The organism is Nocardioides nitrophenolicus, from assembly GCF_016907515.1.
Lineage (GTDB): Bacteria > Actinomycetota > Actinomycetes > Propionibacteriales > Nocardioidaceae > Nocardioides > Nocardioides nitrophenolicus.
In genome coordinates this window covers 1,958,843-2,415,392 of record NZ_JAFBBY010000001.1, presented here as the reverse complement: position 1 = coordinate 2,415,392, position 456,550 = coordinate 1,958,843, and the positions used below count along the sequence as shown (strand labels likewise).

General features: G+C 73.0%; 404 protein-coding genes, 25 tRNA genes, 2 pseudogenes and 1 riboswitch (2 of these 432 cut by a window edge). Of the genes and pseudogenes, 280 read left to right on the top strand and 151 right to left on the bottom strand.

Annotation, left to right across the window (positions count from 1 at the left end; genetic code table 11):
* The 10 genes from JOD66_RS11785 to JOD66_RS11740 all read left to right on the top strand — a co-directional run.
* Nucleotides 1–53, top strand: the 3' end of a protein-coding gene (locus JOD66_RS11785; RefSeq protein WP_204837065.1) for an IclR family transcriptional regulator. The gene continues 679 nt to the left of window position 1, outside the view; only the last 53 of its 732 coding nucleotides appear in the window; the start codon falls outside the window, past its left edge; its stop codon occupies nt 51–53.
* 43 nt (nt 54–96) lie between these two features.
* Nucleotides 97–624 (top strand): hypothetical protein, encoded by a 528-nt coding sequence (locus JOD66_RS11780; protein WP_204837064.1) that lies wholly within the window; start codon nt 97–99, stop codon nt 622–624.
* Nucleotides 621–929: a hypothetical protein gene (locus JOD66_RS11775; protein ID WP_204837063.1), complete on the top strand. Its 309-nt coding sequence runs from the start codon at nt 621–623 to the stop codon at nt 927–929. The genes JOD66_RS11780 and JOD66_RS11775 overlap by 4 nt, the downstream gene beginning before the upstream one ends.
* A complete protein-coding gene (locus tag JOD66_RS11770) occupies nt 926–2,701 on the top strand; it encodes an alpha/beta hydrolase (protein ID WP_204837062.1) in 1,776 nt (591 codons plus the stop codon). Before JOD66_RS11775 ends, JOD66_RS11770 begins: the two co-directional genes overlap by 4 nt.
* Nucleotides 2,688–3,218, top strand: a complete 531-nt coding sequence (locus tag JOD66_RS11765) for a hypothetical protein (RefSeq protein WP_204837061.1) — start codon at nt 2,688–2,690, stop codon at nt 3,216–3,218. Before JOD66_RS11770 ends, JOD66_RS11765 begins: the two co-directional genes overlap by 14 nt.
* A gap of 116 nt (nt 3,219–3,334) precedes the next feature.
* Nucleotides 3,335–4,225, top strand: coding sequence for an ABC transporter substrate-binding protein (locus JOD66_RS11760; RefSeq protein ID WP_204837060.1), 891 nt, complete (start codon nt 3,335–3,337; stop codon nt 4,223–4,225).
* 11 nt (nt 4,226–4,236) lie between these two features.
* Nucleotides 4,237–5,157, top strand: coding sequence for an amino acid ABC transporter permease (locus tag JOD66_RS11755; protein ID WP_204837059.1), 921 nt, complete (start codon nt 4,237–4,239; stop codon nt 5,155–5,157).
* Nucleotides 5,154–5,939: an amino acid ABC transporter ATP-binding protein gene (locus tag JOD66_RS11750; RefSeq protein ID WP_275579816.1), complete on the top strand. Its 786-nt coding sequence runs from the start codon at nt 5,154–5,156 to the stop codon at nt 5,937–5,939. The genes JOD66_RS11755 and JOD66_RS11750 overlap by 4 nt, the downstream gene beginning before the upstream one ends.
* A complete protein-coding gene (locus tag JOD66_RS11745) occupies nt 5,936–7,000 on the top strand; it encodes a histidinol-phosphate transaminase (protein WP_204837058.1) in 1,065 nt (354 codons plus the stop codon). Before JOD66_RS11750 ends, JOD66_RS11745 begins: the two co-directional genes overlap by 4 nt.
* A gap of 131 nt (nt 7,001–7,131) precedes the next feature.
* Nucleotides 7,132–8,121, top strand: coding sequence for a type IV toxin-antitoxin system AbiEi family antitoxin domain-containing protein (locus JOD66_RS11740; protein WP_204837057.1), 990 nt, complete (start codon nt 7,132–7,134; stop codon nt 8,119–8,121).
* Nucleotides 8,122–8,152: 31 nt separating this feature from the next.
* On the opposite strand, the gene JOD66_RS11735 is transcribed toward JOD66_RS11740, so the two are convergent.
* Nucleotides 8,153–9,529, bottom strand: a complete 1,377-nt coding sequence (locus JOD66_RS11735) for an FAD-binding oxidoreductase (RefSeq protein ID WP_307823458.1) — start codon at nt 9,527–9,529, stop codon at nt 8,153–8,155.
* On the bottom strand, nt 9,526–10,704 hold the full coding sequence (locus JOD66_RS11730; protein WP_204837056.1) for a cytochrome P450: 1,179 nt from the start codon (nt 10,702–10,704) through the stop codon (nt 9,526–9,528). The genes JOD66_RS11735 and JOD66_RS11730 overlap by 4 nt, the downstream gene beginning before the upstream one ends.
* A gap of 102 nt (nt 10,705–10,806) precedes the next feature.
* On the opposite strand from JOD66_RS11730, the gene JOD66_RS11725 reads away from it, so the two are divergent.
* From JOD66_RS11725 to JOD66_RS11710, 4 genes are read left to right on the top strand one after another with little or no spacing between them, the layout of a single operon-like run.
* Nucleotides 10,807–12,468, top strand: a complete 1,662-nt coding sequence (locus JOD66_RS11725) for an HAL/PAL/TAL family ammonia-lyase (RefSeq protein ID WP_204837055.1) — start codon at nt 10,807–10,809, stop codon at nt 12,466–12,468.
* On the top strand, nt 12,465–13,409 hold the full coding sequence (locus JOD66_RS29475) for a PDR/VanB family oxidoreductase (protein ID WP_204837054.1): 945 nt from the start codon (nt 12,465–12,467) through the stop codon (nt 13,407–13,409). Before JOD66_RS11725 ends, JOD66_RS29475 begins: the two co-directional genes overlap by 4 nt.
* A 13-nt stretch (nt 13,410–13,422) precedes the next feature.
* Nucleotides 13,423–14,526 carry an S-(hydroxymethyl)mycothiol dehydrogenase gene (locus tag JOD66_RS11715; RefSeq protein ID WP_204837053.1) on the top strand — a complete coding sequence of 368 codons (1,104 nt, stop codon included), beginning with the start codon at nt 13,423–13,425 and terminating at the stop codon, nt 14,524–14,526.
* Nucleotides 14,526–15,164, top strand: a complete 639-nt coding sequence (locus JOD66_RS11710) for an MBL fold metallo-hydrolase (protein WP_204837052.1) — start codon at nt 14,526–14,528, stop codon at nt 15,162–15,164. Before JOD66_RS11715 ends, JOD66_RS11710 begins: the two co-directional genes overlap by 1 nt.
* 358 nt (nt 15,165–15,522) lie before the next feature.
* Here the strand turns inward: JOD66_RS11710 and JOD66_RS11705 are convergent, their stop codons facing one another.
* Nucleotides 15,523–16,284: a tyrosine-protein phosphatase gene (locus JOD66_RS11705; RefSeq protein WP_204837051.1), complete on the bottom strand. Its 762-nt coding sequence runs from the start codon at nt 16,282–16,284 to the stop codon at nt 15,523–15,525.
* Nucleotides 16,281–17,834 carry a chitinase gene (locus JOD66_RS11700; RefSeq protein ID WP_204837050.1) on the bottom strand — a complete coding sequence of 518 codons (1,554 nt, stop codon included), beginning with the start codon at nt 17,832–17,834 and terminating at the stop codon, nt 16,281–16,283. The genes JOD66_RS11705 and JOD66_RS11700 overlap by 4 nt, the downstream gene beginning before the upstream one ends.
* Nucleotides 17,835–18,031: 197 nt before the next feature.
* Between JOD66_RS11700 and JOD66_RS11695 the strand changes: the two genes are divergently transcribed.
* Entirely contained in the window at nt 18,032–20,269 is a 2,238-nt protein-coding gene (locus JOD66_RS11695; RefSeq protein WP_204837049.1) for a glycosyltransferase family 2 protein, read from the top strand.
* Nucleotides 20,270–20,275: 6 nt separating this feature from the next.
* Here the strand turns inward: JOD66_RS11695 and JOD66_RS11690 are convergent, their stop codons facing one another.
* The 10 genes from JOD66_RS11690 to JOD66_RS11645 form a co-directional block, all read right to left on the bottom strand.
* Entirely contained in the window at nt 20,276–21,082 is an 807-nt protein-coding gene (locus JOD66_RS11690) for a DUF1295 domain-containing protein (RefSeq protein WP_204837048.1), read from the bottom strand.
* Nucleotides 21,079–22,311, bottom strand: coding sequence for an SAM-dependent methyltransferase (locus tag JOD66_RS11685; RefSeq protein WP_204837047.1), 1,233 nt, complete (start codon nt 22,309–22,311; stop codon nt 21,079–21,081). Before JOD66_RS11685 ends, JOD66_RS11690 begins: the two co-directional genes overlap by 4 nt.
* Nucleotides 22,308–23,588, bottom strand: coding sequence for a class I SAM-dependent methyltransferase (locus tag JOD66_RS11680; protein ID WP_204837046.1), 1,281 nt, complete (start codon nt 23,586–23,588; stop codon nt 22,308–22,310). The genes JOD66_RS11685 and JOD66_RS11680 overlap by 4 nt, the downstream gene beginning before the upstream one ends.
* Complete coding sequence (locus tag JOD66_RS11675) at nt 23,585–25,612, bottom strand: FAD-dependent oxidoreductase (protein WP_204837045.1); 2,028 nt, start codon at nt 25,610–25,612, stop codon at nt 23,585–23,587. Before JOD66_RS11675 ends, JOD66_RS11680 begins: the two co-directional genes overlap by 4 nt.
* Nucleotides 25,612–26,346 (bottom strand): anti-sigma factor, encoded by a 735-nt coding sequence (locus tag JOD66_RS11670; protein WP_204837044.1) that lies wholly within the window; start codon nt 26,344–26,346, stop codon nt 25,612–25,614. The genes JOD66_RS11675 and JOD66_RS11670 overlap by 1 nt, the downstream gene beginning before the upstream one ends.
* Nucleotides 26,343–26,951, bottom strand: a complete 609-nt coding sequence (sigK, locus tag JOD66_RS11665) for an ECF RNA polymerase sigma factor SigK (RefSeq protein WP_204837043.1) — start codon at nt 26,949–26,951, stop codon at nt 26,343–26,345. The genes JOD66_RS11670 and sigK overlap by 4 nt, the downstream gene beginning before the upstream one ends.
* 49 nt (nt 26,952–27,000) lie before the next feature.
* Entirely contained in the window at nt 27,001–27,687 is a 687-nt protein-coding gene (locus JOD66_RS11660) for a fasciclin domain-containing protein (protein WP_204837042.1), read from the bottom strand.
* A gap of 81 nt (nt 27,688–27,768) precedes the next feature.
* Nucleotides 27,769–29,274, bottom strand: coding sequence for a molybdopterin-dependent oxidoreductase (locus JOD66_RS11655; protein ID WP_204837041.1), 1,506 nt, complete (start codon nt 29,272–29,274; stop codon nt 27,769–27,771).
* Nucleotides 29,275–29,310: 36 nt separating this feature from the next.
* Nucleotides 29,311–30,270, bottom strand: a complete 960-nt coding sequence (locus tag JOD66_RS11650) for a succinylglutamate desuccinylase/aspartoacylase family protein (RefSeq protein WP_204837040.1) — start codon at nt 30,268–30,270, stop codon at nt 29,311–29,313.
* Complete coding sequence (locus tag JOD66_RS11645; protein ID WP_204837039.1) at nt 30,257–30,724, bottom strand: ATP-dependent zinc protease family protein; 468 nt, start codon at nt 30,722–30,724, stop codon at nt 30,257–30,259. The genes JOD66_RS11650 and JOD66_RS11645 overlap by 14 nt, the downstream gene beginning before the upstream one ends.
* Before the next feature lie 53 nt (nt 30,725–30,777).
* Between JOD66_RS11645 and JOD66_RS11640 the strand changes: the two genes are divergently transcribed.
* From JOD66_RS11640 to JOD66_RS11630, 3 genes are all read left to right on the top strand, one after another.
* Entirely contained in the window at nt 30,778–31,968 is a 1,191-nt protein-coding gene (locus tag JOD66_RS11640) for a RimK family alpha-L-glutamate ligase (protein ID WP_204837038.1), read from the top strand.
* A 128-nt stretch (nt 31,969–32,096) separates the two neighbouring features.
* Entirely contained in the window at nt 32,097–32,858 is a 762-nt protein-coding gene (locus JOD66_RS11635) for an enoyl-CoA hydratase-related protein (RefSeq protein ID WP_239545203.1), read from the top strand.
* A gap of 62 nt (nt 32,859–32,920) precedes the next feature.
* On the top strand, nt 32,921–33,526 hold the full coding sequence (locus tag JOD66_RS11630; RefSeq protein WP_204837036.1) for a hypothetical protein: 606 nt from the start codon (nt 32,921–32,923) through the stop codon (nt 33,524–33,526).
* Here the strand turns inward: JOD66_RS11630 and JOD66_RS11625 are convergent.
* The 3 genes from JOD66_RS11625 to JOD66_RS11615 all read right to left on the bottom strand — a co-directional run bounded on the left by JOD66_RS11625 (nt 33,513) and on the right by JOD66_RS11615 (nt 36,701).
* Nucleotides 33,513–34,172, bottom strand: coding sequence for a hypothetical protein (locus JOD66_RS11625; RefSeq protein ID WP_204837035.1), 660 nt, complete (start codon nt 34,170–34,172; stop codon nt 33,513–33,515). The two genes, JOD66_RS11630 and JOD66_RS11625, sit on opposite strands and share 14 nt — an antisense overlap.
* Nucleotides 34,165–34,671 carry a SigE family RNA polymerase sigma factor gene (locus JOD66_RS11620; RefSeq protein ID WP_204837034.1) on the bottom strand — a complete coding sequence of 169 codons (507 nt, stop codon included), beginning with the start codon at nt 34,669–34,671 and terminating at the stop codon, nt 34,165–34,167. Before JOD66_RS11620 ends, JOD66_RS11625 begins: the two co-directional genes overlap by 8 nt.
* Nucleotides 34,672–34,763: 92 nt before the next feature.
* The gene (locus JOD66_RS11615) at nt 34,764–36,701 is read right to left on the bottom strand and encodes an oxidoreductase (RefSeq protein ID WP_204837033.1); all 1,938 of its coding nucleotides are present in this window, start codon (nt 36,699–36,701) and stop codon (nt 34,764–34,766) included.
* 35 nt (nt 36,702–36,736) lie between these two features.
* Here JOD66_RS11615 and JOD66_RS11610 point away from each other — a divergent pair, with 35 nt between their 5' ends.
* Nucleotides 36,737–37,624: a TIGR03619 family F420-dependent LLM class oxidoreductase gene (locus tag JOD66_RS11610; protein WP_204837032.1), complete on the top strand. Its 888-nt coding sequence runs from the start codon at nt 36,737–36,739 to the stop codon at nt 37,622–37,624.
* A 168-nt stretch (nt 37,625–37,792) separates the two neighbouring features.
* On the opposite strand, the gene JOD66_RS11605 is transcribed toward JOD66_RS11610, so the two are convergent.
* Nucleotides 37,793–38,416 (bottom strand): TetR/AcrR family transcriptional regulator, encoded by a 624-nt coding sequence (locus tag JOD66_RS11605; RefSeq protein WP_204837031.1) that lies wholly within the window; start codon nt 38,414–38,416, stop codon nt 37,793–37,795.
* Between the two features lie 172 nt (nt 38,417–38,588).
* Here JOD66_RS11605 and JOD66_RS11600 point away from each other — a divergent pair, with 172 nt between their 5' ends.
* From JOD66_RS11600 to JOD66_RS29095, 3 genes are all read left to right on the top strand, one after another.
* Nucleotides 38,589–40,823 carry a HelD family protein gene (locus JOD66_RS11600; protein ID WP_204837030.1) on the top strand — a complete coding sequence of 745 codons (2,235 nt, stop codon included), beginning with the start codon at nt 38,589–38,591 and terminating at the stop codon, nt 40,821–40,823.
* Between the two features lie 116 nt (nt 40,824–40,939).
* Nucleotides 40,940–41,800 carry an oxygenase MpaB family protein gene (locus JOD66_RS11595; protein ID WP_204837029.1) on the top strand — a complete coding sequence of 287 codons (861 nt, stop codon included), beginning with the start codon at nt 40,940–40,942 and terminating at the stop codon, nt 41,798–41,800.
* Nucleotides 41,801–41,906: 106 nt separating this feature from the next.
* Nucleotides 41,907–43,370: a fatty acid desaturase gene (locus tag JOD66_RS29095; RefSeq protein WP_204837028.1), complete on the top strand. Its 1,464-nt coding sequence runs from the start codon at nt 41,907–41,909 to the stop codon at nt 43,368–43,370.
* Between the two features lie 27 nt (nt 43,371–43,397).
* Here JOD66_RS29095 and JOD66_RS11585 read toward each other — a convergent pair whose 3' ends face one another.
* Together JOD66_RS11585 and JOD66_RS11580 are read right to left on the bottom strand one after the other, a co-directional pair.
* On the bottom strand, nt 43,398–44,624 hold the full coding sequence (locus tag JOD66_RS11585) for a PucR family transcriptional regulator (protein WP_204837027.1): 1,227 nt from the start codon (nt 44,622–44,624) through the stop codon (nt 43,398–43,400).
* Nucleotides 44,625–44,633: 9 nt separating this feature from the next.
* Nucleotides 44,634–45,242 carry a GNAT family N-acetyltransferase gene (locus tag JOD66_RS11580; protein ID WP_204837026.1) on the bottom strand — a complete coding sequence of 203 codons (609 nt, stop codon included), beginning with the start codon at nt 45,240–45,242 and terminating at the stop codon, nt 44,634–44,636.
* Nucleotides 45,243–45,345: 103 nt separating this feature from the next.
* Here JOD66_RS11580 and JOD66_RS11575 point away from each other — a divergent pair, with 103 nt between their 5' ends.
* Together JOD66_RS11575 and JOD66_RS11570 are read left to right on the top strand one after the other, a co-directional pair.
* A complete protein-coding gene (locus JOD66_RS11575) occupies nt 45,346–45,927 on the top strand; it encodes an ArsR/SmtB family transcription factor (protein ID WP_204837025.1) in 582 nt (193 codons plus the stop codon).
* Nucleotide 45,928: 1 nt separating this feature from the next.
* Nucleotides 45,929–47,200 carry an MFS transporter gene (locus JOD66_RS11570; protein ID WP_204837024.1) on the top strand — a complete coding sequence of 424 codons (1,272 nt, stop codon included), beginning with the start codon at nt 45,929–45,931 and terminating at the stop codon, nt 47,198–47,200.
* Here JOD66_RS11570 and JOD66_RS11565 read toward each other — a convergent pair.
* Genes JOD66_RS11565 through JOD66_RS11555 form a run of 3 tightly spaced genes read right to left on the bottom strand, consistent with a single transcriptional unit; the run spans nt 47,158 to nt 49,373 of the window.
* Nucleotides 47,158–48,081 (bottom strand): carbohydrate kinase family protein, encoded by a 924-nt coding sequence (locus tag JOD66_RS11565; RefSeq protein ID WP_239545199.1) that lies wholly within the window; start codon nt 48,079–48,081, stop codon nt 47,158–47,160. The genes JOD66_RS11570 and JOD66_RS11565 overlap by 43 nt on opposite strands.
* Nucleotides 48,082–48,723, bottom strand: a complete 642-nt coding sequence (locus JOD66_RS11560; RefSeq protein WP_204837023.1) for a class II aldolase/adducin family protein — start codon at nt 48,721–48,723, stop codon at nt 48,082–48,084.
* Nucleotides 48,720–49,373, bottom strand: coding sequence for a TetR/AcrR family transcriptional regulator (locus JOD66_RS11555; protein ID WP_204837022.1), 654 nt, complete (start codon nt 49,371–49,373; stop codon nt 48,720–48,722). Before JOD66_RS11555 ends, JOD66_RS11560 begins: the two co-directional genes overlap by 4 nt.
* A gap of 56 nt (nt 49,374–49,429) precedes the next feature.
* On the opposite strand from JOD66_RS11555, the gene JOD66_RS11550 reads away from it, so the two are divergent.
* Nucleotides 49,430–50,923, top strand: coding sequence for an FAD-dependent oxidoreductase (locus JOD66_RS11550; protein WP_307823453.1), 1,494 nt, complete (start codon nt 49,430–49,432; stop codon nt 50,921–50,923).
* 74 nt (nt 50,924–50,997) lie between these two features.
* Here the strand turns inward: JOD66_RS11550 and JOD66_RS11545 are convergent, their stop codons facing one another.
* The gene (locus JOD66_RS11545; RefSeq protein ID WP_204837021.1) at nt 50,998–52,236 is read right to left on the bottom strand and encodes an MFS transporter; all 1,239 of its coding nucleotides are present in this window, start codon (nt 52,234–52,236) and stop codon (nt 50,998–51,000) included.
* 83 nt (nt 52,237–52,319) lie between these two features.
* On the opposite strand from JOD66_RS11545, the gene JOD66_RS11540 reads away from it, so the two are divergent.
* Together JOD66_RS11540 and JOD66_RS11535 are read left to right on the top strand one after the other, a co-directional pair.
* Nucleotides 52,320–52,817 (top strand): hypothetical protein, encoded by a 498-nt coding sequence (locus JOD66_RS11540; RefSeq protein ID WP_204837020.1) that lies wholly within the window; start codon nt 52,320–52,322, stop codon nt 52,815–52,817.
* Between the two features lie 9 nt (nt 52,818–52,826).
* Nucleotides 52,827–53,339 (top strand): MarR family winged helix-turn-helix transcriptional regulator, encoded by a 513-nt coding sequence (locus tag JOD66_RS11535; protein ID WP_204837019.1) that lies wholly within the window; start codon nt 52,827–52,829, stop codon nt 53,337–53,339.
* Here the strand turns inward: JOD66_RS11535 and JOD66_RS11530 are convergent.
* Complete coding sequence (locus JOD66_RS11530; RefSeq protein ID WP_204837018.1) at nt 53,336–53,947, bottom strand: LuxR C-terminal-related transcriptional regulator; 612 nt, start codon at nt 53,945–53,947, stop codon at nt 53,336–53,338. The genes JOD66_RS11535 and JOD66_RS11530 overlap by 4 nt on opposite strands.
* Before the next feature lie 132 nt (nt 53,948–54,079).
* Here JOD66_RS11530 and JOD66_RS11525 point away from each other — a divergent pair, with 132 nt between their 5' ends.
* Both JOD66_RS11525 and JOD66_RS11520 read left to right on the top strand, forming a co-directional pair.
* On the top strand, nt 54,080–54,643 hold the full coding sequence (locus tag JOD66_RS11525) for an RNA polymerase sigma factor (RefSeq protein ID WP_204837017.1): 564 nt from the start codon (nt 54,080–54,082) through the stop codon (nt 54,641–54,643).
* Nucleotides 54,644–55,099 carry a hypothetical protein gene (locus JOD66_RS11520; protein WP_204837016.1) on the top strand — a complete coding sequence of 152 codons (456 nt, stop codon included), beginning with the start codon at nt 54,644–54,646 and terminating at the stop codon, nt 55,097–55,099.
* Between the two features lie 9 nt (nt 55,100–55,108).
* Here JOD66_RS11520 and JOD66_RS11515 read toward each other — a convergent pair whose 3' ends face one another.
* The gene (locus tag JOD66_RS11515; RefSeq protein ID WP_204837015.1) at nt 55,109–56,500 is read right to left on the bottom strand and encodes a S8 family peptidase; all 1,392 of its coding nucleotides are present in this window, start codon (nt 56,498–56,500) and stop codon (nt 55,109–55,111) included.
* A 97-nt stretch (nt 56,501–56,597) separates the two neighbouring features.
* Between JOD66_RS11515 and JOD66_RS11510 the strand changes: the two genes are divergently transcribed.
* From JOD66_RS11510 to JOD66_RS11475, 8 genes are all read left to right on the top strand, one after another.
* Entirely contained in the window at nt 56,598–59,132 is a 2,535-nt protein-coding gene (locus JOD66_RS11510) for a CHAT domain-containing protein (RefSeq protein ID WP_204837014.1), read from the top strand.
* A 213-nt stretch (nt 59,133–59,345) separates the two neighbouring features.
* Nucleotides 59,346–67,814, top strand: coding sequence for an SdrD B-like domain-containing protein (locus JOD66_RS11505; protein ID WP_204837013.1), 8,469 nt, complete (start codon nt 59,346–59,348; stop codon nt 67,812–67,814).
* A 169-nt stretch (nt 67,815–67,983) separates the two neighbouring features.
* Nucleotides 67,984–68,775, top strand: a complete 792-nt coding sequence (locus JOD66_RS11500; protein WP_204837012.1) for a substrate-binding periplasmic protein — start codon at nt 67,984–67,986, stop codon at nt 68,773–68,775.
* 83 nt (nt 68,776–68,858) lie between these two features.
* Nucleotides 68,859–70,775: an anthranilate synthase family protein gene (locus tag JOD66_RS11495; RefSeq protein ID WP_204837011.1), complete on the top strand. Its 1,917-nt coding sequence runs from the start codon at nt 68,859–68,861 to the stop codon at nt 70,773–70,775.
* Between the two features lie 9 nt (nt 70,776–70,784).
* Nucleotides 70,785–71,342, top strand: a complete 558-nt coding sequence (locus tag JOD66_RS11490; RefSeq protein WP_307823452.1) for a transglutaminase-like domain-containing protein — start codon at nt 70,785–70,787, stop codon at nt 71,340–71,342.
* A 279-nt stretch (nt 71,343–71,621) separates the two neighbouring features.
* Nucleotides 71,622–72,167 (top strand): anthranilate synthase component II, encoded by a 546-nt coding sequence (locus JOD66_RS11485; protein ID WP_204837010.1) that lies wholly within the window; start codon nt 71,622–71,624, stop codon nt 72,165–72,167.
* Nucleotides 72,168–72,171: 4 nt separating this feature from the next.
* Nucleotides 72,172–73,452 carry an aminodeoxychorismate synthase component I gene (pabB, locus tag JOD66_RS11480; protein ID WP_204837009.1) on the top strand — a complete coding sequence of 427 codons (1,281 nt, stop codon included), beginning with the start codon at nt 72,172–72,174 and terminating at the stop codon, nt 73,450–73,452.
* A 51-nt stretch (nt 73,453–73,503) separates the two neighbouring features.
* The gene (locus JOD66_RS11475) at nt 73,504–73,986 is read left to right on the top strand and encodes an SRPBCC family protein (protein ID WP_204837008.1); all 483 of its coding nucleotides are present in this window, start codon (nt 73,504–73,506) and stop codon (nt 73,984–73,986) included.
* Nucleotides 73,987–73,993: 7 nt separating this feature from the next.
* Here the strand turns inward: JOD66_RS11475 and JOD66_RS11470 are convergent, their stop codons facing one another.
* Genes JOD66_RS11470 through JOD66_RS11460 form a run of 3 tightly spaced genes read right to left on the bottom strand, consistent with a single transcriptional unit; the run spans nt 73,994 to nt 76,713 of the window.
* On the bottom strand, nt 73,994–74,572 hold the full coding sequence (locus JOD66_RS11470; RefSeq protein WP_204837007.1) for a hypothetical protein: 579 nt from the start codon (nt 74,570–74,572) through the stop codon (nt 73,994–73,996).
* Nucleotides 74,565–75,989, bottom strand: coding sequence for a sensor histidine kinase (locus JOD66_RS11465; protein WP_239545195.1), 1,425 nt, complete (start codon nt 75,987–75,989; stop codon nt 74,565–74,567). The genes JOD66_RS11470 and JOD66_RS11465 overlap by 8 nt, the downstream gene beginning before the upstream one ends.
* 10 nt (nt 75,990–75,999) lie before the next feature.
* Nucleotides 76,000–76,713, bottom strand: coding sequence for a response regulator transcription factor (locus JOD66_RS11460; RefSeq protein ID WP_204837006.1), 714 nt, complete (start codon nt 76,711–76,713; stop codon nt 76,000–76,002).
* Nucleotides 76,714–76,830: 117 nt separating this feature from the next.
* On the opposite strand from JOD66_RS11460, the gene JOD66_RS11455 reads away from it, so the two are divergent.
* The gene (locus JOD66_RS11455; RefSeq protein WP_204837005.1) at nt 76,831–77,823 is read left to right on the top strand and encodes a calcium-binding protein; all 993 of its coding nucleotides are present in this window, start codon (nt 76,831–76,833) and stop codon (nt 77,821–77,823) included.
* 10 nt (nt 77,824–77,833) lie between these two features.
* On the opposite strand, the gene JOD66_RS11450 is transcribed toward JOD66_RS11455, so the two are convergent.
* Nucleotides 77,834–78,700 (bottom strand): fructosamine kinase family protein, encoded by an 867-nt coding sequence (locus JOD66_RS11450; RefSeq protein WP_204837004.1) that lies wholly within the window; start codon nt 78,698–78,700, stop codon nt 77,834–77,836.
* Between the two features lie 34 nt (nt 78,701–78,734).
* Nucleotides 78,735–79,136: a phage holin family protein gene (locus JOD66_RS11445; protein ID WP_204837003.1), complete on the bottom strand. Its 402-nt coding sequence runs from the start codon at nt 79,134–79,136 to the stop codon at nt 78,735–78,737.
* A 101-nt stretch (nt 79,137–79,237) separates the two neighbouring features.
* Between JOD66_RS11445 and nhaA the strand changes: the two genes are divergently transcribed.
* Nucleotides 79,238–80,653, top strand: coding sequence for a Na+/H+ antiporter NhaA (gene nhaA / locus JOD66_RS11440; protein ID WP_204837002.1), 1,416 nt, complete (start codon nt 79,238–79,240; stop codon nt 80,651–80,653).
* On the opposite strand, the gene JOD66_RS11435 is transcribed toward nhaA, so the two are convergent.
* Together JOD66_RS11435 and JOD66_RS11430 are read right to left on the bottom strand one after the other, a co-directional pair.
* Nucleotides 80,584–81,351, bottom strand: a complete 768-nt coding sequence (locus JOD66_RS11435) for a maleylpyruvate isomerase family mycothiol-dependent enzyme (RefSeq protein ID WP_204837001.1) — start codon at nt 81,349–81,351, stop codon at nt 80,584–80,586. The genes nhaA and JOD66_RS11435 overlap by 70 nt on opposite strands.
* An 8-nt stretch (nt 81,352–81,359) precedes the next feature.
* Nucleotides 81,360–82,001 carry a TetR/AcrR family transcriptional regulator gene (locus JOD66_RS11430; protein WP_204837000.1) on the bottom strand — a complete coding sequence of 214 codons (642 nt, stop codon included), beginning with the start codon at nt 81,999–82,001 and terminating at the stop codon, nt 81,360–81,362.
* 64 nt (nt 82,002–82,065) lie between these two features.
* Here JOD66_RS11430 and JOD66_RS11425 point away from each other — a divergent pair, with 64 nt between their 5' ends.
* Complete coding sequence (locus JOD66_RS11425) at nt 82,066–82,518, top strand: hypothetical protein (RefSeq protein ID WP_204836999.1); 453 nt, start codon at nt 82,066–82,068, stop codon at nt 82,516–82,518.
* A complete protein-coding gene (locus tag JOD66_RS11420) occupies nt 82,464–82,808 on the top strand; it encodes an iron chaperone (RefSeq protein ID WP_204836998.1) in 345 nt (114 codons plus the stop codon). The genes JOD66_RS11425 and JOD66_RS11420 overlap by 55 nt, the downstream gene beginning before the upstream one ends.
* 16 nt (nt 82,809–82,824) lie before the next feature.
* Here JOD66_RS11420 and JOD66_RS11415 read toward each other — a convergent pair whose 3' ends face one another.
* A complete protein-coding gene (locus JOD66_RS11415) occupies nt 82,825–83,244 on the bottom strand; it encodes a pyridoxamine 5'-phosphate oxidase family protein (protein ID WP_307823449.1) in 420 nt (139 codons plus the stop codon).
* Between the two features lie 83 nt (nt 83,245–83,327).
* On the opposite strand from JOD66_RS11415, the gene JOD66_RS11410 reads away from it, so the two are divergent.
* Both JOD66_RS11410 and JOD66_RS11405 read left to right on the top strand, forming a co-directional pair.
* Nucleotides 83,328–83,501, top strand: coding sequence for a hypothetical protein (locus JOD66_RS11410; protein WP_204836996.1), 174 nt, complete (start codon nt 83,328–83,330; stop codon nt 83,499–83,501).
* Nucleotides 83,494–83,877 carry a hypothetical protein gene (locus tag JOD66_RS11405; protein ID WP_204836995.1) on the top strand — a complete coding sequence of 128 codons (384 nt, stop codon included), beginning with the start codon at nt 83,494–83,496 and terminating at the stop codon, nt 83,875–83,877. The genes JOD66_RS11410 and JOD66_RS11405 overlap by 8 nt, the downstream gene beginning before the upstream one ends.
* Before the next feature lie 32 nt (nt 83,878–83,909).
* On the opposite strand, the gene JOD66_RS11400 is transcribed toward JOD66_RS11405, so the two are convergent.
* The 4 genes from JOD66_RS11400 to JOD66_RS11385 all read right to left on the bottom strand — a co-directional run bounded on the left by JOD66_RS11400 (nt 83,910) and on the right by JOD66_RS11385 (nt 89,389).
* On the bottom strand, nt 83,910–85,178 hold the full coding sequence (locus JOD66_RS11400) for an NHL repeat-containing protein (protein ID WP_204836994.1): 1,269 nt from the start codon (nt 85,176–85,178) through the stop codon (nt 83,910–83,912).
* 138 nt (nt 85,179–85,316) lie between these two features.
* Entirely contained in the window at nt 85,317–87,290 is a 1,974-nt protein-coding gene (acs, locus tag JOD66_RS11395; RefSeq protein ID WP_204836993.1) for an acetate--CoA ligase, read from the bottom strand.
* 135 nt (nt 87,291–87,425) lie between these two features.
* Complete coding sequence (locus JOD66_RS11390; RefSeq protein ID WP_204836992.1) at nt 87,426–89,030, bottom strand: monocarboxylic acid transporter; 1,605 nt, start codon at nt 89,028–89,030, stop codon at nt 87,426–87,428.
* Nucleotides 89,030–89,389 carry a DUF485 domain-containing protein gene (locus tag JOD66_RS11385; protein WP_307823446.1) on the bottom strand — a complete coding sequence of 120 codons (360 nt, stop codon included), beginning with the start codon at nt 89,387–89,389 and terminating at the stop codon, nt 89,030–89,032. Before JOD66_RS11385 ends, JOD66_RS11390 begins: the two co-directional genes overlap by 1 nt.
* 251 nt (nt 89,390–89,640) lie before the next feature.
* Between JOD66_RS11385 and JOD66_RS11380 the strand changes: the two genes are divergently transcribed.
* From JOD66_RS11380 to JOD66_RS28370, 7 genes and pseudogenes are all read left to right on the top strand, one after another.
* A complete protein-coding gene (locus JOD66_RS11380; RefSeq protein ID WP_204836991.1) occupies nt 89,641–91,101 on the top strand; it encodes an alkaline phosphatase PhoX in 1,461 nt (486 codons plus the stop codon).
* A gap of 106 nt (nt 91,102–91,207) precedes the next feature.
* Nucleotides 91,208–91,735: a VOC family protein gene (locus JOD66_RS11375; protein ID WP_204836990.1), complete on the top strand. Its 528-nt coding sequence runs from the start codon at nt 91,208–91,210 to the stop codon at nt 91,733–91,735.
* Between the two features lie 219 nt (nt 91,736–91,954).
* Entirely contained in the window at nt 91,955–93,412 is a 1,458-nt protein-coding gene (locus JOD66_RS11370) for a pyridoxal phosphate-dependent decarboxylase family protein (RefSeq protein ID WP_307823445.1), read from the top strand.
* Nucleotides 93,409–94,713 (top strand): lysine N(6)-hydroxylase/L-ornithine N(5)-oxygenase family protein, encoded by a 1,305-nt coding sequence (locus JOD66_RS11365; RefSeq protein ID WP_204836989.1) that lies wholly within the window; start codon nt 93,409–93,411, stop codon nt 94,711–94,713. The genes JOD66_RS11370 and JOD66_RS11365 overlap by 4 nt, the downstream gene beginning before the upstream one ends.
* Nucleotides 94,710–97,043, top strand: coding sequence for a GNAT family N-acetyltransferase (locus tag JOD66_RS11360; RefSeq protein WP_204836988.1), 2,334 nt, complete (start codon nt 94,710–94,712; stop codon nt 97,041–97,043). Before JOD66_RS11365 ends, JOD66_RS11360 begins: the two co-directional genes overlap by 4 nt.
* On the top strand, nt 97,040–99,010 hold the full coding sequence (locus JOD66_RS11355; RefSeq protein WP_204836987.1) for a penicillin acylase family protein: 1,971 nt from the start codon (nt 97,040–97,042) through the stop codon (nt 99,008–99,010). The genes JOD66_RS11360 and JOD66_RS11355 overlap by 4 nt, the downstream gene beginning before the upstream one ends.
* Nucleotides 99,007–99,447, top strand: a pseudogene (locus tag JOD66_RS28370) (GNAT family N-acetyltransferase); the annotation flags it as partial. The gene JOD66_RS11355 and the pseudogene JOD66_RS28370, both read left to right, overlap by 4 nt.
* A gap of 47 nt (nt 99,448–99,494) precedes the next feature.
* Here JOD66_RS28370 and JOD66_RS11350 read toward each other — a convergent pair.
* From JOD66_RS11350 to JOD66_RS11335, 4 genes are read right to left on the bottom strand one after another with little or no spacing between them, the layout of a single operon-like run.
* A complete protein-coding gene (locus JOD66_RS11350; RefSeq protein WP_204836986.1) occupies nt 99,495–100,238 on the bottom strand; it encodes a nitroreductase family protein in 744 nt (247 codons plus the stop codon).
* Nucleotides 100,235–101,020, bottom strand: coding sequence for an ABC transporter ATP-binding protein (locus JOD66_RS11345; RefSeq protein ID WP_204836985.1), 786 nt, complete (start codon nt 101,018–101,020; stop codon nt 100,235–100,237). Before JOD66_RS11345 ends, JOD66_RS11350 begins: the two co-directional genes overlap by 4 nt.
* Complete coding sequence (locus JOD66_RS11340; protein ID WP_204836984.1) at nt 101,017–102,018, bottom strand: FecCD family ABC transporter permease; 1,002 nt, start codon at nt 102,016–102,018, stop codon at nt 101,017–101,019. Before JOD66_RS11340 ends, JOD66_RS11345 begins: the two co-directional genes overlap by 4 nt.
* Nucleotides 102,015–103,034 (bottom strand): FecCD family ABC transporter permease, encoded by a 1,020-nt coding sequence (locus JOD66_RS11335; RefSeq protein WP_204836983.1) that lies wholly within the window; start codon nt 103,032–103,034, stop codon nt 102,015–102,017. The genes JOD66_RS11340 and JOD66_RS11335 overlap by 4 nt, the downstream gene beginning before the upstream one ends.
* A gap of 31 nt (nt 103,035–103,065) precedes the next feature.
* On the opposite strand from JOD66_RS11335, the gene JOD66_RS11330 reads away from it, so the two are divergent.
* The 8 genes from JOD66_RS11330 to JOD66_RS11300 all read left to right on the top strand — a co-directional run bounded on the left by JOD66_RS11330 (nt 103,066) and on the right by JOD66_RS11300 (nt 110,806).
* Complete coding sequence (locus JOD66_RS11330; protein ID WP_204836982.1) at nt 103,066–104,010, top strand: ABC transporter substrate-binding protein; 945 nt, start codon at nt 103,066–103,068, stop codon at nt 104,008–104,010.
* Between the two features lie 79 nt (nt 104,011–104,089).
* Complete coding sequence (gene amiA, locus JOD66_RS29085; RefSeq protein WP_275579814.1) at nt 104,090–104,209, top strand: streptamidine family RiPP; 120 nt, start codon at nt 104,090–104,092, stop codon at nt 104,207–104,209.
* Between the two features lie 66 nt (nt 104,210–104,275).
* Nucleotides 104,276–104,989: a hypothetical protein gene (locus JOD66_RS11325; protein WP_204836981.1), complete on the top strand. Its 714-nt coding sequence runs from the start codon at nt 104,276–104,278 to the stop codon at nt 104,987–104,989.
* Complete coding sequence (locus JOD66_RS11320) at nt 104,986–106,008, top strand: CocE/NonD family hydrolase (RefSeq protein WP_204836980.1); 1,023 nt, start codon at nt 104,986–104,988, stop codon at nt 106,006–106,008. Before JOD66_RS11325 ends, JOD66_RS11320 begins: the two co-directional genes overlap by 4 nt.
* The gene (locus JOD66_RS11315) at nt 106,005–107,336 is read left to right on the top strand and encodes a YcaO-like family protein (RefSeq protein WP_204836979.1); all 1,332 of its coding nucleotides are present in this window, start codon (nt 106,005–106,007) and stop codon (nt 107,334–107,336) included. Before JOD66_RS11320 ends, JOD66_RS11315 begins: the two co-directional genes overlap by 4 nt.
* A complete protein-coding gene (locus JOD66_RS11310; protein WP_204836974.1) occupies nt 107,333–108,577 on the top strand; it encodes an MFS transporter in 1,245 nt (414 codons plus the stop codon). Before JOD66_RS11315 ends, JOD66_RS11310 begins: the two co-directional genes overlap by 4 nt.
* Nucleotides 108,578–108,716: 139 nt before the next feature.
* Nucleotides 108,717–110,210, top strand: a complete 1,494-nt coding sequence (locus JOD66_RS11305; RefSeq protein ID WP_204836973.1) for an MFS transporter — start codon at nt 108,717–108,719, stop codon at nt 110,208–110,210.
* Between the two features lie 23 nt (nt 110,211–110,233).
* Complete coding sequence (locus JOD66_RS11300) at nt 110,234–110,806, top strand: HAD family acid phosphatase (RefSeq protein WP_204836972.1); 573 nt, start codon at nt 110,234–110,236, stop codon at nt 110,804–110,806.
* A gap of 112 nt (nt 110,807–110,918) precedes the next feature.
* On the opposite strand, the gene gdhA is transcribed toward JOD66_RS11300, so the two are convergent.
* The gene (gdhA, locus tag JOD66_RS11295) at nt 110,919–112,256 is read right to left on the bottom strand and encodes an NADP-specific glutamate dehydrogenase (protein WP_205126339.1); all 1,338 of its coding nucleotides are present in this window, start codon (nt 112,254–112,256) and stop codon (nt 110,919–110,921) included.
* 201 nt (nt 112,257–112,457) lie between these two features.
* Between gdhA and JOD66_RS11290 the strand changes: the two genes are divergently transcribed.
* Nucleotides 112,458–114,539 (top strand): molybdopterin oxidoreductase family protein, encoded by a 2,082-nt coding sequence (locus tag JOD66_RS11290; protein WP_204836970.1) that lies wholly within the window; start codon nt 112,458–112,460, stop codon nt 114,537–114,539.
* 10 nt (nt 114,540–114,549) lie between these two features.
* Here JOD66_RS11290 and JOD66_RS11285 read toward each other — a convergent pair whose 3' ends face one another.
* The 3 genes from JOD66_RS11285 to JOD66_RS11275 form a co-directional block, all read right to left on the bottom strand.
* Nucleotides 114,550–115,833: an MFS transporter gene (locus JOD66_RS11285; RefSeq protein WP_204836968.1), complete on the bottom strand. Its 1,284-nt coding sequence runs from the start codon at nt 115,831–115,833 to the stop codon at nt 114,550–114,552.
* A 117-nt stretch (nt 115,834–115,950) separates the two neighbouring features.
* Entirely contained in the window at nt 115,951–116,733 is a 783-nt protein-coding gene (locus tag JOD66_RS11280) for a polyprenol monophosphomannose synthase (protein ID WP_204836966.1), read from the bottom strand.
* Nucleotides 116,730–118,223: a hypothetical protein gene (locus JOD66_RS11275; RefSeq protein ID WP_307823441.1), complete on the bottom strand. Its 1,494-nt coding sequence runs from the start codon at nt 118,221–118,223 to the stop codon at nt 116,730–116,732. Before JOD66_RS11275 ends, JOD66_RS11280 begins: the two co-directional genes overlap by 4 nt.
* A gap of 140 nt (nt 118,224–118,363) precedes the next feature.
* Between JOD66_RS11275 and JOD66_RS11270 the strand changes: the two genes are divergently transcribed.
* Genes JOD66_RS11270 through JOD66_RS29080 form a run of 4 tightly spaced genes read left to right on the top strand, consistent with a single transcriptional unit; the run spans nt 118,364 to nt 124,463 of the window.
* A complete protein-coding gene (locus tag JOD66_RS11270; protein WP_204836964.1) occupies nt 118,364–119,818 on the top strand; it encodes an FAD-dependent oxidoreductase in 1,455 nt (484 codons plus the stop codon).
* A 3-nt stretch (nt 119,819–119,821) separates the two neighbouring features.
* A complete protein-coding gene (gene nirB / locus JOD66_RS11265; protein ID WP_307823439.1) occupies nt 119,822–122,674 on the top strand; it encodes a nitrite reductase large subunit NirB in 2,853 nt (950 codons plus the stop codon).
* Nucleotides 122,671–123,783: a uroporphyrinogen-III synthase gene (locus JOD66_RS11255; protein ID WP_204836962.1), complete on the top strand. Its 1,113-nt coding sequence runs from the start codon at nt 122,671–122,673 to the stop codon at nt 123,781–123,783. The genes nirB and JOD66_RS11255 overlap by 4 nt, the downstream gene beginning before the upstream one ends.
* Nucleotides 123,780–124,463 (top strand): sirohydrochlorin chelatase, encoded by a 684-nt coding sequence (locus JOD66_RS29080; protein WP_204836960.1) that lies wholly within the window; start codon nt 123,780–123,782, stop codon nt 124,461–124,463. The genes JOD66_RS11255 and JOD66_RS29080 overlap by 4 nt, the downstream gene beginning before the upstream one ends.
* Nucleotide 124,464: 1 nt before the next feature.
* On the opposite strand, the gene JOD66_RS11245 is transcribed toward JOD66_RS29080, so the two are convergent.
* Nucleotides 124,465–126,948, bottom strand: a complete 2,484-nt coding sequence (locus JOD66_RS11245; protein ID WP_204836958.1) for an Ig-like domain-containing protein — start codon at nt 126,946–126,948, stop codon at nt 124,465–124,467.
* Between the two features lie 139 nt (nt 126,949–127,087).
* Here JOD66_RS11245 and JOD66_RS11240 point away from each other — a divergent pair, with 139 nt between their 5' ends.
* On the top strand, nt 127,088–130,156 hold the full coding sequence (locus JOD66_RS11240; protein ID WP_204836951.1) for an ATP-binding protein: 3,069 nt from the start codon (nt 127,088–127,090) through the stop codon (nt 130,154–130,156).
* 101 nt (nt 130,157–130,257) lie between these two features.
* Here JOD66_RS11240 and JOD66_RS11235 read toward each other — a convergent pair whose 3' ends face one another.
* Together JOD66_RS11235 and JOD66_RS11230 are read right to left on the bottom strand one after the other, a co-directional pair.
* Nucleotides 130,258–131,610: a neutral zinc metallopeptidase gene (locus tag JOD66_RS11235; protein WP_204836949.1), complete on the bottom strand. Its 1,353-nt coding sequence runs from the start codon at nt 131,608–131,610 to the stop codon at nt 130,258–130,260.
* Nucleotides 131,607–132,311, bottom strand: coding sequence for an LpqN/LpqT family lipoprotein (locus JOD66_RS11230; protein WP_204836948.1), 705 nt, complete (start codon nt 132,309–132,311; stop codon nt 131,607–131,609). The genes JOD66_RS11235 and JOD66_RS11230 overlap by 4 nt, the downstream gene beginning before the upstream one ends.
* A 171-nt stretch (nt 132,312–132,482) precedes the next feature.
* On the opposite strand from JOD66_RS11230, the gene JOD66_RS11225 reads away from it, so the two are divergent.
* Nucleotides 132,483–133,937, top strand: a complete 1,455-nt coding sequence (locus JOD66_RS11225) for a calcium-binding protein (protein ID WP_204836947.1) — start codon at nt 132,483–132,485, stop codon at nt 133,935–133,937.
* Nucleotides 133,938–133,943: 6 nt separating this feature from the next.
* Here JOD66_RS11225 and JOD66_RS11220 read toward each other — a convergent pair whose 3' ends face one another.
* Nucleotides 133,944–134,393 carry a MarR family winged helix-turn-helix transcriptional regulator gene (locus JOD66_RS11220; protein ID WP_204836946.1) on the bottom strand — a complete coding sequence of 150 codons (450 nt, stop codon included), beginning with the start codon at nt 134,391–134,393 and terminating at the stop codon, nt 133,944–133,946.
* Nucleotides 134,394–134,524: 131 nt separating this feature from the next.
* Here JOD66_RS11220 and JOD66_RS11215 point away from each other — a divergent pair, with 131 nt between their 5' ends.
* Nucleotides 134,525–135,733, top strand: a complete 1,209-nt coding sequence (locus JOD66_RS11215; RefSeq protein ID WP_204836940.1) for an MFS transporter — start codon at nt 134,525–134,527, stop codon at nt 135,731–135,733.
* On the opposite strand, the gene JOD66_RS11210 is transcribed toward JOD66_RS11215, so the two are convergent.
* The 7 genes from JOD66_RS11210 to JOD66_RS11180 are packed head-to-tail and all read right to left on the bottom strand — an operon-like array spanning nt 135,723 to nt 141,168.
* Nucleotides 135,723–137,219, bottom strand: a complete 1,497-nt coding sequence (locus JOD66_RS11210) for a sodium/solute symporter (RefSeq protein WP_204836938.1) — start codon at nt 137,217–137,219, stop codon at nt 135,723–135,725. The two genes, JOD66_RS11215 and JOD66_RS11210, sit on opposite strands and share 11 nt — an antisense overlap.
* Nucleotides 137,219–137,599: a hypothetical protein gene (locus JOD66_RS11205; RefSeq protein WP_204836937.1), complete on the bottom strand. Its 381-nt coding sequence runs from the start codon at nt 137,597–137,599 to the stop codon at nt 137,219–137,221. Before JOD66_RS11205 ends, JOD66_RS11210 begins: the two co-directional genes overlap by 1 nt.
* A gap of 18 nt (nt 137,600–137,617) precedes the next feature.
* A complete protein-coding gene (locus tag JOD66_RS11200) occupies nt 137,618–138,370 on the bottom strand; it encodes a LytR/AlgR family response regulator transcription factor (protein ID WP_204836935.1) in 753 nt (250 codons plus the stop codon).
* Nucleotides 138,367–139,488, bottom strand: a complete 1,122-nt coding sequence (locus JOD66_RS11195) for a sensor histidine kinase (RefSeq protein ID WP_204836933.1) — start codon at nt 139,486–139,488, stop codon at nt 138,367–138,369. The genes JOD66_RS11200 and JOD66_RS11195 overlap by 4 nt, the downstream gene beginning before the upstream one ends.
* 46 nt (nt 139,489–139,534) lie before the next feature.
* Nucleotides 139,535–140,458 (bottom strand): class I SAM-dependent methyltransferase, encoded by a 924-nt coding sequence (locus JOD66_RS11190; RefSeq protein ID WP_204836932.1) that lies wholly within the window; start codon nt 140,456–140,458, stop codon nt 139,535–139,537.
* 51 nt (nt 140,459–140,509) lie between these two features.
* Nucleotides 140,510–140,896, bottom strand: coding sequence for a type II toxin-antitoxin system VapC family toxin (locus JOD66_RS11185; RefSeq protein WP_204836930.1), 387 nt, complete (start codon nt 140,894–140,896; stop codon nt 140,510–140,512).
* Complete coding sequence (locus JOD66_RS11180; RefSeq protein ID WP_204836928.1) at nt 140,896–141,168, bottom strand: type II toxin-antitoxin system VapB family antitoxin; 273 nt, start codon at nt 141,166–141,168, stop codon at nt 140,896–140,898. The genes JOD66_RS11185 and JOD66_RS11180 overlap by 1 nt, the downstream gene beginning before the upstream one ends.
* 74 nt (nt 141,169–141,242) lie before the next feature.
* Between JOD66_RS11180 and JOD66_RS11175 the strand changes: the two genes are divergently transcribed.
* Nucleotides 141,243–141,971 (top strand): oxidoreductase, encoded by a 729-nt coding sequence (locus tag JOD66_RS11175; RefSeq protein ID WP_204836927.1) that lies wholly within the window; start codon nt 141,243–141,245, stop codon nt 141,969–141,971.
* Nucleotides 141,972–142,282: 311 nt separating this feature from the next.
* On the opposite strand, the gene JOD66_RS11170 is transcribed toward JOD66_RS11175, so the two are convergent.
* Complete coding sequence (locus JOD66_RS11170; RefSeq protein ID WP_204836925.1) at nt 142,283–143,092, bottom strand: HAD family hydrolase; 810 nt, start codon at nt 143,090–143,092, stop codon at nt 142,283–142,285.
* 141 nt (nt 143,093–143,233) lie between these two features.
* Here JOD66_RS11170 and ssd point away from each other — a divergent pair, with 141 nt between their 5' ends.
* From ssd to JOD66_RS11135, 7 genes are all read left to right on the top strand, one after another.
* Entirely contained in the window at nt 143,234–144,325 is a 1,092-nt protein-coding gene (gene ssd / locus JOD66_RS11165) for a septum site-determining protein Ssd (protein ID WP_204836924.1), read from the top strand.
* The gene (locus tag JOD66_RS11160) at nt 144,322–145,491 is read left to right on the top strand and encodes a TadA family conjugal transfer-associated ATPase (RefSeq protein WP_307823437.1); all 1,170 of its coding nucleotides are present in this window, start codon (nt 144,322–144,324) and stop codon (nt 145,489–145,491) included. Before ssd ends, JOD66_RS11160 begins: the two co-directional genes overlap by 4 nt.
* On the top strand, nt 145,491–146,273 hold the full coding sequence (locus JOD66_RS11155; protein ID WP_204836922.1) for a type II secretion system F family protein: 783 nt from the start codon (nt 145,491–145,493) through the stop codon (nt 146,271–146,273). Before JOD66_RS11160 ends, JOD66_RS11155 begins: the two co-directional genes overlap by 1 nt.
* On the top strand, nt 146,266–147,009 hold the full coding sequence (locus JOD66_RS11150; protein ID WP_204836917.1) for a type II secretion system F family protein: 744 nt from the start codon (nt 146,266–146,268) through the stop codon (nt 147,007–147,009). The genes JOD66_RS11155 and JOD66_RS11150 overlap by 8 nt, the downstream gene beginning before the upstream one ends.
* 172 nt (nt 147,010–147,181) lie before the next feature.
* Entirely contained in the window at nt 147,182–147,361 is a 180-nt protein-coding gene (locus JOD66_RS11145; protein WP_204836916.1) for a DUF4244 domain-containing protein, read from the top strand.
* 100 nt (nt 147,362–147,461) lie between these two features.
* Nucleotides 147,462–147,818, top strand: coding sequence for a TadE family type IV pilus minor pilin (locus JOD66_RS11140; RefSeq protein WP_204836915.1), 357 nt, complete (start codon nt 147,462–147,464; stop codon nt 147,816–147,818).
* The gene (locus JOD66_RS11135) at nt 147,815–148,183 is read left to right on the top strand and encodes an Rv3654c family TadE-like protein (protein WP_204836914.1); all 369 of its coding nucleotides are present in this window, start codon (nt 147,815–147,817) and stop codon (nt 148,181–148,183) included. The genes JOD66_RS11140 and JOD66_RS11135 overlap by 4 nt, the downstream gene beginning before the upstream one ends.
* A 24-nt stretch (nt 148,184–148,207) precedes the next feature.
* On the opposite strand, the gene JOD66_RS11130 is transcribed toward JOD66_RS11135, so the two are convergent.
* Together JOD66_RS11130 and sftH are read right to left on the bottom strand one after the other, a co-directional pair.
* Nucleotides 148,208–148,519: a hypothetical protein gene (locus JOD66_RS11130; RefSeq protein ID WP_204836913.1), complete on the bottom strand. Its 312-nt coding sequence runs from the start codon at nt 148,517–148,519 to the stop codon at nt 148,208–148,210.
* Between the two features lie 77 nt (nt 148,520–148,596).
* Nucleotides 148,597–150,960: a DEAD/DEAH box helicase gene (gene sftH / locus JOD66_RS11125; protein ID WP_307823436.1), complete on the bottom strand. Its 2,364-nt coding sequence runs from the start codon at nt 150,958–150,960 to the stop codon at nt 148,597–148,599.
* Nucleotides 150,961–151,095: 135 nt separating this feature from the next.
* On the opposite strand from sftH, the gene JOD66_RS11120 reads away from it, so the two are divergent.
* The 6 genes from JOD66_RS11120 (at nt 151,096) to JOD66_RS29465 (ending at nt 159,378) form a co-directional block, all read left to right on the top strand.
* Nucleotides 151,096–151,425 carry an STAS domain-containing protein gene (locus JOD66_RS11120; protein ID WP_204836911.1) on the top strand — a complete coding sequence of 110 codons (330 nt, stop codon included), beginning with the start codon at nt 151,096–151,098 and terminating at the stop codon, nt 151,423–151,425.
* 326 nt (nt 151,426–151,751) lie between these two features.
* Nucleotides 151,752–154,064 (top strand): sodium-translocating pyrophosphatase, encoded by a 2,313-nt coding sequence (locus tag JOD66_RS11115; RefSeq protein WP_204836910.1) that lies wholly within the window; start codon nt 151,752–151,754, stop codon nt 154,062–154,064.
* 10 nt (nt 154,065–154,074) lie between these two features.
* Nucleotides 154,075–154,851: a M14 family zinc carboxypeptidase gene (locus tag JOD66_RS11110; protein ID WP_204836909.1), complete on the top strand. Its 777-nt coding sequence runs from the start codon at nt 154,075–154,077 to the stop codon at nt 154,849–154,851.
* A 61-nt stretch (nt 154,852–154,912) separates the two neighbouring features.
* On the top strand, nt 154,913–156,340 hold the full coding sequence (locus JOD66_RS11105; RefSeq protein WP_204836908.1) for a Vgb family protein: 1,428 nt from the start codon (nt 154,913–154,915) through the stop codon (nt 156,338–156,340).
* A gap of 148 nt (nt 156,341–156,488) precedes the next feature.
* Nucleotides 156,489–157,928: a Vgb family protein gene (locus tag JOD66_RS11100; protein ID WP_204836907.1), complete on the top strand. Its 1,440-nt coding sequence runs from the start codon at nt 156,489–156,491 to the stop codon at nt 157,926–157,928.
* Nucleotides 157,929–158,001: 73 nt separating this feature from the next.
* Nucleotides 158,002–159,378 carry an Ig-like domain-containing protein gene (locus tag JOD66_RS29465; protein ID WP_204836906.1) on the top strand — a complete coding sequence of 459 codons (1,377 nt, stop codon included), beginning with the start codon at nt 158,002–158,004 and terminating at the stop codon, nt 159,376–159,378.
* A gap of 17 nt (nt 159,379–159,395) precedes the next feature.
* Here the strand turns inward: JOD66_RS29465 and JOD66_RS11090 are convergent, their stop codons facing one another.
* Nucleotides 159,396–159,761 carry a YciI family protein gene (locus tag JOD66_RS11090; RefSeq protein WP_204836905.1) on the bottom strand — a complete coding sequence of 122 codons (366 nt, stop codon included), beginning with the start codon at nt 159,759–159,761 and terminating at the stop codon, nt 159,396–159,398.
* A 198-nt stretch (nt 159,762–159,959) separates the two neighbouring features.
* Between JOD66_RS11090 and JOD66_RS11085 the strand changes: the two genes are divergently transcribed.
* The 8 genes from JOD66_RS11085 to JOD66_RS11050 all read left to right on the top strand — a co-directional run bounded on the left by JOD66_RS11085 (nt 159,960) and on the right by JOD66_RS11050 (nt 170,854).
* Nucleotides 159,960–160,409: a DUF6069 family protein gene (locus tag JOD66_RS11085; RefSeq protein ID WP_204836904.1), complete on the top strand. Its 450-nt coding sequence runs from the start codon at nt 159,960–159,962 to the stop codon at nt 160,407–160,409.
* A 222-nt stretch (nt 160,410–160,631) separates the two neighbouring features.
* Nucleotides 160,632–161,672, top strand: coding sequence for an NHL repeat-containing protein (locus JOD66_RS11080; RefSeq protein WP_204836903.1), 1,041 nt, complete (start codon nt 160,632–160,634; stop codon nt 161,670–161,672).
* Nucleotides 161,673–161,695: 23 nt separating this feature from the next.
* Nucleotides 161,696–163,192, top strand: a complete 1,497-nt coding sequence (locus tag JOD66_RS11075) for a DUF7059 domain-containing protein (RefSeq protein ID WP_204836902.1) — start codon at nt 161,696–161,698, stop codon at nt 163,190–163,192.
* A 9-nt stretch (nt 163,193–163,201) separates the two neighbouring features.
* A complete protein-coding gene (locus JOD66_RS11070) occupies nt 163,202–164,281 on the top strand; it encodes a DUF2510 domain-containing protein (protein WP_204836901.1) in 1,080 nt (359 codons plus the stop codon).
* A gap of 259 nt (nt 164,282–164,540) precedes the next feature.
* A complete protein-coding gene (topA, locus tag JOD66_RS11065) occupies nt 164,541–167,249 on the top strand; it encodes a type I DNA topoisomerase (protein ID WP_204836900.1) in 2,709 nt (902 codons plus the stop codon).
* A 199-nt stretch (nt 167,250–167,448) separates the two neighbouring features.
* Nucleotides 167,449–168,123 (top strand): dTMP kinase, encoded by a 675-nt coding sequence (gene tmk / locus JOD66_RS11060; protein ID WP_307823434.1) that lies wholly within the window; start codon nt 167,449–167,451, stop codon nt 168,121–168,123.
* The gene (locus JOD66_RS11055; RefSeq protein WP_204836899.1) at nt 168,120–169,271 is read left to right on the top strand and encodes a DNA polymerase III subunit delta'; all 1,152 of its coding nucleotides are present in this window, start codon (nt 168,120–168,122) and stop codon (nt 169,269–169,271) included. Before tmk ends, JOD66_RS11055 begins: the two co-directional genes overlap by 4 nt.
* Nucleotides 169,272–169,297: 26 nt before the next feature.
* On the top strand, nt 169,298–170,854 hold the full coding sequence (locus tag JOD66_RS11050; RefSeq protein ID WP_204836898.1) for an alpha/beta hydrolase: 1,557 nt from the start codon (nt 169,298–169,300) through the stop codon (nt 170,852–170,854).
* Nucleotides 170,855–170,867: 13 nt separating this feature from the next.
* Here JOD66_RS11050 and JOD66_RS11045 read toward each other — a convergent pair whose 3' ends face one another.
* The gene (locus JOD66_RS11045; RefSeq protein ID WP_204836897.1) at nt 170,868–171,785 is read right to left on the bottom strand and encodes a LysR family transcriptional regulator; all 918 of its coding nucleotides are present in this window, start codon (nt 171,783–171,785) and stop codon (nt 170,868–170,870) included.
* Nucleotides 171,786–171,900: 115 nt separating this feature from the next.
* On the opposite strand from JOD66_RS11045, the gene JOD66_RS11040 reads away from it, so the two are divergent.
* The 28 genes and pseudogenes from JOD66_RS11040 (at nt 171,901) to JOD66_RS10905 (ending at nt 177,309) form a co-directional block, all read left to right on the top strand.
* The gene (locus JOD66_RS11040) at nt 171,901–172,062 is read left to right on the top strand and encodes a hypothetical protein (RefSeq protein WP_204836896.1); all 162 of its coding nucleotides are present in this window, start codon (nt 171,901–171,903) and stop codon (nt 172,060–172,062) included.
* 64 nt (nt 172,063–172,126) lie between these two features.
* Nucleotides 172,127–172,202 (top strand) — tRNA-Thr (locus JOD66_RS11035).
* 1,083 nt (nt 172,203–173,285) lie between these two features.
* Nucleotides 173,286–173,358 (top strand) — tRNA-Trp (locus JOD66_RS11030).
* Between the two features lie 254 nt (nt 173,359–173,612).
* Nucleotides 173,613–173,694: transfer RNA gene (locus tag JOD66_RS11025), tRNA-Tyr, on the top strand.
* Between the two features lie 5 nt (nt 173,695–173,699).
* Nucleotides 173,700–173,787: transfer RNA gene (locus JOD66_RS11020), tRNA-Ser, on the top strand.
* Nucleotides 173,788–173,883: 96 nt separating this feature from the next.
* Nucleotides 173,884–173,955, top strand: a tRNA-Asp gene (locus JOD66_RS11015).
* A gap of 5 nt (nt 173,956–173,960) precedes the next feature.
* Nucleotides 173,961–174,032 (top strand) — tRNA-OTHER (locus JOD66_RS11010).
* A 15-nt stretch (nt 174,033–174,047) separates the two neighbouring features.
* Nucleotides 174,048–174,125 (top strand): annotated as a pseudogene (locus tag JOD66_RS11005).
* Between the two features lie 219 nt (nt 174,126–174,344).
* A tRNA-Gly gene (locus tag JOD66_RS11000) sits at nt 174,345–174,416 on the top strand.
* 14 nt (nt 174,417–174,430) lie between these two features.
* Nucleotides 174,431–174,518 (top strand) — tRNA-Leu (locus JOD66_RS10995).
* Between the two features lies 1 nt (nt 174,519).
* Nucleotides 174,520–174,595, top strand: a tRNA-Pro gene (locus JOD66_RS10990).
* Between the two features lies 1 nt (nt 174,596).
* Nucleotides 174,597–174,671: transfer RNA gene (locus JOD66_RS10985), tRNA-Pro, on the top strand.
* A 1-nt stretch (nt 174,672) separates the two neighbouring features.
* Nucleotides 174,673–174,750 (top strand) — tRNA-Ile (locus JOD66_RS10980).
* Nucleotide 174,751: 1 nt separating this feature from the next.
* Nucleotides 174,752–174,824 (top strand) — tRNA-Pro (locus JOD66_RS10975).
* Between the two features lie 36 nt (nt 174,825–174,860).
* Nucleotides 174,861–174,936 (top strand) — tRNA-Val (locus JOD66_RS10970).
* Between the two features lie 13 nt (nt 174,937–174,949).
* Nucleotides 174,950–175,022: transfer RNA gene (locus JOD66_RS10965), tRNA-Phe, on the top strand.
* 28 nt (nt 175,023–175,050) lie between these two features.
* A tRNA-Gln gene (locus JOD66_RS10960) sits at nt 175,051–175,123 on the top strand.
* A 6-nt stretch (nt 175,124–175,129) separates the two neighbouring features.
* A tRNA-Lys gene (locus tag JOD66_RS10955) sits at nt 175,130–175,206 on the top strand.
* Between the two features lie 14 nt (nt 175,207–175,220).
* Nucleotides 175,221–175,295, top strand: a tRNA-Arg gene (locus JOD66_RS10950).
* A 26-nt stretch (nt 175,296–175,321) separates the two neighbouring features.
* Nucleotides 175,322–175,393 (top strand) — tRNA-Asn (locus tag JOD66_RS10945).
* Between the two features lie 8 nt (nt 175,394–175,401).
* Nucleotides 175,402–175,477, top strand: a tRNA-Gln gene (locus tag JOD66_RS10940).
* 203 nt (nt 175,478–175,680) lie between these two features.
* A tRNA-Arg gene (locus JOD66_RS10935) sits at nt 175,681–175,756 on the top strand.
* Nucleotides 175,757–175,836: 80 nt separating this feature from the next.
* Nucleotides 175,837–176,199, top strand: coding sequence for a WhiB family transcriptional regulator (locus JOD66_RS10930; RefSeq protein ID WP_204836895.1), 363 nt, complete (start codon nt 175,837–175,839; stop codon nt 176,197–176,199).
* Between the two features lie 72 nt (nt 176,200–176,271).
* Nucleotides 176,272–176,343: transfer RNA gene (locus tag JOD66_RS10925), tRNA-Arg, on the top strand.
* 86 nt (nt 176,344–176,429) lie between these two features.
* Nucleotides 176,430–176,507: transfer RNA gene (locus tag JOD66_RS10920), tRNA-Thr, on the top strand.
* Between the two features lie 12 nt (nt 176,508–176,519).
* Nucleotides 176,520–176,594, top strand: a tRNA-Gly gene (locus tag JOD66_RS10915).
* 132 nt (nt 176,595–176,726) lie between these two features.
* Nucleotides 176,727–177,176 carry an HNH endonuclease gene (locus JOD66_RS10910; RefSeq protein ID WP_307823433.1) on the top strand — a complete coding sequence of 150 codons (450 nt, stop codon included), beginning with the start codon at nt 176,727–176,729 and terminating at the stop codon, nt 177,174–177,176.
* A 59-nt stretch (nt 177,177–177,235) separates the two neighbouring features.
* A tRNA-Cys gene (locus JOD66_RS10905) sits at nt 177,236–177,309 on the top strand.
* Nucleotides 177,310–177,348: 39 nt separating this feature from the next.
* Here JOD66_RS10905 and JOD66_RS10900 read toward each other — a convergent pair.
* Nucleotides 177,349–177,675, bottom strand: a complete 327-nt coding sequence (locus JOD66_RS10900) for a hypothetical protein (RefSeq protein WP_204836894.1) — start codon at nt 177,673–177,675, stop codon at nt 177,349–177,351.
* Between the two features lie 267 nt (nt 177,676–177,942).
* Here JOD66_RS10900 and JOD66_RS10895 point away from each other — a divergent pair, with 267 nt between their 5' ends.
* Both JOD66_RS10895 and JOD66_RS10890 read left to right on the top strand, forming a co-directional pair.
* Nucleotides 177,943–178,110: a hypothetical protein gene (locus JOD66_RS10895; protein WP_204836893.1), complete on the top strand. Its 168-nt coding sequence runs from the start codon at nt 177,943–177,945 to the stop codon at nt 178,108–178,110.
* Nucleotides 178,111–178,235: 125 nt separating this feature from the next.
* A complete protein-coding gene (locus JOD66_RS10890) occupies nt 178,236–178,805 on the top strand; it encodes a hypothetical protein (protein ID WP_204836892.1) in 570 nt (189 codons plus the stop codon).
* Nucleotides 178,806–178,842: 37 nt separating this feature from the next.
* Here JOD66_RS10890 and JOD66_RS10885 read toward each other — a convergent pair whose 3' ends face one another.
* Genes JOD66_RS10885 through JOD66_RS10870 form a run of 4 tightly spaced genes read right to left on the bottom strand, consistent with a single transcriptional unit; the run spans nt 178,843 to nt 182,379 of the window.
* Complete coding sequence (locus tag JOD66_RS10885) at nt 178,843–180,000, bottom strand: ABC transporter permease (protein ID WP_307823432.1); 1,158 nt, start codon at nt 179,998–180,000, stop codon at nt 178,843–178,845.
* Nucleotides 179,997–180,656 carry an ABC transporter ATP-binding protein gene (locus JOD66_RS10880; RefSeq protein WP_204836891.1) on the bottom strand — a complete coding sequence of 220 codons (660 nt, stop codon included), beginning with the start codon at nt 180,654–180,656 and terminating at the stop codon, nt 179,997–179,999. Before JOD66_RS10880 ends, JOD66_RS10885 begins: the two co-directional genes overlap by 4 nt.
* Nucleotides 180,653–181,729, bottom strand: a complete 1,077-nt coding sequence (locus JOD66_RS10875; RefSeq protein WP_204836890.1) for a peptidoglycan-binding domain-containing protein — start codon at nt 181,727–181,729, stop codon at nt 180,653–180,655. The genes JOD66_RS10880 and JOD66_RS10875 overlap by 4 nt, the downstream gene beginning before the upstream one ends.
* Nucleotides 181,726–182,379 carry a hypothetical protein gene (locus JOD66_RS10870; protein ID WP_204836889.1) on the bottom strand — a complete coding sequence of 218 codons (654 nt, stop codon included), beginning with the start codon at nt 182,377–182,379 and terminating at the stop codon, nt 181,726–181,728. The genes JOD66_RS10875 and JOD66_RS10870 overlap by 4 nt, the downstream gene beginning before the upstream one ends.
* Nucleotides 182,380–182,458: 79 nt before the next feature.
* Between JOD66_RS10870 and JOD66_RS10865 the strand changes: the two genes are divergently transcribed.
* Nucleotides 182,459–183,136, top strand: coding sequence for a response regulator transcription factor (locus JOD66_RS10865; RefSeq protein WP_239545191.1), 678 nt, complete (start codon nt 182,459–182,461; stop codon nt 183,134–183,136).
* 7 nt (nt 183,137–183,143) lie between these two features.
* Nucleotides 183,144–184,829, top strand: a complete 1,686-nt coding sequence (locus JOD66_RS29460) for a sensor histidine kinase (protein WP_204836887.1) — start codon at nt 183,144–183,146, stop codon at nt 184,827–184,829.
* A 21-nt stretch (nt 184,830–184,850) separates the two neighbouring features.
* Here the strand turns inward: JOD66_RS29460 and JOD66_RS10855 are convergent, their stop codons facing one another.
* Nucleotides 184,851–185,705 carry a helix-turn-helix transcriptional regulator gene (locus tag JOD66_RS10855; protein ID WP_204836886.1) on the bottom strand — a complete coding sequence of 285 codons (855 nt, stop codon included), beginning with the start codon at nt 185,703–185,705 and terminating at the stop codon, nt 184,851–184,853.
* A 189-nt stretch (nt 185,706–185,894) separates the two neighbouring features.
* Here JOD66_RS10855 and JOD66_RS10850 point away from each other — a divergent pair, with 189 nt between their 5' ends.
* Nucleotides 185,895–186,821, top strand: a complete 927-nt coding sequence (locus JOD66_RS10850) for an SDR family oxidoreductase (protein WP_204836885.1) — start codon at nt 185,895–185,897, stop codon at nt 186,819–186,821.
* A 381-nt stretch (nt 186,822–187,202) separates the two neighbouring features.
* Entirely contained in the window at nt 187,203–187,985 is a 783-nt protein-coding gene (locus JOD66_RS10845; RefSeq protein ID WP_204836884.1) for a DUF6461 domain-containing protein, read from the top strand.
* 220 nt (nt 187,986–188,205) lie between these two features.
* On the opposite strand, the gene JOD66_RS10840 is transcribed toward JOD66_RS10845, so the two are convergent.
* A complete protein-coding gene (locus tag JOD66_RS10840; protein ID WP_204836883.1) occupies nt 188,206–188,880 on the bottom strand; it encodes a TetR family transcriptional regulator in 675 nt (224 codons plus the stop codon).
* A 91-nt stretch (nt 188,881–188,971) separates the two neighbouring features.
* Between JOD66_RS10840 and JOD66_RS10835 the strand changes: the two genes are divergently transcribed.
* The 5 genes from JOD66_RS10835 to JOD66_RS10815 all read left to right on the top strand — a co-directional run bounded on the left by JOD66_RS10835 (nt 188,972) and on the right by JOD66_RS10815 (nt 193,171).
* Nucleotides 188,972–189,235, top strand: a complete 264-nt coding sequence (locus JOD66_RS10835; RefSeq protein WP_204836882.1) for a hypothetical protein — start codon at nt 188,972–188,974, stop codon at nt 189,233–189,235.
* An 80-nt stretch (nt 189,236–189,315) separates the two neighbouring features.
* On the top strand, nt 189,316–190,047 hold the full coding sequence (locus JOD66_RS10830) for a tyrosine-protein phosphatase (RefSeq protein ID WP_204836881.1): 732 nt from the start codon (nt 189,316–189,318) through the stop codon (nt 190,045–190,047).
* Between the two features lie 90 nt (nt 190,048–190,137).
* Complete coding sequence (locus tag JOD66_RS10825; protein ID WP_204836880.1) at nt 190,138–191,478, top strand: PucR family transcriptional regulator; 1,341 nt, start codon at nt 190,138–190,140, stop codon at nt 191,476–191,478.
* The gene (locus JOD66_RS10820) at nt 191,475–192,173 is read left to right on the top strand and encodes an SDR family oxidoreductase (protein ID WP_204836879.1); all 699 of its coding nucleotides are present in this window, start codon (nt 191,475–191,477) and stop codon (nt 192,171–192,173) included. The genes JOD66_RS10825 and JOD66_RS10820 overlap by 4 nt, the downstream gene beginning before the upstream one ends.
* Nucleotides 192,173–193,171, top strand: a complete 999-nt coding sequence (locus tag JOD66_RS10815) for an NADPH:quinone oxidoreductase family protein (protein WP_204836878.1) — start codon at nt 192,173–192,175, stop codon at nt 193,169–193,171. Before JOD66_RS10820 ends, JOD66_RS10815 begins: the two co-directional genes overlap by 1 nt.
* Before the next feature lie 279 nt (nt 193,172–193,450).
* On the opposite strand, the gene JOD66_RS10810 is transcribed toward JOD66_RS10815, so the two are convergent.
* Nucleotides 193,451–194,248 (bottom strand): SDR family NAD(P)-dependent oxidoreductase, encoded by a 798-nt coding sequence (locus JOD66_RS10810; RefSeq protein WP_204836877.1) that lies wholly within the window; start codon nt 194,246–194,248, stop codon nt 193,451–193,453.
* A gap of 124 nt (nt 194,249–194,372) precedes the next feature.
* Between JOD66_RS10810 and JOD66_RS10805 the strand changes: the two genes are divergently transcribed.
* Nucleotides 194,373–195,506, top strand: a complete 1,134-nt coding sequence (locus JOD66_RS10805) for a phosphotransferase family protein (RefSeq protein ID WP_204836876.1) — start codon at nt 194,373–194,375, stop codon at nt 195,504–195,506.
* On the opposite strand, the gene JOD66_RS10800 is transcribed toward JOD66_RS10805, so the two are convergent.
* A complete protein-coding gene (locus JOD66_RS10800; RefSeq protein WP_204836875.1) occupies nt 195,410–196,405 on the bottom strand; it encodes an NADPH:quinone oxidoreductase family protein in 996 nt (331 codons plus the stop codon). The two genes, JOD66_RS10805 and JOD66_RS10800, sit on opposite strands and share 97 nt — an antisense overlap.
* A 31-nt stretch (nt 196,406–196,436) precedes the next feature.
* Complete coding sequence (locus JOD66_RS10795) at nt 196,437–196,889, bottom strand: MaoC family dehydratase (RefSeq protein ID WP_204836874.1); 453 nt, start codon at nt 196,887–196,889, stop codon at nt 196,437–196,439.
* 162 nt (nt 196,890–197,051) lie between these two features.
* Between JOD66_RS10795 and JOD66_RS10790 the strand changes: the two genes are divergently transcribed.
* Nucleotides 197,052–198,290 carry an acyl-CoA dehydrogenase family protein gene (locus JOD66_RS10790; protein ID WP_204836873.1) on the top strand — a complete coding sequence of 413 codons (1,239 nt, stop codon included), beginning with the start codon at nt 197,052–197,054 and terminating at the stop codon, nt 198,288–198,290.
* A gap of 147 nt (nt 198,291–198,437) precedes the next feature.
* Here the strand turns inward: JOD66_RS10790 and JOD66_RS10785 are convergent, their stop codons facing one another.
* Nucleotides 198,438–199,007 (bottom strand): TetR/AcrR family transcriptional regulator, encoded by a 570-nt coding sequence (locus tag JOD66_RS10785; RefSeq protein WP_204836872.1) that lies wholly within the window; start codon nt 199,005–199,007, stop codon nt 198,438–198,440.
* 80 nt (nt 199,008–199,087) lie between these two features.
* Here JOD66_RS10785 and JOD66_RS10780 point away from each other — a divergent pair, with 80 nt between their 5' ends.
* The 4 genes from JOD66_RS10780 (at nt 199,088) to JOD66_RS10765 (ending at nt 205,237) form a co-directional block, all read left to right on the top strand.
* The gene (locus tag JOD66_RS10780) at nt 199,088–200,299 is read left to right on the top strand and encodes a LuxR C-terminal-related transcriptional regulator (RefSeq protein WP_204836871.1); all 1,212 of its coding nucleotides are present in this window, start codon (nt 199,088–199,090) and stop codon (nt 200,297–200,299) included.
* Nucleotides 200,300–200,420: 121 nt separating this feature from the next.
* Complete coding sequence (locus JOD66_RS10775) at nt 200,421–202,085, top strand: AMP-binding protein (protein WP_204836870.1); 1,665 nt, start codon at nt 200,421–200,423, stop codon at nt 202,083–202,085.
* Nucleotides 202,085–203,281: an acyl-CoA dehydrogenase family protein gene (locus JOD66_RS10770; protein WP_204836869.1), complete on the top strand. Its 1,197-nt coding sequence runs from the start codon at nt 202,085–202,087 to the stop codon at nt 203,279–203,281. The genes JOD66_RS10775 and JOD66_RS10770 overlap by 1 nt, the downstream gene beginning before the upstream one ends.
* Nucleotides 203,282–203,299: 18 nt before the next feature.
* A complete protein-coding gene (locus JOD66_RS10765; RefSeq protein WP_204836868.1) occupies nt 203,300–205,237 on the top strand; it encodes an AMP-binding protein in 1,938 nt (645 codons plus the stop codon).
* A gap of 22 nt (nt 205,238–205,259) precedes the next feature.
* On the opposite strand, the gene JOD66_RS10760 is transcribed toward JOD66_RS10765, so the two are convergent.
* The gene (locus tag JOD66_RS10760) at nt 205,260–206,033 is read right to left on the bottom strand and encodes a FadR/GntR family transcriptional regulator (protein WP_204836867.1); all 774 of its coding nucleotides are present in this window, start codon (nt 206,031–206,033) and stop codon (nt 205,260–205,262) included.
* 125 nt (nt 206,034–206,158) lie between these two features.
* Between JOD66_RS10760 and JOD66_RS10755 the strand changes: the two genes are divergently transcribed.
* The 15 genes from JOD66_RS10755 to JOD66_RS10685 all read left to right on the top strand — a co-directional run bounded on the left by JOD66_RS10755 (nt 206,159) and on the right by JOD66_RS10685 (nt 220,787).
* On the top strand, nt 206,159–207,238 hold the full coding sequence (locus JOD66_RS10755) for an acyl-CoA dehydrogenase family protein (RefSeq protein WP_204836866.1): 1,080 nt from the start codon (nt 206,159–206,161) through the stop codon (nt 207,236–207,238).
* Nucleotides 207,239–207,300: 62 nt separating this feature from the next.
* Nucleotides 207,301–208,467, top strand: coding sequence for an acyl-CoA dehydrogenase family protein (locus JOD66_RS10750; RefSeq protein WP_204836865.1), 1,167 nt, complete (start codon nt 207,301–207,303; stop codon nt 208,465–208,467).
* Nucleotides 208,467–209,225, top strand: coding sequence for an SDR family oxidoreductase (locus tag JOD66_RS10745; protein WP_204836864.1), 759 nt, complete (start codon nt 208,467–208,469; stop codon nt 209,223–209,225). The genes JOD66_RS10750 and JOD66_RS10745 overlap by 1 nt, the downstream gene beginning before the upstream one ends.
* A 157-nt stretch (nt 209,226–209,382) precedes the next feature.
* Entirely contained in the window at nt 209,383–210,555 is a 1,173-nt protein-coding gene (locus JOD66_RS10740; RefSeq protein WP_204836863.1) for a thiolase family protein, read from the top strand.
* 7 nt (nt 210,556–210,562) lie between these two features.
* Nucleotides 210,563–211,810, top strand: a complete 1,248-nt coding sequence (locus tag JOD66_RS10735) for an acetyl-CoA hydrolase/transferase family protein (protein ID WP_204836862.1) — start codon at nt 210,563–210,565, stop codon at nt 211,808–211,810.
* Nucleotides 211,807–212,757: a hydroxymethylglutaryl-CoA lyase gene (locus tag JOD66_RS10730; protein ID WP_204836861.1), complete on the top strand. Its 951-nt coding sequence runs from the start codon at nt 211,807–211,809 to the stop codon at nt 212,755–212,757. The genes JOD66_RS10735 and JOD66_RS10730 overlap by 4 nt, the downstream gene beginning before the upstream one ends.
* A gap of 25 nt (nt 212,758–212,782) precedes the next feature.
* Nucleotides 212,783–213,544 (top strand): SDR family NAD(P)-dependent oxidoreductase, encoded by a 762-nt coding sequence (locus tag JOD66_RS10725; protein WP_204836860.1) that lies wholly within the window; start codon nt 212,783–212,785, stop codon nt 213,542–213,544.
* A gap of 3 nt (nt 213,545–213,547) precedes the next feature.
* Nucleotides 213,548–214,387, top strand: a complete 840-nt coding sequence (gene menB / locus JOD66_RS10720; protein ID WP_372442549.1) for a 1,4-dihydroxy-2-naphthoyl-CoA synthase — start codon at nt 213,548–213,550, stop codon at nt 214,385–214,387.
* 35 nt (nt 214,388–214,422) lie between these two features.
* Nucleotides 214,423–215,199 carry an enoyl-CoA hydratase/isomerase family protein gene (locus tag JOD66_RS10715; protein WP_204836859.1) on the top strand — a complete coding sequence of 259 codons (777 nt, stop codon included), beginning with the start codon at nt 214,423–214,425 and terminating at the stop codon, nt 215,197–215,199.
* A complete protein-coding gene (locus JOD66_RS10710; RefSeq protein WP_204836858.1) occupies nt 215,196–216,134 on the top strand; it encodes an EamA family transporter in 939 nt (312 codons plus the stop codon). The genes JOD66_RS10715 and JOD66_RS10710 overlap by 4 nt, the downstream gene beginning before the upstream one ends.
* 87 nt (nt 216,135–216,221) lie before the next feature.
* The gene (locus JOD66_RS10705; protein WP_204836857.1) at nt 216,222–217,436 is read left to right on the top strand and encodes an ABC transporter substrate-binding protein; all 1,215 of its coding nucleotides are present in this window, start codon (nt 216,222–216,224) and stop codon (nt 217,434–217,436) included.
* Nucleotides 217,437–217,502: 66 nt separating this feature from the next.
* Complete coding sequence (locus JOD66_RS10700) at nt 217,503–218,357, top strand: branched-chain amino acid ABC transporter permease (RefSeq protein WP_204836856.1); 855 nt, start codon at nt 217,503–217,505, stop codon at nt 218,355–218,357.
* Entirely contained in the window at nt 218,354–219,394 is a 1,041-nt protein-coding gene (locus JOD66_RS10695; protein ID WP_204836855.1) for a branched-chain amino acid ABC transporter permease, read from the top strand. The genes JOD66_RS10700 and JOD66_RS10695 overlap by 4 nt, the downstream gene beginning before the upstream one ends.
* The gene (locus JOD66_RS10690; RefSeq protein ID WP_204836854.1) at nt 219,391–220,092 is read left to right on the top strand and encodes an ABC transporter ATP-binding protein; all 702 of its coding nucleotides are present in this window, start codon (nt 219,391–219,393) and stop codon (nt 220,090–220,092) included. Before JOD66_RS10695 ends, JOD66_RS10690 begins: the two co-directional genes overlap by 4 nt.
* Complete coding sequence (locus JOD66_RS10685) at nt 220,089–220,787, top strand: ABC transporter ATP-binding protein (protein WP_204836853.1); 699 nt, start codon at nt 220,089–220,091, stop codon at nt 220,785–220,787. Before JOD66_RS10690 ends, JOD66_RS10685 begins: the two co-directional genes overlap by 4 nt.
* A gap of 10 nt (nt 220,788–220,797) precedes the next feature.
* On the opposite strand, the gene JOD66_RS10680 is transcribed toward JOD66_RS10685, so the two are convergent.
* Nucleotides 220,798–222,354: a FadD3 family acyl-CoA ligase gene (locus tag JOD66_RS10680; RefSeq protein ID WP_204836852.1), complete on the bottom strand. Its 1,557-nt coding sequence runs from the start codon at nt 222,352–222,354 to the stop codon at nt 220,798–220,800.
* Between the two features lie 119 nt (nt 222,355–222,473).
* Between JOD66_RS10680 and JOD66_RS10675 the strand changes: the two genes are divergently transcribed.
* Nucleotides 222,474–223,109 (top strand): TetR/AcrR family transcriptional regulator, encoded by a 636-nt coding sequence (locus tag JOD66_RS10675; RefSeq protein WP_204836851.1) that lies wholly within the window; start codon nt 222,474–222,476, stop codon nt 223,107–223,109.
* Between the two features lie 20 nt (nt 223,110–223,129).
* Here the strand turns inward: JOD66_RS10675 and JOD66_RS10670 are convergent, their stop codons facing one another.
* Both JOD66_RS10670 and JOD66_RS10665 read right to left on the bottom strand, forming a co-directional pair.
* Nucleotides 223,130–223,897, bottom strand: a complete 768-nt coding sequence (locus JOD66_RS10670; RefSeq protein WP_204836850.1) for a CoA-transferase subunit beta — start codon at nt 223,895–223,897, stop codon at nt 223,130–223,132.
* Nucleotides 223,894–224,712, bottom strand: coding sequence for a CoA transferase subunit A (locus JOD66_RS10665; RefSeq protein WP_204836849.1), 819 nt, complete (start codon nt 224,710–224,712; stop codon nt 223,894–223,896). The genes JOD66_RS10670 and JOD66_RS10665 overlap by 4 nt, the downstream gene beginning before the upstream one ends.
* A gap of 144 nt (nt 224,713–224,856) precedes the next feature.
* Between JOD66_RS10665 and JOD66_RS10660 the strand changes: the two genes are divergently transcribed.
* Nucleotides 224,857–225,579, top strand: a complete 723-nt coding sequence (locus tag JOD66_RS10660; protein WP_204836848.1) for an SDR family NAD(P)-dependent oxidoreductase — start codon at nt 224,857–224,859, stop codon at nt 225,577–225,579.
* On the top strand, nt 225,576–226,457 hold the full coding sequence (locus tag JOD66_RS10655) for an aldo/keto reductase (protein WP_307823431.1): 882 nt from the start codon (nt 225,576–225,578) through the stop codon (nt 226,455–226,457). Before JOD66_RS10660 ends, JOD66_RS10655 begins: the two co-directional genes overlap by 4 nt.
* A 2-nt stretch (nt 226,458–226,459) precedes the next feature.
* On the opposite strand, the gene JOD66_RS10650 is transcribed toward JOD66_RS10655, so the two are convergent.
* On the bottom strand, nt 226,460–226,900 hold the full coding sequence (locus JOD66_RS10650; RefSeq protein ID WP_204836847.1) for a VOC family protein: 441 nt from the start codon (nt 226,898–226,900) through the stop codon (nt 226,460–226,462).
* Nucleotides 226,901–226,951: 51 nt separating this feature from the next.
* Between JOD66_RS10650 and JOD66_RS10645 the strand changes: the two genes are divergently transcribed.
* The 3 genes from JOD66_RS10645 to JOD66_RS10635 are packed head-to-tail and all read left to right on the top strand — an operon-like array spanning nt 226,952 to nt 228,877.
* Nucleotides 226,952–227,704: an SDR family NAD(P)-dependent oxidoreductase gene (locus JOD66_RS10645; RefSeq protein WP_204836846.1), complete on the top strand. Its 753-nt coding sequence runs from the start codon at nt 226,952–226,954 to the stop codon at nt 227,702–227,704.
* A 1-nt stretch (nt 227,705) separates the two neighbouring features.
* Nucleotides 227,706–228,326, top strand: a complete 621-nt coding sequence (locus tag JOD66_RS10640; RefSeq protein ID WP_204836845.1) for a gamma carbonic anhydrase family protein — start codon at nt 227,706–227,708, stop codon at nt 228,324–228,326.
* Nucleotides 228,323–228,877: a PaaI family thioesterase gene (locus JOD66_RS10635; RefSeq protein ID WP_204836844.1), complete on the top strand. Its 555-nt coding sequence runs from the start codon at nt 228,323–228,325 to the stop codon at nt 228,875–228,877. The genes JOD66_RS10640 and JOD66_RS10635 overlap by 4 nt, the downstream gene beginning before the upstream one ends.
* A gap of 95 nt (nt 228,878–228,972) precedes the next feature.
* On the opposite strand, the gene JOD66_RS10630 is transcribed toward JOD66_RS10635, so the two are convergent.
* Complete coding sequence (locus JOD66_RS10630; RefSeq protein WP_204836843.1) at nt 228,973–229,848, bottom strand: enoyl-CoA hydratase; 876 nt, start codon at nt 229,846–229,848, stop codon at nt 228,973–228,975.
* 54 nt (nt 229,849–229,902) lie between these two features.
* Here JOD66_RS10630 and JOD66_RS10625 point away from each other — a divergent pair, with 54 nt between their 5' ends.
* Nucleotides 229,903–230,715, top strand: a complete 813-nt coding sequence (locus tag JOD66_RS10625) for a MaoC/PaaZ C-terminal domain-containing protein (RefSeq protein WP_204836842.1) — start codon at nt 229,903–229,905, stop codon at nt 230,713–230,715.
* 4 nt (nt 230,716–230,719) lie between these two features.
* On the opposite strand, the gene JOD66_RS10620 is transcribed toward JOD66_RS10625, so the two are convergent.
* A complete protein-coding gene (locus JOD66_RS10620; RefSeq protein WP_204836841.1) occupies nt 230,720–232,072 on the bottom strand; it encodes a pyridoxal phosphate-dependent decarboxylase family protein in 1,353 nt (450 codons plus the stop codon).
* A 119-nt stretch (nt 232,073–232,191) separates the two neighbouring features.
* Here JOD66_RS10620 and JOD66_RS10615 point away from each other — a divergent pair, with 119 nt between their 5' ends.
* Nucleotides 232,192–232,698, top strand: coding sequence for an Lrp/AsnC family transcriptional regulator (locus JOD66_RS10615; RefSeq protein WP_307823430.1), 507 nt, complete (start codon nt 232,192–232,194; stop codon nt 232,696–232,698).
* Between the two features lies 1 nt (nt 232,699).
* Here JOD66_RS10615 and JOD66_RS10610 read toward each other — a convergent pair whose 3' ends face one another.
* Nucleotides 232,700–232,912, bottom strand: coding sequence for a hypothetical protein (locus JOD66_RS10610; RefSeq protein WP_204836840.1), 213 nt, complete (start codon nt 232,910–232,912; stop codon nt 232,700–232,702).
* 171 nt (nt 232,913–233,083) lie between these two features.
* Nucleotides 233,084–233,929, bottom strand: coding sequence for a hypothetical protein (locus tag JOD66_RS10605; protein ID WP_204836839.1), 846 nt, complete (start codon nt 233,927–233,929; stop codon nt 233,084–233,086).
* 233 nt (nt 233,930–234,162) lie between these two features.
* On the opposite strand from JOD66_RS10605, the gene JOD66_RS10600 reads away from it, so the two are divergent.
* Complete coding sequence (locus tag JOD66_RS10600) at nt 234,163–235,983, top strand: phosphoenolpyruvate carboxykinase (GTP) (RefSeq protein ID WP_204836838.1); 1,821 nt, start codon at nt 234,163–234,165, stop codon at nt 235,981–235,983.
* 3 nt (nt 235,984–235,986) lie between these two features.
* Here the strand turns inward: JOD66_RS10600 and JOD66_RS10595 are convergent, their stop codons facing one another.
* Nucleotides 235,987–236,550: a TetR/AcrR family transcriptional regulator gene (locus tag JOD66_RS10595; RefSeq protein WP_204836837.1), complete on the bottom strand. Its 564-nt coding sequence runs from the start codon at nt 236,548–236,550 to the stop codon at nt 235,987–235,989.
* Between the two features lie 66 nt (nt 236,551–236,616).
* Between JOD66_RS10595 and JOD66_RS10590 the strand changes: the two genes are divergently transcribed.
* Together JOD66_RS10590 and JOD66_RS10585 are read left to right on the top strand one after the other, a co-directional pair.
* Complete coding sequence (locus tag JOD66_RS10590; RefSeq protein ID WP_204836836.1) at nt 236,617–237,270, top strand: lysophospholipid acyltransferase family protein; 654 nt, start codon at nt 236,617–236,619, stop codon at nt 237,268–237,270.
* A gap of 17 nt (nt 237,271–237,287) precedes the next feature.
* Complete coding sequence (locus tag JOD66_RS10585; protein ID WP_204836835.1) at nt 237,288–238,433, top strand: zinc-binding dehydrogenase; 1,146 nt, start codon at nt 237,288–237,290, stop codon at nt 238,431–238,433.
* A gap of 136 nt (nt 238,434–238,569) precedes the next feature.
* Here the strand turns inward: JOD66_RS10585 and JOD66_RS10580 are convergent, their stop codons facing one another.
* A complete protein-coding gene (locus tag JOD66_RS10580) occupies nt 238,570–240,276 on the bottom strand; it encodes an FAD-binding dehydrogenase (protein ID WP_307823429.1) in 1,707 nt (568 codons plus the stop codon).
* Nucleotides 240,277–240,363: 87 nt separating this feature from the next.
* Between JOD66_RS10580 and JOD66_RS10575 the strand changes: the two genes are divergently transcribed.
* Together JOD66_RS10575 and JOD66_RS10570 are read left to right on the top strand one after the other, a co-directional pair.
* Entirely contained in the window at nt 240,364–243,366 is a 3,003-nt protein-coding gene (locus JOD66_RS10575; RefSeq protein WP_204836833.1) for an MMPL family transporter, read from the top strand.
* Nucleotides 243,367–243,383: 17 nt separating this feature from the next.
* Complete coding sequence (locus JOD66_RS10570; RefSeq protein WP_204836832.1) at nt 243,384–243,971, top strand: TetR/AcrR family transcriptional regulator; 588 nt, start codon at nt 243,384–243,386, stop codon at nt 243,969–243,971.
* 373 nt (nt 243,972–244,344) lie between these two features.
* On the opposite strand, the gene JOD66_RS29075 is transcribed toward JOD66_RS10570, so the two are convergent.
* Complete coding sequence (locus tag JOD66_RS29075) at nt 244,345–245,937, bottom strand: adenylate/guanylate cyclase domain-containing protein (RefSeq protein ID WP_204836831.1); 1,593 nt, start codon at nt 245,935–245,937, stop codon at nt 244,345–244,347.
* 33 nt (nt 245,938–245,970) lie between these two features.
* Between JOD66_RS29075 and JOD66_RS10560 the strand changes: the two genes are divergently transcribed.
* The 3 genes from JOD66_RS10560 to JOD66_RS10550 are packed head-to-tail and all read left to right on the top strand — an operon-like array spanning nt 245,971 to nt 248,651.
* The gene (locus tag JOD66_RS10560; protein ID WP_204836830.1) at nt 245,971–247,608 is read left to right on the top strand and encodes a hypothetical protein; all 1,638 of its coding nucleotides are present in this window, start codon (nt 245,971–245,973) and stop codon (nt 247,606–247,608) included.
* 39 nt (nt 247,609–247,647) lie between these two features.
* On the top strand, nt 247,648–248,157 hold the full coding sequence (locus tag JOD66_RS10555) for a nuclear transport factor 2 family protein (RefSeq protein WP_204836829.1): 510 nt from the start codon (nt 247,648–247,650) through the stop codon (nt 248,155–248,157).
* Nucleotides 248,154–248,651 carry a PGPGW domain-containing protein gene (locus tag JOD66_RS10550; protein WP_204836828.1) on the top strand — a complete coding sequence of 166 codons (498 nt, stop codon included), beginning with the start codon at nt 248,154–248,156 and terminating at the stop codon, nt 248,649–248,651. The genes JOD66_RS10555 and JOD66_RS10550 overlap by 4 nt, the downstream gene beginning before the upstream one ends.
* Before the next feature lie 60 nt (nt 248,652–248,711).
* Here JOD66_RS10550 and JOD66_RS10545 read toward each other — a convergent pair whose 3' ends face one another.
* The 5 genes from JOD66_RS10545 to JOD66_RS10525 form a co-directional block, all read right to left on the bottom strand.
* Nucleotides 248,712–250,208: a hypothetical protein gene (locus JOD66_RS10545; protein ID WP_204836827.1), complete on the bottom strand. Its 1,497-nt coding sequence runs from the start codon at nt 250,206–250,208 to the stop codon at nt 248,712–248,714.
* Nucleotides 250,205–250,873 carry a hypothetical protein gene (locus JOD66_RS10540; protein ID WP_204836826.1) on the bottom strand — a complete coding sequence of 223 codons (669 nt, stop codon included), beginning with the start codon at nt 250,871–250,873 and terminating at the stop codon, nt 250,205–250,207. The genes JOD66_RS10545 and JOD66_RS10540 overlap by 4 nt, the downstream gene beginning before the upstream one ends.
* 147 nt (nt 250,874–251,020) lie before the next feature.
* Entirely contained in the window at nt 251,021–251,707 is a 687-nt protein-coding gene (locus JOD66_RS10535) for a response regulator transcription factor (RefSeq protein WP_204836825.1), read from the bottom strand.
* The gene (locus JOD66_RS10530; RefSeq protein ID WP_204836824.1) at nt 251,704–253,752 is read right to left on the bottom strand and encodes a sensor histidine kinase; all 2,049 of its coding nucleotides are present in this window, start codon (nt 253,750–253,752) and stop codon (nt 251,704–251,706) included. Before JOD66_RS10530 ends, JOD66_RS10535 begins: the two co-directional genes overlap by 4 nt.
* A gap of 73 nt (nt 253,753–253,825) precedes the next feature.
* Complete coding sequence (locus tag JOD66_RS10525; protein ID WP_204836823.1) at nt 253,826–254,344, bottom strand: hypothetical protein; 519 nt, start codon at nt 254,342–254,344, stop codon at nt 253,826–253,828.
* Nucleotides 254,345–254,470: 126 nt separating this feature from the next.
* Between JOD66_RS10525 and JOD66_RS10520 the strand changes: the two genes are divergently transcribed.
* The 7 genes from JOD66_RS10520 to JOD66_RS10490 all read left to right on the top strand — a co-directional run bounded on the left by JOD66_RS10520 (nt 254,471) and on the right by JOD66_RS10490 (nt 266,370).
* Nucleotides 254,471–255,055: a sugar O-acetyltransferase gene (locus JOD66_RS10520; protein WP_204836822.1), complete on the top strand. Its 585-nt coding sequence runs from the start codon at nt 254,471–254,473 to the stop codon at nt 255,053–255,055.
* Complete coding sequence (locus JOD66_RS10515; RefSeq protein ID WP_204836821.1) at nt 255,052–255,993, top strand: patatin-like phospholipase family protein; 942 nt, start codon at nt 255,052–255,054, stop codon at nt 255,991–255,993. The genes JOD66_RS10520 and JOD66_RS10515 overlap by 4 nt, the downstream gene beginning before the upstream one ends.
* Nucleotides 255,993–257,162 (top strand): TetR/AcrR family transcriptional regulator, encoded by a 1,170-nt coding sequence (locus JOD66_RS29070; protein WP_204836820.1) that lies wholly within the window; start codon nt 255,993–255,995, stop codon nt 257,160–257,162. Before JOD66_RS10515 ends, JOD66_RS29070 begins: the two co-directional genes overlap by 1 nt.
* A gap of 11 nt (nt 257,163–257,173) precedes the next feature.
* Entirely contained in the window at nt 257,174–260,575 is a 3,402-nt protein-coding gene (gene recC / locus JOD66_RS10505; protein WP_204836819.1) for an exodeoxyribonuclease V subunit gamma, read from the top strand.
* Nucleotides 260,572–263,925 (top strand): UvrD-helicase domain-containing protein, encoded by a 3,354-nt coding sequence (locus JOD66_RS10500; RefSeq protein WP_307823427.1) that lies wholly within the window; start codon nt 260,572–260,574, stop codon nt 263,923–263,925. The genes recC and JOD66_RS10500 overlap by 4 nt, the downstream gene beginning before the upstream one ends.
* The gene (recD, locus tag JOD66_RS10495) at nt 263,922–265,691 is read left to right on the top strand and encodes an exodeoxyribonuclease V subunit alpha (RefSeq protein WP_204836818.1); all 1,770 of its coding nucleotides are present in this window, start codon (nt 263,922–263,924) and stop codon (nt 265,689–265,691) included. Before JOD66_RS10500 ends, recD begins: the two co-directional genes overlap by 4 nt.
* Nucleotides 265,692–265,770: 79 nt before the next feature.
* Nucleotides 265,771–266,370, top strand: a complete 600-nt coding sequence (locus JOD66_RS10490) for an ACT domain-containing protein (RefSeq protein WP_443678820.1) — start codon at nt 265,771–265,773, stop codon at nt 266,368–266,370.
* Between the two features lie 18 nt (nt 266,371–266,388).
* Here the strand turns inward: JOD66_RS10490 and JOD66_RS10485 are convergent, their stop codons facing one another.
* Genes JOD66_RS10485 through JOD66_RS10475 form a run of 3 tightly spaced genes read right to left on the bottom strand, consistent with a single transcriptional unit; the run spans nt 266,389 to nt 267,593 of the window.
* Complete coding sequence (locus tag JOD66_RS10485) at nt 266,389–266,835, bottom strand: nitroreductase family deazaflavin-dependent oxidoreductase (RefSeq protein ID WP_204836816.1); 447 nt, start codon at nt 266,833–266,835, stop codon at nt 266,389–266,391.
* Between the two features lie 51 nt (nt 266,836–266,886).
* Entirely contained in the window at nt 266,887–267,213 is a 327-nt protein-coding gene (gene trxA, locus JOD66_RS10480) for a thioredoxin (RefSeq protein WP_275579813.1), read from the bottom strand.
* On the bottom strand, nt 267,210–267,593 hold the full coding sequence (locus tag JOD66_RS10475; RefSeq protein WP_204836815.1) for a MerR family transcriptional regulator: 384 nt from the start codon (nt 267,591–267,593) through the stop codon (nt 267,210–267,212). Before JOD66_RS10475 ends, trxA begins: the two co-directional genes overlap by 4 nt.
* A 235-nt stretch (nt 267,594–267,828) precedes the next feature.
* Here JOD66_RS10475 and JOD66_RS10470 point away from each other — a divergent pair, with 235 nt between their 5' ends.
* From JOD66_RS10470 to JOD66_RS10460, 3 genes are all read left to right on the top strand, one after another.
* A complete protein-coding gene (locus JOD66_RS10470) occupies nt 267,829–268,773 on the top strand; it encodes a 1,4-dihydroxy-2-naphthoyl-CoA synthase (protein ID WP_204836814.1) in 945 nt (314 codons plus the stop codon).
* A gap of 111 nt (nt 268,774–268,884) precedes the next feature.
* Nucleotides 268,885–269,316, top strand: a complete 432-nt coding sequence (locus tag JOD66_RS10465; protein WP_204836813.1) for a hypothetical protein — start codon at nt 268,885–268,887, stop codon at nt 269,314–269,316.
* A gap of 36 nt (nt 269,317–269,352) precedes the next feature.
* Nucleotides 269,353–269,754, top strand: a complete 402-nt coding sequence (locus tag JOD66_RS10460; protein ID WP_204836812.1) for a hypothetical protein — start codon at nt 269,353–269,355, stop codon at nt 269,752–269,754.
* Nucleotides 269,755–269,761: 7 nt separating this feature from the next.
* Here the strand turns inward: JOD66_RS10460 and JOD66_RS10455 are convergent, their stop codons facing one another.
* From JOD66_RS10455 to JOD66_RS10435, 6 genes are all read right to left on the bottom strand, one after another.
* Nucleotides 269,762–270,103 carry a hypothetical protein gene (locus tag JOD66_RS10455; protein ID WP_204836811.1) on the bottom strand — a complete coding sequence of 114 codons (342 nt, stop codon included), beginning with the start codon at nt 270,101–270,103 and terminating at the stop codon, nt 269,762–269,764.
* A 376-nt stretch (nt 270,104–270,479) separates the two neighbouring features.
* Nucleotides 270,480–270,602: a hypothetical protein gene (locus JOD66_RS29065; protein ID WP_275579812.1), complete on the bottom strand. Its 123-nt coding sequence runs from the start codon at nt 270,600–270,602 to the stop codon at nt 270,480–270,482.
* Entirely contained in the window at nt 270,595–271,047 is a 453-nt protein-coding gene (locus JOD66_RS10450) for a hypothetical protein (RefSeq protein ID WP_204836810.1), read from the bottom strand. Before JOD66_RS10450 ends, JOD66_RS29065 begins: the two co-directional genes overlap by 8 nt.
* On the bottom strand, nt 271,044–271,571 hold the full coding sequence (locus JOD66_RS10445; RefSeq protein WP_204836809.1) for a hypothetical protein: 528 nt from the start codon (nt 271,569–271,571) through the stop codon (nt 271,044–271,046). Before JOD66_RS10445 ends, JOD66_RS10450 begins: the two co-directional genes overlap by 4 nt.
* A gap of 122 nt (nt 271,572–271,693) precedes the next feature.
* Nucleotides 271,694–272,479, bottom strand: coding sequence for a hypothetical protein (locus tag JOD66_RS10440; protein WP_204836808.1), 786 nt, complete (start codon nt 272,477–272,479; stop codon nt 271,694–271,696).
* 280 nt (nt 272,480–272,759) lie between these two features.
* Nucleotides 272,760–273,461 (bottom strand): DUF3885 domain-containing protein, encoded by a 702-nt coding sequence (locus JOD66_RS10435; protein WP_204836807.1) that lies wholly within the window; start codon nt 273,459–273,461, stop codon nt 272,760–272,762.
* A gap of 197 nt (nt 273,462–273,658) precedes the next feature.
* Between JOD66_RS10435 and JOD66_RS10430 the strand changes: the two genes are divergently transcribed.
* Nucleotides 273,659–274,207, top strand: a complete 549-nt coding sequence (locus JOD66_RS10430; RefSeq protein ID WP_204836806.1) for a hemerythrin domain-containing protein — start codon at nt 273,659–273,661, stop codon at nt 274,205–274,207.
* Nucleotides 274,208–274,280: 73 nt separating this feature from the next.
* Here JOD66_RS10430 and JOD66_RS10425 read toward each other — a convergent pair whose 3' ends face one another.
* Nucleotides 274,281–274,808 carry an Lrp/AsnC family transcriptional regulator gene (locus JOD66_RS10425; protein WP_204836805.1) on the bottom strand — a complete coding sequence of 176 codons (528 nt, stop codon included), beginning with the start codon at nt 274,806–274,808 and terminating at the stop codon, nt 274,281–274,283.
* Between the two features lie 184 nt (nt 274,809–274,992).
* On the opposite strand from JOD66_RS10425, the gene JOD66_RS10420 reads away from it, so the two are divergent.
* The 19 genes from JOD66_RS10420 to JOD66_RS10330 all read left to right on the top strand — a co-directional run bounded on the left by JOD66_RS10420 (nt 274,993) and on the right by JOD66_RS10330 (nt 297,171).
* Entirely contained in the window at nt 274,993–276,102 is a 1,110-nt protein-coding gene (locus JOD66_RS10420; RefSeq protein WP_204836804.1) for a Glu/Leu/Phe/Val dehydrogenase dimerization domain-containing protein, read from the top strand.
* Nucleotides 276,099–277,220 (top strand): thiamine pyrophosphate-dependent enzyme, encoded by a 1,122-nt coding sequence (locus JOD66_RS10415; protein ID WP_204836803.1) that lies wholly within the window; start codon nt 276,099–276,101, stop codon nt 277,218–277,220. Before JOD66_RS10420 ends, JOD66_RS10415 begins: the two co-directional genes overlap by 4 nt.
* A gap of 1 nt (nt 277,221) precedes the next feature.
* A complete protein-coding gene (locus JOD66_RS10410) occupies nt 277,222–278,196 on the top strand; it encodes an alpha-ketoacid dehydrogenase subunit beta (protein ID WP_204836802.1) in 975 nt (324 codons plus the stop codon).
* A 12-nt stretch (nt 278,197–278,208) separates the two neighbouring features.
* On the top strand, nt 278,209–279,450 hold the full coding sequence (locus tag JOD66_RS10405) for a dihydrolipoamide acetyltransferase family protein (RefSeq protein ID WP_204836801.1): 1,242 nt from the start codon (nt 278,209–278,211) through the stop codon (nt 279,448–279,450).
* Nucleotides 279,447–279,761: a hypothetical protein gene (locus JOD66_RS10400; protein ID WP_204836800.1), complete on the top strand. Its 315-nt coding sequence runs from the start codon at nt 279,447–279,449 to the stop codon at nt 279,759–279,761. Before JOD66_RS10405 ends, JOD66_RS10400 begins: the two co-directional genes overlap by 4 nt.
* Before the next feature lie 10 nt (nt 279,762–279,771).
* Complete coding sequence (gene lpdA / locus JOD66_RS10395; protein ID WP_204836799.1) at nt 279,772–281,163, top strand: dihydrolipoyl dehydrogenase; 1,392 nt, start codon at nt 279,772–279,774, stop codon at nt 281,161–281,163.
* Nucleotides 281,164–281,220: 57 nt separating this feature from the next.
* Nucleotides 281,221–282,450, top strand: coding sequence for a PucR family transcriptional regulator (locus tag JOD66_RS10390; RefSeq protein ID WP_204836798.1), 1,230 nt, complete (start codon nt 281,221–281,223; stop codon nt 282,448–282,450).
* 176 nt (nt 282,451–282,626) lie between these two features.
* Complete coding sequence (locus JOD66_RS10385) at nt 282,627–284,207, top strand: ABC transporter substrate-binding protein (RefSeq protein ID WP_204836797.1); 1,581 nt, start codon at nt 282,627–282,629, stop codon at nt 284,205–284,207.
* A gap of 4 nt (nt 284,208–284,211) precedes the next feature.
* Nucleotides 284,212–285,204, top strand: coding sequence for an ABC transporter permease (locus JOD66_RS10380; RefSeq protein WP_307823423.1), 993 nt, complete (start codon nt 284,212–284,214; stop codon nt 285,202–285,204).
* The gene (locus JOD66_RS10375; RefSeq protein ID WP_204836795.1) at nt 285,204–287,105 is read left to right on the top strand and encodes a dipeptide/oligopeptide/nickel ABC transporter permease/ATP-binding protein; all 1,902 of its coding nucleotides are present in this window, start codon (nt 285,204–285,206) and stop codon (nt 287,103–287,105) included. Before JOD66_RS10380 ends, JOD66_RS10375 begins: the two co-directional genes overlap by 1 nt.
* The gene (locus JOD66_RS10370) at nt 287,102–287,845 is read left to right on the top strand and encodes an ABC transporter ATP-binding protein (RefSeq protein ID WP_204836794.1); all 744 of its coding nucleotides are present in this window, start codon (nt 287,102–287,104) and stop codon (nt 287,843–287,845) included. The genes JOD66_RS10375 and JOD66_RS10370 overlap by 4 nt, the downstream gene beginning before the upstream one ends.
* A gap of 180 nt (nt 287,846–288,025) precedes the next feature.
* Nucleotides 288,026–289,327 (top strand): MFS transporter, encoded by a 1,302-nt coding sequence (locus tag JOD66_RS10365; protein WP_204836793.1) that lies wholly within the window; start codon nt 288,026–288,028, stop codon nt 289,325–289,327.
* Complete coding sequence (locus tag JOD66_RS10360; RefSeq protein WP_204836792.1) at nt 289,324–290,565, top strand: metal-dependent hydrolase family protein; 1,242 nt, start codon at nt 289,324–289,326, stop codon at nt 290,563–290,565. The genes JOD66_RS10365 and JOD66_RS10360 overlap by 4 nt, the downstream gene beginning before the upstream one ends.
* A gap of 77 nt (nt 290,566–290,642) precedes the next feature.
* The gene (locus tag JOD66_RS10355; protein WP_239545183.1) at nt 290,643–291,560 is read left to right on the top strand and encodes an alpha/beta hydrolase; all 918 of its coding nucleotides are present in this window, start codon (nt 290,643–290,645) and stop codon (nt 291,558–291,560) included.
* Complete coding sequence (locus JOD66_RS10350; protein WP_204836791.1) at nt 291,560–292,939, top strand: FAD-binding oxidoreductase; 1,380 nt, start codon at nt 291,560–291,562, stop codon at nt 292,937–292,939. Before JOD66_RS10355 ends, JOD66_RS10350 begins: the two co-directional genes overlap by 1 nt.
* A 113-nt stretch (nt 292,940–293,052) precedes the next feature.
* A complete protein-coding gene (locus tag JOD66_RS10345; RefSeq protein WP_204836790.1) occupies nt 293,053–294,348 on the top strand; it encodes an NAD(P)/FAD-dependent oxidoreductase in 1,296 nt (431 codons plus the stop codon).
* A 60-nt stretch (nt 294,349–294,408) separates the two neighbouring features.
* Nucleotides 294,409–294,771 (top strand): cupin domain-containing protein, encoded by a 363-nt coding sequence (locus tag JOD66_RS10340; protein ID WP_204836789.1) that lies wholly within the window; start codon nt 294,409–294,411, stop codon nt 294,769–294,771.
* A 216-nt stretch (nt 294,772–294,987) separates the two neighbouring features.
* The gene (locus tag JOD66_RS10335) at nt 294,988–295,809 is read left to right on the top strand and encodes a hypothetical protein (protein ID WP_204836788.1); all 822 of its coding nucleotides are present in this window, start codon (nt 294,988–294,990) and stop codon (nt 295,807–295,809) included.
* 84 nt (nt 295,810–295,893) lie between these two features.
* Complete coding sequence (locus JOD66_RS10330) at nt 295,894–297,171, top strand: NHL repeat-containing protein (RefSeq protein WP_204836787.1); 1,278 nt, start codon at nt 295,894–295,896, stop codon at nt 297,169–297,171.
* 62 nt (nt 297,172–297,233) lie between these two features.
* Here JOD66_RS10330 and JOD66_RS10325 read toward each other — a convergent pair whose 3' ends face one another.
* Nucleotides 297,234–297,917, bottom strand: a complete 684-nt coding sequence (locus JOD66_RS10325) for a TetR/AcrR family transcriptional regulator (RefSeq protein WP_204836786.1) — start codon at nt 297,915–297,917, stop codon at nt 297,234–297,236.
* A 133-nt stretch (nt 297,918–298,050) separates the two neighbouring features.
* On the opposite strand from JOD66_RS10325, the gene JOD66_RS10320 reads away from it, so the two are divergent.
* The 4 genes from JOD66_RS10320 to JOD66_RS10305 are packed head-to-tail and all read left to right on the top strand — an operon-like array spanning nt 298,051 to nt 302,878.
* Nucleotides 298,051–299,184 carry a VOC family protein gene (locus tag JOD66_RS10320; protein ID WP_204836785.1) on the top strand — a complete coding sequence of 378 codons (1,134 nt, stop codon included), beginning with the start codon at nt 298,051–298,053 and terminating at the stop codon, nt 299,182–299,184.
* Entirely contained in the window at nt 299,181–300,131 is a 951-nt protein-coding gene (locus JOD66_RS10315) for a fumarylacetoacetate hydrolase family protein (RefSeq protein WP_204836784.1), read from the top strand. The genes JOD66_RS10320 and JOD66_RS10315 overlap by 4 nt, the downstream gene beginning before the upstream one ends.
* Nucleotides 300,131–301,687, top strand: coding sequence for a bifunctional 3-(3-hydroxy-phenyl)propionate/3-hydroxycinnamic acid hydroxylase MhpA (gene mhpA, locus JOD66_RS10310; RefSeq protein WP_204836783.1), 1,557 nt, complete (start codon nt 300,131–300,133; stop codon nt 301,685–301,687). The genes JOD66_RS10315 and mhpA overlap by 1 nt, the downstream gene beginning before the upstream one ends.
* Before the next feature lie 9 nt (nt 301,688–301,696).
* Nucleotides 301,697–302,878 carry a DUF5005 domain-containing protein gene (locus JOD66_RS10305; protein ID WP_204836782.1) on the top strand — a complete coding sequence of 394 codons (1,182 nt, stop codon included), beginning with the start codon at nt 301,697–301,699 and terminating at the stop codon, nt 302,876–302,878.
* Here the strand turns inward: JOD66_RS10305 and JOD66_RS10300 are convergent.
* The 3 genes from JOD66_RS10300 to JOD66_RS10290 form a co-directional block, all read right to left on the bottom strand.
* On the bottom strand, nt 302,808–304,244 hold the full coding sequence (locus JOD66_RS10300) for a flavin monoamine oxidase family protein (RefSeq protein WP_204836781.1): 1,437 nt from the start codon (nt 304,242–304,244) through the stop codon (nt 302,808–302,810). The genes JOD66_RS10305 and JOD66_RS10300 overlap by 71 nt on opposite strands.
* Before the next feature lie 594 nt (nt 304,245–304,838).
* Nucleotides 304,839–306,065 carry a M20 family metallopeptidase gene (locus JOD66_RS10295; protein ID WP_204836780.1) on the bottom strand — a complete coding sequence of 409 codons (1,227 nt, stop codon included), beginning with the start codon at nt 306,063–306,065 and terminating at the stop codon, nt 304,839–304,841.
* A gap of 80 nt (nt 306,066–306,145) precedes the next feature.
* On the bottom strand, nt 306,146–307,489 hold the full coding sequence (locus tag JOD66_RS10290) for a CapA family protein (RefSeq protein WP_204836779.1): 1,344 nt from the start codon (nt 307,487–307,489) through the stop codon (nt 306,146–306,148).
* 274 nt (nt 307,490–307,763) lie between these two features.
* Between JOD66_RS10290 and JOD66_RS10285 the strand changes: the two genes are divergently transcribed.
* From JOD66_RS10285 to JOD66_RS10250, 8 genes are all read left to right on the top strand, one after another.
* A complete protein-coding gene (locus JOD66_RS10285) occupies nt 307,764–309,215 on the top strand; it encodes an amidase (protein ID WP_204836778.1) in 1,452 nt (483 codons plus the stop codon).
* Nucleotides 309,215–310,678, top strand: coding sequence for an amidase (locus JOD66_RS10280; protein WP_204836777.1), 1,464 nt, complete (start codon nt 309,215–309,217; stop codon nt 310,676–310,678). Before JOD66_RS10285 ends, JOD66_RS10280 begins: the two co-directional genes overlap by 1 nt.
* Before the next feature lie 57 nt (nt 310,679–310,735).
* Nucleotides 310,736–311,755 (top strand): ABC transporter permease, encoded by a 1,020-nt coding sequence (locus JOD66_RS10275; RefSeq protein WP_204836776.1) that lies wholly within the window; start codon nt 310,736–310,738, stop codon nt 311,753–311,755.
* The gene (locus tag JOD66_RS10270; protein ID WP_204836775.1) at nt 311,755–312,618 is read left to right on the top strand and encodes an ABC transporter permease; all 864 of its coding nucleotides are present in this window, start codon (nt 311,755–311,757) and stop codon (nt 312,616–312,618) included. The genes JOD66_RS10275 and JOD66_RS10270 overlap by 1 nt, the downstream gene beginning before the upstream one ends.
* Nucleotides 312,619–312,724: 106 nt before the next feature.
* Complete coding sequence (locus JOD66_RS10265) at nt 312,725–314,263, top strand: ABC transporter substrate-binding protein (protein ID WP_204836774.1); 1,539 nt, start codon at nt 312,725–312,727, stop codon at nt 314,261–314,263.
* A 7-nt stretch (nt 314,264–314,270) separates the two neighbouring features.
* Nucleotides 314,271–316,172, top strand: coding sequence for a dipeptide ABC transporter ATP-binding protein (locus JOD66_RS10260; RefSeq protein ID WP_204836773.1), 1,902 nt, complete (start codon nt 314,271–314,273; stop codon nt 316,170–316,172).
* Nucleotides 316,169–317,593 carry an amidase gene (locus JOD66_RS10255; RefSeq protein ID WP_204836772.1) on the top strand — a complete coding sequence of 475 codons (1,425 nt, stop codon included), beginning with the start codon at nt 316,169–316,171 and terminating at the stop codon, nt 317,591–317,593. Before JOD66_RS10260 ends, JOD66_RS10255 begins: the two co-directional genes overlap by 4 nt.
* A 29-nt stretch (nt 317,594–317,622) precedes the next feature.
* Nucleotides 317,623–318,417, top strand: coding sequence for an alpha/beta fold hydrolase (locus JOD66_RS10250; protein ID WP_204836771.1), 795 nt, complete (start codon nt 317,623–317,625; stop codon nt 318,415–318,417).
* A 6-nt stretch (nt 318,418–318,423) separates the two neighbouring features.
* Here the strand turns inward: JOD66_RS10250 and JOD66_RS10245 are convergent, their stop codons facing one another.
* The 6 genes from JOD66_RS10245 to JOD66_RS10220 form a co-directional block, all read right to left on the bottom strand.
* Nucleotides 318,424–319,224, bottom strand: coding sequence for an alpha/beta fold hydrolase (locus tag JOD66_RS10245; RefSeq protein ID WP_204836770.1), 801 nt, complete (start codon nt 319,222–319,224; stop codon nt 318,424–318,426).
* Between the two features lie 41 nt (nt 319,225–319,265).
* The gene (locus JOD66_RS10240; protein ID WP_204836769.1) at nt 319,266–320,510 is read right to left on the bottom strand and encodes an MFS transporter; all 1,245 of its coding nucleotides are present in this window, start codon (nt 320,508–320,510) and stop codon (nt 319,266–319,268) included.
* Nucleotide 320,511: 1 nt separating this feature from the next.
* Nucleotides 320,512–321,546 carry an LLM class flavin-dependent oxidoreductase gene (locus tag JOD66_RS10235; RefSeq protein WP_204836768.1) on the bottom strand — a complete coding sequence of 345 codons (1,035 nt, stop codon included), beginning with the start codon at nt 321,544–321,546 and terminating at the stop codon, nt 320,512–320,514.
* A 141-nt stretch (nt 321,547–321,687) separates the two neighbouring features.
* Nucleotides 321,688–322,503, bottom strand: a complete 816-nt coding sequence (locus JOD66_RS10230; protein ID WP_204836767.1) for an alpha/beta fold hydrolase — start codon at nt 322,501–322,503, stop codon at nt 321,688–321,690.
* The gene (locus JOD66_RS10225; RefSeq protein WP_204836766.1) at nt 322,500–322,844 is read right to left on the bottom strand and encodes a ferredoxin family protein; all 345 of its coding nucleotides are present in this window, start codon (nt 322,842–322,844) and stop codon (nt 322,500–322,502) included. The genes JOD66_RS10230 and JOD66_RS10225 overlap by 4 nt, the downstream gene beginning before the upstream one ends.
* A gap of 28 nt (nt 322,845–322,872) precedes the next feature.
* Nucleotides 322,873–323,871, bottom strand: coding sequence for an NAD(P)/FAD-dependent oxidoreductase (locus JOD66_RS10220; protein ID WP_204836765.1), 999 nt, complete (start codon nt 323,869–323,871; stop codon nt 322,873–322,875).
* A 297-nt stretch (nt 323,872–324,168) separates the two neighbouring features.
* Here JOD66_RS10220 and JOD66_RS10215 point away from each other — a divergent pair, with 297 nt between their 5' ends.
* The 9 genes from JOD66_RS10215 to JOD66_RS10175 are packed head-to-tail and all read left to right on the top strand — an operon-like array spanning nt 324,169 to nt 332,345.
* Nucleotides 324,169–325,425, top strand: coding sequence for an aromatic ring-hydroxylating dioxygenase subunit alpha (locus JOD66_RS10215; protein WP_204836764.1), 1,257 nt, complete (start codon nt 324,169–324,171; stop codon nt 325,423–325,425).
* 13 nt (nt 325,426–325,438) lie between these two features.
* Nucleotides 325,439–326,401 carry a DODA-type extradiol aromatic ring-opening family dioxygenase gene (locus tag JOD66_RS10210; protein WP_204836763.1) on the top strand — a complete coding sequence of 321 codons (963 nt, stop codon included), beginning with the start codon at nt 325,439–325,441 and terminating at the stop codon, nt 326,399–326,401.
* Entirely contained in the window at nt 326,398–327,291 is an 894-nt protein-coding gene (locus JOD66_RS10205; protein ID WP_204836762.1) for an alpha/beta fold hydrolase, read from the top strand. The genes JOD66_RS10210 and JOD66_RS10205 overlap by 4 nt, the downstream gene beginning before the upstream one ends.
* Before the next feature lie 49 nt (nt 327,292–327,340).
* Nucleotides 327,341–327,487, top strand: coding sequence for a hypothetical protein (locus JOD66_RS10200; RefSeq protein ID WP_204836761.1), 147 nt, complete (start codon nt 327,341–327,343; stop codon nt 327,485–327,487).
* Nucleotides 327,488–327,531: 44 nt separating this feature from the next.
* Nucleotides 327,532–328,401: an alpha/beta fold hydrolase gene (locus JOD66_RS10195; RefSeq protein WP_204836760.1), complete on the top strand. Its 870-nt coding sequence runs from the start codon at nt 327,532–327,534 to the stop codon at nt 328,399–328,401.
* A 14-nt stretch (nt 328,402–328,415) separates the two neighbouring features.
* Nucleotides 328,416–329,402, top strand: a complete 987-nt coding sequence (locus JOD66_RS10190) for a zinc-binding dehydrogenase (RefSeq protein ID WP_204836759.1) — start codon at nt 328,416–328,418, stop codon at nt 329,400–329,402.
* Nucleotides 329,402–330,244: a 2-keto-4-pentenoate hydratase gene (locus JOD66_RS10185; protein ID WP_204836758.1), complete on the top strand. Its 843-nt coding sequence runs from the start codon at nt 329,402–329,404 to the stop codon at nt 330,242–330,244. Before JOD66_RS10190 ends, JOD66_RS10185 begins: the two co-directional genes overlap by 1 nt.
* Nucleotides 330,241–331,566, top strand: coding sequence for a M20 family metallopeptidase (locus JOD66_RS10180; protein WP_204836757.1), 1,326 nt, complete (start codon nt 330,241–330,243; stop codon nt 331,564–331,566). The genes JOD66_RS10185 and JOD66_RS10180 overlap by 4 nt, the downstream gene beginning before the upstream one ends.
* A 2-nt stretch (nt 331,567–331,568) precedes the next feature.
* Nucleotides 331,569–332,345, top strand: a complete 777-nt coding sequence (locus JOD66_RS10175; protein ID WP_204836756.1) for an IclR family transcriptional regulator — start codon at nt 331,569–331,571, stop codon at nt 332,343–332,345.
* Between the two features lie 12 nt (nt 332,346–332,357).
* Here JOD66_RS10175 and JOD66_RS10170 read toward each other — a convergent pair whose 3' ends face one another.
* From JOD66_RS10170 to JOD66_RS29060, 4 genes are all read right to left on the bottom strand, one after another.
* Complete coding sequence (locus JOD66_RS10170; protein ID WP_204836755.1) at nt 332,358–333,161, bottom strand: enoyl-CoA hydratase/isomerase family protein; 804 nt, start codon at nt 333,159–333,161, stop codon at nt 332,358–332,360.
* Nucleotides 333,158–335,467, bottom strand: a complete 2,310-nt coding sequence (locus tag JOD66_RS10165; protein ID WP_204836754.1) for a CaiB/BaiF CoA-transferase family protein — start codon at nt 335,465–335,467, stop codon at nt 333,158–333,160. The genes JOD66_RS10170 and JOD66_RS10165 overlap by 4 nt, the downstream gene beginning before the upstream one ends.
* Entirely contained in the window at nt 335,464–337,035 is a 1,572-nt protein-coding gene (locus tag JOD66_RS10160; protein ID WP_204836753.1) for an AMP-binding protein, read from the bottom strand. Before JOD66_RS10160 ends, JOD66_RS10165 begins: the two co-directional genes overlap by 4 nt.
* 87 nt (nt 337,036–337,122) lie before the next feature.
* Nucleotides 337,123–337,962: a LuxR C-terminal-related transcriptional regulator gene (locus JOD66_RS29060; protein WP_307823420.1), complete on the bottom strand. Its 840-nt coding sequence runs from the start codon at nt 337,960–337,962 to the stop codon at nt 337,123–337,125.
* 138 nt (nt 337,963–338,100) lie between these two features.
* Here JOD66_RS29060 and JOD66_RS10150 point away from each other — a divergent pair, with 138 nt between their 5' ends.
* The 5 genes from JOD66_RS10150 to JOD66_RS10130 all read left to right on the top strand — a co-directional run bounded on the left by JOD66_RS10150 (nt 338,101) and on the right by JOD66_RS10130 (nt 342,277).
* Nucleotides 338,101–339,204 carry an S-(hydroxymethyl)mycothiol dehydrogenase gene (locus JOD66_RS10150; RefSeq protein ID WP_205126325.1) on the top strand — a complete coding sequence of 368 codons (1,104 nt, stop codon included), beginning with the start codon at nt 338,101–338,103 and terminating at the stop codon, nt 339,202–339,204.
* Complete coding sequence (locus JOD66_RS10145; RefSeq protein WP_204836752.1) at nt 339,204–339,887, top strand: MBL fold metallo-hydrolase; 684 nt, start codon at nt 339,204–339,206, stop codon at nt 339,885–339,887. The genes JOD66_RS10150 and JOD66_RS10145 overlap by 1 nt, the downstream gene beginning before the upstream one ends.
* Before the next feature lie 61 nt (nt 339,888–339,948).
* Complete coding sequence (locus tag JOD66_RS10140) at nt 339,949–340,539, top strand: flavin reductase family protein (RefSeq protein WP_204836751.1); 591 nt, start codon at nt 339,949–339,951, stop codon at nt 340,537–340,539.
* 122 nt (nt 340,540–340,661) lie between these two features.
* The gene (locus JOD66_RS10135) at nt 340,662–341,021 is read left to right on the top strand and encodes a YciI family protein (RefSeq protein WP_204836750.1); all 360 of its coding nucleotides are present in this window, start codon (nt 340,662–340,664) and stop codon (nt 341,019–341,021) included.
* Complete coding sequence (locus JOD66_RS10130; protein ID WP_204836749.1) at nt 341,018–342,277, top strand: RNA polymerase sigma factor; 1,260 nt, start codon at nt 341,018–341,020, stop codon at nt 342,275–342,277. The genes JOD66_RS10135 and JOD66_RS10130 overlap by 4 nt, the downstream gene beginning before the upstream one ends.
* A gap of 104 nt (nt 342,278–342,381) precedes the next feature.
* On the opposite strand, the gene JOD66_RS10125 is transcribed toward JOD66_RS10130, so the two are convergent.
* The 5 genes from JOD66_RS10125 to JOD66_RS10105 form a co-directional block, all read right to left on the bottom strand.
* Nucleotides 342,382–345,768, bottom strand: a complete 3,387-nt coding sequence (locus tag JOD66_RS10125; RefSeq protein WP_204836748.1) for a pyruvate carboxylase — start codon at nt 345,766–345,768, stop codon at nt 342,382–342,384.
* A 17-nt stretch (nt 345,769–345,785) separates the two neighbouring features.
* Complete coding sequence (locus JOD66_RS10120; protein WP_204836747.1) at nt 345,786–347,015, bottom strand: 2-oxo acid dehydrogenase subunit E2; 1,230 nt, start codon at nt 347,013–347,015, stop codon at nt 345,786–345,788.
* A gap of 11 nt (nt 347,016–347,026) precedes the next feature.
* Entirely contained in the window at nt 347,027–349,672 is a 2,646-nt protein-coding gene (gene aceE, locus JOD66_RS10115) for a pyruvate dehydrogenase (acetyl-transferring), homodimeric type (RefSeq protein WP_204836746.1), read from the bottom strand.
* Nucleotides 349,673–349,756: 84 nt separating this feature from the next.
* Nucleotides 349,757–350,653, bottom strand: a complete 897-nt coding sequence (locus JOD66_RS10110; RefSeq protein ID WP_204836745.1) for a LysR family transcriptional regulator — start codon at nt 350,651–350,653, stop codon at nt 349,757–349,759.
* Between the two features lie 128 nt (nt 350,654–350,781).
* On the bottom strand, nt 350,782–351,447 hold the full coding sequence (locus tag JOD66_RS10105; RefSeq protein WP_204836744.1) for a lipoyl protein ligase domain-containing protein: 666 nt from the start codon (nt 351,445–351,447) through the stop codon (nt 350,782–350,784).
* Nucleotides 351,448–351,546: 99 nt separating this feature from the next.
* Between JOD66_RS10105 and JOD66_RS10100 the strand changes: the two genes are divergently transcribed.
* Both JOD66_RS10100 and JOD66_RS10095 read left to right on the top strand, forming a co-directional pair.
* On the top strand, nt 351,547–352,968 hold the full coding sequence (locus JOD66_RS10100) for an NAD(P)/FAD-dependent oxidoreductase (RefSeq protein WP_204836743.1): 1,422 nt from the start codon (nt 351,547–351,549) through the stop codon (nt 352,966–352,968).
* A complete protein-coding gene (locus JOD66_RS10095; RefSeq protein ID WP_204836742.1) occupies nt 352,965–353,318 on the top strand; it encodes a cupin domain-containing protein in 354 nt (117 codons plus the stop codon). The genes JOD66_RS10100 and JOD66_RS10095 overlap by 4 nt, the downstream gene beginning before the upstream one ends.
* Here the strand turns inward: JOD66_RS10095 and JOD66_RS10090 are convergent.
* Nucleotides 353,306–353,893: a tetratricopeptide repeat protein gene (locus JOD66_RS10090; protein ID WP_204836741.1), complete on the bottom strand. Its 588-nt coding sequence runs from the start codon at nt 353,891–353,893 to the stop codon at nt 353,306–353,308. The two genes, JOD66_RS10095 and JOD66_RS10090, sit on opposite strands and share 13 nt — an antisense overlap.
* A gap of 195 nt (nt 353,894–354,088) precedes the next feature.
* Between JOD66_RS10090 and JOD66_RS10085 the strand changes: the two genes are divergently transcribed.
* The 5 genes from JOD66_RS10085 to JOD66_RS10065 all read left to right on the top strand — a co-directional run bounded on the left by JOD66_RS10085 (nt 354,089) and on the right by JOD66_RS10065 (nt 359,482).
* Nucleotides 354,089–355,201 carry a BclA C-terminal domain-containing protein gene (locus tag JOD66_RS10085; RefSeq protein ID WP_204836740.1) on the top strand — a complete coding sequence of 371 codons (1,113 nt, stop codon included), beginning with the start codon at nt 354,089–354,091 and terminating at the stop codon, nt 355,199–355,201.
* A gap of 84 nt (nt 355,202–355,285) precedes the next feature.
* On the top strand, nt 355,286–356,371 hold the full coding sequence (locus tag JOD66_RS10080) for a tetratricopeptide repeat-containing glycosyltransferase (RefSeq protein ID WP_204836739.1): 1,086 nt from the start codon (nt 355,286–355,288) through the stop codon (nt 356,369–356,371).
* Between the two features lie 372 nt (nt 356,372–356,743).
* A complete protein-coding gene (gene tuf, locus JOD66_RS10075) occupies nt 356,744–357,931 on the top strand; it encodes an elongation factor Tu (protein ID WP_204836738.1) in 1,188 nt (395 codons plus the stop codon).
* Nucleotides 357,932–358,004: 73 nt separating this feature from the next.
* Nucleotides 358,005–358,697, top strand: coding sequence for an NAD-dependent deacylase (locus JOD66_RS10070; protein WP_204836737.1), 693 nt, complete (start codon nt 358,005–358,007; stop codon nt 358,695–358,697).
* A 53-nt stretch (nt 358,698–358,750) separates the two neighbouring features.
* Complete coding sequence (locus JOD66_RS10065) at nt 358,751–359,482, top strand: hemerythrin domain-containing protein (RefSeq protein ID WP_204836736.1); 732 nt, start codon at nt 358,751–358,753, stop codon at nt 359,480–359,482.
* Nucleotides 359,483–359,526: 44 nt separating this feature from the next.
* On the opposite strand, the gene JOD66_RS10060 is transcribed toward JOD66_RS10065, so the two are convergent.
* Complete coding sequence (locus tag JOD66_RS10060) at nt 359,527–361,539, bottom strand: sensor histidine kinase (RefSeq protein WP_204836735.1); 2,013 nt, start codon at nt 361,537–361,539, stop codon at nt 359,527–359,529.
* Nucleotides 361,536–362,936 carry a BTAD domain-containing putative transcriptional regulator gene (locus tag JOD66_RS10055; RefSeq protein ID WP_204836734.1) on the bottom strand — a complete coding sequence of 467 codons (1,401 nt, stop codon included), beginning with the start codon at nt 362,934–362,936 and terminating at the stop codon, nt 361,536–361,538. Before JOD66_RS10055 ends, JOD66_RS10060 begins: the two co-directional genes overlap by 4 nt.
* 137 nt (nt 362,937–363,073) lie before the next feature.
* Between JOD66_RS10055 and JOD66_RS10050 the strand changes: the two genes are divergently transcribed.
* Nucleotides 363,074–364,477 (top strand): Ig-like domain-containing protein, encoded by a 1,404-nt coding sequence (locus JOD66_RS10050; RefSeq protein WP_204836733.1) that lies wholly within the window; start codon nt 363,074–363,076, stop codon nt 364,475–364,477.
* A 143-nt stretch (nt 364,478–364,620) separates the two neighbouring features.
* On the top strand, nt 364,621–365,901 hold the full coding sequence (locus JOD66_RS10045) for an FAD-binding oxidoreductase (protein ID WP_204836732.1): 1,281 nt from the start codon (nt 364,621–364,623) through the stop codon (nt 365,899–365,901).
* 90 nt (nt 365,902–365,991) lie between these two features.
* Here the strand turns inward: JOD66_RS10045 and JOD66_RS10040 are convergent, their stop codons facing one another.
* Nucleotides 365,992–366,762, bottom strand: coding sequence for a TetR/AcrR family transcriptional regulator (locus JOD66_RS10040; protein WP_204836731.1), 771 nt, complete (start codon nt 366,760–366,762; stop codon nt 365,992–365,994).
* 124 nt (nt 366,763–366,886) lie between these two features.
* Between JOD66_RS10040 and JOD66_RS10035 the strand changes: the two genes are divergently transcribed.
* Together JOD66_RS10035 and JOD66_RS10030 are read left to right on the top strand one after the other, a co-directional pair.
* Complete coding sequence (locus tag JOD66_RS10035) at nt 366,887–369,079, top strand: MMPL family transporter (protein ID WP_204836730.1); 2,193 nt, start codon at nt 366,887–366,889, stop codon at nt 369,077–369,079.
* A 96-nt stretch (nt 369,080–369,175) separates the two neighbouring features.
* A complete protein-coding gene (locus tag JOD66_RS10030) occupies nt 369,176–369,805 on the top strand; it encodes a response regulator (protein WP_239546107.1) in 630 nt (209 codons plus the stop codon).
* Here JOD66_RS10030 and JOD66_RS10025 read toward each other — a convergent pair.
* A complete protein-coding gene (locus tag JOD66_RS10025) occupies nt 369,768–371,951 on the bottom strand; it encodes a sensor histidine kinase (RefSeq protein ID WP_204836728.1) in 2,184 nt (727 codons plus the stop codon). The two genes, JOD66_RS10030 and JOD66_RS10025, sit on opposite strands and share 38 nt — an antisense overlap.
* 268 nt (nt 371,952–372,219) lie before the next feature.
* On the opposite strand from JOD66_RS10025, the gene JOD66_RS10020 reads away from it, so the two are divergent.
* On the top strand, nt 372,220–374,094 hold the full coding sequence (locus JOD66_RS10020) for a serine/threonine-protein kinase (RefSeq protein ID WP_204836727.1): 1,875 nt from the start codon (nt 372,220–372,222) through the stop codon (nt 374,092–374,094).
* A gap of 155 nt (nt 374,095–374,249) precedes the next feature.
* Here the strand turns inward: JOD66_RS10020 and JOD66_RS10015 are convergent, their stop codons facing one another.
* The 8 genes from JOD66_RS10015 to JOD66_RS29055 all read right to left on the bottom strand — a co-directional run bounded on the left by JOD66_RS10015 (nt 374,250) and on the right by JOD66_RS29055 (nt 383,456).
* On the bottom strand, nt 374,250–375,002 hold the full coding sequence (locus JOD66_RS10015; RefSeq protein WP_204836726.1) for an ABC transporter permease: 753 nt from the start codon (nt 375,000–375,002) through the stop codon (nt 374,250–374,252).
* Nucleotides 374,999–376,012 carry an ATP-binding cassette domain-containing protein gene (locus JOD66_RS10010; RefSeq protein WP_204836725.1) on the bottom strand — a complete coding sequence of 338 codons (1,014 nt, stop codon included), beginning with the start codon at nt 376,010–376,012 and terminating at the stop codon, nt 374,999–375,001. Before JOD66_RS10010 ends, JOD66_RS10015 begins: the two co-directional genes overlap by 4 nt.
* 136 nt (nt 376,013–376,148) lie before the next feature.
* Entirely contained in the window at nt 376,149–376,910 is a 762-nt protein-coding gene (locus JOD66_RS10005) for an ABC transporter ATP-binding protein (protein ID WP_204836724.1), read from the bottom strand.
* Entirely contained in the window at nt 376,907–377,926 is a 1,020-nt protein-coding gene (locus JOD66_RS10000) for a FecCD family ABC transporter permease (protein WP_239545179.1), read from the bottom strand. The genes JOD66_RS10005 and JOD66_RS10000 overlap by 4 nt, the downstream gene beginning before the upstream one ends.
* Entirely contained in the window at nt 377,923–378,711 is a 789-nt protein-coding gene (locus JOD66_RS09995) for a class I SAM-dependent methyltransferase (protein ID WP_307823419.1), read from the bottom strand. The genes JOD66_RS10000 and JOD66_RS09995 overlap by 4 nt, the downstream gene beginning before the upstream one ends.
* Nucleotides 378,708–379,748 carry an ABC transporter substrate-binding protein gene (locus tag JOD66_RS09990; RefSeq protein WP_204836723.1) on the bottom strand — a complete coding sequence of 347 codons (1,041 nt, stop codon included), beginning with the start codon at nt 379,746–379,748 and terminating at the stop codon, nt 378,708–378,710. The genes JOD66_RS09995 and JOD66_RS09990 overlap by 4 nt, the downstream gene beginning before the upstream one ends.
* Nucleotides 379,749–379,815: 67 nt before the next feature.
* Nucleotides 379,816–380,000, bottom strand: a riboswitch (cobalamin riboswitch).
* Between the two features lie 35 nt (nt 380,001–380,035).
* The gene (locus JOD66_RS09985; protein ID WP_239545177.1) at nt 380,036–380,665 is read right to left on the bottom strand and encodes a PadR family transcriptional regulator; all 630 of its coding nucleotides are present in this window, start codon (nt 380,663–380,665) and stop codon (nt 380,036–380,038) included.
* A gap of 13 nt (nt 380,666–380,678) precedes the next feature.
* Nucleotides 380,679–383,456, bottom strand: coding sequence for an AAA family ATPase (locus tag JOD66_RS29055; protein ID WP_204836722.1), 2,778 nt, complete (start codon nt 383,454–383,456; stop codon nt 380,679–380,681).
* Nucleotides 383,457–383,538: 82 nt separating this feature from the next.
* Here JOD66_RS29055 and JOD66_RS09975 point away from each other — a divergent pair, with 82 nt between their 5' ends.
* The gene (locus JOD66_RS09975; protein WP_204836721.1) at nt 383,539–384,114 is read left to right on the top strand and encodes a hypothetical protein; all 576 of its coding nucleotides are present in this window, start codon (nt 383,539–383,541) and stop codon (nt 384,112–384,114) included.
* A gap of 86 nt (nt 384,115–384,200) precedes the next feature.
* On the top strand, nt 384,201–385,346 hold the full coding sequence (locus JOD66_RS09970) for an acyl-CoA dehydrogenase family protein (protein ID WP_204836720.1): 1,146 nt from the start codon (nt 384,201–384,203) through the stop codon (nt 385,344–385,346).
* Nucleotides 385,347–385,444: 98 nt separating this feature from the next.
* On the opposite strand, the gene JOD66_RS09965 is transcribed toward JOD66_RS09970, so the two are convergent.
* The 3 genes from JOD66_RS09965 to fdxA are packed head-to-tail and all read right to left on the bottom strand — an operon-like array spanning nt 385,445 to nt 387,542.
* The gene (locus tag JOD66_RS09965) at nt 385,445–386,209 is read right to left on the bottom strand and encodes an IclR family transcriptional regulator (protein ID WP_204836719.1); all 765 of its coding nucleotides are present in this window, start codon (nt 386,207–386,209) and stop codon (nt 385,445–385,447) included.
* Between the two features lie 56 nt (nt 386,210–386,265).
* Nucleotides 386,266–387,246 carry an NAD(P)/FAD-dependent oxidoreductase gene (locus JOD66_RS09960; protein ID WP_204836718.1) on the bottom strand — a complete coding sequence of 327 codons (981 nt, stop codon included), beginning with the start codon at nt 387,244–387,246 and terminating at the stop codon, nt 386,266–386,268.
* Nucleotides 387,243–387,542, bottom strand: coding sequence for a ferredoxin (fdxA, locus tag JOD66_RS09955; protein ID WP_204836717.1), 300 nt, complete (start codon nt 387,540–387,542; stop codon nt 387,243–387,245). The genes JOD66_RS09960 and fdxA overlap by 4 nt, the downstream gene beginning before the upstream one ends.
* 204 nt (nt 387,543–387,746) lie before the next feature.
* Between fdxA and JOD66_RS09950 the strand changes: the two genes are divergently transcribed.
* From JOD66_RS09950 to JOD66_RS09880, 15 genes are all read left to right on the top strand, one after another.
* Entirely contained in the window at nt 387,747–389,090 is a 1,344-nt protein-coding gene (locus JOD66_RS09950; protein ID WP_204836716.1) for an aromatic ring-hydroxylating oxygenase subunit alpha, read from the top strand.
* Nucleotides 389,087–389,611 (top strand): aromatic-ring-hydroxylating dioxygenase subunit beta, encoded by a 525-nt coding sequence (locus JOD66_RS09945; RefSeq protein WP_204836715.1) that lies wholly within the window; start codon nt 389,087–389,089, stop codon nt 389,609–389,611. Before JOD66_RS09950 ends, JOD66_RS09945 begins: the two co-directional genes overlap by 4 nt.
* 14 nt (nt 389,612–389,625) lie before the next feature.
* Complete coding sequence (locus JOD66_RS09940) at nt 389,626–390,834, top strand: Dabb family protein (RefSeq protein WP_204836714.1); 1,209 nt, start codon at nt 389,626–389,628, stop codon at nt 390,832–390,834.
* A 26-nt stretch (nt 390,835–390,860) separates the two neighbouring features.
* Nucleotides 390,861–391,961 (top strand): M20/M25/M40 family metallo-hydrolase, encoded by a 1,101-nt coding sequence (locus JOD66_RS09935; RefSeq protein ID WP_204836713.1) that lies wholly within the window; start codon nt 390,861–390,863, stop codon nt 391,959–391,961.
* Between the two features lie 236 nt (nt 391,962–392,197).
* Nucleotides 392,198–393,592 carry a dihydroorotase gene (locus JOD66_RS09930; RefSeq protein ID WP_204836712.1) on the top strand — a complete coding sequence of 465 codons (1,395 nt, stop codon included), beginning with the start codon at nt 392,198–392,200 and terminating at the stop codon, nt 393,590–393,592.
* Entirely contained in the window at nt 393,582–394,217 is a 636-nt protein-coding gene (locus JOD66_RS09925; RefSeq protein WP_204836711.1) for a cysteine hydrolase family protein, read from the top strand. Before JOD66_RS09930 ends, JOD66_RS09925 begins: the two co-directional genes overlap by 11 nt.
* Nucleotides 394,210–394,674 carry a (2Fe-2S)-binding protein gene (locus tag JOD66_RS09920; protein WP_204836710.1) on the top strand — a complete coding sequence of 155 codons (465 nt, stop codon included), beginning with the start codon at nt 394,210–394,212 and terminating at the stop codon, nt 394,672–394,674. Before JOD66_RS09925 ends, JOD66_RS09920 begins: the two co-directional genes overlap by 8 nt.
* Nucleotides 394,671–398,018, top strand: coding sequence for a molybdopterin cofactor-binding domain-containing protein (locus tag JOD66_RS09915; protein ID WP_204836709.1), 3,348 nt, complete (start codon nt 394,671–394,673; stop codon nt 398,016–398,018). The genes JOD66_RS09920 and JOD66_RS09915 overlap by 4 nt, the downstream gene beginning before the upstream one ends.
* Entirely contained in the window at nt 398,011–398,535 is a 525-nt protein-coding gene (locus JOD66_RS09910) for a thiamine pyrophosphate-binding protein (protein WP_204836708.1), read from the top strand. Before JOD66_RS09915 ends, JOD66_RS09910 begins: the two co-directional genes overlap by 8 nt.
* A complete protein-coding gene (locus tag JOD66_RS09905) occupies nt 398,532–399,131 on the top strand; it encodes a thiamine pyrophosphate-dependent enzyme (protein ID WP_204836707.1) in 600 nt (199 codons plus the stop codon). The genes JOD66_RS09910 and JOD66_RS09905 overlap by 4 nt, the downstream gene beginning before the upstream one ends.
* The gene (locus tag JOD66_RS09900; RefSeq protein ID WP_204836706.1) at nt 399,128–400,609 is read left to right on the top strand and encodes an amidohydrolase family protein; all 1,482 of its coding nucleotides are present in this window, start codon (nt 399,128–399,130) and stop codon (nt 400,607–400,609) included. The genes JOD66_RS09905 and JOD66_RS09900 overlap by 4 nt, the downstream gene beginning before the upstream one ends.
* A gap of 218 nt (nt 400,610–400,827) precedes the next feature.
* A complete protein-coding gene (locus JOD66_RS09895) occupies nt 400,828–401,595 on the top strand; it encodes an ABC transporter permease (protein ID WP_204836705.1) in 768 nt (255 codons plus the stop codon).
* Entirely contained in the window at nt 401,588–402,403 is an 816-nt protein-coding gene (locus JOD66_RS09890) for an ABC transporter permease (protein WP_204836704.1), read from the top strand. The genes JOD66_RS09895 and JOD66_RS09890 overlap by 8 nt, the downstream gene beginning before the upstream one ends.
* Before the next feature lie 21 nt (nt 402,404–402,424).
* Nucleotides 402,425–403,201, top strand: coding sequence for an ABC transporter ATP-binding protein (locus JOD66_RS09885; RefSeq protein WP_204836703.1), 777 nt, complete (start codon nt 402,425–402,427; stop codon nt 403,199–403,201).
* A 10-nt stretch (nt 403,202–403,211) separates the two neighbouring features.
* Nucleotides 403,212–404,216, top strand: coding sequence for an ABC transporter substrate-binding protein (locus JOD66_RS09880; protein ID WP_204836702.1), 1,005 nt, complete (start codon nt 403,212–403,214; stop codon nt 404,214–404,216).
* 82 nt (nt 404,217–404,298) lie between these two features.
* Here JOD66_RS09880 and JOD66_RS09875 read toward each other — a convergent pair whose 3' ends face one another.
* Nucleotides 404,299–405,774 (bottom strand): aldehyde dehydrogenase family protein, encoded by a 1,476-nt coding sequence (locus JOD66_RS09875; protein WP_204836701.1) that lies wholly within the window; start codon nt 405,772–405,774, stop codon nt 404,299–404,301.
* A 211-nt stretch (nt 405,775–405,985) separates the two neighbouring features.
* Here JOD66_RS09875 and JOD66_RS09870 point away from each other — a divergent pair, with 211 nt between their 5' ends.
* The 4 genes from JOD66_RS09870 to JOD66_RS09855 are packed head-to-tail and all read left to right on the top strand — an operon-like array spanning nt 405,986 to nt 410,774.
* Nucleotides 405,986–407,095, top strand: coding sequence for a BMP family ABC transporter substrate-binding protein (locus tag JOD66_RS09870; protein WP_204836700.1), 1,110 nt, complete (start codon nt 405,986–405,988; stop codon nt 407,093–407,095).
* A 40-nt stretch (nt 407,096–407,135) separates the two neighbouring features.
* Nucleotides 407,136–408,683 carry an ABC transporter ATP-binding protein gene (locus JOD66_RS09865; protein WP_204836699.1) on the top strand — a complete coding sequence of 516 codons (1,548 nt, stop codon included), beginning with the start codon at nt 407,136–407,138 and terminating at the stop codon, nt 408,681–408,683.
* Nucleotides 408,680–409,864 carry an ABC transporter permease subunit gene (locus JOD66_RS09860; RefSeq protein WP_204836698.1) on the top strand — a complete coding sequence of 395 codons (1,185 nt, stop codon included), beginning with the start codon at nt 408,680–408,682 and terminating at the stop codon, nt 409,862–409,864. Before JOD66_RS09865 ends, JOD66_RS09860 begins: the two co-directional genes overlap by 4 nt.
* 1 nt (nt 409,865) lies before the next feature.
* Nucleotides 409,866–410,774, top strand: coding sequence for an ABC transporter permease (locus tag JOD66_RS09855; RefSeq protein WP_204836697.1), 909 nt, complete (start codon nt 409,866–409,868; stop codon nt 410,772–410,774).
* Nucleotides 410,775–411,046: 272 nt separating this feature from the next.
* Here the strand turns inward: JOD66_RS09855 and JOD66_RS09850 are convergent, their stop codons facing one another.
* The gene (locus JOD66_RS09850) at nt 411,047–412,156 is read right to left on the bottom strand and encodes an NDMA-dependent alcohol dehydrogenase (protein WP_204836696.1); all 1,110 of its coding nucleotides are present in this window, start codon (nt 412,154–412,156) and stop codon (nt 411,047–411,049) included.
* A gap of 143 nt (nt 412,157–412,299) precedes the next feature.
* Here JOD66_RS09850 and JOD66_RS09845 point away from each other — a divergent pair, with 143 nt between their 5' ends.
* The 5 genes from JOD66_RS09845 to JOD66_RS28315 all read left to right on the top strand — a co-directional run bounded on the left by JOD66_RS09845 (nt 412,300) and on the right by JOD66_RS28315 (nt 417,849).
* The gene (locus JOD66_RS09845; RefSeq protein ID WP_204836695.1) at nt 412,300–414,516 is read left to right on the top strand and encodes a cytochrome P450/oxidoreductase; all 2,217 of its coding nucleotides are present in this window, start codon (nt 412,300–412,302) and stop codon (nt 414,514–414,516) included.
* Between the two features lie 185 nt (nt 414,517–414,701).
* Nucleotides 414,702–415,514 (top strand): fumarylacetoacetate hydrolase family protein, encoded by an 813-nt coding sequence (locus tag JOD66_RS09840; RefSeq protein ID WP_204836694.1) that lies wholly within the window; start codon nt 414,702–414,704, stop codon nt 415,512–415,514.
* A gap of 42 nt (nt 415,515–415,556) precedes the next feature.
* A complete protein-coding gene (locus tag JOD66_RS09835; RefSeq protein WP_204836693.1) occupies nt 415,557–416,717 on the top strand; it encodes an amidohydrolase family protein in 1,161 nt (386 codons plus the stop codon).
* Entirely contained in the window at nt 416,714–417,478 is a 765-nt protein-coding gene (locus tag JOD66_RS09830) for an HpcH/HpaI aldolase family protein (protein ID WP_204836692.1), read from the top strand. Before JOD66_RS09835 ends, JOD66_RS09830 begins: the two co-directional genes overlap by 4 nt.
* The gene (locus tag JOD66_RS28315) at nt 417,475–417,849 is read left to right on the top strand and encodes a cupin domain-containing protein (protein ID WP_204836691.1); all 375 of its coding nucleotides are present in this window, start codon (nt 417,475–417,477) and stop codon (nt 417,847–417,849) included. Before JOD66_RS09830 ends, JOD66_RS28315 begins: the two co-directional genes overlap by 4 nt.
* Nucleotides 417,850–417,967: 118 nt before the next feature.
* Here the strand turns inward: JOD66_RS28315 and mftF are convergent, their stop codons facing one another.
* The 7 genes from mftF to mftA are packed head-to-tail and all read right to left on the bottom strand — an operon-like array spanning nt 417,968 to nt 423,585.
* Nucleotides 417,968–419,332: a mycofactocin biosynthesis glycosyltransferase MftF gene (gene mftF, locus JOD66_RS09820; protein WP_204836690.1), complete on the bottom strand. Its 1,365-nt coding sequence runs from the start codon at nt 419,330–419,332 to the stop codon at nt 417,968–417,970.
* Complete coding sequence (locus JOD66_RS09815; protein WP_204836689.1) at nt 419,329–420,054, bottom strand: mycofactocin-coupled SDR family oxidoreductase; 726 nt, start codon at nt 420,052–420,054, stop codon at nt 419,329–419,331. Before JOD66_RS09815 ends, mftF begins: the two co-directional genes overlap by 4 nt.
* Nucleotides 420,051–420,713: a mycofactocin biosynthesis peptidyl-dipeptidase MftE gene (gene mftE, locus JOD66_RS09810; protein WP_204836688.1), complete on the bottom strand. Its 663-nt coding sequence runs from the start codon at nt 420,711–420,713 to the stop codon at nt 420,051–420,053. Before mftE ends, JOD66_RS09815 begins: the two co-directional genes overlap by 4 nt.
* A gap of 2 nt (nt 420,714–420,715) precedes the next feature.
* Nucleotides 420,716–421,957, bottom strand: a complete 1,242-nt coding sequence (mftD, locus tag JOD66_RS09805) for a pre-mycofactocin synthase MftD (protein ID WP_204836687.1) — start codon at nt 421,955–421,957, stop codon at nt 420,716–420,718.
* A gap of 13 nt (nt 421,958–421,970) precedes the next feature.
* Nucleotides 421,971–423,218, bottom strand: a complete 1,248-nt coding sequence (gene mftC / locus JOD66_RS09800) for a mycofactocin radical SAM maturase (RefSeq protein ID WP_204836686.1) — start codon at nt 423,216–423,218, stop codon at nt 421,971–421,973.
* Nucleotides 423,215–423,496 (bottom strand): mycofactocin biosynthesis chaperone MftB, encoded by a 282-nt coding sequence (mftB, locus tag JOD66_RS09795; RefSeq protein ID WP_239545171.1) that lies wholly within the window; start codon nt 423,494–423,496, stop codon nt 423,215–423,217. Before mftB ends, mftC begins: the two co-directional genes overlap by 4 nt.
* Nucleotides 423,496–423,585, bottom strand: a complete 90-nt coding sequence (gene mftA, locus JOD66_RS09790) for a mycofactocin precursor MftA (protein WP_204836685.1) — start codon at nt 423,583–423,585, stop codon at nt 423,496–423,498. Before mftA ends, mftB begins: the two co-directional genes overlap by 1 nt.
* A 94-nt stretch (nt 423,586–423,679) precedes the next feature.
* On the opposite strand from mftA, the gene mftR reads away from it, so the two are divergent.
* The 4 genes from mftR to JOD66_RS09770 all read left to right on the top strand — a co-directional run bounded on the left by mftR (nt 423,680) and on the right by JOD66_RS09770 (nt 428,055).
* Nucleotides 423,680–424,312 carry a mycofactocin system transcriptional regulator MftR gene (gene mftR, locus JOD66_RS09785; RefSeq protein ID WP_204836684.1) on the top strand — a complete coding sequence of 211 codons (633 nt, stop codon included), beginning with the start codon at nt 423,680–423,682 and terminating at the stop codon, nt 424,310–424,312.
* A 7-nt stretch (nt 424,313–424,319) separates the two neighbouring features.
* A complete protein-coding gene (locus JOD66_RS09780) occupies nt 424,320–425,054 on the top strand; it encodes a VIT1/CCC1 transporter family protein (RefSeq protein WP_307823416.1) in 735 nt (244 codons plus the stop codon).
* A gap of 4 nt (nt 425,055–425,058) precedes the next feature.
* The gene (thpR, locus tag JOD66_RS09775) at nt 425,059–425,613 is read left to right on the top strand and encodes an RNA 2',3'-cyclic phosphodiesterase (protein ID WP_204836683.1); all 555 of its coding nucleotides are present in this window, start codon (nt 425,059–425,061) and stop codon (nt 425,611–425,613) included.
* 345 nt (nt 425,614–425,958) lie between these two features.
* Nucleotides 425,959–428,055, top strand: coding sequence for a hypothetical protein (locus tag JOD66_RS09770; protein WP_204836682.1), 2,097 nt, complete (start codon nt 425,959–425,961; stop codon nt 428,053–428,055).
* A gap of 441 nt (nt 428,056–428,496) precedes the next feature.
* Here the strand turns inward: JOD66_RS09770 and pntB are convergent, their stop codons facing one another.
* The 3 genes from pntB to upp form a co-directional block, all read right to left on the bottom strand.
* Nucleotides 428,497–429,921: a Re/Si-specific NAD(P)(+) transhydrogenase subunit beta gene (gene pntB / locus JOD66_RS09765; RefSeq protein ID WP_204836681.1), complete on the bottom strand. Its 1,425-nt coding sequence runs from the start codon at nt 429,919–429,921 to the stop codon at nt 428,497–428,499.
* A gap of 2 nt (nt 429,922–429,923) precedes the next feature.
* Nucleotides 429,924–431,474, bottom strand: coding sequence for a Re/Si-specific NAD(P)(+) transhydrogenase subunit alpha (locus JOD66_RS09760; RefSeq protein ID WP_204836680.1), 1,551 nt, complete (start codon nt 431,472–431,474; stop codon nt 429,924–429,926).
* 134 nt (nt 431,475–431,608) lie between these two features.
* Complete coding sequence (upp, locus tag JOD66_RS09755) at nt 431,609–432,253, bottom strand: uracil phosphoribosyltransferase (RefSeq protein ID WP_204836679.1); 645 nt, start codon at nt 432,251–432,253, stop codon at nt 431,609–431,611.
* 243 nt (nt 432,254–432,496) lie between these two features.
* Here upp and JOD66_RS09750 point away from each other — a divergent pair, with 243 nt between their 5' ends.
* From JOD66_RS09750 to JOD66_RS09710, 9 genes are all read left to right on the top strand, one after another.
* Complete coding sequence (locus JOD66_RS09750) at nt 432,497–433,198, top strand: response regulator transcription factor (RefSeq protein ID WP_204836678.1); 702 nt, start codon at nt 432,497–432,499, stop codon at nt 433,196–433,198.
* Nucleotides 433,199–433,400: 202 nt separating this feature from the next.
* A complete protein-coding gene (locus JOD66_RS29455) occupies nt 433,401–436,604 on the top strand; it encodes an SdrD B-like domain-containing protein (protein WP_204836677.1) in 3,204 nt (1,067 codons plus the stop codon).
* 35 nt (nt 436,605–436,639) lie between these two features.
* Nucleotides 436,640–437,332, top strand: a complete 693-nt coding sequence (locus JOD66_RS09740; protein ID WP_204836676.1) for a hypothetical protein — start codon at nt 436,640–436,642, stop codon at nt 437,330–437,332.
* Nucleotides 437,332–438,663, top strand: a complete 1,332-nt coding sequence (locus tag JOD66_RS09735; protein ID WP_204836675.1) for a right-handed parallel beta-helix repeat-containing protein — start codon at nt 437,332–437,334, stop codon at nt 438,661–438,663. The genes JOD66_RS09740 and JOD66_RS09735 overlap by 1 nt, the downstream gene beginning before the upstream one ends.
* Nucleotides 438,660–439,256, top strand: a complete 597-nt coding sequence (locus JOD66_RS09730) for a class F sortase (protein ID WP_204836674.1) — start codon at nt 438,660–438,662, stop codon at nt 439,254–439,256. Before JOD66_RS09735 ends, JOD66_RS09730 begins: the two co-directional genes overlap by 4 nt.
* Nucleotides 439,253–440,377 carry a Dyp-type peroxidase gene (locus tag JOD66_RS09725; RefSeq protein ID WP_204836673.1) on the top strand — a complete coding sequence of 375 codons (1,125 nt, stop codon included), beginning with the start codon at nt 439,253–439,255 and terminating at the stop codon, nt 440,375–440,377. The genes JOD66_RS09730 and JOD66_RS09725 overlap by 4 nt, the downstream gene beginning before the upstream one ends.
* Before the next feature lie 55 nt (nt 440,378–440,432).
* Complete coding sequence (locus tag JOD66_RS09720) at nt 440,433–440,924, top strand: tRNA adenosine deaminase-associated protein (protein WP_204836672.1); 492 nt, start codon at nt 440,433–440,435, stop codon at nt 440,922–440,924.
* A gap of 29 nt (nt 440,925–440,953) precedes the next feature.
* Nucleotides 440,954–441,388, top strand: coding sequence for a nucleoside deaminase (locus tag JOD66_RS09715; protein ID WP_205126319.1), 435 nt, complete (start codon nt 440,954–440,956; stop codon nt 441,386–441,388).
* A 30-nt stretch (nt 441,389–441,418) separates the two neighbouring features.
* Nucleotides 441,419–441,994, top strand: coding sequence for a TIGR03086 family metal-binding protein (locus tag JOD66_RS09710; protein WP_204836671.1), 576 nt, complete (start codon nt 441,419–441,421; stop codon nt 441,992–441,994).
* 79 nt (nt 441,995–442,073) lie between these two features.
* Here the strand turns inward: JOD66_RS09710 and eda are convergent, their stop codons facing one another.
* Genes eda through zwf form a run of 3 tightly spaced genes read right to left on the bottom strand, consistent with a single transcriptional unit; the run spans nt 442,074 to nt 445,979 of the window.
* On the bottom strand, nt 442,074–442,685 hold the full coding sequence (gene eda, locus JOD66_RS09705; protein ID WP_239545167.1) for a bifunctional 4-hydroxy-2-oxoglutarate aldolase/2-dehydro-3-deoxy-phosphogluconate aldolase: 612 nt from the start codon (nt 442,683–442,685) through the stop codon (nt 442,074–442,076).
* Nucleotides 442,672–444,519: a phosphogluconate dehydratase gene (gene edd, locus JOD66_RS09700; RefSeq protein ID WP_239545165.1), complete on the bottom strand. Its 1,848-nt coding sequence runs from the start codon at nt 444,517–444,519 to the stop codon at nt 442,672–442,674. Before edd ends, eda begins: the two co-directional genes overlap by 14 nt.
* Complete coding sequence (gene zwf / locus JOD66_RS09695) at nt 444,516–445,979, bottom strand: glucose-6-phosphate dehydrogenase (RefSeq protein WP_204836670.1); 1,464 nt, start codon at nt 445,977–445,979, stop codon at nt 444,516–444,518. Before zwf ends, edd begins: the two co-directional genes overlap by 4 nt.
* A gap of 90 nt (nt 445,980–446,069) precedes the next feature.
* Between zwf and JOD66_RS09690 the strand changes: the two genes are divergently transcribed.
* Nucleotides 446,070–447,263 carry an ROK family protein gene (locus JOD66_RS09690; RefSeq protein ID WP_204836669.1) on the top strand — a complete coding sequence of 398 codons (1,194 nt, stop codon included), beginning with the start codon at nt 446,070–446,072 and terminating at the stop codon, nt 447,261–447,263.
* A 15-nt stretch (nt 447,264–447,278) separates the two neighbouring features.
* On the opposite strand, the gene JOD66_RS09685 is transcribed toward JOD66_RS09690, so the two are convergent.
* Nucleotides 447,279–448,493 (bottom strand): GAF domain-containing protein, encoded by a 1,215-nt coding sequence (locus JOD66_RS09685; RefSeq protein ID WP_307823414.1) that lies wholly within the window; start codon nt 448,491–448,493, stop codon nt 447,279–447,281.
* A gap of 152 nt (nt 448,494–448,645) precedes the next feature.
* On the opposite strand from JOD66_RS09685, the gene JOD66_RS09680 reads away from it, so the two are divergent.
* From JOD66_RS09680 to JOD66_RS09645, 8 genes are all read left to right on the top strand, one after another.
* Nucleotides 448,646–448,735: transfer RNA gene (locus JOD66_RS09680), tRNA-Ser, on the top strand.
* A gap of 179 nt (nt 448,736–448,914) precedes the next feature.
* Nucleotides 448,915–450,153: a Fic family protein gene (locus tag JOD66_RS09675; protein ID WP_204836668.1), complete on the top strand. Its 1,239-nt coding sequence runs from the start codon at nt 448,915–448,917 to the stop codon at nt 450,151–450,153.
* 326 nt (nt 450,154–450,479) lie between these two features.
* On the top strand, nt 450,480–451,700 hold the full coding sequence (locus JOD66_RS09670) for a hypothetical protein (RefSeq protein WP_204836667.1): 1,221 nt from the start codon (nt 450,480–450,482) through the stop codon (nt 451,698–451,700).
* A 528-nt stretch (nt 451,701–452,228) separates the two neighbouring features.
* Nucleotides 452,229–452,954: a GntR family transcriptional regulator gene (locus JOD66_RS09665; RefSeq protein WP_239545163.1), complete on the top strand. Its 726-nt coding sequence runs from the start codon at nt 452,229–452,231 to the stop codon at nt 452,952–452,954.
* Nucleotides 452,955–453,077: 123 nt separating this feature from the next.
* The gene (locus JOD66_RS09660; RefSeq protein WP_204836666.1) at nt 453,078–454,106 is read left to right on the top strand and encodes a 2,5-dihydroxypyridine 5,6-dioxygenase NicX family protein; all 1,029 of its coding nucleotides are present in this window, start codon (nt 453,078–453,080) and stop codon (nt 454,104–454,106) included.
* A gap of 31 nt (nt 454,107–454,137) precedes the next feature.
* Nucleotides 454,138–455,334, top strand: coding sequence for an FAD-dependent monooxygenase (locus JOD66_RS09655; protein ID WP_204836665.1), 1,197 nt, complete (start codon nt 454,138–454,140; stop codon nt 455,332–455,334).
* On the top strand, nt 455,331–456,374 hold the full coding sequence (locus JOD66_RS09650; RefSeq protein WP_204836664.1) for an NAD(P)H-dependent flavin oxidoreductase: 1,044 nt from the start codon (nt 455,331–455,333) through the stop codon (nt 456,372–456,374). Before JOD66_RS09655 ends, JOD66_RS09650 begins: the two co-directional genes overlap by 4 nt.
* A 21-nt stretch (nt 456,375–456,395) precedes the next feature.
* Nucleotides 456,396–456,550 carry the 5' portion of a CaiB/BaiF CoA transferase family protein gene (locus tag JOD66_RS09645; RefSeq protein WP_204836663.1) on the top strand. The gene runs 1,063 nt beyond the window's last position, so the window shows 155 of its 1,218 coding nt (coding positions 1–155); the start codon lies at nt 456,396–456,398; its stop codon lies off the right edge, out of view.

Sequence of the window (456,550 nt, the reverse complement as noted above, 5' to 3'; positions counted from 1 at the left end):
CCCGGCTGCTGCGGGCCGCGGCGGCCGAGATGTCGGCCGAGATCGACGCCTGATCCGCCCCGGTTTGGTCGCGGGACCCCTCGGGAAGGGAGGGGCATGGCCTTCCTGGGTGGACCCCGGGTGGCGGCGCAGGTCGCCGCCGACCCCTTCTGGTCGGTGGTACGCCGGCGGCATCCCGACGTCGACCTGGTCCTGCTGCCACCGGCGGCGGCGCCCGAGGAGTCCGAGCCCGAGCCGGCCCCGACGAGCGTGGCCGACGCGAGTGCCGAGTGCCTGGCCCGGGTGGCCGAGCTGTGGGACCTGCTGGTCGGCGGCACCGTCCCCGACGAGCAGCGCTCCGCGTGGACCACCGGGCCGGCCCCGGGCCTGATGCGTCACGAGGCGACCTGGACGCTGCTGGCCGTGGACCCGGTGCTCGCCACCGGCACCCTCGAGCGGGCCGCGGCGAGCCTGCGCGACGAGGGCTGGCGGGTGCTCGCCCCGCCCGACGGCATGCCGCGGGTGCTCGCGGGGCGCCGGGCGCGGTCCGGCCGCGAGGAGCTCGACCTGGTCCTGGTGCCCGCGACCGGTCGGTTCTTCCTGACCGTCCGCTCGGGCCGCTACCTGCTGGAGGACGACCGGTGAGCGTCTCCGGCTTCGAGCTGAGCCTGATGCGGCAGTCGATCAGCGACTGGCAGCGGCTCGACGAGCTGATGACCGGCGCGAAGACCTCGCTCAGCACGGCGAGCACCTCCGGCCTGCCGCCGAGCGTGCAGCCCGCCGGGGCGCTCTTCCTCCAGCGCTGGGCCGGGTTCGCGGGCGAGAGCGCGGTCATCGCCCGGGGCTTCGCGGACGCGCTCACCGCCGCCTCCGACGACTACCTCACCACCGACGACACCGTCGACCAGCGCTACGCCGAGCTCGACGGCAGGCTGGGGCCCGAGCGGTGACCGTCACCATCGAGGTCCCGGCCGCACGGCCCGCCGCCCTGCCGGAGCCACCCGGCGACGCGGCGCGGTGCGACACCCTCGCCGAGACGCTCTACACCGCCGCCGCCCGCTACGAGGAGTTCGGCGAGGAGGCCACCCAGCTGCGCAACCTCACCGGCTACTGGTGGGGCGTCGCCTACGACGCCTACGTGGTCGCCTCCGGCAAGGCCGCCACCGAGCACACCGCGATGGCCGCGACGGTGCGCCGGGTCGGCCGCGCCGTGACGTCGTACGCCGACACGCTGCGCGACCTGACCGGCACCCACGACACCCTGGTCGAGCGCAAGGGCGCCCTCGACGAGCGCCGGACCACCCTGGTCGCCGACATCGACGCCGCCACCGACGCCACGCCCGAGGTGGTCGCGGGGCTGCGGGAGCGGGCCACCGACCTGCGCGCCGACTACGCCGCCCTGGTCACCGACCACGACGCCCTGCAGCGCCGGGTCCGGGAGAACGAGGACCTGCTGCGCCAGGCGTTCCAGGCCGCGGACACCCTGGCCGAGGGGCTCTCGGCGGAGGGCGGGGCATCGGAGACGGCGCGCGGCGCGATGGGCCGGCCGGGCGCGCCCGGCACCGGCGCCACGCCCGCCCAGGTGCGCGAGTGGTGGGAGCACCTCACCGACGCCGAACGGGAGGCGGTGATCGCGGCGTACCCCGGCCTGATCGGCTCCGCCGACGGGCTGCCCGCCGACGCGCGGGACCAGGCCAACCGGGTGCTGCTCGACGACGACCTCGCCCGGCTCGGGGCCAAGAAGGCGGACGGGACCCTCTCCGACGACGAGCGCCAGGTGCTGGCCAACGCCGAGGCCACCCGGAAGGCCGTCGCGAAGGCCGACGGCTTCGTCGACCCCACCACCGGCGAGAAGCCGGGCGGCAGCCTGTGGCTCTACGACCCGGCCGCCTTCGACGGCGACGGCCGGGTCGCGGTGGGCGTCGGCGACCTCGACACCGCCGACGACGTGTCGGTGCAGGTCCCCGGGATCAAGTCCGAGATGGACGACGTCGGCGGCTACACCGACGAGGCGATCCGGCTCTACGAGTCGGCTCGCTACAACGGCGACGGGTCGTCGGTGGCGACCCTGTTCTGGCTCGGCTACAACACCCCCGAGGGAGCGGTCGACCTCGACACGATCACCACCGGCCGCGCCGAGGACGGCGGTCGTCGGCTCGCCGACGCGGTCGAGGGGCTGCGCGCGTCGCGGTCCGACGACCCCGCCCACCTCACCGTGATCGGACACAGCTACGGCTCCACGACGACGTCGTACGCCGCCGTCGACCACGACCTGGCCGCCGACGACGTGGTCCTCATCGGCAGCCCCGGCGCCGGCCCGGCCGACACCGCGGCCGACTTCAGCGTCGGCGCCGACCATGTCTACGACGGCCGCAACAGTCGCGACGCGGTCGCCTTCTTCGGCGACGAGGGCTGGTACCACAACCCCGGCGGGCTCGGCGTGGACCCGTCGTCGGAGGACTTCGGGGCGCACCGGTTCGAGGCCGAGTCGGTGGACCGCGGCTCGATCCGCAACTTCGACGACCACAGCCGCTACTACGACCACGAGTCGGAGTCGCTCTACAACCTCGGCAAGATCGTCGACGGGCACGGAGACCAGGTCAACGGCGCCGCGCAGAGCTACGACCCGTGGTGGCGGTGGGCCGTCGACCCCGAGAAGGACCGCGACCCGACGACCAACGTCCCGGGCCGCTCCGACACCCGGGCCGATGATGTTCCGTAGCCTGGCCGCGGGCACGGCCGCCGCGGCGGTGGTCGTCGTCCTGAGCCTGGGAGGGTGCGGCGTGGACGAGCAGCAGGGCGCGGACGAGCTGACCACGTTGCAGGACGGCGTCGTCGCGCGGACCCGGGAGGTGATCGACGCGCTCGCCGGCGCGGGCCTGGAGGTGACCCGCGCGGCCGGGGTCGCGGAGTACTGCCGCTCCGAGCCGGCGCCCGGCGTCACCTACCGCACCGGCGGTGCGGTCGCCGGCACCCCCGACCAGGTCGTCGGGCAGTTCGCGGCGGCGCGGGACGCCCTGGTGACCGCCGGCTGGACGGTCGACACCGAGGGGGTCGACGGCGCGCGCCCCTGGGCCAACCTGAGCCGCGACGGACTGCGACTCGGCCTCTCGCAGGCCAAGCACGGTGACCGGCTGCTCGGCTTCGCGGTCACCAGTGCCGAGTGCGTCGACGTCGCCGACGGCGGCTTCCTCGACGACGACGACCACCGCGTCGACCTGCTCGCCACCGAGAAATAACGTCAGCGAAACGCCCGGTTCCCACGCCGTGGGAACGGCGATTGTTGCGGGCTGCTCCGCGGCCGGATCCTCCTGTGATCCACGACACCCACCAGCCGCCAGGAGCGCACCGCATCATGACGCGACCCCGCCACCTCTCCCTCTCCGCCGCCGCTCTCGCCCTCGCCCTCCCCGTGCTGCTCTCCGCCTGCGGGGGCAGCAGCGAGGCCGACGAGAAGCCGTCGTTCGACGAGTCCGCCCCGCTCCACAGCGCCCTCCCGAAGGAGCTGCAGGGCGAGAAGTCGATCACCATCGCGAGCAACGTCGAGTACCCGCCGTTCGAGTTCCTGGACACCGACAACAAGACGGTGCTGGGCATCGACCGCGAGATCGCCGACGGACTGGAGAAGCAGCTCGGCATCGACATCGTGTTCGACAACATCGCCTTCGACGCGATCATCCCGGGCCTGGCCTCAGGCCGCTACCAGATGGCGATGTCGGCGATGACCGACAACCTGGAGCGGCAGAAGGAGGTCGACTTCGTCGACTACTTCGCCGCGGGCGCCGGGATCATGACCCACGAGGCGGACGCCGGGAAGTACACCACGCTGGCCGACATGTGCGGCACCTCGGTCGCGGTCGTCAAGGGCACCACCGAGGTCCCGCAGGCCGAGGAGGCCTCGAAGCAGTGCGAGGCCGACGGCAAGGAGCCGATCAAGGCGACCGTCTTCCCGGGCCAGAACCAGGTCATCCTCGCGCTGCAGAACGAGCGCGTCGACGCGATCCTGATGGACAGCGCGCCCGGTGCGTACGCCGCCTCGCAGACCGAGGGCCTGGTGATGAGCAAGCCCTACGAGTCGCAGCCGTTCGGCATCGTGTTCGCGAAGGGCACCGACGAGCTGCAGCAGGCCGTCCAGCAGGCGCTGCAGGCGCTCAAGGAGAACGGCGACTACGACAAGGCGCTGGCGAAGTTCGGTCTGGAGAGCGGAGCCATCGACGAGTTCACCATCAACGGCGGCACGCAGTGACCTCGGTGCCCGTGACCGACAGCTCCGCGAGCGCCGCCCCGTCCCGGCCCGGGCCCGCGCGCGACGGGCGGGACGCCCGGGTGGTCCTCCCCACCCGGCATCCGGCCCGCTGGGCGCTGGCCGGGGTGGTCCTCCTGGTCGTGGCGGGCGGGATCACCCAGGTCGTCGGCAACGAGCGCTTCCAGTGGGACGTCGTGGGCGACTACCTGTTCGCCCAGCCGATCCTGCAGGGCGTCGCGAAGACGCTGATGCTCACCGCGGCCGCGATGGCGATCGGCGTCGGGCTCGGCATCGTGATCGCCGTACTGCGGCTCTCGCCGAACCCGATCCTGTCGTCGGCGGCGTGGACCTACTCCTGGTTCTTCCGCGGTACGCCGCTGCTGGTGCAGCTGCTGTTCTGGTACTTCCTCGCCGCGCTCTACCCGACCATCGGCGTCGGCGGCATGTCGTGGAGCGCCAACGAGCTGATCTCGCCGCTCACGGCGGCTCTCCTCGGGCTCGGCCTGAACGAGGCGGCGTACATGAGCGAGATCGTGCGCTCCGGCATCCTCTCGGTGCCGCCCGGCCAGGCCGAGGCGGCCAGCGCGGTCGGCATGCGGCGCTCGCAGGTGATGCGCCGGGTGGTGCTGCCGCAGGCGATGCGGGTGATCATCCCGCCGACCGGCAACGAGACGATCGGCATGCTGAAGCACACCGCGCTGGTGCTGGTGATCGGCTACACCGAGCTGATGACCACGGCGTCCAACATCTACTCGCGGACCTACCAGACGATCCCGCTGCTCATCGTGGCCGCGCTCTGGTATCTCGCGATCTCGGCGGTGCTCTCCGTCGGTCAGTACTTCATCGAGCGGCACTTCGGCCGCGGCTTCTCGAACCACCGGGTGAGCCGCAGGGGAAGCCGCGTCGCGCGCAAGGAGGAGGCGGTCGCATGAGTGCGGTCGAGGTCGGCGAGGAGCCGATGTTCCAGGCCTGGGACGTGCACAAGTCGTTCGGCCACGTCGAGGTGCTCAAGGGCATCGACATGTCGGTCGCCCGGGGCGAGGTGGTCTGCCTGCTCGGGCCGTCCGGGTCCGGGAAGAGCACCTTCCTGCGCTGCATCAACCACCTGGAGAAGTTCGACCGGGGCGAGATGTGGGTCGGCGGCGACCGGGTCGGCTACCGCCCGCACGGCGACAAGCTCAAGGAGCTCAACGAGCGCGAGGTCGCCGTCCGCCGCTCCGGGATCGGCATGGTCTTCCAGGGCTTCAACCTCTTCGCGCACCGCACCGCGCTGGAGAACGTCATGGAGGGACCGATCGTCGTACGCCGGGAGAAGCGCTCGGTCGTGGAGCGGCGGGCGCGGGCCCTGCTCGAGCGGGTCGGTCTCGCCGACCGGGTCGACAACTACCCCTCGCAGCTCTCCGGCGGCCAGCAGCAGCGGGTGGCGATCGCCCGGGCGCTGGCGATGCAGCCCGACCTGATGCTGTTCGACGAGCCGACCTCGGCACTCGACCCCGAGCTGGTCGGCGACGTGCTGGCGGTGATGAGGCAGCTCGCCGACGACGGGATGACGATGATCGTGGTGACCCACGAGCTCGGCTTCGCCCGCGAGGTCGCGGACCGGGTGTACTTCATGGACGGCGGCGTGGTCGTCGAGTCGGGTCCGCCGGCCGAGGTGCTGGAGCGACCCCGCGAGGCGCGCACCCAGGCATTCCTCTCGAAGGTGCTGGCGTGAGCGCTGCCCCCGTGGCCCGGCCGGAGCTGGCCGGGCTGGCGGCCTACTCGTCGGTGGCGGCCGGCGACGTACCGGTGCGGGTCCGGGCCTCGTCCAACGAGGCGCCCGGTGGCCTGACCGGGCCGGTGCTCGACGCGGCGCTCGCCGCCGTCGCGGGCGCGACGCGGTACCCGCTGATCGGGGGCGCCGACCTGGCCGCCGCCCTGGCGGTGTCGCTGGGAGTCCCGGACTCCTCGGTGGCGGTGGCCGACGGGGCGCTGCCGCTCCTCGACCGGCTGCTGCTGGCCTACCTGCGGCCCGGTGACGAGGTCGTGACGGCGTGGCGCTCGTACGAGGCGTACCCGCTCAGCGTCCAGGTCGCCGGCGGCCGGTCCGTGGCGGTCCCGCTGCGGGCGGACGGGTCGCACGACCTGCCGGCGATGGCGGCCGCGATCGGCCCCGCGACCCGGCTCGTGATCGTCTGCAATCCCAACAACCCGACCGGCACGGTCGTGCCCTGGGCCGACCTCGCGGGCTTCCTCGACGCGGTTCCTCCGGACGTGCTGGTGGTGCTCGACGAGGCCTACACGGAGTACGACGCGCGCCCGCGGCCCGACACCATGTCGGTGCCCGCGCTGGCGGCGCGGGGCAACGTCGCCGTGTTGCGGACGTTCTCCAAGGCCCACGGGCTCGCCGGCCTGCGCGTGGGCTACCTCGTCGCGTCCGCGGGGGTCGCCGGTGCCGTCCGCTCGGTCCTCCCGCCCTTCCCCGTCTCGTCAATCGCCGTCGCCGCCGCCCTCGCCTCCCTCGCGCACCCGTCGGCGCTCGCCGACCGGGTCGCGTCCACCCGGAAGGAGCGGGCGCGGGTGGCCGCGCTGCTCGGGTCGCGCGGGATCGTCGTACCTGACTCGGAGGCGAACTTCGTCTGGCTCCCGCTGGGCCCCCGGTCGTCGGCTTTCGCCGAGCTGTGTCGCGAGCACGGCCTGCTGGTGCGCCCGTTCGACGGTGAGGGGGTCCGGATCACCGTCGGTGACCCGGACCTGCGGGCGGTGCTGGCGGAGGTGCTCGCCGGCTGGGAGTGAGCGGCGGCGATCGGATCGGGCAGGCTCATCCGATCCGCGCCGATGTCACACCGCACCGGTCGATCACGCTCCCATCCACAGGCGCGGAGGCGCCAGGTGTCGACGGCCGGCGCAGGGAGCACACCGTCCTCATGAACGAGGTCGACGAGCTGCTGGAGCGCCAGGACGGGGTGATCTCGCGCCGCCAGGCGCTGGACCGCGGCTGGAGCCGGGTCGACGTGGCGCGGATGCTCCGGCGCCGGGAATGGACTCAAGTCCATCCCGGCGTCTACGTGAACCACACCGGGCCGCCGACGTGGCGGCAGCGCGCGTGGGCGGCGGTGCTGGCGTGCTGGCCGGCGGCGCTCGGCGGGTGGGCGGCGGTCCGCGCCCACGAGGGCCCGGGACGGCGACGACATGACGACGCCGAGCCGATCGAGGTGATCGTGCGGCACGGACGCCATCCGGCCGCCCTCGCCGGCGTCCGGGTGCGCAGCACGCGACGGTTCGCCGAGGCGGTCCAGGTGGGTCTCAGCCCCCCTCGACAGCGGTACGACGACGCGATCGTCGAGCTCGCCGATCGGGCCCGCGACGAGCTGAGCCTGGTCGCGGTGCTCGCCGACGCCTGCGGCAGCCGGCGGACGACCGCCGACCGCCTGCTGGCGCGCGCGTCGACCATGACCCGGCTCTCCCAGCGGGACCTGGTCGTCGCCGTACTCGCCGATGTCGCGGCCGGGACCTGCTCGGTCCTGGAGCACGCCTACCTGGTCCGGGTCGAGCGCGCCCATGGACTGCCACCGGGCGAGCGCCAGGTGCCGGCGGTCGACGCCGACGGCCGGCCGATGCTCCGGGACGTCGTGCACGGGGGCGGGCGCCCGCGCTGGCAGCAGGTAGTCGAGCTGGACGGACGGCTGTTCCACGACTCCGCGACGGCCCGCGACCGCGACCTCGAACGCGATCTCGACACCGCCCTGGGAGGCGCCGACACCGTCCGACTCGGCTACGGGCAGGTACTCGGCCGGCCGTGCCGCACCGCGGCGAAGCTCGGCGCGCTCTTCCAGCTCCGCGGCTGGGCCGGTGCGCCGACCGCCTGCTCGCAATGTCGGCCCGCGGACGGGCGTGGATCGGCGCGGATCGGATGAACCAGTTTCGTCCGATCCGCGCCGATGCGGCTCAGACCAGCACCTTCCCCGGGTTCATGATCCCCAACGGGTCGAAGACCGCCTTCACCGCGCGCTGCAGCGCCATCGCCTCGGGTCCGACCTGCCGCTCCAGCCAGGCCGCCTTGAGTACGCCGACCCCGTGCTCCCCGGTGATGGTCCCGTCGAGCTCGAGCGCGGCCGCGAAGACCTCGTCGGCCGCCGCCGCGACGGCGGGCGGGATCCCGGCGACGCCGTGGTCCCAGACGAAGGTCGGGTGCAGGTTTCCGTCGCCCGCGTGGGCGACGGTCAGCACGGTCACGCCGTGCCGGGCGGCGGCGGCCTCGACCCGGCGGATCATCTCGGGCAGCCGGGACACGGGGACGCCGACGTCCTCGACCAGGCACTGGCCGAGGCGCTCGGCGGCGGGGTAGGCGAGGCGGCGGATGGCGAGCAGCTCCTCCGCCTCGGCGGGGTCGGTGGAGACGGCGGCCTCGTCGACGGCGCCGGCCTCGGCGCAGAGAGCGGCGACCTGGGCCGCGTCGTCGGGCAGCCGGCCGTCGACCTGGACGACGAGCATCGCGTCGATCCCGGCGAGCCCCATCCGCTTCCACTCGTCGATCGAGCGCAGCGTCGTACCGTCCAGCAGCTCGAGCAGCGAGACCTCCGGGCCGGAGGCCATGATCCGGGCCACCGCCTCGCCCGCCGCCTCCAGCGACGCGAAGGCCGCGACCACCGTCGTCGGCGGTACGACGGGGCGCCGGTGCAGGCGCACGGTGGCGGCCGTGATCACGCCCAGGGTCCCCTCGGAGCCGACGAGCAGCCCGGTGAGGTCGTAGCCGGCGACGTTCTTCGTGGTCGCCGTCCCGGTCCGCACCACCCGCCCGTCGGCGAGCACCACCTCCAGGCCGAGCACGGACTGGCGGGTGACGCCGTACTTCACGCAGCGCAGCCCGCCGGCGTTGGTGGCGACGTTGCCGCCGATCGTGGCGATCTCGTAGCTGGACGGGTCGGGCGCGTACATCAGCCCGTGCTCCGCGGCGGCGCGGTCGAGGTGGGCGTTGACGACGCCCGCCTCCACCACCGCGAGCCGGTCGAGGGGCCGCAGCGAGCGGATCGCGGTGAGCGCCTCGGTCGACAGCACCAGGCAGCCGTCGACCGCGCTCGCGCCACCGGCCAGGCTGGTCCCCGCCCCGCGCGGCACCACCGGCACCTCGAACCGGGTCGCCAGCGAGAGGGCGGCGGAGACGTCGGCGACGGTGCGCGGCAGCACCACCGCGGCGGGCAGCCCGCCGGGCACGACCGTGGCCATGTCCTGGCGGTACGACGCCAGCAGGTCGCCGTCCGTGATTACCCGGCAGCGAGGGCCGAGCTCGGCGACGAGGGCGGAGACGAAACCGGAAGTGCTCACGACGGGACGATACGCACCGGCAGCGAGCTGAGCCCGCGCAGCGTGTTGTGCAGGAACGGGACGGGCTCGCCGGCCGGCTCGATCGAGCGCACCCGGCGGGCGAGCTCGCCGAAGAGCACCTCCATCTCCAGGCGGGAGATCGGCTGGCCGACGCACTGGTGGATGCCCATGCCGAAGGTGAGATGGCCGCCGGCCTCGCGCTCGACGAGGTACCGGTCGGCGTCCGGGCCGAACCGCTCGACGTCCCGGTTGGCGGCGCCCGGGAAGACGATCAGCTTGCTGTCCTCGGGCAGCACCAGGTCGCCCCACGCGACCTCGCGCGCCGTCGTCCGGAAGAACGACTGGAAGGGCGACTCGAAGCGCAGCGCCTCGTCGATCGCGAACCTCGCGAGCCGCGGCGTCGCGTGCACGAGGTCCCACTGGTCGGGGTTGTCGACCAGGCAGCGCAGGGTGTTGCCGATCGCGATGACCGTGGTGTCCAGCCCGGCGGAGAGCAGTGCTCGCACCAGCACGGCGGCCTCCTCGGGTGCGACGACACCGGCGTCGGCGTGCGCCCAGATCTTCGCGCCCAGCCCGTCGGGGCTGAGGTTCTCGCGGGCGCAGTTGCTCATCGTCCACTCGATGGTGTGCTCGCCGGCCTTCATGTAGTGCTCGTAGCGAGCGTCCTCGGGACCGAACTGCGCGAAGTTCATCGCGCCGTGGGGGAGCAGGTTCTCGGCGCGGCCCTCGCGCGGGATGCCGACGGCGTCCCCGAAGACCCGGAGGGGGAAGAGCTCGGCGAGATCGGTGATGGCGTCGAACTCCCGTAGGTCCAGCAGCCTGTCGACCAGCGGCGTCGCGAACTCCTGGAAGCCGGCGCGCAGCGGGCGCATGTTGCGCGGGCTGATCACGTCGGCCATCACCGTGCGCAGCGGCGTGTGCATCGGCGGGTCGGAATCGAGGATGCCGGGCTTCCGCCAGGGCGGCTGCTGGTGGTAGTTCCGCGGCCCGACGCCGGCTCCCGAGATGAAGGTCTCGTGGTCGACCAGGATCTCGCGGACCTCCGCGAACCGGGTGAACGCCGCGACGCCGTACCTCTCCAGCCACACGGCCGGACCGGCGGCCCGCATCCGCTCGAAGAGCGGGTACGGGTCGGTCAGGTTCGCGTCGTCGTACGGGTCGTCGGCGATGTTCATGGCGGGACGGTAGGAGCGCCCGGAAATGCGCGACAACGAGGGTTCCCGCGCCATGAGAATCCGCGTTGTCGGTGGCTGGCCGCCCTCGGCGACGATGTGCCCATGACCGCTCACCTGACGCAGACCCCCGACCGCGTCGTCGTCCTCGGCGCCGCCCGGCTCACGCTCACCGATCTCGTCGCCGTCGCCCGCCACGGCGCCCGCGTCGAGCTCGACGCCGCGGTCGACGAGCGGCTGCGCGCGAGCCAGGAGTGGGTCGAGGCTGCCGGTCTGGAGCGGCCGATCTACTCGATCAACACCGGCTTCGGCTCGCTCGCCGGCCGCCAGGCCTTCGCCGACCCGGCCGACGCGGCCGAGCTGTCGCGCCGGCTGGTGCTGAGCAATGCCTCCGGCGTCGGCCGGTACGTCGACGCGGAGCTGGTCCGAGCGACCATGCTGATCCGCGCGGTCAGCCTGCTGGCCGGCCACTCCGGCGTACGACCCGAGGTCGCCCGGCTGGTCGTCGACATGCTCAACGCCGGCGTGCACCCGGCGATCCCCGAGTACGGCTCGCTCGGCGCCTCCGGCGACCTGATCCCGCTCGCCCACCTCGCGCTCGTGATGACCAAGGGGGTCGACGGCCGGGAGAGCGCCGACGAGGACCTGCGCAACTCCGGCGAGGTGCTGGGCGCCGACGGCGTCGTCGTACCGGGGGCCGAGGCGATGGCCGCCGCCGGCCTCGAGCGGGTCGCGCTGGCGGCCAAGGAGGGGCTCGCGCTGCTGAACGGCACGTCCTTCTCGTGCGCCCAGGCCGCCCTCGCTCTCCACGACGCGCAGAACCTGCTCGCCACCAACCTCATCACCGCCGCGATGTCGATCGAGGCGCTCCAGGGCTTCGGCGACGCGTTCATCGCCGAGCTGCACGAGGCGCGCGGCCAGGCCGGCCAGATCGAGGTCGCCGCGCGGATCCGCGAGCTGCTCACCGGCGCCACGCTGACCGACGGCGACCGCGACCACGACCCGGTCCGCCAGCCGCCGCAGGACGCGTACTCGCTGCGCTGCGTACCCCAGGTGCTCGGCCCGATCACCGACACGCTGCGCTTCGTCGCGGGCCTGGTGGAGAACGAGATGAACGCCGCCACCGACAACCCGCTGATCTTCCCGGCGCTGCCGCGCTCGCTCAAGGCGGTGTCGGGGGGCAACTTCCACGCGGAGTACATGGCGTTCGCCGCCGACTTCCTCAGCATCGCGGTCACCGAGATCGGCAACATCACCGAGCGCCGGCTGTTCCGGATGGACGACGGCACGCTGAACCGCGGACTGCCGGACATGCTCGTCGCCAGCGAGCAGGTCGGCATGGACTGCGGCTACATGCTGCCGCAGTACCTCGCCGCGGCGCTGGTGTCCGACTGCAAGACGCTCGCCCACCCCGACTCCGTCGACTCGATCCCCACCTGTGCCAACCAGGAGGACCACGTCTCGATGGCCAACAACGCCGGCCGGCACGCCCGCCAGGTGGTCGCCAACATCGAGGCCGTCGTCGCGGTCGAGCTGCTCATGGCCACCCAGGCGCTCGACCTGCGGATCCGGCAGGGCGAGGTCACCGAGGAGGGCCTGGCGCCGGCCGGCCGCGCGGTCCGCTCCTTGGTCCGGTCGGCCGAGGACACCCAGGGCCAGCCGGTCGCGCACCTCACCCAGGACCGGGTGCTCTACCCGTGGCTGCGCCGGGCCGTCGAGCTGGTCCACTCCGGCGCCGTCGTCGCGACGGTGGAGACGCGGTCGTGACCGGCGAGGTCCGGGTCCGGGTGGCCGCGGCCCGCCAGGTCGCCGAGCGGGTGCGCGAGCTCGTGCTCGCCCCCGTCAACGGCACCCCGTTGCCAGGCTGGACACCGGGCGCGCACGTCGACGTACGGCTCGGTCCCGACCTGACCCGCTCGTACTCCCTGTGCTCCGCGCCCGACGCCGCCACCTGGCGGATCGCCGTCCTCGAGGAGACCGACGGCCGCGGCGGCTCCCGGCACGTGCACCGGTCCGTCGCGGTCGGCGACGAGCTGGTCACCTCCGTGCCGCGCAACGACTTCGAGCTCGTCGTCGGGGAGCGGCCGATCGTGCTGGTGTCCGGCGGCATCGGGGTCACCCCGATCCTCCCGATGGCGGCCGCGGCCCAGGCCGCCGGCGCCGAGTGGCGGCTGCTCCACCTCGCCCGCAGCGAGGCGGCCGCGGCCTACGTCGACGAGCTGGCGGCGTACGGCGACCGGGTGGTCCGCCATGTCGACACCGACGGCGGCCCGGTCGACCTGGTCGCGACCCTCGACGCGCTGGGGGGCGCCGAGGCCGACGTCTACGCCTGCGGGCCGGCGCCGCTGTTGACCGCGCTCGAGGAGTACGCCGCCGCACGGCCGGGCGCCCGACTGGTCGTCGAGCGGTTCGCCGGCGACGGCGCCGCGGTGCGTCCGGGCGACCATGCCTTCGTGGTCGAGATCGCCGACGGGACCGAGATCCCGGTCGCCGCCGACCAGACCGTGCTGGACGCGCTCACCGGGGCCGGGATCCGCGTGCTCAGCTCCTGCCAGGAGGGGGTGTGTGGCACGTGTGAGACGGTCGTCCTGGAAGGCGAGCCGGACCATCGCGACCACGTCCTCAGCGACGAGGAGCGCGAGAGCGGCGAGATGATGATGCCCTGCGTGTCGCGGTGCCGCGGCGCGCGGATCGTCCTGGATCTGTGAGGAGAGGGAGTCCATGAGTCAGCAGGTGAAGGCCGTCGTGGCGTTGGCGAAGGGTGCGCCGGTGGAGGTCGTGACGATCAACGTTCCGGATCCGGGTCCGGGTGAGGCGGTGGTCAAGGTCCTCTCGTGCGGGGTGTGCCACACGGATCTGCACTACCGCGAGGGTGGGATCAACGACGAGTTCCCGTTCCTGCTGGGTCATGAGGCTTCGGGGGTCGTGGAGGCGGTCGGACCGGACGTCACCTCGGTGGCGCCGGGTGACTTCGTGGTGTTGAACTGGCGGGCGGTGTGCGGTGAGTGCCGGGCCTGCAAGCGGGGCGATCTGCAGTACTGCTTCGCCACGCACAACGCGAAGCAGAAGATGACGTTGGAGGACGGCACGGAGCTGTCCCCGGCCCTGGGGATCGGGGCGTTCGCGGAGAAGACGCTGGTCGCGGCGGGTCAGTGCACGAAGGTCGACGCGTCGGCGCGTCCGGCCGCGGTCGGTCTGCTCGGGTGTGGGGTGATGGCTGGTATCGGTGCGGCGATCAACACCGGTGCGGTGGGGCGGGGCAGGTCGATCGCGGTGATCGGCTGCGGCGGTGTGGGCGTGGCTGCGATCGCCGGCGCCGCACTGGCCGGTGCCAGCCCGATCATCGCGGTCGACATCGACGCCAAGAAGCTCGCGAAGGCCAAGGAGCTGGGCGCGACCCACACCGTCGACTCTTCGGCTGTGGATCCGGTCGAGGAGATCAAGCGGATCTGCGGGTCGGTCTACGACGGCGCGGAGGGTGCCGACGTGGTGGTCGAGGCGGTCGGTCGTCCGGAGACGTGGAGGCAGGCGTTCTACGCCCGTGACCTGGCCGGCACCGTGGTGCTGGTCGGCGTACCGACCCCGGAGATGAAGGTGCCGGAGATCCCGTTGATCGATGTGTTCGGTCGGGGTGGGGCGTTGAAGTCGTCGTGGTACGGCGACTGCCTGCCCTCGCGGGACTTCCCGATGCTGGTGGACCTCTATCAGCAGGGCCGGTTGGACCTGGATGCGTTCGTGAGCGAGGAGATCGGGATCGACGACATCGAGGCGGCGTTCGAGAAGATGCATCACGGCGAGGTGCTGCGCTCGGTGGTGGTCCTGTGATGACTGCTGGGGCTGCTGGGGCTGCTCGGGTGGACCATGCGGTCACCTCGGGGACGTTCTCGCTGGACGGGGAGACGTTCGAGGTCGACAACAACGTGTGGGTGGTCGGTGACGACGTCGAGTGCGTGGTGATCGACGCCCCGCACAGCGTCGAGGACATCCTGGCCGTGGTGGGGGAGCGGCGGGTGAAGGCGATCGTGTGCACCCACGCCCACGACGACCACGTCCGGGTGGCGCCGGCTCTTCGGGAGAAGGTGGTGGCGCCGATCTTGTTGCACCCCGACGACAAGCCGCTGTGGGAGCTGACCCACGGAGGTGATGCCGGGTACCTGTGGGATGTGGACCTGGCTGACGGCCAGAGCCTTGAGGTGGGCGGCACGACCCTGCAGGTGATCCACACGCCGGGTCATGCGCCGGGTGCGGTGTGCCTCTACGCGCCGGACCTGGGCTGTGTGTTCACCGGCGACACCTTGTTCCACGGTGGCCCGGGCGCGACGGGCCGCTCGTTCAGCGACCGGCCCACCCTGGAGGCCTCGATCCGGGCCAAGCTGTTCGCGCTGCCCGGCGACACCGTGGTCCACACCGGGCACGGCGAGGACACCACCATCGCCGCCGAGCGGGCGCTCCTCGGCGACTAGCCCCGCCCCCGCCCACCGCGGCGCGCGACCATCGGTGGCGCTGTAACACGTTGTTCGCTGCTCTTCCTGACCCCAGACGTCGCCAGCTGGGGTCCGTACGGGTCTGCTACATGCGGTCCGGGTCGGGCAGGCCAGCGGACACCGTGTTACAGCGCCACCGACACACACCACCACCGCCCCCACGGAGCGCAGCGATCCCACCGCTCGGCGGAGCGACCGTCGACGGCGCTGTAACACGTTGTTCGCTGCTCTTCCTGACCCCAGACGTCGCCAGCTGGGGTCCGTACGGGTCTGCTACATGCGGTCCGGGTCAGGGAGGCCAGCGGACACCGTGTTACAGCCCGGCCCAAGCACCCCGCTAAGCACCGACCCGCAGCAGCCCCCGCAGCTCACCGAGCACCTCGTCGTCGAGACCCAGCCCGTCCCTCAGGTACGCCGACCGGTCGCCGTACAGCTCCTCGACCGCCGCCCACGCGGCGCGGAGGTACTCCACGTCGACGACCAGGGTGGGCTCGTAGACGGCGACCAGGTCGGGGCCGGCGTGCTTCGCGATCTCGGCCTCGACGCGGGCCCGGGAGGCGGCGGTGCGGGCGTTGGTGAGCAGGTAGTCGCTCTCGATGGTCGGGTCGTCGACGCCGGCGATGTGGAGCAGCAGGGCGGCGACCCAGCCGGTGCGGTCCTTGCCCTGGGCGCAGTGGAAGAGCTGGGGTCCGCCGGCGGCGAGCTGGCGGAGCACGCCACCGAAGGCGGTGCGGCAGTGCTGCTCGACGACGAAGCCGCGGTAGACCTCGTCCATCAGCGCGACCGCCTCGGCGCGGCTGCCGAGGCCGGAGAGCCGTTCGATGGGGATGCCGATGGCGTCGAAGTGCAGGTTGCGTACGCCGGGGAGCTCCGGGTCGGGGTGGACGGCGATCTCGGTGGGGGAGCGCAGGTCGATGATCGTGGTCAGTCCGAGCGCGTGGAGCGCGTCGAGGTCGACGTCGCTGAGGCGCAGGTCGTTGGAGCGGTAGAACACGCCGGTGCGGACCCGGCCGCCGTCGCGGGTGGCGTAGCCGGTGCCGGCGACGTCGCGGAAGTTGTCGGCCGATGCGAGCCGGAGGTACTCGTCGTCGGACGTCATCGGGTCGCTCCCTTCGAGGGCCGGGCGTCGAGCTCGGACCGGGTCAGTGCGCGCCACGGGGAGGGAGCCGCGGCGGTCGAGGGGGCCTCGGGGCTGGTGCCCTGGGTCCACCACTGGGCGACGTACGCCGTACCGTTCAGCTGGACCCGGTCGCCCGCCTCGTAGACGTCGCCGGCGCTCCACTCGGGGTAGGTACCGGCGGGCACCGTGGGACTCGGCTCGGGCGTCTCCCCCGGGAGCACCGGCCCGATCAGCCGCCAGGCGGAGGCGCTGGCCTCGATGGTCGGGTCGTCGGGCACGTCGCCGCTGGTCCACCACTTGGCGACGTAGACGTTCTGCTTCCACACCACCCGCTGGTCCTCGAGGTAGATCACGTCGGGGTCCCACACCGGGTAGGGGCTGGTCTTCGGGTCGTCGGTCGCGGAGGCGGTCGGCGACGGCTGCGCGGTGGCGGTGGTGGGCGACGTGGCGACCGGGCCGCCGTCGAGCCGGTCGGCCAACACGCGGGCGAAGGCGCCGGTGGCCTGGTCGACGCCGCTGCAGGAGTCGGAGACCTTGGTGACGTCGGGCCAGTTGCTGCTGCACTCCCGGTCGCGGTTCAGCGACCACAGCGAGAGCCGCCCGAGCCGCTTGCCGTCGGCGAAGGACTTGAGTCGGCGCGCGTCGGCGAGGGTGAAGACCTCGCCCGCGATGTCGTTCTGGCCGGCCATCGGGGTCGCCCCGAGCGCTCGCCAGAGCTGGGCGTCGGTGCGATGGCTCCCGAGGTCGTCGTAGAGCTTCGCGAGCTGGCCGTGGGTGCTCTCCAGCGCCGTGACGGCGGTCTCGCCGAGTTCGGCGCCGGCCTCGCGGCTGCCGCCGTAGTTCATGGTCATCACGTTGACGCCGGCCAGGTCGACCCCGCCGTCGACCAACGAGCGCACCACGGCGATTCCCTCGTCGGTCAGCCCCTGCGGCGCGACCGGGAGGGTCACCCAGACGTCCACGTCGGCGCTCTCCTGCAGGCGCGCCAGGGCGGCGGCCCGCCGCTCGTTGGCCGCGGTGTCGGCGAGGGCGGCGCCCTCGATGTCGAGGTCGATGACGTCGAGGTCGTAGCGCCCGACGACCTCGCGGTAGGCGTCGTAGAGGTCGTCGGGATCGGTGCAGCCGACGGCGAGCTCGGTGTTGGCCTGTCCGCCGAAGGACACGATCGGCGTCCCGCCGAGCTGGTGCAGCCGGGCGATCCGGCGGTCGAGGTCGAGCTGCTCCCCGGCCTCGGGCAGCGTGTAGTGGGTGCCCCAGGTCGGGGTGCACGCGTCGTCGGTGGCGGCCACCACGAAGGACAGCACGGCGTTCGCGCCGGCGCCCTTCTCGGGCTCCTCGAAGGGCAGCGACGGGGTCGCCGTCACGTCGACGTAGCCGGCGAACCAGGAGTCCTGGGTCACCTTGACCCGGGCGTCCTGGAACCATCGCCAGCCCCGCAACGAGGCGAACACCAACGCCCCCGCGACCAGCAGCACGACCACCAGGCGCGTCCATGACAGGCGTCGTCCCTCGACCAAGCCCACGCTCACTCAACCCCTCGCTCTTCGCCGTTCGCCCTCCCGCAGCCCGGCCGCCGACTACCCTACGAGGCGAGCGCCGTGCGTGGGGACGAACGGCAGCAGCTGAACCGGGGAGGGTTCACATGCGAGGGAGCGCCGCTGTGCGCGGAGGAACGGTCGCGCCCGTACGGCGGCGACAGTGGGGCGCGGAGCGTCGCTCGGAGCCGATGCCGATCGTGCACCTGCGACCCAGTACGGCGACGCTGACCTGGGGCCGGATCGCGATCACCGCGACCGTGCTGTTCTGGTTCGCCTACCTGGTCTCGACGATCGTGAGGCACTTCCTCAACGACGTCGGCGGGTTCCGCTTCACGATGGAGGCGGTCTCCTACCTGGCCGTCGTGACGATGCTCAGCTTCTCCGCGCTGATGTACCTCGTCGCCCGCCAGGGGGCGTTGAAGAGGTTCCGGGCGCACCAGCGGGTGCCCCGCGGACTGCTCGACGCCCACTTCGACGACGACCACCACGCGATGACCGTGCTGGTGCCCTCGTACGCCGAGGAGCCCGACATCGTCCGGCTCACGCTGTGGAGCGCGGCGCTGCAGGAGTACCCCGACCTGCGGGTCGTGCTCCTCGTCGACGACCCGCCGTTCCCGACCGACCCGGAGGTGGTCGCGCGGCTCGAGGCCACCCGGGCCCTGTCCGGTGACATCGAGGCGGCGCTCGCGGTGCCGCGGGACCGGGCCGCCGCGGCGTACGCGACCGCGGACCGCGCGCTCGGCAGCGACCCCGACGCCGGCACCGAGCGGCTGGTCGCCCTCGCCGAGGAGTACGACGCCGCCGCCACCTGGCTCGAGGAGATGGCCGAGCACGAGGTGGTCGCCGACCACGTCGCCGAGTTCTTCGTCGACCAGGTGCTGATGGGCCTGGCCAGCGAGCTGCGGCTCTCGCTGCTCGCCATCGAGGCCGCTGTCGACCAGGGCGGCCGGATGCCCGCGGCCCGAGTCCGTGAGCTGCACCGGAGGCTGGTGTGGATCTTCGGGGCCCGGCTGGAGGGCTTCGAGCGCAAGCGCTACGCCTCGCTGTCCCAAGAGGCCAACAAGGCGATGAACATCAACGCCTACCTCGGCCTGATGGGCGGCACCTGGCGCCCGGCCGAGTCGGCCGAGGGCGCCCTGTTGTCCCGGGTCGCGCCCGAAGAGGCCGGCGCCGGCGACCTGGTGATCCCCGGCAGCGAGTACGTCCTCACCCTCGACGCCGACTCCCAGCTGCTGCGCGACTACTGCCTGCGGCTCGTCTACTTCCTCGAGCAGCCGGAGAACGACGACGTCGCGATCACCCAGACGCCGTACTCGTCGTACCGGGGCGCCCCGACGCGGATCGAGCGGATCGCCGGCGCCACCACCGACATCCAGCACATCCTGCACCAGGGGATGACCTACCACGACGCGACCTTCTGGGTCGGTGCGAACGCCGTGATCCGCCGCCGCGCGCTCGACGACATCGTCCAGGTCGAGACCGTCGGCGGCGTCGAGATCCGCACCTACATCCAGGACCGCACGGTCATCGAGGACACCGAGTCCAGCATCGACCTGGCCGCCGCGGGCTGGCGGCTGATCAACTACCCCGAGCGGCTGAGCTACAGCGCCACCCCGCCCGACTTCGGCTCGCTGGTCGTGCAGCGCCGGCGCTGGGCCAACGGCGGGCTGCTGATCTTCCCCAAGTTCTGGGCGCAGCGGAAGCCGCGCGCCGCGGCCGGCCTGCCGATCCGGTGGGGCGAGTTCGCGCTGCGGCTCAACTACATGGCCTCGATCGCCTGGGCGACCTTCGCGCTGCTGCTGCTCCTCTTCTACCCCTACGACGGCCGGCTGCTGTCGCCGCTGGTCATCGGCGCCGCGCTGCCGTACTTCCTGTGCATGGCCAGCGACCTGCGCCTGTGCGGCCACCGCCGGCTCGACGTGTTCCGGATCTACGGGTTCAACCTGGTGCTGCTGCCGGTCAACCTGGCAGGTGTCCTGAAGTCGATCCAGCAGGCCTTCACCGGCGAGAAGATCCCCTTCGCCCGGACCCCGAAGGTCCGCAACCGCACGGCGGCCCCGGGCTTCCACGTGCTGGTTCCCTACCTGGTGGTCGGCTACTCGCTGGTGACCGCGTGGCGCAGCTACCAGCACGAGAACTGGGGCAACCTGGCCTTCGCGCTGTTCAACGCCACGCTGTGCGCCGTCGCGATCCGCGCCTACATCGGGCTGCGCGCCTCGGTCGTCGACATGGCGATGGGCGTGGTCAACTGGCTGTACGTGCCGATCCGGCGCTCGGGACCGGTCGCCGTCGAGCCGTCCGGGGAGGAGGCCGTCGACTGGCAGGGCATCCTCTACCACGGCGACCGCCGGCTGGGCCGCGACCTGCGCAGCAAGGGCGACCGCCGGCGCCGGATCGCCCGGCCCCGGTCGGTGCGGCGCCGCTGACCCGGGTCAGGCCCGCCGCGGCGGCCGCGGCACGAAGCGCGCGGTCCGGGCGGCGTACTCCGGGTAGCCCGGGCGCTGCATCATGGTCCGCTCGATCAGCTTGGCGCCCGTCGCCTCGCTGAGGAACCAGGTCATCGCGAGCGGCGCGACGACCGTGGCCAGCCCGGCGACCCAGCCGGACGCGAGGCCGCCGGCGAGCCACAGGCCCCACCACACGCAGGCGTCGCCGAAGTAGTTGGGGTGCCGGGTCCAGGCCCACAGCCCGGTGTCGAGCACCGGCGGGCGCTGGTCGCGGGGCCGGGCACGGTAGGCCGCGAGCTGGGCGTCGCCGACGGCCTCGAAGAACAGCCCGACCGCCCAGACCACGACGCCGGCCACGACGACGGGGGTCCAGCGCACCGACAGCACCACGCCGACCGACACGGGCAGCGCGATGACGGGGACGAGGGCGCCCTGCAGGGCGAACACCTTGCGCACGGCACGGGCCATGCCGACCTCCGCGAGGGTGCCGCCGAGGAGCTTCTCGTAGCGCGGGTCCTCGCCGCGGTGGGCCGCCGTACGTCGTCCGATGTGCCAGGCCAACCGTCCGCCCCAGGCCACGACCAGCGCCACCAGGACAGCGGTCCGCCAGTCCGATCCCACGTCGGCCAGGACCGCACCGGCCCCACACACCAGCGCGGCCCCGGCGAACGCGGCCCCCCAGGCCACGTCGACGACGGCCACCCGGCCCTGGCGGCGGGCGACCAGCGCGGTCGCCGCCATCACCACGGCCGCCGCGGCCACGGAGAGCAGGATGCTGAGGACGACCGTCATCCGGCCGGCCTGCGCAGGAGCAGCTGGTCGACGCCCATCCGACCGTCGCGGAATGCCATCGAGCCGCCGACCAGGTAGAGCCGCCAGACCCGCACCAGCTCTTCGCCCACCAGGGCGGTGATCGCGTCCAGGTTCTCCTCGAACCGCTCCAACCAGCCCGCCACGGTCAGCACGTAGTGCTCGCGCAGCGCCTCGACCCCGCGCAGCTCCAGCCCGGCGGCCTCCAGCAGCTCGATGGTCGCGCCGACCGGACGCATGTGCATGTCGGGTGCGATGAAGGACTCGATGAACGGCCCACCGCCGGGGTGGTTCGCACCGCGCGACATCTGCTGGACCAGCACCCGGCCGCCGGGCCGGACCGAGTCGTGCAGCACCCGCGCGTACGCCGGGTAGTTCCGCTCCCCGACGTGCTCGCCCATCTCCAGCGACGCCACCGCGTCGAACTCCGCGCCGGGCAGCGGCACCGCGTCGCGGTAGTCGCAGAGCCGGAGCTCGACCAGGTCCGCCACGCCCCGACGCCGGGCCGCGGCCTCGGCGAAGCGGCGCTGCTCGGCCGAGATGGTCACGCCGACCACGCGGACGCCGAAGTGCTCGGCGGCGTGCAGCGACAGCGAGCCCCAGCCGCAGCCGACGTCGAGCAGCCGCATCCCCGGCTCCAGGCCGAGCTTGCGGCAGACCAGGTCCAGCTTGGCCTCCTGCGCGTCGGCCAGCGGCTGGTCCGGTGAGGCGTGGTAGCCGCAGGAGTACGCCATGGTCCGCTCGTCGAGGATCAGTGCGTAGAAGTCGGCGGTGGTGTCGTAGTGGTGGCTGATCGCCCGCCGGTCGCGGTCCTTGCTGTGCAGCCGGCCGCGGACCCGCGCCTGGGTCGCCGGCGCCGCGGGCGGGCGGCCGAGCAGGTCCAGCCCGACCGCGGTCCGCAGCGCGCCCGCCAGCGCCCGCAGCGACGGCCGTCCCGGCAGGCCGCGCTCGGCGGCGACCTCGAAGGCGTGGCTGAGCGCCGCGTCCAGGTCCCCCGGTACGTCGAGCTCCCCGGTGACGTAGGCCTGCGCGGCCCCCAGCTCGCCGGGATGCCAGAGCAGCCGGCGCAGCGCGTCGCGGGAGCGCAGCTCGACGACGGGCGCGTCGACCGGGCCGGCCGTCGTACCGTCCCAGGCGACCAGGCGCACCGGCAGGTCGCCGCCGACGAAGGGGCGCAGCGCCTGCTCGAGATCGGCCGCGACCGTCGTCATCGGACCTCCTCCGGCCGGGCGAGGCTCAGCTGGTGCACGTCGATGTAGTCCGCGGCGAAGCCCGCGCGGCAGTACTCCAGGTAGAAGTGCCACATCCGGACGAAGACCGGGTCGAAGCCGAGCTCCGTGACGCGCTCGTGCGAGGCGAGGAAGGCCCGGTCCCAACGCTGGAGCGTCGGCGCGTAGTGCCGGCCCATGGCGAGGTCGTCGGTGATCCGCAGGCCGGTGTGCCGGCTGGTCACCTGGTCGATCGCCCGGACCGAGGGCAGCGCGCCGCCCGGGAAGATGTACTTGGTGATGAAGGTGTGCGTCGACCCGGTGGCGAGCATCCGGTCGTGCGGCAGCGTGATCGCCTGGATCGCGACCCGGCCACCGGGCGCGAGCGCATGGTCGATGGTGCGGAAGTACGACGGCCAGAACTCACGACCGACGGCCTCGATCATCTCCACCGACACGACCGCGTCGTAGGCCGCGGCGGTCTCGTCGAGCAGGGCCCGGTAGTCGCACAGGTCGACGGTGACCCGGTCGGCGTACCCGGCCGCGGCGATCCGCTCCCGCGCCAGCGCCTGCTGCTCGACCGACAGCGTGATCGACCGTACGGTGGCGCCGCGGGCGGCGGCCCGGATCGCGAGCTCGCCCCAGCCGGTGCCGATCTCCAGCAGCCGGGTGCCGGGCCCGACGCCGGCCCGGTCGAGCAGGCGGTCGACCTTGCGCCGCTGGGCGCCGGCGAAGTCCTCGGAGAGCGCGCTCCCGAGGTCCTCGAACAGGGCGCTGGAGTAGGACAGGGTGGGGTCGAGGAAGGCTGCGAACAGGTCGTTGGACAGGTCGTAGTGGTGGGCCACGTTGGCCTGCGTGTTCTCGCGGGTCCCCCGGTGGCTGCGCGGCAGGCGCGGTGACACGACTCCGCGCAGCCGCTGCAGGCTGTGCGGCACCAGGTCCGCCATGTCCGCGGCGAGCACGGTGAGGAAGTCCCCGAGCACGCCGTCCCCGGGCACGCCGTCCTCAGCCCAGGCGCCCGTCAGGTAGGCCTCGCCGAAGCCGATCAGCTTGTCCCGGCCGATGCGGGCGAAGAGCTCGGCCGGACGGTGCACCACGACAGCGGGTCCGCCGAGCCCGAGCCGCTCGACGGTCCCGTCCGGGCGGCGCAGCCGGACCGTGATGCGCCGCCGCGCGACGGCGGCGCGGAACAGGCGTTCGGCGATCCGGGCGGACAGCGTGCCCTCGGGCACCGGTGCCAGGCCGGGCCAGGTCGTGGTGGGGGAGGCGGTGAGCGTCATCGGAGCCCTCCTTCGGGCGAGTCGTGGCGCGGACGGGGCTGGACGGGGAGGCGGCGCGCCCACAGCGCGACGCCGTGCGCGCGGATCAGGGCAGCGCCGCGCAGGCCCGCGAGGGGGAGGCGGGGCGGGGACGTCGGGCTGCCGGTCAGCACCGCGTCGAACCGGGCGCCGTCCCGGGTCACCAGCCGGACGCCGAGCCGGAGCAGGCCGGTCGCCGGGTCGGGAGGCGGGGCGAGCACCTCGTAGTGGCCGTCGGTGCCGTGGAAGGGAGAGACGTACATGGCCTTCTCGACGACGAACCGTCCCTCCGCGGTGGTCCGCCCCGGGTCCAGCAGGTAGGCGTGCCGGTCGCCGTAGGTGTTGTGCACCTCGACGACGGTGGCTGCGGGACGGCCCCCCTCCGCACCCGCGGCCCAGCACCAGTGGACCGTGATCGGGTTGAAGCAGTGCCCGAAGGCGCGGGGATGGGTGGCCGTCAGGGCCCGGCCGCCCCGCAGGTCGAGGTCGTGCGCGGCCAGGAACCGGTCCAGGCCCTCGCGCACCGAGGCGGTGTCGCCCCCGAAGTGGTCGCGCCCCAGGTATCGCCCGCGCACGCCGTCGACCGAGCCGTCGTCCGCGACCCAGTCGAGGTCGACGACGGTGAGGTGGGAGCGGTGGGTGAAGGTGTTGCGCAGCGGCTCGCGCCGGCGGTGGGTCAGCGTCGTGGCGTAGGTGGTGGCGGCCGGGCCCGTGCCGCTCGCCCCCGCCGCCAGGCCGAGCCGCTCGACGGCCCGCTGCCCGGACCGTGCGCCGTCCTCGTGGAAGCCCCAGCCGTGGTAGGCGCCGGCGAACACGATCCGGTCGGTGTCGATCTCCGCCAGCCGGGCCTGGGCGGCGACCGACGCCGGCGTGTAGAGCGGGTGGGCATAGGTACGCCGGACCAGCACGGTCGCGGGGTCGACGGCGTCCTCGCCGCCCAGGGTGACCAGGTAGTGGGTGTCGGTGGGCAGCCGCTGCAGGCGGGTGAGGTCGTAGGTGACCCGGACCCGCTCCTGGGCGACCCGGGGGCGGCGGAAGTTCCACGACGCCCACGCGTCGCGGGCGCGGGGGAGCAGCCGGGTGTCGGTGTGCAGCAGCGCGGTGTTGGTGGAGTACGGGATCGCGTCGAGCACCTCCTTCTGCTCCCGGGTCGGCGCCGCGAGCATCCCGAGCGCCTGGTCGGGGTGGGTGGCGACCACCACGGCGTCGTACGCCTCCCGGCCGGCGGGCGTGGTGACCTCGACGCCGGTGTCGGTCTCCTCGACCGCGAGCACCGGGGCGCCGGTCCGGATCCGGCCACCGGCTGCCTCGACCGCGGCGGCGATCGCGGCGACATAGCTCGCCGAGCCGCCGGTGACCGTGCGCCACGGCGGCGAGCCGAAGACGGCGAGCATGCCGTGGTGGTCGAGGAAGGCGAACAGGTACGCCGCCGGGTAGTCCAGCGCCAGGTCGGGATCGCACGACCACACCGCCGCGACGAGCGGCTCCATGAAGTGCCGCCGGAAGTACGGCGAGAAGCCGTGGTGGTCGAGGAAGGCGGCCAGTGTCGTCAGGTCGCCCTCCCGCGGTGCGGCGAGCAGCCGTCGCGCCGCGCGGTGGAAGCGCGGGATGTCCACCAGCATCCGCAGGTACGCCGGGTTGCGGTGGTTGCCCGCGCCCGCGGGGAACAGCCCACGGCGCCCGAGCGCGCCGGCCCACTCCAGGCCGGTCACCTCGTCGCTGGTGGACATCGACATCTCCGACTCCTGGGTCGGTACGCCGAGCTCGTCGAGGATGCCGGTCAGCACCGGGTAGGTGCGCCGGTTGTGGACGATGAACCCGCTGTCGATGCGCAGCTCGCGTCCGGTCGGGTCGGTGACGACGTGGGTGTCGGCATGCCCGCCGAGCCGGTCGTCGGCCTCGAGCAGGGTGACCTGGGCGCCGGCGCGCGCGGCGAGATGGGCCGCGGTGAGCCCGGCGACGCCGGAGCCCACCACGGCGATCCGTCGTGGGGTCGCGGTGGTCATCAGGAGTCCAGGGCGAACAGCGCGATCGGGTCGCCGGTCGGCTGCGGGGACCCGCCGTCGGGCTCGACGGTGATCCCGACCCCGGTGGCCCGGGACGCGTCGCCGTCGAGGACGTACGTCGTGTCCGCCTCGTCGGGCATCAGCCCGGCGGGCACCATCTCGCCGGCGGGCGTCTGCAGCCACAGCTCGTAGGCCCGGCCCTCGGGAGCCGGGGCCATGCCGGTGGTCCGGATCAGCGCCCGGCCCTCGCTGCGCGACACCACGACGGTGGCGGTCGAGCCGTCCGGGAAGGTCTTCTCGACCCGGCTCGCGTCGGGGGCGGCGAGGATCCGCTCGGCCGCGGTCAGCTGCTGGGGCTCGTCGCCCGCCCAGGGCTGCAGCGTGGCGACGCCGACGCCGAGGAGCAGCACGACGGCGGCGGCCACGGCGAGCAGCAGCGGCGTACGACGGCGCAGCACCGTGCGGGCACCGCCGGCGCGGCGCGGGGGCAGCGGACGGATCCGCTCGATGCCGGCGAGCACCTGGTCACGGACGGCGGCCGGCGGCGACACCAGGTCGGCGGTGCCGAGCAGCGCCGCGGTCTCGCGGAGGCCGTCGACCTCCTCGCGGCAGTCGGCGCACTGGGCCAGGTGGGCCTCGAACCGGGCGCGCTCCACGTCGTCGAGCGCGTCGACGGCGTAGGCGCCGGACAGGGCGTGCGCGTCCCACCCGGGGGACTGGTCGTGATCGGTCATCGGCCTACTCCGATCGTGTCGCGCAGCCGGATGAGGCCGTCGCGGATCCTGGTCTTCGCGGTCCCGACCGGCAGGTCGAGGAGGGCGGCCACCTCGGTGTGGGTGTAGCCGCCGAAGTACGCGAGCTCGATCGCCTCGCGCTGGACGTCGGTGAGCTGCTCGAGCGCGGCCCGGACCCGGCGGGCCTCGAGCGACGCGTGCGCCGCCTCGACGGTCGTGTCGTGCTCGACGGCCTGGTTGCTCTGCTCCCAGGTCACGTCGCGCCGGGTCGCGGCCTCCGCGCTGCGGACCCGGTCGACCGCCTTGCGGTGGGCGATGGTCATCAGCCACGCGAGGGCGCTGCCGCGCTCCGGGTCGTACCGGCTGGCCTGGCGCCAGACCTCGAGGAACACCTCCTGGGTGACCTCCTCGGCCTGGGCCGGGTCGCGCACCACCCGCAGCACCAGGCCGTGCGCCCGCGCCGCGGTGGCGTCGTAGAGCTCGGCGAAGGCGGCGCTGTCGCCGCGAGCGGACTGGCGAAGCAGCGCGCCGAGGTCGGGGCCGTGACCGCCGGCCGGCGCCCCCGCGTGGGGAGCGCCGGCCGGGTCGCCGGGGATCGGATCCATGGTGTGATCCTTCCGGGTCGAAGGGTGTGCGGGTAGTGCCCGGAACGGGTCACTTGACCCCGGTCAGCACCTTGTCGATGACGTAGACGGTCGCGTTGGCGGTCGGGATGTTGCCGCACAGCACCTTCGCGGTGACGGTGCCGTCGGAGACGGTCATGCCGCTCTCGGCGTCGCCCTCGATGGTCAGCTGGTCGCCGGCGAGGGTGTCCTTGTCGCCCGCGACCGCGTCGGGGGCGTCGTTCTCGCCGAGCACGTGGTGGGCGAGGATCTTGTAGAGCGGGCTGTCCTGGCCCTTCTCCTTGCCCTCCATCACCAGCGCGTTGAGGTCCTTCTCCGGGATCTCGGCGAACGCGTCGTTGTACGGCGCGAACACGGTCAGCGCGGGCGCGCCGTTGAGGGTGTCGGCCAGGCCGTCGATGCTGGTGACGGCGGTGACCAGGGTGCTCAGCAGCGGGTTGTTGCTCGCGGCGGTCGCCACCGGGTCCTTGACCATGCCGTCGAAGGAGCCGGCGCCCGAGGTCGGGATGGCCGAGCAGCCGGGGCCGAAGGTCTGCGCGCCGGCGCCCTCGGCGGCCGCGTCAGAGCTCGGCGCGTCGCTGGTCATGCCCGAGTCGGCGCTCGGCGTGCTGTCGCTCGCGCCGCTGTCGCCGTCGTCGCCGCAGGCGGCGAGGGAGACGGACAGGGCGAGGACGGCGGCGGTGGCGCCGGCCGTGCGGGTGAGGCGGTGCAGCTTCATGGTGGTGCCTTCCGTAGAGGGTCGGTGTGCAGGTGATTCGGAGTGGGGCGAGAACCGGATTGGTGCGGATCCCGAGCTGGTTCAGGAGACGCGGACGAGCAGCTCGTGCAGGCCGGAGGCGCCGTTCGGGAAGGGCTCGGCGCGCACCGCGGCCTGCGGCTCGCCGTTGCCGGCGACGGCCCGCACCGCGATCCGGTGCGAGCCGGGAGCGGCGGACCACCGGTGGAACCACTGGCGCCAGTAGTCGTCGCCGCCGTCCGGGCCCAGCTGCGCGTCGACCCACGGACCGCCGTCGACGCGCACCTGGACGCCGGCGATCCCGCCCCGCTCCTGCGCCCACGCGACGCCGCCGACCACCACCTCGCCGGCGGCCAGCTCGGCCAGCGCCTTCGGGGTGTCGATCCGGGCGCTGATCTTGATCGGGGCGTCCGTCGCCCAGCCGCGCTCGGTCCAGTAGGCCTGCTGGTCGTCGTACGTCGTCAGGGTGAGGCGGCGCAGCCACTTGGTGGCGCTGATGAAGCCGTACAGCCCCGGGATCACCAGCCGCACCGGGAAGCCGTGCTCGCGCGGGAGCGGCCTGCCGTTCATGCCGACCGCCACCAGGGCGTCGCGGCCGTCGGTGGCCAGCGCGAGCGGGGTGCTGATCGTCATCCCGGCGAAGTCCGTCGACAGGATCTGGTCGGCCTTCGTCGAGCCGATGCCGGCGAGGTCGAGCACGTCGGTCAGCCGGACGCCCAGCCAGCGCGCCGCGCCGACGTACGGTCCACCGACGCTGTTGGAGACGCAGGTCAGCGTGATGTCGCGCTCGACCAGCGGCATCGCGAGCAGGTCGTCGAAGCTCAGCGTCACCTTCCGGTCCACGTCGCCGTCGATGCTCAGCGTCCAGTCGTCGGCGCTGATCACGGGTACGTCGAGGCGGGTGTCGACCCGGTAGAAGTCGGCGGTCGGCGTACGGAACCGGGTGATGCCGGGCACCTGGTCGTCCAGGCCGCGCGGCAGCGGCGGCGCGGGATCGGCCGGTGCGGGGAGGGCGACGTCCTCGGGACGGGCGCGCAGCCGGGTCACCAGCCGCCCGCCCAGCCCGCCCACCGCGGCCATCGCGCCCACGGCGGTGACCGTCAGCAGCAGCGCGCGACGGCCGTCACCCCCCTCGCGGGCGGCGCTCGCGTGGTGGGTGCGGCCCAGCAGCCGCAGCGCTGCGGGCGCGGCGAGCGCGGCCACGAGGGAGGGGACCAGGTCGAGCGGCTCCGCCTCCGGCCGGGTCAGCACGGCCGCGGCGGCGATCGCGACCAGGGCGACCAGCAGCCCGGCCCCGACCGCGAACCGGCGCCGGGCGAGCACGCCGGCCACGGCCGCCAGCACCAGCACCCCGGCCAGCACCGAGCCCACCAGGACGGCCTTGTCGGCGCTCCCGAAGGTCCGGATCGCCCACTCCTTCATCGGCGTGGGGGTGCGGTCGATCACCGCCGAGCCGACCGCCAGCACGGGTGAGGCCGCGGGGTGGGTCAGGGCGGCGGCCAGGTGGGCGAGGCCGATGCCGAACAGGGTCGCCAGGACGCCGTACCCGGCCCAGATGAGCTTGCGCATGCAGGGGGTTCGTCGCCGACCCCCGGTCGGGATGGGTCAGACCGGCGTGGCGATGTGGACGAGCGCGTCGCCGGCGTTGACGATCGGCGCCCGGGTCAGCCCGATCACGATCCCGTCGCGGTCGGCGTGGACCAGCCGGACCCGGCGGCCGAAGGTGTCGGACAGCCCGCCGAGGCGCTGGCCGTTCTCGACCCGGTCGCCGAGCCGGACCTCGAGGTACAGGATGCCGGTGCCGCGGGCGCGCACCCACCCGCTGGAGCGGGACTCGGCGGGCGCCGGGTGGTCGGCCCACGCCGGGTCGGGGTCGATCATGCCGAGGGAGGCGAGCACCCGTCGTACGCCCGCGACGCCGACGGCGATCGGCTCGGCCTGGAAGCGCATCGCCTCCCCGGCCTCGTAGAGGAGCACCCGGGCGCCGCGCTCGCGGCCGGCCTGGCGCAGCGAGCCGTCGCGGAGCCGGGCGTGCAGCATGACCGGCGCACCGAAGGTCTCGGCGAGCTCGCGGGTGCGGGGGTCGTCGAGGTCGGCGCGGATCTGGGGCAGGTTGGAGCGCCGGTCGGCGGCGGTGTGCAGGTCGATGCCGACGTCGCACTTGCCGACCACCTCGGTCATGAACAGGTGCGCGATCCGGCTGGCGAGCGAGCCGCGGGCCGAGCCGGGGAAGGAGCGGTTGAGGTCACGGCGGTCGGGGAGATAGCGGTCGCCGGTCATGAAGCCGAACACGTTGACCACGGGTACGGCGAGCACCGTGCCGCGCAGCGTCTTGGGCGACAGGCTCGCCACGATCTGCTGCACCACCTCGACGCCCATCACCTCGTCGCCGTGGATCGCGGCGTTGACCCACACGGTCGGCCCCGGCTCGCGGCCGTGGAGGACCCGCACCGGCAGGCTGATGTCGCCGCCCGTCACCAGGCGGGTGATCGGGAGCTCCACCTCCTTGGCGGAGCCGGCCCGGACCCGCACGGTGCCGATCGCGAAGGACTCACGCAGGGCCATCGGCCCGCCCCCGGTTCTTGCGGCGCACCCGGCGTGGCGGCCGCCCGCCGAGATAGGAGCGACCGGAGTCGACCAGGAAGCCCTGGCGCAGCGCCTCGCGGCCGACGAGCATCCGGAAGCCCATCTCGTCGCGGCGGGTCAGCGTCACCTCGGTCGTGATCGTGTGGTCGAGCAGCTCGAGCTCGGTGAGGACGACGAACCGCTCCTGGGTGTGGCCGGTGGAGCTGCGGATCGTGCGGCGGTCGTGGACCGGGCACTCGACGTAGACCGCGTCCTCGGCGGAGCGCTGCCACGGATGGACCGAGAAGCGGACCCAGTCGGCGCCGTCGCGGTCGAAGGAGGTGAGGTCGAAGGCATGAAGGGCGGAGGTGCGGGCACCGGTGTCGAGCTTGGCCTTGACCGGTCCCACGCCCAGACCCGGCAGGCGCACCCACTCGCGCCAGCCGGCGACCACCGGCGGGCTGCTTGAATGGGCACTGACCACACCCCAATCCAATCAGGTCGGGTATGAAGCTCGCGATCCTCTCCCGCGCCCCGCGCTCCTACAGCACCCAGCGGCTGCGCACCGCAGCCCTCGACCGGGGGCACCAGGTGAAGGTGCTCAACACGCTCCGCTTCGCCATCGACCTGTCGGGCGACGAGCCCGACCTGCAGTTCCGCGGCAAGCAGCTCTCCGACTACGACGCCGTGCTGCCCCGGATCGGCAACTCGATCACCTACTTCGGCACCGCCGTCGTGCGCCAGTTCGAGCAGATGGACGTCTACACGCCCAACACCGCCAACGGCATCGCGAACTCCCGCGACAAGCTGCGCGCCACCCAGATCCTCTCGCGCCACAACATCGGGATGCCCGCCACGACCTTCGTCCGCGACCGTGCCGACGTGATCCCCGCGATCGAGCGGGTCGGCGGCGCGCCGGTCGTGATCAAGCTGCTCGAGGGCACCCAGGGCATCGGCGTCATCCTCGCCCCCAGCATCAAGGTCGCCGAGGCGATCATCGAGACCCTGCAGAGCACCAAGCAGCAGGTCCTCATCCAGCGCTTCGTCAAGGAGTCGCGCGGGCGCGACGTCCGCGCGCTCGTCGTCGGCGACCGGGTGGTCGCGGCGATGCGCCGGGTCGCCCAGGGCGACGAGTTCCGCTCCAACGTGCACCGCGGCGGCAGCGTCGAGCGGGTCGACCTGGACCCGGCGTACGAGCAGGTCGCCGTCCGCGCCGCCCAGATCATGGGCCTCAAGGTCGCCGGCGTCGACATGCTGGAGGCCAAGGCCGGGCCCTTGGTGATGGAGGTCAACTCCTCCCCGGGCCTGGAGGGCATCGAGACCGCCACGAAGCTCGACGTCGCCGGCGCGATCATCGACTACATCGACAACCAGGTCGCCTTCCCGCAGATCGACGTCCGCGAGCGGCTGTCGGTGTCGACCGGGTACGGCGTCGCCGAGCTCGTCGTCCACGGCGACGCCGACCTCGTCGGCAAGTCCATCGGCGACTCCGGCCTGCGCGACCGCGACATCACCGTGCTCACCCTCCACCGCGGCACCCTGGTCATCCCCAACCCCTTCCCCCACCACGTGCTGGAGGCCGAGGACCGGCTGCTGTGCTTCGGCAAGCTCGAGGAGATGCGCTCGATGATCCCGGCGCGCCCCAAGCGCCGGGCGCGGGTCAAGAAGCTGCCCAAGACGCCGATCCACGAGGCGTGAGGGGCTGGCGTCTCCCTCCGCGCATCTGACGAACGGGCTGTGAACCCGACGGTTCGGCGACCCGTTCGTCAGATACGACGGGCGGACCCGACCACCGACGGCCGGCCCGACGCGGCAGGATGGCCCGCATGACTGACGCACCCGCCGAGCTGGTCCACCTCGACGTCGCTGACGGCGTCGCGACGATCACCCTCGACTCGCCGCACAACCGCAACGCCCTCTCGCGCCAGCTGGTCACCGAGCTGGTCGCGCACCTGGCGACCGCGGACGAGGCCGACGACGTACGCGTGGTGGTGCTGCGGTCGTCGGGGCGGGTGTTCTGCTCGGGCGCGGACCTGTCGGAGGCCTCGACGGTCCCGATGCAGGAGGGGGCGCGGGCGATCGTGGCGCTGCAGCGCCAGATCGTGGCGTCGGCGAAGCCGGTGGTCACGGTCGTCGAGGGCGCGGCGCGGGCCGGTGGCATCGGCATCGTCGCCGCGTCCGACGTCGTCGTGGTCGCCGACGACGCCACCTTCGCGCTGACCGAGGTCAAGCTCGGGCTCACTCCCGCGGTCATCTCGCTCACCGTCTTCCCCCGGCTCACGCCGCGCGGACTGGCCTGGACCGCCCTCGGCGGCGAGGTGTTCACCGGCGCCGAGGCCGCCGACTACGGGCTCGCGACCTTCGCGGTGCCCGCCGCCGACCTCCAGGCGAAGGTCGACGACGTCGTGGGCCGGCTCGCCACCGGCGCGGCCCAGGGGCTGCGCGAGACCAAGCGGCTGCTCGCGGCCGACCTGCTCGAGCGGATCGACACCCACGGCGAGGAGCTGGTCGAGCTGAGCGCGCGGCTGTTCGGGTCCGACGAGGCGCGCGAGGCGATGACCGCCTTCCTGACCCGGAAGAAGGGCTGAGACCGGCCGAGGAGTTTGCGCCGGGGCGATCCGGAGCATGCAACAGGCGGGAGGTGGATCTGGTGCAGACGAGGACGAGCAGGTTCGCGGTGGCGGGAGCGGTGCTGGCGGTGGCGGCAACCCTCCTGCCCGGAGGTACGCCGGCCCGGGCCAGCGCGGCCGGGCCGAGCGACGAGGCCTGCCTGATGCAGGCGACGACCGGTGAGGTGCGGTGCTATCCGAGCGCGGACGCCCTGCTGGAGGCGGTCACCGGGGAGCCGGCGTCCGGGCTCAGCACGAGCGACCTCGCCGACCCCGACACGGTGGCGGCGATCGAGGCCGGCCTGTCCGGGGCGTCCGGGGAGCCGGCCTTCCGGGCCGCCGGGGCTCCCGCGGCGCCCCTGGCCTCGGTGGTGACCGCGATCTTCTACGACGGCCTCAACTCCACCGGGGCGGCGCTCGTCATGGAGGCGCCGAGCGGCTGCGACGACGACCCCGATGTCGACTGGGCCTGGCCGACGCTGACCACCGCGTGGCGCAACCGGATCCGCTCGGGCGTGGGCTACGCGCGCTGCGAGTTCAAGGTCTGGAACAACGCGTCCTACGGCGGGGCGTCCTACGGCTACGTCGCGAGCTCGGGCTACTTCGGCGCGCTCGACGCCGCGGCCAACTCGGTCAAGATGCGGTAGGCGGCTCGGACGCACCCGGCTGCGCGTCCATGGTCTGTGCGGCCACGAACTCCAGTGCCGTCGGCGTGGCCGGGTCGGCGCACGACGGCGTGTCGTCGTCGAGCACGGTCTCGACGGCCGAGCCGTCGACGAACCGGAGCCGGACGACGGGCGCCGGGCCGCCGCACCAGTTGCGCCACGACAGCATCAGCACGGCGCGCTGGCCCACGCCCAGGGGGACGGTCGCGGCGCCGGCGGGGATCGTCGTGCCGACGGAGGTGGGGCCGGTGCCGATCTCGATCCGCACGCCCGGCCCGAGCGGGCAGGCGCGGGCGGCGGGCCCGTCGAGGAGGATGGCGAGGGAGCGCGCCGGCGCGGGATCGGTGTCGGCGGTGCTCACGCTCGCCGACTCGACGGTGACGCTGCCGCAGGCGGGGGCGGAGGCGGGGTCCGGGTCGACGGCCTCGCGCGGGCCGAGCGCGAGGACGCCCGCCACGCCCACGCCGGCGGCCACGCAGGCGACCAGCGCGGCGCCGACCGCCCGGTGCCGGCGCTGCTGGTGGCGGCGCTGAGCGGCGGCGACCCGCTCGACCAGGTCGGGGACGTGGGGGACGGGCACCTCGCCGTCGCGGACGAAGTCGCGCAGCTGCTTGTCGAGGTCACTCATGCGCCGACCTCCGGACCGTGCCGTCGGCCAGGTCGACGCCCAGCAGCCGGCGCAGGTGGGCCATGCCGCGGCTGGCCTGGCTCTTGACCGTGCCGGGGCGGCAGGAGAGGACCTCGGCGATCTCCTTCTCGGAGCAGTCCTCGTAGTAGCGCAGCACGAGCACGGCGCGCTGGCGGGGCGGCAGCTGCTGGAGCGCGGCCCAGACCTCGGACTCCCAGTCGGGGCCGGTGTCGGCGACCGCCCGCTCCTCGGGCTCGGCGCGCAGCTGCTCGCGCCGGTCGCGCTTGCTGCGGCTCCACCACAGCCGGGTCATGGTGCGGCGGGCGTAGGCGTCCTGGTGCTCGACGTCGCGGACGTGCCGCCAGCGCCGCCCCAGCCGCAGGAAGGTCTCCTGGGTGAGGTCGGCGGCGGTGTGAGGGTCGCCTCCGGTCAGGAGCATGCCGTAGCGCAGGAGGCCGTGCTGCTTCGCCGCAACGAACGCGGCGAACTCGGCGTCCACGCGCCGCTCACCCCCTCCCGAGACTTCGTGTTCACGACTACCCCAAGGCCACTGTGTCCCCTGAAGGTTGCATCACTGCGCTGATTGTCCTGTCACAGGGTCGCGACCAGGCGTGCCGCGTCCGCGCTCGCGCCGCGGATCAGGCCGTTCCCGTTCGCCTCCCCGACCATCCGCACGTCGACCCCGGGCAGCGCCGCCACCAGCCGGTCCCGCACCGCCGGGTCGGCGACCATCTCTCCCGCGAGCACCACCGTGTCGGCCGGCAGCACCCGCGCGGTGCCGTGTGCGGGCGTCCACGCGACGCCTTCCGCGGTGACCGCGCGGACCTCGCAGCCGACGTGGACGGTGACGCCGAGCCGGTCGAGCCGGTCCATGTGCTCGGTGCGCCGCTTGGCCCCGAACTCCGGCGCGAGCTCCGGCCCCGGGTGCAGCAGCGTGACCAGCCGTCCGGCGCGCGCCAGCGTCTCGCACCACTCGACCGCGGCCAGCCGGCCGCCGACCACGGCCACCCGTCGTCCCTCGGGCGGCCGGCCGGGGGTGATCCCCGCGACCACCTGCGGCAGGTCCGCGCCCGCCAGGTCGGGGAGCACGAGCCGGCCACCGGTCGCGACCACGACCAGGTCCGGGTCGAGTGCCCGCACGACCGCGGCCTCGGCCGGCGTACCGGACCGCACGTCGACCGTGCTCGCGGCCACCCGCGCGAGCAGCCAGTCCAGGTAGGGCCGGTTCTCGGGGTGCACGGCGCAGGCGTCGACGAGCGCCCCGCCGAGGCGGTCGGTGGCCTCCAGGAGCACCACCTCGTGGCCGGCCGCCGCCGCCCGCCAGGCGGTCTCCAGGCCCGCCGGACCGCCGCCGGCGACCACCACCCGCCGGGCCGCGGCGGTCGGGCGGACCAGCTCCAGCTCGTGTCCGGTGAGCGGGTTGACCGCGCACTCCGCGGCCAGTCGCTCCTCGAGGGTGTCGATGCAGTTCTCGCACGAGATACACCGGCGCACCGACGCCGCGCCCCCGTCCCACCCGGCGAGCCGGCGCGGCAGGTCGGGGTCGGCGAGCAGCGGGCGGCCGAGCGCCACGAAGTCGGCCCGGCCCTCCGCCAGCACCCGCTCGGCCAGGGCGGGGTCGTGCAGCCGCCCCACCGCGATGACGGGTACGTCGACCGCCTGGCGCACCGCCGCCGCGCCGCCGACGTTGAGCCCGTCGCCGTCGTCGGCCGCGTTGACCATCCCGGTCACCAGCCGGTCGATCACGCCGCCGCTGACGTGGAAGGCGTCGACCCCGGCCGCGACGAGCAGCGGCGCCATCGCCGCCGTGTCACCGATCGGGCGCCCGGCCGCGACCCGCTCGTACCCGGAGACGCGCAGGGTCACCGGGAAGTCCGGGCCCACCTCGGAGCGGATGGCGGCGAGCGCCTCGAGCACCACCCGGATCCGGCCTTCGAGCGAGGTGCCGCGGTACCGGTCGCCGCGGCGGTTGCGCTGGGGCGCGAGGAAGGAGCCGAGGAACATGTAGCCGTGCGCGGCGTGCAGCTCGAGCCCGTCGTAGCCCGCCTCCCGGACCCGCCCCGCGGCGGCCCGGAACCGGTCGAGCACGGCCGCGATCTGCTCCTTGGTGGCCTCGGCGGACGGCCGCCCGGTGAGGTACGACCCGATCACCGACGGGCCGATCGAGGTCACTCCGAACAGCTCCGGGCCCAGCCCGTCGGGGCCGGCGTGCACCAGCTGCGGCTGGATCCGGGCACCGTGCTCGTGGACGGCGTCGACCAGGCGCCGGTGGGCGGCGACCGCCCGGTCCTCGCCGATCTGCAGCCCGCCCGGGGTCTCCGGGTGCTCGGGGTCGATCCCGGTCGCGCCGACCGTCACCAGGCCGACCCCGCCCGCCGCGCGGGTGGCGAAGTGGGCGATGGTCCGCTCCGAGGGATGGCCCTCGGGGGTGCCGTACATCGTCTCCATCGGCGACATCACGATGCGGTTGCGCAGCTCCATCGCGCCGATCCGGCCGGGGGCGAGGAGGTGCGGGTAGTCCGAAGGCATAGAACATGTTCTACTCCGTCGCCTAGGGTGCTCGCGTGGACTTCGCGATGGTGACCGCCTACCACCCGATCGACCAGCTGGTGCCGCTGGCCCGCGCCGCGGAGGAGGCGGGCTTCGCCGCGCTCAGCCTCGCCGACCACGTGGTCGACCTGGAGACGATCGCGACGCCGTACCCCTACACCCGCGACGGCGGCCGACGCTGGAAGCCCGAGGTCGACTGGCCGGACCCGTGGGTCACCATCGGCGCGCTCTCCCAGGTCACCACCGAGCTGCGCTTCTTCACCTCGATCTACGTCGCCGCGATGCGCAACCCGTTCGTGGTCGCCAAGGCGGTCGGCACGGCGGCCGCCCTGTCCGGCGGCCGGGTCGCCCTCGGCGTCGGGGTCGGCTGGTGCCGCGAGGAGTTCGAGCTGCTCGAGGAGGACTTCGCGACCCGCGGCCGGCGTACCGACGAGGGCCTGGACCTGATGCGCGAGCTGTGGCGGCCCGGCTGGACCGAGTTCGCCGGCGAGTTCTACAGCTGCGAGCGGCTGGTCATGCTGCCCGAGCCGCCCGGGCCGATCCCGGTCTGGGTGGGCGGGCTGTCCGACGTCGCCTTCCGCCGCGCGGCGCGCAACGACGGCTGGATCGGCGACATGGCGAGTGTCGACCAGGCGATCGAGATCGCCGAGCGGCTGCGGGACCTGCGGCGCGAGGCCGGCAGGGACCTCGCCGAGCCGTTCGCCGTCGTACCGGCGCTGACCGACGCCGTCGCGCCGGAGGACTTCGCCCGGGCCGCGCGCGGCGGGGTCACCATGTGCATGACCATGCCGTGGATGTACTACTACCCGCCCGACGCGACCCTGGAGCAGCGGCTCGAGGGCATCGCCCGGTTCGGCGCCGAGGTGATCGCGCCGACCCGGGCCCTGCTCGCGGTCACCTAGACACGCCTAGGGCGCGTCTCCCAAGTCCCCGCCTGCTGCGCGACGTCTCCGACTCGATCTGGCTGCGTTGGCGTCGCTCGAAGGGCGATCCGGCACGACATCGCTCCGCCGCCTTGCCCGATCGGCCGGAAACGCCGCTCGCGACGGCGCCGACTTGGGAGACACGCCCTAGCCCTCGAGATAGGCCGTCAGCATCGCCACGATCACGCGGTGGGCGCGGTCGAGGTCGATGTGGGTGCCGAGGAGCTGCTCGTTGCGCAGGCTGCGCAGCATCGCGGGCAGCAGCTCCGACATGGCGGCGCGTCGCTCGTCGTCGAGGCCCTCGACCCCGTCGAAGAAGCGGTTGAACGCCAGGATCGACAGCTCGTCGAGATGGCGGATCGAGGCGGCGGTGCGCGGATGGGTCTCGGCCAGCGTCTCGAGTGGGCGCGGCAGTGCCCAGCGCATGGTCTCGACCGTGACGGCGTACGGCGACGCGAGGACCGAGCAGTAGAGCTCGGCGACCTCGGCGACCCGGTCGGCGAGGGTCGTGGTGCGCGGCTGGCCCCAGAGGCTGGGGCCGACCTCGGCGACCTGGTCGGCGACCGCGGACCAGAACCCGTCGGAGTCGCCGAACAGGTTCTGCACCGAGCCCCAGCTGAGCCCGGCCTCCTTCGCGACCATGTTGATCGACACCGTCTCCGGACGACCGGTCCCGAGCATCTCGACCGCGGTGGACAGCAGTTTCTCGCGCGCGGCGACGCCGCGGCGGTTCGGTTTGCGGGACATGGTGGTCCCGGGCGTGACGCTCATCGTGTTCCCCCCTTGGACACGCGATGCTTCGGGCCGTTCACCTCCACAGTAGTGCCTTTGGTGGGAGTTCGCTGTCCCGTCCTCGAAGCCTTCTCGGCCGCCTGTAGAGTTGGTGGCTTGCCGCTTTCGGGCGGCTCTTCAGGAACGAGTGCGGACGGCAGGGGTCACGTCGGTGGCAGATGAGCTGGTGGAGCGCGAGGTCGCGGCAGAGCAGGCCTTCGTCGACCGGGTCTACCGGCAGCTGGAGCAGGCCGGGAAGGCCGCGCAGCAGCTGGCGAGGGAAGGGCACTCCCGGGGCCGGCTCGGCCACGAGGGCGGCCTGGTGGAGCGCGACGCGATGGTCTTCCAGGCGGCCAAGCGGATCGCGCAGCTCGACGCGGCCCACGAGGGCCTGGTGTTCGGTCGGCTCGACCTCGATGCCGCCGTCGACCCCGCGCCGCGGTACGTCGGCCGGATCGGCCTGCGCGACGACGACCACGAGTCGCTGCTGATCGACTGGCGCGCGCCGGCCGCCGCGGTCTTCTACCAGGCCACCGCCGCCGAGCCGCACCACGTGCTGCGCCGGCGGGTGCTCCGAAGCGCCGGCCGCTCGGTCGTCGGGGTCGAGGACGAGCTGCTCGACGCCGACGGGCTGGAGGCCGCCGAGGCCGCCGGCCGGGCGCTGCCCATCGTCGGCGAGGGCGCGCTGATGGCCCAGCTCTCCCGCGCCCGCGACCGCTCGATGCACTCCATCGTCGCGACCATCCAGGCCGAGCAGGACAAGGCGATCCGGGCGCCCTCGCGGGGCGTGGTGTCGATCTCCGGGGGCCCCGGCACCGGCAAGACCGTCGTCGCCCTGCACCGCGCGGCGTACCTTCTCTACACCGACCGCCAGCGCTACGAGCGCGGCGGCGTGCTCGTCGTCGGCCCGTCCGGCGTCTTCATGCGCTACATCGAACGGGTGCTCCCCTCGCTCGGCGAGACGGCGGTCGCGCTGCGCAGCCTCGGTGAGGTCGTCGACGAGGTCCGCGCCACCCGCCACGACGAGCCGGCCGTCGCCGACATCAAGGGCTCGGCGCGGATGGCCGAGCTGATGCGTCGCACGGCGCGCCAGCAGGCGCCCGGCAGCCCCCGGGAGTACCGCGTCTTCTGGCGCGACGACCGGCTGGTCCTCGACCGCGGGAAGCTCGGCCAGGTACGCCGCCAGCTGATGTCGCAGGGGCTGCGCAACAAGCAGCTCCCGCGGGTCTCGAACGCCCTCCTCGACGCGCTGTGGCGCCAGGTCCGCGGCGAGCGGGGTCGTGAGCAGGGCCGCGAGAAGTTCAACGACGAGATGCTCTCGCGCGACGACTTCCTCGACTTCGCCCTCGCCTGGTGGCCGCCGCTCGACGCGCCGACGGTGCTGTGCTGGCTGCGCGACCCGGAGTTCCTCGCGCGGGTCGCCGACGGCCTGCTGAGCGGCGAGGAGCAGCGGCTGCTGGCGAAGACCTGGGCCGGGCTGGACCCGACCCGGCCGATCAGCCCGCAGATCTCGATCGAGGACGTGCCGCTGCTCGACGAGCTGCGCTACGCCCTCGGCGACGTACCCCAGAAGGCCGACGACGAGCGCGACGACCCGATGGCGCTGATCGAGGGCGCGGTCGACATCCAGGAGCTGATGACCGCCTCCGACCGCGAGTTCGCCCCCTCCGGCCGCGCCTGGCGTCCGCCGATCTCGAGCATCGAGGACGACGGCTACGCCCACGTCCTCATCGACGAGGCACAGGACCTCACCCCGATGCAGTGGCGGATGGTCGGCCGCCGCGGCCGGACCGCCTCGTGGACCATCGTCGGCGACCCCGCCCAGTCGTCCTGGCCGGTGCCCGCCGAGTCCGCCGCGGCCCGCGCCGAGGCGCTGGAGCGCAAGCAGGTGCACTCCTTCCACCTGTCGACCAACTACCGCAACTCCGCCGAGATCTACGCGTACGCCGCCGCCTACGCCTCGCGCGTCGGCCTCGACGCCGACCTGCCCGACGCGGTCCGCCGCACCGGTGAGTCTCCGGTCGTCGTCGACCTGGCCGCGGGCGCGGGCGCCGCGGAGCTCGAGGCCGCCACCCGCGCCGCCGTCCTCGACCTCGCCGGCCGGGTGTCCGGGACGGTGGGGATCGTCGTACCCGTCGCCCGGCGGTCCGAGGTCAACGCCTGGCTCGCCTCCTGGCCCGAGCTCGCCGCCGACGCCCCCGGCGCCCGCGCGGCGATCGACTCCTCGGTCGCGCCGTCCGGCGAGGACCGGGTGGTCGTGCTGACCGGCCTCGACACCAAGGGGCTGGAGTTCGACGGCATCGTCGTGGTCCGGCCGCAGGAGATCGAGGACGAGTCGGCCACCGGCCGCGCGACGCTGTACGTCGTGCTCACCCGGGCGACCCAGCTGCTCACCACGGTGGGCTGAGGCTTTCCGGGTTGCACCGGACGATCTGGTCGTATTTCCCCCGATTCACGACCAGATCGTCCGGTGCGACGGAACCGCCGCCCCCACGGGATTGCCCGCACCGGCACACTGGACGGATGACGAGGGTGGAGGACGTGCGCGGCCGGCTGGGGGAGGCGCTCTTCCTGCGGGTCGCCGGGCCCGACGGTGCCCGCCACCGCGACCGGATCCACCACACCCCCGGGCCGCGCTGGTTCGCCGGCGACAGCCCGATCGCGCGGGTCCACGGCGACGCGGCGATGTTCGTCGGCGGGATCCGGGCGCTGCTGCTGCAGAGCCTCCATCCGGCGGCGATGCGCGCGGTCTCGGAGCACTCCGGCTACCGCGGCGACATGTGGGGGCGGCTGGCGCGCACCAGCCGGTTCCTCGCCGTCACCACCTTCGGGACCGCTGCCGACGCGCAGCGCGCCGTCGACGCGGTGCGGGCGATCCACGACCGGGTCAGCGGGACGATGCCCGACGGATCGGCGTACGCCGCGTCCGACCCGCACCTGCTGCGGTGGGTCCACGTCGCCGAGGTCGACAGCTTCCTGCGCGCCCACCGGGTCTACGGCGCCGAGCCGCTGGATGCGGCGGGGTACGACGGCTATGTCGCCCAGACCGCCGAGGTGGCGCGGCGGCTCGGCGTGCTCGACCCGCCCACCACGGTGGCCGAGCTCGACGAGGCCCTGGCGGCCTTCCGGCCGGAGCTGCGCGGGACGCCGGAGGCGCGCGAGGCGGTCGGCTACGTGCTGCTCCGGCCCCCGCTGCCCCTGCTGGCCCGGCCGGCGTACGGCGTGCTGGCCTCGGCGGCGGTGGGCCTGATGCCGGCCTGGTCGCGGCTCCCGCTCCGACTGCCCTGGCTGCCGCTGGCCGAGCGTACGGCGGGGCGGGCGCTGGGAGCCGCCGCCGTCGGCACCATCCGGTGGGCGATGGCGACCCCGGCGGCGTCGGCCTGACCCGTTGTGCAGGCCACCAACGGTCCCGGTCCGGGTTGTGCTCCTCGCCCGAGATCGGGGGCCGCCGCTGCTGCGACGGTTGCTGCCTACCCCCAAGGAGGCACCGATGGCCAGGTACGCAACGCAAGGAGCCGACGGTACGGCGGTCCCGTGGCGCGACAGGAAGCGCTACCTGTGGATCCTCGGGCTCGTCGTCCCCCTCACCCCGATCGTCGGGATCGCGCTGTTCGAGGCGAGCGACCGGGCGCTCTTCTTCTGGCTCACGCCGGTCGTGTTCTTCGGCCTGATCCCGCTGATCGACCTGTTCGCCGGGTACGACGACACCAACCCGCCCGACGACGTGATCGACGCCCTGGAGAACGACCGGTTCTACCGATGGGTGACCTACCTCTACCTCCCGGTCCAGTACGCCGGGTTCGTCGCAGCCATGTGGTACCTCGCCACCACCGACCTGTCGGTCGCGGCCAAGGTCGGCCTCGCCATCTCGGTCGGCGTGGTCGGCGGCGTTGCGATCAACACCGCCCACGAGCTCGGGCACAAGCGCGAGTCGGTCGAGCGCTGGGCGTCGAAGATCGCCCTGGCGCAGACGTTCTACGGTCACTTCTACATCGAGCACAACCGCGGCCATCACGTCCGCGTGGCGACGCCGGAGGACCCCGCCAGCGCGCGGATGGGCGAGAGCGTCTACCGGTTCTGGCCGCGCACCGTCACCGGCTCGCTGAAGAGCTCGTGGGAGCTGGAGGCCCGGCGCTTCCAGCGCAAGGGCACCCACCCCTTCCACCTCGGCAACGACGTGCTCAACGCCTGGCTGATGACCGTCGCGCTGTGGGGCGGGCTGATGCTCTGGCTCGGCCTGGCGTACGACGTCAACCCGCTCAGCCTGCTGCCCTACCTCCTGCTCCAGGCCGTCGTCGGCTTCTCCCTGCTCGAGGTCGTCAACTACATGGAGCACTACGGGATGGTGCGCCAGAAGGTCGGCACTCCGGGCCGGATGCGCTACGAGCGGGTCACCCCGGCGCACTCGTGGAACTCCAACAACATCGCCACCAACGTGCTGCTCTACCACCTGCAGCGCCACAGCGACCACCACGCCAACCCGACCCGGCGCTACCAGACCCTGCGCGACTTCAAGGACGCGCCGGTGCTGCCGACCGGCTACACCGGGATGATCGTGGTCGCCCTGTTCCCGCCGGCCTTCCGGGCGCTCATGGACAAGCGCGTGGTCGCCCACTACGACGGTGACCTGCGCCTGGCGAACCTGCACCCCGCCAAGCGCGAGAAGCTGCTGAGCAGGTACCCCGTCCCGGCCGCGAAGCTCGCGGCCGAGGCCGCCGCCCTGCGCGAGGACGAGAGCGCCCACGAGTTCGTGGGCGAGGTGCTCGCCGCGCAGTGCCCCGGGTGCCGGTACGTCTACGAGGTCGCGCAGGGCAACGAGCTCGAGGGCTTCGCCGCCGGTACGGCGTGGCGGGACATTCCCGACGACTGGTGCTGCCCCGACTGCGGCGTGCGCGAGAAGGTCGACTTCAGGCCCGTCGTACCGGACGAGATGGTCGTGAAGGGGGCGCTCTGACGACCAGATCGTCCGGTACGACGAGGGTCAGGAGCGGTGGAACAGCTGGTGGTGGCGCAGCGCGACCGCGAGCTGCGGACTGATCCTGGTGACCGGCTCGCCCAGCATCTCCTCGGCCTGGCCGAGCCGGTACCGGATCGTGTTGCGGTGCACCACGAGCGCCTGCGCGGCCTCCTCGGCGCTGCCCCCGCTGTCGAGGTAGGCCGCCAGCGTCTCGCGGATCCGCTGGACGGACTCGTCGTCGCCGGCGAGCGGTCCGAGCCGACGGGTCATGAACCGGTCGACCTCCGGTGAGCAGCCGAGCAGGACGGGGAGCTCGACGTCGGCGTACACAGCCAGCCAGTCGTCGGTGTCGGGGGCGGTGACCCGCAGCGTGCCCTGCGCCTCGCGGTGGGAGGCGGCGAAGCCGCTGAGGTGAGGGGTGGCGGAGCCGACGCCGACGACCACGCTCTCGACCCGCAGGTCCGCGGCGGCCGCGGCGAGACCGGTCAGGTCCGGCTGGTCGCGGGTGCCGAGCCACATCCACAGCTGCCGCCCGCCCGGCTTGACGACGAGCGGGTTGGCGGCGCCGATCCGGCGGGCCAGGTCGGCGGCGAGCGCCTCGAGGGCGCCGGCCCGCTCGGCGTTCCCGGCGGAGAGCACGAGCGCGGTGTGGTGGACCGAGATCGGGTAGCCGCCCAGCGCGGCGGAGGCCTCGCGCGGGTCGGCCAGCTCGCCGGCCAGGATCGAGCGCACCGACTCGAAGCGTTGCGCCGCCGCGCCGGCCAGCACCCTGGAGCGGGCCGCCTGGTAGGCCGTCACCGACTCGGTGATCGACTCGTCGAGCCAGATGCCGGCCCGGTTCCAGAAGTACATGAGCAGGTCGGCCCGGTCGAAGTCGGCCGGCGGCAGTGCCTTGATCAGCTCGCTGACGTAGGCCCACACCTCCTGCTGGGCGACCCGGTAGAAGCGGATCAGCGACTCCAGCGGCAGCTGCCGGTCGGCCACGTCCACCGACAGCCGGCGCGCCGCCTCGGGCAGGTGGAAGTGCTGCTCGGGCTGGGCGATGTCACCGAGGAAGGCCACCCAGTGCTCGCGGACGGTCACCCGCAGCAGCTCCGGCAGTCCCTCGACCGCGGCCACCTCGGGCATCTCGCGCACGATCGCGCTGGCCACCCGGTCCACCCACGCGTCGACCCGGTCCGGCTGAGCCTGCTCGGCGACGTAGGCCAGCAGCCAGGGTGCGAGCTCGGACGGCACGGACTCGCTGCTCATCGGGTCAGACTAGGGCGCGGCGGGCGTCTCGGCCGGGCGCCCGCGCTCGAGAGCCGCCTCCACCTGGGCGAGCAGCGGGTCCCGCAGCCCCGCCGAGTCGTGCTCCCACCACACCTCGCGGTAGACGACCCGGCCCCGCATCCAGCTCTCGTACGTCGCCAGCGGCACCGCCTGGAAGGCCGGACCGGGGACCCGGTGGGTGGGTGCCTCGATGTCGAGGTCGGCGGCCGGGACCCAGCCGCGGCGGCCGTAGTAGCCGGGGTCGCCCTCGAGGACGACGAGCGGGGCGCCGAGCCGGTCGGCCTCGGCGACCGCGGCGCGCAGCAGCGTGGTGCCGATGCCGCCGGCCTGGTGGGCGGGGGCGACGCTCAACGGGCTGAGGACGAGCAGGTCCAGCAGGCGGGGCCGGGTGTCCAGCCAGCCATGGCTGAGGCCGACGTGACCGACCACCGCACCGTCCGGGGCCACGGCGACCAGCTGGGCCCGGTCCAGGCCGCGGGAGACGACATCGCGCCACAGGCCCGCCACGGCGGCACCCTCCGCGCCGAAGGCGTCGGCGACGACCCGCAGCGCGGCCTCGCTCTCGTCGGGGCGCGGGGCGCGGATCTCGGGACTCACGGCGCCATCCTCGCGGACCCGTGGCGGGCCGAGCCACGGGTTTCCACGGCCCCATCGCAAAGAGTTGTTTGCAAATAAGTCTTTGCAGTTCTAGGGTCGTCCCATGACCGAGCAGCGACCCGGCGTGGTGACCCCCGACCTGGCGGGGCTGCGGGCCCTGTCCCACCCGACCCGGCTGCGGATCCTCAGCCACCTGCGGATCGAGGGGCCGGCGACGGCCACCACGCTGGCCACCCGGTTCGGGCTCAACAGCGGCGCGACGTCGTACCACCTGCGCCAGCTCGCCGAGCACGGCTTCGTGGTCGACGACGCGGAGCGGGGCAACGCGCGGGAGCGCTGGTGGCGGGCGGCGCACCAGGAGACCCACAGCCGGGCGGCCGACGCGCGCACCCCGGAGGAGCGCGACGTCGCCGACGCCTTCCTGCAGGCGGCGACCGTGATGTACGCGCAGAACCTGCAGGCGGCGATGGAGGAGCGGCCGCTGCTGCCGAAGGAGTGGCGGGCCGCGTCGACGGTGAGCGACTGGGTGCACACCATCCCCGCGTCGCGGGCGGCCGAGCTCACCGCGCGGATCAAGGAGCTGATCGCGTCCTGCGAGGACGAGCCCGGCGAGGACGCCGTGCCCTTCGCCTTCCAGATCCAGGCGTTCCCGGTGCCGGGACACGTCGCGCCCCGGGACGAGTGACGTGCGCGCGGCCTCCGGACGAGCCCTCGCCGGCTTCCTGGCCGCCGACGCGATCTCCCTGGCCGGTACCCGGCTCGCGCAGATCGCCGTCCCGTGGCTGGTGCTGACGACCACCGGGTCGGCGACGAGCACCGGCCTGGTGGCGTTCGCGGGCCTGCTCCCGCTCGTCCTGGCCCAGGCCCTGTGCGGACCGTGGATCGACCGTGCCGGCGCGCGCCGGGTGGCGATCGGCTTCGACCTCGCCTCCGCTCTCGCCGTCGCCGCCGTCCCGCTCGCGTACGCCGCCGGCCGGCTCAGCCTCCCGCTGCTCGTCGTGCTGGTGGCCCTCACCGGCCTGCTCCGCGGGCCCTCGGAGGCGGCCCGGCACGCCCTGGTCCCCGCGCTGGTGCGGTACGTCGAGCTGCCGACGGAGCGGGTCACCGGCCTGGTCGGCACCACCGACCGGCTCTCCGCGCTGGTCGGTGCCGCGGTCGGCGGCGGCCTGGTGGCTGCGCTCGGACCGGCGCCGGCGCTGCTCGTCGACGCGGGATCCTTCCTCGTCTGCGCGCTGGTCCTCGCGTGGTCGACCCGGCGCCTCGACGCCGGAGCCGGGCGCGGGCCGGGGCGGCCGAGCCGGCGGTCGTCGTACCTCGCCGAGCTGCGGGGCGGCTGGCTGATCCTGCGCCGCGACCCGGTGCTGCTCGGCATGATGGCGATGGTCGCCGTGACCAACCTGCTCGACCAGGGCTACTCGTCGGTGATGCTGCCGGTGTGGGCCGACGACGTGGGCGGCGGACCGGCCGCGATCGGCCTGCTCGGTGCGTGCATGGGAGGCGCGGCGCTCGCCGGGTCGGTGCTGGCGACCTGGCGTGCCGAGCGACTGCCGCGGTTCCGCACCTACGTGGTCGGTTACCTGCTCGCGGGCGCCCCGCGCTGGGTCGTCCTGGCGGTGGGTGCGCCGCTGTGGCTGGTGGCCCTGGTGCACGTCGTGACCGGCCTCGGCGCCGGCTTCATCAACCCGGTGCTGGGCGCGGTGCAGTTCGAGCGGATCCCGGAGGAGGCGATGGGCCGGGTGAGCGCGCTGTCGCTCGCGGCGTCGTGGTCGCTGATGCCGTTGGGTGGCCTGCTCGCCGGGCTCGCCGTGACCGGCACGGGCCTGTCGACGGGGTTGCTGCTCTTCGGCCTCGCCTACCTGGCCGCCACGATGGCGCCCCTGCTCTCGCCGACCTGGCGCACCATCGACGTACGGCCTCAGGCCCGGGCGAGGAGCGCCTCGACCGCCGCGAGGTCGTAGTCGCCGGCGTCGGTGCCGAGACCCTGCGCCACCTGGGCGGCGGTGGCGCAGCCGAGCGCGGCCGCCTCGACCGGCGTCCGGCCCAGCGCCAGCCCGCGCAGGTAGCCGGCGGAGAAGGCGTCCCCGCAGCCGGTGGTGTCGACCACCTCGACGGCGTACGCCGGCACCTCGGTCACCGTCTCGGCGGTGGCCACCAGTGCGCCCCGAGCGCCCTGGGTGACCGCCACGCAGCCCGCGCCGGCCGCGACCAGGGCCCGCGCGCCCTCGGCCAGGGTGGTGGCACCGGTGAAGCCGAGGACCTGCTCGTCGTTGGGCAGCAGGTGGTCGGTGTGGGGCAGCGCGGCCGCGATCCAGTCCAGCATGCCGGGGTCGCCGGGCGCGAGGATGTCGACGGACGTGGTGATCCCGGCGGCTTGGGCGCGGGCCAGCAGGTCGGCGGCCGCGTCGCCGCCGAGGAACTCCGGTCCGCCGAGGTGCAGGTGGGTCACGCCGTCGAGTACGTCGGCAGGCAGGTCGTCGAGCGTGAGCGCCCCGTTGGCGCCGATGCAGTGCCAGGCCGGGCGGGCGCCGTCGGGCCGGACCGGCAGCACCGACGCCGAGGTCTGCGCCGCGTCCTTGCGCACCAGGCCGGCGACGTCGACGCCCTCCCGGCGCAGCAGCGCGAGCAGGGTGTCGCCGACGGGATCGGTGCCGACGGCGCCGTACGAGCGGACGGTGGCGCCCAGCCGGCTGAGCACGACGGCGGTGCCGCCGGCGGTGCCGGCCGGCGACATCCGGATGGTCTCGACCAGCTGGCCCTCGGAGCCCGCCGGGATGGACTCGATCCCGAGGACGTGGGTGTCGAGGACGTGCACGCCGACGGCGGCGACCACCATGCTCATTCAGATCTCCTGGGTGCTGCCGTAGCCGCGCTCGAGCGCGGCCCGGATGACGTCGGCCTGCTGCTCCTCGGTGAGCACCCGCGGCGGGCCGAGGGCGCTGGCCCGGTGGTGCAGCTGGCACAGCCACTCCAGCAGCAGCGCGTTCTCGACCGCGGCGTCGAGCGAGCCGCCGACCGTGACCGAGCCGTGGTTGGCCAGCAGCGCGGCGCCGCGGCCGGCCAGCGCGGTCCGGACGTGGTCGGCGAGCTCGGCCGTGCCGAAGGTGGCGTACGGCGCCACGCGGATCTCGCCGCCCAGTGCGAGCTGCTGGTAGTGGAGCACCGGCAGCGCGTCGAGCACGCAGGCGAGGGCGGTCGCGAACGGAGCGTGGGTGTGGACGACCGCGGCGGCCGGCCCGTGGGCGTACACGCCGAGGTGGAGGGCGAGCTCGCTGGTGGGGGCGAGGGTGCCCTCGACGAGGGCACCGTCGAGGTCGACGACGGTGACGTCGTCGGGGGAGCAGGCGCCGAGCCGGACGCCGGTGGCGGTGATCGCGACCAGGTCGCCCGCGCGGGCGCTGACGTTGCCGGCGGTGCCGACCAGCAGGCCGGCGTCGGCGAGCTGCCGGGACGCGGCCGCGACCGCGCTCCTGAGCCGGCTCATCGCCCGGTGGCGATCCGGTCGAGGTAGCCGGTGACCAGCGCGATCGCCTGGTCGATGAGGAAGGCGTCGCCGCGCGGGTCGTTCTCGAAGGCCACCTGGAAGGCCCGGTCGCCGACCTCGACGGCCAGCTCGGCGACGGCGGCGAGCTGGTCGGCGTCGTACGGCCCGGCGGCGAGCAGCCCGGCGTCGAGGCCGAAGGCGAGCAGGTTCTCGGCGGTACGACGGTTGTGGAGGCGCCCGTAGTCGTAGATGGCCGGGTTCGTGCGCCCGCGCATCCAGATCTGCATGAAGGCCGGGCGGCGGTGATAGACCTTCACGAACGCGCGCATCACGGTGTCGACGAGCGAGGCGACGGTGAGCTCGGCGACGGCGGCGAGGTCGGTGGCGACCTGGTCGTCCATCTCGGCCATGTCGCGCTCGCACAGCGCGAGGAGCACGGCCTCCTTGTCGGTGAAGTACTGGTAGAGCGAGGCGACCGGCAGCCCTGCCGCCTCCGCGATCGAGCGTGTCGTGAGCCCCTCGACGCCGTTGGTCACGACGAGCCGCGCGGCCGAGTCGAGGATCCGCTCCACCCGCTCCCGGGACCGGGCCTGGGCGGGGACCCGGCGGCGGCTCGGGCCCGCGCTGGGCTCGACGGTGGCGGAAGGCATGGGTGCAGTGTAGCCTCCGAAACCGAACCTGACACAGATTCACTTTCGGAGGCGCCGTGCAGACGATCGAGATGGGCCGCCGCGGACTGATCGCCGGCGGCGCGGCCGCGTTCGGCGTCCTCGCCCTCGACGCGCTGGAGGCCGAGGTCGCGGCCGGCGTCCGGAAGGGGAGGCTGCCGCGCAAGGTCGACGTGGTCGTCGTCGGCGCGGGGCTGGCCGGGCTGGTCGCCGCCCGCCGCGTCCGAGCCGCAGGGCACTCCGTTCTCGTCGTCGAGGCCCGCGACCGTGTCGGCGGCCGGGTGCTCAACCACGAGCTGCCCACCGGCGGCACGATCGAGGCCGGTGGCGCCTTCGTCGGCCCGACCCAGGACCACATCAAGCAGCTCGCCCACAAGCTCGGCATCGCCACCTTCGACGAGTACGTCACCGGCAAGAACGTCTACCTGTCCTCGCTGCTGGGCCGGATGGAGTTCACCGGAACCGTCCCGCCCGACCCGACCATCCTGCTCGACGCCGCGCTCGCGCTGCAGCGCCTCAACGGCTTCGCCAGGGAGGTCCCGGTCGACGCGCCCTGGGCCCACCCGCGCGCCGCCGAGTGGGACGCGATCTCCCTCGGCGACTGGCTGCGCCGCAACACCCTCAACAGCAAGGGCATCGAGCGGCTGATCCAGTCCTGGACCCAGCCCGGCTTCGGCGCCGACCCCGACCAGGTCTCGCTGCTCTTCGTGCTGCACTACATCGCCTGCTCCGGCAACGAGACCACCCCCGGCACCTTCGAGCGCAACTCCGACACCGCGGGCGGCGCCCAGGAGAGCCGGTTCGTCGGCGGCTCCCAGCGGATCCCGCTCGAGCTCGCCCGCCGGCTCGGCAAGCGGATCGCGCTGAACGCCGCCGTCAGCAGGATCGTGCAGCCGGCCCACGGCCGGGTCCGGGTGCACACCCGCCGCGGCACGGTCCGCGCCCGCCGGGTGATCGTCGCCGCGCCGCCCAAGCAGGTCCTCGGGATCGGCTTCGCGCCGGCGCTGCCCGCCGGCCGGCAGGCCCTGCTGGAGCAGGTCCAGATGGGCCGGCTGATGAAGTGCGACGCCGTCTACGACAAGCCGTTCTGGCGCGACCGGGGGCTCACCGGCTTCGGGATCGCCGAGTCCGGCGCGGTCCGGGTCGCGTTCGACAACCACGTCGCCGACACCGGGCACGGCGTGCTGCTGGCGTTCGTCGGTGGCTCCGCGTGGCAGCAGTACGGCAACCGCTCGCTCGAGGAGCGTCGTACGGCGGTGCTGGAGGGCTTCGCCGCGATGTTCGGCGAGCAGGCGCTGCACCCCATCGACTACACCGAGCACGACTGGACCCGCGAGCAGTGGACCGGCGGCGGGCCCACCGCGATCTACCCGCCGGGCGTGCTGTCGGTCCACGGCCGGCACATCCGGACCCCGCACGGCAAGGTGCACTGGGCCGGGACCGAGACCTCGACGTACTGGACCGGCTACATGGACGGCGCGGTCCGCTCGGGCAAGCGCGCCGCTCGGGAGGTGCTGGACACCCTCCGCTGACCGGGCGTGGGTCGGGTTGGGAACCGCGTATCTGACGAGTGGGCTGTGAACTCGCCGAGATCACAGCCCATTCGTCAGATGCGCGCGGAATCCGGAACCACGGGCAGTGGCGCCGGACGCCGGGTCAGCTGCCGCACCGAGGGGGCGGCGAGCGCGGCGAGCGAGCTGAGCCCGATCACGGCGGCGACGACGACCAGCCACCGGTCGGTGCCGACGACGGCCGCGACCGGGCCGGTGAGCGCCAGCCCGAGCGGGCGGCACACGTACGAGCCGACCGAGTCGAAGGAGTAGACCCGGGCGAGCATGTCCTCCGCGACGTTCTCCTGGATCGCCAGGTCCCAGCTGACGCTGAACAGCTGGAGCCCGACGCCGTGCACGAACGCGCCCGCGAGCACGACGCCCAGGTCGCCGGCGGCGGCCAGCGCCAGCGGGAAGGCGGCGGTGAGCGAGAGCATCACCACGCCCCAGCGCAGCAGGTGGCGGGGCCGCCAGCGCAGCGCCACCAGGCCGCCGACGACGAAGCCGGCCATCAGCGCCGAGAGCGCCCAGCCCCACGCCTCCTTGCCCCACGTGTCGCCGACCACGATCGGCCCGAGCACGCCCTGCACGCCGCCGAAGCACAGGTGGTAGAGCAGCGCCTGGCCGATCAGCAGCCACAGCCAGGCGTGCCGGAACACCTCGCGGGCGCCGTCGGCCAGCTCGGCGAGCAGGCGCTCCCGCGCGGCCGGAGGCGTGCTCGGCACCCGGATCAGCGCGAACAGCACCGCCGCGACGGCGTACGTCGCCGCGTCGACCGCGATCGCCCACCCCGGGCTGGTGACCGCGACGATCACGCCGGCGAGGGCGAAGCCGACGGCGTACGCGGTCTGGGTGGCCAGGCTGCGCAGCACCACCGCCCGGCCCAGCTGCGCCTCGGTGACCGTCGAGCGGGTCATCGCGTTGGACGCCGGCTGGGCGATGGCGCCGAGGCAGCCGTTGACGACGCCGATCAGGGTGAGGAACAGCAACGAGCCCTCGCCGGTGATCAGGACGACGGCGCAGGCGCCCTGGCTGACCGCGGTCGCCGCGGACGAGCCCTGCATGAGGAGCTGGCGGGGGAGCCGGTCGCCCAGGACGCCGCCGTACAGGATGGTGAGGACCTCGGCCGCCGAGAACGCGGCCACGACCAGGCCGAGCTGGGTGGCGCTGCCGCCGAGGTCCAGGACGGCGAAGGCGAGCGCCACCGGGGTCATCGCCGACCCGAGCCCGCTCACCGCGACGCCGCCGACGAGCAGCCGGAAGTCGCGGGAACGCAGGGGCGAGGGAGTGGTCACCGAAGGAGAGTACTTCGCTGACGAAGTATTAGGAAGCGAAATACCCGTTTCGTCCGGTACGCCGCAGGGGCAGGATCGCGACCATGACCGAGACCGGTGCTCTCCCCACCCCGCCCCCTCCTCCGCACGGCCCGGCCCCCTTCCGGCCGGCCACGCCCGGCCGCCGCTCGTCGATGGTGCTGCGACATCTCGCCAGTGTGGTCGTCGCGCTGGTGCTGACGCCCGTCGGCGTCCTGGTGTTCGACCACGGCGCCGGGAGCTATCGCCAGGTGCTGGCCCGGACCTTCGACAACGGCGAGGCCGCCGGCGAGCTGCTCCAGATGTTCGCGGGTGGCCTGATCCTGCTCGCCGTCGTCGCGTGCGCCCGGGTCTCCGGCCTCGGGCCCCTGCTGGCCGGCGTGGTCTGGGGACTGCTGCCCTTCCTCTGGTACGTCGCCGACGTGCGCAGCTTCTTCGAGTTCGCGCGCGACCTGCCCTCGACGTACTTCTGGTTCTCGCTGCCGGAGTACCTGTTCCCGCTCGTCGCCGTGATGCTCCTCGGCGCGGGTCTCGTCGGTCGCTGGCGGGGACGTCCGCAGTAGCGTTCGGCCATGGCCGAGGACTGGACGGACCGCCACGTCGCGCGCTGGAAGGACCACTGGCTGGACGTGGCCTTCGACGAGGAGGTCGAGGGCGCGTTCTCCCGCGTGCACCGGATCGACCGCTACCTGCGCCGTGCCAAGCAGCGCGCCGTCGCCGAGGTCGGGCTGAGCGACTTCGAGTACGAGACCCTCCACGTGCTCATGATCCGCGACACGCCCGGATCCGCCTCGCCGACGGAGCTCGCCACCGAGCTCGGCGTCTCCGGTGCCGGGATGACCGGGCGGCTCGACGGGCTCGAGAAGGCCGGCTGGATCCGTCGGCTCCCCGGCGTCGACGACCGGCGCCGGGTGATCGTGGAGGTCACCAAGGCCGGGATCGCGATCTGGCGGCGGGCGATGGACATCCGCGGCCGGGCCGAGGACGACCTCGCCGAGGCGCTCACCCAGCGCGAGCTGACCACCTTGAACCGGCTGCTCAAGAAGGTCACCGTGCGCGCCGAGGAGCGCGAGGATCGAGGCTAGGACACGCCCTGGGCCTGCTGCAGGGTCAAGATCGCCAGCAGCCGGTGGTCCAGATGGCGTGACGGGGTGAGCCCGAGCGTGCGGAACGCCTCGGCACGCAGCTCCGCGACCGTCTCCGGGCGCAGCACGAGCACCGCCGCGATGGCCGCCTCCGACTGCCCGAGCGCGACCAGCTCGAGCACCCGGCGCTGCCGGCGGCTGAGCCGGTCCAGGCGGGCCGCGGCGAGGGTGGTGAGCTCGACGGTGCTCGTCCGGCGCGCGCGCATCGGCGCCCCGGGGCGCCGCCGCGGTGTGAGCCGCAGGAGCACCGGCTCGGTCGAGCCGGCGGCGTCGTACCGGTCCAGGATCGCGCGCACCCCCAGCGCGCTGCGCCGGATCCTGCGGTCGTCGCCGAGGTCGTCCAGGTCGTCGTCCTCCGGCTCGGGTGGCGCCGGCCTCCCGTGCGCGCCGTGCGCGCCGTGGGCGCGGAGCGCGGCGAGCAGCCCGACCGGGCCGCCGAAGTAGGTGCTCCACTCCTCGCGCCAGGGCAGCGCGCCACTCATGTCGACGGCGGCGACCGCCTCGACCACGCGGATGATGCGTAGACGCTCGTGGATGCTCCAGGTCATGGGAGGAGGAGTCGCCGGCCTGGGTCGGTGATACGCGCGAGCTCGACGTATCAGCGGCACTGGCTCGCGGGTCCGATGTGCGGGACGATGCATCCGCAAGCTCTCGCGTCGCGAAGGGGGTCGGGTGTGGTCGTGGACTCGCCGCTGTCGGCGCTCGTCCCCGCGGCGCGGGAAGGAGATCGAGATGCGTGGGACGCGATCGTGGACCGCTTCCTCCCGCTCGTCGACGCCATCATCCGCGGCCACCGGCTCGCCGAGGCCGACGGCGACGACGTCAGCCAGACCGTGTGGCTGCGGCTCGTCGAGCATCTCGGCGACCTGCGCGAGCCCGCCGCACTCCCCGGCTGGATCCGTACGACGACCCGCAACGAGTGCCTGCGCCTGCTGTCCGCCCGGGGCCGGGTCCGCCCGGTCGACCCGCAGGACGCGACCGGGCTCGACGCCGTCATCGACGACAGCGCCGGCATCGACCTGCTGGCCGCCGAGAGCCGCCAGCTGCTCCGCGAGGCGCTCGCCGCGCTTCCCGAGGCGCGCCGGGCGCTGCTGCTGCTCCTGCTCGCCGACCCACCGGTCGGCTACGAGGAGATCAGCCGCCGCCTCGGCATCCCGATCGGGAGCATCGGCCCGACCCGCGCCCGCGCGCTCGAGCAGCTGCGGCGCACCCCCACGCTGCGCCGACTGGTGGAGGTGGTCTGAGTGAACGACGACGAGCTCATGGCGCTGCTCGGACGGGCCGTCGCCGAGGAGGCCGCGGTCAGCGACCGGCGGCGAACGGCGGCCCGCGCCGCCTTCACCTGGCGCTCGGTCGACGCCGAGCTCGCCGAGCTGCTCCACGACTCCGCCCTCGACCCCGGCGCCGCCGTCCGCTCCGGTGCCGACGGCCCCCGCACCCTCTCCTTCGGGCACGGCGGGCTCACCCTCGAGGTGGAGGTCGACGGCGAGACCGTGCTCGGCCAGGTGATCGGAGCCGGCGCCGCCGCCACGGCGCCCGACCCCGCCGCCGTGCTGCTGGAGCGCCCCGACGCGGACGCGGTCAGCGCCGTCGCCGACGCCGCCGGGTTCTTCCGGCTCGAGGGCGTGCGGTCCGGCACCGTCCGCTTCGTCGTCGACCAGGGCGGGTGGTCCCTCACCACGCCCTGGGTCGCGCTCTGAGCGCCGCGCTCAGGTCAGCGGCCCGACCACCTGGATCGCCCCGCCCCGCGGATCGGTCCGGGGTGTCGCGGTCGCGGCGACGTCCTGCCAGGCCGCCCGCGCGGACTGCCCGGTCTCCCGCATCCGCGCGGCGATCAGCCCGGTGACGACGGGCGTCGCGAACGACGTCCCGCTCCACTGGGCGAGCCCGTCGAAGGTGCGCACCTCGCCCACGTGCGGCGGCTCGTGGCAGGTGTAGCTGCCCTTGGGGAAGGCGTTGACCAGGTCGCGGCCGCGCGCGTACACGTCGACCCACGGTCCGACGTTCGAGAAGTCGGAGACGCTCGCGTCCGGGTCCACCGAGCCGACCGACACCACCCACGGGAAGGCCGCGGGCCAGAACGGCCGGTCGCTGGAGTCGTTGCCCGCCGCCGCGACGATCAGTACGTCGTCCCGCTCGCGCAGCTCGTGGGACCGGCCGAGCAGCTCGAACCCGAGCAGCGCGAAGTCGCCGCGGGTGTGGGTGCCGGCCGAGATGCTGATCACCTGCGGACGGTCGTCGTCCTCGATCGCCTCGTGGAGCTGCTGCACGATCTCGGACTCGAACACCGCGCCCCCGTGGACGAGCACGCCCTCCACCTCGATCCGGGTGTCGGGGGCCAGGCAGCTGATCACGCCGGCGACGAAGGTGCCGTGGCCGGCGTACGGGTGGATCGCCGCGGGGTTCACCGTCTCGACGTCGCTCGGGTCGGCCACCACGTCGCCCACCGCCAGCCACGGCGTCCGGGCACTTCCCACGGCGTCGGTCCACAGCCCGGTGTCGACCACCGCCACCCGGACCCGGTCCCGGCCCGCCAGCCGGCCCGGCGACGTCTGGGCGGCGGGCCAGGGCTGGGTGTGGCGGTGCGGGGTCTCCGGCTCGGTGGCGGGGCACATGAAGCCCCGAGGGGTCACGTACACGACGTGGTCGGGGGTGACCGTGCCGCGCTCGACGACCCGGGAGCGTTCCAGCTCCTCCAGCGTCGCCAGGACGTCGTCCCGTCCGTCCACGCGCGAGGGCAGGGCGGCCAGCACCAGGTCGAGGACCCGGGTCTCGCGGGCGGCGAGCTCTCCGGTGAACCGCTTGCGGTTCTCGTCGGTCGCGAAGTACTCCTCCAGCCTGCCGAGATCCTCGCGCCGGACCAGGGCGTGCCGGGGCCGGTACAGGTAGTCGACGTCCGCGTCGTCGCGGGGCGGTTGGCTTCCCTTCGCCGGCGCGCCGAGGACCCCGGGGCCCCGCATCGCGTCCCGGATCACCCGGACCTGGGCACGCAGTCGCTCGGCCGGGACGTCGCGAGGTGGGCGAGGGCGGGAGAGGCGCAGTCTGCGCAGCAGCTCGCGCAGCAGGCCGGCCGGAAGGCTGGGTCGGTCGGGGTCGTTCATGGCCGCTCCTGAGGGCGAGGTGGCGGGCAGCCGTGGCCCGCCGGCGGCGCTAACGTAGTTCTGCCGCGCGGGTCTCGTAAAGGAGCACAGACCGCCGATGGAGGAACTGCTCGACCTCGCGCTCGAGGACCCCGAGGAGGGGCGGGCGCGCGCCGAGCTGCTGCTGGCCGGACCGGCGGATCCGCTCGCCAGCTCCTACGCCCATCAGTGTCTCGGCATCGTGCACCGGGAACGGGGCGACCACGAGCTGGCCCTCCGGGAGCTGCGCGCCGCGCTGCGCTCGGCGCGCCGTGCCGCGGCTCCCGACCGGGAGAGGGACGTGCGGGCCACGCTCGGCGCCACCTTGGTCTTCGCCGGCCGCAGCCGCGCCGGACTCGCCGAGCTGACCCGAGCGGCGGAGGGCGCCACCGGAGCCCTGGCCGCCCGGATCGGCATGCGCCGAGCTGGAGCCCTCGTCCTGCTCGGGCGCGACGAGGACGCCGTTCCCGTCCTCCGGTCCTCGCGGGACGCCCTGATCGAGGTGGGCGACGAGCTGTGGGAGGCCCGGACCCGGATCTGGCTCGGTGACCTGGAGCTGCGCCACGGCCGCCTCGGCGCGGCCGAGGAGGAGACCCGACGTGCCGAGCGACTCCTGGCCCGGACGGGTGCGCGGCTCGAGCGGCTGACCGCGCTCGAGAACCGCGCCGAGATCGCGACCGCCGCCGGCGATCTCGCGACCGGGCTGCGGATCCACGCCGAGGCCGCGGCCGAGTACCGCGCCCTGGGCCGACCGGTCCGGTACGCCGGCGCCGCCCCCCACGCCGGCGCGTACCTTGCCGCCGGGCTCGCACGGGAGGCGGTCGACCTGATCGCGCGCTTCCTGGAGCAGGGTGACCTCCCTGCCGTCGACCAGGCCGAGCTGCACCTGCTCCACGCGACCGCGCTGCTGGCGCTGGGTGACGGCGGCCGGGCCCTCGACGAGGCGCGGACCGCGCAGCGGATGTTCCAGCGCCAGCGTCGAGCGTGGCACCGCGACCGGGCCGAGCTGGTCGGGCTGCGAGCGCGGCTGCTGGTCGGTGAGGCGGTGAGCCGCGGTCGTGCGACCAGGCTGGCGGTCGCCCTCGACGAGGAGCACGCCCCCGAGGCACCGCTCGCCCTCACCCTCGCCGGCCGTCTCTCGGACGGCGAGGACCGGCTCGACCTCTGGACCCGGGCGGCGTCGTACCGCCACCATCCGAACGCCCTGGTCCGCGCCGGTGCCTGGTACGCCGGCGCCCTGGCGCGCGAGGAGCGCGCCGACCGGGGCGGGGTGCTGCGGGCGGCCGCGGCGGGGTTGGACGCGATCGACGAGCACCGGCGCCTGATCGGCTCCTCCGAGCTCCGCGCGCTGGCGACGACCCACGGACGCGAGCTGACCACGATCGCGCTGCGGCACGCGGCCGGCGATGCCCGGACCCTGCTGCGCTGGAGCGAGCGGACCCGGGCGACGGCGCTGGCGCAGCCGCCGGCGACCTCGGACGCGGCGACCATCCCGGCGTCCCTGGCGGCGCTCCGCGACAACGGGCGGCAGCTCGCCGAGGCCCGCCAGGAGGGCGCGGAGACCGAGGAGCTCGAGCGGGAGCGCCGGAGGCTGGAGCGGGCGGTGCGGGCGGAGAGCCACACCCTGTCGGCGACCACGGCCGCCCAGCAGCGGCCGGCGGGAGTCGAGGAGATCGTCGCGGCCACCCGCGATGCCTGCCTGGTCGAGCTGGTCGACGTCGACGGGAGCCTCCACGTCGTGGTCGTCCACGCCGGGCAGGTACGCCGTCGCGTGGCCGGGAGCACCGCCCAGATCGCCGACCTGTTGGGGCCGGCGGGGATGCTGCTGCGGAGGGCGGCCCGCGGCCGGCCGGCCGACACCGCCGCCGTCGGCAGGGCCCTCCAGGAGGCGATCCTCGGCGACGCCGTACGCCTCCTCCCCGACACCGCGATCGTGCTGGCGCCGACCGCCCGGCTGCACGGCCTGGCCTGGTCACTGCTGCCGGTACTCGGCGACCGGCCGTTCGCGGTGGTCCCGTCGGCGGGCCAGTGGCTGCGTGCCCGCGCCACGTCGCCACCCCGGGATGCCGGCACCGTCCTCGTCGCCGGACCGGCCCTGGCGAGCGGCGGCGCGGAGGTGCCGGTCCTGGCGCGGCGGCACCCGGACGCCGTGCTCCTCGACGGGCCGAACGCCACCCTCGACGCGGTGCTGGCCCACCTCGACGGCGCCGGCCTGGTCCACCTGGCCGCCCACGGGCGCTTCCGCGCCGACAGCCCCCTGTTCTCGGCGCTCGACCTGGCCGACGGGCCGCTGACCGTGCACGACCTGGAGCGGGTGCCGCGGGCGCCGTACCGCGTCGTGCTGTCGGCCTGCGAGTCCGGCGTGATGGCTCCGGTCGGTGCCGAGGAGCTGCTCGGGCTGGCGGCGGCGCTGTTCTCGCTCGGCACCGCGGGCCTGGTCTGCAGCGTCGGCGAGGTCAACGACGCCGCGACCTCGATGCTGATGGTCGACCTGCACGCGGCGCTCGCGCGGGGCAGCGACCCGGCGACCGCGCTGTGGGAGGTACGCCGGCAGGTCGCCGGCGACCCGGTCGCGGCCGGCACCGCGGCCGCCTTCCTCGCGCTGGGCGTGTGAGCGTCGGGCGCACGGCCACGAACGAGGCGCCGTGCGTCGACGTGCGGGACGCCGACTGAAAACACCCATTCTGCGAACTTTGCATGCTGGCGGCCATCCCCGTCCCGCTCCGACCCCTAGTGTCCACGACTGGCCTTGCTGGGGGGTGTGGTCACTTCAGGGCCGCTCCCCGGGACACCGCAGTTCGGCCTTTCGGACCAAGGGGGAAGTTCTATGCCGATGTCGGCATGGCGTCGCGTCTGTGCGCGCCTGGGTGGGTTTGTGCTGGTAGTCGCGGCGATGGTCGTGACGGGTGTGGGGTCGGCGCCCGACGCCAGCGCCGTCACCCAGAACGGCTACGTGTTCAACGAGCCGTGGGCGCTGAGCAACCCGACCAGCACGACCTACCACCCGGCGGGCGGTGGCTGGGGCAACACCCCGAGCCTCAGGGCGACCTCCAGCTTCCCGATGCCCGACGGCACGGTCAACGTCACGGCTCAGTTCACGGCCGCCGACGGCAACTATCCGGGGGCGAACGCGCTGGTGTCGGCGGGCAACCTCAGTCAGCACCGACCCTCGCCCGGCACCTTCATCGGTTCTCCGACGCCGGCGAACGTGCCGGTGCTGGGGATGAACACCAACGCCACGAACTGCCAGACCCCATGGCGGACCAACGCCCACCAGAGCTACCGCGGGGAGTGCGCCACCTCGGGCGGCACCCTGACGCTGACCTTCGACCGCCCGGTCACCGACCCGGTGCTGGACATCACCGGGCTCGGCGGCTACGCGAACTCGCGCACCGACAGCTACCAGTACGCCCGCGGCTCGAGCATCCAGACTGTCTGGCGCCTGCAGACGGCCGGCGTCCGCATGGAGAACCTGTCGGCGGGAGCCACCAACCTCACGACCGACGGCACCACGCTGCGCGTCGCCGAGCGCAACGCCAACACCATGTGCGACAACTCCGGCGCGACCGGAGAGGGCACCGAGGCCCGCGGTACGCGGATCTCCGCGCCGCAGACCGTCGCGGCGGGCTGTGGCTCGGTGGTCCTGCGCGGCACGTTCACCACCGCGACCTTCCGGGTGACGCCGCAGGTCACGCCGTGGAGCGACTTCGCCACGGCGCAGTACGGCACCGGCGCCGCCTACCGCACCACCAGCTCGACGAACAACCAGGACGGCGTCAACGGCGCCAACATCATCTACAGCGAGCGTGACCTGCTGACCAGCGGCAACATCGCCCTGTCCGACCTGCAGCGGTTCGCGCTGCGTCTGCCGATCCTCGGCTCCATCGGTGACAAGGTGTGGCAGGACGACGACGGCGACGGGCAGCAGGATCCCGGCGAGCCGGGCGTCGAGGGCGTCACCGTGGAGCTCCTCGACGGCTCCGGCGCTGTCGTCGCCACCACGTCCACGGGCGCCGACGGCGGCTACCTCTTCGAGGACCTCGCCCTCGGCACCTACTCCGTGCGCTTCGCGCCCGACTCGCTGCCCGCGGGCTCCGCCTTCACGCAGCCCGATGTCGGCCCGGACGCCACCGACTCCGACGCCGACCGCGTGACCGGCCGCACGCCCTCGGTCACCCTGACCGCCGACGCCCCGAACAACCTCACCCTCGACGCCGGGATCATGCCCCCGGTGCTCGGCACCATCGGTGACACGGTGTGGTCCGACGACGATCGCGACGGCGTCCAGGACGCCGATGAGCCAGGTGTCGCGGACGTGCGGGTCGAGCTCCTCGACGCCGACGGGAACGTCGTCGCCACCACCACGACGGACGCGAACGGCGGCTACCTGCTCGAGGGTCTTCCGCTCGGCACCTACGCGGTGCGGTTCGACACGAGCACGCTGCCCACGGGTACCCGGTGGACGGCCCAGGGCGTCGGCAACGACGACGCCTTGGACTCGGATGCCGACCCCGCCAGCGGACAGACGGGATCCGTCACCCTCACCCGCGCCGAGCCGGTGAACCGCACCCTCGACGCCGGCGTACTGCCCCCGCTGGGGTCGATCGGTGACCTGGTGTGGTCCGACACGGATGGTGACGGGGTCCAGGACGCCGACGAGTCCGGTGTGGCCGGGGTTCGGGTCGAGCTCCTCGATGCGGATGGCAGTGTCGTCGACACAGTGACCACGGGTGCGGATGGGTCGTACCTGTTCGACGAGCTCCCGCTGGGTGACTATCAGGTGCGGTTCACCGCGCCGGCTGGGACGACGCTGTCTCCGCAGAACGCTGGTGGTGACGATGCTGTCGATTCGGATGCGGACCCGGCGACGGGTGTCACGGGCACGGTCACGTTGACTGCCGACGTACCGGACAACCTGACCGTCGATGCGGGTGTGGTTCCGTCGCCGGTTCGGGGTTCGATCGGTGACCTGGTGTGGTCCGACACCGATGGTGACGGGATCCAGGACACCGATGAGCCCGGTGTCGCTGGGGTTCGGGTCGAGCTGCTCGACGCCGACGGCAATGTGGTCGACAGCGTGACGACCGGTGCGGATGGGTCGTATCTGTTCGACGACCTGCCGTTGGGTGACTATCAGGTGCGGTTCACCGCGCCTGCTGGGATGACGCTGTCTCCGCAGAACGCTGGTGGTGATGACGCGGCTGACTCGGATGCGGACCCGGCGACGGGTGTGACGGGCACGGTCACGTTGACTGCCGGTGCTCCGGACAACATGACGGTGGACGTTGGTGTGGTTCCGCCGCCGCCGGTTCGTGGGTCGATCGGTGATCTGGTGTGGTCCGACCCGGATGGTGACGGGGTCCAGGACGCTGACGAGCCGGGTGTTCAGGGCGTGACCGTCGAACTGCTCGATGCGGATGGCAGTGTCGTGGACACAGTGACGACGGGTGCGGATGGGTCGTACCTGTTCGACGAGCTCCCGTTGGGTGACTATCAGGTGCGGTTCACCGCGCCGGCTGGGATGACGCTGTCTCCGCAGAACGCTGGTGGTGACGATGCTGTCGATTCGGATGCGGACCCGGCGACGGGTGTGACGGGCACGGTCACGTTGACTGCCGACGCTCCGGACAACATGACCGTCGATGCGGGCCTGGTGCCTGTCTTGGGATCGATCGGTGACCTGGTGTGGTCCGACACGGATGGTGACGGGGTCCAGGACGCCGATGAGCCCGGTGTTCAGGGCGTGACCGTCGAACTGCTCAATACGGATGGCAGTGTCGTGGAAACGGTGACCACGGGCGCGGACGGCTCCTATCTGTTCGACGACCTGCCGTTGGGTGACTATCAGGTGCGGTTCACCGCCCCGGACGGGACGACGCTGTCGCCGCAGAACGCTGGTGGTGACGATGCTGTCGATTCGGATGCGGACCCGGCGACGGGTGTCACGGGCACGGTCACGTTGACCGCCGGTGCTCCGGACAACATGACGGTGGACGCTGGTGTGGTTCTGCAGCCGCCGGTTCGTGGGTCGATCGGTGACCTGGTGTGGTCCGACACCGATGGCGACGGGGTCCAGGACGCCGATGAGCCCGGTGTTCAGGGCGTGACCGTCGAACTGCTCAATACGGATGGCAGTGTCGTGGAAACGGTGACCACGGGCGCGGACGGGTCCTATCTGTTCGACGACCTGCCGTTGGGTGACTATCAGGTGCGGTTCACCGCCCCGGACGGGACGACGCTGTCTCCGCAGAACGCTGGTGGTGACGATGCTGTCGATTCGGATGCGGACCCGGCGACGGGTGTCACGGGCACGATCACGTTGACCGCCGGTGCTCCGGACAACATGACGGTGGACGCTGGTGTGGTTCTGCCGCCGCCGGTTCGTGGGTCGATCGGTGACCTGGTGTGGTCCGACACGGATGGTGACGGGGTCCAGGACGCCGATGAGCCCGGTGTGGCTGGGGTCCGAGTCGATCTCCTCGATGCCAACGGGAACGTCGTGGACACCGTGACGACGAGCGCGGACGGGTCGTACCTCTTCGATGAGCTCCCGTTGGGTGACTATCAGGTGCGGTTCACCGCGCCTGCTGGGATGACGCTGTCTCCGCAGAACGCTGGTGGTGATGACGCGGCTGACTCGGATGCCGACTCGGCCTCGGGTGTCACGGGCACGATCACGTTGACTGCCGATGCTCCGGACAACCTGACGGTCGATGCGGGCCTGGTGCCTGTCTTGGGATCGATCGGTGACCTGGTGTGGTCCGACACGGATGGTGACGGGGTCCAGGACGCTGACGAGCCCGGTGTGGCTGGGGTCCGAGTCGATCTCCTCGATGCCAACGGGAACGTCGTGGACACCGTGACGACGAGCGCGGACGGGTCGTACCTCTTCGATGAGCTCCCGTTGGGTGACTATCAGGTGCGGTTCACCGCGCCTGCTGGGATGACGCTGTCTCCGCAGAACGCTGGTGGTGATGACGCGGCTGACTCGGATGCCGACTCGGCCTCGGGTGTCACGGGCACGATCACGCTCACTGCCGATGCTCCGGACAACCTGACGGTCGATGCGGGCCTGGTGCCTGTCTTGGGATCGATCGGTGACCTGGTGTGGTCCGACACCGACGGTGACGGGATCCAGGACGCTGACGAGCCCGGCGTGGCTGGGGTCCGGGTCGAGCTCCTCGATGCGGATGGCAGTGTCGTGGAAACGGTGACCACGGGCGCGGACGGTTCCTATCTGTTCGACGACCTGCCGTTGGGTGACTATCAGGTGCGGTTCACCGCGCCTGCTGGGATGACGCTGTCTCCGCAGAACGCTGGTGGTGATGACGCGGCTGACTCGGATGCCGACTCGGCCTCGGGTGTCACGGGCACGATCACGCTCACTGCCGATGCTCCGGACAACCTGACGGTCGATGCGGGCCTGGTGCCTGTCTTGGGATCGATCGGTGACCTGGTGTGGTCCGACACCGACGGTGACGGGATCCAGGACGCCGATGAGCCCGGCGTGGCTGGGGTCCGGGTCGATCTGCTCGACGCCGACGGCAATGTGGTCGACAGCGTGACGACCGGTGCGGACGGGTCGTACCTGTTCGACGACCTGGCTCTAGGTGACTATCAGGTGCGGTTCACCGCGCCGGACGGGACGACGCTGTCGCCGTCGGGGGTGGGTGGTGATCGGGCCGTCGATTCGGACGCGGACCCGGCCACGGGTGTCACGGGCACGATCACGCTCACTGCCGATGCTCCGGACAACCTGACGGTCGATGCGGGCCTGGTGCCTGTCTTGGGGTCGATCGGTGATCTGGTGTGGTCCGACACCGACGGTGACGGGATCCAGGACGCCGATGAGCCCGGCGTGGCTGGGGTCCGGGTCGATCTGCTCGACGCCGACGGCGACGTGGTCGACAGCGTGACGACCGGTGCGGACGGGTCGTACCTGTTCGACGACCTGGCTCTAGGTGACTATCAGGTGCGGTTCACCGCGCCGGATGGCACGACGCTGTCGCCGTCGGGGGTGGGTGGTGATCGGGCTGTCGATTCGGATGCCGATCCGGCGACCGGTCGCACGGGCACGATCAGCCTGACCGCCGACGCTCCGGACAACATCACGGTGGATGCGGGTGTGGTTCCGCCGCCGGTTCGGGGGTCGATCGGTGATCTGGTGTGGTCCGACACCGACGGTGACGGGATCCAGGACGCCGATGAGCCCGGTGTCGCTGGGGTTCGGGTCGAGCTGCTCGACGCGGATGGCAACGTGGTTGACACCGTGACCACAGGTGCGGACGGGTCCTACCTGTTCGACGACCTGCCCCTGGGTGACTACCAGGTCCGGTTCACCGCGCCGGATGGCACGACGCTGTCCCCGCAGAACGCGGGTTCCGACGATGCTGTCGATTCAGATGCCGATCCGGCGACCGGTCGCACGGGCACGATCAGCCTGACCGCCGACGCACCCGACAACATCACGGTGGATGCGGGTGTGGTTCCGCCGCCGCCGGTTCGGGGTTCGATCGGTGATCTGGTGTGGTCCGACACCGATGGGGATGGGATCCAGGACGCCGGTGAACCTGGTCTCGCGGGCGTGACCGTCGCGCTGCTCGATGCCGACGGCAACGTCGTCGACACCGTGACGACCGGTGCGGACGGGTCGTACCTGTTCGACGACCTGCCGTTGGGTGACTACCAGGTCCGGTTCACCGCGTCGGCCGGCACGACGCTGTCCCCGCAGAACGCGGGTTCCGACGATGCTGTCGATTCAGATGCCGATCCGGCGAGCGGTCGCACGGGAACGATCACGCTGACCGCCGACGCACCCGACAACATGACCGTGGATGCGGGTGTGGTTCCGCCGCCGCCGGTTCGTGGGTCGATCGGTGACTTGGTGTGGTCCGACACCGATGGGGATGGGATCCAGGGCGCCGGTGAGCCGGGTGTTCAGGGCGTGACTGTTGACCTGCTCGACGCCGACGGCAATGTGGTCGACACCGTGACGACCGGGGTCGATGGGTCGTATCTGTTCGACGACCTCCCGTTGGGTGACTACCAGGTCCGGTTCACCGCCCCGGACGGCACGACTCTGTCCCCGCAGAACGCGGGTTCCGACGATGCTGCCGATTCAGATGCCGACCCGGCCACTGGTGTCACGGGAACGATCACGTTGACCGCCGACGCTCCGGACAACCTGACGGTCGATGCGGGCCTGGTGCCTGTCTTGGGGTCGATCGGTGATCTGGTGTGGTCGGACACTGATGGTGACGGGATCCAGGACGCCGACGAGCCCGGCGTGGCGGGGGTCCGAGTCGAGCTCCTCGACGCCGACGGCAATGTCGTCGACACCGTGACGACCGGTGCGGACGGGTCGTACCTGTTCGACGACCTGCCGTTGGGTGACTACCAGGTCCGGTTCACCGCGTCGGACGGCACGACGCTGTCCCCGCAGAACGCGGGTTCCGACGATGCTGTCGATTCAGATGCCGATCCGGCGACCGGTCGCACGGGAACGATCACGCTGACCGCCGACGCACCCGACAACATGACGGTGGACGCGGGTGTGGTTCCGCCGCCGGTGCTGGGTTCGATCGGTGACCTGGTGTGGTCCGACACCGATGGGAATGGGATCCAGGACGCCGATGAGCCCGGCGTGGCTGGGGTCCGGGTCGAGCTGCTCGATGCCGACGGGAACGTGGTTGACAGCGTGACCACGGGCGCGGATGGGTCGTACCTGTTCGATGAGCTCCCGTTGGGTGACTATCAGGTCCGGTTCACCGCCCCTGATGGGACGACTCTGTCGCCGCAGGGCGCCGGTGGTGACGATGCGGTCGACTCGGACGCGGACCCGAGCACGGGTCTGAGTGGTGTGGTGTCGCTGACCGCGGACAAACCCAACAACACCACGGTTGATGCGGGTGTGGTGCCGGTCCCGCCGGTGCTGGGTTCGATCGGCGACACGGTGTGGTCCGACACCGATGGGGATGGGATCCAGGGCGCCGGTGAGCCGGGTGTTCAGGGCGTGACTGTTGACCTGCTCGACGCCGACGGCAATGTGGTCGACAGCGTGACGACCGGGGTCGATGGGTCGTATCTGTTCGACGACCTTCCGTTGGGTGACTATCAGGTCCGGTTCACCGCTCCGGACGGCACGACTCTGTCCCCGCAGAACGCGGGTTCCGACGATGCTGCCGATTCAGATGCCGACCCGGCGACCGGTGTCACGGGAACGATCACGTTGACCGCCGACGCTCCGGACAACCTGACGGTCGATGCGGGCCTGGTGCCTGTCTTGGGGTCGATCGGTGATCTGGTGTGGTCGGACACTGATGGTGACGGGGTCCAGGACGCTGACGAGCCGGGTGTTCAGGGCGTGACTGTCGAGCTGCTCGACGCCGACGGCGACGTGGTCGACAGCGTGACGACCGGTGCGGATGGGTCGTACCTGTTCGATGAGCTCCCGTTGGGTGACTATCAGGTGCGGTTCACCGCGCCGGACGGCACGACTCTGTCCCCGCAGAACGCGGGTTCCGACGATGCTGTCGATTCAGATGCCGACCCGGCCACGGGCGTGACGGGCACGATCAGCCTGACCGCCGACGTACCGGACAACCTGACCGTCGATGCAGGTGTGGTTCCGCCGCCGCCGGTTCGGGGTTCGATCGGTGATCTGGTGTGGTCCGACACGGATGGTGATGGGATCCAGGACGCCGGTGAACCTGGTCTCGCAGGCGTGACCGTCGCGCTGCTCGATGCCGACGGCAACGTCGTCGACACCGTGACGACCGGTGCGGACGGGTCGTACCTGTTCGACGACCTGCCCCTGGGCGACTACCAGGTGCGGTTCACCGCGCCTGCTGGGACCGCGCTTTCCCCTCAGACCGCTGGTGGTGACGCTGCTGCTGACTCGAACGCGGACCCGGCAACCGGTCGCACCGGCACGATCACGCTGACCGCCGACGCACCGCACAACCTGACGGTCGATGCCGGAGTGGTCGCGGCGGCCCCGCAACCCGGAAAGCCCGGTCAGCCCGGTCAGCCGGGTCAGCCCGGTCAGCAGGGCCAGCAGGGTCAGCCGGGTCAGCAGGGTCAGCAGGGTCAGCCGGGTCAGCAGGGCCAGCAGGGCCAGCAGGGTCAGCCGGGTCAGCAGGGCCAGCCCGGCCACCCGGGCGGTGGCTCCGGCGACGGCGGCGGTGTGCTGCCCGATACCGGTGCGCCCGCGGGCGTGCTGGGGCTGCTGGGGATGGCGCTGTTGCTCTTCGGCGCCGGCGGGGCGGCGGTCGTGAGGGGACGTCGTCGTGGATGAGCATCCGTCGAGTCCGGACGAGCCCCCGCGGGGACCATCCGCACGCCCGGGAGGAGTGAGAGAGGGGCCGCGGGCGTCGGTACCGGCCCGAACGGGGGCCCGGCACCGGACGGGGAGGAAGGCTCGGTGGAGCCGGCTCCGTACGGGTGCGGTGGTCCTGGGCGCGGTCGTGGCGATCGTCCCGCTGGCGATCTCGTGCTCCGTCGGAGGCGGCGGTGGGAGCCGGGAGTCCTCGGAGGGTGCGACGGATCCGAGCTGTGCTCTCGATGGTGATCTGGTCATCGGGACGGCGTCGCCACCGCGGACGCCCTGGGTCGACGGCGACCCTGCGGACGGCAGCGGCTTCGAGGCGGCGCTGATCAAGGAGCTCGTCCGGCGCCTCGAGGTCGACGCCGATCGGGTGCGCATGGTCTCGGTCCCGGACGGCGAGGTCGTCAACGCCGCGGAACGCTTCGACATCGGCGTCGGGCAGTACCGGGAGTCTTCGGCGGCCGGTGTCGCGTATTCACGGGGCTACTACCGCGTGCCGCAGGCGGTCGTGACGACGCGGAAGGAGGTCCGACCGACGAGCCGCGCCGAGCTCCGTGCGACCGAGGTCGCCGTGGTGGCCGGCTCGGCCGGCGCGCTCCTCGCGACGCGAGGCTCGCCGCGAGCCAAGGTCACGTCGTACGGCGACCTCGGCTCAGTGTCCGACGCGTTGCGCGATCGCCGGGAGGCGACCGCCATCGTCGATCTCCCGGACGCCGATGAGCTGATGGCACGGGTTCCGGCTGCCCGGCTGGTCGGGCTTGCCAGGTCGCCGGGCAAGGGCGCACCTCAGCTGCGCATCGCGCTGCCCGCCGGCAGCGGACTCGTGGGCTGCGTCGACCGGGTCCTCGACGATCTCGAGGCCGAGGGAGTCCTCCGGGCGTTGGACGAGCGTTGGCTCCGCGATGCCTGGAAGGCGACGACGTTGCGCTAGCGCGACATCAGAGCGTCCGTGCGATCCGTCCGCAGAGCGAAGGTCCCTGCCGGCCGGCGTCGGCGCGCGCATAGGCTGCGGCCATGACTGAGACCAGCCTCACCGCCCGGGAAGCCATCACGGCCGTCCAGGGGCACGAGGCCTGGGCGATCATCCGGCGCTCCACCCGGGCGGGTGACCGCGACACCGTCGGCGTGCTCGGCGGGACCCGCAGCGTCGTCGAGTCGATCATGGACATCCCGCTCGAGACGGGGGTCCCGGAGCCGGGGCACATCTGCGACCGGCTGGTGGCCGTCCCCTTCCGCCAGGTCGGCGAGCGGGGCTTCGAGGCCCACGACGACGGCACCCCGCTGGTGGTGGTCGACGTACGCAGCGAGCACGAGTTCTCCGTGGCCGACGTCATCGACGCGATCGACCCGGTCGAGGTGGAGTTCACCGACCGCGGCGGCTTCGAGACCTCCGACGAGGAGTACGCCAAGATCGTCGCGGCGATCATCGACGGCGAGATCGGCCAGGGCGAGGGCGCCAACCTCGTCATCGGCCGCAACTACCGCGCCGTCGTCGCCGACTTCGGCCCCGACGTGGCGCTGACCGTGTTCCGCCGGTTGCTCGAGCGCGAGCGTGGCGCGTACTGGACCTTCGTCTTCTTCACCGGCGACCGCTTCCTGATCGGCGCCTCGCCCGAGCGGCACGTGTCGGTCCACGGTGGCGACGTGCGGATGAACCCGATCTCCGGCACCTTCCACCTGCGCCCGCCCGCCGGCGAGACCCGCAGCACCGAGGCCCGGATGCGGGAGTTCCTCAAGGACGAGAAGGAGATCTACGAGCTCTTCATGGTCGTCGACGAGGAGCTCAAGATGATGTGCGACATCTGCACCGAGGGCGGCCAGGTGCTCGGCCCGTTCCTCAAGCCGATGACCCACCTGATCCACACCGAGTACCTGCTCGCCGGCCGTACGACGCGCGACGTCCGTGAGGTCCTGCGCGACACGATGTACGCCGCCACGGTCACCGGCTCGCCCGTCGAGAACGCCTGCCGGCTGATCAAGCAGTACGAGCCGGAGGGCCGCGGCTACTACGCGTCGGCGCTGGCGATCTTCGGCCGCGACGAGGAGGGCGAGCCGGTCCTCGACAGCCCGATCGTGCTGCGCACCGCCGACGTCTCGGTCACGGGCGAGCTGAAGGTGACCGCCGGTGCCACGCTGGTGCGCGACTCCGTGCCGGCGTACGAGGTCGCCGAGACGCACGCCAAGGCCGGCGGCATCCTGTCCGCGTTCGGCCTGGTCCCGCCGGCACCCGTACCCACCACGGACATCGCCACCCTCGTCGCCGACGAGGAGGTGCTGATCGCGCTCAACGCCCGCAACAGCCGGCTCTCCGGCTTCTGGCTCGCCGACCAGGCCGGTACGCCGGTCGACCCGCGCCTGGCCGGGAAGTCCGCGGTCATCCTCGACGGCGAGGACGACTTCGTGAACATGCTGCGCCACATGCTCGCCCGGATGGGCATGACGAGCGAGGTGGTCCGTCATGAGGAGTACGTCGACGGCGTACTCGACGGCTTCGACCTGGTCATCGTCGGTCCCGGCCCCGGCGACCCCCGCGACGACGCCGACCCCAAGATGGGCCAGCTCCGCGCGGCCGTGGCCTGGCTGCTGGCCCACGAGCGGCCGTTCGTCGCGGTCTGCCTCGGACATCAGGCGCTGTGCCACCAGCTCGGGATCCCGCTCGCCTACAAGGACATCGTCTTCCAGGGCACCCAGGCCACGGTGCTGCTCGACGGGCGCCCGCAGAAGGTCGGCTTCTACAACACCTTCGTCGGCCGGGTGTCCGACGACCTGGCGCTCCCCGCGGGGGTGCGGGTCGACGCCGACCCCGAGACGGGTGACGTCAACGCGCTCTCCGGTCCGCACTACCGGGGCGTGCAGTTCCATGCGGAGTCGATCCTCACCGAGCGCGGCTTCGACATCGTCCACGACCTGGTCTCCGGCGTCCTGCTCTAGGTGCGGGAGGTGGAGCTGATCGCGGGCCCGCCCGCCGCCTATCTCGCGGCCGATGACGTCGTCGAGGCCACCGCCCCGGAGGTGGTGGCTCTCGCGTCGCGGCTGGGGGCGGGCGTCCTGGACGACGCCTCCTTCGCGGCGGCGGCCTTCGCCTGGGTGCGCGACGAGATCGCCCATGCCGGTGACGCCGGCGATCCGCGGTTCGCGGTCACCGCGACCGAGGTGCTCGCGGACGGGGTGGGTTGGTGCTACGCCAAGGCGCACCTGCTCGCGGCCGTGCTGCGCGCCGGCGGCGTCCCCACCGGGCTGTGCTACCAGCGCCTGGCCGACGGCCCCGGTCACGTCCTGCACGGCCTGGTGGCCGTCCACCTCGACGGCGACTGGCACCGCCAGGACCCGCGCGGCAACAAGCCCGGCGTCGCGGCGGAGTTCGCGCTCGGCGAGGAGCGGCTGGCCTGGCCGGTCGACCCCGCGCTCGGAGAGGCGGACCTGCCGCAGGTGCACGTCGTACCGGCCGCGGGGGTGGTCGCGGCACTGCGGCGGGGTGAGCTGGCGGTCGAGCCGTGACGCCGGTCATCCACAGGCCGCACCATCGCGCTGGCCTGCACCGCCCTCGGCAGGGACGATCGTGCCCATGATCTCCGACGGCCGAGTCCGCGCCGAGCGCGCGCGGCCAGCTGCTGGCACTGCCCGGAGCGGTGTGGGCGATCATCCAGGTGGTCGACCGCTTCCGTCGGAAGCCGTAAGCAGGGGCGGGACGGCCCAGCGCCTACCTGGTCCGTCCCGCTTCCTTCCTTCGACTCTACGCCCCGCCCCCGTCCGCCTCCCACCCCCCGAGCCGACGCGATGAGCAGCCCCGACGTACTAGTCGTAGACCACCGCGACTCCTACACCTGGAACCTGGTCCACCTCGTGGCGGGCGTGACCGGCGTCCTGCCGACGGTCATCCAGTGGGACGACCCGGTCGACCTCGCGGCGTACTCCCACATCGTGCTGTCGCCGGGGCCCGGCCACCCCAGCGAGTACGCCTGGAGCTTCGACGAGGAGCGGCCGGTGCTGGGGGTGTGCCTCGGCATGCAGGCCATGGTCGTGGCGTTCGGCGGCGAGGTCGGGCGGGTGGAGCCGGCCCACGGAACGGTCGAGGTGGTGCGCCATGACGGGCGTGGCGTGTACGCCGGCCTGCCGGACCCGATCGCCGCGGTCCGCTACCACTCGCTGGCGGCGACCCGGCTGCCCGACGAGCTCGAGGCGAGCGCCTGGGCCGCCGACGGGACGGTGATGGGGGTGCGACACCGGGTGCTGCCGATCGAAGGCGTCCAGTTCCACCCGGAGTCGGTGCTGTCGGAGCACGGCGCGAGGCTGGTCGCGAACTTCCTCGCCGTGGGACGCTGATCCGATGGTGACCCAGGGCGACCCCGCCGAGGCGTTCGCCCGGATCCAGGCCCGCCATGCCCGCTGTGTCTGGCTCGACGGCGGCGGCGCGCGCGACTGGTCGCGGCGGCGCTCGATGCTCGCCTGGCTCGACGAGGACGACGTCTCCCTGACCTACGACGCGACCACCCGCCAGGTGACCCGGCATGCCGGCGGCCGCTCGGCGGTGGTCGGCGAGGATCCGTTCGCGGTCTTGGAGGCCGAGCTCGCCGCGGGCGGCCGGAGCGACCAGTGGTTCGGCTACTTCGGGTACGCCGCCCGTGCCGACCTGCCCGCCGTACCCGACCCGGACCTGCCCGACGCCGTGTGGCTGCGGCCCTCCCACATCCGCGAGTACGAGCACCCACTTGTCGGGCAGAACCTGCACTTGTCGGGCGTTGCAACGCCCGACAAGCGTCGGAACAACCGGTCGACCGGCGATTCCGACAGCCCCCCGCCGCCGGCCTACGCCGCCGCCTTCGCGACCGTCCAGGACCACCTGCACGCCGGCAACTCCTACGAGGTCAACCTCACCCACCGGCTCCGCACGGCCAGCACGCTGAGCCCGGCGGCGGCGTACCTCCGGCTGCGGACGCTCAACCCGGCGCCGTACGCCGGCTTCCTGCAGCACGACGTCGACGGGGCCCGGGCCTGGGTGCTCAGCTCGTCGCCGGAGCGCTACGCCCTCATCGACGAGCACCGCACGATCGAGACCAAGCCGATCAAGGGCACCACCGCCCGCGGCAGCACTCCCGCCGAGGACGCCGCCGCGCGGGACCGGCTCGCGAGCGACCCTAAGTTCCGGGCCGAGAACCTGATGATCGTCGACCTGCTGCGCAACGACCTCGCCCTGGTCTGCGAGGTCGGCTCGGTCGAGGTGCCGTCGTTGATGGACGTCGAGTCCTATGCCTCCGTGCACCAGCTGGTCTCCACGGTCCGGGGCAGGCTCCGCGACGACGTCACCACGGTCGCCGCGCTCCGCACGCTGTTCCCGGCCGGCTCGATGACCGGCGCCCCCAAGCTGCGGACCATGGAGATCATCGAGGAGGTCGAGGCCACCCCGCGCGGGGTGTACGCCGGCGCCTTCGGCTGGGTGTCCGGCGACGGTCGCGCCGACCTGGGCGTGGTGATCCGCACTCTCACGACCGCCGGTGGGGACTACGTGCTCGGGACGGGTGGCGGGATCACCGTCGCGAGCGACGTGGCCGAGGAGTGGGCCGAGACCGAGTGGAAGGCCGCCCGGCTGCTGCAGGCGATCAACCCCTGACGACCGCGGCTCGTCGGGGTTCGACGCCGAGGCTCGGGGTAGACAGGGAGCGTGCCCGTCGTCCAGTCCCGGATCCGTGTCCCGGTCCCACCGGAGGTCGCGTTCGCGGTCTCCCAGACCACCGGCGCGGTGCGTCGGAGATGGGATGTGTTCATCCGCGAGCAGCACTTCCTCGACGGGGCGACCGAGCCGGCCACGGGCGTGCGGACCTTCACCCGGCAGCGGCTGGGGCCGTCGATGGTCAGCCGCTACGTCTCCTACGCCCCGCCCCGCAATGTCGGCATGGTGATGGAGCGGGGGCCCTGGTTCTTCGAGAAGCTCGGTGCCGGCTGGCGGTTCGAGGCCGACGGGGACGGCACCCTCGCCACCTGGAAGTACAGCTTCACCTGCCGGCCGCGCTTCCTCGCGCCCGTCGCGGAGCGGATCGGCCGGGTGCTGCTCGGCCGAGAGATCCGGGCGCGGATCGAGGGCTTCGCCCGTGGGTGCGGCGACCCGGTGGTGCTCGCCGCGATCCGGTCGGGCGACGCGAGCTGACCGGGCGTCAGCTCGGCGACGCGGTGGGGTCCGCGCCCGCGCCGGTCTCGGCCGCGTGGGTGGAGAGCGTCGTGAGGGTGGCCCGCACGCCGCGCACGACCCGCTTCTCGTCGTACGGCGCCGGGTCGACGACGTCGACCTGCTGGATCAGGTCGCCGTTCTGCACGAAGCCGGTGACGTAGAGCTGCTCCTTGGTGGCGTTGACGACCACGCGCGCGTCGTCGGCCCCGTCGATCGCGGGGGTGCGGACGTCGGCGTCGTCCCGTTGGCCCATCGTCTTCCACGCCTGCTCGAGGGTGCCGGGGAAGAGCAGGTAGTTGGAGGTGATCGCCGCGTCGCCGCTGCCCTCGGCGGGGGTGAACCGGCACTCCGGCTTGGTGGGCGTGCCGGTGTGCTCGGTGGCGTCGATGCCGAACTGCGCCTTCACGAACGCCGCGTCGAGGACGTCGCAGGTGTTCCACAGCGCGGGCGTCTCGGTGGGCAGGCTGGGCCTGGCGCCGACCTTCTCGTCGCCGCCGCAGGCCGCGAGGGCGAGGGGGAGGCAGACGACGGCCGCCACCAGGGCGGTACGCCGAGATTCAGGCATGGGGGTTGTTCTCCCGTCCGGGCAGCTTGAGCACGAGGCGGGCGCCTCCGCTCGCGTTGGCGGTGGCCTGCACCGAGCCCGAGTGGCGGGCGGCGACCTGGCGCACGATCGCCAGGCCGAGACCCGATCCGGGCATGGTGCGGGCATCGTCGGAGCGCCAGAACCGGTCGAAGATCCGGGTCCGGTCGGCCTCGGCGATGCCGGGGCCCTGGTCGTCGACGGTCAGCACGCCGTCACTGAGCCGGACGGTCACCTGTCCGCCCTTCGGGCTCCACTTGGCCGCGTTGTCGAGCAGGTTGGTCACCGCGCGCTCCAGCTCGGCGTCCTCGCCGATCACCCACCACGGGCGGGTGAAGACCTCGAACTCCAGGCCGGGGGCGCGTCGGCGTACCCGCTGCACGGCGTGGTCGACGACATCGGCCAGGTCGACCGGCTCGACCTGGACCGGGATCGGCTCGTCGCGGGCGAGCTCGGTGAGGTCGCCGATGAGGGTGGTCAGCTCCTCGATCTGGGCCCGGACGTCGTCGAGCAGCTCGTCGCGGGCGTCCGGCGGCAGGCCGCCGAAGCCGTCGGCGCTGCGCGCGGTCATGGTCAGCAGGTCGATGTTGGTGCGCAGCGCGGTCAGCGGCGTCCGCAGCTCGTGGCTCGCGTCGGCGACCAGCTGGCGCTGCCGGGTCCGGCTCGCGTCGAGCGCGACCAGGAGGTGGTTGAACGCCGTCGCCAACCGGGCCACCTCGTCGTCGCCCTCCACGGGCAGCGGCGTGAAGTCCTCGGTGCGGGCGATCTCCTCGACCGAGCCGCTCAGCCGACGCACCGGTCGCAGGCCGTTGCTCGCGACCGCCCACCCGGCGAGCCCGGCGGCCAGGACGCCGAAGAAGCCGAACGCGATGGTCACCCAGCCCAGCCGGCGCAGCGTGCGGTCCTGGTCCTCGAGCGGCTGGGCGATGATCAGCGCGAGCCCGCTCTGCTGGGTGGGTACGGCGACCACGCGGTAGCGCTCGCCGCCGAGCTCGATGGTGCGCAGGCTGCGGTCGCTCTTGCCCTGCGCCACCTCGAGCTCGGACCGGCCCAGCTCCAGGGTCGGGCCGCGGTCGAGGATCCGCAGGGTGCGCTCGTTGTAGTCGAGGATCGCGATCCGGACGTCGCCGGCGCCGAGGGCCCACGAGGGGATGCCCTGCGAGCCCACCTGCAGCAGGGTGTCGGAGTCGGCCGCCTTCTCGGCTCGGTAGACGAGCGCGTTGTCGAGGGTGTCCTGCATCTGCACCCGAGCCGTGATGTAGGCGCCCACCGCCACCAGTGCGACCGACATGCCGACCGCGATCGTCGTCAGCCAGATCACCCGGCTCGCGAGCGAGCGGCGGTAGTGCCAGCGTCCGTCGGGGCCCGGGCCCATCGCCAGGCTCCAGGAGGTCGCCATGGGCGCGCGCTCAGGACTCCGTCGCGCGCAGGACGTACCCGATGCCGCGGACGGTGTGGATCAGCCGCGGCTCGCCCTCGGCCTCGGTCTTGCGGCGCAGGTAGCCGACGTAGACCTCGAGGGAGTTGGCGGTGGTGGGGAAGTCGTAGCCCCAGACCTCCTCGAGGATGAAGCTGCGGTCGAGCACCCGGCGCGGGCGGCGCAGGAACATCTCCAGCAGGGTGAACTCGGTGCGGGTCAGCTCGATCAGCCGACTGCCGCGGCGCACCTCGCGGGTCGTGACGTTCATGGTCAGGTCGGCGAAGGAGAGGACCTCCTCCTCGGCGCCCTCCTCGATCGGCGTCACCCGGCGCAGCAGCGCGCGGAGCCGGGCGAGCAGCTCCTCGAGCGCGAACGGCTTGGTGAGGTAGTCGTCGGCGCCCGCGTCGAGCCCCTCGACCCGCTCGCCGACGGCGTCGCGCGCGGTCAGCACCAGGATCGGCACGTCATTGCCCGCCGCCCGCAGCGCCCGGGTCGCCTCGAGCCCGTCGAGCTTGGGCATCATCACGTCCATCACCACGACGTCGGGCGCGACCGCCCCGATCCCCGCCAGCGCCTCGGCGCCGTCGCCGGCCAGGTGGACGTCGTACCCGTTGAACGCGAGGGAGCGGCGCAGCGACTCCCGGACGGCACGGTCGTCGTCGACGACGAGGACGCGGTGCGGGACGGGAGTACGGGCGGACACGCCCCCATCATGGCCGATCGGCCTGAGGGGCGGCTGAGAGGTGGGGCCGCGACGGGATTCGCTCCCCGGCCGCCTGGGTGGCGTCGCGCCCTGAACCGTGTCGTGCACACGCTCGCCATGACCGCCGCTCTCGGCTTCCTGGTCGTCGTACCGGTCTCCTCGACCGCGGCGTCGACCCCGTCGGCGTCGCAGGATGCCTGCCACGTCGCCGACGACCACGTGTTCGTGCGCGGTGTCGACAAGGGCGCGATCACCCAGACCGTCGTCGCCGCGGGCGTTCCCGTCTCCGCGGCAGGGACGGCCGGGGCCGACGTCATCGTGGTCACCGCGGCGCCGCCGGGGGCGACGGTCGCGACGGTGAGCGTGGACGCCGGCGCTGGCGACGACGTGGTCTGTGCGCTCACGACCCCGACCCTCCTCCTCGGGGGTGCGGGCGACGACGTGCTGGCCACGGCCCTGGGGACGAGCAGCATGTCGGGCAGTCTGCTCGACGGCGGGCCGGGCTCCGACACGGTGCTCGGCGGTCCGGGCCCCGACGTGATCACGGGCGGCACCGGCGACGCCGACCTGCTCGACGGCGGCGGTGGTGAGGACCTGGTCACCTACGACACCTCCTCCGAGCCGATCTCCGCGCGGCTGCCGGACGCCGCGACCTCGACGCCGGGCTCCGCCGTCGCGATCGGCGATCCGCCCGCCACCGCCGACGTGCTGGTCGGTGTCGAGGGGGTGATCGGGGGTCAGGCGAACGACGTGCTCGTCGGGAGCAGCGGTGACGACCGGCTCGCCGGCGGCCCGGGAGACGACCTGGTGCTGGGGCTCGCGGGAGACGACCGGCTGGGAGGCGGCGCGGGAAGGGACCGGGTGCGTGGCGGATCCGGTGACGACAGTGTCGGCGGCGGCTCCGGGCGCGACGTGCTTCGCGGCGGCGCGGGCGAGGACCGCCTCACCGGGCTGGAGGACTCCGACCGCCTGTTCGGCGGCCGGGGGCGCGACGTGCTCTGGGGTGGCAGCGGCCGGGACCGGTTGGACGGCGGCCCGCAGCGCGACTACTGCCGCGGCAACCGCGGCAGCGACACCGCGCGCAACTGCGAGACCCGGGTCCAGATCTGAGCCGGGCTGCTCATAGGTAGCGCTGCGCGACCCGGGCCGCGCGGGCGCCGTACTGGCCGCCGAAGAGACAGGCGTGGACGAGCAGCGGGAACAGCTGGTGGTAGCCGAGCCGGTCCTCCCAGCCGTCGGCCAGCGGGTACGCCTCGGCGTAGGCGGCCATCACCTGCGGGAGCTGGGGCAGGCCGAAGAGGGCGAGCATGGCGAGGTCGACCTCGCGGTGGCCGCCGTACGCCGCCGGGTCGATGACCACGACCCGGTCGCCGGCGCCCCACAGCACGTTGCCGTTCCACAGGTCGCCGTGGAGGCGGGCGGGCGGCTCCTCCGGCACGATCGACGGGGCCCGGGCGGCGGCGGTCTCGATCAGGGCGGCGTCCTCGGCGCTGACGATCTCCTTGTCGCGCAGCACCTTGAGGTACGGCGCGATCCGGCGCTCGGCGTGGAACTCCGCCCAGGTCGGCAGCGCGCGGTTGGGCAGCGGCAGCCGGCCGATGTAGCCGTCGGCGTCGGCGCCGAACGCGGTGGCGCCGTAGGCATGGGTGGCGGCGAGGGCGCGGCCGAACCCGCCGGCGGCCTCGGCCGTGGGCCGTCCGGCCTCCACCCAGTCGAGGATGAGGCAGTCGGCGGCGACGGCGAGCACCTCGGCGGTGGCGACCCCACCGCTCGGCGTGGCCTCGGCGAGCCAGCGCAGGCCCGCGGCCTCCCGGGCGAAGAACCGGGGCGGCGCCGGGCTGAGCGTCTTGAGGAAGGCGGTGCGGCCGCTGGACAGGCGCAGCTTGACGGCCGTGGAGATGTCGCCGCCGGCGACCGGCGCGGTCGCGACGACGGCAGCGCCGAGCAGCTGCTCGGCCCTCCCGGCGACGACCGGCTGGCGCGCCATCGGCTCCCCCTGTCCGGCCCTCAGGCCGTCCGGCTCAGGCCTGGCCCTTGAGCGCGCGCGGGAGCTTGGAGCCCTGCTCGATGGCGCGTTCGGGGGCCTTGACCCGCTTGAAGCTGCGGATCGCCAGGAACACCAGCAGCGCGGCGATGAGGACGTAGAACGCGAAGACGATCAGGAACGCCCAGTGCAGGTCGAGGCCCTGGCCGTTCCAGTTGATGAAGTACGCGATCGCCACCGAGAGCATGATGACGGCCAGCACGAGCAGGAAGCCCGCGGCGGCGACCAGGCCCAGGCCGACGCCACCTGCCGTCACGCTGACCTTGAGCTCGGACTTCGCGAGCTGGATCTCCTTGCGCATGATCGTGGAGAGATCGGTCTGCGCGTCCTTGATGAGACGTCCGATGGTCGGCTCTTCACGGAGCGGTTCGGTGGCCATGCGGCCGACCCTACCGAGTCTCGCTAGGCTGGGCACAGGTGAGCCGGGAAGTCTGGTCGGCATGTGCATGCCCCTGCCCCGCTGACGCCAGGAGGACCGCCGTGTCCCAGCCCCCGCACCACCCCGACGACCTCTGGCGCCGCGGCCCGGTCTGGACGGCGAGCGAGCGTCCCTTGGCGCGCTACGTCGCCCGCCCGCTGCGCGAGTTCCTGCACGTCGAGTCGGCCGGCTCGGTGCTGCTGCTCGCCGCCACCGTGCTCGCGCTGCTCTGGGTGAACCTGCCGTTCGACGGCTGGGCGTCGGCCTACGACCACTTCTGGCACACCCCGCTCGCGCTCGAGATCGGGGACTGGCGCATCGAGGAGTCGCTCCAGCACTGGGTCAACGACGGGCTGATGACGATCTTCTTCTTCGTCGTCGGCCTGGAGATCAAGTACGAGCTGGTCCACGGCGACCTGCGCGACCCCCGCACCGCCGCGCTGCCGATCGTCGCCGCGGTCGGCGGCATGGTCGTGCCCGCGCTGGTCTACGTCGCGGTCGTCGGCCGCGGCGAGGGTGCCGCCGGCTGGGGGATCCCGATGGCGACCGACATCGCCTTCGCGGTCGGCGTGCTCGGGCTGCTCGGCCGGCGGATCCCCTCACCCGCCCGGCTGTTCCTGCTCACCCTCGCGATCGTCGACGACATCGGCGCGATCCTGGTGATCGCGGTCTTCTACACCGACGAGCTCTCCCTCGGCTGGCTGGCGGGCGCGCTCGGCCTGCTCGCGGTGATGACGGTGCTGCGGGCCGCGCGGGTGTGGGCGATCCCGGTGTACGCCGTGCTCGGCGTCGGCGTCTGGTTCGCGCTGCTCCAGTCCGGCGTGCACGCCACCCTCGCCGGTGTCGCCGTCGGCCTGCTCACCCCGGCTGTCGCGCTGCTGCGCCCCTCGGTCGCCACCGAGTACGCCGTCGAGGGGCTGCGCGACAACGACCTCGACGCCGAGGAGCTGCACCGGCTGCGCTTCCTCATCGGCGAGTCGGTGCCCGTCGTCGAACGGCTGCAGACCCGGCTGCACCCGCTGTCGTCGTACGTCGTGCTGCCGGTGTTCGCCCTCGCCAACGCCGGTGTCGCGCTCGGCGACGGCGTCCTCGGCGAGGCGCTACGCGCGCCGGTGGCGCTCGGCATCGCCGCCGGCCTGGTGCTCGGCAAGCCGCTCGGGATCACCCTCGCCTGCTTCCTCGCCGTCCGGCTCGGCCTGGCCCGGATGCCCGACGGGACGTCGTGGCCGCAGCTCGTCGGCATCGGCGCGGTCGCCGGGATCGGGTTCACCGTGTCGCTGTTCATCGCCGGGCTGTCCTTCCCCGGCTCGGACCTGCTCACCGCCGAGGCGAAGGTCGGCATCCTGCTGGCATCGCTGCTCGCCGCGGCGGTGGGGGTGGCCCTGCTGTTGATGTCGGGACGCGGCGCTCAGAACGGGACGGCCGTGGCCAGCAGCCCCGACGCCTCACCTCGCCCGGAGAGCACCCGGCAGAACTGAACCGCGTCGAGCTCGAGCTCCTCGCCGCCCTCGCCCGCCGACCACGCGCCGCCAGCGGGGCCGGTGAGGGTCAGCCGGTACGGCCGGCCGTGGCGGCTCGCCCACTCGGCGACCACGTCGGCCACGATCCGGCCGTCGTGCTCGGCGGTGAGCGTCATCGGGACGCCGGTCGCCTCGGCCACGTCGCTGCGGTGCATCCAGGTGTCGCGGGTCAGAATCACGTCCACGAGGTAGCCGAGCGACCAGCTCTCCGGGACGCCCGCCACGTCCTGCGGTACGCCGATGTCGCGGCGCCGGAGGAGGCCGGGGGTCATCCGGCGACCACGTGCGGCGCGGGGCCCGACCCGGCGCAGGTCGTCGGTGAGCCGGCGTGCGTCGTGGTCCGCGCGCTCCCTGACCTGCACGTCGGTCAGCGCGTCGATGAAGGCGATCCGCTGGGCGGCCGCGTCCCGGCCGGCGATCCGGCGTTGGCGGATGCCCTCCCGGACGCCGGCGGCCATCTCCGCCATGCCGACGACGTGGGCGGTCATCTGGCGCACGTCCCACAGGGTGCAGGCGGTCGGGCGGGTCCAGGCGCTCGGCTCCAGGCCGGCGACGGCCGCGGTGTAGGCGGCGTACTCGTCGGCGGCGAGGGTCATGGCGGTGCTGCGGTCCAGCGCGGGCCGGCGCAGGGCCGCCCGGTTCGACGATCCGTTCATGGTGGTGCTCATTTCCTGGTCAGTGCCGTGCGGCGGGCCGGGCTCCTCTCGGGCAGGGGCGGGACCCCGGCGGCGTCCGCGAACATGTCGATGGCCCGGTCGAGCAGCCGCGCGTAGCGGTCCCCACCCGGGTCGTTGGCGAGCTGCTGGTCGATCAGGCCGCTGATCAGCGCGATGTAGATGTCGACGTCGGCCCGGTCCGTGACGCCCTGCGCGGCCAGCAGGACGACGCACCGGTCGAGCACCCGCACCGCCGGCGCGTAGGACGCGGGTGTCGGCTCGAAGCCCGGGATCGTGCGCTGGTTCATCAGCTGGTGCCGGGCCAGGTCGGCGACCGCGTAGTCGAAGAAGTCCCGTGCCAGGTGGCGCAGCGCCGCTCGCGGATGCTCCGGCAGGCGGTCGAGCTCGCGCGTCGCGTGCTCCTCGAAGTCGGCCCACGCCTCGCCGTACATGGCGTCATAGACGGCGTTCTTGGAGTCGAAGTGGGAGTACAGCGACGGTGGCTGCATCCCCACCGCGCGGGCGATGTCGCGCAGCGTGATGCTGGCGATCCCCACCTCGCGGGCCCGGGCCCACGCGGCGTCGAGGATCTCGCGCCGGGTTGCCGCACGTCGTTCGGCGATCCTATTGCGAGTCGGATTGCCTACCATGATTAGGAGAGTGCGCCTCGATCGTCCTGCTGTCAAGAGGGCCGCGGTGGGGCAGGATGCGGGCATGGAAGGCCGCGCGCTCGACCGTCCCCCGCGCCGCGAGCGGTGGGCCTTCATGGTGCCGCTCACGGTCAGCCTCGCGGCCAACGACCTGACCGCGCTGGACGCGGTCGGCCGGGTGCTGATCGTCGTCCTCGGGGTGGCGGCGGGCGCGGCCTGGCAGCTGCTCTACCGCCGCGACCTGGTCGCCAGGCTCACCCTCCCCGTCGGCGCCGCGCTGGTCGCGGTGCTCGTCCAGGCGGTCCAGGGCGAGCCGATCACGCTCGGCGAGCCGGGCACGGACACGACCGCTCGGCTGACCTACGCCCTCGCGGTCCTGGGCGGCCTGCTCGCCACCGAGCAGGTCCTGCGCCGGCGCGAGGAGCGCCGTGCCGAGGGGCCGGGGCGTGGCACCATGCCCCCATGGGCAGCGTCGACGACTACCTCGCCGGACTCGACCCCGACGACCGAGCGGTGATCGAGGGGCTCTACGCGATCGTGCGGGAGATGGTGCCCGACGCGAAGCAGGGCACGGGCTACGGCATGCCGGCGCTGGTCCACCGCGGCAAGCCGCTCGTCTCGGTGATGCGGGCCAAGAAGCACATCGGCGTCTACCCGTTCAGCGCGGACGCGGTGGCGGCCGCGGCGCCGCTGCTCGAGGGCTACGACGTCGAGAAGGGCACCATCCGGTTCCAGCCCGAGCACCCGTTGCCCGAGGCAGCGATCCGCGCCTTCGTCACGGCCCGGCTCGCACAGATCGACGGCTGAGCGCGGCTCATCAGGCTCAGTCGCGGGGGAGCACCTGCGAGGAGCCCAGGAACCGGGTCACGCTGATCCGCAGCGCCACCCGCGTGGGGTTGGGGCGGGGCTCCCGGTAGCGGGCGGCGTACCTCTCGCAGGCGCGGGCGACGGACGCCGCGTCGGACAGCACCTCCGCGGTGCCGATGATCGTCGACCAGCGGGCGCCGTCGACCTGGCTGACCGCGAGGCGGCCGTCGCGGCGCAGGTTGGCGGCCTTCTGCGAGCCGCCGTCGGTGATCACCCACGCGCACTCCCGCTCCGGGTCGAGCACCGCGCCGACCGCGACGGCATGGGGCGCGCCGTCGCGGTCGAGGGTGCTGAGCGTGCAGAGGTGGCGCTCGGTCCAGAACTGGGCCAGGGGTGCGGGCAGGGCGGTCCAGGTGACGGGGTGCAGCACGGGCACGGCAGGTTCCTCCTTGGACATCCACCCGGGTGCGATGATGCAGGCGACCTGTGACGATCCATACCGACACTCGGGAGAACGCGATGGGCATCTTTCGTCAGCAGGCGGGCGAGACTCGTGAAGACTACGTCCGTCGTCACTGGAACCGCTCCGGTGTCGTCGCCAACGGCGTCACCCTGGTCGATCTCTACGACCGGATCCGGGCGCTCGAGGCGCGGGTCGCGGAGCTGGAGGGCCAGGGCGCCCACGATGGGTGAGCCGGACGCCGACGCCGGCCTCGACCGCCTCTTCGCCGACGGCGCGGCCGTGGCCGCGGCGCGCGTGTTCGCCGAGGTCTTCGCGCCCGGCGCCAAGGCGGTGCAGTCGTTCAAGGAGGTCCGGGCCAAGGTCGCGGCGCTGGGCGGGCTGACGCAGCGGACCCGGTTCCTCACCACGACCGCGATGGCCGAGCCCACGTATGCGGTGGGCCTGGAGATCGTGCTGCGGTGGGAGCACGCCTACCTGGCGGCGCGGATCCCGGTCGACAGCCAGGGCCTCCACGTCGTGCTCCTGCGCGAGGGCAGGAGCGCGCAGCAGGCCCCGGATCCGTACGCCGCCGCGCTGGCCGCCCTCCGCACGTCCGGCCGGGACTGATCCCGACCGGACGGCCCACGCGCGCGGATCGCTCAGCGGCCGCGGACCAGCTTCCCCGTCGCGACCGCCGACGAGCCGCCGTCGACCTGGACGCTCACCCGCACCTTCGCCGCACGCTTCCGGGCGAGCGCGAGCCGGCCGGCCTTGGTCAGCCTGACCTTCACCACGGCGCTCACGCCGGCGCCGAGGGCGTACCTGCCCTTGGCCAGCACCGGTCCCTTCCGCTTCCCCTTGGTCGTCGCCCGGATCGTCACCTTGCCGGCGCAGGGTGCGGTGGCGCAGGTCAGGCTGAGTCGCGCCTTGCCCTTCCTCACCTTGAGCCGGGTGCCGTCGAGCGCGACGGCCGGGGTGGTCAGGCCGGCGATCCGGAGCACCCGGCCCGACCCGAAGTAGTCGCCGTCGAGGACGAACAGCGAGCCGTCCGGCCCGAAGTCGAGGTCGATGTGCCTACCGGCCGCGGCGGGGTCGAGCTGAACCCGGAGCACCTGGACCAGCTGGCCGTCGGTGGTGAACTCCTGGATCCGGTCGGTCTTGTCGACCACGAACAGGGTGCCGCGGGGTGAGACCGTGAGGGACTCCGCCTCGTTGAACTGGCCGTCGGCCGTGCCGAACTGCCCCCAGCGCCGGGTCTCGGTCCCGTTGGCGTCGTAGGAGATCACCTGCTCGAGGTGCTGGTCGATGACGAAGAAGCGCCCGTCGGGCGCGGCGGCGACGGCCTGCTGCTGGGCGAAGACGCCGGGGGCGTTGTGACTGCCTCGCTTCCAGAGCCGGGCGCCGGCGGCGTCGTACTTGGCGCGGTACTCGTCGTGCCACCCCGTGCGGACGTCGGACTCGAAGAGATACGCACTGCCGGAGGAGTCGAGGGCGAGGTCGCTCGGGTTGAACTCGGCCTGGCCGTCCTGCTCGCCGCGGGGCGCGTAGCTGCGCAGCACCGCGCCACTCGGGCCGAGCACCCGCACCGCGGGTCCGTCGGCGTCGAGCTCGGGATCGACGACGTGGGCGTTGCCGGCGGCGTCGACGTCGATCCCGTCGACGAACTCACCGGGGGGATCGATCAGCGCGAGCTGCTGGCCGCTCGGGTTGAACCGGCTCACCAGGCCGCCGTCCCGGGTCACCCAGACGTCCCCGGTCGGGGAGACGGCGAGCTGGAGCGGCGATGCGACGGAGAACGAGCCCACCACCGCCCATCCGGCGGGGGCCGCGGGCTGCGCGGCCGCCGGTCCGGCCGCGAGGCCGGCGGACGAGAGTCCGCCGCCGATCAGTGCGACGGCGAGCAGCGGGAGTGTGGCGCGGCGGGACATGGTCGATCACCCCTCGGTCGGGTCCGGCAGAGCAGACCGGCGCCCGGGCCACGGACAGCCGACGGCCCATCGTCGGGGACGATGGGCCGTCGTGGGGCTGCTGCGGCGCCTTGCTTCGCAGAAAGGCGATGCGAGGGGTCAGTCCTCGGTGGAGGTGGCCTGGCCGGCGGAGATCAGGTCCATGATCGAGGCGTCGGCGAGGGTCTGGGTGTCGCCGACCGTGCGGCCCTCGGCGACGTCGCGCAGCAGGCGGCGCATGATCTTGCCCGAGCGGGTCTTCGGCAGCTCGGGGACGATCATGATCTGCCGCGGCTTGGCGATCGGGCCGATCTCCTTGCGGACGTGGTCGGAGAGCTCCTTCACGATATCCGCGCCGCCGTCGCCGGCCTCGTTGCGGAGGATGACGTAGGCGACGACCGCCTGGCCGGTGTCGGGGTCCGAGGCGCCGACCACGGCGGCCTCGGCGACCTTCGGGTGGGAGACCAGGGCGGACTCGATCTCGGTCGTGGAGAGCCGGTGGCCGGAGACGTTCATGACGTCGTCGACCCGGCCCAGCACCCAGATGTCGCCGTCGTCGTCCTTCTTCGCGCCGTCGCCGGCGAAGTAGAAGCCCTCCTTCTTGAAGCGCGACCAGTAGGTGTCGACGTACCTGTCGTCGTCGCCCCAGATGGTGCGCAGCATCGAGGGCCACGGGGAGGTGACCACGAGGTAGCCGCCCGAGCCGTTGGGCACGGAGTGGCCCTCGTCGTCGACGACATCGGCCTCGATACCGGGGATCGCGGTCATCGCTGAGCCGGGCTTGCCGGCCGTGACGCCGGGCAGCGGGGAGATCATCACCGCGCCCGTCTCGGTCTGCCACCAGGTGTCGACGACGGGGGTGCGGTCGCCGCCGATGACGTGGCGGTACCAGACGTAGGCCTCCGGGTTGATCGGCTCGCCGACCGAGCCGAGGATCCGCAGCGACGACAGGTCGTAGCGGTCGGGGATCTCGTGGCCCTGCTTCATGAACGAGCGGATCGCGGTGGGCGCGGTGTAGAAGAGCGTGACCTTGTAGTCCTGGATGATCTTCCACCAGCGGCCCGGCTCGGGGGAGTCGGGCGTGCCCTCGTAGAGCACCTGGGTCACGCCGTTGGCGAGCGGGCCGTAGACGATGTAGGAGTGCCCGGTCACCCAGCCGATGTCGGCGGTGCACCAGTAGACGTCGGTCTCCGGCTTCAGGTCGAACACCGCGTGGTGGGTGTACGCCGCACCGGTGAGGTAGCCGCCGGTCGTGTGCAGGATGCCCTTCGGCTTGCCGGTCGTGCCGGAGGTGTACATGACGTAGAGCGGGTGCTCGGAGTCGAACGCCTCGGGGCTGTGCTCGCTCGACGCGCCGTCGACGGCGTCGTGCCACCACACGTCGGTGCTCTCGTCCCAGGCCACGTCCTGACCGGTACGCCGGATCACGAGCACCTTCTCGACCACGTCGGTCTTGGTGCGGGCCTCGTCGACCGCCGGCTTGAGCGCGGAGGCCGTGCCGCGGCGGTAGCCGCCGTCAGCGGTCACGACCACCTTGGCCTGGCAGTCGTCGAGCCGCGAGGCGAGCGCGTCGGCGGAGAAGCCGCCGAACACCACGGTGTGGGGGGCGCCGATCCGGGCGCAGGCCAGCATCGTGACCACGGCCTCGGGGATCATCGGCAGGTAGATCGCGACCCGGTCGCCGGCGCCCACGCCGAGGTCGGTGAGCGCGTTCGCGGCCTTGGAGACCTCGTCCTTGAGCTGGGCGTAGGTGAGGTCGCGGGTGTCGCCCTCGGGCTCGCCGACCCAGTGGATCGCGACCTTGTCGCCCCGGCCGGCCTCGACGTGCCGGTCGACGCAGTTGTACGCCGCGTTGAGCCTCCCTCCGACGTACCACTTGGCGAAGGGCGGGTTGTCCCAGTCGAGGACCCGCTCCCACTTCGTGTCCCACGACAGCCGCTCGGCCTGCTCGGCCCAGAAGCCCTCGCGGTCCGCCTTGGCGGCGGCGTACGCGTCGGCCGTCACGTTGGCGGCAGCGGCCAGCTCGGCGGGCGGCTCGAAGCGCCGGTCCTCCTTCAGCAGGTTGGCGAGGGTCTCGGCTGTCTGGTCGCTCACGGTTCTCTCCTGATCGATTCGGGTGCCACAGGTCACATTAGGGCCCACGGGAAGTGTGGTCACCAGGGGTTGCACGAGGGTTGCTCGTGCCGGAGGCCGGGACGGGTTCCCCGTCCCGGCCTCCAGGTCGCGGGGTCAGTGCTGGACGGCCTGCTCGGCGCCCGCGCCGGTGAGCGCGCGCACCTCGAGCTCGGTGAACCGCTCTTGAGCGGACGGCTCGTGCGAGGTCACGGTGCCGAGCCAGCCGAAGAAGAAGCCGAGCGGGATCGAGATGATCCCGGGGTTGCTCAGCGGGAACCAGGACCAGTCCGCGCCGGTCACCAGGGCGGTCTCCGAGCCCGAGACGACGGGCGAGAAGAACACCAGCCCGACCGAGGCCAGCAGGCCGCCGTAGATGCCCCAGGTCGCACCACGGGTGTTGAAGCGCTTCCAGAACATGTTGTAGACGATCGCCGGGAGGTTGGCGGAGGCCGCCACCGCGAAGGCGAGCGCGACGAGGAAGGCGATGTTGAGCTTCTGGGCCGGGATCGCCAGCGCGATCGCGATCACGCCGATCACGGCCGCGGCGATCCGGGTCACCTTGATCTCGTCGTGCTCGCTCGCCGTACCGCCCTTGACCACGCTGTTGTAGATGTCGTGGGCGACCGAGGTCGACGAGGTCAGGGTCAGGCCCGCGACGACGGCGAGGATGGTCGCGAACGCCACCGCCGCGATGAAGGCGAGCAGGATCGCCCCGCCGGTAGACCCGGCGCCGCCGCCGACCTCCTCGGCGAGCAGGGGCGAGGCGAGGTTGCCGCCGGACGCGGCGACCTCGGCCGCCTTGTCGCCCTTGAGCATCGCGGCCGCGCCGAACCCGAGGACCAGCGTGAACAGGTAGAACACGCCGATCAGGCCGATCGCCCAGAGCACCGACTTGCGGGCGTCGCGCGCCGTCGGGACGGTGTAGAAGCGGATCAGGATGTGCGGCAGGCCCGCGGTGCCGAGCACGAGCGCCAGGCCGAGGCTGAGGAAGTCGATCTTGCTGGTGGTGTCGATGCCGTACTTCAGCCCCGGCTCGAGGAAGGCCTGGCCCTTGCCGGTGTTGGACGCGGCGGTGCCGAGCAGCTCGGACAGGTTGAAGTGGAAGTGCGCGAGCACCAGGACGACGATCAGCGCCGAGCCCACCATGAGCAGGATCGCCTTCACGATCTGCACCCAGGTGGTGCCCTTCATGCCGCCGATGGTGACGTAGAAGATCATCAGCGCGCCGACCCCGATGATGGTCAGGTTCTTCAGCGCCTGGCTGTCCGCGCCGAGCAGGAGCGCGACCAGCGCGCCCGCGCCGACCATCTGGGCCAGCAGGTAGAAGATCGACACCACGACCGTCGACGTCGCCGCGGCCATCCGCACCGGGCGCTGCTTCATCCGGTACGCCAGCTGGTCGGCCATCGTGTACCGGCCCGAGTTGCGCAGCATCTCGGCCACCAGCAACAGGGCGACCAGCCAGGCGACGAGGAAGCCGATCGAGTAGAGGAAGCCGTCGTACCCCGAGAGCGCGATGGCGCCGGAGATGCCGAGGAAGGACGCGGCCGACATGTAGTCGCCGCCGATCGCGAAGCCGTTCTGGATGCCCGAGAAGCTGCGGCCGCCGGCGTAGAAGTCGGCGGTGCCGGACGTCTGCCGGCTCGCCCAGATCGTGATCCCGAGGGTGAGTGCGACGACGGCGAGGAACAGCAGGGTGGTGAGCAGCTGGTGGTCCATCAGCGCTCACCCCCCTGGTGGGCGACGTACCGCGCGTCGAGCTCGCCGGCCAGCGGGTCGAGGCGGGCGCTGGAGTAGCGCGCGTAGAGCCAGGCGATGAGGAAGGTCGTGGCGAACTGCAGCAGCCCGAACACCAGGGCCACGTTGACGTTGCCGACGACCTGCTTGCTCATGAAGTCGCCGGCCCAGTTCGAGAGCACGACGTAGAGCAGGTACCAGCTGAGGAACGCGAGGGTCGCGGGGAACACGAAGCCGCGGTAGCGCCGCTTCAGCTCGGTGAACTCCGGCGAGGCGTGGAGCTCGTCGTACACGGGGTCATGGCGTGCAGCCATGTCATGGGGCGAGATGTCGGACGTCACGACGGGCCTCCTCGGATGGGGATGTGACGGGGGTCACGGACGTTCCGACGCTAGGAGCGAGCGCGCTTACGCCGGGAGGGGTGCGGGCGGGCTGCGCGACGAGTGGGCGCGGGTTGTCGGTCAGCGGTCGGTACGACGCGACGAACGGTCGGCCACGGCTGTTCACCTCGGGGACAACCGGCCGCCACCGGGGAGGAGTTGGCTGGGCCGGCTGGCTTCCTCCCATCGCCTCACTGAAAGAGCCACCTCTGATGACCGCTTCTCGCCGCACCATGCTCGCCGGCGGTGCCGCCGGCGTCGGCTTCGCCGTCACCGGCGCCATGCCCTCCCTCGCCCAGGCCGCGCCCGGGCAGGGCCACGACGACCGGGGCCGTGGCCGGGGCCGCGGCGCCACCCCGTTCCCGCCGCTGCAGGACGACCCGGCCGGCGTGCTCGCGCTGCCCGCCGGCTTCGCGTACGCCGTCGTCACCCGGGCCGGGGTCACCCGCCTCGACGAGGGCGCCCTCACCCCCAACGCCCACGACGGCACCGCCGTGTTCTCCACCGGCCGTGGTCGCTACCGCCTCATCCAGAACCACGAGCTGAAGGCCGGCTCGCCGCTCGGCGTACCCCACATCGCGGGGACGGTCTACGACGAGGGCGCGATCGACGCCGGCGGCTGCACGGTCATCCGCACCGACGACCGGGGCCGCAACCTCGGCGAGACCGTCGGCATCTCCGGCACCTCGACCAACTGCGCCGGCGGGCCCACCCCGTGGGGCACCTGGCTGACCTGCGAGGAGACCGAGGACCGCGCCGGCAAGACCTGGAGCGGCAACGGCAAGAGCGGCACCTACGCCAAGGACCACGGCTACGTCTTCGAGGTCTTCCACGACGGCCGCACCAACCCCAAGCCGATCAAGGCATTCGGCCGCTACGCCCACGAGGCGCTCGCGGTCGACCGGGCCCGCAAGCACGTCTTCCTCTCCGAGGACGCCTCCGGCCCGAACGGCCTGTTCTACCGCTGGACCGCCCCGCGCGGCGTCGAGCTCGGCCCCGACCTCGCCGACCGGCTCGCCGACGACGCCGGCGTGCTGGCCGCGATGCAGATCCTGATGCCCGACGGCTCGGTCCTGCCCGACGTCGCCTACCTGACCTCGGCCCAGCTCGGCCTGCCCTTCCCCGTCCGCTGGAAGCCGGTGCCCGACCGCGACGCCCGCACCGTCTCGACCCGCAAGCAGTTCGCGGACGGCGAGGTCACCCGCGGCAAGAAGTTCGAGGGGGTCTGGGGCACCGACCGCGGCGTGTACGTCGTCAACTCCTACGCCTTCTCCGACGGCGACCTGCCCGCGGACGCCGTCCCCCACGACGGGATGGTGTGGTTCTACGACTACAAGGACGAGACCATCCAGCTGGTCAGCTACTTCCCGCACCAGAAGACCGCCGCGTCCGGCGCCGCCGCCCGCTACGACGACCTCACCTTCGACGGCCCCGACAACGTCACCGTCACCCCGTGGGGCTCGCTCGTCCTCGCCGAGGACGGCAACGGCGCCTCGCACGTGCTGTCCGCGACGCCGTACGGACCGACCCAGGCGATCGCGCGGAACATGCTCAACGACTCCGAGTTCACCGGGCCGACCTTCTCCGAGGACGGCAAGGTGCTGTTCGTCAACATGCAGACCCCCGGCCTGACCTTCGCGATCACCGGGCCGTGGGAGAAGTACCTGGGCTGAGACCCGGGTTCCGCTGGGCGAGAGCCCGGTGCGTCGGCGGCGTTCTGGCGACTAGCGTCGTGGGAGCCGATCGCACCGGGCGATCAGCCCTGCCCCGGGAGCCGCGGTGTCGATCCGAAGCCTCAACCACGCCGTCCTGTTCGTCTCCGACGTGGAGCGCAGCGTCGCGTTCTACTGCGACGTGCTCGGCTTCGAGAGGCTGCCCTTCGACTTCCCCGGCGGCGCCTTCCTGCGCGGCGCGAAGTCCGCCAACGACCACGATCTCGGCCTGTTCCAGGCCCGCTCGCCGCGCTCCGCCGACGGTGCGGTCGGGCTGTACCACCTCGCCTGGGAGGTCGAGACCCTCGCCGACCTGGCCGCCGCCCGCGACCGGCTCGCGGCCGCCGGCGCCCTGACCGGCATGGCCGACCACGCCAGCACCAAGGCCCTCTACTGCCGCGACCCCGACGGGATCGAGTTCGAGCTGACCTGGCTGGTCCCCGACGCGCGCCTGCGCGAGGAGCTGGTCCCCGGCGTCGCGCCGACCCGGCCGCTCGACCTCGACGCCGAGATCGCGACGTACGGCGCGGACACGCCGGGCGGGCCGCGGGCCGACCTGGCGCTGATGGTGGAGCTGTTGGGGCGGGCGGGGTAGCGGCGCCACCGCTGTAACACGCGGTCCACCCGACTGGTCGCCACTTCTCAGCAGAAACCGGCCCGAAATCGCGGCCGTTCCGCTGACAGGCGCCGAGTAGTGGGGTGGACGCCGTGTTACAGCGGGACGTGACGTGCGCCACCCGGCCCGGGGTGGCACATCCTTCCCTCGGTCTGTTTAGGTTAGGCTTACCTGATCTCGGACCGAGGAGTACTTGTCGTGCCCCAGCTCCCGCTGCACCACGTGTTCCACCCTGACCACGCCGACCACTATGCCGCCACCCTCGGCGAGGGTCTCGACCACCTGCTGCGCCAGCTGAAGGGAGTGGCGGGCCCGGCGACCGGTACGACGCCCGCCCAGGCCGCCGAGCGGGTCGCGGCCGTCGACCTCGACCGGCCGCTGGGCGACACCGGGCAGGTGCTCGCGGAGATCTCGCGGCTCTGGCTCGACGACGCGGTGTGGTTCCACGAGCCGTCGTACGCCGCCCACCTCAACTGCCCGGTCGTCGTCCCGGCGCTGCTCGCCGAGCTGTTCGTCGCGTCGGTCAACAGCTCGCTCGACACCTTCGACCAGAGCGTCGGCGGCACCTTCATCGAGCGGCGGCTCGTCGAGTGGACGGCGGCGCGGATCGGCTACGGCGAGGGCGACGACCCGGACGGCGTCTTCACCAGCGGCGGCAGCCAGTCCAACCTCCAGGGCCTGCTGCTCGCCCGCGGCCGCCACGAGCGGGTGCCGGCCGAGCGGCTGCGGATCCTCGCGTCGGCCGAGAGCCACTTCTCGGTGCAGAAGTCCGCGCGCCTGCTCGGGCTCGGCGACGAGTCCGTGGTCAGCGTGCCGACCGACGAGCGGCACCGGATGGACCCGGCGGCGCTGGAGCGCTCGCTGGCGGCGTGCGCCGATCTCGGGCTGCGGCCGATGGCGATCGTCGCGACGGCGGGGACCACCGACTTCGGCGCGATCGACCCGCTCGACCGGATCGCCGACCTCGCCCGCGCGTACGACGCCTGGCTCCACGTCGATGCCGCCTACGGCGGGGGACTCCTCGTCTCGCCGACCCGCCGCGCGCGTCTGCACGGGATCGAGCGCGCGGACTCGGTGACGATCGACTTCCACAAGACCTTCTTCCAGCCGGTCTCCTCCAGCGCGATCATCGTCCGCGACCGCGCCACGCTGCGCCCGGCGACCTGGCACGCCGACTACCTCAACCCGCGCGAGGCCACCAACCCCAACCAGGTCGACAAGAGCCTGCAGACCACCCGCCGCTTCGACGCGCTCAAGCTCTGGGTGACCCTGCGGACGATGGGGCCCGATCTCCTCGGTGAGTACGTCGACGCCGTCGTCGACCTCGCCGGCCGGGTCCACGAGCGCCACCGCGACCACGCCGACCTCGCGTTCGCCGCGACGCCGGAGCTGAGCACGCTCGTCTTCCGCTACGTCCCCCCAGGGCCGCCGATGGACGAAAAGGAGAGCGCTGCTCTCAACACCGCCATCCGCGAGGACCTCTACGCGTCCGGACGGGCGATGGTCGCCGCGACGAAGGTCGACGGCGTGCAGCACCTCAAGCTCACCCTGCTCAACCCGATGGCGACGGTCGAGGACATCTCGGGCGTCCTCGACCTCGTCCGGGCCACGGGTGCGCGCCTCGCCCCCCGGCCGGTGCTGGAGGCGGTCCGGTGATCACCCACGACCTCGTCGGCATCGGCCTCGGCCCGTTCAACCTCGGCCTCGCCTGCCTCGCCGACCCCTTGCGTGGCAGCGACGACCTCGACGGCGTCTTTCTCGAGGCGCGCGACCGCTTCGACTGGCATCCCGGGATGATGCTCGACGACGCGACCCTGCAGGTTCCGTTCCTCGCCGACCTGGTCACGATGGCCGACCCCACGTCGCGCTGGTCCTTCCTCAGCTATCTCAAGCAGACCGGCAACCTCTACCCGTTCTACATCCGCGAGAGCTTCTACCCCCTGCGCCGCGAGTACGACGACTACTGCCGCTGGGCCGCCGAGCGGCTGCCGTCCGTGCGCTTCGGCCAGCAGGTCACGACCGTCGAGCACGACGGCACGGCGTACGTCGTCACCACCGGCACCGGCGAGACCTTCCGCACCCGCCGGGTCGTGGTCGGCATCGGCACCTCGCCGCGCATCCCGGCGCCGCTGCTCCCGCTGGTCGAGCACGGCAGCCAGGTCACCCACTCCGCCGACTACCTCGCCCGCAAGGCCGAGCTCCAGCAACAGGACACGATCACCGTCGTCGGCAGCGGCCAGAGCGCCGCGGAGGTCTACGCCGACCTGCTCGCCGAGGCACCCGACCACGGCTACGAGCTGGTCTGGCTGACGCGCAGCCCGCGGTTCTTCCCGATGGAGTACACCAAGCTCACCCTGGAGATGACCTCCCCCGAGTACGGCGAGTACCACCGCGCGCTCCCGCTGGAGACGCGCGACCGGCTCGCCCGCGAGCAGCGCCACCTGTTCAAGGGGATCAGTGGCGACCTGGTCGACGCGATCTTCGACCTGCACTACCAGCAGCGGGTCACCGGCGCCGGTCCGCGCACGACGCTGCTCACCAACACCGAGGTGACCGGCGCCCGCCCGCTGCCCGGCGGGACGGGCAGCGAGCTCGACCTGCTCCACGTCGAGACCGGTGAGCCGTTCTCGCTGCGCACGGGGGGAGTCGTGCTCGCGACCGGCTATGCCCCTACCCAGCCGGCCTTCCTCGACGGCGTCCGCGACCGGATCCGGTACGACGAGCGCGGCCGCTACGACGTCGCCGGCGACTACTCCGTCGACGTCCACGGCGGCGAGGTGTTCGTGCAGAACGCCGAGGAGCACACCCACTCGCTGCTCGCACCCGACCTCGGCATGGGCGCCTACCGCAACTCGGTGATCCTCGCCGCGATCCTCGGCCGCGAGGTCTACCCCGTCGAGAAGCGGATCGCGGTGCAGACCTTCGGGGTCCCCGACCACCTGCGGAGCGTGTCGTGATCACCCTCGAGCCCCTCGACGTCGCCCGCGACCTCGACCTGCTGCACGCCTGGGTCACCCACCCTCGCTCGGTCTACTGGATGATGCAGGGCGCGAGCCGCGACGACGTGTGCGCGGAGTACGCCGCGATCGTCGCCGATCCCCACCACCACGCCTGGCTCGGCCGGGTCGACGGCCGGCCCGCCTTCCTCGCCGAGACCTACGACCCCGCGCACTCGCCGTTGGCCGGACTACCCGAGCTCGCCGACGGCGACCTGGGCATGCACCTGCTGGTCGCACCCCCGACGGGCGAGCCCGAGCCGGGCTTCACGAGCCGCGTGTTCGCGGCGGTGCTGGCCCACTGCTTCGCCGATCCCGCCGTACGACGGGTCGTCGTCGAGCCCGACGTGCGCAACGACGCGATCCGCGCCAAGAACGTCGCGGCCGGGTTCGTCGAGCTCCGCGAGATCCCTCTCGGGGGCAAGACCGCGATGCTGTCGACCTGCACCCGCGAATCCTGGCGAGCCGCCGCGATACTCCCTGCCCAAAAGCACCTCCCACGCGGCGCCGACGGTGCTTTTGAGCAGGGACTATCGTCAACGGCCGACCACCTCACCCCCGAGCTGATGGAGCGCGCCCAGCGGCACCTCGTCGCCAAGGCGCTGGGGGAGTTCGCGCACGAGCGGCTGGTCACGCCGGTGCCGGTGCCGGGGGAGGAGCGCTGGCGGGTCGACGCGGGCGACTCGTCGTACACCTTCGCGGCGCGGCGCCACCTGCTGGAGCACTGGGTCGTCGATCCCGCCTCGATCGAGCGCCGCCGCGACGGTGTCCCGGCCGCGCCCGACGCGCAGGAGCTGATCGCGGAGCTGGCGCCGGTGCTGGGGATCCCGGCCACGCTGCTGCCGACCTACCTCGAGGAGATCGCCGCGACGCTCGCCGCCGGCGCCTGGAAGCTGCGCCACCGGCGGGTGCCGGTGGCGCGGCTGGTCGACGCGGGCTACCAGGAGCTCGAGTCGGCGATGACCGAGGGCCATCCCGCCTTCGTCGCCAACAACGGGCGGATCGGGTTCGGCCTCGACGACTACCGCGCCTATGCTCCCGAGACCGGGAGCGCCGTACGCCTGCACTGGGTGGCCGCGCGCCGCGACCTGACCCGGCTCTCGCTCGCGGCCGACGGCAGCGAGGAGACGCTGTACGACGGCGAGCTCACGCCGGAGGTGCGCGACCGCTTCGCGGGGCGGCTGCGCACGCTCGGACTCGACCCGGCCGACTACCTCTACCTGCCGGTGCACCCGTGGCAGTGGCAGCACAAGCTCGCGATCACCTTCGCGCCGGACGTCGCGCGGCGCGACCTCGTCCACCTCGGCGAGGGGGACGACGAGCACCACCCGCAGCAGTCGATCCGCACCTTCTTCAACGGAAGCCGGCCCGAGCGGCACTACGTGAAGACCGCGCTCGCGATCCAGAACATGGGCTTCGTCAGAGGACTCTCGCCTGCCTACATGGGGGCGACGCCCGCGATCAACGACTGGGTCCAGTCGGTCGTCGCGGCCGACGACGAGCTGCGCGGGTGCGGCTTCGAGGTGCTGCGCGAGCTCGCGGCGATCGGCTACACGGGGGATGCCTTCCACCGCACGGCCGAGCCGTCGCCGTACCGGAAGATGATCGCGGCACTGTGGCGAGAGAGCCCGGTCCCGCGGCTCCCCCGGGGGGAGCGGCTCACCACGATGGCCGCGCTGCTGCACCGCGACGCGGACGGCGAAGCGCTCGTCACCGCGTGGATCAAGGCGTCCCCGGTGGACGCGGCGACCTGGGTTCGCGCGTACCTGCGGGCCTACCTGCGCCCGCTCGTGCACTGCCTGTACGCCTACGACCTGGCGTTCATGCCGCACGGCGAGAACCTGCTGCTGCGGCTGCGCGACCACGTCCCGGTCGGCGCGTTCATGAAGGACATCGGCGAGGAGGTCGCCGTGATGGGCGACCTGCCGCTGCCCGCCGAGGTGGAGCGGATCCGCGGCGCCTTCCCGGACGACGTCAAGGCGCTCGCCGTCCACACCGACGTCTTCGACGGTGTGCTGCGCTTCGTCGCCGCGATCCTGGACGACGACGGGGTCCTTCCCGAGGCGGAGTTCTGGGCGATCGCGCGGGCGACGATCGAGGAGCACGCCGCCGACCACCCGGAGCTGGCCGAGGCCGCGGCGCGCTACGACCTGCTCCGCCCGGAGTTCCGGCACAGCTGCCTCAACCGGCTCCAGCTGCGCAACACCCTCCAGATGGTGGACCTGACCGACCAGGCGGAGTCGCTGATCTTCGCCGGCACCCTCGCTAACCCGGTCGGGGCGCGACCGTGATCGTGCGCGACAGCCACGGGATCCCCAGTGTCTTCGGGGACTCCGTGCTCGCCGTCGCCCGGGAGCAGGGCCGGGCCACCGCCCAGGACCGGCCCGGCCAGCTCGAGGTCGAGCGGCGCCGCGCGGAGGGGACCTGTGCGGAGCTGTTCGGGGAGCCCGCGCTGGAGTGGGACGTGCTGGCCCGCCGCGCGCTGCTCGTCGACCTGGCCCGCCGGGCGTACGCCGCACTCGCGCCCGAGAGCCGGGCCTTCGTCGACGCGTACGTCGACGGCGTCAACGACGTCCTCGCCCGGCGCTGGCAGCCGTGGACGCCGCTCGCGGTCTTCGCGGTGCAGCACCTGCTCTTCTCCGGCTTCCCCAGCCAGCTCTGGCGGCGCCACCTGGCCGCCACGGCGGGCGAGGAGTGGCTGCCGCTGTTCCGCACCGAGGGGCTCCCCGGCGGCAGCAACGCCCTCGTGGTCGACGGCAGCCGCACCGCGAGCGGGCTGCCGATCCTGGCGGGCGACCCGCACCGGGTGATCGAGGCGCCAGGCTGCTACGCGCAGGTGCGCCTGGTCTGCACCGACCCGCGCGACGCCTTCGACGTGAGCGGCCTGGCCTTCGTCGGCGTCCCGGGCGTGCCGCACTTCGGCCACGCCGGCGACGTCGCGTGGGGGATCACCAACGCCGTGGCCGACGACGAGGACGCGTACGTCGAGGAGCTGGCCCGCCACCGCGGCGCGGTCATCGCCCGGGGCGGGTCCGGCTGGGAGCCGGTCGCGCGCCGGGTCGAGCAGGTGCGGGTGCGGGTCGGCGAGGACAGGTACGACGTGCGCGAGGTCGAGGTGTTGGTCACCGACCGCGGGCCGGTGGTGCTCGGCGGCCCCGGTGAGCCGGCGACGTACAGCCTGCGCACGCCGGCGTACGTGCTCGGCGACCTCGGCCTCGACGCCCTGCTGCCCCTGCTGCGCGCCCGCACCACCGCCGACGTGACCGCCGCCTTCACCGGCTGGGTCGCGCCCGTCGACAACCTGGTCGTCGGCGACCGGCACGGCGCCACCGAGCACCGGGTCGTCGGCCGGGTGCCCGAGCGCGGGCCGGACCGACGCTGGACCGGCGGCTGGGTGGCCCCCCTGCCCCGGCGGACCGGGCCGGTGCTGGTCACCGCCAACGACCGCGCCGCGGCGGACTTCGACCGGATCGGCGCCGACTTCGCACCCCCGCACCGCGCCCGCCGGATCCGCGAGCTGCTCGATGAGCAGGCCGCCGCCGGCCCGCTCACCCCGGAGTCCGTCGCGGCCGTGCTCGCCGACGACCGGCAGACCGCGGGCGCCGCGCTGCTCGACACGATGGCCACGCTCGTCGACCTCGACGGACCGGCCGCCGCGCTGCGCGAGCGCCTGCTCGGCTGGGACCGCCGGATGGCCGCGACCAGCGTCGACGCCGCCCTCTTCGCCCGGGTCCGCGCGGCCGTCGTCGACGGTCTCGCCGCCGCCCCCGTCCTCGCCGGCGTGGACGTCTCCCCGCACGGCGACCTGCTCGCACCCTGGTTCGACCTGCGCGGCCGGATCCGCCTGTGCCTGCCCGTGATCCTCGCCGCGGACAAGCCGTTCGGCGTGGACGTGCTGCAGCTCGTCGCCGAGGCGCTCGCCGAGGTGGCGGCTCAGCCGGAGCCCGCTTCGTGGGGGAGCGCGCATGTCGGCGTACCGCTCACGGCGCACCAGCAGTTCGGCCTCGCCGCCCCGGACGGCGCCGCCCCGCCGTACCTGCCCCTCGCCGGGGACGACGACTGCGTGCTGGCCACCCGGGCCGTCGACGGCGCCGGACCCTGCGTGCACGGCCCGGTGGCCCGCTGGGTCTGGGACCTCGCCGGCGCGAGTCGCTGGGTCGTCCCGCTCGGCGCCTCCGGCGACCCGTCCTCACCCCACCACCACGACCAGCTGGCGGTCTGGGCCGCCGGCGGCACCCTTCCCCTGGAGCAGCCATGACCGTCCACGTCCGTCCCGTCGACCCCGCCGCCGACGCGGCCGTGCTGCACGCCTGGGTCACCCAGCCGCGCGCGGAGTTCTGGGGCATGAGCGACCACTCGGTCGAGGACGTCACGCTCGTCTACCGCTTCGTCCAGGACCAGGCGCACCTCGCGGCGTACCTCCTCCTCGTCGACGACCACCCCCTCGGGCTGCTCCAGACCTACGACCCCGCCGTGGACGAGATCGGCGAGTGGTACGACCGCGCCCCCGGCGACGTCGGCGTCCACCTGCTGCTCGCCGACGACCCTCGCCGCGCCGGCCGGACGCCCGCCGTGATCGCCGCCGGGCTGGACTTCGTCGCGCAGCTGCCGGGCTGTCGCCGGCTGGTCTTCGAGCCGGACGCCCGCAACACCGCCTCGACGGGCCTGCTGGAGCGGCTGGGCTGCACCCGCGGGCCACTCGTCGAGCTGCGCACGAGCATCGCCGAGAAGCCCGCCCAGTTCTACTTCCTGGACCGGGAGCGCGCGCTGGCGACCGCGCGCGGGCTCCGGGCTCGGCCGAGCGCGACGACCCCCGCGACGAGTACGTCGTCGGGCAGGTCCAGCAGCCGGCCCCACGCGCCGTCGTCGTAGCCCATCACCGGGCAGGCGGCCAGGCCCAGCGCGGTCGCGACGAGGAGGACGTTCTGCAGGGCCGTGCCGGCATCGAGGTGCAGGGTCCGGTAGTGGCGCGGGGGATAGCGGGCCAGCGAGCCGCCGACGTCGATGGCGAGAGCCAGCCAGGCGGGTGCCCGGTGGGCGAACGGCGGCTGGTCCAGGGCCTCCGCCAGGTACCCGGTGGGATCGCCGTGTCGCACCTCGACCAGGCTCGGCAGGGGGAGTCGGAGGTCCGCGCGGTGGACGCCGGCGGGGAGCTCGCCCGCGCCGCGCACGACCAGATGGGGGAGCACCGAGACCAGGCCGCCGGCCCGCGGCGCGGTGCCGACGCCGAGCCGGAGCAGCGCGGCGAGGTCGGCCAGCGCGGGCTGCTCCTCGCCGAAGGCGTAGCGCGAGCGCCGGGCCGTCAGCGCGTCGGCGAGGGAGACGTCGAGCCGCCCCGACGCCGGCAGCGGATGGGTGTCGCCCGCGGCTCGCGGGGGCAGCAGCCCCGGCCCGGGGGTCCGGGGCACGGCCGTCCGGTTGAGGGCGCCGTGGACCGCGCGGACCAGCGCGAGGCCGGTGTCGAGGCCGGTGTTGAGGCCGCTCATCGGGCGACGAACAGCGGCCGGCCGCTGACCGGGTCGGTGAGCACCCGGGCCTCGACGTCGAAGACCGTGGCGAGCGTGTCCTCGGTCAGCACCTGCTCCGGCGTCCCGTCCGCGAGCACCCGTCCGGCGCGGAGCGCGATCACGCGGTCGGCGTACCTCGCCGCCTGGTTGAGGTCGTGCAGCACCATGACGACGGTCATCGCGTGCTCGTCGCGGAGCCGACGCACCAGCCGCATCAGGTCGATCTGATGGCGTACGTCGAGATAGGTCGTCGGCTCGTCGAGCAGCAGGATTCCGGTCTCCTGGGCGAGGGTCATCGCGATCCAGGCCCGCTGCCGCTCGCCGCCCGAGAGGCTGCCGAGGGCACGGTCCGCGAGCGCGGTCAGGCCGGTCAGCGCGAGCGCGCGCCGGACGGGCATGTCGTCGTCCGTCCGGCGCAGCATCGCCCACGGCCCGCGCTGGGGATAGCGACCCTGCTCGACCAGCTCGCGCACGGTGGCGCCGGCGGGTGCCGTCGCGGTCTGCGGCAGCACGCCGAGCCGGCGGGCGATCTCGCGCGAGCCGTGGTCGGCGTAGGGGCGCCCGTCGAGCCGGAGCTCACCGGCCAGGCGTGGGAGCACCCGGGCGAGGGTCATCAGCAGCGTCGACTTGCCTGATCCGTTGGGGCCGACGAGCGCGGTGACGGAGCCGTCGGTGAGCTCCAGGTCCAGGCCGGGCACGACCACCCGGCGGCCGTGACCGGCGTCGAGGCCGCGGGCGGCGAGGGCGGGTGGGGTGGTCATGGGCGGCTCTCCCTGCGGATGAGACTGATCAGGACGGGTGCGCCGAGGAGGGCGGTCACGGCGCCGACCGGAACCCCCGAGACGTCGGGCGCGACGCCGGGCAGCCGGATCGTGACCGAGAACGCGACCAGGTCGGCGAGGCTGAGCAGGAGGGCGCCGAGGACGGCGCTGACCGGCACCAGCCGCCGGTGGTCGGCGCCGACCCAGAGCCGGGCGACGTGCGGTGCGACCAGGCCCACGAAGGCGACCGCGCCGGCCGCGGCGATCGCCGCCGCGGCGGCGCCGACGGCGACCAGCAGCACCACGGCGACCAGCGGCCGGGCGCGCAGGCCGAGGCCGACCGCGACGGCGTCGCCCAGCGCCCACGCGTTGAGTCGCGAGGCGAGCAGCCAGGCGACGGGGAGGAGCACCGCGACCCAAGGCCACAACAGGGCCCAGTCGTGGGGCGTGCGGGCGTTGAGGGAGCCGACCAGCCAGCGCAGCACCACGCCGATCGGTGCCGAGTCGACCACGAGCAGCAGGGAGGTCATCGCGGCGAGCACGGCGCCGAGCAGCACGCCCGCCACCGCGAGGGAGCGGCGCCCGACGGCGTAGAGGACGGCGCCGGTGGCGAGTGCCCCGACGAGGGCTGCGGGATAGGCGAGCGGACGGCCTGGCCACAGCACCAGTGCGGCGGTGACCGCGAGTGCTGCGCCGGCGCCCACGCCGGTGGTCGCCGGCTCGGCGAGCGGGTTGCGCACGACGGCCTGGACCAGGACGCCGGACACCGCGAGCAGCGCGCCCGCGCCCAGGCCCACGAGGACCCGCGGCAGCCGGTAGTCGAGCACGATCACCTCGTAGACCGGCTCGCTGGCCCGGCCGACCAGGGCGCGCAGCACCTCGCCCGGGGGCAGCTCGGAGCGGCCGACCAGCAGGTGGGCGAGCACGAGCAGCAGCCCGGCGAGGAGACCGCCCGCGACCACCGCGCCGGCGCGCCGGGTCGTCGTACGGCCGGTCATCGGGGCCGTCCGGTGGGCCGCAGCAGGAGCAGGGCCGGTACGCCGACCAGGGTGGTCACGATGCCGACGGGCACCTCGACCGGGTACAGCAGGCGCCGCGCCCCGAGGTCGGCCGCCATGAGCAGCAGGCCGCCGACGGCCAGGGTCGGCGCCAGCGCCCGGCGGGTGCTGGCGCTGCCGGTCAGGCGTCGCGCGAGGTGCGGGGCGAGCAGGGCCACCCACGCGACCGGCCCGCAGGCCGAGGCCACCGCCGCCGCGAGCAGGGCGGCGGTGCCGACGGCGAGCACGCGGGTCCGCGCCACCGCGACGCCGAGCCCGGCCGCCACCTCGTCGCCGAGGGTGAGCGCCTCGACCCGGCGCCGGATCAGCCAGGCGACCAGGATGCCGGCCGCGACCAGCGGTGCCACGGTCGCCACGTGGGACCAGCCGCGCGCGGCCAGGCTGCCCATCAGGTACCGGAAGAGGACCACGACATTGCCCTGGGTGCCGAGCCCGACCACGGCGACGACCAGGCCGCCGCACGCCGCGGACACGGCGGCGCCGACGAGCACCACGTGGTCCGGGGCGCGGGTACGGCCCATCGCGAGGAGCACGCCGGCGCCCGCGACGAGCGCGCCCGCGAGCGCGAGCCACGGCTGGAGGGCGAGCGGCACCCCGAGGCCGAGCACCACGATCGTGGCGACCACGACGGCCGCGCCGGAGGAGACGCCGAGCAGCTCGGGGCCGGCGATCGGGTTGCGCAGCGCGTCCTGGAGCAGCAGCCCGCTGAGGCCGAGACCACCGCCCGCGACCGCGCCGAGCACGGCGCGCGGCAGCCGCACCTCGCCGACCGTGACCCGCTGCGGATGGTCCGGGTCGAGCAGCGCGGCGACGGCGGTCCCGGGCGCGAGCACCGGGTGCCCGACGCACAGCGCGGCGAGCAGGCAGCCCGCGGCCGCGAGGCCGAGGGCGGTGAGGACGACCGCGGGGGAGGACCGTGGGACCGCCGTCGCGATCGAGTTGGGAATGATTATCATTTCGATTCCATCGTTCACCACAGGAGTTCCCATGCGCAAGCCCACCGCCCTCGCCGCCCTCGTCCCCGCCGCCCTCGTGGCCGCCGCGACGCTCACCGCCTGCGGGGCGTCCGACGCCGACGACGGCGGCTCCCGGCGCTCGGCCGGGCAGTCGATCACCGTCACCGACGACACCGGCGCCACCATCACCCTCGACGCGCCGGCCCAGCGCGTCGCCTGTCTCACGATGATCTGCGTCGACGCGCTGACCGAGGTCGGCATCGCGCCGGTCGCCTACCGCGACGCGCTCGCCCGCGACGAGCGCTACGCCGGCCCGGACGCCGACATGCGCGAGATCACCGGCGGCTTCGGCGAGGAGAACGTCGAGGACATCGCCCTCGCCACGCCGGACCTGGTGATCGGCCTGGCCGGCGTCCAGGACGGGCTGCGGCCGGCGGTCGAGGCGCACGCGCCGCTCGTCCTGGTCGACCCGCGCTCGTGGCAGGACTCGGTCGCCTTCCTGCGCACGGTCGGCGAGCTCACCGGCACCGAGGAGCGGGCGGCGGAGCGCGCGGACGCGTTCACCGAGCGGGTCGAGGCCGCCGCGGCGACGCGCAGCGGGCTGACGACGCTGTCGATGTACGGCGAGCCGGGCAGTCTCGGGGTCGACTCGGTCGAGACGCCGGTCGGCTCGCTGCTGGCCGAGGTGAGCGACTACCCCTGGCCCGCGGCCGGTGACCCGTTCGCCAGCGTCGCGGTCGAGCAGATCGCCGAGGTCGACCCGGACCTGGTCTTCGCGCAGGCGTTCTCGGCGTCCACGGACACCGAGCCGCTGGGTGAGCGGCTGGCGTCCGACCCGGTGTGGGCGCGGCTGACGGCGGCTCGCGAGGGCCGGGTCGTCGAGGTCGAGGCCCCGGTCTGGGCGACCGGCCGCGGCACCATCTCGCTCGGCCTGGTCCTCGACACGGTTCTCGAGAATCTCGGCGAGAGCAGTTGAGAATGATTCTCACTATCGGATACGGTCCGTCCGCACCCCCGATCCGCGGGGTGCGTCCCATCCCCCAGAGGAGAAACCGATGAACGAGTTCTTCACCCCGATCGGCCAGCGGGCCCAGCTCTCGACCCACAGCGCCGGCCACAGCAACGCCCTCGTCGAGAACCCCTTCGACGAGGTCGAGGCCACCGAGGGCGACTGACCCGTGCCACCGGTCGGCCCCCGCGCGTCCCGGGCGCGTGGGGGCCGACCCCGGAACGAGATCCCGATGAACCCGACCCCTCCCGCCGCCTCCGACGCCCGCCCGGCGTCCGCCCGCCTGCGCGCCGACGTCGCTCTCTACGCCACCGCCGACGGACATGTCCTGCGTGCCGGCGACGACTACCACCACGTCGCGCTCGCCGGTGCCGAGCTCGACGACCTCCTCACCGCCCTCGTCCGCGACCGCCCGCCGGCGACCCCCGTGGCCCGTGCCGCGCTCGACGCCCTGGTGGGCGCCGGTCTCGCCGACCCGCGGCCGCCCCGGATCGCTGTCGCGGGGACCGGCGTCCTCGCCACCGCCCTGCGCGCCGCTCTCCGGCGGATGGGGGTCGAGCCCGGGCCCGGCGGCGCCGCGGTCGTGGCGCTCGACGACGCCGCCCTCCCGGTGGACCTGCCGGCGGGGACCCGCGCCTGCTGGCGGGCCGGTCATCGGGTCCTCCTGTCGCCGCCGGGCGTCCCCGCCGTCGAGGTCGCGGCCCGGCACCACGCAGCGACGGTGCACCGGGCGAGCGATCGCCGGGTCGCGCCCCGCGACGCGACCTCCGGCGTCCGCTCCGCCGCCCCGCCGCTCGCCGGGCCCGGGCTCGAGCTCGCCGCCGTCCAGGTCGCGGCCGAGCTGCTGCGGCCCGCACCCGCCCCCGACGAGGCGGTGGTCGTCGACCTGGTCGCGCTGAGCGTGTCGCGGCACCCGGTCCTGCCCGTGCCGCCCGCGCCCCGATGAGGGAGCTCCGCGCGTCCGTCGGCGGCCTGGCCACCCGGGTCTGGCTGCCGGTGCCGCCGCCTCGGGCGGTCCTCGTCGTCCGCACGCCCTACGGCGCCGCCGGGCACGCCGCCGAGGCGCGAGGCTGGACGGCCCACGGCATCGGCCTCGTCGTGCAGGACGTCCGCGGTCGCCACGAGTCGCCCGGCGCCTTCGTCCCGTACGCCGAGGAGCACGGCACCGACGGGCCCGACCTGCTCGGCTGGGTGCGTTCGTGGGCCGACGCCCCGGTCGTCCTGATGGGCACGTCGTACGGCGCGTACGCGGCGCTGGCGACCGCGGTCCGGGCGCCGGTCGAGGGCGTCGTCGTCGCGGTCCCGGCGCTCGGCCTCGGCGAGACCGCGCGTACCCGTGGCGGCGTGCTCCAGCTCGCCTCGCGGCTCGGCTGGTGGCTGGCCCACGACGTCCGACGCCCGTGGGCGGAGGTGGTCACCGCCCGGCGCCGTGACGCGGAGCGGGCCGCGGCCGTCGCCGCGCTCGACTGCCCGCTGCTGGCGATCGGCGGCACCGACGACTACTTCGCCCACGACGTCGTCGACCTGTGGTCGGCCTGGGGCGGCCCGGCGCGGCTCGTCCTGGGACCGTGGGACCACGGTCTGGCCGGGGCCGCCCGGGCCCGGCGGATCCTGGGCTGGCTCGACGCGGTGCTCGACGGGCGGCCGCCCCGCGGCGCCACCCTGGTCGACCGGTCCGGCGGCCGCCACGAGGGAGCGCCGCCGATGGCCGAGGTCCGGCTCGCGGCCCGGCCCGGGGTGTCCTGGTGCGCGTCGCTGGCCGTCCGTCGTCCGGACGGCAGCACCCGCGAGATAGCCCACGGCGCCGCCTTCGGGAGCCGTCTCACCCTCGGCCCGGTGCTGCTGGCCCCGGCCGAGCGCACCGCGCTCGAGCTCCGGGTCACCGCCGACGACTTCCCCCGCTACGCCCGATCCCCCCACCCGCCGGGCCCGGTCCCGGACCATCACCTGGAGCTGAGCCCATGACCTCCGCGAGCGTCGAGAGCCTCGTCGACCCCCACTTCGGCATCGTCACCGGCCTGCACCCGGTCGAGCGGCTGGCCGGCCTGCCCCCGGCGTACGTCGGCATCACGGCCGAGGTCGCCGACTCGCGGGTCCACGGCAACTGGCCCAGCGACCGGGTCTCGCTCGGCACCACCTTCGGCGACCCCGACGGTGCCCGGATCGCCGCGATCGGCGAGGCGGTCGAGCGCTACTGCGGCAACTACGTGCCCGCGGGCCTGGTCCGGGCGAGCGCGCGCGAGCTGGCCGACGCCGGGCATCGACTGCTCGGCCCCCGGGACCTCTCCTTCTTCGCCGACTGGCAGCACGAGCGCGCCGGGTTCCCGTTCACGCGCTTCACCGAGGACGTCGAGATCGCCTGGGTCGAGGGACGCGGCGACGACGGGCCGGTCCTGGTGCCGGCGTCCTGGGCGCACCTCAACTGGCGCACCGGCTCGCGTCGTCGTGATCCGTTCCTGCACCACGTCAACTACGCGGGGATCGCCACCGGCCAGGGCGTCGCCGACGCCACCCGGCGCGGGCTGCTGGAGCTGGTCGAGCGCGACGCGCTCTCGCTGTGGTGGCATCTCGGGGCCGACGCGCCCGGCATCGACCCGGCGTCGGTGCCCGGCCTACTCGACCACCTCGCCGGGTCCCGGCTCGAGCCGCACCTGCTGGCCCTGCCCTCCTGGTTCGGCGTCCCGGTGGTCGCCGCGGTCGTCCACGACCCGGTGACCGGGATCGTGGCGGGCGGCTTCTCCGCCAAGCTCGACCCGGCCGAGACCGCGCTCAAGGCCACCCTCGAGGCGATCCACAGCTGGGTGTTCACCCAGGGCCTGCTCGACGCCGACGGCTGGGTCTTCGACGCCGTGGCGGCCGGGATCCTGTCGGAGGGGCTGTACCTGCCGCACCGCCCCGGGCGCGACTACCTGGCGGTGGCCGGCCCCCAGTGCGCCGCCGTGCGCGACCTCGGCGCCCAGGCGCAGGTCTGGCTGGACCCGGCCGTGCAGCGCGCGCTGCTGCCTCGGTTCACCGCACCCGCCGCCACCGTCGGGATCGACGACCTCCCCGTCGGCACCGAGGCCGGGCTCCGCGCGGCGCTGGCCGCCGGCGGCCACGAGGTGGTGGTCTGCGAGCTCACCACACCCGATGTCGCCCGCACGCCGCTGCGCGTGGTCCGGGTCTGCGCGCGCGGCCTGGTCCCGAACGCTCCCGCCGGCTTCCCGTACTACGGGCTGCCACGCTGGACGGAGGTCGGCGGCCGGCCGCCGACGCCCGAGAGCCTGCTCCTGCTGCCCCCGCCCAGCCTGTGACCGCCTCGGCACTGGCGGACCCGACGTACCGCCGGTTCCTGGTCGCCCGGGCGGTCGCGATGACGGGCAACGCGCTCACCCTGGTGGCCCTCCCGATCCTCGTCTACCGGCTCACCGGCAGCGCCACCCTCACCGCGCTCGTCGCGGCGGCCGAGACCGCGCCGTACCTGGTGTTCGGCCTGCCCGCCGGCGCGCTCGCCGACCGCTGGAACCGCCGCCGGGTGCTCGTCGTCAGCGGGTCGCTCAGCGGACTCGCGCTGCTCACGGTGCCCGTGGCCGACCTGCTCGGCGCGCTGACCTTCGCGCACGTGCTCGTCGTCGCGGGGCTGGTGTCCAGCCTGTTCGTGTTCGCCGACGCGGCCTCCTTCGGCCTGGTGCCGCAGCTGGTCGGCCGCGACCGGGTCGCCTCGGCGACGTCGGCACTGGTCACCACGGGCACCGCCATCGGCCTGGTCGGGCCGCTCCTCGCCGGCCTGCTCGTCACCGCGACCTCCCCGGCACTCGCGCTCGGCATCGACGGGCTCGGCTACCTCGCCGCCGCGGGCGTCGTCGCCCGGCTGCGTTGGCCGGGCAGCGAGACCACGCCGGACGTCGTCGCGGGGCGCCGGCTGCGGACCGAGGTCGCCGAGGGACTGCGCTACCTCTGGGCGGCGCCCGTGGTCCGCTGGCTGACCGTGCTCGGCACCGGCGCCAGCCTCGCCGGCGGCGCGGTCTCGGGACTGCTCGTCGTGGTCGGTGTCGAGCAGCTCGGCCTCGACGTCGACTCCCCGGCGCTGGGCTGGCTGTTCGCCGCCGGGGCGGTGGGCACCCTGCTCGCGAGCCTCGCGCTGCCCCGGCTGCAGCGGCGCGCCGGCGTCGGCGTCATCACGACGACGGGGTACGCCGTCGCCCTGGCCGCGCTGCTCGCGCTGTCCGCGAGCACCACCCTGCTCCTCGCCCTGCCGCTGCTCGTCGTCCTCCAGCTGGCGATGACGACGCTCATCGTGAACGGGATCGTCACCCGCCAGGTGGTCACCCCGGACCACCTCCAGTCCCGGGTCAACACCACGGCCCGGCTCATCGCCTGGGGCGGCAGCCCCCTCGGCGCGGCGCTCGCGGGCGTGGTCGCGGGCGCCGCCGGCACGGAGTGGGCGCTGCGACTCGCCTCGGGCGGCCTGGTGTGCAGCCTGGTGGGCGCGGTCGTCGTCGGCGTACCCCGGTTCGGCCGGCTCGACGACCTCCGCGTGGAGGCGCCCGGGTGAGCCCTGCGTGATCCCGTGAGGTGCGTGAGCCCGTGAGACGGAGTTGACGAGACGAAATCTCCCGGCACCGCACGCCGAAACCGCCGCCGCCCAGGCTCGGAGCAGAGCCCGACCCACGACCCTGCCCCAGGAGCCCGCGATGACCCTCACCGCACCCGTGACCACGCCCAGCCTCCTCCGGAGGAAGGGCAGGTGGATCGACGACTGGCGTCCCGAGGACCCCGAGTTCTGGGAGGAGACCGGCGCCCCGATCGCCCGGCGCAACCTGCTCTGGTCGATCTTCGCCGAGCACCTCGGGTTCTCGGTGTGGCTGATCTGGAGCGTGAGCTCGGCCTTCCTGCTGGCGCAGGGCTTCGCCTTCACCCCGCAGCAGCTGTTCTTCCTGGTCGCGATCCCCAACCTGGTCGGCGCCCTGATCCGGGTGCCCTACACCCTCGCGGTCGGGAGGTTCGGCGGGCGCAACTGGACCATGATCAGCGCCGGCCTGCTGCTGGTGCCGACGCTGAGCTTCGCCTACGCGGTCACCCAGCCCGGCACGCCGTACGCCGTGTTCTGCGTGATCGCCGCGACGGCCGGGTTCGGCGGCGGCAACTTCGCCAGCTCGATGGCGAACATCAACTTCTTCTACCCCGCCCGGCTCAAGGGCGCGGCGCTCGGCCTCAACGCCGCGGGCGGCAACCTGGGGGTGGCGATCATCCAGCTGTTCCTGCCGGTGCTCGTCGGCGGGGCGGGCATCTTCGGGCTGGTCCGGGCGAGTGAGGGTGGGATCCACCTGGAGCGGGCCGCGTTCGTCTACGCCGCCCTGGCCGTCGTCGCGGTGCTCGCCGCCTGGTTCCGGATGGACAACCTCTCCAACGCGCGCACCGACACCCGCCAGCAGCTCGGCGTGCTCCGGCACCGCCACACCTGGGTGATGTCCCTGCTCTACATCGGCACCTTCGGCTCGTTCATCGGCTACTCCGCCGCCATGCCGCTGCTGATCAAGCTCAACTTCTGGCACCAGGCCGGTCCGCAGGCGCCGGGCACCGGCATCAACTTCGCCTACTACGCCTTCCTCGGCGCGCTGGTCGGCTCGGTGACCCGCCCGCTGGGCGGCCACCTCGCGGACCGCTTCGGCGGGGCCCGGGTCACCGTCGCCGCCTTCGCCGGCCTGGTGCTCGGCACCCTCGGCATCCTCGGCACGCTCGCGATGCTGACCCCGATCCCCACCGCGGCCGGCCCGGCGCAGACCGCGGCGGTCGACGCCAACGCCGGGGTGTTCCCGCTGTTCCTGGGCGTCTTCCTCGTGGTCTTCGCCTGCACCGGCATCGGCAACGGCTCGACGTACAAGATGATCCCGGCGATCCACCGCACCGACGCCGTCCTCGCCACCGCGGACGGCAGCCCCGAGCGCGAGCTGGCCCTCCTCGACGGCACCAAGCGCTCCTCGGCCGCCGTCGGGATCATCGGCGCGGTCGGCGCGATCGGAGGCTTCTTGATCCCGATCACGTTCAACAGCCCCTGGGTCAGCGAGCCGCTCGCCGCGACCAAGAGCGCCTTCGCCGTCTTCGCCGGGTTCTACGTCGTGTGCCTCGCCGTGACCTGGGCGGTCTACCGCCGCCGCGGCCGGACCTACGCCGACGCCGGGATCTGAGCCCCGTCTGGTGGAATGGGTGGATGCGCGCTCTCGGCCTCGCCCTCCTCCTCGCCCTGCTCCTCGGCCTGCAGCCGGTCTCGCCGGCCCCGGCCGGCGCCGCTGCCGCCGCCGGGCCGCTCCCGTCAGCGGCCCAGTGGCAGGCCGACGTCCGGGCGGTCTACGCCAAGAAGCGCCCGGGCGCCTACCTCACCGAGCGGGCGGCGAGCGGGCAGAAGCGGCTGGCGATCGTGCTCGACATCGACAACACCTCGCTCGCCACCCACTACTCCTGGCCCCAGCCGATCAAGCGCACGCTGAAGCTCACCCGGAAGGCACAGAGCCGGGGCATGTCGGTCGTCTTCGTCACCGGTCGCTTCGAGGACAGTCTCGCCAACGTGACGAAGGCCCTCGACGCCGCCGGCTACCACCACGACGGGATCTGCGGGCGCCGGCACGGCGAGGCCCTCGCCGACGGCAAGCAGCGCTGCCGGGCGCAGTACGCCGACCAGGGGCTGACCTTCGTGCTCAACGTCGGCAACCGCTCGACCGACTTCGTCGGCGGTGACTACGAGCGCAGGCTCAAGCTGCCCAGCTACGGCGGCGCGCTCAGCTGAGCTCGCGGCCCGGGTCGGTCGTCGTACCCGGCAGACGGGTCGCCGATCGGTCGATCCACGACCCGAACGCCGGGTACGACGCACGGACCGGCTCGGCGACGAGCCGCCCCGCTCAGATGACCCCGAGCGCCAGCATCGCGTCGGCGACCTGGATGAAGCCCGCGATGTTGGCGCCCGCGACGTAGTTGCCGGGAGCGCCGTAGGTCTCGGCGGTCTCCAGGCAGCGGGCGTGGATGCCGACCATGATCTCCTCGAGCCGCGCCTCGGTGTGGGCGAAGCTCCACGAGTCGCGGGAGGCGTTCTGCTGCATCTCCAGCGCGCTGGTCGCCACGCCACCGGCGTTGGCGGCCTTGCCCGGGGCGAAGGCGACGCCGGCGTCGGCGAAGACCTTCACCGCCTCGGGGGTGCAGGGCATGTTGGCGCCCTCGGCGACGACGGTGCAGCCGTTGCGGACGAGGGTGAGGGCGTCGTCGCCGTCGAGCTCGTTCTGGGTGGCGCAGGGGAGCGCGATGTCGCAGGCGACGTCCCAGACGCGGCCGTCGGCGACGAAGCGCGCGGACTCCCGCGCCTCGGCGTACGACGACAGCCGCTCGCGGCGCACCTCCTTGACCTCCTTCAGCAGGTCGAGGTCGAGGCCCTTCTCGTCGACGACGTACCCGCTCGAGTCGGAGCAGGCCACGACGGTCGCGCCGAGCTCGATCGCCTTCTCGGCGGCGTAGATCGCGACGTTGCCGGAGCCGGAGACGATGACGGTCTTGCCCTCGAAGGAGCTGCCGCGCGCCTTGAGGATCTCGTTGGCGAAGTAGACGGTGCCGTAGCCGGTGGCCTCGGTGCGGACCAGGGAGCCGCCCCAGCCGATGCCCTTGCCGGTCAGCACGCCGGACTCGTAGCGGTTGGTGATCCGCTTGTACTGCCCGAACAGGTAGCCGATCTCGCGGCCGCCGACGCCGATGTCGCCGGCCGGGACGTCGGTGTACTCACCGATGTGGCGGTACAGCTCGGTCATGAACGACTGGCAGAAGCGCATGACCTCGGCGTCGCTGCGGCCCTTCGGGTCGAAGTCCGAGCCGCCCTTGCCGCCGCCGATGGGCATGCCGGTGAGCGCGTTCTTGAAGATCTGCTCGAAGCCGAGGAACTTGACGATGCCGAGGTAGACCGACGGGTGGAAGCGCAGGCCGCCCTTGTAGGGCCCGAGCGCGGAGTTGAACTCCACCCGGAAGCCGCGGTTGAGCTGCACCTGACCGGCGTCGTCGACCCACGGCACCCGGAAGATGATCTGTCGCTCCGGCTCGCACACCCGGCGGATGATCGCGGCGTCGGTGTACTCGGGGTGGCGGGCGACGACCGGACCCAGGCTGTCGAGCAGCTCGCGCGTCGCCTGGTGGAACTCGGCCTCGCCGGGGTTCCGGGCCAGGATCTCGTCGAAGACCGGCTGCAGGGTCGGGTTCAGGTCGTTCACGGGGGCACTCCTCCATACGCGTCGGGAGACGCCCCGTGATCGTGGTGGGGCCTCTCCGAGAAGCTCCCACCGTCTCATCCCGGCGACGGTACGCCGGACGCGGGGGCGGGCGGTGAGACCGTGAGCACCCGTTGACGCCGACGTCCTCCGCCCGGTGCCGGCGCGCAACGCGGATCGCCTGCAATGGAGCCCATGACCGCTCCGGCCGCCACGCCGACCCACTGCCCGTACTGCAGCCTGCAGTGCGGCATGCAGATCTCCCGCACCGGCCGGGCCGGCATCGAGATCGGCGCCTGGCCGGAGTTCCCGGTCAACGAGGGCGCGCTGTGCCGCAAGGGCTGGACGGCGGCCGGGCTGTGGGGGAGCCGGGAGCGGTTGACCACGCCCCTGGTCCGGGACCGGGTGAGCGGAGAGCTGCGCGCCGTCGGGTGGGACGACGCCCTCGACCTGGTGGCCGAGCGGATCGTGGAGCTCCAGGACGCCCACGGCAAGGACGCCGTCGCGGTGTTCGGTGGCGGCGGGCTCACCAACGAGAAGGCCTACCAGCTCGGGAAGTTCGCGCGCGTCGCCCTCGGCACCAGCCAGATCGACTACAACGGCCGCTGGTGCATGAGCTCGGCGGCCAGCGCCGCCAACCAGGCGTTCGGGATCGACCGTGGCCTGCCCTTCCCGCTCGCCGACGTCGAGCACGCCGACGTCGTGGTCCTGGTCGGCTCCAACCTCGCCGAGACCATGCCGCCCGCCGCGCGCCACCTCGACCGGCTCCGCGAGCGCGGCGGCCGGCTCGTCGTGGTCGACCCGCGCCGCACTCCCACCGCGGAGCGCGCGGATCTGCTCCTCCAGCCGGTCCCCGGCACCGACCTGGCCCTCGCCCTGGGCGTGCTGCACCTGCTCGACGCGCGGGGCGCGGTCGACGAGGCCTATGTCGCCGAGCGGACCACCGGCTTCGACGACGTACGACGGGCCGCGGCCGCGTGGTGGCCCGAGCGTGTCGAGCGGACCACCGGCGTCGCGACCGACGAGCTGCACGCCCTCGTCGCGCTGCTCACCGGCGCTCCCCGGGTGATGGTGCTGACCGCGCGCGGTGCGGAGCAGCATGCCCAGGGCACCGCCACCGTGCTCGGCTGGATCGACGTCGCCCTCGCGCTGGGCCTGCCCGGCCGGCCGTACGCCGGATACGGCTGCCTGACCGGTCAGGGCAACGGGCAGGGCGGGCGCGAGCACGGGCAGAAGGCCGACCAGCTGCCCGGCTACCGGATGATCGACGATCCCGCCGCCCGCGCCCACGTGGCCGCGGTCTGGGGCGTCGCGCCGGACTCGCTGCCGGGGAAGGGGAGGTCGGCCTACGAGCTGCTCGACTCGCTGGGCAGGGACGACGGCCCGAAGGCGCTGCTCGTCCACGGCTCCAACATCGTCGTGAGCGCGCCCAACGCCACTCGGGTCACCCGGCGCCTGGAGGCGCTCGACCTGCTGGTCGTGTGCGATCTCGTGATGTCGGAGACCGCCGCGCTCGCCGACGTGGTGCTTCCGGTGACCCAGTGGGCCGAGGAGACCGGCACCCTGACCAACCTGGAGGGACGGGTGATCCTGCGGCGACGGGCCGTCTCCCCGCCCGAGGGGGTGCGCGGCGACCTCGACGTGATCGCCGGGCTCGCCGCCCGCCTCGGCTGTGCCGCGCCCTTCCCCACCGACCCCGAGGAGGTCTTCGCCGAGCTCGGGCGCGCGTCCGCCGGTGGCCGTGCGGACTACGCCGGCATCTCCTACGACCGGATCGCCCGCGAGAACGGGGTGTTCTGGCCCTGTCCCGCCCCCGACCACCCCGGCACCCCACGCCTGTTCGCCGACTCCTTCGCCACCCCCGACGGCCGGGCCCGCTTCGTGGTCCCCGAGTACGCCGGGCCCGCGGAGCCGCCCGACCCGGCGTACCCGCTGCACCTGACGACCGGCCGGGTGCTCGCCCAGTACCAGTCCGGCGCGCAGACCCGCCGGATCCGCGCGCTCACGGACGACGGCCCCTTCGTCGAGCTGCACCCCATGCTCGCCGACCGGATCGGCGCCGTCGATGGCGAGCCGATCCTGGTCCGGACCCGCCGCGGCGAGCTGAGGGCCCCGGCGCGGGTGGTCGCCAGCATCCGCCCGGACACCGTCTTCGTGCCCTTCCACTGGGTCGGCGCCAACCGACTGACGAACGACGCGCTGGACCCGGCGAGCCGGATGCCGGAGTTCAAGGTGTGTGCGGCGGAGGTGCTGGTGCCGGTCCCCGAGCCGGCCTGAGCAGCCCGGCTCACACGGTGCGGACGCAGGAGCACTGCGCGGCCGCAAGCGTGCCCTCCGCGGCCTCGGCGTCCGACCACGGCGGCGGGGCGCCGACCGGGACCGGCTCGCGGGTCCAGAGCACCCGCGCCGCGACGGCGCCGCCGGCCGCGAGGACGAGGAGGATCGACCAGGCGGGGGTCAGGCCGAGGCTGGTGCCGACCCAGCCGGCGACCGGGTAGGTGACCAGCCAGGCCAGGTGCGACAGCGAGAACTGGGCGGCGAACAGCTTGGGCAAGGCCTCCGGGGTCGCCGAACGGCGCACCACCCGGCCGGTCGGGGTCACGATGAGGGCCATGCCGCCGCCGACCGCGACCCAGATCGAGGCGGCGAGCGCCCACGAGGTCGTCCCGCTCGCGGTCATCGCCAGCGCCGCCGTGACCGCGGCGACCAGGACGGCCGCACCGGTCATCATCACGGTGCGGTCCGCGACCCGGTCGAGGACCCGGGGCAGGGCCACGGCGACGAGCAGGGTGCCGCCGCCCGAGGCGGCCAGCATCCAGGCGACGGCGGCCTGGCCGCCTCCCAGCACGTCGCGCACGTAGTTGACGGTGTTGACCACCACGATCGCGCCGGCTGAGGCCACGACCAGGTTGAGCGCCATGACCCCGCGCAGCTGAGGTGTGCGGGCGAAGGTCTGGATGCCCGACGCGACGCGCTGCCAGGGGCCCGCGGTGGTCGTCGGGCGCGCGTTCGGGATCGCGGTGGACAGGACCAGGACGGCGGAGGCGGCGAAGCCCAGCGAGGTGCCGAGGAACAGCCGGTCGAAGGACAGGAAGGTGAGCGCCACGGCCGCGAGCACCGGGCTGAGCAGGCTCTCCATCGTGTAGGCGACCTGGGACGCCGAGAGCGCCCGCGTGTACTGGGCCTCCTCGGTGACGATGTCGGGGATGACCGCCTGGAAGGTCGGGGTGAACGCCGCGGACGCCGACTGCAGCAGGGCGATCAGCACGTAGATGTGCCAGACCTCGTCGACGAAGGGCAGGGCGAGGACCACGCCGGCGCGGACGAGGTCGAGGACCGCCAGGAAGAGCCGGCGGGGGAGCCGGTCGACGAAGGCCGCGGCGAGCGGCGCGATCACGACGTAGAGCACCATCTTGATGGTGAGCGCGGTGCCGAGGACCGCACCGGCGTCCCTGCCCGCCAGGTCGTAGGCGAGGAGGCCGAGCGCGACGGTCGCCAGACCGGTCCCGAAGAGCGCGATGATCTGCGCGGCGAAGAGGCGGCGGAAGTCGCGGATCGCGAACAGGCTCACGACGGTCCCCTTTCAGCGAGGCGTTGTCCGGACTATACCCCTAGGGGGTATGAGTCCGACAAGCGCGCCGCCGTCCCGGATATTCCGGGTCGCCGCCCGTCGTGACGCAGGCGACTGCTACCGCGCCGGCGCGAGCAGCCCGGGATGGGCGGCGCGCAGCTCCTCGAGCCGCCACCGGGCGACCAGCACGGCGGCCTCACGCGCCACGTCGACGGTCATCTTCGACGCGCCCGCGACCCGCTCGCTGAACGTGATCGGGTGCTCGGTGACCCGCAGCCCGCGGCGCTCGGCGTGCCAGGTGTTCTCGACCTGGAAGGCGTAGCCGGTGGACTCGGTGCGCAGGACGTCGCAGCGCAGCAGCGCGCCGACCCGCCAGGCGCGGAAGCCGGACGTGGCGTCGTGGGTGCGCAGCCGGAGGGTACGGCGGGCGTAGGCGTTCGCGCCGACGGAGAGCACCCGGCGGCGCAGCGGCCAGCCCTCGGCACCGCCGCCGGGGACGTAGCGCGACCCGACGACGAGGTCGTGGTCGGCGAGCAGCGCCAGCATCGCGGGGATCTGCTCGACCGGGTGCGAGCCGTCGGCGTCGAGCTGGACGATGGCGTGGTAGCCGTCGTCGACGGCGTGCGCGAAGCCGGCGCGGTACGCCGCCCCGAGGCCGTCCTTCGCGACCCGGGTGACCAGGTGCACCCAGTCGCCGTGGCCGGGGTGCGCGCGGACCAGGTCGGCGGTGCCGTCGGGGCTGCTGTCGTCGACGACGAGGACGTCGAGGTGCGGCGCGCCGGGGCCGGAGCGCACGGCCGCCAGCCGGTCGAGCAGCGGCAGGATCGTGGCCGCCTCGTCGTACGTCGGCACGACCGCGACGCAGCGCAGGGACGCGGGGGCGGGCAGGAAGGTGCTCATCGTCGGCTCCAGACATGCAGGTCCCCGAAGGAGGCCTGCTCGCGGTAGTGGTGGTCGAAGTAGGTGGTCAGCTCGGGAGCGGGCGTGATCCCCCAGCTGGTGAGCCCGTCGCCGGTCACGACCACCCATTGCGGGGCGTCCGGCCCGGTCAGCACGGCCTGCAGCTCGCGCAGGTGGGGGTCGCGGACCCGGACGGGCAGGCTCCAGAGGTACGGGTACGGACTGTCGAGGCCCGCCGCCGCGACGATGTCGGGCCGTCCGAACGCCACGACGGCGCCGTCGCCCGGGGCGGCGTGGGCGCGCAGGTAGTCGGCGACCCGCGCGTCGCGGCCGATCGCGTCGTCGACGGGTACGGCGAGCTCATGGCTCCACGCGGTGAGGGTGCCGAGCACGGTGAGGGCGAGGCAGCCGGCCAGCGCGACCCGCCGCCAGCCGGCGGGCCGCACCAGGCTGGCGAGCAGCACCACGCCGGGAATCAGGCCGGTCAGGTAGTGCAGCCAGTAGCTGCCGCCGCCGGCGACGCCGAACAGCTCCCAGGCCACCATGGCGAGGGCGGCGACGCGCAGCGGTGCGGAGCGGGGGCCGCGCCGCCAGGCGGTCCGGGCGGCGAGGAAGCCGGTGACGAGCAGGGTCAGCGCGGCGCCGCTGGCGAGGAAGGCCATCAGCACGGCCACGAAGCGCTGCGACGTCGCGGGCGACGCGGACGAGCCGATCACCGCCGCGGCCTCGAGCCGGAAGGTGACGACGGCATCCCAGAGCTGGGTGGGCGCGGTCCCGAGCGCCGCCGCCGTACCGACGACGAGGGTGAGCGTGCCGAGCGCGCCGGCCGCGAAGGCCGCCGTACGTCGGAGCAGGTGGGGCACCCGGTCGCGAGAGAGGGGCAGCAGCACGGCGGCCAGCACGAAGACGTCGATCACGTTCTGCTTGATCAGCGCGGCACAGGCGGCGGCCACGCCCGCGCCACCGGCCACCAGCAGGGCCCGCCGACTCGCCGGTCCGGTCAGTGCTGTGACCAGGCCGAGCACGCCGACCAGCACGAACGGCACCGCGAGCACCTCGCCGTTGGTCTCCGGCATCCCGAGCAGCGGACTGGCGAGGAGCGCGGCCGCGAGCACGGGCGCGAGGTGCCCGGTCCAGTGCGACCTCCGCGGCGCGACCCGGGCGGCCAGCAGCCCGGCCAGCAGGACCGTCGCCGCACTCGCCAGCGCACCCAGCACGACGACGCCCGGCGCGAGCAGGCCGTCGGAGTGCAGGGTCACCGGCCCGAGCCCGGCGAGCCGGAACAGCCACAGCAGCAGGGGTGGCCGATCCACCCAGTAGTCGCCGTACAGCGAGCTGCCGGGCGACCACTGCCGGCTCAGCATCAGGAAGCCCGCGGCGTCGGACGCCAGCGGCACCCACAGGAAGGGCAGCCACGCGAGGAAGGCCACCGCGCCGGCGACGTACGTCGTACGCGTCGGGCGGGTCCGGGTCGCTGCGGGCTTCAGCACGCTCTCGACGCTAGGTCGGGCTTCATGAAGGGACAATGAAGGCGTGCGTCCGTGCGGCCGGTGAGGCCGTGAGGACTCGTTGACATCGGCGTGCGACGCGAGCGCCCGGCCGCGAAACCTCGGTGTCCTTCGATGGTCACATGACCTCCCGACCGCTCCCGGATCCGCGTCCGCGGCTGGTCGTGGTCGGCTCGGGCATGGCCGCGACCCGGCTGGTCGAGGAGCTGGTGGCCCGCGGTGCGCCCGACCGGATGGCCATCACCGTCCTCGGCGACGAGCCGGTCGCGCCGTACAACCGGATCCTGCTCTCCGCCGTCCTCGAGGGCACGCACCGCCCGGAGGCGCTCACGCTGCGCCACCCGCGGTGGTACGCCGACCACGGCGTCGACCTGCGCCTCGGCGCCCGGGTGCTGGGCATCGACCGGGAGCGCCGGGACGTGATGCTCGTCGACGGCACCCTGGTGGAGTACGACCGGCTGGTGCTCGCCACCGGCAGCATCCCGTCGCTCCCCCCGATCCGCGGCCTGGTGCGGGTGGACGGCTCGCTGCACGAGGCGGTGCACGCCTTCCGCTCGCTCGCGGACTGCGAGCGGCTGCTGCGCGCCCTGCCCGGCTCTCGACGTGCGGTCGTCGTCGGCGGCGGTCTGCTCGGCCTCCAGGTCGCCCGCGCCCTCGGCACCCGTGGCCTCGCGACCGAGGTCGTCGAGGGGGCCGACCACCTGCTCCACCAGCAGCTGAGCGCCCCGGCCGCCAGGATCCTCGCCCGGGACCTGAAGCGGCTTGGGGTCGCCGTCTACACCGGTGCCCGCGCGGTCCGCCTCGTCGAAGGGGCCGGCGGACCCGCGCTGCGCCTCGACAACGGCTTCACCCTCGACACCGACCTGGTCGTGCTCACCGCCGGCGGCCGGCCCTCGACCGCCCTTGCCCGCGGGGCCGGGCTCGCGGTGCGCCGCGGGATCGTGGTCGACGACCGGCTCGCCAGTGTCACCGATCCGGCCGTCCACGCGCTCGGCGACTGCGCCGAGCACGGCGGCCGCACCACCGGCTTCGTGCCGCCCGCGTGGGAGCAGGCGAGCGTCCTGGCCGGGCTTCTCTGCGGCGACACCCCGACGTACGACGGCGCCCGGGTCGTCGCCCGGCTGCGGGCCACCGACCTCGACGTCGCCGTCCTCGGGGACGCCGCGGCCGAGCTCGCCGCCGGCGGCGAGGTGGTCGAGGTCGCGAACCCGGTCGCGGGCTCGCACCGCCGCCTGGTGGTCCGTGACGGCCGGATCGTCGCGGCCACCTTGGTGGGCGACCTGTCCCGGGTCGGCCTGATCACCCAGCACTTCGACCGGCGCACCGTCCTCGGGCCGCACGAGCCGGGCGCGCTGCTCCTGCCCGAGCGGGCTCCCGGGGTCGGCAAGGCCCCGGCGCTGCCCGACGACGCCGAGGTGTGTGCCTGTGCCGGCGTCACCGCCGGCCGGATCCGGGCCTGCTCCTCGCTGGAGCAGGTCCGCGACACCACCCGCGCGACCACCGGCTGCGGTGGCTGCGCGAGCACCGTCCGCCAGCTGCTCAGCAGCCGTCCCGCCCTCGTCACGAAAGGCTCCTGAGAGATGAACCAGCGCAGGCAACTGGTGGTCGTCGGCCACGGCATGGTCGGTCACCGCTTCGTGCAGGCGGCGATCGAGCGCGGGCTCACCGAGACCCACGACATCACGGTCCTCGGCGAGGAGCCGCGCCCGGCGTACGACCGGGTGGCGCTCACCTCCTTCTTCGAGCGGGGCGCGGAGGCGCTGTCCCTCCTTCCCCGCGGTGGCTACGACGACCCGCGGGTCTCCCTCCGGCTCAATGCCGAGGTGGTGGCGATCTCCCCGCGGCAGCGGGTGATCACGCTCGCGAGCGGCGAGGACCTGCACTACGACGAGCTGGTGCTGGCGACCGGCGCCGTCCCGTTCGTGCCGCCGGTGCCGGGCCGGGACCTCGGGAACGTCTTCGTCTACCGCACCATCGAGGACCTCGAGGCGATCCGTGCGGCGGCGCGGAAGGCCAAGGTGGGTGCGGTGATCGGCGGCGGGCTGCTCGGCCTGGAGGCGGCCAACGCCCTGCACCAGCTGGGCCTGGAGACCCATGTCGTGGAGCTGGCGCCCCGGCTGATGGCGGTCCAGATCGACGACGCCGCGGGCTCGACGCTCAACCGCCACATCGAGACCCTCGGCCTGACCGTGCACACCGGCGCGCTGACCGAGGCGGTGCTCGGCAGGGACAAGGTCGCCGGGCTCGCGCTCAAGGACCGCAACCCGCTCGACGTCGACCTGGTCGTCTTCTCCGCCGGCATCCGCCCCCGCGACGCGCTCGGCCGGGCCGCCGACCTCGACATCGCCGAACGGGGCGGCATCCTGGTCGACGAGCACTGCCGCACCAGCGACGAGCACATCTGGGCGATCGGCGAGTGCGCCGCCCCGGGTGGGCGGATGTACGGCCTGGTCGCACCCGGCTACGCGATGGCCGAGGTGGTCGTCGACGCCCTGCTCGGCGGCGCCGCCGGCTCCTTCACCGGGGCCGACATGTCGACCAAGCTCAAGCTGCTCGGCGTCGACGTCGCCTCCTTCGGCGACGCCTTCGCCAGCGACGAGGACGCCCTCGAGGTCGTGTACGCCGACGCGGTGGCCGGCGTCTACAAGAAGCTCGTCGTCAAGGAGCTCGCGAGCGGTGGCTACGAGCTGCTGGGCGGCATCCTGGTCGGCGACGCGTCGTCGTACGGCGTGCTGCGGCCGTTGGTCGGCTCCGGCATCGAGCTGCCCGACAACCCCGAGGAGCTGATCCTCCCCGCGGCGCGCGGTGGTGCTCCCGAGCTGGGCCTGCCCGACGACGCGCAGGTCTGCTCGTGCAATGACGTCACCAAGGCCGAGATCGTCGCCGCGGTCGCCGACGGCGGCACCTGCGACAGCCCGTCCTGCGTGACCGCGTGCACCAAGGCCGGCTCCACCTGCGGCTCCTGCAAGACCGTGGTGAAGAAGATCGTCGAGGACCACTTCGCCTCGGTCGGCAAGGTCGTCGACAGGTCGCTGTGCGAGCACTTCGCGATGACCCGCCAGGAGCTGTTCGAGGTGGTGGCCGTCCACGGCTACCAGCGCTTCGACGACATCGTCGAGGGCCACGGCCGGGGGCGCGGCTGCGACATCTGCAAGCCGGCGGTCGCCTCGATCCTCGCCAGCCTGCTCAACCACCACGTCCTCGAGGGCGCGAACGCGACCCTGCAGGACACCAACGACGCCTATCTCGCCAACCTGCAGCGCAATGGCACCTACTCGGTGGTCCCGCGGATCCCGGGCGGCGAGATCACCCCCGACAAGCTGATCGTGATCGGCGAGGTCGCCCGCGACTACGGGCTCTACACCAAGATCACCGGCGGGCAGCGGATCGACCTGTTCGGCGCGCGGATGGAGGACCTGCCGGCGATCTGGAGGCGGCTGGTCGACGCCGGCATGGAGTCCGGCCACGCCTACGGCAAGTCGCTGCGCACCGTGAAGTCCTGCGTCGGGTCGACCTGGTGCAGGTACGGCGTGCAGGACTCGGTCGCGCTCGCGATCGAGCTGGAGCTGCGCTACCGCGGGCTGCGCTCGCCGCACAAGCTCAAGGGCGGGGTCTCCGGCTGCGCCCGCGAGTGCGCGGAGGCACGGGGCAAGGACTTCGGCGTGATCGCCACCGAGAAGGGCTGGAACCTGTACGTCGGCGGCAACGGCGGTGCGGTCCCCGCCCACGCCCAGCTGCTCGCCGGCGACGTGAGTCGCGAGGAGCTGATCCGCTATCTCGACCGCTTCCTCATGTACTACATCCGCACCGCCGACCGGCTGCAGCGCACCGCCACCTGGCTCGACGAGATCGGCGGCCTGGACCGGGTCCGCGAGGTGGTCGTCGACGACGCGCTCGGCCTCGCCGCGGAGCTGGAGGCGAGCATGGCGCGCCATGTCGACTCCTACTTCGACGAGTGGCGGGCGACCATCGAGGACCCCGCGAAGCTGAGCCGGTTCGTGTCCTTCGTCAACGCCCCCGGCGCACCTCAGCCCGCGGTCGCCTTCCGCGAGGAGGTCCGCCCGACGACCACCACGCTCACTCTCGGCACCGCCGTGTGCCGCCTGGAGCAGGTGCAGCGCGAGTCCGGCGTGGTCGCGCTGGTCGGCGGCGAGGAGGTCGCCGTCTTCCGGACCCACGACGACGAGGTGTTCGCGCTCGCCAACCTGGATCCGTTCGGCCAGGCGTCCGTGCTCTCGCGCGGCATCGTCGGCAGCACCACCCGCGACGACACGGACGTCGTGTTCGTGGCCAGCCCGCTGCTCAAGCAGCGCTTCGACCTGCGCACCGGTGTCTGCCTCGACGACCCGGCGGTCGTCGTACCGAGCTATGAGGTCCGCGTGGTCGACGGCATGGTGGTCGTCGGCGGCCGGCGCGAGACAATCGAGTCGTGAGCGAGCTTCCCCTGTCCGGCTTCAGGATCGGCGTGACCGCGGCGCGCCGCGCGGAGGAGCAGGTCGCGCTGCTGGAGCGCCGGGGTGCGAGCGTGGTCCACGCCCCGGCCCTGTCCGTCGACCCGAACCGGATCGACGAGCCCGCGCTGCTGGCCGCGACCGAGCAGGTCCTCGCGCAGCCGGTCGACATCTTCGTCGCGACGACGGGCATCGGCCTGAAGTCCTGGTTCGGCGCGGCGGAGCGCTGGGGGCTGCTCGCCGACCTGACCGCGCACGTGGCCGGTGCCGAGATCCTGGCGCGGGGACCGAAGAGCGTCGGCGCGCTGCGCCGGCTCGGGCTGCGCGAGCTGTGGTCGCCGGAGTCGGAGGAGTTCGAGGACGTGCTCGCCCACCTGCGCGGCCGCGACCTCACCGGCCTGCGAATCGTCGTCCAGGAGCACGGCCAGTCGCTCTCGATGGCCGCGCACGCGTTGCGCCGCCTCGGTGCCGAGGTCACCACGGTCGCCGTCTACCGGGTCGAGGGGGCCGCCGACCCCGAGCCGATGTTCGGGCTGATCGAGGACATCGCCGAGCGCCGGGTCGACGCCGTCACCTTCACCGCGGCCCCGGCGATCGCCGCGATGATGGAGGCCGCCGGCACCACCGGGCACCGGGACGAGGTCGTCGGCGCCTTCCAGGCCGACGTGATCGCCGCCTGCGTCGGACCGGTCACCGCCGCCGCCTTCGAGATGTGGGGCGTGCCGTCGATCTATCCCGAGCGCTCCCGGCTGGCCGCGATGGTCAAGCAGCTCGAGGTCGAGCTGCCCTCGCGCGCCGGTGGCACCAGCCTCGACGTCGCCGGCCACACCCTGCTCCTCCACGGCGACGCCGTGCTGCTCGACGGTGCCGAGGTCAAGCTCTCCCCAGCGCCGTACGCCGTGCTGCAGGCGCTGCTGGTCAACCCCGGCACCGTCGTCTCCCGCCGCGACCTGCTCGCCGCGCTGCCCTCCGGCACCGCCGGCTCCGAGCACGCCGTCGAGATGGCCGTCGCCCGACTCCGGGCCGCCCTCGGCACCCGCTGCGTCCAGACCGTCGTCAAGCGCGGCTACCGGCTGGCGGTCGCGCCGTGACGCCTCGCCTGGTCACCGTCGCCCACGGCACCCGCACCCCCGCCGGCAACGAGGTGGCCCGCGCCCTGACCGCGGCCGCCGCCGAGCGCCTCGGGTGGCCCGCCACCACGTCGTACGTCGAGCTGTGCGCGCCGCTCTTCGCCGAGGTCGCCGCCGCGACCCCGACCCCCGCGGTGGCCGTGCCGCTGCTGCTCTCGACCGGCTACCACCTGCGCCAGGACCTGCCGGCCGTCCTCGCCGCAGCGGACCGAGCGATCCGACTCGGCCGCGCCCTCGGCCCCGACCGGCTGCTCGCCGCCGCCCAGGTCGACCGGCTGCGCGCCGCCGGCGCCACCCCCGGCCGACCGGTGGTCCTGGTCGCGGCCGGCTCCACCGATCCCGCCGCCGTCGCCGACCTCGACGCCGCCACCCACCTGCTCGCCCACGCCTGGGGCGCGCCGGTCCGGCTCGCCACGTTGTCCGGCAACGGTCCCCGGCTCCCGGAGGTGGTCCGGCCCGGGGACGCCGTGTCGCCGTACCTGCTCGCGACGGGGCACTTCCACCGCAAGGCTCGGCACGACGCCCTCGCAGCCGGCGCGAGCGTCGTCGCCGACGTCATCGGCCCGCACCCGCGAGTGGTCGACCTGGTCGTCGAGCGGGCGCTCGCCCTGGCGCCGGCCGTGGCCGCCGCGAGCGCCTGAGTCACCGCACGGGTCTCGCCACCACGATCAGGTTCCGGCGATAGTGGAAGCTGCCGTCAGCCCGGTGGACGGCATCGACGCAGGTCACCAGGACCAGCCGGTGGGCGCCGGAGGTGGTCGTGAGAGCGGCGTCGATCGGCTGCCCGCGTGCGGGTCGGCGGATCCTGACGATTCGGTAGCGGTGCAGCGAGCCGTCGGCGCCGCGGACCTTCACGAGCTGCCCCCGCCTCGCGCGGGCCAGCCGGCCGAACGCCCCCGGGCGGTCGTGCCGGTCCGATACATGCCCGGCGAGGACGGTGGTGCCCACCTTCTCGCCCGGTACGGCGGACCGGGTCAGCCAGCCGCCGCGGGCGACGGCGTCGGGGATCACCATGGCGCCTCGGCGCAGGCCCACTGGGTCCAGCCGCGCGGACAGGCCGATCTCCGTGATCGACACCCGGGCCGGCCGCGTGCGACGACCGGCGCGCTCACCCGGCTCCGCGACTCCGTCGAAGCCGGTCTCGACCCGGATCGGCCCATAGTCCGGCCGGTGCACCAGCGTGGTCTCGGTCGCGAGTCCGCAGCCGTGGCCGGCGGACTCGTTGAGTGCGTCCGCGGCGGTGGTGACGACCCAGGTGTAGTGGCCGGGGCGAGAGACCGTGACCGGGGGCGTCGTCAGGGTGCCGTCGTGCGCGGCGAAGGACACCGTCGCCACGAGGTTGCTGGGACTGCAGGCGGCTGCCGAGCGCTGCGAGGTCGGGCCGTAGAGCGTCGCGGTGCCCGTGCTCCCGGCGCCGGGTCGCAGGCCGGTGATGGTGACCTGGTCGGTCAGCTTCACCGAGCCGGTGCGACCACGGGCGTCGACCGGGAGCGCGACCGACTCCGCCGCCGAGGTCGTGAGCACCGGTCGGCCGAGTGCGGTCACGGTGACCGGCACCGGGAGGTCGCGGCAGATCACCGGATAGGCCGTGTCGCAGACGTTCAGCACGAACTCGTCGCTCCCGACGTGTCCGGCGGCGGGGGTGTAGCGCACCGCGCCCGTCGTGGGATCTACGGAGACCTGGCCGTGTCCCGGACCGGTGACCAGGCTGGCCCGCTGCGGGTTCAGCGGCCGGCCGGTCGTGGTGACCAGGTCCGCCAACGCTGCCTCGACGGCGGTGTCCTCGACGGTGGTGAGTCCGGGACCGGGCACGAAGACGTTGCGGACCGTGACGTCGACCCGGGCGGTGTCGCACACGGGCACCGGGGTGGAGGTGTCGCACGCGCGGTATGTGTAGTGGTCGAGCCCGCTGTGGCCGGCGTCCGGCAGGTAGGTGATGGTGCCGTCCGGATGGACGGTCGTGCTGCCGTTCGCCGGCGGGTCGGTCACCTCGAGCGGCGCCCAGGGCTGCCCCGACGCCGAGCCGTCATTGTCGAGGACCCGGGTGATGACCGGGACGGCCGCGTCGGTGGCGGCGACGTCGTCGATCGCCGTCACCTGGTTGGTCCCGACGACCACGTCGACCCGGCCGGGCGCGCACTGAGTCGGGACGGAGGTGTCGCAGACCTGGATCCGGAAGGTGTCGGCTCCGCTGTATCCCGGCGCCGGCGCGTAGTCCACCGCGCCGGTGACCGGGTCGATGGCGAGCATGCCGTGGGCGGGTGCGGTGTCCTCGGTGACGGTCGTCGGGTCGAGCGGTCGGCCGTTGGTGTGCAGGATGTCATCGAGAGGGATCTCGACCACGATGTTCTGCGGTGTCGTGACGCTGCCGGAGCCGACGAAGACGTTCTGCACGGTGATCGTCGCCGAGGAGAAGTCACACGTGGTGTTGGCGCTGCTGCAGGCGTGGTAGCGGAGCGTGTCGTCACCGGAGAAGCCGGGATGCGGGGTGTAGCGAACGGTGCCGTTCGCGTTGACCGACGCGTCGCCGTTCGTCGGTGCGGTGGTGAGGAGGGGCTGACCCCAGGTCTCCGGTGGCATGGCGATGTCGTTGTCGCGGACGTCGATGTCCACCGGCTGTCCGACGTGGGTGGTAGCGGCGTCACGGGCCAGGCCGGCGACGAAGATCCGCGCGTCGTCGGGTGGTACGCCGAGTCCGGTGACCTCCGTGGCGGCGGCGGTGACGCCGAGCAGGCCCAGCGCGGTGCCATCGGAGCCGACGGTCACCACGACTTGGCAGGACGCCGTGCCGGCGTTGATCCGGCCACTGTCGACCACGATCCGTCCGGTCGTGCTGTTGGTGACGATGTGCGCCGCGGCACAGGTCGTGCTGGAGCCGAACGAGATTTCTGGGACCAGGCCGGTCGGCAGCACGGCGGTGAGTCCCCAGTCCTCATGCTCCGGCAGTCCGGTCACGTTGGTGATGTCGAAGACCAGCGCGGCCGACTGCCCCGCGCTGATCCCGGACGGCGTGAAGTACATGTCGAGCGTGGGCACCGGAGCGGCGAGCGCCGGCGACGCCGCGACCCAGCCGACGCCCGTCAGGATGATGCTCCCGGCGAGCACGGTCGACAGGGACGTACGCATCCCGCGTGAAATCAACGGACCTCCTTCGAACGGCGGTGACGCGTGACGGTAGGAGCACGGGTTTGGAGAACCGTTGGAGATGTCGGTCCGGACGACGGTAGGCTCGGTGCCGCCCGGACGGAAGCATGGATCGGGAGCGATGGTCGACTACTACCTCTCGGGCGTGCTCGAGGCCCGCGTCTCCGGCGTGCCGGTCCAGCTCGGTGGACCCAAGCAGCGTTGCGTCCTCGCCGTGCTGCTGGCCAGCCCCGGGCGCGTGGTCACCCTCGACCGGATCATCGAAGCGGTCTGGCCGGATCAACAGCCCGCCAAGGCACTCGCGTCGATCCGCTCCTATGTCACCAACCTGCGCCGTGCGCTCGACCCGGCCAGCGCCGACGGAGTCCGCGTGGTCGCCCGCCCTCACGGCTACCAGCTCGACCTGCATCCCGAGGACAGCGTCGACCTCGCCCGCTTCGAGGAGCTCGTCGGTGCGGCCCGGGACGCGCTCGTGCGCGGCGACGCGACCAGTGCACGCCATCAGGCCGACGCGGCCTTGGCGCTGTGGCGCGGCGACCCGTTCGGTGAGTTCGCCGACCTAGAGTTCGCCCGGGCCGAGTCGGTCCGTCTCGCGTCGCTCCTGACGTCCGCGCTCGAGGCCCGGTATGACGCCGCTCTCCAGCTCGGCGGTGGCGCGGAGCTGGTGCCCGAGATCGAGGCCGGCCTGATCGCCCACCCGCTGCAGGAGCGGCTCTGGGGACATCTGATGCTGGCGCTGCACCGGTCCGGTCGGACCGCCGACGCGCTCCGGGCCTTCGACCGGGCGGCCAGCGTTCTGGACGCCGAGCTCGGCACCGAGCCGGGTGAGGGACTGCGCACGCTCGCCCGCCGGATCCGCGAGGGTACGTTGCCCGCCGCCGGCGGGCCCGGTGGCCCGGAGGTCCGGTCCCCTGCCGGTCCCCTGGCAGCGCTGGCACCGCTGCCCTTCGTCGGTCGTGACGCCGAGCTCGCCGGCCTCGACGACGTCGTGCGGGCTCGCGCCTCCGGGCTGCTCCTGGTGACGGGGGAGAGCGGCATCGGCAAGACCGCCCTGGTCCAGATCGCCGCGGACCGCGCCCGGGCTGAGGGAATGGCCGTCGTCTGGGCGTCGCATCCTGCCGGAGTCCGGCTGCCGCTGATGTGGACCTGGATCCAGGCCCTGCGCCGACTCGGCGGCGACCGGGACGACGTCGGTCGCGGGCTGGTCGCCGCGGAGCTGCCCGGTGTGGTCGATGCGCTCGTGCCCGAATGGAACGACGACCCCGTGGTCCGGGTGCCCGCGACCGGCTTCGCCTTGGCCGAGGGCGTGGTCCGGGCGCTGCGGGTGCTGTCGGTGAACCGCCCGCTGCTGCTCGTCATCGACGATCTGCAGAACGCCGACGACGACTCCATCGAGGCGCTGCTCCTGCTGGCCGCTCAGGTGCCGTCGCTTCCCGTGCAGGTGATCGCCACCTGGGCGTACTTCGGCGCTGACCGCCCGATGAACGCGGACGCCTTCGCACGATTGGCCCGCGCCGGCGACCGGCGAATCGTGCATCTCGGTGGGCTCGACAGCACCTCCGGCCGACGGCTCGCCGAGGCGGCGGCCGAAGGGCCGCTGCCACCCGAGGTGGGCGCCCGGGTCTGGAGCCGGGCGGCCGGGAACCCTTTCTACGTCAAGGAGCTGGCCCGCGCCCTCGGCACCGCGGACTCAGGCCTCGGCACCCCTGCCAGCGTCGTGGGCGTCGTGGGCCGGCGGCTCGCGGAGCTCGACGACACCGCCCAGCGGGTGCTTCGCGCGGCCGCGGTGATCGGGCTGGAGTTCGACGTCGCCGACCTCGCCGACGTGGTCGAGCTGCCGATCTCGGTCGTTCGTTCTCATCTCCTCCCGGCCCACCGGCGTGGCCTGCTCGATGAGCACGACCAGCGGCCGAGCAGCTACCGGTTCGGCCACGGGCTGGTGCGTGACGCACTGCTCGTCGGGCTCTCCGACGCGGGGCGAGCCGAGGTGCACGCCGCGATCGCGGCCGTTCGCGGTGGTCGGGCCGGCACCGCCGCCTACGAGGATGCGCTGGCGACGGCCGAGCACGCCTGGCGGGCGGGCGTCGCCCTCGACGCCGCGACGGGTGCGGCTTTGATCGAGCAGGTGCTCGGCCGCGCGCTGGACCGGTCGGCGTACGCCGACGTCGCGGTCCTGTGTGAGTACGGCCTTCAGGCCAGTGAGCGGCTCCCCGTGGAGCCCACGCATCTCGACCGCCAGATCACCCTCTGGCTGCACCTCGCCGCCGCCGAGACCATCCTCGAGGGGTTCGCGGGTGGTTCCGCCAGTGTCGCGGTGCGCCGGGCGTTCGAGATCGGGCAGTCCCACCGGGGACGCGGGTTCTACAGCGCCATCGCGATGCAGTGCCTGATGGACTGTGCCCACGGCCGGATCGCGGAGGCGGACCTGATCGCCCGCGGCCTGCGAGACGAATACGCCGCCTCAGGCGATCCCGACGTGGGCCTGGTCAGCGATCTCGCGCAGGTGATGAGCGCCTTCCTGCGAGGTGAGGTCGACGAGCTGGTCGCCGTCGGGCGGCATCTCATCCACACCTTCGCGCCACCCGAGCTGCTGACCGACCCGCTGCACTTCTTCCACCCACGGGTGCTGTGCTGGATGGCGCTCGGTGAAGCTTCGCGTGGCCGCGCGGAGGCGGCTGCCGCCCATCTGCGTGAGGCGTCGGAGATGGGCCGCACCCATGGCGACGTCTTCAACCAGCTGGTCACCCGGCTCACGGAGGTCGAGTGCGCGGCAATCCTCGGGGTCGTGGCCGGCACCGCGGAGCTCGCCGAGCAGGTCGAGCGCGAGTTCGCTGAAGCCGGCAGTGAGCAGTGGGCCGCGGTCGCCCGGATCATCGCCATCTGGGCCCGCACTCGCACGGCGCTGCCTGATCCCGCCGGCAGCGCGGCGGCCACGGCACGACAGGCGCTCGATGACTACAGTTTCGACGGCACGTCCGCGATGTCGCCTCTCTTCTTGTGCCTGCTCGCCGACATCGAGCAAGCCCAGGGCAGTGAGGACCAGGCCCGGCAGCTGGTCGCACGGGCCCACCGCGTGGCGGAGGCGACCGGGGAGCATGTCTGGGACCGACAGATCGCCGAGCGCTGGCCAGGTGGAAGCCAGGCGCTACCGCCGGCCGACCGCCCGCCTGGTCGATGGGGTCGAAGGTGAAGGTCCGGGTCGACCGGGTGGCGTGGGACGCGGTCGGTGATCGGGTTCGTCGTACCGATGACGCGGCTGCCGCTCGCCGGCCGGCCCGCTCGGCTCCTCCCTCACCGGATGCACGACGCGGCACCGTCGATGACGCCCTGCCGGAACGCCTTGACCCGGTCATAGCCGGCACCCTGGCGGTCCGGGTCGCCATCGCCGCGGAATACCAGCAGCGCCTTGATCCCCTCGTCCAGATCGCCCGGCGAGATGCTGAACGAGCTGGTGGCCGCACGGTTGTGCAGGATCACGCTGGCCGTGTAGCCGCCAGCGAAGCAGTCCGTGATCCTCGTCGACTCCTCGACGTCGACCTCGACGCCGGCCCGGGTCAGCGCCGCCAGTCCCCATTGGGTGGCGAGGAGGGTGGCCACAGCGTAGTCGCCCGCCTGCGCGTAGATGCGTGGCATCGCGGTGACATGGTCGAAGCCGACATAGTCGTCGGGCACGCAGTAGAACAGTACGTATGCCGAGGTGTCCGCGTCACCGCACGACGGTGGGGCGGCCGGGTCGAACGGCTGGTATCGGCTCAACGGCGTCCATGGTGCGCCGTCGGCCAGTTCGGGATAGAGCTGGGTCCAGAAGTCCTCCAGGTCGTACGGGACGCCGGCCACGATCTGCTCGTACGGCGCGTTGCCCGCCCGCGCCGCGTCCTCGGCGTCGGTGAACGGAAGCTCCAACACGACCGGGTACCCGTCGGCGTACGACCGACAGGTGTCGACGCCCCGGTCGAAGCCGTCCTGGAACGCGGCGACCCGGTCGAACCCGCTGCCGTGGGCGGAGGGATCGACGCTGGCGGTGCCGGGTGTGTCGCGCAGGTCGAGGATGCCGGCCAGCGCGAGGTCGAGATCGGCGTCCGTGACCTCGAACAGTCGCTGCTCCTGGGCGTGCCGGGCCCACGAGCCTGCGAAGCAGTCGGCTTGCAGCTCGGACGACACGGTCAGCCGGTTCTGGTCGAAGAAACCGGAGCGCTGCTGCATGGCGTGCCCCCATTCGTGCGCGAGCACGATCGGGATGACGAGATCGCCGTACCTCTCACGGAGATGGGGCAGCAGCGCGTCGGCATCCCAGGCGACCGAGTCATCCAGCCTGCAGTAGAAGGCGTTGCCCCGGACGTCCTCGTAGCTGTCGGCGCACTCCGGACCCTCCGTCGAGTCCGGCGTCAGCGCGTACAGGCCGCCGGCGACGTCGGTGTAGTCGTCGCCGTAGAGCTTCGGGTACATCTCCTTCCAGAACGCGCGCAGGTCGGCGATCGCCGTCACGGCGAGCCGGTTGACCGGCGCCGCGGCGTCTCCGGAGATCTCGACGGACGGGCCGGACGGTGGTCCGGAGGGAGGTGCCGCGTCGCCGTCCTCGCCGCAGGCCGCGAGAAGGAGCGCGGCGGCGACGAGCAGAGCGGCACCGCGCCTCGGGGCGCTCACGGGGCGGTGATCGTGGTCTGCTCGTCGATCACCGCCATCGCGGCGATCAGGGCGTCGACCTCGGCGCTGGGTGCGTACGCGTTGAGCTGCAGCACATAGAGGCCCCGGGCGGAGGAGATGGCCACGGTCTTCTGAGCGATCACCAGCTCTTGGTCGTCCTCGGTGTAGGTGCCGCCGACCTGGACGGCGTCGAACCCGCTGAGCGTGCTCGGGTCGCCCATCGAGAGCGGGGTGAAACCGGGGAGCGACTGAAGCTCGCTAGGTGCGTACGCCAGGATCTTCGCCGGGTCGGCGTCCCCGTCGAGGCGGGCGAGGATGGCCAGGATCCGCGGCGGGTTGGCGGGCTCGGCGGCGGCGTCCAGAGCGATCGCCCCGAAGGGCGCCGCATCGGCGAAGGCGTCCGTCGAGCTCCAGCCGTCGGGGACCGGGAGATCGAGAGTCAGCCCGTCGGTGTCGTCCCGGGTGAGCAGCGTCTGCTCGATGCCCTCCTGGTCGAGGTAGTCGGGGATCGAGGTCGGCTCGGTCGCGGTCGGTTGGGAGCTGGAAGCGGTCGGTGCGGGCGGTGCGCTGGTGGGTGTGGCACTTGGCGAGTCCTTCGAACCGGCGGCGCCCTCGTCAGCAGAGTCTTGACCGCAGGCGGCGAGGCTCAGGGCGAGCATCAGGGCTGCCGGGCCGACGAGCAGGCGGGCGGGATGCGTCACGGGAGCTCCTTGAGGGGTCGGGTGGCCGGATCGTCCCCACGGCGATCCGGCTGTGGGACGCTAGGACGAGCCACTTGGAATCCGCTTGGAACGGCCGGTCCGACCATCTCCATGAACCGGGCCCAAGCCGGCCGCAAGCCGGCGACAAGCGCGGGCGCCGATCCTCGGCGCATGAGACGAACCCTCCTCCCCGTCCTCGCCCTGGCGCTCGCGCTGCCGGCGAGCATCGGCATCACCGCCGGCGCCGAGGCCGCGAAGCCACGCTGCGGCGGCCTGAAGGCGACCATCGTCGGCACCAACAAGGCTGACCGGATCACGGGCACCCCGGGGCGCGACGTCATCGTCGGCCGGGGCGGCAACGACCGGATCGACGGCAAGGGCGGTCGCGACGTCATCTGCGGTGGCGGCGGCAACGACCGGATCCGGTCGGGTCCCGGCAAGGGCGGGCTGCTGTTCGGCGACGCGGGCCGCGACCTGCTGGTCGCCGAGGCCGACGACACCGGGCTGTATGGCGGTGCGGGCAATGACGTCCTGCGGACGACGCGCGCCGCGACGCTCCTCGACGGCGGCGCCGGCGACGACGTGCTCGAGGGTGGGCCGTTCCCGGACACCATCGACGGTGGGCCCGGCAACGACCGGATCATGGCGGGAGGCGGGGACGACCGCCTGGTGACCGGCGGTGCGGGCGACGACACCGTCGACGGCGGTGAGGGCACCGACGTGCTGCGCGGTGGCCCCGGGAACGACGTGATCACCCTCGGCCCCGGCGCGGGCGGCGCCGGCTACGGCGAGGACGGCGCGGATACGATGGCGACCGGCGCCGACGGCCAGGCGCTGTACGGCGGCGAGGGAAATGACGTGCTCAAGACCGCATGGGCGCGCACGACGCTCGACGGCCAGGGCGGCGACGACGAGCTGCACGGCGGTCCGGAGCCGGACGTCATCTCGGGCGGCGACGGGAACGACCGGATCTCCGGAGGCGGTGGTGACGACATCGAGCTCAACGGCGGCTTCGGCATCGACGTCTGCGACGGCGGACCGGGCCGCGACGTGTGCAACGGCGGGGCGCCCGGCGGACCGGAGAACTCGCCGACCGATCCGGACGTCTGCACCGCGGAGGTGACCCGCTCCTGCCGGGGCGAGCAGCTGCCCGAGCGGTGGTTCGGCACCCTGTCCGGCACCACCTACAACGACTACGGCGCGGGCGCGGTCGACATCGCGACCTGGCGGCTGCGGATGACCCTGGTGAGGCAGAAGGAGTTCGACGGCAAGGTGTTCTACGAGCTCGAGTCGGCCTCGGGCGACTACACCGCCTCCCGGGCGGGGACGTGCACCTTCGACGCCGCCGCGGCGTACGACCAGTCCGAGCTGTGGGCGGACCTGCGGGTGCCGCTCGAGGGCACCGGCTACTCCATCGAGGTCGGTGGTCCCGAGCAGCTCGAGGTCACCCTGGTGTGCCCGACCAGCCAGCGTCCGCACGTGGTCGCGCTGTTCACCGGCGGACGGGTGCTCGACGGGGTCCGCGACCCGGAGACCGGGCGGATCTTCGGCGGCTCGCGCCTCGACCTCGGCGAGGGCTACTACCGTGAATGGCAGTTCGACCTCGGCTCGACCGAGCTGCCGTAGCCCCGGTCAGGCGACGGGACTGACCGTCCCGACGAAGCGGACCAGGCCGGCGAGCTCGGGGACCTCGCCGGCCTGGTCCAGCGTCGTACGCAGCACGTCGTCGTGCAGCGGGCGCGCCTTCTCCAGCAGGGCCCGTCCCGCGGGGGTGAGCTCGGTGTAGATCCCGCGCCGGTCGTCGGCGCACAGGATCCGGGTGAGCAGGCCGCGGTTCTCGAGCCGGGTGACCAGCCGGGTGGTCGCGGAGGCGGACAGCGCGGCCGCGCGGGCCAGCTGCTGCATCCGCATGTGCCAGCCGTCCTGGCGGCTGAGCGCGTCGAGGACGGTGAACTCGACGACCGAGAGGTCGTGGTCGCGCTGCAGCGCCTTCTCCAGGGCGGTCTCGATCAGCCCGTGCAGGGCGGCGAGCGTGCGCCAGCCCTGGGTGCGGATCTCGACCGCGTCGTCGGCGATGCCCATGGGTCCTCCTGTCAGCCGGCCTCCAGCATACCTGGGTTGCGCGGATAGTGCGCGCGTGCAACTATAAATAGGCAGCGTGTGCAACTAGTGCATACGCGGACTATCTGCCCACGTCACCACCAGGAAGCCTCATGCCTGTCGCACTCCTCGCCCTCGCCATCGGCGGGTTCGGGATCGGCCTCACCGAGTTCGTGATCATGGGCCTGCTGCCCGAGGTCGCGGACGACTTCGCCGTCACCGAGACCACCGCCGGCTACCTCATCTCCGGCTACGCGCTCAGCGTCGCCGTCGGCGCCATCGCGCTGACCCTCGCCCTCACTCGGGTGCCGCGCAAGACCGCGCTGCTCGGGTTGATGGTGCTCTTCATCCTCGGCAACCTGATCTCCGCCGTCGCCCCCGACTACGCCACGATGATGACCGGCCGCGTCGTCGCCGCGCTGTGCCACGGCGCCTTCTTCGGCATCGGCTCCGTCGTCGCCGCCGGCCTGGTCGCCCCCGAGCGGCGGGCCAGCGCGATCGCCTTCATGTTCGGCGGGCTCACCCTCGCCAACGTCCTCGGCGTCCCGCTCGGCACCTTCCTCGGCCAGGCCGCCGGCTGGCGCGCCACCTTCTGGGCGATCACCGTCATCGGCGTGCTCGCCTTCGCCGGCATCGCCGCCCTCGTCCCGGCCGCCCGCGGCGCCGACGCCGACGGGAGGTCCGGTACGACGAGCGCCCGCACCGAGCTCGCCGCCTTCCGCAGCCCCCAGGTCTGGTTCTCGATCGTGGTCACCGTCCTCGGCTTCGGCGGCATGTTCGGCGGCTTCACCTACATCGCGTTCACCCTCACCGAGGTGAGCGGCTTCGCCGCCGGCACGGTCCCGTGGCTGCTCGTGCTGTTCGGCGTCGGGCTGTTCGTCGGGAACGTGGCGGGCGGCCGTGCGGCCGACCGGGACCTGGCCCGCACCCTGCTCGTCGTCCTCGCCGCGCTCACCGTCGTGCTCGTCGCGTTCGCACTCACCGCCGGCAGCAAGCCACTGACCGTCCTCTCGCTGCTGCTGATGGGCGGCGTCGGCTTCGCCACGGTGCCCGGCCTGCAGATGCGGGTGATGCACTTCGCCAGCACCGCGCCCACCCTGGCCTCCGGCGCCAACATCGCCGCCTTCAACCTCGGCAACGCCCTCGGTGCCTGGCTCGGCGGCCTTACCCTCGCCGCCGGCCTCGGGTACACCTCGCCGCTGTGGGCGGGCGCCGGCATCACCGTGCTCGGGCTCGTGGTGCTCGCCCTGGCGGCGAAGGCGCCGGGCGGCGAGCTGCGGCGGGCGCTCGACGTACCTGAGGCGGCGGTGGTCAGCGGCTGAGTGACTCCGGTGTGTGCAGCCGCACCAGGAAGCGGCGGGCGTGCGCCGGCTCCCGGTCCGCGGTCGCGAGGGAGACGGTGACCATCACCAGCACCGCCAGCGGCACGCTCCACGCGGCCGGCTGGCCGAGCAGCGCGCCCGCCCACCCGCCAGGCGCGTAGCCGGCCAGGGTCGCGATCGCCGCGCCCCCGGCGCCGAGGCCGCCGGCGGCCAGTCCGGCGAGGGCGCCGGCGTCGGTGAGCCGGCGCCACCAGATGCCGAGCACGAGCAGCGGGCAGAAGGTCGACGCGGCCACTGCGAACGCCAGCCCCACCGACTGCGCCACGCCGACATTGCGGACCAGCAGCGCCGCCAGCACCGGGATCACCACCGCCACCATGGCCGCGAGCCGGAAGGCCGCCACCCCTCGCTGCTCGCTGACCAGCCGGCTCGTCACGTCCTGGGTGAGCACGCCCGCGACCGCGATCGCCAGCCCGGAGGAGGTCGACAGGAAGGCCGCGAACGCGCCGGCGGTGACCAGCCCGGTCAGTACGTCGCCGCCCACCCCGTCGAGCATCGCCCGCGGCAGCTCCAGCACCAGCACGTCCGAGCGGCCCTCGGCGACCAGCCGGTCGCCGTACACGCGGCCGAGGGCGGCGTACACCGGCGGCCAGAGGTAGAACAGCCCGAGCAGCGCGAGCACCGCGACCGTCGTACGCCGGGCGGCGCGGCCGTCGGGGTTGGTGTAGAAGCGCACCACCACGTGCGGCAGCCCCATCGTCCCGAGGAAGAGTCCCACGATCAGCGAGTACGTCGTGTACAGCCCGACCCCGCCGTCGCCCGCCACCGGGTAGGACCAGTCGCCGCCGCCGGCGCCGCCCGGTCGGCCGTCGCCCCACCAGACCGCGACCAGCACGGCGGCGGGAACGAGCAGCGCGGTCAGCTTGAGCCAGTACTGGAAGGCCTGGACGAAGGTCACCGACCGCATCCCGCCCGACGTCACGTTGGCGAGCACGATCGCCGCCACCACCAGCACGCCGACCCATTCGGGCGCGCCGATCGCGGAGCGCAGCGTGATGCCGGCGCCCTCGAACTGCGGGATCAGGTACAGCCAGCCGATGCCGACGACCAGCAGCGAGCAGGCCGCGCGCACGGTCCGCGAGCCGAGCCGGGCCTCGGCGAAGTCGGGCAGCGTGTAGGCACCCGAGCGGCGCAGCGGCGCGGCCACCAGCACCAGGAGCACGAGGTAGCCGGCGGTCCAGCCCACCGGGTACCACAGCATGTCGGCACCGCCGACTAGCAGCAGCCCGGCGATGCCGAGGAAGGACGCGGCGGAGAGGTACTCCCCGCCGATCGCCGACGCGTTCAGTCCCGGCCGCACCGTCCGGGAGGCGACGAAGAAGTCGCTCGTGGTGCGGGAGAAGCGCAGCCCCCAGGTGCCGATCGCCAGCGTCGCGACCGTGACCAGCACGACCGCGACCAGGCCCGGGACGTCGGCGCGCTCCATCAGTCCTCCCCGGGTCCGCTCTCCCCGCCGACCAGGTCGGCGAAGACCTGCTCGTTGCGCTCCGCGCTGCGGACGTAGCGCCAGGCGAGCAGCAGCAGGAAGGGATGGACGAGGACGCCGAGCACCAGCCACGGCAGCGGGATCCCGAGCGGGCGCACGTCGGCCAGCGCCGGCGCCAGGTGGAAGGCGAGGGGGAGCACGCCCAGCGTCACGGCCAGCAGCGCGAGCAGCCCGGCGGCCAGGCCGAGCTGGGCGCGCAGCAGCGAGCGGAGGTAGACGTCACCCAGCGCGGTCTGCTCGTGCACGTCGCCGAGCCGGCTCGCCGCCCTCCCGGCCGGGGTGTGCCGCGGCGGCCCGGTGACCCGCACCCGCTCGGTCATCTCGACCTCCCGCGCATCTCAGCCTCCCGCGCGGGCCCGGCGGACCAGGACGTCGCGCAGCCCGCGGGTGTGGCGCCGGCTCACCGGCAGCTCGGTGCCACCGGACCTGCCGCCCACCACGACCGAGGTGCGGCCGGCGTCGCTGCGCACCTCGGTCACGTGCGCCAGCGCCACCAGCAGGGACCGGTGGATCCGGTGGAACCCGGCCTCCGCCCACTCCTCCTCCAGCGTCGTCAGCGGGACCCGGACCAGGTAGCCGTCGCCCGCGATGGTGTGCAGCCGGGCGTAGTCGCCCTGCGCCTCCACGTGCGTGATGTCGGCGCGATCCACGAACCTCGTGACGCCGCCGCGCTCCACCGCGACCTGGGCGTCCGCCGCGGCCGGGGCCGGGGAGGCGCCGCCGAGCACGCGGCGTACGGCCTCGGCGAGGCGCTCGGGCCGCACCGGCTTGAGCACGTAGTCGACGGCGTGCAGGTCGAAGGCATCGACCGCATGCTGCTCGTGGGCGGTCACGAACACCACCGGCGGCGGCTGCTTGAACCGGCCGAGCACCTCCGCCAGCTCCAGGCCGGTCAGGCCCGGCATCTGGATGTCGAGGAAGACGCAGTCGACCTCGCGCTCGCGCAGGATCCGCAGCCCGTCGGTGGCCGACTGGCAGGCGATCACCTCGCCCACCCGGTCGTCGGCGTCGAGCAGGTAGCTCAGCTCGTCGAGCGCGGGTCGCTCGTCGTCGACGACGAGCACGCGCAGGCCGCCGCCCGGCGCGCTCATGCGCTCACGCCCGGCGCGAACTTCGGCACCCGCACGATCACCTTGGTCCCGGCCCCCGGAGCGGTCTCCACGACCAGACCGTAGTCGTCACCGAAGCTCGCGCGCAGCCGGGCGTCCACGTTCCCTAGGCCCACGGAGTCGAGCTCGCTGTCGCCGGCCAGCGCCCGGCGTACCCGCTCCGGGTCCTCGCCGACCCCGTTGTCCTCGACCTCCAGCACCGCCTCGTGTCCCCGGTCGTGGGCGAGGATCGTGAGATGCCCGGTCTGGTCGGCGCCCTCGAGGCCGTGGCGCACGGCGTTCTCGACGAGCGGCTGGATGCACAGGAACGGGACGACGACCGGCAGCACCTCCGGCGCGATGTTGAGTGTCACCTGGAGCCGGTCCCCGAAGCGTGCCTGCTCGAGGAGGAGGTAGCGCTCGATCGAGCGCAGCTCCTCGGCCAGCGTGGTGTAGTCGCCGTGGCGACGGAAGGAGTACCGGGTGAAGTCCGCGAACTCCAGCAGCAGCTCGCGCGCCCGGTCCGGGTCGGTGCGCACGAAGCTCGCGATCGCGTTGAGCGAGTTGTAGACGAAGTGCGGACTGATCTGGGCCCGCAGCGCGCGCACCTCGGCCTCGATCATCCGGTTGCGGTGGGCGTCGAGCTCGGCCAGCTCCAGCTGCCCCGACACCCACTCCGCCACCTCCTCGGTCGCCCGCACCAGGCCCGCCGTCGGCGTCGGCGCGAACGCCTGCACCGTGCCCAGCACCCGACCCTCGACCACGAGCGGACTCACCACCCCGGTCCGCACCGGGCAGCCGCCCACCGAGCAGCCGAGCTGGTCGCGGTCGACCGTGCGGGTGCTGCCCTTCTCGATCGCCAGCAGCCCCTCGACCGCCGCCTGGTCGAGGTGGTGGTCGCCCACCCCGTCCCAGGCCAGCACCGCCTCGGTGTCGGTGATCGCCAGCGCCGGTGTCCCCAGCAGCGCGCGCAGATGTCGGATCGCCCGCTCCGCACTGGCGCTGGTCAGCCCCTCGCGGAGCGCCGGCGCCGCCAGCGACGCCTGGTGCAGGGCCCGGAACGCGGCCCGGTCCGCATCCGTCCCCAGGTGGTCCCGGCGCCACCACCGCCCGCCTCGCATCCGCCCATGGTGCCGCACCCGGCGCCGTGATGGGCGTCGACCGGCGTCAGCGGAAGTCGATGAGCAGCATGCCCGAGTCGTCGTCGGCCGGCGGCTCGACCGCGGGCGCCAGCGCCACCGGCACGGTGTCCTCGCCGACCACGTCGCGGTCAGGCGCCTCCTCGGCGGCGGGCTCCCCGGCCGTCGTCGCGCTCGGCGTGGGGGTGGGCTCCTGCCGGATCGTCTTCGGCTGGATCCCGACCACCGCCCGGAAGCACTCGGTCACCCAGGGCAGCTGCATGCCGTCCATGCCGCGACCGAAGTCGTCGTAGAACGCCAGCACCTCCTGGACCTTCGCGTCCTGCCCCGCCCGGTCGAGACCGGCGACGTCGGGCAGCGAGCGCGCGAGGTCCTGGACCGACGCTCGGTCGATCACCTGCCAGTGCTTGAAGAACGACTCCTCCGCCGGCCCGAAGTACGGCGAGGAGTCGATCGCCTCGCCGATGCCCTCGCCAGTGGCGTGGTGTCCGATCAGGTTGCCCAGCCGCTTGACCCAGGGGATCCGCTCGTCGCGCATGTTGCGCACCACCGCGAACGTCCCGCCCCGCTTGAGGACGCGCGCGATCTCCGGCAGCGCCCGGTCGCTGTCGAACCACGCGTCGGCGTCGGCCGCGATCACCAGGTCGTACGTCGCGTCCGCCGCAGGGATCTCCTCGGCCGCCGTCTGCGAGACGCGCAGCTCCGGCAGCCGGGTCCCGAGCCGGTCCAGCATCCGCGGGTCCGGGTCGGTCGCGTGCACGTCGTGTCCGAGGGCGACCAGGTGCTCGGTCAGCTTGCCGGTCCCGGCCCCCAGCTCGAGGATCGCCAGCGGCTCCTCGCCCGCGACCCACGCCACGGCCTCGCGCGGGTAGCCGGGGCGTCCGCGGTCGTAGGCCTCGGCCACGCTGCCGAAGCAGAGGCCGGGTGCGTCGGGAGTGGAGTCGGTAGCCATCGGGGCGAGCGTACGGCGGGAGCGGCTCCGGATCGCGGAGGCACGCGGGCCTCAGACGGCGCTGAGGATGTCAGTGTGCGTGAAGTCCTCCCCCTTGTAGAGCAGTGGTTCGCCCGAGGTCGCAGACAGGGCGTAGGCGAAGCAGTCGCCGAAGTTGAGCCGGGCGCGAGAGCCCGAGCCCCTGCCATAGCGGCGGAACGCTATCCGAGCGGCGCGGGCGTGCGCCTCGGTGACCGGCTCGATCGTCAGGCCCGTGACGTCGATGAGTCGATCGAGCCGATCTCCGGCGCGGACCCGGGAGCTGTCCGCGACCATGGCGGCTTCGAACCAGTTGGCGGCTGAGATCTTGCTGGGCTCGCTGAGGAGGAGCTCGGCGAACTGCTCGCGTTCTGGCTCGTCGCGAAGGATCGCTATCAATGCCGAGCTGTCGATGATCATCAGACGGGCAGCCCGGTCTCGGTGTCGTACAGATCCTCGACCTCGCGAATGCGATCCTCACCGTCGAGCACGGGTAGGTCCTGCCACTCCAGCGCGATCTGAGTGACCGCATCCATCCGCCGCTTCCGGTCGGCCTCGACCGGATCGAGGCCGTACTCCGCCAACAGCTTCACCAGCGCCTCCTCGATCACGCTCGTCTGACTCTTCCCGGTGATCCGGGCAGCCTCCCGCGCCAGCGCGTGCACCCGCTCGTTCTTGATGTTCAGGCTCATGCCGGACCTCCTGACCGCACTCTACCCTTACACCCCCGACACTTTCTACCTTTCTACCCTTCTACGCTTCCTCCGTGACCACCGACCCGCACGCCTGGCTGATCTCCCTCGAGGGCGTCCCGTCCGGCTTCGCCGGCGCCCGCGACGGCATCGACGTGGTGCTCCGCGACCGCGGCCTGCGGCGGACCAGCCCGGAGCTGACCGCCGAGTCGCTGCTGCGCGGCGCCCACGCCAGCGCCGTCCTCGAGGGCTCGGCGTCGACGCTCGCCGAGGTCCGGGCCGGCGACGGCGACGAGATCGCGGCCGACGCCGTACGCCTGGCGACCGAGCTGCTCTCCCTGGTGCCCGTCGTCCGTCGTCAGCCGATCCAGGCCCTCGCGCGGATGCACACCCTCGCGGCCCGCGGCGTGCTGCCCGACGAGCTGCTCGGCCGGCCCCGCGACGGCGAGGCGGCGTCCCGGCTGCGCGGCATCGCCGAGCTGATCACGGCGCCGACCGAGGCCCCGGCCCTCGCGGTCGCGGCCGTCGTGCATGCCGAGCTGGTCACCGCCGCGCCGTTCGGCTCCCACAACGGGATCGTGGCGCGCGCGACCGAGCGGCTGGTCGCGGCCGCCCGCGGCGTCGACGAGAAGTCGCTCGTCGTACCGGAGGCCGCGCACCTCGCCCTGCGCGCGGAGTACGAGTCCAACCTCCGCGGCTGGGCCAGTGGCGGCCGGGCCGGCATGCACTCCTGGCTGCTGTACGCCGTCGAGGCCTGGTCGGCCGCCGCGGAGGCGAGCCCGCTGGTGCGCGACATCGAGTAGGTCGAGTAGGTCGAGCGGGTCGAGAAGGTCGGCAAATGCAGGTGGCACCCGAGCCATCGAGTGTCTCGGGTGCCACCGCTGACACGTGATCATGGCTACCAGGCGTGCACCATCAACAACTGCTCCGGAAGTCTTCCGGACGCAAGCGCCCAATTCAGAAGGGTAGATCGCCGCGTGGGTACCGGGACCACGTGTTGCTCTTGAGTTCTTGATGTCCTTTGTACGCCGCTGTCCGGCGACCTTCAAGGGTTGTCTTTTCGGTGCCGACGGGGAACGCTGGCCGGTTGGGGGCAGACGTCTCGGGCCGCTGGTCAGGCGCTGAGCGAGCGCCGTCGGGCGCCGAGCCAGACCGCGGCGCCGACCGCGACGACACCGCCCACGGCGAGGGCGGCGAGGGTCGGCTTCGGCGGCGGCAGGTGCAGGCGCGACTGCAGCGCGACCGGCCGGGTGAACACCAGCACCGGCCAGCCCTTCGCGGCCGCGATCTTGCGCAGCTCCTTGTCGGGGTTGACCGCGTGCGGATGTCCGACCACCTCGAGCATGGGTACGTCGGTCACCGAGTCGGAGTAGCCGTAGCTGTTCGCCAGGTCGTACCCGACGCTCTCTGCCAGCTCGAGGATCGCGTTCGCCTTCTCCTCCGCGTAGGCGTAGTACTCGATCTCCCCGGTGTAGTGGCCGTCCTCGACCTTGAGCCGGGTGGCGACCACCCGGTCGGCGCCGAGCAGCGCGCCGATCGGCTCGACCACCTCGCTGCCCGACGTCGAGACGATGACGACGTCGCGGCCCGCGGCGTGGTGCTCGTCGATGAGGCGGACCGCCTCGTCGTACACGAGGGGGTCGACGATGTTGTGCAGCGTGTCGGCGACGATCTCGCGGACCGTCGCGACATCCCACCCGGCGGTGAGCTGCGACATGAACTGCCGCATCTTCTCGACCTGGTCGTGGTCCGCACCGCCGACCATGAAGACGAACTGGGCGTACGCCGAGCGCAGCACCGCGCGCCGGGAGATCAGACCGCCGGCCTGGAAGGGCTTGCTGAAGGCCAGCACGCTCGACTTGGCGATGATCGTCTTGTCGAGGTCGAAGAACGCGGCGGTGGGCGGCGTACCCGCGAAGGCCATGGCTCCAGTCTAGGGATCCCATGGGCCCCACCCGTCTCCCGCGCCGCCCTCGCTCGTCCACAGCCCGCCCCCGTGGTGCCTTCGTCCCCAGGCCGTCGCGGTCCTCGCATGGTCGGGACGGGGCCTGGCGAGAACCTGGTCATGACCCACAACCGACCCAGTCCGACCCCGCACGCCCGTCCCGCGGACGTGCCTCCCCTGGTGGTGACCGCCGATGACGACCTGCTGGCCGAGCTGCTGCCGCTCGCCGCCGCGGCCGACGTGGCCCCGACGATCGCGCGCGACCCGCTGACCGCCCTGGTCTCGTGGAGCCACGCGCCGGTCGTCCTCGTCGGCGCCGACCTCGCGGCCGCGATGGTCCAGGTCGCCCCCGAGCCCCGTCCGCGCAGCTATGTCGTCAGCGGTCCCCGTCCGCCCGACCAGCTGTTCCGCACCACGCTCGACCTCGGCGCCGAGAACGTCCTCGAGGTGCCCGCCTGCGCCGGCTGGCTGGTGGAGCTGCTCGCCGACCTCACCGAACGCCAGCCCGACCGCGCCCGGGTGATCGGGGTGATCGGCGGCACGGGCGGCGCGGGCGCGACCACCTTCGCCTGCGCCCTCGGCCAGTGGGCCGCCCGCTCCGGCGACGCCGTCGTCGTCGACTGCGACTCGCAGGGGCCCGGTCTCGATCGGATGCTCGGCCTCGAGCGGTGCGAGGGCTTCCGCTGGGACGCGCTGTGCCAGACCACCGGCCGGCTCTCCGCGCGCTCGCTGCGCGAGGCCCTGCCGCGGCGGGGGAGTCTGGGCGTGCTGTCGTGGTACGTCGGCGGGCGGCCCCAGAGCCTGCAGGCGTTCGCGGTGCGCGAGGCGCTGTCGGCCGCCCGTCGCGGGCACCAGGTCGTCGTCGTCGACCTGCCCCGCTCGCCCGACCCGTTGATCGACGAGGTCGCCGCCCGCTGCGACGAGCTGCTCGTGGTGACCCTCGGCAGCGTCGTCGGAGTGGCCGGCGCCGCTCGGATGCGCGCCCGGTTCCTCGACCACGCCGCCCCCGGCGTCGTGCTGCGCGGCGAGTCCTTCGCCGCGGCGGAGGTCGCGCGGGCGGTGGGGCTGCCGGTGCGCGTCCAGATGCGCGACCAGCGTGCGCTCGCGGAGTCGGTGGACCTCGGCTTCGGGCCGCTGCGCTCGCTGCGCGGTCCGCTGGCGCGGGCTGCGGCGCAGGTCCTCGACACGCCCGCCGTCGGGATCGCGGCGTGATCGGCGATCCCGACGTCTCCGGCCTGGTGGAGGACGTGCGTGCCCGTCTGGCCCGCACGCCGGGCGAGCTCGGCCCGCACCGGGTCGCCGACGCGCTGCGCGCCGCTGGTCGTCCGGTCGGCGACGCGACGGTGCTCGCGGTCTACGAGGCGTTGCGTCGCGACGTGATCGGCGCGGGTCCGCTGGAGCCGCTGCTCGGGCTGCCGGGCGTCACCGACGTCCTGGTCAATGGTCCCGGGCCGGTGCGGATCGACCGGGGCCACGGCGTGGAGGCGACCGAGGTCGTCCTGGCCAGCGAGGAGTCCTGCCGTCGCCTGGCGCAGCGACTGGTGGCCGGCGGTGGCCGACGGCTCGACGACGCCGCTCCCTGGGCCGACGTCCGGCTGCCCGACGGCACCCGCTGTCACGCGCTGCTCGCTCCGCTCGCCCAGCCCGGCACCGCCATCTCGCTGCGGATCCCGCGCCGCGGCGGCTTCGGCCTGGCCGAGCTGCACGCCGCCGGCATGCTCAGCGACGCCGGAGTCGAGCTGGTCCGGCGGGTGGTCGACGCCCGGCTCTCGTTCCTCGTGACCGGGGGCACCGGCAGCGGCAAGACCACGCTGCTGGCCGCGCTCCTCGGCGCCGTCGATCCGGGCGAGCGGATCGTGGTCGTCGAGGACGCCGCCGAGCTGCGCCCGGACCATCCCCAGCTGGTCGGCCTCGAGGCGCGCCCGGCCAACCTGGAGGGCGCCGGCGCGGTCGCGCTGCGCGACCTGGTCCGCCAGGCGCTGCGGATGCGTCCTGACCGTCTCGTCGTCGGCGAGGTCCGCGACGCCGCCGTGGTCGATCTCCTCGCCGCGATGAACACGGGCCACGAGGGCGGGTGCGGCACCCTCCACGCCAACTCCGCCGCCGACGTCCCTGCCCGCATCGAGGCGCTCGCCCTCGGCGCCGGCCTGCCTCGTGAGGCTGCCCACAGCCAGCTGGTCGCCGGCCTCGACGTCGTCCTTCACCTCCGCCGTGACCGAGGCTCCGGCCGCCGCCGGCTCGGCGAGCTCGGGGTGGTCGTCGGAGCGGCGGGCGGTCTCGCCCGGACCGAGGTCGCGGTCGCCTTCGACACCGCCGGCGCACCCAGCGCCGGCCCGGGCTCCGGCCGGCTCCGCGACCTGCTCGACGGGAGCCGGTGATGGCCGCACTCCTGGTCGCGGCGCTCGCCGCCGGCGCCCTGCTCCTGCTGACGCCGGGCCCACCTCGGCTCCGCGCCACCTCGGCGGCCCCACGGGGTCACGGACCCGTGCTCCTCACGGCGGGCGCCGCCGCGACGGTGAGCGTGCTGGCCCACGGCTCCACCGCCGGGCTGGTCCTGCCGCTGCTCGGTCTCGCGCTCACCGTCGCGGTCGTGCGCGCGGTCTCCGCTCGACGTCGCGACCGGGCCGCGACCGACGTACGGCATCGGGTGGTCGACCTCTGCGACGCGCTCCGTTCCGAGCTCGCCGCGGGCCAGACCCCGGCCGCCGCCCTCGACCGGGCCGCTGTCGAGTGGCCGCTCGTCGCCCCCGCCGCCCGCGCGGCCCGGGCCGGTGGCGATGTCGTGGCCTCGTTCCGCTCCCTCGCCGCGGCGCCGGGTGGCGATGCGCTCCGGGTGGTGGCCGGCGCCTGGCAGGTCGCGCACCGCACCGGTCACGGGCTCGCCGACACGCTCGCCCGGGTCGCCGCCGACCTCCGGGCGGGGGAGCGCACCCGTCGGATCGTCGGAGGCGAGCTGGCCTCGGCGCGCGCGACCGCCCGGCTGCTCGCCGCCCTGCCCGGACTCGCCCTGGTGCTCGGGTCGGGGGCGGGCGCGGACCCGCTGCGCTTCCTGCTCGGGCAGCCCCGCGGCCTGGCCTGCCTCGTCGGCGGACTGGCCGCCGGGTACGCCGGCCTGGTCTGGATCGAGGCCATCGCCCGCGACATCGAACGCCATGGGTGAGGCGGCGCTGGTCGGTCTGCTCGCCGGTCTCGGCGCGCTCCTCGGCCTGCTGCCCCGTCCGACCGCTGCCATGGTCGTCCCCGATGCGACGCGCGTCCTCGCGAACCCGTCTCCTCACCCGGGCGCCGGCGACGGGCTCCTCCGTCGTGCCCGGCTGCTCTGGGCGCTGCTCGCCGGCTCCGGCGCGGCCGCGCTGCTCGGTGGGCCGCTCGCGCTCCCCGCCGGAGTCGTGGTCGGGGCTGCGGTCGCCGCCGCGGCGGCTCGGACGGAGCCGAAGGCGGTGCGGCTGCGCCGCGAGCAGGTACGCCGCGACCTGCCCCACGTCGTCACCCTCCTCGCCGCGGCCCTCCGCTCGGGCGCGGCTCCCGCCGACGCGATCGAGCTGGTCTGCCGCGCGCTCCCCGGTCCGGCCGCCGAGCGCCTCGCCGACGTCTCCGCCCGGCTGCGCCTCGGCGGTGACGCCGCCGCGACCTGGACCCGCCTCGCCGACGATCCGGACCTCGCTCCACTGGGCCGCGCACTCGGCCGAGCCCACCGCACCGGCGCGCCCGTGGTCGGCGCCGTCGAGGCGCTCGCCGACGAGCTCGGGGCTCGCGCCCGGGCCGAGGTCGAGGACCGGGCCCGAGCCGTGGGGGTCCGGGCCGCCGTCCCCCTGGGCGTCTGCCTGCTCCCCTCCTTCCTCCTCCTCGGCATCGTCCCGCTCGCCGTCTCGCTCGCCACCACCATCGCGCCTTGAGTCACCCCACAAGCCACATCTGCACCACCCCCAGCCACTCGTCCTCCCCAACCACCCCCTCTCCCGCTCCCTCTCCACAGCCCCGTCTCGCCCCACCCCGCCCTCTCCACCCCCATCCCCCAATCTCGTCCCACAGCCGCGATCCCGCGGCCCTTCACGAACGGAGAGACCCTTGTCCCTGCCCACCCCTCGCCCCTCCGAACGCGGCGTCACGACCGCCGAGTACGCCGTCGCCACCGCAGCCGCGGCCGGATTCGCCGGCCTGCTCTTCAAGCTGCTCACCGGTGGCTTCGGCGACAAGCTGATCAAGACGCTCTTCGACCATGTGCTCAAGCTGCTCGGGCTCGGCTGACCCCCGCTCCCGGGAGCGCCGGACGGCGGTGCGCCGCCGTCTTGCCGGGCGCCGCGTCCGCGCCGGGCTCCGTGGCCGGAGCGGTGGCCAGCGTGGCGCGGTGACGGCCGAGCTGGCCCTGGCCCTGCCCGTGCTGCTGGCCGTCACCGCGGGCCTGGCCTGGCTGCTCGCGGTCGCGGTCGGCCAGATCCGCACCCTCGACGCCGCCCGCGAGACCGCCCGTGCCCTCGCGCGCGGCGACGACGCAGCAGCCGCGCTCGCCCTCGGCGAACAGGTCGCGCCACCCGGCACCCGGCTGTCCATCTCCCGCTCCGGGGATCGCGTCGTGGTCCGCGCCCGGGGGCGGATCCGCGGACCTGGCGGGCTGTTCGGCGCGATCCCGGGCGCCACACTGCGCGCCGACGCCGTCGCGCTCACCGAGCCCGGCGCCGACGGGCCACGGGAAGCGGACCGATGAGCCAGCGGGGTGCCGCCACCGTCCTCACCGTCGCCATGGCCGGCGTACTGCTCCTCACCGGTGCCGCCGCCGGCGTCGTCGGTGCACTCGTCGTCGCCCATCGCCGCGCCCAGGCCGCCGCTGACCTGGCCGCCCTCGCCTCCGCCACCAGCCTCGCCACTGGTGGCGCGACCGCCGCCTCACCGGGTCCCTGCGCGGCCGCCGTCGACATCGCCCGCGCCAACGGCGCTCGACTCGTCTCCTGCTGGGTCGACGACCTCGACGTCACCGTCGAAGTCCGCGTCCCCGGACCTCGCTGGCTCGGTCAGACCCACGACCTGTCCGCCACGGCCCGCGCCGGCCCCGCCACCGCCCGCGGCCCGTGACTCGACGGCCGCCCGCGGCGCTCGTCAGCCCTCGTCGTCCGCCAGCTCGTTCCGCCGGCGGTCCAGCTCCACCTGGTCCAGCTTCTCGGACAGCTCGGAGAGCCGCTTCTGCTCCTTGCGGCGCTTCCAGCCCTGCTTCGCGCCGGCCTTCATCATCCACAGGCCGAGCACGACCAGCAGCGTGGAGACGGCGCCCCACAGCACGAGCGTCCCGGGCGCGACGTCCCAGTTGAGGATCTCGGCGGACCGGTGCTTGTAGTCGATGCTGGCGCCGAAGAAGCTGAGCACCAGCCCGATCACACCGACGACCAGGACGACCAGTCCGAGGAGCAGCATGTCGGCAGGCTACTCGGACTCGACCCGAATCGCGCCGACCCCGTGCCCACCCCGGCCCAGCCGACTCCGTGGGGCGGCTAGGAGATCGGCGCCTCCCGCAGCAGTGCGTCCAGCAGTACGACGGCGCCGGCCTTGTCGAGCGGGTCGTTGCCGTTGCCGCACTTCGGCGACTGGATGCACGACGGGCACCCGGTCGCGCATTCGCAGGCCGCGATCGTGGCCCGGGTGGCGCGCAGCCAGGCGGCGGCGGTGAGGTAGCCGCGCTCGGCGAAGCCCGCGCCGCCGGGGTGGCCGTCGTGGACGAAGACGGTGAGGACGCCGGTGTCGGGGTGGCGGGCGGTCGAGACGCCGCCGATGTCCCAGCGGTCGCAGGTCGCGAACAGTGGAAGGAGGCCGATGGAGCAGTGCTCCGCGGCGTGGGCGGCGCCGGGCAGGTCGGCGGGGGTGAGCCCGGAGCCGCTGAGCAGCTCGGCGACGACGGAGTCCGGCACGGTCCACCAGACCGCGGCGGTCGACAGGGTGCGGGCGGGGAGGTCGAGCGGCTTCTCGTCGATCACCTCGCCGGTGCGGGTCCGCCGACGCAGGTAGGACGTGACCCGGCTGGTCACCTCGACGGTGCCGAACGTGACCCGGCAGGGCCCCCAGTCGACGTGCTCGCGCTCCTCGACGATCTCGATGTCGGTGACGTCGCGAGCGGTGGTGGTGTGGTCGACGTCGGCGCGGCGCAGGGTGGCGACGTGCTCGTCGAGGTCGAGTGACTCGACGAGCCAGGTCTCGCCGCGGTGGAGGTAGACGGCGCCCTGGTGGGCGGTGCTGTGGGCGCGGCCGCCGTCGACGGTGCCGACCACGCGGCCGGTGTCGGCCTCGACGAGCTGCACCTGGGCGCCGCCGGCGGAGCGGATGTCGGCGAGGTCGGCGGCCCGGGCCCGGTCGGTCCAGTACCAGCCGGCCGCGCGGCGGCGCAGCAGTCCGCGCTCGACGAGCGAGCCGAGGACCTCGCGCATCCGGGGGCCGAACAGCGGCGCGTCGGCCACCGTGACGGGCAGCTCCTGCGCGGCCGCGCACAGGTGGGGTCCGAGGACGTAGGGGTTGTCGGTGTCGAAGACGGTGCCCTCGACCGGTCGGCCGAGCAGTGCCTCGGGGTGGTGGACGAGATAGGTGTCGAGCGGGTCGTCGCGGGCCACGAACAGCCCGAGCGCGCCGCCGCCGTCGCGCCCGGCTCGACCGACCTGCTGCCAGAAGGCCGCGCGGGTACCGGGATATCCGGTGACCACGACGGCGTCGAGCCCGCTGATGTCGATGCCGAGCTCGAGCGCATTGGTGGCGGCCATGCCGAGAAGCCGCCCGCTGCGCAGGGCCCGCTCGAGCGCGCGGCGCTCTTCGGGCAGGTAGCCACCGCGGTACGAGTCGACCCGGCCGGCCAGCGACGGGTCGACCTCCTCGACCAGCTCGCCGGCGCGCCGGGCCACGGTCTCGACGCCGTGGCGGGAGCGCACGAAGGCGAGGGTGCGGACGTCGTCGACCACCAGGTCGGCGAGCAGGTCGGCGGTCTCGGCGGTGGCGGGGCGGCGGACCGGTGCGCCGTTCTCCCCTTGGTACGACGTCAGCGGCGGCTCCCACAGCCCGAGCGCGAGCGCGCCACGGGGCGAGCCGTCCTCGGTCACCGCGACCACGTCGAGCCCGGTCATCCGGCGGGCGGTGAGATCGGGGTCCGCGACCGTGGCGGACGCCAGCACGAAGGTCGGCGAGGCTCCGTGGAACGCGCAGATCCGCCGCAGCCGACGCACGATCTGGGCGACGTGGGCCCCGAACACGCCGCGGTAGTGGTGGCACTCGTCGATCACCACATAGCGCAGCGACCGGAAGAACGAGGTCCAGCGCTCGTGGCCGGGCAGCAGGGAGCGGTGCAGCATGTCGGGGTTGGAGAGGACGTACTCGGCGTGGTCGCGGGTCCACTCCCGCTCCTCGGGAGTGGAGTCGCCGTCGTGCGTCGCCACCCGTACGTCGACCCCCAGGTCGCGGATCGCCGCCCACTGGTCGTGGGCCAGCGCCTTGGTGGGCGCGAGGTAGAGCACCGACGCGCCGCGCTGTCCCCGGGGCCCGCGGGCGGCACGGACGTCGGAGAGGGCGGGCAGGAGGTACGCGAGCGACTTGCCGGATGCCGTGCCGGTCGCGACCACGACGTGCGCACCTCGGTGGGCGGCCTCGGCGGCGGCCACCTGGTGCTGCCAGGGCAGGGCGACGCCGCGCGCGGAGTACGCCGCGACGACGTCCGGATCGGCCCACGCCGGCCAGGCCGCGGTCCGCGCGGACCGCGCGGGAACCTGGGCGCGATGGGTCAGTCGGTCCGCCCGCGAGGGCAGCGCGACCAGCCGGTCGAGCAGTGCCTCGGGGTCGCGTCGCCGGGTCGGCGCGACGTCGAGATCGGGCTGGGCGGTCACCGTTCGATTGTCTCTCGGACCCCCGACACAAACCGCAGGCATACCGACGGGATGTCCGCTCCTTGCGCGTGCGCGCGCCGGGCATGGTTTGATAAGTGCCACCAGACGGAGAAAAATCTAGCCCGGGGTGAGGTCGTGAATCTGACACTGTCGACGCGCGAGGTCGGTGGGCGCACCGTCGTCGCCGTGGGTGGCGAGATCGACGTCTACACCGCCCCGAAGCTCCGCGACACCATCACCGAGCTCGTGGCGGGCGGCACGTACCAGATCGTCGTCGACATGCAGGCGGTCGAGTTCCTCGACTCCACGGGCCTCGGTGTCCTGGTCGGCGGCCTGAAGAAGGTCCGCGCCCACGACGGCTCGCTCGAGCTGGTCTGCAACGCCGACCGGCTGCTCAAGATCTTCAAGATCACCGGGCTGGCCAAGGTCTTCGTGATCCACGACTCGGCCGACGCCATCGTTTAATTCGCCGTCGCTTCGCTCCGGCAGGTCGCGCCGCCTTCGGCGCCGTTTCTTCCTCCCCCGCGCGCTCCCTCGTTCCTCGCTCGCTCCTCCGTGCAGAAACGGCGGGCGGCGCGACGGAGACCCCTTCCGGACCGGTGTGGCTCGCTGCGCGATCCGGCCCTCCCGCTGCTCGGCACAGACCACGCGAGTAGTCGACGAAACTCGCCGAACTCATGTGAGCCACGTCACAACCTCCATGTGTTCTGCGCCACACTCTGCGTAGACTCCGGGCACGATCTCAGACCTGGCCCCCGTGGCCGAACCTGAACCCCCCAGGAGGCAGTCGTATGCCCCGTTCGTTCGTCGTCCCGCAGGTAGCAGATGTCGAAGTCAGCGGGGGCGACCTCGCCCTCGTGGCGATCGTGGCCGCGATCGCCCTCGGCTCACTCGGCATGGCCGTGCTGTTCAGATCGGAGGTGCTGCGCGCGGGCGAGGGCACGCCGAACATGCAGCGCATCGCCCAGGCGGTCCAGGAGGGGGCGAACGCCTACCTCACCCGCCAGTTCCGGACCCTGACGATCTTCGCGGCCATCGCGTTCGTCGTCCTCCTCGCGCTCCCGGCCCACACGGCCGACGGCGCGTCGGGGCTGCAGTCGGAGTGGGCGGTGCGGATCTCCCGGTCGATCTTCTTCCTGGTGGGGGCCGGGTTCTCGGGGGCGGTGGGCTACCTCGGCATGTCGCTGGCGGTGCGCGCCAACCTGCGGGTCGCGGCCGCGGCCAACGAGCAGGGACGCGACCCGGCCATGAACATCGGGTTCCGCACCGGCGCCTTCGTCGGCATGTTCACCGTCGGGCTCGGCCTGCTGGGCGCGAGCGTCGTGGTGATGGTCTTCCAGGAGACGGCGCCGAACGTGCTCGAGGGCTTCGGCTTCGGGGCCGCGCTGCTCGCGATGTTCATGCGGGTCGGCGGCGGCATCTTCACCAAGGCCGCCGACGTCGGCGCCGACCTGGTCGGCAAGGTCGAGCAGAACATCCCCGAGGACGACCCGCGCAACGCCGCGACCATCGCCGACAACGTGGGCGACAACGTCGGCGACTGCGCCGGCATGGCGGCCGACCTGTTCGAGTCGTACGCCGTCACCCTGGTCGCGGCGCTCATCCTCGGCTCGCAGGCGTTCGGCGACAAGGGCCTGGTGTTCCCGCTGATCGTCCCGGCGATCGGCGCGCTGTCCGCGATCGCGGGCGTCTACCTCACCAAGCCGCGCGCCGGCGAGAACGGCCTGACGACGATCAACCGCTCGTTCTACATCTCCGCCGCGGTCGGCCTGGTGGCGAGCGCGATCGCCGCGTTCGTCTACCTGCCGGGCGAGTGGAGCGAGTTCGGCACCGGCGCCGACGCCGACCTGAGCCCGCAGCTGTTCGCGGCGGGCGCCGTCGCGATCGGCATCGTCCTGGCGGCGGCGATCCTCTCGCTGACCGGCTACTTCACCGGCACCGAGCACCGCCCGGTCAACGACGTCGCCCGCACCTCCCTCACCGGTCACGCCACCGTGATCCTCTCCGGCCTGTCGGTCGGTCTCGAGTCCGCCGTCTACACCGCGATCGTGATCGGCGCGGCGGTGTTCGGCGCGGCCCTCCTTGCCGGCGGTACGACGGGCCTGGCGCTGTTCGCCGTCGCCCTGGCCGGCTGCGGCCTGTTGACCACGGTCGGCGTCATCGTCGCGATGGACACCTTCGGCCCGGTCTCCGACAACGCCCAGGGCATCGCCGAGATGTCCGGCGACGTGAGCGAGGAGGGGGCCCAGATCCTCACCGAGCTGGACGCGGTCGGCAACACGACCAAGGCGATCACCAAGGGCATCGCGATCGCGACGGCCGTGCTCGCGGCGAGCGCCCTGTTCGCGTCGTACACCCAGAGCGCGTTCGCCGATGCCGGCGACGTGCTGAGCGAGGAGTTCCTGGTCTACGACGCCAAGCTGATCGTCGGCGCGCTGCTCGGTGCGGGCGTGGTGTTCCTGTTCTCCGGACTGGCGATCAACGCCGTCGGCCGGGCGGCGGGCGCGGTCGTCTTCGAGGTGCGCCGCCAGTTCCGCGAGATCCCCGGGATCATGGAGGGCACCGGGCGCCCGGAGTACGGCCGCGTGGTCGACATCGTCACCCGTGACTCGCTGCGCGAGCTGGCCACGCCCGGAATCCTGGCGATCCTGAGCCCGATCGCGGTGGGCTTCGGTCTCGGCGTCGGCCCGCTGGCGGGCTTCCTGGTCGGTGCGATCGCGTCCGGCACCCTGATGGCGGTCTTCCTCGCCAACGCCGGTGGCGCCTGGGACAACGCGAAGAAGCTGGTCGAGGACGGCCACCACGGCGGCAAGGGCTCCGAGGCGCACGCCGCCACGGTCACCGGCGACACCGTGGGCGACCCGTTCAAGGACACGGCCGGCCCCGCGATCAACCCGCTGCTCAAGGTGATGAACCTCGTGTCGCTGCTGATCGTCGGCGCCATCGTCAGCCTCTCCTACGGCGAGGACGAGAACGACCTGGTCCGGATCCTCATCGCGCTCGCCGCCGCGGCCGGCATCTTCGCGGCGGTCTACATCTCCAAGCAGCGCACCTCCGCGATCGACGACGACGCCACGGAGCCGTCGGTCGCCGGATCGGCCTGACCGGCTCGGGATGCGTCGACTCCTGACCGCGCTGGCGGCGACCCTGGTGGTCGTCGCCGGCGCGGTCCTCGTCGTCCCGGCCCCGACGAGCGCCGCCCCCGCGAGCGCCGCCACGACGTCGTACGTCGAGAGCTCGGTCGTGATCGGCACCTCGGCCCGCGGCCGCCCGATCCGCGCGTACTACCGTGGCGAGGAGGGCGCGCCGCACGTCCTGCTGGTGCTCGGCCAGATGCATGGCGACGAGAAGGACGGGATCGCCACCGCCCGCTGGATCCGCGACCACGCCCACCCGCGCCCCGGCACCGGGGTCTGGGTGGTGCCGACCATGAACCCCGACGGCAACGCGCGCGGCTCCCGCACCAACGGCCGTGGCGTCGACCTGAACCGCAACTGGCCGACCGACGGCTGGTCCGGCGCCCGCCGCGGCACCCGCTACTGGGGCGGTCCGCGACCGGCGAGCGAGCCGGAGACGAAGGCTATGATCGCCTTCCTGAGCCAGGTCCAGCCGGACCTGATCGCCTCGATCCACCAGCCGCTGCGGGCGATCGGGCGCGGCGGCCACGGGAAGTGGGAGAGGCGGCTGGCCCGGTTCCTGCACCTGCCACGCCGCTACCTCGGCGTCGGCAACCCGTCGGGAACCGACGCCCCGACCCTCACCGCCTGGTACGACGCCACCCTGGGCGAGTACGGCGCCGCCACCACCATCGAGTACGGCGCCCGCACCTCCCACCGCTACCGCACCAAGGTCGCGGGTCGCGGGATCCTGCGTGCCGCCCGCGTCCATTGACCTCGCCAGTTTCGCAACAGGCGATGGTTTCCTGAGAAGGAGGCCGGGGTAGGTCGGCGCCATGACGATGCGACGTGCTCGGGTCGGCCGGGCGATGGTCATGGCCGTGACGCTCGGCCTGATGACGCTGGCCCCGGTGGCGCACGCGGACGGCCGCGACGACCCGACTCCGGGCGTCGTCCGCCACGATCGGGTGGTCGGGCAGGCGCAGGCGGACGGGACGACGGCGTACAACGTGCCGACCGGCGGTGCCGGGCTGGGCCGGATCACCACGGCGCCCAACGGTGACCTCTGGTTCACCGAGCGCAACGCCAAGCCCGACAGCAACTCCGCGTCGGGCTGGGCCGGTCGGGTCGGGCGGCTCAAGACGAACGGCAGCTTCACCGAGTGGACGCTGTATGCCGACAACGAGTACAGCACGGTCAAGGACGTCGACGTGGCGGCCGACGGCAAGGTGTGGGTGCTCTACAACAGCGGCCGCTACGTCCTCGGCTTCTATCCGGACCAGGGCCAGACGGGCGTCACGAACCTGGAGATCTCGGCGTACCCCCGGGGCCAGCACCTGCGGATCGGACCGGACGGCGCGACCCCGTGGATCACCCTTGGCTACGACACCCACGGCGTCGCGCGGATCGTCAACGGAGCCGTCCAGGTCAGCAACAACCCGGCCTGCGAGAACGAGATCGCTCGCGGCGCGCAGGGCACCATGTGGTGCACCAAGGACGTCGAGACCAACGTCAAGCGGATCAGCCCGGACGGCACCTCGACCCAGGCCTACCCGCTGCCCCAGGACGCGACCTACCCGTACTCGCTCGCCGCCGGTGCGAACGGCGCGATCTGGTTCGGTCGCGACAACGGCGGCAGCATGTTCTACTCCCCGGGCAACGGCAGCGTCGGCTGGTTCGACCTCGGCAGCTCCGACGCGCACGTGATCCCCGTCGGCCAGAAGGTGGCGCCGCGGTCCCTGCGGCTCGGTCCCGACGGCAACATGTGGTTCGTCTCGATCGGGGTCGCGAAGGGCATCGGGCACGTCAACGCCGCCGGGATGGGCGCGGTCACCCAGGTCGGGAGCTGGCAGCCGCGCGGCCTGACCTTCGGCCCGGACGGAGCCGTCTGGTTCACCGACGACGTGAACAACGCGATCGTGCGGGTCCCGACCAGTGCCCTCCAGAGCACGAACGTCGACGTGGGCGCGGGTTCCGGGGTCCAGAGCCGGATGGTCGCGTTCAGGGTCAAGAAGAAGGGGGCGAAGCGGATCTTCGTCGGCACGGTCAGTGCCGCGTCGCCGAGCTGTGTCGCCGGCAAGGTCCAGGTCCGCCGGGCCAAGGGCAAGAAGTCCGTGCTCGTGGCGAAGGGCAAGGCCAAGGTGTCGGGCGGGTTCAAGGTGACCGTCGCGAAGTCCCGCCTGCCCAAGGGCAGGTACTTCGTGCGCGCCAAGGCCAAGGCCGGCTGCGCCGCGGTGGACTCACCGATCCGCAAGGTGCGCTGACCCCCTCAGGCCCGACCTGACCACTGAATCGACGTTCTGCGCAGGGATGTGCTCGCTCGAGAGTGCCGACCGTCGGACGGGGTAGGTGGCGCGCCCGCATGTCGTCCCGGGCGCCTCGTGCCGCGCCCCGTCCGAAGGAGCGCACCCGATGACGCGATCTGCCCCGATCCGAAGGAAGGCGGTGGCGGCGGGCGTGCTCGCGCTCGTGTGCGCCGGGCTCGGCCTACCCCCGGCAGCCGCCGCCGATGGCGGTGGCGATGGCGGCGGCGAACCGACCCGTCTCACCGTCGCGCAACGGACGGCGCCGCGGCCGGCGGCGAGGTCGGGCGCCGTCCAGGTCTTCCCGGTCCCGACCAGCGCGGCCGGGCTGGGCCGGATCACGACGGCCCCCAACGGCGACATGTGGTTCACCGAGCGTGACAAGAACCGGATCGGTCGGATCACACCCGGCGGCGTCATCACCGAGTACAACCTCCCGCCGCAGTCGAGCTCCGACAGCTGGGTGATCGACCTCGACATCGACTCGGCCGGACGGGTGTGGGTGATCTGGGACCAGGGCTGGAAGATCTCGCGGCTCTCCCCGGCGACCTTGTCCGGGACGACCTGGACCTACGACTACCCGTACGGCAGGCAGATCCGCGTGGGTCCGGGGGCGGCGTGGGCCAGCATGTCCTTCGACCAGGACGGGATCGTCCGGATCCCGCTCACCGGCGAGGCCGACTCCTGGGACGCCAACGCCCCCGAGTGCGACGGCGCGCTCGGCCGCGGTCGCGACGGCCTGATGTGGTGCCAGGACAGCGACAATCTGATCCAGGTCAACGCCGCGGGCAACGGCGGGGTGGCCTACCCGTTGCCGCCGGGCGTCAGCTATCCGTACTCGGTCGCGACCGGTCCGACCGGCAAGGTCTGGTTCGGTCGCTCCTCGTCCGGCACGTGGTTCACCTCGCCCGGCGACGGCGACGTGGGCTGGGTCGCCGACAACGGCCAGGTCGGCACCATCCGCACGGGCGACCGCACGGCGCCGCGCAGCCTGGTCACCGGCGCTGACGGGAATGTGTGGTTCACCAGCGTGGGTGCGGCCAAGGGCATCGGGCACGTGAACCCGGCCGGGGTCGGCGCGATCGTCCAGGTCGGCAACTACGCGCCGACCTCGCTCACCTACGGCGCCGACGGCGCGATCTGGTTCACCGACGAGACCAACAACTCGATCGTGCGGGTCCCGCGGGAGAGCCTGTGGGTCACCAACGTCAACGTCGGCGCCAACTCCCAGCTCATCCCGCACGCTCAGCCACCCGTGACCGCGAAGAAGAAGATCAAGGCGGACAAGAAGCGCAAGAAGGCGACGCTCACGGTCTCGTGCGGCGACGGCCTGCTCGCCTGCTCGGGGAGCGTCGTGGTCAAGGCCGGCAAGAAGAAGGTCGCTGCCGGCGGCTACGCCGTACCGGCCGGCAGCAGCGGGAAGGTGAGCGTCAAGCTCACCAAGGCCGGCCGCAAGGTGCTGGCGCGCAGCAGGGCGGTGAAGGTGAAGGTCGTGCTCACCGCGGCGACCGGCGCGCAGAGCACCAAGAAGGCCAAGCTCACCCGCTGACCGCCCGGGTCCGGCCCCAACATTGGGGTCGGACCCTGACGCGCCGGGGTCGGCGGGCTGAGGCAATGGCAGGGTGACCAGAACCCTGCGCCTCCTCGCCGTCCTCGTCGCTCTCCTTCTCGGGACCGGCCTGCTCCGACCCGCGCCCGCCTCGGCCGACGAGCCAGGAGGGTGGTACGACGGCGGGATCAAGTACACGCAGGTGGTGAACTGCTTCGGCCTGATCCAAGGGACGCCGTACGTCGAGGCCGGGGCCGGCGCCTATGCGGGCTACTGGGCCGATCCGGACAGCGGGGTGCCGGCGGTGGGACAGACCTTCTGGATCCACTACGCCTTCTACGGGATGGGCAACCCGTGCTCGGGCGGCACCTACTTCTACCCGACGATCTCGCTGCCGTCGGGCGTCACCTTCGACACCTCGCAGCAGATCCGGTGTGGGTACGACGGCAGTGGGGGCGCGGCGCCGCAGGGCAACTGCCCCGGTTGGGGGAACCTGTCGGGCGGCAGCTACTACAACAACCAGGACTCCGGGCTGTGGGGAGTGGCCCAGGGGCACCACTGGGAGTTCCAGTTCCCGGTGAAGGCGACCCAGCCGCTGTCGGGCGCGACCCTGCAGATCGCGGTCAAGACGATCGACGGCAACAACGACGCCACGCTCAACCTGCAGGCGCCGATCTACGTCTTCGGGCCCGGTGGCACCGGGCAGCCGGGCTCGCCGCACCAGGTGCTCTACGACACCCCGTCGACGGTGACCTCGGCGGTCGGCGGCGACAACAGCACGCCCACGCGGTACGGCTTCTACTCCTCCTTCCAGGCGATCACCAACAACACCTCCGGCACCATGGGCGTGCAGCTCAGCCAGGACCAGGTGACCGGCTGGACCAAGGGGATCGCCTGCGGCTCGGCGGCGTGCGGCTCTCACGCGGCGACCTACTTGTGGACAGACTGGGACGAGCCGGAGTTCCCAGCCCTCGCCCCGGGCGCGACCTACTACTGGCGCGGCTTCTTCACGCCGACCGGCGGCAGCCCGACGTACGGCGCCTGGCAGTCGTTCACCGTCGGGGCCTCCGGCAGCGGCGCGTCGGCGGGCACCGGGCCGCTCGGCAGCACGGGGGGTGGCGCGCCGGGTGGACTGTCGGGCAGCAGCTCGCTCGGCGGCGCGATCACGGCGATCAAGGCCAGCGCGACGGTGAAGGCGAAGCCGAAGGGCAAGCTGCGCGCCGGCAAGCGGGGCAAGCTGAAGGTGAGCGTGACCTCGGCGCGCGGCGCGACCGGCACCGTGACCGTCACCGAGAAGGGCAAGGTCGTCGGCACCGGCACCCTCGCCGGCGGGACGGTCGTCGTGCGCCTGAAGAAGCTCAAGGCCGGCAAGCACAAGCTGGTCGTGAGCTACGCCGGCGACGCGGCGGTCCTTCCCGCCGGCGGCAAGGTGAAGGTCACCGTCCGCTAGGCGGGATCGGGGCAGGGTCAGGCGAGCCCGTCGAACGGGCGGACCTCGACCGTGCCCCGACACGCCCGCGACGCCTCCGCGGCCAGCCGCAGCGCCACGTCGAGGTCGGGCACCTCGATCACCCAGAAGCCGGCGATCGCCTCCTTGGTCTCCAGGTACGGCCCGTCGGTCATCACCGGCGCCTCGCCCTGCCCGTCGACCACGGTGGCGGTGGTCGCGGGGGCGAGGCCGCCGGCGAAGACCCAGTAGCCGTCGGCCTTGAGCCGGTCGTTGAAGGCGCCCGTCTCGGCGAAGGACTGCTCCATCTCCTCCGCGGATCCATAGCCGTGGAACTCGTCGGTCTGCTCGATGGGGCCGTGCACCGACATCAGGTACGTCGTCATCTCGTCACTCCTCGTTCCGGCCGGTCCCGATGACCTGCCTGTGCCCTCACCACGAACGCCACCACACCGATCCGACAGCCGCCAGCCCGGAATCTCCGCGGGTCTTTCTCGGCGCCGACTGTCGTATCGGCGCGACCGCGCTCGTCGTGTGGGCAGAGGCAGGCCTCCCGGCCCGCCGCCACACCACGAGGAGCAGCGATGTCCACCACCCTTCAGCACCCCGCCACCGCCACCGTCGACGACACCGTCACCGCCCGGCGTACCGTCTGGAAGCACGGCGTCGCCGCGGCCGTGGGCGCGGCCGCCACCACCAGCGTCCTGGCCGCGCTCGCGTCGGCGGCCGGTGTCTCCTTCGCCGACCAGAGCGGTGCGTCGATCCCGATCCTCGGGTTCACCCAGCTGACGCTGGTGTTCTCGCTGATCGGCGTCGGCCTGGCGGCCGTCCTCGCCCGCCGGGCGCGCCGCCCGCGGTCGACCTTCGTGCGGGTGACGGTCGCGCTCACCGTGCTCTCGCTCGTGCCGGACGCGACCTTCGGGTTCGACCTCGCCTCGGCGCTGTGCCTGATGGCGCTGCATCTGACCGCCGCGGCGATCGTGATCCCGGTGCTGGCGGGGCGTCTCGATCGACGTTCCGCGAAGGCTGAGTGAGCCGGAGGTTTGCCGCGGCTCTCGTCGGGGACGAGGGCCCTGGCGACAGTCGGTCGAGGTGAGGTGGGGTTCGGTGGGCAAGCGGTTCATGTCTCTCGGGATGCTGGGAGCGGTGCTGACGCTGGTGCTCGGCTCGGCTCGGTCGCGACCGCGCCCCCGGCCCTCGCCGGCAGCGCCGGTTACGTCCTGGCCGCCTCCTGGGACGCCGTCGCCGACGACGACGTGGCGGTCGCCCCCGACGGCACGCTGTGGTCGGTCGACGGCCACTCGACGGTCAACCACTTCTCCGCGTCGGGCGGCCTGCTGGGCTCCTTCACGCCGAGCGGTCTGAGCCACGTGCAGTCCGTCGAGGTCGGACCGGACGGGACGCTCTACCTCACCGACGCCGACACCGGCAGCCCCTCGGTGGTCGCGTACACCGCCGCCGGCAACCCCACCGGACGCAGCTACACCCTCTCCGACGAGGCCGTCGCGCTCGGCGTCGCGATCGCCCCGACGGGGGAGGTGCTGGTCACCAACGCCAGCACCGATCGGGTCGAGGTGTTCTCCGCCTCCGGCGCCTGGCTGCGCAACATCGGCTCCTCGGGAGCGGGCCCGGGCCAGCTGGACCGGCCCGACGACGTGGTCGTCGCCGCCGACGGCAGCGTCTATGTCGCCGACTACTGGAATCACCGGGTCCAGCGGTTCAACCTGGCCGGCGCCTACCTCGGTGGATTCGGACAGCCCGGCCAGAACCCCGGGCAGCTCGATGTGCCGTACGCCGTCGACCTCACGCCGCAGGGCAACGTCGTGGTGTTCGACAAGTACGCGCTCACCGAGTTCACGCCGTCCGGCGGCCTCGTCTCGCGCACCAACCACGGTCTGAGTCTGCTGTGGGACTACCAGGGCATGTCGATCGACGCGGCCGGAACCGTCTACACCACCCGGCTGAGCGGCCTGGCCCGGTTCGTCCCCGCCGGGGCCGGCGCCCCGGCCGGTACGGCGACGGTGAAGGCGCCCAAGAAGGGCGTGCGGGTCGTCAAGAAGAAGGTGCGGCTCACGGTCACCTGCCTCAGCGCCACCCCGTGCTCGGGCGTCCTGAGCCTGGCCGTCAAGGGCAAGCCGATCGCCAAGTCCACGGCCTATCTCGTCCCGGCGGGCGGCCGGGCGAAGGTCAAGGTCACGCTCACCACGAAGGGCCTGAAGGTGATCCGCAAGAAGCCGGTCACCAAGGCGCTCGCGACCGTGACGGGAGGTGCGACGAAGGTCAAGATCCGCCGCTGAGCCCCGCCGACTAGCGTTGTCCCGTGCTGCCGCTCTCCCTCGCCGCCCCGCTGCGCGACGCCCTGCTCGCCGCCGACTTCACCTACGACGCGGTCAGCGAGCTGCTCGGCCCGGAGGCCCACCAGGCGCTCTCGCGCAACGAGACCACGCCCGGCCGCCGGCGTACGACGGACGGGAGTCCGCTGGCCACGCTGGTGCGGCTGTTCCTGCTCCAGACCTCGGTGTCGGTCGACGAGGCCGAGCGCGCGCTGCCGGGCCTGGTCGACAGGCTGGCCAACGCGGGGGCGCTGGCGCAGAGCGTCGGTGAGGTGGCCGCGCGGCTGGACGTGCGGCCCTACGCCAGCGAGGAGGGCGACCTGTGGGTCGTCAGCGACCTGACGCCCGGGCTCGACGGGATCGCGACGCGGGTCACCGGCGACTACGTGCTCGGGATCAGCCCGGCGTCGTCCAGCCTGGCCCAGCTGACCCTCCGCCACGACGTCGGCACCGCGCTTGACCTCGGCACCGGCTGCGGCGTCCAGGCCCTCCACCTGGCCACCCACAGCGACCGGGTGGTGGCGACCGACGTCAACCAGCGAGCGCTGGCGATGGCGCGGTTCAACGCGGCGCTCAACGACGTGGACGACAAGATCGACGTCCGCGACGGCTCGTTCTTCGCGCCGGTGGCCGGCGAGCGGTTCGACCTGATCGCGACCAATCCGCCGTTCGTGATCTCGCCGGCGACCGGCGAGCGGCTGGTCTACCGCGACTCGGGGCTGCCCGGCGACCAGGTCGTCGAGCACATCGTGCGCACCGCGCCCGACCACCTCACCGACGGCGGCTGGTGCCAGGTGCTCGCCAACTGGGTGATCGACCGCGACCGGCCCTGGGACGAGCGGCTGGCGACCTGGCTGCCCGACGAGTGCGACGCGCTGGTGGTGCAGCGCGAGGTGCTCGACCCGGCGTCGTACGTCGAGCTCTGGCTCAAGGATGCCGGCCACCACCCGGCGACGGGTGGCGACCCGGCGTCGTACGCCCACCGCTACGACACCTGGCTGTCCTGGCTCGAGGAGCAGGGGGTCGGCGGCATCGGGTTCGGCTGGGTCAACCTGCGCCGCCGGGCGGGCGCGGCTCCAGGCACGCTGACCCGGGACCTCCTGGAGTGGCCCTACGACGTCGAGCAGCCGATCGCGCCGGCCATCGGGGCCTGGGCGGACTCCGCGCGGGCCGCGGGCGCGCTGGACGCCGACACCCGGCTGGTGATCCGCGAGGACGTGATCCAGGAGACCAGCGGTCCGGTCGGCGCCGAGGACCCGGCGGCGATCGTGCTGCGCCAGCAGCGCGGCTTCCGGCGCGCCCGCCAGGTCGACACCGTGGTCGCCGCCGTGGCGGGCGCCTGCGACGGCGAGCTGCCGCTCGGTCAGCTCGTCGACGCGGTGGGTCACCTGCTGGAGCGGGACCCGGCCAGCCTGCGCGAGGTCTACCTGCCCGAGCTGGCCGAGCTGGTCGCCGAGGGCTTCCTGAGCCCGGCGGACTCGTAGGCTGGTCCCGTGACGAACGCAGGCTGGTACCCCGACCCCGCAGGGGCGCCCGACACCTACCGCTACTGGGACGGTCAGGCGTGGAGCCAGATGACCACCTCCCAGCCCTCGTCCGGCGCCCGCCCGGCCGAGCCGCCGGCGAGCCCGCCGCCTGCCGCCCCGACGCAGTACGGCGCGGTCCCGACCCCGCCCGCCCCGACCCCGCCGCCTGCCGCGCCCGCCCCGCCCGCGGGCTACGGCGGTGACTACGGGGGTGGCTACGGCGGTGGCTACGGCGGCGGCCAGCCCCAGCAGTGGAGCCCCACCCCCGCCCCGGGTGGCGGCGGCGGCGGCAACAAGACGGTCGTCATCGTGATCGCCGCGGTGGTCGCGCTGGTGCTGCTCGGCGTCGGCGGCTTCTTCGGCGTCCGCGCCCTCACCGGCGACGACGACGGCGACCGCAAGGCCGACGACGACAGCTCGCAGACCGACAAGGCCGACCCGACCGACAAGTCCGGCGACCCCGAGCCGACCGACGGCTCCTCCAGCACGGTCAAGCCCACCGGCATCCAGTGCACCGGTGGCTCCCCGGCCCCTGCTGCCGAGCCGGACCCGGCCGCCACCGAGCTGAGCGGCGGCGGGCTGACCATCCCGCGCGACCCGGCGTACCAGCTGGCGACGGGGGACCAGGTGTCGTTCGCGTTCGCGAACGCGTTCGTGCTCCAGTACACCCAGGTCGAGGAGAGCTGGATCAGCCTGACCGGCGTCGGCGGGCTGCCGCGCGCCAACGGCTTCGACGACATCGCGACCGCGGCCGAGGTCGTGATGCAGTGCCTGACGAGCGACGAGGACGTCTACAGCGGCTTCACCGGCCGCACCGACAAGGTCAACGAGAAGATCACCGTCGACGGCAAGCCGGCGTACCGGATCACCGCGGAGGTGCGGGTCGACACCCCCGAGGTCCAGGCCGAGGGTGACCTGACCGACGTGGTCGTGGTCGACACCGGCGACCCGGCGACGTACGGCATCTACATCGGCATGGCCACACTCGGCCACGACGACCTGATCAGCGCCAACGAGGCGGTGTTCGGCCAGCTCGAGGTGGGCTGACACCGCCCACTCTGGACTCCAGGCGAATGGGTACTGGACACCACGCGCTACCTCCCGGCAGCGCGTGGTGTCGACCGCCTGCTGCGCGGCGCCCAGAGCGGCCGGCCGTGGCGTTGTCGTCGGTCGTCGGGACTCCGTCCCGCCTCCCTCCTCCGCCTTGCGGACGACCACTCTGGACGCCGCTCGCGACGCCGCTCGACACCACGCGCTACCGTGAACCGCCGAATCAGGCAGCGCACGAGTAGTAGAGAAGGTCCCCGTGTCCCACAAGTTGGTCATCGTCGAGTCGCCGGCCAAGGCCCGCACCATCGGCGGCTACCTCGGCGACGGCTACGTCGTCGAGTCGTCGATCGGCCACATCCGTGACCTCCCCAACAACGCGGCCGACACCCCGGCGAAGATCAAGGACAAGCCGTGGGGTCGGCTGGCGATCGACGTGGAGAACGGGTTCGAGCCCTACTACGTCGTGCCCCGCGACAAGAAGTCCCACATCTCCAAGCTCAAGAGTCTGCTCAAGGACGCCGACGAGCTGTTCCTCGCCACCGATGAGGACCGCGAGGGCGAGGCGATCGCCTGGCACCTGCTCGACGAGCTGAAGCCGAAGAACATCCCGGTCAAGCGGATGGTCTTCCACGAGATCACCAAGGCCGCCATCCAGGAGGCCGCCGCCAACCCGCGCGAGCTCGACATGGACCTCGTCGAGGCCCAGGAGACCCGCCGGCTCCTCGACCGCCTCTACGGCTACGAGGTCTCGCCGGTGCTGTGGCGCAAGGTCATGTCCGGGCTGTCCGCGGGCCGCGTGCAGTCGGTCGCGACCCGGCTCGTGGTCGACCGCGAGAAGGAGCGGATGGCCTTCAAGGTCGCCTCCTACTGGGACCTCGAGGGCACCTTCGACGCCGGCAGCAAGCACGACCAGCGGATGTTCCCCGCCAAGATCCACAGCGTCGACGGCACCCGCGTCGCGTCCGGCTCCAACTTCGGGCAGGACGGACAGCTCAAGGCCAAGGCCGACGTCGTCCACCTCGACCAGCGGCGCGCCGAGGCGCTCGTCGCGGCGCTCGCCGACACGACGTACGACGTCCGCTCGGTCGAGGCCAAGCCCTACCGCCGCTCGCCGTACCCGCCCTTCCGCACCACCACGCTCCAGCAGGAGGCCAGCCGCAAGCTCGGGATGAGCGCCTCGGTGACGATGAGCGTGGCGCAGCGGCTCTACGAGAACGGCTTCATCACCTACATGCGTACCGACAGCACCACGCTGTCGGGCAGCGCCATCGGCGCGGCGCGCTCGCAGGTGCAGGAGCTGTACGGCGCCGAGTACCTGCCCGACGCCCCCCGCACCTACGCCAGCAAGGTCAAGAACGCCCAGGAGGCGCACGAGGCGATCCGGCCCGCCGGTGACTCCTTCCGCACCCCGGCGCAGACCGGCCTCACCGGCGACCAGTTCCGGCTCTACGAGCTGATCTGGATGCGCACCGTCGCCTCGCAGATGAAGGACGCCGTCGGCCAGTCGGTGACCATCCGGCTCGGCGGCGCGGCCAGCAGCGGCGAGGACGTGGTGTTCTCCGCGTCCGGGCGCGTGATCACCTTCCACGGCTTCCTCAAGGCCTACGTCGAAGGCACCGACGACAACGCCGCCAAGGACGACCAGGAGACCCGCCTGCCCAACCTGCAGGAGGGGGACGCGGTCTCCGCCGCGTCGCTGTCCGCCAACGGGCACGAGACCAAGCCGCCGGCGCGCTACACCGAGGCCACGCTGATCAAGGAGCTCGAGGACCGCCAGATCGGCCGGCCCTCGACGTACGCCTCGATCATCGGGACCATCCTGAACCGCGGGTACGTCTACAAGAAGGGCACCGCCCTGGTGCCGGCGTGGATCGCGTTCTCGGTGGTGCGGCTGCTGACCGAGCACTTCACTCGGCTGATCGACTACCAGTTCACCGCCGGCATGGAGGACGTCCTCGACGACATCGCCCGCGGCGACAAGAGCCGGGTCGCGGAGCTGACCGAGTTCTACTACGGCTCCGACCAGCTCGCCGGCCTGAAGCGGCTCGTCGACGACCTCGGCGACATCGACGCCAAGGAGCTCGCGACCTTCCCGGTCGGCAGCGAGGACGACGGGATCCACCTGCGCGTCGGCAAGTACGGCCCCTACCTCGAGGGCCCCGGCGACGACGGCGCTCCGTTCGCCAAGCGCGCCAACGTCCCCGACGACCTGCCGCCCGACGAGCTGACCGTCGCCAAGGCCGTCGAGCTGCTCGCCAACCCCGCCGGCGAGGAGATCGACCTCGGCGTCCATCCCGAGACCGGCCTGCAGGTCGTGGCCAAGAACGGCCGGTTCGGCCCCTACGTCACCGAGGTGCTCCCCGAGGACGCGCCGAAGTCGGCGAAGCCGCGCACCGGCTCGCTGTTCAAGTCGATGTCCCTCGACACGGTAACCCTCGACGACGCCGTCAAGCTGCTCGCGCTGCCGCGCGTGGTCGGCGTCGGCGAGGACGGCGAGGAGATCACCGCCCAGAACGGCCGCTACGGCCCGTACCTGAAGAAGGGCACCGACTCCCGCTCGCTGACCAGCGAGGACCAGATCTTCGGGATCACCCTCGACGAGGCGCTCAAGATCTACAGCCAGCCCAAGCAGCGCGGCCGCGCCGCCGCCGCCCCGCCGCTCAAGGAGCTCGGCAACGACCCGGTCTCGGGGCAGCCGGTGGTCGTGAAGGCCGGGCGGTTCGGCGAGTACGTCACCGACGGCGAGTACAACGCCACGCTGCGCAAGGACGACTCGGTCGAGGCGATCACGCTGGAGCGGGCGGCCGAGCTGCTCGCCGAGCGGCGGGCGAAGGGACCGGCGAAGAAGGCGGCCAAGCGGGGGGCGAAGAAGACCGCCGCGAAGAAGACGCCGGCCAAGAAGACGGCCGCGAAGAAGACGACCGCCAAGAAGACCGCTGCGAAGAAGTCGGCCAAGAAGTCCTGAGGCCGCGCGGGGGTGCAGGAATCGCCGGTCGACCGGCGATTCTGTCACTTGTCGGCCGTTGCAACGCCCGACAAGTGACAGAACTGCGCGTCAAGTCCCGCCGAAACCGGCGTCACTCCACTCGGAGCGAGCCCGCCGGCACGGTACGTCGTCCCACCCTCCGGTGGCTTGTGTCGTACCCGTCTCGTAGGTTCACCTCGTGACCATCCCCTCCCACCCCCGCTGGCCCGGCGCGTACGCCGAGACCGGGGTCTTCGTCTGCTTCGAGGGCGGCGAGGGCGGCGGCAAGTCCACCCAGTCCCGGCTGCTGCGCGACCGGCTGGCCGCGGCGGGCTACGCCGTGCGGCTCACCCACGAGCCGGGCGACACCCCGGTCGGGCGGGAGATGCGGCGGATCGTGCTCAGCCCCGAGACCGGCGAGCTGGCCCACAAGACCGAGTTCCTGCTCTACCTCGCCGACAAGTCCGAGCACGTCGAGACCCTGGTGCGCCCGGCGCTGGCCCGCGGCGAGGTGGTCATCACCGACCGCTACGTCGACTCCACCCTCGCCTACCAGGGCGCCGGCCGGGCGCTGGACCGCGACGAGCTCGAGGACGTCTCCCGCTGGGCGACCGGCGACCTGCGGCCCCACCTGACCGTCGTCCTCGACCTGGAGCCGGAGGCGGGCCTGGGGCGGTTCGAGGAGCGCGACCGGATCGAGGGGGAGGGCCTGGAGTTCCACCAGCGGGTGCGGCAGTCCTTCCTCGACCTCGCCTCCCGCAATCCCGACCACTACGCCGTGATCGACGCCCGGGCCCCGATCCAGGAGATCGCCGACCGGATCGCCGCCCGGGTCGAGCCGCTGCTGATGCGAGCCACGAGGAGCGGGTCATGACCGTCTGGGACACCCTCGTCGGGCAGCGCCATGTCATCACCGCGCTCGAGCTGGCGGTCGCCGGCCAGGGGATGACCCACGCCTGGCTGTTCACCGGCCCGCCGGGCTCGGGGCGGTCCAATGCGGCGATCGCCTTCGCGGCCGCGCTGCAGTGTGCCCAGGGCGGGGTCGGGCCCGACTGCCCCGACGGCTGCCACGACTGCCGCACGGTCCTCGCCGGCTCTCACGCCGACGTGTCCGTGGTCCGCACCGAGAAGCTCTCCATCGGCGTCGACGAGGTGCGCGACCTGGTCCGGCGGGCCTCGCTCAGCCCGATGGGCGACCGGTGGCAGATCCTGATCGTCGAGGACGCCGACCGGCTCACCGAGCAGGCCTGCAACGCGCTGCTCAAGGCGATCGAGGAGCCCAACGGCCGCACCCTGTGGATGCTCTGCGCGCCGACCGTCGAGGACGTGCTGCCGACGATCCGGTCCCGCTGTCGCCTGGTGACCCTCTCGACGCCGACGGCCGAGGAGGTCGCCGGCTTCCTGGTCGCGCGCGGCGTCGGCGAGCCGCTGGCGTTCTACGCCGCCCGGGCGAGTCAGGGCCACATCGGCCGGGCCCGGGCCCTCGCGTTCGACGAGGCGGTGCGCACCCGCCGCCAGGAGGTGGTCTCGATGCCGGCCCGGCTCACCAGCCTGGGGCGCTGCATGGACGCCGCCACCCGGCTCGCGTCGAGCGCGAAGGACGAGGCCGACGCGATCACCGCCGAGCTCGACGCCCGGGAGAAGACCGACCTCGACGCGGCCTACGGTGTGGTCGAGCGCGGCCGGCGACCCCGGGAGTACGCTCCCGCGCTCGCCGCTCTCGAGAAGGGCCAGCGCACCCGCGCCAAGCGCCGGCACCTCGACGTCGTCGACCGTGGGCTGACCGACCTGATGTCGGTCTACCGCGACGCGATCGCGCTCGCCAGCGGCGCTCCCGGCGCGCTGGTCAACGAGGAGATCCGCGACCAGGTCGAGGCGATCGTGGCCAGCTCCACGCCCGAGCTCAACCTGCGCCGGATCGGGTGGATCTTCGCCGCGCGCGAGCAGATGCTGGAGTTCAACGTGCCGGTGGCCTTGGCCCTGGAGTCGATGATGGTGGCATTGCAGGCGCCGCAGCGGTGACCTGAGCCGATCCCGAGGAGCTGAGTGTGAGCAAGCGGACCCTGATCGTCGCGGTCGTCACCGTGTGGGCCCTGGTGCTGGCCGGAGCCGTCGGCATCGGCATCGTGCTGCTCGGGGGCGACGACTCCGACGATCGGGACCCGGCCACCCCGCGGGCCTCCGACCCGGCGACTCCCGAGGGCCCCGACGGGCGCAGCCTCGAGGACTTCTACGCCCAGAAGATCACCTGGACCCGCTGCGACGACGACGAGTGCGGCACCCTCGACGTGCCGATCGACTACCAGAACCCGGGCGCGGGCTCGATCAAGCTCGCCGTCGAGCGTCGGCGGGCCACCGGCGACCGGATCGGCTCCCTCGTCGTCAACCCGGGTGGTCCCGGTGCCCCCGGCACGGACACCGCCAAGGACGCCGACTTCTACTTCGCCGACGCGCTCCGGTCGTCGTACGACATCGTGGGCTTCGACCCGCGCGGCACGGGTGACTCCGCGCCGGTCGACTGCCTCAGCGACGACGCCCTCGACGCCTACGTCGCCGCCGACCCCGACCCCGACACGCCCGAGGAGGTCGAGACCGCGAAGGAGAACTCCCAGGAGTTCTGGTCCGGCTGCCAGGCCCGCTCCGGCGCGGTCGGTGGCCACGTCAGCACCGTCGAGGCCGCCCGCGACATGGACGTGCTGCGCGCCGCGCTGGAGGAGGACCAGCTCGACTACTTCGGCTTCTCCTACGGCACCCGCCTCGGGGCGACGTACGCCGAGCTGTTCCCCGACAAGGTCGGCCGGATGGTCCTCGACGGCGCGGTCGACCCGTCCCTCTCGCCGCGTGACGGGGCGCTGAGCCAGGCCAAGGGCTTCGAGACGGCGCTGCGGTCCTACCTCCAGAGCTGCGTCGACGACGGCGACTGCTTCCTGGGCGACAGCGTCGACGCCGGTCTGAAGACGATCAAGGACCTGCTCGCCGAGATCGACGCGACGCCGTTGAAGACCAGCGACACCGAGGGCCGCGAGCTGACCGTGGGGCTGGCGTTCTACGGCCTGATCCTGCCGCTGTACAGCAAGGACAACTGGCCCTACCTCGACGACGGGCTCAAGGAGGCGCTCGACGGCGACGGCTCGACCCTGCTGCAGCTCTCCGACTTCTACGGCTCACGGGTCAACGGCGCCTACACCGACAACAGTCTCGAGGCGATCTCGGTCATCAACTGCCTCGACGACCCGTGGTCGATCACGCCCGACGAGGTCCCCGCGCAGTTCCCCGACTTCGAGAAGGCATCGCCCACCTTCGGCGACGTCTTCGCCTGGGGCCTCACCGCCTGCAACGGCATCCCGTTCACCTCCACCGACGAGCCCGACCTGAAGATCGACGGCTCCGGCGCCGCGCCGATCGTGGTGCTCGGCACCACCCGTGACCCCGCGACGCCGTACGCCGAGGCGGTGGCGATGGCCGAGCAGCTCGACTCGGCGGTCCTGGTCAGTCGCGACGGCGACGGGCACACCGCCTACAACAAGGCCAACAGCTGCGTCGACGACGCCGTCCACGCCTACCTCATCGACGGGACCGTGCCCCAGGACGGGCTCACCTGCTGACCACCAGTGAGGCTCACACCGGCTCCATGATCCCCCGGATCCGCTGGGTGGCGAGCTCGATCATCAGCCGCGCGGCGGGCGACAGGGTCGCGCCCGCCCGGTGCACGATCGCCATCGTGTCGTAGATCCGGGGCCGCAGCGACACCCAGCCGGCGTTCGGCGCGAGCCGGGGCACCAGCTGCACGGCCGCGGCCTTGTTGGTGACGGTGTCGGCGAGCCCACGCCCGACCAGCTCGATGGCGTTCTCGACGTCCTCGACCTCGATCCGGGTGCTCGGGTTGTAGCCGGCCTCGTGCAGCATCTGCCGTAGCACGATCCGCCCCGAGTCGGAGTCGCGATAGGTGCTCTCCGGCATGACCAGGGACGCCTCGGCCAGCCGCTTCGCGGTCACCGGCCCGGTCAGCCGGCTGGGGTCGGCCGAGACGTAGACCAGCTCGTCGCGCGCGATCGGCGTGATCGTCATCCCCTCGCTCGACAGACCCGCCACCGCGATCACCGCCGCCTCCAGCCGCCCGCGGCGCAGGTTCTCCTGCACGTCCATCGAGTGCCGGCCCACCAGCTCCACCCGGACCCCCGGGTAGCGCTCCAGCACGTCGGCCACCAGGTCCGCGCCGCCGTACAGCCGTGCGACGCCGAACATCCCGAACCTGATCGTCCCCGTCTCCAGCGACCGGATGCTCGCGACCGCCCGCTGCGCCTCGTCGGCGGCCGCCAGCACCTTCTCCGCGTGCGGCCGGAAGGTGTCTGCCGCCGTCGTCGGCACCACGCCCCGCCCGACCCGCCGGAACAGCTGCACCCCCAGCGATCGTTCGAGTCCCCGCACCTGCTCCGAGACCGACGGCTGCGCATAGCCCAGCTCCTCGGCCGCCCGGGTCAGCGATCGGTGCTCGTAGGTCGCGAGGAAGCAGGTCAGCTGATGCAGCGACAGCATCCGACCTCCTCTAGGGATTCCCTATGGGACTGGCTGGAAAGAGAGCCTACCCCTTGAGCGCCCACCGTCGGACCATGGAAGGGCGCCCACCCGAGACGCCCGAAGGAGGCCTCCGATGTTCACCCACGACTGCCCCGCCTGCGGCCGCCGCGAGCTGATCTTCCCCGAGCAGCTGACCGGCATCGACAACGGTCCCGAGGGCTTCCTCGTCCACTTCACCTGCTGGTGCGGCAGCCCCCAGAGCCACGTCGAGGAGCGCATCGTCCGCGCCGCCTGACCGGGCCGATTCGCCGCTGTCTCCCCGACGCCGGTATGCTTCCGCGGTCGCCCTCGGGCGGCGCGCCGCCTTAGCTCAGTCGGTAGAGCGAATCACTCGTAATGATTAGGTCGTCGGTTCGATTCCGACAGGCGGCTCCATCCCAGCAGGTCAGAGGCACATTGCCTCTGACCTGCCGGCATCTCTAGCATCGCTAGCTCGCCAGTGCGCCGATCACTCGCGCCGATCTCCCACCGTCATCTGACCCACCTGCGCGCCACACTCCTGTCGTCGGAGCAACACGCAAGCGGCCTCGCCAACCGGGCGAGACCCACGAAGGGGCATCCACGGGGGCAGGAGAGAAATCGAGTAGCGGAAAGGCGCCCTCTGGATGAAGCGCCGACGCGAAGAATCCCAAGTTCCCGAGGAGGGCCAGCGACGTGGGCGGCCCGTCGGGCCCGTCTCGCTCCAGACCCTCGCTGGCCACCAGTCAGCCCTCAGCCCTCACCCGCCTGATCAACCCGAGACTGGGGTGACCCACGGGTTGATGCCGGGGACCTGTCGGATTCCCGGCGATGGCGGTGGACTCCAGCCGCTCGATGACATGCGCGAGGTCGACGGCGGCGTCGAACGCTGTTGCCATCGTCCGCACTAACAGTGCTGGGTCGGGTAGAGGATCGCCCGGTGGTCTCCCTCGGCGTACTTGATCGCGGCCTTGGCACGCCCGGCTCCGGTGCCCGAGACCGGGTGCACTCCGCTCGGTGGTGCCGACAAGTTTGGGCTCGCGGGACAGACCCTGGCGGGGCCGCTCAACCAGCCTCCCTCGTCGGCTCGTGGGACACAGCTGGATGCGCACGAAAAGTCGTTAGGCCGTTTCGGTGGGGTTCTCTATCGTTGATGGTGAACGGGCCATGAGGGCTCGGCGGAGATGAAGGACGGGAACGTGCGCAGGTATCGCAGCCTCAGTGTCACGGTCCGCGGGAACGCGGATCGTGCGATGTGTGCTGCCTCCGTGACGTCCGTCGAGCTGAAGGTCGCGAAGCGACCTGTCGCCACCTTCGGTATCGAGTCGACCAATGGCCACCAGTGGCTGCCGTCGGAGCGCCTGGAGCCGCCCGTGACCTGAGTGCACCAGCACCCAGACCCAGACACGGGAAGGGCCGCTCCAGCCGAGGCAGACGTCTCGCAGGAGCGGCCCTTTCGTCATGTCAGGGGTAGTCGCGACAACTCAACAGCAGCATCGAATGGGCGTAGCGCAACTGGTAGCGCACCGGTCTCCAAAACCGGCGGCTGGGGGTTCGAGTCCCTCCGCCCATGCGAATCGTGGAAGGTCCCACGGGCACCGGACCCGCGACCAGGCCGAGAGGTCTGGCCGCATCGAGGCACCGGGCTAACGGTCGAAGGGCCGTGGGAAGCCGATCCCGACCCAGACCCCGCCGAACGGTGGGGAGTGGGGGCGAACTCAACAGTGGACAGCATCAGGCAGGAGCCGGACCCCAGCTCGGGGAGCGGCGTCCTGCCGCCGCAGCGACCACGGCGGAGACGTCGTGGGGCCAAGCGCTGCGGCACACGCGTCGGTCGCATAGCGGCTATTGCAGCGGGTTGTAACCCCGTCGCCTTCGGGCATCGCAGGTTCGAGTCCTGCCCGGCGCACGCATGGAGGAGCCAGCCGATGGCAGGCGACGGCAGCCGTCTCGAAAACGGAAGGCCCTACGGGGCGTGCGAGTTCGATCCTCGCCTCCTCCGCAGATGGAAGGTGACGCAGGGGAGGTCCCGGTGCCCGCTTGCTACCTGGGTCGTGGCCACGGCCATGGGGTTCGACTCCTCCGCCTTCCGCACGATGCTCCCGTGGCGCAGAGGCAGCGCTGCCGCCTGTCGAGCGGAAGGTCGCGAGTTCGATTCTCCTCGGGAGCGCGCTTGCCGTGGTGGCTGCTGGCTGCCCATCCGCTCTTTCAAAGCGGGCCGCGCGGGTTCGATCCCCGTCCACGGTGCTCGACTCGCCCCATGAGGTAGTGGCAGCCTGACGGATTCTCAAGTAGCGGCGCCCTCGTGGCGTGTGGGTTCGACTCCCACCGAGAGCACCACACCCACCTGCTGGAACCAGGTAGACAGGCACGGTTGAGAGCCGTGTGCGCCACGCGCGCGTGAGGGTTCGACTCCCTCGGTGGGTACGACGACTGGTCCACGTGAGGACCACGCGGGGGCCCATGTTCCAAGGGGGCGACAGACCTTTGCACGGTCCGTGCGGTCGGTTCGATTCCGACGGTCTCCACCCAGCCGACCCGGCGGCCAACCCGGGGTTCGCGGACGAGGTGCACCTGGCAGCACACCGGCTTGCCATGCCGGAGGAGCGGGTTCGATCCCCGCCGTCTGCTCGCAGTAGAAGCATGCCCGCCTGGCGGAACCAGGTAGACGCGCCAGGCTCAGGTCCTGGTGCCCCTCGGGGCGTCCCGGTTCGAGTCCGGGGGTGGGTACCAACGGTGCGTAGCGCAGCAGGAAGCGCGCCCGGCCTGGGACCGGGAGGACGCCGGTTCGAGCCCGGCCGCACCGACCATCGGGATGTGGCGCAGCGGTAGCGCACTCGGTCGGGGACCGAGAGGTCGTCGGTTCGAGCCCGACCATTCCGACCAACGACCAGGAGCCCGGTCCGGTGTGGGCACCTCGCTGATAACGAGGCGGTCGGAGGTTCAAATCCTCCCTGGTCGACCAACGGAATGTGGCGCAGCAGGAAGCGCGCGGGGTCCGGGACCCCGAGGTCGTCGGTTCGAGCCCGACCATTCCGACCGATCCAGTCCAACCACTCTGGTCGGGCCGGTCACCGGCCTGTGGCTCAGCGGCAGAGCAGCGGTCTTACACACCGTACGTGCGGGGGTTCGAGTCCCTCCAGGCCGACCAACTTCCCCTTCATGGGGCCGAAGCACAGCAGGTTGTGCGCCCGGTTGAAGCCCGGGAGGTCGCTGGTTCGATCCCAGCCGGTCCCACCGCGACACCCCGCTCGGGTGTCGGTGACCCCAGGTGCTCTGGAGGCTGGGCAGCCGGACTTTGAATCCGGTCGACGCAGGTTCGAGTCCTGCCCTGGGGGCCTCTCGCTCCGCTCGCACAATCGGCGTGCACCCGGCTTTTACCCGGGCATGGATCTGGGTTCGAGTCCCAGGCGGAGCACCAGCCCCGGCCCCCCTGCCTCCGTCGCCTACTGGATGGGCACCCGCCTTCTCAGCGGACCTGCGCGGGTTCGACACCTGCCGGAGGCACCAGATACCCGCCCGGTGCGGGCGGTCATTCCTCGGTGGCGCAATGGCAGCGCAGCGTCCTGTTAAGACGACGGTTCCAGGTTCGAGTCCTGGTCGGGGAGCGCAACGATGCGTGGTGGTCTGTTGGAAGGCCAGCGTGGCTCTGAACCACGCCCTCGTAGGTTCGATTCCTACCCACGCAGCCACGTCGACGCGGGTTGCCGCGTCGTACGAAGCGGGTGTCGGGTGACGCCATGGGTCTCATAAGCCCGTCGGTCTGCGTTCGACTCGCGGCCCCGCTACCGGCCCCTCCGAGGGCTCTTGCTCCGCTCGCACAATCGGCCGTGCACCCGACTCTTCATCGGGCATGAATCTGGGTTCGAGTCCCAGGCGGAGTACCCATCCCCATGCCTCCGTGGCTCAACGGACAGAGCGCTCGGCTCCTACCCGAGAGGTTGCCGGTTCGAGTCCGGCCGGAGGCACCACTCCACGACGCCGGACCGGACGGGTCCCGCCCCCCCCACAGACCACGTGCTGCTGAACGGACCGAGGAGGTGAGGAGCACATGGAGATCAGGAACGGACGGATGCGCCCCACCACGGCGACCACCCAGACGGTCGACTCTGCGGAGAGCATCCTCAACACCAAGGGCGTCACCGTGGCGTACGACCACCCGACACCCCGCGAGGCCACGATCCAGTGGCGGTGCGTCGACCACGAGGACCCGGAGGTCTTCGACCCGGCCGACGACGAGGCCCTCGCCGTCGCGCGGGACTTCTGCGGCGGCTGCGAAGCACGGGGGCTCTGCCTCCTGCTCGGCACCAGCCGCGACGAGTGGGGCGTCTGGGGCGGTGTGCTCCTGGAGGGCGGCAAGCCCGTCGAGAAGGTCCGGCAGCGCGGACGGCCGAAGAAGGTCGCCGCAGCCTGACGACGTACGACCGCACCGGCTGCGTGCGGGGTCACCACCGGGTGGCCGAGGGGGAACCCCGAGCAGCCACCTGCCTTCGTGGTCCAACGGACACGACACCGGCCTACGAAGCCGGAAATCCAGGTTCGAGTCCTGGCGAGGGCGCTGTGACCGATGAGCAACGGTGGCTCACCAGGTGGTGGCCCTGGGCCCGGAAGGGCGAAGCGGGTTCGACTCCCGTCGGTCACCCCGCCCCTGTTCCACCTGTTGGCTGGTGGGTCCGCCTTGTAAGCGGGATTTCGCGGGTTCGATTCCTGTCAGGGGCTCCAGTCATCCACCGCGCGGGCGAGGTGTTGGTGGTTGCATGCCGGTCTTCCATACCGGTCGAGCCGGTTCGACTCCGGTCGCCCGTTCCACTGCCCTCGACGGCGGAATCCGTCACCTGGCCTCCGACGCCGGGCTGCCCCAGTTCGACTCTGGGCGGGGGCTCCACGCCGCGCAGGCACACCCACCGCCCACCCACATAGACGAGAAGGGAGGTGTCAGCGGTGACCGCAACAACCGTGGCGCTGCTCAACGCCTCCTACGAACCCCTCGGCAAGGTCTCCTTCAAGCAGGCCATCCGCATGGTCGCCCGCAAGGTCGCCGCCATCGAAGAAGCCGACGAAGACCGCACCGCAGGCCCCTGGCCATGGCCACGCGTCATCCGGCTCCTGCGGTACATCAGCCCCACGTGGCTCTACCGCCCAGCTGGCTGGCACCGCGGCGGCGTCTTCATCCGCGACGGCCACCGCTGCGCCTACTGCGGCGCCAAGGCTCGCACCCTCGACCACGTGATCCCCGCATCGCGAGGCGGCCAATGGTCCTGGCTGAACATCGTGGCGGCCTGCGAGCCCTGCAACAACCGCAAGGCCGACCGAACCCCCGCCGAGGCCGGGATGCGGCTCCGCTTCGAGCCGTACGTCCCCACCAGGGCGCAGTTGGCCTCCCTCGCATGACCGGTGCGGCCTGCCGCCGAGTCGAACTCCCGAATCGACGGCAGGTCGCGCCACCCGATGGCCCCTTGGCCGAGTGGCTAGGCACGCGGCTGCAACCCGCGTCACGCCGGTTCGAGTCCGGCAGGGGCTTCCACCGATGCTGTCCACTGTTGTTCGTTGAGCCGGAGCGTCCTCAGGACGGGACTGGCCGGTGACGTGGGTGCAGAGGGATGTGCGTGCCGCCGATCAACGGGGTGGCGGCATCGAGATCAGTGCGGGGTTCCTCCCGCACACGTCTCGAACCGCAGAAGGAATCCCCATGCATCAGCACCTGCCGACCACGCTCGGCGAACTCCTTGCTCACCTCGACCCGCGGCTGTCCGGCTACCACTACCCGACCGTCCACCATCAGATCGAGATCGTTCTCGGGCTTGGCGACGAGGAGGCCGTCGCCGGCGTTCAGGTCGCGCATCTGCGCGACCACATCGCGCACCACACCGAACGCGACCTCCACGAACACGACCAGGCCGCTCTCGGGCTCGCGCTGGATGCCTGCAACTCATGGCTCGACGAACGGCGTCTGTGCTTCGACTGCAGACAGGGACAGGCCGAGCGCGGAGAGCAGCCTGGGCCCTCGCCGGCATCGGATCACTTGTGGTCCAGCTGCCTGCAGCGGCTGACGGTTGACCTCCTATGGGGGGCTGTTCACGCAGCCTTCCCACGTGACCGCTCGCCGTCCTTCCGACGAAGGGCTAGCGTCGATCCACCAACGTTTCGGGAGGGCTGAATGAAGTACCAGCTTGTTGGCTCCCGGGCCAGCGGGGTGCGCGCCGGAACGCTCGCGAACAGCCACACGGCGTACCGCGATCACACGATGGGGCAGTTGTGGAGCCTCAATGCGCATCGGTCCACGACGGTGTACGACGTCGTCGCTCTCGCGGGCGGTGCGTTCTGAACCCCCGGGCGAAGCGGCGGGTACGAGTCACCGGTGCGTTGGGCGTGCTGGTGGGCGGTCCCGCCCTCGTCATCGGGGCCGTCGCCACCTCTGGTTCGGCTCCTGCCGACGATCAGGCTCCGGTCGTGACCGAGGTGACCCGGCAGGCGATGGAGGCGATGCAGCAGGTCGGCTCGATCGAGGGCACCTCGGTCGATCCTGACGAGAACGCGGCGGCGGCCCACCCTGCGGGCGACTTCCCCAAGGCGGACCGACCGGATCTCCGAAGGTTGGACATGTCTCGTGTCGCAAAGGCCCAGGGGGTCGGTCGGCATCGGTTGGCCCAGTACTTCACGGGCAGGCAACTCGGCTGGCTCATGTCGATCAACGACGACATGCAGGTGCGCTATCGAGGATTGACCCTCGAAGAGGGGGCTCCCGGCTCGCCCGCAGCGGACCCCAGCGCGACCTCGGACTACATCATCACCGGAGGGGTCGACGACTTCGACGGAGTCCGGGCGGTGATGTCCGACGACGAGGCGACGGTCACGGGTATGGCGACAATCTGGAGCAACTCGGCGATGGTTCAGCCCGAAAGCACCGTCGTGGACCGCATTGACGGGGTCGTGAGCTTCACCGCTCACCTGGTCCGCGTCGGCGGCGCCTGGAAGGTGGACAAGTACAACGACGACCTCACCCCGGGCACGGAGCCCTGACCGCTGAGGACTCACGGCTCGCTCCACCGGCGCGCCGTCACGTCGCCAAGGCCTCGGTCGGGGGCAGCCGGGCGGCTCGTACGGCGGGATAGAGCCCGGCGAGCGCGCCGACGAGCACCGACCCGGCCAGTCCGCCCGCAAGAGCCGTCAGCGGTACGACGGGTGGCCAGCCCCGCGCGGCCGCGAACCCGAGCGTGCCGAGCGTGCCCGCGACGACGCCGGTCAGGCCGCCGAGCACCGACAGCAGCATCGCCTCGGTGAGGAACTGCCGTCGCACGTCCTTGCGGCGGGCGCCCAGCGCGCGGCGCAGCCCGATCTCGCGCCGACGTTCCAGCACGCCGACGATCATCGTGTTCGCGACGCCGATGCCGCCCACCGCGAGCGCGACGCCGGCCAGACCGAGGAAGAGCGCGGAGAACGTGCCCTGGGTGGCGCGCTTGGCGGCCAGGGCGTCGCTCGGCCGGCTCACGCCGACCAGTCCGGGCAGCTCCGGGCTGAGGGTGGCCGGCAGCACGTCGCGCACCGACTCGACCCGGCTCTCGGCCGCGCGGAGGTAGACGACGGTGGGGTGCCCGTCGAAGCCGAGCTCGCGCGCGGCGTCCCAGCCGACCAGCACGGCCTGCTCGAGCTCCGGCGTCAGCGGCATCGGCGCGAGGATGCCGACGACGGCGAGGAAAGCGTCGCCGACCGCGATCTGGGGTGGCCGCGCGGGATCGAGGCGCGTGATGCCCAGCCAGTCGGCGGCCTGGGCGCCGAGCACGGCGGTCGGCAGCTCGGGGGTGGAGAGGAAGGCGCCACTCGCGAGCCGACCGCGGATCGTCTCGAGCAGGTCGCCGGTGGCGGCCAGGGCCACGATGCCGGCGGTGTCATTGGGATCGGCGAACGGGGTACGCCGGACGCGGGCGTCGAGGCTCGCGACCGCGCTGGCCGCCTCCACCGGCCCGATCCGGCGTACCATCGCCGCCGCCTGCTCGGGGAGGGCGGGCGCGTCGTCGCTGGCCGCGGAGGGCTGGGCGACGAGGAGGTCGGTGCCCAGCGCGGTGAGGCGGCGGTCCAGGTCGGCCTGCCCGCTGGCCGGGATGCCGGTGACCAGGACCAGCGTCGCCATGCCCAGGGCGATCCCGACGCCGCTCAGGACGGCGCGTCCGGGGCGGCCGCGGACGCCGCGCCAGGCCTCGTGCAGTGCGTCGGTCACGGCGTGATCCTTCCGTCCCGGATCTCGACCCGCCGACTGAAGGTGTCCGCCACCGTCGGGTCGTGGGTGATCAGGGCGATGGTGGTGCCCTGGGCGTGCAGCTCGCGGAACAGCGCGAGCACCTGGCGGCCGGTGCTCTGGTCCAGGGCGCCGGTCGGCTCGTCGGCGAGGACCAGCGCCGGCCGGTTGACGAGAGCCCGGGCGATGCCGACCCGTTGCCGTTCGCCGCCGGAGAGCTGGTGCGGGAGATGGTCGCGCCGGTGGCCCAGGCCGACGCGGTCGAGCGCGTCCTCGGCGAGGGCCCTGCGGTGACGGCGCGGGGTTCCGGCGTACAGCAGCCCCACGGCGACGTTCTCGACCGCGGTCAGCCGGTCGGTGAGGTGCGACTGCTGGAAGACGAAGCCCAGCCACCGGGACCTGAGCCGCGACAGGGCGTCATCGCTCAGCGCGGTCGCGTCCTCACCGGCGAGGTGGATCCTGCCGGCGCTCGGCCGGTCGAGCGTGCCCATCAGGTGCAGCAGGGTCGACTTGCCGGAGCCCGACGGCCCGACGATCGCCAGGTCCTCGCCGGCAGCGATGCTCAGGTCGACCTCGCGCAGCGCGACCACGCCGCCGGCGTACGCCTTGCTCACCCCGGCCAGCTCGAGGACGCTCACCGCGCGACCACCACCGACGCGCCGGACTCGATGCCATCGACCTCGACCTCGCCGTCCGCGACCATCCCGATGTCGACCGGGACGAGGGCGCCGTCGGGGCGCTCCAGCGCGTAGCCGCCCCCGGCGAGCGCGAGCAGCGCGGTGACCGGCACATACCGGACGTCATGGCGGGCGGCGGTGACCAGGAGGGCGGTGACCGGACCCGGCGCGGCCCCGGTCAGGGCGCCACTCTTGCGGGGCCGGACCACCACCGGGACGGTCGGCGGTCCGCCGTCGTCGGACGGCGTCGGCGCGCCGACGTGCCGCACCTCGGTGCGGACCACCGTTCCGTCGTCCAGGGTCACCCGGATCCTCCGGCCCGGCGCGACACCCTGGGCGTCCGTCTCGAGCAGGTCGAGCGTCAGCACCTTGGCAGTCGTCGTGACCGTCAGGACGGGGGCGGCGGCCGGGTCGCCGACCTGCGCGGTGAGGCTGTCCACGCGCACCGGCCCGGTGCTGACGAGGACGTTGCCGGGCCCGAGCACGCCGGTGGGCTCCTCGTCGCGCGCCGACTGCCAGGCGCGGACCGCCGACAGGAGAGCGCCGGCGTACGTCGCGTCCCGGGTCGGGCCGTCGTAGAAGCCGAGCGCCGCCAGGTTGCGGGCGACGAGGTCGACGTCATTGCCGCGCTGGTGCTGCGCCGGAGGTGGCGGCGGCGCGTCGTCGGCGGGCTGGTCGGGCGGGACCGGCTCGGCGAGCTCGCGATAGAGCGGCAGCTCGCCGTACAGCAGGGCGACCGGCGCGTCGTCGACCCGGTAGAGCTGGCCGCCGCGGGCCACGGTGACGCCGGCGCTGGGCAGCCAGGTGACGATGCCGTCCCCGGCGCCGGTCACGGTCCTCGGGGTGCCGTAGCCGAGCGTGCCGGTGAGCTGGACGCGCTGACGCAGCGTGCCCTGCTCGACGGCGACGGTCGGCCGGCTCGCGTCGTGCTCGGTCGCGGGTGCGGGGTCGCGGCCGGTGAGCAGCCAGCCGCCAGTGCCGGCCGTGACCGCGAGCACCACGACGGCCGTCACCGCGAGCTGAGCTCGCCTCATCCGCCGAACGCCTCGAGGAGGCAGTCGTCCTCCAGCTGGTAGCTGTTCTCGGGGACCGAGTGACCCTCCGCGTAGGTCCAGTCGAGGTTGTCGTGGTTGAGCAGCTCGACGTACAGCCCGCCCTCACGCATGCAGGCGACGTAGTCCAGGGACTGCCGGTGGAAGTCCGGGTTGGTCGCGGCGCTGAGCTCCGGCGGCATCACCGGCAGCTTGGACAGGCAGGCGGCGCTGGCCGCGGGGGGCACGGGTTCGAGGACCAGGGGACCGACGGGATTGCCGTCGGCGTCCTCGCCCGGGGCGGCGGCGACTGCTGCCCCCTCGCGTCCGGTGTTCTCCTTCGCGCCGTTGTCGATCAGGCACTGGTTGTAGGCGACCTGGAGGGCGCTGCGCCGCTGTGGGCTGTCGTCCATGCGGAACTGGGGCCGGCCCTGGGTCGGTCCCGAGTCGTCGGTGCCGGGGCCGGCGAGGTCGCCGTCGGTGGCGCCGTCGGTGGTGCCGCTGCTGGCGGTGGTGGTGGCGGCGCCGGTCGAGCCGGCCGGACCGGCGGGCAGGCTGGCGACGCTCGGCTCGTCGGCCCGGGCGCCGCAGCCGGTCAGGAGGAGCCCGATCAGCGCGGCGAGGAAGGGGGAGGTCGGTGGGGAGATCTGCATGACGCGCACCCTGCCGGGGGAATGTGAGCAACCTGTCAGGGCCGTGTTGGGGCGCCGTCAGGTTCACTATTCTCGAGTGATGTCCAGGATCGTCGTCGCCGAGGACGACCCCAAGCAGGCGGAGCTGATCCGTCGCTACGCCGTCGCCGAGGGGCATGAGGTCACGGTCGTCGGCGACGGCCGGGCGGCGCTCGACGAGGTGCGCCGGCGTACCCCCGACCTGCTGGTGCTCGATGTGATGATGCCGCGGGTCGACGGCATGGACGTGTGCCGGATCCTGCGCGGCTCGCCCGGCACCGAGCACCTGCCGATCCTGATGCTGACCGCGCGCCGCAGCGAGGACGACCTGCTGCTCGGACTCGACCTGGGCGCCGACGACTACCTCACCAAGCCCTACTCCCCGCGCGAGCTGATGGCGCGGGCTCGGTCGCTGCTGCGTCGTTCCCGGCTCAGCTCCACGGCCTCGCCGCATCCGGTCGCCGTCGGCGCGCTGACGGTGTCCCCGGCCACGCACTCGGTGAGCTTCCGCGGCGAGGACGTCGAGGTGACCCCCGGGGAGTTCGCGCTGCTGGCCGCGCTGACCTCCGAGCCGGGCCGCGTCTTCACCCGCGACCAGCTGCTGCGGGCGGTGCACGGTCTGGACGGGTACGTCTCGCGGCGCAGCGTCGACGTCCACGTCGTCCAGCTCCGCAAGAAGCTCGACGCCTCCTTGATCCGCACCGTCTACGGCGTCGGCTACGCCCTGGTCGCGACGTGACGACCCGGTGAGGGTCCCGTGGCACCGCTCCCTGTTCGTCCGGCTCTTCCTGCTGGGCGCGGTGATCGCGCTGGTGGCGGTCGTCGCGGCCACCTGGGCCACGGTGCGCTCGACGACGGTCGCGGTCCAGCAGGAGCAACGACAGTCGCTGCACGCCGACGCCACGACCTATGACGCGCTCGTCGGCTACGCCGCGACCCATCGGTCCTGGGCGTCGGCGTCCGCGCTGGTCGACCGGCTGGCCGCGGCGGTCGACTCATCGGTCACCGTGACCGACGCGACCGGTCGGGTCCTGCTCTCCTCGGACGGGAGCACCTCCCCGCGCTCGCCGGCCGCGGCGCGCGCCGACATCGACCCGCTCGATGTCGACCTGGTCCTGCTCTCCTCGGCCTCGGCCGCCGCCCCCGCGGCCACGGAGCCGGTCCCGGCTCCGTGTGAGACGGTCGCCGGGGTCCCCGGGTGCCGGGAGTTCGTCGTACCCGTCCGAGCGGGGATCGACCCGCGTGCCCTGGGGCCGTACGCGGAGCCCTATGACCGGGGCGCCTGGTTCCGACTCCAGCAGCGGGTGGACCGCTGCCTGGCCCGAGCGGGCCTCGACCCCGTGCTGGCGCTGCGGCGGGACTTCTCCGCGATCGTCTCGTCGCCGGACGGCCACGACCGGGTCGCGCGGTGCGTCGAGAGGTCGCGCCGGGCGGTGCTGTCGGAGTACGTCGCGCCGCCGGCGCTGCTCTTCATGGGCTCCGAGCCCACGCAGCCCTCGGTGTTCTGGGACCTCTCGGGGGACTCGCAGCGGCGCATCGCGCTGCTCGCCGGCGCGGTCCTGCTGCTCACCTCGGCGCTGTCGGCACTGTTCGCCGCGTACGTCGTGCGGCCGCTCCGGACGCTCGCCGTGGCGGCGGGCCGCGCGGGATCCGGCGACCTGGCCGCGCGGGTGCCGGCCCGCCGCAGTGACGAGGTCGGCGAGCTCGCCCGCGCCTTCAACGACATGGCCGCCCGTCGCGAGCAGCTCGAGTCGGCGCGCCGGCAGCTCGTCTCCGACGTCTCCCACGAGCTGCGCACCCCTCTCGCGAACGTGCGGGGGTGGGTCGAGGCGGCGCAGGACGGCATCGCACCGCTGGACGCGCACCTGCTGTCGTCGGTGCACGAGGAGGCCCTCCACCTCGAGCGGCTCGTCGACGATCTGCACGAGCTCTCCCTCGGTGACGCCGGCGAGCTCCGGCTCGCGCCGGTGCCGGTCGTGGTCCGCGACCTGCTGACCCAGGTCGCGGAGTCCTTCGCCTCGCCGCTCCTCACCGTCTCCTGCGCTCCGTCGGTGGTCATCGAGGCCGACCCGGTGCGGCTGCGGCAAGCCCTGGTCAACCTCGTCGCCAACGCGCTGCGCCACACCCCGCCGACCGGCTCCGTCGTCCTGTCGGCGATGCCGCGAACCATCACCGTCACCGACACCGGCGAGGGGATCCCCGGCGAGGAGCTGCCCCTGGTCTTCGATCGCTTCCACCGCGTCGACCGCTCACGCACCCGAGCCACTGGCGGCACCGGTCTCGGACTCGCCATCGTGCGCCAGATCATGGAGGCGCACGGTGGCGCCGCGGCCATCGCGTCGGTGCTGGGGGAGGGCACGACGGTGACCCTGACCTTCCCTGCCCCCGTCGGCGCGCCGGGTCGCCCTTCGAGCGACGCGGAACGAGGGTGATCCTCCTCGCACCCTCGAGGCTCAGTCGCTCACCGCGGCGGTGATGTCCTGGTCGCCGATGACCGAGAGCAGCTGGAGCTTCTCGTGGCTCTCACTTCCCGGCACGGCGGTGTAGACGAAGAGCAGGTGGGACTGCTCGGGATCGAGCAGGGTCTGGCACTGGAGCTCGAGGGTGCCCAGCTCCGGGTGGCGGAACCGCTTCGGCTCGACCGGCCGTACGCCGACCTCGTGCGTGCGCCACAGCGCCCGGAACTCCTCACTCCGGCTCTGCAGCAGCTCGCCGAGACGCGCGGCACGGGAGTCGGGGCCGCGGCGCCCGACGATCTCGCGCAGGCCGGAGGCGAACATCCGCGACAGCTGCTCGTGGTCGTCCTCGTGGTAGCGGGCGCGCGTCTCGGGGTCGGTGAACCAGCGGTAGCCCAGGCTGCGCGCGGGTCCCGAGTAGCGGGTCAGGTCCCCGGTGAGCGCGACGCCCAGCCGGGTCTGGCGGAGGGTCTCGCCGAGCTCGGTGACGATCTCGGCGGGGGTGTCGGCGAGCCGGTCGAGGATGCGCAGCATGCCGGGGCTGATGTGGTCGCTGCCCGTGCCCCGGGCTGGCGGCGGGTACCCGGCGAGGTGGAAGAGGTGGTCGCGCTCGTCGAGCGACAGGTGGAGTCCCTGCGCGATGGAGGCGATCATCTGCTCGGAGGGCTGCGGTCCCTGCGCTCGTTCGAGGCGCGCGCAGTAGTCGCTCGACATGTGGCACAGTGCCGCGACCTCCTCGCGACGCAGTCCGCTCGTGCGGCGTCGCCGGCCGCGGGGCATCCCGACGTCCTCGGGCTGCAGGGACTCCCGGCGGTGGCGGAGGAAGTCCCCCAGCGCGACGAGGTCGACCATCGGCGTACCGCCCCTTCCCGTGACACTCGGCCACCGAGTCACTTCTACCGCCTCCCGCGACCGATAGCCACGGTCCGTCGATCCGTGGCTGGTCCGGGACCGGCGTATCCGCGGACTCGCAGGCCCTGGATCGGCCGCTGCCGAGACCGCACCGTTGGTCCCGAGGACAGCGAGTAGAGGAGGAGCAGCGTGGCACGCAGAGCAGCAGTCGTGGTCCCGGATCTCTCGGGCAGGCGAGCGGTCGTGACCGGCGCCAGTGACGGCATGGGCCTGGTGATCGCGACCCGGCTGGCCGCGGCGGGGGCCGAGATGATCCTGCCGGTCCGCAACGAGCGCAAGGGGGCTGCCGCCGCGGCCGCGATCCGCCGGCAGGTGCCGTCGGCCCGGGTCCGCACGAGTGCGATGGACCTGTCGTCCCTGCGCTCCGTCGCCCGGTTCGGACAGGAGCTGGCCGACGAGGGCGCACCGATCCATCTCCTCGTCAACAACGCCGGCGTGATGACGCCCCCGGAGCGACAGGTGACCGAGGACGGGTTCGAGCTGCAGCTCGGGACGAATCACCTCGGCCACGTCGCCCTCGTGGCGCACCTGCTCCCCCTGCTGCGCGAGGGGCGCGCACGGGTCGTGTCCCAACTGAGCGTGGCCGCGCGCTCCGGGAGCATCAACTGGGACGACCTGAACTGGGAGACGTCCTACGACGCCATGAGGGCGTACCGGCAGTCCAAGATCGCCCTCGGCCTCTTCGGTCTCGAGCTGCAGCGGCGCAGTTCCGCCGGAGGCTGGGGCATCAGCAGCCTGATCGCCCACCCGGGCGTCGCCCCCACCAGCCTGCTCTCCGCCCGCCCCGAGCTCGGCCGCGAGCGGGCCGCCTCCGGGCGCGGGCTGATCGCGCTGCTGTCGCGGGTCGGGCTGGTCGGCACCGTGGAGTCGGCGGGTCTCTCCGCGCTCTACGCCGCCACCTCGCCCCACGCCGAGGGTGGTCGCTTCTACGGTCCCCGGCGCCCCGGCGGCATGGCCGGCCCACCCGGCGAGCTGAGCGTGTGGCGTCCGCTGGTCACCGAGGACGCGACCCGGATGTGGGAGGTCTCGGAGCGGCTCTCCGGGGTCACCCTCTGACTGTCTCCCCGTGCCTTCGCCCGAGTGGGAATCGCCGATCTGCGGCCGGTCTGATGCCGACGGCGGCCGGGTGTCCGCGCGAAGCCCACACCGGTACCTGCGCTGACCCGGCAGAAACTGGCCCAGGATTTCGGCCGACCCGGCAGAAACTGGCCCGGGTTCGTGGCCGACCCGGCAGAAAGTTGCATACGAGGCGAGCTACTTTCTGCCGGGTCGGCGCGAAACCGGGGCTACATTCTGCCGGGTCGGCGCGTCAGTCGCCGGGCGCCGCGGAGGCGGGCGACCCGGCTTCACCCGGCCCCGGCATGAGGCACACTCTCCGAGCGGTGACCCGGCGGCAGCAGGCCGTCGTGTGGACGGTCTCTCGAGAGCGGGGAAGCGATGAAGCGGGATGTGATCGCCGGAGTGGTGGCGGTGGTCGTCGCCGCGGTCGCCACGGCGGTGGCGGCCGGCATCTTCGACCGACCCGACCGACCCGACCGCCCGAGCGCCGCAGGAGAGGAGCCCGCCATGACCCCGCCCGAGCGCCTGTCGCCGAGCTTCAGCGACGGCGGCAACGCCAGGGTCGCCTCCTTCCAGGGCGTCGCGGACGCACTGCGCGCCGTGGAGTCCTTCACGGTGCTGGTGGTCGCCGGGGCCTCGCGCGACGAGGTGGCGCGGATCCTGCGCGTCGACCTGAGCAGGCCGGTGCGCGTCGACGACCTGTGGGACGAGGACGTCGACCACACCGGCTGGGCGCTGATCGACGTGGCCGGCGGCGTCCTCGCCGTGGAGCCTTCGGGGTACGGCGACCCGGCGCTGGACACCCTGCGCGAGCTGTCGGCCGATGGGCGGGCGGCGGCGGTGCTGCGCGACAACATCCAGGCCCACGAGCGGTTCGGGGCTGCCCGTGACGGTGAGCTGCTCTTCGATGACGACGAGTTCATGTACATCGAGGACCCTGCGGTCGTACCCGCCGAGCTGCGGGATCTCTTCGACCTGGTGTGGGACGACCTCGAGGGCGAGACCGACGTCGATGCCGTTGTGGATTCCACCGCGGTGTCCTTGGCGATGGCGGAGGTGGTCACCGGGCTCACGGTGACCGCGGCGGACCTGACCGCGGTCAGCGAGGCGCCGTACTTCTGGGGCCCCAGCCTGGTGTATGCCGGCTCGCTCGACGAGTGAGCGCGCGGGGGCCGTCGGCGGTGGCGGAGAAGCACCGCCACCGCCGACGGGGTTGAGGATCGGGACGACGAAGATGTGGGGATCTCCGGTCGCCTGTGCGTCCCCGCCTCCGAGGGCACCTCGAAGAGGACAGCATCGTGCCCGACCCGGGACGGCCGGCGTGGGGGAATCCTCCGTGGGGACGGGGAAATGACACCCGTTCGGGGGGCAGGCGGCGACACTAGTCCGCCGTCAACGCGCTGCGCACCTGTGCGGCGATCGAGTCCGGGTCGGTGCTGCCGGCGACGACCACGACGGTGGTCGTGACGCCGCCGCGGGGACCGGCCGGGGCGGCCAGGCGGTCGCGTACGTCGTCGAAGGCCCGCTCCAGCTCGGCTCGGGCCTGGTGGTCCTGGGTGTCGCCGCGCAGCCAGCGGCGCAGCACGTAGTTGTGGGCGGTGACGACGGCGGAGGCGTACTGCTCGTCGTGGTGGGCGGCGGCGAAGCCGTCGTCGCCGGCGTGGGCGTGCAGGGCGGTGCGGAACAGGTGGACGTACTCCTGGGTGCCGACGAGCTCGCGGATCTGGAGGGCGGGGACGGTGCGGGTGAGCGTGTAGCGCTGGCGGGCGCGCTGGCCCTCGGCGAGGTAGTGGGCGAACACGAAGCGGGCGGCGTCGAGGACGGCCTGGTGGATCTCGTCGGGGTCGGCGGCGTGCAGCCGCGCGGACAGCTCGGCCAGGAGCTCGTCGTGCGGGGGGAAGACGGCGTCCTCCTTCGCGCGGAACTTGCGGAAGAAGGTGGTGCGACCGACGCCGGCGGCGGCGGCGATGTCGTCGACGGTGGTCGCGTCGAAGCCGCGGGCGGTGAACAGGTCGAAGGCTGCGGTCCTGATGCGTTCCTCGGCGGGCGTGCTCACGATGCAGACCCTCCCATCCTGGTATTGAGTACCGCGATATGGTACTCAATACCCAAACGAGAAGTGCTCGTGGCTGAGACGGAGGCATCCCGTGGCGAACTACCCGTGGTTCATCACCTCGCCCGGCTGGGGCTGGGCGCACGACGGCGCCCAGATCCAGCGCGTACCCACGCGGGAGAGCCACGCGAAGGCGCTGGGCCAGTCGCGGACGGCGTGCGGGCTGGAGTGCGCGGCCTGGACCAGGTTCTGGCACCTGCCCTACCAGCCGGGCCGGGTCGGTCGCTCCTGTGCCGACTGCGACGCGGTCCTCCGGGTGCGGCCCAAGGCGCCGGTCGGGGCCCGTCCCCGGGTCTGAGGGCCGGCCGCTGTCGGAGTCCACAGTGGCCGGGCGGTCGGGCGTGGCCTCCGGCCACCGGAGTCGGCACGCTCGCTGCCGTGCCTTCCGAGACCGACGACACCGTCCTGACCGCGACCTCCCGGGTCCGCGTCGTCGACGGCGCCCACAACCTGCGTGACCTGGGCGGCCTGGCCACCCTCGACGGTCGTCGGGTCCGCCGGGGCCGGGTGTTCCGCGGCGACTATCCCGGCTTCGCGCACGCCGATCCCGATGCGTACGCCGAGCTCGGGCTGAGGACGGTCGTCGACCTGCGGCGGGGGACCGAGGCGGCGGTGGAGTGCGTGGACTGGGCCGCCCTGGGGGTGGCTCACCGGCGCTGGCCGCTCACCGCGGGCCGGGAGGACTCGTGGCACGCGCGCTACCCGGCGTACCTGTCCCGGCGGCCGGAGACGGTGGTAGGGGCGGTGCGCGAGGCGATGCGTCCCGCCGGGCATCCGGTGCTCTTCCACTGCGCGGCGGGCAAGGACCGCACCGGCGTCGTGGCGGCGCTGCTGCTCGCGCTGCTCGGGGTGGCGGAGGAGGACATCGTCGCGGACTACCTGCTGTCCGCCGCCAGCGTGGGCCCGGTGCTGGCCCGGCTGACCACCATGGACCTCTATGCCGCGATGCTGGCCGACAGTGGGGTCGACGACCAGGCGCCGCGCGCGGAGTACCTCCGGTCCCTGCTGACCTGGCTCGCGGACGAGGGTGGCGCCGAGGCGTGGCTGGTGCGCCACGGCGTACCGACGGAGGAGATCGTCGCCTTCCGGACCGCGCTCCTGGAGGGCTGACGGGTGAGGCAACTCTCTTGCTTAAACGGTCATACCATTCTAATCTCGGAGCAATGTGACCGTCGTCTCGCGCGCCGAGAGGGAGATTCCATGGCTGCCCCGACCCCACCCTCGGCCGACCCGCGCCAGCGCTTCGAGGAGCTCAACCGCCGCTACGCCGTGGAGCTGCGCCTCTCCGCCGTGTCCGCCGGCGGGGGCGGCATCGGTGGGCTGGTCACGGCGGTCGCCGAGCTGACGGCCAACCCGATCTGGCTGATCGACCCGCAGCGGCGCGTGGTCTCCCGCTCGGCGCGGGCGCGCGGCTCCGACTTCCGCCCGCCCGAGGTCGACGAGCTGCTGGCACACCACGGTCCCGCCGACCTCTCGGGCGCCCAGCCGCTGCTGGTCGCGGCCCAGCCGGCCCGGGGCGTCGTACGCCGCCACCTGCTGATGCCGGTGCGCCGCGACGACTGCCTGTTCGCCTGGCTGGTGATGGCCGAGGTCTCCGGCCGCCTCACGCGCGAGGACTCCGCGCTGGTGGGCCGCGCGGCCTTCCACCTCGCGAGCGAGTACGCCGTCCAGCGCCGGGTCGCGCGCGCCTCCTGGAACGCGCGTGCCACCCTGGCCCGCCAGCTGGTCCGCGGGCACACCCGCGACGACGACATCGCCGACGCGGCGGAGTACCTCGGCGTCCAGGCGGACGCCGACCGGGTGCTCGTCTACGTCTCCGACGTCGTCGGCGCCCAGCCGAGCGACGAGGCCCACGACGAGGAGAGCCTGTCCGCGCTGGTCGCGGTCGACCTCGGCGTGGAGGTGCTCGCGACCCGGGGGCGCGAGGGCATGATCCTGCTCGTCGAGGTGCCCGACGGCCAGGCCGCCGTGGCGTTCGTGCACCGGGTCAAGCAGGCCATGCGCCGGCTGCTCGCCGCCATCGGCCAACCGGACGCCACCGTCGGCGTCTCGGGCGTGACCCGACCCGCCGCACTCCAGCGCGCCTACCGAGAGACGCGGGAGGTGGTGCTCTGCGTCGACCGCTTCGCCCGGACCTCGGAGCGGGTGATCGCCGTCGACGACCTCGGTCCCGCCCGCCTCTTCGTCGCGAACGGCGACCTCGGAGCCGTCCGCCGCTACGTGCAGGACGTCATCGGCGCGCTGCTCGACGGCGGCCCCGGCACCGCCGACCTGCTGCGGACCCTGCAGTGCTTCTTCGACACCGGCCGCAGCGTCCGCGAGTCCGCCGCGCGGCTCGGCATCCACGAGAACACCGTGCGCCTGCGGATGGCGAAGGTGCACGACCTGACCGGGCTGGACGTGGCCTCCGACGCCAACGACCAGCTCTCCGCCCAGACCGCGCTGCTCGTACTGCGCCTGGAGGGCCACCCCGCGATCCCGGCGTTCGACGAGCGCCACGGCTTCACCGACGACACCGAACGAGGGAAGGACACCGCATGAGGCGCCGAGCACTGGTGACCGGAGCAGGCCGCGAGGGCGGCATCGGACAGGCGATCGTGAGCCGCCTGAGCGACGACGGCTTCGAGGTCGTGACGCTCGACAAGGAGCCCGGCTGCACCTGGCAGGTCGACATCGCCCGCGACGAGCTCCCCGACTTCGGCGAGATCGACGTCTACGTCGCCAATGCCGCGATCACCACCCTGTTCGGCGCCGCGCACACCTTCTCGATGGACAAGTGGCAGCTCGACCTCGACATCAACCTGACCGGCACCTTCCGGGTTCTCCAGCAGTGCCTGGCCGGCATGCGCGAGCGCGGCTACGGCCGGATCGTCGTCATCTCCAGCACCTCCGGCACCCAGGGCATGCCGGCCCAGGTGTCGTACGCGACCTCGAAGGCCGGGCTGATCGGCATGGTGAAGACCGTCGCCGCCGAGAACGTGCGCACCGGCGTCACGGCGAACTGCGTACTGCCCGGCATGACCGCCTCCTCCGGCATCCTCGGCATGCCCGAGGAGATCAAGGACGCTTGGCTCGAGAGCCTGCCCAACGGCTTCGTCGACCCGGCCGACATCGCCAACGGGGTGGCCTTCTTCGCCAGCGAGACGTCCGGCATGGTGACCGGCCAGCTGCTCACCGTCGACGGCGGCGACGAGCTGAACACCCGCTCGGTCACCGCCTCGGTGGCCCGCCGCTGATGCGCGGGCTGGTCGTCCCGCGGACCACGGGGCCCGACGCCGTCGAGCTGCGCGAGGACCTGCCCGAGCCCGAAGGCGCCCACCCGTGGGCCCACGGCGAGCGGCTGCTGGTGGAGGTGCGCGCGGCCGCGGTCGCCTTCCCGGACCTGCTGCAGAGCCGGGGTGCGTACCAGCACGGCACCCCGGCGCCGTACGTCACCGGGGGTGAGTACGCCGGCGTCGTCCTCGAGGCGCCGCCCGGCTCCCGGTTCCGTACCGGCGACCGGGTGGCCGGGTTGAGCGTGTGGGGCGCGGCCGCCGAGCGGGTGCTGGCGATCCCGCGCTACACGGTCCGGCTGCCGGCGACGATGTCGTGGGCGGACGGCGCGGCCTTCTTCCTGAACTACGCCACCGCCTGGTTCACCCTGCACCGTGCGGGCTTCGCGGACGGCGAGTCGGTGCTGGTGCACGGCGCCGCCGGCGGCGTCGGCACCGCGACCCTCGACCTGCTGCGCGGGCGCGCCGCGCCCTCGATCGCGGTGGTCTCCTCCGAGGCCAAGGCAGCGGTCGCCGCGGAGTGCGGAGCCGAGGTGGTGCTGCGCACCGACGACGCCTGGGCCCAGCAGTGCCGCGACCTGACCGGCCACGGCGTGGACGTCGTCGTCGACCCCGTCGGCGGCGGCCGGTTCACCGACTCGCTGCGCGCGCTCGACACCGGCGGCCGCCTCATGGTGGTCGGCTTCGCCGAGGGCGCGATCCCGGAGGTCAAGGTCAACCGGCTGCTGCTGCGCAACCTCAGCGTCGTCGGGGTGGCCCTCGACCCCTGGGAGCAGCGCTTCCCCGGCTACGCGCCCGAGCTGGTCGCCGGCCTCGAGGCCGCGGCGGATCAGGGCCGGGTCCGTCCGTACGTCGGCCACCGGCTCGAGCTCGGCGAGGCCCGTGACGCGCTGGGGATCCTGGACCGGCGGGAGGCGCACGGGAAGGTCGTCATCGACATCGCCGGGGCGGCTCGGGGGTGAGCCTGGGGATCCACGGGCGCTGTAACACGCTGTTCGCTGTGGTTGCGGATGCCGATCGGCTGTAACACGCAGTCCGCCGTCCTCACGTACCCGTGTCGTCTGTACGAGACCCGCACAGACCGGGTTTCGCGACGGATCGGGTGCGGTAGGTCCGCGGACTGCGTGTTACAGCGCCGGCTGGTCCGCTAGGTCCGCGGACTGCGTGTTACAGCGCAGCCTGGTCCGGTAGGTCCGCGGACTCCGTGTTACAGCACCTGGCGAGCCGCGAGCCCCGGGCGATCAGAGCAGCAGCACCCCACCGTCGACGGGGACGCCGACACCGGTGACGTACGCCGCGGCGTCGGACGCGAGGAACACCGCGGTGCTGGCGATCTCGACCGGGTCGCCGAGCCGGCCGGCGGGGACCCGGGCGTCGATGATGGCCTGCTGGTAGCGGGGGCTGTAGTTCGCGGTGGCCTCGGTGAGGAAGACGCCGGGGAGGATGGCGTTCACCCGGATGCCTCGCGGGCCCCACTGCGCGGCCAGGTCGCGGGTCAGGCCGAGGACGCCGGCCTTGGCCGCGCTGTAGCCGGCGGCCGGCATCTTCGCGGTGGTCACGGCCATCACGCTGGAGATGTTCACCACCGCGCCGCCCGCCGGCATCACCCGGCCGGCGGCCTGGGCCATCCAGTACGAGCCGAAGAGGTTCACGTCGACGACGGACCGGAAGTGCTCGGGCGGGTCCTCGGTGGCGGCGTTGTAGGCGCCGCCGATGCCGGCGTTGTTGACCAGGATGTCGCAGCCGCCGAGCTGGTCCACGGCGGCGGCGACGAGGCGGTCGCAGTGCTCGACGGAGGTCACGTCGGTCTCGACGGCGACGCAGCGGCGGCCCAGCCCCTCGACCAGGGCCCGGGTCTCGTCGAGCATCGCCAGCCGGCGCGCGCCGATCGCGACGTCGGCGCCGGCCGCGGCCATGCCTTGCGCGATGGCCACGCCGAGCCCGCTGGAGGCGCCGGTCACGACGGCCACCTTGCCGTCCAGCCGGAACCGGTCCTGCCAGGCGGCGGGGGCGTAGGGGGTCTGCGGAGTGGTCACCATGCCCGGAGTCTGGTCGGGCGGGTCCTCCCGATCGACCGTCGCGGACCCGCGTGCTGTGGGCCTCTCCAGCGCGAGGCGCACGAGCGCGTTGTGGTGGCCGGGGCAGGATCGCAGAGTGGAGGGCGTGCAGAGCATCGACCTCGACGAACTCCTCGATCGCGCGACCAGGGCCGCCCGGCGTCGTACGCCGGACGCGGAGCTGCGCGGGCTGCGGCGCCTGGAGGGCGGCGTGTCCAGCCTGACCTTCGCCTCGACGCTGGTCGGGGACCGGGAGGACCGGCCGGTGGTGCTGAAGGTGGCGCCGGCCGGCCTGGCGCCGGTCCGCAACCGGGACGTGCTGCGCCAGGCGCGCGTGCTGCGCGCGCTCGGGCGGCTGCCGGGGTTCCCGGTGCCGGACGTGCTGTTCGAGGACGCGGGCGACCCGCCCGACGTGCCGCCGCTGTTCGCGATGTCCCTGGCTCCGGGGGAGTCCTACGAGCCGCTGCTCGACGTCTCCGACGCGCCGCCGACCCCCGCGGACGTGGCCGAGCGGGTCCGGGTCGCGGCCCGCGCGCTGGCCACGCTGCAGTCCGTGCCGCCGCGACGGATCGGTCTCGGCGCCGAGCCGCCGGCCGCGGTCGACGACGAGCTGGAGCGCTGGCGCCGGCTCTTCGAGACCGTCGACGCGGACATCGCGCCCGGCCACGAGCGGCTCTACGCCCGCCTCGCCGAGCGGGTGCCCGCCGGCATCGAGCCCCGGCTGCTGCACGGCGACTACCGGCTGGCCAACATGCTCTTCGAGGGCCCGCGGCTCGCCGCCGTCATCGACTGGGAGATCTGGTCGGTGGGCGACCCGCGCTCCGACCTGGCCTGGCTGCTGATGCACCTCGCCCCGGCCCACGTCTTCCACGAGGACCGCCCGGCCGCCGATCGCGCGGCCGGGTCACTGCTCCCGACGCGTGACCAGCTCTGGGACGAGTACGCCGGCGCCCGCCGCGCGCTGGGCGCCGCGGACCACGAGCTCGCGGCGACGGCCGCGGACCTGGACTGGTTCCTCGGCGTGTGCTGCTACAAGACGGCGTCCACGATCGCGGTGATCTGGAAGCGGGAGCGCAAGCTGGCGAGCCCGGACCCGAAGCTGGTGACCGCCGCCCGGCACCTGCACGAGGTGCTGGCGGCCGGTCACGCCGTGCTGGACCGGACCTCGACCACGACCTTGCCGACCGCCGTCCGCTCGTCGAGCGCGGCGAGCGCGTCGGCCGCCCGCTCCAGCGGGTAGACCGCGCCGATCGCCGGCGTGAGGCGGCCCTCGTCGAGCAGCTTCTGCACACCGAGGCGCACCCGGTCGAGGGTGCCCGGGTGCTCGGTCTCCATCACGTCCATGGTGATGCCGGTGAGGGTGAGATTGCGCAGCAGCAGCCGGTTCATCCGGAGCTCGGGGATCGAGCCGCCGGCGAACCCGACGATCACGCCGCGTCCGCCGATCCGCAGCGAGCGCACGGTGTCGAGGAAGCCGTCCCCGCCCACCATGTCGACGAAGACCTCGACCCCGCGCCCGCCGGTGAGCTCGCGCACCTGGGTCAGCCAGTCGCCGTCGCTGCGCACGACGTGGGTCGCGCCCGCGGTCCGGGCCATCTCCTCCTTGGCGGCGCTGGACACCAGCGCGATCGTGGAGACGCCGAAGGCGGGCCCGAGGTCGAGCACGCAGGTGCCGACGCCGCCCGCCGCGCCGGTCACCAGCACGGTCTCACCCTCGCGGGCGCCGGCGCGGTCGAGGGCGTACCAGGCGGTGGCGTAGTTCATGTAGATGCCGGCGCCCTCGGCGTACGACATCGAGTCGGGGATCTTGACCACGAAGTCGTCGAGGGCGAGCGCCTGCTCGGCCATCGCGCCCTGCCAGACGATGCCGGAGATCCGGTCGCCCACCTCCAGCCACGAGTCCGCCGGCGCCTCCGCGACCACGCCGGAGACCTCCGATCCGCACACGTACGGCGCGGGGACCCCGCCCTGGTAGCGGCCCCAGGTCTGCAGCGGATCGATGAAGGACAGCCCGACGGCGTGGACGTCCACCAGGACCCGGCGACCGCCGGCTCGGGGATGGGCGCCGACGGGTGCGGGCACGTCCTTCAGTACGGCGGAACGGGGCCCGTCGAGGGTCTCGACGACAACGGCACGCATGGCTCTCTCCAAGGTCGGGGGGTCGGGGGGATCAGTCGAAGTAGGCGAAGAGGGACTCGGCGACGCACGCCGGCCGGTCCTGTCCCTCGATCTCGAAGGTCTGCCGCGCACGGAACTTCGAGCCGCCCTCCAGCGGCTCGGCGGCGACCAGGTCCAGGGTCATCCGCAGCCGGGAGCCGACCTTGACCGGCGTGATCCAGCGGACCTTGTCGTAGCCGTAGTTGAGGGCGAGGGAGTGACCGTTCATCTCGAGGATCTCGTACTGGAACCGGGGGCCCAGCGACAGCGTGAACAGCCCGTGCGCGATGGTCACCCCGAACGGGGAGGCGGCGGCGCGGACCGGGTCGACGTGGATCCGCTCCCAGTCCTCGGTCGCGTCCGCGAACGCCTGGATCCGCTGCTGGGTGATCTCGTGCCATCCGCTGGTGCCGAGCCGCTCGCCCACCAGGGCGCGCAGCTCGTCGACGCTGCTCAGGGTTCTCATGGCGCCATCGTCACCGGCTGCGTCGCGGGCCGCGACGAGCGTCGTACGCCGGGCTGGAGAACTCCACACCGCCCGCGCGCCGCTCCGACCGGCTCGGGGCCGGCGCGGACCTAGCGTCGGCCACCCGGCGCCCGGTCCGCGGGCCCCACGACAGGAGACGACATGGACTGGTCCGTCCCGGAGGACGTCACGACGTTCCTCGCCGACCTCGACGACTTCATCGACACCCGGATCAAGCCGATCGAGGAGGCCAACCCGGAGTACTTCGACCACCGCCGCGAGTTCTCGCGCACCGACGTGGAGCGCGGTGGCATCCCCACCCGGCGCTGGCGCGAGATCATGCACGAGGCGCGGGTGCTGGCCGACCAGGCCGGCTTCTACCGCTATCCGCTGCCGAAGGAGCTCGGCGGCCAGGACGGCAGCAATGTCGCGATGGCGCTGATCCGCGAGCACCTCGCCCGGCGCGGTCCCGGCCTCCACGCGGAGCTGAGCCACGAGGCGTCGATGGTCGCCAACGTGCCGCTCGCGCTGGTGCTGCACGAGTACGGCACGCCCGAGCAGAAGGAGCAGTACCTCGAGCGGCTGGTCTCCGGCGACATGGAGATGGCGTTCGGGCTGACCGAGCCGAACCACGGCAGCGACGCGACCTGGCTGGAGACCCGCGCCGTCCGCGACGGCGACGACTGGGTGATCACCGGCGCCAAGCGGTGGAACAGCGTGGTCGACGTCTCGGAGGTCGACCTCGTCTTCGCCCGCACCAGCGGGGAGGACGGCAAGGCCGAGGGCATCTCGGCGTTCCTGGTGCCGACCGACGCGCCGGGCTTCGAGGTCCCGTTCTACTGGTGGACCTTCAACATGCCGACCGACCACGCCGAGGTCCGGCTGGACGGCGTGCGGGTGGCGGCGTCGGCGATGGTCGGCGAGGAGGGCCGGGGCCTGGACTGCGCCCAGCTCTTCGTCCACGAGAACCGGATCCGGCAGGCCGCCAGCTCGCTGGGCGCCGCCCAGTTCTGCATCGACCGGTCGGTGGCCTACACCGAGGATCGCACCCTGTTCGGCAAGGCGATGCGCGACTACCAGGGTGTCCAGTGGCAGTTGGTCGAGCTGCAGACCGAGGCCGAGCTGGTCCGCAACACGATCATGAAGGTGGCCTGGGAGATGGACGTGCACGGCAAGACGGCCGTCAGCGACAAGGTCGCGATGGTCAACGTGCGCGGCAACCGGCTGGCGTGCGACGCGGCGGACCGGGCGATGCAGGTGCACGGTGGCGTGGGCTACAGCCGGCACTACCCGTTCGAGCACATCTACCGCCACCACCGGCGCTACCGGATCACCGAGGGCTCCGACGAGCTGCAGTACCGCCGGATCGCCGCCGGCATGTGGACCTTCGGCTCCGCCTGAATCCGCCGATTGGCCGCTGCTGCGCGCCACCAGCTGGGCACGTTGGCTGCGTTGCCGACGCTCGTAAGACGCCCAGTCTGGCTTCGCGCCGGACGCCTTGCCACCGCACCCATCTGATGGCGCTCGCGACGCGGCGAATCGGCGGATTCAGGTCGCTGAGCCAGGGTCGGGGCCGGCGCCGGTCATGCCCCGCAGGACCAGGTCCATGATCACCTCCGCGACGCCCGGCGCCGCGAGGGTGCGGTCGGGCCAGGTGGCGACCGAGAAGAGCAGGCCGAGGCAGCCCTGGGTGGTCGCGGCGAGCACCGCGGCGTCGAGCTCGGGCCGGGCCCGGGAGACCAGCCGCTCCCAGGCGCGGGTGTACTGCCGCCGGCGCCGGGTGAAGGCGGCCGCCCAGGGATCGACGAGGGAGCGGACCTCGCGTTGGTACAGCGTGACCAGCGGCCGGTTGGCGAGGGCGAAGTCGACGTGATGACGCAGCGCCCGCTCCAGGTCGGCCATCGGGTCGACGTCGACCGGCCGGGTCGCGGCCAGGAGCTCGTCCATGGCCTCGTCGAGCAGCTTGGCGAGGATCTCGTCCTTGCCGGAGAAGTAGCGGTAGAGCGACGGGCCGCTGAGGCCGGCCCGGGTCCCGAGCTCGTCCATGCCGACCCCGTGGAAGCCCTTCTCGTGGAAGGCCAGGGCCGCGGCGTCGAGGATCCGTCGGTCACGCGGCACCAGCGCAGGCTACCATCGGACGGAACGATCGTTCACGCCGTCGTGCGCCCGTGAGCGCGCCGACGAGGCAGGTGGGTTCCATGGAGTCCGGTAACGCGGCATCGCAACGACGGCGCGCCGCCCTCGTCGAGCGGGGGCGGGCCGCGCACGCCGCCGCGGTCGACCTGCTCCGCCGCCTGGGCGCGCTGCGCCGCGACGACGACGCGGCCGAGCTGGCGCGGCCGCCGGCGGCGGAGCCACGGGTGCTCGACGGCCAGCTCGCGATCGCTGGCGGCATCCTGCGGGAGTGCCTGGTCGCGCCGGGCCGGGTCGCGCGGGCCGAGGAGGTGGCCGACGTGGGCCGGGTGCTGCACGAGATCTATGCCGTGCGCTTCGGCATCCACGACCACCTCGGGCAGGAGCGGCTGCGCCGCCTGGACCGACTGGACCAGGGCTTGGCGGCGCTGCGCTCGGTCACCGACCAGGACGAGCTGCTCGAGCGGGTCTGCGAGGCCGCGGCCGGCGCGGGCGGCTTCGAGCGGGTGATGCTCTCGCGCGTCGACGACGAGACCTGGCAGCCGTGGCGCAGCTGGTCGGGCACGATCGGCGACGCGGAGCTGGCCTTCCGCGACTGGATCCGCGAGGTGCCCGCGATCGAGCTCTCGCGGCTGCTGCTCGAGAGCGAGCTCGTCGAGCGCCGCGAGCCGGCGCTCGTCGCCCGGGCCGAGGGCGATCCCCGCGTCTACGCGCCGATGGCGCGGGCGGCCGGGCTGACGTCGTACGTCGCGGCGCCGATCATCGCGGGCGAGCGGGTGATCGGCCTGCTCCACGCCGACAACCGGGGCGCCGAGATGGTCGACCTGGACCGCGACATCCTGTGGTCCTTCGCCCTCGGCTTCGCCCAGGCCTTCGAGCGTGCGGTGCTGCTCGACCGGCTGCGGGAGCAGCGCGCGCAGGTCCTGGAGGCGATGCGGAGCGTCGAGCTGGTGCTCGACGAGCTGGCGACCAGCACGGTGGAGCTGGTGACGCGCAACGAGACCACGGCCGTCGGCGTGAGCCGGTCGCGGGCGGGCGACCCGGCCGCGGGGGAGCGCTCGCGGGTGCTCGAGGAGCTGCTCACCGGTCGCGAGCTGGAGGTGCTGGCGCTGATGGCGACCGGTGCGACCAACGAGCGGATCGCCCACCGGCTGGTGATCGCGACCGGCACGGTGAAGTCCCACGTCAAGCAGATCCTGCGCAAGCTGCGGGTGGAGAACCGGGCCGAGGCCATCTCCCAGTACCTGCGCCTCACCATCGGCTCGCACGACGACTGAGCCGCACGCCCCGGCAGCGGACACCCGTTGCCTATTCGGTCTGACCATTGTAATGTCATGACCAGTCTTGGCGACGTCCGTCACGCCGCCGATCCGATCCAGACCACCCCGAGGAGCTGCCATGGCGCTCGCCACGGTGCACGACCGCTACAGCGACGACGAGATCGCGCGCTTCTACGACCAGGGCCTCTGGACGCGGGACACGCTCTTCGACCTGGTCGAGCAGCAGGCGGCGGCGCGACCGGACAAGGTGTTCGGGACCGACGCGTCGACCTCCCTCACGTACGCCGAGCTGCGCGACCGCGCGCGGGCGCTGGCCGTCGGCCTGCGGCGGCGTGGGGTCGGCCCGGGGGACCGGGTCGTGGTGCAGCTGCCGAGCTGGACCGAGTTCTTCGTCATCGCCGCGGCGGTCGCCCGGATCGGGGCGGTGCTGGTTCCGGTGATGCCGATCTACCGTGACGACGAGGTCGGCTTCATCGTCGAGACCTCCGGCGCCAAGGTCGCCTTCACCGCGCTGAGCTATCGCCGGTTCGACCACGCGCGGATGTTCACCGGTCTCGCCGCCGCGAGCCCGACCCTGGAGACGGTGGTCGTGCTGCGTCCCGACGCGGACCTGCCGCCCGGCGCGGTCGCGTACGAGGACCTCCCGGTCGACCTCGACCCCGACGCCGCCGACGCCGAGCTCGGCGCGGGCGTCGGCCCGGACGAGCCGTTCGTGATCGTGTTCAGCTCCGGGACCACCTCGCGGCCCAAGGGCTGCCTCCACACCTTCAACACGATGGCCTGCGGCGCGCGCCTGCTCGGCCGCGGCTGGGCCTACACCGAGGACGACGTGCAGTTCGGTCCCTCGCCGGTGACCCACACGACGGGCCTGGTGACCAGCTACCTGCTGCCGCTCGTCCACGGCGCCGCCTCCCACCTGATGGAGCAGTGGGAGCCGAAGGAGGGCCTCGAGCGGATCAGGAGGTTCGGCTGCACGGCGTGCGTCAGCGCGACCACCTTCCTGCAGATGGTCCTCGACGTCTACGACCCGGCCGTCCACGACGCCGGCACCATGCGCTTCTGGACCTCGGCGGGTGCGCCGATCCCGGCCAGCTTCGTCGAGACCGCCCGCGCCACGCTGCCGGACATGGCGGTGCTCAGCCTCTACGGCCGCACCGAGAACATCACCACGACGATGTGCACCATCGACGACGACCCGGCGCGCTCGCTGTCCTCCGACGGCCGGGCGCTGCCGCTGCAGGAGGTGCGGATCGTCGACGAGCGGGGCGAGGAGCTGCCCCGCGGCGAGGAGGGCGACATCGCCTACCGCGGCGCGATGAACTGCCTGGAGTACATCGGCGAGCCCGAGCTGACCGCGGCCGGCTACACGGCCGACGGCTTCCACCTGTCCGGCGACCTCGGGCGGATGGACGAGGACGGCTACGTCCGGGTCACCGGGCGGACCAAGGACATCGTGATCCGCGGTGGCATGAACATCAGCGTGCGCCAGGTCGAGGACGAGCTGACCGCGCACCCGGCCGTGGCCGCGGTCGCCCTGGTCGGCATGCCCGACCGCTACCTGGGCGAGCGGGTCTGCTGCTACCTGGTGCTCCGCGAGGGTCACGCCGAGCTCACCCTCGACGAGATCCGTGGCTACCTGCTCGACCGAGGGCTGGCCATCCAGAAGGTGCCGGAGCGGGTCGAGCTGGTCACCGAGCTGCCGATGACCGCGACCGGCAAGGTGCAGAAGCACGTGCTGCGCGCGGACATCGCGGCCAAGCTGGCCCAGGCGGGGGTGGCCTGATGGACCTCGCCGACGCTCCTGACGAGGCGGCCTTCCGCGCCCGCGTGCGGGCCTGGCTCGCCGAGAGCCTCCCGAAGCTGCCCTGGCCGGAGCCGGCCGGGCTCGAGGCCAAGGTGCCGTTCTGGCGGCAGTGGCAGCGGATGCTGTACGACGCCGGCCTGGCCGGGCTGACCTGGCCGGTCGCGTACGGCGGCCAGGGCCTCGACGAGCGGATGCGCGCGGTGTTCGGCGAGGAGTGCGACCGGGCGGGTGCGCCGGAGCGGCTCAACATCATCGGCGAGGACTTCTGCGGCCCGACCATCGCCCACTTCGGCACGGAGCGGCAGAAGGAGCGGCTGCTGGAGCCGATCCTCACCGGCGAGGAGATCTGGTGCCAGCTCTTCTCCGAGCCGGGCGCCGGCTCGGACCTCGCCAGCCTGCGGACCAAGGCGGTCAAGGTCGACGGCGGCTGGCGGGTGACCGGCCAGAAGATCTGGACCAGCCGCGCGCAGATCGCGGCGCACGCCATCCTGCTCGCCCGCACCGGCGGCAGCGACCCCGCGAAGGCGCGGCACCGGGGGATCACCTTCTTCCTGCTGCCGATGGACAGCGCGGGCGTGACCGTCCGCCCGCTGCAGCACATGCTGGGCGAGGCGGAGTTCAACGAGGTCTTCCTCGACGACGTGTTCGTCCCCGACGACTGCGTGGTCGGCGAGGTCGACGACGGCTGGCGGGTCACCATGGGCACCCTGGCCTTCGAGCGGGTCGCCATCGCCACCGGCCGGGTGAACACGACCAAGGCGGTCGCCGACATCGTCGCCGACGTGCGGAAGATGTCCGACGCGTCGGGGCGTCCGCTGGGCGCCGACCCGGCGGTGCGCCAGCGGGTCGCCGACCTGTGGGGCCGGGCGCTCATCCACCGCACGATCGGTCAGCGGGTGATCACCGGCGCGGCGGCCGGCGCCCCGCCGGGACCGGTGACGTCGATCGGCAAGCTCTACTTCTGCCCCCTGGTCGAGGACCTCGCCGACTTCCGGCTCTCCCTCGCCCCGCTGGGCGGGCAGTTCGACCTCGACGAGGACGACGACGAGCTGGCCGCGACCCGGTCCTGGCTCCGGCTCGCCAACCAGGGCCGGGGGACCGCGATCGCCGGCGGCTCGACGTACATCCAGCGCAACATCGCCGCCGAGCGGATCCTCGGCATGCCCCGGGCCTGACCCGAAGGAGGCAACGACATGTCCTATGTGTGGCGGCCGGACGCCGACTACCTCGAGAGCTCGAACGTCGCGCGGCTGATGCGCACCCTCGGCGTCGACTCGGCCGACGCCCTGCGGGCCCGCTCGGTCGAGGACATCGGCGCGTTCTGGGGCGCGGTGGTCGACGACCTCGACATCGCCTTCCACCGTCCGTTCACGGCGGTCGTCGACCAGAGCCGCGGCGCGAAGTGGACGGACTGGTTCGTCGGCGGCGGGCTGAACGCGGCCGACGCCTGTCTCGGCGTCTGGGCCGAGCGCACCCCCGACGCGGTCGCCGTCGTCCACGAGGCCGAGGACGGCACGGTGACCCGGCTGACCTACGCCGAGCTCGCCGACCGGGTCGCGCGGGTGCGCGGCGGGCTGCGCGCGCGGGGGATCGGCAAGGGCGACGCGGTGGCGATCTACCTCCCGATGACGCCCGAGGCCGTGGTGGCGACGTACGCCGTCGCGAGTCTCGGGGCGATGCTCGTCCCGCTGTTCTCGGGGTTCGCCGCGCCGGCGATCGCCAGCCGGGTGCAGGACGCCGCGGCCAGGGCGGTGATCACCGCCGACGGCACGGTGCGGCGCCGCAAGCAGGCCCTGATGCTGCCCGCGCTGCGCGCCGCGCTCGCCCAGTGCCCCAGTGTCGAGACCGTCGTCGTGGTCGAGAACCTCGGCGAGTCGGTCGCGCTCGCGGAGAGCGAGGTGGCCTGGGCCGACCTGCTGGCCGGCGCGCCCGATCCCGCGGTGGAGCCGACCGACGCGGGCGACGTGCTGCTGCTCGCCTACACGTCCGGCACCACCGGCAAGCCGAAGGGCGCGGTCCACACCCACGCCGGCTTCGTCACCAAGACCGCCTCGGAGGTGGCCTACGGCTTCGAGATGGCGCCGGGGCGCACCTTCTGCTGGATCACCGACATGGGCTGGATCATGGGCCCGCTGTCGATCTTCGGCACCCACGGCACCGGCGGCACCCTGCTGCTCTACGAGGGCTCGCCCGACGTACCCGACACCGGCCGGCTGTGGGACCTGGTCGAGCGCCATCGGGTGTCGATGCTCGGCGTCAGCCCGACGCTGATCCGGACCCTGCGCGCCGCCGGCGAGCTGCCGGCCGCCGACCTGAGCAGCGTGCGGGTGCTCGGCTCCACGGGCGAGCCCTGGGACCCGGAGTCCTACGAGTGGCTGGCCCGCGACGTCTTCGGCAGCCGGGTCCCGGTCATCAACTTCTCCGGCGGCACCGAGGTCGGCGGCTCGTTCCTGTGCCCCTACCCGGTCGAGGAGATCCGCAGCTGCTCACTCGGCGGCCCGGCGCTCGGGATGGACGTCGACGTCGTCGACGACGCCGCCCGCTCGGTGCGCGGCGAGATCGGCGAGCTGGTCTGCCGCCAGCCGTGGCCCTCGATGACCCGCGGCATCTGGAACGACGACGCCGAGGGCTCGCGCTACCACGACGCCTACTGGTCGACCTTCGACGGCCTGTGGCGCCACGGTGACTTCGCGCTCGTCGACGACCAGGGCGACTGGTTCATCCTGGGCCGCTCCGACGACGTCATGAACGTCGCCGGCAAGCGGGTCGCCCCGGCCGAGATCGAGTCGGTCGTGGCTGTCGACGCCGACGTCGCCGAGTCGGCGGTGGTCGGCATCCCCGACGCCACCAAGGGCGAGGCGGTGTGGGTCTTCTACGTCCCCCGCGACGGCGCGGCCGACCCGGCGACGGTCGCGGGCCGAGTCCGCGGCCTGGTCGCCGACGGGGTCGGCAAGCCGTTCGCGCCCAGCCAGGTGGTGCGGGTGGAGCGGCTGCCGAAGACCCGCTCGGCCAAGATCCTGCGTCGCGCGATCCGGGCGGCGGTCCTCGACGCGGACCCGGGCGACCTGTCCGGCGCCGAGAACCCGCAGGCCGTCGACGAGATCCGGGAGCTCGTGAAGGACCTGCGATGAGGCCCCGGCCGGCGCCTCGGCCTCAGTCGCCGGGGACGTCGATCTCGGTGCGCTCCTCCACCTCGAGCACCGCCGAGGCGTACTCGTGCACGTGCCGCGTCATCCGTCGTACGGCGGCCGCGGCGTCGCGCTTGCGGATCGCCTCGGTGATGCTGCGGTGGGCGCGGACCGTGGTCTGGCGCACCGAGGCGTCGATGAAGCCCTGGTTGTCGGTGGCGGCGTAGATGGCTCGCGACAGGGCGCCCATGAAGCCGGTGAGCAGCTCGTTGTGGGAGGCGACGGCGACGGCGACGTGCCAGTCGACGTTGGCCTGCAGGAAGTCGGCCAGCGAGCCCTCGGCCGCGATCGCGGCGTTCGCCCGGTCCAGCGCCTCGAGGTCGGCGTCGGTGCGGTACTTGGCGGCGAGCTGGGCGCACGCCGGCTCGACGGCCTCGCGGGTCTCGAGCAGCGCGGCCAGGCGCACCTGGCGGCCGCGGATCAGCAGGCTGACGGTGCTCGCGATCGACTCCTCGCCGGGCCGCTGGACGAAGGCGCCGCCGGCGCGTCCGGTGCGGATCTGGACCAGGCCCTGCACCTCGAGGATGCGCAGCGCCTCGCGGACGGTGGTGCGGCTCATCCGGGTCTGCGCGACCAGCTCGCGCTCCGGCGGCAGGGCCGTGCCCTCGGGGAACTCGCCGCGCAGGATGCGCTCGCGCAGGTCGTCGGCCAGCACGTCGGAGGCCTTGGGCACCTGCATCGGCGTCAGCTGGACGGGGTGCCGGATGCTGCCCGAGGTGGCGCCCGTGGAGTCAGTCATGTGTTCCCGTTCCTTCGCGGCTCAGTCCGCTCCTTTGGTCATACCCAAACTAACAGTCGGAACGTCTGGCCGTGGTGTTCCCGCGCCTCGCCGACTGGACGAACACACAGTGGAAAGGCAGTGCCATGCAGTGGAAGTTCTCTGAGGAGCAGGAGGCCTACCGCGAGGCCCTGCGTGGCTGGCTCGGTGACGTCGCCGGCTCGGAGCAGGTGCGCGGCTGGCTCGGTGTCGACGGCGGTACGCCGGACCCCGGCCCGTTCGAGCAGCGGCTGGTCGCCGACGGGATGGCCGGGGTCGGCATCGACGAGGAGCTCGGCGGCCAGGGCGGCGGCCCGGTCGAGCTGGCCATCACCGCCGAGGAGCTGGCCCGCGCCGCGGCGCCCGGCTCGGCGTGGTTGGCGACCGTGCTCGCCGTACCGGCGCTCGCGGGTCGCGCCGACCTGGCCACGGCGGCACTGGAGGGCGGCCACGCGGCGCTGGTGGTCGCCGCCGAGTCGCAGCCGGACGGGCCCACGACGGTGGTGGTCGACGACGCCGGCCGGCTCTCGGGAGCGGTCCCGCGCGTGCTGGGCGCCGACCGGGCCGCGCTGCTGGTGGTTCCCGCGACCGGGCCCCACGGACTCGGCCTCTACGCGATCGCGGCCGCGGCCGACGGGGTGGCGCTGACCCCGCACCGCCTGCTCGACCGGTCCCGGTCGGTCGCCGACGTACGGCTCGACGGGGTCGCGGGGGAGCTGCTCGACGTGGACCCGGGCGCCGTGCTCGCCCACGTCGCCGACCTCGCCGGCGTGCTGGTCGCGGCCGACGCCCTGGGCGCGATGGAGCGGATGCTCGAGCTCGCGGTGGAGTACAGCGGGCAGCGCCACCAGTTCGGCGTACCGATCGGCTCCTTCCAGGCGGTCAAGCACGCCGCCGCGACCATTCTGGTCGACGTCGAGGCGGGTCGCTCCGGCGTCTACTACGCCGCGGCCTCGGTCGCCGGCGGCGACGCGGAGCGGGCGCTGCACGCCGCCGCGGTCAAGGCCCAGGTCGGCGCCGCGGCCGGCCGGGCGGCCGACGACGCCCTCACCATGCACGGCGCGATCGGCTACACGTGGGAGCACGACCTGCACCTGTACTTCAAGCGCGCCCGGCTCGACGAGCAGCTGTTCGGCGCCGCCGCGGCCTGGAACGAGCGGATCGCGGACCGGCTCGCGCTGGTCTAGTTATTGGTCGTACCATTTGTTATAGTCGATCCATTAGCCCACCGATCAGGACGGACCCGACCGTGGATTTCGAACTCACCGAGGACCAGCAGACGATCCGCAAGGCCGTCGCCGAGCTGGCCGCCCGGTTCGACGACCAGTACTGGATGGACAAGGACGCGGACCACGAGTTCCCGACCGAGTTCTACGACGCCTTCGCTGAGGGCGGCTGGCTCGGCATCACCACGCCCGAGGAGTACGGCGGTCACGGCTTCGGCATCACCGAGGCGTCGATCCTGCTCGAGGAGGTCGCCGCGTCGGGAGCCGGCATGAACGGCGCCAGCTCGATGCACCTGTCCATCTTCGGGATGCACCCGGTGATCGTGCACGGCTCCGAGGAGATGAAGCGGGAGAACCTGCCGCGCATCGTCAACGGTGACCTGCACGTCTGCTTCGGCGTCACCGAGCCGGGCGCCGGCCTCGACACCACCCGGATCACGACCTTCGCCAGGCGCGACGGCTCCGACTACGTCGTCAACGGGCGCAAGGTGTGGATCTCCAAGGCCGTGGAGTCGGAGAAGATCCTGCTGCTCACCCGCACCGCCAAGTTCGAGGACTCGCCCAGGAAGACCGAGGGACTCACCCTCTTCCTCACCGACCTCGACCGCGCCCACGTCGACATCCGGCCGATCAAGAAGATGGGCCGCAACGCGATCACCTCCAACGAGCTGTTCATCGACGACCTCCGGATCCCGGAGGAGCACCGGATCGGCGAGGAGGGCCAGGGCTTCAAGTACATCCTCGACGGCCTCAACCCCGAGCGGATGCTGGTGGCAGCCGAGGCGCTCGGCATCGGCCGCGCCGCGCTGCGGCGCGGGGTGCGCTACGCCAACGAGCGCGAGGTGTTCGGCCGCCCGATCGGGATGAACCAGGGCCTGCAGTTCCCGCTGGCCGACTCGCTCGCCCGGCTCGACGCCGCCGAGCTGGTGCTGCGCAAGGCGACCTGGGCCTACGACAACGGACTGCCGTGCGCGCGCGAGGCCAACATGGCCAAGTACCTGTGCGCCGACGCCGGCTTCCAGGCCGCGGACCGCGCGCTGCAGACCCACGGCGGCATGGGCTACTCCGAGGAGTACCACGTGGCCCGCTACTTCCGGGAGGCGCGACTGACCCGGATCGCGCCGCTCTCCCAGGAGATGGTGCTCAACTACCTGGGCGAGCACGTGCTCGGCCTGCCGAGGAGCTACTGATGACCGGCCCCTTCGACCTCACCGGCCGCGCCGCCCTGCTGACCGGCGCCGGCAACGGGATCGGCGCCGCCGTGGCCCGGGCCTATGCGCGCGCCGGCGCCGCGGTGCTGGTGACCGACCTCGTCGAGGACGCCGCCGCTGCGGTCGCCGCCGAGATCGTGGCCGCCGGAGGCCGCGCCGAGTCGGCCGCCCTCGACGTCCGCGACGCCGAGGGCGCGAGCGCCGCCGCGGAGCGGGCGGCCGGCCTGGCCGGCGGCACCCTGCACGTCGTGGTCAACAACGCCGGTGCCATCGCCCCCGCGATGTTCGCCAAGATGGACCGCGACTCCTTCGACTTGGTGGTCGGCGTCCACCTCGGCGGCACCTTCACCGTCAGCCAGGCCGCGCTGCCGCATCTCGCGACCGACGGGACCGGCCGGATCATCAACGTCACCTCCGCCGCCGGCCTGGTCGGCACCATCGGCCAGGTCAACTACAGCGCCGCGAAGTCGGGGATCATCGGCGTCACCAAGTCGCTGGCCAAGGAGCTGGCCCGCAAGCAGATCACCGTCAACGCGGTCGCGCCGCTCGCCGCGACGAACATGACCGAGAACATCCGCAGCAACGAGAAGCTCGCCGAGCTGACCCTGGCGCGGATCCCGCTCGGCCGCTGGGCCGATCCCGACGAGATCGCGTCGACCTTCGTGTTCTTCGCGTCCGACGCGGCGTCGTACATCACCGGCCAGGTCCTGGCCGTCGACGGCGGGACGGTGATCTAGTCATGACTCCTCGGTCCTGGCCGGCTGCGCGGCGTTCGCCGGGCACCTGGACTGCGTTGTCCTCAGTCGCCGGGACTCCGTCCCGTCTCCTTCGTCCGCCTTGCCAGGCACTCCGGCGAACGCCGCTCGCTACGACCAGTACCAAGGAGGCATGACCATGGGTCTGCTCGGACGCGACGCATGGATCGTCGAGGCGCTGCGGACGCCGATGGGCAAGGCCCACCCGGAGCGCGGCTGGTTCCGCGACGTCCACCCCAACGTCATGCTCGGCGCCGTCTACCGCGCCCTGCTGGAGGCGACCGGCGTGGCGCCCGGTGACGTCGAGGACCTGGTCGTCGGCTGCACCGCACCCTTCGGCGAGCAGTCCCGCAATGTCGCGCGCAACGCCTGGCTCCAGGCCGGCTACCCCGCCGAGGTGCCGGCGACGGTCCTCGACCGTCGCTGCGGCTCGGCCCAGACCGCCGTCGAGATGGCTGCCGCGCTGATCGCCTCGGGCACCCACGACCTGGTCCTCGCCGGCGGCGTCGAGAACATGGGCCACGTCCCGATGGACGCGGTGGTCAGGATCGAGGAGCTGTACGGCGCCGCCTGGCCCGCGGAGCTCAAGGAGCTCTACGACTTCCCGACCATGGGCGAGAGCGCCGAGCGGATCGCCGAGCAGTGGGGGATCGGCCGCCGCGAGATGGACGAGTTCGCGGTGCGCTCGCACGCGCTGGCCGCGGCCGCGATCGAGGCGGGCCGGTTCGAGCGGGAGATCATCGCCATGGAGCTCGACGGCGAGGTGCGCACGAGCGACCAGAGCGTGCGCCCGGGCACCAGCCTGGAGAGCCTGGCCGGGCTGAAGACGATCTTCCGCCCCGAGACCGGTGTGGTCACCGCCGGCTCCTCCTCTCCGCTCACCGACGGCGCGGCCGGCGTCCTGCTGGCCTCCGACGACGCGGTCGCGCGGCACGGGCTCGCCAAGCGGGCCCGGGTGCTCGACCAGACCACGGTCGGCGTGGACCCGCTGATCATGCTGACCGGTCCGATCCCGGCGACCCGGCGGCTGCTCGAGCGCAACGGGATGACCATCGACGACATCGACCTGTTCGAGGTCAACGAGGCGTTCAGCTCGGTCGCCATCGCCTGGGAGCGCGAGCTGAAGCCGGACCCGGAACGGGTCAACGTCAACGGTGGCGCGATTGCGCTCGGGCACCCGGTGGGCGCCTCGGGCTCGCGGCTGTTCGCGACCCTGCTTGCCGAGATGGAGCGGCGCGACGTCGAGATCGGCCTGGTCACCATGTGCTGCGGCGGCGGCCTCGGCACGGCCACCCTGGTCCAGCGGGTCTGAGGGCACCATGGTCGACGTCGCGGACTTCCTGGACCCCGGGGACGGGGTGTGGTGGGGGCAGGGCAGTGCCGAGCCCGAGCCGCTGGTCAACCAGGTCCTCGACGCCGTCGACCGGGTCGGCCCGATCCGGGCCTTCTCCGGCCTCACCTGGAACGAGCGGCTCTCCGGTGACCTGCCGGAGAAGCTGACCGTCGTCTCGTACGGCGGCCTCGGCCAGCTGCGCTCGCTGAGCCGGCACGGCCGGCTCGACGTCGTGCCCTGCCACTACTCGGCGATCCCGCGGATGTTCGCGACCGGCCAGCTGCCGAACGACGTGGGCCTGGTCCAGGTGTCGCCGCCCGGGACGGACGGGGCGGTCACCCTCGGCACGGGCGTCGAGTACGTCGCCGACGCGCTGCCCCACACCCGCACCCTGATCGCCGAGATCAACCACCAGATGCCGGCGACCGTCGGTGGTCCTCGGCTGCCGCTGTCCGCGTTCGCCGCGGTGGTCGAGACCGACCGGCCGCTCCGCGAGGCCCCGGCCAAGCCGGCCGACGCCGTCGACCGGGCGATCGCCGCCCATGTCGCGAGCATCGTCGACGACGGCTCGACCATCCAGATCGGCGTCGGGTCCCTGCCCGCGGCGGTCCTCGAGGCGCTCGCCGGGCACGCCGACCTCGGCTTCCACAGCGGCATGCTCACCGACGGCGTGCTCGCCCTGGTCGAGAAGGGCGTCATCACCGGCGCCCGCAAGGAGATCGACCCCGGCGTCGTCGTCACCGGCGCGGCGCTGTGCAGCGCCCAGGGCTACCGCTGGATCGGCGAGCACGACGTGGAGTTCCGCGCGGCGAGCTACACCCACGCCCCGGCGGTCCTCTCGCAGCTGCGGTCGCTGGTGTCGATCAACTCGGCCATCGAGGTCGACCTGCTCGGCCAGGTGGGCGCCGAGCTGGCCCGGGGCGTCCACATCGGTGCCGTCGGCGGCCAGGTCGACTTCAGCCGCGCCGCCTCGCTGACCGGCTCCCGCTCGATCATCGCGCTGCGCTCCACCGTCGGCTCGGGGGAGCGCACCCAGTCCACCATCGTCCCGGCCCTCGCCGGCGGCGTGGTCACCACGGCCCGGGTCGACGTCGACGCCGTCGTCACCGAGCACGGCGTGGCGATGCTGACCGGCTGCACGGTGGCCGAGCGGGCGCTGCGGCTGATCGAGGTGGCCGCCCCCGAACACCGTGAGCACCTCCAACGCAGCCTCGCAGAGCAGGAGAACCGATGACCACCACGACCTTCCCCAACAGCACCCAGGGTGAGACCCGCACCGTCCACATCCGCGAGGTCGGGCCCCGCGACGGCTTCCAGAACGAGCCGGAGACCATCGCCACCGAGGACAAGATCCGGCTGATCAACGCCCTCGGCCGGGCCGGGCTCAAGCGGATCGAGGTGGCCAGCTTCGTGCGGCCCGACGTGATCCCGCAGCTCGCCGACGGGGTCGCGGTGCTGCGGGGCATCGACGTGCCGGCCGACGTGTCGCGGATGGTGCTGGTCCCCAACAGCAAGGGCCTCGACAACGCGCTCGCCCACCGCGACCTCTTCGAGGAGATCGCCCTGTTCGTGAGCGCGAGCGAGACGCACAACCGGCGCAACATCAACCGCACCGTCCAGGAGACGATGGACGACGTCCGCGGGATGGGCAAGCGGATCGTGGCCGAGGGCGTCAGCTACAGCGCGGTCATCGCCACCTCCTTCGGCTGCCCGTTCGAGGGCCCGGTGCCGATGGAGCGGGTGCTCGACCTGGCCGAGCGGTTCGCCGAGTCCGGCGCCACCGAGCTCGGCTTCGGCGACACGACCGGGATGTGCAACCCGGCTTACGCCTCCCGCTTCTTCGCCGCGGCCGTCGAGCGGCTGCCCGGCGTCGAGATCACCGCGCACTTCCACAACACCCGGGGCCAGGGCCTCGCCAACGCGTACGCCGCGCTGGAGGCGGGCTGCCGCAGCTTCGAGTCCAGCTGCGGCGAGCTGGGCGGCTGCCCGGTGCCGGCCGGCTCGACCGGCAACATCGCGACCGAGGACCTGGTGTCGATGTTCCACGAGATGGGCGTCGACACCGGTCTCGACCTCGACCGCCTCATCGCGGCCGCCCGGGACGCCCAGAGCACCCTGGGCCGCAAGCTGACCAGCCACTCGATCGTCGCCGGCCCGGTCATCTGGGCCCCGGCCGTCTGACCCACCCCACCCAAGGAGAACAAGAATGAGCAACCGCGTCGCACTGGTCACCGGTGGTGCCCAGGGCATCGGCAAGGGCATCGCCGTCACCCTCGGGCGTGACGGCTTCCGGGTCGCCGTCGCCGATCTCAACCTGGCCGTCGCCGAGGAGACGGCCAAGGAGATCAGCGCCGCCGGCGGCGAGGCCGTCGCGGTCGCGATCGACGTGACCTCGACGGAGTCGGTCAACGCCGCGGTCGCCGCCGTCGAGAGCGAGCTGGGCCCGATCGAGGTGGTCGTCAACAACGCGGGCTGGGACGACTTCATGCCGTTCGTGAAGACGACCGAGGAGTTCTGGGACAAGATCCTCGACATCAACTACAAGGGCGCGCTGCGGGTCATCCACGCCGTCGTCCCCGGGATGATGGAGCGCGGCTTCGGCCGGGTCATCAACATCGGCTCCGACGCGGGCCGGGTCGGCTCGTCGATGGAGGCCGTCTACTCCGGCGCCAAGGGCGGCATCATCGCCTTCACCAAGACCCTCGCCCGCGAGGTCGCCCGCAAGGGCGTCACGGCCAACACCGTGTGCCCCGGCCCGACCGACACCCCGGCGCTGCGCAAGTTCGCCGACGGCGCCGGCGGCGGCGACGCGGAGAAGGTGATCGCGGGCATGACCAGCGCCGTCCCGATGAAGCGGCTCGGCACGCCCGAGGACATCGGTCCCGCCGTCTCCTTCTTCGCCTCCGACGGCGCGGGCTTCGTCACCGGCCAGACGCTGTCGGTCAGCGGCGGCCTGACGATGGCCTGAGCCGTGACCGCGGTGACCGACGCCGTCGCCTGGACCGCGCACGGCGACTACGACGACATCGTCTACGAGACCAGCCCCGAGGGGATCGCCAAGATCACCATCGACCGGCCCGAGGTCCACAACGCCTTCCGGCCGCAGACCCTGGTCGAGGTCGACCGGGCGCTGATGGCCGCCCGTGAGGACGAGTCGGTCGGCGCGATCATCCTCACCGGCGCCGGCGACCGGGCGTTCTGCTCGGGCGGCGACCAGCGGGTGCGGGGCGACAGCGGCTACCAGCTCGACGCCAACGCCACCGGGCGCTTCCACGTGACCGACCTGCACGTCGCCATGCGCCGCTGCCCGAAGCCCATCGTGGCGATGGTGGCGGGCTACGCCATCGGCGGCGGTCACGTGCTGCACCTGGTCTGCGACCTGACCATCGCCGCCGACAACGCGGTCTTCGGCCAGGTCGGGCCCAAGGTGGGCTCCTTCGACGGCGGCTACGGCTCGAGCATCCTCTCCGACCTGGTCGGCCCCAAGAAGGCCAAGGAGATCTGGTTCCTGTGCCGCCAGTACGACGCCCGCGAGGCACTGGCGATGGGCCTGGTCAACACCGTGGTCCCGCTCGCCGAGCTCGAGCGGGAGACCGTGCGCTGGTGCCGGGAGATGCTCCGGCTCTCGCCGCGTGCGCTGCGCATGTCCAAGCTCAGCTTCCACGCCCACGAGGACGGCTACGCCGGCATCCAGCAGCTCGCCCACGACGCCAACCTGCTCTTCTACGGCACCGAGGAGGCCCAGGAGGGGCGCGAGGCGTTCAAGGCGCGGCGCACCCCCGACTTCGCGCGCTTCCCCCGCCGTCCCTGATCCGCACCACCCCTTCCGACCCGAAACGAGGAGCGATGACCGAATCCCCCGTCGTCACCTGGACCACCGAGGCGCCCGGCGTGGTCGTCGTGACCATGGACCGCCCGCCCGCCAACGCCCTCGGGCTGCCGATCCTCGACGGGCTGCACGCCGCCATCGACGCGGCCGAGCGGGCCGGCGACGTCAAGGTCATGGTGATCTCCTCCGCGCGGGACGGCTTGTTCGCCGCGGGCGCGGACATCAAGCACATGTCGACCATCGACGCGGACTCCTTCCTCGCCTACGGCGACAGGATGCGTGCGGTCAACGACCGGCTGGCCGCATCTCCGTGGCTGTCGGTCGCGGCGATCGACGGGCTCGCCCTCGGCGGCGGCCTGGAGCTGGCCATGGCCTGCACCCTGCGGGTCGCGGGACCGCGGGCCCGGCTCGGCCTGCCCGAGGTCAAGCTCGGCCTGATCCCCGGCGCCGGCGGCACCCAGCGGCTGACCCAGCTGGTCGGCCGAGGCCGCGCGCTCGACATCATGCTCACCGCCCGGCAGGTCGGCGCCGAGGAGGCGCTGCGGATCGGCCTCGTCGACCGGCTCACCGACGAGGACGTCGTCAAGGTCGCCCTCGACCTGGCCGGCGAGCTGGTGACCTCCTCGCTGCCGGCCCAGCTGGCCGTCGTACGGACCGTGGACGCGGCGTTCGAGCTGCCGCTCGCCGAGGGCATCGCCTTCGAGCGCGCCCAGGAGCAGGGCCTGTTCGAGAACGGGGAGGCCGCGGAGGGGATCTCGGCGTTCGTCGCGAAGCGGCCGCCGAACTTCGCGTGAGCCGCGGCCCCCTGGCGCTGTGCCTGGCGGCCGTCTGGCTGCTGTGGGGCTCGGTCTACCTCGCCATCCGGCTGGTGGTGCGCGAGGTCGACCCCTTCCAGGCGATGGCGCAGCGCTACGTCGTCGCCGGACTGATCCTCGTCGCCGTCGCGGTGCTGCGCGGCGGCTGGGCGGCGCTGCGGGTGAGCCGGGCCGAGGCGCTGGGCCTGGTCGTGACCGGCGTGCTGCTGGTCAGCCTCGGCAACGGCTTCCAGGCGCTCGCGCAGGTCGGCGGCCTGCCGTCGGGCGTGGCCGCGCTGATCGTGGCGACGGTCCCGGCGTGGGCCGTGGTGCTCCGGCTGGCCACCGGTGACCGGCCGCCGGCGGCCACGCTGTGCGGGGTCGCGGTCGGCTTCGCCGGCCTGGTGGCGCTGGTCGGGCTCGGGCAGGGCGCCGGCGGCGAGGTGCCGCTGCTCGCCGCGGCCTGCTGCCTGGCGGGCAGCCTGAGCTTCACCGTCGGCTCCTTCCTGCAGGGACGGATGACCATGCCGACCGACATCGTCACGGTCGCGGCCTACCAGCAGCTGGTCGCCGCCTGCTCCTCGACCGTGCTGGCGGTCGCGGCCGGTGAGCGGGTCAGTGTCGACTACTCCGGGTCGGGCTGGTTCGCGATGGCCTGGCTGGTCCTGGCCTGCTCGGTGAGCGCCTTCCTGGCGTTCGCCTGGCTGCTCGCCCACGTGCCGCTGTCCCTGACCGCGACCCATGCCTACGTCAACCCGGTCGTCGCGGTGCTCCTGGGCTGGCTGGTGCTCGCCGAGCCGCTCGGGGCGGGCGTGCTCGTGGGCGGCGGCGCGGTGGTCGCGGCGGTGGTGCTGATCATCGCCTCCGAGCAGTCGGCGCGCCGCCGGCGAGCGGCCCCTATCCCTTTGGGGATAGACGAAAACCTCTCCAAGTAGGGTCGAATCGATCTAACTATCGGACCATAATTCGTGACGTGAGACACACCGATCGACGGTGTTCCCGGACCCGAGGGGATCTTTCGCATGAAGCGACGACTGTTGGCGGTGGCGAGTGCCGCCACGTTGGCAATGACCATGGCGGCCTGTGGCTCCGCCAGCACCAGCTCGGGTGACAGCGGGGAAGACGGACCGATCAAGATCGCGCTGATCCCGCCGACCAGCGGCGCGCTGGCCCAGTTCGGCACGGACGCCGTCAACGGCTGGAAGACCGCCGTGCGCCTGGTCAACGAGGACGGCGGCATCGACGGGCGCAAGGTCGAGCTGGTGGTGAAGTCCACCGACGCCGACCCGGCCACCACGCTGCGCGTCGCCAAGGACGCCGTCACCCAGGACGGCGCCCAGTTCATCGGCGCGGTGATGACCTCGCCCGAGCACGCGGCGCTCAACGCCCAGCTCGAGGGCCTCGGCGCGATGTCCTTCAACTCGCTCGGCAAGGACGACGCGCTCGTGGGCGAGCAGTGCTCGCCGTACGCCGTGCACGTGGTGCAGACCAGCAGCATGGACATCAACGCCCTCGCCAGCTCGCTCGCCGACCTCGAGGGCGACAAGTGGGCGATCCAGGCGGTCGACTACGCCACGGGTCACGGCGCAGCCGAGAAGTTCAAGGCCGCGGCGGACAAGGCCGGCAAGAAGATCGTGCTCGAGCAGTTCGCGCCGCTCAACACCACCGACTTCGGCTCCTACATCACCAAGATCAAGAGCAGTGGCGCCGACGCGGTGTTCGCCGTCGAGTACGGCGCCGACGGCGTCGCCTTCGTGCAGCAGGCCGGCCAGTTCAACCTCGACAGCCAGCTCAAGACCGTGCTCGGGTTCAACATGGTCTCCGAGCCGCTGTTCAAGACGCTCGGCGACTCGATCGTCGGCTACTACAACAACGTCGGCTACGACGTGGCCGGCGACAACGAGCTCAACAAGGAGTTCGTCGAGGCCTACACCGAGGACCACGGCAGCGCGCCTTACTACGTCCCGGCCGACAACTACCTGGCCGCCGAGACGCTGTTCGCGGCGATCGAGAAGGCCGGCTCCAGCGACCCGGCCGAGGTGGCCAAGGCCGTCGGTGGGCTGAGCTTCGACAGCATCGTCGGCAACGTGACCGTGCGCGCCGACGACAACCAGGTGCTGCGCGACTCCTACCTCGGCAAGGTCGTCCAGGCAGACAGCGGTCTGGCGTTCGAGGTGCTGTCGAACACCGCGCCGGACGTCACGACCCCCGAGCCCGACCCGGCCTGCAAGTTCTGATCCGGCCGATGCCGGCACGGGCCTCGGGCGCCCGTGCCGGCATCCCGGCGTAGCGAGGAGAAGGACGTGAACGCAGCACAGCTGCTCAACGGGGTGGCCCTCGGGTCGCTCCTGATGGTGCTCAGCTCCGGGCTGGCGATGATCTACGGACTGCGCGGCGTGGCGAACTTCGCCCACGGTGCGCTCTACATGTCGGGCGCCTACATCGCCTACTCGGTGTCGGACCGGGTGGGCTTCTGGGCCGCGCTGCTGGTGGTCCCGCTCGTGCTGGCGGTGCTCGGCGTGATCCTGGAGCTGGCCTTCTTCCGGCCGCTCCAGCACCGCTCCCACATCGAGCTGGGCCTGATCACCTTCGGCCTGGCGCTCATCGCGGAGCGCCTGGTGGTGCTGATCTGGGGCGAGCGCACGCTGCGGGTCAGCCCGCCGGAGTTCCTGCAGGGCACCACCTCGCTGCTCGGCGTCGAGTACCCCAGCTACCGGCTCGCGATCATCGTGATCGCGCTGGCCCTGGCCGCCGCGCTCGTGCTGTGGCTGCGCGGCACCGAGGTGGGCCTCCACATCCGGGCCGCGAGCCAGGACATCGAGACGGCCGCGATCATGGGCATCAACGTCGACCGGGTCAGCCTGGTCGTGGTGGCCGTCGGCGCCGCGCTCGCGGGCCTCGCCGGAGCCCTCGCCGCGCCGTACATCGCCCTCGACCCCGGCATGGGCAACGCCTTCCTCATCACCGTGCTCATCGTCGTCGTGGTCGGCGGCATCGGCAGCATCGGCGGCGCGATGGTCGCCGGGATGGGGCTCGGCGTGATCCAGACGGTCACCACGGTCTGGTCGCCGAGCGTGGCCGTGATCGTGCCCTTCCTCGCGCTGACCATCGTCTTGCTGTGGCGGCCCACGGGGCTCGCCGGAAAGAGGGTCTCATGACGACCACCGCACCTGCCGACGACGTCACGGCGACCATGGTCGAGACGCCCGTACGACGGGGCCGTCGCCGCGGGACGCTGATCGGGCTGGGCGTCGCGCTCGGCGCGCTGCTCGGCGGTCTCGCCGTGCCGTACGCCGTCACCGACACCTACCGGATGAGCCTGGTCGTCGACGGCACCGTGCTCAGCCTGATGGCCATCGGCATCGGCTTCCTCGCCCGCCATCTCGGCATGATCAGCCTCGGCCACGGCGCCTTCTTCGGCGCCGCGGCGTACGGCGTCGGCGTCGCCACCTCCAACTGGGGCTGGTCGCCGACCGCGGCCGTCGGCTTCGGCGTCGTCGTCGGCACCGTGGTGGCGCTGGTGATGGGGCTGCTGGTGGTCCGGGCCTCGGGCTTCGGCTTCCTGATGCTGACCCTGGCCCTCTCGCAGGCGCTGTACTCCCTGAGCGTGCAGACCTCGGCCCGCCCGCTCACCGGCGCGCACGACGGCAAGCTGCTCACCTACGACCGGGATCTCACCTTCCTCGGCCTGAACCAGGCCGACGTGATGAACCCCGGCCTGTTCTGGCCCTTCGCCTGGATCGCGCTCACCGTCTCGGTCACGGTGCTGTGGCTGGTCGGCCGGTCGCGCTTCGGCACCACGCTGGAGGGGATCCGGGAGAACGAGGAGCGGATGCGCTTCTCCGGGTACGACACCTTCGGGCCGCGACTGGCCGCCTTCGTGCTCTCCGGCGCGGTCGCCTCGCTCGGCGGGGCGCTGTTCGCGATCAACGCCGGCTACGTCTCGCCCGACATCCTGGGCTTCAGCAAGGCCGGCGACTCGCTGATCGCCGCGCTGGTCGGCGGGTTCGGGCTGCTGCTCGGGCCGGTGGTCGGCACCTTCCTGTTCGTCTACGCGCAGGCCAACTTCAACTTCGGCGGCAACCTGCACCTGTTCACGGGCCTGGCGCTGATCGTCGTGCTCGTCTTCATGCCGGGTGGCATCACCGGCGCGTTCCAGAAGCTCTACCACCGGATCAGGAAGGGACGCCGATGAGCATCTTCGAAGGACGCGGGCTCACCGTCCGCTACGGCGCGCACGTCGCCCTCGACGACGTCGACATCACCCTCGAGCCCGGGGTGGTGCACGGCGTGATCGGCCCCAACGGCGCCGGCAAGTCGACCTTCATCGACGCCCTCTCCGGCCGCAAGCGGCCCTCGTCCGGCACGGTGCGCTTCGAGGGCGCCGAGATCACCCGGCGCTCGGTGCGCTGGCGGCGCCGGCGCGGACTGGCCCGCTCCTTCCAGCGCACCAGCGTGTTCGGCTCGATGACCGTGGGCGACCAGCTCGAGATGATCGCGCGCCGCAACGACGAGCCGGACCTGGCCGAGATCGTGTCCACCCTCGGGCTGGACCCGGTCCGCGACCAGGTCTGCTCGGAGATCGCCTACGGCACCCAGCGCTCGGTCGACCTCGCCATCGCGCTCATCGGCCGGCCCAAGGTGGTGCTGCTCGACGAGCCCTGCGCCGGCCTGGTCCACGACGAGTCGGTGCGGATGCTCCAGCACGTGCGCGACCTGTGCAAGGAGCGCGAGGTCGCGGCCCTGCTCGTCGAGCACGACGTCGACGGCGTCTTCCGGACCTGTGACGTGATCACCGTCCTGGACCTCGGCAAGGTGCTGGCCTCCGGCGCACCCGACGAGGTGCGGGCCGACGAGAACGTGATCCGTGCCTACCTGGGGAGCGCCGCATGAGCACCACACCCGTCCTCGAGTTCCGGGGCGTCACCGCCGGGTACGCCGGCTCGGTCATCCTGCAGGAGCTCTCGTTCTCGATCGCACCCGGCGAGACGGTCGGCCTGGTCGGCCGCAACGGCGCGGGCAAGACGACGACGCTGATGTCGGTCTACGGCGTGCCGACCGTCTCCGGCGAGATCCTCGTCGACGGCGTTCCGGTCGGCCGGAAGGCCCATCTCCCGACGGCCCGCGGCGTCTCGCTGGTCCCCCAGGGCAAGCGGATCTTCAGCAACCTCACCGTCGAGGAGAACATCCTGCTCGGCCGCGCCTCGGGGCGATCGAGCAGCTGGTCGGTGGAGGACCTCTACCAGCTCTTCCCCAACCTGGCCCGTGGCCGCAAGCGTCCCGGCACCTCCCTGTCCGGCGGCGAGCAGCAGATGCTCGCGATCGCCCGGGCGCTGATGGCCGGGCCGTCGCTGCTCATGCTCGACGAGCCCACCGAGGGCCTGGCGCCGGTCATCATCGACGCGATCGTGGAGGCGCTGAAGGAGATCCGCTCCCGGGGCACCGCGCTGCTGCTCGTCGAGCAGCACATCGGCATGATCCAGAAGGTCGCCGACCGCTACCTGGCCCTGCGCAAGGGCCGGCTGGTCGGCGACGGCCCGGTGGAGCAGCTCGGCGACCGTGCCGTCCAGGAGCTGATCGCGCTGTGAGCGCCGTGCCTCAGCCCTGACGCAGCTCGGTCTTCAGCACCTTGCCGCTGGCGTTGCGCGGCAGCGACTCCTCGAGGACGACGTCGCGCGGGACCTTGAAGTTGGCCAGCCGCTCGCGGACCCAGGCGATCAGCTCCTCGCGGGTGGCGGAGGTGCCGGGACGGAGCACGACGTGGGCGGCGCCGACCGCGCCCATCCGGTCGTCGGGGACGCCGATCACGGCGCTCTCCATGACGGCCGGGTGGGCGGCGAGGACGTTCTCGATCTCCGCCGGGTAGACGTTGAAGCCGCCGGTGATGAACATGTCCTTGATCCGGTCGGTGATCTTCACGCAGCCGTGCTCGTCGAGCCGGCCGATGTCGCCGGTGTGGAACCAGCCGTCGGGGTCGATGGCGGCGGCGGTGGACTCGGGGTCCTCGAAGTAGCCGAGCATCACGTTCGCGCCGCGCAGCCAGATCTCGCCCTCCTCGCCGACCGGGACCTCCTGGCCGTCGCCGCCGACGATCCGGGCCTCGATGCCGGGCACCGGGGGACCGGTGGTCTCGGCGATGTGGCGCGGGTCCTCGCCGTGGCGGGAGGTGGTCGCGACGACGCACTCGGTGAGGCCGTAGGCCTGGTAGACCGTCTCGAAGCCGAGCACGTCGTGCATCTGCTCGAACAGGGTCTCCGGGACGGAGGCGGCGCCGGCGATGGAGAAGCGGAGCGACGACAGGTCGAACTCCGTGCGGCGCGGGTGGTTGAGCAGGGTGATGAAGATGGTCGGCGCGCCGGGCAGGACGGTGATCCGCTCGTCCTGCACGAGCTGCATCAGCGCGACCGGGTCGAACGTGGGGACCGGGTAGATCGTCGTACCGGCGGTGAGCGAGGTGATCACCCCCGCCTTGTAGCCGAACCCGTGGAAGAAGGGGTTGACGATCGCGTAGCGGTCGGCGGGCGACAGCGAGGCGCCGTCGGCCCACACCTCGGCGACGCCGATGGTCTGGGCGTGGGTGCTCATCACGCCCTTGGGGACGCCGGTGGTGCCCGAGGTGAAGAGGATGTCGCAGACGGTGTCGGGGGTGACCTCGGCGGCGAGCCGCTCGACCTCCGCGGCGGGGACCTGCTCGCCCAGGGCGAGGAAGTCGGCCCAGCCGAGCGTGCCCGGCAGGCCCGCCGACGCCATGTCGACCCGGGTCCGCAGGTGGGGCAGCTCGCCCTCGGCCTCGGCGAGCATCGCCGAGTAGTCGGTGCCGAGGAAGCTGTCGCAGAGCACCAGCACCACCGCGCGCGAGCGCTCCAGGATGACCTGTGCCTCCTGGCCGCGATAGCGGGTGTTGAGGGGGACGACGGACGCCCCGACGTACTCCGCCCCGAGCAGCGCGACCACGAACTCCCAGCGGTTCGGCGCCCAGATCGCGACCCGGTCGCCCGGCTCGACGCCGAGGGCCAGGTACGAGCGCGCGGCGCTGACGGCGAGCTCGCGCAGGCCCTCGTAGCTGATGGTGGTGCTGCCGTCCACGATGGCCGGGTGGGCGCCGTGGGTGGCGGCACCGTGGGCCAGGAGGGCGGGAATGGTCCGTGCTGCCATCAGGCGAGACTCCTCGTGAACAAGTGCTTGTTAGGTACTCTAGCCCTGTCGGCCCGGTCCGGAACGAGCATGGGGCGGGGTGCTGCGGCGTGGTGCCGCGCGTGGGAGAGGATCAGGTCATGGCGAGCAGCAACAACGAGGCTACGACGCGAGGCGGTCGTCGGCGGAGCAATGGCGCGGGTTCGTCCCGGCGAGCGCAGCTCCTGGCGATCGCGGCGGAGATGTTCGCGACCCGCGGGTACTCCCAGACCACGGTGCGCGACATCGCCGACGAGGCCGGGATCCTCTCCGGCAGCCTCTACCACCACTTCGACTCCAAGGAGGCCATGCTCACCGAGATCCTCCGGGAGTTCATGGGCAACCTCCTCAGCGACATCCGCGAGATCGCGGAGAGCCGGCAGACGCCGCGCGACGCGCTCGACGGGCTGATCTACAACTCGTTCGAGACCATCCACAAGGTGCCCTTCGCCGTCGCGCTCTACCAGAACGAGGCGGCGCTGCTGACGACGACGGCCGAGTTCGCGTTCGTCGCGAAGGCCAGCCTCGACGTCGAGAAGGTCTGGCTGAACGTGATCAAGCAGGGGCAGAAGGAGCTGGACTTCCGCGCCGACCTCGACCCCAGCACGACCTACCGCTTCATCCGCGACGCGATCTGGTCCACGGTGCGCTGGTACAACCCGCGCGGACGCCTCCAGCACAAGGCACTGGCCGACCAGTACATCGAGATGCTCCACGGCGGACTGCTCGCCGAGTGACCCGCCGAGGTCCGGCGCGCTCAGCGCCGGACCTCCTTGTCGCGCAAGCCCGCCGGGTCGAGCACGGTGCGGATCAGCTCGAGCTCCTCGGCGGTGGGCAGGCGGGTCGTGGTGGCGCCGCTGACGTCGATCGCGAAGCCGGTCTGCTCGGTGACCTCGTCGGCGGTGACGCCCGGGTGCAGGGAGCGGACCTTCAGCAGGCCGGCGTCGTCGTAGTCGAGCACGGCGAGGTCGGTCACCACCACGCCGAGGTCGTGGAAGCGCAGTGCGGCGCCACCGTGGGCGCGCGCCCGGTCGTTGCCGACCCCCGACACGACGTCGACCGCCTCCACGAACACCCGGGCGGAGTGGCGGGAGACCCAGTAGTCGACGCGGTGGTTGACCGTGTTGCCCGGCGCGCCGCGCACGCCGATCAGCTGCCGGGTCGGCTTGCGCCAGTCACCGATGGAGGAGATGTTCTGGTTGCCGTGGCGATCCACCTGGCTGGCGCCCATCATGCTGTGCCGGCGGCCGGTCGCGAGGATCTCGAAGATCCGGCGGAACGGCGCCCACGACTCGATGGTCCCGCCCGCGGAGGCGTTGCGGCCCAGTGGCGGCGGCTCGCTCATCAAGAAGCAGTCGCCGTCGGTGAGCACCAGATCGGGCTCGAAGGTGAGCTTCGCGAGCCGGGCGCTGATGGTCGGCACGATGCCGACCGCGTGGGCCAGCACCTCGCCGGACCCACGCCAGGCGTCGGCGCAGGCGACGACGCAGACCTCGGCGCGGGTGATGTCGGTGACGTCGCTCATCGGACGGCCTCCTCGAGGTAGCTCTTCGCGAACGCCGCCCAGGTCTCGGGATCGCGCGCGGCGTCGACGTACGCGCGCTGCGCGGCCTCGTCGCGGCCGTAGTCGGGATCGCAGCTGGTGAAGCCCGCGCCGCCCGGCGCCTCGACGACGCCGGAGACGAACATCCGGCTGACCAGCAGTGACTGCGGTGGCGCGTCCTTGGTGAGGTCGGCGGTGGGGACCACCTGCTCGACGCTCATGATGCAGCGGTCGGCGGCCATCGCGTAGAGGTCGTCGAAGTAGGGGTCCGGCCCCAGATACTGCCCGTTCCCGGCGGCATCGGCGCGGTTGAGGTGGATCAGCGCGAGGTCCATCCGGACGCCGGGGACCGCGACGTAGACCTCGTCGTCGTACGGCGAGGCCACGGTCTTGAGCTCCGGGTTCATCGTCAGCACGTCCGAGGCGAGCCCGGCCCGGATCGGCTGGAAGCTCAGCCGGGCGGCGCCTGCCCGGAGGGCGGCGACGAACATGCCCTCGTCGTACTCGGTCGTCTCGATCGAGCCGGCCTCGCGGGCCGCCCGGAAGTGGGGGTCGAGCGGGATGCTGTCGAGCGAGACGAAGCCGTAGACCAGCCGCTTGACCTTGCCCGCGGCGCAGAGCAGGCCCACGTCGGGGCCACCGAAGGTGACGACGGTCAGGTCGGTCACGTCGCTGCGGAGCAGCTCGCGCACCAGTGCCATCGGCTTGCGCCGGGAGCCCCAGCCGCCGATCCCGATGGTCATGCCCGACCGGACGTGGCTCGCCAAGTCGGCCAGCCGCATGGTCTTGTCCGCCATCACTCCTCCATACCTAGCGCTTGCTTGGTGGCGACTGTACCTCGCCCGCTCGGGCAGTGCCACTGGAGGGGACTGCCCTTGCGCTCCGGTCGTCTCAATGCTTGCATCACAAGCAAACGCTTGGTTAGTCCGAGAGGTGGGCCGATGGCCGGACATGTGGTGGTGACGGGTGGCGCCAGCGGGATCGGAGCGGCGGTCGTCGACCAGCTCCGGGAGCGCGGGCACGCGGTGACCGTCTGGGACCTGAGTGAGCCTGACCGCGACGACGTGGGGCACCGCCGGCTCGACGTGACCGATGCGGACGCGGTCGCCACGGCACTGACCGCGGCCGAGCGGGAGCGCGGCGTCGTGCGGCATCTGGTGACCAGCCACGGGATCCGCGGCGCCTACGTCCCCGCGCTCGAGCTCGACCCGGCCGGCGTGCGACGGCTGCTGGACGTCCACGTCGTCGGGACCCTGCTCACCGCCTCCGCCGTCGTCCGGCGCCTGGTCGAGCTCGATGCCGCCTCGGGCGCCTCGGTCGTGACCCTGGCCTCGACGACGGCGTACGGCGGGTGGGCGAACCAGTCGGACTACGGCGTCGCCAAGGCCGCGGTGCGCCAGCTCACCGAGAACCTGGCGATCGAGTGGGCCGGCCTCGGCGTCCGGGTCAACGCGGTCGCGCCCGGCCACACCCGCACCCCGATGGTGCAGGACCTGATCGACCACGGGTACGACGTCGCGCCGGTCGAGGCGCGCACCCCGCTCGGCCGGCTCTGCACACCCGCCGAGATGGCGCGCGAGATCGTGCACCTGCTCCTCGACGCCACCTTCACCACCGGCGTGTGCGTCCCGGTCGACGGCGGCTGGACGGCGGTGGGCAAGTGAGTCTCCCGCGCCGGCGGCTCGGCGACCTGGAGGTGTCGGCGATCGGCTTCGGTGCGATGACGCTCACCCAGACGCCGGACAGCGACGTCGAACGCGGGACCCGAGCCGTGCACGCCGCCCTCGACGCCGGCGTCACCCTCTTCGACACCGCCGACGTCTACGGCCCGACCGGCTTCGACACCCCGGGTGGCTACGGCGTCAACGAGCGCGCGTTGATGACGGCGCTCCGGTCCTGGGGCGGCCCACTCGACGACATCGTGGTCGCGACCAAGGGCGGGCACACCCGCGACGGGCTGACCTGGTGGATCGACGGCGGCCGCGACCACCTCCGGGCCGCGGCGGAAGCCTCCCGGGAGCGGCTGGGGCTCGACGTGATCCCGCTCTACCAGCACCACCGGCCGGACCCGCGGCGTCCTTACCGGGAGTCGATGACGGCGCTGCGGGAGCTCGTGGACGACGGGATCGTGGCCCGGATCGGCATCTCCAACGCCGGCGTCGACCAGATCCGCCTCGCCGCCTCGATCCTCGGCGACGCCCTGGTCGCGGTGCAGAACGAGTACTCCCCGCTCGCCCGCGGCAGCGAGGTCGAGATCGACCTGTGCGCCGAGCTCGGCCTCGCCTTCCTGTCCTGGGGGCCGTTCGGCGGGATGCGCGAGGCGAAGGCGCTCGGCTCGTCGTTCGCGCCCTTCGCCCAGGTCGCCGCGGAGCGCGGCGTCAGCGCGCAGCGGGTCGCGCTCGCCTGGCAGCTGGCCCGCTCGCCCTGCATCGTGCCGATCCCCGGGGCCAGCCGGCCGGAGTCGGTGCTCGACTCGGTGCAGGCGGCGACGCTCGTGCTCACCGAGGACGAGCTCGCCCGGCTGAACGCCGCGACCCGATGAGCTCAGCGAGCGGGCGGCTCCACCAGCTCCACCCGCACCCGGTCCGGGTCGAGCACGTAGACCACGCGGTGGCCCGCCATCGGCTCGCTCGCCACGATCGGCTCCGACAGCGCGGTCACGCCGCGCTCGCGCAGCCGGTCGAGCGTGCCGTCGAGGTCGGTCACGGTGATCGCGACGTGCGCGGCGCCGACGTTGCCGTTGTCGGGGTCGAGGACGACGTCCGAGCCCCCGTCGTACTGCAGCAGCTCGACCACGGTCCCGCCCTCCTGGGCCCGCACGAACGCCTGGCGTACGACGACGCCCGGGTAGCCGGTGACCGCGTCGATGCGCGGACCGCTGCGCTCGTAGGGTCCGAGGCGCTCGCCGCCGAGCAGGTCCTCGTAGAACGCGAGGGAGCGCGCCAGGTCGCTGACCGTGATGCCCACGTGATGGATCGACGTCATGACCAGAACCTAGCAAGCGCTTGGTTCATGTGAAACCCTGAGGAGATGAACATGTCGGACACCGCACCCAGCCCCCTCGTCGACCTGACCGACAAGGTCGTCGTGATCACCGGCGCGAGCCGGGGCCTCGGCGCCGCGCACGCGCGCACGCTCGCGCGGGCCGGTGCCACGGTCGTCGTGACCGACCTCGCGGCCGACGGCGTCGCCGAGGTGGCCGCCGAGCTGGGGGAGCGGCACCTCTCGGCCGCGCTCGACGTGACCTCGCCCGACGCGTGGGCGGACCTGGCGCGGCTGGTGGTGGAGCGGTACGGGCGGGTCGACGGCCTGGTCAACAACGCCGGCCGCTGCGAGTACGCGCACTTCCTGGAGACCTCGCCCGCCATGTTCGAGGGCCACTTCCAGGTCAACGTGATGGGCGCGGTCCACGGCATGCAGGCCTTCGCGCCCCACCTGCCGCCGGGCAGCTCGATCGTCAACATCGCCTCGGTGGCCGGCCTCGCGGCGTGGCCGGGGAGCAGTGCCTACGGCGCCTCGAAGTTCGCCCTGCGCGGCGTCAGCCGGGCCGCGGCGATCGACCTGGGCGGGGAGCGGGGGATCCGGGTCAACTGCGTGCTGCCGGGCGCGGCCGACACCGCGATGCTGTCCGAGGCCTCGCGCCAGGGCGGTGGCGTGGTCGGCGGCCTGCCGGTCCCGCGGGCCGCGCGGCCGCACGAGATCAGCGCGATGGTCGCCTTCCTGCTCAGCGACGCGGCGAGCTACTGCACCGGCCAGGACTTCGTGGTCGACGGCGGGATGAAGGCCTGACATGACGTTCTACGAGATCGACGGCGTGGTGCCGGTCTGCGACCCGACCTCCTACGTGCACCCGTCGGCCGACGTGATCGGCGACGTGATCATCGGCCCCGGCTGCTACATCGGGCCCTCGGCCAGCCTGCGCGCGGACTTCGGCCGGATCCGGATCGAGGCCGGATCCAACGTCCAGGACTCGTGCACCGTGCACGTCTACCCCGGCGCCGACTGCGTGCTCGGCGAGAGCAGCCACGTCGGCCATGGGGCGATCCTCCACGGCTGCCGGCTCGAGCCGCGGGTGCTGGTCGGCATGGGCTCGGTCGTGATGGACGGCGCCCGGATCGGCGCCGACTCGCTGATCGGCGCCGGCAGCGTGGTCCGCGCCGGCTTCGTCGCACCGCCGCGCTCGCTGGTGATCGGCAGCCCGGCGACGGTGGTCCGCGAGCTCGACGAGGCGCAGCTCGCCTGGAAGTCCAACGGTCCCGGGGTCTACCGCCAGCTGGCCGAGCGCTCGCTCGCCTCGCTGCGCGAGGTGACCCCGCTCGCCGCCGAGGAGGCGGACCGGCGGCGGGTCAGCACCGACGCCTCCGTCAGCCGTCCGCTGCACGAGGTGCGCGCCGAGCGCGAGGCCCCATGAGCCCCCGTCGCGACCTGGCCGAGGCGGTCCGCGAGCTGGCCGCGGTCACCGCCGTGACCGATGTCGCCGACCCCGTCATGACGGAGGCCGTCGCGTCGGTGCGGGCGCTCACCGCGCTGCTGCGCGAGCGGCAGCTGGCCGACGTCCCCCGGACGCCGTACGACGAGGCGGTGGGTGCGCGCGACTACGGCTGGCACCTCGACAACCCGGCCCTGCCCGGCCTGAGCATGGTCTTCGAGGACGGCCGCGCCACGGCGTCGATCCCCGCCGGCCTCGGCGCGGCGTACGCCGGACCGCCGGGCAAGCTGCACGGCGGCGTCGGCGCGCTGCTCCTCGACGTGCTCCTCTCGAGCCTGGTCCAGCACCACGGCGTCCCCGCCGTCACCGCCTCGCTGAGGCTCGACTACCGCGCGCCGACGCCCCTGGACGCACCGCTGCGGATCACCGGCGAGGTCGTCGCCCGCAGCGGCCGCAAGGTCGAGACCGTCGGGGCGCTGTGGCACGGCGAGGTCGCCACCGTCGAGGCGCGCGGCCTCTTCGTCCAGCTCTGAGGGTTCCGTTCTCTCCGCGTATCTGACGAATGGGCTGCGGATCCGGCTCCGGAGCAGCCCATTCGTCAGATAAGCGGCAAGCCAGGCGACCCGAGCTACAACTCGCCCGCGTCGCGCTTGTTGGACTCGGCCATGGCCGCGGCGCCGAGCCCGGCGAGGGAGTCGACGCTGACCTCGGCGTTGTGGGAGTGGGCGGCGTGGTGGAGGCCGAAGACCGAGTCCATGCCGGCGCGCTGCCCCATCAGGTCCTCGGCCTGGTTGATCGCCTTCTTGGTGAGCGCGAGACCGAGGCGGGGCATGGCCGCGATCCGGTGCGCCATCTCGTCGACGGTGGCGTCGAGGTCGGCGCGGGGGACGACGTGGTTGACCATGCCGAGCTCGTGGGCGCGGCGCGCGTCGAAGCGGCCGCCGGTGTAGAGGAACTCCTTGGCGGCGCGGGGGTTCATCACCCACGGGTGCGCGAAGTACTCGACGCCGGGGATGCCCATCTTGACCACCGGGTCCTGGAAGAACGCGTCGTCGGAGGCGATGATGAAGTCGCAGACCCAGGCGAGCATCAGCCCGCCGGCGACGCAGGCGCCCTGCACCTTCGCGATGATCGGCTTGGGGATCTCGCGCCAGCGGCGGCACATGCCGAGGTAGACCTCGGACTCGCGGGCGAAGCGCGCGTCGACGCCCTGGGCGCCGATGTGGTCCCACCAGATGACGGCCTTGCGCTCGAAGGACTCGTCGATGTCGCGGCCCGGGGTGCCGATGTCGTGGCCGCCGCAGAAGTGCCGGCCCTTGCCGCCGAGCACGATCACCTTGACCTCGTCGTCGTCGACCGCGTCGGTGAACGCCCGGTCGAGGGCATAGGTGACCTTGGAGTTCTGGGCGTTGGCGTACGCCGGGCGGTTGAGCGTCACGTAGGCGACGCCGTCGCGGACCGCGTAGGTCACGACGGGCTCGGTCGTCGGGTCGGCGTTGCTCATCGGGTCTCCCGGGGTCGTCGTACAAACCTAGCGTTTGCTTGGTAGCCTACCAGGATGACGACCCCACTCGACCTGGATGTGACCGACACCGCGGACTGGGCCGGACGCCCCCTGGGGGAGCGGGAGGTCGCGTGGGACGAGCGCGACGCGATCCTGTTCGCCCTCGCCGTGGGCGCCCCGGCCGAGCGGCTCGACCTGGTCTTCGAGCGCGACCTCGCGGTGCTGCCGACCTTCGCACTGACCCTGGCCCAGTGGGCGCCGGACGTGCTCGGCTCGGCCGGCGCCTTCGACGTGGGCACGTCGCTGCACGGCTCGCAGCGGCTCGAGGTGCTGGCGCCGATGCCGGCCAGCGGCAGCACCCTGATGCGGGCCCGGGTGGGCGAGGTGTGGGACAAGGGCGCGGCCGCGGTCTTCGAGGTCGTCGTCGAGTGCGCGTACGTCCGGGCGACCTGGTCGATCTTCGCGCCCGGCCGGGGCGGCTTCGGCGGGGAGCGCGGCCCGGGGCGCACGCCCGCGCCCGAGGGTGAGCCGGTCGCCACCGTCGGCCTGGACGTGGCCGCCAACGCGGCGGCGCTCTACCGGCTCACCGGCGACCGTCACCACATCCACATCGACCCTGCCGCCGCCGAGCGGATCGGCCAGCCGCGGCCGATCCTGCACGGCCTCGCGACGCTGTCGGCCGCCGTCCTCGCCGCCGCCGACGTGCGGGGGGCGTCCCCGGCGGACCTGACCCTGCTCGAAGGCAGGTTCAGCAGCGCCGTCTTCCCGGGCGAGTCCCTGACCGTGCCGGTGTGGGCGGACGGCTCGTTCCGCGTCGACACCGAGCGCGGCACCGCCATCGACGGCGCCCGCGCCCTGTTCGGCTGACCCGTCAGGCCGTGGTGGTGGTCAGGATCTCGATCACCGCCGCCGGGTCGGTCGCGGGGTTCACGAACGCCAGCCGCAGCACGGTCCGCCCGCGCCAGGAGGTCGGCACGCAGAGGATCCGGCCCGCGCGGGAGAGCTCGTCGGACCAGGCGTAGTAGTCCTCGCGCGTCCAGCCGGGCCGCTCGAACAGCAGCACGGACAGGTCGGGCTCCAGCAGCAGCCGCAGGGTCGGGCTCGCCCGGATCGCGTCCGCCACGGCGCGGGTGGTGTCGAGGGTCTGCTCGACCGCGGCGGCGTAGCGGTCGGTGCCGTGCACGGCGAGGCTGAACCAGAACGGCAGCCCACGCACCCGTCGGGACAGGTGGACCGCGAGGTCCGTGGGATTCCAGGCCTCGCGGTCGATCCGGTCGAGGTACGACGCGTGCTGGCTGTGGGCGGCCCGAGCCAGGTCGGGTTCGCGGTAGAGCAGGGCGCAGCAGTCGTACGGCGCGAACAGCCACTTGTGCGGGTCGACGATGAAGCTGTCGGCGCGCTCGATGCCGGCGAACCGCGGGCGGGCGGAGGGGGCGGCGAGCCCGGCGCCGCCGTACGCCCCGTCGACGTGGAGCCAGATGCCGTGCTCCTCGCACACGTCGGCGACGTCGGCGAGGTCGTCGATGATGCCGGCGTTGGTGGTGCCGGCGGAGGCGACCACGGCGAAGACGCCCGGCTCGTCGGCGATCGCGGCGCGCAGGGCGGCGCCGGTGAGCTGGCCGCGCTCGCCCTCGGGGACCTCGACCACGCCGACGTCCATGACGCGGGCGTCGGCGAGGATCGAGGAGTGCGCGCCGGCCGTGCAGGCGACCTTCCAGCCGCCGTCGGGACGCGCGCCGCGCCGGGTGAGCGCGGTCTGGCGGGCGGTGACCAGGGCCGACAGGTTGCCGGAGGTGCCGCCGGAGACGAAGCAGCCGCCGGCCTCCTCGGGCCAGCCCAGCAGCGACACCAGCCAGGCCAGCGCCTCGTTCTCGGCGAAGATCGCGCCGGCCCCGGCCTCCCAGGTGCCGCCGAAGATGTTGAAGCTCGACACCACGGCGTCGAAGGCGAGGGCGGCCCGGGTCGGGGCGGCGGCGATGTAGGCGAGGTTCAGCGGGTCGTCCTGCGCCCGGGTGGCGGGGGCGATCACGTCCTGGAAGACGGCGAACGCCTCGTCGACGCCGATGCCCCCGGGGGTGATCGTGGTCCCGGCGTCGGCGCGGAGCGCGGAGATCGGCCGGGCGGTGGTCTTCGGGTCCGACGGGCTGGAGATCCGGGCCGAGGCGATCTTCACGGCGGCTTCGGTGACGCGACGCTCGTCGCCCCAGATGTGGGTGGCCTGCATGGGCAGAGCAGAGCAGGTCGCCGTCGGGGCACGCAACCTGCTCACTCCGAGGTGGTCAGCCTGCGCATTTCTGCCCGCTTGATGCCCGATCGACTGTCCGTTCTGACTAGATTGGCCGAGTGCTGTCCCTGGACCGGATCGACCTCGCGCTGCTCACCGCACTCACCGAGCATCCGCGTGCCGGTGACCTCGAGCTGTCCCGGCGCACCCAGCTCGCCCGGGCGACCGTGCAGAGCCGGCTGCGCCGGCTGACCGAGGCCGGCGTGATCGCCGACTGGGCCCCGACCCTCGACATCGTCGCCGCCGGCTTCGAGGTCCAGGCCTATGTCACCCTCGAGATCGCGCAGGGCGCGCTCGACGAGGTGGCGCGCGACCTGGAGGCGATCCCGCAGGTACTGGAGGCGTACGTCACCACCGGCGCGTTCGACGTGCTGTGCCGGGTCGCGACCCGCTCCCACCCCGAGCTGCAGGCCACGCTGGTGCGCATCGTCCAGGCCGCGGCGGTGGTCCGCTCGACGAGCGTGATGGTGCTGTCGGTGCTGGTGCCTCCGCGGATGCTGCCGCTGTTGGCCAGCGCGGAGCCGGAGCCGAGCCGGCGGGCGCCGGCCTACCGGGACCCGGACTGAGTCACTCCTCGTCGGGCTCCTCGGCGGGCTCCTCGACAGCCTCGTCGATCACTCCGTCGATCACCTCGCCGTCGAGCAGGTGCTCGACCATGCCCTGCGCCTGGCCCGGCGTCGGCGGCGCGTCGAAGTCCTCGGTCGCCGGCACCAGCTCGTAGAGCTCCGCCAGGCTCGCCTCGTCACCCGGACGGGTGTCATCGGCTCGTTGCTCCCCCATGGGACGAGCCTAGATCCGCGCGTGGGCCGATGGGGCCGGAAACATTTTTCCGCGAACCTGGTGACAACGGAGCACGCGCTCTGGCATGCTGCTCTCGCCGCCGCAGGTGACCCGAGACGCCTGCGGCGGCTTCCAATTTTTCCGGGTCCGTCCCCGGCGCCCGCCGGAGTCTCAGGACCTGAAGAGCAGCGCGGTCTTGTAGTCGGTGTTCATGTAGTTGACCAGTGAGGTCAGCTTCTTCTCCGGCACCTTCGTCCGCGAGGTCCCGACGGTGACGGCGACGATGTTGCCGTAGACGCTGGAGTTCCACTGGCCCTGCACGAACGACGGGTACAGGCTGCCGTCGGGCAGGTCGAGGTCGGTGTCCTTCAGGGCGCCCTGCGCGGCCTTGGCGTGCCGCTCGGTGTCGAAGACGAGGAACAGGTGGGTGAGCCGCACCTTGCCGCCGAGCGCCGTGAAGACCCACTGCGCGGCGTACTCGCAGCGCTGGGCGGTCAGCACCGAGCCCTTCTCCACCGGCGCACAGGTCGGGTGGTCGGTCGAGCTGACCAGGGTGGCGTGGTGCTCGACGTCGCCGAGCTTGAAGTCCCAGTCCCCGGGGAAGTCGGCGACCTTCACGTCGTTGTGGATGTCGTCGTCGGTGTCGTCGGACGGGGTGTACGGCGTCGACGGGCCGCTCTCGGGCGAGGTCGGCGTCGCTCCCGTCGACTCGGCGGTCGGCTCGCCCGAGCTCGCGGTGGTGGAGCGGTCGGGTGTCGGATCGTCGCCGGCCCGGTCGTCGTCGCCACCGCCCGCGACGAGGAAGGCGCCGACGGCGACCGCGCCGAGCAGCACGATGGCCAGCAGCACGCCGCCGACGACGAGCGCGACGCGGGGGCCGGTACGCCGGGGCGGTTGGCCGTAGGGCGGGTACGGCGGCTGCGGGCTCCAGCCGGGCGGAGGTCCCGGAGGAGGTCCCTGAGGAGGTCCACCGGGGGGCCCGTGGGGCGGTCCCGGCGGGGGCGGGGGGAGGCTCATGGGGCCCTTCCTACCCGCACCTCCGGCGCTCAACCGGTGCCGGGTCGCCGCTCTCCGGGCGGTTGAACGATCCAAACCGCGCCGATGTGCGTCAATGCAAAACGGGTGTCATGGTGACTGTCACGCGGACGACGGTGTCCACGGATCGCACGATTCGAACCCCGGAAAAACCCGGGTGGGCTGTGGGGTAGCGTGCCCACACCTTGTCAAGGACCGAAAGGCTGGCGAAGCACATGGTTGATGTGGAGCGGACGCTCGACGAGGCGGGTCTCACCAACCCGCATGTTCGTGAGTACGTCGCACACTGGGCCAACATCACCGGAGCAGAGCGCATCGAGGTCGTGTCCGCGGCCGACGACGCGCGCCTGGTCCAGGAGGCACTGGACGCGGGCGAGCTGCTCCCCGCCGGCGAGGGCCGCTACTACTCGCGCTCCTACTACAAGGACACCGCTCGCGCGGAGGAGCGCACGATCGTCGCGACCTCGAACGAGGCCGACAAGGGCGTCTACAACAACTGGAAGCCCGCCGCCGAGATGAAGCCGAAGCTCGTCGAGCTGATGACCGGCGCCTCGGCGGGCAAGACGATGTACGTCATCCCCTACCTCATGTCGCCGAAGGGCTCGCCGGTGGAGAAGTTCGCCGCCGGTGTCGAGCTCACCGACAACCGCAACGTCGTGCTCCAGATGATCCGGATGGCGCGGGTCGGCGTGGAGTACATCAACGACCTGGGCGACTCCTTCGTCAAGGCCGTCCACGTGACCGGCGACCTGGAGAACCTCGGCCAGGGCACGCCCGACGACAAGCGCTACTTCGTGACCGTCGCCGACGAGCGCACGATCCTCCACTTCGGCTCGTCGTACGGCGGCAACGCGCTGCTCGGCAAGATCGCCCACGGCCTGCGCCAGGGCTCCTACGACGGCTGGAAGAACGGCTTCCTGGTCGAGCAGTTCATGCTGCTCGGCATCACGGACAAGCAGACCGGCAAGAAGTACAACATCTGCGGCGGCTTCCCGTCGGCCTCGGGCAAGACCAACCTCGCGATGACGCTGGCCCCCGACGCGCTCGGCGACCGCTACTACGTCGAGTTCTACGGCGACGACATCGCGTGGATCTGGGTCGGCGACGACGGCAAGCTCTACGGCATGAACCCGGAGAACGGCGTCTTCGGTGTCGCCAAGGACACCAACGAGAAGACCAACCCGACCGCGATCGACTCGATCGTCCCGGGCACCGGCGCCATCTTCACCAACGTCGCCTACAACCCCAAGACCCAGGAGGTCTGGTGGGAGGGTCGCGGCGAGAAGCCGACCGACCTCGACGGCTGGGAGGACTGGAAGGGCGAGGTCATCGCCGACCGGGCTCCGGAGCACGCCGACGACCCGTGGGCGCACCCCAACAGCCGCTTCACGACCACCCTCGCGAACGTCCCCAACGTCGCCAAGGACTTCGAGGACCCGAAGGGCGTCGAGATCCACGGCATCATCTTCGGTGGCCGCACCCGCGACCGCGAGCCGCTGATCCGCGCGATCACCGACATCGCCGAGGGCGTCTACGACGGTCTCACCCTGGGTGCAGAGGCGACGGCCGCGGCCGACGGCCTCGAGGGCGTGCTCCGCTACGACCCGATGTCGATGCGTCCGTTCATGTCGTACTCCGAGGCCGACTACGCCGCGCACTGGCTCGAGGTCATCGGCCGGGCCACGACCAAGCCGATCTTCGCCCACGTCAACTGGTTCCAGCGCGGCGAGGACGGTCGCTTCCTGTGGCCGGGCTATCGCGAGAACCTGCGCCCGCTCAACTGGCTGATGGAGTTCCTCAACGGCGAGGTCGAGGGCGTGCAGACGCCGGTCGGCATCCTGCCGAAGCGCGAGGAGCTCAACCTCGAGGGTCTCGACGAGCAGGCGCTGGCCGACCTCGACACGCTGCTCACGATCGACGTGCCCCGCTGGCAGCAGGAGATGGGCTTCCGCGAGAAGCACCTCGCGCAGTTCGACGGTCTCCCCGAGGAGATCTGGGAGGCGCACCGTCGCGTCGCCTCCGCGCTCGACGCCTGAGTCCTAGCGGCTCTTCGCGGCACCCCGGCTCCTCGGAGCCGGGGTGCGGTGCTTTTCCAGGAGTACGTCGAGCGCGCGGGCCGGGTCGATGCCGGTCGGCTCGGTCGCGCGCCGGCTGCTGAGCGCGGCCAGCCCGTGCACCCCCGACCACAGGGCGAGCACCTCCTCGGGGTGGACGCTCCGGCCGGTGGTGCGCGCGAGGGTGGCGCCGAGGTCGGCGAACCAGCGCCCGGTGATCTCCCGCAGGTTCGCTCCGGCGCCCTCGAGCAGGTCGTGCCGCGTGACGAGGCCGAACATCTCGGGGCGCTCCCGGCCGAAGTCGAGGTAGGCGCGGGCGGCGGCCCGCAGGTCGTCCCGAGCGAGGGCGGGCCCGATCGTCCGGTCCAGGTCCTCGAGCCCGCCACGGGCGATGGCGGCGAGCAGCGCCTGGTAGGTCGGGAAGTAGCGGCGCGGGGCACCGTGGGAGACCCCGGCGGCGCTCGCGATCGAGCGCAGCGAGATGCCGGCGAGGCCGTGCTCCTCGAGCAGCTGGGTGCCGACGGTGACGAGGCGGTCGCGGGCGCTCACCTAGACAGTGTCTACCGATGCCGGGCAGACTGGCGAATAGACACTGTCTACTACGGAGGTGCGCGGATGTGGTTCTGGCTGCTGAAGTGGGTCCTGCTCGGGCCGGTGGTGCGCTGGTACACCCGCCCGCGGGTGGTCGGCCGGGCCCACCTGCCGGCGACCGGCCCGGTCGTGGTCGCGGCCAACCATCGCGCCGAGATCGACTCCCTGGTGCTCTCCCTGGTGCTCCCGCGGCAGCCGCGCTTCCTGGCGAAGGCGGAGTACTACGGCGGGGCCGGTCTCCGCGGCCGGGTCGAGCGCTGGCTGTGCTCGGTGACCGGCCAGATCCCCGTCGACCGGGCCGGCGGCTCGGCGGCGTCCGCCTCCCTGGCCGCGGCCGAGGGACTGCTGCGCTCGGGCGGGGTGTGGGCGATCTACCCCGAGGGCACCCGCTCGCCGGACGGCCGGCTGCACCGCGGCCACACCGGCGTGGTCCGGGTCGCCCGGGCGGTGCCGGACGCGCCGGTGCTGCCGGTCGGGCTGCTCGGCACCGACGGCGTCGACCCTCCGGACCGGGGCCGCCGGCGCTGGCGGCGCGGCCGGGTCACCGTCGTGATCGGCGCGCCGGTCGACGTACGGACGGGGGAGGTGCGCGCCGCCACCGACCGGCTGATGGTCGCGATCGGCGCGCTGACCGGTCAGCGGCCAGGGGATGAGTACGTCCCCCGACGCGCGGCGTGATCCCCGATGATGTCTCCATGCGCGCCGTCGTCTGCCACCAGGCCGAGCTCACCGTCGAGGACCTCCCCGACCTGACGCCCGAGCGGGGGCAGCTGCTCATCGACGTGGAGCGGTGCGGGATCTGCGGGTCGGACCTGCACGCCCGGCTGCACTGCGACGAGACCGCCGCCGACGTCGCCGAGCTCGGCTACGACCACTTCATGAGGTCCACCGACCGGGTGGTGCTGGGCCACGAGTTCGTCGGCACCGTCGCCGACTACGGCCCCCGCACCCGCCGGCCCTTCCCCGTCGGCACCCGCGTCGTCGCGCTGCCCGTGCTGCGCGCCGGCGGATCCACCCACCTGACCGGGCTCAGCCCGCTGGCCTCGGGCGGCTACGCCGAGCAGGTGCTCGCCGTGCCGTCGATGACGATGCGGGTCCCCGACGGCCTCGACGCCGACGCCGCGGCGCTGACCGAGCCGATGGCGGTCGCGCTGCACGCCGTACGCCGGGGCGAGGTCGGCGCGAAGGACACCGCGGTCGTCATCGGCTGTGGCCCGATCGGACTGGCCGTGATCGCGATGCTCAAGGCCACCGGCGTGCGCCACGTGATCGCCAGCGACTTCTCGGCCGGGCGCCGCGCCCTCGCCGAGCAGATGGGCGCCGACCTGGTGGTCGACCCGGCCGAGGAGTCGCCGTGGTCCTCCTTCGCCGACTCCCGCTACCTCACCGACCCGATCGCCCTCGCCGAGCTCGGCCTGGACGCGATGGACAAGCTGCGCGCCGTCCCGCTGCTGCCCTGGGCCCACGTCATGCGCGCCGCCGAGAAGGCGGGCGCCACCCCGCGCGGCCCGGTCGTCTTCGAGTGCGTCGGCGTCCCCGGCATGATCGAGCACGTCATCGCCCACGCCCCGCTGCTCTCCCGGGTCGTCGTGGTCGGCGTCTGCATGGGCGAGGACGCCTTCCGGCCCTCGATGGCGATCAACAAGGAGATCGACCTGAGGTTCGTGTTCGCCTACGACCCGAGCGAGTTCCACCAGACGCTGCAGTGGATCGCCTCGGGCAAGGTCGACGTCCGGCCGCTGGTGACCGGCGTGGTCGGGCTGGACGGCGTCGCGGGGGCGTTCGAGGATCTCGGCGATCCCGAGCGGCACGCCAAGATCCTGGTCGATCCGGTGCGTTGAGTGGGGTGGGTGGGGCGGGGATTCACCACGGTATGTAGGTGAGTCGGCACATCTGTAGCGGAACTCCGCTACAGATGCGGCAATTCGCCTACATACCGTGATGAATCCCGGGCGGAGCCCCGCCGCCGAGCCCAGATCAGCCCCGCCCGACCGCCCGCCCGGCGGCCCGGCCCGAGAAGATGCAGCCCCCGAGGAAGGTGCCCTCGAGCGCGTTGTAGCCGTGGACGCCGCCACCGCCGAAGCCGGCGACCTCGCCGGCGGCGTAGAGCCCCGGGAACACCGACCCGTCGGGGCGGACCACGCGGCTGTCGAGGTCGGTCTCGATGCCGCCGAGGGTCTTGCGAGACAAGATGTTGAGCCGGACGGCGATGAGCGGGCCGTGCGCGGGGTCGAGGATCCGGTGCGGCTTGGCCACGCGCATGATCCTGCCGGTGCGGTCCTTGCGGCCGTTGCGGATCGCCATCACCTGGGCGTCCTTGCCGAAGGGGTTGTCGAGCTGGCGGTCCCGGTCCTCGATCTGCCTGCGGAGCTCGGCGGCGTCGAGCACCCGACCGCCCCGCGCGATCTTGTTCATGCCGGCGACCAGGTCCTCGAGCGAGGAGGCGACCACGAAGTCCTCGCCGTGCTGCTTGAACGCCTCGACCGGGCTGGTGGCGCCCTTGCCGAGCCGCTCCTTGAGCATCATCCGGATGTCCTTCTCGGTCCAGTCCGGGTTCTGCTCGGAGCCGGAGAGGGCGAACTCCTTCTCGATGATCGACTGGGTGAGCACGAACCACGAGTAGTCGGCGCCGGTGGCGAGGATCTGCTTCATCGAGCCGATCGAGTCGGCGCCCGGGACGCCCGACATGCCACGCAGCCGCCGGCCGTCGGCGTCGAACCACATCGAAGAAGGGCCGGGCAGGATCCGGATGGCGTGGTCGGGCCAGACCGGGTCCCAGTTGTGGATGCCCTCGACGTAGGCCCACATCCGGTCCTTGTTGACCAGGTTGGCTCCTGCCGCCTCGGAGATGGCGAGCATCCGGCCGTCGACGTGGGCGGGTACGCCGGCGATCATGTGCTCGGGTGCGGGCCCGACCCGGTCGGTGGGCCAGTTGGCGCGCATCAGCTCGAAGTTGTGGCCGATCCCGCCGGAGGTGACGATCACGGCCGGTGCGCGCAGCTCGAAGGTGTCGACGACCTCGCGCGAGGACCTCTCGCCGCGCCCGAGGTCGGAGGGCGCCAGCACCGAGCCGCGGACGCCGACGCAGGCGCCGTCCTCGACGACCAGCTCGTCGACCTGGTGCCGGAAGGCGAAGCGCACCAGCCCGGCCGCCTCGGCCGCCTCCACCGGCTCGCGGAAGACCCGCACCACCTCGGGTCCGGTGCCCCAGGTCAGGTGGAAGCGGGGCACCGAGTTGCCGTGGCCGCTCGCCGAGCCGTCGCCGCGCTCGGCCCAGCCGACGAAGGTGAGCGACTTGAGGCCGAGCTCGCGCAGGTAGTCGCGCTTCTCGTCGGTGGCGAAGTCGACGTACGCCCGCGCCCAGCGGCTGCCCCAGTGGTCCTCGCCGCGCTCCGGCCCGTCGCCGGTGCCGATCCGGTCGAAGCCGGCGGAGCCCTGCCAGTCCTGCCAGGCCAGCTCGCGGGAGTCCTTGATGCCCATCCGGCGCTGCTCGGGGGAGTCGACGAAGAACAGCCCGCCCAGCGACCAGAACGCCTGGCCGCCGAGGTTGGCGCGGTTCTCCTGGTCGAGGACGAGGACCTTCCTGCCCGCTCGGGTCGCCTCGTAGGTCGCGACCAGGCCCGCGAGGCCGGCGCCCACGACGATCGCGTCGGGCTGGAATCCCTGCTCAGCTCGGTTGCTCACGCGAGCGAGCCTGCCACACGCCGCCAGCGTCGTGGCCCGCGCCACACTTCCTTGCCACTGGCAAGGAACGAGTTCTAGTTTCACCGCGTGGGCAGCACGCATGGGGACAGGGCCGCCGGCTACGCGCGCATCGCCGTACGCCGGGCCGGATGGGTGGTGCTCGCCTGGCTCGCGATCACGGTCGTGATGAACGTGGCGGTGCCGCAGCTGGAGGAGATCGCCGGGCGCGACTCGTCGCCGATGGTGCCGAAGGACGCGCCGTCGATGCGGGCCGTCGAGCTGATGAACCAGGAGTTCAGCGACGGCGACGCGGAGAGCTTCATCGTGGTAGCGATGGAGCGCACGTCCGGGCTGACCCGCGCCGACCGGACCTACGCCGAGTCGCTGGTCGGGAGTCTCGGCGCGGACCAGGACGATGTCGCCTTCGTCCAGGACATCCGCGACCCGGCCCTGCGCAAGGCGCTGACCAGCGAGGACCGGCAGGCGCGCTACCTGCTGGTCGGCATCACCGGCGCCACGGGCGCGCCCGCGTCCCTGCGCCAGGTCGCCGCCGTCCGCGAGATCGCCCGGGCGCACGCGCCGGAGGGGCTGACCGTCCAGGTCACCGGACCGACGGCCACGGTCGTCGACCTCGCGACCGAGACCGAGCACAGCGTCGTGCGGATCACCGTGGTGACCATCGGCCTGATCGCGCTGATCCTGTTCCTCATCTACCGCTCGATCGCGATCCCGGTCCTGATCCTCACCGTCGTCGGCCTCGGCCTCGGGCTGGGACGCGCGGTCGTCGCCTGGTGTGGCCTGCAGGACCTGTTCGCGGTCTCGACCTTCAGCGGCTCCTTCCTCACCGCGATCGTGCTCGGCGCCGGCACCGACTACGCCGTCTTCCTGGTCGCCCGCTACCACGAGCAGCGCCGCCTCGGCGTGGAGCCGGCGCGGGCGGCCGCGGTCGCCGCGACCCGGGTCGGCTCGGTGATCGCCGGGTCTGCGGTGACCGTCGTGCTCGCCACCCTCGCGATGGCGCTCGCCGACCTCGGCTTCTTCAACACCACCGGCCCCGCGGTCGCGGTCAGCATCGCGGTCAACCTGCTGGTCAGCCTGACCCTGACCCCCGCCCTGCTGGCCCTCGCCGGGCGACGCGGCTGGGCCGAGCCGCGGGACTCGAAGGCGTCGGGCGTGTGGGAGCGGGTCGCCGGGGTCGTAGCCGCGCACCCGGCCCGGATGCTCACCGCCTCGCTCGTCCCGCTCGCGCTGCTGGCGGCGGTGTTCCCCCTCACCGACCTGTCGTACGACGTGCGCGACCCGCTCCCCGACGACGCCGAGAGCAACCAGGGCTACGCCCTGCTGGGCCGGCACTTCCCCGTCAACGAGGTGCTGCCCGACTACATCCTGGTGCGCGCCGACCACGACCTGCGGACCAGCAAGGACCTCGCCGTGCTCGAACGGGCCTCGGCGGCGGTCGCCCAGCACGACGGCGTGGCACTGGTGCGCGGGGTGACCCGGCCGCTCGGCGTACCGATCACGGAGGCGTCGGTGGCCTACCAGTCCGGCCTGGTCGGCGACCAGCTGGACCGGGCCCAGGGCAAGGTCGCCGAGGGCACGAGCGGCGCCGAGCGACTGGCGGACGGCGCCGGGCAGCTCGACGAGGGTGCCGGACAGCTCGCCGCCGGCGCCGACCAGGCCGTGGCCGGGGCGGACCGGATCGCCGCGTCCACGGGCAGGCTGACCTCGGGCATGACCAAGCTGCTCGACGGCGCGGACGCCGCGATCGCCGGGACCGGCGACCTGCGCACGGGAGCCGGCGGCCTCGCCGACGGACTGGACACCGCGGCCGACCAGGTGCAGGTCGCGGTCGACGGCCTCGCCCTCGTGCACGACGCGCTGGCCACCAAGAGCCTCACCTGCGGCCTGGACCCGGCCTGCCGCCAGGCCCGGACCGGGTTGAAGCAGATCTGGGAGGCCGAGCGCGACCAGCTGCTCCCCGGCCTGCGCGAGGCCGCGAAGGGCGCCCGCGCGCTGGCCACGGGCAGCGGCGACCTGCAGACCGGACTCCAGCAGCTGCGCGCCGGGCTGGCCCAGGCCCGCGACGGCAGCCGCCGGCTCGCCGACGGGCAGCGGGTGTTCGCCGACCGGCTCGGCGACCTCTCGTCCGGCGCCGACGAGCTCGCGGCCGGCGCGGGCCGACTCCGTGGCGGCACCGAGCAGGTGGCCGGCTCGCTGCCCGAGCTCGAGGACGGGCTCGCGGCCGCTGCGCGCCACCTCCGCGAGACCCGGACGACGGCCGACGACCCGGTCAGCGGCGGCTTCTACCTGCCGCCCACCGCGCTGCGCGACCAGGACTTCGCGGCCGCCATGCGGCTCTACCTCTCGCCCGACGGACGCACCGCGCGGCTCGCCGTACTCGGCTCCACGGACGCCTTCGGTCCCGAGGCCTCGGCCCGGGTCGAGGACCTCCGCGTCACCGTGGAGACCTCGCTCAACGGCACCCGCCTCGACGGCGCCGAGGTGCTCACGACCGGGATGGCCAGCACCAACGCCGACCTGCGCGGCTACTCCATGTCCGACCTCGAGGTGATCGCCGGCTTCGCGCTCGTCGCGGTCTTCCTGGTCCTGCTCCTGCTCCTGCGCAGCCTGGTCGCGGCGCTCGCGCTGATGGCGACCGTGGTGCTGTCGTACGTCGCCGCGATCGGCCTGTCGGTGCTGGTGTGGCAGTACGGACTGGGGATCCAGCTCGACTGGACCGTCGCCGCGGTCGCCTTCGTGGTGCTCGTCGCGGTGGGCGCCGACTACAACCTGCTGCTCACCAAGCGGATGCACGAGGAGGCGCCCGACGGCTCGGCTGCCGGGATCGCCCGCGCCACCGCGGCCACCGGCGGGGTGATCACCTCGGCCGGCGTCATCTTCGCGGTGTCGATGATGGCGCTGCTCGCCGGCCGGGTGACCACCATCGGCCAGGTCGGCTTCACCATCGCGGTCGGCCTGCTCCTCGATACCTTCGTCGTGCGCTCGCTGCTCGTGCCCGCACTCGCTACGGTGCTGGGCAGGCGGCTGTGGTGGCCGCAGCGGGCACGGGTGACGCGGGTGACGCGGTGAGTCGGGCTGGGGGGATGATGAGGCAGGTCGACCTGCGGCAGCGGCTGATCCGCGCCGCCGAGCAGGAGATCGCGGCGTGCGGCCCGGCCAAGGCCAGCCTGCGCGCGATCGCCCGCCGGGTCGGCGTCTCCCACCAGGCCACCGCCCACCACTTCGAGGATCGCGCCGGCCTGTTCACCGCCCTCGCCGTCGAGGGCTTCGAGCTGCTGCTGTCGCGCACCCGGTCGGCTGTCTCGGGGGTTCCGGTGGCGGGCGGTCAGCAGGTGACCGCCGCCGGCGTCGCGTACGTCGAGTTCGCCGCCCGCCAGCCGACGATGTTCGACGTCATGTTCCGCCCCGAGCTGCTGCACGCCGACGACCCCGCCCTGGGCGCCGCCCGGCTGGCGCACCGGGCGCTGCTGCTCGACCTCGTCGGCGCCGCCCAGGCCGCTGGGTGGGCCGCGTCGGTGCCGACCGAGGAGCTCGTCACGATCGGCTGGGCGACCGTGCACGGCCTCGCGGTGCTCCAGCGCGACGCCCAGCTGACCGTCGTACCGACGGAGGTGGAGCTGGACCCGGCCCGGCTGCTCGTGGTGATCGGGCGGGCGTTGGGGGCGCTGGTGTGAGTCGGGTTGGCTGTAACACGGGGTTCGCGGCTGTGGGCGCCTGCCGGCGGATGTAACACGGTGTCGGCCGTTCTTGCGGACCCGGGTGGCATGTTCCGGACCCGCTCGGACCTGTTCCGGCGACGTCTGGGGTCGGGTAGGGCGGCGAACTCCGTGTTACAGCGCTGGCTGCGCTACGGCGCCGAGCCCGGCCGACGCGCTCGCTTGGCCCGCCCGCACCGCTGCCGGGGGATGTAACACGGTGTTGGCCGTTCTTGCGGACCCGGGTGGCATGTTCCGGACCCGCTCGGACCTGTTCCGGCGACGTCTGGGGTCGGGTAGGGCGGCGAACTCCGTGTTACAGCGCCGAGCCCGGCCACAGCGCCGATCCCGGCTACAGCGCCGAGCCCCCACCCGACCCGCCCCGCAGCACCGCCAGCCGAGTCGCCTCGCTCCGCCCCCGCAGCACGGTCTCGCCGTACTCCACCCAGTGACCTGCCTCCGGCTCACCGGCCAGGTCGACCGAGTCCCACGACGCGAGTACGCCGCCGGGCACGTCCTTGGCGAGGTCGGTGAGGCGGGCGGCGGAGTTCACGGCGTCGCCGATGACGGTGTACTCGAAGCGCTGCTCGTGGCCGACGTTCCCTGCGACGACCTGGCCGGTGGCGACGCCGATGCCGGCGCCGACCTCGGGCACCTCGACGGCCAGCCGGGCCGCCATCGCGCGGGCGGCCGAGAGCGCGGCGGTGGCGTGGTCGGCGAGCTCGACGGGGGCGCCGAACACGGCGAGCACCGCGTCGCCGATGAACTTGTTGACCAGGCCGTGGTGGCGGTCCACCTCGTCGACGACGACGCCGAAGAAGCGGTTGAGTACGGCGACCACCTCGGTCGGCCCGTGCTGGGTGGCGTACGTCGTGGAGCCGACCAGGTCGACGAAGAGCACCGTGCAGACCCGGGTCTCGCCGCCGAGCTCGATCTCGCCGGCGCCGAGGGCGGCCGCGGCGGCGGCGACCTCCTGGCCGACGTGCCGGCCGAACAGGTCGCGGATCTGCTCGCGCTCGCGCAGTCCCTGGACCATCGAGTTGAAGCCGCTCTGCAGCTGGCCGAGCTCGGTGCCGTCGTACACGACGACGTCGGTGTCGAGCCGGCCCGCCTCGACCGAGCGCATGGCGTCGCGCACCGACAGCAGCGGAGCGACGACGGCGCGGGCGTTGAGGTCGGTGAGCAGGAAGCCGAACAGCAGCACGATCCCGCACACGATGATCGTCACGACGGCGAGCTGGTCGAGGGTCGCGTCGCCGCCGGGGGTGAGCGCGAGGATCGCGGCGATGAGCAGGCCGACGATCGGGGCGCCGGTGCCGAGGGTCCAGAAGATCGCCATCCGGGGACCGACACCGACGCCGCGCATCCGCTCGGTGACCCGGACGTCGCTCAGCGCCCGCGCGGCGATCGGGCGCAGCGAGAACTCGGTGAACAGGTAGGAGACACCGGCCACGACGACCCCGCCGATGCTGACGGTCAGCGCCGTGCCGAGGGTGCGCGAGGGCTGCAGGAAGGTCGTGAGCATCGTGAACAGCAGCGTCCCGACCAGCCACATCACGAGCTGCATGACCGTCAGCGTCAACGGAACCCGCAGCGCCCGGGCGCGTTGGGTGCGATCGGGGTCGACGCCGGGCTGGGTGGCCCAGCGCAGGGCGCGCAGCGAGCTCGTCGTCCCCCAGACCGCGCCGATCGCCGCCGCCACGAGCACGTACGTCGGGATCGCGATCGCCAGCGCGATCACCATCTGGCGGTTGGGCGCCGGCGAGGGGATCGCCCAGGTGTTGACGACGAAGACGACGAGCGCGCCGATCAGGTTGGTGCCGACGAGGAGCACCGTCAGCAGTACCTGGATCCGGATCCGCAGCTGGCGCGGCGCCTGGTCGCGCGGGCCGAGGACACGCGAGCCGAAGGGGCTGCGTCGTCGAGAGGCGGTCCCGCGGGGCATGGGCGAAGCGTAGTGACACCTAGGATCCACCGGGTGAGTCTCGGGAGAAGGAGCGGCGCGATCCTCGCCGCCGCGCTGGCGATGACGGCCTGCACCGGCGAGCCCTCCTTCGACGAGGAGCTGGTCGACTCCGTCAGCACCCCCGAGCGGGTCACCCTGGCCGACGGCGGCGAGCTGGTCGTCAGCGACCGCCGGGACCGGTACGTCGCGCAGTGGCGGGAGCGTGGCGCCGACGGCTGGACCGAGGCGCGGACGGTCGCCGAGGGCACGGACCTCGAGACGGGTGGCGCGGAGATCACGACCGGTGGCGACGCCGCGGTCGTGGCGGTCGACTGGTGGGCCGCGGACGACGACGAGCACGACGGCTTCGCCCGCAGCGACGCGGCGATCTGCCACGACCTGACCTGCGACGTCGTCGAAGATGTGGTCGAGCCGCCCATGATCGACGCGGCCGGCGCCTTCGCGGTGGTGGCCACCGACACCGACACGCCGGCGGTCGCGGTCTGGCGCACCGGCGCCGAGGGCTGGGAGAGGCTGCGGCTGGCCGGGCTGCCGGAGGTGGAGGGTGGCTGGCGGCGGGCGCCCGACGTACGGCTGCTGCCCGACGGCCGGCTGGTCGCGGTGATCGGCCGGCAGGCGTCGGCGGGCTGCACCTTCGAGCTCTGGGCCGGGGCGCCGGGCCGCACCGAGCTCGCGGTGGCCGCGGCGACCGCGCCGCGCGGCCAGGAACACTGCTACGCCGAGAACGTCAGCGTGGCCGACAAGACGCTCGCCTTCTACAACCGCGCCATCGACGAGGTGGTCACCTTCGTCGACGCCGACGGCGTCTGGACCGACGACCAGCCCACCGGGGACGCCGGGCTGCTGTCCGTCGACCCCGCGGCCGGCCTGCCGATGACGCTGACCGAGCTCGACGACGGCTCCTCGGTCGCGCTCGGCTCCCCGGACCTGCGCCGCGTGGTGGCGCAGCGCCGGCCCGCCGGCAGCACCGAGTGGACCGAGCCGAGGCAGGTGGCCGAGGCGCCCGCGGGCCAGGAGTGCCACAGCGCCCGCTCTGAGACGATCTACCAGGCGACCGACGTCCTCTACCTCGTGCAGTGCTGGCCCGCCGGCTCCCCCTGGGGAGGCGAGTACGACGACGCCCCGCCCCCGACGACCGGCGTGGCCGTCGCGAGCGCCGACGGAAGCGCGTGGACGGCGCAGCCGCTCGACCGGCCGGCGTACCAGCCGCTGGTGCAAAGTGACGCGCACCTCCTGGTCGCGCGTGGCGGCGAGCGCTCGCTGGTGTGGCGCTCGGGAGCCGGCCGGTTCGACGTGGTCCGCCTGCCGCTGGCGAACCCGACGGTCGACGCGCTGGCCGTCGCCGGAGACTCCGCCATCAGGGTGACCGGGAATCCCGATCCCGCCGCGCCGTGCGTCCCGACCTGGAGCGTGGCGCCGCTCGACGCGCGACGCTGGGGGACGCCCGCGCCGATCGCCCCGATCCCGGACTGGGCGGCCGGCGCCCACGACTGCTACGGCGTGATCATCGACCGGGCTGAGCTCAGCCGCACGGAGAAGCCGGACCGTGCCTACCGGGTCGCGGCCGTGATCGGCGACCTCAACGGGGCGATCGCCGGGGTGCTGTCCCGCGCGGGCGACGGCTGGAGCTTCGAGTCCTCCGAGCGTTGAACCGGTGACCGGCTGGGGTCGACCTGATTGGATCGACCCATGAACGCTGCCCCCTCGTTCACCGCCGAGGAGATCACCGACGCCTACGCCGCCTTCCACGAGCAGGTCGCGGGCTTCGCGAAGACCGGCGACTGGGACGGCTATGCCGACCTGTTCACCCCCGACGCCGAGTACGTCGAGCACGCCATGGGCACCTTCCGCGGCCGTGACGAGATCCGCACCTGGTCGGTGCGCACCATGACGTCGTACCCCGGCCGGGTGATGCCGGAGTTCCCGGTCACCTGGCAGGTCGTCGACGCCGCGCAGAACCGGCTGGTCTGCGAGGTGCTCAACCCGATGCCGGACCCCGGCGACGGGACCCTGCTCGCCGAGCCCAACATCACGATCATGACGTACGCCGGCGACGGGCTCTTCTCCCGCGAGGAGGACGTCTACAACCCGCTGCGCTTCCACGCGATGGCGCAGCGCTGGGCGCGGATCGCGGCCGACCACGGCAACGCCGACGAGGACGTGCTGGCGTGGCTGGACCGGTTCGGAGGTGGCCGGTGACGGGCGCGGCGAAGCGGATCCTGCTCGAGGTCCTCGGCTGGATCCTGCTGCTCGCCGGCATCGCCGCCCTGGTCCTGCCAGGCCCCGGGCTGCTGCTGATGGCGGCCGGCCTGGCGGTCCTCTCGCAGCAGTACACCTGGGCCGAGCGGCTGCTCGACCCGGTCCTGCTCCGCGCCCTGCGCGCCGCGGCGGAGGGGGTCGAGACCTGGCCGCGGATCATCGCCTCGACCATCGGCGCGCTCGCGATCGGCGCCTTCGGCGTGGTCTGGTTGGTCGACCCCGACCTGCCGGACTGGTGGCCGATCGACGAGAAGTGGTGGCTGCCCGGAGGCGTGTGGACCGGGATCACGCTGCTGCTGTCCTGCGCCATCGCGCTGGGGCTGCTCGTCTACTCCTACCGCCGCTTCCACGGCAAGCCCGAGGCCCGTGCGGCGCTCGACGGCGAGATCGACCAGGCCGACGAGCGCCGCCACCACGACGACGAGGAGCGGTAGCGCCGCGGCCGGAACGGGGTGGCACCCGTCGGCGCCACCCCGCGCTCCCGCTCCGGTCGGTCAGCGGGCCTTCGCCCGGGCCGTGACGGCGGCGGCGTCGACGGCCGTCGAGCCCTGGTAGGCGACAACCAGACGGACCTTCCTGCCGCGGGGGAGCCGTTTCACCGTCACGGTCGCCCGGCCGTTCACGACGACCGCCGCGCCGACGACCTTCTTGCCGCGCCGTACGACGACGCTGCCGTCGGCGGGCACCGGAGCGCCCACCGTGACCCTGACCTTGACCTTGCCCCGGCCCTTCGCCACGATGCGGGCCGAGACCTGCGCACTGGCCCTCGCCACGGGGGCGGTGCCGGCGCTGTGCAGGGCCAGCGGCTCGAACAGCGGGCGCTCGACCGTCAGCCGCACGCTCAGCGACCGGCCGGCGTCCGCGGCACCCGGGCGGTAGGTCGCCTCCGCGGCGCCCGCGATCGGCTGGCCGTCGCGCAGCCACTGGTAGGTCACCACGTCGCCCGCGGCCAGCCGCGGGCCCAGGGTCTCGACCATGCGCTCGCTCAGACCGGGCGCGTGGGCGGTGAGCGTGCCGCCGACCTTCGCGTCGCCGGTGATCCGCACGGGTCCGTCGGCATCGAGCGACTTCAGGATCGTGACCGGACTCGACGTCGCGGCGACGCCGTCGTGGTCGGCGAGGACCGGGATCGACGCGTAGTGGATCGTGCTGCCCGCATCCTGCGGGTGCACGGTGTAGGTGGCCTCGTGGAACCCGGTCAGCTCGTAGCCGTCGCGGTACCACCGGTGCTCGACCCGCGCCGGCGTCGGGGCGAAGGTCGCCGGCGTCGCCGTCAGCGTCTCGCCCACCCGGGGTGCGCCCCGGACCGTGGGCGGCTGCTGGACGGTGAACGTGCCCCTGCGGACGTGGTAGGTCAGGTTCGCCTGGCGGGCGTTGCCCACCGGGTCGGTGGTCGTGACGACGAGCGTGCGGGTGCCGGGCGTGCTGGTGTTCAGCGGTGCGCCGTCGGCGACGCTGCCGTTGCAGGTGGCCACCCCGGAGTGGCCGTCCCAGCAGCTGAAGCCGCTGAGCACCCGCTGGCCGAGCGCGAACTCGATGCCCTGGCGCAGGTGGGGGGCGAACGCGATGGTGGGGGCCACCCGGTCGACGCCGACCCAGATCCGCGCGGTGGCCCGGTTGCCGTTGCCGTCGACGGCGACGATGTCGATCTGGGTCGAGCCCTCGTTGCTGACCGGGATGCTCCCCCGGTGGCCCTCGAAGGTCTCCTCCAGCTCGGTGGCGCCGGTCATCGTGTAGCCGACCTGGGCCACCCCGGAGCTGGCGCCGCCTCCCGTGCCCTGGTCGCTGACGAGGACCGGCACGCTGCGGGGGCCGGAGAACCAGCCGTCGACCCCGCCGGTCGGGTAGTCGATGTGGATCGTCGGCGGCGTCCGGTCGATCGGCCCGGTCGGGGGAGGCGGGTCCCCCGGGTCGCCCGGCTGAGCCGTCGCCGGCGACGCGACGAGGACGACGGCCGCGGTCAGCAGCCCGATCGTGCGGCCCCTCCTCACGACAGGTCCTCCTTGACCACGCGGCTCCGGCTCAGCGAGAGCCAGAGCCCGACGAGCACGACGCCCGGCAGGGCGACGAAGGGCAGGCCGGGGACGCCGGTCGCGGCGACAGCACCGAACGCGAGCAGGCAGATCAGGCCGGCGAGGATGGCGGGCCCCCGGGTGACCAGGCCCTCCCGCAGGCCCATCCACGCGATCCCGCCGAGCGCGACCGCGAGCGGGAGGGCGGCGATGAACGGGCTGAAGTCGTTCATCACGTAGTAGGTGTAGAGACCGGCGTCGTCGTAGGTGCCCTCCTCGATCGCGCCGTGCAGGTAGTTCCCGAGCGCGCCCTTCCAGCCGTACGCCAGGGTGAACGTGCCGGCGGCGGCCACCGCGCCGTAGGTCACGACCGAGGCACCGATCGACCAGTCGTAGCGCTGGCTGACCTGGCGGCGCCAGACGGCCGCGAAGACGAGCAGCGCCGCCACGCAGACGAAGCCGGCGAAGCCGCCGACGCGGAAGGGCAGGTGGTCGAGCCCGGGCATGTCCGCGACGGAGACGGTGTAGTCCGAGGACTGCTGCTCCCCGGTCGGACGCTGGTCGGTGAACAGGGTGCCGACCATGCCGAGCAGGCCGGCGCCGCTCAGCCACAGGGGCCAGGCACGGAAGCGGGAGGTGTCCACGGGCACGGGAGCCTCCCGTGGATCGGTGACGAGTGACATGGGGACTCGACTCTCTCGGGAGCGGCGCGTGGGCGCCGACCGCCGTGCTCTACGGCGGTGCCTCCACCCTCGGCTCCAGGGCAGCCCGGCCGGCAGGTGCAGGCGTCCTCAGTACGCCGGGCCGCCCTCCTCGGGCCGGCTCACGCCGACGCCCGCCTCCCGCGCCTTGACCACGAGCGCGGCACGGTCGCCCACGTCGAGCTTGGTGAAGATCGCGTACACGTAGTTGCGCACCGTCTTGGTCGTGAGCACCAGCATCCGCGCGATGGTGGCGTTGTCGTGGCCGCGCGCCACGAGCTCCAGCACGTCCCGCTCGCGCTCGGTGAGCTCGGCGAAGACCCCGCCGCGGGCGCTGCGCGCGCCCGTCAGGAAGTCGACCGCCCGGCCCGCCACCTGAGGGCCGAGCATCACGGCGCCGCCGGCGATCGCGCGCACCGCGCCCTCGATCTCCTCCGGCTCCGCGCCCTTCACCAGGTAGCCACGGGCTCCGGCACGCAGCGCCCCGAACAGTGCCTCGTCGTCGCCGAACATGGTGATCACCAGGACGCCGGTGCCGGGCCGCCGACGCAGGATCTCGCGAGTGGCGGTGGCGCCCGAGCCCGCACCGAGGTCGAGATCCATCAGGACCACGTCGGGGGCGCTCTCGTCCACCACGGCCACCGCCTCCTCCTCGGAGGCGGCCTGGCCGACGACGTCGAAGCCGGTCTCCTCGAGCAGTGAGGAGAGCCCGATCCGGAACACCGGATGGTCGTCGACGACGACGACCCGGATCCTGGACGTCTCGACCGGACTCATGGCAGCACCATCCTCACGCGGGTTCCTGGGGCGTCGGGCCGCGGCTCGACCACGACGCTGCCGCCGAGCTCGTCGGCACGCTCCCGCATCGACGACAGACCGACCCCGGTCCGGGGAGCCTCCCCGACGCCGCGGCCGTCGTCGGCGACGTCGAGCACGACACCGCCGCCGGGAGCGGCCGTCACGGCCAGGTCGACCGCGCCGGCCTGGGCGTGCCGGTAGGCATTCATCAGCGCCTCCGTGGCGACGTGGTAGACCGCGATCTGGCGCCTGGTGTCGAGCGTGGCTGCCGGGTCGACGTACGTCCGCACGTCGAGGCCGGCCCCACGGAACCGGGTGGCGAGGACGTCGAGGGCGGCGGCGAGGTCGCCGTCGTCGAGCTGGACGGGCAGCAGCGAGCGCGCCAGCATCCGGATGTCGTCGGTACGCCGGGTCAGCTCGGCGCGCATCTCGTCCAGCAGCACCGACGCCCCCGGTGGGTCGTGGCGCAGCCGGCGCTGGGCGGCGGCGAGGCCGAGCCCGACCCCGGCCAGCGCCGGGCCGAGGCTGTCGTGCAGCTCGCGGCGCAGCATCCGCCGCTCCTCGTGGCGCACCTCGCCGAGCCGCTCCGAGGCGGCCTGCAGGCGCAGCTGCGACTGGGCGAGGTCCAGGCCGAGGGCGAGGACGTCCGACAGCGACCTCAGCACCTTCCGGGTTCGGGCGTCGAGACGCTGCCCCGGAGCCGCCAGGGCGGTCAGGTCACCGACGTGACGGTCGTCGACCACCAGCCGGAGGTCGGCCCGGTGCTCGGGCAGCGTCTGCGCGCGGGCCGCGCCGCTGTGCACCCTCACCCGCGGCTCGGCCACCGAGACGATCTCGAGCCGGCCCAACCGCAGTCCGTCGCGCACGCTCTCGACCAGCGCCGGCAGCACGTCGCGGCGGTCCTCGCCCCGCACCTGTCGGCCGAGCTGGCCGAGGAGCCGGACCGGGTCGGCGGCGGCGCCGTGGACGAGCCGGTCGACCCGGCCCTGCAGCCATTGGCGCAGCGGGTGGATGACGAGGGCCAGGCCGGCGACGACCAGGGTCCGCACGGCGTCGTCGTTCATCGGCAGCAGCCGGATCGCCAGGCCGACCGCGCTGACGTAGAGCAGGGCGACCACCGAGGACAGCAGGGCCCAGACGGCGAGTCGGGGCACGACGATGTCCGGGCCGCCGTCCCAGGTGCGCAGGACGACGACCACCACCGACAGGCACAGCAGCACCTGGGCGACCGCGAGCACGGGGATGCCCAGCGGCTGCACGGCCGCGCGGCCGGCGTCGGTCGGCCAGAACTGCAGCATCGTCATCCCGGCGAACATCAAGGTGACCGCCGAGGCGAGCACGCCGTAGGCCCGGGCGCTGTCGCTCGGCTCCCGCCGCCACTGCCGCACCACGTCGCCCACGGCCAGCAGGCCGACCGCGGCGCAGACCCACAGGCAGGGCCAGACCAGGTGCGGCGACGCCGCGCCCACCGCGGTGCCGTCGAGGGAGAGCGGGTTCGCCGGGGCCTCCGGCTGTTGGCCGGTCGCGCTCAGCAGCGTGATGAGCAGTGTGGCGGCCGCGCCGGTCGCGGCCAGCGCCCGCCGTGCCGGCGTCAGCCGGTCCGGCCGCAGCAGCCACGGCAGCACCGTGATCGCGAGGAAGCCGCCGGGCGCGGAGAGCCAGCCCGACGCGTGCACCGCGAACCCGGCGCCGGGCAGGCCGGGGTGCGACCACGCCAGGAAGCTCCAGGCCAGCGCGGCCGCCGACGCCGCGAACCCGGTCCCGATCAGCGCCGTGAGCAGGCCGGCCGGGTGCGGGCCACGCCGCACGATCACGGCCGCGGTCGGTCCCGTGGTGAGCGCGACGAGGAGGTAGAGCACGAAGTAGCTGCGCTCGGCGTACCACGGAACCTCGTCGAACGGCTGTCCCGCAGCGAGGGTCGCGACGACCGCGCCGAGGGCGAGACCCCAGGTGAGGACGACGATCCCCACGGCGAGGTGGTCCCGCCCGGCGGGGGCGGTGCGGCCCCCGTCCTGCGCGTCCATACCCGGCATTGTGCTGGATCCGGCGGCCCGGCGAGCAGGGAACGCGGTCCTCGTCCGGCCGGGCCGTCCCCGCTCAGGAGCCGTCGAAGGCGAGGCGGAAGCCACCCTCGCGGGGGTCCACCTGGAAACCGGTCCGGCCGACCGACCCGCTGACGAGCTCGTGGCCGAGGCCGGGTGGCTGCTCCCGCTGCAGGTCGTAGCCGTCGGCCTCGCGCAGCGCGTCCTCGTAGTGGTCGAGCACCCCGGCGGCAGCCTGCTCGGTCGCGTAGTCGACGGTCTGCACGCGCCCGTCGCCGCCGGACACCGCGCACAGCACCGCGCCGTCGGGCGGCTCCGGCCAGCCGGCGGGCAGGACGGCGTCGGCGAGGTCGGGCTCGCCCCATGCCGCCGGGAACGCCGTGCCGCACTCCTCGGGCACGCCCGAGTCCGTCTGGGCGTCGGCCAGATCCTCGGCCGCCTCGCTGACCGCGTCGTCGGCGGAGCCGCTCGTCGCGCTCGACGAGCCGTCGCTGCCACAGGCCGTGAGGGCGAGGACGGCGAGGACCGCGGCGACCGCGGCGACGGCCGCGGGGCGGGCAGGGGTGATGGACATGGCTCTCCTCGTCGGCTCGATCCGCGTCGGGTCGCGGACGGTTCGCGGCGAGCCTCCCGACGCGGGCGGCCCGGCATCGAGAGGCCGTGGTCCCCGAACCGCCGGGCCATCGGGCAGGCTGGGGCCATGACCGGACCCACCGAGCCCGACGGCCGCACCATGCGCGAGCGGATGCTCGCCGGCGACCTCTACCTCGCCGACGACCCCGAGCTGATCGCGGACCACGTCCGTGCCCAGGAGCTCACCGACGCCTACAACGCGACGGGCGTCGACGAGCGCGCGCGTCGTACCGAGATCCTGCGCGAGCTGCTCGGCTCGATCGGCGAGGACACCGCGATCCGCCCACCGCTGCGTGTCGACTACGGATCCCAGGTCCGGATCGGGTCGGGGACCTTCGTCAACTTCGGCCTGGTCGCCCTCGACGTCGTCGACATCACGATCGGCGACGACGTGCAGATCGGGCCCAACGTGCAGCTGCTGACCCCGCTCCACCCGCTTGAGGCCGGGGCCCGCCGCGCCAAGTGGGAGAACGCCGCGCCGATCACGATCGGCGACAACGCCTGGCTCGGGGGTGGCGTGATCGTCTGCCCCGGCGTCACCATCGGCGCGAACACGGTCGTCGGCGCCGGCTCGGTCGTGACCCGTGACCTGCCCGCCGGCGTGCTGGCGGTCGGCAACCCGGCCCGGGTGGTGAGAGAGCTCCCCGAGTGACCACCCTGCTCGACGCCCTGGCCGCGCGGCGCGCGTCCGGCAGCCGGCCCGGGCAGCGCACCGACGAGCACCGGATCGCGCTGGCCATCGAGGGCGGCGGCAGCCGGGCGGCGTACTCCGCGGGCATGGCGCTCGCCATCGACGAGGCCGGGCTGACCGACTGCTTCGACGACGTCTACGGCACCTCCGGCGGCGCGCTCAACGGCGCCTGGCTGCTGACCGGCGAGGCGCAGCGCTGGCTGCGCAGCTGGGCCTGGCCCGAGGTCCAGGCCGCGCGGGTGACCGACCCACGGCGGGTGCTCCGCGGCGGCCCGGTCGTCGACCTGCGGCGGCTGGTCCACCACGTCTACGAGTCGATCACCCCGATGGACTTCGACGCGATCGTCGCCAACCCGATCCGCTTCCACCCGATCGCGACCGACGCCGCCACGGGCAAGGAGGCCGACCTGGCGCCGTACGTCGTGGACCGGCTCACCGCCCAGACCGCCCTGCGCGCCAGCTCCTGCATCCCGCTGCTCGCCGGCCGGCCGGTGCGCGTCGGCGAGCGGAGATATGTCGACGGCGGGCTGTCGGAGGGCGTGCCCTACCGCACCGCCCTGGCCCAGGGCGCGACCCACGTGCTGGTGCTGCGCACCCGCCGCGCCGACCAGCGGGCGGTCCCGCCGTCGCGGCTGGAGCGGATGCTGCTGGCGCCGTACTTCCTGCGGCACGGGCGGGCCGCGGGCGCCGCCCACGTCGCCCGATTCCGGTCCTACGCCGCCGACGACCTGCGCCTCGCGGCCGGCACCCTGGCCGACGTACCCACGCTGGTGGAGGTGCGCCCGCCGCTCGGTTCGCCGGACGTGTCCCGGCTCAGCGCCGACCTGTCGGCCATCGACGACGCCATCGAGCGGGGGCGGCTGGCGATGGCCGACTACCTCGACGGGCTTCCGGACTGATGTCCGAGGCCGTCCAGCGCCGTCCGCGCAATCGCAAGCAGCTGATCGTCGCGGCGGCCGCACGACAGTTCGAGCGCGCCGGCTTCCACGACGTGTCGGTCGCCGACATCGCGGCCGAGGTCGGCGTCTCGGCCTCCGCGCTGTACCGGCACTTCAGCGGCAAGACCGGTCTGCTGGCGGCTGCGGTCGAGCAGGAGATCGAGCTCCTCGAGGAGGCGTACGGCGGCGCCACCGACCTGACGGGGATGCTCGACACGGCCGCGGAGCTGATGCTGCGTCCGGGCCGGGCCGGCAGCGTGTGGCAGCGCGGGCAGGTCTTCCTCGAGCCGGACCGCGCGGCCGCGCTGGAGGCGCGCTATCTCGCCGCGCTGGAGCCGCTGCGGCGCGCGACCGGAGCCGAGGCTCCGGCCTGGGCGGCGCACTCGGTGCTCATGACCGGCTGGGCGTTCGAGCGGGCGCGGGTGGACCGGGACCGGGCGCGCCGGCTGATGGTGGCCGCCGCGAGCGCGGTGGCGGCGCTGGTGGACCTGATGCCCGAGGGGGCCGTCGTGCTGCGTCCGTCCGCGGCCGGGGGTGGCCTACGGCCGGCGTCCCGACGGGAGGCGGCACTCTCGGCCGCCGTCCGCCTGTTCGCGGAGCGCGGCTTCCACGCCGTCGGCATGGACGACATCGGCGCCGCGGCGGGGATCTCCGGGCCGACGCTCTACCACCACTTCCCGCGGAAGTCGGCGCTGCTGACGCACGTGATCACCCGGTGCCTGGACGCGATGCAGTTCGAGTTGGCCGGCGTCCTGTCCGCCACCAGCGACCCGGCGGTCGCCCTCGAGCAGGCCCTGGGCTCGCTGGTGCGGATCAACGTCGCGCAGGGTGACGCGCTGGCCGCGCTGTTCACCGAGCTGGTCCACGTCCCCGAGGACGAGCGGGCGCCGATCCGGCGGATGCAGCGGGACTACCGCGACGAGTGGGTGGTGCTGCTCGTGGCCTGCCGGCCCGAGCTGGTGCGCTCCGACGCGCAGGCGCTGGTCCGGGCCGCGCAGTCGGTGGTGAACACGATGCGGCTCCGGCTGCCGCTCGGGGAGTCGGCGCAGCGGGACGCGCTGCTGCGGATCGGGCGGGCGGTGCTCGGGGTCCGGGGGACACCCTCGGGTTCCGCCGGACCCCTGATCTAGCCTCGGCCTCGATGACCCTCCACCTCCACCGCGCCGCGCGGACCGACCTGCTCGCCGACGAGCTCGGCGAGCTGCTGGCGAGCCCGCTGGCCGACCCGTTCGCCAGCGAGGTCGTCGTGGTGCCGGCGCGAGGTGTCGAGCGCTGGCTCACCCAGCGGCTCTCCCACCGGCTCGGGGCCGGTCCCGCCGGGGGCGACGGGGTGTGCGCGGGCGTGCGCTTCCTCCAGCCCGCGTCGCTGATCGGGCTGCTCCTGGGCCGAGACCGTGACGACCCGTGGCAGCCCGACCGGCTGGTCTGGCCGCTGCTCGCGACCATTGACGCCTCGCTCGGCGAGGCCTGGTGCGCGACCCTGGCCACCCACCTGGGCCACGGCCTCGACGGTGAGGAGGGCGAGCTGCGCCGCAGTCGCCGGTGGTCGGTGGCGCGCCGGCTCGCGGAGCTGTTCGCGTCGTACGCCGTCCAGCGGCCCGCGCTGGTCCGCGACTGGCGCGAGGGCCGCGACACCGACGGCGCGGGCGCGCCGCTGGCTCCCGACCTCGCGTGGGAGGCCGAGCTGTGGCGCCGCCTGCTCGCCCGGATGGCGGCGGCGGGCCACGCCGAGCCGCCCGACCTCCGCCACGAGCGGGTGTGCGCGGCGCTGCGGGCCGGCGAGGTCGACGGTCTCGAGTTGCCCGACCGGCTCTCGCTGTTCGGCCACACCCGGCTGCCCGAGACCGAGCTCGACCTGCTGGCCGCGCTCGCCGCGCATCGCGACGTCCATCTCTGGCTGGCGCAGCCGTCGGCCGCGCTGTGGTCCGCCGTCGCCGCGGCCGAGGTCCCGGTCGGGCCGCGCGACGAGTCGCGGTCCGCCGAGCTGGCCCACCACCCGCTGCTCGCCTCGCTCGGTCGCGACGCGCGCGAGCTGGCGACGGTGCTGGGCGCGCGGGTGCGGGCGGGGGAGGCCGTCGACGCGGGCGCGGCGCCCGATCCCGCGGCGCCCGACGACCTGCTCGGCTGGCTCCAGGCCGACCTGCGGGCCAATGCCGTGCTGTCCGCCGAGGAGCGCGCCGGGCGGGTGCTGCGGCCCGACGACAGGTCGCTCCAGGTGCACGCCTGTCACGGCCCGGCGCGCCAGGTCGAGGTGCTGCGCGAGCTGCTGGTCGGGCTGCTGGAGGACGATCCCACCCTCGAGCCGCGCGACATCGTCGTGATGTGCCCCGACGTCGAGACCTATGCGCCGCTGATCTCGGCCGGCTTCGGCATGGGTGAGCTGATCGGCGAGCAGGCCGATCCACGTGGGTCCGGGCTCCATCCCGCCCACCAGCTCCGGGTGCGCCTGGCCGACCGGGCCACCAGCAGCACCAACCCGCTGCTCGCGGTCGCGGTCGAGCTGGTCGAGCTCGCCGGCGGGCGCGCGACGGCGTCCGAGGTGCTCGACCTGCTGGCCCGCCCGGTGTGCCGGCGCCGGTTCGGGTTCAGCGACGACGACCTCGCGCGGATGACCCGCTGGGTGGCCGAGGCCGGGGTCCGGTGGGGGATCGACGCGACCCAGCGCGCGGCGTACGCCATGGACGGCTTCGAGCACAACACCTGGCGGGCCGGGCTCGACCGGCTGCTGCTGGGCGTCGCGATGAGCGACGACGACCACCGCCACGTCGGCCGCGGGCTGCCCGTCGACGACATCGCCAGCGGCGAGATCGAGCTGGTCGGGCGGATGAGCGAGGCGGTCGCCCGGCTCGGCGCCTGCCTGGCGGCCCTCGACGCGGCGAGTGCCGCCGAGCAGTGGTTCGCCGCGCTCACCGAGGGGGTGCGCGACCTGTGCGAGGTCGATGACGACGACGCCTGGCAGCTCCCCCAGTTCGAGCGCGAGCTGGCCCGGGCCCAGGTCGGCGCCGATGCCGGTGATCCCGGCGCCCCGGGCGTGCCGCTGCGCCTGGCCGACGTGCGCGCGCTGCTGCAGGCCCGGCTGGCCGGCCGTCCCACCCGCGCCAACTTCCGCACCGGCACCCTCACCGTCTGCACCATGGTCCCGATGCGCTCGGTGCCCCACCGGGTGGTGTGCCTGGTCGGACTCGACGACGGCGTCTACCCGCGCACGAGCGGGGTCAACGGCGACGACGTGCTCGGACGCCGGCCGCGGGTCGGCGAGCGCGACCTGCGCGGTGAGGACCGCCAGCTGCTGCTCGACGCGATCCTCGCCGCCCGCGAGCGACTGGTCGTCACCTACACCGGCGCCGCCGAGCACACCGGCCAGGAGCGGCCCCCGGCGGTGCCCCTGGGCGAGCTGCTCGACGCGCTCGACCGCACCACCGCCGCGCCGGTGCGCGCGCAGGTCCTGGTCCGTCATCCGCTGCAGGCATTCGACCCGCGCAACCACCTCCCCGGTGAGCTGGTGGGCGCCGGCCCGTTCAGCTTCGACCGCGCCTCGCTCGCCGGCGCCCGGGCGTCGGTGCGCGAGCGGACCCCGGTCCCGGCCTTCCTCGAGGGCGCGCTGCCGGCCCGGGCGCCGCAGGACGTCTCGCTGGCCGACCTGATCGACTTCGTCCACCGTCCCGCCCGCGCCTTCCTGCGCGGCCGCCTCGACCTCGCCACGCCCTTCGAGCCCGGCGAGGTCGCCGACGCCATCCCGGTCGACCTCGACAACCTCGAGAAGTGGGCGATCGGCGACCGGCTGCTGCGCGCCGTGCTCTCCTCCGACGACCCGGCCGCGACCGGGGAGGCGGTGATGCTCGCCGAGCAGCTGCGCGGTTCACTGCCGCCCTTCGGCCTCGGCTACGGCGCCCTCAGCGAGGTCGTCCGCGACTGCCAGGCGCTGCTCCAGCAGAGCGCTCCGCTGCGCGCCGCGGCCGCCCGCAGCGTCGACGTCGACGTCGACCTGGGCGGCGGGCGACGGCTCACCGGCACCGTCCCCCGGGTCCACGGCAGCCAGCTCGTCGACGTCACCTACTCCCGCCCTGGGCCCAAGCAGCGGATCGCCGCCTGGCTCCAGGTGCTCGCGCTCAGCGCCAGCCACCCCGACGAGAACTGGACCAGCCATGCCGTCGCCCGGGCCAAGAGCGGCCCCCAGCGGGCGCTGGCCGGCCCGCTCGACCACCGCGCGGCCGAGTGGCTGGCCGCCCTCGTCGCGCTCTACGACGAGGGCGCGGCCCGCCCGCTCCCGATCCCGCTCAAGACCGCCCATGCCTGGGCCGAGGCCCGGGCCAAGGAGCTGCGCGGGATGGACATTGACCCGGTCGAGGCCGCCGCCCGCGCCTGGACCACCGACCCCTTCCACGCCTTCGGCATCACCGGCGAGGACGACGACGCCGCCCACCGCCGGGTCTGGGGCCACGACGCGCCGGTGTCGGTGCTGATCGAGGCGGGCCTGCCGGCGTACGCCTGGACGCTGTGGGAGCCGCTGCTCGCTGGCGCCGAGAAGGTGGGCCCGCTGTGAGCGACGAGATGAGCCCCTTCGACATCCGCGGCCCGCTGCCGACCGGCACCACCCTGCTCGAGGCCAGCGCCGGCACCGGCAAGACCTGGACCATCGGCGCCCTGGTGACCCGCTACGTCGCCGAGGAGGGGGTGCCGCTCGAGCAGCTGCTCGTCGTCACCTTCGGCCGGGCGGCGAGCCAGGAGCTGCGCGAACAGGTACGCCGCCAGCTGGTCGAGGCCGAGCAGGCGCTGGCCGGCACCCTCCTCACCCCGCCCACCGAGGTGATCGAGCAGGTCCTCGACTGCCCGCCCGAGGAGCGCCGGCTGCGCCATCGCCGGGTCACCCAGGCGCTGGCCGACTTCGACGCCGCGACCATCGCCACCATCCACCAGTTCTGCTCGCTGGTGCTCGAGTCGCTCGGCGTGGCGGGCGACACCGACGCCCGGGCCCGGCTGGTCGAGGATCTCGACGACATGCTGGTCGAGGTGGTCGACGACCTCTACCTGCGCGCCTTCGCCCAGCTCCCGGCCGGTTCCGCGCCGGCCTTCACCCACGCCGAGGCGCTCGCCATCGCCCGTCGGGTCGTGGGGGATCCGCAGGCCGACCTCGAGCCGGCCGACCTGCCTCGTGACGACCCCGCGGGGCGCCGGGTCGCGTTCGCGACCGCGGTGCGCCAGGAGATGAGCCGCCGCAAGCGCCGCCTGGGCGTGCTGTCCTACGACGACCTGCTCGACCAGCTCGCCGTCGCCCTCGAGCCGCCCGACTCGCCGGCCCGGGCGCGGATGCGGGCCCGGTGGCGGATCGTGCTCGTCGACGAGTTCCAGGACACCGACCCGGTGCAGTGGAAGGTGTTCGACCGGGCGTTCAGCGGGCACGCCACGATGGTGCTGATCGGCGATCCCAAGCAGGCGATCTACGCCTTCCGCGGGGGCGACGTCACGACGTACCTCACCGCGGCGGAGACCGCCACCACCCGCCAGACCCTCGCGGTCAACCGGCGCAGCGACGCCGGCCTGGTCGACTGCTTCGGCCGGCTGCTCGGGGGCGCCGAGCTCGGCGACCCGCGGATCGTGGTCCACGACGTCGCCGCCCACCACCAGGCGCCGCGACTGGTGGGGACGCCGAAGGACGCGCCCTTCCGGATGCGGGTGGTGCGCCGCGAGACCTTCCGCAAGCGTGGCGGGACCTCCCTACCGGTCAACCAGGTCCGGCCCCACATCGCCCGCGACCTCGCCCACGACATCCGGGCGCTGATCGCCAGCGGCGCCACCTTCGGCGAGCGCGCCCTGCGGCCCGACGACATCGCGGTCATTTGCTACCGCCATGCCGATCTCGCCGCGGCCCGCGCCGCGCTGCTCGAGGTCGGCGTCCCGGCCGTCATCGCCGGCGGCGGCAGCGTGTTCGCGACCCCGGCCGCGGTGGAGTGGCTCTCCCTGCTCGAGGCGCTCGAGCAGCCCCACCGCACCCCCCGGGTGCGGGCCGCGGCGCTCACCTCCTTCCTCGGCTACGACGCCGCGGCCCTCGACGCCGGTGGCGACGAGCTCAGCGACGACCTCGGCGACCGGCTCCGGTCCTGGTCCGAGGCGCTCGGCCGGCGCGGGGTCGCCGCCGTCGTCGAGGCGGCCACCTCCGGTGGCATGCCCGAGCGGCTGCTCGGCCAGGTCGGCGGCGAGCGCACCCTGACCGACCTGCGCCACATCGGCGAGGTGCTCCACGAGGCGGCGCTGCGCGACCAGATGGGCGCCGTGGCGCTGCTCGCGTGGCTGCGCCAGCAGGTCCTCGAGGCGCGTGAGGGGCGCGGCGCCGAGCGGACCCGACGCCTCGACTCCGACGCCGACGCGGTGCAGCTGGTGACCATCCACGCCAGCAAGGGCCTGCAGTACCCCGTCGTCTACCTCCCCTCCCTCGCCGACCGTTGGGTCGGCACGCCCGACAAGCCGCTCTTCCACGACGCGGCCGGGCGTCGGTGCCTCGACGTCGCGGGTGCCGGGCCCGACTGGGGCGACCACGTGCAGCGCTGGCGCGACGAGGACAACGGCGAGTGGCTGCGGCTGCTCTACGTCGCCCTCACCCGCGCCCAGTGCCAGGTCGTCGCCTGGTGGGCCCCGACCCGCAATGCCGAGGCGTCGCCGCTCCACCGCCTCCTGCTCCGCGGCCCGGCTGCCGACGGGCCCGGCCTGTCCGGCGTGGTCCCGGTCGACCCGCCGGTGCCCGACGAGGACGCCGCGACCCGCCTGTTCGCGACCTGGCGTGACCGGGGCGCGTTCGTGCCCGAGGTCGCCGAGCCAGGAGCCGCGCTGCCGCCGGTGCCGCGCGACCCGCCGGCCGCGTTGAGCGCTCGCGACTTCACCCGCACCGTCGACACCGGGTGGCGACGCACCTCGTACTCCGCGCTGAGCCACGTCGACCTCGGCACGCCCGTCCCCGGCGTCGCCAGCGAGCCCGAGGTCGAGGTCAAGGACGACGAGGACCTGCCCCCGCTGGTCGACCCCGCACCGGCCGACCCCGCGCTCGCCGTCGCCTCTCCGATGGCGGCGCTCCCCGTCGGAGCGACCTTCGGCTCCCTCGTCCACGCCGTGCTCGAGCACGCCGATCCCGGGGCCGACGACCTGCGCGCCGAGCTGCTCGGCCACATCGACGAACAGCTCACCTGGTGGCCGGTGGACCTGGACCCCGAGGTCCTGGCCGACGCGCTGGTGGCCGTGCTCGACACCCCGCTCGGTCCGCTCATGGACGAGACCACGCTGCGCCGGGTCGGCACGACAGACCGCCTCTGCGAGCTCGACTTCGAGCTGCCGCTCTCCGGCGGCGACCACCCGGTCCACCAGGCGCGTGCCGATGACGAGGTCCTGCTCGGCGACATCGCGGCGCTGCTGCGCGCGCACCTCCCTGACGGCGACCCGGTCCGCGCGTACGCCGACGCCCTCGCCAACCCGCTGCTCGGCGGCCAGGCCCTGCGCGGCTATCTCACCGGCTCGATCGACGTCGTACTCCGGCTGCCGTCCGCCGACGGCGAGCCGCGCTATGTCGTCATCGACTACAAGACCAACTGGCTCGGGCCCACCGACGAGCCGCTGACCGCCGACGCCTACCGGCCGAGTGCCCTCGACGACGCGATGGGCCACTCCGACTACCCCCTCCAGGCGTTGCTGTACGCCGTCGTCCTCCACCGGTTCCTGCGCTGGCGCCAGCCCGGCTACGACCCCGCCCGCCACCTCGGTGGGGTCGCGTACCTCTACCTGCGCGGCATGTGCGGCCCGGAGACGCCGCGGGTCGAGGGCGAGCCGTGCGGCATCTTCACCTGGCGCCCTCCGGTCGCGCTCGTCGTCGCGCTGTCCGACCTGCTCGACGGGAGGACCGGGTCGTGACCGAGATCTTCGATCCCACCTCGGCCCACGACCCGCGCCTGGCCCGCCGGGTGGCGGGCCTGCTCGGCGCCTTCAACGCCGCCGGCGTGGTCGACGCCGCCGACGTCCGGGTCGCGGAGCGGGTGGCGGCGCTGGCCGGCGAGCACGACGAGCGGGTGCTGCTCGCGGCGGCGCTCGCGGTCCGCTCGGTCCGCGGCGGGTCCGTGGGCCTCGATCTCGACGCCCTGCCCGAGCTCGACGGCGCCAGCCTCGCCTGGCCGGAGCGGGCCGACTGGGTGGCCGCGATCGAGGGGTCGGCGCTGGTGGCCGCCGAGGTACTCCATGTCGAGCACGACCTGGTCTACCTCGACCGCTACCACCGCCTGGAGCGCCAGGTGGCCGACGACCTCACCGCCCGGATCGCGCTCGGTCCGCCGGCGGTCGACGAGGAGGTGCTGGCGGCCACCCTGCGCCGGGTGAGCGGCGACCATCTCTCCGCGGAGCAGGCCGCCGCCGTCGAGCACGCCGCCCGGCACCGCACCACCGTCCTGACGGGCGGTCCCGGCACCGGCAAGACGACCACGGTCGCCCGGCTGGTGCTGGCCCTCGCCGACCAGTTCGCGGTGACCCACGAGCGGCGGATGTCGATCGCGCTGGCGGCCCCGACCGGCAAGGCCGCCACCCGGCTGGAGCAGGCCGTCGAGGAGGAGCTGCGGCTCCTGGGCGCCCTCGGCGACGGCCCCGGCCAGCTGCCGCCACCGCAGGGCGTGACCCTCCACCGGCTGCTGGGCTGGCGTCCCGACAACGCCACGCGCTTCCGCCACGACCGCGGCAACCGGCTCAAGTACGACCTGATCGTGGTCGACGAGGCCTCCATGGTCGACCTGACCATGATGGCCCGGCTGCTCGAGGCGGTGCGGCCCGAGAGCCGGCTGGTCCTGGTCGGCGACCCGCGCCAGCTCACCTCGGTGGGGGCCGGCGCGGTGCTCTCCGACCTGGTCGCCGGCTTCGCGGGCCACCCCGACCCGCCGGTGGTCGCGCTCACCGAGAACCACCGCTCCACCGAGGAGATCAAGGGCCTGGCCGCGGCCCTGCGCGACGACTCGCCCGATGCCGCCGACCGGGTGCTCGAGGTGTTGCGGGCCGGCACGGGCGAGGTGCGGTGGATCGAGACCGACGACCCGGTCAGCGCGCTCCAGGAGGAGTGCACCGCCGCGGCGCTGCGGGTCCGCTCCGCCGCCGTCGACGCCGGGCCCGAGGCGGCGCTCGCCGAGATCGAGGGCTTCCGGCTGCTCTGCGCCCACCGCGACGGGCCCTACGGCGTCCGCGTGTGGAACCGCCATGTCGAGCAGTGGCTGGCCGCCGAGCTCGGTGCTCCGCTCGGCTCCGCCTGGTACGCCGGCCGCCCGCTGCTCGTCACCAGCAACGACTACGCCCTCGACGTCTACAACGGCGAGACCGGCGTCGTGGTGACCGACCCGTCCGGCCGGCCGCGGGCCTGGATCGCCGGCGCCGGCGCGCCCCGGCCGTTCGCTCCGGCGCGCCTCGACGCGATCGAGACCATGCACGCGATGACCATCCACAAGAGCCAGGGCAGCCAGGCCACCCGGATCGCCGTCCTGCTGCCCGAGGAGGGCTCGCGGCTGCTCAGCCGCGAGCTCTTCTACACGGCCGTGACCCGCGCCCGGGCGAGCCTGCTGGTGGTGGGCTCGGCGGCCGCCGTACGAGCCGCGGTGACCACCACCGCGCAGCGCGCCACGGGCCTGCGCCACCGCCTGACCGGGTGATCCGAACCCGTGCGGCCCAACCGGTGGGCCCGCAACCGGGCCGAAACCTCGGCGGGTTAGTGTCGAGACCATGCCCTTCCTGCTGCGCGTGCTGCTGCCCGACGTCCCGGGGTCGTTGGGCCGCGTCGCGACGGCGATCGGTATGGCGGGCGGCGACATCGAGGCGATCGAGATCGTCGAGAAGCGCGACGACGGCAGCGCCGTCGACGACGTGCTGCTCGAGCTGGACCAGGGGATGATGCCCGACTCCGTGGTCTCGGCGTGCAATGCCCTCGACGGGGTCGAGGTGCTCTTCGTGAGCCGCTACCCGGCCGGCGGCAACCTGATGATGGACCTGGAGGCGGTCGAGGAGCTCACCGCCTCGCCCGACGACGCCTTCGACAAGCTGATCGACCTGCTGCCCGCGACCTTCCGGGTCGACTGGGCGGCGCGGGTGCACCGCGCCAAGGGCGTCGTCTACGGCACCAGCGCCGCGCCCGACGAGCTCGAGTTCGTCGAGATCGAGTCCCCGACCCGGCTCGAGGCGCCGGAGGACGAGGTCACCCTGTTCGCCGCCGCGCGGCTCGACGGCAACGAGATCGTCGTCATCGGCCGCCGGGGCGGCCCGGAGTTCGCCGAGTCGGAGATCATGCGCCTGGGCCACCTGTGCGGCCTGGCGGTCACGATCGCGAACGGCTGACCGCCAGGCCGTCGGGGCTCAGGCCTCGACCGGCTCCAGCAGGAACACCGGGATCTCGCGGTCGGTCTTCTCCTGGTAGGACGCGTAGGTCGGCCAGGTCGCCACGGCGTGCTCCCACCACTGCCGACGCTCCTCGCCCTCGGCGACGCGCACCGTGTACGACTTCGGCTCGGGCCCGTCCTGGAGGTCGACGAGCGGGTGGGCGACGAAGTTGGCGTACCAGCTCGGGTTCTCCGGGGCGCCGCCCTTCGACGCGATGGCGGCGTACACGCCGTCCTTCTCGACCCGCATGACCGGGTTCTTGCGGAGCTTGCCGGACTTGGCGCCGACCGAGGTGATCACCACGATCGGGTCCGTGCCGCCCTGGAGGGTGTTGGCCTCGCGGCCACCGGATGCCTCGTACGCCGCGACCTGGTCGCGGACCCACTTCTGGCTGCTGGGCTCGTACTCACCGTGAAGGGTCATGCCGTCCACAAGACCACGCGAGGGCCCGCTATTCCAGGACGGTCACCGGACTCAGCCCGCGAGCGCGTGGTCGAGCTCCCGGTCCAGCGCGGCCTTCGGGCGCGCGCCGCGCAGCTCGTGCACCGGCCGGCCGTCGCGGAACACGATCATCGTCGGCAGCCCCATCACCCGGTACGCCGCCGAGGTGACCGGGTTCTCGTCGCTGTTGAGCTTCACCACCCGGAGCGCGCCCGCGCGCTCCTCGGCGATCTTCGCCAGCGCCGGCGCTACCTGGTGGCACGGACCGCACCACTGCGCCCAGAACTCCACCAGCACCGGCTGGTCGGAGCCGAGCACCTCCTCGGCGAAGTCCGCGTCGGTGATCTCCTGCAGGCTCATCGTGTCTCCTGGTCGTTCGTGGTGGTCGGGTAGTTCTCCGCGTCGCTCAACAGCTCCGACAGCTCGCCGCGCAGCCGGCTCAGCTCCTCGATCCGCCGGTCGATCTCGGCGATCCGCAGCCGGTAGGCGTCCAGCGACGACGGGCACACGTCGGCCCGCTCGTTCCCGGCACGCAGGCACTCGACGAAGGGCACCGTCTCGTCGGCGGTGAGGCCGAGGGAGAGCAGCGCCCGGATCTCGCGTACGACGAGGACGTCCGCGTCGTCGTACTCCCGGTAGCCGTTGGCCGCCCGGCTCGGGCTGAGCAGGCCGCGCGACTCGTAGTAGCGCACCGCCTTCACGCTCACGCCGGCGCGGGCGGCGAGGTCCTTGATGAGCACGGGACCGACCGTAGACCTTGCCCCTGGGGTCAAGGTCAAGTCCCGGTCGGGGAGGGGCTAGTGGCTCGAGTCGGAGATTCGCGCGCAGCAGCCGTGCGCTGAGTGCGTGCATCGCAAGGCGGCGGCGCGAGGGCATACCGGGTGTACGTCGAGCGTCGCCAACGCGGCGAGGTGCGTGCTCAGGGCGCGGGGGCTGAGTGTGAATCTCTGACTCGGGACACTAGCGTTCGGTGCCATGAGTGCGATCGAGGGCGTGAGCGAGACGTTCGACGCGAGCCAGTGGGACGTCGTCCCCGGCTTCGAGGACCTGACCGACCTGACCTACCACCGCGCCAAGGCGCACGGCACGGTCCGGATCGCGTTCGACCGCCCCGACGTGCTCAACGCCTTCCGGCCCCACACCGTCGACGAGCTGCTCCGCACCCTCGAGCACGCCCGCCAGTCGGCCGACGTCGGCTGCGTGCTGCTCACCGGCAACGGCCCGAGCGCCAAGAACGGCAAGTGGGCCTTCTGCACCGGCGGCGACCAGCGGATCCGCGGCCGGGCCGGCTACCAGTACGAGGACGTCTCGGCCGGCGCCGGCGACACCGGCGCCGAGGAGCCCAGCCCGATCGACAAGGCCAAGCTCGCCCGCCTCCACATCCTCGAGTGCCAGCGCCTGATCCGGTTCATGCCGAAGGTCGTCATCTGCGTCGTCCCCGGCTGGGCGGCCGGCGGCGGCCACAGCCTGTTCGTCACCTGCGACCTCGCCCTCGCCTCCACCGAGCACGCCCGCTTCAAGCAGACCGACGCCGACGTGGGCTCCTTCGACGGCGGCTACGGCTCGGCGTACCTCGCCCGTCAGGTCGGCCAGAAGTTCGCGCGCGAGATCTTCTTCCTCGGCCAGGAGTACTCCGCCGACGACGCCGTCCGGATGGGCGCCGCCAACCGCTCCGTCCCGCACGCCGAGCTCGAGGCCACGGCGCTGGAGTGGGGCCGGCTGATCAACAGCAAGAGCCCCACCGCCCAGCGGATGCTCAAGTACTCGTTCAACCTGCTCGACGACGGGCTGGTCGGGCAGCAGCTCTTCGCGGGGGAGACCACGCGGCTGGCGTACATGACCGACGAGGCGCAGGAGGGGCGCGACCAGTTCCTGGAGAAGCGGGAGCCGGACTGGTCGCCGTACCCCTGGTACTACTGATCTGAGGCGTTTGCGCAGGTCAGAGCCCCGTCAGGGCCTCGTGTATGACAGATGGGTGGCGGGAATCGCGATCGACATGGGCGGATTTGCTCGCGTGCGAGCATCTTCTCTGTGGACCCGGACGCCTTCCAACACGAGTTTGATCGCTACGTCACGGCGGCGTTGGATGTCGCGGATCGGTCCCTTGACGTGCGCGACGAGGAGCGGGAACTGATCAAGCTCGTCGACCTCATCCGCCGCGAGCCGAGCCACGTCGATCAAGCGGATCTGGCCTTGGCTGCGATGGTGCCGCAGTTGTGCGAGACACCTCCTCCCGCCGGTCTCGTCGAACTGCTGTCGTACATCGTGCACGCACTCGGACTCCCCAAGATCGTCGCCGCGGCGAGGGACGCACGCGAGGCTGCGCTCTCCTCCCTCGGGCCTGGGCCGTCATTGCGACCCCGGGAGTACGCTCGCCGATGTGAGGTCGTCGTCGCCGCGGCTGAGCCCGACTGGGAGGAGCGGGACATGTACGTCTCGTTCAGCCCTCCAACCACGGCGTGACGCGCGCTCGTCCTTGGCGTCGTACAGGATGGTGGCGTGAGTTGGGACATTTCGATCATGGACCTGCCGCGCGACGCGGCTTCGGTGTCCGACATCCCGGATGACTTCGAGCCCCAGCCTCTCGGCAACCGAGTGGACCTGATCGACGCGATTCGCGAGGCGGCCCCTTCCGTTGACTTCTCCGACCCGTCCTGGGGCGAGTTGGTGACTCCCGACTTCGTCATCGAGTTCAACATGGGACGAGAAGAGGTCGTGGATTCGATGATGTTGCACGTCCGAGGCGGAGGATCCGTCGTGGACTTCATCGACACACTCCTCACGCACCTCGGTCGCCGCGCCATCGACTGCTCTGAGGGCGAGTTCTTCGGCTCGGCGACGTCGGGCGAGAGCCTTCGCGCGTGGCAGCAGTACCCCGACAGGGTGATCGAGCCGACCTGATCGCAGCTCAGCCAGCTGGGCAACCGGCCAGGCCGCACGCCTGGTCGCGGTCAACGTCGCCGTGCTCAAACTCGAAGTGGAAGCAGACGTAGTGCATCCGCTCGAACACCGTGGTGAAGTCCGGGCTGGTGGAGAGGGCTCCGCAAGCGCGACACACCTGCGAGGGGGCTATGAGCGCTTCAAGGGCCTCGTCGACGACGCGATCGATCTCCGCAGTGGTGCACTCGATCTCCGCAACGTCGTCGCCGTTCGTCAGACGCACCAAGTGGCGGGAGCCCTCCGCGCGAACGACCACCGAGCGAGTGAACGGAAGCTCGGCTTCGGGCGCCGTGAACAGAAGGTCGTTCATCGACGTACTGCAGTGGAGGTGCTGTCCCCACCGGTGGCGTGCCGCGACAAGTGTCGTGGCGTTGCTCAGGGCTGCTGGGACGCCGACACAGCTCCGCAGAAAGTCGAGGCTGTCGACCCAGGAGGAGTAGGGGCTCTGCGGCACCCGCCGATCATCGGTTGAACTCATGGTCCGTGCAAACGACTTCGTGCTATCGAATCGACTCTGGCCCTCTCGCCGGCGCGAACGAATGTGGGGGTGGCTAGCTCGATCCACCCAACGCGGGGAAACGAGTGTGAGCCGGTCGGCCGTGACCAACTCACCGTCAAGGAGTGCCTTGCTGGTGATGATCGCGTCCCAGCACAGCGACAGCGGGCCTAGCCAAGGCCGGAACACCTCATGGTCGAGACAGCGACGTGCCGGTGACCGTGTGGACGCTCTCCAGGTAGCCGATGACGCCGAGGTCGGCGCTGCGGAGCTTCTTGGCCGTCACGCCGGAGGCATTGTGGTCGTTACTCACGTGCGCCCGATTCGTTCGTGGGTGGCCCAAGAGCGACGGCCACGCGGGGAGACGGCCTTCGAGTAGGGGCCGTCGGGTCGAGACGGATCACCTCGGCACGCCAGGCATCGAGGAGGTCCACGAGCTCCTGCAACGGCAAGCGCTCCACGATGTCACTGTCGGGCGGGTCGTAGTCGTAACGCGCTTCGACGAGTCCGTCCACCAACTCGAGGTACGACATGTTTCCGGAGAACGTCGCAGGGCGATGGGGCTCGGACAGCGCACGGCGAAATTCGTCCAGCGCGGCGTCGAGCCAGTAGGTCGACAGGCCGCTTGGCGCGCCGCGCGGTGTCCGTGAGCCGATGCAGTCATTGAGCACGCCGATGAACAGCGACAGGTCCTCGGCCTGCGCAACCTCGACGTCGCCGTTGGGCGAGGTCTTGAACGCGAATCGCAATCTCGTCACCAGATCCAGTGAACGCTCGGGATGCCGAGATCTTCCCGCGCTCGTCGATGCAGCCGGACCGACTCCGGCCCGTTGGCCGCGTCTCCGACGATCGGGAAGGCCAAGCGGTTCTCGCCGGAGTCGATCGCCACGTACTCGCCGTCGACGACCGAGAGTCGTTCGACGGTCTTGCCGATCAGCTGGGTGATCGAGGACGGTCCCACGCCGTGGCAACCGATGATTCCGAACGGCTCGGTGTAGCCGGTCAGGATGACGTCGTCCATGTGCACCTCGATGTAGTCGTGCACGAAGGTGATGCCAATAATCGTCAGTCCGCGTACGGCGGCGTCGGCATCGTCGGCGTTCGACTCGAAGTCGATCCGGGTCGGATCGGCCTCGAAGAGGGTGCGGGACACCTCGGTGACGAGATCGCGCTGCGCAACAGCCTGCGCGTAGCACTGACGCCGGGCAGCCTCGATCTCGACCTTCCTTCGCTCCCAGTCTTCGTCCGCTCGGGACGCGTGGGCGCGACGGAACCACTTCACGGGGCGATGGTCTCATCTGCTGGCCCCGTGGTCCTCCGAGTTGGCTCGGTGAGGTCGATCGCGATCAGCGTGCCGGGCAGGCAGATCGTCGCGATCGCTTGCGCGAGCGCGCGTCGATGAAACTACTTCCCCATCTCCCGGCGTCGTTCGGCGACGCCGTGGCAGTACTCATCCCACTGCTTGGCGAAGTCCTGAGGTCTTGCTACACCCCGCACCGAGGCGACGACACCGGACCACGGGTGGGTGAGATGTGTCCTTGTTCGGCCGTCGCGGGTGCGGACGAGTGCTGACGCGCAAACGCTGTCGTTGCCATCCAGTTGCAGGGAGAACTCGAAGAGGCGCTGTGAACAGAGCTCCGAGTCGGCGACCAGGGTCGGTTGGTCGACCTCGGTGGATCGGACCTGCCACGCGAGGCCATGAGCCTCGCCCCGATCGACGACCTTGGCCAAGGGGAGCGTGCTTCCCGGATGGTCTGTCCCCACCGCGAACGGGTCAGACGCGGGAATCGTGTCGACCCAGATGCCCTGTGCGATGGCTTCCACGAACTCGTCGTGGAAGCGGAAGAGATAGTGCTGGTGGGTCTCCAACAGCCGAGCCTCGTAGTTGCTCCACTCGTAGGCGTGTCGCTCGGCGAGCCAGGTCGAGTCGAGGACGTTGTAGACCCAACTGGAGGAGTCGTGACCGTCGTCGTACGGCGCGACCTCGCCCCGGCTTGCGCGGATGGCGTCCAGTCCCTCGAAGGTGACCCGCCCCAGGCTGCCTTCAGCGGTCTCGAAGAAGAGTGCGTCGGCGGCGGGGCTCCTCATCTCGTCATCGGCACCCGCCACGGAGAGGGACCCGAACGTCAACCGACAGGGCCCGACGACGTCGGCCTCCAACGGGACCGACATGGGGACGGCACGGCTCACCTCACTAGCAAACCGCAGGTTCCGCTTGGGCGGGCGGTTCTGGCCAGTCCAGTCGAGAGACGGAACGGGCGGCGAGGTAGTCCGCGAGCGAGGCGCGCGTCTCATGAACCTCGCCGCTGACCTGCTGGTGTCCTCGAGGTCGGGTCCGGGATGGCGAAAGAGAGAGGTCATGTCCGGTTGTCACTTACCACGGTTGTCACTTACCAAGAGACAAACGGACACTGTCGCTCGTCAGGCCTGCGGGTGGACACTTCCGCGCGGAGCGCCGCCATCGCTCGGCTCACAGTCCCCGAGGGTGCGACGAGAGCCAGTCGGAATGGCGTTCCTTGAGCGTGTCGCGCTCGGCGGCCGTCGGAAGCAGGACGTCGGCGCCACCGTCGTACGGACAGTAGAGCCAGGCGAGGTTGGGAGCGCCGAAGATGACGCCGCACTCATCATCTGCCACGGCCGTCAGGAGCGAGTCCATCTCCTTGTCCGCCAGTCCCGACGCTGCCCAGAAGTAGTTCCGGCCGGTGTCAGGATCGTCGTCGGCCAGACCGCTGCGCCACGGCCAAGCGCCGGGCAGTCGGTGCTTCGACCAGCCCGCGGCCGGGTCTTGCCAGTGCCAGTCGGCCGCGATGACGTGCAACGTCTGGAAGTCCTCCGAACCGTGAAGCTCATGAAGGACGGTGCGATGACGCCGCAGGATCTCGTCGTACTCGGCCGCGTTCTCGGCGTACCGCTTCGACTCGGGGAGGCTGTGGAAGCGGACCCACCGGTCGGCGTACTCGACACGCAGGACGTGGCCGAGCGGGTCGGCTCCGAGCCACGAGCGTTCCCACAGGTCGGTCAGCTCTGCCGCACGGGCGCTGACCTCGCCTTGCTTGAACGCGCCGTGGTGTCCGCGCGCTCGGCGCCAGTGGCTCTTCGTGGCCCACCTCAGCTTGGACCACCGGAACCCGACTCGGCCGCGCAGCGAATCGACGGCGGCGGGCAGGGGCACGCCGGACAGGGTACGACCACGTAGCCACCGGATGCTTGGCAAAATCGTGGCGGCCGACCCGCCAGCGGCCGTTAGCGATCAACACACCGACGATCACGTCTCCGCAGGGCAGCAGCGCTGAGGCACTTCCGTCGCATTGCCCGGGCCGATCGGGGTACCCCCGGGAGGACCGAGTCCCGAGACCCAGGAGCAGCGCGATGACCGCATCGAAGAACGTGGTGGAGCTGTTGACCGACCAGCACCGCCACATCGAGAAGCTCTTCGATGAGGTGCACTCGACCACCGACGCCGACGAGCGGACCCGGGCGTTCGACGAGCTGCGGCGGATGCTGTCGGTCCACGAGGCCGCCGAGGAGATCGTGACCCACCCGAACGCCACCCGGCACGGGAACGGCGACGTGGTCGAGGCGCGGCAGGCGGAGGAGCATGAGGCGAAGAAGCTGCTGTCTTCGCTCGACGGGATGGACACCACGTCGCCGCACTTCGCCGCCGGCCTCGCCCGGCTGCGCGAGTCGGTCCTCGCACACGCGCGGAACGAGGAGGAGCTGGAGTTCCCGCTCCTCCTTGCCGAGGCCTCCCCGGAGGAGCTGGAGAAGATGGGCTCCGCGGTGCTTGCCGTGGAGAAGGTGGCGCCGACCCATCCGCACCCGAGGGCGGGCGAGTCCGCCGTGGTCAACGCGACCGTCGGCCCGCTCGCCGCGCTCCTCGACAAGGTGCGCGACGCCGCCCGCTCGGCGATGTCCTGACCCGCTCTCCGCCGACCCGGCGCGAACTTGCGCCGGGTCGGCGCCCACCCGGCGCAACTTTCTGCCGGGTCGGCTAGCTCGGTCGCCGCCCACCCGCGGGCCCGGGAGCGGGGGTCGACCGGCCCCACCCGGTGTCCTCGGTGAGCTTGTGGAGCAGCGGCTGCACCCGGAAGGGCACGGGGGTGGCGACCGAGAAGGTGGAGTTCGTCTTGCGGACCCCCTCGATGCCGACGATGGAGGCGGTGAGGACCTGGAGGGCCTCCAGGGAGCTGATCGCGACGTGGACCAGGATGTCCTCGCGGCCGGCCTGGATCTTCACCTCGATCACCTCGGGGAGCTGGGCCAGGCCGCGCACGATCGGGCCGAGCAGGCGCTGGTCGAGCTCGACGCTGACCAGCGCCTCGACCGGCATCCCGATCGCCGCCAGGTCGATCACGGGGCGGAAGCCCTTGAGGATCCCGTGGTCCACCAGCCGGGTCATCCGCTGCTGGACGGTGTTGCGGCTGACGCTCAGCCGCTCGGCCATCTCGGCGACGCCCATCCGGGCGTCGTCGGTCAGCAGCCGGAGGATCTCGGCGTCCAGGCGATCGATGGTTGGCATGGTGACAGCCTCCGCGCGTCTCGTGGGTGCTTAGTGGTGCGTTGTGCATAGTTGTGCGGCCATCTATTGACCGGCTGAGCGACAACCCGGGAATCTTCTCATCGAAATGCCCAGTGCGATCCACTGGGACTGACGGAACGACGAGCCACGAGCCACGTCGTGCACTTCGAAGAGGGCTTCCACCATGAGCACAGAAGTACAAGAACGCCAGGTCCAGCGCCTCGGGGTCTTCGAGCGCAATGACGACCTGCGGGACGCCGAGCACGAGCAGGTCGTCTTCTGCCGCGACCGGCGCACCGGCCTGCGGGCGATCATCGCGCTGCACGACACGACGCTCGGCCCCGGCCTCGGGGGCACCCGGTTCTTCCCGTACCAGCAGGAGTCCGACGCCCTGACCGACGTGCTGCGGCTCTCCGAGGGGATGACCCACAAGGCGGCCGTCGCGGGGATGCCGCTCGGGGGCGCCAAGGCCGTCATCATCGGCGACCCGGCGACCACGCGCACCGAGGAGCTGCTCGAGGCGTACGGACGCTTCGTCGAGTCCCTGGCCGGTCGCTACTACACCGCCGCGGACGTGGGTACGACGACCGACGACCTCGACGTGATCGGGCGCACCAGCCGCTACGTCGTCGGACGCAGCGTCGGCGCCGGAGGCTCGGGGGACAGCGGCCGCTCGACCGCGCTGGGGGTGTTCAGCGCCCTCACCGCCGCGGCGACGCTGACCTGGGGCGAGAGCGGTGTCGCCGACCGCCGGGTCGGGGTCGAGGGGGTCGGGAAGGTCGGCCGGCACCTGGTCGAGATGCTCCTCGACGCGGGTGCCCGGGTCGTGGTGAGCGACCCGCGCCCGGACGCGCTCGACGGCATCGGTGCGCGCTCCGCCGCCGTGGAGCGGGTCTCGTCGGTGCTCGACGAGAGCCTGGACGTCTATGCGCCGTGCGCGCTCGGCGCCAGCCTCACGCCGCGGACGGCGGAGACGCTGTCGGCGCGCGTCGTGTGCGGTGCGGCCAACAACCAGCTGCTCCACCGCGGCGTGGCGGAGCTGCTGCGGCAGCGTCGTATCCAGTGGGTGCCCGACTACGTCGCGAACGCGGGCGGCCTGATCCAGGTGGGCAGCGAGCTGACCGCCGCCACACCCGCCGAGGTCGAGGCCAAGGTACGACGGGTGGCGGACACCACCCGCGAGATCCTCCACCTCGCGGTCGACCAGGACGTCACCACCTGGGAGGCGGCCCGGCGGGTCGTCGCCGGCCGCCTCGACGCGGCGCGGGAGTCCGACCGGCAGGAGCAGCGATGACCCTCACCGTGCCCCCGCCCACCGCCCTCGCCACCGTGCTCGAGGCGCGCCAGGACGACCCGCGCGCCACCCCGCCGCTCCAGCTGATCGACGAGGCCGGCGAGCCGACCGCGCTCGGCGTGCAGGTCGGGATCGACGTCGACCTCGCCCAGGAGATGCACGCCGACATGGTGCTCGCGCGCCGGCTCGACTCCGAGGCGCTCGCGCTGCAGCGCCAGGGCGAGCTGCACCTGTGGCTGATGAGCTGGGGCCAGGAGGCGGCCCAGGTCGGATCGGTGCGCGCCGTGCGCGACACCGACATGATCTTCCCGAGCTACCGCGAGCACGCCGTCGCCCTGTGCCGGCGGATCGCGCCGGCCGACATCATGCGCCAGTGGCGCGGGGTGTCCCACTCCGGCTGGGACCCGGCCGAGTCGAAGGTGCACATCAACTCCCTGGTGCTCGGCACCCAGACCCTGCACGCGACCGGGTACGCCGCCGGCGTACGCATGGACGGGGCCGACGAGGTGGTCCTCACCTACTTCGGCGACGGTGCGGCGAGCCAGGGCGACGTCAACGAGGCGCTCAACTGGGCCGCGGCCTCGTCGCTGCCGGTGCTCTTCTTCTGCCAGAACAACCAGTGGGCGATCTCGACCCCCACCGACACCCAGATGCGGACCCCGCTCCACGTGCGCGCGGCGGGCTTCGGCGTGACCGGCTACCACGTCGACGGCAACGACGCGATGGCCGTGCACGCCGTGACCCGGTACGCCGCGGAGCAGGTCCGCCGAGGCGTCGGCCCGGCGCTGGTCGAGGCGCGGACCTACCGGCTCGCCGGTCACTCCAGCTCCGACGACCCGCAGCGCTACCGCACCGACGACGAGCAGCAGCAGTGGCTGGCCAAGGACCCCGTCGTCCGCCTGGAGCGCTTCCTGCGCGGAGTAGGCGTGGAGGAGGCGCACTTCGCGGATCTCGCGGCCCGCGCCGACGCCTTCGCGGCGACCGTCCGGGAGCAGTGCCGGGCGCTGCACGGCGAGGACCTCGCGTCGGTGTTCGACCAGACCTACGCCGAGCCCCATCCGGTCATGGCCGAGGAGCGGGCCGCGTTCGTGGCTCGCCGTGATCGGGCGGTGGCCTGAGATGGCGACCAGGTACTCGCTCGGCGCGGCGATCAACGCCGGCCTGCGCGCGGCCATGGCCCACGACGACAAGGTCGTGGTGATGGGCGAGGACGTCGGCACCCTCGGCGGCGTCTTCCGGGTGACCGACGGCCTGGCGGCCGAGTTCGGCGCCGACCGGGTCGTCGACACCCCGCTCGCCGAGTCCGGCATCGTCGGCACCGCCATCGGCCTGGCGCTGCGCGGCTACCGGCCGGTCTGCGAGATCCAGTTCGACGGCTTCGTCTATCCCGCGTTCGACCAGATCGTCAGCCAGCTCGCCAAGATGCGCGCCCGCTCGCAGGGCCGGCTGGCGCTGCCGATCGTGATCCGGATCCCGGTGGGGGGCGGGATCGGGGCCGTCGAGCACCACTCGGAGTCCAACGAGGCCTACTTCGCGCACACGGCCGGACTGCGGGTGGTGTCGTGCGCCAACCCCGACGACGCCTTCCACATGATCCAGCAGGCGATCGCCTCCGACGACCCGGTCGTCTTCTACGAGCCCAAGCGGCGCTACTGGGACAAGGGCGAGGTCGAGGACGAGCCGACCCGCTCGCTGCACGAGGCCGCCGTGCTGCGGGACGGCAGCGACTGCACGCTCGTGGCCCACGGGCCGACCGTGGCCACCGCCCTCGCCGCCGCCGACGCGGCCCGCGAGGACGGCTTCTCCGTCGGCGTCGTCGACCTGCGCACGCTCTCGCCGCTGGACGTCGCCACGCTGCGCAAGGTGGCCGCCGAGTCGCACCGGGTGGTCGTCGTCCACGAGGCGTCGACCTTCCTCGGCATCGGCGCCGAGATCGCCGCCACGATCACCGAGTCGTGCTTCTACGACCTCGAGGCCCCCGTGCTGCGGGTCGGCGCCTACAACCTGCCGTACCCGCCCGCGCACCTGGAGAGCGACTTCCTGCCGGACGTCGACCGCGTGCTCGAGGCCGTCGAGACCAGCCTCAACTTCTAGGAGATCCGTACCGTGCTCGACTTCAAGCTTCCCGACGTCGGCGAGGGACTGACCGAGGCCGACATCCTGGCGTGGCACGTCGGCGTCGGCGACGTCGTCGAGGTCAACCAGCCGCTCGTCGAGATCGAGACGGCGAAGTCGGTCGTGGAGCTGCCGTCGCCGGCGGCGGGCACCATCACCGCGCTGCACGTCGAGGTCGGGCAGACCGTCGCCGTCGGCACCGTCATCGTCAGCATCGCCGACGGCTCCGAGGCCGACGCGGAGGTAGGCGCCGACGAGGAGCAGCCGCTTGTGCTGGTCGGGACCGGGCCGGCCCCGGCCGTCGCCCGGACCCGGCGGCTGTCCCGCCGGCCGGAGGCCCCGGCGCCCACTCCTGAGCCCGTCACCTCGTCACCCGCGCCGCAGTCCGCGCCCCGGGCCAAGCCGCCCGTGCGCTTCCTCGCCCGCCAGCTGGGCGTCGACCTGGCGACGGTGCGGCCCTCGGACAGCGAGGTCATCTCCCGCGCCGATGTCGAGGCAGCCGCAACCACCCCCGTCGTCGTGACGGCGTCCGACCGCGAGGTCCGTACGCCGATCAAGGGGGTGCGCAAGGCGACCGCCGCGGCGATGACGGCCTCGGCGTTCACGGCCCCGCACGTGACCGAGTTCCTGACCGTCGACGTCACCGAGACGATGAACCTGCTCGCGCGGCTCAAGGCCGACCGGCGCTGGAGCGGCGTCCGGCTGACCCCGCTGGTCCTGGTCGCCAAGGCGCTGCTGCTCACCATCCGTCAGTACCCGGGCATCAACGCCCGGTGGGACGAGACCGCGCAGGAGATCGTCGAGCCGAGGTACGTGAACCTCGGCCTGGCGGCCGCCACGCCCCGCGGCCTGATCGTGCCCAATGTCAAGGACGCCGACCGGATGGCGCTGCGCGAGCTCGCCGAGGCGATCGAGGACCTGGTCACCACGGCCCGCGCCGGCAAGACCTCGCCGGAGCAGATGGCGCGCGGCACCATCACGATCACCAACATCGGCGCCCTCGGCGTCGACACCGGTACGCCGATCCTCAACCCGGGCGAGGCCGCCATCCTCGCGTTCGGCAACGTCCGTGACATGCCGTGGGTCGTCGACGGCCGGATCGAGGTCCGCAAGGTCACCCAGCTCGCGCTGTCCTTCGACCACCGCCTGGTCGACGGCGAGCTCGGCTCCAACGTCCTGGCGACGCTGGGCCGGCTGCTCGCCGACCCCAGCGAGGCCTTCGCGCTGGCATGAGCCCGGTGACGCTGACGGTCTACGCGCGCGCGGACCTCGCGGTGTGCTCGCGGGTGCTGCAGACGCTCACGGTGCGTCAGTACGCCGTGGCGCGGCTGGTCGCGGACCTCGACGCCTTCGACCACCGCGAGGTGCCGGGCCTGGAGCGGGTCCCGGGGCCGGTGATGCGGATCGGCGTGGAGCTGGCCGGGACGCACGAGAGCGACCTCGACCGCGCCCACCGGCTGCTCGACCGGATCCTCGACGTCTACCGGGTCGAGCGGACCGTCCCTGCCCGGGCGTCCGAGACCCTCCCCGCCCACCATCACTGAGAGGCCAGTCATGACCACCACCACCTTCGACGTCGTCGTCCTCGGCGGGGGGAGCGGCGGATACGCGACCGCGCTCCGCGCGAGCCAGCTCGGCCTGAGCGTCGCTCTGGTCGAGAAGGACCGGCTGGGCGGCACCTGCCTGCACCGCGGCTGCATCCCGACGAAGGCGCTGCTGCATGCCGCCGAGGTGGCCGACGCCGCGCGCGAGGCGACGGCCTTCGGCGTCCGGGCGACGCTGGACGGCATCGACCTGCCGGGCGTGCACGCGTACCAGGACGCCGTCGTCGGCCGGCTGTACCAGGGCCTGCAGGGGCTGGTGAAGTCCGCCGGCGTCGTGCTGGTCGAGGGCGCCGGCCGGCTCGCGGAGGCGCTGCCCGAGGGAGGCGGCGTCGTCGAGGTCGCCGGCGACCGGTACCAGGGCCGCCACGTGGTGCTCGCGACCGGCTCCTTCGCGCGTACCCTGCCCGGACTGGAGATCGGGGGCCGGGTGATCACCTCCGACGAGGCGCTGCGGCTGCCCGAGCTGCCCGAGCGCGCCGTCGTCATCGGCGGCTCGGTGATCGGCGTCGAGCTCGCCAGCGTGTGGCGCTCGTTCGGCGTCGAGGTGACCGTGGTCGAGGCGCTGCCGACCCTGGTGCCGCTGGAGGACCCGGCCCTGTCCCGCCAACTCGAGCGGGCCTTCCGCAAGCGCGGCATCGCCTTCCGCACCGGCATCCGTACGACGGGCGTCGAGCAGGGCGCGGACGGCGCGACGGTCACCCTCGAGGACGGCTCGTCCCTCGACGCCGACGTGGTGCTGGTCGCCGTCGGACGCGCGCCCCGCACGGCGGATCTCGGCTTCGCCGAGGCCGGGGTCCGGCTCGACCGCGGCTGGGTGGTGACCGACGAGAGGCTCGCGACCGGCGTACCGGGCATCTACGCCGTGGGCGACCTCGTCCCCGGCCTGCAGCTGGCCCACCGCGGCTTCGCCCACGGCATCTTCGTGGCCGAGGAGATCGCCGGCCTGGCCCCGCAGCCGGTCCGGGACCTCACCATCCCCCGGGTCACCTACTGCGAGCCCGAGCTCGCCAGCGTCGGGCTCACCGAGCCCCAGGCGCGCGAGCAGTACGGCGCCGACGCGGTCGAGGTCGCCGACTACAACCTCGGCGGCAACGGCCGCAGCCAGATCCTGCGGACCACCGGCAGCGTCAAGCTGGTGCGGGTCAAGGACGGTCCGGTCGTCGGCATCCACATGATCGGCAGCCGGATGGGCGAGCAGGTCGGCGAGGCGGCGCTCATCGTCGGGTGGGACGCGCACCCCGAGGACGTGGCCGCCCTGATCCACGCGCACCCGACCCAGAACGAGGCGCTGGGCGAGGCCGCCCTGGTGCTGGCGGGCAAACCGCTGCACGCGCACGCCTGAGGGCCGGGGCTGCGGGCGGCCTACCATGAGCGCGTCGCCACAGGGGAAGGAGCGGCCATGGCCGAGGACGAGCTGCAGGCCATCGTCGACGAGCTCGCCGAGCGGCTGGAGCGCTCGGTGGCGATCGACGATCCCGGCATCCGGCTGCTGGCCGCGAGCCGGCACTTCGGCGACGAGGACCCGGTGCGGATCGACTCGGTCCTCAACCGGACCGTGCCGCCCGAGATCGTCGAGCAGATCCTGACCCACGGGGTGGCCCAGTGGACCGAGCCGGGCCGGCTCGAGCTGGGCATGCACGACGCCACGCCCCGGCTCTGCGCGCCCGTGCGCTGCCAGGGTCAGCTGCTCGGCTACCTGTGGCTGCTCGACCGCGGCGGCACGCTCAGCGACGCCGACGTCGCCGCGGCGGTCGAGGCCGCCGAGCGGGCCGGCACCGTGCTGTACCGCAGGCTGCTGGTGCGCCAGCGCTCGCAGGCCCGGCACGAGTCCATCCTGCGCGACCTGGTCTCGCCCGACACGATGATCCGGTCGCAGGCGATCGACGACCTGCGCGCGGAGGAGCTGTTCCCCGACAGCCCGCTCCACCTCGCCGTGCTGGCAGTGCAGTGCCTGCCCGACGGCGAGCCGCTCGCCGAGCGGGAGGTCGAGCTCGAGGCGGCGGTCGAGGAGGGCAGCCGGGCGGTCCCCGATGTCGCGCTGCTCGCGACGAACCCGTCCCGGGCCTGGCTCCTGCTCGCCCTGCGGCGGCCACCGACCCGGGAGCTCGTGGACGCCGTCACCGACCGGATCGCGATCCGGTTCAAGCACCTCACCCGCGGCCGGTCCACCCTGGTCTTCGGCCTGGGACCGACCGTCGAGCGGCTCGACGAGGTCGCCGACTCGTATCGCAAGGCGGTCCGCGCCGCCCGCACGGCGGTGCTCGTGCCCGGCGTCGGCACCATCGCGCGGTGGGGCGAGCTCGGACCCTACGAGCTCCTGGTCACCCTCGCCCCCGACGACCTGGCCGAGGCCGCGCGCACCCCGGACCTCGTCGCCCTCGAGGAGGCCGACGTGCACGGCGTCCTGATCGCCACTCTCACCACCTTCTTCGACCTCGGCGGCAGCGCCCAGGAGGCCGCCGACGCGCTGTGCATCCACCGCGCGACGCTCTACCAGCGGCTCCGGCGGATCGAGCAGGTCACCGGGCGCAGCCTCCAGGACGGGGACGACCGGCTCGCCCTCCATCTCGGCCTGAAGCTGCGCGCCCTCGCGCTCGCGTTCCGGGTCAACGCCGACTGCCACGGCTGACGCCGTCCGGTCCGGGAGAGCGGCCCGGACGCTATCGACGTCTGTCGACGAAGTACCCCCTCGAACAGCGACAGGCGGCGCTATCTGGCCCCCGCACGGGCGCCAATACTGGCCCGACCGCGCCGGCGGATCCCGCCGCCCGCTCCATCCTTCGCTGAAAGAGGGCCCCGCTGATCATGTCCATCCGTGACCAGGCTGTTCGCGTCCTGCCCCTGCTCCTCGCCGCCGGCGCCCTCGCGGCGTGCGGGGACGCCGCCGATCCCGCCGGCTCCGGTGACTACGTCGATGGAGCGACGTTCACGCTGGCCACCCTGGCGGATCCGGGGAATCTCGACCCGCAGGCCTCGTTCGTCGCGACCGAGATCGGCAGCTTCGCCTATGACACCCTCGTCGGGGTCGACCCCAAGGGCACCATCCAGCCGCAGCTCGCCTCGTCGTGGGAGGTCACCGACCAGGCGATCACCTTCCAGCTGCGCGACGACGTGACCTGCTCGGACGGCTCGGCGTTCGACGCGCAGACCGTGGTCGACAACATCGCCTACGTCGCCGACATCGCGAACGCCAGCCCGTTCCGCGGCGTGTACGTCCCCGCCGACGCCACCGCCAGCGCCTCGGGATCGACGGTCACCGTCGCGCTGCCCTCGCCGGCGCCCTTCGTCCTCGAGGGCTTCGCCCACCTGCCGATGGTGTGCCGGTCGGGGATGAAGGACCGCGACAGCCTCAAGGCCGGCACCGCCGGGACCGGGCCGTTCACGGTGACCGAGTCGGTGCCGGGCGACCACTACACCCTCGCCGTGCGCAAGGACTACGCCTGGGGCCCGGGCGGCGCGACGACGTCGGCGACCGGTACCCCGTCGTCCGTCGTGTTCAAGGTGGTGGCCAACGAGTCGACGGCCACTAACCTGATCCTCAGCGGCCAGGCCAACGCGGCGGCCTTCCTCGGGCGCGACGGCGACCGGCTCGCGAAGCGGGGCATCGAGGCCGTCGAGACCCACAGCGCCTACGCCCAGCAGTGGTACAACCAGGCTCCGGGCCGGGTCGCCAGCGACCCGGTGGTCCGTACGGCGCTCACCCAGGCGCTCGACCTGGCCGAGCTGCGGCAGGTGATCACGTCCGGCCGGGGCAGTACCCCGACCGCGCTGGCCGTGTACGACCCCGGCGTCTGCGGTGGCGACACCGTCGCGGGGAATCTGCCGGCCACCGATCCGGCGGCCGCCGCCGAGGCGCTGGCCGCGGACGGCTGGACCAAGAACGGCGACGGTGTGCTCACCAAGGACGGCCAGAAGCTGGCACTGACCTTCGTCTACAGCAGCCAGGGACCCGGGCAGACCGCGGCGGCCGAGCTGGTGGTCGCGGCCTGGGAGAAGCTGGGCGTCGAGGTCGACGCCAGGGCCCTGGACATCACCGAGCACACCGCGGCGCTCTTCCAGACCGGCGACTGGGATGTCACCTGGTCCTCGCCGAAGGCCCCGAACCCGCTCGTGCTGATGCCCTTCGTGACCGGCCCCTCGCCGGCCCACGGTGGAAACAACTTCGGGTCCGTCGCCAACCCCGACTACGACGAGCACGCCCAGGCCGCACTGGCCGAGATCGGCGACGCCAGCTGCCCCGAGTGGGAGGCGGCCGAGGCCGCGCTCTTCCAGAGCGCCGACGTGGTGCCCTTCGCTAATGTCACCGTGCAGACCTTCCACGAGGACGCCGAGCTCGAGCGGGCGGGCAACCTCATCGTGCCGACGAGCATCAGGATGCTGGGCTGATCCGGTGAGCGTGGCGGTGGCGACGGCCCAGCCGTCGGCCCGGCGGCCGAGCGCGCGCTGGCGCAGGTTCGCCCTGCGCCGGGCGCGGCGGCTGCTGGTGTCCCTGTGGATCCTGGTGACGGCGTCCTTCCTGATGATCCAGCTGGTCCCCGGCGACCCGGTGCGGGCCGCGCTCGGCACCAGCGCGCCCCCCGAGCTGGTCGCGACGAGGCGGGAACAGCTGGGACTCGACGAGCCGTTGCTGCGCCAGTACCTGACCTACCTCGGCGGCCTGCTCCGCGGGGACCTGGGGGAGTCGATCCTCACCCAGCTCTCGGTGGCCGACACCATCGGGCAGCGACTGCTGGCCACGCTCTCGCTCGCGCTGCCGGCCTTCGTGATCACCTTCGCGATCGCGGTACCGGTGGGCGTCGCGATGGCGGTCGCGACCCGGCGGGGCCGGCGGCGGCGTACCGAGCTCGGCTTCGTGGGAGCCAGCATCGTGCTCGGCTCGATCCCCGAGTTCGTGCTCTGCGTCGCGCTGGTCGCGGTGTTCGCCGTCGACCTCGGCTTGGTCCCGGCCGCCGGCCGGAGCGGGCTCGACTCGTACCTGCTGCCGGTGCTGGCCCTCGCCGTAGGGCCGTCGGCGGTGCTGGCGCGGATCGTGCGGGTCGAGATGCTGGCGGTGCTGGACGCCGACTACGTGCGGACCGCTCGCGCAAAGCGGCTGAGCGCGCTGCGGATCAACCTGCGCCACGCGCTGCCCAATGCCGTCACCGCCACGCTCACGCTGAGCGGCCTGATGCTCGCCAGCATGGTGGCCGGCACCGTCCTGGTCGAGAACGTCTTCGCCTGGCCCGGCCTGGGCGGCACCATCGTCTCCTCGATCCAGAGTCGGGACTATCCCCTGGTGCAGGGCGCCGTCCTCGTCTACGGCGCGATCGCGCTCACGGTCAACACCCTGGTCGACGTGGGCATCGCCGCCATCGACCCCCGTTCCGCGATCGGAGACTCCTGATGCGCCGCCACCGTCCCGAGGTGCTGCGCACCCCCGTCGGCATCGCCGGGGTCGGGCTGCTGACGCTCCTCGCGCTTCTCGCCGTCCTCGCGCCGCTGCTCTGGGGTGACCGGGCGACGCAGACCGACACCGGCAACATGCTCGCCGGGCCGTCGGCCGAGCACTGGGCGGGCACCGACAATCTCGGCCGCGACATCTTTCTCCGCACCCTCGTGGCGACCCGGCTCTCGCTCGTGCTCACCCTGGCGGCCACCGCCTTCGGCGTCGCGCTCGGTCTCCTGCTCGGCCTTGCGCCGCTGCTCCTCCCGCGTCGGCTGGGGCGGCCCGTGGTCGCCTTGGTCAACCTGCTCCTGGGCTTCCCGAGCCTGCTGATGGTGCTCTTCCTCGCGGTCATCCTCGGCGTCAGCACGACCAGCGCGCTGCTGGCCATCGGCATCGCGATCGCGCCCCCCTTCGCCCGGCTCGTCCACGCCCTGGGCGCGGGCGTCGCCGAGCGGGACTTCGTGGCCGCGGCGCGGATCGCCGGCGTCCATCCCGGCCGGATCCTGGTGCGGCACGTGCTGCCCAATGTCGCGGAGCCGCTGGTGGTCAACGCGACCGTCACGGCGAGCAGCGTGCTCCTCGCCTTCGGTGGCCTGTCCTTCCTCGGCATCGGCGTGCAGGCGCCGCAGTACGACTGGGGACGGCTGATGCAGGACGGGCTCGCGATCATCTACGACAACCCGCTCGCGGCCCTGGTCCCGGCGGTCGCCTTCGTGCTGACCGGGCTGGCGTTCAACCTGACCGGAGAGGCCGCTGCCGGCACCTTCGGCGCGAAGTCCCGGATCCGATCGACCTGGCCGTCGGGCCGGACCGGCTCGGCGCGAGCGAGCGCCGGGGCCGACGGGGCGGGCGCGGACGCCGACTTGGTGCTCGACGTCCGGGACCTCGAGGTCGCGTTCCCCGGCCCACGCGGGCCGATCCGCCCGGTGCGCGGCGTCTCGCTGACCCTGCGGGCGGGCGAGGCCGTCGGTGTGGTGGGGGAGTCCGGATCCGGGAAGTCGATGACCGCGCTCGCCGTCGCGCAGCTCGTCGAGGAGCCCGGGCGGGTCGGCGCCGAACGGCTCGCCTTCTGCGGGACCGAGCTCCGCTCGGGCCGGCGCGCCGGCCACGACGCGCTGCTCGGGACCTCCCTCGCCGTCGTCTTCCAGGACCCGATGACCTCGCTCAACCCGGTGCTGCGGATCGGGAGCCAGCTCGGCGAGGCGGTACGCCGCCACCAGGGACTCGGCCGGCGGCAGGCCTCGGCGCGGGCCGCGGACCGGCTCCGCGCCGTGCACCTGACCGATCCCGAGCGTCGCCTCCGGCAGTACCCCCACGAGCTCTCGGGCGGCATGCGGCAGCGCGCCATGATCGCGATGGGCATCATGGGCACCCCACGGCTGATCGTGGCGGACGAGCCGACCACCGCGCTCGACATGACCGTGCAGCGGCAGGTGCTCGACGTGCTGCAGGAGGTCCGGCGCGAGCACGACACGGCGCTGCTCCTGATCAGCCATGACGTCTCGGTCGTGTCGAGCGTCTGCGACCGCGTGCTGGTGATGTACGCCGGCCGGATCGTGGAGGACCTGCCGGCCGCGGACCTGCATGCCCGGGCTCGGCATCCCTACACCCGGGCGCTGATCGGCGCGGTCCCGGACCTGACGACCGACCTCGACGTCCCGCTCGCCACCATCCCCGGACATCCGGTGGATCCGCAGCACGTGCCGGACGGCTGCGCGTTCGCCGCGCGCTGCCCGATGGCGAGCGAGCGTTGCCGTCAGGAGGAACCACCGCTGGCGGTCGGCCCGACCGGGGCGGTGGCGTGCTGGCACGCCGACGCCGCCCGTCCCGTCCCCGCAGAGAAGGTGGCGCTGCGATGAGCCGCCTCGAGTTCGACGACGTCACGGTCCGCTACGGTCAGCACCCCGTGCTCGACCGGGTGAGCCTGAGCGTCCCCGAGCACCAGATCATGGGGCTCGTCGGCGAGTCCGGCTCCGGGAAGTCCACCCTGGCCCGCGCCGCGGTCGGGCTGGTGCCGCTCGCGGGAGGGCGGGTCCTGCTCGACGGGCAGCCGGTCCGCCACCGGGGCCGGCGGCGACCCGTGCAGATGGTCTTCCAGGACCCGTTCTCCTCCCTCGACCCACGGCTGAGTGTCGGGCGGAGCATCGCCGAGGCCCTTCCCGAGCGGCTCCGGCGAGCGCCTCTGCGGGCCGAGATCGCGCGGCTGCTCGAGCTGGTCCACCTGGACCCGGTGCGCGCCGCCGACGCGCCGGGCCGCCTGTCCGGGGGCCAGCGGCAACGGGTGGCGATCGCCCGCGCCCTCGCGGGGCGACCCGACGTCGTGCTGGCCGACGAGATCACCTCGGCGCTCGACGTGTCCGTCCAGGGAGCGATCCTCAACCTGGTGCGGGAGATGCAGCGCGAGACCGGGCTGACGGTGCTCTTCATCTCCCACAACCTCGCCGTGGTGCGCTATGTCGCCACCCACGTCGCCGTGATGGCCGGTGGCCGGATCGTGGAGCAGGGCCCGACGGCGCAGGTCTTCTCCAGGCCCGCGTCCGCCTACACGCGGGAGCTGCTCGCCTCGATCCCCGGGCCGGCCAGCGGCAACGCGACATAGGTCGAGAGACCTCCGCCGAGATCACGACAGATGACTACTGCCGTCTCCGCCCGGGACGGGCAAGGTTGCGTCGACCGGGACACCGACCGGGACCAGCGAGGTCCCACGAGTCCCGGTCGACGTGAGGCAGCGAAGGGAAAGCCCGTGAGTGTTCAGAGAACAGCCCCGCCACAGGCCGTCGTGGGTGGGACCAGCCTGCGCCGGACGGTGGTCGCGGCGTCGATCGGGAACTTCGTGGAGTGGTACGAGTTCGCGGTCTACGGCGTGGTCGCCGCCTACCTCTCGAAGGCGATGTTCCCCGCCGACGACCCGACGGCCGCCATGCTGAACACCTGGGCGGCGTACGGCGTCTCCTTCCTCGTGCGCCCGGTCGGCGGGGTGATCCTGGCCCGGCTCGGCGACCGCTACGGCCGGCGCCACATCCTCTACGTCACGATCACGCTGATGTCCGTCGCGACCTTCTGCGTGGCCCTGATCCCGTCGTACGCCGCGATCGGGATCGCCGCGCCGGTGCTGCTGATCTGCGCCCGCATCGCCCAGGGCATCGCGGCCGGCGGTGAGCTGGCCGGCGCCGCCGCATTCCTCTACGAGCACGCGCCGGCGGAGCGGCGGGCCAGGATGGTCAGCTTCCTCGGCGTCAGCACGTTCTGCTCGATCGTCCTGGGCTCGCTGCTGGGCACCCTGCTGACCCTGGTGCTGCCGGCCGCCGAGATGCAGTCCTGGGGCTGGCGCGTGGTCTTCGCGACGGCACTTCCGCTCGGCTTCATCGGCCTCTACATCAGGCGCTCCCTCCAGGAGACCCCCGAGTTCCAGCAGCTGCACGTGGAGCGGGACGTCCCGACAGCCCCGAGCCCCGAGCCCTTCTGGCCGGCCATGCGCGCGAACGGCCGCGCGATCCTGCTGTACCTGGGCTTCGGCACGTTCTACTCGATCGCCGTCTACGTCAGCGTCGCCGCCTATCTCGCGTTCATGCTCGCCAACGGCTTCTCGGAGAAGGAGGCGCTGACGATCAACACCATCGCGGGCCTGGTCATCATCGCCGGGATCCTGCTCACGGGTGGTCTGGCCGACCGCGTCGGGCGCAGGCCGATCCTGATCGCTGGGGCGGGCGCGATGGCGGTGGGCGTGGTGCCGACCTTCCTGCTGGGCTCCACCGGCACCTTCGCCTGGGGTCTGCTCGGGGCGCTGATCTTCGCGCTGCCGCTGTCGGCGTTCATCACCCCGGCCGTGATCAACGTGGTGGAGCTGTTCCCGGCGAAGGTCCGGGTCACGGCGGGTGCCGCGGCCTACAACCTCACCGTCATCATCGGCGGTTTCATGCCCTTCGTCGCGGTGTGGCTGACCGACGCGACCGGCTCCCACCTGGCCTTCCCGGCCTTCGTCGCGGCGACCGCGCTGGTCGCTCTCGCGGTGGTGCTGGTTTGGTACCGTGAGCCGCCGGCCGATCCCGCATCGAGCGAGCTGGGAGACGAGTGGCGATGACGCAGATCATTCTCGAGAACGCCCGGATCTTCGACGGCAGCTCCGGCGAGTGCCCCGAGGGCATGAGCGTCCTCATCGCGGACGGAACCATCCGCGAGATCTCCGATCGTCCGCTCCACTCCGACGCGGCGCAGCGGATCGATGTCGCCGGCAAGACGCTGATGCCGGGCCTGATCGACCTGCACGTGCACTCCTACTTCTCCGACCTCGACCCCCGCGTGCTCAACGACCGCGACGCGCCGTACCGCACCGCCTATGCGATCCGGAAGCTCGGCCATGCACTCGACAGCGGGTTCACCACGGTGCGTGACATCGGCGGCGGCGACTACCCGCTGGCGGCCGCCATCGCCGACGGCCTGGTCCGGGCGCCGCGCTTCTTCTACGCCGGCAAGATCCTGTCGATGACCGGCGGTCACGTCGACTACCGCACGCCCAACGAGAAGCATCACACCCACGGCTACTGCTCGTGCGTGACGATGAACTGGGCCGGCGTGATCGCCGACGGCGTCGACGAGTGCATCAAGGCGACCCGCGAGGAGCTGCGCCGGGGCGCGCACTGCATCAAGATCGTCGCCTCCGGCGGCGTGATGTCGCCGAGCGACCCGATCTGGATGAACCAGTTCCGCGAGGACGAGATCCGCGCGATCGTCCAGGAGTGCGTCGAACGGCGCACCTACGTCTCCGCGCACTGCCTGACCAGCGAGTCGACGCGCCGTTCGGTCGAGTTCGGGGTGCGCTGCATCGAGCACGCCGCGCTCATCGACGCCGAGACCGCCGCCTTCGTCGCGGAGCGGGGCGCATTCGTCGTGCCCACCATGGTCTGCCTCTTCTCGCTCGTCGAGCAGGGGCTCGAGATGGGCCTGCCGAGCGACCGGATGGACAACCTGCACGCGGTCTACGAGGACGCGATGGCCGGGCTGGACGTGATCCGCGACGCCGGCGTCAAGGTCGGCTTCGGCACCGACCTGCTCGCCGGCTTCTATCCCCAGCAGAGCCGGGAGTTCCAGATCCGGCGCGAGGTGTTCACGCCGCTGGAGATCCTGCGCCAGGCCACCTCGGTCGGGGCCGAGGTCCTGATGCAGGAGGGCCGGCTCGGCTGCGTGCGGCCGGACGCGTACGCCGACCTGATCGTCGTCGACGGCGACCCGCTGGCCGACATCGGCCTGCTCGCCGCGGGCGGCCACCACCTCGATCTGATCGTCCGTGGCGGAGAGATCGTCAAGGACCGGCTGAGCTGACCTGACGCCGACCCGGACCGGCCCGCCTCCCCGCGCCGGCCCGTGGCTCGGCGTACCCAACGACCCGAGGAGGAAGCATGAGCGAGCAGACAGAGAACGACCAGGACGCGACGAGCCGGACCGCGCCCGCGATGAGCGCCGACCAGGTGTTCGGCGCGACCGAGTACTTCGAGCTGGACTCGGCGTCCGTGGGCGCCCGGTTCGCGATCTGGGTGACCACCTCGCCGACGTACGCCCAGGACGAGGAGGCGACCTACCCGGCCCTCTACGTGACCGACGGCAACTACAGCGTCGGCCAGACCGCGCCGCTGGCCGTGATGCAGGGCGATCCCGCGCTGCCGATCGCGCCCTACCTGCAGGTGACCGTGGGCTACGCCGGGGCGGACGCCCAGGACTGGTCCCGGGTGCGCAACCGCGACCTGGTGCCGCCGGGCGAGCCGGTCCCGCCGGCGATGCGCGGCTCCTTGGACCTCGCGGTGGAGAAGGGGCTGATGACGCGGGCCGACGCCGACGCCTATCTCGCCGACCTGGCGAACACCCGGGCCGACGCCTTCCTCGCCTTCCTCACCGACGAGCTCCATCCGGAGATCAGTCGTCGCTACCGGGTCGCCGAGGAGGGCCACGGGCTGTTCGGCTACTCCTACGGCGGCCTCTTCTCGCTCTACGCCCTGCTCACCGGCTGCTCGCTGTTCACGGCCTACGGCGCGGGCAGCCCCGGCGTCGCCTCGCTCGACAGCACGGCGCTCGCGCTCGCCGAGAAGCCGCTCGACCTGACCGGCAAGCGACTCCACCTGACGATCAACGGGCCCGAGATGACCGGAGAGCTGGCCATCTATCGCACGATCGGGCGCGGGTTCACCGCGCTGGTCGACACGCTGCGCTCCGCCGAGTCGGGTCTCGCGCTGACCACGCAGGTGCTCGGCGAGACCCATCTGACCGGACTCCAGCCCGCCTTCCTCAGCTTCATGCGCACCTGCTGGTCGAGTCCGGCGTGATGCTGGTCGAACGCCTGCGGGAGCGGATCCCCGCCGATCGGATCCAGCTCGACCCCGCGGTGACCGCGAGCTATGCGCACGACGAGGCCGAGTGGGCGCCCCACGGGACGCCCCTCGTCCTGGTCCGGCCGCGCACCGCCGAGGAGGTCCAGGAGGTGGTGCGCGCCTGCATCGAGTACGGCGTGCCCGTCGTGCCCCGCGGAGCGGGCACCGGTCTGTCCGGCGGAGCCAACGCGGTCGACGGATGCGTCATCCTGTCGACCGAGGCGATGACGGCGATCACCGAGATCGATCCGGTGGAGCGGCTGGCCGTGGTGCAGCCGGGTGTCGTCAACGACCACCTGCGCAGCGCCTGCGCAGAGCACGGACTGTGGTATCCGCCCGACCCCGCGTCCGCGCCCTGGTCCACGATCGGCGGCAATGTCGCGACCAACGCGGGCGGCCTGTGCTGCGTGAAGTACGGCGTCACGGCCGACTACGTGCTCGGGCTGCAGGTCGTGACCGGGACCGGCGAGCTGGTCCGGCTCGGCCGGCGTACGGCGAAGGGGGTCGCGGGCTATGACCTCGCCCGGCTGCTCGTCGGTTCGGAGGGGACGCTCGGCGTGATCACCGAGGTCACCGTCCGGCTGCGCCCCCAGCGACCGCCGGAGCGCACCGTCGCCGGGTACTTCTCCTCGATCGTCGACGCCGGACGCGCCGTCACGGCCGTGGGCGCGGCGGGCATCGTCCCGTCGGCGTTGGAGCTGGTCGACCGGCACTGCCTGGAGGCCGTCGACCGGTGGAAGAAGATGGACCTGGCGGTCGAGGCGGACGTGATCCTGCTGGCGCGCTGCGACCTGCCCGGCGCGGCCGGCGACGACGAGGCCGAGGCGATTCGCGCGTGCTTCGAGGCGGCCGGCGCGACCTGGGCGGCGCGGTCGACCGACCAGGCGGAGGCCGACGCGCTCTTCGACGCCCGGCGGCTCGCCTATCCGGCGCTGGAGCGGCTGGGACCGGTGCTGACCGAGGACGTCTGCGTGCCCAAGGCGGCGGTCCCGGAGATGCTCGCCCGGATCGAGGCGATCGGGAAGCGGCACCAGACGCTGATCGCCAACATCGCGCACGCCGGCGACGGCAACCTGCACCCGCTCCTGATCACGCCGCGCGGGGACGACGAGGCCCGCGAGCGGGCGCAGCGCGCCTTCCGGGAGATCATCGACGAGGCGATCGCCCTCGGCGGCACGGTGACCGGGGAGCACGGCATCGGCCTGCTCAAGATGGACGGCCTCACCCAGGAGCTGTCCGCGGAGGTCCTGGACCTGCACCGCGCGGTGAAGGCCGCGCTCGATCCGCACGGGATCCTCAATCCCGGCAAGGTGATCGCCGCCGACCGCGGCTGACCCCGGGCCCCCGGCCCAGCACCCCCGAGGCACGACCCCATCCGGGTCCTGCCTCTCCTGCGGCCTGCCCACCCGCGGCCGCGACCGAGCAGCACCGACCCCGGAGGTAACACATGAGCAACACCGCCGACGCCATCATCGTCGGGGCAGGCGTGGTGGGCGCCTCGATCGCCTTGGAGCTGACCCGTGCCGGGTATTCCGTGACCGTCGTCGACAAGGCCGGCGGACCCGGCTTCGGCTCCACGAGCGCGTCGAGCGCCGTCGTCCGGTTCAACTACTCGACCTGGGACGGCATGGCCGCCGCGTGGGAGTCGAAGTTCCGCTGGGAGGCCTGGGCCGACCACCTCGGGTACGCCGACCCGACGGGTCTGGCGTCCTTCCAGCGCTGTGGCCTGGCCTTCCTCGACGTCGACATCATGCCGCGCGACCGGATGGCGAAGATGTTCGTCGAGGCCGGCATCCCGTTCGAGGAGTGGGGACCCGAGGAGCTCACCAGGGCCCTGCCCGGGGTGGACGCCGGACGCTACTTCCCGCCGAAGCCGGTCACGTCCGAGGAGTTCTTCGACGCTCCCACAGGCACCCTCGGGGCCATCTACACCCCGGACGCCGGCTATGTCGACGATCCCCGGCTCGCCGCGGCCAACCTCGCCGCCGCTGCCGCGCACGCCGGCGCGGTCTTCCGCTATCGCAGGACCGTCACGGCCCTCGAGCAGCGGTCGCGGACCTGGGCGGTGACCCTCGACGACGGCGAGGTGCTCGAGGGCGCCATCGTCGTGAACGCCGCCGGGCCCTGGTCCTCCGGGCTGAACCGGCTCGCCGGGATCGGGTCGGACTTCACGGTCACCGTGGCGCCCGTCCGGCAGGAGGTGCACCACGTCGCCGCGCCGCCCACCCTGCCCGCCGGCTTCCCGGTCATCGCCGACGCCGACCTCGGCATCTACCTGCGCGGGGAGTCGGGTGGCCACCTGCTGATCGGCGGCACCGAGCCGGACTGCGACCCGCTGGAGTGGATCGACGACCCCGACGCCGCCAACCCCCATCCGACGACCGAGCGCTTCGAGGCCCAGGTCTTCCGTGGCGCGCGGCGGCTCCCCGACCTCGCCGTCCCCAACCGCCCGCGCGGCATCGCCGGTGTGTACGACGCCAGCGGGGACTGGGCGCCGGTCTACGACCGGACCGAGGCAGCCGGCTACTACGTGGCGATGGGCACCAGCGGCAACCAGTTCAAGAACGCCCCGCTCATCGGATCCCTGATGACGACCATCATCGACGGCGTGGCCAATGGCGCCGACCACGACGCGCAGCCGCTGAGCTACACCGCGCCGCACACCGGCCACGTCATCGACCTCGGCGCCTTCTCGCGACGCCGGCCGCCCAATGCGGCCTCGTCCGGCACCGTGCTCGGCTGACCGCCGCCGCCCACCCCACCGGGCTCCGGCCCCACCCCCCCATCTGCGAAGGACCCGACCATGACCCTCACCTTCCCGCCCGCCGACCTCTTCCAGGGTGCGCTCGACGAGAGCCTCCTCGGCCCGCCGAGCGCCGTCGTACTCGAGGGCGAGATCGCGGTCCGCTCGGCGGTGCCGTTCACCTCCGACGACGCCCGGGTGCTCTCGGGCGTGTGGGAGGCGGAGCCGGGGTGCTCGCGCTGGGAGTTCCTGGACCGGGGCGAGGTGATCCTGGTGCTCTCGGGCCGGATGGTCGTCACGCAGGACGGTGGCGAGCCGGTGGTGCTGACGGCGGGGACCGCCGCGGTGTTCCCGATCGGCTGGGTCGGGACCTGGGAGATCACCGAGCGGATCCGCAAGTTCTTCGTCGTCTACCGCGGCTGACCCGGGGCCCGCTCGGCGCCGCCGGCGCACCCGCGACCGCGGCCGCGCCGCGCCGACCCCGGCTGTCTGCGTCGATCGGGCTGGCGGTGTTTCCGGCCGTGGGTTCCGGTGGGATAGGTCTGGACTGTGAACGACCATCGTCCCAGGACCCGACCGGCGGCCGGTGACGAGCTCTCGGACGTTCTCGCGCGAGCACTGCGGGACCGTGGTCGGTCCTTGACCTGGCTGCACGGACGGCTGCGCGAGCGCGGCCTCCGGGTCGGGCTCTCGACCTTGAGCTACTGGCGCTCCGGTCAGCGACGCCCCGAGGGCTCCGCGTCGTTGGATGCGCTGGCCGAGATCGAGGACCTGCTGGACCTCCGCTCCGGCAGCTTGGTCGATCGTCGCGGTCCGTCCCGCCGATCCGGTGCCATCGCCCGGTCGGCGGACGTCCAGGAGACCCTCGACAGCACGAACGCCCAGCTGATCGACGTCGCGCTCGGTGAGCTGGAGCTGACCGATGCGCCATCGTGGGCGGTCGAGGAGGCAGCTTCGTTCACCGTCGACCTCGACGAGCACGGCTGTCTCAGCCGGGTCCGGCTCCGATTCCGTCTGCGCGCGGTGCAGGACGCGGTCGACCGGATCCCGATGTGGTTCCTGGCCGAGCGTGCGCTGCCGGAGGCCGTCGAGCTCGTGGAGCTGCGGGGAGCGCGTCCGGGACGACGGGTCGACCGCCGTGAGGTCGGGCTCCTCGTCCACGAGCTGCTGCTCGAGCGCTCGCTGGTCCGCGGGGAGTCGGCGATCGTCGAGGCGTCGCTGCGAATACCGGAGCACGACAGCGAGCCCGACACCGAGTTCATCCTGAACCCGCCGCGACGCATCAGCGAGATCGAGCTCTGGGTCCGGTTCGACCGGGTGCCTGCGAGCTGCCGCGTCCGAACCGCCGAGCTGGGCGGTCGGCCCGTCGAGGTCGCGGTCGATCTGCGGGGCGCGCGCAGCGCCCACCACGCGGTGCGTGGGTTCGGGCCCGGCGCCCTCGGCATCTCCTGGTCCTGGTGACCGAGCAGCGTCCCGGAACTTCACAGATCCAGGACCGAGGTGCGTGGAGGCGCCGATCCTAGGGTGACGTCGTACTGGTCATTCGTGACCGAAGGTGCGCGCCTCGCGACGACCGAGGTCGCCAGGGAGACCGAGAGGTGCACGTTGGTCATCGACAAACCAGGGGCCCGGGCCCTCGGTCTGCTGATCGCCCTCGGACTGGCGCTGGTGGGGCTCCCCGCCGCGCAGGCACAGCCCGGGGCCTCGCGCAGCACCTCGTCGTCGGGAGCGCGATGGGCGCTGGCCGCGCAGTGGCAGGTCGGAGGCCTCGGCGCGGATGCCGTCGATGCCACGGCGACGAGCGTCGTGACGGTCTCGGACACCGACGACCGGGTGCAGGTCTACTCGACCTCCGGGACCCTGGTCTCGCAGTTCTCGATCGGCGGCGACGTCGCCGCCACCGGCGTCGCCGTGTCGCCCGACGGACTGATCTTCGTCAGCGACTACTCCAACAACACCGGCATCCACGTCTACCGCCCCGACGGCACGCCGTTCGCGACCTTCCGGCCACCGGGCGTCGCCGACTTCACCCCCTGGGGCCTCGACGTCGACCAGGCCGGCAACGCCTACGTCGCCGACCCGATCGCGGACACCGTCTACCGGTTCGACGCAGTCACCGGCGCGGTCTCGAAGGTCGGGTCGTCCGGTGCCGCGACCGGTCGTCTCGACGGGCCCTACGACGTCGCCGCCGCGCCCGACGGAACGGTCCTCGTCGCGGACGGCAACAACCACCGCATCCAGCGCTTCACTCCCGGAGGCGCGTTCCTCGCCACGTTCGGCTCAGCCGGGTGGGGGCCGGGACAGTTCGGGTCGCGTCCCCACAGTGTCGACGTCATGCCCGACGGCACGATCGCGGTCGGCACCGCGAGCCAGCCGGTGCGGATCTTCAACGCGGCCGGGGTGTTCCTGCAGGAGGCGTGGGCCGGCAGCGAGGTCACCGCTCTCGCGACGGGACCGGACCGGAGCATCTACGCAGCCGCGCTGCTCACCAACCCGGTGGTGTGGGGGGTCGCGAAGCTCAGCCCCACGACCTCGGGTGTCGCGACGGTGAAGGCACCCAAGAAGGGCGTTCGGGTCACCCGGCGGAAGGTCGCGTTGACCATCCGATGCATCAGCGCCGATCCCTGCAAGGGCGTCGTCCAGCTGACGGTCAAGGGCAAGAGCCTCAACGCCGCCAAGGCCTACAGCCTGCCTGCCGGTGCCAAGGCGAAGGTGAAGGTGAAGCTGACCAGGAAGGGCCTCAAGATCGTCCGCAAGAAGCCGGTGACCAAGGCGGTCGCGACCGTCACCGGCAGCACGCGGAAGGTCCGGATACGGCGCTGAGGGCGCTGGCGGGAGCCGTTGCGTGGCGCGGGCGGCTCGGGCCGGTGGCGTGGGCCAGGCTGTCAGACCGGCTCGGCGGGTGACGCCGCCAGGAACTCCTCGAGCGGTCCGCCGACATCGGGGAGGTCGAGGGCGACGATCGCGCGGGCGTCGTCGGCGCCCAGCCCCAGCATGAGCAGCAGCGACTCGGTGACGGTGTCGGTGAGGGCGGCGTCGTCGGCGTCGGGGTGCTCGTGGAGGTGCTGGGCGAGGGCGAGGGCGGCGCCGCCGGCGATGAGGAGCGCGGCGTCGGGGTCGCTGGTGGAGAAGCGGCCGGCCCCGACCGCGGCGCGGATGTCGCGCAGCGCGCGGGGGGCGAGGCCGTGGTCGGAGGTGACCAGGGCCGCGCCCTGGGACAGGAGCACCCTGCTCAGCTCGGGAACCTGTCGGTGCAGGCGGCCGACCATGCGGAAGCTGCGCGCGAACGCCTCGGCCGGGTCGTCGAGCCCGGCCGTCACTTGGTCGAGGAAGGCGCCCTGCTGCTCCAGGGCGTCGTCGACGGCGGCCTCGAAGAGCTGCTCCCGGCTGTCGAAGTGGTTGTAGAACGAGCCCATCCCGACGTCGGCGAGCTGGGTGATCTCCAGGATCGCGACGGTCGTGCGGTTCTCCGCGATCAGCTGCTGGGCGGCCTTGACGAGCGCGGACCGGGTCTGGGCCCGGCGCCGCGCGCCACGGGTGCTCGCCGCCTTGGACATCGCCTCCGACACCGTCCGCCTCCTCGCTCGCCGCGTGCGCTGCCGCTCACCTTAGTGCGGATCAGCAGATCTGACGATTTCGTCAAGAAACCTTGACGCGGACCTTGCCCTTGGTTGACGATTACGTCAGTCAAGAGGAGAGCTGATGTCCACCCACCACACGCACAGTGACCTGCACAGCGAGCACGGAGCGCTGGCCGGCGAGCACCCCGGACGGGCGCGGAACCCGGTCGTCAAGGTGCGCGACCTGGCCTGGCTGGAGTTCGAGAAGCCGGACCTCGACGGGGCCGAGGTCTTCGCGCACGCCTTCGGCTTCGCCACCAGCTTCAAGGACCGGGACGAGCTGCACCTGCGCGGCACGCTCGCGGGCAGTCCCGCCGTCGTCGTACGACGGGGCGCGCGGTCGCGCTTCACCGGGCCGGCCTTCCTGGCCGCCGACGACGCCGACCTGCTCCGGCTCGCCGGCCACCTCGACGTCGCGGTGACCCGACTGCCGGAGAGCCTGGGCGGTCTCAGTGTCGACGTCCGTGACCCCAGCGGCGCGCGGGTCCGGGTCGTGGCCCGCTGCCACCCCCTCGCGGCGCTGCCGGGCCAGGAGCCGCTGGTCCACAACGTCGGCGGCCGGGTCACGCGGACGAACGCCCCGCAGCGCCCGGCGCGGGCCCCGGCGAAGGTCGAGCGGCTCGGCCACGTCGTGCTCCAGACGCCGCGCTACCGGGAGACGCTCGACTGGTATCTCGACCACCTCGGGCTGATCGTCAGCGACTTCCTCTACTACGACGGCCAGCGGGCCAAGGGCCCGACGATGAGCTTCATCCGCTGCGATCGCGGCAGCGAGCCGGCCGACCACCACACGCTCGCGATGGCCCTGGGGCCGCGGGCGCGCTACGTGCACTCGGCGTACCAGGTCGCCGACCTCGACGCGCTGGCCGCCGGCGGCGAGTTCCTCCGCGAGGCCGGCTACCGCCGGTCGTGGGGGATCGGGCGGCACATCCAGGGCAGCCAGATCTTCGACTACTGGCGCGACGACCACGGCTTCCTGGTCGAGCACTTCACTGACGGGGACCTGTTCGACAGCACCCTCGAGCCCGGCTGGGCGCCGATGACGGCCTCCGGTCTCGCGCAGTGGGGGCCGCCGGCCACCGCCGACTTCCTGGGCATCAAGCCCGGCCGGGAGTCCCTGGCCGAGGCCCGCTCCATCCTCTCCGCGCTGCGGAGGTCCGACAACGAATTCGACCTGACCCGCCTGCGCGGGCTGCTGAAGGTGGCCACCTCATGAGCATCAACGTCCTCCGCATCGCCGACCGCTGGTACGTCGAGAAGTCCGCACGCACCGGCTCGCCCATCGACACCGCCGCGCGCACCACCGCCGAGCTGCTCGCCGACCGGGCGGCCATCGACCGCGCGGTCGTCGCCGAGGAGGTCGACCTGCCCGACGGCGCGCCGCAGTCGCCCGTGACGGCGCCCTGCCGCGTCGTGGCCCAGATGACGAACTTCGTCAGCCACATCGAGGACTCGGGCCTCAACCCGAAGACCGTGCCGCTGACCTTCTTCCGCAAGACCTCCCACTCGATCAGCGGTCCCACCGACGACATCGTCAAGCCGGCCCACGTCCGCTTCCTCGACTACGAGGTCGAGGTCGGGCTGGTGATCGGCCGGGACCTGCCGGTCGGGACCACCCTCACCGAGCGGAATGTCGCCGACCACGTCGCCGCCCTGGTCGTCACCAACGACGTCTCGGCCCGCGACCTGCAGCTGCCGAAGACCCAGTTCTTCGAGGCCAAGTCCTACCCGACCTTCACGCCGGCCGGGCCGCGGCTCGTCGTCCTCGAGCCGGGGGACTGGGAGCGCTTCGGCGAGCTGCGGCTCCGGCTGTGGGTCAACGGCGAGCTCCGCCAGGACGCGGTCGTGGCCGACGACATGCTCTACCAACCCCTCGAGGCACTCCAGGGGCTCGCGCGGTTCCAGCCGCTGTCCACGGGAGACCTCGTCCTCACCGGGACACCGGGGGGTACGGCGCTGAAGGCTCCGCCCAAGCCGGTCGAGATCATCGGTGCGCTCCTCCCGCCCGCCACCAAGTGGAAGGCGTTCTTCAAGGCGCAGGCCAAGAACCCGGCGTACCTCGCCGACGGGGACCTGGTCGAGATCCACGTCGCAACCGCGGACGGCAAGCTGGACCTCGGACGCCAGCGCACGACGGTCCGCCACGAGCCCGGCATGGCCTGATGAGCGTCGAGCAGCCCGAGGCGGTGGTCGTCGGCGCCGGCCCGACCGGAGTCACCGCCGCGATCCTGCTGGCCCAGGCAGGAGTGCCGACGCTGGTGCTGGACCGCTGGCCCGAGGTGTTCCCCCAGCCGCGGGCGGTGCACTTCGACGACGAGGTCCACCGGATCCTGGCCGGTCTCGGGGTCGCCGAGCAGGTCGCCGCGCTCACCATCCCCGGGGCCGGGCTGCGGCTGCTCTCGTCAGGACACGCCACGCTGGCCCAGTTCGACCGGACCGACCCCCGCACGGCCAACGGCTACCCGCAGGCGAACATGTTCGACCAGCCCGACCTCGAGGCGGTGCTGCGCGCCCGGATGCACGAGCTGCCGCTCGTCACCTTCCGGGGCGGTGTCGAGGCGACCGCCGTCCGGCCCGGTGGAGCCGACCGACCCGAGGTGGAGTACGTCGACCTCGGCACGCGCGAGGTGCACCGGGTCCGGCCCCGGTTCGTCCTCGGCTGCGACGGCGCGATCAGCACCGTCCGGGCCGCCATCGGCTCGACGATGCGGGACCTCGGGTTCGCCGAGCAGCGCTGGCTCGTGGTCGACGTCGCCACTCCGCGCGAGCTGGGGCACTGGGGCGGCGTGCACCAGGTCTGCGACAGCACCCGCGCGGCGACGTACATGCGGATCGGCGCGACCCGGCACCGCTGGGAGTTCGCCCTCCTGGACCACGAGACGCCCGCCGACTACCGCGACCTCGACGCGCTCGCGCCGCTCCTCGCGCCCTGGGACACCGACCTCACCGACTTCGAGGTCGTCCGGCTCGCGGAGTACACCTTCCGCGCGGGGTTGGCCGACCGGTGGCAGCGCGACGGCGTCTTCGTCCTCGGCGACGCCGCCCACCTCACCCCGCCGTTCATCGGCCAGGGCATGGGCGCCGGCATAAGGGACGCGGCCAACCTCGCCTGGAAGATCGCGGCCGTCGTCGACGGCAGGCTCCCAGCCGAGATCCTCGACAGCTACGAGGCCGAGCGCGCGCCGCACGCGCGGGCCATGATCCGCCTCGCGGGGCTCGTCGGCCGGGCCATGACGGCGGGCGGACCCGCCGGCGACCGGCTGCGCGGCGTCGCGGTCCCGCTGCTGGTCCACCTGCCCGGCGTACGCGGTCGCGTGCTCGACAGCACGACCCCGGCACTGTCCCGCTCCGCGCTGGTCGATCGCGGCCGGCTCGGTCTTGGCCTGCCCGGACGGCTCTGCCCGAACCCGGTCCTGCCCTCGGGCGACCGGCTGGACGCGGTCGGCGGCCACCGGTTCGTGCTCGTCTCCCGCGAGGCGCCGGCGGGCCGGGCGGCCGAGCGACTGCACGCCCTGGGCGGGCTCGCCATCGACGCGACCGAGGCGCCGGAGCTCGATCGCTGGCTGGGCCGGCACCAGGCCGCGCTGGTGCGTCCGGACCGGACCGTCCTGGCCGTCGGAAGCGTGGCGGGCGTCCTGGGGCACCCGCTCCTGGGGCGTGCTCCGGACACCGCCGGGCGCCGTGCGAGGTCGAGGTCGCGGGTGCGACAGCCGCACTAGGATCACCGCGTGAGGTGGTCTGCCCGGCGGGTGCTGCCGGCGGCCGTCATCGTGTCCCTCGCCGCCGTGGGGGCGGTGGTCACGGTCCGGGCGCCGGACGGCTCGCCCGCGCCCGCCCCGCCGGCCGCACCGGAGGCGTCGGCCTTCCTCGACTCCTGCATCGACACCGCCGGCGTCGACTCGGTCTCGGCCCTGAACCGTTTCGTCGCGAAGGTGCGAGGCAGCGACGGGTTCGCGGGCGGCGACGTCGGTGCCAGCGTCGAGCTCCAGGACGGCCGCCAGCTCTTCGTCTTCGGCGACACGCTGCGCGCGGCTGACTTCGACGGTCAGCGCTTCGTGCGCAACTCGATGCTCGTCTTCTCGCCCGGGTGCGGGCAGGCCGTCATCCCGCGCGACCACGGAGCGATCGTCCCCGACCGGAGCGACGGGGTGGGCTACTGGCCGATGTCCGTCGCCAGGATCGAGCTGCCCGGCTACGACATCGTCGGCGTCGGGGTGCAGCGGGTCCGGGCGACCGGTGGGGGCGTGTTCGACTTCGAGAACCTGGGCCCGGCCATCGCCCGGTTCGACGTGCCGCGTGGCGGTGTCCCCGAGCTTCGGTCGGTGGAGGACATCGGGCCCGACGACGCCGATCCGACCCGGCCGATGTGGGGCGCGGCCGCGGTGGTCGACTCCGGCTGGGTGTACATCTACGGCACCTCGCGTCCCGCCGAGCCGGGACTCAACGGCTTCGCGCTGCGGGTGGCGCGCTCCCGGCCGGCCGAGGTGGGCCGGCCGGCGACGTGGACCTACTGGGACGGCGAGCGCTGGACGCGCCGCGCCACGGCCGCCGCCGAGCTCATCGGCCACCAGGGCGGCGTCTCCCAGACGCTGAGCGTCTTCCGGGTCGGGCAGACGTGGTACGCGCTCAGCAAGAAGGACGAGTTCCTCGGCACCGACCTCACCATCTGGACCGCTCCGCGGCCGACCGGGCCGTTCACCGTGCAGCCGGCCGCGGCCGCGATCCCGTCGGACGCCGTCACCGGCACGCTGCGCTACATGCCCCTGGCCCACCCCGACCTGCTGCCGCGGCCGGGAACCATGGTGGTGAGCTACAGCGTCAACAACACCGACGTCGAGGTCATCCGCGACGATCCACGTCGCTACCGCCCGCGCTTCCTCCGGGTGACCCTCCCGGTGCCGGCCGGGTAGCGAGCGGGTCCGTCCACAGCGTCTCGATCGGAACCGCCCGGCCCAGCACGTTCTCCGCGGCGCGGTGCCCGGACCGGAGGGCGGCCGTGACCGTCGCCGGGTCCTCGGTCCAGGTCGCCTCGCCGGCCAGGTGCAGCACGCCGGCGACGGGTGTGGCGAGGACGTCGTGGTCCTCGGTGGTGGAGCCGACGCTCATGTAGGCGTAGGAGCCGCGGGCGAAGGGGTCGTCCTGCCAGCGGGTGATCTCGACGGAGGTGGGCGTGAGGTCGGCGTCCGGGTGGATCTCGCGCAGCGCGGCCAGCACCGACGCGGTGATCGCCTCGTCGCTCCAGCCGCGGACCGCCCGGGCGCACGGACCGGCCGCGAAGGTCAGCAGGGTCGGTACGCCGTGCAGCGGGGTCAGGTCGTACCAGGAGTGCCACCAGGAGGCAGCCGGTCCCTGGCGCCGGATCGCATAGACGTCGGCGGCCCAGAACCGCTCGGGGAAGCGGAGGAACACCTTCTCGAAGGCGTTCATCTCCAGGCGGTCGAGCGCGCCCGCCATGGGCTCGGGCAGGGGTGGGTCGATGACCAGCGTCCCCGACCTGAGGACGCCGACCGGGACCGTCACGATCGCGCGTCCGGCACGAACCTCCTGGTCGCCGCACCGCACGACGACGCCGTCGGCGCTCCACTCGACCCGGGTCACCACCTGCCCGAGGCGAACGTCGAGTCCCTCGGCCAGCCGCAGCGCGAGCGCGTCGAAGCCCTCGGGGAAGACGACCTCGTCGCCCTCGACCTGGTCGTCGTCGAGGCCGTGGGCGTCGAGCTCGCCGATCCACACGCCGTACTGCTCCTCGGTGCGGTGGCGGAGGAACTCCCGCACCCGCTCGGCCCGGTCGGCCGGCCACGCCAGGTCCGCCAGCGCCTCCTCGGCCACGGTCTCGTACGACGTGCCCCGGGCGGACGCCGCGATGACGCCGGCGAGGCGCTCGTCGACGGCGCGGACGTCGGCGGCGAAGGCCTCGACCTGGGCCGCGTCGAGACGAGCCCCGTCGGGGCCGTAGTAGGCGATCGGGCGGCTGTCGGGCTGGAAGCTGCCGACGCTGAACTCCGTCGTCGGCATGCCGAGCGCCGCGACCGCGGCGTGCAGCGGGTTGGCGTCGATGCCGTGGATCCACGACGCGCCGAGGTCGGTCACCAGGCCGTCGTGCCGCCGCGAGTGCGTCCGGCCGCCGACCCGGTCGCGGGCCTCCAGCACGACCACCCGCCGGCCGGCGGCGGCCAGCAGCCGGGCGGCGGTCAGGCCGGCCACGCCGGCTCCGACGACGATGCAGTCGGCCAGGTCGGCGCGGTCGGCCAGGTCGGCCAGGTCGGCGTCGCTCATGCTTGGAGGCTAAGCCACCGTGGGTGGGTCGTGCTGGGTTGGGATTCACCACGGGATGTAGGTGAATGACCGGTTCTGTAGTGGAACTCCGCTACAGAACCACGGGTTCGCCTACATCCCGTGGTGAATCCCACCCCCCGGAGCCGGAGCTGGATCGACGGGCCGACGACACCTGGGCCGACCGGCATTCCCTGCGTGGCGTGTACCGAGCCCGACAACAACTGCGCGCCGCCTCGACGCACCGTGGATTCGGGCCATGATGCAGAGCGAGGTCGCGGTCCGCTCGGGCCGCCCGCTGTCGTACGGGATGGTCGCGCTCGTGGTCGTCGGCTACCTCGCCGTCATCAAGGGGTGCTCCGCGACGACCGGCCGGTCCGGCGCTGGGTGTGGGCCGTGCCGATCGTCTTCGCGGTCTGCATCGCACTGGCCATCGACTATGCCGACCTGGGGGACAGGGGTCTCGGGTACGTCCTGGTGTTCCTGGTGGCCACCCAGTTCGTCGGTTGGGGCGAGGAGGGCAGGTTCCGGGGCATCGGCGTGACGACGCTGCGACGCCAGGGCCCGAGCGAGGCCGCCGGCCCGCGCGCTCGCGTCTCAGACGATCGGGTCGACCCGGACACCCTCGGTGAACTGCTCGCGGACCTCGGCGAGCACGTCGGGCCGCCGGAACAGCGTCGCGGCCGTCATCGCGAGCATCAGCGCCCCGTCGAGGACCGCGCGGTCGCCGTGCTCGCCGCCGACGAGCTCGGCGGCCTCGCGGCTGTGCATGCCGAGGCCGGGCACGATCTCGATGTTGGGATGGATCGAGGGGACGACCTGGCTGACGTTGCCCATGTCGGTGGAGCCGGGGAAGACCTCGGCGCGGTGCGGCTCGGTCGTGCGGCCGATGCGGTGGTAGCTGTCCTCGACGATCTGCTCGAGGACGGGATTGGGCTGGATGGACAGGTACGTCGGCGCGGTGAGCTCGATCTTCACCTCGGCGCCGGTGGCGAGCGCCGCGCCGCGGGCACAGTTCTCCACGCGGGGCTGGATGTCGTCGAGAAGCAGCCGCGGGTCCTCGGCGCGGACCGAGGCCTGCAGCACGGTGCGCTCGGGGATGATGTTCTGGGCCTCGCCGCCCTCGGTGACGATGGCGTGGATCCGCACGTCGCTGGGGACCTGCTGGCGCAGCAGGCCGATGGCGGTGAGCGTGAGGACGGCGGCGTCGAGGGCGTTGACGCCGCGCTCGGGGCTGACCGCGGCGTGGGCGGCGCGTCCGGTGAAGGTGATCTGGAGGCCGCTGCGGCTCAGCGTGCGCATGGCGGAGAGGTTCTCGCCGGAGGGGTGGAGCATCATCGCGGCGTCGAGGCCGTCCAGGGCGCCGCTGGCGATGATCGGGACCTTGCCGCCGCCGCCCTCCTCGGCGGGACTGCCGACGACGACGAGCGTGCCGCCGAGGGTCGGGTCGTCGGCGAGCAGCGACTTCACGAGCAGGGCCGCGCCGAGTCCGGCGGACGCGATCACGTTGTGGCCGCAGCCGTGGCCGATCTCCGGCAGCGCGTCGTACTCGCAGAAGATCGCGACCCGCGGGCCCGGCCGACCGGTGTCGTAGGTCGCGAAGAACGCGGTGGGCAGGCCGGCCAGTGGCCGCACCAGCGCGAACCCGTCGTCCTCCAGCCGCTGGGCGAGCAGCCCGCTCGCGAAGACCTCCTCGAACCGGATCTCCGGCCGGGCGTGGATCTGGTGGCTGGTCTCGAGCAGCAGGTCGCCGAGCTGGTCGAGGCGGGTGCGCAGCACCTGCTCGTCCGACTCCGGCAGGGTGGGCAGCGGGCTGGACGACATCGGGCTCCTCGGTGCACGTGGTGGGTGGTCGCGGGCATGGTGTCGCGAGAGGTGGGCCGCCGGGGCGCCGCGCGGTCCGTTCACCGGACCCGCCGCGCCGGGAGGCGCAGAACCGCCCGCCCCTCGTCGCGCTGCAGGGTGGTGCCGACGGCGCTGCTCAGCTCGACCAGCCGATCGACGATGCGGGTGGCGCGCGGACCGCGCGCCAGTCCCGGCACCCCCCGCGCGGCGCCCACCCGGTCGCGGCCCAGGTCGAGCGGGTGGAGCTGGAGGACGGTGCCCTCCTCGTCCCACCGCATGCTCGCCACCGCGGACTCCAGCACGTTGTCGCTGGCGAACAGCACCTGGTTGCGCGCATGGAGCAGCTCCGGCACGGTCGCCGCCCCCGGCTCGGTGCGGCACGAACGCCAGGTGTCGAGAGGGACGACGTCGAGGCTGGGGGACATCATCGCGAAGTCCCCGAGCGAGTGCAGGATCGGTACGCCGTCGCGAACCTCGACGCCGCGGAGCTGGTGCGGCCCGTGCCCGACCACGAGGTCGGCGCCGGCGTCGACGGCGCGGCGGCACAGGTCCGCGGCGAACGCGGCCGGACTCGTGTCGTCGTTCGACGGCTCGTGGGAGTGCAGGGAGAACACCACCAGGTTGCTGTTCTGCCGTGCCTGCCGTACGGCGAGCAGCACCGCCGCGACGTCCTCGGGATCGGGCTCGTAGCGCACCTCGCCGTCGTCGCCGGGTGTGCCGCGCCGGAACCGGCCGCCCATGGCGCGCAGCTCGTCCTCGCCGGGCAGGTTGAGGAAGCTGGGATGGCGGGCGGCGAACCGGTGCAGGTGGTGCCACAGCTCGTCCGGGACGGTCGCGACGGGACTGCTGCGGATCGCGGCGACGCCCGGCCGGGCCGGGATCTCGCCCAGTGGGTCGCCCGCGCGGGAGTGCTCGGTGAAGGTCGTCGTGGCGGACACGAGGGCGACCCGGCCGAAGGCGGTGTCGACGTACCGGGGGGCGATCGCGCCACTGAGCGAGGTCCCCGCGCCCGCCGCCGTGATGCCCGCGGCGCGGACCGCGGCCAGGGTGCCCAGCAGTCCTTCGGTGCCCCAGTCGCCGGCGTGGTTGTTGGCCAGGCTGACCAGGCCGAAGCCCAGCGCCGCCAGGTCCGCGGCGACCTCGGGCTCGGCCAGCAGCCAGCTCCCGCCCGAGGCCGCGGCCGGTGCGCAGCCCGCGGCGGCGAGGTCGAGCAGGGTCGTCTCCAGGTTCCCGAAGAGCAGGTCCACCGAGCCGAGCAGCCGCACCAGGTCCGGCTGCTCGACCGCCAGGGTGGCGGACATCGGCCGTAGGTACATGAGGTCGCCGACCGCGCCGAGCCGGAAGCCGGCCCGGATCGGCTCACGAGGCACGGCGGCCACCTCGACGGTCGTGCTGGGCATCATGGGCACTCACTCCTGCCGGTTCCGCGGGCCTTCCGTCGAGGCCGACGTCGTCGTCGTCACTACCGACACGCCGGCCGTCACGGCACGTGCGGCGGTTCGGCCAGCAGAACGTCGCACCGCTTCGAGCGCCCGTCCGGTGGGCCTCCTGGCCGGTTCGGGGAGCCAGTCCGCTGAGCGAAACGGTGGTGGGGACAGCCCTCGGCGGCAGGGTGTCTGCTGCGCGGTACACACCGACGGCGCCACGGCGCACTACCTGACTCAGGAGCTCTGGACCATGAGCATCGCGAGGGAGACAGCGGGGCTGGACGCCACCGCGCAGGCGGGCCTGGTGCGGAGCGGCGAGGTGACGCCGACGGAGCTGGTCGAGGCCGCGATCGAGCGCATCGAGAGTCTCGACCCGACGATCAACGCCGTGATCCAGCGCCGCTTCGAGCGTGCGCTCGATGAGGCCGCCGGCCCGCTGCCCGACGGTCCGTTCCGCGGCGTGCCGATCCTGCTCAAGGACCTCGGCACCCCGATGGCGGGCGAGCCGTCGCACCTGGGCAGCGAGCTGCTCAAGCGGATCGGCAACGTGGCGAAGGAGGACAGCGCGCTGACGACGTCCATCCGCGAGGCGGGCTTCGTCGTGCTCGGGCGCACCAACGTGCCCGAGTTCGGCCTCGTCTGCACGACCGAGCCGGCGGCGTACGGCCCGACGCGCAACCCGTGGGACCTCGACCGGTCGACCGGCGGCTCGTCGGGTGGCGCCGCCGCGGCCGTGGCCGCGGGCCTGGTGCCCATCGCGCAGGGGACCGACGGCGGCGGCTCGATCAGGATGCCGGCGTCGCACTGCGGTCTGCTGGGTCTCAAGCCCACTCGCGGCCGGATCAGCCTGGCGCCCGCGGGGGACGGCATGGAGGGCCACACCACCAACGGCTTCCTGACGACCTCGGTGCGCGACGCCGCCGCGGCGCTGGACCTCGCCGCCGGCTACCGTCCCGGGGACGCGTTCGTGCCGCCCCCGCCGGCCGCGTCGTACGCCGAGCTGGCCGGCCAGGCGCCGCCGCGGCTGCGCGTCGGGCTGCTCGACGTACCGGAGGTCAACGGCTATCCGGTCGACGAGGAGGTCCGGGCCGTCACTCGCGCGGGGGCGCAGTTGATCGCCTCCCTCGGTCACGAGGTCGAGGACGCCTACCCCCAGGCGCTGCTGGACGCCGAGTACCTGCGCCGCTGGCAGGAGCTGCTGAGCCCCAGCGTCTCCGCTCTCTTCGAGGACCTCGAGCGCCTCGCCGGCCGCCCCGTCGCGCGGGACGAGGCCGAGGAGATGGCGTGGTGGTGGCGCGGGATCGGCGAGCGGATCACCGCGACCCAGCACCGGCACAACCAGGACTGGCGCGACGACTTCACCCGGCGCGTGGCGTCGTGGTGGGCCGGTGGCTTCGACCTCCTCGTCTCGCCCGTCCTGCCCCACGCGGCACCGCGGCTCGGCTTCTTCGACCAGCCCGACGGGCTGCGTCGCTCGGTGGACATCCTGTGCTTCACGCCGCAGTTCAACACCACCGGCCAGCCGGCGATGTCGGTGCCGCTCGGGGCCACCGCGACCGGGCTGCCGCTCGGCCTCCACGTCGTCGCGGCCCACGGCCGCGAGGACCTCCTGCTGCAGCTCGCCGCACAGCTCGAGCAGGCAGCGCCCTGGGCGGACCGCCGTCCGCCCCTCCACGCCACGGCCGAGAGGATGAGCGCCTGATGGAGCCCACCGCAACCGCCTGGCGCGAGCAGCTGCGCAGGGGTGAGCTGTCCGCCGTCGAGCTCTGCGAGCACTACCTCGCCCGTCTCGACGCGGTCGCCCACCTCAACGCCGTCGTGGCCCGGGACGACGAGGCGGCGCGCGCGGCGGCCGCGGCGGCGGACGCCCGCATCCGCGCCGGCGAGGACGGACCGCTGCTCGGCATCCCCCTCACCGTCAAGGACGGGCTGGACGCGGTGGGCATGCCGTGCCGGACCGGGTCGTTGGCCCGGGCCGACCAGCCGGTCCGCGACGCCGAGGTCGTGCGCCGGGTCAAGGCGGCGGGTGCCGTGGTGCTCGGCAAGACGAACATGCCGGAGCTGGGCATGTCGTACGAGACCGACAACCGGGTCTACGGCAGGACCGACCATCCCTTCGACCCACGGCGTACGCCGGGCGGCTCCAGCGGAGGGGAGGGTGCCGTCCTCGGCGCGGACGCGTCGCCGCTCGGCATCGGCACCGACGGGGGTGGCTCGATCCGCGTCCCGTCGGCCTTCTGCGGCCTGTTCGGGCTCCGCCCCACCACGGGACGGGTGCCGGGGACGGGTGCCTGGCCGCCGGGCCGGGCCGGCAGCACCTTCGACCTGACCTGCGTCGGCCCGATGGGCCGCGGCACCGCCGACATCGCGTCGCTGCTGGGGGTGCTGGCCGGACCGGACCTCGTCGACCCCTTCGCGCCTCCCGTGCCGTTCGCGGACTGGACCGCCGTCGACGTGTCCCGGCTCCGCGTGGGCTGGTACGTCGAGGACGGCGTCGCGGCGCCGGTGTCCGAGGTCCGCGCGGCGGTCGAGAAGGCCGCGGTGGCGCTCGGCGAGGCCGGAGCCACGGTCGTGGAGGTCGTCCCGCCGGCCGGAGTGCGCCGTGCCACCGAGTACTTCTTCCGGGCCACCGCCGCCGACGGGGGAGAGCGCCTGCTCGACCTCGTCGGCGACCGACCCGAGGACCACGTCCCCCAGTTCCTCGAGCTCGTCCGGCACCCGCCGTACGGTGGCTCGACGAGCGCCGCGGACTACTTCGCGCTGCTCCAGGAGATTTTCGACCTGCGGGCCGAGGTCCGTCGGTGGGTCGCGGACTACGACGTGGTGCTCGCTCCCGTCGTCGCCGGACCGGCGCCGCTGCACGGCGAGCCGCCCGCCGGCGTACCCGGCGAGCGGTACCTGCGCTACGAGTCCTTCAACTACACCCACACCTACAGCATCGCGGGACTGCCGGCCGGATCCGCGCCGGTGGCGGTGTCCGACGGGCTGCCGATCGGCGTGCAGGTGGTCGCTCCGGCCTGGCGGGAGGACCTCGTCCTCGCCGCCCAGCAGGTGCTCGAGGACGCCTTCGGCGGCTTCGCGATGACCGACCACCTCCGCGCGTGGACGGGCTCGGGAGCCACGGCCGACACTTCATCTGGACGTAACAGGGGCGAGCAACGGTGAGATCGAGCAGCACAGGCCTGCGGCCGTTCCCGTCCGAATCGGTAGGAGCTCATTGACATGACCGACGTCGCCCCCGGCGCCCTGGGCGCCCCCCGAACGGCTCGCCCCCCACGGTTCGCGGGCCTGCCACCGATCGTCACCTTCGTGCTGTGGCGCGTGCTGCGCGGTCTCGGTGTGCTGTTCGCCCTCTCGCTGATCGCCTTCGGCCTGGTCCACCTGCTGCCCGGCAGCCCCGTGGACACCCTCGCCGGCCCCTACAGCGACGCCGCGACCCGGGCCAAGCTGACCGAGGACCTGGGCCTCAACGAGCCGCTCCCGGTGCAGTACCTCACCTGGCTCGGCAACACCCTCCGCGGCGACCTCGGCACGTCGGTCTTCAACGGCCTGCCGGTCCGGGAGCTGATCGGCGAGCGGTTGCCGAACACCTTCGAGCTGGCCATCTTCGCCACCATCATCTCCGCGGCGTGGGGCGTGCCCGCGGGCGCGATCGCCGCGCTGCGCCGCGGCCGCGGTGTCGACGTCGCCGCCCGGTCGGCGACCTTCGTCGGCCTGGCGATCCCGGTGTTCGTGTTCGGTGTCGGGCTGGTGCTGATCTTCTCGGCCCTGTTCCCGACCTGGCCGACGCTGGGCTTCGTGTCCTTCGCGGACGACCCGATGAAGAACCTGCAGACCATGATCCTGCCGAGCATCGCGCTCGGCCTGCCGCTCGGCTCCACCCTGTGCCGCTACATGCGCAGCTCGATGCTCGAGGTCTACGAGCAGGACTTCATCCGCACGGCGCTCGCCACGGGCAGCACGAAGCTCCAGGCCACGCTCCGGCACGGCGTACGCAACGCGGCGGCTCCGGTCGCGACGGTCGCCGGCCTGCAGATGGCGGGCATCGTGGGCAACTCGATCCTGATCGAGAACGTCTTCGCGATCCCGGGCATCGGACAGCTCACGGTGAGCGCGATCACCCAGCACGACTACGCCGTCGCCCAGGCCTGCATCCTCGTGCTCGGCGCCACCTTCGTGCTCCTCAACTTCATCGTCGACCTCCTCATCCCCCTGATCGACCCGAAGATCGGACGAGACTGATGACCGAACTCGCGAAGGCGCCCTCGACGCGCCTGCCCGGCCGCCGCCGGCGACGGCCGTCCCTCCGCTCGCGCAAGGAGGCGACTGCCGGCATCGTGATCCTGGCGGTGCTGATCCTGCTCTCGCTGACGGCGTCGTGGTGGACCGACTTCACCCCGTCGCAGGTGGCCGGCCGGCCCTTCGACGCACCGTCCGCCGAGCACTGGCTGGGCACCGACGACCTGGGCCGCGACTACCTGGTCCGACTGCTCACGGCGGGCCAGACGTCGCTGTTCATCTCGGTGGCGGCGGCGAGCCTGGCCCTGGTCGTCGGCACCGCGATCGGGATCGCGGCCGGCCTGCGCGGCGGTTGGCTGGACTCGATCCTGATGGCCGGCATCGACCTGGTCCTCTCCTTCCCGTCGCTGCTGCTCGCGCTCAGCGCGGTGACGGTGCTCGACCCCACGAAGCCGATCCTGATCGTGGTGCTCACGGTGATCTCGGTGCCGCAGTTCGCCCGGGTCGTGCGGACGTCCAGCATGGAGCTGCGCAGCCGGGAGTTCGTCCTCTCGGCGCGGGTCTCCGGGGTCTCGTCCTGGGCGATCGCGATCAAGCACCTGGTCCCCAACGTGCTGCCCCTCCTGGCCGTGCAGTTCGCCAACACCGCGGCCATCGCGATCCTCGTCGAGTCCTCGCTGAGCTATCTCGGTCTGGGCGTCCAGCCGCCCGAGCCGAGCTGGGGAAACATGATCTTCGCCTCGCAGAACTACATGACGCAGTGCCCCTGGCTGCCGCTGGCGCCAGCGGGGGCGTTGCTCCTGGCCTCGATCGGCTGGGGCCTGGTCGGCGAAGGCTTCAACGCGGGCAAGCGCTCGCTCATCTGAGCGACTCCCGCTGCACACCACCACCAGACCGTCTCCTTCGGGCGACGGCCACAGAGAAAGGGCGCGACTCATGTCGCTTACTCGCAGAACACGCCGACTCGGGGCGGTGGTCGGAGCCTCGATCCTGGCTGCAGCGCTCGCTGCGTGCGGGGGCACGTCCGGCACCAGCAACGACGGCGACGGCGGTACGCCGCGGCGCGGCGGCACCCTGATCGTCGGGGAGGACAGCCAGCCGCTCAGCGGCTTCGACCCGATCATGGCCCAGGCCTTCAACGCCAAGCGCATGGTCGCGCAGTTCTACGAGGGCCTGCTCTCCCTCGGGGAGGACGGCCAGACCATCGAGCCGGGCCTGGCGACCGAGTGGAACCAGACCGGTGACCTGACCTACGAGTTCACGCTGCGCGACGGCGTGAAGTTCCACGACGGGTCGGACCTGACCGCCGAGGACGTGGTGTTCAGCCTCGAGCGCATCGTCGACCCCGAGCAGCACTCGCCGTACTCCTCGCTCTACAACTTCAAGGCCATCACCGCCCCTGCCGCGAACAAGGTCGTCATCGAGCTGTCTGAGCCGCAGGCGTCGCTGCTGCACCTGCTGGCTCAGCCGTGGAGCGCGGGCATCGTGAGCAAGAAGTGGGTCGAGAGCACGGACGCGGACGAGCAGAAGACCAAGGAGAACGGCACCGGCCCGTTCAAGCTGAAGGAGTTCCGGGAGGGCTCGCTGATCAGCACGGTCCGCTTCGACGACTACTGGGACGAGGGCAAGCCCTATCTCGACGGCGTCGACTTCCGGCTGATGGCCGACGAGTCCACGCGGATCTCGGCGTTCACCTCCGGCTCCATCGACATGATGCAGGCGCGGGTGCCCAAGAACGCCGAGGCGGTGAAGGCGAAGGGCCTCAACGTCGGTCCGGCGTACAACCTGTCCTACTGGGTCGGTCTCAACATGACCGACGGGGCGCTGGCCAACCCGAAGGTGCGCCAGGCGATCAGCGTCGGCATCGACCGCGAGCAGCTGATCGAGATCGGCTCGCAGGGCGCCGGCGAGCTCGCCTACACGGTGCCCCCGGCGGACCCGCTGGGCTCGCCCGCGACGAAGGACACGCCCAACTACCAGTACGACCCGGAGCAGGCCAAGCAGCTGCTCGCGGAGTCGGGCGAGAAGGACGTGCGCCTCAAGCTGATCCTCCAGTCGGAGAACCAGAACGCCCTGCCCACGGCCCAGCTGCTGGCCGAGCAGCTCGGCAAGATCGGGATCGAGGTGGACGTGGTCCCGACGCCGTTCTCCACGCTGGTCAGCAACCTGCTCTCCGGCAAGTGGGACGCCGACATGATCGTGCTGAACGCGGCGCTCAACGCCGACGCGAGCCAGTACCTCGCGCTCTGGTTCGCCAAGGACAGCACCGCCACCAAGGTCGACGACCCGAAGCTGTGGCAGATGATGTCGGACGCCGTCACCACGACGGGTGGGGACGAGGACCGCAAGGCGAGGTACCAGGAGATCGGCGACTACATCGCAGAGAACGTCTACCAGATCGTGCCCTACGCCGCGCCGTCCGCCTACGACATGTGGACCAAGAAGCTGCACGGCTTCACGGCCGACGCGTCGGGCACCCGGATCCTCCTCAAGAACGCATGGATGGGATGACGAACGAATGAACGCCAACTCTCCCCGGTCGGCCCAGGACGAGACCGCCCCGCAGGACGCCCGGACACTGCTCGACGTCCGTGACCTGACCATCTCCTACGGCGGGTCCGCACCCAGCGTCCGAGGAGTCGGGCTGACGGTCTCCTCGGGTGAGATCCTCGGGCTGATCGGGGAGAGTGGCAGCGGCAAGAGCACCGTCGCGATGGCCGCGCTCGGCCTGCTCCCCCAGACCGCCCGGATCTCGGCGGAGCGCTTCGAGGTGTGCGGCGTCGACGTCCTCGGCTCCTCGCCCCAGCAGCTCACCGCCCTGCGCGGTCGGCGCATCGCCATGGTCTTCCAGGACGCCATGGGCGCGCTGGACCCGTGCATGCGCATCGGCGCGCAGATCGGCGAGGTCGTCAAGCGGCACCAGGGCCTGTCGGGGGCCCGCTGTCGGGAGGAGGTGCTGAACCTGATGCGCCAGGTCGGCCTGCCGGAGCCCGAGCGGCGTGCCCGGCAGTTCCCGCACCAGCTCTCGGGCGGCCTGCGCCAGCGCGCCGCCATCGCGGTGGCGCTGGCCGGGAAGCCGGAGATCCTGCTCGCCGACGAGCCGACCACCGCACTCGACGTGACGGTCCAGGCGGGCATCCTCACGCTGTTCCGCTCGATCCGCGACGAGCTCGGCGTCGGCATCGTCCTGGTCTCCCACGACATGGGCGTGATCGCCCAGACCGCGGACCGCGTCGCGGTGATGCTCGACGGCGAGATCGTCGAGCAGGGCTCTGTCCAGCAGGTCCTCCTGTCGCCGAGCACCGACTACGCCCGCAGGCTGCTCGACGCCGCGCCCGACCTGGACGCCGCGGCCCAGGACCGCGCGCCGGCCGCGCCGCCGGAGGGACCGGCCGAGGTGGTCCTCGAGGCGGCCCATGCCTCGAAGCGGTACCGCTCCAAGGGGCGTCAGGTGGTCGCCGTCGACGACGTCTCCCTGCAGGTGCACCGCGGCGAGGTGCTCGGGATCGTGGGCGAGTCCGGCTCGGGCAAGAGCACTCTGGCCAAGCTGCTGGTGCGCCTCGAGGATGCCTCCACCGGGGACCTGCGGATGAACGGCGTCCACTACGGACAGCTCAAGGGCGCGCTCGGCCGCAGGATCCGCGGCAAGATCCAGATGGTGTTCCAGCATCCGGCCGGGTCGCTCAACCCCCGGATGAAGGTGGGCCGGTCGATCCGCGAGCCGCTGACCGTCGAGGGAGTGAGCCGACCGACCGCGGACGCCCGGGTCCAGGAGCTGCTGAGGGAGGTCGGGCTCCCCGAGGAGAGCGCCCAGCGGCTGCCCCACGAGTTCTCCGGCGGGCAGAAGCAGCGCATCGCCATCGCGCGCGCGGTGAGCTCCTCACCCGAGATCGTGATCCTGGACGAGCCGACCTCGGCGCTCGACGTGTCGGTGCAGGCCCAGGTGCTGGGTCTGCTCGACCGGGTCCGGGAGCAGCGGGACCTGACCTATGTGTTCATCTCCCACAACCTCTCCGTGGTGCGGGCGATCAGCGACCGGGTCGCCGTGATGTACGCCGGCCGCCTGGTCGAGGTGGGGCCGGGCGAGGAGGTCTTCGCGAACGCCCAGCACTGGTACACCAGGGCGCTCGTCGCCGCTGTGCCGTCGACCGATCCCCGGCACCGCGACACCGACGTCGCCGACCCCGAGCAGGTCGCCGACCCGGCCGCGTTCGAGCTCACCGCCGAGCAGCGGGAGCATCCGGCGTGTGCCTTCGCGCCACGCTGCCCGATGGCGATGGCCCGCTGCTGGAGCGAGGTGCCCGACCTGGTCGAGGTGCGCCCCCGACAGCTCGTCGCCTGTCACGCGCCGACCTCCACGGCGGCTTCGGCGGGGTCGGCGGCGTCGTCGGCGCCGGAGCGGGAGAGGGAGCTGGCATGAGCGACCTGGCCACCCTGGACGCCCTCGACCAGGCGGCGCTGGTCCGCTCCGGCGAGGTGACGCCCGTCGAGCTGGTGGAGGCGGCGATCGAGCGGATCGAGCAGGTCGACCCGGCGATCAACAGCGTGATCCACCGGCGCTACGACCGCGCGCTCGAGGAGGCCCGTCGGGTCGACCCGGCGGCTCCGTTCGCCGGCGTGCCCACGCTGTCCAAGGCGCTCAACGACACGGTCGGGGATCCCGCGCACTACGGCAGCGCCTGGGTCGCCCGGTCCGGACGCACCGCACGGCGCGACGCCGTCATGGTGGCGCGGATGCGGGCCGCCGGCTTCGTCGTGCTCGGCCAGACCTCCACGCCGGAGTTCGGCGTGCTGTCGGTCAGCGAGTCCCGGGTGCACGGCGTGACCCGCAACCCGTGGTCCCTCGACCTCACCCCCGGCGGCTCGAGCGGCGGTGCCTCGGCCGCCACCGCGGCCGGCCTGGTGCCGATCGCCCAGGGCGGTGACGGCGGCGGCTCGATCCGGATGCCGGCCGCGTTCTGCCACCTGGTCGGCCTGAAGCCCACCCTCGGCCGGATCAGCGGTGGTCCCGGCGGCGCCAACCGTTGGGGACACAGCGTCCCGGCCGTGGTGACCCGGACCGTCCGCGACACCGCGGCCCTGCTCGACGCGGTCGCCGGACCGGCGGCGGGCGACGCCACCGCGCCCCTGGACCCGCCCGACGGCGGCTTCGTCTCGGCGCTCCAGCAGCCGCCGCGCCGGCTGCGGATCGGCGTCCTCGACCACGCCCCGGGCCATGCGCCGCAGGTCACCGACGAGGTCCGGGCCGCGGTGCGCGAGATCGCCGCGCTGCTGAGCGACGCCGGTCACGAGGTGGTCGAGGGCCACCCCGAGGCGATGCTGGACCCGCGGGCGCTGCCCGCCTTCTTCGACGCGCTGAGCGTCACGGTCGTGCAGAGCGTCGACGCCATGGCCCGTGAGATCGGCCCGCCGGGGCCGGGGGACCTGGACCCGGTCACCGAGCACTGGCTGCGCCGCGGCCGCGAGCTGTCCGGCGTCGAGCTCGCCGACACCTTCCTGTGGCAAGGAGAGTTCCGCGCGCGGATGGCGCAGTGGTGGAGCAGTGGCTTCGACCTGCTGCTGAGCCCGGTCTTCGCCTCCCGACCCAAGCAGGTCGGGTGGCCGTGGGCGGAGCCGGACGGGATCCAGCTCTCGGTGGACGTGCTGTCCTTCACCGCGCCGTTCAACACCACCGGCCAGCCGGCGATCTCCGTGCCCGCCACGCTCACCGCCGACGGCGTACCGCTGGGCGTGCAGCTGGTCGCCGACCACGGTCGCGAGGACCTGCTGATCGGCGTCGCTGCCGAGCTGGAGCAGGTGCGCCCCTGGGCGCACCTGCGGCCACCGACCTTCGCCGCCTGACCCCCACCGACGAGACCGAGGACAGCACCATGCGCAAGCACTACGCGGACACCCGCCACGGACAGATCCACTACGTCGAGGCCGGTTCCGGCCCCGTCGTCCTGCTCCTGCACCAGACGCCCCGGTCCTGGGACGAGTACCGCGACGTGATCCCGCTGCTGGCGGACCGGTTCCGCGTGATCGCCCCGGACACGCTGGGCTTCGGGTCCTCCGACGTCCCGCCACAGGCCTGGTCGGTGGAGCTGTTCGCCGACGGGGTCGAGGACCTCCTCGACGCCCTGGCGATCGACCGGGCCGCGCTGGTGGGCCATCACACCGGCGGCGTGGTCGGCCTCGAGGTCGCCGCGCGCCGGCCCGGCGCGACGAGCGCGCTGGTCCTCTCCGGCGTGCCGTACGTCGACGCGCCGCGTCGCGCGAAGGTCGCGACCCGGCCCCCGATCGACGGGGTGCCGATCTCGGACGACGGCAGCCACTACGCCCTGCTCTGGGACCGGCGCGCGGCGTTCTACCCCGCCGACCGCCCGGACCTGCGGCACCGGCTGATGGTCGACGCCGTCCGCCTCGGCGAGCGGGTCGAGGAGGGGCACGTCGCCGTCAACGCCTACCGGATGGAGGACCGGATCGGGGACGTGGCGGCGCCGACGCTCGTGGTCTGCGGTGAGCTCGACGAGTTCTCGCTGCCCGACGTGCCGCTCCTGCTCGAGCGGCTGCGGGTCGCCGAGTCCGCCACCCTCCCGGGCGTGGGCGTCCCGTCCGTGGACCACGACCCGACCACCTTCGCCAAGGTGGTCGGCGAGTTCCTCGACCGGACGGCCGGCGCCTGAGCGCCTTCAGCGCAGCGCGCCGAGGAACTCCCGTACGTGGCCGGCCACCTGGTCGGCGCACTGCTCCATCGCGGGGATCCGGCCACCGTCGAGCGACCGGGTCGTGACCGAGCGCGTGCCGGTGAGCGCCGCGCGCACGGCGGGCAGCGCCGGTACGGCGAACGGGTCGTCGCTCGGCGCGAGCAGCAGCACCGGCGCCGTCACGCCCGCGATCCGCAGGTCCATCTCGTAGCGTCCGACCGCGCGGTGGCCCTCGGCGGGATCGACGCCGGGCGCGAGCGCGTCGCGGACGTAGCGGTCCAGCAGGTCGGGCCGGCCCGCGGGGTAGTAGGGCCGGCGCTGCCGCCACAGCTCGACCAGGTGGCCGCCGTCCTCGGCGCGCTCCGCCTCGTCGACGCCGAGCTCGTGGTCGCGTTCGCGGCGGGCGCGGTCCACCCACGGCATCGCGGACAGCACCAGTCCGTCCACCCGGTCCGGCGCCCGCACGGCGAGCTCCTGCGCCACCACCGCGCCGGTGTGGTGGCCGAGCACCACCGCCGCGTCGATCTCCAGCGCGTCGAGGAGGGCGAGCGCGCCGTCGGCCATCGCCTCGATCGTCTGCGGTGCGGCGAGCGGCGCGCTCAGCCCGAAGCCGGGCAGGTCCATCGCCAGGGTGCGGCAGTCCGCGGCCAGCAGTGCCTGCACCTCGGCGAACTCGTCGAGGGAGCGCGGCGTCTGGTGCAGCATCAGGACGACGCGTCCGGTGCCGGCCTCGGCGTAGTGTAGCTGACCGAGCGGGGTGTCGGCATAGCCACGGCGGATGCTCATCGGTGGTCTCCTTGGATGGGTGGTGGGCCGGCGGGGGATGCTCAGCGCCGGGGAGGTGTGCCGTGGCGGACGGCGAGCATGCCGCAGGTGGCCGCGCCGGCGGCCGCCAGCGCGGCACCCGAGGCCACCAGCCACGCGAGGTCGTAGCCGTGCTGGTGCACCACGGCCGCGAAGGTCAGCGGGCCGACCAGGCCGCCGAGGAAGATCCCGGCCTGGGTCCGGCCGGTCGCCGCGGCGATCCGGTCGGGCCGGACGCCGACGACGACCAGGTTGAACAGGCCGTTCCAGCCCCAGCCGAACGCATAGGCCGCCACGGTGCCGACGAGGAAGCCGGCCGGCGTACCGCTGGCGAGGCAGAGGAAGCCGAGTCCGCCCAGCACCAGCAGGCTTCCGATCAGGACGAGCCGGCGCAGCGTGGTCGCGTGGCTGACGCCCAGCGGTGCGCCGATCCGGGTGGCGGCGCACGCGATGCTGCCGAGCACCTGCGCCGAGGCGACCACGCCGGGGGAGAGGCCGGAGGCCAGCCCGGTGCTCGCGACGTACGACGGCAGCGAGGTCGCCGCCGTCGAGCCGAGGAAGCCGGTGGCCACCAATGCCGCGAGCACCCACGGGCTGCCGTGAGGTGCGGCGACCGCGGCCGGCCGCGGGCCCACCGGGCCGGGCGGCACGACGCGAGGACGACGGACGGTGGCGGGCAGGGTCCGGGTCCCCCACAGCGCGCCCACGGTGAGGACGGCCACGGCGAGCACGGTCCAGCGCCAGCCACCGGCATAGCTCGCGACGCCGAGCACGACGCCCGCGATGAGCGTCGCCGTCGGGATGGCGGCCTGCACCACGCCGAACACCAGGGCCTGGAGCCGACCGGCCCGCACCTCGGCGAGCACCGCGTTCGCCGCGGGCTGCACGACCGAGTTGGGCAGCCCGAGGATCCCCAGCACCACGACGATGTGCGCGGCGCTCCCGGCCGCGGCGATCGCGAGCAGGCCCACGGTGGTCATGGCACAGGTGAGGCGCAGGGAGAGCACCACCCCGATCCGGCCGACGGTCCAGCCGCCGAGCGGGGAGAGCACCCCGGACACGAGGTAGTAGGCGGCGATGCCGATGCCGACGGCACTCGCGCCGAACGACATGTCGCGGGCGATCAGCGGCGCCAGCGCCCCGACCAGGAACGGGGGGATCGCGGCGCTGACGATGACGCCGGTGACCGCCGCCGTCGGCCGGAGAGCGGCTCGGCGCTCGGCACTCGACGCGACACCCGCCGTGGCCGCCCCCTCGAGCCTGGTCACGTCACGGCTGCTCGGCGAGGAGCGGCAGCACCGCCGAGCCGACCTCGTCGACGAGCGCCTCCGGGAGGTCCCACGAGCCGACGTGCTGGAAGAAGATGCCCGTGGCGCCGCGGGCCTGGGTGGCGCGCACCAGCTCGGCGATCTCGCTCGCCGTCCCGAACAGCCCGAACGTGCGGGCGAACGCGACCGCGTCCTCGTCGCTGATCCAGCGGGAGCACACCTCGACGGCGTGCTGCCAGTCCTCGGCGTGGACGAGGTCCGGGACCACCTCGGGCACGTGGGCCGGCACGTCGACCTCGATGCCGGCCGCGGCGAGGGCGGCGGCGCCGCCCCGCTGGGCGATGGCGGCCGCGATCGGCTTCATGATCCGCGCGTCGCGCTCGATGTCGTCGGTCACGAGAGCGTGGGCGGAGACGGTGATCTCGATGTCCTCGAAGCGACGCCCCGCGGCCTCGGCGCCCTCGCGGACCGCGGCGACCGCGCGCTCCAGCGGCGCCGCGGCGACCCCCGACAGCAGGATGACCCCGTCGGCGATCTCGCCCGCCAGCCGGAGGTTGCGTGGCCCCGTCGCCGCGACGTGGATCGGCACGCCGGCCGGCCGCGGGTCCCGCAGGCGGGCGACGGCCTCGCCGTACGCGACGTCCTCGCCGCGGACCAGGCGGCGGATCTGGTCGACCCCGTCGCGCAGCTCGGCACCCCTGCTCGGCGGCAGGCCGATCGGCTCCACCGAGCTGTGTCCCACGCCCAGCCCGAGCACGAACCGGCCGGGCGCCACCTCGTCGATGCCGCGAGCCAGCCCGGCGACCACGCTGGGGTGGCGGGTGACCACGTTCGACACGGCGGTCGCCAGCCGCAGGGTGGACGTGCGCCCCGCGGCGGCGTAGAGGGTGAGGAAGGCGTCGCGCCACAGGGTCTGCGAGTCGGGCACGTAGAGGGTGTCGAAGCCCGCCTTCTCGACCCGCGCCGCGAAGTCCCCGAGCTCGTCGGCCGGGCGGCAGGGAGGCATCCGGACGCCGATGCGGAGCCGCTTGGTCATGAGGCACCCCTCCTGGGTGGGTAGCTGGAAGAGCCCGGTCGCACGGGCCGACCGCGGTCGGCGGCACGGGCTGTTCCGGACGGTAGGCGCGGCGGGCGACTCGTGGCGCGCGGGGCGGATCGGTGAGCGGAACGGAGGTGGTCAGTCGCCCAGGTGCTCGCGCACCAGAGCGGCGACGAGGTCGGGGTCCTCGACCATCGGGGAGTGCCCGCAGCCCGCCAGCTCGACGGCCTCGGCCCCCGCGATGCCCGCCACCAGCTCCCGGACGTGGGCGGCGGTGCGAGCGGTGTCGTGCTCCCCGCGCAGCACCAGCGTGGGCGCCGTGATCGACGCGAGGCGGGGGCGCAGGTCGCTCGCGCGCGCCGCGGTCAGGACCGCGGCCACGAAGCCGGGCTCGGCGCCGAGGACCTCGCCCACCCAGCGGGCGCGGTCCGCCGCGGCGGGCGGCCGCGTGACGAGCGCGTCGACGAGCCGCCCGGTGAGGCTGGGGCGCCACGCCGGCTGCTCGAGCCAGCGGCTCACCAGCAGCCCGAACGGCGTGGGCGGGCCGTCGAGCGAGGCGCCGGTGCCGATCAGGACCAGCCGCCGCACCCGCTGCGCGGCGTCGGCCGCGATCAGCTGCGCGACGATGCCGCCGACGCTGTTGCCGACGACGTCGACCCGGTCCAGACCCTCCTCGTCGAGCAGCGCGAGCGCCGCCCGGGCGAGCCCGGCCGGAGAGGCCCACGCCGACCACTCGTGCGGCGCACCGCCCTCGGCGAGGGAGTACCAGTCCACGGCGTACGACGGCACGTCGAGCCGGTCGGCGAGCGGCTCCCACATCTGCCGGCAGCCGAACCACGGGTGCAGGAGCAGCACCGGGGGCCGGCCGGCCGGGGCGGACCCGTCGCCGGCATGGCGGGAGTAGCGCAGCCGGGCCCCGGCCAGCCGGACGACGCCGTCGTGGGCGGGCGTCACTGACCGGCGTACCCGGCGACCAGGGGGGTGTCCACCCCGAGGTCGCCGAGCGGGCCGGCCCCGCCGGGGTTCCCGAGCGGCTCGCTCCGGCCGGGCAGCGGCTCGGCGAAGAACGCGGCCGAGTCCCGCAGGAAGGTCGACAGCAGCTCGTCCTTCCTCGCGACCCGGTCGACGACGATCGCCGAGACCGGGCACTCGACCTCGCAGGCGCCGCAGTCGATGCACTCCGCCTCGTTGATGTAGCTCTTGCGCTCGCCGACGTAGATGCAGTCGACCGGGCACACGTCGATGCACGAGCGGTCCAGCACGTCGATGCAGTCGGATCCGATGACATAGCTCATCGTGGGTTCCTCCGGGATTCGTCGGGGGTCAGGACTCGTCGGTCGAGTGACCGGGGAAGAGGGAGAGGTCCGGGTCGAGGTCCACCGCGACGTGGTTCATCGCCAGCGCCACCTCGCCGAACCCGACGGACATCAGCTTGACCTTGCCGTCATAGTCGGCAAGGTCGCCGGCGGCGTACACCCGCGGCAGGTTGGTGCGCATCGCGCGGTCCACCTCGACCGAGCGGCCGCGCAGCTCCAGGCCCCACTGCCGCATCGGCCCGAGGTCGGAGATGAAGCCCAGCGCCGCCACGACGTGGTCGGCGGCGACGACCTGCTCGGCCCCGTCCTGGTGGCGCACGGTGACCTTCTCCAGCCGTCCGGCGGCGAGATCGCCGCCGAAGGCGGCCACCTCGCTGTCGGTGACGATCGTGACGTTGGCGTGGGCACGCACCCGCTCCAGGGTCGCGGCATGCCCGCGGAAGTGGGAGCGCCGGTGGACCAGGGTGATCGAACGGGCGATCGGGGCCAGGGCGTCGGCCCAGTCGAGTGCGGAGTCGCCGCCGCCGACGACGACCACGTCCTGGCCGCGGTGCACCTCGGGCTCGACGACGAAGTAGGACAGCGCGGTGCCGAGCCACTCGGCCCCGGTCGCCAGCGGCCTCGCCCTCGGGGTGCCGATGCCGGCGGTCAGGACCACCGCTCCGGCACGCACCCGGGTCCCGTCGTCGAGGGTCACCACCGGCCCCGCCTCGCCCGGCTCGAGCGCGACCGCCTGCCGGCCGAGGAGGTAGGTCGGCGCGAAGGCGTCGGCCTGGTCGGCGAGGGCGGCGACGAAGTCCCGGCCGCGGATGCTGGGCAGGGCGGCGACATCGCGGATCTGCTTCTCCGGGTACAGCGCCATCACCTGTCCGCCGACCTGGGGCAGCACGTCGACCACCACCGTGGTCAGTCCGCGGAAGCCGGCGTAGTAGGCGCCGTACAGACCGGTGGGACCGGCGCCGATGATGAGGACGTCGGTCTCGACGGTCGTGGGCGTGGTGGTCACCAGGAACTCCTCGGGAACGGTGGGGCTCGACTCGCGTGGCGCCCTGCGGGGCGCCACGGTCCGGTGACTTTAGGGATCGGCCCGGGCCGTGGTCGCACGTTCTGGATCGCTCAACGGACCGCGTCTTCCGCGGCGTTCCGGGCTGTTCCGGGGCGGACGGAGCGCCGTTCCGGTGGACGAACCGAGCTCCTTGGTGACGTCCGTCGTGGAGTGATCTGCTCTCGTCAACCGGACGACCCCCGAGCGCCGGCGCCGCACGTCTCGTGGCAGCGCCGATCCTGAACCACCGGAGCACCCATGACGCACACCGCGGACCCACAGCCGCCCGCCGACGCCCCCGTCGGCACCCAGAGGACCAAGCCCGTCGAGAAGCACCGCGCCGGACGGCTGCCGGGCCGCCAGGACTGGCGCAGCTGGCCGCACTACCAGGCCGCCAAGGCGGGCTTCCGCGGCTACTGGTATCCCGTCTGCTTCTCCAACCAGGTGACCGGCAAGCCCAAGCAGGTCACCCTGCTCGGCGAGAAGATCGTCATCATCCGCGACCAGGGCCGCGTCTACGCGCTCTCCGACCGGTGCCCCCACCGCGGCGTACCGCTCAGCTGCGGCAACCAGCAGTTCAAGGGCACGCTGTCCTGCGTCTACCACGGCTGGACCTTCGACCTGGACTCCGGCGAGCTGGTCGCGGCCATCACCGACGGCCCGCAGTCGCCCATCCGCGGCAAGGTGGTCCAGCCGACGTACGACGTCGAGGAGCGCCTCGGGATGGTGTGGATCTTCGTCGGCGACGGCGAGAAGCCGCACCCCATCGACGACCAGCTGCCCGAGGAGCTCGTGTCGAACCCGGCGGTGCTCGGCGCGCGGATCCAGCCGCGGGAGGGCAACTGGCGCTTCGCCTGCGAGAACGGGTACGACGAGGGGCACGCCAAGTTCCTGCACCGCACCGCCCTGTGGCGGATGTTCAAGCCGATGCCGGTGTGGAACATCACCCAGATCGTGCAGCGCGGCCGGTGGATCTACCGCACCCAGACCGAGCAGCACTGGGACGCCGACTACCCGGGTGTCGGCACCTGGACCAGCCGCGCCTGGTACAAGGCCAAGCCGCCGAAGGACCCCAAGCAGGTCTCGAACATCGGCAACACCGGTCCGGGCAAGGACCCGAACCCGGTGATCGCCGCCCAGGAGTTCCCCGGGTTCGCGTCGGTCAGCATGCCGGGCGTGCTGCGCATCGTCTACCCGAGCTTCATCCACTACGAGTTCTACGTCCCCGTCGACGAGAACGACCACCTCTACGTCGGCGTGCTCGCGGAGTTCCGGGAGGGCTGGAAGGTGCTCCCGTTCTACGCCAAGTACCTCGGCTGGGTGCGGTGGCTGTTCCACGGCCAGTTCTCCGGCCAGGACAAGTGGATGGTCGAGGTGACCGACGCGCCGCCGGAGAAGCTGTACCGGCCCGACGAGTCGCTGCTGAAGTGGCGCAAGCTCGCCGAGGACGTCACCGAGGAGCGCCTCGAGAAGCTGGCCGCCGACGGCATCGTGCCCGCGGAACCGCGGGTGTGAGGAGGCACGGTCCGTGAGCTCCATCGTGATGGGCGTGGGTGCCTCGCACTCCACGCTGATGAACACCCACTGGGACCAGGTCGTGCACACCGCGCGTGCCGAGGCGTTCCGCGACTCCCTCGCCGTCGTACGGCAGCGGCTGGTCGAGGCCCGCGTGGACGCGGTGGTGATCATCGGGTCGAACCACTTCCGTGGGTTCTTCCTGGACATGATCCCCGCGTTCACGATGGGCGTCGGCGAGGTGATCGCGGCCGGTGAGGCCCGCACGCCGAAGGGACCGCAGAAGACCGATCCGGTGCTCGCCCAGCAGCTCGCGACCCATCTGGTCGAGTCCGGGGTGGAGGTCGCGATCTCCGCGCGGCTGCAGATCGACCACGGCCAGTCGCACGCGATCCAGTACCTGCTCGACGGCCTCGACGTGCCCGTCGTACCGCTGGTGATCAACGTCTTCGCCCAGCCGCTGCCGACGCTCGCGCGATGCGCCGAGCTGGGTCGCCGGCTCGCGGAGGCGATCGAGGCGGTCGACGACGGTCGCCGGATCGCCGTCATCGCCTCCGGCGGGCTGTCGCACCAGCTGCCCTGGCCCAGCGACTGGGCCGACCCCCAGAACGAGGACGAGGAGTTCCTGGTCGACGCCTGGCTCAACGGCCGTGGCGAGTGGGAGCGCTTCGACCAGCGCCGCCGCGAGATCATCGTCGCCGCGCAGCCCTGCATCTTCGAGGACTTCGACCACCGGTTCCTCGCCGACCTCGAGGCCGGCCGCCTCGAGAGCTATCTCTCCCTCACCACCGCGCGCCTCGAGGAGGTCGCCGGCAACGGCGGCCAGGAGCTGCGCACCTGGCTCGCCATGGCCGCCGCGCTCGGGTTCGCGCCCGGGGAGGCGCTGTGCTACTCCGCGATGCCGGAGTGGCTGACCGGCATGGGCACCGCCGTGATCGACCCCACCCAACCCCGTACGACAGGAGTCCCCGCATGACCACCGCGGAAGCCGAGCGGCTCAGCTCGCCACCGGGCGGGCCCGCCCCGGAGAGTCGGTACGTCGACGCCGACGGCGTGCGCTACCACTACCACGACGTCGGCGACGGCGCGGCGACGATCTTCCTGCACGGCGGGGGTCCGGGCTGCACCGGCTGGAGCGACTTCGGTCCGGTGACGCCCTACTTCGCCCGCGACCGGCGCTGCCTGCTCGTCGACATCCTGCAGTACGGCAAGTCCGAGAAGTGCCGCATCTCCGGGCCGATGTGGGACTTCCACGCCGCCAAGACGGTCGCCTTCATGGACGCCCTCGGCATCGACCGGGCCGACTTCGTCTGCAACTCCTGGGGCGGCACGATCGCCCTCGCGGTCGCGGCCTCCCGGCCCGAGCGGGTCCGCTCGCTCGTCGTGACCGGCTCCATGCCGGTGTTCTACGGCCCGCTCGCTCCGCTGCCCGAGCGCGGGCACCGCGGCCGCTCGGCGCGCGACGTCTACTACGGCGGCGAGGGCCCGACCGAGGAGAAGATGCGCCAGCTGCTCACCCGGCTCGAGTGGTACGACGCCGACCGGCTGCCCGACGAGACCGTCGAGCTGCGCCACCAGCAGAGCCTGGACCCGGAGGAGCGCGCCCTGGCCGCGATGTCGGACTCCCCGCGCGGCGACTGGCAGGACCTGACCGAGCAGCTCGGCCGGATCGAGGCGCCGACGCTGTTCATGTGGGGGCGCGAGGACGCCTTCCTCACCCCCGACTACCCGCTCATGCTCTCGCGGATGGTCCCGCGCGGGAGCCTGCACGTGATGGACCACGTCTCCCATCACCTCCAGGAGGAGCGGCCCGCGGCCTATCACGCCGTCGTCGACGGCTTCCTGCGCTCGGTGGACCACCCATGAGCGCGACCGACTCCCCTTCCCGCCCTGCTCACCACCGGAGGACTCCTCGATGAGGCGAACGATCGTCATCGCGTCGGTGCTCGCCGTGGGCGCGGGCCTGCGCTACGCGGCCCAGCGCCTGGCCACCCACCAGCCGGTGATCCCCGCGGTGACCAACCGGGTCAACACCCAGGTCCACCGCATCAACCAGCGCTGAGCGCCGTCCCCGGCGCGTTCGACGCCCCATCTCTAGGAGTAGCCATGACTTCCGCACCCCGCACGATCTGGACCGAGCTCGCCGGGCTCGACTTCCAGGTGACCACCGTCGACGCCGCGGGCGTCCCCACCCGCTCCCTCCAGGCGGGCAGTGGCGAGCCGGTGATCTTCCTGCACGGCACCTCGGGCCACCTCGAGGCGTTCATGCGCAATGTCGGGCCGCATGCGGAGAAGTACGCCGTGCACGCCATCGACATGCTCGGCCATGGCTTCACCGGCAAGCCGGACTTCCGCTACGAGATCCCGCGCTACCGCGACCACCTGCTCGCCTATCTCGACGCGCAGGGCATCGAGCGGGCGCACATCGCCGGTGAGTCCCTCGGCGGCTGGGTCGGCGCCCGGGCGGCGATCGACGTACCCGACCGGATCGCGTCGCTCCAGCTGCTGTGCGCCGGAGGGACGGTGGCCAACCCCGAGGTGATGGAGCGGATCCGCACCAGCACCCGCAAGGCGGTCGAGACCGACGACGTCGAGCTGACCCGGGCCCGGATGCGGCTGCTGATGCACGACCCGGCCGACGCCACCGAGGAGCTGGTGGCCGTGCGGCACGAGATCTACCACCGGCCGGACTTCGTGGCCAACATCGACAACCTGCTGTCGCTGCAGGACATGGAGACCCGGCTGCGCAACATCCTGCGACCGGAGGACCTGGCGCGGCTCACGGTGCCGACCCTGATCGTGTGGGGCCGCAACAACCCGTTCGGCGAGGTTCCCGAGGCCAGCGCGATGCACGACCACATCCCCGGCTCGGAGCTGGTGCTCTTCGACGACTGCGGCCACTGGCCGCAGCACGAGAAGGCCGCGGAGTACAACGAGCTGAGCCTCGCCTTCCTCGCCAAGCATCCGGTCGCGTGATGGCGGAGCCGGCGATGACCACGATGCGCGCGGTCCGGGTCCACGGCTGGGGTGCGCCGCCGACGGTCGACCTGGTGCCGCGCCCGCGGCGCGCGGAGGGCGAGAGCCTGGTCCGGGTGGAGGCCGCGGCGGTCTCCCACCTCGACCTCACCGTGGCCGGTGGCCGCTTCGACCTCAGGCCGGCGCTGCCGTACGTCGGCGGCACCGGCGGCTGCGGGGTGGTCGTCGAGTCCGACACCGTGCCGGTCGGCGAGCGGGTGCTGCTGCGCGGCGGCGGTCTCGGGCTCAAGCGCGACGGCACCTGGGCGGAGTACGTCGCGGTGCCCGACCGCAACCTGAGCGGACTGCCCCACGGCCTCGCGCCGGAGGTCGCGGCGACCTTCTTCACGCCGTTGACGACCGCCGCCGCTGCCCTGCGCCACGTGGCCCGGCTCGGGGAGTGGGGTGACGTGGAGTCCGCGGCCGACGAGCTGGTCGTGGTCGGCGGCGCCGCCGGAGGCGTCGGCTCGATGGTCGTCCAGCTCGCCCTGCGCGAGGGGGCGGAGGTGATCGGCGTGGTCGCCGACGAGGAGCAGGCGGCGAGCCTGCCCGCCGACGTCGAGCCGGTGGTCTCCACCGACGCGGCCCGCGCGGCCGAGCTGGCCCGCGACCGGCCGGCGTCCCTGCTCGTCGACACCCTCGGCGGTCCGGGCCTGGGCGCTCGGTGCGGCTGGGTGCGGCCGGGTGGCCGGGCCGTCTCGATCGGCTACGTCGCCGGCACCGAGCTGAGCCTGGACCTCCCCAACTGGCTGTTGCAGGACGTGGCGCTGCTGCCGGTCAACATGATCCGCCGCGACCGCGAGGCGCGGGAGCTCGCGGCCGAGCTCGCGCCGCTGCTGGCGGCCGGGCAGCTCGCGGTCGACGTCGAGCCGTTCGGCTTCGAGGACTCCGGACGCGCGCTGGAGCTGCTCGGCTCCGGCAAGCTGCGGGGTCGCGCCGTCCTGGTGCCGCGGGAGCGGTGATGAGCGCGGTGGAGGAGACCGGCCTGGATCCGGCGATCGTGCAGGCGGCGGAGCGGCTGCGGCACGCGCAGACCACCGGCCGGGCCTGTCCTCCCATCCGGGATCTCGTCGGCACCGACCAGCTCGGCGCGGCGTACGCCGTGCAGCACCATGTCGCCGCCCTGCAGCAGATCAGCGGCGCCCGGATCGTCGGCCGCAAGCTCGGCATGATGTCCGCGGCCGTCCGCGCCCAGCTCGGGGTCACCGAGCCGACCATCGGCACCCTGATGGACACCATGCAGGTGCGCCACGACGCCGTGGTCCCGGTCCGCCGGCTGCTGCAGCCGCTGGCGGAGGCCGAGGTGGCGTTCCGGCTGGTCGCGGACCTCGACGGGGCCGACATCGACGACGCGCGGGTGCGCGCGGCCGTCGGCGAGGTCTATGCCGCCCTGGAGGTGGTCGACAGCCGGATCGCCGACTGGGACATCTCCGCCGTGGACACCATCGCCGACAACGCCTCGGCCGGCCTCTTCGTGCTCGCCCCCGAGGGCCGTCCGCTCGGCGACTGGGACCTGCGGCTGCTCCGGATGGAGCTGCGCTGCTGCGGCCGGGTCGTGTCGACCGGCAGCGGCGGCGACAACTGCATGGGCGACCCGTTGCAGGGCCTGGTCTGGCTGGCCCGCGAGGCGCACCGTCAGGGGATCCCGCTGCGCGCGGGCATGCTGGTGCTCGCCGGCGCCCTCGGCCCGATGGTGCCGATCCACGAGGGCGACTCCTTCGTCGCGCGGATCGGCGACCTGCCCGAGGTCGCCGTCCACTTCCGCAGCAGCGTGGCCGCCCGAGCCGCGGAGTCGGCCCGATGACGCCCGACCCCGCCGTCGACGAGGCGGTGCGCGCCGCGCTGGCGGAGGTGACCCGCGACCGGCTCCTCGACGCCGTCGTCGGGCTGGTCGACATCCCGAGCCCCACCGGGGCGGAGCGTCCCGCCGCGGAGTGGCTCGCCGCCCGGCTCGGCGCGTCCGGCCTCGACGCCTCCACCCAGGTCATCGACGACCACCAGGCCAATGCGGTCGGCGTGCTCCGCGGACCCGACGACGGGCCGTCCGTGCTGCTGTACGCGCCGCTCGACACCTTCACCACGGGTCGGGCCGAGCTCGACCTGCCCTGGGCGGCGCCCGCGCTGCGGGACGACATGCGTCCGCGCGCCGTGGTCCACGGCGACCTGGTCACCGGCCTGGCCGCCGGCAACCCCAAGGGCCACGCGGCCGTCGTGCTGGCGACCGTCGGCGCGCTCGCGGCAGCGGGCGTCCCGGTGCCGGGTGACGTGGTGGCCGGCTTCGGGGCGGGCGGGATGCCCAGCTTCGCGGTCCCCGGCGTCGGCACGCCCGGCCGCGAGAACACCGGCCACGGCGTCGGCGCCACCTTCCTGCTCGAGCGCGGCTTCACCACCGACCACGCGGTCATCGCCAAGCCCGGCTGGTGCGTGTCCCACGAGGAGGTCGGCCTGGTCTGGCTCGACGTCGAGGTGCCCGGCGAGCACACCTACGTCGGCAGCCGGCACCGGCTGCCCTACCGCAACGCCGCCACGCTCGCCGCCGCCGTCATCACCCGCCTGGAGGCGTGGTTCGACGACTACGCGGCGGCGCACGAGGTCGGCACCATGCGCCCGCAGGGCGTCGTGTCGTCGGTCGTCGGCGGCTTCGACCGGCTCGCGGCCTCGACCTCCGCGCTGGTACGGGTGCGCCTCGACGTACGGATGACCCCGGACCAGACCGCGCCGGCGGTGGTCCGCGAGGTGCGCGCCCGGCTGCGCCTGCTCGGCGAGGAGCTGGGCGTCCCGCTCACCGCCCGCCAGGTCGCCGCGGTGCCGGGCACCCGGACCGATCCCCAGGCGCCCGTCGTCCGCGCGGCCATCGCCGCCTGGGAGCGGGTGGAGGGTCGTCCGCACCAGCCGATCACGGCCAACAGCGGCGCGACGGACGCCAACATCCTGCGCTTGCGCGGGGTCCCGACCGCTCGGGTCGGGATGCCGAAGGTGCAGGCGGCGCCCGACGGCGGTCCGGTCGACTTCACGCTGGGCATGAACATCGTGGACGTGAACGCCATGCGTAGACTGGTGGAAGTCTTGATCAGAACGGTTCTCGCGCTCGGGAGCGGGGCAGCAAGGTCGGGGAGGGGCGACTGACCATGGCCAGCCAGGCCCGCTCGTACGGCGAGGGACTCGGCCAGGGAGCCAACAGCGTCCTCGGCAAGGCCCGCCTCATCCTCGAGGCCTTCGAGCTGGACGACATGGACCTCTCGCTCTCGGAGCTGTCGCGCCGCACCGGCATCTCCAAGGCGTCGGTCCACCGGCTCGCCCAGGAGCTGCTCGACTGGGGGATGCTCGAGCGGTCCGGCCAGGAGTACCGCCTCGGCATGCGCGCCTTCGAGCTCGGCTCCCGGGTGCCGCGCTTCCGGGTGCTGCGCGACGCGGCCCGGCCGTTCATGGAGAGCCTGCACTTCGCGACCAAGGAGACGATCCTCCTCTACGTGCGCGACGGCCGCGAGCTGCTCTGCGTCGAGAAGATCGCCAGTGGCCCGGAGGCCGCGAAGCCGTCGAAGATCGCGCGGCGCGCGCCGCTGCACTGCACGTCCAGCGGGAAGGTGCTGCTGGCCTACTCGCCCACCTCGGTCGTCGAGGACGTCATCAGCGGCGGCCTGGCGCGCTTGACGCCGTCGACGACGGTGGCGCCCGGCATGCTCATCGAGCAGCTGCGCAAGGCCCGGGAGAACGGCTTCGCCACGGAGATGGAGGAGGTCGTCCAGGGCTACTGCTCGGTCGGCGTCCCGATCTTCAGCAGCAGCCAGCTGGTCCTCGGCGCCCTGTCGATCGTCGCGCCGACCTTCCGCGCCGACGTCCCCAAGCTCACCCAGGCGCTGATGGCCACGACCAGCCGGCTGTCACGCTCGACCCTGCTCAACTGACCTCGACCGACCTCAGCGGCCCGCGAAGCGCGGGTCCCGCTTGTCGAGGAAGGCCTGCAGCCCCTCGGCGGCGTCCTCGAGGCCGAGGTTGGCCGTCACGTAGCGGTCCTCGACCTCGTCCAGCGCCCGGTCGAGCGGCAGGTCCAGGCCCTCGAGGACGGCCCGCTTCACGAGCCCGAGCGTGGCCGTCGGCAGTGCGGCGAGCCGGTGCGCCTCCGCGGCCACGACGGCGTCGAAGTCCTCGCCGGCCACGAGGTCGACCAGCCCGAGCGCGAGGGCCTGGTCGGCGGCCAGCCGGGTGCCGTCGAAGATCAGCCGCTTGGCGAGGTGCGGCCCGACCAGGCGGGGCAGCCGCTGCGACCCGCCCGCGCCGGGGAAGATGCCCAGCCGGGTCTCGGGGAAGCCGAAGGTCGCCCGGGCCTGGAGGATCCGCAGGTCGCAGGCGAGCGCGAGCTCGGCGCCGCCACCCAGGGCGTGCCCGTTCATGGCGGCGACGACCGGCTTGGGCGCCCGCTCCAGGAGTCGCTGCACGTCGACCCACCGTCGCATCGCGCGGTAGGTGTCGGGGTCCAGGCGGCGCATGACGCGGATGTCGGCGCCGCCGACGAAGACCCGGCCGGTGCCGCGGACCACGACGCAGCGGACCGTCGGGTCCTCCGTCACCCGGGGCAGCCCGGCGATCAGCCGCTCGATGAGGTCGGGATCGACCGTGTTGGCGGGACCGTTGTCGAGGACGACGGTGGCCACCGCGCCGTCGTACTCGATCCGGAAGCCGGGCTCGCCGACGCCGGTCGGGCTCACGTCGGGTCGGGTCATTCCAGGACTCCTTGCTCGTGCAGGCGGGCGATCTCGCTCTCGTCGAGGTCGAGGATCTCGGTCAGCAGCTCGTCGGTGTGCTGCCCCAGGAGCGGCGCCGGCGAGCTGAGGCGTCCGGGCGTCCCGGTGAGGTGGGCGACGAGTCCCTCGACACGAACCGGGCCGGCGAGCGGGTGCTCCTGGGTCGGGTAGAACCCGCGCGCGGCGAGCTGGGGGTCGAGCGTGACGAGATCGCGGCCGTCCCGGACCGGGTACGCCGCCACGCCCTGTCGCTGCAGCTCGGTGGCGACGGCGTCGGCCTCGCCGCCGGCCGCCGCCGTGGTGAGCAGGGTGACCGCGGCGCCGGGATCGCCCGGACGCTCGCCGGTGACCGCTGCGACGGCGGAGGCGAACCGCCGCGGCTCGGTGGCGCCGACCGCCAGCCAGCGGTCCTCGCCCGCGGTGCGGAGCAGGAGCGGCCCGACGGTGGCGCCGGCCGGGAGCGGATCCGGGTCGGGAAGCGCCGTGTCGAGCAGCGCGGTGCCCAGGTGGGCCGCCATCGCCTCGAGCTGGGACAGGTCGACGTGACCGGCCTCCCCGCGCCACAGGTGCTCCAGCGTCGCCAGGGTGGCGGCGTTGGCGGCGACCATGTCGCCGAGGCCGAAGGTCAGGCCCTGGGGCGGCCGGCCGTGGCGCCCGGTCTCGTGGGTGAGCCCCGACATGGCGGCGAGCGTGTCGGCGAAGGTCACCGCGGTGCGCCACGGCCCGTCGGACCCGACGCCGGACATCGACACCAGCACCGCCCGTGGGTTGAGCTCGCGCAGCTGCTCCCAGCCCAGGCCCCACTTCGCCAGCGTTCCGGGGGAGAAGTTCTCGACGATGACGTCGGCCTCGCCCGCGAGTCGGCGCAGGAGCGCGGGACCCTGGTCGGTGCGCAGGTTGAGCGCCAGGCTGCGCTTGTTGCGGTTGAAGTTGACGAAGTAGCCCGAGTCGTCGGGGCCCGCGCCCGGCCGCAGCCGCATCGACGGTGCGAACCGGGTCGGGTCCTGGCGATGCCGCGACTCGACCTTGACGATGTCGGCGCCGTGGTCGCCGAGGGTGCGGGTCACATAGGGTCCGGCGAGCACCCAGGTCAGGTCGAGGACCCGGACGCCGGCGAGCGCACCGGCGGGTGCGCCGTCGGGCGTGCCCGGGTGGGGGGCCCCCGCTTCCGCCGGGCGGGTGCGGACCGGCGGAAGCGTCGTGTCGAGCCAGGTGACGTCCGCGCCGACGGGCACCGGGGCCGGGAGCCGGACCGGCCGTCGTACGGCGCTCGACTCGTAGGGGAACCCGACGTCGGCGACCGGCCCGTCCGCCGTCTCGATCTCGGTGAGGAAGCCGCGGTGGGCGAGCTGCGGGTTGTCGAGGAGGCCGGCGGGCGTGGCGACCGCCGCCCAGGGCAGGGCACGGGCCCGCCCCTCGGCCGCGATCGCCGCGGTGGTGCGGTGCCGGGTGAACGCGGTGACGACCTCGTCGACGTGGGCGCGCTGCTGCCAGCGGTGGACCGGGTCCTGCCAGACCGGGTCAGTGAGGTCGGCGGCCTCGCCGGTCTCGACCAGCCAGGCGAGCAGGTCGTCCCACATCCGGTTCGGGCCGGAGTAGCCGCCCGCGACGTAGCCGTCGGCGGTCGGGAACACCCGGTGGGCGACGTGCGCGTAGACGCCGCTGGTCCGGCCCGGGACCGTGCCGCCGTGGATCCAGGAGATCGCGCCGGTCTCCAGGGTGGCGGCGACCGCCTCCTGCACCGAGACCTCGGCGAGCTGGCCGGCGCCGGTGCGCCGCCGGGCGATGACCGCGAGCAGCGCGGCCATGGCGGCGTGCGCGCCCGCGAGCTGGGTGGCCTGCTCGCGCGGGGGCGGAGTCGGCTCCGCGCCGGGGTCGCCCCCGAGCCAGGCCATCCCGCCGGCCGCCGCCGCGACGGTGTCGTCGGCGGTCCACGCGGCCCGGGGACCGGTCAGCCCGAAGGGCGTCACGACGACGTGCGCCACGTGCGCCCACGCGTCGGGCGCGGCCTCGCGCAGGGCGAGGGTGCGGAGCCCGGCGACGGGACCGGACTCGAGCACCACGTCCGCGCCGGCCACCAGGCGGGAGACGACGTCGTCGACCTGATCCGGGGCGAGGCGCACCCGTCGCTTGCCCGCGTGCCAGTGCAGCTCGGCCGCGCGGGGCGCGGGCGGACGGGAGTCGGGCTCGAGCCGGATCACGGCGGCGCCGGTGCCGACGAGGAGCCGGCCGGCCATCAGGGCGAGGTCGTCGGTCAGGTCGAGGACGCGGAGCTGGGTGGTCATGGGGCCTCTCGTCGGTGGGTGGCTCGGCCGCCCGCGTCCCAGGCGTGGGGCGGAAGGCCGCGTCGCCGCAGGGCGGCTCGGTCGAGCTTGGCGTTCGCGTTGTGCGGCAGGTCGTCCTCGACCGACAGGTAGCGGGGCACGGCATGGCGGGGCAGCCGTGCCCGACAGTGCTCCCACAGGGCGCCGGGATCGAGCCGCCGGTCCGGCGCCGGCACCACCACGACCAGCACCTCGTCCTCGGTGAGCTCGGAGGGCACGGCCACCGCGGCGGCCTGTGCCACCCCGTCGTGGGCGAGCAGGGCCTGCTCGACCTGCTGCGGGTCGATGTTGACGCCGCGGCGGCGGATCACGTCCCCGAGCCGGCCCTCGACGTACAGCCAGCCGTCGCGGAGCCGGGCCCGGTCGCGGGTGCGGAACCAGCCGTCCCGCCAGGCCTCGCGGGTCGCCTCCTCGTCGCCGGCGTAGCCCAGGAACGCCTGCCCGGCCCGTCGTGGCCGGACCAGGAGCTCGCCGACCCGGCCCTCGGGCACGGTCCGGCCCCGTTCGTCGGCGACGCGCACGTCGTAGTCGTCGAGCGGACGGCCCGCGGCGCCCGGGCGGAGCTCGTCGACGCCGGTGATGGCGACGTCGCCGAGCTCGGTGCACGCATAGGCCTGGCGCAGGGTGACGCCGTACCGCTCCCGGAACGCGGCGACCAGGTCCGCGGGGGCGGGACCGCCGTACGCGACCCGGAGCGCGTGCTCCCGGTCGTACGGCGACGGCGGCTGCGCGAGCAGCATCGCGCAGACGGCGCCCATGAAGTTGAAGGCGGTGACCGCCTCGCTCCGCACCACCTCGAGGAACCCGGAGGCCGAGAACCGGGGCGCCACCACGATCCGCGCGCCGCTCAGCAGAGCGGGCAGGAAGCAGGCGTGGCGGGCATTGATGTGGTGCCACGCGAAGTAGCTGAGCAGGACGTCGTCCGGCCCGTAGCGCAGTGCCATCGCCACCTGCCGGGCCTGTCGCAGGGGCGCGCCGGCGGGGAGCACCGCGGCCTTCGCTCGGCCCGTGGTCCCCGAGGTCGCCATGACGAGCACCGGGTCGGTGGGCGCCATCGCCCGCGGCGGCCGCGCGGGCAGGTCGTCCCGGCCTTCGGGGAGGTCGACGTCGACCCGCAGCAGCGGCAGGCCGGCGGCGGTGGCGAGCGCGGTCAGCAGCGGTTGGGCGGTGACCCGGGCGGCTGTGGCGAGGACCGCGACCGCCCGGGTCGTCACGGTCAGGTGGTGCGTCCAGCGCGCGTCGGCGTCGGGAGCGATCGGCAGCTCCACCGCGCCGAGCGCGGACACCGCCGCGGTCAGGGCGATGGCGTCCGGTCCGGCCTCGGCGGCGGTCAGCACGACGTCACCGGGCGCGACGACCCCATCGAGCCCGCCGGCCCAGGCCCGGGCACGGCGCCACAGCTCCCCGGCGGTCCACGGCTCACCGCCGACGTACCGGACGACCTCGCCGTCGGGAGCGGCTTCCGCCCGCGCCGCGAGGGCGTCGGCGACGGTGAGCACCCCGGAGGCGGCCTCGGACGTGAGCAGCACGCCTGAGCATCCGCTGCCGGGCCGCGGATCAGGAAGCGGGGCGGTCCGCTGATCGGACCACGGCGGCCGGCCGGCGTACGGCGTCGGTCACCGGGCCAGCGACGCCAGCTCCGCGCGGCTGCGCGCACCGAGCTTGCGCAGCAGGTTCGACACGTGGAACTTCACGGTGTTGGGACTGATCGAGAGCTTCGCGGCGATCTCGCGGTTCCGGGCCCCCGCCGCCACCAGCCGGAGCACGTCCTGCTCGCGGTCGGTGAGCTGGGCGTAGGTCTCCAGTGCCGGCTCCTGCTCGGGCGGCGGGTCGAGCGGGAGGGTGATCTCGATCGAGGTGCCCCAGCCGGGGGTGGAGGACACGCCCAGCGTCCCGTGCAGCATGCTGACCCGCTCGGCGATCGACCGCAGCGAGTCGTCGTGGGCGGCGAGCCGGCCGGCGCCGTCGTCGCGGACGCCGATGAGGAGGTTGCGACCGTCGCAGTCCCAGTGGATCCGGACGCGGCGCACCTGTCCGCCGTCGAGGCTCGCGAGCAGGGCCGCCCGCACGATGGCCCGCGCGGAATGGGCGACATGGCTCGGCAGCGCGCGGCCGGTCGGCGGGGGATCCACGAACTGAAGGTCGAGGTCGCTGAACCTCTCGATCGGTCGCAGGTCGGTCCGCAGCCTCTCGAAGGCGCCGACCACGGGTTCGAGCAGGGTGCGCTCGCGCCGGTCGGTCGTCGTCCGGATGTCGACCAGGGCGGCCACGGCGGTGTCGATCGCGAGCGTGCGGGCGGCCTTGTCGGAGAGGTCGGGGGACCGGAGGATCGCCAGCACCGACTCGAGGGTCACGCTGTGGCGGTCGGCCTGCTCGGCGATCGCCTGGGCGTGGATCTCCAGCTGCCGTTGCGCCGCCGCGGATTCGATCGCCGAGCGATCCTGGTCAGTCCTCACCCTCCCAGCATGCCCGGTCCCCTACCCGAACGGGTAGGCAAAACGGCTCCGTTGGGTGACCGTCTCCACCCCACCGCAGCCTTCAGGATGACTGCGTCGTCACCGGGAGGCCGGTGTGGAGGTCGAGGAAGGGTGTCCATGAGTCAGCAGGTGAAGGCCGTCGTGGCGTTGGCGAAGGGTGCGCCGGTGGAGGTCGTGACGATCAACGTTCCGGATCCGGGTCCGGGTGAGGCGGTGGTCAAGGTCCTCTCGTGCGGGGTGTGCCACACGGATCTGCACTACCGCGAGGGTGGGATCAACGACGAGTTCCCGTTCCTGCTGGGTCATGAGGCTTCGGGGGTGGTGGAGGCGGTGGGTCCGGACGTCACCTCGGTGGCGCCGGGTGACTTCGTGGTGTTGAACTGGCGGGCGGTGTGCGGTGAGTGCCGGGCCTGCAAGCGGGGCGATCTGCAGTACTGCTTCGCCACGCACAACGCGAAGCAGAAGATGACGTTGGAGGACGGCACGGAGCTGTCCCCGGCTCTGGGGATCGGGGCGTTCGCGGAGAAGACGCTGGTCGCGGCGGGGCAGTGCACGAAGGTCGACGCGTCGGCGCGTCCGGCCGCGGTCGGTCTGCTCGGGTGTGGGGTGATGGCTGGTATCGGTGCGGCGATCAACACCGGTGCGGTGGGGCGGGGCAGGTCGATCGCGGTGATCGGCTGCGGCGGGGTCGGGGTGGCCGCGGTCGCGGGTGCGGCGTTGGCGGGTGCCAGCCCGATCATCGCGGTCGACATCGACGCGAAGAAGCTGGCGAAGGCGCGTGAGCTGGGTGCGACCCACACGGTCGACTCCAGCCAGGTGGACCCCGTCGAGGAGATCAAGCGGATCTGTGCGTCGGTCTACGACGGCGCGGAGGGTGCGGATGTGGTGGTCGAGGCGGTGGGTCGTCCGGAGACGTGGAGGCAGGCGTTCTACGCGCGTGACCTGGCCGGCACGGTGGTGTTGGTCGGTGTGCCGACCCCGGAGATGAAGGTGCCGGAGATCCCGTTGATCGATGTGTTCGGTCGGGGTGGGGCGTTGAAGTCGTCGTGGTACGGCGACTGTCTGCCCTCGCGGGACTTCCCGATGCTGGTGGACCTCTATCAGCAGGGCCGGTTGGACCTGGATGCGTTCGTGAGCGAGGAGATCGGGATCGACGACATCGAGGCGGCGTTCGAGAAGATGCATCACGGTGAGGTGCTGCGCTCGGTGGTGGTCCTGTGATGACTGCTGGGGCTGCTGGGGCTGCTCGGGTGGACCATGCGGTCACCTCGGGGACGTTCTCGCTGGACGGGGAGACGTTCGAGGTCGACAACAACGTGTGGGTGGTCGGTGACGACGTCGAGTGTGTGGTGATCGACGCCCCGCATTCGGTCGAGGACATCCTGGCCGTGGTGGGGGAGCGGCGGGTGAAGGCGATCGTGTGCACCCACGCCCACGACGACCACGTCCGGGTGGCGCCCGCGCTGCGCGAGGCGACCGGTGCGCCCATCTGGCTGCACCCCGACGACCGCCCGCTGTGGGAGCTGACCCACCCAGACGCGACCTGGGACCACAACCTCCTCGACGACACGGAGCTCGCCGTCGCCGGCTGCACGCTGAGCGTGCTGCACACCCCGGGCCACGCCCCGGGTGCGGTCTGCCTGTACGCGCCGGACCTGGGCTGTGTGTTCACCGGCGACACCTTGTTCCACGGTGGACCGGGCGCGACGGGTCGCTCGTTCAGCGACCGGCCCACCCTGGAGGCCTCGATCCGGGCCAAGCTGTTCGCGCTGCCCGGCGACACCGTGGTCCACACCGGGCACGGCGAGGACACCACCATCGCCGCCGAGCGGGCGAACCTGGCGGCCGCGACGATCCGCGAGCGGATCACTGCTCGGCTCCCCGGCGAGGAGTGCGTGCCGTAGACGGCTGCCGGAGCGGGCACGTCCCGTCCGGTCCCCACCGCATACCCGGCATGATCGAGCCATGGCTCGCGACCACCTGGCCCTCCGTCCCGGCGACGAGGGGGTCAACGCCTACCGGTGGCTGACCGGGCTCGTCGTACCCCGCCCGATCGCCTGGGTGTCGAGCCTGTCGGCCGCCGGGGTCGGCAACCTGGCGCCGCACTCGTTCTTCACCGTGGCGAGCGCCGAGCCGCCGATCGTGCAGTTCACCTCGGTGGGCGCCAAGGACACGCTCCGGAACGTGCTGGAGACCGGGGAGTTCACGGTCAGCCTGGCCAGCCGCCCGCTGCTCGAGGAGATCAACGCCTCCAGCGCGGCGTACGACGCCGGGGTGGACGAGGCGCGGGCGCTCGACATCGAGATGGCCCCGAGCGTGACCGTCGCCCCGCCGCGGGTCGCGGCGTCGCCGGCGTCCTTGGAGTGCCGGCTGGAGCGGACCGTCCCGGTCGGCGACTCGACCATCGTGCTCGGTGAGGTGGTCGCGCTGACGGTCGACCCGGAGGTGCTGGTCGACGGCCGGCCGGCGCTGGACCGGCTGGCGCCCCTCTCGCGGCTGGGCGGCGACGAGTGGGGACTGCCGCCGGAGGTGGTCAGGGTACGGCGGCCCCGCTGAGCCGAGCGTGGCGGACGTCGTCGAGATTTTCTTCGGCGGAGCTGTCGAATCCGGCTCAGGCCCGCGACGTCAGGATGAGGGGACGACAGGATCCCCGATCACCGACGGCCGAGGAGGCCCCCATGAAGTACATGCTGCTGCTCCGTCACCTGCCCGACGCCGGTCCCGCCGAGGGCACGCCCGAGTTCGACGCCGAGATGGGCAAGTGGGGTGAGGTGATGGGTGAGCTCGCCCAGTCCGGGGCGATGATCGCCGCCCACGGCCTCGACACCGAGGCCACGGCGACCACCGTGCGGGTGCGCGAGGGCGAGGCGCTGATTACCGACGGTCCGTTCGCCGAGACCAAGGAGGCGTTCTTCAGCTACATCATCATCGACGTCGCCGACCTCGATGCCGCTCTGGACTGGGCGAAGCGGATGCCGCACGTGACCTACGGCTCGGTCGAGGTCCGGCCGCTGTCCAGCCACGAGCAGGACGGGTGAGCGACCGCCTCGACGCGGCCGCGGAGATCGAGCGGGCCTACCGCGAGGAGTGGGCTCCACTCCTCGCGGGGCTCGCCGGCCGGCTCGGCGGCGACGTCGGGCTGGCCGAGGAGGCCGCGGCCGACGCGTTCGCCGCCGCGGTGGCGGAGTGGCCGGAGCGCGGCGTACCTGCGCGGCCCGGGGCCTGGCTCACCACGGTCGCCCGACGGCGGGCGATCGACCGGCTGCGCCGCGAGGCGACCCGCTCGGCGGCGCTGGAGCGGTTGGAGACGCTGACCCGGGACGAGGACGCCGGCGAGCCCGAGCCGCCCGACCGCAGCGGCGTGGCCGACGACCGGCTCCGGCTGCTGTTCACCTGCTGCCACCCCGCGCTCGCCGTGGAGGCCCGGGTCGCGCTCACCCTGCGGGTCGTGGGCGGGCTGGAGGTCGCCGAGGTGGCGCGCGGGTTCCTCACCACCGAGACCACGATGTACCAGCGCCTGGTCCGGGCCAAGCGCAAGATCAAGAACGCCCGGATCCCGTACCGGATCCCCGACGCCGCCGAGCTGCCCGAGCGGGTGCACGCCGTGCTCCACGTGCTCCACCTCGTCTACACCGAGGGCCATGTCGCCAGCGCCGGCGCCGACCTGGTCCGGGTCGACCTGTGCCGTGAGGCGATCCGCCTGGCCCGGCTGGTCGTCGAGCTGCTGCCGTACGACGCCGAGGCGCTCGGCCTGCTCGCGCTGCTGCTCCTCACCGACGCCCGCCGTCCGGCCCGCACCGACGCCGCCGGCCGACCGGTCGCCCTCGAGGACCAGGACCGCAGCCGGTGGGACGCCGCCCTCGTCTCCGACGGCACGACGACCCTCGCCCGCGCCCTCGCGCTGCGCTCCCCGGGCCCGTTCCAGGTGCAGGCCGCGATCGCCGCGCTGCACGCCGAGGCGCCCCACGCCGACGCCACCGACTGGCCCCAGATCGCCGCCCTCTACGGCGAGCTGGACCGCCTCGCACCGTCTCCCGTCGTCACCATCAACCGGGCCGCCGCGCTCAGCATGGCCGACGGGCCGCACGTCGGTCTCGCGCTGCTGGCGCCGCTCGAGGGTGACGACCGCCTGGACCGCTACCAGCCCTGGCACGCCACCCGCGCCGAGCTGCTCGCCCGGGCGGGTGACGTCGAGGGCGCCGCGGCGGCGTACCGGCGGGCGATCGAGCTGAGTGGCAACGAGGCGGAGCGGGCGGCGTTGGAGGAGCGGAGTCGGCGGATGCTGCGCGGCTGAGGGGTGAGCTCGCACCCGGCATCCGGGTCGTGGATCCGGCCGGGACGCGACCCGACTGCCGGGTACGACGGGTCCCGGGCGGCCAAGTCGCGGAGCGGGACGGGTCAGCCCAGCTCGAGCACCAGGTCCCCGCCGTCGACCGCGTTGGTGCCACGGATCGCCAGCCGTCGCACCACGCCCGCGACCGGCGCGGTGATCGACGCCTCCATCTTCATCGCCTCGATGGTGGCCACGGTGTCGCCGGCGGCGACCTCGTCCCCCTCGGCGACGGTGACCGTGACGACGCCCTGGAACGGGGCGGCGACGTGGCCGGGCTGGGCGGGGTCGGCCTTCTCGGCGGCGGCGACCTCCGCGGAGACGGAGCGATCGCGCACCGAGATCGGGCGGATCTGGCCGTTGAGGCGGGCCAGGACGGTGCGGTAGCCCCGCTCGTCGGGCTCGCTGATCGCCTCGAGCTCGACCAGGACCCGCTTGCCCTCGTCGATGTCGACGGCGTGCTCGGTCTCGGGCTGGAGGCCGTACAGGAACTCCGCCGTCGGTACGACGGACAGGTCGCCCCAGCGGGCCCGCGCCTCGGCGTACTCCCGGGTCGGGCCGGGGAAGAGCAGCTCGTTGAGGGTGCCGCGCCGGTCGGAGACCAGCCCCGCCTCCGCCTCGGCCGACAGCTCGGAGGCCGGCGGGGTCCAGGGGCGGCCCTCGATGGCGCGGGAGCGGAAGGGCTCGGGCCAGCCGCCCGGCGGGTCGCCGAGCTCGCCGTGGAGGAAGCCGATCACCGACGCCGGGATGTCGTACGACGACGGGTCGGCCGCGAACGCCACCGGGTCGGCTCCCGCGGCGACGAGCGCCAGGGCCAGGTCGCCGATCACCTTGGAGGAGGGGGTCACCTTGGGCACGCGGCCGAGGATGTCGTTGGCGGCGGCGTACATGTCCTCGACCTGCTCGAACTTCTCGCCGAGCCCGAGGGCGATCGCCTGCTGGCGCAGGTTGGAGAGCTGGCCGCCGGGGATCTCGTGGCGGTAGACCCGGCCGGTCGGGGCCGGGAGCCCGGACTCGAAGGGCGCGTACAGGCGGCGGACCGCCTCCCAGTAGGGCTCCAGCGCGTTGACGGCCGCCAGCGAGAGGCCCGTCGAGCGCTCGGAGTGGTCGGTGGCGGCGACCAGCGACGAGAGCGGGGGCTGGGAGGTGGTGCCGGCCATCGAGGCGGTGGCGGCGTCGACGGCGTCCACGCCCGCGGCGATCGCCGCGGTGAGGGTGGCGAGCTGGCCGCCGGCGGTGTCGTGGGTGTGCAGGTGCACCGGCAGGTCGAAGCGCTCGCGCAGCGCGGTCACCAAGGTGGTGGCGGCGGGCGCGCGCAGCAGCCCGGCCATGTCCTTGATCGCCAGCACGTGCGCGCCGGCGTCGACGATCCGCTCGGCCAGCCGCAGGTAGTAGTCGAGGGTGTAGAGGTCCTCGGCCGGCGAGGACAGGTCGCCGGTGTAGCAGAGAGCGACCTCGGCGACCGCGGTCCCGGTGGCACGGACCGCCTCGATCGCGGGCCGCATCTGCTCGACGTCGTTGAGCGCGTCGAAGATCCGGAACACGTCGATGCCGGTGGCGGCGGCCTCCTCGACGAAGGCGTCGGTGACCGCGGTGGGGTACGGCGTGTAGCCGACCGTGTTGCGCCCGCGCAGCAGCATCTGCAGGCAGATGTTCGGCACCGCCGCGCGCAGCTTGGCCAGCCGGTCCCACGGGTCCTCGGAGAGGAAGCGCAGCGCGACGTCGTACGTCGCTCCGCCCCAGCACTCCAGCGACCACAGCTCGGGCGTCATCCGCGCGACGTGCCCGGCCACGCCGACCAGGTCGTGGGTGCGCACCCGCGTCGCGAGCAGCGACTGGTGGGCGTCGCGGAAGGTGGTGTCGGTGACGGCCACACCCGTCCGGTGGCGCAGCTCGGCGGCGAACGCCGCGGGCCCGACGGCGAGCAGCCGCTGCCGCGACCCGTCGGGCACACCCGCCGCGAGGTCGAGGGCCGTCAGCTTGGCGACCGGCGCCACGGAGACGGGGATCGCGCCGTGCGGCTGGTTCACGGTCACGTCGGCGAGATAGGTGAGCAGCCGGGTGCCGCGGTCGCCCGAGGCGCGCGCGGTCAGCAGCTGCGGGTGCGTCTCGATGAAGCTGGTCGTGACGGTGCCCGTCGACGCGGCGGCGAAGTCGGCGTCGTCGAGCAGTGCCTGCAGGAACGGGATGTTCGTGGCCACGCCGCGGATCCGGAACTCCGCCACCGCGCGTCGGGCTCGCGCGACGGCGTCCTCGAAGGTGCGGCCGCGACAGGTCAGCTTGGCCAGCATCGAGTCGAAGTGGGGGCTGACCTCGGCGCCGGTGAAGGTGGTGCCGCCGTCGATCCGGACGCCCGCCCCACCCGGGGAGCGGTACGCCGTGATGGTGCCGGTGTCGGGCCGGAAGCCGTTGGCGGGGTCCTCGGTCGTGATCCGGCACTGCAGCGCCGCGCCCCGCAGCCGCACGGAGTCCTGCGACAGGCCGAGGTCGGCCAGGGTCTCGCCGGAGGCGATCCGCAGCTGGGCCTGGACCAGGTCGACGTCGGTGACCTCCTCGGTCACCGTGTGCTCGACCTGGATCCGCGGGTTCATCTCGATGAAGACGTAGTTGCCGGCCGGGTCGAGGAGGAACTCCACCGTGCCGGCGCAGGAGTAGCCGATCTCGCGGGCGAAGCGCACCGCGTCGGCGCACATCCGCTCCCGCAGCGCGGGGTCCAGTCCGGGTGCCGGGGCGATCTCGACGACCTTCTGGTGCCGGCGCTGCACCGAGCAGTCCCGCTCGAAGAGGTGGATCACCTCGCCGGCGCCGTCGGCGAGGATCTGCACCTCGATGTGCCGCGGGTCGACCACGGCCTGCTCGATGAAGACCGTCGGGTCGCCGAAGGCACCCTCCGCCTCGCGCATGCAGGTCTCGATCGCCTCACGCAGCTGGGCCCGGTCGTCGACGCGGCGCATGCCGCGCCCGCCCCCGCCCGCGACCGCCTTGACGAACAGTGGCGCCGGGATCGCCTCGGCCGCCGCGACCAGCGCGTCGACGTCCGTGGACGGGGCCACCGACGACAGCGTCGGTACGCCGGCCGCCTTGGCCGCCGCGATCGCCCGCGCCTTGTTGCCGGTCAGGGTCAGCACCTCGGCCGAGGGACCGACGAAGGTGATCCCGGCCGCCGTACACGCCTCGGCCAGTGCCGGGTTCTCCGACAGGAAGCCGTAGCCCGGGTAGATGGCGTCGGCGCCGCAGGCCACCGCGGCCGCGACGATCGCCTCGGGATCGAGGTAGGAGCGCACCGGGTGGCCGCGCTCGCCGATCTCGTAGGCCTCGTCGGCCTTCAGCCGGTGCTCGGAGCCCCGGTCCTCGTGAGGGAAGACGGCGACCGTCGCCGCTCCCAGCTCGTACGCCGCACGGAACGCACGGATCGCGATCTCGCCACGGTTGGCGACCAGGACCTTCGAGAACATCGGGACTCCTGCGGGATCTAGAGCGAGAGACGGCGTACGTCGGCGGCCAGGTGGGCGAGGTGCGCGGTGAACCGGGCGGCCAGCGCACCGTCGATCACCCGGTGGTCGTAGGACAGGCACAGCGGGAGCATCAGCCGGGGGACGAAGGTCTCGCCGTCCCAGACCGGTGCCAGCTTCGAGCGTACGACGCCCAGGATCGCGACCTCGGGCGCGTTGACGATCGGGGTGAACGCGGTGCCGCCGATGCCGCCGAGGCTGCTGATCGTGAAGGTGGCGCCCTGCATGTCGCTCGCCGTCAGCTTGCCCTCGCGGGCCCGGGCGGAGAGCTCGGCGAGCTCGCGGCTGATCTCGAGGATCCCCTTGCGGTCGACATCGCGCACGACCGGGACGACCAGGCCGTCGGGGGTGTCGACGGCGACGCCGACGTGGACGTAGTCCTTGAGCACCAGCTCGTCGCCCGACAGCGAGCTGTTGACCTCGGGGAACTTCCGCAGCGTCGCGGCCGCGGCCTTCAGCAGGAAGCTGAGCAGGGTCACCCGGTAGCCCTCGGCCTTCGCCGCCTCGTCGAGCTCGCGGCGGTAGGCGTCGAGGTCGGTGATGTCGGCCTCGTCGGAGTGGGTGACGTGGGGGACGTTGAGCCAGGACCGCTGCAGGTGCGGGCCGGAGATCCTCTTGATCCGCGACAGGGACACCCGCCGGACCGGGCCGAACTTCGAGAAGTCGACCTCCGGGACGGGCGGGATCCCCGCGCCCGCGGGCGTCGCGGCCGCGGCGGGCGCCACGCTGCGGTCGTAGTGGGAGAGCAGGTCCTGCTTGGTGACCCGGCCCTTGGAGCCGCTGCCGGTCACCGTGGTGAGGTCGACGTCGAGCTCGCGGGCGAGGCGTCGTACCAGCGGCGTGGCCCGCAGGCCGCCGTCCTCGGAGCCGGCCGTCGCCGGCTCCGCTACCGCTGCCTCGGCCGGCTGCTCGACGACGGGCGCCGGCGCCTCCTCGGCCTGCTCGGCGGGCGCGTCCGCGGCGGCCGTCTCCGCGACCGCGATCACCGTGCCCTGGCTCACCGTGTCACCGACCTGCACCGAGACCGACACGATGGTGCCGTCGACGGGCGAGGGCACCTCCATGGTGGCCTTGTCGGTCTCGAGCGTGATCAGCGGATCCTCCGCCCGTACGACGCTGCCGGGGGCGACGAGCACCTCGATGACGGGTACGTCGGAGAAGTCGCCGATGTCCGGAACCTGAATGTCCATGCTTGCTGTCCTCACGCGTGGGCCGGGTCGGCCCGGTCGGGGTCGATGCCGTACTTCTCGATCGCCTCGGCCACGACGTCGGGGGTGACGACGCCCTGGTCGGCGAGGCGGCGCAGCGCGGTGACGGCGATGAAGTGCCGGTCCACCTCGAAGTGCCGGCGCAGGTTGCGGCGGTAGTCGGAGCGGCCGAAGCCGTCGGTGCCGAGCGCGGTGTAGCTGCCGGGCACGAACCCGCGGATCTGGTCGGCGTAGGCCTTCATGTAGTCGGTGGCCGCGACCACGGTCCCGCTCCGGCCGGCGAGGCACTCGGCGACGTACGACGTGCGCGCCTCCTCCAGCGGGTGCAGGGTGTTCCACCGCTCGACCGCGAGCCCGTCGCGGCGCAGCTCGGTGAAGCTCGGCACGCTCCACACGTCGGCCTTGACCTTGAAGTCCTTCGCGAGCAGCTCGGCCGCGGCGAGCACCTCGCGCAGGATGGTGCCCGAGCCGAGCAGGTCGACCTTGGCGGCGCCGCGGCCCTTGCCGGGCTGCAGCAGGTACATCCCCTTGAGGATCCCGTCGGTGACGCCCTCGGGCATCGGCGGGTGCTCGTAGTTCTCGTTCATCAGGGTGAGGTAGTAGAAGACGTCCTCCTGCTCGGCGTACATCCGGCGCAGACCGTCGGCGACGATGACCGCCAGCTCGTAGGCGTAGGTCGGGTCGTAGGCGACGCAGTTGGGGATGGTCGCGGCCTGCAGGTGGCTGTGGCCGTCCTCGTGCTGGAGGCCCTCGCCGTTGAGCGTGGTGCGGCCGGCGGTGCCGCCGAGCAGGAAGCCGCGGGCGCGCATGTCGCCGGCCGCCCACGCGAGGTCGCCGATCCGCTGGAAGCCGAACATCGAGTAGTAGATGTAGAACGGGATCATCGGGGTGTCGCTGCTGGAGTACGACGTCGCGGCGGCGATCCACGACGACATCGCGCCGGCCTCGTTGATGCCCTCCTGGAGGATCTGCCCGCTGGCGTCCTCCTTGTAGAACATCAGCTGGTCGGCGTCCTCGGGCGTGTAGAGCTGGCCGCTCTGCGAGAAGATCCCGACCTGCCGGAACAGGCCCTCCATGCCGAAGGTGCGCGCCTCGTCCGGCACGATCGGCACCACGCGGTTGCCGATCTCCTTGTCGCGCAGCAGCTTCGTCAGGATCTGGACGAAGGCCATCGTCGTGGAGATCGCCCGCCCGTTGGAGCCCCCGGTCTGGCCGAAGGCCTCGACCCCGGGGACCGCGAGCGGGGCCGACGTACGACGGCGCTCGGGCAGGTAGCCGCCGAGCTCGCGGCGCCGGGCGTGCAGGTAGGCGTGCTCCTCCGAGCCCTCCGGGAAGGAGAGGTAGGGCAGGTCGAGGAGCTGCTCGTCGGCGATCGGGATGGCGAACCGGTCGCGGAAGGCGCGCAGCGCGGGCTCGGCGACCTTCTTGGCCTGGTGGCTGATGTTCATCGCCTCGCCGGCGGCGCCGAGGCCGTAGCCCTTCACCGTCTTGGCCAGGATCACCGTCGGGGTGCCGGTGTGGGCGTTCGCGGCCGCGTAGGCGGCGTACACCTTCTGCGGGTCGTGGCCGCCGCGGGTGAGCCGCCAGATCTCGTCGTCGCTCCAGCCGGCCACCATCTGCGCCAGCTCGGGGTCGACGCCGAAGAAGTGCTCGCGGACGTAGGCGCCGTCCTTGGACTTGAAGGTCTGGTACTCGCCGTCGACGCACTCCATCATCCGCCGCTTGAGCGCGCCGGTGGTGTCCTTGGCGAGCAGCTCGTCCCAGCCGGAGCCCCAGATCACCTTGACGACATTCCAACCGGCGCCGCGGAAGACGCCCTCGAGCTCCTGGATGATCTTGCCGTTGCCGCGCACCGGGCCGTCGAGGCGCTGGAGGTTGCAGTTGACGACGAACACCAGGTTGTCGAGCTTCTCGCGGGCGGCCATCGAGATCGCGCCGAGCGACTCGGGCTCGTCGGTCTCGCCGTCGCCGAGGAAGGCCCACACCTTGCGGCCGGCGGTGTCGGCGAGGCCGCGCGCGTGGAGGTACTTGAGGAAGCGCGCCTGGTAGATCGCCATCAGCGGGCCCAGGCCCATCGAGACGGTCGGGAACTGCCAGAAGTCGGGCATCAGCCAGGGGTGCGGGTACGACGACAGGCCGTTGCCGCCCGTCTCCTGGCGGAAGCTGTCGAGCTGGGCCTCGGTGAGCCGGCCCTCGAGGAAGGCGCGGGCGTAGATGCCGGGGGAGAGGTGGCCCTGGACGTAGACCAGGTCGCCGCCGTGCTTCTCGGTCGGGGCGTGCCAGAAGTGCTGGAAGCCCACGTCGTAGAGGGTCGCCGCGGACTGGAAGCTGGCGAGGTGACCGCCGAGCTCGGTGGAGTCCTTGTTGGCGCGCAGCACCATCGCGAGCGCGTTCCAGCGGATCGCGGAGCGGATCCGGTGCTCGACCGCGCGATCCCCCGGGTGGGTGGGCTCCTCGTCGGCCGGGACGGTGTTGACGTACGGCGTGGTCGCCACGAACGGCACGCGGGAGCCGAGGCGCTGGGCCTCCGCGAGCACCTGGTCGAGCAGGTACTTGGTGCGCGCCTCGCCCTCGAACTCCAGGACGGCCGCGAGCGCGTCGCGCCACTCCTGGGTCTCGGCAGGATCGATGTCGGTCAACGGAGGTCCTCGGGTCGGTGGTGATCGGCGTCACCATCCTCCGATCCCGAGTGGAATGCGTCCAATGCCTAGTTTTTCTTGGATCTATGCGTCAGAAACATGGATCTTGCGACTGGTGCGGAGCACGTGCTCCCGGAAGTGCGCGGACGCCGGCGGCAGCGTCCGGTCGCGGACCCAGGCCAGCCCGATCTCACGGGAGGCGCGCACGTCGGTGACCCGGATCGAGGGCGCGGCCGGGGCCGCCCCGCCGCGCGGCTCCGGCAGGAGGGCGACGCCGAGCCCCGCCGAGACCAGGCCGCGCAGGGTCTCGACCTCCTCGCCCTCGAACCCGATCCGCGGCGTGAAGCCGACCTCCGCGCACAGGTCCTCGGTGACCGCGCGCAGGCTGAAGCCCGGCTTGAGCACGATGAACTGCTCGTCGGCGACGTCCGCGAGGCGCGCGGTACGGCGCCGCGCCAGCCGGTGGTCGGGCGGCACGACGAGCCGCAGCGGCTCCAGGAACAGCCGCCGGCCGTCGAGCTGCGCCAGCTGGGGCCGGTCGCCGGTGATCGCCAGGTCGACCGCACCCCCGAGCAGGTCGTCGACCAGTCCCGCGTCGCCGTGCTGGCGCAGGTCGAAGCGCACCTGCGGTCGCTGGGCGCGGAACTCGCGGATCAGCTCGGGCACCAGCCAGGTGCCGAGGGTGTGCAGGAAGGCGACCGGCACGAAGCCCCCGTCGGGGGCGGTGATGTCCCGCACCGAGCGCACCCCGCGCTCGTAGGACTCGACGGTCTCCCGGGCGTGGCGTGCCAGCTCCCGCCCGGCCGGGGTGAGGACCAGCCCGCGCCCCACCCGCTGGAACAGCGGTGTGCCGACCTCCCGCTCGAGCCGGGCCAGCGCCCGCGAGACCGCCGGCTGGGTGCGGTGCACCTGCTCGGCGGTCTCGGTCACGGTGCTGCCCTCGGCCACGGCCAGGAATGCGCGGATGGTGTCCAGCTCCATGGACCCATGCTCTCAGTGCATGGGTGGCGGGGGTGCCGGAATCACCGCTTCAGCGGTGATTCCTGCGCTTCCTGACCAATGCAACGGCCAAGAAGCGCCAGTTTGCGTCAGGAAGTCGCCACGAAACCTCACCTGTCGGCCACCAGGTCGTCGAGGACCGCCGCCCTCAGCTCGTCCAGCCGGTCGCCCACCCCCGCGGCCCGGTCGGCCAGGTCCGCACCGGCGGCCGCCCGGTCGGCGGCGGTCAGGTCGAGCAGGTCGAGGACGTCGTAGGGATCCCAGCGGTCGTAGGCGATGCACTGGAACCGGGCGCCGGCCCGGGTGCGCCGCTGCGAGATCCCGACCAGCTTGCGTCCGTCGACCAGCACCTCGCCGGGGCCGAGCGCCGCGAAGCACACCAGCCGGCCCCACGGCGTCTGCTCCAGTCCGCCGCGGTAGAGCTCCGAGGCGATGCCCAGGGTCGCGAGCGCCCGCTGCCACGCCTCCCCGAGCCAGTACGTCGACTCCCGCACGTCGTCGCTCCAGTGCTCGTCGTGCCGCGGCACGACCACGTCGAGCCACACCGAGCGGGCCGGGTCGACGTGGACGGCCCCGCCGCCGCTGCGTCGCCGTACGACGTCCACCCCGGCCGCGGCCGTCGCCGCCGCGGACGCGGTGGTGTGGTCCTGGGCGCTGCCGAGGACCAGGGCGGAGCCGGAGGGGCGGAAGGACCAGACCTCCGCCTCGGCGAGGTCGTCGGGGATCACCCGGGCGTGGAAGTCCGCGATCGAGCCGGTGACGTGGCGCAGCTGCACGAGCGAAGTCTGCCGCACCCGACGGTCTGTAACGCCAAGGAGCGAACTCGTGACACTGCGTACCTGGCATCCGGGCTTCCGGTGGGCCAGGGTGGGCGGATGAGCGCCACCGTCCCGGGGACCGTCTTCTCGCGTACGCCGGTCGACCGCGCCGCGGTCGACCACGCGCTCGCCGGCGTGCGCGACGCCTGCTTCTGGATCGACGACCTGCCCGAGCGGGCGGCCCACCCGACCCTGCGGCGCGCCCTCGACACCGACCTGCTGGTCGTCGGCGGCGGCTACACCGGCCTGTGGACGGCGGTCCTCGCCAAGCAGCGCGAGCCCGACCGTCGGGTCGTGCTGCTGGAGGCGGCGCAGCTCGGCTGGGCCGCGTCGGGGCGCAACGGCGGGTTCTGCGCGGCCAGCATCACCCACGGCGAGGAGAACGGCCGCTCCCGCTGGCCCGACGAGTACGACGAGCTGGAGCGGCTCGGGATCGCCAACCTGGACGCGATCGAGGCGACGGTGCGGGCGCACGCCCTCGACTGCGACTACGAGCGCACCGGCGAGCTGGACGTGGCGCTCGAGCCGCACCAGGTCGCTGACCTGCGGGCGAGCGGCGCCGCGGTGATCGAGGCCGACGAGCTGCGGAAGCTGGTCGACAGCCCGACCTACCTCGCCGGCGTGCTCGACCCCGACGTGGCGCTGGTGCACCCGGCCAAGCTCGCCCACGAGTTGGGCCGGCTCGCCGCCGAGCTCGGGGTCGAGATCTTCGAGCGCACCCGCGCCACGGGCGTCGAGGGCGGCGGGCGACACGGGCCGGTCCGCGTCACCACCGAGACCGGGGTGGTCACCGCCCGGCGGGTGGCGCTGGCGACCAATGTGTTCCCGAGCCTGCTCGCGCGCTACCGGATGCACACCGTCCCGGTCTACGACTACGCGCTGATGACCGAGCCGCTCACCGCCGACCAGCTCGCCGCGGTCGGCTGGGAGGGCCGCCAGGGCGTCGGCGACCTCGCCAACCAGTTCCACTACTACCGGCTCAGCCGCGACAACCGGATCCTGTGGGGCGGCTACGACGCGGTCTACCACTACGGGCGGCGGGTCCGGCCGGCGTACGAGCGACGACCGGAGACCTACCGCCGGCTCGCGGAGCACTTCCTCACCACCTTCCCGCAGCTCGCGGGGCTGCGGTTCAGCCACCAGTGGGCGGGCGCGATCGACACCTCGACCCGGTTCTGCGCCTTCCACGGACTGGCACTCAACGGCCGGGTCGCCCACACCGCCGGCTTCACCGGACTCGGGGTGGCAGCGTCGCGGTTCGCGGCCGAGGTGATGCTCGACCGGCTCGCGGGCCTCGACACCGAGCGCACCCGGCTCGCCATGGTGCGCCGGCTGCCGCTGCCCTTCCCGCCGGAGCCGATCGCCTCGATCGGCATCCAGACCACCCGCTGGGCGCTCGACCGGGCCGACCAGCGAGGCGGTCACCGCAATGCCTGGCTGCGCACGCTCGACGCTCTCGGACTGGGGTTCGACTCATGACTGCTCCCGACCGCTCCGCCGACCGCTCCGCCGGCCGTCTCGTCGACGCCGCGGGCATCGTCGTCCCCCACGAACCGGCCGACGACGTCGTGTCCGGTACGCCGACCGTGGGCGTCGTCGAGCTCGGCGGCTTCCGCGACGTCGAGCTCGGCGTCTGGGAGATCACGCCGGGTGTGGTGCGCGACGTCGAGGTCGACGAGGTGTTCGTCGTCCTGGAGGGCGAGGGCTCGGTCCGCTTCGACGACGGCGACGTGATCGACCTGGCCCCCGGCTCGCTGGTGCGGCTGCGCGCCGGGGAGCGCACCGAGTGGACGATCCGGACCCGGCTGCGGAAGGTCTACCTCGCGTAGGTCGGCGCCGGAGCGTCCTTCAGCGCCGGGTCCAGCTCGACGCCGCGGGCGATGAGCTCGCGCGCCTCCGCCTCGTGGCCCAGGTGGCGCAGCGCGTAGCCGAGCCGCAGGTGGGTCGGCGCGTCGTCGGGCTTGACGGCGAGCACCCGCCGGTACAGGTCGACCGCCGTGCCGAGGTCGGCGCTCTCGGTGAGGATCGCGAGGTTGTAGAGCGCCGGCGCGAGCTCGGGGTCGGTGCTCAGCGCCCGGTCGTACTCGTCGAGTGCCGTGGCGATGTCGTCGTCCTGCTGGGCGAGGTAGCCGAGGTTGTAGTGCGCCCACGCGTTCGACGGATCCACGTCGAGCGCCGAGGCGAAGGTGTCCCGTGCGGAGTCGACGTCCCCGGCGGCGATCTGCTCCAGCCCCGTGTTCACCAGCCGGTCGGCGCTCGAGAGCGTAGGGGTGGCCTTCGCCGCGGGGCGGTCGGGGCCGTCGTCCTGGCCGCCGCCACAGCCGCCGAGGACGAGGACGGCCGCGAGCGCGATGCCGCCGAGCAGGCCGGCACGGCGCGGCGGGCGGGAGGGGAGTGCTGGCACGGGGGCGGCCTTTCGTCGAACGAGGTCGGGACCCGGTCCCGATCGGCCGGCAAGTCCGGGTCCTGAGAAAACGTCACCAGATCTCTCAGGTCCGGGTCGTCGCCGCCGATCCGGGCCCACAGTGCCGGTGTCCCGCCGGCGGATCTCTCCCCCCAGGGCCCTCGCTCCCGGGTCCGTGCCCCCGAGGAACTCTCCATGTCGATGAACAAGAAGTGGCGTCAGGCCGGGCTGTACTCGGTCTCGGTCATGGCCACCACCGCGGCCACCCTGTTCCCGCACGTGCCCGCGTCCGCGGCCGCGGACCAGGCGGCCAAGGCGCGGCGCCAGGTGGTCGGCTGCTACGACACCCAGACCGGCGCGCTGCGCCTGATCCTGAAGAACGGTCGCTGGCTGGTCGACGGCGAGCAGCGCAAGTGCGGACCGGGTGAGCGGCTGATCCGCTGGAAGGTCGGCAAGGTCGTCAAGGTCAAGGGTGCCGAGGCCGGTACGCCGGGTGCCAAGGGCGCCACCGGCGCCACCGGTGCCCCGGGCGCCCCGGGTGCCCAGGGCGCGACCGGCGCGGCCGGTACTCCCGGAGCCGACGGCGCGACCGGCGCGACGGGTGCCACCGGAGTGGCCGGAGCCGACGGCGCGACCGGCGCGACCGGCGCGACCGGTGCGACCGGCGCCACCGGCGCGACGGGCATCACCGGAGCCATCGGCGTGACCGGCCCGACCGGTCCGACGGGTGCCACGGGTGCGACCGGCGCGGACGGCACGGACGGCGTCGACGGCGCGACCGGAGCGCTGGGTGCGACCGGCGCCACCGGCCCCACGGGCCCGACCGGACCCACCGGTGCGACCGGTCCGGCCGGCGCCGACGGCGCGACGGGTGCGACCGGTGCGACCGGCGCCGCGGGCGCGGGCGTCGCCCCGGTGTACGGCTCGTTCCAGAACAACAGCGGATCGGTCGTCGCCGTCGTGCTCGGCGGCACGACGATCCCGCTGGCCACGTCCGGCGCGACGTCGGGCGTCACCGCGAGCGGCGCGGACACCGACTTCACGGTCGACACCGCCGGCGTCTACCAGGTCTCCTTCCAGGTGCAGGCCACGGCGGGCCTGCTGATGGGCGTGAGGGTGACGGTCAACGGCACCCCGAGCGGGCTGCTCGACGACAACGCGGTGGCCGCGGTGGCCGGCTGGTCCGGCACGGCGACCATCCCCCTCGCCGCCGGTGACGTGCTCAGCCTCGAGGCCTACGGTCTGCTGGGGGCGCTGACGCTGAACGGCAGTGCCGGCGCGAGCCTGTCGATCGTCCGGGTCGGCTAGCGTGCGCGAGGGGGCGGTGCCCAATCGGCGCCGCCCCCTCGTCCCACCCCTCGTCCCTCGCGACCCCGACAAGGAGATCCGCGCGTGCCCGGCATCGGCCTGATGATGATCGTCAAGGACGAGGCGCACGTGATCCGGCGCTGCCTCGACAGCGTCCGTCCGTACGTCGACTGGTGGGTCGTCGCCGACACCGGCTCCACCGACGGCACCCAGGACCTGGTGCGCGAGGCCATGGCCGGGATCCCCGGCGAGCTGGTCGAGCGGCCGTGGGTCGACTTCGGGCACAACCGGCAGGAGGTTCTCGACCTCGCCCGGGCCAGCGCCCATCGGGGGCCCGGCGACCACGCGCTGTGGATCGACGCCGACGAGCAGCTCCAGGACCTGCCCGACGCCCGGCCCGAGCTCACCGCCTCGGGCTACCACCTCCAGGTCAGCTACGGCGGCACGACCTACGCCCGGCTGTGCCTGGTCCGGCTCGACGACCCGTGGCGCTGGGTCGGGCCGATCCACGAGTATCTCGACCTGCCCGGCGCGAGCCTGGGCTCGCTGCCCGCGCCCACCGTCCTGGTCAACCACGACGGCGCCCGCGCGGGCGATCCCGACACCTACCGCAAGGACGCCGCGCTCATCGAGCGGGCGCTGCGCGAGGATCCGGAGAACCCGCGCCTGCAGTTCTACCTCGCCCAGTCCTGGCGCGACGCCGGCGAGCTCGAGCGGGCGCTCGCGGCGTACGGCGTCCGGATCGACAACCCGGCCGGCTGGGACCAGGAGCGCTGGCAGGCCCGCTTCCAGTCGGCCAAACTGCGCGAGCGGCTCGGCGAGCCGGTCACCGCCGTGATCGACGCCCACCTGGCGGCGTACCAGCACTGTCCCTGGCGGGCCGAGCCGCTCGTCGAGGCGGCCCGGCTGGAGCGCTCGCGCGAGCGCTACGAGGTCGCCCTCCTCTACGCCCGCACCGCCGCCACCCTCCCGATGCCCGGCGGTGAGGCGCTCTTCGTCGACACCGCGACCTATGCCTGGCGGGCCTGGGACGAGGTCGCCGTGAGCGCCTACTGGACGGGCCGCTACGACGAGGGCCTGGCCGCCGCCCGCCGCGCCGTCGCCGCGGGTCCCGACGACCCGCGGCTGCGGGCCAACGTGGAGTGGTGCGAGCGGGGCCTGGCCGGCTGAGGCTGGTCTGGGATTCATCACGGGATGTAGATGAGTGGCCACTTCTGTAGTGGAACTCCGCTACAGAAGCGGCCACTCGCCTACATCCCGTGGTGAATCCCCAGCCCCGACAGCCGCCGGCCCACCCCCGGGGAATCCGGTGGCACGCCGCGGCGTTGCTGCCTATCGTGATCCGCATGTTCGCCCGCACCACCGCGCTCCCGGCAGTCCTGCCGGTCGCAGCGCGGGCCGGCGCGCGACGCTGACCCTCCTCCCGCCCCAGCGGGACCGAAGGAGGAGGGTCGGTCCCACCCGGTCCCGGGCGCGAGCGGCCTGGCACGCCCTCGCCCACGTCGTACGCCGACGAACCACCAGCAAGGAAGCAGACTCACCATGGCCAAGGGCCAGTTCGTGCGGACCAAGCCGCACCTCAACATCGGGACGATGGGTCACGTCGACCACGGCAAGACCACGCTGACCGCGGCGATCACCAAGGTGCTCGCCGACGCCGACCCGACCCAGAACACCTTCGTCGCCTTCGACGGGATCGACCGCGCTCCCGAGGAGGTCCAGCGGGGGATCACGATCAACATCGCGCACGTGGAGTACGAGACGGCGACCCGCCACTACGCCCACGTCGACATGCCGGGGCACGCCGACTACGTCAAGAACATGATCACCGGCGCCGCCCAGGTGGACGCCGCGATCCTGGTCGTGTCCGCGCAGGACGGGGCGATGCCGCAGACCCGCGAGCACGTGCTGCTCGCTCGGCGGGTCGGCGTGCCCTATCTCGTGGTGGCGCTCAACAAGGCCGACGCCGTCGAGGACGACGAGCTGCTCGACCTGGTCGAGCTCGAGCTGCGCGAGCTGCTCGGCGAGTACGGCTTCCCCGGCGACGAGGTGCCCGTGGTGCGGGTCTCCGCGCTCCGGGCGCTGGAGGGCGACCCGCGGTGGACGGCCTCGGTCGTCGAGCTGCTCCAGGCGGTCGACGACTACGTCCCGGTCCCCGAGCGCGAGCTCGGGGAGCCGTTCCTGATGCCGATCGAGAACGTGCTGACCATCAGTGGGCGCGGCACGGTCGTCACCGGCGCGGTCGAGCGCGGCTCGCTGCGCGCGGGGGAGGCGGTCGAGGTGGTTGGGCTCGGCCCGACGCTCGCGAGCGTCGCGACCGGGCTGGAGACGTTCGGCAAGACCCTCGACGAGGTCCAGGCCGGCGACAACGCGGCCGTCCTGTTGCGCGGTGTCCGCCGCGACGAGGTACGCCGCGGCCAGGTGCTGGTGGCGCCCGGCTCGGTCACGCCCCACGCCCGGTTCCGCGCGAACCTGCACGCCCTGAGCACGGCCGAGGGCGGCCGGCACACGCCGTTCGCGGCCGACTACCGCCCGCAGTTCTACTTCCGCACGACCGACGTGTCGGGCGGGATGGACCTCGGCGAGGTGGCCGTGGTGGCGCCGGGCGACACCGTCGAGGTGGTCGTCGAGCTCGGCAAGCCGGTCGCGATGGAGGTCGGCCTCGGGTTCGCCGTTCGCGAGGGCGGCCGGACCGTCGCGGCGGGCACCGTCGTGGCGCTGCTCGACTGAGCGGGCGGGCCCGAGACCGTCTGGGGCACGGACGGGTGACGGTCGTCACCAGCGAGGCGGGTAGCCTCCGTCCGTGCCTCAGATCGTCGTCCTGACCGGTGCCGGCATCTCCGCCGAGAGCGGGGTGCCGACCTTCCGCGACGCCGACGGCCTCTGGGAGGGCCATCGGGTCGAGGACGTCGCCACGCCCGAGGGCTTCGAGCGCGACCGCGCGCTGGTGCAGCGCTTCTACGACGAGCGCCGGGCCGCGCTGGCCACGGTCGAGCCGAACCCGGCCCACCGGGCGCTCGCCGAGCTCGAGGAGACCCTCGGCACCGGCCTGCTCGTCGTCACCCAGAACATCGACGACCTCCACGAGCGGGCCGGGTCGCGCAACGTGATCCACATGCACGGCGAGCTGCTCAAGGCACAGTGCCGCGCCTGCGGTCGCACCTTCCCGTGGTCCGGCACCCTCGCCGACGAGCCGGCCTGTCCGGGCTGCGGCGCCCACGAGCTGCGTCCCGACGTGGTCTGGTTCGGCGAGGTGCCCTACGAGATGGACCGGATCGCCGACGCGCTCTCCGAGGCGAGCACCTTCGTCTCGATCGGCACCTCCGGCGCGGTCTACCCCGCCGCCGGCTTCGTCCAGCACGCCCGCCGCCACGGCGCGCGCACCCTCGAGCTCAACCTCGATCCCAGCGAGGGCAGTCACTTCTTCCACGAGTCCCGGCAGGGCCGGGCCGGCGACCTGGTGCCGCTGTGGGCGCGTGAGGTGCTCTGGACCTGAGCGCCCCGGCGCATCCCCAGTCCCCTCCCAGTGCCCGCACCCATGCTCGCCGCATGAGCAGGCACACCGAGCCCACCACCCACCCCACCGTCCTCCTGCCCGGCCAGGCCGCCTCGCCGCCCGGGCCGTGCGACCTGAGCGGCATGTACCTCATGCATCACGCCTTCCGGCGCGACCTGCGCGACCTGCTCGCGGCCGCCGAGCGCACGCCGCTCGAGGACCGCACGGCCTGGGGCGAGATCGGCCTGCGCTGGGAGCGCTTCGCCCACCACCTCCACGAGCACCACGCGGTCGAGGACCGGGTGCTGTGGCCGCTGCTGCTCGAACGCGTCAGCGCGGCGGCGGACGCCGAGGGCCGGGCCGTGCTGAGTGCGATGGAGGCCGAGCACGCGCTCATCGACCCACTGCTGGATCGCTGCGCCGACCTGGTCGGCCGGCTGGTCGCCGGCCCCGACGAGGCCGCCCTCGCCGAGCTCCCGGGCGTCCTCGCCGAGACCCGGCAGGTCCTCGACGACCACCTCGGCCACGAGGAGCGCGATGCCGTGGTGCTGGTCCAGCGCCACGTCGGCGGCGGGGAGTGGGCGGACCTGGAGCGCCGCGAGTTCCGTGGCCGCCCGAGTCTCGGCGAGCTGCGCTTCCAGCTGCCGTGGATGGTGCACGAGGTGCCGGACGAGGTCGTCACCGGGCTGGTCAGGGCGGCCGGTCCCGGCTTCGCGCTGATCCTCCGGGTGTCGCGCGGGCGCTTCCTGCGCCACCAGCGCGCGGCCTTCAAGTACGTCGCCTGACCGGGCCCGGCGCCGTCGGGTCAGTCGCCGGGTCAGTCGCCGGGTCAGTCGGCCGCGGGCAGCCGGAGCTCCAGCCGGGTGCCGGTTCCGGTGCTCGGCGCGGTCACCTCGAGGATCCCGCCGAGCTCCTCGGCCCGCTCGCGCATCGAGCGCAGGCCGACGCCCTCGGCGGCGCCGGGGACGATCCCGACGCCGTTGTCGGACACGATGAACAGCGTCCCGCCGTCGGCCCGGCGGCGCAGCACGATGTCGCAGCGGCCGGCGGCGGCGTGGCGCTGCACGTTGAGCAGCGCCTCGCTCGCGAGCTGGTAGATCGCGACCTGCACCGAGGGCGCCAGGTCGACGTCGGCGGCCACGCTGACCCGGACCTCCAGGTCCGCTCCGCTGAACCGCTCCGCGAGCGAGGCGAGCGCGGAGGCGAGGTCGCCGTCGTCCAGCGCGAGCGGCACCAGCGACCGGCTCAGCCGGCGTACCTCCTCGCCCTGCTGGGCCAGCTCGCGCTCCAGGGTGTCGAGCATCTCCTCGGCCGCCCGGGGGTCGCGCTGCTGCAGGCCCCGCGCCGCGAGCAGTCCGAGCCGGATGCCGGCGAGGGCCGGCCCGAGTCCGTCGTGCAGGTCGCGGCGCAGGGTTCTGCGCTCCTCGTGCCGGATCTCGGTCAGCCGTCGGCGGGCCGCGGTCAGGGCGTCGACCGACTGGGTGAGGTCGATGGTGATGCCGACCAGGCCGGCGACCTCCGTCAGCGTCCGGGTGGTGCGCTGGTCCAGCCGCTCGCCCGGGCGGGGCGTGGCGACGAGCAGCCCGATCCGCCGACCGCGGCTGCGCAGCGGGATGGTCACGTCGCCGTCGCGCACCACCGGCTCCCGCGGTGGCGTGCCCGGCTGCTCCGCGACGATGTGCACCTCGGCCAGGCGCAGGCTGCGGGTGAGCGCCGTCGCGAGCCCGTCGACGTCGTACTCCCCGCGCCGCTCGGCGCTCGACAGCAGCCGGGCGGGATCGGCGCCGGCGCCGTACACGAGCTCGTCGACCCGGCGCTGCACCAGTCGGCGCAGGGGAGCCGAGCCGAGGCCGACCACCCCGACGGCGAGGGCGAGGCCGAGCTCGGACTCGTGCGGCAGCAGCCAGGTGGTGAGGCCGACGAGCAGCAGGTACGACAGCGCGATCGCGACGGTGGTGACCGCCCACACGACGGCCCGGTTGACCCGCGCGTCCACGCCCCAGAGCTGTTGGCCGAGGACCAGCACCAGCAGTGCGGCGGGCAGGAAGAGCTGCGCGAGCAGCAGCAGCGTCCCGCTGATCTCGGTGGCGGTCGGCACCCAGGCCGCCGGCACCGGCAGCGCGAACGCCGCGAGGGCGACCACCATCGCGGCGTGGCCCGCGAGCAGCCAGGTGAGTCCGCGTCGTCGGGGCCCGGTCGTGCGGCGGACCAGGACCGCCAGCCAGACCCACTCGGCGGCGCCGAGCAGGGCCACCGCGCGGGTCGGCCACCAGCCGAGGTCCCCCCGCAGGGACTGCCACCAGGCCACGTCGACCCCGAACGGGTTGGGCGGCAGGCCCGGGGCGGTCGCGGTCAGGTTGGGCAGCGTGGTCGCCGCGATCAGCACCACCGCCAGGGCCAGCACCGGCCAGCGCCGCCGCGTGCCCGGTACGACGAGGAGCGGGATCACGATGACGGTGGCGTACACCCCGGGCGGCCAGGCCCAGTACTGCGCGTAGAACGCCAGGCCCTGTCCGGGCGGGTTCCCGCCCACCGCCAGGTAGGCCGTCGCCAGGGCGGCGGCACCCGTGCCGAGCGAGGTGAGCACCAGGATCCAGACCACCGGATGCCGCGAGCGCGGCAGCATCATCACCACGACGATGCCGTAGACCACGGCGGTCACCACGTCCATCACCCAGCTGGCGACCTCCGCGGGCTGCATCGCGGTCGTGACGAGGGTGATCACCGCGGCCAGCGCCATCGACCAGGCCAGCCCGGCGACCAACCAGGCCGCGACCGTCCACGCCCCGGCGCTCCGGTACGCCGGGGCGGCCGGTCGGCGTACGGTCGCGGCCAGGCTCACCGCGGGTCCACCGGCGCGGCCAGCCGCGAGCGGGCGGCATGGGCGACGGCGGCGCCGATGATCAGCTCGCCCCGGGCCACGCCGCGGATCGCGCGCAGCACGTCGCCGGCCTCGGCCGACTTCAGCAGGTAGCCCGCCGCCCCGGCCTGCAGCGCACCGGTCACGTAGTCGTCGTCCTCGTGCATCGTCATCACCAGCACCTTGAGGTCGGGGTGGGTGGCGAGCAGGGCGCGGGTCAGCTCGATCCCGGAGTCGCCGGCCAGGTCCAGGTCCATCAGCACCACGTCCACCCCGCGCGCCACCAGCTCGTGGGCGCCCGGGGGATCGCCGGCCGCGCCGACCAGCTCCAGGCCGTCGAGCGAGCCGAGCAGGCCGGTCATGCCCATCCGGAACACCGGGTGGTCGTCCACGACGGCGACCCGCAGCGCGGCGGTGGGGCCGTCGCCGGCGGTGTCGCCGACGCCTTCCCGGGGGTCCGCGGTGCCGGCAGGGGCGGCCGGGGCGGCCGGTGTGCGCAGCGGATCCAGGACCCGCTGCCACAGCCAGGGATCGGGCCCGGCCGACGGGGTGGCCGGCGCCGCCGTGGGCTGCCAGGTCACCGACGGGTCCTGGCGCAGGATCGCGGTCTGCAGCTCACGGACCGGCGCGCTCGGCTCGACGCCGAGCTCCTCGTCGAGCACGGCGTGCAGTCGTTGGAGGGCCGCCAGCGCGTCGGCCTGCCGACCGGAGCGGGCCAGCGCGACCGCCCACAGCGTCCACCACCGCTCGTGCAGCGGGTGGGCGCGCGTCATCGCCTCCAGCGCCGAGGCGATCTCGTCGTGGCGGCCGAGCGCGAGGTGCGCCACCACCCGCAGCTCCTCGGCGGTGGCCCGGTGGTCCTCGAGGCGGGCCCGCTCGGCCCGGGTGTCCGGGTCGTCGTCGAGGTCGGCGTACGGGACGCCGCGCCAGGCGGCGAGCGCGAGGTCGACGGCGGCGAGGGCGTGCTCGATCGGCTCCCGTGCGGCCGAGGGCGCGCTGGGCCGCAGCGGGTCGGGGACGACGGCCAGCAGCTCCCGGGCCTGCGCGACGGTGTCGGCGAGCACCGCGTCGTCGCGGTGCGGGCGGTCGATGCGCAGCGCATACCCGCTGTGCTCGGTGATCAGCACCCGGGCCGGCTGCCGGGGGCCTCGGTCGGGCTCCAGGGCCCGTCGCAGGTGGCCGACATAGCTCTGCAGGGTGCCCTGCACGCTGGCCGGCGGGTGGTCGCCCCAGACCCGGGCGATCAGCCCGGGCACGGACAGCACCCGGCCCTGCTCGAGGGCGAGCGCGGCGACGATCGCGCGCTGTCGGGGCGTCCCGAGGTCGATCTCGACGCCGTCCCGGCGCACCCGGACCGGCCCCAGGACGTCGATCTGCACGCCCGTCATCGTAGGCGCGCGACTGGGAGCCGACTGGGGCTTTGCCAGGACCGGTCCGATCGCCCGGGAGCCCAGTGCGCTCCCAGCAGTGGCCCGCAGGCTGCCCGGCGAGAGTCCACGAACGAAATGGAGTACCCATGTCATCCCCCCGACCCCGGCCGCTGGGGGTGGGGGCCGCGCTGCTGGCAGTGCTGGCCCTCCTCCTCACCCTGGCCCCGGCCCACGCCCTCGACGACGACGATCCCAACGACCCCAACCCGGACGGTCCCGCGCTGAAGTTCGTGTCGCTGTCGATGGGCGCCTCGCCGGCGTACGGCAAGAACCAGTCGCTCACCTTCCGGACGAACTACACCGCCCAGGAGACGCACGCGACGGTCTACTACACGCCGACCAAGGACAGCCCGCTCACCGACGTGCTCGCCACCTCGGACCACGAGGGCGTCATCTCGTGGCCGACCTCGCCGCGGTTCAAGCCCGGCAGCTACAGCGTCACGCTCGAGGTCACCAAGGAGGTCCAGTCCATCCAGTCCTCGCGGCTCACCTTCACCGTCGGCAAGGCGGCGGTGACCTCGACGGCCGCCGTCGACGACCTGCGGGTCGCTCAGTACCGCCCGGTCGACCTGCGGGTCTCCGTCAGCAGCACCGCTCCCGACGCGCCGCTCCGCGGCGCCTACACGCTGCTCGCGCAGCCGGTCGGCGGCGGTCCCGACGTGGTCATCAGCGAGGGCGGCTACGACGGCGCCGGCCCGCACACCTACGCCCTGCAGCAGTTCGCCGCGACCCACCCCGGCCGCTGGGAGCTGTACTTCCTCACCTCGGAGACCGACCTGCTGGCCTTCAGCAGCACCCGCGTCGCCGCGCTGGAGGTGCTCCCGAGCCGGGTCCCGACCTCACTGGAGCTGCTTCCGGGCAGCGCCACGCACGAGCAGGGCGACAGCAACGCTGCCATCTCCGCCACGCTGAGCTCCGGGTTCGAGGTCGCCGGGCTGGTCGGCCGGGTCCGGCTGCTCGACCGCGGCGTCCCGACCGGCGCCGAGGTCGAGGTCACCGGCCCCGGTACCGTGCGCTTCCCGTTGGGTGACCTCGCCGTCGGCGAGCACAGCCTGAGCCTGGAGTACCTCGGCAACGACGTGTTCGAGGGCTCGGCCTCCGCCGCCCGCACGGTCACCGTGACCAAGCCGGGGCAGGACCCCGGTCCCGGCGAGGACCCCGGTCCGGGCAAGAGTCCCGCGGACCAGGCGGGCAAGGGAACCTTCACCGCCCAGGTCACCGGCACGGTCAAGGTCAAGCGGGCCAAGCGGCTCGCCGTCGTCCGGGCGAGCGTCGTCGCACCGGGCCGCACCACGCCGCTCACCGGCCAGGTCCAGGTCCTCGTCGGCGCGAAGGTGGTCCGCACGCTGCCCGTCGCCGCCGACGGCGTCGTGAAGCTGAAGCTCAAGGGCCTCAAGCCCGGCAAGCGCCGGATCACCGTGCGCTACCTCGGCGCACCGGACGTGCTCGCCGCCGTGGCGAGCTGGAAGGTCAAGATCCCGCGCCGCTGACCGTCCCCCCGGGGTGGCGCCGCTCGGGCGGCGCCACCCCGTCCCCTGTCCCCGTCCCCTGTCCCCGTCCCCTGTCCCCGTCCCCTGTCTCCCCCGCCGTCTCCACTGCTTCCCGTCTCCACCGATCCCGAGAGAGCCCCGCCATGTCGCATCCCCTGCCGATGTTCAACCTCGCCCCCGCCCACGCGCCCCGCTCGGTCGTCGTACCTCGCACGCCGGAGGAGGTCGCCGCCGCCGTCCGTGCCGCGGCGGCCGCCGGTGAGCAGGTCCACCCGATCGGGGCCGGTCACGGCTGGGCGCGTCCGATCGAGGGCGGCGTCGCGCTGCTGACCCGCGAGCTCGCCGGCGTCCAGGTCGACGCCGCGGCGGCCCGCGCCCGGGTCGGCGCCGGCACCACCTGGGCGCAGGTCATCGCCGCCGCCGCACCCCACGGCCTGGCGCCGCTCGCGGGCTCCGCGCCCGCCGTCGGCGTGATCGGCTACCTCCTCGGCGGCGGCCTCAGCCCGCTCGGTCGCACCTACGGCTGGGCGGCCGACCACGTCCGGTCCTTCGAGATCGTCACCGGGACGGGCGAGCTGGTGACGGCGTCCGCGAGCAGCCATCCCGACCTGTTCGCGGCGCTGCTCGGGGGCAAGCACGCGCCCGGCGTGGTGACCGCCGCCGAGATCGACATGGTCCCGCTGCACGCGGTGTACGGCGGCGGCCTGTTCTTCGACGCGGCCGACGCCGAGGCGGTCCTCGGCGAGTGGGCGGCCTGGTCGGCCCGGATGCCCGACGAGGTCAACACCTCCGCGGCGCTGCTGCGGCTGCCCGACCTGCCCTCGGTACCCGAGCCGCTGCGCGGCCGGTGCGTCGTCCACGTCCGGGTCGCGATCGTCGGGGACGAGTCGACGGGCCGGGCGCTGCTGGAGCCGATCCGCAAGGTCGCCCGGCCGATCGTCGACACCGTCGCGACGCTGCCGGTCGCCGCGATCGGCGCCGTCCACGCCGACCCGGAGGAGCCGATGCCGGTGCTCGAGGCCGGTGCGCTGCTGGCGTCCTTCGACCTCGACGCGGTCCGGGCGCTGCTCGGGGCGGCCGGGCCGCAGGTCGAGGCGCCGCTCGCCGTCGTCGAGGTACGCCGCCTCGGCGGTCGCCTCGCCCAGCCGCCGTCCCGCCCGGACGCGGTCGCCGGACGGGACGCGGCGTACGGGCTGTTCGTCGTCAGCGCTCCCGTGCCCGAGCTGTTCGCCGGGCCGGTGCCCGCCGCGGTCGGCGGCCTGGCCCGGGCCCTGGCGCCCTGGGCGAGCGGACGCTTCCAGCCCAACTTCGTCGGCGCGCTCAACCAGCCGACGGCGCTCGACGCCGCCTGGCCGGACGAGGTCCGCGCGCGGCTGGAGCAGGTCCGCCGCAGCTACGACCCGGCCGGCGTCATCAACCACTGACCGACCCGGCGCGAACTGGCTCCCGAGACCCGCCGACCCGGCAGAAACTTGTGCCGGGTCGGCGCCCACCCGGCACAAGTTTCTGCCGGGTCAGGGGGAGTCGGGGCGGGCGAGCTCCTCGTCGAGGATCCGGGTGACCCGCTCCCGCTCGTGGCGCAGGCCGAGGGGCTCCAGCCAGTCGAGCAGGGTGGCCCGGAAGAGCTGGCCGGACTCGATCACCCGCGGGTCGCAGTGGCCGGTGGACTCCAGGGTCACCACGCCGTAGAGCGCCGACCAGGCGCGCATGTAGACCCACAGCAGGCCGCGGTCCTCGGGCGGGATGTGATCGGCCTTGGCCGGGATGAGGGGGTCGAGGACCGACGCGCGGATCACCGGGTCGAGCTCGTCGAGGGCCGGGAAGGGGAACTGGTAGAGCTCCCAGATCTGCCAGAGCAGGTCGGTGAAGTAGTGGCCCGACGTCGACAGGGTGAGCAGCTCCCGACGGTCGCTGTCGGCCTCGGCGATCGGGTTGGCGAACACCAGGGCGAACTCGCGTGGCTTCACCAGGGCCCACTGCCGGAAGCGCGCGCACGCCACCACCAGCCGCGCGGCCGGGTCGTCCTCGGGGAACCGGGCGGCGGCCGCCGCCCACTCCGCCGTCGCGGCCTTGTCGAGCTCGAACGCCACCAGGTCGACCAGCTGCTGGTAGCTCGCGACATAGCGATACAGCGCCGGCGCGGTCATCCCCATCGCCGCGGCGACCGCGCGCAGCGAGAGGTCGGCGCCCTCCGCGAGCAGGCGGGCGGCGACCTCGACGATCTCGTCGTAGGTCGCCTCGCGCTGGCGTTCCCTTCGGGTGGCGGGTGCACGCAGATGGGGCACGGGGCTCCTCGAGTAGGCCCGGGTCACCGGGGTTAACACTTGACGACCGAAGTTTACACCGTTTACGGTTAATGGCGTTCACCAAACTGATGGCAGTTCACGGAGCTTCACCGGAGGAGTCGGCATGATCGAGCGATGGGGCGCACTGGTGGTGCGGCGGGCCGTGGCGGTGCTGCTGGTCGGGCTCGGCGTGACCGCGCTCGCCGCCGTGGCCGGCGTCGGCCTGGAGGACAAGCTCTCGGCCGGCGGCTTCGACGACCCCGGCACCGAGTCGGCCCGCGAGCTCGCCCTCGAGCGGGAGACCTTCGGCAACCGGTCCATCGACGCCGTCGTGATCTTCTCCAGCGACGACGAGGAGGCCTCCGCCCCGGCGTTCCGGGCCGAGGTCGAGCGGACCGTGGCGGCGATCCCGGAGGCGAGCGTCGTCTCGGTGCTCACCTGGTACGACGTCCAGGACCCCGCGATGCTCAGCAAGGACGGTCACGCCACGGCCGTCTACGTCTCCCTCGCCGGTGAGAGCCAGAACGACTTCATCGACTCCTTCGACGAGATGCGCCCGGTGGTCGAGCGCAGCGAGCTGCACACCGAGCTCGCGGGTCCGTACGCCGTCTACACCGACGTCAACGAGGAGACGAAGTCCGACCTGCTGCGCGCCGAGCTGGTGTCGCTGCCGATCGTGCTGATCCTCTCGCTCATCATCTTCCGCAGCGTCGTGGCGGCGCTGATGCCGCTGCTGGTCGGCCTGGTGGCGGTGCTCGGCGCCCGGGCGACCATCGCGGGTCTCAACCAGCTCGTCGACGTGTCGATCTTCGCGCCCAACATCATCACCCTGCTGGGGCTGGGACTGGCGATCGACTACGCCCTCTTCGTGGTCTCCCGCTTCCGTGAGGAGATCGCCCGCGATCCGGGCGACACCCGCGGCGCGGTGGTGCGGACCATGGCCACCGCGGGCCGCACGGTCGCCTTCTCGGCCTTGACGGTCGCGGCCGCGATGAGCTCGCTGCTCGTCTTCCCGCAGACCTTCCTGAAGTCCATCGGGTACGGCGGCATCGCGGCGGTGCTGATCGCGATGCTCGCCGCGCTGACGGTCCTGCCCGCGGTGCTGGCCCTGCTCGGCACCCGCATCGACGCGCTGCGGATCCCGTTCCTGCAGCGGCCCACCCCGGTCGAGACCGACCACGGGGCGTGGGCTCGGCTGGCCCGTGCCGTGATGCGCCGTCCGGTGGTCGTCGCGACCGCCGTGGTCGTGGTGCTGCTCGCGGTCGCCTCGCCCTTCCTCGGCGTGAAGTGGGGCAGCGTCGACTACCGGGTGCTGCCGTCGGACACCCCGTCGCACGAGGCCTCGGAGCGGTTGAACAGCGAGTTCGGCCCGGAGCGCTCGACCGCCAACATCCTGGTGCGGGGCGAGGACCAGGCCGGTGTGGCGGCGTACGAGCGGGCCCTGGGGGAGGTCGGGGGCGTCGTCGACGTCCGTCCGGTCGCGACCGAGGGCGACACGACGCTGCTGCGCGCGGCGTGGGAGGGCAACAGCCAGACCGGGCACTCGCAGCAGGTGGTGCGCGACCTGCGTGCGGTGACGGCTCCCGACGGCGCGGACGCCCTGGTCGGCGGGCTCACCGCCGACACCGTCGACCTGGCCGGATCGGTGGGCGACCACCTGCCGCTGATGGGCGTGATCGTGGTGGGCGTGATGCTGGTGCTGCTCTTCCTGGCGTTCGGCTCGGTGGTGCTGCCGCTGAAGGCGGTGCTGATGAACGGCTTCTCGATCACCGCGTCGTTCGGCGTCGTGACCTGGATCTTCAGCGACGGCCACCTGGCCGACCTGCTCGGCTTCACCCCCCAGGGCTTCCTCGACCTGACCAACCCGATCGTGATGCTCGCGGTGCTGTTCGGCCTGTCCATGGACTACGAGGTGTTCCTGCTGTCGCGCGTCCGGGAGCAGTGGGACGCGACCGGCGACAACGACCTCGCCGTGCAGACCGGCGTGCAGAAGACCGGCCGGATCATCACCAGTGCCGCGCTCCTGCTCGCCGTCGTGATCGGCGCGTTCAGTCTCAGCGGCGTGGTGTTCATGAAGATGCTCGGGCTCGGCATGCTGGTCGCGATCCTGGTCGACGCGACCGTGGTGCGTGCCCTGCTCGTGCCGGCCACCATGAAGCTCCTCGGGCGCTGGAACTGGTGGGCCCCGGCCCCGCTCGCCCGTTGGTGGGAGCGCCACGGCTTCCGCGAGGGCGGTTCCGAGCCGGCCGGCCCCGTCGATCCCGTCGACCCCGCCGGTCCGGCCGACCCCACCGCCCGGGATCGGGTGCTGGTCTAGACCGGTCCGAGCCGGACCGGAGCCTAGATCGCAAAAAACGTCGGATTCCGGATACAGCGGGGCGAGCGCCCGTCGATGATCGCCCTCGTGAGCCGGATGATCCGGGTGGGGGCGATCGACAACCACCCCGTGGTGCTGTTGGGGCTGGGGGCGGCCTTCGCCGAGACCGCGCCCGACATGCGCCTGGTGGCGATCGCCGGCTCGGCGCGCGAGCTCCTGGAGCGGGCGTCCGGGGGCCTGGACGTGGTGCTGCTCGACATGCGGATCCCGGGCCAGCCGGCGGCCCACGAGACCGTCGCGACCCTGGTCGACCACGGCCTGGTCGTGGTGCTGTTCACGGCCGAGGAGCGGCCGGTGCCGGTACGCCGGGCGATCGACGCCGGAGCGGCCGGGCTGATCCTCAAGGTCGACCCGGTGGAGTCGATCGCCCAGTCGATCCGGGACGCGGTCGCCGGTGAGCTGGCCTGCTCGAGCCAGCTCGCGACCATGCTGCTGTCCGACGAGGACGTCGGCGCCCGGCTCTCACCGCGCCAGATCGAGATCCTGCGCGCGGTGAGTGCCGGCCTGCCGTACCGCCTGGTGGCCCGGCAGCTGGGCATCGGCGAGGTGACCGTGCGCGAGCATCTCGCCCGGGCGGCCCGCGCCTACCGCGAGGGCGGGATCGAGACCGGCAACGTGCACGGGCTGATCAGCCGTGCGCGGGCCGACGGTCACCTGGAGGGCTGACCTCGCAGCCGGCCACGGCCGCGACCTCCAGCTCGCCGGGCGGACCGGCCAGCAGGGTGGCGTCGGGGTCGAAGGTCGCGACCCAGGTGCGTGGCAGGGCGGCCGTGACGGCGTCCGCGGCGGCCGCCGAGACGGCGGGTACGACGACCAGGCTGGCCCGCGTACCGGTGCCGGAGAGCGTCACCCGCCCCGGAGCGACGGCCCGCAGCACCGCCACGGCGCTCGCGAGGGTGGCGCTGGCGGCCAGCGGGTCGTGGAGGTTGACCACGACGTGGGTGCCGGTCCGGCGCAGCTGGTGCAGCTCCTCGCGCAGTGCGAGGTGCGCGGGGCCGGGGAGATAGAGGCAGTCGCGGACGGCGTGGGCCAGCACCGCCGCCCCGGCGGCGGTCTCGATGCAGGTCGGCTTGGCGAGGGTCCGCTCGACCTCGGGCAGCAGCGGGCCGAGCAGCCCGCGGGTGGCGCCGGCGCGATCGCAGTCGGGGGTGGCCCCGATCCCGGCGAGCACCAGGCCGGCCCGACGGCACACGCCGATGATGACGGCGACGAAGAAGGTGTTGAGCGGCTGCACGAACAGCAGGTGCGGCAGGTCGGCGGCCGGGAGCCCGGCCTGGAGGGCGACGCAGGCGATCACGACCGCGTTGGGGACGAGGAGCAGTGCGACCACGCGCAGCGAGCTGGTCCAGGCCAGCACCATCGCCGGCAGCGCCGTGAACTCGACGATCCACGACTCCAGCCCGCCGAGGCCGTCGACCGACACCGTCGGCAGGACCGTGGCGAGCACGGCGGCCGGTACCAGGGCGCCGAGCACGAGGGGGCCGACCGAGACCGGTCCACGGTCGATGCGGCGGGCCAGGAGCACCACCAGCACCGACACGGCGGCCGCACCGGCCCAGGTCGCCGGCTGGCGTACGCCGTCGAACGCGAGCAGCAGGCCGGACGCGGCGTAGCCCGCCACCAGCACGCCGCACACGCGCAGCGCGGCCCGGCCCGGGCGGCCGACGGCCGCGCGGGCGAAGGTGTCGTTGTCGGAGGAGAGCCCGAGCAGCCGGGCGATCCGGTGCGCTCGCCAGTCGAGGGTGACCACGGTGCCCGCGCCCGGGGTGCTCGCGACGCGCGCGGTGCCGCCGGCGGCCTCCACCCGACCGGTCACGGCCACCCGCAGCCCCACGCCCGGCGTGACCACGAAGCCGACGCCGTCGTCCTCCACGGTGAGGCGCACCCGGCCCGCGCGCTGGGTGAGGGTGATCGTCGCGCGGTGCCCGCCGCTGTGGCGCGCGACATTGCGCAGTGCCTCCCGGACGGCGCCGACCAGCGCGTCCCGCACGTCCTCCGGTACGACGGCCCGCCGGCCACGAACCACCAGGACCACGTCGAGCCCGCTGCTGTCGGCCACCGCGCGGAGCTGGTCGGCCAGCGGTGCGCGCGACGGGACGGGCGCCTGCGTCGTCAGCCCGTCCAGGGCGGCGGTGGCCGCGGCCAGGGTCGGCTCCGCGCGCGGCAGGCTCGCGACGGACAGCAGCGCGGGCACCAGGTCGTCGTGGACGAACGCCGTCGCCTCCACCTCCGCCCGATCGCCGGCGGCGGCCTGGCGGGCCCCCTCCGCCCGCAGCGCCTCCTCGGCCCGGGCCGACGTCCGGCGCATCAGGCCGACCAGCACGAACACCGCGAGCACGGTCCCGGCGATGAACGCGGCCTCCTGGACGCCGTACCGCAGGGCGATCGCGCTGCCCCCGGTCTCCCAGCGCAGCAGCACGTACAGCCCGGCGAGGGCGAGGACCGTGGCGGCGGGCAGCCGGGCGGCCAGTACGAGCAGCATCGGCTCGACCAGGTGGATGATCGGCGAGTCGGCCGCTCCGGCCCGTGGCGTGCTCCCCTGGTGGAGCAGCGCACCCGCGACCATGGCGAGGGTGCAGAGCAGGACGTCGACGCGACCCGGCCGGCCCAGCACGCAGCGCACGCCGGCCAGCCCCACGCACCCGACCACCGCCAGCGACAGGGCGACGTCGCCGGCGTCGTACGACGCGCGCTCGGTCAGCGAGGCCGCGAACACCGTCGTCTTGGCGAGGATGACGACGCCGATCGCGATGTGGAGGCCGCGCTCGACGGACGCGGCGATGGCGCGCGTCGGCCGTGAGGTCCCCTCCACGAGCTTCTCCTCTGTCGAGCCGCTGACCCGATGCTAGTCAGCGACCTCGGCGGTTCCGCTGTCCTCGATTCCGCTGGTGGCCTCGCCCCCGCCGGGGCCGGGAGAATCGGGGACGGGGCCGCACCGTGGGGGAGCGGACCTCGTGCACGAGGAGCCGCGGCGCTTCGTACCGCGCCGGCCGGTGTTCTCGGAGCAACTGGGGGGTTGGCCGGGCCGGTGACCGGCGCCGCGCTCCTCGTCGTCATCGTCGTCCGGTAGAACAGACGGTGTGTCCCCCTATCCCGGCCCCGGCGATCCGGGCGCGCCCGCCTCGGTGGGTGCGCGGATCGGGCGGTTCCGGATCCTCGAGCAGCTCGGTCAGGGCGGCATGGGTGTCGTGTACCGCGCGATGGAGGAGAGCCTCGGCCGCGAGGTGGCGCTGAAGGTCATCGCGCCGCTGTTCGCGCACGACCCCGAGTTCCGGGAGCGGTTCACCCGCGAGGCCCGGGCCCAGGCGTCGCTCGAGTCGGCCCACGTCGTGGCGGTCTACGCCCACGGCGAGGAGGACGGCCACCTCTACATCGCCAGCCAGCTGATCTCCGGCGGCGACCTCGGTCACCTGATCCGCACCGAGGGCGTGCCGTCGCTGGTGGAGGCGCTGGAGATCATCGAGCAGGTCACCAGCGGGCTCGCCGACGCACACGACGCCGGGCTGGTGCACCGCGACATCAAGCCCGGCAACGTGCTGGTACGCCGGCGCCCCGGCTCGGTGCGCGCCTATCTCGCCGACTTCGGCATCGCCCGGCGGATGAACGCCGACGCGACCCGGTTCAGCTCGACGGCGGCCGGTACGCCGTCGTACATGGCTCCGGAGCTGCACGGCGGCGCCCGCGCCAGCGCGGTCAGCGACCTCTACGCGCTGGGCTGCCTGCTCTGGGTGACCCTGACCGGGCGACCGCCGTACCTCGGCGACTCGGAGTACCAGCTGATCGCCGCCCACGTGCGCGACCCGGTCCCGCAGCTGGCCGGCACCAGTGCGATGGTGCACGCCACCAACCGGATCCTGCGGACCGCGATGGGCAAGGACCCGGCGGACCGCTACCAGCGCGCCGCCGAGATGAGCGCGGACCTGCAGGCCGCGCTGCGGCTCCCGGTCACGCCCGGGGCCGCGCAGCCCGAGGAGCGGGGCGCCACCGCCGTGCGCCCGGTGGCCCGCCCGGTCGCCCGCCCGGTCGCCGCCGCTCCGCCCGCGCCGGCGACGACGATGCCGCCGCCGCCCGCGAACCCGGCCCCGTTCGTCGCGACACCACCGCCGACACCACCGCCGGCGCCACCGCCGACACCACCGCCGGCGCCGGCGTCTCCCGTCCAGACCGCGTCGGCGGGTCCGGCCGGTCCGCCGCGACGGAGCGGACCCGGCGTGCGGACCTGGCTGCTGCTCGCCCTGCTCGCCGTCCTGCTGGCGACCGGGATCGGCGTCGCCGCCGCCCTGCTGACCCGCGACGGCGGCCCGAGCGGCGACGACGCCTTCCTCGACCAGCCGGCCAAGGACATCGTCCGCGCGTCGGAGAAGGACATGGCCGTCGTCGAGACGGCGCGGATCCGCGGCGAGTTCGCCGACGGCTCCGACACGGTGAAGGTCGACGTCGTCGCCACCACCCGTGGCGACTGCAAGGGCAAGCTGACCTCGACCAGCTCGGGTGGCAGCGCCGAGATCCTCCACGTCGGCGACACGACCTGGCTGCGCGCCGACGCGAAGTTCTGGGACGGCACCCTCGGCGCCGGCACGGCGGCCCTGGTCCTGCGCCTGGTCGGCGACAAGTGGGTCGTCGACGACTCGATGGCCGACAGCATCGACTCCTTCTGCGACCTCGACGAGCTGCTCGAGCGCGACGGGCGTGAGAACGCCACCGCGAAGAGCCTCGGCACGACCACGGTCGGCGGCCAGCGCGCGGTCCGGATCGAGCAGACCGAGGGCTCCCAGCGGGAGGTGCTCAGCATCCGGGTGGCCGAGCCCCACTACGTGCTGCGGATCGACGAGTCCGACGTCGACCACTTCGAGTTCTCCGAGATCGACCAGGACGCGACCATCGAGGCGCCCGACCCGGCGCTGATCCTGGACCTCGACGAGCTGCTCGCCGGGTTGCCGGGTGGCGCGGGCTGAGCACGTGGGTCGTGCTGGCTGGGGATTCACCACGGGATGTAGGTGAATGACCGCTTCTGTAGCGGAACTCCGCTACAGAACCACGGGTTCGGCTACATCCCGTGGTGAATCCCGACCCCGACCAGACGAGCGAGGTCGACGACCAACCCTGACGCTTAGGCGTTCTCCTTCTTGAACACCGAGGTCCCCCACCACACGGCCAGCCCGAACAGCACGACCGTCCAGCCGACGCCCCAGAGCATCGAGCTGTCGAAGTCGCCGAAGAACGCGGCGCGGACGGCGTCGACGACGTGGCGGATCGGCATGAAGTCGCTGAGTCGCTCGAGCCAGCCGGCGCCGAAGCTCATCGGGAGCAGGATGCCGCTGAGGAGCAGCACCGGCATCATCACGACGTTGATGACCGGCGCCATCACGTCCTCGCTCTTGGTGGTGAGGGCGAGCGCGTTGGACGCCGCCGCGCAGGCGCCGCCGAGCATCAAGGTGAGCACGACGCCGACCACGATGCCGCCGAAGGAGGCGTCCATGCCGAGGATCAGGCCGAGGCCGACCAGGATCACGGCCTGCACGAAGAGCTGGAGCAGGTCGCGGTAGAGCCGGCCGAACAGCAGGGCGGAACGGTGGGCGGGGGTGACCCGCTCGGCCTCGATGACACCCTCGCGCCACTCGCCGATGAGCGAGAAGCCGGCGAAGAAGGCGCCGAAGATGCCGAGCTGGACGAGCATGCCGGGCACGAACCAGGTGTACTTGTTGCCGCCGAGCTGGGCGATCACCGGCTCGAGCAGGGGGCCGAACAGCAGCAGGTAGAGCACCGGCTGGAGCATGCCGATGATCACCCACGCCGGGTTGCGCAGGTTCATCCGCAGCTGCCGGTTGAAGACGATCCAGGACTCGCGCAGGAAGCTGTTCACGCCGGGGCTCCTTCGGTGGGTACGTCGGCCGGGTCCTTCGCCTCGGCGGCGGCCTCGGCGTCGCGCAGCGAGCGACCGGTCAGGGTGAGGAAGACGTCGTCGAGGGTGGGCCGCACGACCTCGATCGACTCCAGGCCGACGCCGGAGCTCTCCAGGTCGCGGAGCAGGCCGGGGACGGCCTTGCCGGCACGGGCCACCCGGCCCCGGACGTGCTGGCCGTCGACCTCGACGTCGGCGCTGATCGAGGCGAGCTTGTCGCGGGCGACGGCGACCTGCTCCTCGGTGGCCACCTCGAGGTCGACCAGGTCGCCGGCCACGGCGGCCTTGAGGTTGTCGGCGGTGTCGCTCGCGACGATCTCGCCCTTGTCGATGATCACGATCCGGTCGGCGAGCGCGTCGGCCTCGTCGAGGTAGTGGGTGGTCAGGAAGACGGTCGCGCCCTCCTTGGCCCGCAGGTCCGCGATGTGCTGCCACAGGTTGATCCGTGCCTGCGGGTCGAGGCCGGTGGTGGGCTCGTCGAGGAACACCAGGCCGGGGGAGTGGATCAGCGCCATCGCGATGTCGAGGCGGCGCTTCTGGCCGCCCGACATGTTCTTCGGCATCCGCCGCCACAGCCCGTCGAGCTGGAGCTTGTCGAAGAGCTCCTGGCCCTTGGCGACCGCGGCCTTCTTGGACATGCCGTAGAGCATCCCGTGGTCGACGACCTCGTCGCCGGCGTAGGCGCCGGAGAAGGTCGAGCCCACCTGGGAGCAGTAGCCGATGCTGCGGCGTACGTCGACCGCCTGGGTCGCGACGTCGAAGCCGGCGACGGTGGCGGTGCCGGCCGTCGGCTTGAGCAGCGTGGTCAGCATCCGCAGGGTGGTGGTCTTGCCGGCGCCGTTGGGGCCGAGGAAGCCGACGACCTCGCCCTCCTCGACGTCGAGGTCGACGCCCCGCACGGCGTGGACCTCCTTCTTCTGCTTGCCCTGTCCGCTGTGGAAGGTCTGCACGAGCCCTCGTGCCTCGATCATGGGTTCCCCTCGGTAGTCAAGGTTGAATAGGGCGGAGTATTCAAGATTGAACACGGCGCCGTCAAGCGGGCTCCCGCCCGCCTTCCCCCAGCACAGACCATGCCACCGACGCCGACTCATCGGCGACGGGAATTCCTCAGCGCCGGCCGAGGATCCGCACCCACGTGCCGTGCGCGTCGGCGACCACCTGGGCCCGCACGTCGTACACCTCCGCGACCAGCTCGGGGGTCAGTGCCTCCAGCGGCGGTCCACCGGCCACCACCCGCCCTTCGCGCAGCACGAGCAGCAGATCGCAGAACTGGGCGGCGAGGTTGAGGTCGTGCAGCGCGATGACCGCGGTGACGGGCAGCCGGCGGACCAGGGTGAGCAGCTCGAGCTGGTGGGCGACGTCGAGATGGTTGGTGGGCTCGTCGAGGAGCAGCTCGCGCGGCTCCTGGGCCAGGGCCCGCGCCAGCTGGGCGCGCTGCCGCTCGCCGCCGGACAGCGCGTCCCAGCCGCGGTCGAGCAGGTGGCCGATCCCGACGGCGTCGGCCGCGGCCGCCACGGCGGCGTCGTCGGCGGCGTCGTGCGGGCGCCACGGCCCCTGGTGCGGGATCCGGCCGAGCGCCACGACGTCGGCGACCGTGAGGGCCACGGTCGTGTCGGCGTGCTGGTCGACGACGGCGACCCGGCGGGCCAGGGTGCGCCGTCGCCACTGACGCACCGGGAGGTCGTCGAGGGTGACCACGCCGGACGACGGGCGCCGGCTCCCGGCGAGCAGGCGCAGCAGCGAGGACTTCCCGGACCCGTTCGGCCCGAGCAGGCCGACCGTGGCGCTCTCGGGCACGTCCAGCGACACGTCGTCGACGACCAGCCGGCCCCCGCGCCGCCAGCTGACGGCCCGCGCGTGCAGGCTCATCCGCGCCTCCCGCGGCGGCGCAGCACGAGCGCGAACGCCGGTACGCCGACCAGCGCGGTCACCACGCCGACCGGCAGCTCCTGCGGCGCGACGAGCACCCGGGCGACCGTGTCGGCCCAGACCAGGAAGACGGCGCCGGCCAGGGCAGTGATCGGGATCAGGGCGCGGTGCCGGGGGCCGACGACGGCGCGCGCGGCGTGCGGCAGCACCAGGCCGACGAAGCCGATCGCGCCGGCCGCGGCGACCGCGACCGCCGTGATGGCTGCTGTTGTGACCAGCAGCACCGCCCGGGTGCGGCCGACCCCGATGCCGAGGGCGCCGGCGGCGTCGGTCCCGAACGCGAACGCGTCGAGGGAGCGGGCCAGCACGATGCAGACCACCGTCCCCGCCGCCACGACCGCGCTGACGAGGAGGGCGTCGGACCAGCGCGCCCCGCCGAGGGAGCCGAGCAGCCAGACCAGGACGCCGCGGGTCTGCTCGGGATCCGCGGACGTCAGCACGATGAACGAGGTCAGCGCGGAGAAGAGCTGGGTGCCGGCGACACCGGCCAGGATCAGCTTGTCGGGTCCGGAGCCGGCCGCCCAGGCGAGCAGCACGACGAGCGCGAAGGACACCAGCGCGCCGAGGAAGGCGCCCCCGGTCAGGCCCAGGGCGCCCGCGCCGATGCCGAGCACCGCCACCACGACCGCGCCGGTCGAGGCGCCCGAAGAGATCCCGAGGACGAAGGGGTCGGCCAGGGGGTTGCGCAGCAGGGACTGCAGCACCGCGCCGCACACCGCCAGCCCCGCGCCGCAGGCCGCCGCGAGGATGCTGCGCGGCAGGCGCAGCTCCCACACGATCGCCGCCCGCAGGCGGGAGAGCTCCGCCGGCGGACCGCCGAGATGCTCGCGCACGACGGCGAGCACCTCGCCCACCGACAGGTCGGCGGGCCCCACGATCGTCGCCGTCGCCACCGAGAGCAGCACCAGGGCGGTGCCGACGACGACCGCGGTCGCCAGCCGGAGCCGGGAGGTCAAGCCACCCCGTAGACGACGAAGTCGTCGAAGAGCTGCCACACCGTGCCGTGCTCGGCGAACCCGGCCTGCGCCAGCGCCGCGAGCCGGAAGCCGACACCGGTCGCCTCCGGCGCCGGCCGGTCCGCGAAGCGCCGGTCGCGCTCGGCGACCAGCTCGGCGTACCCGGCGCGGGCGGACAGCTCCGACCACCAGGTGTCCCACGGCTCGGCGCCCCGGTCGAACGCCGCCTCCTGGGTACGCCGGTCGTGCTCGGCCGCCCAGGAGCGCAGCCGCGGCTGCCGGTGGTCGTAGCGGAAGTGGTCGCCGTCGAGCAGGACGCCGTCGTCGGCGAGCAGGTCGCGGGCGTCGCGGTAGGCCGCGACCAGCTGGGCGGGCGAGAGCCAGTGCAGCGCCGTCGTCGAGACGACGCCCGCGACCGGCTCGTCCCCGACGTGCGCCCGCAGGCGCTCGACCCAGCCGTCGGCGGTGAGGTCGTCGTCCACGAAGGCCACCCGGTCGCCGTACCGCTCGCCGGCCTCACGGGCCAGCGCCAGCAGCGCCGGGTCGTGGTCGACGCCGAGCACCCGCGCCCGGGGGAAGCGCTCCAGCACCCGGAACGAAAGCGAGCCGGGCCCGCACGCCAGGTCGACCACGACGGCCGGCTCGCCGCCGCACTGCAGGTCGAGGACGTCGAGCATCGCGGCGAAGCGGCCCTCGCGCTCGGCGATGTACGCCGCCTGCTGCCGGTCCCAGCGCTCGAGCAGGTCGGCGCTGCTCACCCCGGTCACCCCGGTCACCCCGGTCACCCCGCCAGCCCCAGGTCGCGCAGGCCGGCGGCGAGCTGCTCGATGCCGTCGACGTTGCGGATCGACGGGTCCATCGTGGTGCCGTCGAGAATGATGTAGCGCCTCTCCTTGACCGCGGTCAGCCGACGGGCGACCGGGTCGGACTCGAGGAAGTCGATCTTCGCCCGGGCGCTGTCGCCGTCGCCGCCGCGGCCCAGGTCGGCGAGCACGAGCACCGTCGGGTCGCGCTCGAGCAGGCTCTCCCAGCCGATCTCGGGCCAGTACTGGTCGGAGTCCTCGAACGCGTTGGTGGCCCCGACCGCACGGGTCATCAGGCCGGGTGCGCCGCAGCAGCCCGCGATGTAGGGGGTCTTCGTGGCGGCGTACCACCACGCGAAGGTGATCTCGCCCGTGCCCGCGGCCTGCTGGGCCGGCTGGGCCGCCTCGGCGCGGCGCCTCAGGTCGGCGACCAGCTCCGCGCCCCTGTCGGGCACGCCGAACAGCCGCGCGATGTCGGTGATCTCGGCGTACTGGTCGTCGAGGGTGAGCCGGTGCTGGACCTCGGCCTCCTGCCCGGCGCACTCGCTCGGCGACTGGTACGTCGGCACGCCGAGCTCGGTGAACCGCCCGCGGTCGGCGATGCCCTCGTCGGTGAAGGTGTAGTCGAAGGTGGTGTAGAGGAGGTCCGGGTCGCGGTCGAGCACCGACTCGAAGGACGGGAACTCCGCCGCGAACGGCTCCACCTTCGCCCGCTCGGCCTCGAGCGCGGGCAGCACGCTGTCGTCGCTGATGGCGTAGCCGGCCATCCGGTCGCCGAGGCCGAGCGCGAGGAGCAGCTCGAGCGCGGGCTGGTTGACGGCCACGGCCCGCTCGATCGGCGCGGTCACGGTCACGTCGACGTCACAGTTGGCGAGCCCGACCGGGTAGCCGGCGTCGGAGGTCGGTGGCGCGGCCGCGCCCGGGTCGTCGGCGTCGGTGGAGCCGCAGCCGGTCAGCGCGCCGAGCAGCAGGACGCCGCTCAGGAGCAGGGCGGAGGAGGAACGGGTGGGGTGGCGCATACGGGTCTCACCGTCGTGGTCCGCAAGCCCGGGTCGCGGGGCCTGTCCATCGGGTTCGCGCGGTCCGGTCGGTCCGCGGAAGCCAGCAGGTCTTCGGACTCGGGATCCATCGGACGGGGCGCCTTCCCAGACCGGGGTCCAGTGGCTGGCTACTGCCTGCTCCGCCCGTCACCCTCACCGCTGCGCGTCAGCTCCGGACTCTCACCGGATTCCCTGGCCACTGGTGGCTTGACTGGCGTTCGGAGCCTAGCAGCGCCCGCCGCGCCGGTGGTCGGTGGCGGTCGGGCTCAGCCGCCGAGGAGCGCCCGGTACCGCTCGCGGTCGGCGTTCATCTGCCAGCCCGGGTCGTCCGCGGGCGGCGTCCAGGTCGTCGCGTCGAGCGCGAGTCGGCCCGCCTCGAGCTCCTCGATGGTCTCGCGCAGCCAGGCCAGCTCGGCCACCGCGAGATCGAGCCACATCACCACGCCGCGCAGGGCGTGCGGCGGGGCGTCGCCGGGCTCGGGCGGGGTGGCGAGCCGGGCGACCAGCTGCTCCAGGGCGACCCGTCGGCGTACCAGGGACCGCAGCGCGTTCTCGGGCGGGACGAGCGGAAGCAGTCCGAAGGCCGCGCTGAACGCCTTGCGGTCGACGACGCTGACCTCCTCGAGGCCGGCGGTCACCAGGCGCTCGAGCTCGGTGCGCCCGGTCGCCGTCGACTCGTAGACCGCAACCTCCCGGCCGCCGTCGTCGAGGTCGTGGCGCACCAGGAAGCCCTGCTTGGTCAACGTGGCCAGGCCGTTGTAGATCGAGCCCGGGTTGAGGTGGGCCCAGTCGTCGACGCTCCACGACAGCAGCTCACGGCGGATCTGGTAGCCGTTGACCGGCTCGAAGAGCGCGACCGCGCCCAGGAGCAGCATCCGGGTGTCGTGGGCGGCCATGGTCCCCAGTCTCCTACGCGTCCGCGGCGAGCCGGGCGGCGAGACCGTCGCGTCCCACGCCGAGCTTGCGGTAGGCGCGCGAGAGGTGCACCTCGACGGTCTTGGTGCTGAGGAACAGCCGCTGGGCGATGTCGCGGTTGCGCAGCCCGGTGGCGGCCAGCTCGACGACCCGTCGCTCGGCCGAGGTGAGCGCCGCGACGCCGGTCGTCTCGATCCGCCCGGCCCGGCCGCCGGCCAGGGCGAGCTCGGTGGTGGCCCGCTCGGCGAGGCCGGCCGCGCCGAGACGGTGCGCCAGCTCGCGGCCGATCCGGAGCTGCTCGCGGCCCTCGACCCGCCGTCCGGTACGACGCAGCGCGGCGCCCAGCGCGACTCGCGAGCGGGCCTCCTGGAGCCGGGCCTGCGACCCGGTGAGTACCTCGACCGACCGCTCCAGCTGGGCGATCCCGTCGTCCGCGGCGACCTCGCCGACGGTCCGCAGCGCCTGGCCGAGCATGCTCGCCGCTGCCTTGCGCTCCGCGACGGCCAGCTCGGTGGCCGCGAGCTCTCGCGCCTCGTCGACCCTGCCCAGCGCCCACAGGCTCTCCACCGCGGCGACCCGCCAGCCGCACCAGGTGGGCGAGTCCATGTCGAGCTCGATCAGCCGCTCGCTGCACAGCCTCAGCGAGGCCAGCGCGCCCTCGTGGTCGCCGGTCGCGGCGCGGACCAGGCCGCGGGAGCGGAGCAGGTGGATCCCCGTGGCGTTGTTGGGGTCGGTGGCCACCTCGTCGGGAATCTGCTCGATGGTGGCGACCGCCTCGGCGAGCCGGCCCTGCCCGAGCAGTGCCTCCGCCAGGCCGGCGGCGGCCATCAGCCGGACCAGCTGACCGCCGGCGACGACCTCGGCGTGGCGCAGCGCCTCGGCGAAGTCGGTGCCGCTGTCGTCGAGGCGGCCGGCCCACAGGTGGGCCCAGCCGCGGGTCACGGAGGCGGCGGCATACAGCGGGACCGAGCCCTCGCGGGCGGCGAGCTCGAGACCCTGTGCGCAGAGCTCGGCCGCCTCGTCGTACGCCCCGGAGCAGGCCAGGTGGATCCGTGCGAGCGACCAGGCGAACGGGCTGGCGAGCTGCTCGGGCGTCGCCCCGTCGCCGATCGCGCGTCGGGCCAGGGCGCCGGCCTCGGCTATCGGCGCGAGGGTCGCGTTGGCGACCGAGGCCTGGTGGATGAGGAGCAGCCGTTCGCCGGGGGTGGCGCCGGCGAGCTCGCCGTGCGCGGCGAGCCGGGTGCGGGCGTCCTCGAAGCAGCCGGGCACGGAGATCTCGGCCGCGACCAGCGCGGCCTCGACGAGGAGGGTCAGGTCGCCGTGTTCCGGTCCGAGGTCCGCCAGCGCGGCCTCGAGGATGGGGACGGATCGTTCGTAGAACCCGCCCACGTGGTACGCCGCGGAGAGCCCCAGCGCGCAGTGCGCCCGCAGCACGGGGTCGCTCACGCCGCGGCCCGCGCGCTCCAAGGTGGCCACCGACGCGGGGTCGCCGGCGTGCAGCTCCGCGGTGCCGAGCTCGACCAGCAGGGCCGGGAGGTCGGCGGCGGGCGGCGGCTCGGCCACCGCGCGGCGGAGCAGGTCGACCGCCGCCTGGGGTGCGCCGTCGGCCAGGGCCGCCCGGGCGGCGGTGCGCAGCAGGTCCGCCGCCCACGGGTCCCCGACGCCCTCGGCCTCGAGCAGGTGTCCCGCCGCGGGATGCAGTCCGTCGGGTTCGGCGGCGAGCGCCCGGGCGGCGCGCCGGTGCAGGTCGTCGCGGGTGGCGGCGCCGGTCGCGGCGGTGACCGCGCCACGCAGCAAGGCGTGCCGGAACCCGAGCAATCGCTCGGTCGCGAACAGCCCCGCGTCCCGCAGCCGGTCAGCCGCGATGCCCGCCTTCTCGGGGGACAGGTCCGCGAGGTCGGCGGCGATCCGCAGCGGCGCCGAGTCGAGGACGGCGACCGCGCGGGCGAGCGCTTGCTCGGTCGTGCCGAGCGCCGTGAGCCGTTGCACGACCGTGTCCACGACGGCCAGCGGAACCAGCGACCGGACGTCCGTCGTACCGAGCAGGTCGGCGAGCGCGGTGACCAGGAAGGGGTTGCCGCCGGTCACGTCGGCGCAGGCCGCAGCCATCTCGTCACTCAGCTCGGCGTGGCCCAGGTCGGCGAGGCAGGACCGCACGCCGGCCACGCTGAGCGGCGCCAGGTCGAGCCGGCCGGACCCGGCGACGAGCGCCGCCAGCGCCGGGCTGCGCCGCTCGGGGAGGATGTCGCGGGCCGCGACGACGAGCAGCACCGGCAGCTCGCCCGCCCGGCTCAGCAGATGCTGGCAGAACACGAGCGAGGCCTCGTCGGCCCAGTGCGCGTCGTCGACCGCGAGCACGAGCGGGCCGTCGGCGGCGAGCCCGTCGAGCAGCCAGTACAGGCTGTTGAGCATCACCGACGGATCGGCGACCGGCTCACCGCGGTGCAGCACCAGGTCCACCGCGGCCCGGGCCGCGCCGTGGGCGATGCCGTCGAGGCCGTCGATCGCGGCCGGGTCGAGGTCGGCCAGGGCCCGGCCGAACAGCTGCCGGACGACGCCGTACGGCGCATGGGTCTCGAGCTCGCCGGCCGCCGCCCGCAGCAGCCGCAGGTCACCGGCCCCGGCCAGGACCGAGTCCAGCAGCGTCGTCTTCCCGACGCCCGCGGGCCCGAGCAGGCAGAGCGCGCCCCCTGACCCGGCGCGCAGCCGGTCGAGCGCGGCGCCGGCCTGGGCGAGGCTCGCCTCCCTTTCGACGAGTCGACCGCTGGGCACGGAGGAAGCGTAGTGCGGTCCGCATGAGGATTGGGGTGCTCCCCTGACGCGGACGGTGGCCGAGCCGTGGCTGGATGGGGACGTGATCTCCGTCCTCGGCCGCTCTGCCGCGATCCTGCTCCTGGTCCTCGCGACCGCCGCCTGCTCCTCCGACGACGGGAAGGACGACCAGAAGGCAGCGCCGGCACCCGCCTCCGCGACCGGCTCGCCGGACCCGATGACGGAGACGACCCCCGCCTCGCCGACGCCGAGCACCGTGGCGGCCGACCCGGCCGCCCGGCTCGACTTCGCGGTCGTCGAGACCGCCACCGCCGACCTGACCAGCGACAACCCGTCGTGCGCGATCACGAAGTGGAGCCCCAACGAGACCGGTGTCGACGGACAGGTCGACTTCCGCCAGTTCGACTGCTACGGCGACCAGGACGGCGTCGACATCGGCCTCCCGGCGCTGCTGCAGACGATCATCTGGGTCGAGATGCCCTCGGCCGAGGAGGCCCGCGCCTACGCCCAGGACAACCTCTACGACGACAACCAGGCCCTGGTGGCCGGCCCGACGGCCCTCGTCGTCAACGGCCTGTGGGGCCAGCAGGGCACCGACCTGTACGCCGAGGTGCAGGCCGCCTGCGGCTGCGGCGAGCTGATCTCCGCCGCCCCCTGACCGTGCCCGGAGCCCAATCCGGGAGCGGGCTTTCTTGTGCCCGAGGACAACGACCCGCCAAGTGACCCGCGAGTAGAGTCGCGGCCATGAAGCGTGAGATCTACGACGAGGACCACGAGGCATTCCGCGCATCCGTCAAGGAGTTCGTGGACCGCTCGGTGCTGCCCCACGCGGAGGAGCACATCAAGGCCAAGGCGCTGCCGCGCGAGTTCTGGCTCGAGGCCGGCAAGCAGGGCCTGCTCGGCCTGTGCATCCCCGAGGAGTACGGCGGCGCCGACGCCGGCGACTACCGGTTCAACGCCGTGCTCCAGGAGGAGCTCGCCAAGGCCGGTGCGGCGTACCCCACCTGTCACGGCATCCACGCCGACATCACCGCGCCGTACATCGTCGAGCTCGGCACCGAGGAGCAGAAGCAGCGCTGGCTCCCCGGCGTCGCGTCCGGCGAGATCCTGCTCGGCATCGGCATGACCGAGCCGTCGGGCGGCTCCGACCTGGCCGCGCTCAAGACCACCGCGGTGCGCGACGGCGACTCGTGGATCATCAACGGCTCGAAGACCTTCATCACCAACGGCTACTCCGGCGACCTGTTCGTCACCGCCGTGCGCACCGACCCCGAGAAGGGACCCAAGGGCATCACCCTGTTCGGCATCGAGGCCACCATGGAGGGCTTCTCGCGCGGCCGGAAGCTCGACAAGGTCGGCATGGAGGAGTCCGACACCGCCGAGCTGTTCTTCGAGAACGTCCGGGTCACCGACGCCGAGATCATCGGCGAGCTCAACATGGGCTTCATCCACATGATGCAGAAGCTCCCGCAGGAGCGGCTCGGCTGCGCGGTCGCCAACATCGCGCACGCCAAGCAGATCCTCCTCGAGACGATCGACTACGCCAAGGAGCGCCAGGCCTTCGGCGCTCCGATCGGCACCTTCCAGCACAACAAGTTCCTGCTCGCCGACCTCGTCACCCGGATCGAGGCGGCCGAGGCGTACATCGACAAGTGCGTCCTCAACCACTCCCAGGGCACGCTCACGGCGATCGACGCGGCGAAGGCGAAGTGGTTCTCCTCGCAGGTGCAGTCGGAGGTGCTCGACCACTGCGTGCAGCTGCACGGTGGCTACGGGTTCATGAACGAGTACCGGGTCGCCCGGGCCTGGCGCGACGCCCGGGTCACCAAGATCTGGGCCGGGTCGAACGAGATCATGAAGGAGCTGATCGGGCGCGACCTGGGGTTGTGAGCTGGGGCGCAGGAATCGCCGGTCGACCGGCGATTCCTGCACTTGTCGGCCGTTGCAACGCCCGACAAGCGCAAGAAACGCCCGTCAAGTACGCCGAGTCAGTGCCCGCCGAGCCCCTCGGACAGCGCCCGGGTGGTGCGGACCAGCGCCTGCGCCATCGCACTGTCCACGTCGGCCGACACGGTGACGGCGGTGCCGACGATGGCCATCGCCGCCACGATCGTGTCGCCCTCGAAGATCGGCGCCGCGATGGTGCGTACGCCGTTGATGTCGGGGGAGTTCAGCGACAGGCCGTGCTCGCGGATCGTGTCGAACTCGGCGGCCAGGTCGGGGGAGCGGCGCAGGATCGTCTTGAGCCCGGGGACCTGCTCGGGCGGCAGGAAGGCGCAGAACACCCGGCCCTGCGCGGACTCGGTGAGGTCGAGGCGGGCGCCGGAGCGCACGCCGATCCGGATGATGTGGTCGGTGTTGTCGACCGAGCGGACCACGGTGGCGGTCTCGCCGTCCCACACGGAGAGGACGACGGTCTCGTCGACCTCGTGGAGCAGCGACTCCATGTAGGGCTCGGCCGCAGCGACGATCGGCAGGCCGGCGCGGGCCGACGCGGCGAGGGTCAGCACCTGGGGGCCGAGGGAGTAGAGAGCAGTGCGCTCGTCGTACCGGAGCAGGTGGGCGGCCCGCAGCGCCTTGGTGTAGCGGTGGGCCGTGGCCTTGCTGGTGCCGAGCGACGCGGTGATCTCGTTGAGGCTCAGGTAGGGCTTGGCGACCGTGAAGGAGCCGAGCACGACCGCGGCACGCTCCACCGTCTGGATGGTGGGCGCGGTCTCGTTCGACTCGGCCTTCGGGCTCTTGCTGGTGCTCATGTGACCTCGGATTCGGGGCGCGGGCTCGACGGAGTATCGCACGGGTGCGGGCCAGGTCAGAGGTCTGACGAGTGTCCGGGCGTGAGCGCCGATCCGGGCCGGACCAGCGCCGTGATGTGGTTCACGGCGAGGGCGGCCTCGCCGAAGCCGATCGAGATCAGCTTGACCTTGCCGTCGTAGTGGGCCAGGTCGCCGGCCGCGAAGACCCGCTGCCGGTTGGTCCGCATGGTCCGGTCGACGAGGATGTGGCGGCGATGCTGCTCGAGCCCCCACCCGTCGATCGGGCCGAGGTCGGCGATGAAGCCGAGCGCCGCGACGACAGCCTGCACCTCGAGCGTACGACGATCGCCTGCGGTGCTCTCGACGACCACCTCCTCGACGGCCTCGGCGCCGGACACCTTCGCGACCTCGTACGGCGTCAGCACCTCGACCGTGGACGCGGCGAGCTGTGCCACGCTGCGCTCGTGCGCACGGAACTGCGGTCGACGGTGGACGAGCGTCACGCTGCGCGCGATCGGCTCCAGGCCCAGCGCCCAGTCCAGGGCGGAGTCGCCGCCGCCGACGACGAGCACGTCCTGGCCGGCGAGCTCGGCGAGCCGGGGCACGAAGTAGCGCAGCCCGCGGTCGAGGTACTCCGAGCCGACGGGCAGCTCGCGCGGGGTGAAGCTGCCGATGCCGGCGGTGATGAGCACCGCGCCCGCGCGAATGGTGTCGCCGGTGTCGGTGCGGACCTCGACGCCGTCCTCGTGCTCCTCGAGGCCGACCGCGGTGCGGCCGAGCAGCAGCAGCGGGTCGGCCGAGCGGGCCTGCTCGTGCAGTGCGTCGACCAGCTCCTGGCCGCGGACGGCCGGAAACCCGGCGACGTCGTAGAGCGCCTTCTCCGGGTAGAGCGCGGCCACCTGGCCGCCGACCTCGGGCAGCGCGTCGAGCAGCGCGACCCGCAGGTCGCGGAAGCCGGCGTAGTAGGTGGCGTAGAGGCCGGTCGGCCCGGCGCCGACGACGAGCAGGTCGACGTCGTACGTCGTCGCGCCGCTCATGCGACGTCGGGGTGGTCGGCGCCGGTGCGACCCACCTTGCGGGCGCCGCCGGGCGAGCCGAGGTCGGTGAAGAACTCCGCGTTGATCCGCTCGTAGTCCTTGCGGTCCTCGGGCAGGTCCTCGTGGTGGTAGATCGAGATCTGGGGGCAGACCGGCTCGCAGCGCCCGCACTCCACGCACTCGTCGGGCTGGATGTAGAGCATCCGGTCGCCCTCGTAGATGCAGTCGACGGGACACTCCTCCACGCACGACCGGTCCATCACGTCGAGACAGGAAGCGGTGATCACGTAGGGCACGGCGGCTCCAATCCGTATATGCAGTCCGAGACAGCGTCTCTTATTACAAGACAGGACAATGAACCCCGAGGGGTGCCTCCGTCAACCCGTCGGACGGATTCATCCGACCTCTTGACAGCCCACTCGGGGTGGGTGAGGCTATGTCGCATCGCGAGATGGCATCTCGCGATAGCACTCAGTGACCAGGGCGAAGGAGCGACCGAGATGCCAAGCGAAGTGTCCGAGCGAGTGGCGGAGCCGATGCTCGTGGAGGACTGGGAGCGGCTGACCTTCCGCGTCAACCGGGAGGCCTACCGCTCGCCGGAGCTGTTCGCCCGCGAGCGGGTCGACATCTGGCTGCGGACCTGGCTCTACCTCGGACACGAGACCGAGATCCCCGAGGTCAACGACTTCAAGGTGCGCACCATCGCCGGCCGGCCGCTGATCTTCTGCCGCGACGCGGACGGGGAGGTGCGGGCCTGGCTGAACTCCTGCCCGCACCGCGGCACCGTGCTGTGTCGCGAGACCGAGGGCTCCCAGAAGCGCTTCCAGTGCTTCTACCACGCCTGGACGTTCAACAACGACGGCACCGTGGCGGCGATCCCCGACAACGGCGCCTACGAGGACATCGAGGCGCTGCAGAGCAGCATGATGCTGCGCTCGGTCCCGCGCCTGGAGACCCACGAGGGCTATGTCTTCATCTCGTTCAACCCCGACGTGCCGCCGCTGCTGGAGCATCTCGGCGACGCCGCCGACTACATGACGATGATCGAGCAGCAGCACGCGAGCGGAGTCACCACGCTGCCCGGCGTCCAGCTCTACAGCGTCCGCGGCAACTGGAAGCTCGCCGTCGAGAACGCCATGGACGGCTACCACTTCTCGCCGACCCACAACACCTTCGTCGGCTACCTGCGCGAGTCCGGCTTCGCGGTCACCGACGACGACCAGTACGCCTACAACCTCGGCAACGGGCACTCCCTGCTCGTGCTCACCGGCCACGGCGGACGGATCAGCATGGTGTGGGAGCCGCGCTTCGGCGAGGCCGAGAAGGTCCGCACCGAGGAGCACCTCGCCGAGATGCGCGAGCGGCTGGGCGAGAAGCGGGCGCACTACGTCGCCGACGAGAGCCACATCCTGTTCGTCTTCCCCAACCTGCTGCTCTTCGACATCGAGGGACTCTCGATCCGCCAGCTCGAGCCGGTCGCGCCGGGTCACACCGACGTCCGCGCCTGGCAGCTGGTGCCCCGCGAGGAGCACGAGGAGTCCCGAGCGCTGCGGATGAAGACCGTCGTCAGCTTCGTCGGTCCCGGCGGCCTGGCGACGCCCGACGACATCGAGGCCTACGAGGCCGTCCAGCGCGGCATCGAGGCGACCAGGGGCGCCGGCGAGCTCGACTACAGCGACATGTCGCGCGGGATGCGCGACGAGGTGAAGGGCGTCCAGGGCCGCTCCATCGACGAGGGCGCGATGCGGGGCTTCTGGCGACACTGGGAGCGGGCCGTCGGCGGCGGCCTGGAGGTGTCCGGCGAACGGCCGGAGCGCTTCCTCGAGGGAAGGGAGCTGGCATGACGCAGGCCGACGTGCGCGGCGCGATCGAGGTGGCGGGACGGGTGGTCACCCGCGGCGAGGTCGAGGACTTCCTCTACGCCGAGGCCGACATCCTGGACGCCTGGGACTACGACGCGTGGTTCGAGCTGTTCGAGGAGGGCGCGCGCTACGAGATCCCGACCACCGACTACCGGGGCTGGTCGCTCCACGCCGGCGGCTCCTTCGTCGACGACGACTACGACCTGATCAAGGCCCGGGTCAAGCGGCTCAAGTCGCGCAAGGCCCACGCCGAGAACCCGCACTCCCGCACCCACCGCCTGGTCTCCAACGTCCGGTTGTTCGCCGGCGAGGAGGAGGGCACGCTGCGGATCCGTGCGTCCTTCGTGGTCCACCGGGCGCGCGACGGCCAGTTCGACCAGTACGTCGGCTGGTACGAGCACGTCGTCGTCCCCACCGAGGCGGGGCTCAGGTACCGCCTGCGCCGGTCGATCCTCGGTCACGAGTCGCTGCCGGTCGGTGCTCGGCTGAGCTTCATCCTCTGAGCGGAGAGACGCAGATGATCCGACACACCCTGATGTTCCGGTTCGCCGACGAGGTCCCCGAGGGGACCCGTCGCTCGATCCTCGCCGAGCTGGAGACCTTCCCCGAGCGCTATCCGGCGATGCGCCACTGGTCGATGGGCGAGAACCTGAGCAGCCGCGACCAGACCTACACCCACGCGATGTCGGTCGAGTTCCCCGACGAGCAGGAGCTGCTCGCCTACCTCACCAGTGAGTCGCACGAGACCTTCGTGCGCGAGAAGTGGCGGCCGGTGATCGCCGACCAGGCGATCGTCGCCTACGAGTTCGCGGGGCCGGAGGCCGACGCGGGAAGGGAGGGACGCGTGAACCAGCGTCCGCACGGTCCGTTCGGCATGGAGTACGCCCGGATCGAGGTGCCCGACATGCAGGCCACCATCGACTTCCTGGAGTACCACGTGGGTCTCCAGCTGGAGCAGCGCACCGACGAGTACGCCTACCTCCGGGCCGACATCGAGCACCACGCGATCGAGCTGATCAGCGCCCCCGAGCGCACCGACGGCTGGACCACCGCGATCGGCTTCAGCGTCGAGAGCGCGGAGGTGCTCGAGGAGATCAAGCAGCGCGCGATCGCGGCGGGCCACGAGATCCTCGCCCTGCAGAAGCGCCAGCAGGAGCTGTGCGACGACGGCTTCGCCCTCGCCGACCCGGAGGGTCTCCTCGTCGAGCTGTTCATCGGCTTCCAGGAGTACGCCGAGCCGCCGCACCTCGAGATCCGCCCGCTCGACCTGGTCCACCCCTTCCTCGCGACCACCAAGTACGAGGAGATGCTGGACTTCTACATCAAGGTGCTGGGCTTCATCCCGTCCGACCACATCGTCGGCTCGGCGACCTTCCTGCGCTGCGAGGACCGCTACCACCACAGCCTGGCGATCCAGAAGAACGACGAGCACTACGTCGCCCACCTCTGCTTCGCGATGAAGAGCCTCGACCACGTCATGCGGATGCGCGCCCGCGCGCTCTACAAGGGCGCGCCGATCGCCTCCGACATCGTCAACCACTCGGCGTCGACGTCCATCGCGTTCTACCTGCACGACACGAGGTTCGGGCCGCGCTTCGAGCTGTGCGACAGCCACCGGGTCTTCACGCCCGAGGAGCACGAGACGCACCGCGCCCGCAAGATGCCCGCCGACCCGCGCAACATCGACGTCTGGCGGCCGGCATCCGACGACTGGGGCCGTTTCTGAGCGACCAGCTGGTCGAGCTCCTCCGGGTGCTCGACGCGACGCCTGCGCCGCGCGGCCGGGAGCGCCGCGCCGCGCAGGCGCTCGCCGCGTGGTGTGCGGAGCAGTGGCCCGCGATCGAGTGGACCGTGCAGCCGTACGGCGCCGACGGCGCCAACCTGGTCGCCCGCTGCGGCCCGGGGCCGTTGCTCTACTCCCACCTCGACACCTCGCTCGACGATCCGGTCGGCGTGCTCGAGGTGGGCGACGGCGTCGCCGAGGGCTTCGGCCTCGGTGTCGCCCGGGCGCCGGCCGCGGCCGCCCTGGCCGCCTTCGCGCAGGCTCGCCACGGCACCCTGCTGCTCGCGGGCAGCGGCACCCATCGCCGAGGAGGCCGCGCCGAGGGCGTGCGCGCCTTCCTGGCCGACCTGCCGGCGCTGCCGCCCGCCGCGATCGTGGCCAAGGGCGGCCCGCCCGGCCTGCTCTGGGAGGAGCCCGGCGCGGCGTACGTCGAGGTGCGGGTCTCCGGCCGCCCCGGCGCCGCCCTCGCACCCGAGTCCGCGACGCCCACCGGCGGCATCGGGCGCCATGCCGGGCTGGTGCTCGACGCGATCGCCGTGTGGCGCGAGCGCTATCTCGCGAGCCGCGCGCCCGTGGGCCAGGTCGGTCCCCAGGTCGGGGTCGGCGCGGTGCGGGCCGGGATGCCCGACAAGCCGGACCTGCTGCCGGCCGACCTGCTCGTCGACCTGTACGTCGTGACCGTGCCCGGGGAGCGCGACACCCGGCTCGGCACCGAGCTGACCGCCTGCCTGCACGCCCTGCTCGCCGACGGCCCGCTCGCCGGCTGCCGGACCGCGGTGGACGTGGAGTGGCTGCACGACGCCCAGGCGACGCCCGAGCGGGCACCCGTCGTACGCGCGGCGCGGCACGCGTGGGAGGACGTCTTCGGTACCCCGCCCGCGCCGGTCGCGCGGTGGACCGGCTCGACCGACGGGGTGGTCCTGCGCGAGCACGGGATTCCGACGGTGCGGGTGGGGCCGCAGAGCGTACGATCGGCATCCGATCCGCGTCGCGATGTCGTCGACCTCGCCGACCTGGCGCACTTCCAGCGGCTCTACGAGGCGCTGCTCGAGCCCGGCCACCGGCACTGAGCGATATCGCATCGCAAGACGTCATCTTGCATGCTTGACGCGTGTGTCCCGGGTCACTACCATCCGGAGGGACGGTATCGCTCTCCAGTCCGGAGAGTCCGATTCAAGCCTCGACGCACTGTGCGCCGGGTGTGCGGCCGACAGCCACCCGATGCTCTTCGCCACGATCCGTGGCCCAGGCCGGTGCGTCGGCAAGGCGAGATTTCGCTCCCCGAGGAGCGGGAACTGGAGGCCAGATGCGCGTGGACACCATCGTCGCGAACGGGCGGATCGTCAGCCCCAGCGGCGTCATCGACGCGGCGATCGCCGTCAAGGACGGTCGCATCGTCGCCCTAGCCGACGAGAGCGTGCTCCCGGAGGCCGACGAGCGGATCGACGCCCAGGGCAGGTACGTGCTGCCGGGCATCGTCGACCCGCACGTCCACCTCGGCGGCGGCCGGCCGCTGTCGGAGATCTTCGCGTCCGAGACGGCGTGCGCCGCGGTGGGCGGGGTGACGACGGTGCTGCAGTACCGCCGCTCGCCGTCGACCTTCCTCGACACCTTCCCGGCCGAGCTCGAGACCGCGAAGACGCGCATGCTGGTGGACACCCAGTTCCACTTCATCATCTCGACGATGGAGCAGGTGGAGGAGATCCCCCGGTACGCCGAGGAGTTCGGCGTGACGAGCTTCAAGTTCTACATGGGCGGCTACGAGCCCGGGAACCCGATCGGCCTGGTGTCGGTCAACGACGCCGTGCTCTACGCCGCGATGGAGAAGATCCGCGACCTCGGCCCCTACGGCTGGTGCATGGTCCACTGCGAGGACGACTCCCTGGTCTGCCACCTGACCGCCAAGGTGAAGGAGTCCGGCGGCGACGACCTGGCGGCCTACAGCGCGTCGCGGCCCGACTTCGTCGAGGAGCAGGACCTGCTGCGCGCGATCTGGCTCGCCGACCTGCAGGAGTGCCCGCTCTACGTGCCGCACACGACGGTCGGCATGGCCGTCGACGCGGCGGCCGAGTCGCGGCGCAAGGGCCGAGTCGTCGTCCTGGAGACCTGCCCCCACTACCTCGCGCTCACCGCCGACGACCAGCGCCTGGCCGGCTCCGGCGTCGGCAAGGTCGCGCCGGCACTGCGCAACAGCGAGCACCAGGCCGAGCTGTGGCGGGGCCTGCGCGAGGGCTGGATCTCGACCATCGGCTCCGACCACGTCCCGATCCCCAAGTCCGGCAAGGGCATCTGGGAGGAGGCGCCCGGCTTCGCGGGCCTCGCCACGATGCTGCCCGTCGTCCTCACCGAGGGCGTGCTCAAGGGCCGGATCGCGATCGAGAAGGTCGCCGAGACGATGGCCTACAACCCCGCCCGGCTGTTCGGCCTGGCGCCGACCAAGGGCGCGATCCAGGTCGGCGCCGACGCCGACCTGGTGATCGTCGACCTGGAGACCGAGAAGGTCGTCGGTCCCGACGTCACGCAGAGCGAGTTCGTCAGCGCCTTCGAGGGCGTGCCGCTGCGCGGCTGGCCGACGCTGACCATGCGCCGCGGCGACGTGATCTACCGCGACGGCGAGGTGCTGGCGCAGCCGGGCAGCGGCCAGGTGGTCGCGAAGCCCGAACCCGACAAGGACAAGGAGAGGAACTGGCATGCCGCTTAGCGTGAAGCTCGACCCGCGGGACGTGGGCCTGCTCGTGGTCGACATGCAGAACGGCTTCTGTCACCCCGAGGGGTCGCGGGGCCAGGCGTTCGGCGCGGACGCCGTGAAGAGCCCGCAGGCGATCATCCCCGCCGTGCAGCGGACGATCGACCTGGCGCACCGGCTCGACATCCCCGTCTGGTTCACCCAGCAGGTCCACTACGACGACGACGTGCTCCGCGCGCGCCGCCGGATCCCGTCCCACCTGGAGCGCCGGGGGGTCAAGCTCGAGCTGTGCCGCCGCGGCACCTGGGACGCCGAGCTGCTCGACGAGATGAAGGCGATCAAGGAGGACCGCGACGAGGTCGTGGTCAAGCACCGCTCGAGCGCCTTCTTCCAGACCACGCTCGAGGTCGAGCTGCGGATGAAGGACGTGCAGGTGCTCGTGGTCACCGGTACGACCACCAGCTTCTGCGTGGACTCGACGATCCGCGACGCCTACGCCCGGGACTTCGACGTCGTCGTCCCGGCCGAGTGCGTCGCCGACTCCGACGACGCCGCTCATGCCGCGACCCTGGCGAGCATCGAGCGCTTCCACGGCGTCGTCACCGATCTGCCCGGGTTGACCGCCGCCCTCGATGGCTGACCTCGGCGCCGGGCTCCGGGTCGACGGCGACGTCGTCCCGGCCGGCGCCCCGGGCGCTTCCCTGCTGGAGGTCCTGCGCGGTGCGGGGAACTTCTCGGCGAAGCAGGCGTGCGGTCGCGGTGAGTGCGGCGCCTGCACCGTGCTGGTCGGCGACCGCGCCGTGATGTCCTGCACCACGCCGGCCGCGCTGGTGACCGACGAGGTGACCACCGCGGCCGGTCTCGGCGACGAGGCTGCCGACCTGCGCGCCGCGTTCGCGGACCATGCCGCCTTCCAGTGCGGCTTCTGCACACCCGGTCAGGTGGTCCGAGCCGAGGCGGTGCTCCGTGAGTCCGTCGACCGCGACCGCGCCGACATCGTGCGCGCGATGTCGGGCAATGTCTGCCGCTGCACGGGATATCGCCAGATCGTCGACGCGGTCTGCGCCGTCGCCGAGAGCCGGCGGGACGCCCGATGATCGGCCGGTCGACCCGCCCGCTCGACTGGGCCGAGAAGACCTCCGGGACCGCGCGGTACGCCGCCGACCGGCCACCCGAGGGCACCCTGGTCGCGCGCGTCCTCCGCTCCCCGCTGCCGCACGCGGACATCAAGCGTCTCGACGTCTCCGCGGCGCTGCGCGTGCCCGGCGTCCACGCCGTCGTCACCGCCGCCGACTTCCCCGCCGGCCGGCTCTACGAGCACAGCGGCGGCCCCTACTCCGACCGGCCACCGCTGGCCGTCGACCGGGTCCTGTACGTCGGCCACGAGGTCGCCGCCGTCGCCGCCGAGACCGCGGAGGCGGCGGACGAGGCGATCCGCGCCATCAAGGTCCGCTATCGCCGGCGCAAGGCCGTGCTCACCGTCCCCGATGCGCTCGCCCCCGGCGCGCCGCTGCTCCACGACCGCGCCGACGGGCCCAATGTCGCGGTCGCGACCGCCGAGCACTGGGGTGACGTCGACCTCGCCGAGGCGAACGCGGCGTTCACCGCGAGCGGCACCTTCCACTACCCGCGCGTCACCCATGTCTGCATGGAGCCCAACACCACCATCGCCTGGTGGCACGACGAGCGCCTGGAGCTGTGGACCTCCAGCCAGGCCCCGCACTTCGTCGTCCACGAGCTGGCCGGGCTGTTCGGGCTCGAGCTCGACCAGGTCGTGTGCCGCGACGTCGCCGTGGGCGGGGGATTCGGCTCCAAGTCGAAGATCTCCGAGCACGAGGCGCTCGCCGCCGCGCTGTCGATGAAGTGCGGTCGGCCGGTGCTGCTCGAGCTGACCCGCGCCGAGGAGTTCTCGTTCACCAAGCCGCGTCACGCCTTCACCACCGAGCTCACCGCGGCCGCCGACGCCGACGGGCGGCTGTGCTTCCTCGACGCACGGATCGACGTCGACAACGGCGCCTACAACCACTACGGCCCGTCGGTGATGCGGGCCGGCATCAAGCAGCTCGGCTCGATGTACCGCCCCGACGCGGTCCGCTGGGACGCCCGCCTGGTCGACACCAACCTCGTGCCCGGCGGCCAGTTCCGCGGCTACGGCCAGCCGCAGACCGCGATCGGGCTCGAGACACTGATGGACGAGCTCGCCGAGCAGTGCGGCCAGGACCCGATCGACTTCCGGATCGCCAACTCCGGTCTGCCCGACACCATCCAGCTCTCCGGCTCGCGGGTCGGCTCCAACCGGCTGCGCGAGTGCCTCGCCGAGGTCCGCGACCGGATCGGCTGGGACGCCAAGCGCGGCCCGGACCGCCGTCCCTACCGGGGCGTGGGCGTCTCGTCGGGCATGCACGCCAGCGGCTCCTACGCCTATCCCGGCGGCAACACCAGCGCCGCGGGCATCGAGGTGCGCGGCACCGGCGAGGTCGTGGTCCGCTTCGGCGGCGCGGACGCCGGCACCGGCCAGCGCACCATCCTGGGGCAGATCGCGGCCGACGTGCTCGGCGTACCGATGGACCGGGTCGGCGTGATCATGGCCGACTGGGACGAGACCCCGCCCGACATGGGCGCCTGGTCCTCGCGCGGCACGCACATGGGCGGGCATGCCGTCCGCCAGAGCGCGGAGGCGATGGCCGCGCGGCTGTGCGAGCTCGGCGCGGCCAAGCTCGGGACCGACCAGGTGACGCTGCGCGACGGGCAGGTCGTCTCGGCCACCGACGGCATCCCGATCGAGAGCCTGGTCGACGGCTCGCTGCGGATCGACACCGAGTACGTCGAGCCGAGGATGCAGCCCTACTGGACCGGGATCGAGCGCCCCAACATCTCGGCGACCTATGCCTACGCCGCGCACGCGGTCGAGGTCGAGGTCGACCCGGACACCGGCGTGATCAGCGTGCTCGGCTATGCCGCCGTCCACGACATCGGCCGGGCGATCAACCCCGCGCTGGTCGAGGGCCAGATCATCGGCGGCGCGGTGCAGGGCCTGGGTGCCGCGCTGGGGGAGAAGCTCCACTACGAGGGCGGCCGGCTGGTCAACGGCGGCTACGTCCACTATCCGCTGCCGCGAGCAACGACGGTCCCCTCGATCGACGTCGGGCTGGTCGAGGGCCCGGAGCCGGCGGGGCCGTTCGATGCGAAGAGCGTCGGTGAGATCGCGCTGATCCCCGCGGCGCCGGCCCTGCTCAACGCGGTGTACGACGCGACCGGCATCCGGTTCCGGGAGCTGCCGCTGACGCCCGACGTCGTGCTGTCGGCACTGCGTGAGCGCCAGGGCCGGCCAGCGCGGAGGCACCACCTGGCCCGGCGGCCGGGCCGCTGGCAGATCGGGCTGTTCCGCGCCCTCTACCCCTACGGCATCCACCTGCTGCTGGACCGCTGGGGGACTCGCTTCGCGCGTCGTCGTAACCCGCGGCCGGTGGAGCGGGTCGCCCTCCCGGAGACGGTCGCGGAGGCCGTGGCCGAGCTGGCCGCGCCCGACGCGACGGCGATCGGCGGCGGTACCGACGTGCTGGTGCAGCGCGACCAGGGACTGCTGTTCCCGACCGTTCTGGTCGGGACCCGCGGCGTGGCCGCGATGCGCGAGATCACGCAGGCCCCTGGTGGAGACTGGCGGATCGGCGCCGCGGTGACGCTGACCGAGCTCGCCACGTGGGCCGAGGGCCGGGTGCCGATGATCGCCTCCGCGGTCGGGACGATCGCGTCCGCGCAGATCCGCGAGGTCGCCACGGTCGCCGGGAACCTCGGCCAGGAGAAGCGCTGCTGGTTCTTCCGCAACGGCTTCGACTGCTACCAGCGCGGTGGGGTGAGCTGTCCCTGCTACGCCGTCGACGGCGACCACCGGCTGCACCACGCCGCCATCGGCGCCCACCGCTGTCAGGCGGTCACGCCCTCCGACCTGGCGACCGTCTTCGACGCGCTGTCGGCGACGGTCGTGGTCACCGGGCCGTCGGGCAGCCGCGAGGTCTCGATCCCCCGTCTCTACGCGGGTCCTGGGGAGCTGGACCTGGCGCCTGGCGAGCTGGTGGAGGCGGTGCTGCTGCCGGCGTCCGCGCTCACCGGACGGGGTGTCTTCGTCAAGGTGCAGCAGTGGGACGGCGACTTCGCGCTCGTCTCGCTGGCCGCGTGCGCGCAACCCGGGGCCGACGGCCGCTGGACGACCGCGCGCTATGTCTTCGGCGGTCTCGCCCCCAAGCCCTGGCAGCCGCCGCGGCTCGGGCGGGCGCTCGCCGGCACCCTGCCGACGCCCGACGCGGTGGCCGCCGTGCTCGACCAGGACCTCTCCTGGGAGGCCCATCCACTGCCCGGGAACCGATGGAAGCTCGACGCTGCTGTCGGCCTGGCCCGACAGGCGACCAAGCGGTTGCTCGATGAGGAGGAGTTCGATGACTGACGTCGACATCGCGACCGCGCGAGGCGCGGCCATCGTCGACCGGCTCAAGGCGGGCGGAGTGGGCCTGGCGGCGTACCTGCCCGACAGCTGGCTGAGCCCGCTGATCGGCGAAGTGGTCGCGGACCCGGCCCTGGTCGACGTACGCGTGACCCGTGAGGACGACGCCGTCGCGATCGCCGGCGGTGCCGCGCTGATGGGGTTGCGCTCAGCGGTGCTGTGCCAGAACGCCGGCGTCCTGCTGTCGGCCAACGTGCTGGCCGCGTTCGCGCACCACCACGAGCTGCCGCTCGTGGTGGTCGCGGCCGCGCGGGGCGGGGCCGAGGACGGCTTCTACTACCAGGCGTACAAGGGCCAGGTGACCGCCGGCGTGGCCGCCGCGGCCGGGCTGAGCGTCCACCACGTCGACGGACCGGACGACGACTGGCTGTTCGAGCGCGCCAGCGAGCAGGCCTGGCTGCAGCGGCGGCCGGTCGTGCTGCTCTGCTCGAAGGCGGCGCTGCTCGGGGAGCGGCCGTGAAGCGCGCCGACGTGGCCGCGGCGGTGGCCGCCGCGGCTCCCGACCACGTCGTCGTGGCGAGCCTCGGCAGCGCCGGGCGCGCCTGGCGCGAGCACGGCGGACCGAACCCGACCTTCTACGCGTCCGACCCGATGGGCGCGGCGCCCGGCCTCGCGCTCGGCGCCGCGCTGGCGCGGCCGGACCTGGGGCTGCTGCTGCTCGAGGGCGACGGCGACCTGGTGATGAACCTCGGCTCGCTGCTCGCCATCGCCGACGCCGCGCCCGCGAATCTGCGGGTCGTGGTCTTCAACAACGGCCGCTACGAGACGGGCGGCGGCCAGCCGCTGGCGGCCGGCGCGCTCGCCGACCTGGCGGCCATCGCGCGCGGCGCCGGCTGGCCGTTCGCGCGGACCGTCGCCCGCGACACCGACCCGGCCGAGCTGCGGGGTGTCATCGACGAGCTGCTCACGGCCACCGGCCCGGGCGTGGTCGTCGTCGAGGTCGACACCGAGCCGTCGCCGTACGGCGGGCCGGGGGAGGTCTCGGGAGCAGAGGCGCAGCAGCAGTTCCGTACGGCACTGGCGAACTGGGAACGATCGAAGGGTGGAGAAGGATGACGACACGGCTGCTGCGCAACGCTCGGCTGCTGGACCTCGAGCACGGCGGTGAGCTCGGCGACGTGGTGATCGTGGACGGCGTGATCGCCGACCTCGGCCCCGGCGCGGCCGAGCGCTTGCTCGCCCGCGTGGGCGCGGCGGCCGGTGCGGTCGAGTCGACCGACCTCGGCGGAGACCTGCTCATCCCGGGCCTGGTCAACGCGCACACCCATTCCAACCAGACCATCGAGAAGGGCCTGTGCGACGCGCTGCCCCTCGACGCATGGATGGTGGTCGCGTCGTACGGCGGCGCGGGGGCGCGACTCTCTCCGCGCGACCTCTACGTGTCGGCGATGGTGGGCGCGATCGAGATGGTCCGCAGCGGTGCCACCTCCGTGCTCGACTGCGCCCGCTCCGACAACGAGTGGGTCGACGACGGCATGGACGCGATCATGCGGGCGTACGCCGATCTCGGGATGCGCGCCAACGTGGCGATCCAGTACTCCGACCTCGACTTCTTCTCGTCCATCCCGGTCGACCTCGTCCCCGGCGGCGCCGACCTGCGCAAGCCGCCCGTCGCCGCGCCTGACGTGGTCCTCGCGGCGGCCAACCGCTTCGTGGACCGCTGGCAGGGGCGCTCGCCGCTGCTGCAGCCGCTGCTCGGGCCGTCGTCGCTGCCGCGGTGCTCGACCGAGCTGTTCGAGGCGAGCGTGGAGACGGCGCGCACGCGCGGCGTACGGATGCAGACGCACCTGCTCTCCGCGCAGTCGCAGGTGCGGATGGCGCAGCAGCGCTACGGCGTCTCCACGGTGGAGTTCCTCGCCAAGCTCGACGCCCTGCAGGACTGGGCATCCTTCGCGCACGCGATCTGGCTGAGCCCCGAGGAGATCGAGCTGTTCGCGCAGACCGACGCGGTCGCCGTCCACAACCCGGCGAGCAACCTCAAGCTGGGCGCGGGCGTAGCGCCGGTGCCGGCGCTGCTCGCGGCCGGCGCGAAGGTCGCGATCGGCTCCGACGGCGCGTCGAGCAATGACACCCAGAACATGTTCGAGACCCTGAAGCTCTCCACGATCCTGCACCGCGTCCAGGGTCCGCCGGAGACCTGGCCGACGGCGAACGACGGCCTGGGCATGTGCTGGAACCACGGCGCGGCCGCCCTGGGCGCCCCCGTCGGCCGCCTGGCCGTCGGCGCCGCCGCCGACCTCACCGTGATCGACACCGACCACGTCTGGCCGGCGCCCGCCGAGCAGCTGCGCCACCAGCTCGCGTACGCCGAGCTCGGCGCCGCCGTGCGCAGCGTCTACGTCGCCGGCGAGGGCGTGCTCGTGGACCGCCGCTTCCCGGGCATCGACGAGGACGCGATCCGCGCCGAGGCCCGCTCCATCGCCGAGCGGATCTGGACCACCCTCCCGGCCCGGCTGGCGCGGTTCGAGGAGGTGCGCCCGGTGCTGGAGCAGGTCGAGGCCGCGGTCGGCGGCGGCGGGGGAGCCTGCCACTGATCCGAGCTGCAACACGCCGTCCACGTCGCTGGGACGGCGTGTCACAGCTGATTTCGGCCCGTGGACAGCGTGTTACAGCGCTGGGCAGCGATCCGAACGCATATTGCTATGCGAGATGTCGGATTGCATGTTGACACGCTCTGCTGGGCGCTCTAGGTTCGTCGCAACGTGACCCCGGTCACGTCCCGGAGATCTCGCCGTCCTCGCCAGGGGGTCCGATGCAGAGCGACCAAGCCGCCGTCCGTGGCGTCCTCGGCGTGGCCGGGGTGGTGAGCCTGCTGCTCCTGTGGCAGCTGCTCGGCTCCGTCGACGTCGTGCCCCGCTCGTCACTGCCCGGCCCGTGGTCGGTGCTCGGCGCGCTGCCCACGATCCTCAGCGACCACGACTTCCTCGCCGGGGCCCTCGACAGCGCCCTGGCCACGGCGATCACGGTGCTGGTCGGCTCGCTGGTCGCGGTGGCGGTCGGCCTGGTGGCGAGCAGCTTCGCCTTCCTGCAGCGCCCGACGATGGTCGTGGTCAACACCTTCCGCTCGGTGCCGGCCACCGCCCTGATCCCGATCGGCGTGCTGATCTTCGGGCTCGGCATGGAGATGAAGGTCTCCATCGGGTTGTACGCCGTGGTCTGGCCGATCCTGATCAACACCATCTACGGCGTCGCCACCACCGAGCCGATGCGCCGCGACGTGGCCCGCTCGCTGCGTTGGGGATGGTGGCGCCAACAGGCGCTGGTCACCCTCCCGAGCGCGCTGCCCTCGATCCTCACCGGGGTCCGGGTCGCCGTCGGCATCGCGCTGGTCGTCGTCATCTCCACCGAGCTCCTCGGCGCGCGGTACGGCGTCGGCACGGTGCTCGTCCAGTACACGCAGGCCTCGCGTCCGGAGGTCGTGTACGCGGGCGTCCTGCTGCTCGGCACCGCCGGTGCGTTGCTGTTCTCCGGGCTGGTCCGGGCCGAGCGCCGGCTGGTGAGGTGGGTGCACCATGACTAGGACCCGGGCCGCCCTCCGGCGTACCGCCGCGAGCGCGGGGAGTCTGTGGCTGCTGGCCCTCGTGCTGGCGCTGTGGGAGATCTACGGACGGACCAGTGAGTCGCTCTTCGTGCCGCCGATCTCGCGGATCCTCGGGAACTTCGGCGATGTCTGGCTCGGCGGGCCGGCGTCTCAGCTCTTCCTCTCCGACCTGTTCTGGAGCGAGGTCACGACCAGCCTGTACCGCTTCGCGCGCGGCTGGGGGCTGGCCGTCGTGGTCGGGATCGCCGCCGGCGTCGTGCTCGGGCGCAGCCGCGTGATCGCGCAGATGTACGGCCCGGTGGTGCGGTTCTTCGCCGCGATCCCCAACACCGTGCTGCTTCCGGTCGCGGTGCAGATCTTCGGCGTGGCCAGCAGCATGAACGTCTTCCTGATCTTCCTCGGCAGCGTGTGGGTGGTCATGATCAACACCGCCGACGGCGTCGCCGGCGTCGACCCGATGTGGCTGCGCAGCGCCCGGAGCATGCGCGTCTCGCGCTGGACGCTGTATCGCCGCGTGATCATCCCGGCCGCGGCCCCGCAGATCCTCGCCGGGCTGCGGGTGAGCCTCGGCATCGGGCTGATCCTGATGGTGATCTCCGAGCTGTACGCCACCACCGAGGGCCTCGGCTTCCAGATCGTGGTCGCCCAGTCGAGCTTCCGCTACCTCGACATGTGGTCGGCCTTCGTCCTGATCGGCCTGATCGGGATCGTCCTCAACCTGGCCTTCGGCAAGGTCGAGACGCGACTGCTGCGCTGGCAGCGTCGTACCGGCCTCGACGCGCTGTGACCACCGACAGGGAGTGAACCGATGAACGTCGTCGTGGACCGAGTCCGCAAGTCCTACGGCCGTGGCGACGCGGCCAAGGAGGTGCTCACCGAGACCTCGCTGACCGTGCACGCGCGGGAGTTCGTCAGCATCGTCGGGCCCTCCGGCTGCGGCAAGTCGACCTTGCTCATGATGATGGCCGGGCTGCTCCGCCCCAGCAGCGGCGAGATCCGGCTCGGAGACGAGCCGGTCACCGGTCCGCCGGCCGGGCTGTCCGTCGTCTTCCAGGACTACAGCCGCTCGCTGTTCCCCTGGATGAGCGTGCGCCGCAATCTCACCACCGCGCTCAACGCCGCGCGGCTGAGCAAGAGCGAGCAGCGCTCCCGCGTCGAGCACGCGCTCGCGTCGGTCGGTCTCGACGGCAAGGGGGAGATGTATCCCTGGGAGATGTCCGGCGGCATGCAGCAGCGGGTCGCCATCGCCCGCGCCCTGGTCACCGAGCCGACCGTGATGCTGATGGACGAGCCGTTCGCCGCGGTCGACGCCCAGACCCGGGCCGACCTCGAGGACCTCGTCCTGCGGGTCCGGCACGAGTACGACGTCACCGTGGCTTTCGTGACCCACGACATCGACGAGTCGGTCTACATGGCCGACCGGATCGTCGTACTGGCGGCGAATCCGGGCCGGATCGTCGCCGACCTCACCGTCGACCTCCCCCGCCCGCGGGACCAGGTCGAGACGAAGCTGGACGCCCGCTTCGCCAAGCTCCGCAGCGAGGTGTTCCGCCTCGTGATGCGGCCCGACACCCCCTCTCACTGAAAGGCGCGCCATGAGTGCTCGTCCGTCATCCTCCCTGCGCCGACGGCTCTCCGTCGTCGCCGTCCTCGGCATCGCCGGCGCCGCCACCCTGTCGGCCTGTGGCTCCTCGGACGACGACGGCGGCGACGCCGGTGGAGGCACGCTGCGGGTGACCACCCTCGGCCTGTGCAACGAGGTCGTCTACTGGGCCCAGGAGAAGGGCCTGTTCGCCGACCACGGCGTCGAGGTGGAGCTGGTCAAGTCGACCGGCGGCGCCGCCGCCCTCACCGCCCTGCAGAGCGGCGACATCGACCTGGCCTTCGCCAACCCGTTCTCCACCATGCTCGCCATCGACCAGGGCCTCGACCTCAAGTGGATCGCCACGGCGTACGAGACCACCACCAACGAGGCCGACGCCGCCAACGCCATGGTCGTCGCGAAGGACGGCGGCGTCGCGAAGGCGGCCGACCTCGAGGGCAAGACCATCGGCGTCAACGAGGTCGGCGGGATCAACCAGATCATCTCGAGCCAGTGGATGAAGCTCAACGGCGGCGACCCCGGCACCGTCAAGTTCGTCGCCCTGCCGTTCAACGAGCTGGCTTCCGCGGTCGCCTCCGGCAAGGTCGCGGCCGCCCAGGTCCCCGCCCAGAACGTCGATCCCAAGCTCGGCCTGGTCAGCCTCGGTGACCCCTATGTCGCCGTCGGCGAGGGCGAGGGCCTGGTCTTCGCCGGGTACGTCGCGACCGGCAAGGAGGCGAAGGACAAGGAGAAGGAGCTCACGGCCTTCCAGGACGCCCTCATCGAGACCAACGCCGCGTTCAACGATCCGGCCAACGATGACGAGCGCTTCGCCATCGCCTCCGCCCAGTGCAAGCAGGATGCCGCCGTGCTCGAGACACTGCCCGAGAACATCTACGAGGCCAAGGTCGACACCGACGCGCTCGAGCGGATGGGCGCCATCCTGGTCGACCAGGGCCGGCTCGACGACCCGCCGGCGCCGGAGGACTTCGTGCCGTCGTTCGTCGAGACGAAGTAGGCGCCCCAGGGCCGACGGCAACGGCGGGGATCGGATGAGCCAGGCTCGTCCGATCCCCGCCGTTCCGCGGGATGGCGGTCCGTCAGCCCAACAGCTTGACCGCGACCGCCTTCTCGCGGGTGAACTCGTACATCCCCCGGTACCCGTTTCCCGACGAGAACCCGCTCTGCTTGGCCATGTTGAACGGCATCCCGATCACGCCGGCGTCGGAGAACTGGTTGACCGAGACCTGTCCGGCGCCGATCTCCCCGGCCATCCGCAGCGCGCGGGAGACGTCGCCGGTCCAGATGCAGGCGAGCAGGCCGAAGTCGGTGCCGTTGGCGAGAGCGAGGGCGTCCGCGTCGTCGGTGAAGGTCTCGACGGTCAGGACGGGGCCGAAGATCTCCTGGCCGACGATGGGCGCGGTGCGGTCGGTGACGGACAGCACCGTGGGGGCGAGGAAGCTGCCGTCCGCGTGGCCCGACGGGCGCCCGCCGCCGAGGAGCAGCTCGACGCCGTCGCCGAGGGCGGAGGAGACCAGGCCGCTGACCCGGGCGTGCTGGACGGCGTTGACCAGCGGGCCCATGTCGAGGTCCTCGTGCCAGGCACCGATGCGGACCTCGGCCATCGCGGCGACGACCCGCGAGCGCACGTCGTCGGCGACGTCGGCGTGCACCAGCAGGCGGGAGCCGGCGTTGCAGTTCTGGCCGGCGTTCTCGGTGATCGACCGCACGATCGCGGGGACGGCGACGTCCAGGTCCGCGTCCGCGAACACCAGGTTCGGCGACTTGCCGCCGAGCTCCACCTTGAGCGGCGTCAGGTTCTGGGCGGCGGCCTGCATGACGAGGCGGCCGGTGGCCACCGAGCCGACGAAGCTGATGTGGTCGACGCCGGGATGGCCGACCAGGGTGGCGCCGAGCTCGGCGCCCACGCCGGTGAGGACGTTGAGCACGCCGGGCGGGAGGCCGGCCTCCTCGCCGAGCTCGACCAGCGCGTGGATGACGAGCGGCGCGACCTCCGACGGCTTCAGCACGACGGTGTTCCCGGCGGCCAGGGCGGGGGCCAGGTTCGCCGCGCCCAGGACCGCGGGGACGTTCCAGGGCAGCACGATCGCGCAGACGCCGTGCGGCTCGCGGCGGGTGAAGCCGAAGTAGTCGGGTGACCGGGTGGGCAGGGTGGCGCCGGTCAGCTTGTCGGCCGCGCCGGCGGTGAACTGCAGGATCGAGCCGGCGATCTGGACGTTGAGGAGGCCGCCGGAGAGCGGCTTGCCGACGTCGCGGGCCTCGAGGGCGGCGAGCCGGTCCTGGTTCTGGAACACCAGTCCGGCCCAGCGGCCGAGGATCGCCCCGCGTTCGGAGGGTGAGGTGCGGGCCCAGTCGCGTGCGGCCGCGCGGGCGGCGGCGACCGCCCGGTCGACATCGGCGACCTCGCTGGCCGAGATCTGCCCGAACGCCTCGCCGGTGGCGGGGTCGACGGAGTCGAAGGAGGACTCGCGTTCGAGCCAGCTGCCGCCGATGAAGGTGCCGAGGTGGTCGCCGCTCGGAGCGGCCGTCGCGGGGGTCTTCCCATCGATGCTCACGACCTGATCGTCCGGCCCGCCGTTCACATTAGTCAAGATGATGTGTTGCATTGCGAGACGGGCTGGTGCATGCTGGCGCAGTCCCGGGGCTCGGCCGACAGGCACTCGGACCTAGGTCGGAACGACCCGCAAGTCACGCACTACTCGGATGGATCGAGGGCGGAGAAACATGCGAATCCAGAAGTTCTCAGCAGCCTGCATCGCGGTCGCGATGCTTGCGACCGCAGGCTGTGGCTCGTCGAGCGACGAGCCCAAGAAGAAGGGCTTCGACGGCCCCGACCCGTTCGCGGTCGCCCGCGGCGCGACCGTGGGTGAGCCCGGTACCGCCACCGCGGAGCAGTGGCTGGGCGAGGGCAGCATCCCGAAGGGCCAGCCGGACATGAACGGCGACGGCAAGGTGTCGATCGGCGTCATCACCTCGGGTGACACCAACGACGGCACCTACTACCAGAGCACCGCGGACGCGGTCGCCTACGCCGCCGAGCAGCACGACTGGAAGTACACGGTGCAGGGCCTGGTCCCGCTCACCCAGGCGGTCACCGCCGCGGAGAACCTGTGCCGCCAGCGGGTCGACCTGATCGTGATCGGCGACGCGCAGCTCGCCCAGGCCGTCACCGCCGCGTCCAACCCGCTGTGCAAGGACACCTTCTTCTACCTGCAGGGTGGCTACGGCTCACCGGAGCAGGACGCCACCTTCACCCAGTCCTACGACGTCGGCCTCGACTACGCCTACGTCGCCGGGGTCGCGATGGGTGCGTACATGAAGGCCAACGACATCAAGAAGACCGGCTTCCTCTCGGGGATCGCGGCGCCGTTCAACACCACCATCGGCAAGGTGTTCAAGGCCGGCGTGCAGGCGCAGGTCCCGGACGCCGAGGTCGTGGAGACCTATACCGGCGACCAGATCGACGTCGGCAAGGCGGTCGAGGGCTTCAACGCCCAGGTCTCGCAGGGCATCGGGGCCGTCTACCCGTACTTCGGCGCCCCGACGATCGCGGTCGCCAAGAAGGCCAAGGAGTCCGGCATCCCGGTGCTCGGCTCCCCGAAGACCTTCTGCGACTCGACCGACGGCGACTTCATCGGCGAGGTGGTCTTCGCCCCCGGCTACTACCTGGCCCCGATGCTCGACCTCTTCGCCGACGGCAAGCTCGAGCTGGGCGTGACCCGCAACTGGCGGCTGGGCGTCGACCCCGTCCCCGCGGTGCACGCGTGCGACGGCGCCGGCGACGGCAAGGACCCGATGAGCCAGGCCATCGACCAGGCGCTCGCCGACGTCAACGGCGGCAAGATCGACCTGTTCGGCCTGGCCGGCGCGTCCTGACCCGGCGATGACTGCTCGTTCTGGACCGGAGGTGGAGGCGGTGGCGCCGGCGCTCCGCATGGCCGGCATCACCAAGCACTTCAACGGGGTCCCGGCCTGCCTCGACGTCGACCTCGAGGTCGCGCCGGGGGAGATCCACGGGCTGCTCGGCCAGAACGGCGCCGGCAAGTCCACGCTGATGAACATCCTGCTCGGGCTGGTCCGCGCCGACCGCGGCGAGGTCAGCCTGGCGGGGACTCCGGCCACGATCCGCGATCCCAACGCGGCCCGCGATCTCGGCGTCCGGATGGTGCACCAGCACTACAGCCTCATTCCCACGCTGTCGGTCTGGGAGAACGTCGTGCTCAGCGGCGGCGGTCCGGTCGACCGGGTCCGCACCATGGCCCAGATCCAGGCGGTCAGCGAGCGGTTCGGCCTCGAGGTCTCGCCCCGCGCGATGGTCGGCGACCTGAGCGTCGGCGAGCAGCAGCGGGTCGAGCTGGTCACCTGCCTGATCGACCAGCCGCGGCTCCTCGTGCTCGACGAGCCGACGGCCGTGCTGACCCGGCAGGAGTCGCGCTCGCTGTTCACCATGCTGCGCGGGCTGGTCGAGCAGGGTGACTGCTCGGTCATCCTGATCAGCCACAACCTGGCCGAGATCACCGCGGTGGCGAACCGGGCCACGGTGATGCGGGGCGGCCGCGTCGTCTCCCGGGTGATCCCCGCGGAGACGCCCGTGGCCGACCTGGCCCGCCACATGATCGGCCGCGACCTGCCCGGTACGACCGACGTCGCCGCCGCGATCGGCGCCGCCCCGGTGCGGGTCGAGGAGGCGCCGGTGTCTGCGCCGCTCGCCGACGCGCCGCCGGTCCTCAGCATCGTGGGCGCCCGCACCCCGTCGTACGACGGCGCCCCGCCCGGTCTGGACGAGCTCGACCTGGAGCTGCGCGCCGGGGAGATCGTGGGCCTGGCCGGGGTCGAGGGCAACGGCCAGCAGTGGCTGTCCGGGCTGCTCGCGGGGTCGCTGTCCCTGCAGGGCGGCGAGCTCCGCGTGCACGGGCGGCGGATCCCCGTCGGGCGGCCGGGCTCGACCCGCAAGGCCGGCGTGGGCGTCGTACCGGAGGACCGGAAGACGTCGGGCTGCATCCTCGACATGTCGGTCGCCGACAACCTGGCCCTGGCCGGACTGCGCTCGCTCTCGCGGGCGGGCGTGGTCTCGCGTCGTCGGCTGCGCGGTCTGGCCGAGCGCTTGGTCGAGGAGTACGACATCGCGGTCGCGTCGGTCGACCAGCCGATGCGCTCGCTCTCGGGCGGCAACCAGCAGAAGGTGGTGCTGGCCCGGGAGCTCTCCGCGGCGCCGTCGGTGCTGGTGCTCGCCCAGCCCACCCGGGGACTGGACGTCGGTGCGGTCGCCGACCTGCACCAGCGGATGCGGGAGGCGGCGGCCTCGGGGGTCGCCGTCCTGCTCATCTCCTCGGACCTGAACGAGATCCTGCAGCTGTCCGACCGCATCGCCGTGATCTACCGGGGGCGGATCCAGGGGGAGCTGTCCCGCGCCGAGGCCGACCCGGAACGGCTCGGCCTGCTGATGGGAGGAGTGTCCGCATGAGCACCGAGGTCTCCGAGCCGACCGCGACGCAGGGCGGCCCGCCCGTCCCGCCGTCACCCACCGGTGCCGATGCCGCGACGGAGCGCTTGCTCGGCTCGCTCCGGTCGGGTGCCCGTCCGGCCGCCGAGCAGGTGCTCGCCTTCCTGGTGTTCCTCGCGCTCGGCATCAGCGTCGGCCTGCTGCTGGGCTGGGCCACCGGCCACGACCCGGGCGTGATCCTGCGCAACCTGTTCGAGGGCAGCATCGGCAGCACCATCTCGATCGGCTACCTGCTGACCGCCGCGGCCCCGCTGCTGCTCGTCGCCGTCGGCGCCGTGATCTGCATGCGGGCCGGGCAGTTCAACATCGGCCAGGAGGGTCAGGTCACCCTGGGCGCGATCGGCGCCGGGTTCGTGGTCTTCCATGTCGACGCGTCCGGCCCGCTGACCATCGTCCTCGGGTTCGTCGCCGCCGCGCTGGCCGGCGCGGCCTGGGCGCTGCTCGCCGCGCTGCTCAAGTTCACGCGCGGTGTCGACATCGTGGTCAGCTCGCTGCTGCTGGTGTTCCTCGCCGAGCAGCTGCTGACCGGGCTGATCTCCGGCGACGGCCCGCTCCACGACAAGGGCGACGCCGGCTCGCTCGGTGCCGGCACGGCATCGCAGTCGCCGCGGGTGCCGGAGAAGGCGATGCTGCCGACGATCCACGTGCTCGGGGTCGACGTGCCGTTCGCGTTCGTGCTGGCCCTGGTCGCCGCCGTCCTGGTCGCGTGGTTCCTGTCGTCGGCGCACGCCGGCTACCGGCTCCGGATCCTCGGCCAGAACCCCACCGTGGCGGGCACGATCGGCATCAGCGCGCCACGACTCGGCTCGCTCGCCGTCGCCGCCTCCGGTGCCTTCGCCGGCGCCGCGGGCGCGGCGATCCTGATGGGGCAGAGCTTCCAGCTCAACCCCGGCGTCTCCAGCTCCATCGGGTGGAGCGGCCTGCTCATCGCCCTCGCCGCGCGCACCAACGCAGGTGTCAGCGTCCTGCTCGCGCTCGTCTTCGGCGCGATGGTCGCGGGCGGCGGCCTGCTCGGCGGCGACGGCGTACCTGTCGACATCGTGAACGTCATCACCGCCGCGATCGTGGTCGCGCTGCTGTGTCCCCCCGTCCTGCTCGCGGCGCTGCGGCGCCGCCGGATCCGCCGCGCCGTGGAGGCCTGAGATGAACCTGACGACGGACCTCGAGACGATCCTGACCGCGTCGGTGCCGCTGACGGTGCCGCTGCTGTTCGCCGGGCTGGGGGAGTACGTCGCCCAGCGGGCCGGCACCTTCAACCTCTCCGTCGAGGGGATGATGCTCGGCTCCGCGTTCGCGGCGGCGTACGGCGCCTCCGCCTCGGGCTCGCCGATCGTCGGCCTGCTCTGCGGCGTGGCCGCGGCGCTCGTGGTCGCCTTCGTGCACGGCAACCTCAGCCACCGGCTGCAGCTCAACACCTATGTCGTGGGGCTCTCGCTCAACGTGCTGGTGCTCGGCGTGACCAACTACCTCCTGTCGACGACCGTGCTCGACATCCCCGCCGGCTCGGCGTGGCGGATCCCGCTGCTCTCCGAGCTGCCGGTCGTCGGCAAGGCGTTCTTCGTCCAGCCGTGGGTCGTCTACCTGCTGCTGCCCCTGCTCCTGCTGATCTGGTGGGTGCGCCGGCGGCGGTTCGGGCTCGAGCTGCGCGCCGCCGGCGACGACCCGGTCGCCGGCGACCTCACCGGCGTCGACGTCAACGCCCGTCGCCGCCAGGCGCTGCTCTTCTGCGGCTTCTGCGCCGGCCTGGGCGGCGCCTACCTGTCGGTCTTCCAGTCCGGCTCGTTCACCAGCGGCATGACCGCCGGCCGCGGCTACATCGTCATCGCGGCGGTCATCTTCGGCGGTTGGATGCTGCGCGGCGTCATCGGCGCCTGCTTCGTCTTCGGCGTCGCCCAGGGCCTGCAGCTCGCCCTCCCCGCGATCGGGTACTCCGTGTCGCCGCAGCTGCTCGCGGCCACGCCGTACCTGCTGGCGCTGGTGTCGCTCGCGCTCCTCGGGGCGCGGTCGAGGCGGCCGCTCGCGCTCGGTCAGCCGTTCGCGCCGGCGCGGTAGCGGGAGCCCCCGGCCGGGTTCGCGGTCGGTCCTGCGGGGCGGGCAGGCAGCGATGTAACACGCTGTCCACCCGACTACCTGGCGGTTGTCAGCGCCCTGAGGCCGTTTCGAGGGCGTTTTCTGCTGACGAGCGCCGCCTAGACGGGTGGACAGCGTGTTACATGCCGCGGCGGGCCGGCGGGCGCAGGTCCCGCGCCCCGCGCCACCCGCCACAACGGGGCCGCATCCGGGTGGATGCGGCCCCGTTGTCGGGTCGGGCGTCTGCTGCGCGATCAGTCGAAGAGCACGACCCCGCGCAGGTTGCGCCCGGCGTGCAGGTCGGCGTACCCCTGCCCGATCTCGTCGAGCGCGTAGGTCCGGGTCACGATCTCGTCGAGCTTGAGCGCGCCGGCGCGGTACATGTCGAGCAGCGCCGGGATGTCGGCGGTCGGGTTGCACTGGCCGAACAGCGAGCCCTGGAGCCGCTTCTGGTAGAGCGTGAGCTCGGTGAGGCTGATCGGGGCGCCGACGGCAGCGTTGTCGCCGAGGCCGGTGACGACGGCCGTGCCGCCCTTGCGGATGGCGGCGAAGGCCGCGCCGACGTGCTCGCCGGTGACGACGCCGACGGTCACGATCGCGGCGTCGGCGCCCTGGCCGTTGGTGTGCTCGCGGGCGATCTCGGCGGCCTCGTCCATCGTCGCGAAGGCGTGGGTCGCGCCGAAGCGCTTGGCCTCCTCGCGCTTGAAGTCGACGGGGTCGACGGCGATGACGGTGGTGGCGCCCGCGTGGACGGCACCTTGGACGGCGTTGATGCCGATGCCGCCGATGCCCATCACGATGACGACCTGGCCCGGGCGGACGGCGGCCGAGTTGACCGCCGCGCCCCAGCCGGTGGCGACGCCGCAGCCGACCAGGCAGGCCTTGTCGAGCGGCAGGTCCGGGTCGATGCGTACGACGGAGCGCGCGTCGACGGTGGTCGTCTCCAGGAAGGCGGAGACACCGCACATCTGGCCGACCGGGGCGCCGCCGTCGGCGAGGTGGACGCGCGGCACCTCGGGCGCCATCCACACCTTGCCGCCCTCGTCGCACAGGTTCTGCATCCCGCTGGCGCACCAGCGGCAGCGGCCGCAGGCGGGCAGGAACGAGAAGATCACGTGGTCGCCCTCGGCGAGGCCGGTGACCCCGCGGCCCACCTGGGTGACGACACCGGCGCCCTCGTGGCCGAGCGCGAAGGGGTAGATCGCGACGGGGGAGTCGCCGACCGCGATGTGGTCGTCGGAGTGGCACAGCCCGGCGGCGGCCAGGCGGACCTGGACCTCCCCCTCGGCCGGGTCGGCGACGTCGAGGTCGACCACCTCGTAGGGGCCGGGGGCGGTGCGGACGATGGCGCCTCTGGTTCGCATGTGCAGTGTCCTTCTCGGGTCCGTGCGCGTCTTTGTCCCGACCGTAAAGGACGTCGGGTCATTGCGCAATGCAAGACGTTGACTCACCTTGCGAGACGGCCTAGGCTCGCTCGAGAGTTGGCTCACACGGCAGAGGGACAGGTATGTCAACCTACGAGAAGTTCGACCACCATTCGGCCGAATGCCGCGACGACATCGTCGGCTACTACGCGGCCTTCCGCGACAAGTGCCCGGTCGGTCGGTCCGACGCCCACGAGAACGGCTACGTCTACCTCACCCGGTACGCCGACGTCTTCCACGTCGCGCGCAACGACGCGCTGTTCTCTTCCACCCGCGCGGCGGGCAACCTGGAGGGCACGGCCATCGTGATCCCGAGCGGTCCGTTCGGGGGCAACATGCAGCAGCCGCTCGAGCTGGACCCGCCGGACAACGTGGAGTACCGCCGGCTGCTCGACCTGATCCTCTCGCCCGCCGCGGTCGACGAGCTGCGCCCGATGATCGCGCGCCATGCCTCGCGGATCGTCGACGAGTTCATCGAGTCGGGCAGCGTCGACCTGGTCGAGGTGCTCACCAACCCGCTGCCCAGTGCCGTCACCCTCGACTGGATCGGCTTCCCCGAGGAGGACTGGATGCGGATCGGTCGCCCGATCCACGACGTCTTCACCTCCGAGCCCGGCAGCGAGCGGGCCCAGCGCGCCTACGAGGGCATGGCCTACATGGAGAAGCGCCTCGCCGAGCTGATCGCCGAGCGCCGCGCCCACCCGGGTGACGACGTGATCAGCCGGCTGATCGCCGAGCGCAAGGCCGACGGCTCGGAGTTCACCGACGCCGAGCTGTTCTCGGTCATCGGCATCGCCATCACCGGCGGCGTCGACACCACGACCTCGCTCACCGGCTCGGTCCTGGTCCACCTCGACGAGCATCCCGAGATGCGCCAGCAGCTCATCGACGCGCCCGACCTGCTGGTCGACGGCACCGACGAGTTCCTGCGTCGCTACGGCTCGGTCACCGCCATGTCCCGTACGACGACCACCGACACCGAGATCGGCGGCTGCCCGGTCAGGGCGGGCGAGCGGGTGCTGGTGCCGTGGTTCGCGGCCAACCACGACCCCGAGGTGTTCAGCGAGCCCCACGAGGTGCGCCTCGACCGCGACGCCAGTCGCCATCTCACCTTCGGCATCGGCACCCACCGCTGCCCGGGGGCGCACCTGGCGCGGGCGATGTTCCAGGAGATGATCCACCAGGTCCTCACCCGGCTGCCGGACTACAAGGTCGACCGCGCCGGCGTCGTCGGCTACGCCTCGCGGGGCAACCACATGGGCTGGGACGTCATCCCGGCGACCTTCACGCCCGGTCCGCGGGTGGGCGACCGGGTCGACCGGTTCCAGGGCGCCAGCCACGGCGCGGAGACCTACGACGTGGTCCTCGACGCCGTCGACGTGGTTGCCGACGACGTCGTCGCGATCACCGTGCGTGCCGCCGACGGCGGGACGCTGCCGCGCTGGCAGCCGGGCGCCCATCTCGAGGTGCGGCTGCCGTCCGGCCGGCTGCGGCAGTACTCGCTGTGCGGCGCCGACCCGGCGTCGTACCGGTTCGCGGTGCTGCGCGAGCGTGAAGGGCGCGGTGGCTCCGAGGAGCTGCACGAGATCGCGGTCGCCGGCCGCGAGCTCACCGTCCGCGGCCCACGCAACCACTTCCCGCTCGTGGACGCCGACGGCCACCTGCTCATCGCCGGCGGCATCGGCGTGACGCCGATCCTGGCGATGGCGCGGGACCTGTCGACGCGCGGCCGGCCCGCGCGGGTGCTCTACGGCGGCCGCTCGCGCGGCACCATGGCGTTCGCCGACGAGCTGAGCGCCCTGCCCGGCATCGAGGTGGACCTGGTGCCCCAGGACGAGCACGGCCTCCCCGACCTGCACGGCGCGATCGCGGCCACGCCCGCCGGCACCGCGATCTACTGCTGCGGCCCGGGCGCGATGATCGCCGAGGTGCAGCGGGTGTGCGACGAGCTCGGTCGCGGCCGTGACCTCCACGTGGAGCGCTTCGCCGCCAGCGACGAGATGGAGGCTCGGCTCACCTCCACCGAGGGCAACGTGCCCTTCGAGGTCGAGCTGCGTCGTACCGGCGTCACTGTCGACGTTCCGGTCGACAAGCGGCTGATCGAGGTGATCCGGGAGGCCGTGCCCGGCATCGCCTACGACTGCGAGAAGGGCTTCTGCGGCTCGTGCGAGACGCGGGTGCTCGAGGGCGCCCCCGACCATCGCGACGAGGTGCTCAGCGAGGCCGAGCAGGCCACCGGCCGCTCCATGATGATCTGCGTCAGCAGGTCCTGCACCCCCAAGCTGGTCCTCGACCTGTAGTCCTGTCGCGTTCGTCGAACACCCGGTGCCGCCGTCGCGGTGCCGGGTGTTCGTGCTGCCCGGAATCCCTGTCCGCAGGCGGGTTCTGAGCCTTCGCCCGGGCGTGGCGAGCGCTCGTGCCATCTCGGCTGCGTATCGCTTGACATGATGCCGTCTCGCAATAAAAGATGACCAACATGCACGCGGTGACCACCGAACACGGGATCGGCCGAGTCGAGGGCGACCAGATCGCCCTCCTCGCCAGCCCGTACCCCGACCTCGGCGCGGTCGTCGAGGCGACCGGCTCGCTCGCCTGCCTCGACGGCTGCGCCGAGACCCGACGCGTCCCCGCCGCCGGCACCCGGCTGCTCGCGCCGCTCGGCCGACCGCGGGCGATGTGGGGGGTGGGGCTCAACTACCGCTCCAAGGCGGCCCAGGCCGGACGGGACCTGCCGACCGAGCCGATCCTCTACCTGGCGGCGTCCTCGGCGCTGCTCTCGCCCGACGCCGAGGTGCCCTTCCCGGCGGGCGCGACCGAGCAGCTCGACTACGAGGGCGAGATCGCCGTCGTCATCGGCCGCCGGCTGCACCGCGCGGCCCCGGACGACGTGTGGCCCGCGGTCGCCGGCATCACCGCCGCCAACGACATGACCGCGCGCGACGTGATGAAGCGGACGGCGACACCCACGCTGGCGAAGAGCTTCCCGGGGTGCAACCCGCTCGGGCCCTCGGTCTGCACGCCCGACGAGCTCGCCGACGCCGACGCGATCCCGGTGCGCACGTGGGTCAACGACGAGCTGCGCCAGGACGACTCCAGCGCCGGGATGATCTTCACCATCCCCGACCTGGTCTCCCGGATCTCCTGGTACGCCGCGCTCGAGCCGGGCGACGTCGTCCTCACCGGCACCCCGGCCGGCACCGGCCAGGACCTCGGCCGCTTCCTCGCCCCGGGCGACCGGATCCGGATCGAGGTCGGTCCGGTGCTGCCTCTTGTCACCACCGTCGGCGATCCGTCCTGATCGCCCTCCCGACCCCGACCCGACTCTCTAGGAGCCAGCAGCATGTCCGAACAGCAGCGATATGACCTCGTCCTCCGCGGCGGCACCGTCCTCGACCCCGCCTCCGGGCTCGACGCGGTCAGCGACGTCGCGATCAGCGGCGGCACCATCGCCGCGATCGGCCCGGACCTCGTCACCGACGGCGCGCAGGTCGTCGACTGCGGCGGCTCCACGGTGGTGCCCGGCCTGGTCGAGGGGCACAGCCACATCTTCCAGCACGTCTCGAAGGTCGGTGCCCCCGCCGACGAGGCCCACCTGCGGCGCGGCGTGGTCGCGGTCGCCGACGCCGGGACGGCGGGCGCCTCGACGTTCGACGCCTTCCGCAAGGTCGTCGTCGACGGCAACGCGATCCGGGTCGTCAACTTCCTCAACGTCTCGGTCCTGGGCCTGATCGACTTCCGCTTCGGCGAGCTGCTCAACCCCGACACCCTCGTCGTCGACGACGCGCTGGCGACCGCGGCCGCCCACCCCGACATCGTGCGCGGCTTCAAGATCCGGCTCTCCGAGGACGTCGTCGGCCACCACTGGCAGGCGCTGCTCAAGAAGTCGGTCAGCCTCGCCGAGCAGGCCGGGTTGCCGCTGATGGTCCACATCGGCGAGACCGAGGAGCCGGTGCCGGCCGTCCTCGACTACCTGCGCGCCGGCGACATCGTCGCCCACTGCTACACCGGCAAGCCGCACGGCATCCTCGCCGACGACGGCACCGTTCTCCCCGGCGTGATGGCGGCGCGCGAGCGGGGCGTGCTCTTCGACTCCGCCCACGGCAAGAGCAACCTGTCCTTCGAGATCGCCCGCCGCGCGATCGCCGACGGCTTCCTGCCCGACATCCTCAGTTCCGACACCAGCGCCCGGAACTGGCGCGGCCCGGTCTTCGACCTGGTCACCAGCATCTCCAAGCTGCGCGCGCTCGGCGCCCCGCTCGACGAGTGCATCCGCCGCGCCACCGTGGTGCCGGCGCAGGTGCTCGGTCTCGAGTCCGAGGGCTACGGCCGGCTCGAGGTCGGTGGCCGCGCCAACGTCACCGTGCTCACCGAGACCAGCGAGGTCACCCTCCCCGACGCCGCCGGCAACAGCATCGTCGCGCCGCGGCTCGAGCCCACCACCGTCGTCCACGACGGCGTCCTCGTCGAGACCACCCCCTGGCGAGGTGGCGACGCGGCGTGAGCACCGTCCACCAGCTGCGACGGCGGGTCCGCGAGGCACTGAGGAACGGGCGCCGCCAGGTCGGCACCTTCCTCAAGCTGCCCTCACCGGACGTCGTCGAACTGGCCGGTGCCGCCGGGCTGGACCTCGTGGTCGTCGACCTCGAGCACTCCACGCTCACCGAGCGCGACGCGATCGACCTGGTCCGCCACGCCGACCGGTGCGAGCTGCCCGCACTGGTGCGGCTGCCGCGCGTCGACCCGGCGCTCGTCGTACGGCTGCTGGAGAACGGCGCCGCCGGCTTCCAGCTCTCCACCCTGCGCTCGGCGGCCGAGGCGCGATCGCTGCGGGAGGCCTGCCGGTTCGCGCCGTCGGGCACCCGCTCGGTCAGCCTCGCCAACCGGGTGGCGGGCTTCGGCTCGGTGCCGCTGGGCGAGGTGCTGCACCTCGAGGACACGGACCCGCCGCTGCTCGTCGGTCAGATCGAGACGCGGGTCGAGGAGCCCCTGGCGGAGGTGGTCCGGGGTCTCGACGTCGCCTTCGTCGGCACGACCGACCTCGCCGTCAGCCTCGGCCTGCCCGCGCCGGCCGAGCTCGCCGCCGCGGTGGCGGCCGTGGCGAGTGCCGCGGTGGCGGCCGACGTCGCCTTCGGCGGCTGGGCCCCCGGCCTCGCCGACCTCGACCGCCTCGGGCTCGGCGACGCGTCCTACGCGCTCGTCGGCTCCGACCTGCAGCTGCTCGCCCACGGCCTGCGGGCCGTCGTACATCAGGAGGAAGCGTGACCGCGCTCAACCCCTCGCTCTTCGGCAAGGTCGTCAACTGGGACGACCTGCCCCAGCGCGAGATCCGCCCCGGCGTCCGGCGCCGGATCTTCGCCACCGACGAGGTGCTCATCGCCCACCACGAGCTCGAGGTGGGGATGACCCTCAACCCGCACGTGCACGAGGACTTCGACCAGCTGGTGTTCATCGCCTCCGGCCGCTGCCGCTACCACGTCGCCGGGGTGCCGCACGAGATGGGACCCGGGTCGTTCCTGCTCGTCCCGCGCGGCGCCGAGCACTACGTCGAGCCGACCGAGGGGCCGTGCGTGAACATCGACTACTTCGTGCCGCCGCGGGCGGATCTGCTGGCGGAGGTGGAGTTGCCGGGGTGAGTGCGCGGGGGTGCAGGAATCGCCGGTCGACCGGCGATTCCGACGCTTGTCGGGCGTTGCAACGGCCGACAAGTGACAGTTTTGCCCGTCAAGTGTGTGACGCCCGGGGCTGGTGGGATCAGCCGGGACGCCGGGGGAGCAGCGCCCGGACCGACCGCGCCCGAACCGCACCGGCCCACAGCCCCGCTCCGTAGGCGAGGTCGTCGAGCCGCCTGGCCACCAGGGCGTACGGCGCGCCGGGGTGCTCGCGCCGCGCCACGACCGCGTCGACGACCAGGGCCGAGAGCACCATCCGGCGCACCGTGCGGCTGGGGAGGGCGAGGGCGGTGAGCGGCCACCAGTGCCGCAGCAGCAGGGCAGCCTCCTGGCGCACCGACCACCCGAACCCGCGCGCCACCAACCCCGCGGCCGTACGCCGACGCCCCGGGTGGGCGGGGAGCCGGCGGTTCACGGACACCACCCCCACGGCCAGGCCGACCGCCACGACCGGTGCTGACCAGCGGCGGCGCGTGAGTGCGGCCGCTCCCGCCAGCGCCATCGGCACGGACAGCACCGCCGGGGCGACGGCGGAGCCGTGGCGTGCGGCGAGGGGGGCGCCGCCGGTGCCGTAGACGAACTTCCGGCCCAGCCAGCCGCCCAGGCCCGCCCGGACGTCGTGGCCGGCGATCTCCTCGGGTGCGTACCGGACGACCCCGCCCGCGGCGACGGTGCGCCAGACCAGGTCGACGTCCTCGCCGACCCGCATGGCGTCGTTGAAGCCGGGGCGGATCGCGGCGGCTCTCGCCACCAAGCAAGCGCTCGGCAGCCAGCCGACGGCAGCGCCCGGTCGGACCGAGCAGGCGCGGGTGCCGAGGGTGAGGGAGGAGGCGTGCTCGTCGTAGCGCTGGAACCAGCGCGGCCGGGCGGTGCGGACCCGGCCGACGATCCGGGGGCCGACCAGTGCGACCGTGGGGTCGGCGAAGTGCCGGGCCAGGCGCCTGAGCGTGCCGGCGTCGACCGTCACGTCGGAGTCCACGAACGCGACGTAGGGCGTGCGAACCTGCGCCAGTCCGGCGTTCCTGGCTCCGGCGGGACCGACGTTGACCGACAGCGCCACCACCGTGGCGCCGTGGGCGGCGGCGACCCGGGCGACGGCCGCCGGGTCGTGGGAGGCGTCGTCGACGACGATCGTCGTGAGGGGGGTGAGGGCGGCGAGGGCACGGTCGAGCTGCTCGGCCCGGTCGCGCACCGGTACGAGGACCGTGAGCAGGTCCGCGGCCGGACCCGGCCCGGCGAGCTCGGGGTCGGCCAGGTTGCCGTCGAGCAGTCGTCGGGCCACCAGAGCGCTTGCTTGGTCACAGACCCGCAGCCGGTCGCCGTCGAGCAGGGCCCGCGCCCGAGGGGTGAGGCGAAGGGCGCGCAGCGGCGAGCCGCCGAGGAGCAGGTCGTCGGTGCGGGTCACGTCGGCGCGCAGACGCACGGTGAACCCGTCGGGCAGGGTCACGGCGAGAACCCGCCGTCGGCGCGGACGACGGAGCCGTTGAGCGCGGCGGCCTCGGGACCGCAGCAGAACGCGATCGTGGCGGCGATCTCGTCCGGGTCGAGGAGTCGGCGCAGCAGCTGGTTCTCGGCGAAGCCCTCGACGTCGGAGAGACCGTAGAGCTCGGCCGTCGCGGAGAGCATCGGGGTGCGGGTGGAGCCGGGGGAGACCGCGCAGGCCGTGACTCCGGTGCCGACCAGGTCGGCGGCGAGGCCCTTCACCAGGCCGACGACGGCGTGCTTGGCGGCGTTGTAGGCCGCGAGATGGTGCAGGCCGTGGTGGCCGGCCGCCGAGGCGACCGCCACGAAGCGGCAGCCCGCCGGGTCGGGGCCGGCCAGCATGGCGGGCACGGCGACGGCGGCGGTGTGCCACACGCCCTTCACGTCGACGTCCCAGAGCAGGTCGAGATCGGCCTCGGGCGTCTCCCACAGCGGCCGGCCGCCGGCGATGACAGCCGCCGCGGCGACCGCCGCGTCGAGCCGCCCCCACCGGTCGAGGGCGCGGTCGACGGCCGCCGCGAGGGCCGCCCGGTCGCGGACGTCGGCGACCTGGCCGAGCACTCCGTCGGCGTCCGGCACCGGCAGCTCGTCGACGGCGAGCACCCGGTCCCCGCGCGCGAGAAGTGCCCGGACCGTGGCCGCACCGATCCCGCGCGCCGCGCCGGTGACGAGGACGACCCGGCTCATCGGCGTACCGCCCGGACGACGTCGACCGTCATCGCGGCCAGTACCGCCGCGCCCTCCGCGGCCGTGGCGCCGGCCGGGTCGCCGAGCACGCCGTTGGGGGAGACCGCCTTCACGCCGCCGGCCAGCATCAGCGGCAGCAGCTCGGCGAGACTGCCGGTGTTGCCTGCCTCGGCCCGGTCGAGCCGCACCGTGGCCGGCGCCAGGTGCAGCATCAGCGAGGTCTCGGTGCGGCCGGCGTGCAGGTCGACGTCCTCGGTCGCGCAGGCCACCCAGGACACGTCGTGTCCCTCGGCGACGAGCTGCTCGACCGCGGCCCGCAGCGCCGTCAGGTTGCCGCCGTGGCCGTTGACGAGGACCACCCGGGCGGCCCAGGTCCGCATCGACCGGGTCAGCTCGACGACGACCTGGTGGAGTGCGTCGGTGCCGATCGAGCTGGTGCCGGCGAAGTCCTGGTGCTCCCCGCTGGATCCGTACGACAGTGCCGGCGCCACCAGCACGGAGGGCCCCAGCTCCTCGGCGGCCCGGGTCGCGACGGCGCTCGCGATGACCGTGTCGGTGTCGAGCGGCAGGTGCGGCCCGTGCTGCTCGATCGAGCCGACCGGCACGAGCACGGTCGGCCCGGCCGGGAGGCTCGGGGAGGTGGCGGCCGCGAGGCTCATGCTCAGCGACCCGCCCGAGCGGTCTCGGGGACGCCGAGCGCGCGGTCGAAGCCGTCGGGGACCAGCAGGTGCTCGGGCCGCAGCTCCGCGGTCGACGACAGCGCCAGCCCGCGCAGCGCGGAGTCCACGCCGCCGGAGAGGACGTCGAGGACGTTCTCCACGCCGGCCTGCCCGTTGGCGGCCAGCCCCCACAGGTAGGCGCGGCCGATCATGACGGCCTTCGCCCCGAGGGCGAGCGCCTTGACCACGTCGGAGCCGCGGCGCACACCGCCGTCCATGACGACGTCGACCTGGTCGCCGACCGCCTGCGCGATCGGGCGGACCATCCTGATCGCGGCCGGGGTGCCGTCGAGGTTGTTGCCGCCGTGGTTGGACACCGAGATGCCGGCGACACCCGCGTCCACCGCGCGCAGGGCGTCGTCGACGCGGCACACGCCCTTGAGCACGAACGGCGTGCCGCTGATCTCGGCCCAGGTCGCCCGCATCCACGCGACGTCGTCCCACGACGGGGGCGGTGTGGTCATCCACTCGTAGTAGGCGCCGAAGAAGGTCGGCGCCTCGCCGCCCGGAGGCGCCAGGTTGGGCGCGGTGAGGTCGGGCAGCTTGCCGGTCTCGCGGAACTGCTGCCCGAACTGCCACATCCAGCGGCCCTTGGTGGCGACCTTCGGCGCGAGCCGGATCATCGCCTTGAGGTCGACCTTCTCGGGGATCTCGGGGCTGCCCCAGTCGCGGCCCATCGAGAACGACCAGTCCAGGGTGGCGATCAGGCCCTTGGCGCCGGCCTCGTGGGCCCGCGTCATCCGCTGGATCATTGTGTCGCGCTCGCCGGTCCAGTACATCTGGAAGAACGTCGTGGCGCCGGTCGCGGTGACCTCCTCGACCGGCTTGGAGGCGAAGTTCGACAGGCCCATGATCGTGCCGCGCGCGGCGGCGGCGCGGGCGACGGCGACCTCGCCGTCGGGATGCACGGCCTGGACGCCGGTCGGGCTGATGATCACCGGCAGCCCGATCTGCTGGCCGAAGACGGTGGTCGCCTGCGAGCGCTCGGGGAGCTGGCCCACGACGTGGGGGGCCAGGCCCAGCTCGGCGAACGCGGCCTGGTTGTCGGCGACGCTCTGCCCGCGCTCGGAGCCGGCGACCAGGGCGCCGTAGACGGGCTGGGGGAGCCGCTTGCGGGCGCGCTCCTGGGCGACCGCGACCGACTCGAACCAGGGGTTCTGCTTCCAGGGGTTCTCGAGCTTCATGGTGCGGGCTTCCTCAGGTCTTGGCGGGGCTGTCGGGGACGAAGCCGGCGAGCGGGCTCTCAGCACACGCCGAGACCGGCGGGCGGGTGAGCAGCGTGAGCATCACCGGCTGGTTGCGGGTGGGGTTGGTCTTGGAGTGGTCCTGGCTGGCGGCGGGTACGACGCGGTCGTCGCCCAACCGGTCGAGCGCCTGCTCGCCGTACCCCTGGACACACTCGGGGTCCGGTCCGTCGAGCGGCAGCCCGGTGAAGAACTTCGCGGCCATGCAGCCGCCGCGGCAGGAGTCGTAGAACTGGCACGACGCGCAGGCGCCGCCGGTCTGCGGCGAGCGCAGGTCCCGGAAGAGTGCGGAGTCCCGCCAGACCCTCTGGAACCCACCGTCGGCCAACAGGTTGCCGGCCAGGAACTCGTCGTGGATCGCGAACGGGCAGGCGTAGACGTCGCCGACCGGGTCGATCAGGCAGACGACGCGACCGGCGCCGCACAGGTTGAGTCCGGGCAGGGACTCGCCGAAAGCGGCGAGGTGGAAGAAGGAGTCGCCGGTGAGCACCTGCTCGCCGTCGGCGGTGTGCGCCATCAGCCAGTCGTAGAGCTCGCGCTGCTGCTCCGGCAGCGGGTGCAGCTCGTCCCAGACGTCGGCGCCGCGGCCGCTGGGGCGCAGCCGGGTCAGGCGCAGCGTGGCGCCGTACTCGTCGGCGAGGGCCTTGAACGCGTCGAGCTGGCCGATGTTCTCGCGGGTGCAGACCACGGAGATCTTGGCGTCCTGGAAGCCGGCGTCCTTGAGATTGCGCAGGGCCCGCAGGGCGGTGTCGTAGGAGCCCGGACCGCGGACGTAGTCGTTGACCTCGGCGGTCGCGCCGTCGAGGGAGATCTGCACGTCGACGTAGCCGTTGCACGCGGGCGAAGCCAGGAAGGCTGCCCGCTCGGGGGTGATCCGCACGCCGTTGGTGGAGAACTTCACGCCGACCTGGTGGTTGACGGCGTACTCCAGCAGCTCCCAGAAGTCGGGGCGGATGGTCGGCTCGCCGCCGCCGATGTTGACGTAGAAGACCTGCATCCGCTGCAGCTCGTCGATCACGGCCTTGCACTGCTCGGTCGAGAGCTCGCGGGGGTCGCGCCGGCCCGAGGACGACAGGCAGTGGGCGCACTCCAGGTTGCAGGCGTAGGTGAGCTCCCAGGTCAGGCAGATGGGGGCGTCGAGGCCGAGCTCGAACTGCTGGATGAGGCTGCCGGTCTGGGGGCGCTCGGGGGCGAGGGTCATCGGGCGTCCTTGGTTCGCGGGCGGATCATGTCGGTCGCGGCGAGGCCGCGCAGGGCGGCGGCATAGGCCGCGTGCTGGGAGGCCGGGACGCCGGCGGTCTCGAGCGCGGTGCGTACGTCGGGCGCCTCGCCGAGGCCCCGCACGACCGCGACCAGCTCGGGCCGCTTGAGGAAGGTCAGCTTCCGGTTGCCGAAGTGGTAGGCCAGCGCGCCGAACGGCTCGGGGCGCAGGGCGACCGACGGCGAGAGCGTCCACGGCTCTCCCAGCAGGGCGTCCATCAGTAGACGCCGCACATGCCGTCGATCGAGACCTCCTCGATCAGGTCCTCGGCCACCAGCTCGTCGTGCTGCTCCAGGTCGGGGTTCATCTCTGCCTCCTTCTGTCGGTCTCTGTGGTGCCGGACACACTAATGGCACTCGTGGTCAAAAAGGAAGGGGTCCGCCGTGCTAACTTGCGACGCCATGGTCGAACCCGCGCGGACGTCGGCACGGGGACGTCCCGTCGCCACCAGCCATGCCGCCATCGAGCAGGCGGCGTTCGCGCTGTTCACCGAGCGCGGGTTCGCCTCCACGACGCTCGACGACATCGCCCGCGCGCTCGGCGTCGGGCGGCGCACGCTGTTCCGCTACTTCGACTCCAAGAACGACATCCCCTGGGGCCGCTTCGACCTGACCCTGGCGGGCTTCCGCGAGCTGCTCGCCGACCAGCCGCGCGACCTGCCCCTCGCGGTCGCCGTACACCGCGCGGTCGTGGCGTTCAACCGCTTCCCCGCGGACGCCCGGCCCAGCCACCGCGACCGGATGCGGCTGATCCTCACCACGCCCGAGCTCGAAGCCCACTCCGTGCTGCGGTACGCCGACTGGCGTGCCGTCATCGCCGAGTACGTCGCCGAGCGCACCGGCGCTACCGCGAGCGACCTGCGCCCCCAGCTGGTGGCCCATGTGGCGCTCGCCCAGGCCCTGACGGCGTACCAGGCCTGGCTGCGCGACGAGGACGCGGTGCTGGAGGAGATCCTCGACCAGACGATGGCCGTGCTGACCGACCACCTGGCGAGCGCGGAACCCCCTCGCGCACCCGGCTCCCGTCGGGGATGATGGGGGCGTGGTCGATGCGGACGCGACGGAACAGGTGATCGGACCCCACGAGGACGAGCCCCATCAGGAGGGCCTCAACGACCGGCTGAACTGGTTGCGCGCCGGTGTCCTCGGCGCCAACGACGGCATCGTCTCCACGGCCGGCATCGTGCTCGGCGTGGCCGGGGCGACCAACGACCGCTCCGCGATCCTGGTCGCCGGCATCGCCGGCCTGGCCGCCGGTGCGATGAGCATGGCGGCCGGCGAGTACGTCTCCGTCAGCACCCAGCGCGACTCCGAGGAGGCGCTGCTGGCCAAGGAGCGCCGCGAGCTGCGCGAGGACCCCGAGGACGAGCTGGCCGAGCTCGCCGGCCTGTACGTCGACAAGGGGCTCGACCCCGATCTCGCGCTCCAGGTCGCCCAGCAGCTCACCGAGCACGACGCCCTCGGCGCCCACGCCGAGGTGGAGCTCGGCATCGACCCCGACGACCTCACCAGCCCGTGGAACGCCGCGCTGGCGTCGATGCTGTCCTTCACCCTCGGCGCCCTGCTCCCGCTGCTCACCATCGTGCTGGTCGCCGCCGACGCGCGGGTGGCGGTGACGGTGGTGACCGTGGTCGCGGCGCTGGCCGGCACCGGCTGGGCGAGCGCCCGGTTCGGCTACGGCTCCCCGAGCCGGGCCGTCGTACGCAATGTGCTGGGCGGCCTGCTCGCCATGGCGGTCACCTACGGCATCGGCCAGCTGGTCGGTACCCAGGTCTAGCGGGATGCGGATCTTCACCGCGGTCGTCCCGCCGCTCGACGCCGTCGAGCACCTCGACGCCTTCCTCGACCCGCGGCGCGCCGCCGCCCCGTTCCGGTGGACCCGCCCCGAGCAGCTCCACATCACCCTCGCCTTCATGGCCGAGGCCGCGGAGCGCCGCGTCGACGACTACGTCGAGCGCCTGGCCGGGTCCCTCGACGGGCTCGCGGCGGTGCGGCTCTCGCTCGCCGGCGCGGTGGTCTTCCCGAACGTCGCCGAGGGCCGGGTGCTCGCGACCGGTGTCGCCGGCGGCGCCGACGTACTCGAGACCGCGTCGGTGCGGGCCCGCAACGCCGCCGTGGCCTGTGGGATCGAGGTCGACGGCCAGCGGTTCCGGCCCCACGTCACCGTGGCCCGCACCGGCGGCCACCCGACCGAGATGACCAGCTGGGTCCGGCTGCTCGACACCTACGCCGGCCCGTCGTGGCCGCTCGAGTCGGTCCAGGTGATCGCGTCCCACCTCGGTGAGGGGCCGCGCCGTACGCCCCGTTACGAGCCGCTGGCCGAGATTCTGCTGTGAGTTCGGGGGCTGGGATTCATCACGGGATGTAGGTGAACGCCCGCATCTGTAGTGGAACTCCGCACGGGATGTGAGGGATCGCCTACATCCCGTGGTGAATCCCAGACCCCGGCACCGCCCCCAACCCTCGAGCCGACGACCTCACCAGCCAGCGCGCGCCAGCGTGCAACAGGTGTCGGCCGGTGAGCCGAACGTCCGCGGTCAGGTCAGGTGTCGGCGGATTGGAGGACACGTGCCGAAGCGGCCAAACTCGTATGGTCGGCGCTGCGCCCGGTCTCCGCGGCGGTGATGTCGAGCCTGGGGGCAATTGTGAGACAGAGCGAACGAGTCAGAGCGGTCGCCAGCGTGAAGTACCGCTTCAGAGCGAGCTCGAGGTTCTGGCGACCGAAAGCCGCCGCTGCCACCGTGGCAGGCCTCTGCTTCTGCTTGACCGTCCTGGCCAGCTGCGGCTCGAGCGATCCAAAGACACTGACGAGACCGACTGGTGCGACCCCTGCCGTCACCGAAGCCACGGCAGAGCTCCCCGTTCCCGGCGGCTGCCCCACCAGTGCCGACGTCGCCAACGCCGCTCTCGGCGAACCGGAGGAGGGCGACGGCTACGCAGCCGTTGACGTCGAACTGCTCAACAACTTTCTCGAAACAGCGCTTCCCACCGCGGGTGCCTGCGCGTACGCCGAGCTCGAGCGCAGAACCGCCTCCAGCTCCGATGCCACCTACCGCCGCATCGAGGTCTTCTACTTCAACCTAGGAGAGCCCGCGCGGCCCACCGCCGATTCACTCAAGTACTGGGCCAACCAAGCCGGCGCAGTCGACACGTCAGACGAAGGTGACGGGCGCGCCTACGAGCTACCCGAGTCGTTCTCCGGCTGGACCGGTGGAGCGATCTCCCTGGACGACGATTCCACGACATGGTTTCTCGGAGACGAGGACTTGATCCCCGAGTACACCGACCGCGACAACATCAGGGTCACGTTCAACCTCAATGCCGACGACGCTGACGCCATCGAAGCGAACTCCACCGCCGAGCGCGACAAACCTTCGGTGAACCCGGCCGAAGCGCTCGCCAACGGGACCACGCTCTTGTTCGCGGCCACCTTCCCCGTCACCGATCACAACGACTACACCGCCGATGTGACCATCGCCGGTTCCCTCCTGCCATTCACCGCCGACGTCACGAACTCCCGGCCTGGCGAGTACGCAGCCACCTCCACCGGATCCACCCGCGGCAGCACCGCTACGAACACCTCCAAGGGACGAACCGCCGTCCTCGACGACATCGCCATCGTTGCCGTCTACCCCCTCGGGTCCGCCGCGTGCAACGGATACAACGACATTCCCAAGGCAGGAGGCGACGGGGACGACGGAAGCTTCTGCGGCATCGTCGTCGGTGGCACCTCAGAAACGACTCTCTCCCCTGACGCCGTCAACACCAGCATCGAACGCCCGAACACCGAGATCGAGCTGACCGGCCGCCCTGAACCGACCGACAACGTCGCCGACTTCAACTCCCCCCCTCGCCTTGTACGCCCGAGTCGGCACGTGGGAGGGCGGATCATCGGCCCTGGCGAAGTCGACTCGTGGATGTCAGATCTCGGACGGCTTTCGCGGAGGTTGGTTCGTCGCCCTCGACGGGTGGCCGGACCCAGTGTGCGGCTGACAGTCCCTCGTCGTGCCGCCGGCGCACCTGAGGCATCCGGTGTCGCCGGAGCCAAGCAACGCGGCTCCCTGACCGAATTCGAGGCTCAACACACGGAGGATCTCATGTCACGCTTCTTGCCCACCGGATCTCGTCGTGAGCGGAGGTCGGTCAGGTTCCTGACCATCCTCGCCGCCGCAGCGTGCCTTCTTGCGCTGCCGCTCGGGTACACCCCCTCCGGCGCCTCGGCCGCGGAAGCAACGACCGGCTCGAGGAGCGAGCAGCAGGTCGTTCGCAACGGCCAGAGGCTCACCCTTGCACTCGCCTCCGCAGCGGAGGTGACAGCCGGCGACACGGTCAGCTTCACGGGAGCGGCAACCAGGAGGTTGCACGGCCGCAAGGTTCGGCTCCAGCGCAGCGTGGCCGGCGGCGCATGGGTCGACGTCGCCGTCGGCCGCGTGGGCGGGGACGGCAGATATGCGATTGCGGCGGTCGCTTCGAGCGGCGGTGTCACCGAGTGGCGGGCCCTGGCCAAGACCAAGGCGAAGCGCAAGCACGGCAAGATCAAGAAGCCAGCCAAGGTCGTGCGTTCGAACAAGGTGACCAACACGGTGTACCAGTGGTACTCGCTCAAGGAGATGACGCTGACCGCCTCGGTGCGAGGAAACTCCCCTGGTGGCTGCACCGGTGGCTGCACTGGTTTCAGTTGGGGTTCAGCCAGCATCGGGGCGAGAGAGTATGCCCAGGCCTACCGGATGCAGCTCTCGTCCTCCGGGCCGTCGGTCGCCGAGTGGAATCTCGAGTAAAAGTGCATTCGCATCCGGACGGACTACGGGCTGACCTCCAACTCCGCGACGGGCGTAGTGGGTCAGTTCGCGATCTATCGAGACGGGTTCAAGACCGCGTTGGCGAGCATGCCGCTGGGTCAGGTGGGCACAGCCGAACTGGATATGTCCGGCGCCTATCGGATCAAGTTCGAGGCATCGAAGGGAACCTCCACCGCCACCGCCTACGCCGGATGGGGTGACCCACAGGTCCTCTGCAAGCCCTGAACCAACGATGGTGGTGAGGAGGGCTTCCGCCCTCCCTTCGGGCCCCGGGTGGTCGCTGCGATCGGCACAACGGCTGAGCGGCTGATGGCGGACGGGCCGCTGAGCCGGCGGTTCGCCGCGGCGAGAAAGCCTGAGGGCCCGGATCCAGGATCCGGGCCCTCAGGTCGTGCGGGATGGTGCGTCGTGCGGCTGGCGTCAGCCGAGCGCGCGGACGATGTCCTCCACGCGGTCCTTCGCGTCACCGAACAGCATCTGGCTGTTCTCGCGGAAGAACAGCGGGTTCTGCACGCCTGCGTACCCGGCGGCCATGGAGCGCTTGAAGACGATGACGTCCTTGGCGTTCCAGACCTCGAGCACCGGCATGCCGGCGATCGGGGACGACGGGTCCTCGGACGCGGCCGGGTTGACCGTGTCGTTGGCGCCGATGACCAGGACGACGTCGGTGTCGGGGAAGTCGTCGTTGATCTCGTCCATCTCGAGCACGATGTCGTAGGGCAGCTTGGCCTCGGCGAGCAGCACGTTCATGTGGCCCGGGAGGCGACCCGCGACGGGGTGGATGCCGAAGCGGACGTCGACGCCCTTGGCCCGCAGCTTCGCGGTGAGGTCGGCGACGGGGTACTGCGCCTGCGCGACGGCCATGCCGTAGCCCGGGGTGATGACCACCGAGGACGCGCCCGACAGGAGCTCGGCGACGGCGTCGGCCTGGATCTCGCGGTGCTCGCCGTAGTCCTTGTCGTCGGCGGGGCCGGCCTCGATGCCGAAGCCGCCCGCGATCACGGAGATGAACGAGCGGTTCATCGCCTTGCACATGATGTACGACAGGTAGGCACCGGAGGAGCCGACCAGAGCGCCGGTCACGATGAGCAGGTCGTTGCCGAGCAGGAAGCCCGACGCGGCCGCGGCCCAGCCGGAGTACGAGTTGAGCATCGACACGACGACCGGCATGTCGCCGCCGCCGATGGAGGCGACGAGGTGCCAGCCCAGCGCGAGCGCCAGCAGGGTGATCACGGCGAGCAGGATGGTCGCGCCGGTGCTGTCGTGGGTGTCCATCGCGACGTAGACCGCGGTGAGGACGGCGAACAGCACGAGCGAGCCGACGTTGATGAAGTTCTTGCCCGGCAGCATCAGCGGCGCCGAGGAGATCTTCGCCGACAGCTTCAGGTTCGCGACGATCGAGCCGGTGAAGGTCACCGCGCCGATGAAGATGCCGATCGCGACCTCGGCCTCGTGGATGTTGATCAGGCTCGGCAGCGGTTCGTGGGAGCCGAGGATGTGGCCGTTCCAGCCGATCGCGACGGCGGCGAGGCCGACGAACGAGTGCAGCAGCGCGATCAGCTCGGGCATGCCGGTCATCTCGACGATCCGGGCGCGCCACAGGCCGATCGCGGCGCCGATGGCGATCGCGCCCAGCATCAGGACGATGACCAGCGCGCGGTCGTCGACGTACTCGCTGACGTCGATCACGCCGGCGACGGTCGCGACCAGGGCGACGGCCATGCCGACGATGCCGAAGGTCAGGCCGTTCTTGGCCGACTCGTGCTTGGACAGGCCCGCCAGCGAGAGGATGAACAGCAGCGCGGCGACGATGTAGGCCGCACCGGTGATGGAGATGATGTCCATGGTCACGCTCCCTTGCTGAACATGGCGAGCATGCGGCGGGTCACGGCGAAGCCGCCGAAGACGTTGATCGAGGCGAGCAGGATCGCCACGGCGGAGAGGCCGACGACGAGCTTGTCGTCGCTCGCGACCTGGACCAGTGCGCCGACGACGACCACGCCGGAGATGGCGTTGGTGACCGACATCAGGGGCGTGTGCAGCGCGTGGGCGACCTTGCCGATCACGTAGTAGCCGATCACGACGGACAGCATCAGCACCGTGAAGTGGCGACGCAGGTCGTCGGTCGGGGCCAGCGCGTTGACCAGCCAGAACAGCGCGATCGCGCCCAGCACCAGGCCGACCTTGGTGCCGGCCGTCATCGGCGCCTTCGGCTCCTTGGCGGGCACGGCAGCCGCCGGGGCGGCCGCGGGCGCGGCCGAGACCTGGACCGCCGGGGGCGGCCAGGTGATCGACGCGGCCTGGCCGTCGCGCGCGTCGACGACCGTGATGCCGCGCTGGACGACGTCGTCGAAGTCCAGGCCCAGCAGGCCGTCCTTCTCGGGGGTCAGCAGCTTGAGCAGGTTGACGACATTGGTGCCGTACAGCTGCGACGTCTGCGCGGCCAGCCGGCCGGCGAGGTCGGTGTAGCCGAGGATCGTGACGCCGTTCTCGGTGACGACCTTCTGGTCGGCCACGGTGCCGGCGGCGTTGCCGCCGTTGGCGGCGGCCATGTCGACGATGACCGAGCCGTTCCTCATCGCGGCGACGGTCTCGGCGGTGAGCAGCGACGGGGCCGGGCGGCCGGGGATCAGCGCGGTGGTGATGACGATGTCGGCGGCTCGGGCCTCCTCGTCGTACATCGCGGCGGTCGCGGCGACCTGGGCCTCGGACATCTCCTTGGCGTAGCCGTCGGAGGAGACCTCCTGCTCCATCTCGACGTGGACGAACTGCGCGCCCATCGACTCGACCTGCTCGGCGACCTCGGGACGCACGTCGAACGCGCGCACGATCGCACCCATCGCCGAGGCCGCGCCGATCGCGGCCAGGCCGGCGACACCGGCGCCGACCACGAAGACCCGGGCCGGCGGGATCTTGCCCGCGGCGGTGACCTGACCGGTGAACATCCGGCCGAACTCGTGGGCCGCCTCGACGACCGCCCGGTAGCCCGCGACGTTCGCCATCGAGGACAGCACGTCCATCGACTGCGCGCGCGAGATCCGCGGCACCGCGTCCATCGCCAGCGCGGTCACACCCTGGGCACGCAGCCGCTCCAGCAGCTCCGGGCTGCGGCCCGGCGCCATCATCGAGATGATCGTCGCGCCCTGGCGCAGGCGTCCGATCTCCTCGTCGGAGGGTGCGTTGACCTTCACGACGACGTCGGCGGCCCACACCTCCTGCGTGCTCCCGACCCGCACGCCCGCCTCGAGGAACGCGCTGTCGGGCTGGTCGGCGAGGTCGCCGGCGCCCGACTCGACGATCACGTCGTAGCCGAGGTTGGTCAGTTGGGTTACGGTCTTTGCGGTCGCCGCGACCAGGGTTTCGCCCTGTTTCGACTCGCGCGGGATGCCGATCAGCATCGAGCCTCCAGCCATTCTGTGGATACAGCGCGAGCCAAGTTACACAGACCTCACCCCCTCGTGGAGGCCGTCTTACGTGTGACGTACATCTAGGGGAGAGGACTTGCGCCGGCCGACCCCGGCTGGATGCGCGTTCAGCCGGCGGCGATGCCGTACATCCGGTCCCCGGCGTCGCCCAGGCCGGGGACGATGTAGCCCTTGTCGTTGAGCCGCTCGTCCATCGCGGCGGTCACGATCGTCACCGGGATCTCGAGGTCGCCCAGCTCCTGCTCGAGGCGCGCGCAGCCCTCCGGAGCGGCCAGCAGGCAGACGGCGGTGATGTGGTCGGCACCCCGGTCGACGAGGAAGCGGATCGCGGCGGCGAGGGTGCCGCCGGTCGCGAGCATCGGGTCGACCACGTAGCACTGGCGGCCGGACAGGTCCTCCGGCAGGCGCTCGGCGTACGTCGTGGCCTCGAGGGTCTCCTCGTTGCGGACCATGCCCAGGAAGCCCACCTCGGCGGTCGGCAGCAGTCGGACCATGCCGTCGAGCATGCCGAGTCCCGCCCGCAGGATGGGTACGACGAGCGGGCGCGGGGTGGCGAGCCGGATGCCGGTCGTCGGCGCCACCGGGGTCTCGATCTGCGTCGCCTCGACCCGGACGTCGCGGGTCGCCTCGTAGGCGAGCAGGGTGACCAGCTCGTCGGCCAGCGACCGGAAGGTCGGGGAGTCGGTGTCCTTGTTGCGGAGCACGGTCAGCTTGTGGGCGACGAGGGGGTGATCCACGACCAGGGTGCGCATGGTGGTGAGCCTAGATGAACCCGGGGCCGGGACCGCAGTCGAGCGGGCGCCGCGGCGCGTGTGCGACCACCTCGCCGCCCACTCGGAATTCGTCGTCGAATGCGGGCGCCGAATTGGACGGCGGGGGACTTCATAATCGATATTTCCAGCCCGGCACCACGTCATAGCGACGTGCCATGATCCGTCCCGCTTCTCGGGAGACGGAATTCGAGATCGATGGTGAGGCGTGAGGAGGCTGCGTTCGTGGTCGAGGTGCAGGAGGGCGGACCGGCGTACTGGCGGGTGGCGATCGTCGAGGACCACCGGTTGCAGCGGCTGCGTACCGAGGAGCTGCTCACCCGGCAGGCCGGACTGCGGGTCGTGCACTCGGTCGAGACCCTCGACGAGCTGGTGTCCTGGATGGCGGGCGGCACGCCGCAGTCGCTGCCGCACCTGGTCGTGCTCGACCTCGTCGTCGACCGCGGCCGCGACGCGGACCCGGCCGTCGTCGAGCGGCTGGTGCGATCCGGCATGCGCGTCCTGGTGCTCTCGGCGATGGCCTCGGTGCCGCTCGTGCGCGCCATGATCCGTGCCGGAGTCTCCGGTTTCGTGGGGAAGAGAGACACCGAGGAGGACATCGTCGCCGCGGTGTGGGCCGTGCTCCGGCGCCGCCAGTGGATCACCCCGGAGCTGGCGAGCGTGATGGCCGGCGACGCCCAGCGGCCCCGGCTCAGCGACCAGGAGGAGCGGGCCCTGGTCCTCTACGCGTCCGGCCTGACCCTCGACGCGGTCGCCGCCGCGCTCGGCGTCAAGCGAGACACGGTCAAGAAGTACCTGGAGCGGGTGAAGGCCAAGTACGCGGAGGTGGGGCGTCCGGTGCGGACCAAGATCGACCTCAACCGGGAGGCGATCCGCGACGGGCTGATGAGCCCCGCTCCCCTCGATGGACAATCCGGTGCGAGCTGATTTCGCCCTGACCCCCGAAAGGGGGTCAAATGCGATTGATGGTGAATTCGTCACCATCTCCTGTCACCCGTTCAGGGGACATTTCTCAGTCAGATTCAAGCATCTTCCGAGTAGGTCGCTGTCTCGCCGCTAGCGTCCGTAGCGATCTTTGGGATCACTGTGTTTTCTTCCTCCCCCCCAACAGAGAAGCGAGGAACTCGACGTGACGTCAGGACCTTCTGGGCGCGCTCTGCTCCCGCGCCGAGCGGTGGCCCGGCTGACCGCGCTCGCCGCGGTCGCGGCCGGCGCGGTCACCTTCACCGCGACCGGCCCGGTCGCCGCCCCGGCGCAGGCCGCGAGCACGGATGACGCACTGACCGTGCGCGTCATCCGCGACATGGGCGGCAACGGCCAGTACGACCCGGTCATCGACCTCCCCTTCGCCGGCGCCACGGTCACGGTGACCGACGCGTTCGGCGCCACCGCCAACCTGGTGACCGACGCCAACGGCATCGCGACGCTGCCCGCCGGTGACACCCGGCTCACGGGCGGCAAGTACCGCGTCGACGTGGCCAACCCCGACCCGACCCGCTTCGAGCCGGCCGTCGCCTCGTTCGACGACCCGGCGGACACCCCGAGCGCCACCCGGCTCTCGTCGAACCAGGAGTTCGTCGACCTGACCGACGGCGACGTCGCCGTGACCACCGGCTTCTGGCGCCCGCGCGACTACTGCCAGTCGAACCCGCAGGTCGCCAACGCCTGCCAGCCCGGCATGTTCAACCACGCCGACTCCGACTCGGTCGACACCAGCCCGCGCGACACGCTGTTCCTCAAGAACTACACGTCGGTCAGCTACGAGGACATCGCCCAGTCGGAGACCACCTCCGAGGCCGGCACCGGCACCGGCACGGTCTACGGCATCGCCTACGACCGGATCCGGAAGAACGTCTTCTCGGCGGCCTACGCCAAGCGCAACGGCGCCTACGGCCCGCTCGGCGCCGGCGGCATCTACGTCACCGACCCCGCGACCGGCACGACCAAGGCGTTCGCGACGGTGCCCAACGCCGGCACCACGCCGCACGACTTCACCACCGTCGCCGACGGCGGTGACGAGGACGCCGCGTTCGCCGCGGTCGTCGGCAAGGAGTCGCTCGGCGCCATCGTGATGAGCGACGACTACTCCAAGCTCTTCGTCGTCAACATGGCCGACAAGAAGGTCTACGTCTACGACGCCACCGACACCTCCGGTGCGGCCGTCGCGCTGACCTCCTTCCCGATCCCGCAGCCCACGCCGGCGTGTGCGACGGCCGACGACTGGCGCCCGATGGGTCTCGGCGAGGACGAGGGCACCCTGTACGTCGGAGGCGTCTGCTCAGGCGAGACCGAGGCGACCGCGGCCAACCCGCGTCCCGACTCGATGCGCGCGGTCGTCCTCACCTTCGACGAGGACACCTACGCGCTGACCGGCCAGCCGATCAACAAGCAGCTCAACACCTACACCCGCGCCGGTGACGGCTACCACTGCATGGGCAACGCCGGCTGGTACGCCTGGAACACCCAGCTGTGGTGTGGCGGCAACGGCCAGAGCGCGGTCTCGACCCCGATGCTCGGCAAGATCGTGGTCGAGGCCAATGGCGACCTGGACCTGGCCTTCCGCGACCGCAACGGCGACATGGGCGGCGTCAACCTGGAGCGCGAGCTCGTCGGCGGCGCCGCGGTCTACCCCTACACCCAGGTCGGCGGCGGCCTCAACAAGGCCTGCCTCGAGGGCGGCAACTACGTCCTCGACGTGGACGGCGGCTGTGGGGTGGCGGTGACCACGCCCAACGCGTCCTGGTTCTACGACACGACCGTGATCCACCCGAACGGCACCTTCGCCGGCATGACGATGAGCCGGGCCGAGGTCGGCCTGATCATCGACGAGATGGACGGTGGCGGGGCGATCAACACCCAGGCCATCACCGTCAAGAACCGGGGCACCGGTGACACCGTGCACGGCCAGACCATCGGCGAGGCCAGCGGCTTCGGCACCAACTACGGCAAGGGCCAGGGCCTGGCCGACATGGACGTGCTGTGCGACCTGGCGCCGATCCAGATCGGCAACCGGGTCTGGTACAACGACGCCGCCACGGGCGACCAGCAGCCGGGCGAGCTCCCGGTGGTGGGCGCCACGGTCAACCTCTACGACGAGCAGGGCAACCTGGTCGCCACGACCACGACCAACGACAAGGGCGAGTACTACTTCGACTCCCGTGACGTCGAGGGCCTGACCTACAACTCGAAGTACGTCATCAAGATGGACAACCCCGACGACTACGAGCCGGGCGCCCCGCTCGACCCCGCGGTCTGGCAGCTGACCAAGTCCGGCACGGACGAGGGCGACAGCAAGGCGACGCTCGTGGGCGGCTTCCCGACGGTTCCGGTCACCACCGGCGACCCGGGCCAGAACGACCACAGCTTCGACATCGGCTTCACGCCGATCCCGAAGATCCATGTCGTCAAGTACGACGGTCGCCTGGCAGGGCCTCCGGGTGGCGCGCTGTCGCACGCCAACAACCAGGCCTCGCCGACGGTCTACCAGGCGGGCTCGGACGGGATGACCGGTCCGCAGCCGGTGAAGATGATCGTCACCAACAACGGCTCGGCCGCGCTCGGCAACGTGGTGGTCTCCGACCAGACGCTCGGCCAGCCGGCGATGACCGGCCTGACCTGTGACTTCTCGGCGCTGGGTGGACCGGCGACGGGGACGACCTGGGGTGGCATCTTCGAGCCGGGCGACTCGTTCCCCTGCGTCGGCTCGGTCAACCTGGAGGCCGGTCAGGACCACGGTGACGAGATCAAGGTCGTGGCCGACCAGTTCAACCCGATCACCGGGCTCAAGGTCGAGGGCGCGGCTCCCGTGACCGACGCGGACCGCTACTACGCGACCACCGGCTATCACCCGGAGATCGTGATCACCAAGCGGGACAAGAAGACCGGGACCGAGGCCGACACCAAGAAGACGGCGATGACGTTCAAGCCGGGCAAGACCCGGAAGATCGAGATGCCCGCCACGAACGTCGGCACCGCTCCGGTGCACGACGTGACGGTGAGCGACAAGACGCTCAAGGGCGCCGACATCACCGACTTCAAGTGCACCTTCCCGGACGGCACGACCGCGAAGGCGAACAAGAAGGGTGTGGTGACCTGGAAGGCCAGCTTCGGCGCGAACCCGAAGACCTGGAAGCCGGGCGTCACCTTCTACTGCACCGCCAAGCTCACCCTCAAGGCCAACGCTCCGCTGCACGCGGACAAGATCACCATCAAGGGTGTGGGTCCGAAGGGCGAGAAGCTGAAGGACAAGGACAAGTTCCACGCCAAGACCGGCGCGGTTGCGGGTACCCCGGCGACGGGTGCGCGACAGCTTCCTGAGACCGTTCAGCAGTGATGACACGGCAGCGGCCACGGCGAGCACTCCTCGTCGTGGCCGCTGCTGTCTGCCTGGCCGCCTGCGGTGGCCAGCAGGCAGCGACCAAGCAGGACGACGGCCCGCGGCCGCTGACGAACGAGCAGGCGCAGGCGCTCGCGGTGGTCCGGTTCAACAACTACTCCGCCGGCACGATCCGGCTCGAGATCAAGGCTCAGGGGACCGTCGACATGGACGCCGACGTACTGGTGGACCTGCGGGTGCACGCGGCGTACGGCAGCTACCAGGCGACCGACCCGGCGACCTCCGACCCGGTCGCCTCGGGCGTCATCGCGTGGAGCGCCGAGCAGGTCGGTACGGCGAGTGGTGACGACCCGGCGCAGGTGCCGAAGGCCACCGCCTGGTCACAGCGCGCCATGGACTCCTCGCAGCCGCTCGACGTGGCGCTGGCCCTCGCGCTGCAGCTCGGCGACGACCGCCCGGAGAACCCGGTGCTGCTCCAGCAGAGCAGCGCCCGTCTGCTGCGTACCGAGGGCAAGGGCGAGGACCGGGTCTGGGTGATGACGGGTCCCGGCTCCGCGGACGGGAAGACCGAGTCGAGGACGACCTACTGGGTCGACGCCACCGGCCACCTGGAGCGGATGGAGGCCCGGATCGGCTCTGGGGACCCGGCCGTGTTCACGGTCGAGGAGGCTCCGGCGCCCGACGAGATCCCCGCCAAGGTGCTGCGCTTCCTGAGGAGGGCGTGATGATCCGACCGGCTCTCGCGACAGCGGTGGTCGCGGCCCTGCTGGTCGCGCTCCTCAGCGCCTGTGGCTCGGGCGACGAGCCCGGCGCTCCTGGCGGCCCGGCCGAGGGCGCCGCCGTCGTGCGGGTGCCCCAGGACGCGGCGACCATCCAGAAGGCGGTCGACGCGGTCGCGGAGGGCGGCCTGGTCCTGGTCTCGCCCGGCACCTACCGGGAGAGCGTGGTGGTCCGCACCCCGGACGTCACCGTCCGCGGCACGGACCGCAACGGCGTCGTCATCGACGGCGATGGGCTGCGTCCGCAGGGCGTGGTCGGCATCGCCGACGGGGTGCGGGTGCAGAACCTCACCGTGCGCAACCACACCTTCTACGGCGTGCTGGTGACCGGGCTGCACGACGACAACGGACCGCGCGCCAACACCGACGACGGCTACGAGAACTTCGACCCCGAGGAGTTCCCGCCGCTGCAGCGCTTCCAGATCGACCACGTGACCGCGGCCGACAACGGCCTGTACGGCATCTACGCGTTCAACGCCCAGCACGGTGTGATCCGCGACAACTACGCCAGCGGCTCGGCCGACAGCGGCTTCTACGTCGGTCAGTGCCGGGCCTGCGACATCCTGGTCACCGGCAATGTCGGCGAGCGCAACGCCGTCGGCTTCGAGAACGCCAACGCGTCCGAGCCGATGATGGTGGTCGGCAACCGGTTCAGCTCCAACCGGGTCGGGATGACCTTCCTGTCCGACTACCAGGAGGCGTTCATCCCCGAGAAGGGCGACGTGGTGGCCGGCAACCTGGTCGTCGACAACGCCCACGCGCAGACGCCGGCGCAGGCCGACGGAGGCTTCGGGATCGGGATCGGGATCTCCGGCGGCACCGAGAACCAGTTCGTCCGCAACCGGATCGAGGGACACCCCCGCACCGGCGTGGCCGTCTCCCACAACAGCGACCTGCCGGCGCTCGCCAACACCTTCACCGGCAATGCGTACGACGGCAACCGGGTCGACTTCGCCGACATCTCCTCGTCCGCGACGCCGGGGGTCGGCAACTGCCCGGAGCGGGGGAGCAGCACGCTGCCCGCCGGCCTGGCCGGTGCCGCCTGCGACGCGTCGACCCAGGGCGCCGCCGCGGACCCGGCCGCGCTGGTGGCCTTCGCACCCGCGCCCGCGGGCATCAGCTTCCTGGAGGTGCCGATGCCCCCCGACCAGCCCGGGATGAGCGACGTCGAGCAGGCGCCCGACCCGCTGCCGGCCACCGTCGCCATGCCCGACCTGGCGAGCATCCCGGTGCCGCCGCGTTCCCTGTTCGCCGATCTGCTGTGGGAGGCATCATGAGCCCCGTCCGTCGTATCGCCGTCGCCGCCGCGCTCACCGTCGCTCTGGCCGGGGCCGCCGTCCCCGGCGCGAGCGCGCGCACGCCCGAGCCGCGGGTGCGCGCCGCCGTCTCCTGCGCCACGCCGGCCGGCCCGCTCTCCCCGGCGTCGATCAGCATCCCGGCGATCGACCGGAGCGTCGGCGTGGTTCGCGTGCGTCGTACCCCGTCGGGCGCTGTCGGGACGCCGCCGGTCACCAAGCGCGGCAAGTGGCTGATGGGCCTCGACCCGCAGGTCCGGCCGGGTGAGGGCGAGGGCACCGTGATCATGGCGGCGCACACCTGGCCCGACGACTCCGCGCTCGGCAACGCGCTGCTGCGCTCGCTGGCCGTGGGCGACCGGCTGGTGCTCGCCAACGGCGCCGGCTCGGCGACGGCCTGCTACCAGGTCACCAAGCGCAAGAAGTACGGCGCGACCAAGGTCCCGCGCAAGAAGGCGTTCCGCTGGTGGGGGCCCGAGCAGCTGGTGATCGTGGTGTGCTCGGGCAAGCGGCTCGGTCCGGGACGCTGGACGCACCGCACGATCTGGTACGCGACGCCCGTCTCCGACGGATGAGCCGCACCACCCGCCGTGGCCTGGTGGGCCTCGGCGTCGCCTCGGCCGTCGGCCTGGCCGCGTGCCGGGCGGGCGAGGACCCGGCCGCGCCGGGACCGGAGGCGGCCGCCGGCCCGCCGGCCGTGGACCCGAACGGCGCCCAGCAGGCCGGCATCGTCCGGCCCGCGCTGCCGCAGGCCCAGCTGGTCTCGCTCGTCCTCGACGTCGTCGACGGGGCGGGCGGACCGGGTCCGCTGCTGCGCGACCTCGGCGCCCTCGTCGTCGAGCTGACCGACGCCGGCGTCCAGGGCGTCGCGCCCGGCGACCTCACCGTCACCGTCGGGGTGGGCCCGCGCCTGGTCGCGGCCGTCGACCCCGGGTTGCCCGGGGCGAGCGAGCTGCCCGAGTTCGGTCGCGAGGAGATCGCCGAGCACGGCCGGGGTGGCGACCTGTGGGTGCAGGTGTGCGCCACCGACCCGCTCGTCGTGTCGATGGCCGTCAGCTCGGTGCGGGCGCTCCTCGAGGACCGGACGACCCTGCGCTGGTCGCAGCGGGCCTGGCGCGGCGCCGCCGAGGACACCTCCGACAAGGGGGTCAGGGCCGCGCGCAACGTCCAGGGCTTCCAGGACGGGATCATCGCGCCCCGGGGATCCGACGAGCTCGACGCGTCGGTGTGGCTGGCCGGCCCGGAGCCGGTCGTGGGCGGCACCATCGCGGTGGTCCGCCGGTTCCGGATCGACGTCGACGCCTGGCGCGCCCTGTCGACCGGCGAGCAGGAGGCCGCGGTCGGCCGCGAGCGGGCCAGCTCGGTCCCGCTGTCGGGGAAGGGCGACCCGAATCTCACCGCCAAGACGCCCGACGGCAGGTACCTGATCCCGGCCGACTCCCACGTGCGCCGGGCGCACCCCCTCGACGTCGGCGTACCGATGATGCTGCGCCGCTCCTACTCCATCGACGAGCCGTCACCGGGGCTGCTGTTCATCAGCTTCCAGAACACCCTGCGCGCGTTCACCGCCACCATGCAGCGCCTCGACGAGTCCGACCGGATGATGGAGTTCGCCACCACCACCGCCACCGGCACCTTCCTGGTCCTGCCGGGGCACTCCGCCACCCGCCCGCTCGGGTCGACGCTGTTTCGCTGAGCCCGGCGGGCAGAACCCACTGGCCCCGCGCCCGGTCCCGTGTCAGGCTTGACGCATGACCGCCAGCTCGGCCATCGAGTCCGTCGACTTCGCCGTCGCCGCCTACCGCGAGGAGGGCGTGTGGCAGGTCGCCGAGCTGTCGCCCGACCACGCCGTCGACGTCGACACCCTCGCGGCCGCGCTGCGTCGGTTCCCGGGCGACGGGGGCGCGGTCGGACTGGTCGCCGTCGACGAGGACTTCTTCGTCGTGGTCCGGGTCGCCGGACCCCGGACCCGGGTGCTGCTGTCCGACATCACCGCCGCGACCGAGTGGGAGGTGGCGGCGGTCGTCGTCGAGCACCTCGGGCTGCCCCCGGTCGACGACGAGGACGACCCCGAGCCCGCCGGCGACCTGGAGCTGCTCAGCGACCTCGGCGTCGACGCGATGGACCTCGCCGCGATCCTCGACGACGACGAGCTGTACCCCGACGAGATGCTCTCCGAGATCGCCCGCGCCCTCGGCTTCGGCGACCTCTTCGACGACGCCGTCGGCCTGACCTCCGCGTGAGCGCACCGCTGCGCCACTGGGAGGAGCCGATGCGGGCCGCCCTGGCCGAGGCGCACGCCGCGCTCGCCACCGGTGACGTGCCCATCGGCGCGGTCGTGGTCGACGAGACGGGGAGCGTGCTCGGCGCCGGCCACAACGTGCGCGAGCGCGACGCCGACCCGACCGGTCACGCCGAGGTGGTCGCCCTGCGCCGGGCGGCGGTGGCCCGCGGCGAGTGGCGGCTGACCGGCTGCACCCTGGTCGTCACCCTCGAGCCGTGCACGATGTGCGCCGGCGCCGCCGTCCTCGCCCGGGTCGACCGGGTTGTCTTCGGTGCCTACGACGACAAGGCCGGCGCGGTCGGCTCGCTGTGGGACGTGGTCCGCGACCGCCGGCTGAACCACCGGCCCGAGGTGCTGGCCGGCGTGCTGGCCACCGAGTCGGCAGCGCTGCTCGACGGCTTCTTCTCGACCCAGCGCCGATGAGTTCCGGGCCCGGGACGGGTCTGCGCTGTCATGACGATCCTCGATCTCGGACCGGCCACCGCCACCCTGCGTGAGCTGGTCGGCTCGGTCACCGACGACCAGCTCACCCGGCCGACCCCCTGCCCGGCGTACACCGTCGGCGACCTGGTCGACCACGTCGGCGGTCTCGCCGTCGCCTTCGTCGGCGCCGCGCGCAAGGAGCCGGTGCCCGGGTCCGAGCAGGGCGGCACCGGCGACGCCTCGCGGCTGGAGCCGGGCTGGCGGGACCGGATCGCGCACGACCTGGACCTGCTCGCCCAGGCCTGGCGCGAGCCGTCGGCGTACGACGGCATGACGGCGGCCGGCGGCGTCGACCTCCCCGGCGACGTCGCGGCCGCGGTCGCCCTCAACGAGGTCGTCGTCCACGGGTGGGACCTGGCCACCGCGCTCGGCCGCCCGTACGCCGCCACCGACGCCGACGTTGCGGCCTGCCTGAGCTTCGCCCGCCCGTTCTCCACCCCGGAGGCGGCCGCCGAGCGTGGCCCGGCCTTCGGGCCGGTCCTCCCGGTCCCCGAGGGCGCCACGCCGCTCGTGGAGCTGCTGGCCCTCCTCGGCCGCCGGGGTTGAGTCCTGTGCCGCGCATCTGACGAATGGGCTCCCGAATCCGTGAAATGGGAGCCCATTCGTCAGATGCGCGGCACAGGACTCAACCCAGCGCGGCGGCCTCCCCGGCGAGCGTGCTGATCCGCGCCCAGTCGCCCGCGGCGATCGCGTCAGCGGGGGTGAGCCAGGTGCCGCCGACGCAGCCGACATTGGGCAGCGCGAGGTAGTCGGGGGCCGTCGCCGGCCGGATCCCGCCGGTGGGGCAGAACCGGGCCTGGGGGAGCGGACCCGCCACCGCCCTGAGGTACGCCGTCCCGCCGGACGCCTCCGCGGGGAAGAACTTCATCTCCGTCACGCCCGCCTCCAGCACGGCCATCACCTCCGACACCGTCGAGGTGCCGGGGAGGAAGGGCACGCCGGTGTCGCGCAGGGCCGCCAGCAGGTCCGGCGTGCACCCGGGGGAGACCAGGAAGCCGGCGCCGGCCGCGACCGCCGCCTCGGCCTGGGCGGGAGTGACCACGGTCCCGGCACCGAGCGCGATCTCGGGGACCTCCGCCGCGATCCGGCGCAGCGCCTCGAGCGCGGCGGGGGTGCGCAGGGTGAGCTCGAGGGCGGGCAGGCCGCCGTCGACCAGCGCCCGGGCCAGCGGTACGGCGGTCGCCGGGTCGTCGATCACCACCACCGGCAGCACGGGGACCAGATCAAGCGCGGACAAGGGAGACCTCCGGGGCGGCAGCGGGGACGGGGAAGATCGACGCGCCCTCGTCGGCCGGGCCGACGGTGGCGCGGAAGGCGGCGAACAGCTCGCGACCGGTGCCGGCCCAGGCCGCGCCCGACGGCGCCGCGCCCACGGCGGGCCGGCCGGCCAGGTCGGCGGCGATCGACAGGGTCCCGGCGTCCGGGTCGAGGGTGATCACGTCGCCGTCGCGTACCCGCGACAGCGGGCCGCCGAGCGCGGCCTCCGGGGTGACGTGGATGGCGGCGGGGACCTTGCCGGACGCGCCGGACATCCGGCCGTCGGTGACGATCGCGACCCGCTGGCCCCGGTCCTGCAGGACGCCGAGGGCCGGGGTCAGCTTGTGCAGCTCCGGCATCCCGTTGGCCGCCGGTCCCTGGTACCGGATCACCGCGACCAGGTCGATCCCGTCGAGCTCGCCGGCGGCGAAGGCCGCGAGGAAGTCGTGCTGGTCGTCGAACACCCGCGCCGGCGCCGACACCAGCCGGTGCTCCACCGCGACCGCCGACGTCTTCACGACGCCCGTGCCGAGCGGCCCGCGGACCACCTTGACGCCCCCGTCGGCCGAGAACGGCTCGGTCGCGGGCCGCAGCACGGTCGGGTCCAGGCTCTCGGCGGGCCCGGGGCGCCACGACAGCTCGCCGTCGACCAGCACCGGCTCCTCGGTGTAGCGGCGCAGGCCCCGGCCCACGATGGTCTCGACGTCCTCGTGCAGCAGGCCCGCGTCGAGCAGGGTGCGCACCAGGAACCCGATCCCGCCGGCGGCGTGGAAGTGGTTCACGTCCGCCGCACCGTTGGGGTATACCCGCGCCAGCAGCGGTACGACGGCCGAGAGCTCGGCGAGGTCGTCCCAGGTGAGCAGGATCCCGGCGGCCCGGGCGATCGCGACCAAGTGCAGGGTGTGGTTGGTCGACCCGCCGCTGGCCAGCAGCGCGACGCACGCGTTGAGCACCACCCGCTCGTCGACGAGCTCGCCGATCCCCGGCGCGGCGGTCGCGGCCCGGCGCACGGCCACCGCCGCGGCCTGGCGGGTGAGCGCGTCGCGCAGCGGGGTGTCGGGGTTGACGAAGGACGAGCCCGGCAGGTGCAGGCCCATCACCTCCATCAGCAGCTGGTTGGAGTTGGCGGTGCCGTAGAAGGTGCAGGTGCCCTTCGAGTGGTAGGACGCCGCCTCGGCCTCGAGCAGCTCCTCGCGCCCGGCCTTGCCCTCGGCGTACGCCTGGCGCACGCGGGCCTTCTCGCCGTTGGGCAGCCCGGAGGTCATCGGCCCGGCCGGCACGAACACGGTCGGCAGCTGCCCGAACGACAGCGCGCCGATCAGCAGGCCCGGCACGATCTTGTCGCAGACGCCGAGCAGCAGCGCCGCGTCGAACATGTCGTGGGAGAGCGCGATCGCGGTCGACATGGCGATCACGTCGCGGCTGTAGAGCGAGAGCTGCATGCCGTCGCGGCCCTGGGTGATCCCGTCGCACATCGCCGGGACGCCGCCGGCGACCTGCGCGAGGCCGCCGGCCCGGATCACCGCGTCCTTGAGCACGGGCGGGTAGGCGCCGTACGGCTGGTGGGCGGAGAGCATGTCGTTGTAGCTCGTCACGATCGCCAGGTTCGGCTTCTGCCCGCGCGCGAGCTCGGCCTTGGCGCCGCCCTCGGCGGCCGCGAAGCCGTGCGCCAGGTTGGCGCAGGCGAGCCGGCCGCGCGCGGGGCCGCGGACCGCGGCGGCCCGCACCCGGTCGACGTACGCCGAGCGGGTGGCCGCACTGCGCTCGACGAGTCGCTGGGTGACCGCGGCCAGCACCGGGTGCAGGGTGCTCATCGGGTGCCCTCCTGCCAGAAGCGGCCGTCCCGAGCAAGCAGCCGCTCGGCAGCGGCCGGTCCCTCGGTGCCGGGGTGATAGCGCACTGGCTCGACGGCGGCCTCCCGCCACCGCTCGAGGATCGGCTCGACCCAGCCCCAGGCGGCTTCCACCTCGTCGCGGCGCATGAACAGGGTGGGCACACCGCGCATCACATCGCGAAGCAAGCGCTCGTACGGCTCGGGGCTGCGCTCGTCGAAGGCGTCGGCCCAGGTCAGGTCGAGGGAGGCGGGGTGCAGCCGGATCCCGCCCGGCCCGGGGTGCTTGGCGGTGAGGTGCAGCTGCATGCCCTCGTCGGGCTGCATCCGGATGGTCAGCCGGTTGGGCGTCGTGACGCCCTCGCTGTCGGGGAACATCGCGTGCGGCGGCTCCTTGAACACCACCTCGATCGTGGACTCCTGCCGGGCCAGCCGCTTGCCGGTGCGCAGGTAGAAGGGCACGCCCGACCACCGCCAGTTCTGCACCTCGGCCCGCAGCGCCACGAAGGTCTCGGTCGTGCTGGGGTGTCCCAGCTCCTCGCCGTACGTCGTGTACTGGCCGCGCACCGTCGCCCGGTCGACCTCGGCGCCGGTGAGCGGCGCGAGGGCGCGCAGCACCTTGAGCTTCTCGTCGCGGACCGCGTCGTGGGCGTCCCCGCCGACGTACGACGGCGGCTCCATGGCGACCAGGCAGAGCAGCTGCAGCAGGTGGTTCTGCACCATGTCGCGCAGCGCGCCGGCCCGGTCGTAGTAGTCGCCGCGCTCCTCGACGCCGAGGGTCTCGGCGACCGTGATCTGCACGTGGTCGACCCAGCGGGAGTTCCAGATCGGCTCGAGGAAGACGTTGGCGAAACGCGTGACGAGCAGGTTCTGCACGCTCTCCTTGCCGAGGTAGTGGTCGATCCGGAAGATCTGCCGCTCCTCGAAGACCCGGCCGACGGCGTCGTTGACCTCGCGCGAGGAGGCGAGGTCGGCGCCGATCGGCTTCTCGAGCACCACCCGGCAGCGCGGGGTGACCAGGCCGAGGTCGTCGAGGCGGTCGCAGATGGTGCCGAACAGGTCGGAGCCCACGGCCAGGTAGTGGATCCGGGTCGCCTCCTCGTCGGCCGGGCGGTCCTTGAGCAGGCCGTGCAGCCGGTCCCAGTCGTCGGCGGAGCCGATGTCGAGGGTGAGGTGGTGCAGGCGGGCGGTGAGCCGGTGCAGGGCGCCGACCTCGAGGTGGTCCTCGGCCACGTGCTCGAAGAGCGCGCGGGTGACGAGGTCGCGGTAGCCAGCGTCGTCGAGCGGGGTGCGGGAGACGCCGATGATCCGGGTGCCGGCGGGGAGCTGGCGGCGGCGCTCCTGCTCGTAGAGGCCGGGCAGCAGCTTGCGCAGGGCGAGGTCGCCGGTGCCGCCGAAGACGGTGAAGTCGCTGGGGGGAAGCACGAGGTCGGGTGCGGTCACCGGAGCAACGGTAGTGCGCAAGAGTGTCTACCGGAAGTCATACTTATGACTTTCTCGGAACAAAGTAGCCAGGGTTTAGAGTCTGGAGGCATGACGGAGGTGCGGCAGCCGGTCGGCCGCGACACGGCGACGGCGGGTGAGCTGTTCGCGCTGGTGCGTGCGGGACGGGCCGCGACCCGCGCCGACCTGACCCGGCTCACCGGGCTCTCGCGGACCGCCGTGGTCGCCCGGGTGAGCGCGCTCGGTGAGGCCGGGCTGCTCCGGCTCGGCGCGGACCTCGCCTCCACCGGCGGTCGCCCGCCCGGCAGCCTCGCCCTCGCCGCCGACGCCGGCTGCGTGCTCGCGGTCGCCATCGGTCGCTCGCGCTCCCAGGTCGCGGTCTTCGACCTCGCCGGGACCGAGCTCGCCGCGTCGGCCGTCGACCACGAGGTCGGCGCCGGCCCCGACCTGGTCATGCCCGGCGTCGCCGACCAGCTCGCCCGGCTGACCGGCCCCGGGACCCCTCCCGTGCTGGGCATCGGCCTGTCGCTGCCCGGCGCCGTCGACACCGAGCGCGGCGTCAGCGTCGACACCCCGGTCATCGCCGGCTGGGACGGCATCCCGCTGGCGCCGTACCTCACCGCCGTCGCGGGCGACGCGCCGCTCTTCCTGGCCAACGACGCCGACATCCTGGCCCGCTCCGAGTACCTCGGTCACGCCGCCCAGGCCCGCGACCTGCTCGTGCTCAAGGCCTCGACCGGCCTCGGGCTCGGCGTCGTCGCCGACGGGCGGATCGTCTCCGGCGCGCTCGGCGCCGCCGGGGACCTCGGCCACACCAAGGTCCCGGAGGCCGCCGGCCGACCCTGCCGGTGCGGCGACGTCGGCTGCCTCGAGACCATCGCCGCCGGCTGGGCGCTCGTGGCGCGGCTGCGCGAGGAGGGCCGCGAGGTCGAGCACGTCCGCGACCTGGTCGCCCACGCCCTCGCCGGCGACCCCGAGGCCAAGCAGCTGCTGCGCGAGAGCGGCCGGATGGTCGGCGAGCTGCTCGCCGTCGCCATCAACCTGCTCAACCCGCGCGCGGTCGTCCTCGGCGGCGACATGGCCGCGGCGTACGACGTCTACGCGGCCGGCGTACGCGAGGCGGTCTATGCGCGCTCCTCGGCGTTGGCGACCCGCGAGCTGCAGTTCCTCCCGGCGACCTACGGCGACCGGGCCGGCCTGGTCGGGTGCGCCGCACTGGCGCTCGACGAGGTGCTCAGCCCGGCCGCCGTCGACGCCCGGCTGCGCCGCCGGGCCGAGGCCTGAGCCGGTCTGTCGGACTCAGCGCAGCTCGGCGTCCAGTCGCGCGAGCTGCCCGTCGACCAGCGCCCGCATCGGCGACGAGACCGGGACGACGGCCCGCTGAGCCAGCCACATGTCGTAGTCGTCGCGGCCCCAGCCCGAGCGGGTCCAGGTCGACAACAGGTCGGGTGCGCCCGAGCGGAGCAGCGCCTGCCGCAACGAGGCCGCCAGCGACTCGCGCAGGCGCACCACCCCCGGCGCGGTCGAGCGGGGGAGCACCGGTCCGCCGTACCCACGCATCGCGGCGCGCAGGTCGCCCGCCGCCAGCTGCGCCTCGACCGCGAGCCAGTCGCCGGTGACCGGCGCCGCGAGCCGGTACGGACGGGAGGAGAGCAGCTCGTCGCCCAACAGGCCGCGGAGCCGGTTCAGCTCGGCGCGCAGGGTCGACGTACCGCCGTCCGCCTCGTAGAGGAGCACGCCGAGCTCGTCGCCGCTGAGGCCGGTGGGGCAGGAGGCGAGCAGCGCGAGGATCTCGCTGTGGCGGCGCGAGAGCCGAAGTCGTGAGAGCCGGCCGCGACCGTCGTCGACGGTGACCAGCGCCTCGTCGTGGCCGAGCAGCTCGAGCACGATCCGCAGGCCGGTGTCGCGGTCCCCGCGCGCCGGCGGCGGCGCCTGGCGCGCCAGCTCGGCCTCCGCGAGGCGCGCCGCGGCGCGGACCATCGCCATCGTCTGCGGCACGACGAGCGCGTCGCCGCCCGTCACGTCGAGCACCCCCAGCACCCGGCTGGTCCCGGGGTCGTGGATCGGGGTCGCCGCGCAGCTCCAGGACCGCACCGCCGAGCGGAAGTGCTCGTCGCGGGTGATGAAGGCGTCGCGTCCGGTCGCGAGCGCGAGCCCCGGCGCATTGGTGCCGGCGAGCCGCTCGTCCCAGTTGCTGCCCTCCACGAACCCGATCCGCTCCGCCTCGCGCAGCCGCTCCGGCGTACCGCACACCCACAGCAGGGTGCCCTCCGCGTCGGCCAGCGCCATCACCGCCCCGCAGTCGCGCACCTCCCGCCCCAGCACGTCGTCGAGGAGCGGGAACACCCGCGCCAGGGCATGCGCCTCCCGCTGGCCGCGCAGGTCCGGCGTCTCCAGCGCGATCGGCGCCTCCCGCTGCGTGACGTCCACGCCGGCCGCCGCCGACCGCTCCCAGGACGCGGCGACCTCGGCGCGCATCCCGCGCGCCGGGCTGTCGATCAGGGCAGGGGCCACGATGTCTCTCCCAGGGTCTGTCCCACGTGACGAGCGTCTCTCCCGACGACGATGACGCACAGAGGTTGCAACCAGGTTGCATCGGCCCCGCCGGTGCGCCCGGCGGGGACCGGGATTCGGACCGTCGTCGCCGCTCCGGTAATGTCTCCCGCGGTGACGTGTCCGAGCGGCCTAAGGAGAACGCCTCGAAAGCGTTTGTGGGCGCAAGTCCACCGAGGGTTCAAATCCCTCCGTCACCGCCAGTTGATGTCGCAGGACATCTGCAGGACCCGGACCCACGGATGTGGGTCCGGGTCCTTGTCATTTCCGGCGCCTTGGTGGTGCGCGGCGGAGAAGCCGCGAGGTGGCGAACGTTGTCCAGCACTCAGTCTTAGATAACGATAAGGTGCTAACGTTATCCAACGGACGAGAGGAGGCAACGATGCCGACGCCCACGGATGACGCCACCGCCTCGCCCGAACTCGCTCTGCGCTGGGAGGAGCACGACTGGAACCCGCAGACGCCACCCCAGATGATGCTCCGACGCGACCGCGCCCGCATCGGACGGCCCTACCGAGCCGCCGTCCCGCCCGCGATCGCCACGATGCCCTTCGTGCTCGACCCCGACGTGGTAGCCGACGCGGAGGACGCCCGCGCCGAGATCACCCGATTCGACGCCGACCTGGGTGCCACCTTCCCCGGAGAGTTCGCGCCACTCGCCGCCGTCCTGTTGCGCACCGAGTCCACGTCGTCCTCGCAGATCGAGGACATCACCGCAGGCTCGCGTGCCCTCGCCCTGGCCGAGCTCGGCCTGGCCAAGCACGGCTCGAACGCCAAACTGGTCGTCGCGAACGTCGAGGCGATGGAACGTGCCATCGACCTGGCCGACCACATCACCCCGAACGCCATCCTCGCTGTCCACGAGGCGCTCATGCGCGGGCAAGACCACGCCAGTCCGGGCGCCTACCGCGACGTGCAGGTCTGGATCGGCGGACACCACGCCTCGCCCCACGATGCCGCCTTCGTCCCGCCCCACCACGCCCGAGTCGAACCCGCCATCGACGATCTCTGCGAGTTCGTCCACCGCACCGACCTGCCCCTGATGGCGCACACCGCCGTCGCACACGCCCAGTTCGAGACCATCCACCCCTTCAACGACGGCAACGGTCGCACCGGACGCACCCTCGTCCACGCCATGCTCAAGCACGGCAACGCCACGACCCGCACCACCGTCCCGGTGTCGGCAGGACTGCTCTCGGATACCAGCACCTACTTCGATGCGCTCACTGCCTACCGTGCTGGCGACCCCAACCCCATCGTCACCCGCTTCAACGAAGCCGCATTGGCAGCCATCGTCAACGGCCGCCGGCTCGCCGCCGATCTGCACGACATCAACGACCGGTGGCGGGACCGACTCACCGCGCGCCGCGACTCCGTCGCCTGGAGGATCCTGCCCATCCTGCTCTCCCAACCCGCGGTCACCTCCAAGCTCGTGCAGCAGCAGACAGGCGTATCGCAACCGGCGGCCGACCGCGCCCTCGGACAGCTCGCCGACGCGGGCATCGTGCAGGTCAAGAACGAGCAGGGAGACGAGCGCAGGCGCAACGTCGTCTGGAGGGCCGACGCTGTCATCGAGGCACTCGACGCGTTCGCAGCCCGCGCCCGCCGACGTCCCGCCTGACCGTACGCGCATCCACCCCGGCGGCCGGGACCTGACCCTCGCCACCCCGACTGCCCAGCGGGCGCTGCTCGGTCGACGACGAGGCATGGCAGACCGGTCATGGGCCATGGTGATGCCCGGTGGGGCCGTGGGTCGGGCGAGGCAAGACAGCGCAGGCAGCCTGCGGCTGGGACGAGAGCCCCAAGGTCACCAACAAGCGTGTCTGGCACTGGTACGAGCGCTGGTAGCGGCGAGAGGTGCGCGCCCGGATCCGTGCTGGACGTGGGCCCGGTTAAATCCGGACCACGAGCGTTGTCGTCCCCACCCCCGCGTGTGACCATCGCTGGATGGGACGCGCCCTGCTGGCCGCTGCGGCTCTCGTGCTGTCCCCGGTGGTGCTCGTGCCCGCACCTCCGGGCTCCGCGGCGCCTGGTGGCGATGCCGTCGTCGTGACGCAGTCCTTCACTCTCTCGACGACCGACCAGCAGGGGATGAGCACGGTCATGTGTCCCGCGGGGATGCGGGCCACCGGTGGTGGGGCGGCGCCGACACCGCCCGCCTCGCTCACGGTGGACATCTACCGGGTCTTCTACTCCGCGCCCGTCGACGGCAGTGGCCTGGCGGGCTCCACCGACGCGGGCGACGTCCCCCGGGGCTGGCAGGTGAGCGTCGGCAACTTCGGCCCGAGGCCGCAGACCTTCAAGGCGTTCGTGATCTGCTCGGCGGGCTCCGACGCGGTGCTGGCCGCGGCGCAGCCGGCGCAGTCGGGGACGCTCGACGTCGTCGTGCCGTGCCCGGCCGGGAGCCGGGCGATCGGCGGCGGGGTCGGCAAGATCAACGACACCGCGATTCCCGGGACCGAGGTCGCGAACCCGCTCCACCAGACCGGTCCCGTCGGTCCAGGGCCTGGCTATGCCGGCGACGGCGTGGTCGCGGTCGGCTGGCGGACGGTGGTCGACTCGACCCCGGCGTACGGCGACCGGTTCTTCGCCGTCTGCTCCGCGGCCTCCGACGCGGTGGTGCGCTCGACGAGCTACACCCTACCGATGGCCGACAACCAGGCCGGGGGCGCCGCCGTCGCCTGCCCCGCCGGCAGCCGCGCCCTGTCCGGCGGACAGGGCAACGCCGGCGCGTACGACGCCGAGGACCGGGTCGCGCTGATGGGGCCGTTCACCTCGATCGCCGAGCTCGACGGCATCGGGTCGGGTGCGGTCGGCCGCGGCTGGTCGGCGTACGGGCAGAGCTCGAGCACCCAGGCGCGCACGAACCAGGTCTTCGCGGTCTGCGCCACCGACACGACGCCGCCCGACACCACGCCGCCCGACACGACGATCCACAAGCATCCGAAGAAGAGGACCAGCGCCACCAGGGCGAGGTTCACGTTCGGCTCCGAGCCCGGTGTCACCTTCACCTGTCGGTTGGACAAGCGCGAGCCCAAGGCGTGCGCGTCGCCGTACCGGGTGAAGAAGCTCAAGCGGGGCAAGCACAAGGTCACCATCACCGCCACGGATGCCGCCGGCAATGTCGACCCCACGCCGGCGCGGTTCAGCTGGCGGGTGGTGCGCTAGCCGCGGATTGCGAGGTCCGCAGGACCGCCCGCGCTCGCACGCGGGGTCCGCGGGTTCGGGCGAGTGGTCGGTCGCCGACGCGCAGCACGCCGCTGCCGGCGCGGGTGCAGCGCAGGAGCAGCCCGGTCGGGGCGTCGAGGTACCAGGCGCCAGCGACGCAGGCGGTCCCGGTGGCAGCAGCCGGCTCGCCGCACCAAGGTGGACGACGCGGAACGAGCGGCTCGTGGTCGAGCGTGGGCATGGGCACCGGGCGGACGACGCGGACGACGAGGAAGAGCGCCGTGGCGCCCTCGGCTCCCAGGGTCTGGCCTCGAACAGGTCGATCGGAATCCGCGCTCATGGCATCGCCTCCAGTCAGCGGCAGCGGGATGTTCGCCATCGAGGCTAACCGAGGACCTCTGGATTGTTCAACGATCAATTGTCCTACGTGGTAGGAGGCGGCGTACGAGCAGCAAATGCGGTCGGATCCCTTCAGGATTGTTGAACAAAGGGTCAGAGCCCTGTAATGTGCGCCACGAAGGAGGAGTGATGAGTGACGTGGTGGCGGAGCGCTGGCTCGACGGCATGACCGGCCTGCAGCGGGAGGACGGCGAGAGCGTCGCCGAGCAGATCGCGAGCGTGCTGCGGTCGCGGATCATCCAGGGGCAGATCCAGCCCGGCGTCCGGCTGTCGGAGGAGGCCATCGCGGCCTCGCTCGACGTGTCGCGCAACTCCCTGCGCGAGGCATTCCGGCTGCTCGCTCACGACCGCCTCCTCAAGCACGAGAAGAACCGGGGCGTGTTCGTCCGGGAGCTGGACGCCGCCGCGGTACGAGAGATCTACCAGCTCCGGCTGACCCTGGAGCTCTCCGCCATCGATACCGCCCGCGCGGCGGGTGGGGCCGACACCGCCGTCCTCCGCGACTCGGTCAACGCCGGTCTGACGTCCGCGGTCAAGGAGGAGTGGGTCGACGTCGGAACCGCCAACGCGGCCTTCCACCAAGCCCTGGCCGGCCTCGCCGGAAACTCTCGGGTCGACGAGGTCATGAGCCAGCTGATGGCCGAGCTGCGGCTCGCCTTCCACGTGATGCAGCCGATCAAGGACTTCTTCTCTCCCTACCTGCCCGACAACGTGCGCATCTGCGAACTCGTCGAGCAGGGGCGCTGGGACGAGGCCGGGGACGCGCTGCGCTCCTACTCCGAGCGCGCCGAGAGCCAGCTCCTCGACGCCCTGTCGAGCCTGGACGACGTGCCCCTGACAGCCAGCGGAACCTAGTCCCGGCTCCTACCACGTCGGTCGCATACGGCGACCGAATTCCACACCCGGCCGTCGGCCGGGCACGCATCGACACCCACAGCGGTCGGCCGCGCCCTGCGCACGACCAGAAACGAGGAGACCATGAGCGACTCTGCGACCAACACCACGCGCCTGGCGCGGGCGAGCGACTTCGTCCTGAGGGACCTGATGGCGGCGAAGGCGGGGGAGGAGGTCATCATCACCATCGACGACGCGACCGACCCGCGCGCGGCCCACGTGCTCGCCGGCGCGGCGTCGGTGGTCGGTGCCCGGCCGACCGTCATGGAGGTGCCGCAGATGCCCTTCCAGGGCGCCCTCGCCGACCCCTACATCCCGGCGCCGGTGGCGGCCGCGGTCAAAGACTGCGACGTGTGGCTGGACCTCACTTTCCCCTACTTCAGTGGCTCCGGACCGCACATCGCGGCGCTCGAGACCGGCCGGGTCCGGATGCTGTCGCTCGCCGGGCTCACCTCCTCGTCGCTGGTGCGCCTTTTCGACCATCCCAACTACGACGACATCCATGCCCTGCAGGCTGCGGTCGACCAGTTCATCGCTGCCAGCGAGGGCGAGGAAGCGCGGGTGACCACGCCCGTGGGTACCGACGTCACCTTCACGCTCACCAAGCCGGCGACGGCGAAGCCGCGGGTCATGGACGGATCGGGCACCTTCACGCCGCTGGGCTCGGCGGTCATCCACCCACTCCCCGAGAGCGTGCGGGGCCGGGTCGTGCTCGAGGCCGCCTTCCACGAGTACATGACCGTCGCCCATCAGCCGCTGGTCATCGATGTCGACGGCAAGATCACGGGTCTGTCCGGCGGCGGGCAGGACCTGCGCGTCATGAAGCGTGCCCTCAACCGAGCCAGCGGTGGGGACGGCTACGGGTCGATCATCCACTTCTCCCACGCGCTGCACCCGTACGCGCGTCGTACCGGCTCCTGCTTCGTGGAGGACATCCGCGTCGCCGGCACCAACGCGGTTGGCTTCGGCATCCCGTGGTGGGAGGAGGGCGGCGGCGAGAACCACCCCGACGGGGTGATCACCCAGCAGTCGCTGTGGATCTCCGGGGAGCAGATCGTCAAGGACGGCGCCCTGGTCCACCCCGAGCTGGCGAAGCTCGAGAGCGTCTTCTGAGCTCGCGCCGTCGGCCGGAAGGACAGCGAACGTGGTACGACAGCCCATCGTCATCGTCGGCGCCGGCATCGGCGGCCTGACCGCGGCCCTGGCGCTGATGCGCCAGGGACAGGTGGTCCGGGTGTACGAGCGAGCCGACCAGCTGCGTGAGGTCGGCGCCGGACTGCATCTCACGCCCAACGGCGCCCGGGTCATGCAGTGGCTCGGCCTCGGTGAGGGACTCGAGAGGGCCACCGGACGCTCGCCCGGCCAGCGGCAGATGCGCCTGTGGAACACCGGTCAGGCCTGGGCGCTCCCGGGGCACGGCGCCGACGCTCTCGAGCGGTTCGGGGCGCCGTACCTCCTCATGCACCGCGGTGACCTGCACAGCCTCCTCGTGGACGCCGTCCGGGCCCAAGATGCCGAGGCCATCCACGTCGGTCGGGCCTGCGTCGAGGTGCGGCAGTCGGCGTCCGGCGCCGAGGCGATGCTGGCCGGCGGCGAGGTGGCTCGTGGTCGTGCCGTGATCTGCGCCGACGGCATCGGTTCCCGCAGCCGGCATCAGCTCTTCGGCCCGGCCAACCCTCGGTTCACCGGCTACATCTACTGGCGTGGACTGATCCCGATGGACCGGGTCCCCGAGTCGTCGCGCAACCAGTCCGCGGGCTGGGTCGGCCCCGACAACTTCGTCACGGTCTACCCCGTGCGGGGGAACACCCTCCTCAACTTCAACGGCACCGCCCGGAGGGAGAGCTGGTCGTCGGAGTCCTGGACCGAGGAGGGCTCCCGCGAGGAGATGGCGGGCGACTTCGCGGGCTGGCACCCGGACATCCAGGCGATGATCACGAACATCGACCAACCCCTGCGCTGGGGCTCGTTCTTGCGCGATCCGCTGAGCACCTGGGTCGACGGTGCGGTCGCGCTGCTCGGCGACGCGTGCCACCCGATGCACTCGTCTCTGGGGCAGGGTGCCAACAGTGCGATCGAGGATGCGGCGATCCTGTCCCGGTGCCTCGCCGACATCGAGGACACCACCGAGGCGCTGGCGGCGTACCAGGGCACGCGCGTGCCGCGCGCCACACGGATCGTCGAGGCGTCGAACCAGACGCGAGCCAACCGGCTCAGTCCGCTGCTCGCCGATCCGGAGACCGCGGTTGCCGAGATGGAGCGACAGTGGTCACCTGATCGGGTGGCCAAGAACTACGACTGGATCTTCTCCTACGACGCGACCTCGGCCCCGCTGCGATGAGCCCGCTGCAGGAGCGGATCGGCGCGCGGTCCATGGTCTTCGGGTTCAGTCAGGACAAGGAGGTCGTCGCGGCGCTCGCCCGGGCGGGCGGCGTCGGCATCCTCGGGGCGAAGCGGCGGACTCGGCAGCAGCTGCGCGCCGAGCTCTCCTGGATCCGCGACCACGCCGACGGCGGGGCGTACGGCGTCAACCTCGTCTTCCGCTCCGGTGGCGGCTCCTTGCCCGCTCCACTGCCGCAGCGACACCTGGACTTCGTGGCGCAGCTGCAGCGTCGCTTCGACATCCCGGCCGGCTCGACCGAGGGCTCCCCCCACCTGGACCCGACCCGCGGCTCGATCCCCGAGCTGGTCGAGGAGTCGGTCGCCGGCGGCGCGCGGATGGTCGTGAGCGGTCTCGGTGTTCCCGAGCCGGAGGTGCGGGACCTGATCCGCGCCGGCGATGTCCTGTACGGCGCCACGGTGGGCTCGCCCCGCCACGTCAAGCACCACCGGGCCGTCGGCGCCGACTTCCTGGTCGCGCAGGGCTCCGAGGCAGCCGGCCACGTCGGCTCCATCTCGACCATGGTGCTGGTGCCGCAGGTGGTCGACGCAGCCGGAGGTCTACCGGTCCTCGCGGCTGGCGGGGTCGGAGACCCGCGTCAGGTGCGCGCGGCTCTCGCCCTCGGGGCCGTCGGGGTATGGCTCGGCTCGACACTGCTCACGACGACGGAGAGCGGGCTGCCCGCGGTGCTGCGCCGCCGGCTGCTCGCGGCGACGTCCGACGACGCCCGCCTGACCCGGGCTCTCACCGGACAGGACGAGCGTGCGCTGCGCTCGGCGTGGACCGATGCGTGGCAGGAGGACGGAGCCCCGCCGCCGCTGCAGCCGCCGCTGCAGGCACAGCTCGTTCACGACACCCTGGTGCGGATCATCGACCACGAGCTCGAGGCGCTGGCCAGCGTCGCGGTCGGCGAGGTCGTCGGCATGATGGCGGCCGAGGAGACCGTGGCGGATCTCGTCGAGCGGCTGGGCGCCGGTTTCGACGGACCCGAACGCGCATAGGCGCCGAGAAGGGAGACGGTCATGGACGAGCAGGCGCTGACGGGCGTCCGGATCCTGGACCTCACGCAGTTCGAGGCCGGGCCGGGTGCCACCCAGCTGCTGGCCTGGCTGGGCGCGGAGGTGATCAAGATCGAGCAGCCGGGCATCGGCGAGCAGGGGCGGACGTCGTCGGTCTC

Excerpts from the sequence above, each read along its gene's own strand:
- JOD66_RS09690 (WP_204836669.1), top strand. The coding sequence starts at position 446,070 with ATGACGGAGGTGCGGCAGCCGGTCGGCCGCGACACGGCGACGGCGGGT.
- JOD66_RS11200 (WP_204836935.1), bottom strand. The coding sequence starts at position 138,370 with ATGAGCGCGCCGGGCGGCGGCCTGCGCGTGCTCGTCGTCGACGACGAG.
- JOD66_RS10520 (WP_204836822.1), top strand. The coding sequence starts at position 254,471 with ATGACCGGACCCACCGAGCCCGACGGCCGCACCATGCGCGAGCGGATG.
- JOD66_RS10100 (WP_204836743.1), top strand. The coding sequence starts at position 351,547 with ATGAGCGCCACCGTCCCGGGGACCGTCTTCTCGCGTACGCCGGTCGAC.
- JOD66_RS09660 (WP_204836666.1), top strand. The coding sequence starts at position 453,078 with ATGAGCGACTCTGCGACCAACACCACGCGCCTGGCGCGGGCGAGCGAC.
- JOD66_RS09710 (WP_204836671.1), top strand. The coding sequence starts at position 441,419 with ATGACGATCCTCGATCTCGGACCGGCCACCGCCACCCTGCGTGAGCTG.
- JOD66_RS29095 (WP_204837028.1), top strand. The coding sequence starts at position 41,907 with ATGGCCAGGTACGCAACGCAAGGAGCCGACGGTACGGCGGTCCCGTGG.
- JOD66_RS11300 (WP_204836972.1), top strand. The coding sequence starts at position 110,234 with ATGCGCGCTCTCGGCCTCGCCCTCCTCCTCGCCCTGCTCCTCGGCCTG.
- JOD66_RS10350 (WP_204836791.1), top strand. The coding sequence starts at position 291,560 with ATGCTGGTCGAACGCCTGCGGGAGCGGATCCCCGCCGATCGGATCCAG.
- JOD66_RS10425 (WP_204836805.1), bottom strand. The coding sequence starts at position 274,808 with ATGCCAACCATCGATCGCCTGGACGCCGAGATCCTCCGGCTGCTGACC.
- JOD66_RS10255 (WP_204836772.1), top strand. The coding sequence starts at position 316,169 with ATGAGCGACCTGGCCACCCTGGACGCCCTCGACCAGGCGGCGCTGGTC.
- JOD66_RS09945 (WP_204836715.1), top strand. The coding sequence starts at position 389,087 with ATGACGCAGGCCGACGTGCGCGGCGCGATCGAGGTGGCGGGACGGGTG.
- JOD66_RS10185 (WP_204836758.1), top strand. The coding sequence starts at position 329,402 with ATGAGCGCGGTGGAGGAGACCGGCCTGGATCCGGCGATCGTGCAGGCG.
- upp (WP_204836679.1), bottom strand. The coding sequence starts at position 432,253 with ATGCGCACCCTGGTCGTGGATCACCCCCTCGTCGCCCACAAGCTGACC.
- JOD66_RS11380 (WP_204836991.1), top strand. The coding sequence starts at position 89,641 with ATGACCGCTTCTCGCCGCACCATGCTCGCCGGCGGTGCCGCCGGCGTC.
- JOD66_RS10525 (WP_204836823.1), bottom strand. The coding sequence starts at position 254,344 with ATGTCCATCACCCCTGCCCGCCCCGCGGCCGTCGCCGCGGTCGCCGCG.
- JOD66_RS10360 (WP_204836792.1), top strand. The coding sequence starts at position 289,324 with ATGACGCAGATCATTCTCGAGAACGCCCGGATCTTCGACGGCAGCTCC.
- JOD66_RS11750 (WP_275579816.1), top strand. The coding sequence starts at position 5,154 with ATGAGTGCGGTCGAGGTCGGCGAGGAGCCGATGTTCCAGGCCTGGGAC.
- JOD66_RS11615 (WP_204837033.1), bottom strand. The coding sequence starts at position 36,701 with ATGCCTTCGGACTACCCGCACCTCCTCGCCCCCGGCCGGATCGGCGCG.
- JOD66_RS10705 (WP_204836857.1), top strand. The coding sequence starts at position 216,222 with ATGAAGCGACGACTGTTGGCGGTGGCGAGTGCCGCCACGTTGGCAATG.
- JOD66_RS11540 (WP_204837020.1), top strand. The coding sequence starts at position 52,320 with ATGACCGAGACCGGTGCTCTCCCCACCCCGCCCCCTCCTCCGCACGGC.
- JOD66_RS10260 (WP_204836773.1), top strand. The coding sequence starts at position 314,271 with ATGAACGCCAACTCTCCCCGGTCGGCCCAGGACGAGACCGCCCCGCAG.
- pabB (WP_204837009.1), top strand. The coding sequence starts at position 72,172 with ATGGTGACCCAGGGCGACCCCGCCGAGGCGTTCGCCCGGATCCAGGCC.
- JOD66_RS10140 (WP_204836751.1), top strand. The coding sequence starts at position 339,949 with ATGGCTCGCGACCACCTGGCCCTCCGTCCCGGCGACGAGGGGGTCAAC.
- JOD66_RS11585 (WP_204837027.1), bottom strand. The coding sequence starts at position 44,624 with ATGAGCAGCGAGTCCGTGCCGTCCGAGCTCGCACCCTGGCTGCTGGCC.
- JOD66_RS10430 (WP_204836806.1), top strand. The coding sequence starts at position 273,659 with ATGACCGCATCGAAGAACGTGGTGGAGCTGTTGACCGACCAGCACCGC.
- JOD66_RS11725 (WP_204837055.1), top strand. The coding sequence starts at position 10,807 with ATGACCGCTCACCTGACGCAGACCCCCGACCGCGTCGTCGTCCTCGGC.
- JOD66_RS11425 (WP_204836999.1), top strand. The coding sequence starts at position 82,066 with ATGGAAGGCCGCGCGCTCGACCGTCCCCCGCGCCGCGAGCGGTGGGCC.
- JOD66_RS11305 (WP_204836973.1), top strand. The coding sequence starts at position 108,717 with ATGACCCTCACCGCACCCGTGACCACGCCCAGCCTCCTCCGGAGGAAG.
- JOD66_RS10730 (WP_204836861.1), top strand. The coding sequence starts at position 211,807 with ATGACCACCACGACCTTCCCCAACAGCACCCAGGGTGAGACCCGCACC.
- JOD66_RS11345 (WP_204836985.1), bottom strand. The coding sequence starts at position 101,020 with ATGACCACCCCACCCGCCCTCGCCGCCCGCGGCCTCGACGCCGGTCAC.
- JOD66_RS10135 (WP_204836750.1), top strand. The coding sequence starts at position 340,662 with ATGAAGTACATGCTGCTGCTCCGTCACCTGCCCGACGCCGGTCCCGCC.
- JOD66_RS11685 (WP_204837047.1), bottom strand. The coding sequence starts at position 22,311 with ATGACGACGGTCGCGGCCGATCTCGAGCAGGCGCTGCGCCCCTTCGTC.
- JOD66_RS10695 (WP_204836855.1), top strand. The coding sequence starts at position 218,354 with ATGACGACCACCGCACCTGCCGACGACGTCACGGCGACCATGGTCGAG.
- JOD66_RS11605 (WP_204837031.1), bottom strand. The coding sequence starts at position 38,416 with ATGAGCGTCACGCCCGGGACCACCATGTCCCGCAAACCGAACCGCCGC.
- JOD66_RS10285 (WP_204836778.1), top strand. The coding sequence starts at position 307,764 with ATGAGCATCGCGAGGGAGACAGCGGGGCTGGACGCCACCGCGCAGGCG.
- JOD66_RS11690 (WP_204837048.1), bottom strand. The coding sequence starts at position 21,082 with ATGACGGTCGTCCTCAGCATCCTGCTCTCCGTGGCCGCGGCGGCCGTG.
- JOD66_RS10095 (WP_204836742.1), top strand. The coding sequence starts at position 352,965 with ATGACTGCTCCCGACCGCTCCGCCGACCGCTCCGCCGGCCGTCTCGTC.
- JOD66_RS11715 (WP_204837053.1), top strand. The coding sequence starts at position 13,423 with ATGAGTCAGCAGGTGAAGGCCGTCGTGGCGTTGGCGAAGGGTGCGCCG.
- JOD66_RS11435 (WP_204837001.1), bottom strand. The coding sequence starts at position 81,351 with ATGAACGGATCGTCGAACCGGGCGGCCCTGCGCCGGCCCGCGCTGGAC.
- JOD66_RS10010 (WP_204836725.1), bottom strand. The coding sequence starts at position 376,012 with ATGATCGAGGCACGAGGGCTCGTGCAGACCTTCCACAGCGGACAGGGC.
- JOD66_RS10790 (WP_204836873.1), top strand. The coding sequence starts at position 197,052 with ATGGACTGGTCCGTCCCGGAGGACGTCACGACGTTCCTCGCCGACCTC.
- JOD66_RS10685 (WP_204836853.1), top strand. The coding sequence starts at position 220,089 with ATGAGCACCACACCCGTCCTCGAGTTCCGGGGCGTCACCGCCGGGTAC.
- JOD66_RS11420 (WP_204836998.1), top strand. The coding sequence starts at position 82,464 with ATGGGCAGCGTCGACGACTACCTCGCCGGACTCGACCCCGACGACCGA.
- JOD66_RS10800 (WP_204836875.1), bottom strand. The coding sequence starts at position 196,405 with ATGCGTGCCGTTGTCGTCGAGACCCTCGACGGGCCCCGTTCCGCCGTA.
- JOD66_RS10045 (WP_204836732.1), top strand. The coding sequence starts at position 364,621 with ATGTCGCATCCCCTGCCGATGTTCAACCTCGCCCCCGCCCACGCGCCC.
- JOD66_RS10600 (WP_204836838.1), top strand. The coding sequence starts at position 234,163 with ATGGTTGATGTGGAGCGGACGCTCGACGAGGCGGGTCTCACCAACCCG.
- JOD66_RS09735 (WP_204836675.1), top strand. The coding sequence starts at position 437,332 with ATGATCCGACCGGCTCTCGCGACAGCGGTGGTCGCGGCCCTGCTGGTC.
- JOD66_RS11575 (WP_204837025.1), top strand. The coding sequence starts at position 45,346 with ATGACCGAGCAGCGACCCGGCGTGGTGACCCCCGACCTGGCGGGGCTG.
- JOD66_RS11515 (WP_204837015.1), bottom strand. The coding sequence starts at position 56,500 with ATGAACGACCCCGACCGACCCAGCCTTCCGGCCGGCCTGCTGCGCGAG.
- JOD66_RS10740 (WP_204836863.1), top strand. The coding sequence starts at position 209,383 with ATGGGTCTGCTCGGACGCGACGCATGGATCGTCGAGGCGCTGCGGACG.
- JOD66_RS11130 (WP_204836913.1), bottom strand. The coding sequence starts at position 148,519 with ATGCTGCTCCTCGGACTGGTCGTCCTGGTCGTCGGTGTGATCGGGCTG.
- JOD66_RS11195 (WP_204836933.1), bottom strand. The coding sequence starts at position 139,488 with ATGCGAGGCGGGCGGTGGTGGCGCCGGGACCACCTGGGGACGGATGCG.
- JOD66_RS09815 (WP_204836689.1), bottom strand. The coding sequence starts at position 420,054 with ATGAGCCGGGTCGTCCTCGTCACCGGCGCGGCGCGCGGGATCGGTGCG.
- JOD66_RS11280 (WP_204836966.1), bottom strand. The coding sequence starts at position 116,733 with ATGAGCACCTTCCTGCCCGCCCCCGCGTCCCTGCGCTGCGTCGCGGTC.
- JOD66_RS10270 (WP_204836775.1), top strand. The coding sequence starts at position 311,755 with ATGACCGAACTCGCGAAGGCGCCCTCGACGCGCCTGCCCGGCCGCCGC.
- JOD66_RS11340 (WP_204836984.1), bottom strand. The coding sequence starts at position 102,018 with ATGACCGGCCGTACGACGACCCGGCGCGCCGGCGCGGTGGTCGCGGGC.
- JOD66_RS10895 (WP_204836893.1), top strand. The coding sequence starts at position 177,943 with ATGAAGTACCAGCTTGTTGGCTCCCGGGCCAGCGGGGTGCGCGCCGGA.
- ssd (WP_204836924.1), top strand. The coding sequence starts at position 143,234 with ATGACCCACAACCGACCCAGTCCGACCCCGCACGCCCGTCCCGCGGAC.
- JOD66_RS10145 (WP_204836752.1), top strand. The coding sequence starts at position 339,204 with ATGACTGCTGGGGCTGCTGGGGCTGCTCGGGTGGACCATGCGGTCACC.
- JOD66_RS10530 (WP_204836824.1), bottom strand. The coding sequence starts at position 253,752 with ATGGACGCGCAGGACGGGGGCCGCACCGCCCCCGCCGGGCGGGACCAC.
- JOD66_RS09890 (WP_204836704.1), top strand. The coding sequence starts at position 401,588 with ATGACTAGGACCCGGGCCGCCCTCCGGCGTACCGCCGCGAGCGCGGGG.
- JOD66_RS10865 (WP_239545191.1), top strand. The coding sequence starts at position 182,459 with ATGTCCAGGATCGTCGTCGCCGAGGACGACCCCAAGCAGGCGGAGCTG.
- JOD66_RS10795 (WP_204836874.1), bottom strand. The coding sequence starts at position 196,889 with ATGAGAACCCTGAGCAGCGTCGACGAGCTGCGCGCCCTGGTGGGCGAG.
- JOD66_RS10755 (WP_204836866.1), top strand. The coding sequence starts at position 206,159 with ATGCAGTGGAAGTTCTCTGAGGAGCAGGAGGCCTACCGCGAGGCCCTG.
- JOD66_RS10390 (WP_204836798.1), top strand. The coding sequence starts at position 281,221 with ATGGCCGAGGACGAGCTGCAGGCCATCGTCGACGAGCTCGCCGAGCGG.
- JOD66_RS11470 (WP_204837007.1), bottom strand. The coding sequence starts at position 74,572 with ATGCCTGAATCTCGGCGTACCGCCCTGGTGGCGGCCGTCGTCTGCCTC.
- JOD66_RS10150 (WP_205126325.1), top strand. The coding sequence starts at position 338,101 with ATGAGTCAGCAGGTGAAGGCCGTCGTGGCGTTGGCGAAGGGTGCGCCG.
- JOD66_RS11150 (WP_204836917.1), top strand. The coding sequence starts at position 146,266 with ATGGGTGAGGCGGCGCTGGTCGGTCTGCTCGCCGGTCTCGGCGCGCTC.
- JOD66_RS09895 (WP_204836705.1), top strand. The coding sequence starts at position 400,828 with ATGCAGAGCGACCAAGCCGCCGTCCGTGGCGTCCTCGGCGTGGCCGGG.
- JOD66_RS09930 (WP_204836712.1), top strand. The coding sequence starts at position 392,198 with ATGCGCGTGGACACCATCGTCGCGAACGGGCGGATCGTCAGCCCCAGC.
- edd (WP_239545165.1), bottom strand. The coding sequence starts at position 444,519 with ATGAGCACCCTGCACCCGGTGCTGGCCGCGGTCACCCAGCGACTCGTC.
- JOD66_RS11535 (WP_204837019.1), top strand. The coding sequence starts at position 52,827 with ATGGCCGAGGACTGGACGGACCGCCACGTCGCGCGCTGGAAGGACCAC.
- JOD66_RS10715 (WP_204836859.1), top strand. The coding sequence starts at position 214,423 with ATGACCGAATCCCCCGTCGTCACCTGGACCACCGAGGCGCCCGGCGTG.
- JOD66_RS11245 (WP_204836958.1), bottom strand. The coding sequence starts at position 126,948 with ATGCGTACGTCCCTGTCGACCGTGCTCGCCGGGAGCATCATCCTGACG.
- JOD66_RS10725 (WP_204836860.1), top strand. The coding sequence starts at position 212,783 with ATGAGCAACCGCGTCGCACTGGTCACCGGTGGTGCCCAGGGCATCGGC.
- JOD66_RS10775 (WP_204836870.1), top strand. The coding sequence starts at position 200,421 with ATGGCGCTCGCCACGGTGCACGACCGCTACAGCGACGACGAGATCGCG.
- JOD66_RS10180 (WP_204836757.1), top strand. The coding sequence starts at position 330,241 with ATGACGCCCGACCCCGCCGTCGACGAGGCGGTGCGCGCCGCGCTGGCG.
- JOD66_RS11040 (WP_204836896.1), top strand. The coding sequence starts at position 171,901 with ATGTTCACCCACGACTGCCCCGCCTGCGGCCGCCGCGAGCTGATCTTC.
- JOD66_RS10110 (WP_204836745.1), bottom strand. The coding sequence starts at position 350,653 with ATGGAGCTGGACACCATCCGCGCATTCCTGGCCGTGGCCGAGGGCAGC.
- JOD66_RS11530 (WP_204837018.1), bottom strand. The coding sequence starts at position 53,947 with ATGACCTGGAGCATCCACGAGCGTCTACGCATCATCCGCGTGGTCGAG.
- JOD66_RS11595 (WP_204837029.1), top strand. The coding sequence starts at position 40,940 with ATGACGAGGGTGGAGGACGTGCGCGGCCGGCTGGGGGAGGCGCTCTTC.
- JOD66_RS11055 (WP_204836899.1), top strand. The coding sequence starts at position 168,120 with ATGACCGTCTGGGACACCCTCGTCGGGCAGCGCCATGTCATCACCGCG.
- JOD66_RS09885 (WP_204836703.1), top strand. The coding sequence starts at position 402,425 with ATGAACGTCGTCGTGGACCGAGTCCGCAAGTCCTACGGCCGTGGCGAC.
- JOD66_RS09835 (WP_204836693.1), top strand. The coding sequence starts at position 415,557 with ATGTCCGAACAGCAGCGATATGACCTCGTCCTCCGCGGCGGCACCGTC.
- JOD66_RS10005 (WP_204836724.1), bottom strand. The coding sequence starts at position 376,910 with ATGAGCCTGCACGCGCGGGCCGTCAGCTGGCGGCGCGGGGGCCGGCTG.
- JOD66_RS09910 (WP_204836708.1), top strand. The coding sequence starts at position 398,011 with ATGACTGACGTCGACATCGCGACCGCGCGAGGCGCGGCCATCGTCGAC.
- JOD66_RS10660 (WP_204836848.1), top strand. The coding sequence starts at position 224,857 with ATGGCCGGACATGTGGTGGTGACGGGTGGCGCCAGCGGGATCGGAGCG.
- JOD66_RS10610 (WP_204836840.1), bottom strand. The coding sequence starts at position 232,912 with ATGGGGGAGCAACGAGCCGATGACACCCGTCCGGGTGACGAGGCGAGC.
- JOD66_RS11100 (WP_204836907.1), top strand. The coding sequence starts at position 156,489 with ATGACGCGATCTGCCCCGATCCGAAGGAAGGCGGTGGCGGCGGGCGTG.
- JOD66_RS11405 (WP_204836995.1), top strand. The coding sequence starts at position 83,494 with ATGGGTGAGCCGGACGCCGACGCCGGCCTCGACCGCCTCTTCGCCGAC.
- JOD66_RS10290 (WP_204836779.1), bottom strand. The coding sequence starts at position 307,489 with ATGATGCCCAGCACGACCGTCGAGGTGGCCGCCGTGCCTCGTGAGCCG.
- JOD66_RS10125 (WP_204836748.1), bottom strand. The coding sequence starts at position 345,768 with ATGTTCTCGAAGGTCCTGGTCGCCAACCGTGGCGAGATCGCGATCCGT.
- trxA (WP_275579813.1), bottom strand. The coding sequence starts at position 267,213 with ATGAGCCTGCAGGAGATCACCGACGCGGACTTCGCCGAGGAGGTGCTC.
- JOD66_RS10225 (WP_204836766.1), bottom strand. The coding sequence starts at position 322,844 with ATGAGCTATGTCATCGGATCCGACTGCATCGACGTGCTGGACCGCTCG.
- JOD66_RS10355 (WP_239545183.1), top strand. The coding sequence starts at position 290,643 with ATGAGCGAGCAGACAGAGAACGACCAGGACGCGACGAGCCGGACCGCG.
- JOD66_RS11115 (WP_204836910.1), top strand. The coding sequence starts at position 151,752 with ATGCCCCGTTCGTTCGTCGTCCCGCAGGTAGCAGATGTCGAAGTCAGC.
- JOD66_RS10245 (WP_204836770.1), bottom strand. The coding sequence starts at position 319,224 with ATGAGCATCCGCCGTGGCTATGCCGACACCCCGCTCGGTCAGCTACAC.
- JOD66_RS11105 (WP_204836908.1), top strand. The coding sequence starts at position 154,913 with ATGACGATGCGACGTGCTCGGGTCGGCCGGGCGATGGTCATGGCCGTG.
- JOD66_RS11455 (WP_204837005.1), top strand. The coding sequence starts at position 76,831 with ATGACCGCCGCTCTCGGCTTCCTGGTCGTCGTACCGGTCTCCTCGACC.
- JOD66_RS09970 (WP_204836720.1), top strand. The coding sequence starts at position 384,201 with ATGAAGCGTGAGATCTACGACGAGGACCACGAGGCATTCCGCGCATCC.
- JOD66_RS11675 (WP_204837045.1), bottom strand. The coding sequence starts at position 25,612 with ATGACCACCGCGACCCCACGACGGATCGCCGTGGTGGGCTCCGGCGTC.
- JOD66_RS09760 (WP_204836680.1), bottom strand. The coding sequence starts at position 431,474 with ATGCTGATCGGCATCCCGCGCGAGTCGAAACAGGGCGAAACCCTGGTC.
- JOD66_RS11510 (WP_204837014.1), top strand. The coding sequence starts at position 56,598 with ATGGAGGAACTGCTCGACCTCGCGCTCGAGGACCCCGAGGAGGGGCGG.
- JOD66_RS11625 (WP_204837035.1), bottom strand. The coding sequence starts at position 34,172 with ATGAGTGACCTCGACAAGCAGCTGCGCGACTTCGTCCGCGACGGCGAG.
- JOD66_RS11670 (WP_204837044.1), bottom strand. The coding sequence starts at position 26,346 with ATGACCGATCACGACCAGTCCCCCGGGTGGGACGCGCACGCCCTGTCC.
- JOD66_RS11220 (WP_204836946.1), bottom strand. The coding sequence starts at position 134,393 with ATGGGCATCGCCGACGACGCGGTCGAGATCCGCACCCAGGGCTGGCGC.
- JOD66_RS11330 (WP_204836982.1), top strand. The coding sequence starts at position 103,066 with ATGCGCAAGCCCACCGCCCTCGCCGCCCTCGTCCCCGCCGCCCTCGTG.
- JOD66_RS11635 (WP_239545203.1), top strand. The coding sequence starts at position 32,097 with ATGACTGACGCACCCGCCGAGCTGGTCCACCTCGACGTCGCTGACGGC.
- JOD66_RS10780 (WP_204836871.1), top strand. The coding sequence starts at position 199,088 with ATGGAGTCCGGTAACGCGGCATCGCAACGACGGCGCGCCGCCCTCGTC.
- mftD (WP_204836687.1), bottom strand. The coding sequence starts at position 421,957 with ATGAAGCTCGAGAACCCCTGGAAGCAGAACCCCTGGTTCGAGTCGGTC.
- JOD66_RS11465 (WP_239545195.1), bottom strand. The coding sequence starts at position 75,989 with ATGGCGACCTCCTGGAGCCTGGCGATGGGCCCGGGCCCCGACGGACGC.
- nirB (WP_307823439.1), top strand. The coding sequence starts at position 119,822 with ATGAACCAGCGCAGGCAACTGGTGGTCGTCGGCCACGGCATGGTCGGT.
- JOD66_RS11710 (WP_204837052.1), top strand. The coding sequence starts at position 14,526 with ATGACTGCTGGGGCTGCTGGGGCTGCTCGGGTGGACCATGCGGTCACC.
- JOD66_RS10930 (WP_204836895.1), top strand. The coding sequence starts at position 175,837 with ATGGAGATCAGGAACGGACGGATGCGCCCCACCACGGCGACCACCCAG.
- JOD66_RS10620 (WP_204836841.1), bottom strand. The coding sequence starts at position 232,072 with ATGCAGGCCACCCACATCTGGGGCGACGAGCGTCGCGTCACCGAAGCC.
- JOD66_RS09880 (WP_204836702.1), top strand. The coding sequence starts at position 403,212 with ATGAGTGCTCGTCCGTCATCCTCCCTGCGCCGACGGCTCTCCGTCGTC.
- JOD66_RS11410 (WP_204836996.1), top strand. The coding sequence starts at position 83,328 with ATGGGCATCTTTCGTCAGCAGGCGGGCGAGACTCGTGAAGACTACGTC.
- JOD66_RS11450 (WP_204837004.1), bottom strand. The coding sequence starts at position 78,700 with ATGGCGCGCCAGCCGGTCGTCGCCGGGAGGGCCGAGCAGCTGCTCGGC.
- mftE (WP_204836688.1), bottom strand. The coding sequence starts at position 420,713 with ATGAGCCTCGCGGCCGCCACCTCCCCGAGCCTCCCGGCCGGGCCGACC.
- JOD66_RS10630 (WP_204836843.1), bottom strand. The coding sequence starts at position 229,848 with ATGAGCAACGCCGACCCGACGACCGAGCCCGTCGTGACCTACGCGGTC.
- JOD66_RS11090 (WP_204836905.1), bottom strand. The coding sequence starts at position 159,761 with ATGACGACGTACCTGATGTCGGTGCACGGCCCCATCGAGCAGACCGAC.
- JOD66_RS10605 (WP_204836839.1), bottom strand. The coding sequence starts at position 233,929 with ATGAGCCTCCCCCCGCCCCCGCCGGGACCGCCCCACGGGCCCCCCGGT.
- mftA (WP_204836685.1), bottom strand. The coding sequence starts at position 423,585 with ATGAACCCCGACCTGGAGCAGCACGACGAGCTGGTGGCCGAGGACCTG.
- JOD66_RS11740 (WP_204837057.1), top strand. The coding sequence starts at position 7,132 with ATGAACGAGGTCGACGAGCTGCTGGAGCGCCAGGACGGGGTGATCTCG.
- JOD66_RS11680 (WP_204837046.1), bottom strand. The coding sequence starts at position 23,588 with ATGACGCTCACCGCCTCCCCCACCACGACCTGGCCCGGCCTGGCACCG.
- JOD66_RS10815 (WP_204836878.1), top strand. The coding sequence starts at position 192,173 with ATGCGCGGGCTGGTCGTCCCGCGGACCACGGGGCCCGACGCCGTCGAG.
- JOD66_RS11135 (WP_204836914.1), top strand. The coding sequence starts at position 147,815 with ATGAGCCAGCGGGGTGCCGCCACCGTCCTCACCGTCGCCATGGCCGGC.
- JOD66_RS09730 (WP_204836674.1), top strand. The coding sequence starts at position 438,660 with ATGAGCCCCGTCCGTCGTATCGCCGTCGCCGCCGCGCTCACCGTCGCT.
- JOD66_RS09925 (WP_204836711.1), top strand. The coding sequence starts at position 393,582 with ATGCCGCTTAGCGTGAAGCTCGACCCGCGGGACGTGGGCCTGCTCGTG.
- JOD66_RS11760 (WP_204837060.1), top strand. The coding sequence starts at position 3,335 with ATGACGCGACCCCGCCACCTCTCCCTCTCCGCCGCCGCTCTCGCCCTC.
- JOD66_RS11705 (WP_204837051.1), bottom strand. The coding sequence starts at position 16,284 with ATGACGTCCGACGACGAGTACCTCCGGCTCGCATCGGCCGACAACTTC.
- JOD66_RS09675 (WP_204836668.1), top strand. The coding sequence starts at position 448,915 with ATGCCGACGCCCACGGATGACGCCACCGCCTCGCCCGAACTCGCTCTG.
- JOD66_RS09920 (WP_204836710.1), top strand. The coding sequence starts at position 394,210 with ATGGCTGACCTCGGCGCCGGGCTCCGGGTCGACGGCGACGTCGTCCCG.
- JOD66_RS11290 (WP_204836970.1), top strand. The coding sequence starts at position 112,458 with ATGACCGCTCCGGCCGCCACGCCGACCCACTGCCCGTACTGCAGCCTG.
- JOD66_RS09900 (WP_204836706.1), top strand. The coding sequence starts at position 399,128 with ATGACGACACGGCTGCTGCGCAACGCTCGGCTGCTGGACCTCGAGCAC.
- JOD66_RS10385 (WP_204836797.1), top strand. The coding sequence starts at position 282,627 with ATGTCCATCCGTGACCAGGCTGTTCGCGTCCTGCCCCTGCTCCTCGCC.
- JOD66_RS10745 (WP_204836864.1), top strand. The coding sequence starts at position 208,467 with ATGACCGGCCCCTTCGACCTCACCGGCCGCGCCGCCCTGCTGACCGGC.
- recC (WP_204836819.1), top strand. The coding sequence starts at position 257,174 with ATGACCCTCCACCTCCACCGCGCCGCGCGGACCGACCTGCTCGCCGAC.
- JOD66_RS09850 (WP_204836696.1), bottom strand. The coding sequence starts at position 412,156 with ATGCGAACCAGAGGCGCCATCGTCCGCACCGCCCCCGGCCCCTACGAG.
- JOD66_RS09715 (WP_205126319.1), top strand. The coding sequence starts at position 440,954 with ATGCGGGCCGCCCTGGCCGAGGCGCACGCCGCGCTCGCCACCGGTGAC.
- mftC (WP_204836686.1), bottom strand. The coding sequence starts at position 423,218 with ATGACCCTCGCCCCCGAGCGCCCCCAGACCGGCAGCCTCATCCAGCAG.
- JOD66_RS11320 (WP_204836980.1), top strand. The coding sequence starts at position 104,986 with ATGAGGGAGCTCCGCGCGTCCGTCGGCGGCCTGGCCACCCGGGTCTGG.
- JOD66_RS10320 (WP_204836785.1), top strand. The coding sequence starts at position 298,051 with ATGTCCACCCACCACACGCACAGTGACCTGCACAGCGAGCACGGAGCG.
- JOD66_RS11430 (WP_204837000.1), bottom strand. The coding sequence starts at position 82,001 with ATGGTAGGCAATCCGACTCGCAATAGGATCGCCGAACGACGTGCGGCA.
- JOD66_RS11400 (WP_204836994.1), bottom strand. The coding sequence starts at position 85,178 with ATGTCCCGCCGCGCCACACTCCCGCTGCTCGCCGTCGCACTGATCGGC.
- JOD66_RS09665 (WP_239545163.1), top strand. The coding sequence starts at position 452,229 with ATGAGTGACGTGGTGGCGGAGCGCTGGCTCGACGGCATGACCGGCCTG.
- JOD66_RS11505 (WP_204837013.1), top strand. The coding sequence starts at position 59,346 with ATGCCGATGTCGGCATGGCGTCGCGTCTGTGCGCGCCTGGGTGGGTTT.
- JOD66_RS11045 (WP_204836897.1), bottom strand. The coding sequence starts at position 171,785 with ATGCTGTCGCTGCATCAGCTGACCTGCTTCCTCGCGACCTACGAGCAC.
- JOD66_RS11185 (WP_204836930.1), bottom strand. The coding sequence starts at position 140,896 with ATGATCATCGACAGCTCGGCATTGATAGCGATCCTTCGCGACGAGCCA.
- JOD66_RS11180 (WP_204836928.1), bottom strand. The coding sequence starts at position 141,168 with ATGAGCCTGAACATCAAGAACGAGCGGGTGCACGCGCTGGCGCGGGAG.
- JOD66_RS11660 (WP_204837042.1), bottom strand. The coding sequence starts at position 27,687 with ATGAAGCTGCACCGCCTCACCCGCACGGCCGGCGCCACCGCCGCCGTC.
- JOD66_RS09725 (WP_204836673.1), top strand. The coding sequence starts at position 439,253 with ATGAGCCGCACCACCCGCCGTGGCCTGGTGGGCCTCGGCGTCGCCTCG.
- JOD66_RS09860 (WP_204836698.1), top strand. The coding sequence starts at position 408,680 with ATGAGCACCGAGGTCTCCGAGCCGACCGCGACGCAGGGCGGCCCGCCC.
- JOD66_RS11085 (WP_204836904.1), top strand. The coding sequence starts at position 159,960 with ATGTCCACCACCCTTCAGCACCCCGCCACCGCCACCGTCGACGACACC.
- JOD66_RS09985 (WP_239545177.1), bottom strand. The coding sequence starts at position 380,665 with ATGGCCGCCCACGACACCCGGATGCTGCTCCTGGGCGCGGTCGCGCTC.
- JOD66_RS11565 (WP_239545199.1), bottom strand. The coding sequence starts at position 48,081 with ATGAGCATGGTGGTCGCCGCCGTCGGCGTGCACGTCCTCGACACCCAC.
- JOD66_RS09940 (WP_204836714.1), top strand. The coding sequence starts at position 389,626 with ATGATCCGACACACCCTGATGTTCCGGTTCGCCGACGAGGTCCCCGAG.
- JOD66_RS10410 (WP_204836802.1), top strand. The coding sequence starts at position 277,222 with ATGGCGACCAGGTACTCGCTCGGCGCGGCGATCAACGCCGGCCTGCGC.
- JOD66_RS10870 (WP_204836889.1), bottom strand. The coding sequence starts at position 182,379 with ATGCAGATCTCCCCACCGACCTCCCCCTTCCTCGCCGCGCTGATCGGG.
- JOD66_RS10760 (WP_204836867.1), bottom strand. The coding sequence starts at position 206,033 with ATGACTGACTCCACGGGCGCCACCTCGGGCAGCATCCGGCACCCCGTC.
- JOD66_RS09950 (WP_204836716.1), top strand. The coding sequence starts at position 387,747 with ATGCCAAGCGAAGTGTCCGAGCGAGTGGCGGAGCCGATGCTCGTGGAG.
- JOD66_RS09670 (WP_204836667.1), top strand. The coding sequence starts at position 450,480 with ATGGGACGCGCCCTGCTGGCCGCTGCGGCTCTCGTGCTGTCCCCGGTG.
- JOD66_RS10215 (WP_204836764.1), top strand. The coding sequence starts at position 324,169 with ATGACGCACACCGCGGACCCACAGCCGCCCGCCGACGCCCCCGTCGGC.
- JOD66_RS10470 (WP_204836814.1), top strand. The coding sequence starts at position 267,829 with ATGAGTGCGATCGAGGGCGTGAGCGAGACGTTCGACGCGAGCCAGTGG.
- JOD66_RS10590 (WP_204836836.1), top strand. The coding sequence starts at position 236,617 with ATGTGGTTCTGGCTGCTGAAGTGGGTCCTGCTCGGGCCGGTGGTGCGC.
- sigK (WP_204837043.1), bottom strand. The coding sequence starts at position 26,951 with ATGGATCCGATCCCCGGCGACCCGGCCGGCGCTCCCCACGCGGGGGCG.
- JOD66_RS10275 (WP_204836776.1), top strand. The coding sequence starts at position 310,736 with ATGACCGACGTCGCCCCCGGCGCCCTGGGCGCCCCCCGAACGGCTCGC.
- JOD66_RS10770 (WP_204836869.1), top strand. The coding sequence starts at position 202,085 with ATGGACCTCGCCGACGCTCCTGACGAGGCGGCCTTCCGCGCCCGCGTG.
- JOD66_RS11780 (WP_204837064.1), top strand. The coding sequence starts at position 97 with ATGGCCTTCCTGGGTGGACCCCGGGTGGCGGCGCAGGTCGCCGCCGAC.
- JOD66_RS11315 (WP_204836979.1), top strand. The coding sequence starts at position 106,005 with ATGACCTCCGCGAGCGTCGAGAGCCTCGTCGACCCCCACTTCGGCATC.
- JOD66_RS10030 (WP_239546107.1), top strand. The coding sequence starts at position 369,176 with ATGATCCGGGTGGGGGCGATCGACAACCACCCCGTGGTGCTGTTGGGG.
- JOD66_RS11190 (WP_204836932.1), bottom strand. The coding sequence starts at position 140,458 with ATGGCTACCGACTCCACTCCCGACGCACCCGGCCTCTGCTTCGGCAGC.
- JOD66_RS11325 (WP_204836981.1), top strand. The coding sequence starts at position 104,276 with ATGAACCCGACCCCTCCCGCCGCCTCCGACGCCCGCCCGGCGTCCGCC.
- JOD66_RS10665 (WP_204836849.1), bottom strand. The coding sequence starts at position 224,712 with ATGGCGGACAAGACCATGCGGCTGGCCGACTTGGCGAGCCACGTCCGG.
- JOD66_RS11650 (WP_204837040.1), bottom strand. The coding sequence starts at position 30,270 with ATGGCCCTGCGTGAGTCCTTCGCGATCGGCACCGTGCGGGTCCGGGCC.
- JOD66_RS11640 (WP_204837038.1), top strand. The coding sequence starts at position 30,778 with ATGAAGCTCGCGATCCTCTCCCGCGCCCCGCGCTCCTACAGCACCCAG.
- JOD66_RS11485 (WP_204837010.1), top strand. The coding sequence starts at position 71,622 with ATGAGCAGCCCCGACGTACTAGTCGTAGACCACCGCGACTCCTACACC.
- JOD66_RS09845 (WP_204836695.1), top strand. The coding sequence starts at position 412,300 with ATGTCAACCTACGAGAAGTTCGACCACCATTCGGCCGAATGCCGCGAC.
- JOD66_RS09650 (WP_204836664.1), top strand. The coding sequence starts at position 455,331 with ATGAGCCCGCTGCAGGAGCGGATCGGCGCGCGGTCCATGGTCTTCGGG.
- JOD66_RS11335 (WP_204836983.1), bottom strand. The coding sequence starts at position 103,034 with ATGATAATCATTCCCAACTCGATCGCGACGGCGGTCCCACGGTCCTCC.
- JOD66_RS10120 (WP_204836747.1), bottom strand. The coding sequence starts at position 347,015 with ATGGACATTCAGGTTCCGGACATCGGCGACTTCTCCGACGTACCCGTC.
- JOD66_RS11445 (WP_204837003.1), bottom strand. The coding sequence starts at position 79,136 with ATGGCCACCGAACCGCTCCGTGAAGAGCCGACCATCGGACGTCTCATC.
- JOD66_RS10585 (WP_204836835.1), top strand. The coding sequence starts at position 237,288 with ATGCGCGCCGTCGTCTGCCACCAGGCCGAGCTCACCGTCGAGGACCTC.
- JOD66_RS10200 (WP_204836761.1), top strand. The coding sequence starts at position 327,341 with ATGAGGCGAACGATCGTCATCGCGTCGGTGCTCGCCGTGGGCGCGGGC.
- JOD66_RS11170 (WP_204836925.1), bottom strand. The coding sequence starts at position 143,092 with ATGGCCTTCGCGGGTACGCCGCCCACCGCCGCGTTCTTCGACCTCGAC.
- JOD66_RS10170 (WP_204836755.1), bottom strand. The coding sequence starts at position 333,161 with ATGACCCGACCCGACGTGAGCCCGACCGGCGTCGGCGAGCCCGGCTTC.
- JOD66_RS10315 (WP_204836784.1), top strand. The coding sequence starts at position 299,181 with ATGAGCATCAACGTCCTCCGCATCGCCGACCGCTGGTACGTCGAGAAG.
- JOD66_RS10205 (WP_204836762.1), top strand. The coding sequence starts at position 326,398 with ATGACCACCGCGGAAGCCGAGCGGCTCAGCTCGCCACCGGGCGGGCCC.
- JOD66_RS09990 (WP_204836723.1), bottom strand. The coding sequence starts at position 379,748 with ATGCGCCACCCCACCCGTTCCTCCTCCGCCCTGCTCCTGAGCGGCGTC.
- JOD66_RS10635 (WP_204836844.1), top strand. The coding sequence starts at position 228,323 with ATGAGCCCCCGTCGCGACCTGGCCGAGGCGGTCCGCGAGCTGGCCGCG.
- JOD66_RS10400 (WP_204836800.1), top strand. The coding sequence starts at position 279,447 with ATGAGCCCGGTGACGCTGACGGTCTACGCGCGCGCGGACCTCGCGGTG.
- JOD66_RS10555 (WP_204836829.1), top strand. The coding sequence starts at position 247,648 with ATGAACGCTGCCCCCTCGTTCACCGCCGAGGAGATCACCGACGCCTAC.
- JOD66_RS10190 (WP_204836759.1), top strand. The coding sequence starts at position 328,416 with ATGACCACGATGCGCGCGGTCCGGGTCCACGGCTGGGGTGCGCCGCCG.
- JOD66_RS09720 (WP_204836672.1), top strand. The coding sequence starts at position 440,433 with ATGACCGCCAGCTCGGCCATCGAGTCCGTCGACTTCGCCGTCGCCGCC.
- amiA (WP_275579814.1), top strand. The coding sequence starts at position 104,090 with ATGAACGAGTTCTTCACCCCGATCGGCCAGCGGGCCCAGCTCTCGACC.
- JOD66_RS10340 (WP_204836789.1), top strand. The coding sequence starts at position 294,409 with ATGACCCTCACCTTCCCGCCCGCCGACCTCTTCCAGGGTGCGCTCGAC.
- JOD66_RS10680 (WP_204836852.1), bottom strand. The coding sequence starts at position 222,354 with ATGGCAGCACGGACCATTCCCGCCCTCCTGGCCCACGGTGCCGCCACC.
- JOD66_RS10420 (WP_204836804.1), top strand. The coding sequence starts at position 274,993 with ATGAGCACAGAAGTACAAGAACGCCAGGTCCAGCGCCTCGGGGTCTTC.
- JOD66_RS11495 (WP_204837011.1), top strand. The coding sequence starts at position 68,859 with ATGACTGAGACCAGCCTCACCGCCCGGGAAGCCATCACGGCCGTCCAG.
- mhpA (WP_204836783.1), top strand. The coding sequence starts at position 300,131 with ATGAGCGTCGAGCAGCCCGAGGCGGTGGTCGTCGGCGCCGGCCCGACC.
- JOD66_RS10065 (WP_204836736.1), top strand. The coding sequence starts at position 358,751 with ATGAGCAGGCACACCGAGCCCACCACCCACCCCACCGTCCTCCTGCCC.
- JOD66_RS10235 (WP_204836768.1), bottom strand. The coding sequence starts at position 321,546 with ATGACCAAGCGGCTCCGCATCGGCGTCCGGATGCCTCCCTGCCGCCCG.
- JOD66_RS09960 (WP_204836718.1), bottom strand. The coding sequence starts at position 387,246 with ATGAGCGGCGCGACGACGTACGACGTCGACCTGCTCGTCGTCGGCGCC.
- JOD66_RS10035 (WP_204836730.1), top strand. The coding sequence starts at position 366,887 with ATGATCGAGCGATGGGGCGCACTGGTGGTGCGGCGGGCCGTGGCGGTG.
- JOD66_RS10295 (WP_204836780.1), bottom strand. The coding sequence starts at position 306,065 with ATGTCGTCCAGCCCGCTGCCCACCCTGCCGGAGTCGGACGAGCAGGTG.
- JOD66_RS10845 (WP_204836884.1), top strand. The coding sequence starts at position 187,203 with ATGAAGCGGGATGTGATCGCCGGAGTGGTGGCGGTGGTCGTCGCCGCG.
- JOD66_RS10535 (WP_204836825.1), bottom strand. The coding sequence starts at position 251,707 with ATGAGTCCGGTCGAGACGTCCAGGATCCGGGTCGTCGTCGTCGACGAC.
- JOD66_RS10640 (WP_204836845.1), top strand. The coding sequence starts at position 227,706 with ATGACGTTCTACGAGATCGACGGCGTGGTGCCGGTCTGCGACCCGACC.
- mftR (WP_204836684.1), top strand. The coding sequence starts at position 423,680 with ATGGTCGAACCCGCGCGGACGTCGGCACGGGGACGTCCCGTCGCCACC.
- JOD66_RS10175 (WP_204836756.1), top strand. The coding sequence starts at position 331,569 with ATGGCCAGCCAGGCCCGCTCGTACGGCGAGGGACTCGGCCAGGGAGCC.
- JOD66_RS10345 (WP_204836790.1), top strand. The coding sequence starts at position 293,053 with ATGAGCAACACCGCCGACGCCATCATCGTCGGGGCAGGCGTGGTGGGC.
- JOD66_RS10645 (WP_204836846.1), top strand. The coding sequence starts at position 226,952 with ATGTCGGACACCGCACCCAGCCCCCTCGTCGACCTGACCGACAAGGTC.
- JOD66_RS11225 (WP_204836947.1), top strand. The coding sequence starts at position 132,483 with ATGAGACGAACCCTCCTCCCCGTCCTCGCCCTGGCGCTCGCGCTGCCG.
- JOD66_RS29075 (WP_204836831.1), bottom strand. The coding sequence starts at position 245,937 with ATGCCCCGCGGGACCGCCTCTCGACGACGCAGCCCCTTCGGCTCGCGT.
- JOD66_RS09965 (WP_204836719.1), bottom strand. The coding sequence starts at position 386,209 with ATGAGCACCAGCAAGAGCCCGAAGGCCGAGTCGAACGAGACCGCGCCC.
- pntB (WP_204836681.1), bottom strand. The coding sequence starts at position 429,921 with ATGGACATCATCTCCATCACCGGTGCGGCCTACATCGTCGCCGCGCTG.
- JOD66_RS10670 (WP_204836850.1), bottom strand. The coding sequence starts at position 223,897 with ATGAGCGACGTCACCGACATCACCCGCGCCGAGGTCTGCGTCGTCGCC.
- JOD66_RS11390 (WP_204836992.1), bottom strand. The coding sequence starts at position 89,030 with ATGGACCACCAGCTGCTCACCACCCTGCTGTTCCTCGCCGTCGTCGCA.
- JOD66_RS11205 (WP_204836937.1), bottom strand. The coding sequence starts at position 137,599 with ATGACCGAGCGGGTGCGGGTCACCGGGCCGCCGCGGCACACCCCGGCC.
- tuf (WP_204836738.1), top strand. The coding sequence starts at position 356,744 with ATGGCCAAGGGCCAGTTCGTGCGGACCAAGCCGCACCTCAACATCGGG.
- JOD66_RS10735 (WP_204836862.1), top strand. The coding sequence starts at position 210,563 with ATGGTCGACGTCGCGGACTTCCTGGACCCCGGGGACGGGGTGTGGTGG.
- JOD66_RS10875 (WP_204836890.1), bottom strand. The coding sequence starts at position 181,729 with ATGAGGCGAGCTCAGCTCGCGGTGACGGCCGTCGTGGTGCTCGCGGTC.
- JOD66_RS10050 (WP_204836733.1), top strand. The coding sequence starts at position 363,074 with ATGTCATCCCCCCGACCCCGGCCGCTGGGGGTGGGGGCCGCGCTGCTG.
- JOD66_RS10280 (WP_204836777.1), top strand. The coding sequence starts at position 309,215 with ATGGAGCCCACCGCAACCGCCTGGCGCGAGCAGCTGCGCAGGGGTGAG.
- JOD66_RS10375 (WP_204836795.1), top strand. The coding sequence starts at position 285,204 with ATGCGCCGCCACCGTCCCGAGGTGCTGCGCACCCCCGTCGGCATCGCC.
- JOD66_RS10820 (WP_204836879.1), top strand. The coding sequence starts at position 191,475 with ATGAGGCGCCGAGCACTGGTGACCGGAGCAGGCCGCGAGGGCGGCATC.
- JOD66_RS11210 (WP_204836938.1), bottom strand. The coding sequence starts at position 137,219 with ATGGAGCGCGCCGACGTCCCGGGCCTGGTCGCGGTCGTGCTGGTCACG.
- JOD66_RS11270 (WP_204836964.1), top strand. The coding sequence starts at position 118,364 with ATGACCTCCCGACCGCTCCCGGATCCGCGTCCGCGGCTGGTCGTGGTC.
- JOD66_RS09915 (WP_204836709.1), top strand. The coding sequence starts at position 394,671 with ATGATCGGCCGGTCGACCCGCCCGCTCGACTGGGCCGAGAAGACCTCC.
- JOD66_RS10765 (WP_204836868.1), top strand. The coding sequence starts at position 203,300 with ATGTCCTATGTGTGGCGGCCGGACGCCGACTACCTCGAGAGCTCGAAC.
- JOD66_RS10675 (WP_204836851.1), top strand. The coding sequence starts at position 222,474 with ATGGCGAGCAGCAACAACGAGGCTACGACGCGAGGCGGTCGTCGGCGG.
- JOD66_RS10300 (WP_204836781.1), bottom strand. The coding sequence starts at position 304,244 with ATGAGCGACGCCGACCTGGCCGACCTGGCCGACCGCGCCGACCTGGCC.
- JOD66_RS10085 (WP_204836740.1), top strand. The coding sequence starts at position 354,089 with ATGTCGATGAACAAGAAGTGGCGTCAGGCCGGGCTGTACTCGGTCTCG.
- JOD66_RS10370 (WP_204836794.1), top strand. The coding sequence starts at position 287,102 with ATGAGCCGCCTCGAGTTCGACGACGTCACGGTCCGCTACGGTCAGCAC.
- JOD66_RS11695 (WP_204837049.1), top strand. The coding sequence starts at position 18,032 with ATGCCGATCGTGCACCTGCGACCCAGTACGGCGACGCTGACCTGGGGC.
- thpR (WP_204836683.1), top strand. The coding sequence starts at position 425,059 with ATGCGGATCTTCACCGCGGTCGTCCCGCCGCTCGACGCCGTCGAGCAC.
- JOD66_RS11155 (WP_204836922.1), top strand. The coding sequence starts at position 145,491 with ATGGCCGCACTCCTGGTCGCGGCGCTCGCCGCCGGCGCCCTGCTCCTG.
- JOD66_RS11215 (WP_204836940.1), top strand. The coding sequence starts at position 134,525 with ATGCCTGTCGCACTCCTCGCCCTCGCCATCGGCGGGTTCGGGATCGGC.
- lpdA (WP_204836799.1), top strand. The coding sequence starts at position 279,772 with ATGACCACCACCACCTTCGACGTCGTCGTCCTCGGCGGGGGGAGCGGC.
- JOD66_RS11350 (WP_204836986.1), bottom strand. The coding sequence starts at position 100,238 with ATGAGCGGCCTCAACACCGGCCTCGACACCGGCCTCGCGCTGGTCCGC.
- JOD66_RS10195 (WP_204836760.1), top strand. The coding sequence starts at position 327,532 with ATGACTTCCGCACCCCGCACGATCTGGACCGAGCTCGCCGGGCTCGAC.
- JOD66_RS11560 (WP_204837023.1), bottom strand. The coding sequence starts at position 48,723 with ATGAGCCGGCTCAGGAGCGCGGTCGCGGCCGCGTCCCGGCAGCTCGCC.
- JOD66_RS10570 (WP_204836832.1), top strand. The coding sequence starts at position 243,384 with ATGAGGCAGGTCGACCTGCGGCAGCGGCTGATCCGCGCCGCCGAGCAG.
- JOD66_RS11765 (WP_204837061.1), top strand. The coding sequence starts at position 2,688 with ATGATGTTCCGTAGCCTGGCCGCGGGCACGGCCGCCGCGGCGGTGGTC.
- JOD66_RS10165 (WP_204836754.1), bottom strand. The coding sequence starts at position 335,467 with ATGACCACCCAGCTCCGCGTCCTCGACCTGACCGACGACCTCGCCCTG.
- JOD66_RS09855 (WP_204836697.1), top strand. The coding sequence starts at position 409,866 with ATGAACCTGACGACGGACCTCGAGACGATCCTGACCGCGTCGGTGCCG.
- mftB (WP_239545171.1), bottom strand. The coding sequence starts at position 423,496 with ATGGACGCCCTGCTGGGAGAGCCGTGGACGCTCTCGCCGTCGGTCGCC.
- JOD66_RS09870 (WP_204836700.1), top strand. The coding sequence starts at position 405,986 with ATGCTTGCGACCGCAGGCTGTGGCTCGTCGAGCGACGAGCCCAAGAAG.
- JOD66_RS10825 (WP_204836880.1), top strand. The coding sequence starts at position 190,138 with ATGGCTGCCCCGACCCCACCCTCGGCCGACCCGCGCCAGCGCTTCGAG.
- JOD66_RS29070 (WP_204836820.1), top strand. The coding sequence starts at position 255,993 with ATGTCCGAGGCCGTCCAGCGCCGTCCGCGCAATCGCAAGCAGCTGATC.
- JOD66_RS11110 (WP_204836909.1), top strand. The coding sequence starts at position 154,075 with ATGCGTCGACTCCTGACCGCGCTGGCGGCGACCCTGGTGGTCGTCGCC.
- JOD66_RS10650 (WP_204836847.1), bottom strand. The coding sequence starts at position 226,900 with ATGACGTCGATCCATCACGTGGGCATCACGGTCAGCGACCTGGCGCGC.
- JOD66_RS10690 (WP_204836854.1), top strand. The coding sequence starts at position 219,391 with ATGAGCATCTTCGAAGGACGCGGGCTCACCGTCCGCTACGGCGCGCAC.
- JOD66_RS11240 (WP_204836951.1), top strand. The coding sequence starts at position 127,088 with ATGGTCGACTACTACCTCTCGGGCGTGCTCGAGGCCCGCGTCTCCGGC.
- JOD66_RS11730 (WP_204837056.1), bottom strand. The coding sequence starts at position 10,704 with ATGAACATCGCCGACGACCCGTACGACGACGCGAACCTGACCGACCCG.
- JOD66_RS11655 (WP_204837041.1), bottom strand. The coding sequence starts at position 29,274 with ATGCGCAAGCTCATCTGGGCCGGGTACGGCGTCCTGGCGACCCTGTTC.
- JOD66_RS10415 (WP_204836803.1), top strand. The coding sequence starts at position 276,099 with ATGACCCTCACCGTGCCCCCGCCCACCGCCCTCGCCACCGTGCTCGAG.
- JOD66_RS10855 (WP_204836886.1), bottom strand. The coding sequence starts at position 185,705 with ATGGTCGACCTCGTCGCGCTGGGGGACTTCCTCCGCCACCGCCGGGAG.
- JOD66_RS11555 (WP_204837022.1), bottom strand. The coding sequence starts at position 49,373 with ATGCCTTCCGCCACCGTCGAGCCCAGCGCGGGCCCGAGCCGCCGCCGG.
- JOD66_RS10485 (WP_204836816.1), bottom strand. The coding sequence starts at position 266,835 with ATGACCCTTCACGGTGAGTACGAGCCCAGCAGCCAGAAGTGGGTCCGC.
- JOD66_RS10455 (WP_204836811.1), bottom strand. The coding sequence starts at position 270,103 with ATGAACGACCTTCTGTTCACGGCGCCCGAAGCCGAGCTTCCGTTCACT.
- JOD66_RS10625 (WP_204836842.1), top strand. The coding sequence starts at position 229,903 with ATGACGACCCCACTCGACCTGGATGTGACCGACACCGCGGACTGGGCC.
- JOD66_RS10810 (WP_204836877.1), bottom strand. The coding sequence starts at position 194,248 with ATGGTGACCACTCCGCAGACCCCCTACGCCCCCGCCGCCTGGCAGGAC.
- JOD66_RS10250 (WP_204836771.1), top strand. The coding sequence starts at position 317,623 with ATGCGCAAGCACTACGCGGACACCCGCCACGGACAGATCCACTACGTC.